The organism is Streptomyces sp. BYX5S (assembly GCF_054724165.1).
This window is the reverse complement of the sequence record NZ_CM138829.1, coordinates 7,600,111-8,051,961: the sequence shown is the minus strand read 5'-3', so window position 1 is coordinate 8,051,961 and position 451,851 is coordinate 7,600,111. Positions and strand designations below refer to the sequence as shown.

General features: G+C 71.4%; 407 protein-coding genes, 7 tRNA genes, 3 rRNA genes, 1 pseudogene and 2 riboswitches (1 of these 420 only partly in view). Of the genes and pseudogenes, 227 read left to right on the top strand and 191 right to left on the bottom strand.

Features of this window, described 5'->3' with window-relative positions:
• Positions 1-22 precede the first annotated feature (22 nt).
• Positions 23-343: a histone-like nucleoid-structuring protein Lsr2 gene (locus ACYBSK_RS36370; protein ID WP_460244630.1), complete on the bottom strand. Its 321-nt coding sequence runs from the start codon at positions 341-343 to the stop codon at positions 23-25.
• Positions 344-690: 347 nt separating this feature from the next.
• Between ACYBSK_RS36370 and purS the strand changes: the two genes are divergently transcribed.
• The 5 genes from purS to ACYBSK_RS36345 all read left to right on the top strand — a co-directional run bounded on the left by purS (position 691) and on the right by ACYBSK_RS36345 (position 5,718).
• Positions 691-957, top strand: coding sequence for a phosphoribosylformylglycinamidine synthase subunit PurS (gene purS, locus ACYBSK_RS36365; protein WP_356386140.1), 267 nt, complete (start codon positions 691-693; stop codon positions 955-957).
• On the top strand, positions 954-1,637 hold the full coding sequence (purQ, locus tag ACYBSK_RS36360; protein ID WP_457481489.1) for a phosphoribosylformylglycinamidine synthase subunit PurQ: 684 nt from the start codon (positions 954-956) through the stop codon (positions 1,635-1,637). Before purS ends, purQ begins: the two co-directional genes overlap by 4 nt.
• On the top strand, positions 1,634-3,883 hold the full coding sequence (gene purL, locus ACYBSK_RS36355; RefSeq protein ID WP_460244629.1) for a phosphoribosylformylglycinamidine synthase subunit PurL: 2,250 nt from the start codon (positions 1,634-1,636) through the stop codon (positions 3,881-3,883). Before purQ ends, purL begins: the two co-directional genes overlap by 4 nt.
• 151 nt (positions 3,884-4,034) lie before the next feature.
• The gene (locus ACYBSK_RS36350; protein WP_460244628.1) at positions 4,035-4,832 is read left to right on the top strand and encodes a maleylpyruvate isomerase family mycothiol-dependent enzyme; all 798 of its coding nucleotides are present in this window, start codon (positions 4,035-4,037) and stop codon (positions 4,830-4,832) included.
• Positions 4,833-4,923: 91 nt separating this feature from the next.
• A complete protein-coding gene (locus ACYBSK_RS36345; RefSeq protein WP_457481486.1) occupies positions 4,924-5,718 on the top strand; it encodes an META domain-containing protein in 795 nt (264 codons plus the stop codon).
• A gap of 22 nt (positions 5,719-5,740) precedes the next feature.
• Here the strand turns inward: ACYBSK_RS36345 and ACYBSK_RS36340 are convergent, their stop codons facing one another.
• Together ACYBSK_RS36340 and ACYBSK_RS36335 are read right to left on the bottom strand one after the other, a co-directional pair.
• Positions 5,741-7,168 (bottom strand): sulfatase family protein, encoded by a 1,428-nt coding sequence (locus ACYBSK_RS36340; RefSeq protein WP_460244627.1) that lies wholly within the window; start codon positions 7,166-7,168, stop codon positions 5,741-5,743.
• Between the two features lie 170 nt (positions 7,169-7,338).
• Positions 7,339-7,431, bottom strand: coding sequence for a putative leader peptide (locus tag ACYBSK_RS36335; RefSeq protein ID WP_356386122.1), 93 nt, complete (start codon positions 7,429-7,431; stop codon positions 7,339-7,341).
• A 153-nt stretch (positions 7,432-7,584) separates the two neighbouring features.
• Here ACYBSK_RS36335 and purF point away from each other — a divergent pair, with 153 nt between their 5' ends.
• Complete coding sequence (gene purF, locus ACYBSK_RS36330; RefSeq protein WP_457481484.1) at positions 7,585-9,111, top strand: amidophosphoribosyltransferase; 1,527 nt, start codon at positions 7,585-7,587, stop codon at positions 9,109-9,111.
• A gap of 32 nt (positions 9,112-9,143) precedes the next feature.
• Positions 9,144-10,214 (top strand): phosphoribosylformylglycinamidine cyclo-ligase, encoded by a 1,071-nt coding sequence (purM, locus tag ACYBSK_RS36325; RefSeq protein ID WP_460244626.1) that lies wholly within the window; start codon positions 9,144-9,146, stop codon positions 10,212-10,214.
• 150 nt (positions 10,215-10,364) lie between these two features.
• Here the strand turns inward: purM and ACYBSK_RS36320 are convergent, their stop codons facing one another.
• Entirely contained in the window at positions 10,365-10,628 is a 264-nt protein-coding gene (locus ACYBSK_RS36320) for a DUF3073 domain-containing protein (protein WP_457481482.1), read from the bottom strand.
• 263 nt (positions 10,629-10,891) lie between these two features.
• On the bottom strand, positions 10,892-11,977 hold the full coding sequence (locus ACYBSK_RS36315; RefSeq protein WP_457481481.1) for a Leu/Phe/Val dehydrogenase: 1,086 nt from the start codon (positions 11,975-11,977) through the stop codon (positions 10,892-10,894).
• 212 nt (positions 11,978-12,189) lie between these two features.
• Between ACYBSK_RS36315 and ACYBSK_RS36310 the strand changes: the two genes are divergently transcribed.
• Together ACYBSK_RS36310 and bldC are read left to right on the top strand one after the other, a co-directional pair.
• A complete protein-coding gene (locus tag ACYBSK_RS36310) occupies positions 12,190-13,050 on the top strand; it encodes a hypothetical protein (protein ID WP_457481480.1) in 861 nt (286 codons plus the stop codon).
• Between the two features lie 499 nt (positions 13,051-13,549).
• Complete coding sequence (bldC, locus tag ACYBSK_RS36305) at positions 13,550-13,756, top strand: developmental transcriptional regulator BldC (protein WP_003949541.1); 207 nt, start codon at positions 13,550-13,552, stop codon at positions 13,754-13,756.
• Between the two features lie 722 nt (positions 13,757-14,478).
• Here bldC and ACYBSK_RS36300 read toward each other — a convergent pair.
• Both ACYBSK_RS36300 and hrpA read right to left on the bottom strand, forming a co-directional pair.
• Positions 14,479-14,553: transfer RNA gene (locus tag ACYBSK_RS36300), tRNA-Asp, on the bottom strand.
• Positions 14,554-14,646: 93 nt separating this feature from the next.
• Complete coding sequence (gene hrpA, locus ACYBSK_RS36295) at positions 14,647-18,675, bottom strand: ATP-dependent RNA helicase HrpA (protein ID WP_460244625.1); 4,029 nt, start codon at positions 18,673-18,675, stop codon at positions 14,647-14,649.
• A 130-nt stretch (positions 18,676-18,805) separates the two neighbouring features.
• Between hrpA and ACYBSK_RS36290 the strand changes: the two genes are divergently transcribed.
• Positions 18,806-19,912, top strand: coding sequence for an ABC transporter permease (locus ACYBSK_RS36290; RefSeq protein WP_460244624.1), 1,107 nt, complete (start codon positions 18,806-18,808; stop codon positions 19,910-19,912).
• Between the two features lie 53 nt (positions 19,913-19,965).
• On the opposite strand, the gene ACYBSK_RS36285 is transcribed toward ACYBSK_RS36290, so the two are convergent.
• The 4 genes from ACYBSK_RS36285 to ACYBSK_RS36270 form a co-directional block, all read right to left on the bottom strand.
• A tRNA-Phe gene (locus tag ACYBSK_RS36285) sits at positions 19,966-20,039 on the bottom strand.
• A 23-nt stretch (positions 20,040-20,062) separates the two neighbouring features.
• A tRNA-Asp gene (locus tag ACYBSK_RS36280) sits at positions 20,063-20,137 on the bottom strand.
• A gap of 51 nt (positions 20,138-20,188) precedes the next feature.
• Positions 20,189-20,261: transfer RNA gene (locus ACYBSK_RS36275), tRNA-Glu, on the bottom strand.
• A gap of 80 nt (positions 20,262-20,341) precedes the next feature.
• Positions 20,342-21,931, bottom strand: a complete 1,590-nt coding sequence (locus ACYBSK_RS36270; protein WP_460244623.1) for a metallophosphoesterase family protein — start codon at positions 21,929-21,931, stop codon at positions 20,342-20,344.
• 58 nt (positions 21,932-21,989) lie between these two features.
• On the opposite strand from ACYBSK_RS36270, the gene ACYBSK_RS36265 reads away from it, so the two are divergent.
• From ACYBSK_RS36265 to ACYBSK_RS36240, 6 genes are all read left to right on the top strand, one after another.
• Complete coding sequence (locus ACYBSK_RS36265) at positions 21,990-22,340, top strand: metallopeptidase family protein (protein ID WP_460244622.1); 351 nt, start codon at positions 21,990-21,992, stop codon at positions 22,338-22,340.
• Between the two features lie 162 nt (positions 22,341-22,502).
• Positions 22,503-23,048 carry a hypothetical protein gene (locus tag ACYBSK_RS36260; protein ID WP_460244621.1) on the top strand — a complete coding sequence of 182 codons (546 nt, stop codon included), beginning with the start codon at positions 22,503-22,505 and terminating at the stop codon, positions 23,046-23,048.
• Positions 23,049-23,274: 226 nt separating this feature from the next.
• Positions 23,275-25,506, top strand: coding sequence for a DEAD/DEAH box helicase (locus tag ACYBSK_RS36255; protein WP_460244620.1), 2,232 nt, complete (start codon positions 23,275-23,277; stop codon positions 25,504-25,506).
• A gap of 237 nt (positions 25,507-25,743) precedes the next feature.
• Complete coding sequence (locus ACYBSK_RS36250; RefSeq protein WP_460244619.1) at positions 25,744-28,161, top strand: FlgD immunoglobulin-like domain containing protein; 2,418 nt, start codon at positions 25,744-25,746, stop codon at positions 28,159-28,161.
• A 70-nt stretch (positions 28,162-28,231) separates the two neighbouring features.
• Positions 28,232-29,728 carry an amino acid permease gene (locus ACYBSK_RS36245; RefSeq protein ID WP_457481472.1) on the top strand — a complete coding sequence of 499 codons (1,497 nt, stop codon included), beginning with the start codon at positions 28,232-28,234 and terminating at the stop codon, positions 29,726-29,728.
• Positions 29,729-29,828: 100 nt separating this feature from the next.
• Positions 29,829-29,901: transfer RNA gene (locus ACYBSK_RS36240), tRNA-Lys, on the top strand.
• A gap of 323 nt (positions 29,902-30,224) precedes the next feature.
• On the opposite strand, the gene ACYBSK_RS36235 is transcribed toward ACYBSK_RS36240, so the two are convergent.
• Entirely contained in the window at positions 30,225-30,545 is a 321-nt protein-coding gene (locus ACYBSK_RS36235; protein ID WP_460244618.1) for a 4a-hydroxytetrahydrobiopterin dehydratase, read from the bottom strand.
• A 3-nt stretch (positions 30,546-30,548) separates the two neighbouring features.
• Positions 30,549-31,793 (bottom strand): Twin-arginine translocation pathway signal, encoded by a 1,245-nt coding sequence (locus ACYBSK_RS36230; protein ID WP_460244617.1) that lies wholly within the window; start codon positions 31,791-31,793, stop codon positions 30,549-30,551.
• A 181-nt stretch (positions 31,794-31,974) separates the two neighbouring features.
• On the opposite strand from ACYBSK_RS36230, the gene ACYBSK_RS36225 reads away from it, so the two are divergent.
• The 4 genes from ACYBSK_RS36225 to ACYBSK_RS36210 all read left to right on the top strand — a co-directional run bounded on the left by ACYBSK_RS36225 (position 31,975) and on the right by ACYBSK_RS36210 (position 34,650).
• Positions 31,975-32,361 (top strand): hypothetical protein, encoded by a 387-nt coding sequence (locus ACYBSK_RS36225; RefSeq protein WP_460244616.1) that lies wholly within the window; start codon positions 31,975-31,977, stop codon positions 32,359-32,361.
• Positions 32,362-32,386: 25 nt separating this feature from the next.
• Positions 32,387-32,554 (top strand): hypothetical protein, encoded by a 168-nt coding sequence (locus tag ACYBSK_RS36220; protein ID WP_460244615.1) that lies wholly within the window; start codon positions 32,387-32,389, stop codon positions 32,552-32,554.
• Between the two features lie 316 nt (positions 32,555-32,870).
• Positions 32,871-33,746, top strand: a complete 876-nt coding sequence (locus tag ACYBSK_RS36215; RefSeq protein ID WP_460244614.1) for a DUF488 family protein, N3 subclade — start codon at positions 32,871-32,873, stop codon at positions 33,744-33,746.
• A gap of 88 nt (positions 33,747-33,834) precedes the next feature.
• Positions 33,835-34,650, top strand: coding sequence for a hypothetical protein (locus ACYBSK_RS36210; protein WP_460244613.1), 816 nt, complete (start codon positions 33,835-33,837; stop codon positions 34,648-34,650).
• 171 nt (positions 34,651-34,821) lie between these two features.
• Here ACYBSK_RS36210 and ACYBSK_RS36205 read toward each other — a convergent pair whose 3' ends face one another.
• The 3 genes from ACYBSK_RS36205 to ACYBSK_RS36195 form a co-directional block, all read right to left on the bottom strand.
• The gene (locus tag ACYBSK_RS36205) at positions 34,822-35,397 is read right to left on the bottom strand and encodes a DUF4352 domain-containing protein (protein ID WP_460244612.1); all 576 of its coding nucleotides are present in this window, start codon (positions 35,395-35,397) and stop codon (positions 34,822-34,824) included.
• Between the two features lie 175 nt (positions 35,398-35,572).
• Positions 35,573-36,613: a DUF6907 domain-containing protein gene (locus ACYBSK_RS36200; protein ID WP_460244611.1), complete on the bottom strand. Its 1,041-nt coding sequence runs from the start codon at positions 36,611-36,613 to the stop codon at positions 35,573-35,575.
• 530 nt (positions 36,614-37,143) lie between these two features.
• Positions 37,144-37,647 carry a hypothetical protein gene (locus ACYBSK_RS36195; RefSeq protein WP_460244610.1) on the bottom strand — a complete coding sequence of 168 codons (504 nt, stop codon included), beginning with the start codon at positions 37,645-37,647 and terminating at the stop codon, positions 37,144-37,146.
• A gap of 188 nt (positions 37,648-37,835) precedes the next feature.
• On the opposite strand from ACYBSK_RS36195, the gene ACYBSK_RS36190 reads away from it, so the two are divergent.
• Positions 37,836-38,174, top strand: coding sequence for a PadR family transcriptional regulator (locus ACYBSK_RS36190; RefSeq protein ID WP_460244609.1), 339 nt, complete (start codon positions 37,836-37,838; stop codon positions 38,172-38,174).
• Complete coding sequence (locus ACYBSK_RS36185; RefSeq protein WP_460244608.1) at positions 38,171-39,061, top strand: hypothetical protein; 891 nt, start codon at positions 38,171-38,173, stop codon at positions 39,059-39,061. Before ACYBSK_RS36190 ends, ACYBSK_RS36185 begins: the two co-directional genes overlap by 4 nt.
• Positions 39,062-39,207: 146 nt before the next feature.
• Here ACYBSK_RS36185 and ACYBSK_RS36180 read toward each other — a convergent pair whose 3' ends face one another.
• Positions 39,208-40,320: a sensor histidine kinase gene (locus tag ACYBSK_RS36180; protein WP_457481469.1), complete on the bottom strand. Its 1,113-nt coding sequence runs from the start codon at positions 40,318-40,320 to the stop codon at positions 39,208-39,210.
• Positions 40,317-40,985, bottom strand: coding sequence for a response regulator (locus ACYBSK_RS36175; protein WP_460244607.1), 669 nt, complete (start codon positions 40,983-40,985; stop codon positions 40,317-40,319). Before ACYBSK_RS36175 ends, ACYBSK_RS36180 begins: the two co-directional genes overlap by 4 nt.
• 236 nt (positions 40,986-41,221) lie before the next feature.
• Here ACYBSK_RS36175 and ACYBSK_RS36170 point away from each other — a divergent pair, with 236 nt between their 5' ends.
• Positions 41,222-42,511 carry a DUF418 domain-containing protein gene (locus tag ACYBSK_RS36170; protein WP_460244606.1) on the top strand — a complete coding sequence of 430 codons (1,290 nt, stop codon included), beginning with the start codon at positions 41,222-41,224 and terminating at the stop codon, positions 42,509-42,511.
• A gap of 12 nt (positions 42,512-42,523) precedes the next feature.
• On the opposite strand, the gene ACYBSK_RS36165 is transcribed toward ACYBSK_RS36170, so the two are convergent.
• The 4 genes from ACYBSK_RS36165 to ACYBSK_RS36150 all read right to left on the bottom strand — a co-directional run bounded on the left by ACYBSK_RS36165 (position 42,524) and on the right by ACYBSK_RS36150 (position 48,043).
• The gene (locus ACYBSK_RS36165; RefSeq protein ID WP_460244605.1) at positions 42,524-43,531 is read right to left on the bottom strand and encodes an aldo/keto reductase; all 1,008 of its coding nucleotides are present in this window, start codon (positions 43,529-43,531) and stop codon (positions 42,524-42,526) included.
• A gap of 95 nt (positions 43,532-43,626) precedes the next feature.
• A complete protein-coding gene (locus ACYBSK_RS36160) occupies positions 43,627-44,355 on the bottom strand; it encodes a PP2C family protein-serine/threonine phosphatase (RefSeq protein WP_457481465.1) in 729 nt (242 codons plus the stop codon).
• A 152-nt stretch (positions 44,356-44,507) separates the two neighbouring features.
• A complete protein-coding gene (locus ACYBSK_RS36155) occupies positions 44,508-45,500 on the bottom strand; it encodes an ATP-binding protein (RefSeq protein WP_460244604.1) in 993 nt (330 codons plus the stop codon).
• A 200-nt stretch (positions 45,501-45,700) separates the two neighbouring features.
• Positions 45,701-48,043 (bottom strand): ATP-binding protein, encoded by a 2,343-nt coding sequence (locus ACYBSK_RS36150; protein ID WP_457481463.1) that lies wholly within the window; start codon positions 48,041-48,043, stop codon positions 45,701-45,703.
• A gap of 256 nt (positions 48,044-48,299) precedes the next feature.
• Here ACYBSK_RS36150 and ACYBSK_RS36145 point away from each other — a divergent pair, with 256 nt between their 5' ends.
• From ACYBSK_RS36145 to ACYBSK_RS36125, 5 genes are all read left to right on the top strand, one after another.
• On the top strand, positions 48,300-49,526 hold the full coding sequence (locus ACYBSK_RS36145) for an alginate lyase family protein (RefSeq protein WP_457481462.1): 1,227 nt from the start codon (positions 48,300-48,302) through the stop codon (positions 49,524-49,526).
• A gap of 49 nt (positions 49,527-49,575) precedes the next feature.
• Positions 49,576-49,649, top strand: a tRNA-Met gene (locus ACYBSK_RS36140).
• Positions 49,650-49,882: 233 nt separating this feature from the next.
• Positions 49,883-50,944 carry a PP2C family protein-serine/threonine phosphatase gene (locus tag ACYBSK_RS36135; RefSeq protein WP_460244603.1) on the top strand — a complete coding sequence of 354 codons (1,062 nt, stop codon included), beginning with the start codon at positions 49,883-49,885 and terminating at the stop codon, positions 50,942-50,944.
• Positions 50,945-51,208: 264 nt separating this feature from the next.
• Positions 51,209-51,344, top strand: a riboswitch (cyclic di-AMP (ydaO/yuaA leader).
• An 11-nt stretch (positions 51,345-51,355) separates the two neighbouring features.
• A complete protein-coding gene (locus tag ACYBSK_RS36130; RefSeq protein WP_460244602.1) occupies positions 51,356-52,402 on the top strand; it encodes a M23 family metallopeptidase in 1,047 nt (348 codons plus the stop codon).
• A 61-nt stretch (positions 52,403-52,463) separates the two neighbouring features.
• A complete protein-coding gene (locus ACYBSK_RS36125) occupies positions 52,464-53,417 on the top strand; it encodes an aldo/keto reductase (RefSeq protein WP_460244601.1) in 954 nt (317 codons plus the stop codon).
• Between the two features lie 5 nt (positions 53,418-53,422).
• Here the strand turns inward: ACYBSK_RS36125 and ACYBSK_RS36120 are convergent, their stop codons facing one another.
• From ACYBSK_RS36120 to ACYBSK_RS36105, 4 genes are all read right to left on the bottom strand, one after another.
• Positions 53,423-54,799, bottom strand: coding sequence for a PrsW family intramembrane metalloprotease (locus ACYBSK_RS36120; protein WP_460244600.1), 1,377 nt, complete (start codon positions 54,797-54,799; stop codon positions 53,423-53,425).
• Between the two features lie 130 nt (positions 54,800-54,929).
• Positions 54,930-55,697 carry a tRNA (guanosine(46)-N7)-methyltransferase TrmB gene (gene trmB, locus ACYBSK_RS36115; protein ID WP_457481457.1) on the bottom strand — a complete coding sequence of 256 codons (768 nt, stop codon included), beginning with the start codon at positions 55,695-55,697 and terminating at the stop codon, positions 54,930-54,932.
• Positions 55,698-55,827: 130 nt separating this feature from the next.
• Positions 55,828-57,060, bottom strand: coding sequence for an L-2-hydroxyglutarate oxidase (gene lhgO, locus ACYBSK_RS36110; protein ID WP_460247168.1), 1,233 nt, complete (start codon positions 57,058-57,060; stop codon positions 55,828-55,830).
• Between the two features lie 199 nt (positions 57,061-57,259).
• Entirely contained in the window at positions 57,260-58,690 is a 1,431-nt protein-coding gene (locus ACYBSK_RS36105; protein WP_457481456.1) for an MFS transporter, read from the bottom strand.
• Between the two features lie 609 nt (positions 58,691-59,299).
• On the opposite strand from ACYBSK_RS36105, the gene ACYBSK_RS36100 reads away from it, so the two are divergent.
• Positions 59,300-61,393, top strand: coding sequence for an asparagine synthase-related protein (locus tag ACYBSK_RS36100; protein WP_457481455.1), 2,094 nt, complete (start codon positions 59,300-59,302; stop codon positions 61,391-61,393).
• A 57-nt stretch (positions 61,394-61,450) separates the two neighbouring features.
• A complete protein-coding gene (locus ACYBSK_RS36095; RefSeq protein WP_460244599.1) occupies positions 61,451-64,693 on the top strand; it encodes a BTAD domain-containing putative transcriptional regulator in 3,243 nt (1,080 codons plus the stop codon).
• On the opposite strand, the gene ACYBSK_RS36090 is transcribed toward ACYBSK_RS36095, so the two are convergent.
• Both ACYBSK_RS36090 and ACYBSK_RS36085 read right to left on the bottom strand, forming a co-directional pair.
• The gene (locus ACYBSK_RS36090; protein ID WP_460244598.1) at positions 64,694-66,607 is read right to left on the bottom strand and encodes a sigma-70 family RNA polymerase sigma factor; all 1,914 of its coding nucleotides are present in this window, start codon (positions 66,605-66,607) and stop codon (positions 64,694-64,696) included.
• A gap of 258 nt (positions 66,608-66,865) precedes the next feature.
• On the bottom strand, positions 66,866-67,630 hold the full coding sequence (locus ACYBSK_RS36085) for a TetR/AcrR family transcriptional regulator (RefSeq protein WP_457481452.1): 765 nt from the start codon (positions 67,628-67,630) through the stop codon (positions 66,866-66,868).
• A gap of 375 nt (positions 67,631-68,005) precedes the next feature.
• On the opposite strand from ACYBSK_RS36085, the gene ACYBSK_RS36080 reads away from it, so the two are divergent.
• Together ACYBSK_RS36080 and ACYBSK_RS36075 are read left to right on the top strand one after the other, a co-directional pair.
• Complete coding sequence (locus tag ACYBSK_RS36080; protein WP_460247167.1) at positions 68,006-69,469, top strand: NAD(P)/FAD-dependent oxidoreductase; 1,464 nt, start codon at positions 68,006-68,008, stop codon at positions 69,467-69,469.
• Positions 69,470-69,624: 155 nt separating this feature from the next.
• Entirely contained in the window at positions 69,625-71,286 is a 1,662-nt protein-coding gene (locus ACYBSK_RS36075; protein WP_457481451.1) for an ATP-binding SpoIIE family protein phosphatase, read from the top strand.
• A 4-nt stretch (positions 71,287-71,290) separates the two neighbouring features.
• Here the strand turns inward: ACYBSK_RS36075 and ACYBSK_RS36070 are convergent, their stop codons facing one another.
• On the bottom strand, positions 71,291-72,562 hold the full coding sequence (locus ACYBSK_RS36070) for an MFS transporter (protein ID WP_460247166.1): 1,272 nt from the start codon (positions 72,560-72,562) through the stop codon (positions 71,291-71,293).
• Between the two features lie 134 nt (positions 72,563-72,696).
• Between ACYBSK_RS36070 and ACYBSK_RS36065 the strand changes: the two genes are divergently transcribed.
• From ACYBSK_RS36065 to rrf, 4 genes are all read left to right on the top strand, one after another.
• On the top strand, positions 72,697-73,251 hold the full coding sequence (locus ACYBSK_RS36065; RefSeq protein ID WP_457481450.1) for a MarR family winged helix-turn-helix transcriptional regulator: 555 nt from the start codon (positions 72,697-72,699) through the stop codon (positions 73,249-73,251).
• A 634-nt stretch (positions 73,252-73,885) separates the two neighbouring features.
• Positions 73,886-75,411 (top strand): 16S ribosomal RNA (locus tag ACYBSK_RS36060).
• A gap of 313 nt (positions 75,412-75,724) precedes the next feature.
• Positions 75,725-78,848 (top strand): 23S ribosomal RNA (locus ACYBSK_RS36055).
• An 88-nt stretch (positions 78,849-78,936) separates the two neighbouring features.
• Positions 78,937-79,053: ribosomal RNA gene (rrf, locus tag ACYBSK_RS36050) — 5S ribosomal RNA — on the top strand.
• Together the 16S, 23S and 5S rRNA genes form the textbook arrangement of a ribosomal RNA operon.
• A 51-nt stretch (positions 79,054-79,104) precedes the next feature.
• Here the strand turns inward: rrf and ACYBSK_RS36045 are convergent.
• The 6 genes from ACYBSK_RS36045 to ACYBSK_RS36020 all read right to left on the bottom strand — a co-directional run bounded on the left by ACYBSK_RS36045 (position 79,105) and on the right by ACYBSK_RS36020 (position 85,224).
• Positions 79,105-79,776 carry a response regulator gene (locus ACYBSK_RS36045; protein ID WP_457481449.1) on the bottom strand — a complete coding sequence of 224 codons (672 nt, stop codon included), beginning with the start codon at positions 79,774-79,776 and terminating at the stop codon, positions 79,105-79,107.
• Complete coding sequence (locus ACYBSK_RS36040) at positions 79,773-81,023, bottom strand: sensor histidine kinase (protein ID WP_460244597.1); 1,251 nt, start codon at positions 81,021-81,023, stop codon at positions 79,773-79,775. The genes ACYBSK_RS36045 and ACYBSK_RS36040 overlap by 4 nt, the downstream gene beginning before the upstream one ends.
• Positions 81,024-81,070: 47 nt before the next feature.
• On the bottom strand, positions 81,071-81,877 hold the full coding sequence (locus ACYBSK_RS36035) for an ABC transporter permease (RefSeq protein ID WP_460244596.1): 807 nt from the start codon (positions 81,875-81,877) through the stop codon (positions 81,071-81,073).
• Positions 81,874-82,851 carry an ATP-binding cassette domain-containing protein gene (locus ACYBSK_RS36030; RefSeq protein ID WP_460244595.1) on the bottom strand — a complete coding sequence of 326 codons (978 nt, stop codon included), beginning with the start codon at positions 82,849-82,851 and terminating at the stop codon, positions 81,874-81,876. Before ACYBSK_RS36030 ends, ACYBSK_RS36035 begins: the two co-directional genes overlap by 4 nt.
• A gap of 117 nt (positions 82,852-82,968) precedes the next feature.
• Positions 82,969-83,571, bottom strand: coding sequence for an NADPH-dependent FMN reductase (locus ACYBSK_RS36025; protein ID WP_460244594.1), 603 nt, complete (start codon positions 83,569-83,571; stop codon positions 82,969-82,971).
• A 24-nt stretch (positions 83,572-83,595) separates the two neighbouring features.
• Positions 83,596-85,224 (bottom strand): MFS transporter, encoded by a 1,629-nt coding sequence (locus tag ACYBSK_RS36020; protein WP_460244593.1) that lies wholly within the window; start codon positions 85,222-85,224, stop codon positions 83,596-83,598.
• 97 nt (positions 85,225-85,321) lie between these two features.
• Between ACYBSK_RS36020 and ACYBSK_RS36015 the strand changes: the two genes are divergently transcribed.
• Complete coding sequence (locus tag ACYBSK_RS36015) at positions 85,322-85,975, top strand: TetR/AcrR family transcriptional regulator (RefSeq protein ID WP_457481443.1); 654 nt, start codon at positions 85,322-85,324, stop codon at positions 85,973-85,975.
• 39 nt (positions 85,976-86,014) lie between these two features.
• On the opposite strand, the gene ACYBSK_RS36010 is transcribed toward ACYBSK_RS36015, so the two are convergent.
• From ACYBSK_RS36010 to ACYBSK_RS35985, 6 genes are all read right to left on the bottom strand, one after another.
• Positions 86,015-87,547 carry a type IV secretory system conjugative DNA transfer family protein gene (locus tag ACYBSK_RS36010; RefSeq protein ID WP_457481442.1) on the bottom strand — a complete coding sequence of 511 codons (1,533 nt, stop codon included), beginning with the start codon at positions 87,545-87,547 and terminating at the stop codon, positions 86,015-86,017.
• Between the two features lie 5 nt (positions 87,548-87,552).
• Positions 87,553-88,965 carry an ATP-binding protein gene (locus ACYBSK_RS36005; RefSeq protein ID WP_457481441.1) on the bottom strand — a complete coding sequence of 471 codons (1,413 nt, stop codon included), beginning with the start codon at positions 88,963-88,965 and terminating at the stop codon, positions 87,553-87,555.
• Between the two features lie 16 nt (positions 88,966-88,981).
• Positions 88,982-90,541, bottom strand: a complete 1,560-nt coding sequence (locus ACYBSK_RS36000) for an SCO6880 family protein (RefSeq protein WP_457481440.1) — start codon at positions 90,539-90,541, stop codon at positions 88,982-88,984.
• Positions 90,538-91,896, bottom strand: a complete 1,359-nt coding sequence (locus tag ACYBSK_RS35995; protein ID WP_457481439.1) for a hypothetical protein — start codon at positions 91,894-91,896, stop codon at positions 90,538-90,540. The genes ACYBSK_RS36000 and ACYBSK_RS35995 overlap by 4 nt, the downstream gene beginning before the upstream one ends.
• The gene (locus ACYBSK_RS35990) at positions 91,886-92,692 is read right to left on the bottom strand and encodes a hypothetical protein (protein ID WP_457481969.1); all 807 of its coding nucleotides are present in this window, start codon (positions 92,690-92,692) and stop codon (positions 91,886-91,888) included. The genes ACYBSK_RS35995 and ACYBSK_RS35990 overlap by 11 nt, the downstream gene beginning before the upstream one ends.
• A 118-nt stretch (positions 92,693-92,810) precedes the next feature.
• The gene (locus tag ACYBSK_RS35985) at positions 92,811-93,119 is read right to left on the bottom strand and encodes a hypothetical protein (protein ID WP_018527881.1); all 309 of its coding nucleotides are present in this window, start codon (positions 93,117-93,119) and stop codon (positions 92,811-92,813) included.
• A gap of 356 nt (positions 93,120-93,475) precedes the next feature.
• Here ACYBSK_RS35985 and ACYBSK_RS35980 point away from each other — a divergent pair, with 356 nt between their 5' ends.
• Together ACYBSK_RS35980 and ACYBSK_RS35975 are read left to right on the top strand one after the other, a co-directional pair.
• Positions 93,476-94,486: a C40 family peptidase gene (locus ACYBSK_RS35980; RefSeq protein ID WP_457481968.1), complete on the top strand. Its 1,011-nt coding sequence runs from the start codon at positions 93,476-93,478 to the stop codon at positions 94,484-94,486.
• Between the two features lie 197 nt (positions 94,487-94,683).
• Positions 94,684-95,412 (top strand): phosphatase PAP2 family protein, encoded by a 729-nt coding sequence (locus ACYBSK_RS35975; RefSeq protein WP_457481438.1) that lies wholly within the window; start codon positions 94,684-94,686, stop codon positions 95,410-95,412.
• Positions 95,413-95,493: 81 nt separating this feature from the next.
• Here ACYBSK_RS35975 and ACYBSK_RS35970 read toward each other — a convergent pair whose 3' ends face one another.
• Together ACYBSK_RS35970 and ACYBSK_RS35965 are read right to left on the bottom strand one after the other, a co-directional pair.
• Positions 95,494-97,059, bottom strand: coding sequence for an FAD-binding oxidoreductase (locus ACYBSK_RS35970; RefSeq protein ID WP_460244592.1), 1,566 nt, complete (start codon positions 97,057-97,059; stop codon positions 95,494-95,496).
• Positions 97,060-97,128: 69 nt separating this feature from the next.
• A complete protein-coding gene (locus ACYBSK_RS35965) occupies positions 97,129-97,281 on the bottom strand; it encodes a hypothetical protein (RefSeq protein ID WP_457481436.1) in 153 nt (50 codons plus the stop codon).
• Positions 97,282-97,401: 120 nt separating this feature from the next.
• On the opposite strand from ACYBSK_RS35965, the gene ACYBSK_RS35960 reads away from it, so the two are divergent.
• Together ACYBSK_RS35960 and ACYBSK_RS35955 are read left to right on the top strand one after the other, a co-directional pair.
• Positions 97,402-98,250: a hypothetical protein gene (locus ACYBSK_RS35960; RefSeq protein ID WP_460247165.1), complete on the top strand. Its 849-nt coding sequence runs from the start codon at positions 97,402-97,404 to the stop codon at positions 98,248-98,250.
• A gap of 152 nt (positions 98,251-98,402) precedes the next feature.
• Positions 98,403-98,630 carry a hypothetical protein gene (locus ACYBSK_RS35955; RefSeq protein ID WP_457481435.1) on the top strand — a complete coding sequence of 76 codons (228 nt, stop codon included), beginning with the start codon at positions 98,403-98,405 and terminating at the stop codon, positions 98,628-98,630.
• A 141-nt stretch (positions 98,631-98,771) separates the two neighbouring features.
• Here the strand turns inward: ACYBSK_RS35955 and ACYBSK_RS35950 are convergent, their stop codons facing one another.
• Positions 98,772-99,131: a metal-sensitive transcriptional regulator gene (locus tag ACYBSK_RS35950; RefSeq protein WP_457481434.1), complete on the bottom strand. Its 360-nt coding sequence runs from the start codon at positions 99,129-99,131 to the stop codon at positions 98,772-98,774.
• A gap of 208 nt (positions 99,132-99,339) precedes the next feature.
• On the opposite strand from ACYBSK_RS35950, the gene ACYBSK_RS35945 reads away from it, so the two are divergent.
• Both ACYBSK_RS35945 and ACYBSK_RS35940 read left to right on the top strand, forming a co-directional pair.
• Positions 99,340-99,960, top strand: coding sequence for a DUF47 domain-containing protein (locus tag ACYBSK_RS35945; protein ID WP_356375837.1), 621 nt, complete (start codon positions 99,340-99,342; stop codon positions 99,958-99,960).
• Between the two features lie 9 nt (positions 99,961-99,969).
• Complete coding sequence (locus tag ACYBSK_RS35940; protein WP_457481433.1) at positions 99,970-100,968, top strand: inorganic phosphate transporter; 999 nt, start codon at positions 99,970-99,972, stop codon at positions 100,966-100,968.
• Positions 100,969-101,185: 217 nt separating this feature from the next.
• On the opposite strand, the gene pstB is transcribed toward ACYBSK_RS35940, so the two are convergent.
• From pstB to mshD, 12 genes are all read right to left on the bottom strand, one after another.
• Entirely contained in the window at positions 101,186-101,962 is a 777-nt protein-coding gene (gene pstB / locus ACYBSK_RS35935; RefSeq protein ID WP_460244591.1) for a phosphate ABC transporter ATP-binding protein PstB, read from the bottom strand.
• A gap of 46 nt (positions 101,963-102,008) precedes the next feature.
• Positions 102,009-103,091, bottom strand: a complete 1,083-nt coding sequence (gene pstA, locus ACYBSK_RS35930; protein ID WP_460244590.1) for a phosphate ABC transporter permease PstA — start codon at positions 103,089-103,091, stop codon at positions 102,009-102,011.
• Positions 103,088-104,098 (bottom strand): phosphate ABC transporter permease subunit PstC, encoded by a 1,011-nt coding sequence (gene pstC / locus ACYBSK_RS35925; protein ID WP_457481430.1) that lies wholly within the window; start codon positions 104,096-104,098, stop codon positions 103,088-103,090. The genes pstA and pstC overlap by 4 nt, the downstream gene beginning before the upstream one ends.
• A 127-nt stretch (positions 104,099-104,225) precedes the next feature.
• The gene (gene pstS / locus ACYBSK_RS35920) at positions 104,226-105,353 is read right to left on the bottom strand and encodes a phosphate ABC transporter substrate-binding protein PstS (protein ID WP_457481429.1); all 1,128 of its coding nucleotides are present in this window, start codon (positions 105,351-105,353) and stop codon (positions 104,226-104,228) included.
• Between the two features lie 248 nt (positions 105,354-105,601).
• Positions 105,602-106,045, bottom strand: coding sequence for an NUDIX hydrolase (locus ACYBSK_RS35915; protein ID WP_457481428.1), 444 nt, complete (start codon positions 106,043-106,045; stop codon positions 105,602-105,604).
• Positions 106,042-107,208 carry a CHAD domain-containing protein gene (locus ACYBSK_RS35910; protein WP_460244589.1) on the bottom strand — a complete coding sequence of 389 codons (1,167 nt, stop codon included), beginning with the start codon at positions 107,206-107,208 and terminating at the stop codon, positions 106,042-106,044. Before ACYBSK_RS35910 ends, ACYBSK_RS35915 begins: the two co-directional genes overlap by 4 nt.
• Positions 107,189-109,651 carry an RNA degradosome polyphosphate kinase gene (locus ACYBSK_RS35905; RefSeq protein WP_457481426.1) on the bottom strand — a complete coding sequence of 821 codons (2,463 nt, stop codon included), beginning with the start codon at positions 109,649-109,651 and terminating at the stop codon, positions 107,189-107,191. Before ACYBSK_RS35905 ends, ACYBSK_RS35910 begins: the two co-directional genes overlap by 20 nt.
• A 201-nt stretch (positions 109,652-109,852) precedes the next feature.
• Positions 109,853-110,800 (bottom strand): ABC transporter permease, encoded by a 948-nt coding sequence (locus ACYBSK_RS35900; protein WP_457481425.1) that lies wholly within the window; start codon positions 110,798-110,800, stop codon positions 109,853-109,855.
• On the bottom strand, positions 110,797-111,792 hold the full coding sequence (locus tag ACYBSK_RS35895) for a hypothetical protein (protein ID WP_460244588.1): 996 nt from the start codon (positions 111,790-111,792) through the stop codon (positions 110,797-110,799). The genes ACYBSK_RS35900 and ACYBSK_RS35895 overlap by 4 nt, the downstream gene beginning before the upstream one ends.
• Positions 111,789-112,685, bottom strand: a complete 897-nt coding sequence (locus tag ACYBSK_RS35890) for an ABC transporter ATP-binding protein (protein WP_457481423.1) — start codon at positions 112,683-112,685, stop codon at positions 111,789-111,791. Before ACYBSK_RS35890 ends, ACYBSK_RS35895 begins: the two co-directional genes overlap by 4 nt.
• Positions 112,682-113,104 (bottom strand): GntR family transcriptional regulator, encoded by a 423-nt coding sequence (locus ACYBSK_RS35885; protein WP_457481422.1) that lies wholly within the window; start codon positions 113,102-113,104, stop codon positions 112,682-112,684. Before ACYBSK_RS35885 ends, ACYBSK_RS35890 begins: the two co-directional genes overlap by 4 nt.
• A 102-nt stretch (positions 113,105-113,206) precedes the next feature.
• Positions 113,207-114,136, bottom strand: a complete 930-nt coding sequence (gene mshD / locus ACYBSK_RS35880; RefSeq protein ID WP_457481421.1) for a mycothiol synthase — start codon at positions 114,134-114,136, stop codon at positions 113,207-113,209.
• A 456-nt stretch (positions 114,137-114,592) separates the two neighbouring features.
• Here mshD and ACYBSK_RS35875 point away from each other — a divergent pair, with 456 nt between their 5' ends.
• The 3 genes from ACYBSK_RS35875 to ACYBSK_RS35865 all read left to right on the top strand — a co-directional run bounded on the left by ACYBSK_RS35875 (position 114,593) and on the right by ACYBSK_RS35865 (position 120,310).
• Positions 114,593-116,428 (top strand): bifunctional metallophosphatase/5'-nucleotidase, encoded by a 1,836-nt coding sequence (locus tag ACYBSK_RS35875; RefSeq protein WP_460244587.1) that lies wholly within the window; start codon positions 114,593-114,595, stop codon positions 116,426-116,428.
• Positions 116,429-116,542: 114 nt separating this feature from the next.
• Entirely contained in the window at positions 116,543-119,002 is a 2,460-nt protein-coding gene (locus tag ACYBSK_RS35870; protein WP_460244586.1) for a hypothetical protein, read from the top strand.
• A 135-nt stretch (positions 119,003-119,137) separates the two neighbouring features.
• Positions 119,138-120,310 (top strand): LmeA family phospholipid-binding protein, encoded by a 1,173-nt coding sequence (locus ACYBSK_RS35865; RefSeq protein ID WP_457481418.1) that lies wholly within the window; start codon positions 119,138-119,140, stop codon positions 120,308-120,310.
• A 16-nt stretch (positions 120,311-120,326) separates the two neighbouring features.
• Here ACYBSK_RS35865 and ACYBSK_RS35860 read toward each other — a convergent pair whose 3' ends face one another.
• The 5 genes from ACYBSK_RS35860 to ACYBSK_RS35840 form a co-directional block, all read right to left on the bottom strand.
• On the bottom strand, positions 120,327-121,748 hold the full coding sequence (locus tag ACYBSK_RS35860; RefSeq protein WP_460244585.1) for a HAMP domain-containing sensor histidine kinase: 1,422 nt from the start codon (positions 121,746-121,748) through the stop codon (positions 120,327-120,329).
• Positions 121,745-122,485 carry a response regulator transcription factor gene (locus ACYBSK_RS35855; protein WP_457481416.1) on the bottom strand — a complete coding sequence of 247 codons (741 nt, stop codon included), beginning with the start codon at positions 122,483-122,485 and terminating at the stop codon, positions 121,745-121,747. The genes ACYBSK_RS35860 and ACYBSK_RS35855 overlap by 4 nt, the downstream gene beginning before the upstream one ends.
• A 106-nt stretch (positions 122,486-122,591) precedes the next feature.
• Positions 122,592-123,683 carry a S1C family serine protease gene (locus ACYBSK_RS35850; protein WP_457481415.1) on the bottom strand — a complete coding sequence of 364 codons (1,092 nt, stop codon included), beginning with the start codon at positions 123,681-123,683 and terminating at the stop codon, positions 122,592-122,594.
• A gap of 111 nt (positions 123,684-123,794) precedes the next feature.
• Positions 123,795-124,817, bottom strand: coding sequence for a LacI family DNA-binding transcriptional regulator (locus ACYBSK_RS35845; protein ID WP_457481414.1), 1,023 nt, complete (start codon positions 124,815-124,817; stop codon positions 123,795-123,797).
• Between the two features lie 53 nt (positions 124,818-124,870).
• A complete protein-coding gene (locus ACYBSK_RS35840) occupies positions 124,871-125,680 on the bottom strand; it encodes a winged helix-turn-helix transcriptional regulator (RefSeq protein WP_457481413.1) in 810 nt (269 codons plus the stop codon).
• Positions 125,681-125,930: 250 nt separating this feature from the next.
• On the opposite strand from ACYBSK_RS35840, the gene ACYBSK_RS35835 reads away from it, so the two are divergent.
• The 11 genes from ACYBSK_RS35835 (at position 125,931) to ygfZ (ending at position 133,197) form a co-directional block, all read left to right on the top strand.
• On the top strand, positions 125,931-126,755 hold the full coding sequence (locus tag ACYBSK_RS35835) for an alpha/beta hydrolase (protein WP_460244584.1): 825 nt from the start codon (positions 125,931-125,933) through the stop codon (positions 126,753-126,755).
• 28 nt (positions 126,756-126,783) lie between these two features.
• A complete protein-coding gene (locus tag ACYBSK_RS35830) occupies positions 126,784-127,038 on the top strand; it encodes a MoaD/ThiS family protein (protein WP_457481411.1) in 255 nt (84 codons plus the stop codon).
• Entirely contained in the window at positions 126,974-128,062 is a 1,089-nt protein-coding gene (locus tag ACYBSK_RS35825) for a hypothetical protein (RefSeq protein WP_460244583.1), read from the top strand. Before ACYBSK_RS35830 ends, ACYBSK_RS35825 begins: the two co-directional genes overlap by 65 nt.
• 127 nt (positions 128,063-128,189) lie before the next feature.
• Positions 128,190-128,933 carry an LmeA family phospholipid-binding protein gene (locus tag ACYBSK_RS35820; RefSeq protein WP_457481409.1) on the top strand — a complete coding sequence of 248 codons (744 nt, stop codon included), beginning with the start codon at positions 128,190-128,192 and terminating at the stop codon, positions 128,931-128,933.
• A 211-nt stretch (positions 128,934-129,144) separates the two neighbouring features.
• A complete protein-coding gene (locus ACYBSK_RS35815) occupies positions 129,145-129,225 on the top strand; it encodes a putative leader peptide (RefSeq protein ID WP_352133573.1) in 81 nt (26 codons plus the stop codon).
• 117 nt (positions 129,226-129,342) lie between these two features.
• The gene (locus ACYBSK_RS35810) at positions 129,343-130,188 is read left to right on the top strand and encodes a sulfurtransferase (RefSeq protein ID WP_457481408.1); all 846 of its coding nucleotides are present in this window, start codon (positions 129,343-129,345) and stop codon (positions 130,186-130,188) included.
• 31 nt (positions 130,189-130,219) lie between these two features.
• Positions 130,220-130,507, top strand: coding sequence for a DUF1416 domain-containing protein (locus tag ACYBSK_RS35805; protein ID WP_457481407.1), 288 nt, complete (start codon positions 130,220-130,222; stop codon positions 130,505-130,507).
• 121 nt (positions 130,508-130,628) lie between these two features.
• Entirely contained in the window at positions 130,629-130,889 is a 261-nt protein-coding gene (locus ACYBSK_RS35800; RefSeq protein WP_457481406.1) for a DUF3099 domain-containing protein, read from the top strand.
• A 234-nt stretch (positions 130,890-131,123) separates the two neighbouring features.
• Positions 131,124-131,696, top strand: a complete 573-nt coding sequence (locus ACYBSK_RS35795) for a heme-binding beta-barrel domain-containing protein (RefSeq protein WP_457481405.1) — start codon at positions 131,124-131,126, stop codon at positions 131,694-131,696.
• A 39-nt stretch (positions 131,697-131,735) separates the two neighbouring features.
• Positions 131,736-132,182 (top strand): Fur family transcriptional regulator, encoded by a 447-nt coding sequence (locus ACYBSK_RS35790; protein WP_460244582.1) that lies wholly within the window; start codon positions 131,736-131,738, stop codon positions 132,180-132,182.
• A 34-nt stretch (positions 132,183-132,216) separates the two neighbouring features.
• A complete protein-coding gene (gene ygfZ, locus ACYBSK_RS35785) occupies positions 132,217-133,197 on the top strand; it encodes a CAF17-like 4Fe-4S cluster assembly/insertion protein YgfZ (RefSeq protein ID WP_457481403.1) in 981 nt (326 codons plus the stop codon).
• A 13-nt stretch (positions 133,198-133,210) separates the two neighbouring features.
• Here the strand turns inward: ygfZ and dtd are convergent, their stop codons facing one another.
• Positions 133,211-133,636: a D-aminoacyl-tRNA deacylase gene (gene dtd, locus ACYBSK_RS35780; protein ID WP_326019413.1), complete on the bottom strand. Its 426-nt coding sequence runs from the start codon at positions 133,634-133,636 to the stop codon at positions 133,211-133,213.
• A gap of 197 nt (positions 133,637-133,833) precedes the next feature.
• Between dtd and ACYBSK_RS35775 the strand changes: the two genes are divergently transcribed.
• Both ACYBSK_RS35775 and ACYBSK_RS35770 read left to right on the top strand, forming a co-directional pair.
• The gene (locus ACYBSK_RS35775) at positions 133,834-134,445 is read left to right on the top strand and encodes an RsiG family protein (protein ID WP_460244581.1); all 612 of its coding nucleotides are present in this window, start codon (positions 133,834-133,836) and stop codon (positions 134,443-134,445) included.
• A 165-nt stretch (positions 134,446-134,610) separates the two neighbouring features.
• On the top strand, positions 134,611-135,909 hold the full coding sequence (locus ACYBSK_RS35770; RefSeq protein WP_460244580.1) for a GNAT family N-acetyltransferase: 1,299 nt from the start codon (positions 134,611-134,613) through the stop codon (positions 135,907-135,909).
• 56 nt (positions 135,910-135,965) lie between these two features.
• Here ACYBSK_RS35770 and ACYBSK_RS35765 read toward each other — a convergent pair whose 3' ends face one another.
• Positions 135,966-136,151: a hypothetical protein gene (locus ACYBSK_RS35765; protein ID WP_457481400.1), complete on the bottom strand. Its 186-nt coding sequence runs from the start codon at positions 136,149-136,151 to the stop codon at positions 135,966-135,968.
• A gap of 176 nt (positions 136,152-136,327) precedes the next feature.
• On the opposite strand from ACYBSK_RS35765, the gene ACYBSK_RS35760 reads away from it, so the two are divergent.
• Positions 136,328-137,242 carry a winged helix-turn-helix domain-containing protein gene (locus ACYBSK_RS35760; RefSeq protein ID WP_457481399.1) on the top strand — a complete coding sequence of 305 codons (915 nt, stop codon included), beginning with the start codon at positions 136,328-136,330 and terminating at the stop codon, positions 137,240-137,242.
• Between the two features lie 27 nt (positions 137,243-137,269).
• Here the strand turns inward: ACYBSK_RS35760 and ACYBSK_RS35755 are convergent, their stop codons facing one another.
• Positions 137,270-137,461, bottom strand: a complete 192-nt coding sequence (locus ACYBSK_RS35755; RefSeq protein ID WP_460244579.1) for a hypothetical protein — start codon at positions 137,459-137,461, stop codon at positions 137,270-137,272.
• Positions 137,462-137,668: 207 nt separating this feature from the next.
• Between ACYBSK_RS35755 and ACYBSK_RS35750 the strand changes: the two genes are divergently transcribed.
• From ACYBSK_RS35750 to ACYBSK_RS35740, 3 genes are all read left to right on the top strand, one after another.
• Positions 137,669-138,565 carry a winged helix-turn-helix domain-containing protein gene (locus ACYBSK_RS35750; RefSeq protein ID WP_457481397.1) on the top strand — a complete coding sequence of 299 codons (897 nt, stop codon included), beginning with the start codon at positions 137,669-137,671 and terminating at the stop codon, positions 138,563-138,565.
• Complete coding sequence (locus ACYBSK_RS35745) at positions 138,514-139,410, top strand: HAD family hydrolase (protein ID WP_457481396.1); 897 nt, start codon at positions 138,514-138,516, stop codon at positions 139,408-139,410. The genes ACYBSK_RS35750 and ACYBSK_RS35745 overlap by 52 nt, the downstream gene beginning before the upstream one ends.
• Positions 139,411-139,511: 101 nt before the next feature.
• Entirely contained in the window at positions 139,512-140,393 is an 882-nt protein-coding gene (locus ACYBSK_RS35740; protein WP_457481395.1) for a winged helix-turn-helix domain-containing protein, read from the top strand.
• On the opposite strand, the gene ACYBSK_RS35735 is transcribed toward ACYBSK_RS35740, so the two are convergent.
• On the bottom strand, positions 140,384-140,575 hold the full coding sequence (locus ACYBSK_RS35735) for a hypothetical protein (RefSeq protein WP_457481394.1): 192 nt from the start codon (positions 140,573-140,575) through the stop codon (positions 140,384-140,386). The two genes, ACYBSK_RS35740 and ACYBSK_RS35735, sit on opposite strands and share 10 nt — an antisense overlap.
• Before the next feature lie 160 nt (positions 140,576-140,735).
• Here ACYBSK_RS35735 and ACYBSK_RS35730 point away from each other — a divergent pair, with 160 nt between their 5' ends.
• The 4 genes from ACYBSK_RS35730 (at position 140,736) to ACYBSK_RS35715 (ending at position 145,473) form a co-directional block, all read left to right on the top strand.
• Positions 140,736-141,614 carry a GntR family transcriptional regulator gene (locus ACYBSK_RS35730; RefSeq protein ID WP_460244578.1) on the top strand — a complete coding sequence of 293 codons (879 nt, stop codon included), beginning with the start codon at positions 140,736-140,738 and terminating at the stop codon, positions 141,612-141,614.
• 150 nt (positions 141,615-141,764) lie between these two features.
• Entirely contained in the window at positions 141,765-143,909 is a 2,145-nt protein-coding gene (locus tag ACYBSK_RS35725) for an aminoglycoside phosphotransferase family protein (RefSeq protein WP_460244577.1), read from the top strand.
• A 39-nt stretch (positions 143,910-143,948) separates the two neighbouring features.
• The gene (locus ACYBSK_RS35720) at positions 143,949-144,818 is read left to right on the top strand and encodes a hypothetical protein (protein ID WP_460244576.1); all 870 of its coding nucleotides are present in this window, start codon (positions 143,949-143,951) and stop codon (positions 144,816-144,818) included.
• Positions 144,819-144,846: 28 nt separating this feature from the next.
• Positions 144,847-145,473, top strand: a complete 627-nt coding sequence (locus ACYBSK_RS35715) for a TetR/AcrR family transcriptional regulator (protein WP_457481390.1) — start codon at positions 144,847-144,849, stop codon at positions 145,471-145,473.
• A 113-nt stretch (positions 145,474-145,586) separates the two neighbouring features.
• Here the strand turns inward: ACYBSK_RS35715 and ACYBSK_RS35710 are convergent, their stop codons facing one another.
• The gene (locus ACYBSK_RS35710) at positions 145,587-146,078 is read right to left on the bottom strand and encodes a MarR family winged helix-turn-helix transcriptional regulator (protein ID WP_460244575.1); all 492 of its coding nucleotides are present in this window, start codon (positions 146,076-146,078) and stop codon (positions 145,587-145,589) included.
• Between the two features lie 118 nt (positions 146,079-146,196).
• Here ACYBSK_RS35710 and ACYBSK_RS35705 point away from each other — a divergent pair, with 118 nt between their 5' ends.
• Positions 146,197-147,708 carry an MFS transporter gene (locus tag ACYBSK_RS35705; protein ID WP_460244574.1) on the top strand — a complete coding sequence of 504 codons (1,512 nt, stop codon included), beginning with the start codon at positions 146,197-146,199 and terminating at the stop codon, positions 147,706-147,708.
• A 36-nt stretch (positions 147,709-147,744) separates the two neighbouring features.
• Here the strand turns inward: ACYBSK_RS35705 and ACYBSK_RS35700 are convergent, their stop codons facing one another.
• Positions 147,745-148,212 carry a GNAT family N-acetyltransferase gene (locus ACYBSK_RS35700; RefSeq protein ID WP_460244573.1) on the bottom strand — a complete coding sequence of 156 codons (468 nt, stop codon included), beginning with the start codon at positions 148,210-148,212 and terminating at the stop codon, positions 147,745-147,747.
• Between the two features lie 263 nt (positions 148,213-148,475).
• Here ACYBSK_RS35700 and ACYBSK_RS35695 point away from each other — a divergent pair, with 263 nt between their 5' ends.
• The 3 genes from ACYBSK_RS35695 to ACYBSK_RS35685 all read left to right on the top strand — a co-directional run bounded on the left by ACYBSK_RS35695 (position 148,476) and on the right by ACYBSK_RS35685 (position 150,022).
• The gene (locus ACYBSK_RS35695) at positions 148,476-148,889 is read left to right on the top strand and encodes a helix-turn-helix domain-containing protein (protein ID WP_457481385.1); all 414 of its coding nucleotides are present in this window, start codon (positions 148,476-148,478) and stop codon (positions 148,887-148,889) included.
• 22 nt (positions 148,890-148,911) lie between these two features.
• Entirely contained in the window at positions 148,912-149,556 is a 645-nt protein-coding gene (locus tag ACYBSK_RS35690) for a hypothetical protein (protein WP_457481384.1), read from the top strand.
• Between the two features lie 121 nt (positions 149,557-149,677).
• Complete coding sequence (locus ACYBSK_RS35685; RefSeq protein WP_460247164.1) at positions 149,678-150,022, top strand: DUF2516 family protein; 345 nt, start codon at positions 149,678-149,680, stop codon at positions 150,020-150,022.
• Positions 150,023-150,068: 46 nt separating this feature from the next.
• Here ACYBSK_RS35685 and ACYBSK_RS35680 read toward each other — a convergent pair whose 3' ends face one another.
• The 3 genes from ACYBSK_RS35680 to ACYBSK_RS35670 form a co-directional block, all read right to left on the bottom strand.
• Positions 150,069-151,625 carry a PP2C family protein-serine/threonine phosphatase gene (locus tag ACYBSK_RS35680; protein WP_460244572.1) on the bottom strand — a complete coding sequence of 519 codons (1,557 nt, stop codon included), beginning with the start codon at positions 151,623-151,625 and terminating at the stop codon, positions 150,069-150,071.
• A 266-nt stretch (positions 151,626-151,891) separates the two neighbouring features.
• Positions 151,892-152,959, bottom strand: a complete 1,068-nt coding sequence (locus ACYBSK_RS35675) for a C40 family peptidase (protein WP_457481382.1) — start codon at positions 152,957-152,959, stop codon at positions 151,892-151,894.
• Between the two features lie 172 nt (positions 152,960-153,131).
• Positions 153,132-153,923 (bottom strand): class I SAM-dependent methyltransferase, encoded by a 792-nt coding sequence (locus ACYBSK_RS35670; protein ID WP_460244571.1) that lies wholly within the window; start codon positions 153,921-153,923, stop codon positions 153,132-153,134.
• Between the two features lie 169 nt (positions 153,924-154,092).
• Here ACYBSK_RS35670 and mshA point away from each other — a divergent pair, with 169 nt between their 5' ends.
• Together mshA and ACYBSK_RS35660 are read left to right on the top strand one after the other, a co-directional pair.
• Positions 154,093-155,436, top strand: a complete 1,344-nt coding sequence (gene mshA / locus ACYBSK_RS35665; protein WP_457481380.1) for a D-inositol-3-phosphate glycosyltransferase — start codon at positions 154,093-154,095, stop codon at positions 155,434-155,436.
• Complete coding sequence (locus tag ACYBSK_RS35660) at positions 155,429-155,929, top strand: type III secretion system chaperone family protein (protein ID WP_457481379.1); 501 nt, start codon at positions 155,429-155,431, stop codon at positions 155,927-155,929. Before mshA ends, ACYBSK_RS35660 begins: the two co-directional genes overlap by 8 nt.
• 31 nt (positions 155,930-155,960) lie before the next feature.
• On the opposite strand, the gene ACYBSK_RS35655 is transcribed toward ACYBSK_RS35660, so the two are convergent.
• From ACYBSK_RS35655 to ACYBSK_RS35645, 3 genes are all read right to left on the bottom strand, one after another.
• Positions 155,961-156,152 carry a hypothetical protein gene (locus ACYBSK_RS35655; RefSeq protein WP_457481965.1) on the bottom strand — a complete coding sequence of 64 codons (192 nt, stop codon included), beginning with the start codon at positions 156,150-156,152 and terminating at the stop codon, positions 155,961-155,963.
• A 68-nt stretch (positions 156,153-156,220) separates the two neighbouring features.
• Entirely contained in the window at positions 156,221-156,499 is a 279-nt protein-coding gene (locus tag ACYBSK_RS35650) for a hypothetical protein (protein ID WP_457481378.1), read from the bottom strand.
• A 30-nt stretch (positions 156,500-156,529) separates the two neighbouring features.
• The gene (locus ACYBSK_RS35645) at positions 156,530-157,798 is read right to left on the bottom strand and encodes an MDR family MFS transporter (RefSeq protein WP_457481377.1); all 1,269 of its coding nucleotides are present in this window, start codon (positions 157,796-157,798) and stop codon (positions 156,530-156,532) included.
• A 135-nt stretch (positions 157,799-157,933) separates the two neighbouring features.
• Between ACYBSK_RS35645 and ACYBSK_RS35640 the strand changes: the two genes are divergently transcribed.
• Positions 157,934-158,695, top strand: a complete 762-nt coding sequence (locus ACYBSK_RS35640; RefSeq protein ID WP_457481376.1) for a phosphoglyceromutase — start codon at positions 157,934-157,936, stop codon at positions 158,693-158,695.
• 724 nt (positions 158,696-159,419) lie between these two features.
• Here ACYBSK_RS35640 and ACYBSK_RS35635 read toward each other — a convergent pair.
• The 5 genes and pseudogenes from ACYBSK_RS35635 to ACYBSK_RS35615 all read right to left on the bottom strand — a co-directional run.
• A pseudogene (locus ACYBSK_RS35635) lies at positions 159,420-160,025 on the bottom strand (tyrosine-type recombinase/integrase); the annotation flags it as partial.
• 921 nt (positions 160,026-160,946) lie between these two features.
• Positions 160,947-161,336 (bottom strand): hypothetical protein, encoded by a 390-nt coding sequence (locus ACYBSK_RS35630; protein WP_460244570.1) that lies wholly within the window; start codon positions 161,334-161,336, stop codon positions 160,947-160,949.
• A 695-nt stretch (positions 161,337-162,031) separates the two neighbouring features.
• A complete protein-coding gene (locus tag ACYBSK_RS35625; RefSeq protein ID WP_460244569.1) occupies positions 162,032-162,400 on the bottom strand; it encodes a YrdB family protein in 369 nt (122 codons plus the stop codon).
• Between the two features lie 67 nt (positions 162,401-162,467).
• Positions 162,468-162,872 (bottom strand): hypothetical protein, encoded by a 405-nt coding sequence (locus ACYBSK_RS35620; protein WP_457481374.1) that lies wholly within the window; start codon positions 162,870-162,872, stop codon positions 162,468-162,470.
• Between the two features lie 152 nt (positions 162,873-163,024).
• On the bottom strand, positions 163,025-163,795 hold the full coding sequence (locus tag ACYBSK_RS35615; RefSeq protein ID WP_460244567.1) for an SDR family NAD(P)-dependent oxidoreductase: 771 nt from the start codon (positions 163,793-163,795) through the stop codon (positions 163,025-163,027).
• A 152-nt stretch (positions 163,796-163,947) separates the two neighbouring features.
• Between ACYBSK_RS35615 and ACYBSK_RS35610 the strand changes: the two genes are divergently transcribed.
• Positions 163,948-164,574, top strand: coding sequence for a TetR/AcrR family transcriptional regulator (locus ACYBSK_RS35610; protein ID WP_460244566.1), 627 nt, complete (start codon positions 163,948-163,950; stop codon positions 164,572-164,574).
• A gap of 35 nt (positions 164,575-164,609) precedes the next feature.
• On the opposite strand, the gene ACYBSK_RS35605 is transcribed toward ACYBSK_RS35610, so the two are convergent.
• Entirely contained in the window at positions 164,610-165,137 is a 528-nt protein-coding gene (locus ACYBSK_RS35605) for a chloramphenicol phosphotransferase CPT family protein (protein WP_460244565.1), read from the bottom strand.
• A gap of 349 nt (positions 165,138-165,486) precedes the next feature.
• Complete coding sequence (gene phoU, locus ACYBSK_RS35600; protein WP_457481370.1) at positions 165,487-166,161, bottom strand: phosphate signaling complex protein PhoU; 675 nt, start codon at positions 166,159-166,161, stop codon at positions 165,487-165,489.
• Between the two features lie 210 nt (positions 166,162-166,371).
• On the opposite strand from phoU, the gene ACYBSK_RS35595 reads away from it, so the two are divergent.
• A complete protein-coding gene (locus ACYBSK_RS35595; RefSeq protein WP_457481369.1) occupies positions 166,372-167,658 on the top strand; it encodes a sensor histidine kinase in 1,287 nt (428 codons plus the stop codon).
• Positions 167,655-168,335: a response regulator gene (locus ACYBSK_RS35590; RefSeq protein WP_457481368.1), complete on the top strand. Its 681-nt coding sequence runs from the start codon at positions 167,655-167,657 to the stop codon at positions 168,333-168,335. Before ACYBSK_RS35595 ends, ACYBSK_RS35590 begins: the two co-directional genes overlap by 4 nt.
• 94 nt (positions 168,336-168,429) lie before the next feature.
• Here the strand turns inward: ACYBSK_RS35590 and ACYBSK_RS35585 are convergent, their stop codons facing one another.
• Positions 168,430-169,071 carry a copper chaperone PCu(A)C gene (locus tag ACYBSK_RS35585; protein ID WP_457481367.1) on the bottom strand — a complete coding sequence of 214 codons (642 nt, stop codon included), beginning with the start codon at positions 169,069-169,071 and terminating at the stop codon, positions 168,430-168,432.
• 644 nt (positions 169,072-169,715) lie between these two features.
• On the opposite strand from ACYBSK_RS35585, the gene ACYBSK_RS35580 reads away from it, so the two are divergent.
• The 11 genes from ACYBSK_RS35580 to ACYBSK_RS35530 all read left to right on the top strand — a co-directional run bounded on the left by ACYBSK_RS35580 (position 169,716) and on the right by ACYBSK_RS35530 (position 181,961).
• Complete coding sequence (locus ACYBSK_RS35580; RefSeq protein WP_266712542.1) at positions 169,716-170,198, top strand: CarD family transcriptional regulator; 483 nt, start codon at positions 169,716-169,718, stop codon at positions 170,196-170,198.
• A 302-nt stretch (positions 170,199-170,500) separates the two neighbouring features.
• Positions 170,501-171,250 (top strand): 2-C-methyl-D-erythritol 4-phosphate cytidylyltransferase, encoded by a 750-nt coding sequence (ispD, locus tag ACYBSK_RS35575; RefSeq protein WP_460244564.1) that lies wholly within the window; start codon positions 170,501-170,503, stop codon positions 171,248-171,250.
• Positions 171,240-171,755, top strand: a complete 516-nt coding sequence (gene ispF, locus ACYBSK_RS35570) for a 2-C-methyl-D-erythritol 2,4-cyclodiphosphate synthase (protein ID WP_457481365.1) — start codon at positions 171,240-171,242, stop codon at positions 171,753-171,755. Before ispD ends, ispF begins: the two co-directional genes overlap by 11 nt.
• Positions 171,756-172,003: 248 nt before the next feature.
• Entirely contained in the window at positions 172,004-172,567 is a 564-nt protein-coding gene (locus ACYBSK_RS35565) for a GNAT family N-acetyltransferase (protein WP_460244563.1), read from the top strand.
• The gene (locus tag ACYBSK_RS35560) at positions 172,567-174,030 is read left to right on the top strand and encodes an ABC transporter substrate-binding protein (protein WP_460244562.1); all 1,464 of its coding nucleotides are present in this window, start codon (positions 172,567-172,569) and stop codon (positions 174,028-174,030) included. The genes ACYBSK_RS35565 and ACYBSK_RS35560 overlap by 1 nt, the downstream gene beginning before the upstream one ends.
• Positions 174,031-174,050: 20 nt before the next feature.
• Positions 174,051-175,769 carry an ABC transporter permease subunit gene (locus ACYBSK_RS35555; RefSeq protein ID WP_460244561.1) on the top strand — a complete coding sequence of 573 codons (1,719 nt, stop codon included), beginning with the start codon at positions 174,051-174,053 and terminating at the stop codon, positions 175,767-175,769.
• A 158-nt stretch (positions 175,770-175,927) separates the two neighbouring features.
• Positions 175,928-177,145: an MFS transporter gene (locus ACYBSK_RS35550; protein WP_460244560.1), complete on the top strand. Its 1,218-nt coding sequence runs from the start codon at positions 175,928-175,930 to the stop codon at positions 177,143-177,145.
• Between the two features lie 58 nt (positions 177,146-177,203).
• Positions 177,204-177,608: a PPOX class F420-dependent oxidoreductase gene (locus ACYBSK_RS35545; RefSeq protein WP_457481360.1), complete on the top strand. Its 405-nt coding sequence runs from the start codon at positions 177,204-177,206 to the stop codon at positions 177,606-177,608.
• 137 nt (positions 177,609-177,745) lie between these two features.
• Positions 177,746-179,143: a cysteine--tRNA ligase gene (gene cysS / locus ACYBSK_RS35540; protein WP_457481359.1), complete on the top strand. Its 1,398-nt coding sequence runs from the start codon at positions 177,746-177,748 to the stop codon at positions 179,141-179,143.
• Between the two features lie 95 nt (positions 179,144-179,238).
• Positions 179,239-180,189 (top strand): 23S rRNA (guanosine(2251)-2'-O)-methyltransferase RlmB, encoded by a 951-nt coding sequence (rlmB, locus tag ACYBSK_RS35535; RefSeq protein WP_457481358.1) that lies wholly within the window; start codon positions 179,239-179,241, stop codon positions 180,187-180,189.
• A 107-nt stretch (positions 180,190-180,296) separates the two neighbouring features.
• A complete protein-coding gene (locus ACYBSK_RS35530; protein ID WP_460244559.1) occupies positions 180,297-181,961 on the top strand; it encodes a DoxX family protein in 1,665 nt (554 codons plus the stop codon).
• A gap of 97 nt (positions 181,962-182,058) precedes the next feature.
• Here the strand turns inward: ACYBSK_RS35530 and ACYBSK_RS35525 are convergent, their stop codons facing one another.
• The 4 genes from ACYBSK_RS35525 to ACYBSK_RS35510 form a co-directional block, all read right to left on the bottom strand.
• Entirely contained in the window at positions 182,059-182,814 is a 756-nt protein-coding gene (locus tag ACYBSK_RS35525; RefSeq protein WP_460244558.1) for a nucleotidyltransferase family protein, read from the bottom strand.
• Positions 182,815-182,880: 66 nt separating this feature from the next.
• The gene (locus ACYBSK_RS35520; protein ID WP_457481355.1) at positions 182,881-183,339 is read right to left on the bottom strand and encodes a hypothetical protein; all 459 of its coding nucleotides are present in this window, start codon (positions 183,337-183,339) and stop codon (positions 182,881-182,883) included.
• Positions 183,340-183,543: 204 nt separating this feature from the next.
• Positions 183,544-184,683: an ABC transporter ATP-binding protein gene (locus ACYBSK_RS35515; protein WP_457481354.1), complete on the bottom strand. Its 1,140-nt coding sequence runs from the start codon at positions 184,681-184,683 to the stop codon at positions 183,544-183,546.
• A 378-nt stretch (positions 184,684-185,061) separates the two neighbouring features.
• Positions 185,062-186,468, bottom strand: a complete 1,407-nt coding sequence (locus ACYBSK_RS35510) for an RNA-guided endonuclease InsQ/TnpB family protein (RefSeq protein WP_460244557.1) — start codon at positions 186,466-186,468, stop codon at positions 185,062-185,064.
• A 186-nt stretch (positions 186,469-186,654) separates the two neighbouring features.
• Here ACYBSK_RS35510 and ACYBSK_RS35505 point away from each other — a divergent pair.
• Positions 186,655-186,728, top strand: a tRNA-Thr gene (locus ACYBSK_RS35505).
• Positions 186,729-186,779: 51 nt separating this feature from the next.
• Here the strand turns inward: ACYBSK_RS35505 and ACYBSK_RS35500 are convergent.
• Positions 186,780-188,213, bottom strand: a complete 1,434-nt coding sequence (locus tag ACYBSK_RS35500; RefSeq protein ID WP_460244556.1) for an NAD(P)/FAD-dependent oxidoreductase — start codon at positions 188,211-188,213, stop codon at positions 186,780-186,782.
• Positions 188,214-188,279: 66 nt separating this feature from the next.
• Here ACYBSK_RS35500 and ACYBSK_RS35495 point away from each other — a divergent pair, with 66 nt between their 5' ends.
• The 3 genes from ACYBSK_RS35495 to ACYBSK_RS35485 are packed head-to-tail and all read left to right on the top strand — an operon-like array spanning position 188,280 to position 190,619.
• Complete coding sequence (locus ACYBSK_RS35495) at positions 188,280-189,167, top strand: aminoglycoside phosphotransferase family protein (protein ID WP_460244555.1); 888 nt, start codon at positions 188,280-188,282, stop codon at positions 189,165-189,167.
• A gap of 9 nt (positions 189,168-189,176) precedes the next feature.
• Positions 189,177-189,650: a GNAT family N-acetyltransferase gene (locus ACYBSK_RS35490; protein WP_460244554.1), complete on the top strand. Its 474-nt coding sequence runs from the start codon at positions 189,177-189,179 to the stop codon at positions 189,648-189,650.
• Between the two features lie 51 nt (positions 189,651-189,701).
• A complete protein-coding gene (locus tag ACYBSK_RS35485) occupies positions 189,702-190,619 on the top strand; it encodes a bifunctional helix-turn-helix transcriptional regulator/GNAT family N-acetyltransferase (protein ID WP_460244553.1) in 918 nt (305 codons plus the stop codon).
• Here the strand turns inward: ACYBSK_RS35485 and ACYBSK_RS35480 are convergent.
• Positions 190,616-191,572, bottom strand: coding sequence for an IS481 family transposase (locus ACYBSK_RS35480; protein ID WP_460247163.1), 957 nt, complete (start codon positions 191,570-191,572; stop codon positions 190,616-190,618). The genes ACYBSK_RS35485 and ACYBSK_RS35480 overlap by 4 nt on opposite strands.
• A gap of 377 nt (positions 191,573-191,949) precedes the next feature.
• Positions 191,950-192,797 (bottom strand): IS5 family transposase gene (locus tag ACYBSK_RS35475; protein ID WP_460243150.1). Its coding sequence is split into 2 segments (ribosomal slippage): positions 191,950-192,458 and positions 192,458-192,797, totalling 849 coding nucleotides; the frame shifts between segments, so codons are not numbered across the junction.
• Between the two features lie 145 nt (positions 192,798-192,942).
• Between ACYBSK_RS35475 and ACYBSK_RS35470 the strand changes: the two genes are divergently transcribed.
• Positions 192,943-193,899: an IS481 family transposase gene (locus ACYBSK_RS35470; RefSeq protein WP_460247163.1), complete on the top strand. Its 957-nt coding sequence runs from the start codon at positions 192,943-192,945 to the stop codon at positions 193,897-193,899.
• Between the two features lie 6 nt (positions 193,900-193,905).
• On the opposite strand, the gene ACYBSK_RS35465 is transcribed toward ACYBSK_RS35470, so the two are convergent.
• Both ACYBSK_RS35465 and ACYBSK_RS35460 read right to left on the bottom strand, forming a co-directional pair.
• Positions 193,906-194,913 (bottom strand): zinc-binding dehydrogenase, encoded by a 1,008-nt coding sequence (locus tag ACYBSK_RS35465; protein ID WP_460244552.1) that lies wholly within the window; start codon positions 194,911-194,913, stop codon positions 193,906-193,908.
• A 50-nt stretch (positions 194,914-194,963) separates the two neighbouring features.
• Positions 194,964-196,148 (bottom strand): NAD(P)-binding protein, encoded by a 1,185-nt coding sequence (locus tag ACYBSK_RS35460; RefSeq protein ID WP_460244551.1) that lies wholly within the window; start codon positions 196,146-196,148, stop codon positions 194,964-194,966.
• Between the two features lie 151 nt (positions 196,149-196,299).
• On the opposite strand from ACYBSK_RS35460, the gene ACYBSK_RS35455 reads away from it, so the two are divergent.
• On the top strand, positions 196,300-196,998 hold the full coding sequence (locus tag ACYBSK_RS35455) for a pentapeptide repeat-containing protein (RefSeq protein WP_460244550.1): 699 nt from the start codon (positions 196,300-196,302) through the stop codon (positions 196,996-196,998).
• A gap of 16 nt (positions 196,999-197,014) precedes the next feature.
• On the opposite strand, the gene ACYBSK_RS35450 is transcribed toward ACYBSK_RS35455, so the two are convergent.
• Genes ACYBSK_RS35450 through ACYBSK_RS35440 form a run of 3 tightly spaced genes read right to left on the bottom strand, consistent with a single transcriptional unit; the run spans position 197,015 to position 199,524 of the window.
• Positions 197,015-197,527: a hypothetical protein gene (locus tag ACYBSK_RS35450; RefSeq protein ID WP_457481345.1), complete on the bottom strand. Its 513-nt coding sequence runs from the start codon at positions 197,525-197,527 to the stop codon at positions 197,015-197,017.
• Positions 197,528-197,563: 36 nt separating this feature from the next.
• The gene (locus ACYBSK_RS35445) at positions 197,564-198,235 is read right to left on the bottom strand and encodes a response regulator (protein ID WP_457481344.1); all 672 of its coding nucleotides are present in this window, start codon (positions 198,233-198,235) and stop codon (positions 197,564-197,566) included.
• A complete protein-coding gene (locus ACYBSK_RS35440; RefSeq protein ID WP_460247162.1) occupies positions 198,232-199,524 on the bottom strand; it encodes a sensor histidine kinase in 1,293 nt (430 codons plus the stop codon). The genes ACYBSK_RS35445 and ACYBSK_RS35440 overlap by 4 nt, the downstream gene beginning before the upstream one ends.
• 332 nt (positions 199,525-199,856) lie before the next feature.
• Here ACYBSK_RS35440 and ACYBSK_RS35435 point away from each other — a divergent pair, with 332 nt between their 5' ends.
• From ACYBSK_RS35435 to ACYBSK_RS35420, 4 genes are all read left to right on the top strand, one after another.
• Positions 199,857-200,426, top strand: a complete 570-nt coding sequence (locus tag ACYBSK_RS35435) for a GlcG/HbpS family heme-binding protein (protein ID WP_460244549.1) — start codon at positions 199,857-199,859, stop codon at positions 200,424-200,426.
• Between the two features lie 120 nt (positions 200,427-200,546).
• The gene (locus ACYBSK_RS35430; protein ID WP_457481342.1) at positions 200,547-201,149 is read left to right on the top strand and encodes an ankyrin repeat domain-containing protein; all 603 of its coding nucleotides are present in this window, start codon (positions 200,547-200,549) and stop codon (positions 201,147-201,149) included.
• Positions 201,146-202,255: a YncE family protein gene (locus tag ACYBSK_RS35425; RefSeq protein WP_460244548.1), complete on the top strand. Its 1,110-nt coding sequence runs from the start codon at positions 201,146-201,148 to the stop codon at positions 202,253-202,255. Before ACYBSK_RS35430 ends, ACYBSK_RS35425 begins: the two co-directional genes overlap by 4 nt.
• A 59-nt stretch (positions 202,256-202,314) precedes the next feature.
• Positions 202,315-203,754 carry a M1 family metallopeptidase gene (locus ACYBSK_RS35420; RefSeq protein ID WP_460244547.1) on the top strand — a complete coding sequence of 480 codons (1,440 nt, stop codon included), beginning with the start codon at positions 202,315-202,317 and terminating at the stop codon, positions 203,752-203,754.
• On the opposite strand, the gene ACYBSK_RS35415 is transcribed toward ACYBSK_RS35420, so the two are convergent.
• The 3 genes from ACYBSK_RS35415 to ACYBSK_RS35405 all read right to left on the bottom strand — a co-directional run bounded on the left by ACYBSK_RS35415 (position 203,751) and on the right by ACYBSK_RS35405 (position 206,750).
• Complete coding sequence (locus ACYBSK_RS35415) at positions 203,751-205,325, bottom strand: M4 family metallopeptidase (protein ID WP_460247161.1); 1,575 nt, start codon at positions 205,323-205,325, stop codon at positions 203,751-203,753. The two genes, ACYBSK_RS35420 and ACYBSK_RS35415, sit on opposite strands and share 4 nt — an antisense overlap.
• Positions 205,326-205,559: 234 nt before the next feature.
• A complete protein-coding gene (locus ACYBSK_RS35410; RefSeq protein ID WP_460244546.1) occupies positions 205,560-206,093 on the bottom strand; it encodes a GNAT family N-acetyltransferase in 534 nt (177 codons plus the stop codon).
• Positions 206,094-206,174: 81 nt separating this feature from the next.
• Positions 206,175-206,750 carry a TerD family protein gene (locus ACYBSK_RS35405; protein ID WP_457481338.1) on the bottom strand — a complete coding sequence of 192 codons (576 nt, stop codon included), beginning with the start codon at positions 206,748-206,750 and terminating at the stop codon, positions 206,175-206,177.
• Positions 206,751-206,909: 159 nt separating this feature from the next.
• On the opposite strand from ACYBSK_RS35405, the gene arfB reads away from it, so the two are divergent.
• A complete protein-coding gene (gene arfB / locus ACYBSK_RS35400; RefSeq protein ID WP_457481337.1) occupies positions 206,910-207,335 on the top strand; it encodes an alternative ribosome rescue aminoacyl-tRNA hydrolase ArfB in 426 nt (141 codons plus the stop codon).
• Positions 207,336-207,591: 256 nt separating this feature from the next.
• Here the strand turns inward: arfB and ACYBSK_RS35395 are convergent, their stop codons facing one another.
• Positions 207,592-208,167 (bottom strand): flavin reductase family protein, encoded by a 576-nt coding sequence (locus ACYBSK_RS35395; protein WP_457481336.1) that lies wholly within the window; start codon positions 208,165-208,167, stop codon positions 207,592-207,594.
• 334 nt (positions 208,168-208,501) lie between these two features.
• Between ACYBSK_RS35395 and cdgB the strand changes: the two genes are divergently transcribed.
• Together cdgB and ACYBSK_RS35385 are read left to right on the top strand one after the other, a co-directional pair.
• Positions 208,502-210,193 (top strand): diguanylate cyclase CdgB, encoded by a 1,692-nt coding sequence (gene cdgB, locus ACYBSK_RS35390; RefSeq protein WP_457481335.1) that lies wholly within the window; start codon positions 208,502-208,504, stop codon positions 210,191-210,193.
• A gap of 111 nt (positions 210,194-210,304) precedes the next feature.
• Entirely contained in the window at positions 210,305-211,249 is a 945-nt protein-coding gene (locus ACYBSK_RS35385; RefSeq protein WP_457481334.1) for a carbohydrate-binding protein, read from the top strand.
• Between the two features lie 160 nt (positions 211,250-211,409).
• On the opposite strand, the gene ACYBSK_RS35380 is transcribed toward ACYBSK_RS35385, so the two are convergent.
• The 3 genes from ACYBSK_RS35380 to ACYBSK_RS35370 form a co-directional block, all read right to left on the bottom strand.
• Positions 211,410-212,339, bottom strand: coding sequence for a 1-phosphofructokinase family hexose kinase (locus ACYBSK_RS35380; RefSeq protein WP_460244545.1), 930 nt, complete (start codon positions 212,337-212,339; stop codon positions 211,410-211,412).
• A gap of 117 nt (positions 212,340-212,456) precedes the next feature.
• The gene (gene nagA / locus ACYBSK_RS35375) at positions 212,457-213,593 is read right to left on the bottom strand and encodes an N-acetylglucosamine-6-phosphate deacetylase (RefSeq protein WP_457481332.1); all 1,137 of its coding nucleotides are present in this window, start codon (positions 213,591-213,593) and stop codon (positions 212,457-212,459) included.
• Positions 213,593-214,546 (bottom strand): ROK family protein, encoded by a 954-nt coding sequence (locus ACYBSK_RS35370; RefSeq protein WP_457481331.1) that lies wholly within the window; start codon positions 214,544-214,546, stop codon positions 213,593-213,595. Before ACYBSK_RS35370 ends, nagA begins: the two co-directional genes overlap by 1 nt.
• Positions 214,547-214,687: 141 nt before the next feature.
• Here ACYBSK_RS35370 and ACYBSK_RS35365 point away from each other — a divergent pair, with 141 nt between their 5' ends.
• The 3 genes from ACYBSK_RS35365 (at position 214,688) to otsB (ending at position 217,239) form a co-directional block, all read left to right on the top strand.
• Positions 214,688-215,959 (top strand): ABC transporter substrate-binding protein, encoded by a 1,272-nt coding sequence (locus ACYBSK_RS35365; RefSeq protein WP_460244544.1) that lies wholly within the window; start codon positions 214,688-214,690, stop codon positions 215,957-215,959.
• A 10-nt stretch (positions 215,960-215,969) separates the two neighbouring features.
• Positions 215,970-216,194: a DUF3263 domain-containing protein gene (locus tag ACYBSK_RS35360; RefSeq protein WP_457481329.1), complete on the top strand. Its 225-nt coding sequence runs from the start codon at positions 215,970-215,972 to the stop codon at positions 216,192-216,194.
• 199 nt (positions 216,195-216,393) lie between these two features.
• The gene (gene otsB, locus ACYBSK_RS35355; RefSeq protein WP_457481328.1) at positions 216,394-217,239 is read left to right on the top strand and encodes a trehalose-phosphatase; all 846 of its coding nucleotides are present in this window, start codon (positions 216,394-216,396) and stop codon (positions 217,237-217,239) included.
• Positions 217,240-217,344: 105 nt separating this feature from the next.
• Here otsB and ACYBSK_RS35350 read toward each other — a convergent pair whose 3' ends face one another.
• From ACYBSK_RS35350 to ACYBSK_RS35340, 3 genes are all read right to left on the bottom strand, one after another.
• Positions 217,345-218,736, bottom strand: a complete 1,392-nt coding sequence (locus ACYBSK_RS35350; RefSeq protein WP_460244543.1) for an alpha,alpha-trehalose-phosphate synthase (UDP-forming) — start codon at positions 218,734-218,736, stop codon at positions 217,345-217,347.
• 111 nt (positions 218,737-218,847) lie between these two features.
• A complete protein-coding gene (locus tag ACYBSK_RS35345) occupies positions 218,848-220,656 on the bottom strand; it encodes a DUF7927 domain-containing protein (RefSeq protein ID WP_460244542.1) in 1,809 nt (602 codons plus the stop codon).
• 38 nt (positions 220,657-220,694) lie between these two features.
• Positions 220,695-221,642: a glucosyl-3-phosphoglycerate synthase gene (locus tag ACYBSK_RS35340; protein ID WP_457481962.1), complete on the bottom strand. Its 948-nt coding sequence runs from the start codon at positions 221,640-221,642 to the stop codon at positions 220,695-220,697.
• A 172-nt stretch (positions 221,643-221,814) separates the two neighbouring features.
• Positions 221,815-221,969, top strand: a riboswitch (SAM riboswitch).
• An 18-nt stretch (positions 221,970-221,987) separates the two neighbouring features.
• Here ACYBSK_RS35340 and thrC point away from each other — a divergent pair.
• The 4 genes from thrC to groL all read left to right on the top strand — a co-directional run bounded on the left by thrC (position 221,988) and on the right by groL (position 226,247).
• Complete coding sequence (thrC, locus tag ACYBSK_RS35335) at positions 221,988-223,295, top strand: threonine synthase (RefSeq protein WP_460244541.1); 1,308 nt, start codon at positions 221,988-221,990, stop codon at positions 223,293-223,295.
• Positions 223,296-223,395: 100 nt separating this feature from the next.
• Entirely contained in the window at positions 223,396-223,674 is a 279-nt protein-coding gene (locus ACYBSK_RS35330) for a ubiquitin-like small modifier protein 1 (RefSeq protein ID WP_457481324.1), read from the top strand.
• A 431-nt stretch (positions 223,675-224,105) separates the two neighbouring features.
• Complete coding sequence (locus tag ACYBSK_RS35325) at positions 224,106-224,312, top strand: cold-shock protein (protein WP_030576453.1); 207 nt, start codon at positions 224,106-224,108, stop codon at positions 224,310-224,312.
• Between the two features lie 309 nt (positions 224,313-224,621).
• Positions 224,622-226,247 (top strand): chaperonin GroEL, encoded by a 1,626-nt coding sequence (groL, locus tag ACYBSK_RS35320; RefSeq protein WP_457481323.1) that lies wholly within the window; start codon positions 224,622-224,624, stop codon positions 226,245-226,247.
• 207 nt (positions 226,248-226,454) lie between these two features.
• Here the strand turns inward: groL and ACYBSK_RS35315 are convergent, their stop codons facing one another.
• Positions 226,455-227,342: a hypothetical protein gene (locus tag ACYBSK_RS35315; RefSeq protein WP_460244540.1), complete on the bottom strand. Its 888-nt coding sequence runs from the start codon at positions 227,340-227,342 to the stop codon at positions 226,455-226,457.
• Positions 227,343-227,706: 364 nt separating this feature from the next.
• Between ACYBSK_RS35315 and ACYBSK_RS35310 the strand changes: the two genes are divergently transcribed.
• The gene (locus ACYBSK_RS35310; RefSeq protein ID WP_460244539.1) at positions 227,707-228,192 is read left to right on the top strand and encodes a SigE family RNA polymerase sigma factor; all 486 of its coding nucleotides are present in this window, start codon (positions 227,707-227,709) and stop codon (positions 228,190-228,192) included.
• A complete protein-coding gene (locus ACYBSK_RS35305; protein ID WP_460244538.1) occupies positions 228,189-228,833 on the top strand; it encodes a hypothetical protein in 645 nt (214 codons plus the stop codon). The genes ACYBSK_RS35310 and ACYBSK_RS35305 overlap by 4 nt, the downstream gene beginning before the upstream one ends.
• A gap of 59 nt (positions 228,834-228,892) precedes the next feature.
• Here the strand turns inward: ACYBSK_RS35305 and ACYBSK_RS35300 are convergent, their stop codons facing one another.
• Positions 228,893-229,183, bottom strand: coding sequence for a hypothetical protein (locus ACYBSK_RS35300; protein ID WP_460244537.1), 291 nt, complete (start codon positions 229,181-229,183; stop codon positions 228,893-228,895).
• Positions 229,184-229,260: 77 nt separating this feature from the next.
• Here ACYBSK_RS35300 and ACYBSK_RS35295 point away from each other — a divergent pair, with 77 nt between their 5' ends.
• Positions 229,261-229,470 (top strand): hypothetical protein, encoded by a 210-nt coding sequence (locus ACYBSK_RS35295; protein ID WP_460244536.1) that lies wholly within the window; start codon positions 229,261-229,263, stop codon positions 229,468-229,470.
• Here ACYBSK_RS35295 and ACYBSK_RS35290 read toward each other — a convergent pair.
• The 5 genes from ACYBSK_RS35290 to ACYBSK_RS35270 form a co-directional block, all read right to left on the bottom strand.
• A complete protein-coding gene (locus ACYBSK_RS35290; RefSeq protein WP_460244535.1) occupies positions 229,458-229,718 on the bottom strand; it encodes a Txe/YoeB family addiction module toxin in 261 nt (86 codons plus the stop codon). The genes ACYBSK_RS35295 and ACYBSK_RS35290 overlap by 13 nt on opposite strands.
• Positions 229,715-229,966, bottom strand: coding sequence for a type II toxin-antitoxin system Phd/YefM family antitoxin (locus tag ACYBSK_RS35285; protein ID WP_460244534.1), 252 nt, complete (start codon positions 229,964-229,966; stop codon positions 229,715-229,717). The genes ACYBSK_RS35290 and ACYBSK_RS35285 overlap by 4 nt, the downstream gene beginning before the upstream one ends.
• Positions 229,967-230,118: 152 nt before the next feature.
• Positions 230,119-231,663 carry a PTS transporter subunit EIIC gene (locus tag ACYBSK_RS35280; protein WP_460244533.1) on the bottom strand — a complete coding sequence of 515 codons (1,545 nt, stop codon included), beginning with the start codon at positions 231,661-231,663 and terminating at the stop codon, positions 230,119-230,121.
• A gap of 66 nt (positions 231,664-231,729) precedes the next feature.
• Positions 231,730-232,683 (bottom strand): N-acetylmuramic acid 6-phosphate etherase, encoded by a 954-nt coding sequence (murQ, locus tag ACYBSK_RS35275; protein ID WP_460244532.1) that lies wholly within the window; start codon positions 232,681-232,683, stop codon positions 231,730-231,732.
• Positions 232,684-232,979: 296 nt separating this feature from the next.
• Positions 232,980-233,909 carry a MurR/RpiR family transcriptional regulator gene (locus ACYBSK_RS35270; protein ID WP_460244531.1) on the bottom strand — a complete coding sequence of 310 codons (930 nt, stop codon included), beginning with the start codon at positions 233,907-233,909 and terminating at the stop codon, positions 232,980-232,982.
• Positions 233,910-234,233: 324 nt separating this feature from the next.
• On the opposite strand from ACYBSK_RS35270, the gene ACYBSK_RS35265 reads away from it, so the two are divergent.
• Together ACYBSK_RS35265 and ACYBSK_RS35260 are read left to right on the top strand one after the other, a co-directional pair.
• A complete protein-coding gene (locus tag ACYBSK_RS35265) occupies positions 234,234-234,614 on the top strand; it encodes a hypothetical protein (protein ID WP_457481313.1) in 381 nt (126 codons plus the stop codon).
• 7 nt (positions 234,615-234,621) lie between these two features.
• On the top strand, positions 234,622-234,882 hold the full coding sequence (locus ACYBSK_RS35260; RefSeq protein ID WP_457481312.1) for a DUF4031 domain-containing protein: 261 nt from the start codon (positions 234,622-234,624) through the stop codon (positions 234,880-234,882).
• Here the strand turns inward: ACYBSK_RS35260 and ACYBSK_RS35255 are convergent.
• Positions 234,879-236,120 (bottom strand): Cmx/CmrA family chloramphenicol efflux MFS transporter, encoded by a 1,242-nt coding sequence (locus ACYBSK_RS35255; protein ID WP_460247160.1) that lies wholly within the window; start codon positions 236,118-236,120, stop codon positions 234,879-234,881. The genes ACYBSK_RS35260 and ACYBSK_RS35255 overlap by 4 nt on opposite strands.
• Before the next feature lie 151 nt (positions 236,121-236,271).
• Positions 236,272-236,949 carry an HD domain-containing protein gene (locus ACYBSK_RS35250; protein ID WP_460244530.1) on the bottom strand — a complete coding sequence of 226 codons (678 nt, stop codon included), beginning with the start codon at positions 236,947-236,949 and terminating at the stop codon, positions 236,272-236,274.
• Positions 236,950-236,998: 49 nt separating this feature from the next.
• Between ACYBSK_RS35250 and ACYBSK_RS35245 the strand changes: the two genes are divergently transcribed.
• Complete coding sequence (locus ACYBSK_RS35245) at positions 236,999-237,670, top strand: maleylpyruvate isomerase family mycothiol-dependent enzyme (protein ID WP_460244529.1); 672 nt, start codon at positions 236,999-237,001, stop codon at positions 237,668-237,670.
• A gap of 351 nt (positions 237,671-238,021) precedes the next feature.
• Positions 238,022-239,989, top strand: coding sequence for a HelD family protein (locus tag ACYBSK_RS35240; protein ID WP_460247159.1), 1,968 nt, complete (start codon positions 238,022-238,024; stop codon positions 239,987-239,989).
• Positions 239,990-240,131: 142 nt separating this feature from the next.
• On the opposite strand, the gene ACYBSK_RS35235 is transcribed toward ACYBSK_RS35240, so the two are convergent.
• Positions 240,132-240,827: a copper homeostasis protein CutC gene (locus ACYBSK_RS35235; protein ID WP_460244528.1), complete on the bottom strand. Its 696-nt coding sequence runs from the start codon at positions 240,825-240,827 to the stop codon at positions 240,132-240,134.
• 70 nt (positions 240,828-240,897) lie between these two features.
• A complete protein-coding gene (locus ACYBSK_RS35230) occupies positions 240,898-241,866 on the bottom strand; it encodes a hypothetical protein (protein ID WP_460244527.1) in 969 nt (322 codons plus the stop codon).
• 189 nt (positions 241,867-242,055) lie between these two features.
• On the opposite strand from ACYBSK_RS35230, the gene ACYBSK_RS35225 reads away from it, so the two are divergent.
• Positions 242,056-244,332: a heavy metal translocating P-type ATPase gene (locus tag ACYBSK_RS35225; protein ID WP_460244526.1), complete on the top strand. Its 2,277-nt coding sequence runs from the start codon at positions 242,056-242,058 to the stop codon at positions 244,330-244,332.
• Between the two features lie 143 nt (positions 244,333-244,475).
• Here ACYBSK_RS35225 and ACYBSK_RS35220 read toward each other — a convergent pair whose 3' ends face one another.
• Entirely contained in the window at positions 244,476-246,119 is a 1,644-nt protein-coding gene (locus ACYBSK_RS35220; RefSeq protein ID WP_457481306.1) for a DNA repair helicase XPB, read from the bottom strand.
• Between the two features lie 84 nt (positions 246,120-246,203).
• A complete protein-coding gene (locus ACYBSK_RS35215; RefSeq protein WP_460244525.1) occupies positions 246,204-248,750 on the bottom strand; it encodes a helicase-associated domain-containing protein in 2,547 nt (848 codons plus the stop codon).
• 313 nt (positions 248,751-249,063) lie between these two features.
• Between ACYBSK_RS35215 and ACYBSK_RS35210 the strand changes: the two genes are divergently transcribed.
• Positions 249,064-250,101, top strand: coding sequence for an HAAS signaling domain-containing protein (locus ACYBSK_RS35210; RefSeq protein ID WP_457481304.1), 1,038 nt, complete (start codon positions 249,064-249,066; stop codon positions 250,099-250,101).
• 12 nt (positions 250,102-250,113) lie between these two features.
• On the opposite strand, the gene ACYBSK_RS35205 is transcribed toward ACYBSK_RS35210, so the two are convergent.
• Genes ACYBSK_RS35205 through ACYBSK_RS35190 form a run of 4 tightly spaced genes read right to left on the bottom strand, consistent with a single transcriptional unit; the run spans position 250,114 to position 253,998 of the window.
• The gene (locus ACYBSK_RS35205; RefSeq protein WP_460244524.1) at positions 250,114-251,082 is read right to left on the bottom strand and encodes an ABC transporter substrate-binding protein; all 969 of its coding nucleotides are present in this window, start codon (positions 251,080-251,082) and stop codon (positions 250,114-250,116) included.
• A gap of 26 nt (positions 251,083-251,108) precedes the next feature.
• Positions 251,109-251,936, bottom strand: coding sequence for an ABC transporter ATP-binding protein (locus tag ACYBSK_RS35200; protein WP_457481302.1), 828 nt, complete (start codon positions 251,934-251,936; stop codon positions 251,109-251,111).
• Positions 251,933-252,988 carry a FecCD family ABC transporter permease gene (locus tag ACYBSK_RS35195; RefSeq protein WP_460247158.1) on the bottom strand — a complete coding sequence of 352 codons (1,056 nt, stop codon included), beginning with the start codon at positions 252,986-252,988 and terminating at the stop codon, positions 251,933-251,935. The genes ACYBSK_RS35200 and ACYBSK_RS35195 overlap by 4 nt, the downstream gene beginning before the upstream one ends.
• Before the next feature lie 5 nt (positions 252,989-252,993).
• Positions 252,994-253,998, bottom strand: coding sequence for a FecCD family ABC transporter permease (locus ACYBSK_RS35190; protein WP_460244523.1), 1,005 nt, complete (start codon positions 253,996-253,998; stop codon positions 252,994-252,996).
• Positions 253,999-254,076: 78 nt separating this feature from the next.
• On the opposite strand from ACYBSK_RS35190, the gene ACYBSK_RS35185 reads away from it, so the two are divergent.
• The gene (locus ACYBSK_RS35185) at positions 254,077-254,739 is read left to right on the top strand and encodes an HAD family hydrolase (protein ID WP_460244522.1); all 663 of its coding nucleotides are present in this window, start codon (positions 254,077-254,079) and stop codon (positions 254,737-254,739) included.
• Here ACYBSK_RS35185 and ACYBSK_RS35180 read toward each other — a convergent pair.
• Positions 254,718-254,978 (bottom strand): hypothetical protein, encoded by a 261-nt coding sequence (locus ACYBSK_RS35180; RefSeq protein WP_457481298.1) that lies wholly within the window; start codon positions 254,976-254,978, stop codon positions 254,718-254,720. The genes ACYBSK_RS35185 and ACYBSK_RS35180 overlap by 22 nt on opposite strands.
• Positions 254,979-255,175: 197 nt before the next feature.
• Here ACYBSK_RS35180 and ACYBSK_RS35175 point away from each other — a divergent pair, with 197 nt between their 5' ends.
• Positions 255,176-255,559 carry a cold-shock protein gene (locus ACYBSK_RS35175; RefSeq protein ID WP_457481297.1) on the top strand — a complete coding sequence of 128 codons (384 nt, stop codon included), beginning with the start codon at positions 255,176-255,178 and terminating at the stop codon, positions 255,557-255,559.
• Between the two features lie 31 nt (positions 255,560-255,590).
• Here ACYBSK_RS35175 and ACYBSK_RS35170 read toward each other — a convergent pair whose 3' ends face one another.
• The 4 genes from ACYBSK_RS35170 to ACYBSK_RS35155 form a co-directional block, all read right to left on the bottom strand.
• Complete coding sequence (locus tag ACYBSK_RS35170) at positions 255,591-256,457, bottom strand: 1,4-dihydroxy-6-naphthoate synthase (protein ID WP_457481296.1); 867 nt, start codon at positions 256,455-256,457, stop codon at positions 255,591-255,593.
• Positions 256,454-257,149, bottom strand: coding sequence for a futalosine hydrolase (locus ACYBSK_RS35165; RefSeq protein WP_460244521.1), 696 nt, complete (start codon positions 257,147-257,149; stop codon positions 256,454-256,456). The genes ACYBSK_RS35170 and ACYBSK_RS35165 overlap by 4 nt, the downstream gene beginning before the upstream one ends.
• On the bottom strand, positions 257,119-257,595 hold the full coding sequence (locus ACYBSK_RS35160) for a DUF2771 domain-containing protein (RefSeq protein ID WP_457481294.1): 477 nt from the start codon (positions 257,593-257,595) through the stop codon (positions 257,119-257,121). Before ACYBSK_RS35160 ends, ACYBSK_RS35165 begins: the two co-directional genes overlap by 31 nt.
• Positions 257,596-257,709: 114 nt before the next feature.
• Positions 257,710-259,098 carry an MFS transporter gene (locus ACYBSK_RS35155; RefSeq protein WP_460244520.1) on the bottom strand — a complete coding sequence of 463 codons (1,389 nt, stop codon included), beginning with the start codon at positions 259,096-259,098 and terminating at the stop codon, positions 257,710-257,712.
• A gap of 305 nt (positions 259,099-259,403) precedes the next feature.
• On the opposite strand from ACYBSK_RS35155, the gene ACYBSK_RS35150 reads away from it, so the two are divergent.
• A complete protein-coding gene (locus tag ACYBSK_RS35150; RefSeq protein ID WP_457481292.1) occupies positions 259,404-260,330 on the top strand; it encodes a DUF3027 domain-containing protein in 927 nt (308 codons plus the stop codon).
• 204 nt (positions 260,331-260,534) lie between these two features.
• Positions 260,535-263,735, top strand: a complete 3,201-nt coding sequence (locus tag ACYBSK_RS35145; protein WP_460244519.1) for a sacsin N-terminal ATP-binding-like domain-containing protein — start codon at positions 260,535-260,537, stop codon at positions 263,733-263,735.
• 267 nt (positions 263,736-264,002) lie between these two features.
• Here ACYBSK_RS35145 and ACYBSK_RS35140 read toward each other — a convergent pair whose 3' ends face one another.
• Both ACYBSK_RS35140 and ACYBSK_RS35135 read right to left on the bottom strand, forming a co-directional pair.
• A complete protein-coding gene (locus tag ACYBSK_RS35140) occupies positions 264,003-266,405 on the bottom strand; it encodes a cation-translocating P-type ATPase (protein ID WP_460244518.1) in 2,403 nt (800 codons plus the stop codon).
• A 30-nt stretch (positions 266,406-266,435) separates the two neighbouring features.
• Positions 266,436-266,720 carry a DUF2530 domain-containing protein gene (locus ACYBSK_RS35135; RefSeq protein ID WP_457481289.1) on the bottom strand — a complete coding sequence of 95 codons (285 nt, stop codon included), beginning with the start codon at positions 266,718-266,720 and terminating at the stop codon, positions 266,436-266,438.
• Positions 266,721-266,961: 241 nt separating this feature from the next.
• Between ACYBSK_RS35135 and ACYBSK_RS35130 the strand changes: the two genes are divergently transcribed.
• Positions 266,962-268,416 (top strand): NCS2 family permease, encoded by a 1,455-nt coding sequence (locus tag ACYBSK_RS35130; RefSeq protein WP_457481288.1) that lies wholly within the window; start codon positions 266,962-266,964, stop codon positions 268,414-268,416.
• Here ACYBSK_RS35130 and ACYBSK_RS35125 read toward each other — a convergent pair.
• A complete protein-coding gene (locus ACYBSK_RS35125) occupies positions 268,409-268,597 on the bottom strand; it encodes a ribbon-helix-helix protein, CopG family (RefSeq protein ID WP_457481287.1) in 189 nt (62 codons plus the stop codon). The two genes, ACYBSK_RS35130 and ACYBSK_RS35125, sit on opposite strands and share 8 nt — an antisense overlap.
• Positions 268,598-268,774: 177 nt before the next feature.
• Between ACYBSK_RS35125 and ACYBSK_RS35120 the strand changes: the two genes are divergently transcribed.
• Together ACYBSK_RS35120 and ACYBSK_RS35115 are read left to right on the top strand one after the other, a co-directional pair.
• Positions 268,775-269,212 carry a MarR family winged helix-turn-helix transcriptional regulator gene (locus tag ACYBSK_RS35120; protein WP_457481286.1) on the top strand — a complete coding sequence of 146 codons (438 nt, stop codon included), beginning with the start codon at positions 268,775-268,777 and terminating at the stop codon, positions 269,210-269,212.
• A 51-nt stretch (positions 269,213-269,263) separates the two neighbouring features.
• Positions 269,264-270,610, top strand: a complete 1,347-nt coding sequence (locus ACYBSK_RS35115) for an MFS transporter (protein ID WP_460244517.1) — start codon at positions 269,264-269,266, stop codon at positions 270,608-270,610.
• 442 nt (positions 270,611-271,052) lie between these two features.
• On the opposite strand, the gene ACYBSK_RS35110 is transcribed toward ACYBSK_RS35115, so the two are convergent.
• Together ACYBSK_RS35110 and ACYBSK_RS35105 are read right to left on the bottom strand one after the other, a co-directional pair.
• Positions 271,053-272,042 (bottom strand): aldo/keto reductase, encoded by a 990-nt coding sequence (locus ACYBSK_RS35110; RefSeq protein WP_460244516.1) that lies wholly within the window; start codon positions 272,040-272,042, stop codon positions 271,053-271,055.
• Between the two features lie 69 nt (positions 272,043-272,111).
• Positions 272,112-272,771, bottom strand: a complete 660-nt coding sequence (locus tag ACYBSK_RS35105; protein ID WP_460247157.1) for a GDSL-type esterase/lipase family protein — start codon at positions 272,769-272,771, stop codon at positions 272,112-272,114.
• Between the two features lie 68 nt (positions 272,772-272,839).
• Between ACYBSK_RS35105 and ACYBSK_RS35100 the strand changes: the two genes are divergently transcribed.
• Entirely contained in the window at positions 272,840-273,850 is a 1,011-nt protein-coding gene (locus ACYBSK_RS35100; RefSeq protein WP_460244515.1) for a WD40 repeat domain-containing protein, read from the top strand.
• A gap of 48 nt (positions 273,851-273,898) precedes the next feature.
• On the opposite strand, the gene ACYBSK_RS35095 is transcribed toward ACYBSK_RS35100, so the two are convergent.
• A complete protein-coding gene (locus ACYBSK_RS35095) occupies positions 273,899-274,675 on the bottom strand; it encodes a TetR/AcrR family transcriptional regulator (protein WP_460244514.1) in 777 nt (258 codons plus the stop codon).
• A gap of 94 nt (positions 274,676-274,769) precedes the next feature.
• Between ACYBSK_RS35095 and ACYBSK_RS35090 the strand changes: the two genes are divergently transcribed.
• Together ACYBSK_RS35090 and ACYBSK_RS35085 are read left to right on the top strand one after the other, a co-directional pair.
• The gene (locus ACYBSK_RS35090; RefSeq protein WP_460244513.1) at positions 274,770-275,744 is read left to right on the top strand and encodes an ATP-binding cassette domain-containing protein; all 975 of its coding nucleotides are present in this window, start codon (positions 274,770-274,772) and stop codon (positions 275,742-275,744) included.
• The gene (locus ACYBSK_RS35085; RefSeq protein WP_457481280.1) at positions 275,744-276,541 is read left to right on the top strand and encodes an ABC transporter permease; all 798 of its coding nucleotides are present in this window, start codon (positions 275,744-275,746) and stop codon (positions 276,539-276,541) included. The genes ACYBSK_RS35090 and ACYBSK_RS35085 overlap by 1 nt, the downstream gene beginning before the upstream one ends.
• 225 nt (positions 276,542-276,766) lie before the next feature.
• Here the strand turns inward: ACYBSK_RS35085 and serC are convergent, their stop codons facing one another.
• Positions 276,767-277,885: a phosphoserine transaminase gene (gene serC, locus ACYBSK_RS35080; protein WP_460244512.1), complete on the bottom strand. Its 1,119-nt coding sequence runs from the start codon at positions 277,883-277,885 to the stop codon at positions 276,767-276,769.
• 90 nt (positions 277,886-277,975) lie between these two features.
• Positions 277,976-278,869 (bottom strand): LysR family transcriptional regulator, encoded by an 894-nt coding sequence (locus ACYBSK_RS35075; RefSeq protein WP_460244511.1) that lies wholly within the window; start codon positions 278,867-278,869, stop codon positions 277,976-277,978.
• Positions 278,870-279,005: 136 nt separating this feature from the next.
• On the opposite strand from ACYBSK_RS35075, the gene ACYBSK_RS35070 reads away from it, so the two are divergent.
• Positions 279,006-279,968 carry an EamA family transporter gene (locus ACYBSK_RS35070; protein WP_460244510.1) on the top strand — a complete coding sequence of 321 codons (963 nt, stop codon included), beginning with the start codon at positions 279,006-279,008 and terminating at the stop codon, positions 279,966-279,968.
• 26 nt (positions 279,969-279,994) lie between these two features.
• On the opposite strand, the gene ACYBSK_RS35065 is transcribed toward ACYBSK_RS35070, so the two are convergent.
• Entirely contained in the window at positions 279,995-280,636 is a 642-nt protein-coding gene (locus tag ACYBSK_RS35065; RefSeq protein WP_460244509.1) for a DUF4232 domain-containing protein, read from the bottom strand.
• Between the two features lie 268 nt (positions 280,637-280,904).
• On the opposite strand from ACYBSK_RS35065, the gene ACYBSK_RS35060 reads away from it, so the two are divergent.
• From ACYBSK_RS35060 to ACYBSK_RS35010, 11 genes are all read left to right on the top strand, one after another.
• Positions 280,905-281,315, top strand: a complete 411-nt coding sequence (locus ACYBSK_RS35060; RefSeq protein ID WP_457481275.1) for a VOC family protein — start codon at positions 280,905-280,907, stop codon at positions 281,313-281,315.
• 10 nt (positions 281,316-281,325) lie between these two features.
• On the top strand, positions 281,326-281,847 hold the full coding sequence (locus ACYBSK_RS35055; RefSeq protein WP_460244508.1) for a helix-turn-helix transcriptional regulator: 522 nt from the start codon (positions 281,326-281,328) through the stop codon (positions 281,845-281,847).
• A 5-nt stretch (positions 281,848-281,852) separates the two neighbouring features.
• Positions 281,853-282,512, top strand: coding sequence for a glyoxalase (locus tag ACYBSK_RS35050; protein WP_460244507.1), 660 nt, complete (start codon positions 281,853-281,855; stop codon positions 282,510-282,512).
• Positions 282,513-282,553: 41 nt separating this feature from the next.
• The gene (locus ACYBSK_RS35045) at positions 282,554-283,027 is read left to right on the top strand and encodes an iron chaperone (RefSeq protein WP_460244506.1); all 474 of its coding nucleotides are present in this window, start codon (positions 282,554-282,556) and stop codon (positions 283,025-283,027) included.
• 101 nt (positions 283,028-283,128) lie between these two features.
• Positions 283,129-283,923, top strand: coding sequence for a TIGR03084 family metal-binding protein (locus tag ACYBSK_RS35040; RefSeq protein WP_460244505.1), 795 nt, complete (start codon positions 283,129-283,131; stop codon positions 283,921-283,923).
• Positions 283,920-285,935 (top strand): acyclic terpene utilization AtuA family protein, encoded by a 2,016-nt coding sequence (locus tag ACYBSK_RS35035; RefSeq protein ID WP_460244504.1) that lies wholly within the window; start codon positions 283,920-283,922, stop codon positions 285,933-285,935. The genes ACYBSK_RS35040 and ACYBSK_RS35035 overlap by 4 nt, the downstream gene beginning before the upstream one ends.
• Positions 285,932-287,530: an acyl-CoA carboxylase subunit beta gene (locus ACYBSK_RS35030; RefSeq protein ID WP_460244503.1), complete on the top strand. Its 1,599-nt coding sequence runs from the start codon at positions 285,932-285,934 to the stop codon at positions 287,528-287,530. The genes ACYBSK_RS35035 and ACYBSK_RS35030 overlap by 4 nt, the downstream gene beginning before the upstream one ends.
• A 20-nt stretch (positions 287,531-287,550) precedes the next feature.
• A complete protein-coding gene (locus ACYBSK_RS35025) occupies positions 287,551-289,407 on the top strand; it encodes an acetyl/propionyl/methylcrotonyl-CoA carboxylase subunit alpha (protein ID WP_460247156.1) in 1,857 nt (618 codons plus the stop codon).
• Entirely contained in the window at positions 289,404-290,579 is a 1,176-nt protein-coding gene (locus ACYBSK_RS35020; RefSeq protein ID WP_460244502.1) for an acyl-CoA dehydrogenase family protein, read from the top strand. The genes ACYBSK_RS35025 and ACYBSK_RS35020 overlap by 4 nt, the downstream gene beginning before the upstream one ends.
• 17 nt (positions 290,580-290,596) lie before the next feature.
• The gene (locus ACYBSK_RS35015) at positions 290,597-291,352 is read left to right on the top strand and encodes an enoyl-CoA hydratase family protein (protein ID WP_460244501.1); all 756 of its coding nucleotides are present in this window, start codon (positions 290,597-290,599) and stop codon (positions 291,350-291,352) included.
• On the top strand, positions 291,340-291,918 hold the full coding sequence (locus tag ACYBSK_RS35010) for a TetR/AcrR family transcriptional regulator (protein WP_457481266.1): 579 nt from the start codon (positions 291,340-291,342) through the stop codon (positions 291,916-291,918). The genes ACYBSK_RS35015 and ACYBSK_RS35010 overlap by 13 nt, the downstream gene beginning before the upstream one ends.
• A 320-nt stretch (positions 291,919-292,238) precedes the next feature.
• Here ACYBSK_RS35010 and ACYBSK_RS35005 read toward each other — a convergent pair whose 3' ends face one another.
• Complete coding sequence (locus ACYBSK_RS35005; RefSeq protein ID WP_460244500.1) at positions 292,239-293,351, bottom strand: citrate synthase 2; 1,113 nt, start codon at positions 293,349-293,351, stop codon at positions 292,239-292,241.
• A gap of 280 nt (positions 293,352-293,631) precedes the next feature.
• On the opposite strand from ACYBSK_RS35005, the gene pdxH reads away from it, so the two are divergent.
• Positions 293,632-294,309 (top strand): pyridoxamine 5'-phosphate oxidase, encoded by a 678-nt coding sequence (gene pdxH / locus ACYBSK_RS35000; RefSeq protein WP_457481264.1) that lies wholly within the window; start codon positions 293,632-293,634, stop codon positions 294,307-294,309.
• A gap of 232 nt (positions 294,310-294,541) precedes the next feature.
• Here the strand turns inward: pdxH and ACYBSK_RS34995 are convergent, their stop codons facing one another.
• Both ACYBSK_RS34995 and ACYBSK_RS34990 read right to left on the bottom strand, forming a co-directional pair.
• Positions 294,542-295,405: an alpha/beta fold hydrolase gene (locus ACYBSK_RS34995; RefSeq protein WP_457481263.1), complete on the bottom strand. Its 864-nt coding sequence runs from the start codon at positions 295,403-295,405 to the stop codon at positions 294,542-294,544.
• 535 nt (positions 295,406-295,940) lie between these two features.
• Positions 295,941-296,633: a metal-dependent transcriptional regulator gene (locus tag ACYBSK_RS34990; protein WP_327662146.1), complete on the bottom strand. Its 693-nt coding sequence runs from the start codon at positions 296,631-296,633 to the stop codon at positions 295,941-295,943.
• Positions 296,634-296,879: 246 nt separating this feature from the next.
• Between ACYBSK_RS34990 and ACYBSK_RS34985 the strand changes: the two genes are divergently transcribed.
• Positions 296,880-297,644, top strand: a complete 765-nt coding sequence (locus ACYBSK_RS34985; protein ID WP_460244499.1) for an SIS domain-containing protein — start codon at positions 296,880-296,882, stop codon at positions 297,642-297,644.
• A 33-nt stretch (positions 297,645-297,677) separates the two neighbouring features.
• Here ACYBSK_RS34985 and ACYBSK_RS34980 read toward each other — a convergent pair whose 3' ends face one another.
• From ACYBSK_RS34980 to ACYBSK_RS34965, 4 genes are all read right to left on the bottom strand, one after another.
• Positions 297,678-299,054: a PAS domain-containing protein gene (locus tag ACYBSK_RS34980; protein WP_457481261.1), complete on the bottom strand. Its 1,377-nt coding sequence runs from the start codon at positions 299,052-299,054 to the stop codon at positions 297,678-297,680.
• 655 nt (positions 299,055-299,709) lie between these two features.
• A complete protein-coding gene (locus tag ACYBSK_RS34975; protein ID WP_460244498.1) occupies positions 299,710-301,281 on the bottom strand; it encodes a transporter in 1,572 nt (523 codons plus the stop codon).
• Entirely contained in the window at positions 301,278-302,162 is an 885-nt protein-coding gene (locus ACYBSK_RS34970) for an ABC transporter ATP-binding protein (protein ID WP_460244497.1), read from the bottom strand. Before ACYBSK_RS34970 ends, ACYBSK_RS34975 begins: the two co-directional genes overlap by 4 nt.
• A gap of 86 nt (positions 302,163-302,248) precedes the next feature.
• The gene (locus ACYBSK_RS34965; RefSeq protein ID WP_460244495.1) at positions 302,249-302,932 is read right to left on the bottom strand and encodes a bifunctional DNA primase/polymerase; all 684 of its coding nucleotides are present in this window, start codon (positions 302,930-302,932) and stop codon (positions 302,249-302,251) included.
• Positions 302,933-303,233: 301 nt separating this feature from the next.
• Here ACYBSK_RS34965 and ACYBSK_RS34960 point away from each other — a divergent pair, with 301 nt between their 5' ends.
• On the top strand, positions 303,234-304,622 hold the full coding sequence (locus ACYBSK_RS34960) for a transcriptional regulator (protein ID WP_457481257.1): 1,389 nt from the start codon (positions 303,234-303,236) through the stop codon (positions 304,620-304,622).
• Between the two features lie 180 nt (positions 304,623-304,802).
• Positions 304,803-306,416: a flagellar basal body-associated FliL family protein gene (locus tag ACYBSK_RS34955; RefSeq protein WP_460244494.1), complete on the top strand. Its 1,614-nt coding sequence runs from the start codon at positions 304,803-304,805 to the stop codon at positions 306,414-306,416.
• Between the two features lie 12 nt (positions 306,417-306,428).
• On the opposite strand, the gene ACYBSK_RS34950 is transcribed toward ACYBSK_RS34955, so the two are convergent.
• Positions 306,429-307,673, bottom strand: coding sequence for an ABC transporter substrate-binding protein (locus ACYBSK_RS34950; protein WP_460244493.1), 1,245 nt, complete (start codon positions 307,671-307,673; stop codon positions 306,429-306,431).
• 117 nt (positions 307,674-307,790) lie between these two features.
• Here ACYBSK_RS34950 and ACYBSK_RS34945 point away from each other — a divergent pair, with 117 nt between their 5' ends.
• Both ACYBSK_RS34945 and purU read left to right on the top strand, forming a co-directional pair.
• The gene (locus ACYBSK_RS34945) at positions 307,791-308,291 is read left to right on the top strand and encodes an SCO4402 family protein (protein WP_457481254.1); all 501 of its coding nucleotides are present in this window, start codon (positions 307,791-307,793) and stop codon (positions 308,289-308,291) included.
• 30 nt (positions 308,292-308,321) lie between these two features.
• Positions 308,322-309,197, top strand: coding sequence for a formyltetrahydrofolate deformylase (gene purU, locus ACYBSK_RS34940; RefSeq protein ID WP_460244492.1), 876 nt, complete (start codon positions 308,322-308,324; stop codon positions 309,195-309,197).
• Positions 309,198-309,434: 237 nt separating this feature from the next.
• On the opposite strand, the gene ACYBSK_RS34935 is transcribed toward purU, so the two are convergent.
• Both ACYBSK_RS34935 and ACYBSK_RS34930 read right to left on the bottom strand, forming a co-directional pair.
• The gene (locus ACYBSK_RS34935; RefSeq protein WP_460244491.1) at positions 309,435-310,745 is read right to left on the bottom strand and encodes a maleylpyruvate isomerase N-terminal domain-containing protein; all 1,311 of its coding nucleotides are present in this window, start codon (positions 310,743-310,745) and stop codon (positions 309,435-309,437) included.
• Complete coding sequence (locus ACYBSK_RS34930) at positions 310,742-311,317, bottom strand: sigma-70 family RNA polymerase sigma factor (protein ID WP_457481251.1); 576 nt, start codon at positions 311,315-311,317, stop codon at positions 310,742-310,744. Before ACYBSK_RS34930 ends, ACYBSK_RS34935 begins: the two co-directional genes overlap by 4 nt.
• Positions 311,318-311,742: 425 nt before the next feature.
• Here ACYBSK_RS34930 and ACYBSK_RS34925 point away from each other — a divergent pair, with 425 nt between their 5' ends.
• On the top strand, positions 311,743-312,117 hold the full coding sequence (locus ACYBSK_RS34925) for an STAS domain-containing protein (protein WP_457481250.1): 375 nt from the start codon (positions 311,743-311,745) through the stop codon (positions 312,115-312,117).
• A 165-nt stretch (positions 312,118-312,282) separates the two neighbouring features.
• Positions 312,283-312,780: an EF-hand domain-containing protein gene (locus ACYBSK_RS34920; RefSeq protein WP_460247155.1), complete on the top strand. Its 498-nt coding sequence runs from the start codon at positions 312,283-312,285 to the stop codon at positions 312,778-312,780.
• 62 nt (positions 312,781-312,842) lie between these two features.
• On the opposite strand, the gene ACYBSK_RS34915 is transcribed toward ACYBSK_RS34920, so the two are convergent.
• On the bottom strand, positions 312,843-314,399 hold the full coding sequence (locus ACYBSK_RS34915; RefSeq protein ID WP_460244490.1) for a class I adenylate-forming enzyme family protein: 1,557 nt from the start codon (positions 314,397-314,399) through the stop codon (positions 312,843-312,845).
• A gap of 143 nt (positions 314,400-314,542) precedes the next feature.
• Between ACYBSK_RS34915 and ACYBSK_RS34910 the strand changes: the two genes are divergently transcribed.
• The 4 genes from ACYBSK_RS34910 (at position 314,543) to ACYBSK_RS34895 (ending at position 318,700) form a co-directional block, all read left to right on the top strand.
• On the top strand, positions 314,543-315,745 hold the full coding sequence (locus ACYBSK_RS34910; protein ID WP_457481248.1) for an amidohydrolase family protein: 1,203 nt from the start codon (positions 314,543-314,545) through the stop codon (positions 315,743-315,745).
• A gap of 9 nt (positions 315,746-315,754) precedes the next feature.
• Positions 315,755-316,894, top strand: a complete 1,140-nt coding sequence (locus ACYBSK_RS34905) for an acyl-CoA dehydrogenase family protein (RefSeq protein ID WP_460244488.1) — start codon at positions 315,755-315,757, stop codon at positions 316,892-316,894.
• Between the two features lie 2 nt (positions 316,895-316,896).
• Positions 316,897-317,760: an acyl-CoA dehydrogenase family protein gene (locus ACYBSK_RS34900; RefSeq protein ID WP_460244487.1), complete on the top strand. Its 864-nt coding sequence runs from the start codon at positions 316,897-316,899 to the stop codon at positions 317,758-317,760.
• Between the two features lie 487 nt (positions 317,761-318,247).
• Positions 318,248-318,700: an ATP-binding protein gene (locus tag ACYBSK_RS34895; protein WP_457481245.1), complete on the top strand. Its 453-nt coding sequence runs from the start codon at positions 318,248-318,250 to the stop codon at positions 318,698-318,700.
• A gap of 71 nt (positions 318,701-318,771) precedes the next feature.
• Here ACYBSK_RS34895 and ACYBSK_RS34890 read toward each other — a convergent pair whose 3' ends face one another.
• Positions 318,772-319,698, bottom strand: a complete 927-nt coding sequence (locus ACYBSK_RS34890; RefSeq protein WP_457481244.1) for a cyclase family protein — start codon at positions 319,696-319,698, stop codon at positions 318,772-318,774.
• 100 nt (positions 319,699-319,798) lie between these two features.
• On the opposite strand from ACYBSK_RS34890, the gene ACYBSK_RS34885 reads away from it, so the two are divergent.
• From ACYBSK_RS34885 to ACYBSK_RS34865, 5 genes are all read left to right on the top strand, one after another.
• Positions 319,799-320,713: an SDR family NAD(P)-dependent oxidoreductase gene (locus ACYBSK_RS34885; RefSeq protein ID WP_460244486.1), complete on the top strand. Its 915-nt coding sequence runs from the start codon at positions 319,799-319,801 to the stop codon at positions 320,711-320,713.
• Between the two features lie 15 nt (positions 320,714-320,728).
• Positions 320,729-321,919: an acyl-CoA dehydrogenase family protein gene (locus ACYBSK_RS34880; protein WP_460244485.1), complete on the top strand. Its 1,191-nt coding sequence runs from the start codon at positions 320,729-320,731 to the stop codon at positions 321,917-321,919.
• Positions 321,916-322,965, top strand: coding sequence for an alcohol dehydrogenase catalytic domain-containing protein (locus ACYBSK_RS34875; RefSeq protein WP_460244484.1), 1,050 nt, complete (start codon positions 321,916-321,918; stop codon positions 322,963-322,965). The genes ACYBSK_RS34880 and ACYBSK_RS34875 overlap by 4 nt, the downstream gene beginning before the upstream one ends.
• A gap of 171 nt (positions 322,966-323,136) precedes the next feature.
• Entirely contained in the window at positions 323,137-323,778 is a 642-nt protein-coding gene (locus ACYBSK_RS34870) for an ester cyclase (protein WP_457481240.1), read from the top strand.
• A 64-nt stretch (positions 323,779-323,842) separates the two neighbouring features.
• Entirely contained in the window at positions 323,843-324,475 is a 633-nt protein-coding gene (locus tag ACYBSK_RS34865) for a flavin reductase family protein (RefSeq protein WP_457481239.1), read from the top strand.
• A gap of 10 nt (positions 324,476-324,485) precedes the next feature.
• Here ACYBSK_RS34865 and ACYBSK_RS34860 read toward each other — a convergent pair whose 3' ends face one another.
• Complete coding sequence (locus ACYBSK_RS34860; RefSeq protein ID WP_460244483.1) at positions 324,486-325,814, bottom strand: MFS transporter; 1,329 nt, start codon at positions 325,812-325,814, stop codon at positions 324,486-324,488.
• Between the two features lie 70 nt (positions 325,815-325,884).
• Here ACYBSK_RS34860 and ACYBSK_RS34855 point away from each other — a divergent pair, with 70 nt between their 5' ends.
• A complete protein-coding gene (locus ACYBSK_RS34855) occupies positions 325,885-326,898 on the top strand; it encodes a GlxA family transcriptional regulator (RefSeq protein WP_460244482.1) in 1,014 nt (337 codons plus the stop codon).
• A gap of 54 nt (positions 326,899-326,952) precedes the next feature.
• Here the strand turns inward: ACYBSK_RS34855 and ACYBSK_RS34850 are convergent, their stop codons facing one another.
• The 3 genes from ACYBSK_RS34850 to ACYBSK_RS34840 form a co-directional block, all read right to left on the bottom strand.
• The gene (locus ACYBSK_RS34850; RefSeq protein ID WP_460244481.1) at positions 326,953-327,798 is read right to left on the bottom strand and encodes an enoyl-CoA hydratase/isomerase family protein; all 846 of its coding nucleotides are present in this window, start codon (positions 327,796-327,798) and stop codon (positions 326,953-326,955) included.
• Positions 327,799-327,838: 40 nt separating this feature from the next.
• Positions 327,839-330,061: an acetate--CoA ligase family protein gene (locus ACYBSK_RS34845; protein WP_457481235.1), complete on the bottom strand. Its 2,223-nt coding sequence runs from the start codon at positions 330,059-330,061 to the stop codon at positions 327,839-327,841.
• A 236-nt stretch (positions 330,062-330,297) separates the two neighbouring features.
• Positions 330,298-331,470 carry a flavin-containing monooxygenase gene (locus ACYBSK_RS34840; RefSeq protein ID WP_460244480.1) on the bottom strand — a complete coding sequence of 391 codons (1,173 nt, stop codon included), beginning with the start codon at positions 331,468-331,470 and terminating at the stop codon, positions 330,298-330,300.
• A 181-nt stretch (positions 331,471-331,651) separates the two neighbouring features.
• On the opposite strand from ACYBSK_RS34840, the gene ACYBSK_RS34835 reads away from it, so the two are divergent.
• The 3 genes from ACYBSK_RS34835 to ACYBSK_RS34825 are packed head-to-tail and all read left to right on the top strand — an operon-like array spanning position 331,652 to position 333,467.
• Complete coding sequence (locus ACYBSK_RS34835) at positions 331,652-332,104, top strand: DoxX family protein (RefSeq protein WP_457481233.1); 453 nt, start codon at positions 331,652-331,654, stop codon at positions 332,102-332,104.
• Positions 332,101-332,532, top strand: coding sequence for a Zn-ribbon domain-containing OB-fold protein (locus ACYBSK_RS34830; RefSeq protein WP_460244479.1), 432 nt, complete (start codon positions 332,101-332,103; stop codon positions 332,530-332,532). Before ACYBSK_RS34835 ends, ACYBSK_RS34830 begins: the two co-directional genes overlap by 4 nt.
• Before the next feature lie 41 nt (positions 332,533-332,573).
• Positions 332,574-333,467, top strand: a complete 894-nt coding sequence (locus ACYBSK_RS34825) for a GNAT family N-acetyltransferase (RefSeq protein WP_457481231.1) — start codon at positions 332,574-332,576, stop codon at positions 333,465-333,467.
• A 19-nt stretch (positions 333,468-333,486) separates the two neighbouring features.
• On the opposite strand, the gene ACYBSK_RS34820 is transcribed toward ACYBSK_RS34825, so the two are convergent.
• The 3 genes from ACYBSK_RS34820 to ACYBSK_RS34810 form a co-directional block, all read right to left on the bottom strand.
• A complete protein-coding gene (locus tag ACYBSK_RS34820) occupies positions 333,487-334,161 on the bottom strand; it encodes a pyridoxine/pyridoxamine 5'-phosphate oxidase (protein ID WP_460244478.1) in 675 nt (224 codons plus the stop codon).
• Positions 334,162-334,245: 84 nt separating this feature from the next.
• A complete protein-coding gene (locus ACYBSK_RS34815; RefSeq protein ID WP_460244477.1) occupies positions 334,246-336,414 on the bottom strand; it encodes a serine/threonine-protein kinase in 2,169 nt (722 codons plus the stop codon).
• Positions 336,415-336,521: 107 nt separating this feature from the next.
• Positions 336,522-337,688: a thiolase C-terminal domain-containing protein gene (locus tag ACYBSK_RS34810; protein WP_460244476.1), complete on the bottom strand. Its 1,167-nt coding sequence runs from the start codon at positions 337,686-337,688 to the stop codon at positions 336,522-336,524.
• Between the two features lie 104 nt (positions 337,689-337,792).
• Between ACYBSK_RS34810 and ACYBSK_RS34805 the strand changes: the two genes are divergently transcribed.
• Complete coding sequence (locus ACYBSK_RS34805) at positions 337,793-338,992, top strand: acyl-CoA dehydrogenase family protein (RefSeq protein WP_460244475.1); 1,200 nt, start codon at positions 337,793-337,795, stop codon at positions 338,990-338,992.
• Positions 338,992-339,492 carry a nitroreductase/quinone reductase family protein gene (locus ACYBSK_RS34800; RefSeq protein ID WP_460244474.1) on the top strand — a complete coding sequence of 167 codons (501 nt, stop codon included), beginning with the start codon at positions 338,992-338,994 and terminating at the stop codon, positions 339,490-339,492. Before ACYBSK_RS34805 ends, ACYBSK_RS34800 begins: the two co-directional genes overlap by 1 nt.
• A gap of 81 nt (positions 339,493-339,573) precedes the next feature.
• On the opposite strand, the gene ACYBSK_RS34795 is transcribed toward ACYBSK_RS34800, so the two are convergent.
• Entirely contained in the window at positions 339,574-340,221 is a 648-nt protein-coding gene (locus tag ACYBSK_RS34795; RefSeq protein ID WP_457481224.1) for a TetR family transcriptional regulator, read from the bottom strand.
• A 163-nt stretch (positions 340,222-340,384) separates the two neighbouring features.
• Here ACYBSK_RS34795 and ACYBSK_RS34790 point away from each other — a divergent pair, with 163 nt between their 5' ends.
• From ACYBSK_RS34790 to ACYBSK_RS34780, 3 genes are all read left to right on the top strand, one after another.
• Positions 340,385-341,176, top strand: a complete 792-nt coding sequence (locus ACYBSK_RS34790) for a VOC family protein (protein ID WP_460244473.1) — start codon at positions 340,385-340,387, stop codon at positions 341,174-341,176.
• 162 nt (positions 341,177-341,338) lie between these two features.
• The gene (locus ACYBSK_RS34785) at positions 341,339-343,717 is read left to right on the top strand and encodes an outer membrane protein assembly factor BamB family protein (protein ID WP_460244472.1); all 2,379 of its coding nucleotides are present in this window, start codon (positions 341,339-341,341) and stop codon (positions 343,715-343,717) included.
• Positions 343,718-343,905: 188 nt separating this feature from the next.
• Positions 343,906-344,415 (top strand): hypothetical protein, encoded by a 510-nt coding sequence (locus ACYBSK_RS34780; RefSeq protein WP_460244471.1) that lies wholly within the window; start codon positions 343,906-343,908, stop codon positions 344,413-344,415.
• Between the two features lie 7 nt (positions 344,416-344,422).
• Here ACYBSK_RS34780 and ACYBSK_RS34775 read toward each other — a convergent pair whose 3' ends face one another.
• From ACYBSK_RS34775 to ACYBSK_RS34765, 3 genes are all read right to left on the bottom strand, one after another.
• Positions 344,423-345,199 (bottom strand): enoyl-CoA hydratase/isomerase family protein, encoded by a 777-nt coding sequence (locus tag ACYBSK_RS34775; protein ID WP_460244470.1) that lies wholly within the window; start codon positions 345,197-345,199, stop codon positions 344,423-344,425.
• Positions 345,196-345,654, bottom strand: coding sequence for a Zn-ribbon domain-containing OB-fold protein (locus ACYBSK_RS34770; protein WP_460244469.1), 459 nt, complete (start codon positions 345,652-345,654; stop codon positions 345,196-345,198). The genes ACYBSK_RS34775 and ACYBSK_RS34770 overlap by 4 nt, the downstream gene beginning before the upstream one ends.
• A gap of 204 nt (positions 345,655-345,858) precedes the next feature.
• On the bottom strand, positions 345,859-347,010 hold the full coding sequence (locus ACYBSK_RS34765) for a lipid-transfer protein (RefSeq protein WP_457481218.1): 1,152 nt from the start codon (positions 347,008-347,010) through the stop codon (positions 345,859-345,861).
• 112 nt (positions 347,011-347,122) lie between these two features.
• Between ACYBSK_RS34765 and ACYBSK_RS34760 the strand changes: the two genes are divergently transcribed.
• The gene (locus ACYBSK_RS34760) at positions 347,123-348,694 is read left to right on the top strand and encodes a FadD3 family acyl-CoA ligase (protein ID WP_460244468.1); all 1,572 of its coding nucleotides are present in this window, start codon (positions 347,123-347,125) and stop codon (positions 348,692-348,694) included.
• A gap of 2 nt (positions 348,695-348,696) precedes the next feature.
• Here the strand turns inward: ACYBSK_RS34760 and ACYBSK_RS34755 are convergent, their stop codons facing one another.
• Together ACYBSK_RS34755 and ACYBSK_RS34750 are read right to left on the bottom strand one after the other, a co-directional pair.
• On the bottom strand, positions 348,697-348,888 hold the full coding sequence (locus ACYBSK_RS34755; protein WP_460244467.1) for a DUF397 domain-containing protein: 192 nt from the start codon (positions 348,886-348,888) through the stop codon (positions 348,697-348,699).
• A complete protein-coding gene (locus tag ACYBSK_RS34750) occupies positions 348,885-349,712 on the bottom strand; it encodes a helix-turn-helix domain-containing protein (RefSeq protein WP_460244466.1) in 828 nt (275 codons plus the stop codon). Before ACYBSK_RS34750 ends, ACYBSK_RS34755 begins: the two co-directional genes overlap by 4 nt.
• A gap of 123 nt (positions 349,713-349,835) precedes the next feature.
• Between ACYBSK_RS34750 and ACYBSK_RS34745 the strand changes: the two genes are divergently transcribed.
• Entirely contained in the window at positions 349,836-350,270 is a 435-nt protein-coding gene (locus tag ACYBSK_RS34745; protein WP_457481214.1) for an ATP-binding protein, read from the top strand.
• Between the two features lie 10 nt (positions 350,271-350,280).
• Here the strand turns inward: ACYBSK_RS34745 and ACYBSK_RS34740 are convergent, their stop codons facing one another.
• Complete coding sequence (locus ACYBSK_RS34740; protein WP_460244465.1) at positions 350,281-350,910, bottom strand: nucleoside/nucleotide kinase family protein; 630 nt, start codon at positions 350,908-350,910, stop codon at positions 350,281-350,283.
• A 212-nt stretch (positions 350,911-351,122) separates the two neighbouring features.
• Here ACYBSK_RS34740 and ACYBSK_RS34735 point away from each other — a divergent pair, with 212 nt between their 5' ends.
• Positions 351,123-351,578, top strand: a complete 456-nt coding sequence (locus ACYBSK_RS34735; protein ID WP_460244463.1) for a peptidoglycan-binding domain-containing protein — start codon at positions 351,123-351,125, stop codon at positions 351,576-351,578.
• A 61-nt stretch (positions 351,579-351,639) separates the two neighbouring features.
• Here ACYBSK_RS34735 and argS read toward each other — a convergent pair whose 3' ends face one another.
• Positions 351,640-353,400 (bottom strand): arginine--tRNA ligase, encoded by a 1,761-nt coding sequence (argS, locus tag ACYBSK_RS34730; RefSeq protein ID WP_460244462.1) that lies wholly within the window; start codon positions 353,398-353,400, stop codon positions 351,640-351,642.
• Between the two features lie 141 nt (positions 353,401-353,541).
• On the opposite strand from argS, the gene lysS reads away from it, so the two are divergent.
• The gene (gene lysS, locus ACYBSK_RS34725; protein WP_460244461.1) at positions 353,542-355,311 is read left to right on the top strand and encodes a lysine--tRNA ligase; all 1,770 of its coding nucleotides are present in this window, start codon (positions 353,542-353,544) and stop codon (positions 355,309-355,311) included.
• A 71-nt stretch (positions 355,312-355,382) separates the two neighbouring features.
• On the opposite strand, the gene ACYBSK_RS34720 is transcribed toward lysS, so the two are convergent.
• From ACYBSK_RS34720 to ACYBSK_RS34710, 3 genes are all read right to left on the bottom strand, one after another.
• Complete coding sequence (locus ACYBSK_RS34720; RefSeq protein WP_460244460.1) at positions 355,383-356,708, bottom strand: DUF2637 domain-containing protein; 1,326 nt, start codon at positions 356,706-356,708, stop codon at positions 355,383-355,385.
• A gap of 137 nt (positions 356,709-356,845) precedes the next feature.
• Entirely contained in the window at positions 356,846-357,658 is an 813-nt protein-coding gene (locus tag ACYBSK_RS34715) for a DUF3558 domain-containing protein (protein ID WP_457481208.1), read from the bottom strand.
• Positions 357,659-357,807: 149 nt separating this feature from the next.
• Positions 357,808-358,650: a DUF3558 domain-containing protein gene (locus ACYBSK_RS34710; protein ID WP_457481207.1), complete on the bottom strand. Its 843-nt coding sequence runs from the start codon at positions 358,648-358,650 to the stop codon at positions 357,808-357,810.
• Between the two features lie 202 nt (positions 358,651-358,852).
• Between ACYBSK_RS34710 and ACYBSK_RS34705 the strand changes: the two genes are divergently transcribed.
• The 4 genes from ACYBSK_RS34705 (at position 358,853) to ACYBSK_RS34690 (ending at position 361,246) form a co-directional block, all read left to right on the top strand.
• Complete coding sequence (locus ACYBSK_RS34705) at positions 358,853-360,046, top strand: RtcB family protein (RefSeq protein ID WP_460244459.1); 1,194 nt, start codon at positions 358,853-358,855, stop codon at positions 360,044-360,046.
• A 67-nt stretch (positions 360,047-360,113) separates the two neighbouring features.
• The gene (locus ACYBSK_RS34700) at positions 360,114-360,884 is read left to right on the top strand and encodes an SDR family NAD(P)-dependent oxidoreductase (RefSeq protein WP_457481204.1); all 771 of its coding nucleotides are present in this window, start codon (positions 360,114-360,116) and stop codon (positions 360,882-360,884) included.
• Entirely contained in the window at positions 360,871-361,056 is a 186-nt protein-coding gene (locus tag ACYBSK_RS34695) for a hypothetical protein (RefSeq protein ID WP_460244458.1), read from the top strand. The genes ACYBSK_RS34700 and ACYBSK_RS34695 overlap by 14 nt, the downstream gene beginning before the upstream one ends.
• Before the next feature lie 28 nt (positions 361,057-361,084).
• Positions 361,085-361,246 (top strand): hypothetical protein, encoded by a 162-nt coding sequence (locus ACYBSK_RS34690; protein WP_460244457.1) that lies wholly within the window; start codon positions 361,085-361,087, stop codon positions 361,244-361,246.
• A gap of 19 nt (positions 361,247-361,265) precedes the next feature.
• On the opposite strand, the gene ACYBSK_RS34685 is transcribed toward ACYBSK_RS34690, so the two are convergent.
• Positions 361,266-362,066 carry a DUF6597 domain-containing transcriptional factor gene (locus ACYBSK_RS34685; RefSeq protein WP_460244456.1) on the bottom strand — a complete coding sequence of 267 codons (801 nt, stop codon included), beginning with the start codon at positions 362,064-362,066 and terminating at the stop codon, positions 361,266-361,268.
• A 95-nt stretch (positions 362,067-362,161) separates the two neighbouring features.
• Between ACYBSK_RS34685 and ACYBSK_RS34680 the strand changes: the two genes are divergently transcribed.
• The 3 genes from ACYBSK_RS34680 (at position 362,162) to ACYBSK_RS34670 (ending at position 364,602) form a co-directional block, all read left to right on the top strand.
• Positions 362,162-362,782: a TIGR03086 family metal-binding protein gene (locus tag ACYBSK_RS34680; RefSeq protein ID WP_460244455.1), complete on the top strand. Its 621-nt coding sequence runs from the start codon at positions 362,162-362,164 to the stop codon at positions 362,780-362,782.
• A gap of 75 nt (positions 362,783-362,857) precedes the next feature.
• Positions 362,858-363,958: an LLM class flavin-dependent oxidoreductase gene (locus ACYBSK_RS34675; protein WP_457481956.1), complete on the top strand. Its 1,101-nt coding sequence runs from the start codon at positions 362,858-362,860 to the stop codon at positions 363,956-363,958.
• Entirely contained in the window at positions 363,955-364,602 is a 648-nt protein-coding gene (locus ACYBSK_RS34670; RefSeq protein WP_460244454.1) for a CE1759 family FMN reductase, read from the top strand. Before ACYBSK_RS34675 ends, ACYBSK_RS34670 begins: the two co-directional genes overlap by 4 nt.
• 232 nt (positions 364,603-364,834) lie before the next feature.
• Here the strand turns inward: ACYBSK_RS34670 and ACYBSK_RS34665 are convergent, their stop codons facing one another.
• From ACYBSK_RS34665 to ACYBSK_RS34645, 5 genes are all read right to left on the bottom strand, one after another.
• Complete coding sequence (locus tag ACYBSK_RS34665) at positions 364,835-366,049, bottom strand: glycosyltransferase family 4 protein (protein ID WP_460244453.1); 1,215 nt, start codon at positions 366,047-366,049, stop codon at positions 364,835-364,837.
• A gap of 105 nt (positions 366,050-366,154) precedes the next feature.
• Entirely contained in the window at positions 366,155-366,865 is a 711-nt protein-coding gene (locus tag ACYBSK_RS34660; RefSeq protein ID WP_457481197.1) for a hypothetical protein, read from the bottom strand.
• Complete coding sequence (locus ACYBSK_RS34655; RefSeq protein WP_460244452.1) at positions 366,823-367,155, bottom strand: hypothetical protein; 333 nt, start codon at positions 367,153-367,155, stop codon at positions 366,823-366,825. Before ACYBSK_RS34655 ends, ACYBSK_RS34660 begins: the two co-directional genes overlap by 43 nt.
• On the bottom strand, positions 367,142-372,280 hold the full coding sequence (locus tag ACYBSK_RS34650) for an HD domain-containing protein (protein WP_460244451.1): 5,139 nt from the start codon (positions 372,278-372,280) through the stop codon (positions 367,142-367,144). Before ACYBSK_RS34650 ends, ACYBSK_RS34655 begins: the two co-directional genes overlap by 14 nt.
• 37 nt (positions 372,281-372,317) lie before the next feature.
• A complete protein-coding gene (locus ACYBSK_RS34645) occupies positions 372,318-372,932 on the bottom strand; it encodes a hypothetical protein (RefSeq protein WP_457481194.1) in 615 nt (204 codons plus the stop codon).
• Positions 372,933-373,137: 205 nt separating this feature from the next.
• Here ACYBSK_RS34645 and hemL point away from each other — a divergent pair, with 205 nt between their 5' ends.
• The 7 genes from hemL to ccsB all read left to right on the top strand — a co-directional run bounded on the left by hemL (position 373,138) and on the right by ccsB (position 380,815).
• Complete coding sequence (gene hemL / locus ACYBSK_RS34640; RefSeq protein WP_460244450.1) at positions 373,138-374,463, top strand: glutamate-1-semialdehyde 2,1-aminomutase; 1,326 nt, start codon at positions 373,138-373,140, stop codon at positions 374,461-374,463.
• A complete protein-coding gene (locus ACYBSK_RS34635) occupies positions 374,460-375,152 on the top strand; it encodes a histidine phosphatase family protein (RefSeq protein WP_457481192.1) in 693 nt (230 codons plus the stop codon). The genes hemL and ACYBSK_RS34635 overlap by 4 nt, the downstream gene beginning before the upstream one ends.
• Before the next feature lie 168 nt (positions 375,153-375,320).
• Complete coding sequence (locus ACYBSK_RS34630) at positions 375,321-376,556, top strand: polysaccharide deacetylase family protein (protein ID WP_460244449.1); 1,236 nt, start codon at positions 375,321-375,323, stop codon at positions 376,554-376,556.
• 66 nt (positions 376,557-376,622) lie between these two features.
• On the top strand, positions 376,623-377,243 hold the full coding sequence (locus tag ACYBSK_RS34625) for a TlpA family protein disulfide reductase (protein ID WP_460244448.1): 621 nt from the start codon (positions 376,623-376,625) through the stop codon (positions 377,241-377,243).
• Between the two features lie 6 nt (positions 377,244-377,249).
• Complete coding sequence (locus ACYBSK_RS34620; protein WP_460244447.1) at positions 377,250-378,014, top strand: cytochrome c biogenesis CcdA family protein; 765 nt, start codon at positions 377,250-377,252, stop codon at positions 378,012-378,014.
• 3 nt (positions 378,015-378,017) lie between these two features.
• A complete protein-coding gene (gene resB, locus ACYBSK_RS34615; protein WP_460244446.1) occupies positions 378,018-379,733 on the top strand; it encodes a cytochrome c biogenesis protein ResB in 1,716 nt (571 codons plus the stop codon).
• A complete protein-coding gene (gene ccsB, locus ACYBSK_RS34610) occupies positions 379,730-380,815 on the top strand; it encodes a c-type cytochrome biogenesis protein CcsB (RefSeq protein ID WP_457481187.1) in 1,086 nt (361 codons plus the stop codon). The genes resB and ccsB overlap by 4 nt, the downstream gene beginning before the upstream one ends.
• Positions 380,816-380,875: 60 nt before the next feature.
• Here the strand turns inward: ccsB and ACYBSK_RS34605 are convergent, their stop codons facing one another.
• The gene (locus ACYBSK_RS34605) at positions 380,876-381,856 is read right to left on the bottom strand and encodes an isopenicillin N synthase family dioxygenase (RefSeq protein WP_457481186.1); all 981 of its coding nucleotides are present in this window, start codon (positions 381,854-381,856) and stop codon (positions 380,876-380,878) included.
• A 113-nt stretch (positions 381,857-381,969) separates the two neighbouring features.
• On the opposite strand from ACYBSK_RS34605, the gene ACYBSK_RS34600 reads away from it, so the two are divergent.
• The gene (locus ACYBSK_RS34600; RefSeq protein ID WP_457481185.1) at positions 381,970-383,226 is read left to right on the top strand and encodes a PucR family transcriptional regulator; all 1,257 of its coding nucleotides are present in this window, start codon (positions 381,970-381,972) and stop codon (positions 383,224-383,226) included.
• On the opposite strand, the gene ACYBSK_RS34595 is transcribed toward ACYBSK_RS34600, so the two are convergent.
• The 5 genes from ACYBSK_RS34595 to ACYBSK_RS34575 all read right to left on the bottom strand — a co-directional run bounded on the left by ACYBSK_RS34595 (position 383,175) and on the right by ACYBSK_RS34575 (position 387,786).
• Entirely contained in the window at positions 383,175-383,768 is a 594-nt protein-coding gene (locus ACYBSK_RS34595; RefSeq protein WP_457481184.1) for a TetR/AcrR family transcriptional regulator, read from the bottom strand. The genes ACYBSK_RS34600 and ACYBSK_RS34595 overlap by 52 nt on opposite strands.
• 229 nt (positions 383,769-383,997) lie before the next feature.
• Entirely contained in the window at positions 383,998-385,398 is a 1,401-nt protein-coding gene (locus tag ACYBSK_RS34590) for a purine-cytosine permease family protein (RefSeq protein ID WP_460244445.1), read from the bottom strand.
• Positions 385,399-385,495: 97 nt separating this feature from the next.
• Positions 385,496-385,957, bottom strand: coding sequence for a nucleoside deaminase (locus ACYBSK_RS34585; RefSeq protein ID WP_460244444.1), 462 nt, complete (start codon positions 385,955-385,957; stop codon positions 385,496-385,498).
• 33 nt (positions 385,958-385,990) lie between these two features.
• The gene (locus ACYBSK_RS34580) at positions 385,991-387,394 is read right to left on the bottom strand and encodes a purine-cytosine permease family protein (protein ID WP_460244443.1); all 1,404 of its coding nucleotides are present in this window, start codon (positions 387,392-387,394) and stop codon (positions 385,991-385,993) included.
• Between the two features lie 74 nt (positions 387,395-387,468).
• Complete coding sequence (locus tag ACYBSK_RS34575) at positions 387,469-387,786, bottom strand: PLDc N-terminal domain-containing protein (protein WP_457481180.1); 318 nt, start codon at positions 387,784-387,786, stop codon at positions 387,469-387,471.
• A gap of 69 nt (positions 387,787-387,855) precedes the next feature.
• Here ACYBSK_RS34575 and ACYBSK_RS34570 point away from each other — a divergent pair, with 69 nt between their 5' ends.
• Together ACYBSK_RS34570 and mqnP are read left to right on the top strand one after the other, a co-directional pair.
• The gene (locus ACYBSK_RS34570) at positions 387,856-389,316 is read left to right on the top strand and encodes a menaquinone biosynthesis decarboxylase (RefSeq protein WP_457481179.1); all 1,461 of its coding nucleotides are present in this window, start codon (positions 387,856-387,858) and stop codon (positions 389,314-389,316) included.
• Positions 389,313-390,218, top strand: a complete 906-nt coding sequence (gene mqnP / locus ACYBSK_RS34565) for a menaquinone biosynthesis prenyltransferase MqnP (protein ID WP_460244442.1) — start codon at positions 389,313-389,315, stop codon at positions 390,216-390,218. Before ACYBSK_RS34570 ends, mqnP begins: the two co-directional genes overlap by 4 nt.
• Here the strand turns inward: mqnP and ACYBSK_RS34560 are convergent.
• Positions 390,215-390,826, bottom strand: coding sequence for a rhomboid family intramembrane serine protease (locus ACYBSK_RS34560; RefSeq protein ID WP_460244441.1), 612 nt, complete (start codon positions 390,824-390,826; stop codon positions 390,215-390,217). The genes mqnP and ACYBSK_RS34560 overlap by 4 nt on opposite strands.
• An 81-nt stretch (positions 390,827-390,907) precedes the next feature.
• Here ACYBSK_RS34560 and ACYBSK_RS34555 point away from each other — a divergent pair, with 81 nt between their 5' ends.
• From ACYBSK_RS34555 to mqnE, 3 genes are all read left to right on the top strand, one after another.
• Positions 390,908-391,591, top strand: a complete 684-nt coding sequence (locus tag ACYBSK_RS34555) for a UbiX family flavin prenyltransferase (RefSeq protein WP_460244440.1) — start codon at positions 390,908-390,910, stop codon at positions 391,589-391,591.
• A gap of 145 nt (positions 391,592-391,736) precedes the next feature.
• The gene (locus ACYBSK_RS34550; protein WP_457481175.1) at positions 391,737-392,192 is read left to right on the top strand and encodes an Lrp/AsnC family transcriptional regulator; all 456 of its coding nucleotides are present in this window, start codon (positions 391,737-391,739) and stop codon (positions 392,190-392,192) included.
• Positions 392,193-392,279: 87 nt separating this feature from the next.
• Positions 392,280-393,443: an aminofutalosine synthase MqnE gene (gene mqnE / locus ACYBSK_RS34545; RefSeq protein ID WP_457481174.1), complete on the top strand. Its 1,164-nt coding sequence runs from the start codon at positions 392,280-392,282 to the stop codon at positions 393,441-393,443.
• A gap of 348 nt (positions 393,444-393,791) precedes the next feature.
• Here the strand turns inward: mqnE and ACYBSK_RS34540 are convergent, their stop codons facing one another.
• Complete coding sequence (locus ACYBSK_RS34540; protein ID WP_460244439.1) at positions 393,792-394,328, bottom strand: GNAT family N-acetyltransferase; 537 nt, start codon at positions 394,326-394,328, stop codon at positions 393,792-393,794.
• A gap of 155 nt (positions 394,329-394,483) precedes the next feature.
• Between ACYBSK_RS34540 and ACYBSK_RS34535 the strand changes: the two genes are divergently transcribed.
• From ACYBSK_RS34535 to ACYBSK_RS34520, 4 genes are all read left to right on the top strand, one after another.
• A complete protein-coding gene (locus tag ACYBSK_RS34535; protein ID WP_460244438.1) occupies positions 394,484-395,062 on the top strand; it encodes a DoxX family protein in 579 nt (192 codons plus the stop codon).
• Positions 395,063-395,172: 110 nt separating this feature from the next.
• Entirely contained in the window at positions 395,173-395,478 is a 306-nt protein-coding gene (locus ACYBSK_RS34530) for a DUF4229 domain-containing protein (RefSeq protein ID WP_457481171.1), read from the top strand.
• Positions 395,479-395,847: 369 nt separating this feature from the next.
• A complete protein-coding gene (locus tag ACYBSK_RS34525) occupies positions 395,848-397,167 on the top strand; it encodes a dicarboxylate/amino acid:cation symporter (RefSeq protein ID WP_457481170.1) in 1,320 nt (439 codons plus the stop codon).
• Positions 397,168-397,414: 247 nt separating this feature from the next.
• Complete coding sequence (locus ACYBSK_RS34520) at positions 397,415-398,029, top strand: TetR/AcrR family transcriptional regulator (RefSeq protein ID WP_457481955.1); 615 nt, start codon at positions 397,415-397,417, stop codon at positions 398,027-398,029.
• A gap of 20 nt (positions 398,030-398,049) precedes the next feature.
• On the opposite strand, the gene ACYBSK_RS34515 is transcribed toward ACYBSK_RS34520, so the two are convergent.
• Together ACYBSK_RS34515 and ACYBSK_RS34510 are read right to left on the bottom strand one after the other, a co-directional pair.
• On the bottom strand, positions 398,050-398,925 hold the full coding sequence (locus tag ACYBSK_RS34515; RefSeq protein WP_457481169.1) for a MaoC/PaaZ C-terminal domain-containing protein: 876 nt from the start codon (positions 398,923-398,925) through the stop codon (positions 398,050-398,052).
• Between the two features lie 191 nt (positions 398,926-399,116).
• The gene (locus ACYBSK_RS34510) at positions 399,117-400,448 is read right to left on the bottom strand and encodes a 3-oxoacyl-ACP reductase (RefSeq protein ID WP_460244437.1); all 1,332 of its coding nucleotides are present in this window, start codon (positions 400,446-400,448) and stop codon (positions 399,117-399,119) included.
• An 88-nt stretch (positions 400,449-400,536) separates the two neighbouring features.
• On the opposite strand from ACYBSK_RS34510, the gene ACYBSK_RS34505 reads away from it, so the two are divergent.
• Positions 400,537-401,850: an acetyl-CoA C-acetyltransferase gene (locus ACYBSK_RS34505; protein ID WP_460244436.1), complete on the top strand. Its 1,314-nt coding sequence runs from the start codon at positions 400,537-400,539 to the stop codon at positions 401,848-401,850.
• 153 nt (positions 401,851-402,003) lie between these two features.
• Here ACYBSK_RS34505 and ACYBSK_RS34500 read toward each other — a convergent pair whose 3' ends face one another.
• Positions 402,004-402,846, bottom strand: a complete 843-nt coding sequence (locus ACYBSK_RS34500; RefSeq protein WP_457481166.1) for a helix-turn-helix domain-containing protein — start codon at positions 402,844-402,846, stop codon at positions 402,004-402,006.
• Between the two features lie 221 nt (positions 402,847-403,067).
• On the opposite strand from ACYBSK_RS34500, the gene ACYBSK_RS34495 reads away from it, so the two are divergent.
• Entirely contained in the window at positions 403,068-404,477 is a 1,410-nt protein-coding gene (locus tag ACYBSK_RS34495) for an MFS transporter (RefSeq protein ID WP_460244435.1), read from the top strand.
• Between the two features lie 145 nt (positions 404,478-404,622).
• On the opposite strand, the gene ACYBSK_RS34490 is transcribed toward ACYBSK_RS34495, so the two are convergent.
• Entirely contained in the window at positions 404,623-405,435 is an 813-nt protein-coding gene (locus ACYBSK_RS34490) for a helix-turn-helix domain-containing protein (protein WP_460244434.1), read from the bottom strand.
• On the opposite strand from ACYBSK_RS34490, the gene ACYBSK_RS34485 reads away from it, so the two are divergent.
• Positions 405,434-405,934 carry a DUF2000 family protein gene (locus tag ACYBSK_RS34485; protein ID WP_460244433.1) on the top strand — a complete coding sequence of 167 codons (501 nt, stop codon included), beginning with the start codon at positions 405,434-405,436 and terminating at the stop codon, positions 405,932-405,934. The two genes, ACYBSK_RS34490 and ACYBSK_RS34485, sit on opposite strands and share 2 nt — an antisense overlap.
• 173 nt (positions 405,935-406,107) lie before the next feature.
• Here the strand turns inward: ACYBSK_RS34485 and ACYBSK_RS34480 are convergent, their stop codons facing one another.
• Positions 406,108-406,311 carry a cold-shock protein gene (locus ACYBSK_RS34480; protein ID WP_003998944.1) on the bottom strand — a complete coding sequence of 68 codons (204 nt, stop codon included), beginning with the start codon at positions 406,309-406,311 and terminating at the stop codon, positions 406,108-406,110.
• Positions 406,312-406,679: 368 nt separating this feature from the next.
• Here ACYBSK_RS34480 and ACYBSK_RS34475 point away from each other — a divergent pair, with 368 nt between their 5' ends.
• From ACYBSK_RS34475 to ACYBSK_RS34445, 7 genes are all read left to right on the top strand, one after another.
• Entirely contained in the window at positions 406,680-407,474 is a 795-nt protein-coding gene (locus ACYBSK_RS34475; protein ID WP_460247154.1) for a menaquinone biosynthetic enzyme MqnA/MqnD family protein, read from the top strand.
• A gap of 175 nt (positions 407,475-407,649) precedes the next feature.
• Complete coding sequence (locus ACYBSK_RS34470; protein WP_460244432.1) at positions 407,650-409,314, top strand: serine/threonine-protein kinase; 1,665 nt, start codon at positions 407,650-407,652, stop codon at positions 409,312-409,314.
• Positions 409,315-409,365: 51 nt separating this feature from the next.
• Positions 409,366-409,992, top strand: a complete 627-nt coding sequence (locus ACYBSK_RS34465) for a prepilin peptidase (protein WP_460247153.1) — start codon at positions 409,366-409,368, stop codon at positions 409,990-409,992.
• A 78-nt stretch (positions 409,993-410,070) separates the two neighbouring features.
• Positions 410,071-411,270: a cyclic dehypoxanthinyl futalosine synthase gene (gene mqnC / locus ACYBSK_RS34460; protein ID WP_460244431.1), complete on the top strand. Its 1,200-nt coding sequence runs from the start codon at positions 410,071-410,073 to the stop codon at positions 411,268-411,270.
• A gap of 14 nt (positions 411,271-411,284) precedes the next feature.
• The gene (locus ACYBSK_RS34455; protein WP_460244430.1) at positions 411,285-411,881 is read left to right on the top strand and encodes an imidazolonepropionase-like domain-containing protein; all 597 of its coding nucleotides are present in this window, start codon (positions 411,285-411,287) and stop codon (positions 411,879-411,881) included.
• Positions 411,882-412,191: 310 nt separating this feature from the next.
• Positions 412,192-412,887, top strand: a complete 696-nt coding sequence (locus ACYBSK_RS34450; RefSeq protein WP_457481159.1) for a demethylmenaquinone methyltransferase — start codon at positions 412,192-412,194, stop codon at positions 412,885-412,887.
• A 311-nt stretch (positions 412,888-413,198) separates the two neighbouring features.
• Positions 413,199-414,011 (top strand): hypothetical protein, encoded by an 813-nt coding sequence (locus tag ACYBSK_RS34445; RefSeq protein WP_460244429.1) that lies wholly within the window; start codon positions 413,199-413,201, stop codon positions 414,009-414,011.
• Here ACYBSK_RS34445 and ACYBSK_RS34440 read toward each other — a convergent pair.
• Positions 413,995-414,324: a PASTA domain-containing protein gene (locus tag ACYBSK_RS34440; protein ID WP_457481952.1), complete on the bottom strand. Its 330-nt coding sequence runs from the start codon at positions 414,322-414,324 to the stop codon at positions 413,995-413,997. The genes ACYBSK_RS34445 and ACYBSK_RS34440 overlap by 17 nt on opposite strands.
• A 185-nt stretch (positions 414,325-414,509) precedes the next feature.
• A complete protein-coding gene (locus ACYBSK_RS34435) occupies positions 414,510-415,013 on the bottom strand; it encodes a GNAT family N-acetyltransferase (RefSeq protein WP_460244428.1) in 504 nt (167 codons plus the stop codon).
• A 96-nt stretch (positions 415,014-415,109) separates the two neighbouring features.
• Here ACYBSK_RS34435 and ACYBSK_RS34430 point away from each other — a divergent pair, with 96 nt between their 5' ends.
• Positions 415,110-416,411: a geranylgeranyl reductase family protein gene (locus ACYBSK_RS34430; protein ID WP_457481156.1), complete on the top strand. Its 1,302-nt coding sequence runs from the start codon at positions 415,110-415,112 to the stop codon at positions 416,409-416,411.
• A gap of 37 nt (positions 416,412-416,448) precedes the next feature.
• Positions 416,449-416,775, top strand: a complete 327-nt coding sequence (locus ACYBSK_RS34425) for a putative quinol monooxygenase (RefSeq protein WP_460244427.1) — start codon at positions 416,449-416,451, stop codon at positions 416,773-416,775.
• Positions 416,776-416,935: 160 nt separating this feature from the next.
• Here the strand turns inward: ACYBSK_RS34425 and ACYBSK_RS34420 are convergent, their stop codons facing one another.
• The gene (locus ACYBSK_RS34420) at positions 416,936-417,769 is read right to left on the bottom strand and encodes a C40 family peptidase (protein ID WP_460244426.1); all 834 of its coding nucleotides are present in this window, start codon (positions 417,767-417,769) and stop codon (positions 416,936-416,938) included.
• A gap of 711 nt (positions 417,770-418,480) precedes the next feature.
• Here ACYBSK_RS34420 and ACYBSK_RS34415 point away from each other — a divergent pair.
• From ACYBSK_RS34415 to ACYBSK_RS34330, 18 genes are all read left to right on the top strand, one after another.
• A complete protein-coding gene (locus ACYBSK_RS34415; protein ID WP_033319564.1) occupies positions 418,481-418,840 on the top strand; it encodes an NADH-quinone oxidoreductase subunit A in 360 nt (119 codons plus the stop codon).
• A 34-nt stretch (positions 418,841-418,874) separates the two neighbouring features.
• On the top strand, positions 418,875-419,429 hold the full coding sequence (locus ACYBSK_RS34410; protein WP_422408828.1) for a NuoB/complex I 20 kDa subunit family protein: 555 nt from the start codon (positions 418,875-418,877) through the stop codon (positions 419,427-419,429).
• Positions 419,426-420,166, top strand: coding sequence for an NADH-quinone oxidoreductase subunit C (locus ACYBSK_RS34405; RefSeq protein ID WP_457481153.1), 741 nt, complete (start codon positions 419,426-419,428; stop codon positions 420,164-420,166). The genes ACYBSK_RS34410 and ACYBSK_RS34405 overlap by 4 nt, the downstream gene beginning before the upstream one ends.
• The gene (locus ACYBSK_RS34400) at positions 420,166-421,500 is read left to right on the top strand and encodes an NADH-quinone oxidoreductase subunit D (RefSeq protein ID WP_457481152.1); all 1,335 of its coding nucleotides are present in this window, start codon (positions 420,166-420,168) and stop codon (positions 421,498-421,500) included. Before ACYBSK_RS34405 ends, ACYBSK_RS34400 begins: the two co-directional genes overlap by 1 nt.
• Entirely contained in the window at positions 421,497-422,357 is an 861-nt protein-coding gene (gene nuoE, locus ACYBSK_RS34395; protein WP_460244425.1) for an NADH-quinone oxidoreductase subunit NuoE, read from the top strand. Before ACYBSK_RS34400 ends, nuoE begins: the two co-directional genes overlap by 4 nt.
• The gene (gene nuoF, locus ACYBSK_RS34390) at positions 422,357-423,724 is read left to right on the top strand and encodes an NADH-quinone oxidoreductase subunit NuoF (protein WP_457481150.1); all 1,368 of its coding nucleotides are present in this window, start codon (positions 422,357-422,359) and stop codon (positions 423,722-423,724) included. Before nuoE ends, nuoF begins: the two co-directional genes overlap by 1 nt.
• Positions 423,721-426,222 carry an NADH-quinone oxidoreductase subunit G gene (locus tag ACYBSK_RS34385; RefSeq protein ID WP_457481149.1) on the top strand — a complete coding sequence of 834 codons (2,502 nt, stop codon included), beginning with the start codon at positions 423,721-423,723 and terminating at the stop codon, positions 426,220-426,222. The genes nuoF and ACYBSK_RS34385 overlap by 4 nt, the downstream gene beginning before the upstream one ends.
• Positions 426,223-426,248: 26 nt before the next feature.
• Positions 426,249-427,622 carry an NADH-quinone oxidoreductase subunit NuoH gene (gene nuoH, locus ACYBSK_RS34380; RefSeq protein ID WP_457481951.1) on the top strand — a complete coding sequence of 458 codons (1,374 nt, stop codon included), beginning with the start codon at positions 426,249-426,251 and terminating at the stop codon, positions 427,620-427,622.
• The gene (gene nuoI, locus ACYBSK_RS34375) at positions 427,615-428,250 is read left to right on the top strand and encodes an NADH-quinone oxidoreductase subunit NuoI (RefSeq protein WP_460244424.1); all 636 of its coding nucleotides are present in this window, start codon (positions 427,615-427,617) and stop codon (positions 428,248-428,250) included. The genes nuoH and nuoI overlap by 8 nt, the downstream gene beginning before the upstream one ends.
• Positions 428,247-429,116 carry an NADH-quinone oxidoreductase subunit J gene (locus ACYBSK_RS34370; RefSeq protein ID WP_460244423.1) on the top strand — a complete coding sequence of 290 codons (870 nt, stop codon included), beginning with the start codon at positions 428,247-428,249 and terminating at the stop codon, positions 429,114-429,116. Before nuoI ends, ACYBSK_RS34370 begins: the two co-directional genes overlap by 4 nt.
• A complete protein-coding gene (nuoK, locus tag ACYBSK_RS34365) occupies positions 429,113-429,412 on the top strand; it encodes an NADH-quinone oxidoreductase subunit NuoK (RefSeq protein WP_003974374.1) in 300 nt (99 codons plus the stop codon). Before ACYBSK_RS34370 ends, nuoK begins: the two co-directional genes overlap by 4 nt.
• A gap of 14 nt (positions 429,413-429,426) precedes the next feature.
• Positions 429,427-431,322 carry an NADH-quinone oxidoreductase subunit L gene (gene nuoL, locus ACYBSK_RS34360; protein ID WP_457481146.1) on the top strand — a complete coding sequence of 632 codons (1,896 nt, stop codon included), beginning with the start codon at positions 429,427-429,429 and terminating at the stop codon, positions 431,320-431,322.
• 5 nt (positions 431,323-431,327) lie between these two features.
• Entirely contained in the window at positions 431,328-432,902 is a 1,575-nt protein-coding gene (locus tag ACYBSK_RS34355; protein WP_460244422.1) for an NADH-quinone oxidoreductase subunit M, read from the top strand.
• Complete coding sequence (gene nuoN, locus ACYBSK_RS34350; RefSeq protein WP_457481144.1) at positions 432,899-434,548, top strand: NADH-quinone oxidoreductase subunit NuoN; 1,650 nt, start codon at positions 432,899-432,901, stop codon at positions 434,546-434,548. The genes ACYBSK_RS34355 and nuoN overlap by 4 nt, the downstream gene beginning before the upstream one ends.
• Positions 434,549-434,729: 181 nt before the next feature.
• The gene (recQ, locus tag ACYBSK_RS34345; RefSeq protein ID WP_460244421.1) at positions 434,730-436,622 is read left to right on the top strand and encodes a DNA helicase RecQ; all 1,893 of its coding nucleotides are present in this window, start codon (positions 434,730-434,732) and stop codon (positions 436,620-436,622) included.
• 346 nt (positions 436,623-436,968) lie between these two features.
• Positions 436,969-438,213 (top strand): carboxylate--amine ligase, encoded by a 1,245-nt coding sequence (locus ACYBSK_RS34340; protein ID WP_460247152.1) that lies wholly within the window; start codon positions 436,969-436,971, stop codon positions 438,211-438,213.
• A 54-nt stretch (positions 438,214-438,267) separates the two neighbouring features.
• Positions 438,268-439,479 carry an FAD-dependent oxidoreductase gene (locus tag ACYBSK_RS34335; RefSeq protein WP_460244420.1) on the top strand — a complete coding sequence of 404 codons (1,212 nt, stop codon included), beginning with the start codon at positions 438,268-438,270 and terminating at the stop codon, positions 439,477-439,479.
• Between the two features lie 159 nt (positions 439,480-439,638).
• On the top strand, positions 439,639-440,442 hold the full coding sequence (locus tag ACYBSK_RS34330) for an HAD family hydrolase (protein ID WP_460244419.1): 804 nt from the start codon (positions 439,639-439,641) through the stop codon (positions 440,440-440,442).
• Between the two features lie 207 nt (positions 440,443-440,649).
• On the opposite strand, the gene ACYBSK_RS34325 is transcribed toward ACYBSK_RS34330, so the two are convergent.
• Both ACYBSK_RS34325 and ACYBSK_RS34320 read right to left on the bottom strand, forming a co-directional pair.
• A complete protein-coding gene (locus ACYBSK_RS34325) occupies positions 440,650-442,656 on the bottom strand; it encodes a CocE/NonD family hydrolase (RefSeq protein WP_460244418.1) in 2,007 nt (668 codons plus the stop codon).
• 9 nt (positions 442,657-442,665) lie between these two features.
• Positions 442,666-444,162: a peptide MFS transporter gene (locus ACYBSK_RS34320; RefSeq protein ID WP_460244417.1), complete on the bottom strand. Its 1,497-nt coding sequence runs from the start codon at positions 444,160-444,162 to the stop codon at positions 442,666-442,668.
• A gap of 215 nt (positions 444,163-444,377) precedes the next feature.
• On the opposite strand from ACYBSK_RS34320, the gene ACYBSK_RS34315 reads away from it, so the two are divergent.
• The 4 genes from ACYBSK_RS34315 (at position 444,378) to ACYBSK_RS34300 (ending at position 448,820) form a co-directional block, all read left to right on the top strand.
• Positions 444,378-445,388, top strand: coding sequence for a polyprenyl synthetase family protein (locus ACYBSK_RS34315; protein ID WP_457481138.1), 1,011 nt, complete (start codon positions 444,378-444,380; stop codon positions 445,386-445,388).
• 301 nt (positions 445,389-445,689) lie between these two features.
• Positions 445,690-446,916, top strand: a complete 1,227-nt coding sequence (locus ACYBSK_RS34310; protein ID WP_460244416.1) for a LolA family protein — start codon at positions 445,690-445,692, stop codon at positions 446,914-446,916.
• A gap of 82 nt (positions 446,917-446,998) precedes the next feature.
• Positions 446,999-447,943 carry an ABC transporter ATP-binding protein gene (locus tag ACYBSK_RS34305; RefSeq protein WP_457481136.1) on the top strand — a complete coding sequence of 315 codons (945 nt, stop codon included), beginning with the start codon at positions 446,999-447,001 and terminating at the stop codon, positions 447,941-447,943.
• Complete coding sequence (locus ACYBSK_RS34300) at positions 447,930-448,820, top strand: ABC transporter permease (protein ID WP_460244415.1); 891 nt, start codon at positions 447,930-447,932, stop codon at positions 448,818-448,820. Before ACYBSK_RS34305 ends, ACYBSK_RS34300 begins: the two co-directional genes overlap by 14 nt.
• A 24-nt stretch (positions 448,821-448,844) precedes the next feature.
• Here ACYBSK_RS34300 and ACYBSK_RS34295 read toward each other — a convergent pair whose 3' ends face one another.
• From ACYBSK_RS34295 to rarD, 3 genes are all read right to left on the bottom strand, one after another.
• The gene (locus ACYBSK_RS34295; protein ID WP_460244414.1) at positions 448,845-450,446 is read right to left on the bottom strand and encodes an SLC5/6 family protein; all 1,602 of its coding nucleotides are present in this window, start codon (positions 450,444-450,446) and stop codon (positions 448,845-448,847) included.
• Between the two features lie 244 nt (positions 450,447-450,690).
• Complete coding sequence (locus ACYBSK_RS34290; protein WP_460244413.1) at positions 450,691-451,140, bottom strand: VOC family protein; 450 nt, start codon at positions 451,138-451,140, stop codon at positions 450,691-450,693.
• Positions 451,137-451,851, bottom strand: the 3' portion of a protein-coding gene (gene rarD / locus ACYBSK_RS34285; RefSeq protein WP_460244412.1) for an EamA family transporter RarD. It continues 299 nt past the right edge of the window; the window shows 715 of its 1,014 coding nt (coding positions 300-1,014); its start codon lies off the right edge, out of view; the stop codon is at positions 451,137-451,139. Before rarD ends, ACYBSK_RS34290 begins: the two co-directional genes overlap by 4 nt.

The window sequence follows — 451,851 nt, the reverse complement described above, 5'->3', positions numbered from 1 at the left end:
CTCTCGGAGCGGGGCCGCGGGTTCAGTTGGCCGCGGCGAAGGCCTCGTAGACCCGCTTCGGGATGCGGCCGCGCGGCGGCACCTCGAAGTCGTTCGAGCGGGCCCAGGCGCGCACGGCGGCCGGGTCGGGGCTCAGGTCCGTGTGTTTGTACGCCTTGCCGGTCCTGCTGGACTGCTTGCGCCCCGCCTGGAGGTAGGGGGCCAGTGTCTCGCGGAGTTGATGCGCATTGGCTCGATTGAGGTCGATCTCGTACGACGAGCCGTCGAGACCGAACGCGACCGTTTCCGCTGCTTCTCCGCCGTCGATGTCGTCAAAGAGAGTGACCACGACACGCTGCGCCACGAATATCGGTCCCTTCGTCCGGCACCCCGCTTTGACGTGCGGTGATGCAGACTGTCCAGCTGTTGTCAGGCAAAGCTCGGACAATGCGGTAGCCCGAGTTCAGGCCGGCTGCCCGTATCTGCCATTTCCTTTTTACCCTGTCCGGCAATGCAGAGGGAAGACCAGTTAAAAGCCTCGGTGTGTCTCCCGGGGCGGATATCCGGAGTCTTTCCCTTAATTTTCCGTGGGGATCTCATGTCGTTGCCATAACGTGATCCGCATCTCGTAGCTTCCTACTGTCTACGCGAGTAGAAAATTTGGGCAGGTACGCTGAACGGACCAGCTCAACCCACACACCGGGAGTGCCAGTGGCACGCGTCGTAGTCGACGTCATGCTCAAGCCGGAGATCCTCGACCCCCAGGGCCAGGCGGTGCAGCGTGCGCTGCCGCGCCTCGGTTTCGACGGCATCTCCGACGTACGTCAGGGAAAGCGTTTCGAGCTCGAAGTGGACGGGCCGGTGGATGACGCCGCCCTCGCCCGTATCCAGGAGCTGGCGGAAACCTTCCTCGCCAACACCGTGATCGAAAACTTCACCGTCAAGGTGGAAGAGCCTGCGGTGGGGGCCGAAAAGTGACCGCTCGTATTGGCGTCGTCACCTTTCCCGGTTCCCTCGATGATCGCGACACCCAGCGGGCGATCCGGCTCGCGGGTGCCGAGCCCGTCGCGCTCTGGCACAAGGACAAGGACCTGAAGCAGGTCGACGCCGTCGTGCTGCCCGGTGGTTTCTCCTACGGCGATTACCTGCGGGCGGGCGCCATTTCGCGTTTCTCGCCCGTCATGGAGACGTTGATCGACCAGGCGAAGGCGGGCCTCCCGGTCCTGGGTATCTGCAACGGATTCCAGGTCCTCACCGAGGCCCACCTGCTTCCCGGCGCGATGCTCGGAAACGATCACCTGCACTTCATCTGCCGCGATCAGAAGCTGCGGGTGGAGAACGCGGACACCGCCTGGACCGTCGACTACGACGCCGGGCAGGAGATCCACATCCCGCTGAAGAACATGGACGGCCGCTACGTGGCCGACGAGCGCACGCTCGACATGCTGGAGGCGGAGGGCCGGGTCGCCTTCCGGTACCTGGACGTCAACCCCAACGGCTCGCTCCGTGACATCGCGGGCATCACGAACGAGGCGGGCAACGTCGTCGGTCTGATGCCCCACCCGGAGCACGCCGTCGAGCCCCTCATCGGGTCCGGCCGCACCGACGGCCTCCCGTTCTTCACCTCGATCCTCAAGAAGCTGGTCGCCGCCTCATGAGCCTCGACACCGTAGAGAACGCAAGCAAGACTCCCGACGTCGAGCTGCCGTGGGCCGAACTCGGCCTGAAGAAGGACGAGTACGAGCGGGTCGTGGAGATCCTCGGCCGCCGGCCCACCGGCGCCGAGCTCGCCATGTACTCGGTCATGTGGTCCGAGCACTGCTCGTACAAGTCGTCGAAGGTGCACCTGCGCCAGTTCGGCGAGAAGGCGCCGCAGTCCGACGCGCTGCTCGTCGGCATCGGTGAGAACGCGGGCGTCGTCGACGTCGGCAACGGTTACGCCGTCACCTTCAAGGTCGAGTCCCACAACCACCCGTCGTACGTCGAGCCCTACCAGGGCGCGGCCACCGGCGTCGGCGGCATCGTGCGCGACATCATCGCGATGGGCGCCCGCCCGGTCGCCGTGGTGGACCCGCTGCGCATGGGCGCCGCCGACCACCCCGACACCAAGCGCGTGCTGCCCGGTGTCGTCGCCGGCATCGGCGGCTACGGCAACTGCCTGGGCCTGCCGAACATCGGCGGCGAGGTCGTCTTCGACGCCTGCTACCAGGGCAACCCGCTGGTCAACGCCGGTGCCATCGGCGTCATGCGGCACGAGGACATCCACCTCGCGAAGGCGTCCGGCGCGGGCAACAAGGTCATCATGTACGGCGCCCGCACGGGCGGCGACGGCATCGGTGGCGCCTCGATCCTGGCCTCCGAGACCTTCGACGACGCCAAGCCGTCGAAGCGTCCCGCCGTGCAGGTCGGTGACCCCTTCCAGGAGAAGCTGCTCATCGAGTGCACCCTGGAGGCGTTCGCCGAGAAGCTCGTCGTCGGCATCCAGGACCTCGGCGCCGCCGGCATCTCCTGCGCCACCTCCGAGCTGGCGTCCAACGGCTCGGGCGGTATGCGCGTCGAGCTGGACGACGTACCGCTGCGCGACTCGACGCTCTCCCCCGAGGAGATCCTGATGTCGGAGTCGCAGGAGCGGATGTGCGCGGTGGTCGAGCCCGGCAAGGTCGACCGTTTCCTGGAGATCTGCGAGAAGTGGGACGTCATCGCCACCGTCATCGGTGAGGTGACCGACGGCGACCGCCTGGAGATCTTCTGGCACGGCGAGAAGATCGTCGACGTCGACCCGCGCACGGTCGCGCACGACGGTCCGGTCTACGAGCGCCCCTACGCCCGCCCCGAGTGGCAGGACGCGCTCCAGGCGGACGACGCGGGCAAGCTGCCCCGCCCTTCGTCGAGTGACGAGCTGAAGGACCAGGTCCTCGCGCTCGTCTCCTCGCCGAACCAGGCGTCGAAGAAGTGGGTCACCCAGCAGTACGACCACTTCGTGCAGGGCAACACCGTCCTCGCGCAGCCCGAGGACTCGGGCATGATCCGCATCGACGAGGAGACCGGCCTCGGTGTCGCCATCGCGACGGACGGCAACGGCCGGTTCGCGAAGCTCGACCCGTACACGGGCGCGCAGCTCGCCCTCGCGGAGGCGTACCGGAACGTCGCGACGACCGGCGCCAAGCCGCTCGCCGTCTCCGACTGCCTGAACTTCGGTTCGCCCGAGGACCCGGCCGTCATGTGGCAGTTCGCCGAGGCCATCCGTGGTCTCGCCGACGGCTGCCAGCAGCTCGGCACCCCGGTGACCGGCGGCAACGTCTCGCTCTACAACCAGACGGGCGAGGCCGCGATCCACCCGACGCCGGTCGTGGCCGTGCTCGGTGTGATCGACGACGTCACCCGCCGGACCCCGGTCGCCTTCAAGGAAGAGGGCCAGCTCCTCTACCTGCTGGGCGACACCCGCGAGGAGTTCGGCGGTTCGGCCTGGTCGCAGGTCGTCCACGACCACCTCGGCGGTCTGCCGCCCAAGGTCGACCTGGAGCGCGAGCGGCTGCTCGCCGAGATCCTCATCTCGGCGTCCCGCGACGGCATGATCGACGCCGCGCACGACCTGTCCGACGGCGGTCTGATCCAGGCCGTGGTCGAGTCGGCGCTGCTCGGCGGGAAGGGCGCGCGCCTGGTCGTCCCGGACGGCCTCGACGCGTTCACGTTCCTCTTCTCGGAGTCGGCCGGCCGCGCGGTCGTGTCGATCCCGCGCAGCGAGGAGCTCCGCTTCAACGACATGTGCGGCGCGCGGGGCCTGCCCGTCACCCGCATCGGTGTCGTGGACGGCGACTCGGTGGACGTCCAGGGCGAGTTCACGCTCTCGCTGGACGAGCTGCGGACGGCGCACGAGGGCACGATCCCGGCGCTGCTGGCATAGGCCGTACGCCCGTGGGGCCCGCCTGCTTCGGCGGCGGGCCCCACGTGGTCTCCCTCCCGGGGCTTCCGCCCCGGAGCCCCGGCCACCCCGCTCCTCAGGTGCCGGAAGGCTTGAACGGCCTACCCGTGCGGCCGTCTCGTAGGCTCGGCCCATGCCACCGGCCAAGAAGAAGCGCCCCCGCGCCTACGACTTCGACAAGACGCGCACCGCCGTGCTGACCCAGTTCGGCAACGTACGGAAGGCAGTCGAGACGCTCACGTCCGAGCAGCTCGACGGTCCGACGCGGCTCGGTGAGTGGACCGTGCGGGAGCTCGCCGCGCACCTCACCATGGCGACGACGGCCCTCGCGCGCGGGCTCGCGGCCGCATCCGCGGCGAAGGCCGAACTCCGGCCGCAGGACTGGCCGATGACCTCCGCCCCGCACGCGCGGGACATCGCCGAGTACGTCACCGGGCTCGCCGCCGACCACGACCTCGCCGAGCTGTACGCCGAGGCCGAGCAAAGCCTCGCGCAGGCCCTCGCGAACCACCCCGGCGACGCGCTCGTCGCCAACCGCACCGGCCACATGACGCTCGCGGACTACCTGGTCACCCGCACCGTGGAACTGATCGTCCACACCGACGACCTGAACGACGCCGTGCCGGGCCTCGACATTCCGTACGACCGCCAGGCCCTGGCCGCCTGCACCCGGCTCCTCGCCGACGCCCTCGCCACGAAGGCGCCGGGCGCCTCCACCGAGGTGCGGATCCCCCCGTTCGCCGTGGTGCAGTGCGTGGAGGGGCCCCGGCACACCCGCGGCACCCCGCCGAACGTCGTCGAGACCGATCCGCTCACCTGGATCAGGCTCGCCACGGGCCGGCTGCCGTGGGCCACGGCGGTCGCCGACGCGCAGGTGAGCGCCAGCGGGGAGCGGGCCGACCTGGCGGAACTGCTGCCGATCATGGCGTGATGCGGACGGGACGCGCGGCGGGCCGGAACCGGAATGCGGCCCGCCACGTCCCATTGCCATGCTCACGCTACGTACATCCCGTACACGTACCTTGATCAGCACCGCGGCCCTTCCGCTCGCCGCGCTGGCCACCGTCACCGCCTGCGGGGACCAGAAGGCCGGCTCGACGAGCGTCGGCGGGGCCCCGATCACCGGCGTCCACTGGACCGTGCAGAGCATGACGGTGGACGGGCGCACCACCAAGGCACCCGGCAGCGCCTACGTCGAGTTCGTCTCGGACGAGCGGGTGCGCGGCAACTACGGCTGCAACCGCTTCGACGCCCAGGCCGAACTGACCGGCGACAGCCTCGACCTCGGCAAGGCCAAGCGGACGATGATGCTCTGCGAGGGCAAGGACGTGGCCGCCTTCGAGAAGAGCCTGGCCCGCGCCCTCGCCGCGAAGAACACCGTCGAGACCCAGGGCGACAAGAAGGACCGGCTGACCCTCACCGGGGAGAACGGCGACACCGTCACCCTCGCCAAGCAGCGCGACGCCGAACTCGTCGGCACCACCTGGAAGGTCACGAGCCTGAGCGCCGACGACGCCACCCGCTCGGTGCCGAAGGCCGCCGAGGGCCGGGCCCGCCTCGTCTTCGACAAGGACGGCCACGTCAGCGCCCGCCTTGGCTGCAACCAGGGCCGCGCCGAAGCCACGGCCAAGGACGGACACCTCACCTTCGGCCCGCTGACCAGCACCCGGATGGGATGCATCGGGGCGGCGGGCGAGCTGGAACAGACGATGCTCAAGGTCCTGAAGAACAAGGCCAGTTACGACATCCAGGGCAATTCGCTCACCCTGAAGAAGCCCGACGGCAGCGGCATCGGTCTCACCGCCGCCGACGGGTGACCCGGACCGGCGGACCGGGAGCTCAGGACGGATAGGGCAGCAGCTCCGCGTCCGTCTTCTCCCACACCGCCTTCAGCTCGGCCAGCAGCTTCGGCTCGGCGGCCGCCCGGTCGGCCTGCTCGCGCCGGTCGGCCGCCAGGTCGAACAGCTGGTCGGCGCCGCCGCTGCCCCGGTAGTACTTCCAGTCTCCGCGCCGCACGGCCCGCTCCCCGCGCACCCGCCAGAACAGCGCGCGCTGCGCCAACTTCTCGCCGCGCAGCAGATAGCCCGCGAGGCTGGTGCCGTCGAGGGGGTACGCCTTGTCGGCGCGGGCCCCGCCGATCTCCAGGAGCGTCGCCGTCCAGTCGGGGGTGAACACCGGCTCGTGGCTGACCTGCCCGCCGTCGATGCGGGCGGGCCAGCGCACGATCGTCGGCACGCGGATGCCGCCCTCCTGGAGGGACGACTTGTTGCCGGACAGCGGCCAGTTGTAGGAGAAGCGCTCACCGCCGTTGTCCGAGGCGAAGAAGACGAGCGTGTCCTGTTCCTGCCCGGACTCCTTCAGCGCCTTCAGCACCTGCCCGACCGACCGGTCCAGGTCCTCGACCATCTCCGTGTACTTCTCCACCGAGCCGCCGTCGTCGTGGAACAGCGCCCGCTTGTCCCCGGCCCTGATCCGCCGGACGACCTCGGCGCTCGCCTCCTCGTCGCCGTCGGCGATCCACGGCCAGTGCGGGGTGGTGAAGTTGAGGTTGAGCAGCCACGGCGTGCCCCCGTGGTCCCGCTTCACGTACTCGCTCGCCCGCTCGGTCAGCACCCGCGTGTAGTAGCGCAGGTCCTTGTACTCGGCGTCGCCCTCCCTCACCCGGCCCTCGTAGAGGTCGTACTCGCCGCCCAGGCCCAGCTTCGAGTAGTACTCCAGGGCCCCGCCGAAGTTCCCGAAGAACTCGTCCCAGCCCGACTTGGTGGGCGAGTAGTCCGGCAGGTATCCGCAGTGCCACTTGCCGATCAGGGCCGTCGCGTACCCGGCGCCGCGCAGCAGCGAGGCGAGCGTCGGGTGGTTCGGGTCGAGCCCCACGGACCGGTCGGCTATCGGCTCCGCGAGACCGCCCTTCGTACGGCCCGGGTAGCGGCCGGTGTAGAGGCTGAACCGGGTCGGCGAGCAGGTCGCGGAGCCGCTGTACGCGTCCGTGAACCGCACGCCCTGCCGGGCCAGCCGGTCCAGGTGCGGGGTTTTGATGTGCGGGGAGCCGTACGAGGACAGATCCGCCCAGCCCAGGTCGTCGCCCAGGATGAACAGGATGTTGGGCCGCCGCGACCGGCGCCCGGAAGCGGCCCGGAAGGGCGTCTCCCGGGGCTCGGCCGCCTGCGCGGTCCGGGTCGTGGCCGCCCCGACACCGGCGGCGGCGACGGTGGCGACGGCGGCCCCGCCGAGGGCGCGACGGGACAGGCGAGAGGCATGCGAAGGCATGGGGTCTCCGAGGTGATGGGCCGCCGGAGCGGCACGCGAAAGCCGCGCCTCGACGGGGCGCGGGAATGCGGTGATGGGCGGCTCCGGCACACGGGCGGAAGCCGCCGGCCGACGGCGCACGGACGTCAGGAGACGGACGCCGTACGGGCGTCAGGGCAGGGGAAGGTCAATCACGCACAGAGACAGATGGCGCTCGCGACACGGACCAGGTCGACGTGGCGGCGCTCCACAAGGGTGACCACGTGGTCACGGAGTGGCTGCATGGCCAGGGACTCTGCCGAGAGGGGCGTACAGCTGTCAACTACCCGTCCGTACTTCGGACGGCGTGATGAGTTCCGTCACAACGGCCCCGGTCAACCCGCGTAGTCCCGGTCCCCAATTCGGACCACTGGGGGATCACGTCTACACTCGGTGACGTGCCACGTGGTGACGGTCGACTCAATCACGACCTGCTTCCCGGCGAGAAGGGCCCCCAGGACGCTTGCGGCGTCTTCGGTGTCTGGGCTCCGGGTGAAGAGGTCGCAAAGCTCACGTACTTCGGGCTCTACGCCCTCCAACACCGGGGTCAGGAATCCGCGGGAATCGCGGTCAGCAATGGCTCCCAGATCCTCGTCTTCAAGGACATGGGACTCGTCTCCCAGGTCTTCGACGAAACCTCCCTAGGGTCCCTGCAAGGTCATATCGCGGTCGGTCACGCCCGCTACTCGACCACCGGGGCCTCCGTATGGGAGAACGCCCAGCCGACGTTCCGCGCCACCGCGCACGGTTCGATCGCCCTCGGGCACAACGGCAACCTGGTCAACACGGCGCACCTCGCCGAGCTGGTCGCCGATCTCCCCAAGGAGAACGGGCGCGCGACCCAGGTCGCGGCCACCAACGACACCGACCTGATCACGGCGCTCCTCGCCGGCCAGGTCGACGACGACGGCAAGCCGCTGACCGTGGAGGACGCGGCACTCAAGGTGCTGCCCCAGGTCAAGGGCGCCTTCTCGCTCGTCTTCATGGACGAGAACACGCTGTACGCGGGCCGCGACCCGCAGGGCATCCGCCCGCTGGTGCTCGGCCGCCTGGAGCGCGGCTGGGTGGTCGCCTCCGAGTCCGCCGCGCTCGACATCTGCGGCGCCTCCTACGTCCGCGAGATCGAGCCGGGCGAGTTCGTCGCCATCGACGAGAACGGCCTGCGAACGTCTCGCTTCGCCGAAGCAAAGCCCAAGGGCTGTGTCTTCGAGTACGTCTACCTGGCCCGTCCCGACACGGACATCGCGGGCCGGAACGTGTACCTCTCCCGCGTGGAGATGGGCCGCAAGCTCGCCAAGGAAGCCCCGGTCGAGGCCGATCTCGTCATAGCGACGCCGGAGTCCGGGACACCGGCCGCGATCGGCTACGCGGAGGCCTCCGGCATTCCGTTCGGCAACGGCCTGGTGAAGAACGCCTACGTCGGGCGCACGTTCATCCAGCCCTCCCAGACGATCCGCCAGCTCGGCATCCGTCTGAAGCTGAACCCGCTCAAGGAAGTCATCAAGGGCAAGCGTCTGGTCGTCGTCGACGACTCGATCGTGCGCGGCAACACGCAGCGCGCCCTCGTCCGCATGCTCCGCGAGGCCGGCGCGGCCGAGATCCACGTCCGGATCTCCTCGCCGCCCATCAAGTGGCCCTGCTTCTTCGGCATCGACTTCGCGACCCGCGCGGAGCTGATCGCCAACGGCATGACGGTCGAGGAGATCGGCACCTCGCTCGGGGTCGACTCGCTCTCGTACATCTCCATCGACGGCATGATCGAGGCGACCACCATCGCCAAGCCGAACCTCTGCCGTGCCTGCTTCGACGGCGAGTACCCGATGGACCTCCCCGACCCGGAGCTCCTCGGCAAGCAGCTCCTGGAGACGGAACTGGCCGCAGGTCCTGCGTCCACGGCTGCGTCCGACGCGATCCGTCGCCCGTAGACCCCGTACACCCAAGCGAAAGATCCCAGGCAATGTCTGAGACCACATCCGGTGCTTCCTACGCGTCCGCGGGCGTCGACATCGAAGCCGGCGACCGCGCCGTGGAGCTGATGAAGGAGTGGGTGAAGAAGACGCAGCGCCCCGAGGTCCTCGGTGGCCTCGGCGGCTTCGCCGGCCTCTTCGACGCCTCCGCCCTGAAGAAGTACGAGCGCCCGCTGCTCGCCTCCGCGACCGACGGCGTCGGCACGAAGGTGGACATCGCGCGGCAGCTCGGCCGTTACGACACGATCGGCCACGACCTCGTCGCGATGGTCATGGACGACATCGTGGTGTGCGGCGCCGAGCCGCTCTTCATGACGGACTACATCTGCGTGGGCAAGGTCCACCCGGAGCGGGTCGCCGGCATCGTGAAGGGCATCGCCGAGGGCTGTGTCCTCGCGGGCTGCGCCCTCGTGGGCGGCGAGACGGCGGAGCACCCGGGCCTGCTGGGCGCGGACGACTTCGACGTCGCGGGCGCCGGCACCGGCGTCGTGGAGCACGACAAGCTGCTGGGCCCGGACCGCATCCGTAAGGGTGACGCGGTGATCGCCATGGCGTCCTCCGGTCTTCACTCGAACGGGTACTCGCTGGTCCGCCACGTCCTCCTGGAGCGCGCGGGGATGGACCTGGGCGCACACGTCGAGGAACTCGGCCGGACGCTCGGCGACGAGCTCCTGGAGCCGACGAAGATCTACTCGCTGGACTGCCTGTCGCTCATCAGCACCACCGAGGTCCACGCCTTCAGCCACATCACGGGCGGCGGCCTCGCGGCGAACCTGGCCCGCGTGATCCCGGACGGCCTGCACGCCACGGTCGACCGGTCCACGTGGACGCCGGACCCGATCTTCGACCTCGTGGGGAAGAAGGGCCAGGTCGAGCGCCTGGAGCTGGAGAAGACGCTGAACATGGGCGTCGGCATGATGGCGATCGTGCCGCAGGAGTCGGTGGAGGTCGCCCTCGCGACCCTCGCCGACCGGGGCGTGGAGTCCTGGGTCGCCGGCGAGATCGTCGAGCGCGGTGAGCACGCCACGGGCGCCGAGCTCACGGGTGACTACGCGAACTAGCCCTCAGGGGGCGCTGTGGGAGCGGCGCCCCCGAGGTCCGCGCGGGACCGCCGGGCCCGTTGTGCGGACAGCACAAAACCCGGTCCGGCGTGTGACCACCCCGGACCGGGTGAAGTGCAGCGGCTGGTGTGTCGCTGACGTGCTACGAGGTCAAGCGCCGCGGCGCTGTGACGAAGGACCGGACTCGTCGTCCTCGTCCTCGTTGTCGCCGTACATGTCCGCGTAGCGGGCGTACGGGTCGTCTTCCTCGTCGTCGTCCTCGAAAGGCTCGCCGTTCGGCGGCTGATTCGATACTGGATCCGACGTGGATGCGCCTAGCTCGTTGGCCAGACGCGACAGGTCAGTCCCGCCGCTGTTGTACTTCAGCTGGCGGGCGACCTTCGTCTGCTTGGCCTTGGCCCGGCCGCGCCCCATGGCTCGACCCCCTCGGTGATGGGGCTTCATGGCCCCAGAGTCTTGACACGCGTTCATGAACTGGAACGGACTCCCCGCAGGGAGACCGGTCCGTAGGGCTTCCACGGTACCTGAGCCCACGCCCATACGGTACGTCGCCCGCAGGACGCGCCTCGGCGCAGGACCAGCCAGGAGCCCTTTCCTCGCTGGTCAGCTGCGATTTTAACCTCTTCTGGGCGGGCGACCCGCCGGGGGACGTGACTCTCGTTACGCGAGGGTCGCGGTCAGCCCCTTCCGCGCGCCTCGGCCATCCGCTGTTCGGCGATCCGGTCGGCCGCCGCGGCCGGCGGAATACCGTCAGACTTTGCACGAGCGAAGATTCCGAGCGTGGTGTCGAAGATCTTCGCGGCCTTCGCCCTGCACCGGTCGAAGTCGAAGCCGTGCAGCTCGTCGGCGACCTGGATGACGCCACCCGCGTTGACCACATAGTCGGGGGCGTAGAGGATCCCGCGGTCGGCGAGGTCCTTCTCGACGCCGGGGTGCGCGAGCTGGTTGTTGGCCGCGCCGCACACCACCTTTGCGGTCAGTACCGGAACGGTGTCGTCGTCCAGGGCTCCGCCCAGCGCGCAGGGCGCGTAGATGTCGAGCCCCTCCACCCGGATCAGCGCGTCGGTGTCGGCGGCCACCGCGACCTCGGGGTGCCGGTCGGTGACCTGCCGCACGGACTCCGCGCGCACATCGGTGACCACGACCTCGGCGCCGTCCTCCAGCAGGTGCTCGACGAGGTGGTGCCCCACCTTGCCCACGCCCGCGATGCCCACCCTGCGGCCGCGCAGGGTGGGGTCGCCCCACAGGTGCTGGGCGCTGGCCCGCATGCCCTGGAAGACGCCGAAGGCGGTGAGGACCGAGGAGTCGCCCGCCCCGCCGTTCTCGGGCGAGCGCCCCGTGGTCCACCGGCACTCGCGCGCCACGACGTCCATGTCGGCCACGTACGTACCGACGTCGCAGGCCGTCACGTACCGGCCGCCGAGGGAGGCCACGAAGCGGCCGTAGGCGAGGAGCAGCTGCTCGCTCTTGAGGGTGTGCGGGTCGCCGATGATCACGGCCTTGCCGCCGCCGTGGTCGAGCCCGGCCATGGCGTTCTTGTACGACATGCCGCGCGCGAGGTTCAGCGCGTCGGCGACCGCCTCCGCCTCGGAGGCGTACGGGTAGAAACGGGTGCCGCCGAGGGCCGGGCCCAGGGCGGTCGAGTGCAGGGCGATGACGGCCTTGAGGCCGCTGGCCCGGTCCTGGCAGAGGACGACCTGCTCGTGGCCCCCCTGGTCGGAGTGGAAGAGGGTGTGCAGGACTTCGCCGGTCACATCGGTCACGGTGGTGACTCCCAAGTACATAGCGGCGGTTGAGCGGATTCCCGTGCGGGTGGCGGGCGTCCGAGGTGCTGTGTGAGCAAGAGATTAGAGCGTGGACGTGCCCGTCACGGCCGCAGTGCCGAGGATCACTCTCTCGCGCCGCGTCACCGTCCGGTGACCGAGTGGGACCATGGAGAGTGTTTTCCAGCCGGTGTGCGGGGGAGGGAGCAGCCGTGCCCAAGGAGTCGTCGGTGACCGTCCCGTATGCGGCGTATCTGCGCGTGTACGAACCCCTCGCAGCTTTCCCCCAGCCGGAGCGCGGCCATTGGGAGCGCTACGCGAAGCGCGAGCGGCTCCCTTCCTACCAGGATGAATTGCGCCGTTCTTTGGCTGATCTCTTGCCCACTCCGCCGGTGCCCGTGCCGGTCCACGAGAGCGACGACGCGTTCGTGATCGCGATCGACGGGGTGGTGTGCGTGTGCCCGTGGCGCACCCGGCTGCGCGGCTGGCAGGCCCTCGGCGAGCTCCCCGGCGAGCTGCCGGGCCCGGTCCTGGACGCGGCGATCCCGCCGGTCGTGCGCCGGCAGACCGCCACCGACTACGAGCGCTGGCTGGAGCGCAACCCCGACGCCCGGCCCTGGATCCGCACGTCGACGTGGCAGGTGCCGATCAACTGGTTCGTGCTGGTCTCGGACGAGGAGCGGGAGTACGAGCAGAAGAGCGACGAGGACGGGGCGGGGGGCGTCGGCGTCCCGCGGCTGCGCTACCGCACGCCGATGGTGCAGGCCAGGCGCCGGGTCGCGCGCGGTCTCAAGACGCTGAAGGACGCGATCGAGGAAGGGCCGCTGATCGACGGCCTGGTAGATGTGGGGCGCTGGCTCGAGGAGTTCCACCCTCGTTCGTACGTCGAGCTCGACTACGGCGGTCTCGTGCACGCCCTGCCGCAGGACTTCCTGGAGGAGGACCACTCTGCGGCGGACGTCGCCGAGGGGATCGCGGCGCTGCGCTCCGGCGACGGGGACGGCGCGGGCACGGCGTACGCGCGGCTTGTGGAACGCTGGCGTGCGGCGCGGGACCGCCAGTTCGCCAACTGACCCACCCTCACACGCACCCAAGTGACGCCGCTCACAGGGCGCTTGGGACCTACGTCCCGATCCGGGCGTTTGCCTCAAGCGTGATGGACGGCACTTAACTGGACCTTGCGCCCATCACCCCTCCTCGTGTCAAAATAGGACAAGGAGTCCGGGGAGGGCTCTGTCCGTCCAACTAAGTCCAACCATGGACGGATTACTCAGCATTGCACTGCCGCTGGGGGGTCTGATGGCTCCTGATCGCTCTGTGACTGATCGTCACTGTGGCGTGACTGTCCGCTATGGCACGGTCCATCGGCATCCGTCGCTGATGGACACCTGGGAGGGCAATTCCATCGGTTTGGCCGACGCGGCTGGACGGATGGTGTAGTTGTAGTGCCGAGGACAAGCCGTTCGTCCTATAACCGACTCGACTCGCGTCCGCCATTTCGGGCAACGCGGGTCAAGGTGCAGAATTTAGAGGAATGAACCGAGAAGGTTCGGTTCTCCGAGGAGGCCGCTCATGACCGCTCGCACCCCTGATGCCGAGCCGCTGCTGACCCCGGCTGAGGTCGCCACGATGTTCCGCGTCGACCCCAAGACGGTCACGCGCTGGGCGAAGGCTGGCAAGCTCACGTCGATTCGTACGCTCGGCGGACACCGCCGTTACCGCGAGGCCGAGGTCCGCGCCCTGCTTGCGGGCATCCCGCAGCAGCGCAGCGAGGCCTGAGGCACCGCATTACGCAGCAATACGGGCGTTTTCGGGTCCCCCAACCCGTCGGACGCCCACCCCTAGCTCCACAGGACGCCGGTCCCGCCCCAACGGGACTCCTTCTGCCGAAGGTCCGCTGAAGCGTCATCTCAACAGCATCACGGAAGCGTCATCGATCGCGCTGGACTCCGCCGGGTCCAGCGCGATCTTTTTTGTGCGCGCGGGCCTGCCTCCGGCGGGCGTCTGTGCGTGCCCTTGTTGGACCTTGATGGATCCCTGTGGGCGGCCCTCCGGGGTAGTGCAATTGCACATATTAAATTGAGCCGTTGTAGGGCGGGGGTAAGAAACGGTGTTTCCAAAACAACTTCGGTGACTCCCGTCACACACCCCGTCACTTGTTGCAAGTGACGCCCGTGCGCTATTGGGGCCACGCCGGCGCCGACTCTCCCTAGGCTCCCACCAGTTGAGGGCCCGTAGGGCCGCCTTTGGTCACACTCCCCAGGGTCTTTCGTCCCCATGCCCCTCCCAGCCCCTCTGAGCCCACTCCAGGGCCCTCCACGGGGTTCGAACAAGCCCCTCCGGCCCCATCCGAGCGCGATTCGGCCCTCTCAAGCCCCTCCGGCGATTGAGGAGCGGGGCCCGGGGCGGAGCCCCGATCTTTCAACCGCGACGACGGGACGACCGCAACGACGCCAACGCAAAAAGAGACCCGCACCGTACGGTGCGGGTCTCTTCTACTGCGGTCCTGACGGGATTTGAACCCGCGGCCTCCACCTTGACAGGGTGGCGAGCACTCCAAACTGCTCCACAGGACCAGGTTTCGCTGCGCTGTACTGCGTTGCGCTGCGAGACAGGACTCTACAGCAGCGCAGGCCGTGCGGTCGAACTCACTCTGCGCACCCGCCCGATCACGGAACCTGCGCGTCGATCGCCTTCACGATCCGCTTGTCCGAGACCGGGTACGCCGTGCCCAGCGCATGCGCGAAGTAGCTGACCCGCAGCTCCTCCAGCATCCACCGGATGTCCAGCACCTCCTGCGGCACCGGCCGCCCCTGCGGCATCTGCTCAAGGAGCCACAGGTACTCGTCCCGCATCTCGTGGACCTTCTCCATGCGGGTGGTGTCCCGCTGGACGCCGGTCGGCATCTGCTGGAGCCGGCGGTCGGCCGCGACGAGGTAGCGCACCAGGTCGGGCAGGCGCCGCAGGCCGGTCGCGGTGACGAAGCCGGGGCGGATCAGCTCGTCCAACTGGCCGCGCACGTCCTGGAGGTTGGCGAGGAGCGTGGGGCTCTTCGTGGACTTCAGGCGCCGCTCGGCTGCCTGCCACGCGGCGAGCACCTGCTGCACCTGGCCGACCGTGCGCACCGTGGTGTCGACGATCTCCGCGCGCACCTTGTCGTACAGCTTCCGGTACGACTCCTCGTCCCAGGCGGGGCCGCCGAAGTCACCGATGAGCTTGTCCGCGGCGGCCATCGCGCAGTCGTCGAAGAGGGCCTGCACGGAGCCGTGCGGGTTCGCCGACAGGGCGAGCTTCTGGGGGTTGGTGAGCTTGTCCGCGGCGAACTTCCCCGGGTTCACCGGGATGTTGCGCAGGATGAGCCGGCGCGTGCCCTTCCACATCGCCTGCGCCTGCTCGGCCTCGCTGTCGAAGAGGCGTACGGACACGGTGTCGCCGTCGTCGACGAGCGCCGGGTACGCCTTGACCGGCTGGCCGGCCCGCCGGGTCTCGAAGACCTTCGACAGCGTGCCGATCGTCCAGTCGGTCAGGCCCTTCTGCTCGACCGAGGGGCCACCCGCGCGCTCGGCGGTCGCCGCGGCGGCCTTGGAGATGGCCTGCCGGGCCTTCGGCTTCAGCCGGAGCTTCAGCGCCTCCAGGTCCTTGTCCTCGGCGAGCTTGCGGCGCCGCTCGTCGACGATCCGGAACGTGATCTTCAGGTGGTCCGGTACGCGGGTGAGGTCGAAGTCGTCGGCCTTCACCGGGACGCCGACCATCCGCTGCAACTCGCGCGCGAGCGTCGTCGGCAGCGGTTCCTGCAACGGGACCGCCCGCTCCAAGAACGCCTTCGCGTAGTTCGGCGCCGGTACGTAGTTGCGCCGGATCGGCTTGGGCAGGGAGCGGATCAGCTCGACGACGACGTCCTCGCGCAGGCCCGGGATCTGCCAGTCGAAGCCCTCGTCAGTGACCTGGTTGAGCACCTGGAGCGGGATGTGGACGGTCACGCCGTCCGCGTCCGCGCCCGGCTCGAACTGGTACGTCACCCGGAACTTCAGCTCCCCCTGCCGCCAGGAGTCCGGGTAGTCGGCCTTCGTGACCGCCTCCGCCGACTCGCGGATCAGCATCGAGCGCTCGAAGTCGAGGAGTTCGGGCTCCTCGCGCTTCTTGTGCTTCCACCAGGAGTCGAAGTGGGCGCCCGATACGACGTGTTCCGGGACCCGCTGGTCGTAGAAGTCGAAGAGGGTCTCGTCGTCGACGACGATGTCGCGGCGCCGGGCCCGGTGCTCCAGCTCCTCGACCTCGGTGAGGAGTCTGCGGTTGTCCGCGAAGAACTTGTGGTGCGTGCGCCAGTCGCCCTCGACCAGCGCGTTGCGGATGAACAGCTCGCGGCTGACCTCGGCGTCGATCCGCCCGTAGTTCACCTTGCGCTGCGCGACGAGCGGGACGCCGTACAGCGTCACCTTCTCGTACGCCATCACCGCCGCCTGGTCCTTCTCCCAGTGCGGCTCGCTGTACGTGCGCTTCAGCAGGTGCTCGGCGAGCGGCTCGACCCACTCGGGCTCGATCTTCGCGTTCACGCGCGCCCACAGGCGCGAGGTCTCCACCAGCTCCGCCGACATCACGAACCGCGGCGGCTTCTTGAAGAGGGCCGAGCCCGGGAAGATCGCGAACTTGGCGTTGCGGGCGCCGATGTACTCGTTGCGCCCGCGATCACGGCCCGCCTGTTTGGGGTCCTTGGCCTGCGACTCCTTCGACTCCTTCCCCGCGGCGGAGCCGCTGTCGGATGCAGTCTTCATGCCGATGTGCGAGAGCAGACCGGACAGGAGGGAGACGTGGACGGAGTCGCCGGCCGCGTCCTGGTCGTTCAGATGGATGCCCATCTGCTTCGCGACCGTTCGCAACTGCGTATAGATGTCCTGCCACTCGCGGATGCGCAGGAAGTTCAGGTACTCGCGCTTGCACATGCGGCGGAACGCGGAGGAGCCCAGCTCCTTCTGCTGCTCGCGCACGTAGCGCCACAGGTTCAGGAACGCCAGGAAGTCGCTGGTCTCGTCCTTGAAGCGGGCGTGCTGCTGGTCGGCCTGCGCCTGCTTGTCCTGCGGGCGCTCGCGCGGGTCCTGGATGGACAGGGCCGCCGCGATCACCATGACCTCGCGCACGCAGCCGTTCTTGTCGGCCTCCAGCACCATGCGGGCGAGACGCGGGTCCACCGGGAGCTGGGCGAGCTTGCGGCCCTGCTGCGTGAGCCGCTTGCGGGCGTCCTTCTCCTTCGGGTCCAACGCGCCCAGTTCCTGGAGGAGTTGGACGCCGTCGCGGATGTTGCGGTGGTCCGGCGGGTCGATGAAGGGGAACTTCTCGATGTCGCCGAGGCCCGCCGCCGTCATCTGGAGGATGACCGAGGCCAGGTTCGTACGGAGGATCTCCGCGTCCGTGAACTCCGGGCGGGCGAGGAAGTCGTCCTCGGAGTACAGGCGGATGCAGATGCCGTCGGACGTACGGCCGCAGCGGCCCTTGCGCTGGTTGGCGCTGGCCTGGCTGACCGGCTCGATGGGCAGGCGCTGCACCTTCGTACGGTGGCTGTAGCGCGAGATGCGGGCCGTGCCCGGGTCGATCACGTACTTGATGCCGGGGACCGTCAGGGAGGTCTCCGCGACGTTCGTGGCGAGGACGATGCGGCGGCCCGTGTGGCGCTGGAAGACGCGGTGCTGCTCGGCGTGCGAGAGCCGCGCGTACAGCGGCAGCACTTCCGTGAACCGGTACTTCTTCTTCTCCAGCGCGTCCGCGGTGTCGCGGATCTCGCGCTCTCCGGAGAGGAAGACGAGGATGTCGCCGTCGCCCTCGCGCATCAGCTCCTCGCACGCGTCCGTGATCGCGGTGATCTGGTCGCGGTCGGAGTCGTCCGAGTCCTCTTCGAGGAGCGGCCGGTAGCGCACCTCCACCGGATACGTACGCCCGCTGACCTCGACGATCGGGGCGTCCCCGAAGTGCCGGGAGAAGCGCTCGGGGTCGATGGTCGCGGAGGTGATGACGACCTTGAGGTCCGGGCGTCTGGGCAGCAGCTGCGCCAGGTAGCCCAGCAGGAAGTCGATGTTCAGCGACCGCTCGTGCGCCTCGTCGATGATGATCGTGTCGTAGGCGCGCAGCTCGCGGTCCGTCTGGATCTCGGCGAGCAGGATGCCGTCCGTCATCAGCTTGACGAACGTGGAGTCCTGGTCGACCTGGTCCGTGAACCGGACCTTCCAGCCGACGGCCTCGCCCAGCGGCGTGCCCAGCTCGTCCGCGACGCGCTCGGCGACGGTGCGGGCCGCGATCCGGCGGGGCTGGGTGTGCCCGATCATGCCGCGCACACCGCGGCCGAGGTCGAGACAGATCTTTGGGATCTGCGTCGTCTTTCCCGATCCGGTCTCACCGGCGACGATCACGACCTGGTGGTCGCGGATCGCGTCGGCGATCTCGTCCTTCTTCTGGCTGACCGGGAGCTGCTCGGGATACGTGACGTCGAGGGCGGCGCGGCGCTCACGGCGGGTGTCCGTGCGGACGCCGGCCTTCTCGGCCTCGGTCTCGATCTCGGTGAGCACGGCGGCACGGGCCTCCGGCTTACGGATCTTGCGGGCACCTTCGAGCCTGCGCCCGAGCCGGTGCTCGTCGCGCAGGGACAGCTCGGACAGCCGCCGCGCTACGGCGGCGAACTGATCGGCGGCGGGGGCAGGCTGCGTAGACATACGTCCCCAAGGATCTCACCTCGCGGAAATCCGTGGCGACCGGTTTTGCGGGCGGTGCGCGGGCCCCGGTCGGCAGGGGCCGGAACGGTGTCCGGATGTACTCCGCCGATGTCTGGCTTAACGTGCCGATATGTCCCACTTGCCCGAAGAGTCGGCCGCGGAGCCCGAACCCGAGCCGCACCCGCCGCACGGCGCGCACGGCCGTCCGCCGAGCGGGGCCGAGCGCTGGGCCGGCTTCAAGCAGTCGCCCTTCTTCCCGGCGACCGTCCTCGTCCTCATCCTGGCCGCGGCGGCCGCCCTCTTCGCCGGCTCGTACACGTACTCCATGGCGAACCCGACGCCGCACCACATCCCCACCGGCGTCACCGGCGAGCACGACGCCGCGCGGCGCAGCGCCTTCGTCGGGGCGATGGAGAAGGCCCTCGACGCCCAGCTCGACCTCAAGCTGTACGACTCTCCGCAGGCGGCCCGCGACGCGCTCGACGCCCAGAGGATCTACGCGGTGTTCGACGTGCGGGACAACGGCGCCCGCGTCCGCCTCGACGTCTCGGGCGCCTCCGGCGTCACCGTCGCCCAGGTCTTCACCGAGGCGGCGCCCCCGGTCAGCAAGGCGACCGGCATCCCCGTGACGGTGAAGGACGTGAACCCGCTCCAGGGCGGCGACCCGCGGGGCCTGACGATCTTCTACATCACGCTCGCCGCCGTCATCATCGGCTTCGTCGGCGCGATCCAGCTCAGCGTGCACGCCCGCGGCCTCAACCCGGCCGAACGGATCGCCTTCACCGTCGCCTACGCGCTGCTCGGCGGCTTCGCCGTGGCGGCCGTCGCGGACTGGGGGCTCGGGGCGGTGGACCTGCCCTTCGTCGAGTCCTGGCTGATCCTCGCGCTGACGATGTTCACCTGCGGCATGGTCTTCACGATGTTCAACACGTTCTTCCACCGCTGGGCGATGATCCCGACCTGGGGCCTGCTGGTCCTGCTCGGCAATCCGGCCTCCGGCGGCGCCGTCGCGCCCCCGCTGCTGCCCACGGTCATCGGCCGCCTCGGCCAGTGGCTGCCACCGGGCGCCTCGTACAACGCCCAGCACACGGCGGTCTACTTCCAGGGCAACCAGCACGCCTTCCCGTTCCTGGTGCTGGCCGGCTGGTCCCTGGTCTCCTGCGTCCTCTTCTGGTTCTGGCGCCACCGCCACCCGGGCGGCCGGGGCACGGGCCCGCTGCACGCGGCGCCGGTCTGAACAGGGGCCGGGAAACGCAATAGGCCCCGTCCGAAGACGGGGCCTAGTTCCTGTGGCTGGGGCCGGGATCGAACCGGCGACCTATCGCTTTTCAGGCGATCGCTCGTACCAACTGAGCTACCCAGCCACGAAGTTCACGAGGAACTTCAGCGGTCCTGACGGGATTTGAACCCGCGGCCTCCACCTTGACAGGGTGGCGAGCACTCCAAACTGCTCCACAGGACCTTGCTGTTGTGTGCGAGACGAGCAAGCGCAAGTCTCTCACACGGTTGTGCGTGCCCCCAACGGGATTCGAACCCGTGCTACCGCCTTGAAAGGGCGGCGTCCTAGGCCGCTAGACGATGAGGGCTATCGGCCCGCCTGCGCGCTTCGCAGCGCGTCGGGGACGTGAGAAGCATATGGGATGCGGGGAGCTATCGCCAAAACGGTTTACGGGGAGCTCTCCGCGGGGCTCGGCGACGGGGTCGCGCCGGGCTGGTTCTCCTTCGGCAGATGACGGCTGACCTCGGCCTTCGTCAGGCCCAGACCGCCGAGCCGGATCTCGTCCCAGGCCTGGAGGCGCTTGGTCGTGCGGTCCAGGTAGAGGACCGACGCCTCGACCGGGTCGGGGTGGCCGTTCTCGTTGTCGACCGCGCGCAGTCCGCTGCCGCCCGTCGACCCCTCGATGCGCAGCCGGGTGCCCAGCGGCAGCAGTTCCATCTCCTGGTGGTGGATGTGCCCGGCCAGGGCGAGCGGCACCTCGCCGTCCACCTCGCGCGCCGCGACCGGCTCGTGGGCGAGCGCGATGTCGACCGGGGTGCCCGCCGCCTTCTGGTCGCGCAGCGCCGAGGCGAGCCGGATGCCGGACAGCCGCACGGCCGGGTCGCCCTGGGCCTTCGTCGCCCGGTCCGGGGTGTACTGCGGGTCGCCCATCCCGGCGAAGCGCAGGCCCGCGACGTCGACCGCCCTGCCGTCGTCGAGGACGTGGACGTTCTTGAAGCGCTTCTTGTCGGAGAGGTACTTCTGCGTCGCCTTCTTCGAGTCGTGGTTGCCGCGGATCCAGACGTAGGGCGCGTTCAGGTCCTTGATCGGGTCGAGGAAGGCGTTCTCGGCCGTCGAACCGTGGTCCATCGTGTCGCCGGTGTCGACGATCACCGAGATCCGGTACTGCTCCACGAGCGAGGCGATGATCTTCCACGACGCCGGGTTCAGATGGATGTCCGACACGTGCAGCACACGGATCGTCGAGGGGTCCGGCTGGTACGCGGGGAGCGTGGACGTCGCGTCGTACAGCTTCGTCACGTTCGTGACGAGGAGCGCCAACTCCTTCTGGTACGCGTCGAATTCCGTGACGATCGAGCGGGCGCTGCCGACCACGGAGGGCGCCGAGGAGAGCAGGCCGGAGAACTTCGGCTCCAGGACCGACTCCGGGTTCCACGTCGCGTACGCCGTGCCGCCCGAGGCCGCTAGGAGGGCGAGGGCCAGGCCGCCGGCCGCCAGGGCGCGGCGCGGGCGGCGGTAGACGACGAGGCCCAGCGTCGTGGCGCCCGCGACCACCGCCACGCAGGAGCGCACCGCCAGGTCGACCGTGCCGTGCTCGACGTCGCGCGCGACCTCGTCCTGGAGGCCGGAGAAGCGCTCGGGGTGGTCGACCAGGGCCTGGGCGCGTGCCGGGTCGAGGCGGTCCACGTCGACGTCGAGCCGGATCGGGGCCGTGTGGGAGCTGAGCTCCAGGGCGCCGAGCGGCGACACGTTGATCTTCGTACCGCCCGAGAACGACGGGCGCAGCGTCATCTTCGTGTCCATCGGCCCCACCGGCGTGCGCACGCTGCCGACGATCAGCAGGCCGAGCCAGGCGCCGAGCAGTACGACGGCCACCAGGCCCAGGGCGCGTACGTAGGGGTGCGGGGGGTGGACCAGCTCCACGACCGGGTGGGGGTGCCGGTCGCGGTAGTGGCGCAGCAGCGCCGACGGGGCGGCGCGTGCGCCCCGTATGCGGCGTCGGAGCAGGTGCATGGCGGCGGCGGGCGAGCGGGCCATTGCTGCCGTATGCCCAAGTGCGCGGGTGGATATGCGGGTTGTACCGGACAATGGGCGTGTGCTGGAGATGACGCGCGAGACGTTCGAGGAACTGGTCGCCGAGGCGCTCGACCGGATCCCGCCCGAGCTGACCCGACTGATGGACAACGTGGCCGTGTTCGTGGAGGACGAGCCGCCCGCCGAGGACCCCGAGCTGCTCGGGCTCTACGAAGGGACCCCGCTCACCGAGCGGGGCGAGTGGTACGCGGGGGTGCTGCCGGACCGGATCACGATCTACCGGGGGCCGACGCTGCGGATGTGCGAGTCGCGGGAGGACGTGGTCGCGGAGACCGAGGTGACCGTGGTGCACGAGATCGCGCACCACTTCGGGATCGACGACGCGCGGCTGCACGCGCTCGGTTACGGGTGAGGTTCCCGCGCCGGTGCCTCCTGCCGGGGCGGTTCGCGTATCCGCACTGATTGTGGGGGCTTTGTGCGGTGCTCGTGCGGCGCGTGTCCTCGCGAGGGAGACGGAAGTTGGAACCGGTACCCCCCAAGGTCACTCCGTCCCGTGCACCGGAGGTGCTCGCCCGTGCGCCAGCTGTCCGTATCGTCACGCGCCCTGTCGTCCAGTGCGCTCCGAATCGGCCGGCTGGCCGCGACCACGGTGGCCGTCGCCGCGGCCGCCGGCTGCATGAGCGTGGGCGCCGACGGCGGCACCGCGGCCACCCACTCGCCGCCGCAGCGGGGCTCGGGCGCCGCGCCCGACGGCGGCACCGAGGTCTCCCAGGGCGGGACGCAGGCGGGGGCGCGCGCCGGGCGGGCCTCGGCGACGCCCAGCGCGCCCCCCTCGGCCACCGCCTCCACCACGCCGTCCGCGGCGTCCTCCGCGCCCACGAGGACGTCCACCTCGCCCTCCGGGCCCGGGTCGGGCTCCGGTTCGCCGTCGCGCAGCGAGTCGGTGACGCCCTCGCAGCGGCCGACCTCGCCCAGCGCGCCGGACACCCCGTCGCCGACGGAGCCGACCGCCGAGCCGTCCTCGTCGCCGCCCACCGCCGAGCCCTCCTCCTCGGCGCACGAAGGGGCCACGGGGGAGCAGGCCAACGAGCCGCAGCCGCGGGCCGGGGACCCGGTCTGAGCCCGTTGTGACCGGGGTCTCAACGAGCCGGTTTGCCTCCGGGGGTGGGGGGTGCGTATGGTGGTAGATCGTTTGATCCCATTTGCCCGGCGCCGTCAAGAGAGCGCCGCGTGGCGCGTACTCTCCCTTGCCGTGGCTGGACCGCATTGAGGCGGTCGATTTGCTGAATTGCGAATACACGGAGTTGCGGGCGCGTGCCGAGACTCCGGAAGGTTTCGCATTTCGCATGTCCATTTCCACTGAAAACATCGCCGACCAGGCCATCGAGAACGCCGGCGACGTCGAGGCCGTCGAGAACGAGACCGTCGAGGTCATCGAGAACGACGAGCCCACCCTGACCTTCGCCGACCTCGGTCTGCCCGAGCCGGTCGTGCGCAAGCTCGCGCAGAACGGGGTGACCACCCCGTTCCCGATCCAGGCCGCGACCATCCCGGACGCCCTGGCCGGCAAGGACATCCTCGGCCGTGGCCGCACCGGCTCCGGCAAGACCCTCTCGTTCGGCCTGCCGACGCTCGCGCGTCTGGCCGGTGGCCGCAGCGAGAAGCACAAGCCGCGCGCCGTCATCCTCACCCCCACCCGTGAGCTCGCGATGCAGGTCGCGGACGCCCTCCAGCCGTACGGCGACCAGGTCGGCCTGAAGATGAAGGTCGTCTGCGGCGGTACGTCGATGGGCAACCAGATCTACGCCCTGGAGCGCGGCGTCGACATCCTCGTCGCCACCCCGGGCCGTCTGCGCGACCTCATCAACCGCGGCGCCTGCGACCTGAGCAACATCGAGGTCGCCGTCCTCGACGAGGCCGACCAGATGTCCGACCTGGGCTTCCTGCCCGAGGTCACCGAGATCCTCGACCAGGTCCCGGCCGGCGGCCAGCGCATGCTCTTCTCCGCCACCATGGAGAACGAGATCAAGACGCTCGTCACCCGCTACCTGAACGACCCGGTCAGCCACGAGGTCGACAGCGCCCAGGGCAACGTCACGACGATGTCGCACCACATCCTCATCGTGAAGCCCAAGGACAAGGCGCCGGTCACCGCGGCCATCGCCTCCCGCAAGGGCCGCACGATCATCTTCGTCCGCACCCAGCTGGGCGCCGACCGCATCGCCGAGCAGCTCTGCGACGCCGGTGTGAAGGCCGACGCGCTGCACGGCGGCATGACGCAGGGCGCCCGTACCCGCGTCCTCGAGGACTTCAAGAAGGGCTACGTCAACGCCCTCGTCGCCACCGACGTCGCCGCCCGCGGCATCCACGTCGACGACATCGACCTGGTTCTGAACGTGGACCCGGCCGGCGACCACAAGGACTACCTGCACCGCTCCGGCCGCACCGCCCGCGCGGGCCGCTCCGGCACGGTCGTCTCCCTGTCGCTGCCGCACCAGCGCCGCCAGATCTTCCGCCTCATGGAGGACGCGGGCGTCGACGCCGGGCGTCACATCATCCAGGGCGGCGCCGCCTTCGACCCGGAGGTCGCCGAGATCACCGGCGCCCGGTCCATGACCGAGGTCCAGGCCGAGTCGGCGGGCAACGCCGCGCAGCAGGCCGAGCGCGAGGTCACCAGCCTCACCAAGCAGCTGGAGCGCGCGACCCGTCGCGCCACCGAGCTGCGCGAGGAGGCCGACCGCCTCACCGCCCGCGCCGCCCGCGACCGCGGTGAGGACGAGGAGGGTGTCGCCGCCGCCGTCACCGCCGCGCAGGAGGCCGCCGCCGAGCAGGCCGCCCAGGCCGCCGCCGCTGCCGCCGAGGAGGCGCAGCGCCAGGAGCGCGCCGAGCGTGCCTCCTACGAGCCGCGTCAGCGCCGCGACGACCGGGGCAACTTCGAGCGCCGCGACCGCGGTGGCGACCGTGGCGGTGACCGCGGTGGCTTCCGTCGCGACGACCGCGGCGGTGACCGTGGTGGCCGTTCCTTCGACCGCGGTGGCGACCGCGGTGGGTTCCGCCGGGACAACGACCGCGGTGGCGACCGTGGCGGCTTCCGTCGCGACGACCGCCGTGACGACCGTGGCGGCCGCTCCTTCGAGCGCCGCGACGACCGCGGTGGCGAGCGTGGCGGTGACCGCGGTGGCTTCCGTCGCGACGACCGCGGCGGTGACCGTGGTGGCCGTTCCTTCGAGCGCCGTGACGACCGCGGTGGTGACCGTGGCGGTGACCGGGGCGGCTTCCGCCGGGACAACGACCGCGGTGGCTTCAACCGTGACCGCGGCTTCAACCGCGACGACCGTGGCGGCCGCTCCTTCGAGCGCCGCGACGACCACCGCGGCGGCGACCGTGGCGGCTTCCGCCGCGACGACCGTCCCTCGGGCCACCGGGGCAGCGACCGCCCGTTCAACCGCGACCGCCGCGACGACCGCCCCTCCGGCGGCCACCGTCCCTACGGCCGTCGTGACGACCACCGTGGCGCCGGTTCCGGCTCCTTCGGCGGCCGCCGTGACGACAAGCCGCGTTGGAAGCGCAACGGCTGATCCCGGCTCGCAGCACTGAGTGAGAGGGCCCGTACGACACCCGACCAGGTGTCGTACGGGCCCTCTCGCATGTCCGCGCCCACCCGTCACGACCCGCGCGTCCGAGGGCGGGTGACCTGGTTTGGCGGCCGCTGCACCTTTCGTTCAAGTGATCGAATTCTGTGTCTCTGCTGTGCTACGTTCCGCGGCCCGCGCGGGTGATCAATGTCGCCTGCCGGATACCTCAGGAGGTGCTGAGTGGTCTCCAGCCACAAGCAGAGATCCGCACGTACACGGCGCGCAGGAACCATCGTCCGAGGCGGTGTCGCCGCCTCGCTGGCGCTGGCCGCCGGGGCCGGAGCCCTGCCGTTCCTGCTGCCGAGCGCGTACGCCGACACGGCCCCGCTCACCGTCGACGCGCCCGACCGCCATCTGCCGCGCGGCAACACGCTCTACGCGGCGGGCCCCGACGGGCAGTTGGAGCGGACCGAGCCCGACGGGCCGGGCACCGGACTCGGCCGGTACCGCTGGGTGCCCACCGAGGGCGCCCCGGTCGACCTCGGCACGCAGGAGCAGGCCGAGGCCGGGGCCGTGAGCGGCGCCGGATCCGACACGGTCGGCGTGTACGACGAGGCCGCGGGCACCGTCGTCCTCAAGGACATGAAGACCGGCACGTCGGCCGGGATCAAGGTGCCCGCGGGGCAGAAGTACCTGGGCACGTACGGCTCCGCCGTGCTGACCGGCATCTGGGCCGACGGCGCCGAGCGCGGGGACCTGCACGTCCTGCGCGCCGACGGCGCCGGCGGCACCGCCGACACCCCGGTGTCCGGGCTCGACGCGGGCGCCATGGCCGCCCACACCGTGCAGGGCGGCGACGCCACCACGCTGGTCGTGCACTACTTCGTCGACGGGTACGGCCCCTCGCTCGGACTGCTCGACCTGGAGAGCGCGAAGATCACCGCGTCGCTCGGCGGCGCGAGCGCGAACGACGACTCGGCGGCGGTCCTCACCGCGGACCGGATCGCGTACTACAACGACGACAACTTCGGCGTGCGCGTCTGGGACCGGGCGCAGCCCACGAAGGCGCCGACGCTGGTCCCGGTCCCGATGTCCGACTACACGAAGGAGGACCTGGGCAAGCCCGTCATCGGCCTGTCCGGCGACTACGTCCTCCTCGCCCGCCGGCCCGTGACGCTGCCCGACGCGGACATCCGCGTCCGCCTCGGCACCGCGCTCAAGGCGTACCCGCTGGACGGCGGCGCCCCCACCACCGTGCTCGCGCACGCCCGCCCCCGGATCGTGCAGGCGCCCGACGGCGGCGCGCTGGTGACCGGCGGCACGGACAGCGGCGACTGGGCGGTGCGCAGGATCGCCCCCGGCGCCGATGGCGCGCCCACCGCGACGACGGTGCGCGCCGTACCGCCCAAGCCCGGGAAGGTGACCGCGCTGTCGCTGGCCGCGGGACGGCTCACCACCGCCGAACCCGACAGCCGCCCCCTGCCCGCCGTGGCCCAGCGCGGCGGCATCACGCTCGGCGCCGCGCCCTCGGCCGGCACCTGGAAGCCGGTGGCCGAGCCGGACGGGTCGGACCAGAAGCAGTACGCCCGGTACGCGGACACCCGGCCGCTGAGCACCGGCGACGGGCACTCCGTGATCCTCGCGAACGACGGCGGCAACGGCCGGCTGGAATCCGCCGACGCCGACGGCGAGGTCACCGACCTCAACGCACTGACCCACGCCCCGACGGGTGCCTGGGGCGACGGCACCGAGGTGCTCTCGGCCTCCGGCCCGTACGCGGTCTACGGCCGGCCCGGTCAGGAGGAGGACAAGTACCTCGTCGACCAGGTCGCCGGCGGTTACCGCGTGATCGAGGGCGCGAGCGCCGCGGCGGTGTGGGGCAGTGCCCTGTGGGTCATGGACGGCTTCACCCTGAAGGGCACCGGCCTCACCGACGGCCCGAGCGACACGGCCGACGTGTCCGCCTGCCCGGCCAAGGACCTTCAGGCGGTGGGGCGTTGGGTGTACTGGGAGTGCGTGTCCCCGTACGAGTCCGAGCCCGTCGTCGTTTACGACACCGTGACCGGGAAGCGGATGGCGCTGCCGCACGCGGGCGAGCTCGGCGACGGGTACGTGGTCTCGTACGACGCCGGCACCCGCCGCGTCGAGGTGACCGACTTCCACGACGGCACCGTCGCCGAGCCGCGCACGGTGGAGGAACTGCCGGCCGACCCCGGCGTCGAGGTGCCGGTGAGCGCCGACCCGTACGGCGGTGAGCTGGCCTACGCGATCGGCGGCGGCCGGGTGCGCGTGGTCGACAGCGGGGTGCCGACGTCCGCGGCGCGGCTGATCGCGGAGCACTCCGAGCCCTCGGTCGACGTGTCCGACAACTCCATCGACCGGACCTGGGCGGGTTCCTGGCTGCTGTCCAAGCCGGTCATCGGGGCCGAGGCCGAGATCGTCGACGCGAACGGGCGCGTGGTGCGCACGCTCACGCCGACCGTCCGCGACGCCGCGCTCTCCGTGACGTGGGACGGCAGGGCCTCGGACACCCGCTACGCCGCCAACGGCACGTACACCTGGCGGATCAGCGGCGCACCGGCCGACGGGGACGGCGCCGGCCTCTCGGCGACCGGAACCTTCACGCTCAGCGGTGGGGGCCGCAAAGCCCAGCCCTGACGGGCGAGTTGAGGATTTCTGGTCCTCGTCCGGCGCATGTCGGGCCCCCGGCGGGGGAATCGCTGGGGGCATGACAAGTGATGCCAGCAGAGCCACTGACGCGCAGCAGTCGGCCGTGGTCGCGGGCTCCGACGAGGAGCGCCTCGCCCAGCTCGGCTACACGCAGGTCCTCGCCCGGCGCATGTCGGCCTTCTCCAACTACGCCGTCTCCTTCACGATCATCTCCGTCCTCTCCGGCTGCCTCACCCTCTACCTCTTCGGCATGAACACGGGCGGCCCGGTCCTGATCACCTGGGGCTGGGTCGGGGTCGGCCTGATGACGCTCTTCGTGGGCCTGGCGATGGCGGAGATCTGCTCGGCGTATCCGACGTCGGCGGGGCTGTACTTCTGGGCGTACCGGCTGGCGCCGGAGCGGAGTGCGGCGGCGTGGGCGTGGTTCACGGGATGGTTCAACGTGCTGGGTCAGGTGGCGGTGACCGCCGGCATCGACTTCGGCGCGGCGTCCTTCCTCGGGGCGTACCTGAACCTCCAGTTCGGCTTCGAGGTGACACCGGGCCGCACGATCCTGCTGTTCGCCGGGATCCTGCTGCTGCACGGCCTGCTCAACACCTTCGGCGTCCGCATCGTGGCGTTCCTGAACAGCGTCAGCGTGTGGTGGCACGTCCTCGGGGTGGCGCTGATCGTGGGCGCGCTGGCCTTCGCGCCGGACAGCCACCAGTCGGCGTCCTTCGTGTTCGGCGAGTTCGTGAACAACACGGGCTGGGGGAGCGGTCTGTACGTCGCGCTGATCGGGCTGCTGATGGCGCAGTACACGTTCACCGGGTACGACGCGTCGGCGCACATGACGGAGGAGACGCACGACGCGTCCACGGCGGGCCCGAAGGGCATCGTGCGGTCGATCTGGACGTCGTGGATCGCCGGGTTCGTGCTGCTGCTGGGCTTCACCTTCGCGATCCAGTCGTACGACGGCGCGCTGAACTCGCCGACGGGCGCGCCCCCGGCGCAGATCCTGCTGGACGCGCTGGGCGCGACGGCGGGCAAGCTGCTCCTCCTGGTGGTCATCGGGGCGCAGCTCTTCTGCGGCATGGCGTCGGTGACGGCCAACTCCCGCATGATCTACGCGTTCTCGCGCGACGGGGCGCTGCCGTTCTCCCGCGTGTGGCACACGGTGAGCCCGCGCACCCGGACCCCCGTCGCGGCGGTCTGGCTCGCGGCGGCCGGCGCGCTGGTCCTCGGCCTGCCGTATCTGATCAACGTCACGGCGTACGCGGCCGTGACCTCGATCGCCGTCATCGGCCTCTACATCGCGTACGTCATCCCGACGCTGCTGCGGCTGCGCAAGGGTGACGCGTTCGAGCGGGGGCCGTGGCACCTGGGCCGCTGGTCGACGGCGATCGGCGTGGTGGCGGTGGCCTGGGTCGGCGTCATCACGGTCCTCTTCATGCTGCCGCAGGTCTCCCCGGTCACCTGGGAGACCTTCAACTACGCCCCGGTCGCGGTCCTCGCGGTCCTCGGTTTCGCCGGTACGTGGTGGGCGGTGTCGGCCCGCCACTGGTTCCTGCGCTGACACTCCCTCCGCCACGAGATCCCCGCTATCCCGATACCCGATCGGCCTCCCGGCCTCGGCGGGCTATGCTCGGGGGTGCGTCGGCTCGGGTCGGCGCGGTGGACCCTTAGCTCAATTGGCAGAGCAGTGGACTTTTAATCCATTGGTTGTGGGTTCGAGTCCCACAGGGTCTACGTGTGCGGGAGGAGGGTTTACCCCCTCTGACCTGCAATTGAGCGCTCGGGTCGACTTCGGTCGGCTCGGGCGCTTCTTTGTTGGCGAGCCGTGCGTGGGCGATGCGGGAGCGGGTGGGGCTGAAGCGGGCCGGGCGGGTGGTTCCGGAGCGGCGGGCTTCGGCACGCGGGAGCGGGGGATCAGGCGTGTCGCCGCCACGCCACAGTGTCAAACGCGTCCGCCCGTCCTGATGTTTCCCTGTCGGCATCCACGGCGCCCTTGCAGTCGCGATATCGCCCGCGCCGCTGACCACGTTGGAGGAGACACTTTCGCGAGGTCCGACCTATCGGTCGAGCGGCTCGGCTCCGTGAGCCCGTGCGATGTCGTCGATCCGGTGAGCCAAGTCGAAGTCCGCGGCGGTCAGCCTGTGGCCCGCATCGTGCGTGGTGATCCCGAAGCGAATCGTGTCCCAGCGCAGGTCGATGTCCGCGTGGTGTCCGATGAGCCGTTCAACGTCGGCCACGTGCACGATCAGCGCGACACCACCGTGGTACCGGATGCCGAACGTGCGCGTGATCTCGTCGCCGTCCCGGCGCCACCCGGGCAGGCCGTCAAGCGCGATCACGATCTCGTCCTCGGTCAGCGGCACCGGGTTCTCGGCCACGCTTCAGCTCCCCTCGATCACGGGCGCCAGGGCCTCGGCAAGCTCCTGGCCAATCGGGGCATCGTGCCACGGGCGCATCGCGTGGTGAAGAGTGCCGAGTTCACGCCGCATGCGGGCCGATCTGGTCTCCACCGCGATGTCGGCGACGGCCCGCGCGATGTGCACGGCCTGATCGGGATCGCCTGCATCGGCTGCGGCCGTGGCCTGTCGGGCCAGGTAGACCCCGCGGTCCCGACGCGCCGTTTCCGGGACACCGCGGAGGACCTGGTCCCACAGGGCGCCGGCCTCGCGGCCGAGACCGAGGCGCCCGTAACAGGTGGCGCGCTGCACCTCCAGGTAGCCGGGGGTGCGGCGGCAGGCGTTGCCCCAGGGAAGGTCGTCATCGACTCGGGAAAGCAGCCGATCGGCGTCGTCGAGCAGCCGGTCGACCGCACTGCGATCGTTGGTCAGGCTCGCACCGTGGGCCTGCTGCTGTCGCGCCATGATCCTGACTTTCGGGACCAGCTGCTGCTCGTCTTCGAGCGCTGCCTCACACAGGTCGATGACGGCGTGACCATCGCCTAGATCGGTCCTCACCTGGGCTTGGTTCACCAGGCTGTAGCCGACCAGGTGCGGATCGCGGGACCGCATGGCGATCTCTTGGGTGACGCCTCGCCAGAAGCTCGCGCCCTGCATGTCACCGGCGTCCTGATAAAGCCAGCCGACCAGTGCCGCATAGGCCGCGCCCACCCGGAGCAGACCGTTTCGGGTCTCGCCCTTCGCCGAACGCAGGAGCTTGTCGATGAGCTGGTACTGGGCGCTCACCGTGCCGATCAGGTCGTGCGGCCCGAGGAGCATGTCGGCGCGGTAGTGGCCTTCGAGTTGCTCCTGAAAGTACGGGACCAGGGCGGGGTCGACGTGCTGCCGCGCAACCGGCCCCGGGACCAGGGCGGCAGCGGTGACCAGGCCGAACTCGCGACGCTTCACCTTTTCCTCTTCGTGGTGTTCCGGTCGGAGCCACCCCGGCGGCGTGGTGAACCCGAGATCCTCGGGCCAGCGACCGAGCGCGTCATGGATCACGATGGCCGTTTCTTCGTTCGGCCACCCAGGGCGCTCGCCCTCCCACCGCCGCCACGTGCGCGCGGACACGGTGAAGTGCCGGTCGTCGAGGAGCTGTTGGCCGTGCACGCTCAGCGCGGCTGCGGCCTGCTCCACAGTCCGCCAGCCCTTGCCGAGGCGTGCGGCTCTCAGCGCATCATTGCGGCTCACACGTGCAGTCTGAAGTGTCATCGCGCCCGCTTCCGGCCATGGCCGCAACGTGGCCGCACATGGCCACGGTCTGACCTAGTCCCGCTTCACCGTGCGTAGCAATCATCCTGCTGTGAGCAGCAGACGTGCACCGAACGCGAGAGAAGACGCCACCCCGGGTGGTCCGGCCCGCGATACAGACGTGCGGGTCGGTCTTCCTGCCGAGGAACCCATCGAGTACCAGCTGGTCCGCGCCGTGGTCCGGAAGGCCGAGGAACTGGTGCTGTCCGAGACGAGCCGCCAGGGCCTGGACACGGACAGCGAGCTGCTGACGGAGCTGGTGCAGCGGATGATCCGAGAGGACTACCCCGATCAGCGCCCCGCCACGATGGCCGTGTTCCGTTCCGCGTACCGCGTGCTGAGCTCTCCTGCGAATCCGACGTCGCTCGACAGCGACTACCTCGTGTACGCGCACGTGAAGAACCTTGCGCGCGCCGCTGGCGCCCTCGTGGACGTACTCGATCCGCCCGGACCCGCCGCCGAGTTCGTCGCCGGGCCAGGGCTCCCGCCTGAACGCCGACTGCCCTAAGCCCCCTGCCCCGTGGAGGACCGAGATGCACCGCCTGATTGCCAGCCCGTTCCTCGGCAAGTACCTGCTCGTACGCCCTGGCCACCCCGCGAGTGTCCGTATCCCCGTGCTGGCTGCCGCGACCGTGGACCGGGCCGCCGCCCCAGACTGGCTGCGGGACGCGGCCCGCCGAGCCATGGGGCATGGACCTTGACCATCCTCTCGACACGGACCTGCTCGTACGCGAGCCCTCCGAGCACCCCTACGGGCGGGCGTCTTGGGTACGGCCAAGTGCGCGTTCGCCGCCGCCAACTCGGCTCTGTGGCGGGAGATCGCCGAGGAGTCCCCGACACCGTGGAAGCGCGGGATGAGCCGGCACGCCGCCGCGTTTCACGAAGTACATGGCCACGGCCTCCTAGAAATCCACTCAACGTGCCTGCTCAACAACCAGGCCGAAGACGGGAGGACGTCGCAACCATCGCGTACAACAGGCGCTACTAGCCCCGCAGCGACCGGCAGGTCAGGGCATCGTGGCCATCCATCCGATGCGCGACGCGATCAAGGTGCTCGTCGAGCGGACCGATCGCCGAGATCGCTCCGGAGCCGAAGCGGGGACCGCGACCGGGTACTGCTCTCTCTACTGGCCGTGGCCCGCCCCTGCCGATGCGCCCGCGGCGAACCACTTCCCGATCAGCCTTTCCCCACTAGGATCCCGGTCCATGGCCGATCGCCCCTTAACTCCTTCCAATGCCTCTCCCATGCGGACTCTGGCCGCTCGCGTACGCGCACTTCGCGACGAACGCGGATGGACGCCCGAGCGGCTGGCAAAAGAGGCCGGCATCCAGCCCGCGACGCTGGCACGCCTTGAGGGCGGGGGAGCGATTCAGCCAGGTTTCTTCACCGTTGGTGCATTGGCCGAAGCGCTCGGAGTCTCGCTCGATGAGCTGTTCCGGCAGGCGCAGGGCGCAGCGGCTGGTTTGTGGTCGGTCGGGTACGAGGGGCGGGACATCGACTCCTTCGTGGCTTCCTTGAAGGACACGCAGATCAGCATGGTCGCCGACGTCCGACTGACCCCGATCAGCCGCAAGCCCGGCTTCAGCAAGACCCGGCTTGGAAACGCCCTCGACGAGGCGGGTATCGGCTACGCGCACCTCCGTGGCTTGGGGAACCCGAAGGACAACCGCGCCCCGTTCTGGGAAGGGCGCGTCAGCGAAGGCCGAGCACGCTTCCGCAGTCTGCTGCGGACGGACGCTGCCCGGGCCGACCTCGACCGACTCGCCGAACACGCAGCTCAGGCCCGGGTTGCGGTGCTGTGCTTCGAGAAGGACGAGCAACGCTGCCACCGTCAGGTCGTACTGGAAACCCTGCACAAGCGCGCATCACTGCCTGTCGCTCCCTTGGCCTGACTTCAACTACCGTGCCGGTCGGCACTCTTGCACGTGTCAGCACTGTCATTTCCAATCTGGTCCAGATGGCATGGACCGGGGGTGGGGCATGGCAGGTGCGTGGCAGCGAGCGCGGATCATGATTACGGTCAAGACGTATCCGGAGTTGTCCGCGAAGTATCGCGAGACCAGTTGCGTCGCGGGGATACGGCTGGACCGCAGCACCCCCGAGCACGTCCGCCTCTTCCCCGTTCCCTTTCGGCTCCTGGAAGAGCAAAGCCAGTTCGCGAAGTACGCGATCGTCGAGGTCGACGTACGCCGGCACCAGCAGGACTCACGGCCCGAGAGCCTGCGCCCGAACCTGGAAACCCTCAAAGTCGTCGACAGGATCGGCACGCACGACGGCTGGCGGGAGCGCTACTCGTTCGTTCGTCCGTTGATCGCCCCGTCGCTGTGCGCCATCAAACGGGACCAGGAAGAGCACGGCACGTCCCTCGGCGTCTTCCGCCTCGTGGACACCGTTGATTTCCGTCTGCAACCCGCCGAACCCTGGCCCGTGTCCAAGGCTGCCCTGGCCGATCAGATGGATCTCCTCGACCAGGACCTACGGCAATTGGAATGGGTGCCCCTGGAGTTCCGCTACCGGTTCAGGTGCGGAGGCTCCCGCTGCACCGGGCACGACCTGGCGCTCCGGGACTGGGAGGCCGGTGAGTCGTACCGAAAGTTCCGGCGCCAGTACGGGGAGCAGGGTGTCGAGGAGAAGCTGCGCGAGCGCTGGTACACCCGGATGTTTAATCCGGATCGGGCTGTCCACTGTTTCGTCGGAAACCTTGCCAAGAGGCCCAAGACGTTCATGCTGCTAGGGCTGTTCTATCCGCGTCGGGACATCGTGGAGAACTACCAGGAAGACCTGTTCTCCCTGTGAGAGAAGTGGCCCGCAGTGCGTGAGTGGACGTAGGAAACGTGGTGGGGCGCCGTGGGTGGTTACGGGCGGGGCAGCAGATCACGTCCCCCGGTTTCGGATTGCGTGCAATCAGGCGTGGCGGTGTAGCGGATGGGGGCGCCTTGGCGGAGGCCGGGCAGTAGCCCCGCCCTCTCATGCCTTGGGGACGGACCACTGCGTGGCGCTGGTGGTCTGTCCTTCTGGTGCGTAGTCGAGGGTGGCCGGTCGCTTCTTGGCGTGGACCGGGAAGGCGATCTTGCCGCGGGCACACTGGCCTGCTCGAAGAATCTTGTCCATGGGGAATTCGGGCTTGGGCATGTCGCCGCCGGACAGACCGGTGGTTTCCACACTGGTCCCGTCCGCGTAGGACAGCGACCATGCTGTCTGATCGACGCCGATCTCGACGCCTCTGACGTTGCATACCTTGACGTCGGCGGTGGCCCAGGAGTCGCCGCCGAGTTCCTGACCGGGAGCCTGGGGGCCCCTCTCGGTGTGCGTGTAGCCGACGACCTGGACGGTGGCGTGCACGTCGTTGTCAGCGTCGTCGAACGCTTGCTTCTCCCCGAAGGCGAGCGGCCCGTTCTTCTTCGGTGCGGCCTGTTTCTCGGATTGCTGGGTGACGGTCTCGGTGACGGTAACGCGAATCGTCCTGGGCTCAGCGTTGGTGCCGCATGCAGTGAGGGCGGTGGCGAGCAGGGCTGCTGCAGCGAGCGTGGTGCGGGTGTTCATGATTCCCCCGAGGTTGTGTGGTGAGGGGGAATCATGCGTCGGGTGAGACGGCGGACGGGCGGGTTCCGTAGAAGCATGCGGGCTTCGCCACTCAGGCCCGCGCTGACGAGGCGACACCGTGGCCGCCGCCATCCCTGACTCGTACAGAAGGCATGGCGGCCTGTCGCAGCTCCACTCAGGCAGCCGCACGTTTCGTCGCCTCGATCAAGGCGGCACGATCGCCCATCACACATGGGGCACAGTCGCCCTCCCACAGTGTCCTGCCCCGGCGTTCGTAGATGCAGGCCATGAGGTCCCGCACAGTTTCCTCCCTCAACGCAGGCGAAAGGCCGATAGGTACGCAGGCCCAGGTACTGCCATCCGCATCACTGCTGCCGAGTGCGTACCCCGATGACCTCGGGTCGAGGTGCGGGTCGTCCGACACCTTCGTCCGCAGGTCGGCGGCGACGCTATCGAGCGGGGGCAGTGCATCGGGCGTCGCACACGTCTCCGCCACGGCGATCAGTTGCCCCAGGATGCCCCGGAGTTGGGCGGCTTCGCCGAGCGACAGGCGGGCCACACCACCCGTACGTCCTTCGATGATGAGGTCAATGGTCGGCATGGCCGCATAGGCGTACTGCCCCAGCACCACCTGGAGTTCGTCCGGCACGACCTCGGCCTCAGCTGCGTCCCTGTCGGGTCGGTGCATGCTCAGCGGAATGATGCGGAAGTCCGCGAAATGAGCGCGGTCCTGCAGGGACTTTTCGTTGTGTGTACCGCTGGAGCGGCAGGCGCACCAGTAGGGACACGGTGCGGTCACCTCTATTAGGCGATTCGAATCGGATGCGTGCACGGGCTGGCTGGACACATTGGTGCCGGCGAGCACGGCGGCGTAGCGGTACTGCAGGGCCTGCAGGTCCACTGTGTACCGGTCGAGTTCCGCAATGACACGCTCCAGGCCCGGCATGTCGAACTCGCTCCAGTTGCCCGCAGAGCCGAACCAGATTTCCGGACTCTCGCTTTCAGCCTCGTCGTCATTCATGAGTGCGATGGAAGCGGTAAGAGCCGCCGGTTCCCGGCTACCGCTCCGTCCCTCCGGTCCATGCCACTCCACCTGGTCGCTCTCGTGCACATGGTGCTTGCCCTGGAAGGTCTCGCCGAGGCACCACGGTGGGCAGTGCGGCTGCACGGTCCCGGTAGCGTCCGATACGACGGCCAACTTGTCATTCTCGCCCATGAGTACTCCTCCTATGGGGGCTTCTCCTTTGCCATGCAGCTTCGTGAGGTGGGAGAGGGGAGGAGCCCATACTGAGGTTTTCGCGTCGCTGCGGCGGCGAGCTCCACCACGCTGACCGTCAGCAGCGAGAGTGAGAGCCAAGCTCCAACCGTTGCCCGTGCGTGAGCGAACGCGCCCCCACAGCCCGTCACGCGGTGGACCCAGCCGCCCCGCAATAGCTCTCTGACCTGGTGTTTCCGGACAACGGATCAGCGCCCGCGAACCACCCACCACAAGATCGCGGACACTTTTAATCCATTGGTTGTGGGTTCGAGTCCCACAGGGTCTACGTGTGCGGGGGAGGGGCTGCTGCCCCTCTGACCTGCGGATGAACGCTCGGGTCGGCTTCGGTCGGCCCGAGCGTTCTTGTTTGGCCGGCGGGAGCCGTACTTCACGGGGTCCGGCCACTCAGCCGCTTTTCAGCTCACCTCGGTCGCAGGCGCCAGTGCCTCGGCGAGCTCCTGGCCGACTTGGTCTCCAGCGCGCCGCGGTCACTGGTCGGGCGCGCGTCGGTGGCGTCTGCCGCCCTGCGGACACCGGCCCGGCTGATCCAGCCCGCCTGTCTGTGCGATGTGGTCGAGGAAGAGCTGAACCAGGTCGGTCTCGGAGGCGGTCGGTACCACCGCGTCCGGGAGACCGCTCTCCATCCCCCACTCCGTGGTGAAGGTGATGGTTGTTCCGTGGGGGACGGCGCTCGAACGCAGCCATCGCACGAACTGTGCCGCTCGGTGGGCGGTGCAGTTCTGGGCGGCGATGCCCTCGGGCTTCAGTTCGGCCAGTCCTTCGATGTCCCCATCGCCCAGGGCGGCCTCGAAGAACATGCACGGGCCGCCACCCGGCACGTCGTCTCGTGGGTCCTCGGTCCGGATGAAGACATAGGGATCGAGTTCCCGCAGTGCCTGCCTCAGGCCGTCGAAGGTGAGGCTCCATGTGCCGTCCCGAAGGGGTGCGAAGACGAAGAGGGTCTCCAGTCTCTCCAGTTCGTGTCGTTCCACCGTGGGGGCTCCTCGCATTGCCTGAGCGTGACCAGGGCTGGCCATGGTGCGTAGCGGTGCAGCCATCAACCCCGTTACGAGGCCATCATCATGCGCCCGTGGTCCGGGTCGTGCCGGAAGCGGTGTTCTTGCCGCGCCCTGGTGGGGGCGACGACGACATATGTCGGTGAACTGAGTATGCTGCTCGCATGACTGATCGTGCGATGCAGGAACCGACCCTGCTTCTTCTCACCGCGCTCGCGGACCAGCCGCGCCATGGCTATGCCATCGCGCGGGAGGTGGAGGCGATGTCCGGGGGGCGGGTGAAGTTGCGGACCGGGACCTTGTACGGGGCGTTGGAGCGGCTGTTGCAGCAGGGGCTCGTCGAGGTGCACAAGGAGGAGGTCGTCGACAGCCGGCTGCGGCGGACCTACACGCTGACGGCCTCCGGCCGTACCGTCCTCGCCGCCGAGGCCGAGCGGATCGCGGCGACGGCGCGCGAGGCCACGCGGCGGCTGCGGGTCGCCGGGAAGGGGGCGACCGCGTGAATCCGGTACTGCTGCGGCTGTATCCCGTGGGGTTTCGCCGGGCCTTCGGGGATGAGATAGCCGCCAACTATGGCGAGGCGGTCGAAGGGGCCGGGCGGCGGGTTCGGCTGCGGGAGAGCGCTGATGTCGCCGCGCACGCCCTCCGGTTGCGGCTGCGGGTCGGCTCGGCCCACCGGGGTGGGCGGTTCTTCGCCGCCGTCGCGCCGTTCGCGCTGGCCGCCACGGCCGCGTACGCCGCGTTCAATCTCGTCGTCGGCGCCGCCGACTGGTACGTCATCGACGCCGGGGGCGTGGGGCCGCTCCTGACCGTCCTGAACGGCGGCTACCTGCTGACGCTGGTCGGTGCGGTGGTCGCGCTCGCCGGGCGGCATCTGCCCGGGGTGTGGTGCTCGGTCGTCGGGGCGGCGGGGAGCGCGGTCGCGTTTCTGTATCCGGCCGGGTGGCCGGCCGATCCGCGGTGGGAATTCGTGGGGTTCCTGGTCGTGCCCGTCCTCGTCGCGGTGCTTCCGCTGCTCTGTCCGCCCGACCTGCGTCCGGCGGCCCGGGTGCGCGGCCCGGCGGGCGTGTGCGCCCTGGTGGTGTGGGCCGTGGTGCTGGTGGCCGCGGTGACGGTGCTCGACCCGCTCGGGGTCGGTCTGCTCCTGCCGTGGCGGCTGGGCGTGCCGACCGTCGCGGCGCTCCTGCTGGTGGGCCGTGCGGCCTTCCGGCGCATCCGCACCACGGCGCGGCTCGCGGGCGCCGCCGCGCCGTTCGTCGCGACCCTGTACTTCTCCGGGTTCGCGGGCAACGAGGACGTCCCCGCGGTGCTCGGGGCTCTCGTGGTGACGGCCGTCGTCCTGCGGCTGCGGCGGCGCCCGCGGTCCGGCGCCGTGGACCCGGCGTCGTAAGCACGGCCTGAACGCAGGGGGAGAGCCCCGCCGCGACGGGGGAGACACGGCGGGGCTCTACAAAGGCGAGTGCCCGCTCTTGCGGTCCGCATGCAGAGAAATCCGCCGAGCCGAGCACGGGCGCTCGCCGCACCGCCTGCGGGGCGTCAGTCCGCGCCGGTCACCGGCAGGTCCACCCGCAGGGTGAATCCCGTGTCCGGGCCGGGGCCGAAGGTGACGGAACCGCCGAGGAGTTCGGCGCGCTGGCGCAGGCCGACGAGGCCGTGGTGGGCGCCGGGGAGGTGGAGCGCCGGGCGGGTGGGGGCCGTGTTCGTGACGACGACCCGCAGCAGCGCGTCACGGTGCTGGACGCGTACGAGAGCGGTGGCGCCGGGAGCGTGCTTGCGGACGTTGGTGAGGGCTTCCTGGACCGTGCGGTAGACGGCGCGTTGCAGCCGGGGCGGGAGTTCGCCGGGCAGGTCGGTCTCCAGCGTCGTCTCGATCCCGCTCGTGGCGACCAGCTGGTGGAGGTCGGCGAGGGAGGGCTGCGGGGTGAGTTCGGTGGGGCGGCTGCCGGAGGCGCGCAGGACGCCGATCATGTGCCGCAGCTCGTCGAGGGTCTGCACGCTGAGCCGGCGGATCGTGGCCCCGGCCGCTCTCGGGTCGATGTCCCGGCTGCCCACCTGGAGCGCCCCCGCCTGCACGGCGATCAGGCTGACCTGGTGCGAGACGACGTCGTGCATCTCGCGGGCGAGCTGGGCGCGCTCCTTCGCCAGCACCGCCTGGTCCGCCAGGAGTTGCTGGTGCTCACGGGCCTCGGTGATCTCGGCGAGGCGGAGCGACAGCTCCCGGTGGGCCTGGACGAGCTGGCCGAGGAAGACCGGGGCGGCGGCCGTGGCGAGGGTGTAGGTGAGGTCGACGAGGGTGTAGGTCTCGGCGAGTTCGTCGGTCTCCAGGGTCGACCACGGCCACGGCATGAAGTCGCAGACGGTGAACGTGAGGGCGCAGCCGACGGCCAGGGTGCGGTGCCGGGAGCGCGAGGACAGCGTGTACAGCGCGGCGAGGGTCGCGAAGACGGCGTCGGTGATCAGTGTGGTGGGCAGCGTCAGCGCGAAGGCGACCAGCGGCAGGTACCGGCGCAGCAGGAGCGCGGCCGCCGCGAGGAGCGCCGCGGCGAGCGCGGTCCGGTCCTCGAAGTCGACGTTGACCCAGGTGTCCGCCAGCGCGAGGACCACCAGCGCCACGTCGAGGAGCACGGCCGGCGGCCGCCTGCCCCTCACCGCTCCTCCTCGTCCCGGGCCCGCCCCAGGACGCCCGCGCGCTGGGCCAGCAGCGCCGCCTGCACCCGGCTGCCGACCTCCAGCTTCTCCAGTACGGCGCTGACATGGCCCTTGACCGTGCCGACGCTCAGGTGCAGCCGTCGGCCGATGTCGGCGTTCGCGAGGCCCTCGGAGAGCAGGAGCAGGACGTCGTGCTCGCGCTCGGTCAGCCGTCCGACGAGCCGCGCGGCGGCGGGCTCGCGCCCGCCCTGGTCGAGGAATCCGTTCACCACGGACCGTGTCACCTGCGACGACAGCACGATTCCGCCGGCGGCCAACGTCCGTATCAGATGGGGGAGATGCTGCGGGTCGGTGTCCTTGAGGAGGAACCCGGCGGCCCCCGCCCGCAGCGCCGCCTCGACGTACTCGTCGGCGTCGAAGGTGGTGAGCATCGCCACCACAGGCGGGTCCGTCATGCGGCGTAGCTCGGCCAGGACCGTGAGCCCGTCCACGTCCGGCATCCGGATGTCCAGGAGGACCACGTCGGGCACCAACTCCCGTGCCACACGCACGGCTTGACCTCCGGTGACGGCCGCCACCACCTCGATGTCCTGGGCGGCATCGAGGATGTGGCCGAAGCCCGTGCGGACGAGCGCCTCGTCGTCGACCACCAGAACCCGGATCACCAGCGCACCACTCCCCGTCGCCCGCCCCGTCCTTCGATGCGTACCACGCGGGCGGGCGGCCGTCTGCGGTCACGGGGCGCACGCCGGCCGGTGGGAGGTGCGGGGCGGGGCGGGTCCGGCCCGGTGGGGGGTACGGGACCGGTCCGGTCGGCGGGTGCGGTTCCGGACGACCGGACGGGCGGCTCCGGCCGGTCGGCGGATGGGGTGCGGCGCGCCGCGCGCGAACCCTGGGAGGCATGACAGACAACGTCCCCCAGGCCCCGCCCCGTAGGCCCGGTGCGCCAGGCACACCCGGTACGCCCGCCCCGCCCCGTACGCCGCCTGCGACCCCACCCGAGGAGGCCGCGGCCGCCACCACCCGCCTCATCGGCATCGACCTGGCCCGTGGGCTCGCGGTCTTCGGCATGTACTCCGCACACGTCGGCCCCGACGTCACCGTGGGCGGGCCCGTGGGTTTCCTGCTGGAGACGGCGCGCGGCCGCTCCTCCGCGCTGTTCGCGGTGCTCGCCGGGTTCTCGCTGGTCATCATCATGGGTCGGCCGCGCCCCCGGACGGGCCTCGCCGGGCGGCGGGCGGCGGCGCGGATCGCGGTCCGCGCCGTGGTGCTCGTCGCGCTCGGATACGCCCTGACGTCCCTGGACACGGACGTCGACGTCATCCTCAGCTTCTACGGACTGCTCTTCCTCCTCGTCCTCCCGCTGTACCGGCTACGGGCCTCGACGCTGGCCCTCGTCGCGGCGGCGGGGGCGCTGATTCTCCCCCAAGTCCTGTATGCCATAAGGGTGTTGATCGACGAGGGAGGCTGGTCGGACACCGTCGTCGCGGCGGATCCGCTCGCCCGGCTCACCGGCACGGACGGCGTGGTCGAGCTGCTGTTCACCGGTGAGTACCCGGCCCTCACCTGGGCGCCGTTCCTGATCGCGGGCATGGCGGTCGCCCGCCTGGACCTGAACCGGCCCGGCGTCCGCTCCCGGCTCGCGGTGACCGGCGCGGGCCTCGCCGTCCTGGGGTACGGCGCGTCCTGGCTGGCGCTGCGCCTCGTCCCCGGCGCGCTGAGCACCGTGGCGGCCGCCACGGACGGTGGTTCGGCGTCCTCGGCCTGGTGGTCCGACACGGTGGGCGAGCCGACGGACGGCACGCCGCTCGCCTGGCTCCTGGTGGCGGCGCCGCACAGCCAGACCACGCTGTCCGTCCTCGGCAACACCGGCGTCGCGCTCCTCGTCCTGGCCGGCTGCCTGACCGTCGCCGCCCGCCTGCCCCGTTCGACCCGCGTCGCCCGGCCCGTCGCGGCTGTCGGCACGATGGCGCTGACCGTCTACGTCGCGCACATCGTCGCCCTCTGGCTGCTGACGGACGTCCGGTACGTGGCCGCGGTCGAGGGCGAGACCATGGCGGCGCTTCCGGTGCTGCTCGCCTTCATCGCGGGCGCGGCCCTGTTCGCCGTCCTGTGGACCCGCCGCTTCCGCCGCGGCCCCCTGGAACAGCTGCTGCACGTCGCGACCCTGCCCACGCGCCACGTCCGCTGACGACGACCGGGTTCAGAGCCGGGCGTCGGAGCCCTCCGCCGAGGTGTCCGCGGTGCGTTCGTCCAGCAGGCCCGCCGCCCGCAGGTCCGCCCAGAGCCCCTCCGGTACGGGGGAGTTGAACGCGGCGAGGTTGCGGTGCACCTCCTGCGCGCTGCGCATGCCGACGACGATGCCGGCGACCGCGGGGTGCAGCAGCGGGAAGGCCATGGCGGCCTGCGGGACCGTCACGCCGTGGGCCTCGCAGACGTCGGCGATCCGGTGGGTCCGCCCGACCCGCTCCGGGGCGGCCGGGGCGTAGTCGAACCGGGCCCCGGCGGCGGGCCGGTCCGTGGCCAGCAGGCCGGAGTTGAAGACCGAGGCGGCGAGGACGGAGACGCCGCGTTCGGTGCAGGCGGGCAGCAGTTCGTCGAGGGCGCTCTGGTCGAGGAGGGTGTAGCGGCCGGAGAGCATCACCACGTCCGCGTCGGTCTCGCGCACCAGGCGGGCCAGCTTGCCGGGGTGGTACATGCCCGCGCCGACCGCGCCGACGACGCCCTGGTCGCGCAGCTCGGCCAGCGCCGGGTAGCCGGTGCGCAGCGCGTCCTCGAAGTGCTCCTCGGCGTCGTGCAGGTACAGCGCGTCGATCCGGTCGACGCCCATGCGGGCCAGGGAGTCCTCGACGCTGCGCAGGACGCCGTCGCGGGAGAAGTCCCACACCCGGCGGTGGGTGGCCGGCACCGCGAACGCCTCGTCCGTGCGGCCCGCCGCCTCCTGGGGCACCAGCAGCCGGCCGACCTTGGTGGACAGCGTGTACCGCGCCCGCTCCGCCCCGCCCACCAGCGCGCCGATCCGGCGCTCGGAGTGGCCGATGCCGTAGTGCGGCGAGGTGTCGAAGTAACGGACGCCGCCGTCCCGCGCGGCGGCCAGGGCCGCGGCGGCGGTGTCGTCGTCCAACGGCTCGAACAGCCCGCCCAACGGGCCGCCCCCGAAGCCGAGTTCGGTGACCTCGACCGAGCTGCGCCCGAGACGATGCGTACGCATGGCTCTCCGTTCTCCGCGCGGATACGAGGAGGCTGCCCGAGCGTCTGCGTGTTTGTCGAGACCACCCCCTGAACCTCCGGCGCCCCCTGCACCCCTCACCCCCGCTGATGCTCCAGCAGCAGCAACAGCGCGTCGTCGGCCAGGAGTCCGCCCGTGTGCCGCAGCAGGTCGGACTCCAGGCGGCCGAGGTGGGTGGCGGGGGAGCCGGTGTGCAGGGCGGCCGCGCGGGTGGCCAGGGGGTAGTCGTGGCCCAGGGGGTCGCGGGCCTCGGTGACCCCGTCGGTGTAGAAGAGCAGGCGGTCGTCGGCGTCGAACGATATGTGGTGGGTGGCGAACCGGCCGTCGGAGAGGTCGAGGAGGCCGAGCGGCGGCGCGGGCATGAGGGCGTGCGTGAAGACCGCCGAGGCGCCGCGGAGCACCAGCGGTGGCGGGTGGCCGCAGTGGAGGAGTTCGGCCGACCGCAGCGCGGGGCGGACGGTGCCGAGGACGGCCGTGACGAACCGCTCCGGTTGCGTGGAGCGGTCGATGAACGAGTGGAGCCGGTGCGCTATCCCGGTGAGGGTCGGCTCGCTGCGGGCCAGCGTCTGCCAGGCCCGCAGGATGTCGGTGGCGGTTTCGTGGGCGGCGGCGCCGTGTCCCATGACGTCGCCGACGATCAGCCGCACTCCGTCGGAGGTGGGGACGACACCGAAGAGGTCACCGCCGGGACGCGGGCCGGTGACCGGTGAGACGTGACGGGCGATCAGCCGCAGCGATCCGGCGGACACAGTGACGTCCTGCGGCGCCAGTTGACCGGTGTGGCCGTGACCTGCGCTCTGCTGCATGCGGGGGTCCTGTCGTGGTGCGTGAACCCATGAGCGTAATTGGGTGATGACCGTCGGTGGGGTGGATGAGGTACCTAGGGGTACCTACATCTACTTGTCGAAAGCTTTCTTCACGTTTTCCCGCATCTGCCGGGGCTCGAACTGCCGAAGTTTCAGCCCGTTTCGCCGAGCAGGCGCAGCATCATCGCCCCGTGGATCCGGATCGTCCGGGGCATGCGCCAGCGGGGGCAGGCGACCGGGTCGGGGCGGGCCCGGACGAGGAGCGAGTGGTCGAGGAGGCGGGTGGTGCCCTCGGTGACCGCGGTGGGGGTGAGGTGTTCGTCCGCGCAGGCGGCGACGGCCTCGGCCGGGCCGAACGCGCCCTCGACGGCGGAGAGCCGGGCCCACAGCAACCGTTCACGCGGTGAACACAGTTCGTGGCTCCAGCCGATGGCGGAGCCCAGCGTGCCGTGCCGGTCCGGGCTCCCGGCGGGGCGCGGCAGGCCCGCGCCGAGCGACAGGCAGTGCGGCGTCCGCGTCAGCTCGGCCAGCTGGGCGAGGGACATCGCCGACAGGCTGCGCGCGGCCAGTTCCACGGCGAGCGGGAGCCGGTCGAGCCGCTCGCACACCTCGGCGATCAGGGCCAGGTCGCGCCCGGTCGGCCAGAACCGCCGCGCGCTCTGCCGGACCACCACGGTGAACAGGGTCCGTGCGGCCTCCGGGGCCAGCGGGGGCACGGCGACGAGGCGTTCGCCGGGTACGTGCAGCGGGCGCCGCGCCGAGACCAGGAAGCCCACCCCGGGGCAGCGCGCGAGCACGGGGCCGACGAACGCCGGGACGCCGTCGCTCAGGTGGTCGCAGTCGTCGAGGACCAGGAGCAGCGAGCGGCCCGCCAGGGCGTCGAGGAGCGTGTCGAGGCGGCCGCGCGTGAAGTCGTCGGGCAGCCGCAGCGCGGTGCCCACGGCGTGCGGCAGGAGCGCGGGGTCCCGGACCCGGCCCAGGGCGAGCCGCCGGTGCTCGGCCCAGCCGCCGCGCCCCCGCCGGGACGCCGCCAGCGCCGCCACGGTGGACGTGCCCGCGCCGGGCGGCCCGACGACCGTGGTCAGCCCGGCCCGCCCGCTCAACAGCCGCCGTACCTCGTCCAGTTGGCGACTCCGTCCGATCACTCCGCCGGTGGGCTCCCGATGCCGCCCTTCGTACGCTCGCACCCGATCCTCGCCGTAGCAGCCGTTCCCCGACACGCAGTACGGAAGGGTGCCGTGCGCGGGCTCCCGGTGCCATCGGGATGCGTACGGATTCCGTGTACCGATCCGTGCGGGAGCGGTGCCGGGAGCGCGCTAGGTAGGGCCCCGGGCAGGCGGCGGCGTCAGCCGAGGTCCGGCTCGCGGGCGACGCCGCCCGTCTCGCCCACCAGGCTGGCGATCTGCGCGCGGGAGGAGAAGCCGAGCTTGGTCAGGATGTGCTCGACGTGCGCGTCGGCGGTGCGCTTGGAGATGACGAGGCGCTGCGCGATCTGCCGGTTCGACAGCCCCTCGGCGACCAGCGCCGCGACCTCCCGCTCCCGGCGGGTCAGCACGCCCAGCGGCGTGACCTGCTCGTCCGGCTCCGGCCCGGCGGCGGGCACGGGCGGCTCGTCGCCGGTGGCGCGGGCGATCACCTGGTCCACCGGGGCGTTGGCCCCGGCGCGGAAGGCGGCGTCGTACGCGGCGTCGCCGAGCACCCGGCGGGCCCGCGCCTCGGCGGTGTACTGGAACTCCTGGAGCATGGTCACCCCGAACATCGGCGCGGCCCCGCACTTGCGGTAGAGGCCGTCGACGGCGCCGAGCAGCCACGCCGCCCGCGCGCACTGCCCGGGTTCCTCGGCGGCGATCCAGGCCAGCGGCTCCAGGCAGTGGGCGATGCAGAGGTAGTCCGCCAGGTCGTACTTGCAGCGGACGCCGACGCGGGCGAGCCGGGCGCACTCCTCGCGCTCGCCCATCATCCACAGGGCCACCGCCTTGTGGCAGGCGGCCCAGCCCCGGTTCCACCGCTCCTCGGCGCCCGCCAGCGACAGCGTCGTGTCGTAGTGCGCGCAGGCGGCCTCCAGGTCGCCCAGCATCATGTTCAGGAAGCCCAGGTGGTACCCGTACATGAGGATGCCGGTCCGGTCGTCGAGCGCGCGCAGCGTGACGTGCGCGGACTCGTACAGCTCGACCGCGGCCTCCGGCCGTCCGGAGGCCATGTGCACGCAGCCCAGGATGGCCCGCGCGTGCGCGTGCAGCCGCTCGTCCCCGAGCTGTACGGCGATGTCGCAGGCCTCGCCCAGCATCTGGACCAGTCGGGGCGAGTGGTCGCCCTGCACGGCCGCGTACCACCCCGCGTACCGCAGGGCCATGGAGCGCTCGGCGACCGGCTCGGGCACCAGGTCGAGGCCCTTGTGGAGCCAGTACCGGCCCTCCGACAGGCGCGCGGCGCAGAACCAGAACGCCCACAGCGCCGTGGCCAGCTTCAGACCGGTGTGCGCCTCCTGCGGCGAGCCGTACGAGAACTCCAGCGCGACCCGCAGGTTGGCGCGCTCGCGCAGCAGCCGGTGGAAGCGCGGCATCTGTTCGTCGCCCGCCCACTCGGCCTCGAACCAGCGGGCCAGCCGCAGGTAGTGGTCGCGGTGCCGGACCCGTACGGCGTGCCCGTCGGCGCGCTCGGCCAGCTGCTCCGCGCCGTACTCGCGCAGGGTGTCGAGCAGCAGGTAGCGGACCCCGTCGGCGTCGTCGGCGCGCAGCACGACGGACTTGTCGACGAGCCCGATCAGCTGCTCGACGATCTCCTCGGCGGGCAGCTCGTCGTCGGAGCAGACGTCCTCCACGGACGGCAGGTCGAAGTCGCCAGCGAAGACCGAGAGCCGCGCCCACAGCAACCGCTCACGCGGCGTGCACAGTTCGTGGCTCCAGTCGATGGCCGTCCGCAACGTCTTGTGCCGCGGCAGCGCCACCTTGCTGCCCCCGGTCAGCACCCGGAACCGGCTGCTGAGGCGGTCCACGATCTGCCCGAGGGACAGCGCGCGCAGCCGTACCGCCGCCAGCTCCAGGGCCAGCGGGATGCCGTCGAGCCGCCGGCACAGGGCGGCGACCGCCGCGCGGTTGTCGTCGCCGAGCGTGAAGCCGGGCACCACGGCCGCCGCCCGGTCGGCGAACAGCCGCATGGCATCGGTGTCGACGCGGTGCCCGTCCTCCTCGCCGGGCACGGCCAGCGGCGCGATGGGAAAGGTGTGCTCCCCGGGGACGTCCAGGGACTCCCGGCTGGTCGCGAGGATCCGCACCGCGGGGGCGCTGCGCAGCAGGATGTCGGCGAGCATCCCGCAGGCGTCGACGATGTGCTCGCAGGTGTCGAGCACCAGCAGCAGCTCCCGGCCCTCCACGTGGTCCACGAGCACGTCGAGCTGCGAGCGGTTCGGCTGCTCGGGCAGGCCGAGGGCGGCCGACACGGAGTGCGCCAGCAGATCGGGGTCCTTCAGCGACGACAGCGCCACCATGCAGACCCCGTCGGGCAGCTGCCCGGCCAGCCGGGCGGCGACCCGCAGCGCGGTCCTGGTCTTGCCGACACCGCCGGGCCCGAGAAAGGTCACCAGCCGTACCCGGCCGAGGAGTTGGGTGGCCGCCGCGACCTCCTCGGCGCGGCCCACGAAGCTCGTCACCTCGACCGGCAGGTCACCGGGGCGCCGCTCGGATGTCACCGCGATCGCCTCTTCCTGGTCGGCGGGACGACAGGGAGGAGACGAACCGTAGTCCTCGTCGCCGCGGACGGACCCCCGTAGTCCCGAAGAGTTCGAAAGAGTCCGGAAGGGAGTGCGGACGATCCGGCCGTTTCGCGCACTCCTCCGGTACGCGGCCGGGGGGCGGGGGCCGTCGCCCGTTCCCGACCGGCGCAACAGATCCTGCGCCGCCCGCCGCGGGGCGTCAGGCTGCCAGTGATCCGACCGGAGGTGTGGCATGGCAGCGGGCGCACGGATGCGACGTGTTCTTCTGGGGGCCCTCGTGCCCCTGTTCGTGGTGGCCGCGACGGCGTGCGGCGCCGACGCCCGCACCGACGCCGACGTGGGCGCACACCCCGGGACCCGCCCCTCCGGCGGCCTCTTCGCGCACCCCGGCGTCCTGGTGGACAAGGCCCAACTGGCCGCCGCCCGCGACCACGTGACCCGCAAGCAGGAGCCGTGGCTGTCGGCGTACGAGGAGATGAGCGGCAGCAAGTACGCCGACCTCGACTACGAGCCCAAGCCGTACGAGACCGTGGAGTGCCCCTTCGACGCGGAGGCGGGCCAGGGCTGCGTCGAGGAGCGCGAGGACGCCATCGCCGCCTACACGCAGGCCCTGCTGTGGAACATCACCCGCGACAAGGCGCACGCAGCCAAGGCCGTCGAGATCATGGACGCCTGGTCGGACCGGATCACCGGCCACACCGAGGACAACGCGGGACTCCAGGCCGCCTGGGCCGGCACCTCCTGGGCGAAGGCCGCCGAGCTGATGCAGTACACGTACGGGGACTGGCCCGACGGGCAGGAGCTGAAGTTCCAGCGGATGCTGCGCGAGGTCTACCTTCCCCAGGTGCGGGACGGCTCCGCCGACTTCAACGGCAACTGGGACCTGGTGATGGCCGACGCCACCATGAGCATGGCCGTCCACCTCAACGACCAGGCCGCCTTCGACCAGGCCGTCGGACACTTCCGCGCCCGCGTCCCCGCGTACTTCTACCTGGCGTCCGACGGGGCGCTGCCGGTGAAGCCCAAGGGCAGCGGCATCGACAGCCCGAAGGAGCTCCAGACGTACTGGTTCGGGCAGAAGACGTTCAAGGACGGGCTCGCCCAGGAGACCTGCCGCAACTTCAAGCACGCCAGCTACTCGCTCGCCGCCACCTCCCACATGGCCGAGACCGCCTGGCACCAGGGCCTCGACCTGTACGGGGAGGTGAAGGACCGGCTCGCCGCCGCCCTCGAGTTCCACTCCAAGTACCAGCTGGGCGCCAAGGCCCCGGCCTGGCTGTGCGGCGGGAAGGTGCAGCGGGACATGGGGCCCGACACGGAGGTCGGGCTCCAGCACCTCCGCGGGCGGCTGAGGATGGATCTCCCGCAGACCGAGAAGCTCACCCGTGCGCAGCGCCCCGAGGGGACCGACGACCTGTTCGTGGCCTGGGAGACGCTCACGCACGCGACCTCGGCATAAGCGATTCGCTTTCCGTCCCTCCGATGGCGTAGGGTTGTGAACACAACGGCGCGGGGTGGAGCAGCTCGGTAGCTCGCTGGGCTCATAACCCAGAGGTCGCAGGTTCAAATCCTGTCCCCGCTACTGAAGACCGGGGCCGAAATCCCAAGGGAATTCCGGCCCCGGTCGTTTTCGTGTCCCGATGTTGCGCGCGTCACGTTCCCCACCCGTACGGCCCAGCCCTGCTCGCCGCCGGGCCCCCGTGCGGGAACTCTTGGTGAGACGCCGGAAGCGGGCTGGGACGCGGCAGGAGACGACTGGTGGGGCAGCGAGAAGGAGGAAGCGGGGGGAGACGGCGGCGGCGCGAGGCCGAGGCCGTGACCACCCGGCTCTTCCTACGCGTCCTTCCCGTGCTGCTCGTCGTCGGCGGCGGGATCTACGAGTACCTCACGCCGACCGGCTACTCCGGCGCCCCGCTGCTGAGCGCGGCCCCGCTGGTGGCCGCCCAGTTCTTCTCGCTCGGTGCGACGATCCTGGTGGGCGCGGGGGCGATCGGCGCGATCCTCGCCGTGCATCTGCACTTCATGAACAACCTCGGCGTCGCGTTCGTCACCGAGCTCGTCACCGTGGCCACCGTCTGCGTGCTGGCCTGTGTGCTCAACCGGATCGTGCGCCGCAGCTACGAGCAGCTGGCCTCCGCCCGCGAGATCGCCCAGGCCGCGCAGCTGGCGGTGCTGCCGGTGCCGGCCGGGCGGCTCGGCGGGCACGTGATCGCGGCGCGCTACGAGGCGGCGCAGGCCGACGCGTTCATCGGGGGTGACCTGTACGCGGTGCAGGACACTCCGCACGGCATCCGGATCATCGTCGGCGACGTGCGCGGCAAGGGCATGGGCGCGGTCGCCGCGGTCGCCGTCGTCATCGGCGCGTTCCGGGAGGCCGCCGAGCAGGAGGGCTCCCTGGAGGCGGTGGCCCAGCGCCTGGAGCGGGCGCTGGCCCGCGAGGGCACCCGGCGCAGCGGCATCGACGACTTCGAGGGCTTCACCACCGCGGTGCTCGTCGAGATCCCGCACGGCGCCGAGCTCGTCCGCGTCCTCAACCGCGGTCACCCCGCGCCCCTGCTGCTCCTCGGCGACGGCACCGTGCGGGAGCTCACCCCGCGCCAGGCGGCGCTGCCGCTCGGCATGAGCGAGCTGGGCAGCTGGCCCGACCGGTCCGTCGAGGCGGCGTTCCCGTCCGCGGCCACGCTGCTGCTCTACACCGACGGGCTCTCCGAGGCGCGCGATCCGAGCGGCCGCTTCTACGATCCGGCGGCCCGGCTGTCCGGCCGCCTCTTCCCCGGGCCCGAGGAGCTGCTCGCGACCCTCGCCGCGGAGGTGCGCGCGCACACCGGCGACGGGTCGCGGGACGACATGGCGCTGCTCGCCGTGCGCCGCGGCTGACGACCAAGATCGTTGTTACCCGAGGTAGCGGAACGTAGCCGAACGGCGTCGCTCCGCATAACAATTGATGCACCGTCAGAAAGGTGCTCCTGGTCGGGGCGGTGCCGACGGACGGTCAACTCGCCTGACTCTGTTCATTCTTGTCCGGATAAGTCCTGGCCAGAGTCGTGAACGATCAGTGGGAAGCGCTTGGAATTACTGTCTGCTGTCTATTAACGTTCGATAACGCAGCGCGGTCGTCCCAGCCGTCACAAGAGACGGCTCCGTGCGCACACGCTCAATCCCGCAAGGGAACCGGGGAACCATTAACTTGGGGTGAATCGGACATCTTTGGTGTCCGTAGGAGACCTTCCTGCTCCGAACCCGTCAGCTAACCCGGTAGGCGAGAAGGAAGGAAAGGAGAGCGCCCCCGTGGCGTCGAACCGGCCTGCCCCAGAGTTCTTCTACGGCCCCGAGGACACCATCGGTGCCGAGCAGGAGACCTGGGAGGAGTGGAACCCCACCGAGGAGTCCGTCTCCCCCGTCCGCGGCAGGCACCGTGTCGCCCGTCAGCGCGGCGGATTCGCGCGCAGCTCCACCGTCCTGGGCGTCGGCGTGATCGCCGCCGTCGGCGCGGGCGGCATCGCCACCGCGCAGGGCGGCAAGCCGCCGGTCCAGATCTCCATGCCCGACCTGTCGGCGGTCAAGGACTCGCTGCCCGAGGCCAAGTCGCTGCCGGGCGTGGGCTCCCTGATATCCGACGACTCGGACTCCGGCTCCGGCGCCACGGCCTCCCCGCTGAGCGGCGCCGGTATCACTCAGGCCGACGCGGCCGACGGCCGAACCGGCGCCGGTGAGGCGCTGCGGGCCCGCATCATGCAGCAGGCCGAGACGCAGCAGGACGCCGCCGACGCCGCCGCGAAGCAGGCCGCCGAGGAGGCTGCCGCCAAGCAGGCCGCCGAGGAGGCCGCCGCCAAGCAGGACGCCGCCAAGGCCAAGGAACTCGCCGAGAAGAAGAAGGCCGAGGAGGAGGCCCGCCGCAAGGCCGAGGCCGAGCGCCTCGCCAAGCTGGCGCGCAGCTACAAGCTCCCGGTCGCCTCGTACACGCTCTCCGGCACCTTCGGTCAGCCTGGTTCCATGTGGTCCTCCGGGTATCACACGGGTCTGGACTTCGCTGCTTCCACTGGTACCCCGATCCGCGCCATTCACTCCGGCACCGTCACGGAGGCCGGCTGGGCGGGCGCGTACGGCTACCGCACGGTGCTGACCCTCGACGACGGCACCGAACTCTGGTTCTGCCACCAGTCCTCGCTCAATGTCAGCGTGGGCCAGAAGGTCACGACCGGCGACGTCATCGGACGCGTCGGCGCCACCGGCAACGTCACCGGGCCGCACCTGCACCTGGAGGTCCACCCCGACGGGCAGTCCACCGGGGTCGACCCGGCGGCCTGGCTGCGCGACAAGGGCCTCACTCCCTGAGACGCACCCCGAACGGCGCATTCCCGGAATACCGCATTCCGTACGGGTGTTGGGACAGGGCATGACTTCTTCCCCCTCTCTGCGCAGGCTCGGCGGCTCCGACCTGGAGGTCTTCCCGCTCTCCCTCGGCGGCAACGTGTTCGGCTGGACCGCCGACGAGGCCACGTCCTTCGACGTCCTCGACGCGTACGTCGCCGCGGGCGGCAACTTCATCGACACCGCCGACGTGTACTCGGCGTGGGCGGACGGCAACCAGGGCGGTGAGTCGGAGACCGTCATCGGCAAGTGGCTGGCCTCGCGCGGCCGCCGCGACGACGTCGTCATCGCCACGAAGGTCAGCCAGCACCCCGACTACCAGGGCCTGTCCGCCGCCAACGTCAAGGCCGCGGCCGACGCCTCGCTGAAGCGCCTGGGCACCGACCACATCGACCTGTACTACACGCACTACGACAAGACCGAAACGCCGGTCGAGGAGATCATCGGCGCCCTCGACGAGCTGGTGAAGGCGGGCAAGGTACGGCACATCGCCGCGTCCAACATCTCCGCCGACCGCCTCCAGGAGTCCCTCGACCACTCCGACCGCGAGGGCCTCGCCCGCTACGTCGCCGTGCAGCCGCACTACAACCTCGTCTCCCGCGACACCTACGAGGGCGGGCTCCAGGACGTCGCCGCCCGCGCCGGCCTCGGGGCCGTGCCCTACTACGCGCTCGCGTCCGGCTTCCTGACCGGCAAGTACCGGGCGGGGCAGCGGGTGGACAGCGCCCGCGCCGAGAAGGCCGGCGCGCACCTGGAGACCGAGCGCGGCCGGAAGGTCCTGACCGCCCTCGACGAGATCGCCCAGGCGCACGACGCCGAGATCGCCACGGTCGCCCTCGCCTGGCTCGCCGCGCAGCCCACGGTGACCGCGCCGATCGCGTCCGCGCGCGTCGTCGACCAGCTCCCGGCCCTGCTCGCGGTGGCGGACCTCCGGCTGACGGAGCCGGAACTCGGCCGACTGACGGCGGCGTCCCGGTAACGGTCTCAGGAGCGGTAGGGGTTGTGGCCCGGGGGGATGTGGCTGTGGGGGCCGTTGTACGCGACTCCGTGCGGCGGTGAGGACGCGTACGGAAGCGGTGCTCCCGCGTACGGGACCGGGCCCGCGTACACCGGGGGCAGCCACATCGGCGCCGCGATCTGGGAGCCGTACGCGAGGGCCGGGCGCGCGAACGCGCGGCGCTCCCACAGCGCTTCCAGCAACTCCCGCTCCCGTACGGCGAAGTCGGCGCCGGCCCGGCCGCGGCGCCCGCGGTGGCGCAGCAGCGCCAGGGACGTCGCGCAGGCCTCGTACTCGGCGACGGCCGTCGCGGCCGACCGGCCGCCGTAGTGCGTGGCGAAGTCCCGGGCCAGCCGGCGGGCCCGCAGCGAGCCGAGCGCGAACGGGTCCGGCGGCGCGAGCCACCCCGCGGCGACGTAGGCGGGCAGTTCCTGGCGCACGGTGCGCAGTTCGCGCTGGCGCAGGAACACCGCGAGCCAGGTGATCCCGCCGAACACCGGCACCATGAACACGGCGTACACCGCGAAGAACCCGTACTCGCCGAACGACGACGAGCCGTTCCAGAACGCGTGCATGCCCATCGCGGCGAGCAGCCCGGCGAGCGGGAGCAGCATCCGCCGCACCCGGCCGTGCCGGGGCGCCATGGCGGCGGCGACGCCGAAGCCGATGCCGGTGAGCACGGTGAACAACGGGTGCGCGAACGGGGACATCACGATGCGCACGAAGAACGTGGCGGCGGTGACCGAGGTCAGGCCCGGACCGGTGCCGGAGAGCTGGTCGGTGCCGAAGGCGTTGCCGAGGTAGAGGATGTTCTCGGTGAACGCGAAGCCGGTCGCGGTCACCCCGGCGATGACGACGCCGTCGACGACTCCGGTGAAGTCCCGTCTGCGGAACAGGAAGACGAGCAGCACGGCCGCCGCCTTCGCGGACTCCTCGACGATCGGGGCTATGACGGTGGCGCCGAGGGTGTCGGCGCTGGACGGGTCGGCGGTCGCGGTCGCTATCCAGCGGGTCGCGAAGCTGTTGGCGACGATCGCGATCAGCGCGGCGGCGCAGGCGCCCCACGCGAAGGAGAACACCAGGTTCCGCCAGGGGCCCGGCTGTACGCGGTCCAGCCAGCGGAACGCCGATATGAGCAGCGGCACCGGCAGCACCGCGAGCCCCAGGCCGACCAGGAACCCCTCGGTCCCGGTCTGCTCCCGCACCAGCGCGAGGATGACCACCCCGGACACCGCGAGCAGCATCCCCAGCCCGGCCGCCCGCACGCCCTTCCGCTCCCACCACCGCGGATGCGGGACCGCGCCGCTCGGGTGCGCGCCGAGGACGTGGTCCGGGTGATGCGGGTAGGCGGGGTACGAGGCCACGGATTGACCCTAACGAGGGATACGGCGGACCGCGACGGGGCGCCGACCAAGCCCCTCCGGCGATGCCCCGTCAAGCCTCTCCGGCTATGTCACCTCAAGCCCCTCCGGCGATTGAGGAGCGGGGGAGACCTCAACGACGCCGGAACAAGAGGTCATGCACCACATGACTCTTGTCCAACCCCTTCCCCTCGAACCTCGTGAGCGGCCGGAACTCCGGCCGCGGCGCGTACCCGCCCCCCTCGACGGCGTTCTCGTACTCGGGGTGCTCCGTCAGCACCTCCAGCATCTGCTCCGCGTAGTCCTCCCAGTCCGTCGCGCAGTGCACGACGGCGCCCGGCTTCAGCGGCCCGCCCACCAGCGACAGGAACTCCGCCTGGATCAGCCGCCGCTTGTTGTGCCGCTTCTTGGGCCACGGGTCCGGGAAGTACACGCGCAGACCGTCGAGACAGTCGTCCGGGAGCATGTCGCGCAGGAGCACGATCGCGTCGCCGTTCGCCACGCGTACGTTGTCGATCCCGGCGCGGTCCGCCAGGTTCAGCAGATTGCCCTGGCCGGGCGTGTGCACGTCGACCGCGAGGATGCCGGTCGTCGGATCGTCCTGCGCCATCTGCGCCGTGGCCTCGCCCATGCCGAAACCGATCTCCAGGACGACGCGCTCGACGCCGGGGAACAGCTCCGCGAGGTCGAGCGTGCGCTGCCCGTCGATGTCCAGGCCCCACTTGGGCCACAACCGCTGCAAGGCGTCGGCCTGCGCTTCGGTGACCCGGCCGCGGCGGGGCTGGAAGCTGCGGATGCGGTGCTCGTAGTGCGACCCCGCGGGATCGGGCCGGGGCCCGTCGGGAAACCGCGGCTCGTTGGGGCGGGCGGTGGACGCGGAATTTTCAGACGACTCAGACACAGTGCCCCCAACTTTACGTGCGCCCGCGAGCCGGCTCGAGCAGCGTGTGCCGGGCACCATCAAGCCCCTGCGGCGATTGAGCAGCGGGGTCCGGGGCGGAGCCCCGTGACGCCACCCCCGGCACCGGCGCTCACAGCAACGCCAGCACCCGCCCCGCGATCTCCCGCCCAATGGGCAACGACGCCGTCGCCGCGGGCGAAGGCGCGTTCAGCACATGCACCGCCCGCACCCCCTCCCGTATCAAGAAGTCGTCCACCAACGTCCCGTCCCGCAACACCGCCTGCGCCCGCACCCCCGCCGCCACCGGCACCATGTCCTCCGCGGTGACCGCGGGCACGAGCCTGCGCACCGCCTTCGTGAACGCCGCCTTCGACAGCGACCGCCGCACCTCACCCGCCCCGTACCGCCAGTGCCGCCGAGCCATCCGCCACGAACCCGGCCAGGCCAGCGTCCCGCCCACCTCGCGCGGCCGTACGACCCCCCAGTCGTACCCCTCGCGCGCGAGCGCCGGCACCGCGTTGGGCCCCACGTGCACGCCCCCGTCGATGCCGCGCGTCAGATGCACCCCGAGGAACGGGAACGCGGGGTCCGGCACGGGGTACACGAGCCCGCGCACCAGGTCCGGCCGCCCGAGCTCGAAGTACTCGCCGCGGAACGGCACGATGCGCATCCCCGGGTCGTCCCCGGTCAGCCGCGCCACCTCGTCGCAGCGCAGCCCCGCGCAGTTGACGAGGACCCGCCCGCGGATCACGTCCCCGGCCCGCGTCCGCACGGCGACGCCGCGGTCCTCGCGCCGGTCGACCTGCACGACGTCCGCGCCGTAGCGGATCTCCGCCCCGGACGCCTCGGCGAACCGCTCGGCGACGGCGCGGTAGTCCACGATCCCGGTCGTCCCGACGTGGATCGCGGCGAGGCCGCGCACCTCCGGCTCGTACTCCTGGATCTGGGCGGGGCCGAGCTCGCGCACCGGAATCCCGTTCTCCCGGCCGCGCTGGACGAGGGCATGCAGGCGGGGCAGCTCGTCGCGCTCGGTGGCGACGATCAGCTTGCCGGTGACCTCGTGCGGGATCCCGTACTCCGCGCAGAACTTGACCATTTCGGCGGCGCCGCGGACCGCGAAGCGGGCCTTGAGGGAACCGGGGCGGTAGTAGATCCCGCTGTGGATGACTCCGCTGTTGCGGCCGGTCTGGTGCCGGGCCGGGCCCGGCTCCTTCTCCAGGACGACGACCCGGGTCCCGGGCGCCGCCCTCGACACCGCATAGGCGGTGGAGAGCCCGACGATCCCCCCGCCGACCACCAGTACGTCCCCGTCATGAGCAGCCGCCCCCACGGTCCTCACCTCCACTCCCGACACACCCAGCATCTTGCCCGACCCCACTGACATCCGGACCGCCCCGCCCCCCGAGGCTCTGCCCCGGCCCCCCGCTCCTCAATCGCCACAAGGGCGGGAAACGGGCGCCGGAGGGGCCGAGAACGGGCGCGGGAGGGCTGAAAGCGGGCGCGGGAAGGGCTGGAAACGGGCGTCGTCGGCCGTGGCCGGATCGCGGTGCGGCGCGCACCGCCTACGCCGGGGCCATCAGCAGCGGCCGGGCCCGCTCCCGCAGCTCCACCACCCGCGGCTCGTCGCCGTACGGCTCCAGTCGGTGCAGCAGGTCCTTCACGTACTCCGTGGTCCGCGCGGACGAGATGCGCCCGGCGACCTCCAGCGCCCGCGTGCCCTGCTCGCACGCCGCGTCGAGGTTCCCCGACTCCAGCTCGGCCACCGCCGAGACCACGAGCCGCAACCCGTGCGAGCGCACGAACTCCTCCGTCGGCTTCGACAGCGCCTGCTCCGTGAACCGCCGCACCTGCCGCGGCGCCTTCAGGTCGCGGTAGCACTCCGCCGCGTCCGCCGCGAACCGGTCGTACGAGTAGAAGCCGAGCCACGACGGGTCGGTGTCACCGTCCCGGGCCCGCTCCAGCCACCCCTCGGCGGCCCGCAGCGCGCCCCCGGCCGCGTGCCCGTCACCGGCGCGCGCGTGCGCGCGTGCCTCGATGAGCCGGAAGAAGCTCATGGTGCGGGCCGTCGCCAGCCCCCGGTTGCGCTCGATGGCGGCCTGCGCGAGGTCGACACCCTCGTCCCCGAACCCCCGGTACGTCGCCTGGAGCGACATGGAGGCGAGCACATAGCCGCCCAGCGGCACGTCCGCCGCCGCCCGCGCCAGCCGCAGCGCCTGGATGTAGTACCGCTGCGCCGCTTCCTGCTGCCCGGTGTCGAACGCCATCCATCCGGCGAGCCGCGTCAGCTCGGCGGCCGCCCCGAACAGCGAACGCCCGACCTCGTCCGAGTAGGAGCCGAGCAGCAGTGGCGCCGCGTCCACCCGCAGACACTCCGGCACCATCGACGAACGCCAGTCCCCGCCGCCGTACTTGGAGTCCCAGCGCCGCGCGTCCTCCGCGGCCTCCCGCAGCTTCTGCACGTCACTGTGGCCGACCTTCTGCGGCGCGCCCTCCTCCGCCGCCTCCGAGGGCCGCGCCTCGCGGGCGACCGAGGAGTCGGCCGGTGTTATCAGCCACCGTGAAGCGGGCGTCGCGTACGCGCTCACCGCGAAGGATCCGGCCAGCGACTGCCAGATCCCGCCGCTGCCCGCCCGTCGCCCGGCGAGGTCGAGCCGGTACAGCTCGGTCGCCGATTTCACCGCCGCCCGTACGTCGCGCGGGAACGCGAGGCCCACCTCGGGCGCCGGGTCCGCGTCGGCCAGGCCGATCTCGTGCAACGGCACCGGCCGGCCGAGCTTCTGGCCTATGGCGGCCGCGATGAGATGCGGCGCCGCGCCCTGCGGAACCATGCCCTTCGACACCCAGCGCGCCACCGACGTCTTGTCGTAGCGCAGCGTCAGACCCCGTTGCGCACCGAGGTCGTTGACGCGGCGGGCGAGTCCTGCGTTGCTGATTCCCGCGAGGGCGAGAACGGCGCCGAGCTTTTCGTTCGGCCCGCGTTGCTCCCTGGACATGAGCCACCCCTCGACACAGACGGCTGCCGCGCCGGGCACCACGCCGACTGTTTCGGCCTGGCATAACCGCGCGGCATTCGTACACCCAGCGTAGTTCGCCGCATCCCAAGCGTTAAGGGCCGTCATTCCGGATGGCGGGATTGTTGTCCGTACTGAAGTACGGCGCAGGCCACGCCGTGTGACCGTGTGCTCCGGGCGTGGTGCCGTGCGCCTGTGCGTGCGCTCTTACCCGGAGGGCGGGGCGGCGCTTGCATGGGACCTGCGTGGGTCGGCCCGCTGTACTGGATCCAGTGGGCTGGGGGACACCGCCGCCTACATCCCCGCGGGCGGCGGACCGGTCCGGGAGGCGAACCGCGCCTCCCGGACTGTACGCCCACGCGCTGTGGCCGAAGCGGTGTGTTCACCTCCGGCCATCCGCGGACGATTTGGCCGAATCTCGCCCCTGTCATCCGTACTGGTCCAGGTAGTGCCACGGTTCAACCACGGCTCAAATGGGGCGCATTAGGGGGAGCGTACGCCATTTCCCGCTCCTCACTTGCGCCCTCTTTGGCGCCGCCTTCGTGGCAGCATGGGGTTCCCTTGTGTTGTCCACAGCCTGTGGAGGCGGCGATGCGCTGGTTGGTGGGGTGGAGCAGTGCCCCCTCCGGGCCCGTTGCCCTCGGTTCCGCGGGTGCCATGGGCTCGGAGGGCGAAACCGTACACCCGGTGGGCTCCCAACTCCTGTGGGGCGACCCGGATCCGCTGTGGGCGGTCGGCGACTGGCGCGCCGACGAAGTACGCATCGTGAAGGCCGACGAACAGACGAGGATCGCCGTCCTCGGCGTCTGCGGAGCCTCCGACGAACAACTGAGGGTGGGCCTCTTCGCGGCGCGCGGCGGCGCCCTGCGCCACCTCACGGCGTGGCCCGGAAGCTACACGGCGATCGTCCAAGTGGGCCGCCGCGTCACGGTGGTGGGCGACCTCGCGGGCGCGCGCCCCGTCTTCCACACCCCGTGGGCGGGCGGCACCGCGTACGCGACGGCGGCGCTCCCGCTCGCCGACCTCATCGAAGCCCACCTGGACGTGGGGCACTTGGCCGCGCTGCTCGCCGCGCCCGACGTCCCGGAGGCGCTGCACGACTCGACGCCGTACCAGGGCGTGCACCGCATCCCGCCGGGCCACGCGCTGATCCTGCGCGCCGGTTCCCGCGAGATCGCCGGCTACGAGCCCGTGGCGTCGCTCGCGGTGGGCGCGGGCGCCGTCGACCCGGACAGCGCCGTGGACGACGTCAGGGACGCCCTCGTGGACGCCGTACGGACCCGGCTCGCCGCGCCCCGGCACGTGCCCGGCACCGACCTGGACCCGGGACCCGTGCCCGGCATGGGCCCCGCCGAGCGGCGGGCCGCGCGCGGCATGCCCGTGCCCGGCATCGGCGCCGACGTCTCCGGCGGCCCGGCCTCCGGCACCCTCGCGCTGCTCGCGGCGGGCCTGCCCGGCATGCCCGGCACGGTCCTCGGGCACGGCACGGGCGCGGGCGAGCGCCTCCTGGCGGTCACCTTCAACGACCGCTCGTCCAGGGCCGACCAGCACGAGGCGGAGCTGGAGCGGGCCGGGGCGCTCGCCGCCAACCCGCGGCTCCACCACGTGGTCGTGGCGGCGGGCGAGGAGGCGCTGCCGTACGCGGAGCTGGACGGTCCGCTCACCGACGAGCCGAGCGCGACCCTCGTCACGGCCGCCCGGCACCGCGCCCGCCTCGCCTCCGGCAGCGCCGACCACTTCACCGGCTACGGCGCCCGCCAGGTCCTGGACGCCCACCCCGCGCGCCTGGCCGACCTGCTGATGGACCGGCGCCGCCGCCACATGGTGCGCCCCGTCGCCGCGCTCACGAAGGCCGACGGCTCGCTCGCGGTGCCCGCGCGCGTCTACGGAGCGGCCAGAAAACTCGCCCGTACGCCCTACAAGGCGGGCCTCGAAGGGCTCTCCAGCCGGCTCCTGCAACAGAACTTCGAGGAGCCGGGCGGCGCCGTAGGAGCGTCGCTCGCCGCCCTCGCGTGGGCGAGACCGGGGCCGGCCGCGCGCTGGCTGACGGGGGAGGCACTGGCTGAAGTATCGGTTCGCCTGCATGACGGCGCGACCCGCCCGGGGCCGGGACCCGGCCAGCGGCCCGGCGAGTTCCGGGCCCGCGCGGGCCTCGCCCGGCACGCCGCCGACCTGCGCATCCTGGAGCAGGCCGCGGAGGTCCGCTTCCAGCGCCTGCACGCGCCCTTCCTCGACAACCAGGTGGTCCGCGCCTGCCGCGCCCTGCCCGAGGCGCTGCGCGTCCAGCCGGGCGCCCGCGCGGAGATCCTGCGCCGGGTCCTCGAAGGCGCTGGCGTCAGTGAACTGCCGCCCGGCTGGGGCGCGCCCTCGCACGCCTCGTCCGCCGCGGCGACCCGCGCGGGGCTGCGGCTCGCCGCCGACCGGCTCATCGGGCTCTTCGACACGCCGCTGCTCGCCCAGACCGGCCTGGTCGAGGCCCGCGTCGTCCGCAAAGCGCTGCGCGCCGCGGCCGACGGCGAACCGCTGCCCCTCGACGGCCTGGCCGACCTGGTCGCCCTCGAACTGTGGCTGCGCCGCCTGCTGTCCCGCCGCGGCACCTGCTGGACCGGCACACCCGCACGCGCGCGTGCCGTGCCGACGGGGAGCGTCGTCCCCGAGCGCGCCCTCGGCGCGGGGCCCAGGTAGCGGCAGCTCCGGGTAAAGAACTGGGCCCTCGCGGTGCCGGGCGGCGACAATGCCTCAGTGCGGTACAAGATCCTGGGAACCACGCAGGCATACGACGACGGGGGCGTTCCCGTGGCCACGGGCGGGCCGCGGCTGCGTGCGCTGCTCACGTCGCTGGCCCTGCACACCCCGCGCACCGCGGCCACGGACGCCCTCATCGACGACGTCTGGGGCGACGAGCCGCCCGCCGACGCCCCGGCCGCCCTCCAGGCGCTGGTCGGCCGGCTGCGCCGCGCGCTCGGCAAGGAGGCCGTCACCTCGGAGGCCGGCGGGTACCGGCTCGCCGCGAGCCGCGAGGACATCGACGTGCACGTCTTCGAGCGGCTGACCCGTGAGGGGGTCGCGGCGCTCGCGGCGGGGGACCCGGGGACCGCCGCGAGCACCCTGCGGGAGGCGCTCGGGCTCTGGCGCGGTCCGGCCCTCGCCGATCTCGCCGACCGCTCGGCCGCCACGCGCTACGAGGCGCGGCGGCAGGACGCCACCCGCGCGCGCGTGGAGGCGGATCTGCGGCTCGGCCGCGCCGCGGACCTCGTACCGGAGCTGCGTGAGCTGACGGTCGCGCATCCGTACGACGAGCCGTTGCACGCCGCGCTCGTTCGGGCGTTGCGGGAGGTGGGGCGCGGGGCGGACGCGCTGGCGGCGTACGAGAAGGCTCGGCGCGTGCTGGCGGACGGGCTCGGTGCGGCCCCCGGGCCCGAACTGGTCGCCCTCCACCAGGAGTTGCTGCACCCGTCGTCCCCCACCCTCCGGACCTCCGCCCCGGACCCCGCTCCTCGATCGCCGGAGGGGCTGAAACGCCGCCCATCCGCCAGGAACGGCAATCTGAGGCCGCGGCTCGACTCGTTCGTGGGGCGGGAACCGGAGCTGGACGCCATCCGTTCCCATCTGCGAGGAGCACGCCTGGTCACCCTCACGGGTCCGGGCGGCTCCGGCAAGACCCGCCTGGCGGAAGAGGCAGCCGCGGCCCTCTCCCAGCCCTGGCTGGTCGAGCTGGCGCCGCTCGACGACCCGAGAGCGGTCCCGGGCGCGGTCGTCAGCGCACTGGACCTGCGCGAGACGGTCCTGATGACGAACGAGCTGTCGGGCCCGGGGACCGACCCGACCAGCCTCCTCGTGGAGCACTGCGCGCACCGCAGCCTGCTCCTGATCCTTGACAACTGCGAACACGTGATCGGTGCGGCGGCCCAGCTCGCCGAGACCCTCCTCACGCGCTGCCCCGGCCTCACGATCCTCGCCACCAGCCGCGAACCCCTGGGCGTCCCCGGGGAGTTCGTCGCCCCCGTCGAGCCGCTGTCCCCGGACCACGCCCACCGCCTGTTCGCCGAACGGGCCGCCGCGGCCCGCCCCGGCTTCGACCCCGCGCGGGACCAGGAGGCCATCGCCGAGATCTGCCGCCGCCTCGACGGACTGCCGCTGGCCATCGAGCTGGCCGCGGCCCGCCTCAGACTGCTCACGCCGCGCCAGATCGCGGACCGCCTCGACGACCGCTTCCGCCTGCTCACCGGCGGCAGCCGCACCGTGCTGCCCCGCCAGCAGACCCTCCGCGCGGTCGTCGACTGGTCCTGGGACCTGCTCGACAAGAAGGAGCGCGGCACGCTGTGCGAGCTGTCGGTCTTCGCCGGCGGCTGGGACCTGGAGGCCGCGGAGGCGGTGTGCTCGGCCGACGGCGTCGCCGACGTCATCGGCTCCCTCCTCGACAAGTCCCTGCTGGTCGCCGCCGCGCAGCAGGAGCAGCGCGGCGGCGGGATGCGCTACCGGATGCTGGAGACCATCCACGAGTACGCCGCGGAGCGCGCCGCCGAGTCCCCCGGCGTCCTCACGGCGGCCGAGCGCCGGCACATCGCGTACGTACGCGCGCTGGTCGAGAAGGCCGACCCCGAGCTGCGTTCGGCCGGGCAACTCCCGTGGATCCAGCGCCTGGAGGCGGACCTCGACAACATCCGCGCGGCGATGACGCGCGTCACGTCCGGACCGGACACGGCCGACGAGGAGACGGCGATCGCGCTGGCCCTGCACCTGGGCTGGTTCTGGTGGCTGCGCAACTACCGCTCGGAGGGCACCGGTTGGGTCGACGAGGTCGTGCGGCTGCTGCCGGACCGCTCCGTCCCTGACGATCCGGCCGACCCGTTGTACTGGCCCCGGATGAACCTGCGGCTGCTCGCCCTGTTCCTGCGCTCGGAGGTCTACCCGCACAGCACGGTCGCCGCCGAGGAGGACCGCGTGTACGCGCGGCGGGTACGGGCCGCGTTCGCGCCGCCCAGCCCTCAGGGCGCCCGCTTCCCCGGCATCGTGTGGCCGTTCATGCTGTTCCATCTGAACGACGACGACGGCGCGGGCGTACGCGCCGCGCTGGACGAGGCCGTCGCCAACTGCCGTCGTTTCGGCGGCGAGTGGGAGCTCGGCGTCACCCTCATGTTCCGCGCGCACATGGCGGTCGACCTGCCGGGCAACATGAGCGGCGTCGACGACGACCTGACCGAACTGCGGGACCTGAGCCGCCGGGTGGGCGACCGCTGGATGCGGGCCCAGGTGTGCAGCGCTGCGGGGGAGGCCGCCATGGGGCGCGGCCGGTTCGAGGAGGCGAAGGCCGAGTACGAGGAGGCGCTGCTGCTCGCCTACGAGGTGGGGGCGTACGCCGAGTCGCCGTTCCTCATGGCGCGGCTCGCCGAGATCGCGTTCCGGTCGGGCGACCGCGCCACCGCGCAGAAGACGCTCGACCTGGCGACCGAGGAGGCGGAGCGGTACGGCGTCGTGGACACGGCGGCCTTCGCCCGCCTGCTGTGGGCCTACCTCACGCTGTCGGACGGCGACGTGGCGGGCGCCCGCGCGCACTGCGACGCCGCCCGCGCGGTGGCGGCGGGCGGCACCCCGCCGCCCCAGTTCACGGCGGCGCTCGGCAACGTCGAAGTGCGCATCACGGCCGCCGAGTCCGGCCCCGAGACGGCCCTCGTCCAGCTGGTCGGCGTGCTGCGCGACGAGGTCCTGGGGCAGACCGCCGAGTCGGTGACCTCGGGCCTCGTCGACGTGGGCGCCGAACTGCACGCGCGCAGGGGCGACCTGGCGCGCGCGGTGCGGCTGTTCGCGGCCGCCGACGTGATGCGCGCCGGACTGCCGAGATCGCTGTCGGAGAGCGAGGAGTACGAGGTCACGGAGGCCCGCGCGCGGGCCGAGCTCGGCGAGGCCCGGTACGAGGCCGCCCGCGCGCTGGGCGGCACGCTCACGCACGAGGAGCTGCTGGCGGAGCTGGCGGACGGCACGTGATCAGCCGCAGGTGAAGCGGGACTCCGCCCAGTCGGCGAGCGCCACCGAGTCGACCGGGCTGTTGGGCTCGGCCACGAGCCGGATCGTCTTCGCCCCGGTCAGGTTCACATGCACCGGCACCGCCGCGCTGTTGCCCTTGACCACGGGCGAGCGCCAGGCCCGCGCCCCGTCGACGTACACGGAGAACCGGACGGCGCCCAGGCCGAGCGTCATGTCGTCGACGCCCGCGTAGGCGTCGTACGCCGAGCAGCTGCGGTTGAGGTCGATGGTGACGGACGACTGCGCGTGCACCGTGACCCCGTGCCCGTACTTCTTGTCGTTGATCGACACTCCTCCGTACCGCTGCCACACCCAGCTGCTCTCGCCGAGCCGCATCTCCGGCTGCGTGCCGTCGCCGGTGAGGCCGTACCGCAGCTCGCTCCACTGGTAGACGGCCGGGGCCGGGGGCGGAGTCGGCTTCGGGGTGGGCTTCGGGGTCGGGGTGGGCTTGGCCTTGGGCGGCGCGGGCTTGGGCGGCGTCGGCTTCGGGGTGGGCGTCGGCTTCGGCTCGGGCTTCGCCTTCGCGGGCGCCGGCTTCGGGGTCGGCTTCGGCGCCGGCGGCTCGGGCTGCGGCTTCGGCGGCTCGGGCTTGGGCTCGGGCTCCGGCTTCTTCGGTTCGATCGGCTGCGCGGCGGGCGGCGGCGACTTCTTGTGCGCCTCCGGCTTCGCCTTCGGGTCACCGGCGAGCGCGATGGCCAGCGCGACGGCGGTACCGGCCGCGACCACACCGGCCGCGATCCCGGCCTTCGCGGGCGCGCCGAGCCCCTCGGACGCGGCGCCACCGGCGGCGCCGCCACTCGCGGATCCGCCGCCCGTCGCGGCGGCCGCACCGGCTCCGGCCGCGCCCGCCGCCCCGGCGGCGCCACCGCCGATGAGCGCGGCGGCCTTCGCGTACCCGGCGGCGCCGAACCAGCCGATGACCGCGATCGGTACGACACCGGGGATGCCGCTGGCGACTTCCTTGAGCTGGCCCGCCGCGAGGCGGCACTTGGCGCACTCCTCCATGTGCTTGCGCAGGCCCCGCTCCGCCCGCGTGCGCAGGCTGCCGCGCGCGTAGGCGCCGAGCCGGTCCGCGTAGCGCGCGCACTCCTCGGACTCGGTGAGCGTGGCCGAGACGTGCGCCTGGAGGTAGGCCTCCTTCAGGCCCTCGCGGGCGCGCTTGGCGAGCACGCGCGTGCCGTTGGCGTCGAGCCCGAAGAGCGTCGCGACCTCGCTGGGCGACTCGTCCTCGACCTCCGTGTGCCACAGCACGGCCTGCCAGCGCTCGGGCAGCGAGCGGAAGGCCTGCATGGCCATCGTCTGCTCGGCCTCGTGCATCGCGCGGACGTCGGCGCCCAGGTCGAGCGTGTCGTCGTCGCGCGCCTCGTTGGAGCGGGCGGCCTGGGTGGCGAACACGGCGAAGTCGTCGACGAGGTGCTCGCGCTTCGCCGACTTCGTCCAGCCCGCCGCGACGCGGCGCACCGTGGTCAGCAGGTAGGCGCGCACCGCGTGGTCGGGGCCGCTGCCGCTGCGCACGGCCTGGAGGGTGCGGGCGAAGACCTCGGCCGTCAGGTCGTCGGCGGTGTGCCCGTCGCGGCAGCAGGTGCGGGCGTAGCGGCGGACGGCGGCGGAGTGCCGCCGGTACAGCTCCTCGTAGGCGCTGTCGTCGCCCCCGCGCATCCGGCCGATGAGGTCGGCGTCGGAGGAGGGCGGTGCGTCGTCGGTGCCGGTGAGGGAGGCGTTCTCGCGCTGCGACGGCACGGATGTCCGGCGGTCGGCCGGCTCGGCGGGCGTCCGCCCCGGACCGCCCTGGCTCGGTACCTGCCGCGTGTGAGGGTCCTCGGCGTTCGTCCCGCCACCCTCGGCCCGCTGCTCGTCCCGACCGTCAACGCTCATTGCGGAATGCCCCCGACCGCCCACTCTGACCCGATCACCGGGAAAGCGTGCCACACGCCGGGGGCCCCGCAGCGGTTGCTGCACGGCAACCACTCATCCGTGGAGATTTCGCGTAACCGACCCCTACGGATCACCCGTTCGGGGAAGCCTCAACCACTGCGTCCAGGGCGCGAGTTGACCGCGAGTGACGGTGCGGTCCACTCGCGGTCACCCCGGCGGTCCGGTGCGGGTCCGCCGTCGAGCACGTGCGCCGCGCGGCTACGCGGGCCGCGAGCGCAGCCCTTCGAGCAGGATGTCGAGCAGTCGCGCCGAGGCGGCCGCCTGCTGTGCGGCGTCCGGCAGCGACGGCGCGGCCGTCGCGATGACCAGCAGCACGTCCGACACCGTCACGTCGGCGCGCAGCTCACCGGCCTCCCGCGCCCGGTCCACGAGCCGCCCCACGACCTCCAGGAGCGCGGCGGCCCCCGCGTCGTCCGAGGGCAGGCCCTCGTCGGCCGGTATCGGCCGCTGCTCCACGAGCCGCAGCTCCGGCGTCGCCGGACGCTGCTCGGGGACGCGCACCTCGTCGTGCACGCCGTCCTCGGATTCGGAGACGCCGACCCGCAGCACCTGCGGCGGCAGCAGCCGCCCCGCGCCGGAGGCGACCGACGTCCGCAGGAAGCGCGAGAGCGCCGACCACGGCTCGTCCTCCTGACCGAGCGCCGTGCGCGCCTGGTCGGTGAGACGCGCGGTCTCCTCCTCGGCTATCCGCCGCACCAGTACGTCCTTGCTGGGGAAACGCCGGTACACCGTGCCCACCCCGACGCGAGCGCGGCGCGCCACGTCCTCCATGGGTGCCCCGTACCCCAGCTCGCCGAAGACCTCCCTGGCCGCGCGCAGCACGTGCTCGAGATTGCGCTGTGCGTCCACACGCAGCGGTGTGGAACGCGAACTGTCGCCCACGCCCCGCCCGTTGGCCGCCGCGGCAGCGCCCGCGGGCGCCACGGCAGAGGCTGAGGTCCAATGAGAGTCCTGAATGTGCATATGTGATCCCCCGGTAATGACGTCTCCCCCCGGAGACACTCCCCGCCATTGTCTGTCGGACCCGAAGGAACAGACAGCGATTTCCAGGACCGCTTCCTGATCCCGGCCGCGTATCCCCCCAGACACCCCGACAGGACACGAACATAGTTGAGCCGGGGGCAATTCAGAAGAGGCAGGTTCCGCACCGGGGGCCCCACGAAAGAGGGACAAGCGGATTTCGGCCCGGTTGCCGTGCCGTCCACGACCCCGCCGCGCGCGCCCGCGCGCGACCCTGACCTGCACCGCTTCCGCGCGCGCGGGTCGACCGCCCTACCACAGGCGGCACTTGTGGTCGTCATACAAATGGTCGGGACTGTGGACAAACGCATGGGCCCGATGCGTCATGGGAGGGTGAGGACTGCAATCTTCCGGGGGGCCACCCCCGAGCCCCCAAGGCGTACGCGCATTGTTGTAGTCGGCGGCGGTTACGTCGGGCTGTATACGGCCCTGCGGCTCCAGAAGAAGCTCAAACCGGAGCTCAGGAGCGGCGCCGTGGAGATCGTCGTGGTCACCCCCGACCCCTACATGACGTATCAGCCGTTCCTGCCGGAAGCGGCCGCCGGATCCATCTCGCCCCGCCACGTCGTCGTCTCGCTGCGCCGCGCGCTGGACCGCTGCCAGGTGATCGTCGGCGAGGTGCAGTCCATCGACCACGCCAAGCGCACGGCCACGTACACCACGCTGGCCAGCGACGAGGAGGGCACGGGCGCGGCCTCCCTCGCGTACGACGAGCTGGTGCTGGCGCCCGGCTCGATCTCGCGCACGCTCCCCGTCCCCGGGCTCGCCGACTTCGGCATCGGGTTCAAGACCGTCGAAGAGGCCGTCGGCCTGCGCAACCACGTCATCGAACAGCTCGACATCGCCTCCTCCACCCGCGACCCGGCGATCCGCGACGCGGCGCTCACCTTCGTCTTCGTAGGGGGCGGATACGCGGGCGTGGAAGCGCTCGGCGAACTGGAGGACATGGCCCGGTACGCGGCGAAGTACTACCACAACGTCAAACCCGAGGACCTGAAGTGGATCCTCGTGGAGGCATCCGACCGGATCCTGCCCGAAGTGGGCCCGGAAATGGGCCAGTACACGATCCGTGAACTGCGCGGCCGCAACATCGACGTCCGCCTGGAGACCCGCCTCGAATCCTGCGAGAACCGGGTCGCGGTGCTCTCCGACGGCTCCCGCTTCCCCACGCGCACGGTCGTGTGGACGGCCGGCGTCAAACCCAGTCCGCTGCTCGCCGCGACGGACCTGCCACTGACCGGGCGCGGCCGCCTCAAGTGCGCCGCCACCCTCGCCGTCGACGGCGCCCCGCACGCGTGGGGGGCGGGCGACGCCGCCGCCGTCCCGGACGTCACCGCCGACGAGCCCGGCACGCAGTGCGCGCCCAACGCCCAGCACGCCGTCCGCCAGGCCAGAGCCCTCGGCGACAACATCGCGGCCTCCCTGCGCGGCGAACCGCTCACCGACTACGCGCACGCGTACGCGGGTTCGGTGGCGTCACTGGGCCTCCACAAAGGCGTCGCGCACGTCTACGGGCGCAAGCTGAAGGGCTACCCTGCCTGGTTCATGCACCGCGTCTACCACCTCAGCAGGGTGCCCACCGTGAACCGCAAGGCCCGCGTCCTGACCGAGTGGACGCTCACCGGACTGTTCAAGCGGGAGATCGTCTCGCTCGGTTCGCTGGAACAGCCCCGTGCCGAGTTCGAACTCGCGGCCGGAGCCGTCCCTCCAACGGACCCATCCGGGGGACCCTCCCGAGGCACCCCGCCGGGACCGCCCGAGCACCCGAAGGGGTCGCCCTGAGCGCCCCGTTGACGTTTTCGTGCACGTAACCGCGGCCGGAGCGCGGAACTCCCGGTCGCGGACCGGCGTCTGACGTTTGTCAGTACGGTCGGCCAGACTGGTCCACGACCCTGGGCGGGCCCCGCCCGCCCTCGACCCCACGAGGCTTTTCCCCTGTGAACTTCACGCGCTGGAGCGCCCGGCTCCCCGGAACGCAGCGCCGCGCCGCGGCGCGGGCCGACCACGGCGGACCCCAGCCGGCCGACGGCGCGGTCCCCGCGGCCCGCGCCGAGCAGCTGTCCGAAGAGGAGCGCCCCGACGACGGCGCGGGCAGCGGCGCCGGCGGCGTCGACGGCCTGCCCGTACGCGCCGTCCTCGACCGCATCCCCGCCCTCGTCGCCCTGGTGCACGGCCCCGAGCACCGCATCGCGTACGTCAACGACGCCTACGTCGCGGCCTTCGGCGCACGCCCCGTCGGCGAACCGGCCCGCGAGGCCCTGCCCGAACTCGAAGAGCTCAGCCTGCATCCTCTGCTCGACCAGGTGCTGCGCAGCGCCAAGCCCCGCACGGTCAAGTCCCGCAGGACGTCCGGCGGCCGCTCGTACACGGTGACCTGCACGCCACTGGACACCGCCGAGGGACCCGGCGTCCTGATCTTCGCGGCCGACGTGACGGACCACGCGGAGGCCGCCGAGCGGCTGCGCACGAGCGAGCGCGAACAGCGCGAGACCGCGGTCACCCTCCAACGCTCGCTCCTGCCGCAGGAGTTGGAGGAACCCGACGATCTGCGCATCGCCGCCACCTACCAGCCGGGCGGCACCGAGGCCGCCGTCGGCGGCGACTGGTACGACGTCATCACTCTCGGCGGCGGCCGCACGGCCCTCGTCATCGGCGACGTCATGGGCCGCGGCGTGCGCGCGGCGGCCGTCATGGGCCAGCTCCGCACGGCGGTCCGCGCCTACGCGCGCCTGGACCTGCCCCCGCACGAGGTACTGCAACTGCTGGACGGACTCGCTACGGAGATCGACCCGCAGCAGATCGCCACCTGCGTCTACGCCGTCCACGACCCGAACGAGGGCCGCCTCGTCTACGCCTCCGCGGGCCATCTGCCGATCCTCGTACGCGACGAGAACGGCTTGATCCACCGCGCCGACGAGCCCACGGGCCCGCCCCTCGGCACCGGAGGCTGGCTGCACACCTCGGGCTCGGTTCCGCTCGGCCCCGGATCCACGGCGGTCATGTACACCGACGGCCTGGTGGAGCGGCGCGACGAGGACATCGACCAGGGGGTGGCCTCGCTCGAGAACGCGCTGGCGGGCGCCACCGGCACGCCCCAGGTGATCTGCGACCGCCTGATCCGCGCGGCCGGCGTCACCGCCGACCACGACGACGACGTCGCCGTCCTCGTCCTCCAGCACCCGGCCCGCAAGGGCACGGACGGCGAGCGCTTCCGCAACGCGGCCCTCGAACTCCTCGGCGGGGTGGAGGCGGCACCACGCGCGCGTGCCTTCGCGTCCGGCGTGCTCAGCAGCTGGCGCTTCGCCGACGAGCTCCACGACCTGGGCGTCCTCGCCGCCAGCGAACTCGTCGCCAACTCCCTCCAGCACGGCACCCCGCCGATGCGGCTGCGGCTGCGCCGCACGGACCGCCGGCTGATCATCGAGGTGACCGACGGCGACGACCACCTGCCGCGCCGCCGCCGCGCGGAACCCGCGGACGAGACGGGCCGCGGCATCGCGATCGTCGCCTCGATCGCCTCGAACTGGGGCTCGCGGCGCACACCGGGCGGCGGCAAGGCGGTCTGGTGCGAGTTCGTCCTGCCGGAGGGCGTGGGCTGAGGGCCTACGCCTCGGCGGCGGCGGTCTCCGGGACGCTCTGCATCACCACGCGCGCACCGGCCAGCGACGGCTGGTTCTGCACCGGCGTCAGCCGCTTGCCGAGCCGCACCGCGAGCACCGTCACGGCCAGCGAGAACAGCACGAACGTCACGATGTACGGCCCGTGCAGCGCGGCGCCCATCGGCCCGCCCACCGCGGGCCCTACCGCCAGCGCGAGCTGCTTCACCAGCGCGAACGCCGAGTTGTACGAGCCGACCATGCCCGCGGGAGCGAGATCGGCGACGAGCGGCGCCACGGTCGGCGACAGCATCGCCTCCCCCAGCCCGAAGAGCGCGTACGTGGAGACGAACGCGGCGGTCGCCATCGCCTGGCTCCCGTGCCCGAGCCCCGCGTACCCGGCGAACAGCCACGCGACGGTCCAGATGAGCCCCACCGCGGCGATCACCTGCGTCCGCTTCCGCCGCTCGACCAGCTTGAGCACGGCGAACTGGGCGACCACGATCATCGCCGTGTTGGCGGCGAGCGCGATCCCGAGCGTGGACGCCGAGATCCCGGCCGCCTCCACGCCGTAGGCGCTCAGCCCCGACTCGAACTGCCCGTAGCAGGCGAAGAACAGGACGAACCCGAGGACGCACAGCTGCACCATCGCCCGGTGCCCCAGCAGCGCCCGCATGCCGCTCCTGCCCTCGTCCTTCGGCACGGCCTCGGTGAGCGCGGGCGCCTGCGGTATCCGCACGGTCAGCACGATCGCGGCCAGCACCAGGAACATCACGGCCTCGATGCCGAAGAGCCGCAGGAAGGTGTCGGGCCGGCTCTCGTCGACGATCTGGCCGCCGATGAGGCCACCGATGCCGAGCCCCAGGTTCTGCAGGAAGAACTGCATCGCGAACGACCTGGTGCGCGTCTCCGGCGCGGAGCACCACACGATCATCGTCGCGAGGGCGGGCTGGAGCACCGCCGTCCCGGCGCCGAGCACCGCGGCGCCGACGATGGCCGCCGGCTCGTTCGTGGCGAACCCGAGGCCAAGAGCGCCCACGGCCGCCACGACCGAGGCGGCGACGAGCACGGGCAGCGGGCCGCGCCGGTCGATGGCGCGACCGGTGAAGGGCAGGACGACCAGGGCGGCCATGGCGAAGGCGGCCAGTACGGTCCCCGCCGCACTGGCCCCGAGCCCCCGGACCTCCGCCACGTACACGTAGAGGAACGGAACCGTGAAGCCGATGCCGAACGCGCTCAGCGCGCTGCCCACCTGAATCCGGCGCATCGCCGCGCCCATCGCCCTGGTCACTTTCACCTGCCCTTTCGCTGTGTGGGGCCTTAACCCTGAAGACTTAGAAGCTAAAGTTCGAAGCTAAAGAGTACACACGCAAGGACTTCAACGCCAACCACTCCCGTGCCATACTGCGCGGCATGGCGGACACCCCAGGCGTGCCGGCGGCCGAGCCGACTCTCGAAGAGCAGATCGCCGCGTACCAGCGCGAGTTCCAGGCCCTCGACCCCCAGGTCGAGCAGATCGTCTCGGCGCTCGGCCGACTCAACCGCCGCATGAACGTGGCGTACGGACGCCAGACCGCCGAGATAGGGATCAGCAACACGGACTGGGAGGTCCTCAAGGCCCTCGTCCTCTCCGGCGCCCCGTACCGGATGGGCCCCGGCGAGCTCGCCAAGCGCCTCGGCCTGACCCCCGCCGCGATGACCCACCGCATCGACCGGATGGTTCAGGAAGGGCTGGTCACCCGGGACCGCGACGAGAACAACCGCGTCCGCGTCATCGTCGAGCTGACAGCGGAGGGCCGCGAGAAGTGGCTGGAGGCCATGCGGCTCGCTTCGGTGTTCGAGGAGGATCTCCTTCAGGACCTCACTCCGGTGGAACGCGGCGTCCTCGGCGAGGTCCTCACCCGCCTCCTGCGCCGCGTGGAGGACGCCCAGCCGGACGCCGGCGGCCGCCTCAACGACCTCGACTGAACTTCCCGACCTGGGAGGTTGACACGGCCCCGCCGGATCCGTAAGGTTCTTCGAGTTGCCACGGAGCCGTAACGGTTCTGCGACAGCAACTTTCGCCGCTTGAGCGGCACCCAATCTTCAGCACGATCTCCCACCGGGAATGATTTCGGCGTGCCCGAATTCAATTCCGAACCCCGATTGGCTTCGGGGCCGGGAAATCCGCTAAAGTCTGGGACGTCGGAACGGCCCAACAGCCGCGAGGACAAACCCAACTGACTGGGAATCAGGCCCGAAAGGATCTGATAGAGTCAGACTCGCCGGAAAGCCGAAAGGCCGGAAAGCGAAGCGGGACCGAGGAAAACGGATCGGAAAACGATCTGATAGAGTCGGAAACGCACAACAGCAAGACCAAAGGGAAGCGCCCGGAGGAAAGCCCGAGAGGGTGAGTACAAAGGAAGCGTCCGTTCCTTGAGAACTCAACAGCGTGCCAAAAATCAACGCCAGATATGTTGATACCCCGTCTCCAGCATCCGCTGGGACGAGGTTCCTTTGAAAAGTCCTTCTTCGGAAGGCACACAGCGAGGACGCTGTGAACGGTCGGATTATTCCTCCGACTGTTCCGCTCTCGTGGTGTCACCCCGATTACGGGGAAACATTCACGGAGAGTTTGATCCTGGCTCAGGACGAACGCTGGCGGCGTGCTTAACACATGCAAGTCGAACGATGAAGCCCTTCGGGGTGGATTAGTGGCGAACGGGTGAGTAACACGTGGGCAATCTGCCCTTCACTCTGGGACAAGCCTTGGAAACGAGGTCTAATACCGGATAACACTCTCCTCCTCCTGGGGGTGGGTTAAAAGCTCCGGCGGTGAAGGATGAGCCCGCGGCCTATCAGCTTGTTGGTGAGGTAATGGCTCACCAAGGCGACGACGGGTAGCCGGCCTGAGAGGGCGACCGGCCACACTGGGACTGAGACACGGCCCAGACTCCTACGGGAGGCAGCAGTGGGGAATATTGCACAATGGGCGAAAGCCTGATGCAGCGACGCCGCGTGAGGGATGACGGCCTTCGGGTTGTAAACCTCTTTCAGCAGGGAAGAAGCGAAAGTGACGGTACCTGCAGAAGAAGCGCCGGCTAACTACGTGCCAGCAGCCGCGGTAATACGTAGGGCGCAAGCGTTGTCCGGAATTATTGGGCGTAAAGAGCTCGTAGGCGGCTTGTCACGTCGATTGTGAAAGCTCGGGGCTTAACCCCGAGTCTGCAGTCGATACGGGCTAGCTAGAGTGTGGTAGGGGAGATCGGAATTCCTGGTGTAGCGGTGAAATGCGCAGATATCAGGAGGAACACCGGTGGCGAAGGCGGATCTCTGGGCCATTACTGACGCTGAGGAGCGAAAGCGTGGGGAGCGAACAGGATTAGATACCCTGGTAGTCCACGCCGTAAACGGTGGGCACTAGGTGTGGGCAACATTCCACGTTGTCCGCGCCGCAGCTAACGCATTAAGTGCCCCGCCTGGGGAGTACGGCCGCAAGGCTAAAACTCAAAGGAATTGACGGGGGCCCGCACAAGCAGCGGAGCATGTGGCTTAATTCGACGCAACGCGAAGAACCTTACCAAGGCTTGACATACACCGGAAACGTCCAGAGATGGGCGCCCCCTTGTGGTCGGTGTACAGGTGGTGCATGGCTGTCGTCAGCTCGTGTCGTGAGATGTTGGGTTAAGTCCCGCAACGAGCGCAACCCTTGTTCTGTGTTGCCAGCATGCCCTTCGGGGTGATGGGGACTCACAGGAGACCGCCGGGGTCAACTCGGAGGAAGGTGGGGACGACGTCAAGTCATCATGCCCCTTATGTCTTGGGCTGCACACGTGCTACAATGGCCGATACAATGAGCTGCGATACCGCAAGGTGGAGCGAATCTCAAAAAGTCGGTCTCAGTTCGGATTGGGGTCTGCAACTCGACCCCATGAAGTTGGAGTTGCTAGTAATCGCAGATCAGCATTGCTGCGGTGAATACGTTCCCGGGCCTTGTACACACCGCCCGTCACGTCACGAAAGTCGGTAACACCCGAAGCCGGTGGCCCAACCCCTTGTGGGAGGGAGCTGTCGAAGGTGGGACCGGCGATTGGGACGAAGTCGTAACAAGGTAGCCGTACCGGAAGGTGCGGCTGGATCACCTCCTTTCTAAGGAGCACTTCTTACCGAGTCCTTCGGGACGAGGTCAGAGGCCACTACGTCGGCAAACGTTCGACGGTGGTTGCTCATGGGTGGAACGTTGATTATTCGGCACACTTGATCGTCTTCTCCTTCCAGTACTGCTCTTTTAGAGCGTGGAACGTTGAGGGAAGCGGCGAGGGTGTCGGGCACGCTGTTGGGTGTCTGAGGGCACGGGCTTGTCCCGATCCTCGATGCCGGCCCCGGTAAAAATCTGCTTCGGTGGGTTGTGACGGGTGGTTGGTCGTTGTTTGAGAACTGCACAGTGGACGCGAGCATCTGTGGCCAAGTTTTTAAGGGCGCACGGTGGATGCCTTGGCACCAGGAACCGATGAAGGACGTGGGAGGCCACGATAGTCCCCGGGGAGTCGTCAACCAGGCTTTGATCCGGGGGTTTCCGAATGGGGAAACCCGGCAGTCGTCATGGGCTGTCACCCGCTGCTGAATATATAGGCAGTGTGGAGGGAACGCGGGGAAGTGAAACATCTCAGTACCCGCAGGAAGAGAAAACAACCGTGATTCCGGGAGTAGTGGCGAGCGAAACTGGATGAGGCCAAACCGTATACGTGTGAGACCCGGCAGGGGTTGCGTGTGCGGGGTTGTGGGATCTCTCTTCCATCGTCTGCCGGCGATGGGACGAGTAAGAAACCGTTGATGTAGGCGAAGGACATGCGAAAGGTCCGGCGTAGAGGGTAAGACCCCCGTAGCTGAAACGTTAGCGGCTCGTTTGAGAGACACCCAAGTAGCACGGGGCCCGAGAAATCCTGTGTGAATCTGGCGGGACCACCCGTTAAGCCTAAATATTCCCTGGTGACCGATAGCGGATAGTACCGTGAGGGAATGGTGAAAAGTACCGCGGGAGCGGAGTGAAATAGTACCTGAAACCGTGTGCCTACAAGCCGTGGGAGCGTCGCGCAAGGAACTTGTTCCTTGCGTCGTGACTGCGTGCCTTTTGAAGAATGAGCCTGCGAGTTTGCGGTGTGTTGCGAGGTTAACCCGTGTGGGGAAGCCGTAGCGAAAGCGAGTCCGAATAGGGCGGTATAGTAGCGCGCTCAAGACCCGAAGCGGAGTGATCTAGCCATGGGCAGGTTGAAGCGGAGGTAAGACTTCGTGGAGGACCGAACCCACCAGGGTTGAAAACCTGGGGGATGACCTGTGGTTAGGGGTGAAAGGCCAATCAAACTCCGTGATAGCTGGTTCTCCCCGAAATGCATTTAGGTGCAGCGTCGTGTGTTTCTTGCCGGAGGTAGAGCACTGGATAGGCGATGGGCCCTACCGGGTTACTGACCTTAGCCAAACTCCGAATGCCGGTAAGTGAGAGCGCGGCAGTGAGACTGTGGGGGATAAGCTCCATGGTCGAGAGGGAAACAGCCCAGAGCATCGACTAAGGCCCCTAAGCGTACGCTAAGTGGGAAAGGATGTGGAGTCGCAGAGACAACCAGGAGGTTGGCTTAGAAGCAGCCACCCTTGAAAGAGTGCGTAATAGCTCACTGGTCAAGTGATTCCGCGCCGACAATGTAGCGGGGCTCAAGCGTACCGCCGAAGTCGTGTCATTGCAGCAAGAGGGCCAACGCCTGCTGTGATGGGTAGGGGAGCGTCGTGTGCCGGGTGAAGCAGCACCGGAAGGTAGTTGTGGACGGTTCACGAGTGAGAATGCAGGCATGAGTAGCGATTCACACGTGAGAAACGTGTGCGCCGATTGACTAAGGGTTCCTGGGTCAAGCTGATCTGCCCAGGGTAAGTCGGGACCTAAGGCGAGGCCGACAGGCGTAGTCGATGGATAACCGGTTGATATTCCGGTACCCGCTGTGACGCGAAAGACATCGAATCCAGTGATGCTAAGGCCGTGAAACCGCCGTCCTCGTCTTTGACGTGGTTCGGAGTGGTGGAGCCGCCGGCCCAAGCTGGTAGTAGGTGAGCGATGGGGTGACGCAGGAAGGTAGTCCAGCCCGGGCGGTGGTTGTCCCGGGGTAAGGGTGTAGCCCGTCTTCCAGGTAAATCCGGGAGACATGAGGGTGAGACCTGATGCCGAGCCGATTGTGGTGAAGTGGATGATCCTATGCTGTCGAGAAAAGCCTCTAGCGAGTTTCATGGCGGCCCGTACCCTAAACCGACTCAGGTGGTCAGGTAGAGAATACCGAGGCGTTCGGGTGAACTATGGTTAAGGAACTCGGCAAAATGCCCCCGTAACTTCGGGAGAAGGGGGGCCACGTCTGGTGATGAGTCTTGCACTCTGAGCTGGGGGTGGCCGCAGAGACCAGCGAGAAGCGACTGTTTACTAAAAACACAGGTCCGTGCGAAGCCGTAAGGCGATGTATACGGACTGACGCCTGCCCGGTGCTGGAACGTTAAGGGGACCGGTTAGTCACATTTCGGTGTGGCGAAGCTGAGAACTTAAGCGCCAGTAAACGGCGGTGGTAACTATAACCATCCTAAGGTAGCGAAATTCCTTGTCGGGTAAGTTCCGACCTGCACGAATGGCGTAACGACTTCTCGACTGTCTCAACCATAGGCCCGGTGAAATTGCACTACGAGTAAAGATGCTCGTTTCGCGCAGAAGGACGGAAAGACCCCGGGACCTTTACTACAGTTTGATATTGGTGTTCGGTTCGGCTTGTGTAGGATAGGTGGGAGACTGTGAAGCGGCCACGCCAGTGGTTGTGGAGTCGTCGTTGAAATACCACTCTGGTCGTGCTGGATGTCTAACCTGGGTCCGTGATCCGGATCAGGGACAGTGTCTGATGGGTAGTTTAACTGGGGCGGTTGCCTCCCAAAGGGTAACGGAGGCGCCCAAAGGTTCCCTCAGCCTGGTTGGTAATCAGGTGTTGAGTGTAAGTGCACAAGGGAGCTTGACTGTGAGACCGACGGGTCGAGCAGGGACGAAAGTCGGGACTAGTGATCCGGCGGTGGCTTGTGGAAGCGCCGTCGCTCAACGGATAAAAGGTACCCCGGGGATAACAGGCTGATCTTCCCCAAGAGTCCATATCGACGGGATGGTTTGGCACCTCGATGTCGGCTCGTCGCATCCTGGGGCTGGAGTCGGTCCCAAGGGTTGGGCTGTTCGCCCATTAAAGCGGTACGCGAGCTGGGTTTAGAACGTCGTGAGACAGTTCGGTCCCTATCCTCTGTGCGCGCAGGAATATTGAGAAGGGCTGTCCCTAGTACGAGAGGACCGGGACGGACGAACCTCTGGTGTGCCAGTTGTTCTGCCAAGGGCATGGCTGGTTGGCTACGTTCGGGAGGGATAACCGCTGAAAGCATCTAAGCGGGAAGCCTGCTTCGAGATGAGTATTCCCACCCACTTGATGGGGTAAGGCTCCCAGTAGACGACTGGGTTGATAGGCCAGATCTGGAAGCCCGGTAACGGGTGGAGGTGACTGGTACTAATAGGCCGAGGGCTTGTCCTCAGTTGCTCGCGTCCACTGTGTTGGTTCTGAAACCACGAACAACCGTCGTAGTCATAGGCCACGACTCCGGTTGTCAGTTTCATAGTGTTTCGGTGGTCATAGCGTGAGGGAAACGCCCGGTTACATTCCGAACCCGGAAGCTAAGCCTCACAGCGCCGATGGTACTGCAGGGGGGACCCTGTGGGAGAGTAGGACGCCGCCGAACTATTTTTAGAGAAAAGCCCGGACCGGGATACGGTCCGGGCTTTTCTGCGTTTTAGGGCTCCACCAATTTCGTTTCGTACGCCACGATCACCGCCTGGACTCTGTCCCGCGCTCCCGTTTTCGCCAGGATGCGGGAGACGTGGGTCTTCACCGTCGATTCGGCGAGGTGGAAACGTTCGGCGATCTCGGTGTTGGTCCAGCCCTGGGCGATGACCGTGAGGATCTCGCGCTCCCTCTCCGTCAGGGAGGCGATCCGTGGATCGGTGCCCTGAGCCGCCGTGGCCGGTGCGGCCGGGAGGTGGTGGACGTACGCGTCGAGGAGCCGGCGGGTGAGGCTGGGGGCGACGATCGCGTCGCCCGCGGCCACCGCCCGGATCCCGGCGAGGAGTTCCTCCGGGAGGGCGTCCTTGATGAGGAAGCCGGAGGCGCCCGCGCGCAGGCCCGCGTACGCGTACTCGTCCATGTCGAAGGTGGTGAGGATGAGGATGCGCGGGCCGTTCTCGGGGAGGTCCGTGATGATGCGGCGCGTTGCCTCGATGCCGTCCAGGCCCGGCATGCGGATGTCCATGAGGACGACGTCCGGGGCGAGTTCGGCCGCGAGGCGGATCGCCTCCGTGCCCGTGCTGGCCTCGCCCGCGACGCGCAGGTCGTCCTGGCTCTCCAGGAGCATGCGGAAGCCGAATCGCTGCATGGGCTGGTCGTCGACGATGAGGACGCTCGTCACGGGGTGGGGCCTTCCGGGATCGGGACGCGGAGGCGTACCCGCCAGCCGCCGGCCGGGCGTGGCCCGGCCTCAAGTGTGCCCCGGTAGAGGGCCGTTCGCTCCCGCATTCCGGCGAGACCACAGCCCATACCGTCCGGGGCGGGAGTTCCGCCGTGGCCCGTGTCCGTGATCGTGACGGTCACGTCGTCGGCCGCGTACGCGAGGAGTATCTCGGAGGTCGCTGACGGGCCGCCGTGCTTGAGGGTGTTGGTGAGGGCCTCCTGGACGACGCGGTACACCGTGAGTTCCAGGCCCGGGGGCAGCGGCGCCGGTTCGCCCCTGACGGTCGTACGGACGGGCAGGCCCGCGGAACGTACGCCGGCGAGCAGGGTGTCGAGGTCGTCGAGGGCGGGGGCCGGGGCCAGGTCGGCGGTGGGGGCGTCCTCGCCGAGGACGTCCAGGAGGCGGCGGAGTTCCGTGAGGGCCTGGCGGCTGGTGGTGGCGATGGCGTCGAGGGCCTGGACCGCGCGGTCGGGGCTCCTCCGCGCGGCGTAGGCGCCGCCGTCCGCGAGGCCCGTGATGACGGAGAGGTTGTGGCCGATGATGTCGTGCATCTCGCGGGCGATACGGGCGCGTTCGGCGGCCGTGGCCAACCGCGCCTGCTGGTCGCGTTCGGTCTCCAGGCGCTGGGCGCGGTCCACGAGGGCCGCCATGCGGTCCCTGCGGGAGCGGACCGCGACGCCCAGGAGGGCGGTGAGGGCGAAGCCCCAGAGCGCCGGTCCGAAGGAGCCGTCCCAGGCGGCCAGCGGATAGCGCAGGGCGCCCGGCACCAGTGGGGCGAGGACGAGCAGGGCCGCAGGGGCGAGCTGCTTGAGCGGTCGGTGCACGGCCAGGTTGAACACCGCGACCAGGTCCGCGAGGTGGGCCTGGAGGATCGCGCCCGACCAGCTGTTGACCAGGGCGAACGGTGCCGTCACCAGCAGCACGGCCAGGGGGTGCCGCCTGCGCCAGTACAGGGGGACGGTGAAGCCGAGGCTGAGGATGAGCAGCAGCCAGTCCGGCACGTCGAGGTTCTGGGCGACGGAGCGCCAGCCGCTGCTCGCGTAGTCGGTCAGGGCGGCGCCCACCCAGAACAGGGTGACGGCGAGGTCCCACACCCAGGGGCGGCGCCCGTCGAAGGCACGTACTCTCTGCGGCCACAGCTGGGGGCGGCCGGGAAACGAGAGGGTGCGCGCGGCGCGGACACCCTCTCGTTGCTGCTCGGTCACGGTGACATCCTCCGCCACCCGCGTCCTTCGGCGCAGGGGATCACTGGTCATACGTCCCGTCGCTGGAGGAAGAACGCGGCGACGGCGACCGAGGCGATCGCCCACAGGACCAGGGCGACGAGCGAGGCCGTCGGGGACGGGGCGCCCGGCACGGCGTCGAGGGCGGAGACGTTGCCCGCCGCCTGGACCGGGAAGTACTCGATCGCCCTGTCCAGGGCGTCGATCGGGATCATGGAGACGACTTCCGGCATGATCATGACGCCGCCGACGAAGGCGGAGATGCCGCCCGCCACGGAACGCAGTACCGCGCCGAGGCCGAGGGCGAAGACGGACAGGGCCGTGATGCCGGCGGACGTGCCGGCGATCGCCGCGAGGACACCGGGGTCGGTGAGCGCGGCCTTCTGGTCGGTGTCCGACAGGAAGACCTGGGCCAGGGGGTGCGTGATCAGGCAGGTCGCGAGGGTCAGCGGGAAGACGATGGCCGCGAGGACGGCTGCCTTGCACCACAGGACCGGTGCCCGGCCGGGCACCGCGGTCAGCGAGGCGCGGATCATGCCGGTCGTGTACTCGCCCGCGATGAACAGCACGCCCAGGACCGGCAGGGAGATCTGCGCGAGCTGCGTTCCGGACAGGCCGAGTTGGATCGGGTCGACGAACTCGCGGTTGCCCGAGTCGTAGTTGGCGGCGACCAGGAGACCGAGGCCGATGATGAGGACGGCCGAGGACAGCAGCGTGATCCACGTGGACCGGACCGTCCAGAACTTGTGCCACTCCGAGCGGAGCACGCGGGCGGGCGTCACCGCGTACGAGGAGGTGGCGCGGGCCGGCTGGGAGAGGGTGACGGTGCCACTCATGCTGCGGTTCCCTTCGGGAAGTTCGTGGAGGTCCTGGGGTTCGTGGGGTTCGTGGAGGTCACGGTGGCCGCGTATTCGACGGAGTCGCGGGTGAGGTCCATGAAGGCCTGCTCCAACGAGGCCGCCTGCGGGGTGAGTTCGTGGACCGGGATGGCGTGCTCGGCCGCGATGCGGGCGATGTGCTCGGTGTCGGCGCCGCGCACCAGGAGCGTGCCGGAGCCCTCGGTGGTGACGGTCACGTCCGGGCCGGACAGGAGCGCGGCGAGCCGCCCGCCCTCGGGGGTGACGACCTTGACGGCTCCGGCGCCCGCCTGCCGTACGAAGGCGTCCACCGTGGTGTCCGCGAGGAGGCGGCCGCGGCCGATGACGACGAGGTGGTCGGCCGTGAGGGCCATCTCGCTCATCAGGTGCGAGGACACCAGGACCGTACGGCCCTGCTGGGCGAGGGCCTTGAGGAGGTTGCGGATCCACAGGACGCCCTCGGGGTCGAGGCCGTTGACCGGCTCGTCGAGGACGACCGTGGCCGGGTCGCCGAGGAGCGCCGCCGCGATGCCCAGGCGCTGGCCCATGCCGAGGGAGAAGCCCTTCACGCGCTTGCCGGCCACGTCGGTGAGGCCCGCGAGGTCGAGCACGTGCTCGACGCGGGAGCGGGGGATGCCGTGGGTGAGGGCGAGCGCCGTGAGGTGGTGGAAGGCGGTGCGGCCGGGGTGGACGGCCTTCGCCTCCAGGAGCGCGCCGACCTCGGTGAGGGGCGCGGGGTGGGCGGCGTAGGCGCGGCCGCCGATGGTGGCGCGGCCGGAGGTGGGGGTGTCCAGGCCGAGCAGCATGCGCAAAGTCGTGGACTTGCCGGCGCCGTTGGGGCCGAGGAAGCCGGTGACCGTGCCGGGTTCGACGGAGAAGGTGAGGTCGTCGACGACGGTCTTGGCGGTCCTGCCGCCGTAGCGTTTGGTGAGGCCGTGGGCTCGGATCGTCATGTGAGTACGGTGCCGCGGGCGGGGCCTCCCGGTCGTCGGACCCCGGCATCGAGCTGGGGCGGGCCCCGTAGTACCGGGGTACTACGGGGCCCTGGGGGCGCGGGGTCGCGGGGATGGTCAGGCGTACGGGTGGGTGGCGCGGGCCGTGCGCAGGGCGTGGGCCCACCACGCGAGCTGGTCGAGCATCACCTTCGCCGCGCCGGCCGCGCCCTCCTCGTCGTGGGCCGGGCCGTCCTCGACGAAGAGGCCGCCGTGCGCCTGGTGGAAGCTGACGCCGTCACGGATCGTGGCGCAGTGCAACTCGGCGAAGACGAGGCGGAGTTGTTCCACGGCGCGGAGGCCGCCGCCGACCCCGCCGTACGAGACGAAGCCGACGGGCTTCGCCTTCCACTCGTCGCGGTGCAGGTCGATGAAGTGCTTCAGGTGGGCCGGGAAGCTGTGGTTGTACTCGGGGGTGATCACGACGTAGGCGTCGGCGGCGTCGACGCGGGCGGAGAGCTCCGCCTGGGCGGGGGTCGGTTCGTGGCCCCAGTTCGGGTGGGTCTCGGGGAGGTCCAGGTCGGTCAGGTCGATGACGTCGAAGTCGGTGTCGGCGGCGTGGGCCTTGGCCCAGGTCGTGAACCAGGTGCCGACGGTGGGGGCGAGGCGGCCGTCGCGGGTGGATCCGATGACGATCGCTACGCGGAGGGGGCGGGTGGTCGTGGTGTTCGGTGTGGTCATGGTGCGGTCCTCCGGGGTGAGTGATCAGGTCGACTTGGTGTGCGTCGTTGTTTCGTTGCGCGGCGACGGGGGCTGTGCCCACCCGTTCCGCCGTGCGGAACGCCTGCCCACAGCGGGGGTGGGGTGGGTGGGAGAAGCGGGGGCGGATCGCCTGTCCACAGCGGGGGCGGATCGCTTGCCCACAGCGGGGGTGGGGGCAGGCCGCAGGAGGCGGGTGGTCGTCAGGGCCAGGGCTGTGAGGAGGGCTGTCGTCGACCACAGCGTCACCTGCCACGCCGAGGTGAGTTCCGGGGCGTGGCCGGCGGTGCCGGACGTGATGTGGGCGGCCAGTTCCGGTGAGTTCACGCGGGACTCGACCGCGGCCAGCAGCAGCGCGCCGAAGACGGTGAGGACGACCGCGCCGGTGCCGCCGCGGACCGTGTTGAGGAAGCCGGAGGCCATGCCGACCTCGGACGGGGCGACCATCGACAGCGCCTGGGCGTCGATGATGCCGAGGGACAGGCCCTGGCCCGCGCCGATGGTGAGCAGCGGCCCCGCCAGCCCCAGCACGCCGATGCCCGGGTGGAGCGTCGTCAGCCACGCGTTGCCCGCCGCCAGCAGGAGCAGCGAGAGGACGACGAGGTGCCGGGCGGGTGTGCCCCGGTTGACGAGGCGGGCGCCGAGCGGCGGGAGCGCCAGGATCGGCACCGTCATCAGCAGCAGCGTGAGTCCGGCGGCGCGGGCCGTGGTGCCGTTCGCGCCCTGGAGGTAGGTCGGCAGGAAGGTGAGGACGCCGGTGGTGCCCGCGCCGAGTCCGAAGGAGGCGACCGCCCAGCCGAGGAACGCCGGGTTGCGGGCGAGCCGGGGATCGAGGATCGGGCGGCCGGTCCCGGTGCGGACGAGGCGCCGCTCGACCCGTACGAAGGCGCTGAGGAGGGTGGCGGAGAGGGCGGCGGGGATCAGGGTCCCCGGCGCCGTCCAGCCGGACTTGGAGCCCTGCGTGATCGCGTACAGGGCCAGGGCGAGGCCCGCGATGAACGTGGCGGCGCCCGCCTTGTCGACGCTCGGCCGGGTGTCCGCCCGCGACTCCGCCATCAGGCGGGTGCCGAGGAGGACGACGGCGCCCACGGCCACGTACGACAGGAAGGTGGCGCGCCAGCCGACCGCGTCCACGAGCCAGCCGGAGAACGTCGGACCGAAGGCCAGGCCGAGGCCCGCCGTGGTGCCGAGCGAGGCGAAGACGCGGGTGCGGGCCGGGCCTGTGAAGGTCGCGGCGAGCAGGGAGCCGCCGCAGGCCATGACGCCCGCCGCGCCGATGCCGGACAGGACGCGGGCCGCGTCGAGGAGCAGGATGTTCCGCGCGAGGGCCGAGGCGAGCGTGCCGGCCGTGTAGAGCGCGGCGCCCGCCGTGAGGATCCGGCGGCGGCCGTAGAGGTCGCCGAGCGAGCCCGCGACCAGCATGAACGAGGAAGCGGCGAGGAAGTAGCCGACGACCACCCACTGGAGCGCGGCGCCCGAGGCGTCGAGGTCGGTGCCGATGCGCGGGAGCGCGACCGTGGTGCCGGACATGGCCATCGGGAGCGTGAGCATCCCGAGGAGGACGACGAGGAGAGTGAACGTGGAGCGGCTGCCGCCGACTTCGCGGGCCGCCGAAGCCTGGGGTTCGGTTGCCATGCCGGTAAAGTACAACGGTGGTTGTAGTAAGTGCAACCGTCGTTGTACCTAGGTCTCTGTGCCTAGGCTGGACGCGGTCGGCGTAGGACGGAGCGGTATGACGCAGGAGCAGGGGCCGGGGCGCACCCCGCGCAAGGGCACGGTCGAGAAGCGGCAGGCACTGCTGCGCGGTGCCCGCACGGTCTTCGGGCGCGAGGGGTACGCGCGCGCCGGTATCGACGAGATCGCCGCCGAGGCGGGGGTCTCCACACGCACGCTCTACAACCACTTCGGCGGCAAGGAGAACCTCTTCCGCGAGGTGCTGATCGACAGCGCGCGCCAGGTGACGGACGCTCATGTCGCGCTGATCGAGCGGCACTTGGGCAAGGTCGGGGACGTCGAGGCGGATCTGCTCGCGCTCGCCCGGGAGTGGATGGGGCGGCGCGGCGACCACGAGCCGCACATGCTGCTCGTCCGCCACATCATCTCGGAGGGCTCGCACCTGCCCGCCGACGTCATCGAGGAGTGGCAGCGGATCGGGCCGCGGGCGACGGCGGACGCGGTGCGTGCGGCGCTGCTCCGGCTCGGCGAGGACGGGCATCTCGCGGTCGACGAGGCCACCTCACGGGAGGCCGCGCGGCACTTCATGCTGCTGATCCCCGGGTCGGTCACCGTCGACACGTTCTTCGGGGTGGTGCCGATGTCCGCCGCGGAGGTCGACGCGCGGGTCTCCAGCGGGCTCGCGGTGTTCCTGCGGCTGTACGGGCGTTAGCCACGTCAGCGGTGTTCCCGTGTCAGCGGCGTCCCCGCGTCAGGCGAGGGGGAGGTCCGCGTCCGGCCAGCGGGACCTGCCCTGTTCACGGGACCGGAGCAGGGCCAGGGTGATCAGGCCCTGGTCCGCTCCGGTGGACAGCAGCTCCGGCAGTTGGGGAAGCGGAGCCACGGCCGCGACGTCGTCCAGGACGAGCGTCATTGGTGGGTCGAGCCGGCCGGCGGATGACCGTTCGGCCATGCGGCGGCCGTGCTCGACCACGCTCGAGGCGAGGGCCGTGAGGAGCGGCATCGCGCCGGGGCTCCCCTTGGGGTCCTCGATGGGTTCACCCACCACATAGAGCGTGCCCCCTTCGTTCACGAAGGAATCCAGGGTGAGGGCATCTGTTCGGTTCGGCGTGCAGGCCTCGCGGATGTGCACCGAGAACAGGGCGGACAGCGCGCGGGCCGTCAGCTCCTGCGCCATGTCGCGGCGCTCCGGGTGCGAGGTGAGCGCCGCTTCGAGTTCGCCCGCGGTGCCGGCGGCCGCCTTCGGGTTCGTACGGAGGATGCGTACGGCGTCCTGGACCTGGGTGCCCTGGGACCAGCGGTGGACGTGGCGGAACGGTTTGCCGTCGACGGCGGCGGCGTGCAGGTAGCTGCGCAGGAGGGTTTCGGCGGTTTCGGCGAGGGCCGAGTCGAGTTTGGCCGTGGGCCTTATGGGGGCGAGGAGGGCGGTGGCGCGGGAGGCGGCGGTCGCCTTGTCGGCGCAGCCGGTGGCGGGGGACCAGTGCATGCGGGCGGGGGTGTCGCAGCGGTGGGTGGGGTCGTAGAGGAGGACGGGGCCGAGTTTGGCGCGGGCGTCCTTGGTTTCGGCCCATACGTCCGGGGAGGACGTGATGACGAGGGCGGGGCCTTCGGCGTCCTGGATGGCTTCTACGGCGAGGGGGTGGCGGGTGGTGGGGTCGCCGAGGTGGAGGGGGGTGCGGGGGGCGGGTACCGGGGTTGCGGTCGCGGGGCTCTGCCCCGGACCCCGCTCCTCAATCGCCGGAGGGGCTTGATGTGCCGCCGGGCCCCGCTCCTCAATCGCCGGAGGGGCTTGAAGTGGCGTCGGTGGGGCTTGATGGGGTGGGGTGGGTTTTTGGAGCCTCTGCGGCGATTGAGCAGCGGGGTCCGGGGCGGAGCCCCGGGGGGTTGGCTCCGGCTCCTGGGGCGTGCGGTCGCGTTTGCGGACCGCGCGCCAGCGCGCCACCGTTCCGGCGACGAAGACCGTGAGGACGACGAGGATCATCAGTTGGCCGATGAGGAGGCCCCAGAAGAGCCCGTAGCCGGAGAGTTCGGCGGAAGGCGTGGCGGGCCACGCGCCGGCGATGTCGTGGGGCCGGGCGATCAGGGACCGCATCGCCAGCGGCGTGTTCGCGAAGGTCACGGCCGACGGCCACGCCCCCTTCGCGAACAGGCCGGACAGCCCCGTCGCCGTCCAGACCATGATCGTCATGCCCAGCAGAAACGCGAGTACGCCGACGAGCAGCCCGTCGGGCACCCCGCCCCGGCCCCGCTCCCGCCGCTCCCCGTAACCCCGCTCGTCCCGCATACCCGTCACGCCACCGTGGACTCGGAGCCGCCCAGACGCTGCTCCACGAACGCCGCCGCCCGCTCCTCTGCCTCCAGCTCGGCCGCTTCCAGCGCGTCGTCCAGGAACTGCTCGGAGGACGACTCCGTCATGGCGCGGTCGGTGAAGACCAGGGGCCGCTCGGTCTCGGTGACCAGGTGTTTGACCACCTGCACGTTGCCGTTGACGTCCCAGACGGCGATGCCGGGGGAGAGGGTGGGGATGATCTCGACCGCCCAGCGGGGCAGGCCCAGGACCCGGCCCGTCGCGCGGGCCTCGTCCGCTTTCTGGGCGTAGATCGTTCTCGTGGAGGCCATCTTCAGGATCGCCGCCGCCTCCTTCGCGGCCGCCCCGTCGACCACGTCGGACAGGTGGTGGACCACCGCCACGAAGGACAGGCCGAGGCGCCGGCCGAACTTCAGCAGGCGCTGGAACAGCTGGGCCACGAACGGGCTGTTGATGATGTGCCAGGCCTCCTCGACCAGGAAGATGCGCTTCTTCCGGTCGGGGCGGATCCAGGTGTGCTCAAGCCACACTCCGACGATGGCCATGAGGATCGGCATCGCGATGGAGTTGCGGTCGATGTGGGACAGGTCGAAGACGATCAGCGGGGCGTCCAGGTCGATGCCGACCGTCGTCGGGCCGTCGAACATGCCGCGCAGGTCACCGTCGACGAGCCGGTCGATGACGAGGGCGACGTCGAGCCCCCAGGCCCGTACGTCCTCCAGCGCCACGTTCATGGCCTCCGCCGACTCCGGTTCGGGGTGGCGCAGTTGCTCGACGATGTCGGTCAGGACGGGCTGGCGCTCGACGATCGTCTCGTTCACGTACGCGTGCGCGACCTTCAGCGCGAAGCCCGAGCGCTCGTCGAGGCCGTGCCCGAGGGCGACCTCGATGATGGTGCGCAACAGCGCGAGCTGGCCGGTCGAGGTGATCGCCGGGTCGAGGGGGTTGAGGCGGATGCCCATGTCGAGGGCGGCTGTCGGGTCGAGCCGGATGGGAGTTATGCCCAGCTCCTCGGCGATGAGGTTCCACTCGCCGACGCCGTCCTCACCCTGCGCGTCGAGGACGACGACCTGACGGTCCTTGAACCTCAGCTGCCGCAGTACGTACGTCTTCTCCAGGGCCGACTTGCCGTTGCCGGACTCGCCGAGCACCAGCCAGTGGGGGGCCGGGAGCTGCTGGCCGTAGAGCTGGAAGGGGTCGTAGATGTAGCCCTTGCCGGAGTAGACCTCGCGGCCGATGATCACGCCGGAGTCGCCGAGGCCGGGGGCCGCGGTCGGCAGATAGACGGCTTGGGCCTGGCCCGTGGAGGTACGCACGGGCAGGCGGGTGGTCTCCACCTTCCCGAAGAGGAAGGAGGTGAAGGCGTCCGTGAGAAGCGACAGCGGGTCCCGCATCAGCGCACTTTCCCCTTTACCGTCGGATGCCGGTGGCGAACGGCAGGGTGTTCACGAACGCCCGGTGGTGCTCTCGGTCGCACCACTCCAACTTCAGATAGGACTTGCCGGCGGATGCACGGATCGTGCGCTTGTCGCGGGCGAGCGAGTCCGGATTGCGGGAGGAGACCGTGATGTAGCCGACGAGGTTGACGCCCGCGGCGCCGCTCGCGAGGTCCTCGCCGCGCTGGTCGAGACGGCCGTGGGCGGCGATGTCGCGGGGGTCGACGGTCCGGTTCATCTTCGCCTGCCGGCTCGCCTCCGCCTCGTCGTTCGTCTTCTCCGTCAGCATCCGCTCGATGGCGACCTCCGTCGGCTCCAGGTCCATGGTCACGGCGACGGTGCGGATCACGTCCGGGGTGTGGACGAGGAGCGGCGCCAGGAAGTTGACGCCCACCGGGGTCATCGGCCACTCCTTCACCCACGCCGTGGCGTGGCACCAGGGCGCGCGGGTCGTCGACTCGCGCGTCTTGGCCTGGAGGTACGTCGGCTCCATGGCGTCGAGCTCGGCGGGCCAGGCGTTGCGCTTCGACATCGCCTGGATGTGGTCGATGGGGTGGTCGGGGTCGTACATGGAGTGGATGAGCGACGCGAGGCGGCCCTGCCCGAGCGGCTGCCGCACGCGGATGTCCGCCTCCTGCAACCGCGAGCAGATGTCGGTCAGTTCACGCGCCATGACGACGGCGAGCCCCGCGTCCCGGTCGATCTTCTTGCCGCCCTTGGGGCGGGTGGCGCGGGCCATCGCGTTGGCCTCGGCGGCCAGGTCGCGCGTGTAGTGCATGCAGGCCACGAGGTACGCGCGGTGCTGCTCGCTGCTCGTCGACACCATCGACTGGAGCTGGTCGTACGACTTCTGGAGCCAGCCGAGCGAACGGTCGTCGCCGCGGACCGCGACGTCCTTGGCGTGCGCGTCGGGGTCGGCGGGCAGGGTGCGGGCCAGCATCTGGAGCCGCGTCACGAAGCCGTCGCCGTTCGCGACGTGCTTGAGCAGCGTCCCGAACCGGTCGACGAGCGCCTCCTGGTCCTCCGAGTCGCGCAGCCCGACGCCGGGCCCCTCGATCTCGATGGCGGCGGTCACGGTGCGCCGGTCGGCGTGCAGCAGCACACAGATCTCGTCGGGCCCGAACGGCGCGGCGAGCCAGGTCAGCCGGCCGATGCCGGGCGGCGGCCCGATCTCGACCTCCCGCCCGTCGAGCCGGGTGCCGGCCTCCATGCTGCGCGAACGGTAGGTGGTGCCGCGCTTGAGCTGCCGCTTGTAACTGCGGTTGATCTCGAACCACCGGTAGAACGTGCGGTTCTTGTACGGGACGTAGACCGCGGCCAGCGCGATCATCGGGAAGCCCGTGAGCAGCACGATGCGCAGTGAGAGGACGGGGACGAGTAGTCCGCACATCATGCCGAGGAACGCGCCCACGACGATCACGGCGATCTCGCCGGACTCACGATTCTTGCCGACGATCGCGTTCGGCCGCGCGCGGCCGATCAGATATGTACGGCGGGGCGTGACCGGAGGGGACACGTGGGACTGGGTCGTCAACGCCCTGCACCTCCTTGCCAGTTGCCGTTCTTGCCGGTGTTACCGCTCTTGCTCCCGCGGTCGTTGCTCGCGTGCGGGGTGTTCGTGGGACTCGTACGGGGCGGGGGTGCGGCGGAGGGGACAGTTCCGCCGCCGCCCCCGGCCGCGCCGTGCCGCGTGCCGTGCGCGGCCACACCGCCGGACGCGGGGTTCGCGGGGCGGGCCTGGGACGCGCCGCCGCCACCCGAACCGCCGCTGTCCTGGCGGGCGCTGTGGGTCTTGATGCCTTGCGAGACGAGCGCGGCGGGGGAACTGATCACCGCGGCGGCCTTGCCCTCGGCCCCCTGCATGAGCCGGTTCTTGCGTACGTTGGCCATCTCGTCGCCGAAGCCCGGCACGAAGCGGTAGATCATGCCGCTCGCGAAGATGGCGAGCAGCACGATGGCGAGGCCGGAGACCACCGCGGCGAGCGCGTCCGGGCCGTCGTCGCTGGAGGACAGCGCACCGGCGAGGCCCAGCACGATCACGATGACCGGCTTCACGAGGATGACCGCGACCATGATGCCGACCCAGCGGCGGACATGGCCCCACAGGTTCTTGTCGACGAGCCCGGCGTACACGACGACGCCGAGCAGCGCGCCCACGTACAGCAGCACGGCGCGCAGGTAGAGCTCCAGGTAGAGCACGCCCGCCGCGACGATCGACACCAGCGAGACGACGATCAGCATGATGGGACCGCCGCCGATCCCGTCACCCTTCTTGAGCGCCTCGGAGAACGTCCCGAAGAACGCGTCCGTCTGGTTGCCGGTGGCCTTGGCGAGGATGTCGGACACCCCGTCCGCCGCGGAGACCACCGTGTAGAGGATCAGCGGGGTGAACGCCGACGCGAGCACGGTGAGCCACAGGAAGCCCACGGCCTCCGAGATCGCGGTCATCAGCGGTACGCCGCGCACGGCGCGCTTGGCCACGGCGAGCAGCCACAGCACGAGCGTGAGGATCGTCGAGGCGGCGAACACCACGGCGTACTGCTGGAGGAACTTCGGGTTGGTGAAGTCGACGTTGGCCGTCTTCTGCACGGCGTCGCTGAGCTGGTCGACGGTCCAGGACGCGGCGTCGGCGCAGCCCTTGGCGAGGCTGGAGAGGGGGTCGAGGGGGTTGGTGACGTCGCTGGTGCCGCCGCCTCCCGTGCTGCCGCCCGAGCCCCCGTTGTCCTCGCCGCGCTCGCAGATCTCCCTGGCGCGTCCGACGATCAGGTCGCAGCGGCCGTCGTCCGGCTCGGGATCCGCGAAGGCGCGGGTGGCCGTGAGCACGGCCGCGGCCTGGAGACCGGCGACGAGGCCGGTGAGCCGCAGCGCACGGCGTGGGTTACCGGGCATACGAGAACCCTCCGTACTCCTCGATGGCCTTGCTGATGTCGTCGGAGGTGGAGGCGCGGTCGTCGCCGGGGACCGGCGTGGGGCCGTTCTTCTGCGAGTCCGAGGTGATCTTCCAGTCGCCGTCGGTCCACTGGAGCTGGAAGGTCCAGGTCTGCCACGACGTGGTGACCGGGTTGGTCGAGCTGGTGCCGGCGATGCCGAGGAGCCCCATGTACCAGACCGACACCTTGGCGGAGTCGTCCTCGTACCGGAGCGTCTTCGTGCCGACGGGCAGGGAGCGGGAGACGAAGGTGCTGCCCTTCGGGGCGTTCCCGTCCGCGTCGAGGCCCACCTTGCTCAGGAACGCGGTGGAGTACGCCTTGTCCATCGGGCCCTTGAGCTTCGCGGCGGCCGCCGGCGTGTAGAGCTCGTCCACGATGTCGTGCCGCCGGTCGGCGTTGAACATGCCGTCGCCGCCGAGCCGCACCGCATAATTCGCGGCAGCCGACTGCGCCCCCTGCTCGTCGTGGGCGAAGCCGGAGGCCACCGGTTTCGTGCCGGACGGGGCCGTGGGGGCCGCGTCCGCCTTCGACCCGGAGGGGCCCGCGTCGCCTGAGGAACCGTCACCTCCACGGTTCGCGAACGCGATCGCGGCGACCAGGAGCACCACCACGCCGATCACCATCACCAGTGACCGGGACGGTGAGCGGCTCGGTCTGCGGGCGCCGCCATAGCCGTCGGGACCCTCCGGGAGCCGCGTCCGGGTCTGCCCGGTACCCCCGTAGAGGTCGTCGTCGTGCCGACCGTCCGGACTCATAGCGCGCACGCCCCCTCAACCTTTCGCCGATCCACCGCATACGACGGTAGCCGTGCTGGTTTCCGCGCGGGCGCGGTGTGGTGACTCGACATCAGGGAGACGCAACCTCAGCCGGGAGCTAGACGGCCATGCCGTACACGATGGTGAAGAGCGTGCCTAGGGAGCCGATGATGAAAACGCCGGTCAGGCCCGCGATGATCAGGCCCTTGCCCTGTTCGGCGCTGAAGGTGTCGCGCAGGGCGGTCGCCCCGATCCGTTGCTTGGCGGCGCCCCAGATCGCGATGCCGAGACAGAGCAGGATGGCCACGGCCATCACCACCTCGATCATCACGCGTGCCTCGTTGCCCAGGCTCCCGAACGGGCCCCAGTCCGGGGCGATCCCGCCGATGATGGTCGTGATGTCGCCCTTTTCGGCTGCCAGCAGCATGTGTAACTCACCGCCCCATGTGGGTAGTTCTGTCGCCTCTGACGCAGCGCAGAGGTCAGACCCATTCTTGCCCAGATTGGCTCCGATGCCTGCACACTTGGCGCCATTCCTTGGCCGAGTTCCTACGCTCCCATGGCTGAGGGACCGCCCCGAGAGGCGGTTCCGGATGCGAAGGAACGTATGGTCACTCTGTGTATCACGCCTGGTCACGCCGGGCAATGAAGGCTCATCGCGGAGAGATCGCGGATACTTCGGGGCGGTCGCCGACAGCGAGGTGTGTCCGCCCGTAAACTGAGCGCTTGTGTGTCCGGCCGGCGGTCGCGGCCGGACTTCCCTGTGCGGAAGGGCGGTTGACGGTGCGTAAGGCGTGGATGCTCGCGGGTTCTGCCGTCGCCGGGGGCACCGGGTTCGTGGCGCTGCTCGTCTTCGGGACGTACATGGCGGCCGGGAGCCTGAGCAACGGGGTGGGGCAGGGGGCCGTGGGGCTCGCCAAGGGGGCCGTGCCCGCCGCGTACCAGTCGCTCGTGCAGAAGTGGGGCAATCTGTGCCCCGCGATCAATCCGGCGCTGCTCGCCGCGCAGCTCTACCAGGAGAGCGGGTTCAACCCGCAGGCCAAGTCGCCGGCGAAGGCGTACGGGATCGCCCAGTTCATCGAGGGCACCTGGGCCGCGCACGGCGTGGACGGGGACGGGGACGGGGACCGGGACATCTGGGACCCCAACGACGCGATCCCGTCGGCGGCCTCCTACGACTGCAAGCTCGCCTCGTACGTGAAGGACGCGCCCGGCGACAAGACGGAGAACATGCTCGCCGCCTACAACGCGGGCTCGTACGCCGTCATCAAGTACGGGGGCGTGCCGCCGTACCGCGAGACGCAGAACTACGTGAAGGTCATCACGACGCTGGAGAAGTCCTTCGCCAGGCCGGTCGGCCGCGTGGCGCCCTCGCAGCAGGCCGCCGCCGCGATCACCTTCGCGCAGAAGAAGCTCGGCACGCCCTATCTGTGGGGCGGCAACGGCACGCCGGAGCAAGATGGCCGATTTGATTGCTCGGGGCTGACCAAGGCGGCGTACGAGACGGTGGGGATCGAGCTGCCGCGTGTGGCCAACGACCAGTACAACGCGGGGCCGCATCCGAAGCGGGACGAGCTGCTGCCCGGGGACCTCGTGTTCTTCTCCGACGACCTCACCAACAGCCGGGCCATCCGCCACGTGGGCCTTTACGTGGGCGGCGGATACATGATCAACGCGCCGCGGACCGGCGCGGTCATCCGCTTCGACCCCATCGACACTCCCGACTACTTCGGGGCGACGCGGGTCACGGAAGAGGGCGCGAAGGCGCTTCCGACCGCTTCGCCGGAGGTCTGAGTCCGGCCGGGCGCGGCGCGGGTTGGCTGGAACTCTCTGTTATTCCGTGGCCCTGAGCTGCGGGTTTGTATTTCTCTTCGATAACGTCTGGGTGATCGTTCGGTGGATTGTGGAACGTAGAAGGCGAGGGCGTGCGTTCCTCTACCTGAACCGAAAACAACCACGGGGGTGGCTGAAGACGAAGGGGCCGCTGAACTATGGCTGGACTCGTGGCACTCGAAGCGCCCGCGACATCCGGATCCAACCCCGACGTCTCGCTGCTCTACGACATCAACGGCCTGGCGGACGACGCTCCGCGCTGGTTCGACCGGACCATGGGGTTCGTCGGCGAGTACGGGATCCTGCTGGCTCTCGTGCTGGTCGTGGTGTGGTGCTGGTGGGGTGCGCGCAAGCGCGGCTCGCTGGACGACGCGGCGTCCTCCGTGGCGGCCGTCGTGTGGGCGCCGCTCGCGGCCGGGGTCGCGGTGCTGGTCAACGTGCCGATCCGGTCGTTCGTGGAGCGGCCGCGGCCCTTCATGGACCACGACGGGCTCGAGGTCCTGGTCAAGGGCAAGACGGACTTCTCGTTCGTGAGTGATCACGCGACGCTGGCGATGGCCATCGGGGCGGGGCTCTTCATCGCGCATCGCAGGCTCGGGCTCGCCGCGATCGGGCTGGCCGTGCTGGAGGGCTTCTGCCGGGTGTTCATGGGCGTGCACTACCCGACCGACGTGATCGGCGGGTTCGCCCTCGGGACGGCCGTCGCGCTGCTGCTGTCGCCGTTGGCGTCCGCCCTGCTGACACCGCTCGCGCGGGCCGTCGGGCGGTCGTCCTCGCGGTTCGTCTCCCGCCTGGTCTGGGACCCGAAGCGGGTCGCCTCCGCGGTCGACTTCCCCGAGGCGCGGGGCGCCGCCGAGGCGGCGGGCGAGCGGGACTTGGCGGCGTAGCCGCTTTCCGCATGGTGAGCCCCTGCGGCGATTGAGCAGCGGGGTCCGGGGCGGAGCCCCCGGTGCGTAAGCCGGGGTGCGTCACAGGGACTGCGGGAAGGTGAAGAGGCCGGTGGGGTCGTACGTGCGCTTCAGCTTCGTGAGGCGGGGACCGGCCGCACCGTAGTAGGCACGCTTCCAGTCCTTCAGGGCCGGATCCGCGTAGTTCTGGTACGCCGCCCCGGAAGCGTACGGACGCATCGAGGCGTGGGCGTCCGCCAGCCACCCCCGCGCCGCGGAGCCCGACGACCCCGCCCGCCACGACGCGATGTACTGCGCGAGCATCCGGGAGCGCCGGTGCACGAACGCCGTCGCCGTCGGGTCCACGCGGTTGATGGCGCCGCCGAGCGCCGTCAGCGCCACCGAACCCGCGCCGGACGTCACGTTCTCCAGCTGCTTCAGGAGCGTCCGCACCCCCGCGTCGGAGAGGTTCCGGTCGAAGAAGTCGGAGGCCGCCGCGTACGTCTCCCGCTGCAACGCCCCCGCCGCGTCACGGCCGGGCGTCGCGCCGGGCAGGTGGCACTGGGCGTCGTCCGTGAAGGACGAGCAGCCCGCGTACACCTCCATCGACTCCTCGTACGAGCGTCGCTTGAGGGAGACCGAGGACGCCGGGCCGGGGCCGCCGGGGCCGTCCGCGAGGCGGTCCACCGCGTTCTGCAACTCCGTGTACGAGCCGAGGGAGAACGCCGCGACCGAGACCGTCGGACCGCCCCCCGCCGCCCCCGCGATGTGCAGCGACGACCAGATCTCGTCCGCCTGGTCGGGGCCCCACTTCTGCCACGCCCGCAGCACCGTCACCGCCTTCGACCACGGCCAGGACATGTACGCGGACACCCCCTGCGGCGCCGGGTGGGTCTTGAAGCGCAGCTCCGTCACGACACCGAACTGCCCGTTCCCCGCGCCCCGCAGCGCCCAGAAGAGGTCCTTGTGCGACGACGCGCTCGCCGTGATCTCCTTGCCGTCGGCGGTGATCAGCGTCGCCTGCGTCAGGCTGTCGCACGTGAGGCCGTACGCCCGCGACACCACCCCGTGGCCGCCGCCGAGCGTGAGGCCGGAGACGCCGACCGTGGGGCAGGAGCCCGCCGGGATCGTGACGCCCTTGTCCGCCAACGCCCGGTAGACGTCGATGAGTTTCGCGCCGGCGCCGACCACCGCCCCGCTCCCCGACGCGCGGATCGACTTCATGCGGGAGACGTCGAGTATCAGGTGGCCGTCGCCGGAGGACCAGCCCGCGTACGAGTGCCCGCCGTTGCGTATCGACAGCGGCACCTTGCGCGCGCGGGCGTACGCGAGGGTCGTACGGATGTCGTCGGGCCCCGCGACGTACGCGACGGCGCTCGGCTTCAGCGCGTCGAAACGGGTGTTGTAGAGCTGGCGGGCGGCCGCCCAGGACGACTGCCCGGGGCGTATGAGGGAGCCGTCGAGGTCCTTGGCGAGCCCGGCGAGATCCGCCGCCGCCCGTACCGTGCTGGACGCGCTCGCGCCGGTGGAGCGCACCGGGGCCGAGGACGAGGCGGACGACGCCGAGCCCTCGCCCGCCGAGCAGGCACTCACCGCGCCCGCCGTCAGTGCCACGGCCGAAGCCGTGATGAACGTACGCCGTTCCATGCCGCCATCTCCCTCGGCCGCCTGTCGCTTCCCGAGGTACGAGACGTCTTCCGGGAGCCGGGGGTTCCGTCAGCCGGCCGTGCCGAGGTGGTCCTCCGCGTCCGAACGGGCCTTGCTGCGCGCCCTTCTGGCGGGTCCCCGCCAGCCGCAGGTGCAGCGGGCCAGGCAGAAACGTCCCTGTTCAACGATGGTGGTCGTGTGCGACTGCTGCTGTTGTGCCACGCGGCCACCGTAGCGACCCCATGTAAACCCCCCGTTCGCGTGACGGTCGACCCTACTCGTCGTTAACCCCGACGACAGGGGGCCGCACACCCACGGACAGGCATGGGGGTCAGACCAGCGATGGTGGGGCAGCAGCACGGGAGCCCGGCGGCTTCGGTACGGGCGGCGGTGGCGACCGTCGCGGTGGTCGGCGTGGTGGCGGGCACCGGCGGATGCGGCGGCGGCGCCGAGGCCGGGGACCGGAACGCGGATCCGACGCAGACCGTGCGCCAGGCGGCCGACCGCCTGGTGCGCGAGGGCAGTTCCTTCGCGCGGACGTCGATGGAGATGGCCAGCGGCGGCACCCGCGTCACCATCCACGGCGACGGCGTCTACGACTACCGCGAGGGCCTCGGCGAGCTGCGGGTGCGGCTGCCGCAGGACGCGGCGGGCGCCGAGGAGCACCGGCCGATCACCGAACTGCTCGCGCCCGGCGCCCTCTACATGAAGAACAGGGGCGCCGGAGTGCCCGCCGACAAGTGGGTGCGCGTCGACACCACCACGTTGACGGACGGGAACCTGGTCACCGGCGGCGCCACCGACCCGCTCGCGGCGGCCGAACTGCTGCGCGGGGCGCGCGGCGTGACGGAGGCGGGCGAGGCGGAGCTCTCCGGCGTGCCCACCCGGCACTACAAGGGGACCGTGGACCTGGGCGTCGCCGCGAAGGCCGCGTCGGCGGTGCACAAGGAGGCGTTCGCGGCGGCGGCGAAAGGGTTCCGCACGGTGCGGGTGCCGTTCGACGTGTACCTCGACGACGAGGGCCTGATCCGCAAGGTCACGCACCGGTTCAGCTTCGCCAACGGCAGGCCGACCGAGGACGTCGCCGTGGCGTCGACCACGCTCTACCGGGAGTTCGGCAAGCCCGTGAAGGTGCGACTTCCGGCCAAGAAGGACATCTACGCGGGGAAGATCGCCGAGCCCGGACCGTAGTCCCCGCACGCCCGGGACCGCCCGGAACGGCTTTCGGACGTAGGCCTCTCGGGGGCCGGAAATGGTTCTTCCGTGCCATGCGCGGGGCGTGAGCCGGTCCCTACTCTAGGAAGTCGGCCATCGGCTGGTGGTCGTGCGGCAGGGAAGAGGTGATGTACGTGGCTCCCGTGGGTGGTACGGCGGTTCAGGACCGCGTCGCCCTCGCCGAGATCGAGCTGTGCGGTGAGTTGATCATCGCGGCGTCCGCCGTCACCGAGGGGCGGCTCAGCGTGGACCGGATCGACGAGGTGCTGCGGGTCGCCGAGGTTTCCCCGGGCTCCGGGAGCAGGGCGGACCTCGGGCCCGGCGGACCGGGCGACGGCCGGGACCGTCGGATCTGAAGCGCGAGAACGCGGAACGCGAGAACGCGGAACGCGAGAACGCGGAACGCGAGAACGCGGAACGCGAGAACGCGAAAAGGTGGGCGCCGGATCCGGCGCCCACCTTTTCGCGTGCGGGCTCACCCGCCGATGTCGGTCACGTCACGTGCGCAGCAGCCGCGCGATCGCCTTCGTGGCCTCTTCGACCTTCTCGTCGATCTCGGAGCCGCCCTTGAGCGCGGCGTCGGCGACGCAGTGCCGCAGGTGCTCCTCCAGGAGCTGGAGCGCGAACGACTGGAGCCCCTTCGTGGAGGCCGACACCTGCGTGAGTATGTCGATGCAGTAGACGTCCTCGTCCACCATCCGTTGCAGGCCCCGGATCTGACCCTCGATCCGGCGCAGCCGCTTGAGGTGCTCTTCCTTCTGATGGTGGTAACCGTGGATGCCACGGTCGTGGTCGGTCACGATCTCGGCCTCGTCCGGCACAGCCGGCTGTTCCGTCTGCGTCGCGTCCGTCGTCATCGCGTCCGTCCTCCCGTGGTCTCCTATACCCCCTGTGGGTATATGGTACCGGATTTTCCTGGGATCCTGCCGGTTCGTACCGGCTCGACCGGACCCCGTGCTGATCACTGTGCCTGATGGGCGACACTGGGGAGACGCCGGTTAGCCGTGGCCGGATGATGCGCCTAGCATCAGCCTGACCCAATCCAGAGCACCCCGAGGACCCCACGTGCGCTTTCGTCTGACCCCCAGGGAGACGAGCTTCTACGACATGTTCGCCGCATCCGCGGACAACATCGTCACGGGCTCGAAGCTCCTGATGGAACTGCTCGGGGCGGATTCCTCCGCCCGAGCCGAGATCGCGGAGCGGATGCGGGCAGCCGAACACGCCGGTGACGACGCCACCCACGCGATCTTCCACCAGCTGAACTCCTCGTTCATCACGCCGTTCGACCGCGAGGACATCTACAACCTCGCGTCGTCCCTCGACGACATCATGGACTTCATGGAGGAGGCCGTCGACCTGGTCGTTCTGTACCAGGTCGAGGAGCTCCCGAAGGGCGTCGAGCAGCAGATCGAGGTCCTGTCGCGCGCTGCCGAGCTGACCGCCGAGGCCATGCCCAACCTGCGCACGATGGACAACCTCACCGAGTACTGGATCGAGGTCAACCGTCTGGAGAACCAGGCCGACCAGATCCACCGCAAGCTGCTCGCGACGCTCTTCAACGGCAAGTACGACGCCATTGAGGTCCTGAAGCTGAAGCAGATCGTCGATGTGCTGGAAGAGGCGGCCGACGCCTTCGAGCACGTGGCCAACACGGTGGAGACCATCGCCGTGAAGGAGTCCTGAGGCCGGCTCATGGACACCTTCTCCCTGATCGTGACGATCGGCGTCGCGCTTGGATTCACGTACACGAACGGTTTCCACGACTCCGCGAACGCCATCGCCACTTCCGTCTCCACGCGCGCGCTGACGCCCCGTGCGGCGCTCGCCATGGCCGCCGTCATGAACCTCGCCGGGGCCTTCCTCGGCAGCGGGGTCGCCAAGACGGTGAGTGAGGGCATCATCGCCACGCCCGTCGGCGACAAGGGCATGGGCATTCTGTTCGCCGCCCTGGCCGGCGCGATCGTGTGGAACCTCATCACCTGGTACTTCGGCCTTCCCTCCTCCTCCTCGCACGCCCTCTTCGGCGGAATGGTCGGTGCCGCCCTCGCGGGTGGGACCACCGTCTACTGGTCCGGGGTGTGGGAGAAGATCGTCATCCCGATGTTCACGTCCCCGGTGATCGGCCTCGTCGCCGGTTATCTCGTGATGTGCGTGATCATGTGGATCTTCCGGCGGTCCAACCCGCACAAGGCCAAGCGCGGCTTCCGTATCGCGCAGACCGTCTCGGCGGCCGGCATGGCGCTCGGGCACGGCCTGCAGGACGCGCAGAAGACCATGGGCATCGTGGTCATGGCGCTCGTCATCGGCGGTCACGAGACCTTCGAGGACCCGATCCCGGTGTGGGTCAAGATCGTGTGTGCGGTGATGCTGTCCGCCGGTACGTACGCCGGTGGGTGGCGGATCATGCGGACGCTCGGGCGCAAGATCATCGAGCTGGATCCGCCGCAGGGGTTCGCCGCCGAGACGACGGGTGCGTCGATCATGTTCGGGTCGGCGTTCCTGTTCCACGCGCCGATCTCGACGACGCATGTGATCACGTCGGCGATCATGGGTGTGGGCGCCACGAAGCGGGTCAACGCCGTGCGGTGGGGCGTCGCCAAGAACATCATCCTCGGGTGGTTCATCACGATGCCGGCCGCGGCGTTGGTCGCTGCCGCTTCGTACGGGGTGGTGTGGTTGGCCTTCGGCTAGGCCGTGTTGCCGGTGGCGGTCGTTGCCGGGGTGCGGTCCCTCGTGGCTGGGGTTGCGCAGTTCCCCGCGCCCCCAAGATGGTCACCCGAACCGCGCCCACCCGCAGAGTTCGCGGCCCCGTCCGTAGCAGTGAAAAGGCCCGCCCCCCTTGGAGGGGGCGGGCCTTTTCTTGGCCCCGTGGTGGCACCGCCATGCAGCACCACGGGGGGATCGGATGTCAGCCGAAGCGGCCGGAGATGTAGTCCTCGGTGGCCTGGACGGACGGGTTGGAGAAGATGCGCTCCGTCTCGTCGATCTCGATGAGCTTGCCGGGCTGGCCGACCGCCGCGAGGTTGAAGAAGGCGGTACGGTCCGAGACGCGGGCCGCCTGCTGCATGTTGTGCGTCACGATGACGATCGTGAAGCGCTCCTTCAGCTCGCCGATCAGGTCCTCGATCGCGAGGGTCGAGATGGGGTCCAGGGCGGAGCAGGGCTCGTCCATGAGGAGGACCTGGGGCTCGACCGCGATGGCGCGGGCGATGCACAGGCGCTGCTGCTGACCGCCGGAGAGACCGGAACCCGGCTTGTTGAGGCGGTCCTTGACCTCGTTCCAGAGGTTCGCGCCCTTGAGCGACTTCTCGACGATGTCGGCCAGTTCCGACTTCTTGTAGTTGCCGTTGAGCTTCAGGCCCGCCGCCACGTTGTCGAAGATCGACATCGTGGGGAACGGGTTGGGGCGCTGGAACACCATGCCGATGGTGCGGCGCACGGCGACCGGGTCGACGTGGGAGCCGTACAGGTCCTCGTCGTCCAGGAGCACCTTGCCCTCGACGCGGCCGCCGGGGGTGACCTCGTGCATCCGGTTGAGGGTGCGCAGGAAGGTCGACTTGCCGCAGCCGGAGGGGCCGATGAAGGCCGTCACCGAACGGGGCTCGACGGTCATCGAGATGTCTTCGATCGCCTTGTGGGCGCTGTAGTAGGCGGTGAGTCCGCTTACGTCGATTCGCTTGGCCATGATGGTTACTTCACTTCCGGTACGTCGCTGAGTTGGGGAGGCCGCCTCAGCGACCGGCCTTCGGGGCCTTCCAGCGGGCTACGCCGCGGGCCGCGAGGTTGAGGATCATGATGAAGGCGATGAGCACCAGGGCCGCGGCCCAGGCGCGGTCGTACGCCGCTTCGCTGCCGCCGCTGCTCGCGTACTGCTGGTAGATGTACAGCGGCAGCGAGGCCTGCGGGCCTTCGAAGGGGTTGCCGTTGATCAGCGGGTTGCCGAAGACCAGCAGCAGCACCGGGGCGGTCTCACCGGCGATACGGGCGACGGCCAGCATGACGCCGGTCGTGATGCCGCCGATCGACGTCGGCAGGACCACCTTGAGGATCGTGCGCCACTTCGGGACACCCAGGGCGAGGGAGGCCTCGCGCAGCTCGTTCGGGACGAGCTTGAGCATCTCCTCGGTGGAGCGGACCACGACGGGGATCATCAGGATGGCCAGCGCCATCGCCCCGGCGAAGCCGGAGAAGCCGAAGCCGAGGATCAGGATCCAGAAGGACAGGATGAACAGGCCCGCCACGATGGACGGGATGCCCGTCATGACGTCCACGAAGAACGTGACGGCCTTCGCCAGCTTCCCGCGGCCGTACTCGACCAGGTAGATCGCCGTGAGGATGCCGATCGGCACCGAGATCACGGTGGCGATGCCGACCTGTTCCAGCGTGCCGAGGATGGCGTGGTAGATACCGCCGCCCTCCTGGTACGAGGTGACGAAGCCCATCGAGTGCGTCAGGAAGTACGGGTCGAGGACCTTGATGCCGCGCGCGATCGTCTCCCAGATCAGGGAGGCGAGCGGGATCACGGCCAGGATGAAGGCGACCCACACGATGCTGGTCGCGAGGCGGTCCTTGGCCTGGCGCCGGCCCTCGACCCGGGCGGCGAGCCCGTACGAGGCGACGACGAAGACGAGGGCCGCGATCAGGCCCCACTGGATGCGGCTGTCGAGGCCGCCGACGAGGCCGATGGCGCAGCCCGCGGCGATCGAGCCGACCGCGAGGGCCCAGGGCGCCCAGCGGGGCAGCCGCGCGGCGCTCAGCGTGCTCGGCGTCTTCGGGACGTCCGGCTTCTGCGTGGGAACGGTTGCGTTGCTCATGCGTTGGCCCCCGAGTACTCCTTGCGGCGGGCGATGATCATGCGGGCCGCGCCGTTCACCAGCAGGGTGATGACGAAGAGGACCAGACCCGAGGCGATCAGGGCGTCGCGGCCCTGGTCGTTGGCCTCGGAGAACTTCGCGGCGATGTTCTGCGCGAAGGTGCCGCCGCCCGGGTCGAGCAGGCTGGCGTGGATCAGGAAGTCGGGGGAGAGGACCGTGGCGACGGCCATCGTCTCGCCGAGCGCGCGCCCGAGGCCCAGCATCGACGCGGAGATCACGCCGGAGCGGCCGAACGGGATCACCGACATCCGGATGACCTCCCAGCGGGTCGCGCCGAGCGCGAGCGCCGCTTCCTGGTGCATCAGGGGCGCCTGCCGGAAGACCTCGCGGGAGACGTTGGTGATGATCGGCAGGATCATGATGGCCAGCAGGATGCCGACCGTCAGCAGGGTGCGCGGGGCGCCGCCCTGCCACTCGAAGACGCCGGTCCAGCCGAAGTACTGGTCGAGCCAGCCGAACAGGCCCGTCATGTGCGGCACGAGGAACAGCGCGCCCCACAGGCCGTAGACGATCGACGGCACGGCGGCCAGCAGGTCGATGACGTAGGCGATGGGACCGCTGAGCTTCTTCGGCGCGTAGTGCGTCAGGAAGAGCGCGATGCCGACGGCGACGGGGACCGCGATCACCATGGCGATGATCGAGGTGACGATCGTGCCGAAGGCGAGGACGGCGATGCCGAAGACCGGCGGGTCCGCGGTCGCGTTCCACTCGAAGGTGGTGAGGAAGCTGCCCTCGTTCTTCGAGAGGACCAGCGAGGCGCGGTAGGTCAGGAAGACCGCGATCGCGGCCATGATCACCAGGAGCAGGATGCCCGAGCCGCGCGAGAGGCCGAGGAAGACCCGGTCTCCGGGGCGGGTGGCGCCGCGGGCGGCGCGCTTCTGCTGTGCGGGTGAGGGGCGATCGGTGGGCGCCGGTGGGGGCGCCGGTGATTGCGTCGTTATGTCCATGGGGTTCTCCGGTCTGCGAAGTCCCGCCCCCGGTCCGGGGGTTGAGAGCTACGGGGCTTCTGGCGGCGGTGCACCGGACGGTGCGGGCCACCCGGGGTCAACCGGAGGGTGGCCCGCACGCCTTGAGTCAGCTGATGCTCGCGACGGTCTCGCGGACCTTCTTGTTGATCTCGGTCGGAATCGGGGCGTAGCCGAGCTCGGCGAGGGCCGCCTGGCCCTCCTCGGACGCCGTGTAGGTCAGGAAGGACTTGGTGGCGGCGAGGCTCTCCGCCTTGTTGCCCTTGTCGCAGACGATCTCGTACGTGACGAGGGTGATCGGGTAGGCGCTCGCGGCCTTGGTGGCGTAGTTCAGCTCCAGGGCCAGGTCCTTGCCGGTGCCCACGACCTTGGCGTCGGCGATCGCCTTCGAGGCGTTCTCCGTGGTGGCCTTGACCGGCTCGCCCGCGCCCGTGTCGATGTCGACGGTCTTCACGCCGTCCTTGGCGTAGGAGAGCTCGACGTACGTGATGGCGCCGTCGGTCTGCTTGACCTGCTGGGCGAGGCCGGAGGAGCCCTGCGCGGACTGGCCGCCCTTGGCCTGCCAGGCCTTGCCGCCCTCGTACTTCCAGTCGCCCGGGGCGGCGGCCTTCAGGTACTTGGTGAAGTTGTCCGTGGTGCCGGACTCGTCGGAGCGGTGGAACGCCTGGATCTTGGTGGACGGCAGCTTGGCGTCCGGGTTCAGCTTCTTGATCGCCGGGTCGTTCCACTTGGTGATCTTCGAGTCGAAGATCTGGGCCAGCGTCTTGGCGTCCAGCGTCAGGTTGTCGACGCCCGCGACGTTGTACGCCACGGCGATCGGGCCGCCGACCATCGGCAGGTCGATGCCCTGGCCGCCCTTGCAGACCTTCTTCGAGGCGGCGATCTCCTCGGGCTTGAGCGCCGAGTCGGAACCGGCGAAGGCGACCTGGCCCTGGTTGAAGGCGGTGACACCGGCGCCCGAGCCGTCGGGCTTGTAGTTGAGCTGCACGTCGGGGCAGGCCTGCGCGTAGGCCTGGCGCCAGGCGTCTATGGCGTTGGCCTGGGCGGACGAGCCGATGCCGAGGAGCTGGCCCTTGGCGTCGTCGCACTTGATGTTCCCGGCCTTCGCGGCGGGGCTCGTGCCGTCCGAGCCGCCGCTGGTGTCGTCGGAGCCGCACGCCGTGAGGGCCAGGGCGCCGGAGACGGCGATGGCGCCGAGGGAGAGGGCGCGGAGCCGGTTCTTGCGCTGAAGCTTCACCTTCGGATGTTCCTTCCAGGAGCCGCCGGCCTTCTCTGTCTCTGCGGCGGCGTGCGAAATCTGCGGACGGTCTCGGTTCAAAGACTCGGTTCTCAGTCACGCGGTGTGCGTTTCCCGGGGGCCGGGGCGCACCGCGTAAGGCTGAAATTAGGCAGATCAGGTGAAGCGGCCGATGGGCGTGAGTGAACGCGGGGTGAACCTAAGCGGGCGGCCCGGTTAGGTGACGGTGTGGCTACTTTCCGTCACCGTCAGGTGGTGTGGAGGGCCGCGAGCAGGGCGTCGACGAGGGCGCGGTCCCGTGGCTGGGTGAGGCGGGAGCGGGCCGCGGTGGGGGTGAGCCAGCTGATGCGGTCGACTTCGCGGTTCGGCGTGAAAGTGCCGGTGGTCGCTTCCGCGGCCCAGTAACTCACCTGCTTGGGGCGGCCGTTCGCCAGGTAGTGGACCGTGGGCAGCGCGGGGCCCGGCGCGCAGTCGTGGCCGGTCTCCTCCAGCACCTCGCGCACCGCGCCGGCCAGGGCGTCCTCGCCGCGCTTGAGCTTGCCCTTGGGGTGCGACCAGTCGTCGTACTTGGGGCGGTGGACCAGGCAGACCTCGATGCCGTGCTCCGTGTGCGCGGTCGTCGCGCGGCGCCACAGGACGCAGCCCGCCGCGAGAACTGTCGTGTCCGTTGTGTTGTCGTCGTACACGGTCATGGGGTGCCCACCGTCTCTCGTTGCCATGCGTACCCGAACGCGAGCCTGGCGCTCGCCACCTCGTGGCGCTGGTCGGCGTGCAGGACGCCGAGGGCGTAGGCCGTCGTCGGGGCGATGCGGGGGGTGCGGGCCGCGTGGGCGGCGGCGGCCGCGGCCTCGGCGGCATCCCTGTGGGCGTTCAGGGCGTCGGCCGCGTCGAGGAGCCGGGCGTCGACGGGGACGTCCGGCAGCACCTCGCGCGCGTAGCGGTGCAGGCGCAGGAGGAGGCGTACGTGGTGCCAGGAGGCGTCGGTGTCCGCGTGGTACGGGTGGCTGGTGTGCTGGAGGGTGGTGACGGCCTCCGTGAGGCGGGACTCGGCCTCCGCGGCGAGTTTCTCCAGCTCGGTGCGGTACGGGGGTGTGGTGGCCAGGGGGACGTCGCTGGCCAGTACGGCGACGTTGTCCGCGACCGCGTGGAAGCGGGCGGAGCCGAGGGCCTGGAGGGCGGTGCTGTGGGCGCGGGTCCTTGCCAGGGTGAGCTGGCGCTCCAGCAGGGCGGAGGCCTTGGCGGCGCCGAGCGTGAGCGTTTCCCTGCCGGGGGGTGGGGTTTCGGTGCGGGGCGCCGGGGCGGGTGTCTGCGGCCGCGCCGTGGCCGGGCCCGTCGTGTCGGTGCGCGGCACCGGGGGCCGCCTTGCCCACCCTGCCGCCCTTGGCGGCAGACTGCCCAAGTCGGCCGACGTCGGCCGCATGCCCGGGGCGGTCGGGGTGGCGCCGGGTGTATTCAGCCCCTGCGGCGATTGAGCAGCGGGGTCCGGGGCGGAGCCCCGTGGCGTGGGAGCGGGTGGGCTCGTCAGGGTGTGGAGGGCTGATGTCAGGCGGGTGAGGCGGTCGGCGCAGGCGTGCTCGCGCGCCAACGTGCCGGACAACCACGCCAGTTCGGGCCGCAACGCATCCGACCACTCCGCATCCAGCAACGGCCGGAACGTGTGCAACGTCCCGCTGATCCGCCGCGCGGCCCGCCGCAGCGCCCGCGCCGCGTCCGCCGTGTCGCCCGCCGCCCCACTCTCCCGGTGCATGCGCAGCGCCCGCAGGAACTCGGTGGCCTGGGAGCGGAGATAGCACCCCAGGACATCGACGTCGCTCCCCGGTCGCGGGTCGCTGGACTCAAGGTGTCGCTGTGCCACGCCGGCGCCTCCGGGCGTCTATGAGCATCTCCTGTACGTTGCGCAGGGGCCGGCCGTCCGGGTCCACGGCGTGCCGGGTCCAGTCGCCGTCCGGGCCCAGATGCCAGGAGGCGGTGGTGTCGGACATCCCCGTTTCCAGCAGTCGCCCGAGCGCCGCCCGGTGCGCCGGGTCCTCGACGCGGACCAGCGCCTCGATACGGCGGTCGAGGTTGCGGTGCATCATGTCGGCGCTGCCGAACCAGACCTCCGGCTCGCCGCCGTTGCCGAAGGCGAACACCCGGGAGTGCTCCAGGAACCGGCCGAGCACCGACCTGACCCGGATGTTCTCCGACAGGCCCGCCACCCCCGGGCGCACCGCGCAGATCCCGCGCACCCAGATGTCGACCGGGACGCCCGCCTGCGAGGCCCGGTAGAGCGCGTCGATGACGGCCTCGTCGACCATCGAGTTGACCTTGATGCGGACGTGCGCGGGGCGGCCCGCACGGTGGTGCTGGACCTCCTTCTCGATCCGCGTGATCAGGCCCGTACGAAGGGACTTGGGGGCGACGAGGAGGCGGCGGTAGGTCTCGCGGCGCGAGTAGCCGGACAGCCGGTTGAAGAGGTCGGAGAGGTCCGCGCCGACTTCCTGGTTGGCCGTCAGCAGGCCGAGGTCCTCGTACAGCCGGGCCGTCTTGGGGTGGTAGTTGCCCGTGCCGACGTGGCTGTACCGGACGAGCTGGTCGCCTTCCTGGCGGACGACGAGCGACAGCTTGCAGTGCGTCTTGAGGCCGACGAGACCGTAGACGACATGGCAGCCGGCCTCCTCCAGCTTCCGGGCCCACTTGATGTTGGCCTGCTCGTCGAACCGGGCCTTGATCTCGACCAGGACGAGCACCTGTTTGCCGGACTCCGCGGCGTCTATCAGCGCGTCCACGATCGGCGAGTCGCCCGAGGTCCGGTACAGCGTCTGCTTGATGGCGAGGACGTCCGGGTCGGACGCGGCCTGCTCCAGGAACGCCTGGACCGAGGTGGAGAAGCTGTCGTACGGGTGGTGCAGCAGCACGTCGTGGCTGCGCACGGCCGCGAAGATGTCGGGGGCCGAGGCCGATTCGACCTCCGCCAGGTCGCGGTGGGTGCCCGCCACGAACTTCGGGTACTTCAGCTCGGGGCGGTCGAGGCCCGCTATGGAGAACAGGCCCGTGAGGTCGAGCGGGCCCGGCAGCGGGTACACCTCCGCCTCGCTGATCTTCAGCTCCCGTACGAGGAGGCTGAGGATCTCGGAGTCGATGGTCTCCTCGACCTCCAGGCGCACCGGGGGCCCGAAGCGGCGCCGCATCAGCTCCTTCTCCAGGGCCTGGAGCAGGTTCTCGGCGTCGTCCTCCTCGACTTCGAGGTCCTCGTTGCGGGTCAGGCGGAACATGTGGTGTTCCTCGACCTTCATGCCGGGGAACAGCTCGCCGAGGTGGCGGGGCGCGGCGATGACGTCCTCGATCGGGACGTAGCGCTGCGGCGAGGCCTCCAGGAAACGGGAGAGCAGCGGCGGAACCTTCACCCGGGCGAAGTGGCGGTGGCCCGACACGGGGTTCGAGACGACGACCGCGAGGTTGAGCGACAGCCCCGAGATGTACGGGAAGGGATGCGCCGGGTCGACGGCGAGCGGCGTGAGCACCGGGAAGATCTGCTGCATGAACAGCGTGTAGAGCCGGGCCTGTTCCTTCTCCGTCAGCTCGTTCCAGCGCACGACGTGGATGCCCTCGTCGGCGAGGGACGGGGCGACCTCGTCCTGGTAGCAGGCGGCGTGCCGGGCCATGAGCTCGCGGGAACGGTTCCAGATCAGTTCCAGCACCTCGCGGGGCTGGAGGCCCGAGGCGGAGCGGGTGGCGACGCCGGTCGCGATGCGGCGCTTCAGGCCGGCGACGCGGACCATGAAGAACTCGTCGAGGTTCGAGGCGAAGATGGCCAGGAAGTTGGCGCGCTCCAGGAGCGGGGTGTTCGGGTCCTCGGCGAGTTCCAGGACGCGTTCGTTGAAGGCGAGCCAGCTGCGCTCGCGGTCCAGGAAGCGGCCCTGGGGGAGTTCCGCGTCCTCCCGGTTCGCGTAGTCCTCCGCGTAGTCGTCCGGGTCCGCGTCGATGTCGGCGACGATCCCGGCGAGCTTCGCGGCCGCCCGGTCGTACTCGCCGCCGGCCACGGGGTGCGGCCGGTGCGCGGCGAGCGATCCCACGGACGGCTGGGGCTGCGGGGCCGAGGGGGCGGCCGGAGCAGTGTCGGTGTGGTCCGTCTGGTCCTGTGCGGCGTTCGGCTGGCTCATGGCCCCATTCTTCCGCGCGGACGCCGACTGGGGCGCGCCGACCGCGTCCACCGCGTCCACCGCGTCCGCCGCGTCCGCGGATGCGGGGACGAGGCTGAGGGAGCCGTGGGCGCCGTGGGCGTGGGGCTCGGCGGGGCCGGGGGCGGGGGGCTGCATTCCGTGAGCGTCGCAAGTCCGTCTGAATCGACGGTTACGGAGACATGACGTACGGGCTATGCCCGCGCGGCCCCCGGGGGTTCCGGCCCCGAACCGGCCCACCGGGCCCCGGTGCCGCTCCGTATTCGGTGCCGGTTTATCAAGCCCCTCCGGCGATTGAGGAGCGGGGTGTGGGGCGGAGCCCCACAGGTGCGGGGTGGACTAGTGGGTGCGGCGGCGGAGGAGCCAGAACGCGGTGGCGGTGACCGCGGCGATGAGGACGAGGGCCACGCCGGTCTCCATGAGCTGAAGGGGCCAGAAGTGGGACGGCGGATGCCCCTCGCGGTAGAAGCCCGCGATGTCGTGCGCCGCGAGGCACCCGCGGTCGTCCACACAGATCGGGTCGGAGACACGCGCGCCGGAACTGGTGAGGGCCCCCTGCGAGGTCATGTCACCCGCGAAGGAGGGGTAGCCCTCGCGCAGGCCGCCGGTCACCGTCACCGTGGGCCACAGCCGGTCGCGGAGTACGTCGAGCGCGCCGATCACGACGGCCGTGCCGACCAGGGAGTACACCGAGGCCGGCAGCGTGCGCCGCGTCAGCAGCGCCACGACCGCGCCGATGGCCAGGCCGAGCAGCGGCATCGCCACCGCCGTCGGGCCGAGGGCGTTGTACAGCTGGGTCGAGGCGTGCCAGCGGTTGTCCGAGAGGCCCGGGTCCGCGGCGGCCACGAGGCGGCGCAGCAGGACCAGGACCGTCGTACCGGCGACCAGGAACGCCGCGGGCACGGCCAGCTTGGCGGCGAGCCAGCGCGCCGGGGTCACGGACTGCGTCCACGCCAACTGGGCCGTGCCTCGGCTCAGTTCACGCCCCAGGAGCACGCCGCCCGCGTAGACCGCGGCCGCCACCGGCACCAGCGTGATCAGCCTGTCGGTGATGCTGAGGATGTCCTGGTAGGCGTCGGCGGTCGAGCCCTTCGCCATGCATGAGTTCGCCACGGCGGGGTCGCACTGCCCCACGACGTGGAGCCCTGCGGTGCCCGGTCCCCACAGCCACAGCAGCAGCGCGGCCGTCACGACGACGAAGGCGATCCAGAGCCAGGCCGCGATGCGGTGCAGTCTCAGCACCAGACGGGTCAGCCCGGAGGGGAAGGCGGTGGCGGTGGCGGTCATGCGGTGGCCTCCTTGGCGAGCGAAGCGGTCGGGGGCTCAGGTTGGAACCGGCGCAGCACAAGGAATGCGGCGACGACGGCGAGCGCGGTGAGCCCGAGCAGCACACCGGTCTCGGCGAGCTGGCGCGGCCAGTAGTCGGGCGAGGGGAGGTAGCTCCGGGTGAAGCCGGTGATGTCGTGCTGGTCGAGGCAGCGCTGCGTCATGCAGCCGGGGTCGCTGATCTCCGCCCCCGTCGATGTGATCGCCTTGCTGTGCACGGGGATCTCCGGCTGCTGGTAACTGCCCTGGAGCGGCCAGGAGTTGCCGCGGAACGCGCCGACCAGGTAGGTCACGATTCCGGCGAGGACCGCCGCCGTCAGCGTGCGGCGCAGGACCAGCGCGGCCAGTACCCCGACGGCCAGCCCGAACAGCGCGTTCGCCACCGTCGCGGGACCCATCGAGAAGTCGAAGTCGCGGGGGCCGATTCCGGCGACCAGCAGGTGGTTCCGCCCGTCCCAGACGAGGCGGTAGAGGACGACGACGAGTGTCGTGCCGAGGGCGATGAGCGCGCCGGGCACGGCCAGCTTCGCGGCCAGCCAGCGGGCGGGGGAGACGGACTGCGTCCACGCCAACTGGGCGGTGCCCTGCTCCAGTTCCCGCGCGATCAGCGGTCCCGCCGCGAAGACGGCGATGACGCACGCGGCGATCCGGGCCAGCGTCAGCGGGTCGTAGAAGAGCGTGTCGAAGGTGGTGCCGAACAGCGGCCGGAGCGCGGAGAGACCCTGCCACGCGTTGTCCTGCGCGCCGCCGTAGCCGAACTTGTCGAACGCCGACTGGGCGTCCGCGGAGCCGGGGCCCCACAGCCACAGCAGCAGGCCGAGGCTGACGGCCACGTAACCGGCCCACACCCAGGCCGCGCCGCGGTGCAGGCGCAGGACCGCCCACACCAGGCCGTCGGAGCCGGGCTTGGTGCGCCGCACTGCGGGGGTCCCGTCGAGGGCCGGGGCGCTCACGCGGTCACCGCCGTCCGGTTCGGGCCCGCCGTCGTGCCCGGCGTGATCAGGGGCGGGGCGTCGGGGGAGCGGAGGTGGGCCAGGAGCAGCTCCTCCAGGGAGGGCTCCTGGACCTGCCAGCCCTCGCCGATCGCTCCTTCCCTGCGGATCAGCGCGGTGAGGCCGCGGCCGGAGGGGCGGGACTCGACCACCGTGTGCGGAGCGAGGTCGCCGCGGCCGGTGACCAGGCTGTGCGCGCCGAGCAGGTCGTCGATGCCGCCGCCGAGCCGGATCCGGCCGCCGCCGAGCAGCAGCAGGTGGTCGCAGGCGTCGGCCAGCTCGGTCACGATGTGCGAGGACATCAGGACCGTCGTGCCGTGCTCCGCCGCGTCCGCCATCAGCGTGCCCATCATCTCGTGGCGGGCCAGCGGGTCGAGGTCGGCCATCGGCTCGTCGAGCAGCATCAGCTCGGGGCGCTTGCCGAGGGCCAGGGCGAGCGCGACGCGGGTGCGCTGGCCGCCGGAGAGCGAGCGGATCCGCGACGCCGGGTCGAGCGCGCCCTGTTCGACGATCTTCGCCGCGTACGCGGCGTCCCAGCGCCCCGGGTTGAGCGCGGCGCCCATCCGCAGCGTGTCCGCGACGGACAGCTGGGGGTACAGGGGCTTGCTCTGCGAGAGGTAGGAGACCTTCGCGCGGTGCGTGCCGGGCGGCGCGCCGAGTACGGAGACGCTGCCCGACGTGGGCCGGGACAGGCCGGCCGCGATGGTCAGGAGCGTCGACTTGCCCGCTCCGTTGGGCCCGACGAGTGCGCTGATCCGGCCCTCGGGCAGCCGGAACGAGCAGTCGTCCAGGGCCGCGGCGGCGCGCCGCCGGTAGCGCTTGACGAGGCCGTTCGCCTCGATGGCCGTGCTCATGAATTCCCCTTGGTCGTGGTGCTGAAGTGCGCCTCCAGGGCGCTGCCGAACAGGGCCGCGACGTCCTCGCGGTCGAGCCCCGCCTCGCGCGCCCTGCGCGTCCAGTCGTCGAGCTCCGCCCTCAGTGGTGAGTCGGCGGTGCCCGCGCCGAGCGTCGCGCGGACGAACGTGCCGAGCCCTCGCCGGGCCTCGACGAGACCGGAGCGCTCCAGCTCGCGGTAGGCCTTCAGCACGGTGTTCGGATTGATCGCCGTCGCCTCGACGACCTCGCGGGCGGTGGGCAGTTTGTCCCCCGGTTCGAGAAGGCCGAGCCGCAGGGCGTGCTCGGTCTGGTGGACGATCTGGAGGTAGGTGGCGACGCCGCTGTGCCGGTCGATGCGGAACTCGATGACCGGTTCGGGTGCTGGTCCTTGCACCACGCCGTACCCCCTTTCACTAATCAAGTAGTGAAAGGGTGATGCAAGAGAGGGGGCGGCGTCAAGCGGCGCCGCCCCCTCGCAGGGAAATCGCAGGTCAGAGCGTTACGACTCGGTCCGGTACATCAGGTCCGTCTCGTACGTCGTGAAGCCGAGCCGCTCGTACACGCTCACCGCGGCCTTGTTGTCGGCGTCCACGTAGAGCATCGCGGTCGGCAGTCCGGCCGCCGCCAGGTGCCGCAGGCCCGTCGCCGTGAGCGCCTTGCCGAGGCCGCCGCCCTGGCCCGCGGGCGTCACCCCGACGACGTAGACCTCGCCCAGGCCCTCGCGCGCGTGCACCTTCGTCCAGTGGAAGCCGACCAGCTCGTCGCCGCGGAAGGCCAGGAAGAAGCCGGCCGGGTCGAACCACGGTTCGGCCTTGCGGTCGTCCAGGTCACGCTGGGTCAGGGAGCCCTGCTCGGGGTGGTGGGCGAACGCCGCCGCGTTCACCGCGAGCCACGCCGCGTCGTCCTGGCCGGGCACGAACGTGCGGATCCGGACGCCGTCCGGCAGCGTCGGCTCCGGGAGGTCCAGGTTCTCCAACGGGCGGCGCATCTGGCGCAGTTCGCGGAACAGGGTCAGGCCGAGGACCTGGGCGAGGTGGCGGGCCGCGCTGTGGCCGCCGTGGGCCCACACCCGCAGGCGCTTGCCGGAGGCGGCGAGCAGCGCGGTGCCGAGGGCGCGGCCGTGGCCGTGGCCGCGGTGGGCGGGGTGGACGACCAGTTCGGCGGCGGGGGCCTCCACGGGGTCGGTGTCCTCCAGTTGCGCGTAGCCGACGAGGGTGTCGCCGACGTGGAGCAGGAGGTGGTGCACGCCTTCGCGTTCGCCGCCGCGGAGTTGGAGGCGGCCCTGTTCGGAGACGGCCTGCTGGCCGTCGGTTTCGGCGGCGGCTTCGAGGAGGGCGAGCACGGTGGCCGACTGGGGGGTGGTGAGGGTGGGGAGGGTTTCGATTCGGCGGGGTGGTGTGGCGGGGTCGGGGGTGGGGTCCGTGGTCATGAGTACGAGGGTACGGGCGGGGGTGTGGGCGGCCCGGTCCACGCGGCACACGCCACGGGGCTCCGCCCCGGACCCCGCCGCTCAAGCGCCGCGGGGGCTCAAAAGATCGGGGCTCTGCCCCGGACCCCGCTGCTCAATCGCCGCAGGGGCTCAAAAGATCGGGGCTCCGCCCCGGACCTCGCTCCTCAATCGCCGCAGGGGCTCAAAGAGCGGGGCTCTGCCCCGGGGCCCGGCCGCTCAAGCGCCGCGAGGGCTCAGAAGATCGGGGCTCCGCCCCGGGCCCCGCTCCTCAATCGCCGGAGGGGCTCGATGGGTGGGGAATCGGCAATCAGGTCGTAACCCGTGGACCCCTGTCACGCTACGCGCGTTGACCATAAGCTGCCCCCGCATTCGCAGTGACCGGCGCCCGTCGCAGTGGCCGGTGTCGCGCTGCACGGCATCCCCAGGGGGACCCCTATGCACGCACAGATCGAGAGACCCCGGCGTCGGTTGCGGGCGGCGCTGGTGGGGGTGGCCACGCTGGCCACCGCGGGGGCGCTGATGGCCGCGCTGCCCGCGGGTGCGACCGCGCAGAAGGAGTCGGCGGCGGGCGGGCGCTACCAGGACGTACAGCTGCTGTCCTTCAACGACTTCCATGGGAATCTGGAGCCTCCGGCCGGTTCCTCGGGGCAGGTCACCGAGGTGCAGCCCGACGGTTCCACCAGGAAGATCGACGCCGGCGGGGTCGAGTACCTCGCGACGTCGCTGCGCACGGCCCGGCAGGGGCACCCGTACAGCATCACGGCCGCCGCCGGTGACCTGATCGGCGCGAGCCCGCTGCTGTCCGGGCTGTTCCACGACGAGCCGACCGTCGAGGCCATGAACGGGCTCGACCTGGACGTGACCTCCGTCGGCAACCACGAATTCGACGAGGGCGCGGCCGAGTTGGCGCGTCTTCAGAAGGGCGGGTGCCACCCCAAGGACGGCTGTTACGAGGACGGTCGGACCTTCGACGGCGCCGACTACCCGTACCTCGCCGCGAACGTCACCGACGAGAAGACCGGCAAGCCGGTCCTCGCGCCCTACTGGGTGTGGAAGCACAAGGGCGTGAAGGTCGGCTTCATCGGGGTCACCCTGGAGGGCACCCCGGACATCGTGTCCGCCGACGGCGTCAAGGGGCTGAAGTTCCACGACGAGATCGAGACCGTCGACAAGTACGCGAAGATCCTCGACAAGCAGGGCGTGAAGTCGATCGTCGCGCTGGTCCACGAGGGCGGCGCCCCGGCCTCGGCCTCGTACAACTACGACTGCGACTCGCCGGGCGCGGGCGACGGCATCTCCGGCCCGATCGTCGACATCGCCAAGGGCATCACCTCCAAGGTCGACGCCCTCGTCACCGGCCACACCCACAACGCGTACGCGTGCACGATCCCGGACCCCTCCGGCAAGCCCCGAATGGTCACGTCCGCGTCCTCGTACGGGAAGCTCTACACGGACACGACGCTGACGTACGACCGCGCCACCAAGGACATCGTGCGGACGTCGGTGAAGTCGGCCGCCGCGAAGGGGTCGAGGAACCCCGTCGCCACGAACCACGTCGTGTCGCGGACGCAGCCGAAGGCCGCCGACATGACCGCGCTGATCGGGCAGTGGAACAAGCTGGCCGCACCCGTCGCGAACAGGGCCGTCGGCTACATCTCCGCCGACGTTCCCGGCCGCGGCGCCACGACCCCCGAGGCCCCGCTCGGCGACCTCATCGCGGACGCCCAGCTCGCGCACGCCAAGTCCCTCGACCCGCGGGCCAGCGTGGCCCTGATGAACCCGGGCGGGGTCCGCTCCGACCTGGTGTTCAAGGCGAGCGGCGGCGAGGGCGACGGCGTGGTGACGTACGGCGAGGCCTTCGCGGTGCAGCCGTTCAGCAACACCGTCAACCTGGCCGACCTGACCGGCGAGCAGCTCGTCACCGCGCTCCAGCAGCAGGTCAGCGGGGCGAACGAGGCCTCGCCGAAGATCCTGCAGCCGTCCGCGGGGCTCACGTACACGCTCGACATGACCAAGGCGGGGGCCGACCGCGTCGTCGTCGACTCGATCCGGCTGAACGGCGCGGCGATCGACCCGACCGCCACCTACCGCGTCGCGATGAACTCCTTCCTCGCGGGCGGCGGCGACGGCTTCGCCGCGCTCGGGGCGGGCACGAACCCGCTGGTCGGGGCGGACGACCTGAAGGCGTTCAGCGACTACCTGACCGCCAACTCCTCGGCCGCGGACCCGATCGAGCCGCCGAAGGCGGACCGGATCACGATCGTGAAGTGAGCCTCGGCAAACCCGCCTCGCTCGCGGCGACACGCAGGACCGCGAAAGAAGCGGGCAAAAAGGTCTAATCGTATAAATTCGGCTCCCAGGATCGTGTCGCCCCTGGGAGCCCGCATGAGATTCCACCGCCACCGCACCCGGCAAGCGCCCTGGCGGGGAGCCGCGTTGCGGTCCCTGCTGGGCGCGCTGGCGCTGGCGCTCACGGGTTCCGCCGTGGCCGTGGGCGCCCCCGCCGACGTCCCCGACCCGGCCGCCGGGACGTCCGTCGTCACCGTGAAGACCGGCGGCGACCGCGACGGCGACGCCTCCGTGGCCCCGCTCGCCGGGGTCCGGCTGGCCCTCTACGACAGCGAGAACGCCACCGCCCCGGTCTCCGGCGCCTGGGCGCAGTGCACCTCCGACGCCGACGGCGACTGCAACTTCGTCGTGCCGGACACCGCGAGCGGCGGTGCCAACGCGGGCAAGCGGTTCTGGGTGCGGCAGGTCGCGGACGGTGTACCGGCCGGCTGGTACACGAACCCGACGCTGCGCACCGGCAACGGCAGCGGCTCGGGCTCCGTCGCATCGACGTACCAGTTCCAGACCCCCGCCCTGGCGGACGGTCGGACATACTCCTCCACCAGCGACTTCATGGCGAGCACGAACTACTCGTCGAGCCCGTACGTCGCCTCCGGGGGCGTCTGGCAGCAGTCCCGGACGAATCCGGAGATGCCCGAGGCGTGCGGTCTCGACGTCGCCGTGGTGCTGGACCTGTCCTCGTCCGTGGGCAGCGCGCTGCCGCAGCTCAAGGCCGCCACCGACCAGCTGACCGACACGCTCACCGGTACGCCGTCGCGGCTCGCGCTGTTCTCCTTCGACCGCAATTCGCCGAGCGCGGGCACCACCAACCACCCCGGCCTCCTGCCGGTCTCCACGCAGTCCGGCGCGGACGCCTACAAGAACCTGTACAAGGACTGGGAGCTGGGCTCCGGCACCAACTGGGACCAGGGGCTCAACGCGGTCGCGCAGGCCGACCCGGTGTACGACCTGGTCGTCGTGCTGACGGACGGCAACCCGACCCGATTCAGCAAGCCGTACGAGGGCGACGGTTCGCACACCCACTTCGCCGACGTCGAGGGCGGTATCTTCGCCGCGAACGCGGTCAAGGCGGAGGGCTCGCGCGTCGTCGCCGTCGGCGTCGGCAAGGGCGTCGAGGGTGTCTCCGGGCTGAACCTGCGGGCGATCTCCGGCCAGGAGGCGTTCACCGGCTCCAACCCCACGACCGCCGACTACTACCAGACCGACGACTTCGCGGCGGCCGGTGAGGCGCTGCACAACATGGCGCTGACGCACTGCGACGGCACCCTGTCGGTGATCAAGCAGATCGTGCCCGCGGGCAACACCGGGGAGGACGTCTCGGGGGCCGAACCGGCGGGTCCGGGCTGGCAGTTCACCGCCTCGTCGACGACCGCCGGGATGGGGAACCTGCCGGACACCCAGCTCACCGGGGACGACGGCACGGGCGGAGTCGTCTTCCACCCGACGTATCCGTCCGGCACCACCGACGCCGACATCGACGTCGCCGAGACCCAGCAGCCGAACCACACCCTCGTCACCCAGGACGGGCAGAACGCGGTGTGCACCAATCTCGACGACGGCCGGAAGGTGGACGTCGTGAACACCGGGACGGCCGCCGCGCCCGCGTTCACCGTGAACGTGCCGAGCCTGGCCGCCGTCAGCTGCGTCGTCTACAACCGCCCCGACCAGGCCGCCGACGTCACCGTCGACAAGCGGTGGGTGATCGACGGCACCGAGTACGAGCACGCCGACAGGCCCGACGGCTTCGAGGCGGCCCTGAACCTCACGGGCCCCTCCGGCGCCGGCGCGACCCCGCAGGACTGGGGCAGCGCCCGCGAGGGCTACGAGGTCGGCGACACCGCCACCGTCGACGAGGAGGCCCCCGAGCTGCCGGACTCCTGCGAACTCCGCGAGCGGCATCTCGTCGAGGCCAACGGGGACACCGTGGACGAGGCGCTGCCCTACGACGGTGAACTCACGCGGGAGCACAACGCGTTCACCGTGGAGAACGTGGTCGTCTGCGAGTCGCGGCTGACCCTGGTCAAGAAGGTGGTGAACGAGCACGGGGGCGCCGCGTCCCCCACCGACTGGACGCTCGGGGCCGACGGGCCGACCGACGTCTCCGGTGTCACGGGCGAGGAGCCGGTGACGGACGCGGGCGTCGAGTCGGGCACGTACACGCTCTCCGAGGCGGGCGGCCCCGACGGCTACGACGCCGGGGACTGGGCCTGTGAGAGCGCCGGGGGCGCGGTGCCGGTGACCGACGCGAAGGTGACACTCGCCCCGGGTTCCGCGGTCACCTGCACGATCACCAATACCGACCGGGCGGGCGCGACGCCGAGCCCGACTCCGACGCCCACCGGTCCTTCGACGGAGCCCCCGGCGCCGACCGATCCGCCCGGCGAAGGCGGCGAGTTGGCCGAGACCGGTGGGACGGGCCCGCTGTGGGCCGCGCTGGCCGCCGCGCTGCTGGTCGCGGCGGGTACGGCCCTGGTCGCCAGGCGCCTGCGGCGCTGACGGAGAAACGGAGCACGATCGTCAAGTTCCTGAAACAGGGCTTGCCTTGGGGTGGCCTACGGTTGAACAGTGGGCCACCCCACACCTGTGAAGGTTGTTTGTGCAACCCGTGGGGGTGTGTGATGGAATCGGCCGATGCGTACCCCCCACCGCATGGCCGACGACCACATAACCAACGACCGCACGGCGTTTGACGATTGGTTCGACGGTGAGCCGGAGGACTCGGTTCCGCCGGACCCGCCCGAGCACCGGCGCGCCGCACGGCGCAGGCGCCGCAGCCGCCTCGCCGGGCTCTCCTTCGCGCTGAAGGGCGTCATCGCGATCGTCGTCCTGTGCGGCTTCCTGGCCCTCGCCGACCGCTGGGCGGTGCTCTACGCCGAGAACAAGGCGGCGGAGCAGATCAAGAAGCAGCTGAAGCTGGCGGCGGCGCCCGAGGTGGAGATCGGCGGCTTCCCCTTCCTCACCCAGCTCGCGGACCGCCGCATCGGCGAACTGAAGGTGACCGTCCCCGACGTCGCCGCCGACCGCGTCACCCTCGCCAAGGTCGAGGCGACCGCGCACAACGTACGGATCAAGGGCTCGGGCCCCACCGACATCAGCGGCGCCTACGCCGACGCCATGCAGGGCGAGGTGCTGCTCAGCTTCGCCGACATGAACCGTGAACTGGGCGCGTCCCAGGTCACGTTCAGCGGACACGGGAAGAACAAGGTGCTGGCGCGCGGCACCCTGCCCGTCGCCGGGCACGACGTGAAGGTGCGGGCGGACGCGAACATCCAGCGGCTCGGCGCCTCCGGGATCTCCACCGACATCGACAACATGAGCCTGGCCATCGGCGACCTCGCCACCTACCGCCCCGGCACCCGCGCCTCCGAGGGCCTGCACCTCACCCGCGCGTCCGTGGACAAGCTCACCGCGCAGGCCGACAAGGCGCGGCAGCTGCTCGCCGTGCCCGCCGTGGTGCAGCGGCTCGGGGTGCCCGACAGCGCCGTGCGACAGGCGCTGAACAGCGACGCGAAGCTGCGCGAGCTGACCGGGACACCCCGGTTCGTGAAGCAGCTGATGAGCACGAACCTGATCGACATCGCGCTCGCGCACCCCGAGATCCTGAAGCGGATCGGCCTCGACCCGGCCCTCCTCGACGGCCTCACCCGCCTCACCCGCCCCGAACTCGCCGACCGCCTCTCCCTCGCCTTCCACCTGCCGAAACTGCCGGGCGACGAGGGGTACGTGCGGCTCCAGGACGTGACCGTGGAGAAGGAGGGCATCCGGGTCGCCCTGTCGGGCGGGGGCCTGTCGGTGGGCAAGTAGGCCCGGTCGGCCGGTCCTACGGGATCTCCGGCGGCGGTGTCGGCGCCCCCGGCAGGGTCAGCGTGGCGAGCGTGCCGCCGCCGTCCGCCGCCGACAGCGCGACCTCGCCGCCGCTGGCCTCGACGGTGCGGGCCACGATCGACAGCCCGAGACCCGAGCCCGGCAGGGCGCGCGCGGTCGGCGAACGCCAGAACCGGTCGAAGACGTACGGGAGTTCCTCCTCCGGGATGCCGGGGCCGTGGTCGCGCACGGTGAGCGTGCCGCGCATCAGCCGGACCTCGACGCGGCCCTTCTCCGGGCTGAACTTCACGGCGTTGTCCAGCAGGTTCACCACAGCCCGCTCCAGCGCGGCCGGCTCCGAGCGCACGTACCAGGGGGCCAGCTCGGCGTCGAAGGTCAGCTCCGGGCCGCGCAGCCGGGCGCGCTCGATGGCGCTGCGGACGGTGTCGTGCAGCGAGACGACCTTCAGCGGGCCCTCGCCCCCGGTCAGCCCCGTGCGCGACAGTTCCTGGAGGTCGCCGATGAGCGCGGCCAGCTCCGTCATCTGCGCCTTCAGCGACGTCATCAGCGCCTTGCGGTCCTCCGGGGGGATGGTGCGGCCCGTCTCCTCGATCCGGGTGAGCAGCTCGATGTTGGTCCGCATCGAGGTCAGCGGCGTCCGCAGCTCGTGCCCCGCGTCGGCGATCAGCTGCTGCTGGAGCTCGCGGGAGTCGGCGAGCGAGGCGGTCATCGAGTTGAACGACTCCGAGAGCCGCGCGATCTCGTCGTCCCCCTCGACCGGGATCCGCACGGTGAGGTCCTCGGTCCTGGCCACGTGCTCGACGGTCTCGGTGAGCCGGTCGACGGGCCGCAGTCCCGCGCGGGCGATCCACAGTCCCGCGACGGTGGAGCCGAGGACGCCGATGCCGCCGACGAGGAGAAGGACCCAGGCGAGGGTGGTGAGCGGCTTGGTGACCTCGTCGAGGGGGCTGGCGATGGAGACCGCGATGTTCGCGACCCGCTGGCGGTCGTCGGTGTTGACGACGGGGACGGTCAGGACGCGCATCGCCTGCCCGTCCGCGTCGTCCGTGGTGTGCAGCGCGTTGTCCTGGGTGCCGCTCGCCACGGCCACGTCGGAGGACTGCACGGGGATCTCGGTGTCGTCCGGCGACGTGCAGACGCGGCCGTCGCTGTAGACGAGCTGGATCGTCGGCCCCGGCAGACCGCGCAGCCTGGTGTCGCCGTCGCAGCTCGCGGCGATGGCGGCCACCTGTCCCTTGCTGACGGTGCCGACCTGATGGCGCAGGTCGTTGTCCAACTGCCCGTAAAGCTGCCCCCGCGTGATGAACCAGCACGTCACCGCCACCGCGGCCACCGCCGCCGCCACCGCCGCCGCGACGAGGAGCGCGATCCGCGAGCGCAGGGGGAGCGTGCGCAGACGTCGTACGAGCCTGTTCACTCCGCCGGGCTCCCGTCGGACCGCAGGACGTAGCCCACGCCCCGCACGGTGTGCACGAGGCGGGGCTCGCCGCCGGCCTCGGTCTTGCGGCGCAGGTACATGACGTAGACGTCGAGGGAGTTGGACGACGGCTCGAAGTCGAAGCCCCAGACCGCCTTCAGGATCTGCTCACGGGTGAGGACCTGGCGCGGGTGGGCGAGGAACATTTCCAGGAGCGTGAACTCGGTGCGGGTCAGCTCGACCGCGCGGTCGCCCCGGGTGACCTCGCGGGTCGTCAGGTCCATGCGCAGGTCGGCGAAGGAGAGGGCGTCGGAGTCGTCGACGTCGCCGCCGGACGCGGCCGCGTAGGAGCTGCGGCGCAGCAACGCCCGGACCCGCGCGAAGAGTTCGTCGAGCTCGAACGGCTTGACCAGGTAGTCGTCGGCGCCCGCGTCGAGGCCGGTGACGCGGTCGCCGACGGTGTCGCGGGCGGTCAGCATGAGGATCGGGGTGGTGGATCCGGTGGCGCGCATGCGGCGGGCGGCGGTCAGGCCGTCCATGCGCGGCATCTGGATGTCGAGGACGACGAGGTCGGGGAGGTACGAGGCCGCTTTGTCGAGGGCGTCGGCGCCGTCGACGGCGACCTCGGTGTCGTACCCCTCGAAGGCGAGGGAGCGCTGGAGCGCCTCCCGTACCGCGGGTTCGTCGTCGACGATCAGAATGCGGTGGGCTTCGCGGTCGCCTTCGGCGGGGCTCATGAGCGGGGCTTCCTGTCGGTGGTACGGGTACGGGGGGCGGACGTGCGGCACCTCTCAGCCTCGCACGGACCCCGGGCCCCCGCGGCGATTGAGCGGCGGGGTGCGGTCAGCTGTCCGAGCCGCCCGCGCGGAGGGTGTCCAGGTCCGCCTTCACCGTGTTGATGGGGATCGCGAAGCCGAGGCCCACGCTGCCCGCGCTGGACGAGGACGTGCCGGACGAGTCCGAGCTCGCCGAGTACATCGCGGAGTTGATGCCGATGATGTTCCCGTTCATGTCGATCAGGGCGCCGCCGGAGTTCCCGGGGTTGAGGGACGCGTCGGTCTGGATCGCCTTGTACGTGGTCGTGGACGAGCCGGTGTCGCCGTTGAACTGCTGGCCGCCGAACTCGAACGGCCACTGGCCGCTGCCGCCGCCCTGTTGCTGCTGCTCCTGCTGGCCCTCGTCCGTGGAGACGGTGACGTCGCGGTCGAGCGCGGAGACGATGCCGCTGGTGACGGTGCCGGTCAGGCCCTCGGGGGAGCCGATCGCGACGACCTCGTCGCCGACGCCGACGTTGTCGGAGTCCCCGAGCGTCGCGGCCTTGAGCCCGGACGCGTTCTTCAGCTTGATGAGCGCGAGGTCCTTCTTCGCGTCCGTACCGACGACCTCCGCCTCGTACGACTTCCCGTCGCTCGTGGAGACCTTCACGGACGAGGCGCCGGACACGACGTGGTTGTTGGTGACGATCTCGCCGTCACTCGTGATGATCACGCCGGAGCCGGTCGAGGAACCGGAGCTGAGCGTCGCGTTGACCTCGACGATCGACGGGCTGACAGCCTCCGCGACCCCGGACACGGTGCCCTTCTTGCTGCTCGCGACGACGTTCGTGCTCGTCGAGCTCGCGGTGACGCCGCTGCCGGAGCCGGTCAGCTCCTGGAAGGCGTACGCGGTGCCGCCGCCGACGGCCGCCGCCGCGACCGCCACGGCAGCCAGCAGCCCGACCGGGCCGCGCAGCCGCTTCTTCTTCTTGTGGCTCTCGGGCTCCGGCTGCCCGGGGTGCTCGGCGAGCACCACACCCGGCAGATACGGGGGAGGAGGCGGGACGTCGCCCGCCGGACCCGCGGTGCCCGCGTTCTGGGCGTACGCACCCTCGGCGTACGAGTCGGACGGCTGCTGGCCCTGCTGGTACTCGCCGCTGCGGCGGTAGGTCTCGGTCATGGCAGTAAGCCTGTGGCCCGTACATGAGAGCTGCCTGAGTGCTCCCTGAGAGTCCCGGCAGAACCCTGTTTGCCCGAAATAAAGACCGCCCCGCGGCGGAAACGCGCGGGGTTACGCGCAGCCGCAGGACTGCCGCAGCACCAGCCGCGAGGGGAACAGCTTCAGGCGCTCGCGCCGCGACCCGGCCACCCGCAGCGAGTCGTCCAGGACGAGGTCCACGGCGGCCCGCGCCATGGCGGGGCGGTCCGCGGCGACGGTCGTCAGCGGTGGATCGGTGAGCCCCGCCTCCTTCACGTCGTCGAACCCGGCCACCGCCAGCTCGCCCGGCACGTCGATGCGCAGCTCGCGCGCGGCCCGCAGCACACCGATGGCCTGGTCGTCCGTCGAGCAGAAGATCGCCGGCGGCCGGTCGGGCCCGGCGAGCAGGCCGAGCGCCACCTGGTACGCGTCGTACCGGTTGTACGGCGCCTCGAAGAGCCGGCCGTCGGTGGACCGCCCGGCCTCCTTCATGGCACGGCGCCAGCCCTCGACGTGGTCGGAGACCGGGTCGCCGACCGAGGGGGTGTCCGCAGTGCCGCCGAGGCAGGCGACGTACTCGTGGCCGTGCTCCAGGAGGTGGCGGGTGGCGAGCTGGGCGCCGCCGATGTCGTCCGTGACCACCGCGACGTCGTCGATCGCCTCGGGCCGCTCGTGCAGCAGCACGACGCGGGCGTCCCAGGCCTCGATCTCGTTGGCCGCGAGATCGTTGAAACCGTGGCTGACGAGGATCAGCCCGGAGACCCGCATGCCGAGGAACGCGCGGACGTAGTGGACCTCACGGTCCGCCACGTAGTCCGAGTTGCCGACGAGGACCATCTTCCCGCGCTCGGACGCCGCCTGTTCGACGGCGTGCGTCATCTCCGCGAAGAACGGCTGGCGGGCGTCCGGCACGATCATGCCTATGAGGTCCGTGCGCCGCGAGGCCATGGCCTGGGCGACCCGGTCCGGCCGGTACCCCAGCTCCTTGATCGCGGCGAGCACGCGCTCGCGCGTGGCCGGGGCGACCGGCCGGGGTCCGTTGTTGATCACGTAGGACACGACGGCGGTCGAAGTACCCGCCAGTCGCGCCACATCGTCCCGAGTCACCTTGGCCACGCGCGGAGTCTACGCGGATGGACCACCCTCTGGGCAGGGCGTGAGCCGTACCGCTACCGGCGCACGGCGGCGGGTTCGCCCGCCTCGTCCGCCGCGGCCGGAACCGTGTCCGCCTTCGCGGCGGCTTCGGCGCGCTCCTCGGCCTGCTTCTCGGCTCGCGCCTCGGCGTTCTTCTCCGCCTTCTTCTCCGGCTTCTCCGGGGTGACGAAGCGGTAGCCCACGTTGCGCACGGTGCCGATCAGCGACTCGTGCTCGGGCCCGAGCTTGGCGCGCAGCCGCCGCACGTGCACGTCCACCGTGCGGGTGCCGCCGAAGTAGTCGTAGCCCCAGACCTCCTGGAGCAGCTGGGCGCGCGTGAACACGCGGCCGGGGTGCTGCGCCAGGTACTTCAGGAGCTCGAACTCCTTGAAGGTCAGGTCGAGGACCCGGCCCTTGAGCTTCGCGCTGTACGTCGCCTCGTCGACCGACAGGTCGCCGTTGCGGATCTCCATGGGGGAGTCGTCGGTGACGATCTGCTGCCGGCCCATGGCCAGCCGCAGTCGCGCCTCGACCTCGGCGGGGCCCGCCGTGTCGAGGAGTACGTCGTCGATGCCCCAGTCGGCGGTGACGGCGGCGAGGCCGCCCTCCGTCACGACGAGCACCAGCGGACAGCCGGGCCCCGTCGAGCGGAGCAGCTGACAGAGGCTGCGCACCTGCGGGAGGTCGCGGCGCCCGTCGATGAGGATCACGTCGGCACCGGGGGTGTCGACGAGAGCGGGCCCCTCCGCGGGAGCCACTCGCACGTTGTGCAGGAGCAGGCCGAGAGCGGGAAGCACCTCCGTCGACGGCTGAAGGGCATTGGTGAGGAGCAGAAGAGAGCTCATCGGTCCCCACCTGCCCACGGGGTCGTCATACGTTCGTGCACGGTTCGCTCGCCCATAACGTCTGGTTCCTCCTCGGTCCCTGCGAGGACGTTTGCGGCACTGCTTCGTACGGCCGGCCCAGACCCGCGCCCCGGGTCTGTGACCTGCGGTTTTGCTGGCGTTCTCGGGGCTTCGTATACAACGCCCCAGAAAGCACGAAAGGACCCGGGGGCTGCATTGCCCGAGTCCTCTGCCCAGCAGAATAGCCCACATGAGTTGGGGTCCGGCAGGTGACGAGCGTGGATCTTCTGTGTGGCCGATCACGGAACGGAGACGGCGCGTAATGCTCCGTACACGCGACGGAGTCGCCATCGACGCGGCCTACGACCCCGGTCCCGGCGGCCCCGGCACCCCGGTGATCGTGCTCGCGCACGGCTTCAGCGGCGATCTGGAGCGGCCCCACGTGCGGCGGGCGGCGGCAGTGTTCGCGCAGCGTGCGGCCGTGGTCACGTTCTCGTTCCGGGGGCACGGGCGGTCCGGCGGGCGGTCCACGGTCGGCGACAAGGAAGTGCTCGATCTCGCGGCGGCCGTGGAGTGGGCGCGTTCGCTCGGCCACGCGCGCGTGGCGACCGTCGGCTTCTCCATGGGCGGCTCCGTCGTGCTGCGGCACGCGGCGGAGCACAGGGGGCGCACGGAAGCGCGCGTTGACGCGGTCGTCGCGGTGAGCGCTCCGGCCCGGTGGTTCTACCGGGGCACCGCGCCGATGCGGCGGCTGCACTGGGCGGTGACCCGGCCCGCGGGCCGCCTCGTCAGCCGTTTCGGGCTGCGCACCCGCATCCACCCGTACGACTGGGACCCGGTCCCGCTCTCCCCGGTCGAGTCGGTGCCGCTGCTCGCGCCGACCCCGCTGCTCGTGGTGCACGGCGACCGGGACCCGTACTTTCCGGTCGACCATCCGCGGATGCTGGTCGCCGCGTCCGACGGTGCGGCGGAGCTGTGGCTCGAACACGGGATGGGGCACGCGGAGAACGCGGCGAGCGACGAGCTGATCGGGCGGATCGGGGCGTGGGCCGCGGCGGCGCTTGGCGCACAATAGGACGCCGCACCGTAGAGAGGAGTCGGGGATGGCGCAGGGCACGATCCGTTACTGGGCCGCTGCCAAGGCGGCCGCGGGCGTCGCGGAGGAGCCGTACGACGCCGAGAACCTGGCCGTGGCGCTGGAAGCGGTCCGTACGCGGCACTCGGGCGAGCTCGTCCGGGTGCTCCAGCGCTCCTCGTTCCTGGTCGACGGGGATCCGGTCGGGACCCGTGGACATGAGACGGTACGGCTGGCCGAGGGCGGCACGGTCGAGGTGCTCCCGCCGTTCGCAGGAGGATGACACCCCGATGAGCAACAACCAGCAGTATCCGTACGACCCGTACGGGCAGGCCGCGCCGCGGTACGAGGACGAGGCGACGCAGCAGTGGCAGGGCAGCACGTGGGACACCCAGGTCCAGCCGTCGCCGCTCCCCCAGCAACAGTGGCCCCACCCCCGGGGCGCTGCCCCGGACCCCGCTGCTCAATCGCCGCAGGGGCTCGAATTCACGGAACCGGCCGGTCAGACCCCCGACGCGGGTCAGGAGCCGTCGGCTGAAGGTGGGCGGCCGTTGACCGCGGCTGAGAAGGCGCGGGCCGAGGGCCGGGCCGTGGTGGTGGAGCCGGGGGTGCAGCCGGCCGTGCTGACGGCTGTGCTCGCGCTGCTGGTCGCCGGGGGCGCGGCCGTCGGGGCCTACGGGCTGCTCCTGCCGCTGCTGGTGTTGCAGGCGGTCACGGCCGCGGGCTGGTTCCGGCTCAACGGGATGTGGCCCGCGCGCCAGGGCATCGCCTTCGCGTTCCTGGGCGGCGTCGTCGCGGACGTCGCGCTGCTCGCGGCGGGCCGGGACCACGGCGCCGCCGCGATCCTCGGCACGCTCGGCGTCTGGGTGCTGCTCACCCTCGTCCTCCAACTGCGCTCGCACGCCGATCCGGACGAGCGGATGTACGGCCTGATGGTGACGGTCGTCTCCGCGGCCCTCGCGATCGTGGCGACCGGCCACCTGGCGGCCGAGCCCGACGCCGTGACGGTCGGCGGGGTCGCCGTGGCCGCGGCGGTCGTGGTCCGCGCGCTGCCGCTGCCGACGGTCGTCTCCGTGGTCCTGGCGCTGCTCGCGGCGGCCGGTGCGGGCATCGCGGTGGGCGGCGCGACCGACCTCGGCTCGGGCGGCGCGCTCCTCGGCCTCGGCGCCGGTGCCTGCGCCCTGATCGGCCACCGCGTCGCCTCGTACGACTACCCGTCCCGCTTCGTCCACATGACGGCCGGCGTCGCCCTCCCCCTCGCCGCCTCCGCCCCCGCAATCTGGCTCCTGGGCCGCGCCCTCGGCTAGCCCTTTCAAGCCCCTGCGGCGATTGAGCAGCGGGGTCCGGGGCGGAGCCCCGGGGGCGTGACGGCGGGTGGCCGAAGGAGAACCCGATCACGCCCGCCCGGCCCCAGGGCCACGTACGCTCCGCCCCATGCGCGCACTGCGAATACTGCTGATACTCGCCATCGTCATCGGCGGCCTCTTCGTCGCGGCGGACCGCCTCGCGGTCCACTTCGCCGAGGACAAGGCCGCCGACAAGATCCGCACGAGCGAGGGCCTCACCCAGGCCCCCGACGTGTCGATCAACGGCTTCCCGTTCCTGACCCAGGTCGCCGACGGCACCCTGGACGAGGTCGAGATCGGCATCCAGGACTTCGAGGCGAAGAGCGACAAGAGCGGCAAGAGCGGCGACGGCATCCGTATCGCCGACCTCAAGGCCGAGATGCACGGCGTGAAGTTCGACAGCAGCTACAGCTCCGCCACCGCCCGCTCCGCCACCGGCACCGCCCGCATCGACTACGCGGAACTCCTCAAGGCCGTGAAGAAGCAGGACCGCGTCCAGGTCGCCCCCGGCGTGACCGCGTGGATCGACGGCCTCTCCTACGCGGGTGACCACAAGGTCAAGGTCACCGTCGCCATCAAGACCCCGCTCGGCACGCTGAAGCCCACGGTGCGCAGCACCGTCGACGTCAGCGGCGGCCAGGTCTCCGCGCACGCCGACAGCCTCCCGGAGGCGGGCGCGTTCAAGCTGGCGGAGGACCGGATCCGGGGCGTCGTCGACTTCAAGCAGGCGCTGGAGGACCTGCCGGCCGGCATCGAGCTCGACCGGGTCCAGGCGGTCGACAAGGGCATCGAGATCACCGTGAAGGGTTCGGACCTCGACCTGGTCGGGTAGGCCAGGAACGGACCGGAAGGCCTCCGCGGCTGAGTTGGTCCGAACTGCGAGACGGCGGCGTCCGCAGAGCAGATGCCGGGGGCCGCACGGCGGCGCCACGGCGGGGCCGACGGTGTCCGGATCCGCGATCGATCCCACATTCCGGACGATCGCGTCTCATCATCCGACACGCCGGTGACACGGCCGCCGGTCCGTCCTTACGATCGGGTGCATGAAGCGACAGGCGGATCTCACGAAGCGGCGGGCAGTAGACCTGTGCCGCGTCGCCGCCATGCTCTGTCGCGCCGCCTGAGCGGGACGGACATCTCCCGCTTTCCACCGGCCCCTTGAGGCAGTCGGCCTCGGGGCCCCGTGCAGCCACGCACACCCATTTCGCATGCCCGCCGCAACTGCCCCGGAGGAACACAGCATGAGCCGCAGCGACGTCCTGGTAGACGCCGACTGGGTCGAGGCCAACCTCGACAACGACAACGTGGCGATCGTCGAGGTGGACGAAGACACGTCCGCGTACGACAAGAACCACATCAAGAACGCGATCCGGATCGACTGGACCAAGGACCTCCAGGACCCGGTCCGCCGTGACTTCATCGACCAGGCCGGCTTCGAGGAGCTGCTGTCGAAGAAGGGCATCGGCAACGACACGACCGTCGTCCTCTACGGCGGCAACAACAACTGGTTCGCCTCCTACGCGTACTGGTACTTCAAGCTCTACGGCCACCAGGACGTCAAGCTCCTCGACGGTGGCCGCAAGAAGTGGGAGCTCGACTCCCGCGACCTGGTCGACGGCGCGCAGGTCCCGAACCGCCCGGCCACGCAGTACAAGGCCAAGCCGCAGGACACGTCGATCCGCGCCTTCCGCGACGACGTCGTGAACGCGATCGGCAACCAGAACCTCGTCGACGTGCGGTCGCCCGACGAGTTCTCCGGCAAGCTGCTCGCCCCGGCCCACCTCCCGCAGGAGCAGTCGCAGCGTCCGGGCCACGTCCCGTCCGCGCGCAACATCCCGTGGTCGAAGAACGCCAACGACGACGGCACCTTCAAGTCGGACGACGAGCTCAAGGCGCTCTACGCCGACGAGCAGGTCGACCTGTCGAAGGACTCCATCGCCTACTGCCGCATCGGTGAGCGCTCCGCGCTCACCTGGTTCGTCCTGCACGAGCTGCTCGGCCAGGAGAACGTCAAGAACTACGACGGCTCGTGGACCGAGTACGGCTCCCTCGTCGGCGTGCCGATCGAGCTCGGCGCCAACAAGTAACCCAACCGCCTTAACTTCCTAGGAGAGCAACATGTGCGGAGCGAAGGCCGGCGGCCCCGACGCCTCGACGATCAAGCCCGGTGAGACCACCATCCAGGGCCAGGTGACCCGCGACGGCGAGCCGGTGACGGGCTACGTCCGTCTCCTGGACTCGACCGGCGAGTTCACCGCCGAGGTCCCCACCTCGGCCACGGGCCAGTTCCGCTTCTACGCGGCCGAGGGCACCTGGACCGTCCGCGCCCTGGTGCCGGGCGGCCAGGCCGACCGTACGGTCGTCGCCCAGACCGGCGGTCTCGCGGAGGTCGCGATCGCCGTCTGAGCGGTCGCTCACAACGGCTGAAGGGCCGTGTTCCCCTGGGTTGGACGCCACTGGGGGGCGCGGTCCTTCGGCATGCGCGCGGGCCGGGGCCGGGCCGCGCGCACGGGCTTACGCTGAAGACATGTACGCACGGCGGAAGCACCTGTACTTCGCCATGATGGGCGTCTGCGTCGCCCTGTTCGTCCTGGCCTGGGGCGTCGTACGGCTCTGGTCCGTCCCGGCCGCGGTCGCCATGTGCGTCGTCGCCATGGTCATCCCGCCCGTCGCCGCCATCGTCGCCAACCGGCGCGGGCCCGACGACCGCTGGTGGGACGACCCCTCCGGCGACCCGAAGTCCGACGAGTGGTGGGACGAACTGGACGGCAGGAAGCGCCGGCGGTGACACCCGCTGTGACCGACCTCGCCGAGAGCGCCGGTGCCCACCCGACTACAGTGGGGTCCGGCTCTGTTATCCGCATACGTTCCGCTCACCGAGGAGCAATCCCGTGCTTGAGGCCTTCTTCTCCACCCTTCTCGTCCTGGTCTGCGTCGGCGTCGTCGCCTTCGCCGGTCTGACCGTGAAGAAGCTGTACCAGGGCCAGCGCTGACCCCCCACTGAGAGACGTCTGAACCGCTCATGATCCAGATCCCGTCCGACCTGAACCCGAAGCTCGTCCCCCTCGCCTTCCTGCTGGGCACCTGGGAGGGCGCGGGCGTCCACGACTTCCCCGGTGCCGAGAAGTGCAACTTCGGCCAGGAGGTCTCCTTCACCCACGATGGGCGGGACTTCCTCGAGTACCAGTCGCACACCTGGGTGCTCGACGACAAGGGCGCGAAGGTCCGGCCCCTGGAATCGGAGTCCGGCTTCTGGCGGATCGACGACGCCCGCAAGGTCGAGGTCGTCATGGTCCGCGACGACGGCGTCGTCGAGGTCTGGTACGGCGAGCTCGCCGACCAGAAGCCGCAGATCGACATCGCCACGGACGCGGTGGCCCGCACCGCGGCCTCCGGCCCGTACAGCGGCGGGAAGCGCCTCTACGGCTACGTGAAGAGCGACCTCATGTGGGTCGGCGAGAAGCAGACCCCCGAGGTCCCGCTGCGCCCCTACATGTCGGCCCAGCTCAAGAAGGTCGTCTCCCCGGAGGAGGTCGCCGAGATGGCGCGCAACCTCCCGGACATGCCGGACGACGGCATCGCGTTCTTCAAGTAGGCGCAAGCGCGTTCTTCAAGTAGTCCTAGACTCGACGGTGTGGTGAGCACCGAAGGCATCGACTGGAAGAGCGATCTGAGGCAGCGCGGCTACCGGCTGACGCCGCAGCGCCAGCTTGTGCTGGAAGCCGTGGACACCCTCGAACACGCGACCCCCGACGACATCCTGTGCGAAGTGCGCAAGACGGCGTCGGGGGTCAACATTTCGACCGTCTACCGGACCCTGGAGCTCCTGGAGGAGCTCGGGCTCGTCTCGCACGCCCATCTCGGGCACGGCGCGCCCACGTACCACCTCGCCGACCGGCACCACCACATCCACATGGTGTGCCGGGACTGCACGAACGTGATCGAGGCGGACGTCGACGTGGCGGCGGAGTTCACCGCCAAGCTCCGGGAGGAGTTCGGCTTCGACACCGACCTGAAGCACTTCGCGATCTTCGGCCGGTGCCGGAACTGCACCGCACGCACGGCAGAAACCCAGGAATAAGCACGTCCGCCCGCTCGTCGTAGTGAGAGTGACCATGCAGCGACATTCAACGAGCAGCCCTCTGCTGACCCTGCCCGGCGCCGTCCCCGCCGAGGGCGTGGACGAAGGCGTCGCCGCCCACTACGGCGACCTGTTCCGTGAGCAGCGCTCCCTCGCCGACGGCACGGGCGTCGTCGACCTCTCGCACCGGGGCGTGCTCACGGTCACCGGTGACGACCGGCTGAGCTGGCTGCACCTGCTGCTGACCCAGCACGTCACGGAGCTGCCGCCCGGACAGGCGACCGAGGCGCTGATCCTCTCCGCGAACGGGCACATCGAGCACGCGCTGTACCTCGTCGACGACGGCACGACGACCTGGGCGCACGTCGAGCCGGGCACGCAGGAGTCCCTCCTCGCGTACCTGGAGTCCATGAAGTTCTTCTACCGCGTCGAGGTCGCCGACCGGACCGACGAGTTCGCCGTCGTGCACCTGCCGGCCGGGTCGATCGCGCCGGTGCCCGACGGGGTGGCCGTGCGGGAGACCGCGTACGGCCGCGATCTGTTCCTGCCGCGCGGCGACCTGGAGTCGTACGCGAAGGAGCACGGCCCGGCGGTCGGACTCCTCGCCTACGAGGCGCTGCGCGTCGAGCAGCACCGGCCGCGCTTCGGCTTCGAGACGGACCACCGCACCATCCCGCACGAGCTGGGCTGGATCGGCTCGGCCGTCCACCTCCAGAAGGGCTGCTACCGGGGCCAGGAGACCGTCGCCCGCGTGCAGAACCTGGGCAAGCCGCCCCGGCGCCTCGTCTTCCTGCACCTCGACGGCAGCGAGGTGCACCTGCCGCCGCACGGCGCCGAGGTGCGGCTCGCCGCCGACGGCCCGGAGGGCCGGAAGATCGGCTTCGTGACGACGTCCGTACGCCACCACGAGCTGGGCCCCATCGCGCTCGCGGTCGTCAAGCGGAACGTGCCGACCGACGCGGAGCTCCTCGCGGAGACCACGGCGGCGGCGCAGGAAGTGGTCGTCGAGCCGTAGCCCGGTCCCGTGGTCACATCTCCAGCAGCACCGTGAACGGGCCGTCGTTCGTCAGGGACACCCGCATCTTCGCCCCGAACCGGCCCGTCGCCACGGTCGCGCCCAGCGCCCGCAGCTGCGCCACGACCTCGTCGACCAGCGGCTCCGCGACCGGTCCGGGCGCCGCGGCGTTCCAGGTGGGGCGGCGGCCCTTGCGGGCGTCCCCGTAGAGCGTGAACTGGCTGATCACGAGGAGCGGCGCGTCGATGTCGCTGCACGACTTCTCGTCGGCCAGCATCCGCACCGACCAGAGCTTGCGCGCCAGCTGGGCCGCCTTCTCCTTCGTGTCCTCGTGCGTGACCCCGACGAGAACGCACAGGCCCTCGCCCTTGATCTCGCCGACGACCTCGTCCTCCACGACGACGCTCGCGCCGTCCACCCTCTGCACCACTGCTCGCATACCGCCATGATGCATTGCGCCGATCTACTTACCCCACAAGGGGTTTGAGCGGATGCACCAACCCCCCATCCGGGGCTGATCCGGGGCACTCGGCCCGAAGTGGCCATCAAGGATGGCACCATGCTGAGACGCGGTGCGTCGCTGGCGTTGCGCGGTCCGGTCGAGGGGACGGTAAGCACACCATGGACACCCATGCCATGAGCCACACATCGAGTACGGGGCTGCCCGCGGGGCAGGCCCCGCTGACGCACCCGGAGCCCGCGGCCCCGCTGTCCCGGCCTCCGGCCCAGCGCACCGAGAGCCCCGAACTGCCCGCCGCGCCCACCGTGAACCTGGCGACGCTGCGGCTGCCGGAGCTGCGGACGCTGCGCCGCGTCTCGCAGCAGAACGAGGCGGATCTGAGCTACGTACGGCGGCTGCTCCAGGGCCGGATCGACATCCTGCGGGCCGAGTCGGAGCGCCGCAAGGACCCCGAGTCGCCGGTCGTGGACCGGCTCTCGGAGATCCTGCGGGACCAGCCGACGCGGCACCGCTCCTCCGCCCGGCACGTCACGCTCGGCACGCCGCACAGCGAGGAGTCCCGGCGGCTGGCCCAGGAGATGCTCGCCGAGGTCGAACTCTCCGACCTCGACGCCCGCACGGACGACGAGCTGCTCACCGCGATGGGCCGCCTGGTCCGCTACGAGCAGCAGGTCTCCCGCCGCCGCTACCAGCTCCAGCGCACGGCCGACGACTGCAGCGCCGAAATCGCCCGCCGCTACCGCGACGGCGAAGCGCAGGTGGACGACCTCTTGGGCGGCACCCCGTGAGCATCCTTTCCAGCCCCTCCGGCGATTGAGGCATCTCCAGCCCCTCCGGCGCTTGAGGAGGCCTTTCCAGCCCCTCCGGCGTTTGAGGAGCGGGGTCCGGGGCGGAGCCCCGGGGTGGGAAGAACCGGGGCGACACCGACGGACCGCCTCGCCTAGCGTGAGCGCATGAGCCCCACCCCCACCCACCCCGCCGAAGAGATACCCGTCCGCCCCATCACGGCGGACGAACTCTCCGACTGGTCCCGCACCCTCAACACCGGCTTCGTGCGCCCACCCGCCCCCTCCCCGGAGGTGGTCGCCAAACGCCGCGCCTACTTCGACCTCTCCCGCACCCGCGCCGCGTTCGCCCCGGCCGCGCCGGAGGCCGACGGCGCCGGCACCAAGCAGGTCGCCACCTTCCGCTCCTTCGCCCAGGAGCTCACCGTGCCGGGCGGCGCCACCGTCCCCACGGACGCGGTCACCAACGTCACCGTCAGCCCCACCCACCGCCGCCGCGGCCTGCTCAGCCGCATGATGGCCGCCGACCTCACCGAGGCGAAGGAACGCGGTGACGTCGCGGCGACGCTGATCGCGGCCGAGTACCCGATCTACGGACGGTTCGGCTTCGGCTGCGCGACCACCGCCACGACCTGGGAGATCGACGTACCGCGCGCCGGCCTCGACACCCGCTGGTCGGGCCCCGAGGGCGGCGGACGCGTGGACTTCGCCGACGCCGCCGAGGTCCGCAAGGTGGGCCCGGAGCTGCACGAGAAGCTGCGCGGGCGCACCGCCGGATTCGTCTCGCGCGGCGAACAGTGGTGGCAGCACAGCACCGGACTGTGGCCGACCCCGGAGGACCCGTGGACCGAGCCGTTCCACGCGGTGTACCGCAATGCGCGGGGCGAGGTGGAGGGCCTGGCCGTCTACACCGTGGAGCCGCGGTTCAACGACAACGTGCAGCCCGCGTGCACCGCGAAGGTGGCGGACCTGTTCGGGCTGACGCCGGCCGCCGAGCGCGCCCTGTGGCACTTCGTGTGCTCGGTCGATTGGGTCACCGTCGTGGAGAGCGGGCACCGCGCCCCGGACGACCTGCTGCCGGACCTCCTCCCGGACCCGCGCGCGGCCCGCGTCGTACGGCAGGCCGACTCGTTGTGGGTGCGGATCCTGGACGTCGTACGGGCGCTGGAGGCGCGCTCGTACGACACGAGCGGCGAGGTCGTCCTGGAGGTGACCGATGCCGCGGGGTTCGCCGACGGGCGGTTCAAGCTGACGGCGGCGCCCGGCGGGGCGGTTTGTGCGCCGAGCGCCGCCTCCCCGCATCTCACGGTCGACGTACGTGAGCTGGGGGTGCTGTGGCTGGGCGACGTGTCCGCGGTGCGGCTCGCCGCCCTGGGGCGCCTTTCCGAGCACGAGCCGGGGGCCGCCGCCGCGTTCGGCACCCTGATGGGTACCGCGCGGCGGCCGTGGTGCCCCGACCTGTTCTGACTGACCGGACGTACTGACCGACCGGGCTCCCGGCTCCCCTCCGGAAGGGAGCCCGGTCAGCCGCTCTGGGCGAGCAGCATGACGAGGGCGACGGCCCCGATGCCGCTGATCACTGTGTTCTTGGCCTTGAGTCCGACGGAGAGAACGATGAAGGCGATGATGCCCACCGGCCCGTACTTCCACTGGATGAGCTGCTCGAATCCGATGGCGAGCGCGGCGACGACGATGGCGAAGAGCGGCATGGTCTTACCTCCTTCGGGACCTGTGGTCCGAGTGGTGACCAACTTCTGCGATCCGGCCGCCTGACCGACCAGGTGCGAAAAGTTGGTCACCAACTCACAGGTACTTATCTCCGCTGAAGGGCGGCTCATAACCACCTTCACCTCAACTCCCCAAAGATGGCGGGAAGTTGTAGTGTTTGGTTGTGGATGCGGAGCATGCCGCCGTCAATGGACGGCCCAGGCCACCGCGGTCGCGACCCAGCTACCGCCAAGTGGCCGACGAGCTGCGCGACCGGATCACCTCCGGGCGTCTGAGTCCCGGCCAACGAATGCCTACGCAGGCTCAGTTGGCGGGCGAATTCGGTGTGGAGCGCTCCGCCGTGCGTCAGGCGCTGCGCATTCTGCAGTCCGAGCAACTGTTGGTGAACGCCACGAAGGGCAGTCCGGCCACGGTCGCGGAGAACACCCGCCCCGTGCTGCTGGGCCCCGAGGCGCCGCCGCAGCCGACCATGGTGGCGCTCGCCCCGCGGATCGCGGCCGCCTTCGAGCAGGTCGACGTGGAGATCGACGCGCTGTGCATGACGGCGGTCTCGCTGACGCTCGCGATGGGTGAGCCACTGCGCCTCATCCACGAGGGCCGCATGAAACCGGCCAAGCTGCGGGTGCGGGTGCTGCTGCCGAGCCGGGACATCGACCTCGCGTTTCCCGCGCCCGCGCGGGCGGCGGTGGAGGTGGGCGGCAGACTGCGCCGCGACTGGCTCGAGCAGCGCAACGCCCAGGGTCAGGTGCTGCGCCACAACCTGCTGGCCCTGCGCGGGACGCACGGCACGGACGTCACGGTCGAGTTCCGCGCCCTGCCGTTCACGCCCCCGGTCAAGCTCTACCTGCTCAACGGCAACGAGGCGCTGTTCGCGTACTACACGCTGGCCAAGCGCGGCGCACAGATCGACCACGAGCGGGTGGACGTGTACGACGCGCAGGGGGTGCGGCAGATGCTCTTCGCGTTCGAGCAGGGAGCGGGACTGCGGGACACGACGTTCGTGGAGCAGTCCCACCTGTGGTTCAACAGCCTGTGGAACACGATCAGCGGGGACCTGACACTGACCTCATGAGACCGTGAACCGTCTCAGCTGTCCGAGCTACTGAAGCGCCGGTCCGGACACGGTGATCGCGAGCAGCACGCCGCCGATGGAACTGCACGTGGCGTTCCTGGCCTTGGCGCCGATGGCGAGCAGCAGCAGGCCCACGAGGCCGGCCGTGCCGTAGCGCCATTGCAGGAGCTGCTCGAAGGTGATCGTGACCACCGCCGCGAGGAGGCTCAGGACAGACATGGTGGTTCCCCCTTCGTCGGTGACTCCTGTCGGGGACTTCGGTTACTTGGTCCCCTTCGCTGCCACCCTCGGCCACCTCACGCCAAGTTGGCGACCAACTACACTGGAGTTGTCCCCACTTGGTCGTGGTATATAAACAGGAGGACGACAACTCACGCCAAATCAAGGTGAGTTGTAGCGTTTGGTTGTGACCCAGGGGAGCAGGGCGTGGCGGACAGGGCAGACGCGACACTGAACGGCAGCAGAAGGCTCACGGCCCAGGAGATCGCCGACCAGCTCCGGGAGCGCATCAGGTCCGGCGACCTGCGCCCCGGCGACCAGCTGCCCACGCAGGCCACGCTCGCGGAGGAGTTCGGAGTCGAGCGCGGCACGGTCCGCCAGGCGTTGCAGCTCCTGGAGACGGACGGCCTGCTGAGCAAGCGCAGCAAGGGCAGCCCGCCGCGCATCGCCCCCGCGTCCGCCGCGCGCGACGAGCCGCAGCCCTCCATGGTCGCCCTCGCCCCCCGCCTGGTGGAGGCCTTCCACGCCCCCCATGTCCGTATCGACGCGGTCTGCATGACCTCCGAGACCCTGATGCTGGCGCTCGGCGAACCACTGCGCCTGATCCACGAGGGCCGCATCCGCCCGGACGTCGTCGACGTGCGCATCCTGCTGCCCAGCCGCGACATCGACCTGGCCTTCCCGGTGCCGGTCCCGGACGCCAGCGACGGCGCCGACCGCGCCGACGAGGTGGCGGTCCACAACCGCTGGCTCGCCACGCGCAACGCGCAGGGCCAGGTGCTCCGCCACAACCTGCGCGCCCTGCGCTCCTCGCACGGCATCGACGTACGGGTGACGTTCCGCGCGCTCCCCTTCACCCCGCCGGTCAAGCTGTACCTGCTGAACCAGTCCGAGGCGCTGCTCTCGTACTACATGGTCACGCGGCGCGAGGAGGAGATCGACAACGACACCAAGCTGGAGATGTACTCGGCGACCGGCACCCAGGCCCTCCTCTTCTCCTTCGAGGAGCGGGCCGGCCACCGCGACCGGACGTTCGTGGAGGAGTCGCAGAAGTGGTTCGACGCCCTCTGGGAAACCATCACCTCCGACCTGACACTCTCCTAGTGACTTCAGAGACGACGAAGCAGACTGTTCCGGTGGCAGAAGAGACCGAATCACATCGGAAACCGACCGAACCGGCCGACGCGGGTACGCGGGGGACCGCCGACGCGGGTACGCCGGGGGCGGCCGCCGACGCCCGCGAGTCGGGCACCCTCCACGACCTGATCACGTCCGCCCGCCACGTCCTCTTCGACTTCGACGGCCCGATCTGCCGGCTGTTCGCCGGGCGACCGGCGGCGGGGATCGCGCGGGAGCAGGTGGAGTGGCTGGATGCGCAGGGGCTGGGGGAGGTGTTGACGGCGGAGGAGCGCGAGGACGCGGACCCGCACGCCGCCCTGCGCCGCCTGGGCCAGGCGCGGCCGAACAGCGACCTCGTCCTCGAAATGGAGAATCGTCTCACCGAGCAGGAACTGCGCGCGGTCGCCTCGGCCTGGCCCACGCAGCACGCGGACCCGCTGATCCGCACCTGGACCGCGGTCGGCGCCCGCCTCGCCATCACCACGAACAACTCGGCCGAAGCGGCCCGCCGCTACATCGCGAGCCGCGGTCTGTCCGAGTGCTTCGAACCCCACATCTACGGCCGCACCCAGATCCTGTCCCGCCTCAAGCCGGACCCGTACTGCCTCAACCGCGCGATGTCGGCCATGGGCGCGTCGCCCGGGACCACGCTGATGATCGGCGACACGGCGACGGACCTGGCCGCGGCGCGGGAGGCCGGTGTCGCGTTTCTCGGCTACGCGCGTAATGCCCGCAAGGAGAGCGTGCTGCGGGAGGCGGGGGCGCGGCAGGTGACCGGTTCCCTGGAGCCGGTCATCGATGTCCTCCGCGGACCCGGCCGCGGCGACTGACCTGTGCCTTTCCTCTCCGCCGGTGCACGCCGGGTGGAGTTGGCAGCCAACTGACGTAGAGTTGTACGGACTTGGTCGGGGGGTGAGGGGAGATCGTCGTGATGAACGACAGCACCGGAAGCACCCCCAGGCCCACCGCGGAGGACATCGCCGACACCCTGCGGAAGCGGATCCTCACCGGCGAGATCGAGGCTGGCGCACGCCTGCCGACGCAGGCCGCGCTCGCCGCGGAGTTCGGCGTGGAACGCGGAGCGATCCGGGGCGCGCTCCAACTGCTGCGCACGGACGGCCTGTTGACCAACGTGAGCCGCGGCAGCCCGCCCACCGTCTCCCGCCCGCAGCACCAGACCTCACAGGGTGCCCAGTCGGCACGCAGCATCCTGGGCCCGCGCCTGGTGGCCGCCTTCGAGGCGCCGCACGTCCACGTCGACGTGGCGAGCCTGACCGGCGAGACGCTGGTGACGGCCCTGGGGGAGCCCCTGCGGAAGGTGTACGAGGGGGCGCTGCGGCCGATGTCGGTGCGGGTGCGGATGGTGGTGCCGAGGCCGGGCGCCGACGCCGACTACCCGGCGCCGGCCGCCGGGTGGGGCGTGGACGCGAAGCTCGACGACGCGGTGAAGCGGCGCGGCCGGGTGCAGTGGGACTCGCAGCGCACGGTGCTGGCCGGAGCCTTCAAGGGCCTGCGTGACAGCGGCGTCGACGCCCGCTTCGAGTACCGCTTCGTGTCGGGAGTGCCGACCCGGAAGGTGTACCTCCTCAACCGGCAGGAGGTGCTGGTCGGGCACTACGTTCCGGGACGGTTCGAGCGGGAGATCGATGACTACGAGGGTGCCGACACGGTCGAGCTCGTGGACGTCGAGGGCTTCGAGACGGGGATGTTCGCCTTCGAGCGTTCGGAGTCGACGCAGAAGGAGGCCTTCGTGGACGGCGAGCAGGCGATGTTCGACGGCCTGTGGGAGTACGTCGCGCGACGTCAGGCCTGAGCCAGGGCGAGCAACATCAGCACCGCTCCGAGCAGCGCCCATGCGGTGGGCCTGCGCTCGGCCGACAGCAGAAGCGCGAGGGCGACGAGGGCCAGCACCCCCAGCACCCCGTACTCGGACCGGACGAGCTGCTCCAGCCCGTAACCGAGCACGGTCGCGACGAGCTGCGGTATCGGATTCATGGGTCCCCACCCTTCAACTGCCCTACCAACCGGTCCAATTGGACTGATTGACTTGGATTGGTCTTCCCCGGGCCGTCAGATCGTTAATCAACCCCCGTGAAACGCACCGAAGTTGACTGAATGTGGTGTGCGGTTGGGCTGACGGAGGTACGTTCCACCTGTGGCGAACGGCCGGAGTGAGGCGAGTGGCGGCAGGGAGGTCTTCCGCGTCGTGGAGGACCTGCGCACCCGCATGGCCGGAGGCGTCTATCCGCTGGGTTCGCTGCTGCCGACGCAGCGGGCGCTGGCCGGTGAGTACAAGGTCTCGCGGGACACGGTGCAGCGGGCGCTCGCGCAACTGCGCGACGAAGGCTGGATCGATCCGAAACAGGGCAGCGGAACCCGCGTCGTGCGGGCGCAGCAGGTCCAGTCGTACACCGCTCAGGCGGCGCACGAGGGCAGGGTGACCCTGCGTGAGTTCTTCGACGAGGCGTTCGCGGGACCCGAGGTGGTGCTCGACGTCTACACGCTGACGTCGGAGTCCCTGGACACGCAGGTCAAGGGTCAGATCGAGCGGATCAGGCACGAAGAGGTGCGGCCTCGACGCATAGCCATCCGCATGCTGCTGCCCGACGAGTCGATCGACCTGCCGTACCCCCGGGCCCTGCGCGACCCGGACGGCCGCCGGACCGCCGAGCTGAAGGAGCGGCTGCTGCGGATCACCCACCGGCACAGTGAGTCGATGAGGGTGGAGCTGCGGCAGTTGGAGGTCGAGGGGCTGGTGGAGTCCGCGAGCGTAGAGGTCCGGCACGTGGCGCTGACCCCGGCGTTTAAGCTGTATCTGATCAACGGCCGGCAGGCGTTGCACGGGCCGTACGAGGTCATCAAGCGGCCGATCGTCCTCAGCGACGAGGTCACGGTGGACGCGCTGGACGTGCTCGGTCTCGGCGCGAAGCTCACGCACTACGTCAGGGACGACAACCCGGACTCGCGAGGCTCGGTTTTCGTGGAGAGCTGGCAGGCCTGGTTCGACTCGGTATGGGCCCACTTGGCGAGCTGAGTCGATCGCGGATCGAACGCCGTACCCCTGGGCGTGTTTCTTTACACCCCTCAGACCGCTCACTCTGCTCACTCCGGTCGTGAGGGCCGAACCCTGGGGCTACTGTGTGGGCCTGTTACGGCCTGTTGCATGAATATTCAGGAGCGGCACGTGGGCGCAATCTGGCGCCGGGTAGTGGAGCGCGCGCAGCGCAGTGGTGAGCGCACCAGCGGCCATCACAACCTCAACCATGTAGTGCGATTGACCGCCGAGGAGGCCCTGGCCCTCGGCCGGCCGCTCGACGCCCAGGTCATGGTCCGACAGCGCAGGGCGGATGTGGTCCCTGTCGTGATCAGGACCTGGCCCGACGAGCGGGAGGTACTGGAGGCGCTGAGCGGACACGGAGGGCCCGTGCCGCAGTTCCTGACGCAGTTCGAGCACGTGGGGATCCACAGCTATTTGGAGGGCACACCGCTCTCCAGCATCTGCCGCAACGGCAAGCCCGTCGACCCGCTGCTGATCCAGGCCTTCGCGGAGCTGCTCGTGGGGATGGCGGACGTGCCCGAGCGGGACCTGCCACCCCGTCCGGAGCACTGGCCGAAGGACGGCGACAGCAGGGGCTTCCTGCGCATGCTGATCTCTCAGGCCGAAGAACAGATCCGCTTGCCCAACTGGCCCGAGTTCGGTGGGCTGTTCGTGGCACTCGGGGTTCCGGAGAGCGCGCTGCGGCTCTATCAGCTCTGGGCGCCGAAACTCAGACCTCGCCCGTTCCAGCTCCTCCACGGGGATCTGCATCGCGGCAACGTCATCGTCACGCACGACGGTGACCCCCTGCTGCTGGTGGTGGACTGGGAGCTCGCGACGTACGGGGATCCGCTCCACGACCTCGCCGTGCACCTGGTGCGTATGCAGTACCCCGACGAGCAGCGCGAGGAGGTGGTCGAGCTGTGGCGTCGCGCGATGCTGTTCTCCGGCCGCCCCGAGGCGGTGGAGGGTCTCGACTCCGATCTGGACCACTACATCGATTTCGAGCACGCGCAGTCCGTGTACCCGGATGTGATCCGCGCGGTCGACTCCCTCGGTGAAAGCTTCAGCCAGAGCGATCTCGAGCAGGCGGTCACGGAGGTCCACCGCGCCCTGTCCGTGGCCCAGCGCCCACTGCGGCTGCGCAACGTGCTGGAGCCGTCCGCGATCGAACCGCTTCTGTACCGGTGGCGGGTGGCCAGGGGCGGACGCCATCGCGGCAAGGTCTTCTCCAAGTCCATCCACTGGGAGCCGGACGGACGGCTGGCCCTGCCCGACGACTTCGTCGCGGAGGACGTGGAAGAGGCGCTGTGGGCCGAGGGGGTGGCTCCGGCCTCGCACGTCTTCAAGGGCACGGCGCACCTGGGAACGTTCGTCGATGTGCGGGGATTCGGCCGGGTCATGGTCCGCCGGAAGGTCGGCTCGGCCAACCCCATCGAGCCCAGGTTCCTCGACGAGCACGCGGTGCTCCGGGCGATCGAGAAGTCGGGCGCGGACGTCAGCGTTCCCAGGGTGCTCGCACTCGGGACGAGCGACTTGAAGGACCAGTTCACGATCCAGTCGTACGCGGGGCACCACCGCGACCGCGGCGGGCCCCAGCACCCGGAGCACGGACTGCTCCCCGGCGAAGTGATCGACCTGGTCGACCAGCTGTGCCGGCTCGCGCAGGCCGACCTCCAAGTGCCCCGGCAGGACATGGCAGGGCTCAGCTTCTATCCGTGGCTGTGCGAACAACTCTGTTTACTCGTGAGCGAGTTGGCGCCGTCGGCGAAGGAGCTGGCCGCGCGGCTCGGTCTGCCGGGCGAGGACGAGCTGAAGAAGCGGCTGTTGCGCCACAGCGTGGAATGGCGCAAGTACGGGCTGCTCCACGGTGACCTGAATCCCTGGAATTTGGTGCGGCGCGAGGGGCGGATCGGCCTCACGCTCATCGACTGGGAGATGGCCATGGTGGGTGACCCGCTGTACGACCTGGTGCGGCACATCCACCTGACGCCGACCACCCGGGAGGTCAGGCACCGGATGTACGACCGCTGGTCGGACCGTCTGCCGCAGGAGTTCACCGACGGCTGGCAGTGCGACGTGCCCGTGTACCAGGGCCTGGAAGTGGTCCGATCCGCCTATGTCGACCTGGAGCGCCTGGTCACCGGCTCAGGTCTGGACGCCCCGAACGTGAAGCGGGCCGTGGGCTCGTACGCGACGACGCTCCGCAAGGCCCTGTCCTGGCTCAAAATGCCCTCAGGGTCGGCGCGTGCGTCCAACCCGTACCTTGCCCTGGCTCTGCCGCACGCCTGACCATGGAATGACAAGGGCGGCGTCGGGGGAGGGCTGCGCATGTCGGGTGCTGGCAGGGGCGGTATAGGGAGATCACTGCGAAGGTTCTATCAACGGGTCGAACCCACGGTCGTACGTGTACTGCTCCTGGTCGTCTTCGTCGTCGGACTGACCGCCCAGTTCGTCGCGCCGCTCGGGGACGCCCTGGAAGGCAAGGCGTATCTCGGCGGCGCTCTGCTCAGCCTGGTCGCCTTCATCCTGTACGAGGCGCTCAAGGAGCTCACCGCCGCCACTCGGCTCCCCGCCCGTATGGAGGCGAACTCCCGGAATCTGGGGAATTTCGTGGCGGACGCGTTCGAGTCCAGGATCGTCGAGATCAGCTTCTCCGGTTATACGGGAGAGACGCTCTTCAACGAGCTGTACCACCGGCTCGAACGGCTGGCGGAGGCCCCGGGGCCGACGCGCCGCGTGACGGTCCGGATGATCGTTCCGGACTTCTCCCAGCCCATGTTCGTTCCCTCCCGGGTCGGCGCGGACGGTGCGGCGGAGGACGCGCCGGAGTTCCGCCGCCGGATCGAGCGCAAGTGCCAGGAGTACGACCAGATCCTCTCCGACCTCGCGGCCGGCGTGACCCGGCTCGGCCATGTCGAGGTGCGCTGCGAGTACCGGGTGATCTCCGGCCCGCCGCTGCAGAAGCTCTGCATCTTCAACCGCAAGCGGGTCCTGCACGGTTTGTACGACCTGTCCTCCCGCATGTCATTGCAGGAGCAGTACTACGACCCCAAGGGCTACGACACCGATCTCACCGTCCTGGCCGCCGAACGCCGCCCGGAGGACGAGCCGGCCGTCGGCATGTGGGTGAAGCACTTCGACGAGCTCTGGGAACTGGTGGCACAGATCCCGGCGTGGCGCCGCCCCGCGGCGGCCTGAGCCCGGGGACGTACGTACCCTCCTCCCCATGACCGACCGCACCCCCGGCCTCCGCGAACAGAAGAAGCAGCGCACCCGGCGGACCCTCTCCGAGACGGCCGTGCGGCTGTTCATGGAGAAGGGGTACGACAACGTGTCCGTCGCCGAGGTGGCCGCCGCGGCCGAGGTGTCGAAGCCGACGTTGTTCCGGTACTTCGCCGCCAAGGAGGACCTGGTGCTGCACCGGTTCGCGGACCACGAGGACGAGGCGGCGCGGGTGGTGGCGGGCCGGGGTGAGGGGGAGGCGCCGCTCGGCGCGCTGCGGCGGAACTTCCTGGACGGGCTGCGGCGCCGGGACCCGGTGACCGGGCTGTGCGACCACCCGGCCGTCCTCGCGTACCAGCGGCTGCTGTACGGGACGCCCCAGCTGGTGGCCCGGCTGTACGGGTATCAGGGGCGGTCCGAGCGGGCGCTCGCGCAGGCGCTCGGGGGGACCGCCGTGCGGGCGCGGATCGCGGCCGGGCAGATCGTCGCCACGCAGCGGATCCTCGCCGAGGAGAACGGCCGCCGCATCGCGGCCGGCGAGTCGGCCGACGCCCTGGAGCCGGAGGCCGTCCGCACGGCCGAGCTGGGCTTCCAGCAGCTGGGGGAGGGCATCGGGCGCTGGTACGGCTGAGCCCCGGCCGACCGTGGCCGCGGCCGGAGCGCACCCCCCCCGGGCGACCGCCCCCGCCGGAGCGCGCCCTCCGGGTGACTGCCCCCGCCAACCGCCCCCGCCGGAGCACGCCCCTACCCCTTCTGTCGCGCCCTCCGCACCCCCGCCGGGCTCGGCGTCGGCTCGCTGAGGTGGCCCTGGGCGAGGTGGGTCAGCAGGCGCAGGAAGGTCTCCCGGTCGCCCGGGGGGAACGCCGCCAGGGCCTCCTCGTGCACGCGGTCCACGATCTCCTGGCTGCGCGCGGCCGTCCGCGCGCCCTCCTCCGTCACCGCGATGATCCGGGCCCGCCGGTCCGTGCTGGAGGGGCGCCGCTCCGCGAGGCCGGCCTTCTCCAGGGCGTCGACCGTGACCACCATCGTGGTCTTGTCCATGTCGCCGATCTCCGCGAGCTGGTTCTGCGTGCGCTCCTCCTCCAGCGCGTGCACGAGCACGCAGTGCATCCGCGCCGTCAGCCCGATCTCGGCGAGCGCGGCGGCCATCCGGCTGCGCAGCACATGACTCGTGTGGTCCAGGAGGTACGAGAGGTCGGGCCTGGTCCGGGTGGGGGCGGGCGTCATGGCGGTCATGGGCTCAGCGTAGCCGATGAGTCGTTCCGAAGAATATCGTCTGCAACGAAACTATCTGCTACGGTCGTTCCATCGACGCCGCCCGGCAGGGGCGGCGGACCGACCGAAGGGCACAGCCATGTCCGCCACGCCCGCACCACTCGCCCCGCCCGCCGAGGGCCCCGCCCGTTCCCGCTGGCTCGCCCTCGGTGTCATCGCCGTCGGCACGCTCATGATCATCCTCGACGGGTCGATCGTCACCGTCGCGATGCCGGCCATGCAGGAGGACCTCAACTTCAGCAGCAGCGGCCTGAGTTGGGTCGTGAACGCCTATCTCATCGCCTTCGGCAGTCTGCTGCTGCTCGCCGGGCGGCTCGGCGACCTGCTCGGCCGCAAGCGGATGTTCCTCGCCGGTACCGCCGTCTTCACCGCCGCGTCGCTCCTCGCGGGGCTCGCCACCACCCCGGCCGTGCTGCTCGCGGCCCGATTCCTCCAGGGCGTCGGCAGCGCGATGGCCGCCGCCGTCGGGCTCGGAATCCTCGTCACGCTCTTCACCGACCCCCGCGAACGGGCCCGCGCCATCGGCGTGTTCAGCTTCACCGGCGCCGCGGGCGCCTCGATCGGGCAGGTCCTGGGCGGCGTACTCACCGACGCCCTCGACTGGCACTGGATCTTCTACATCAACCTTCCCATCGGCGCCGCCGTCCTCGCCCTCGCCCTGCCCGCCCTCCCCGCCGACCGCGGCGCCGGACTGCGCGCCGGGGCCGACGCGTGGGGGGCGCTGCTGATCACGGCCGGGCTGATGCTCGGGATCTACGGGGTCGTCAACATCGAGGCGTACGGGGCGGGTTCGTGGCGGGCGGCCGGGATGGTCGTGGCGGGGCTGGTCCTCGTCGCCGCGTTCGTCGCCCGGCAGGCACGCGCCCGTACGCCGCTGATGCCGCTGCGCATCCTGCGCTCGCGCGCCGTCGTCGGAGCGAACGTCACTCAGATCCTCACGCTCGCCGCGATGTTCGCCTTCCAGGTGCTCGCCGCGCTCTACATGCAGCAGGTCCTCGGCTACGGGGCCCTGGAGACCGGCCTCGCGATGCTGCCCGCCGCCGTCATGATCGGCGCGGTCTCGCTCGGCGTCTCGGCCCGGCTCGCCGCGCGGTTCGGGGAGCGGCGGGTGCTGCTCGCGGGTCTCGCCCTGCTCGCCGGGGCGCTCGGATACCTCGCCCGGGTGCCCGTACAGGGGGAGTACGTGCCCGATCTGCTGCCCGTGATGCTGCTGGTGTCCGGCGGCGGGCTCGTGCTGCCCGCGCTCGCCGGGCTCGGGATGTCCGCGGCGGGCGAGGAGGACGCGGGTCTCGCCTCCGGTCTGTTCAACACGACGCAGCAGATCGGCATGGCGCTCGGCGTCGCCGTCCTGTCGACACTGTCCGCCGCGCGCGCCGACTCCCTGGTGGCGGGCGGGAGTTCGCAGGCCGTGGCACTCACCGGCGGCTACCGGCTCGCGTTCGCCGTCGGGACGGGGCTGATCGGGGTCGCGATCCTGGTCGCGGCGGTCTTCCTGCCGTCCAGGGCGGCCGCGGCCGGGGACGGGACCGTATCCGGGGCCGTCTTCGAAGGTGAAGGTGCGGTGTCTCCGGCGCCCTCGCCGGCGCCCTGATCCGCCCCGGCCGGTGGCCCCTGCGCCGAGGCCGGGTCAGCTGGGGACGCTGAGGCTGTAGCGGAGCTTCTTCTTGGCCCGCGCGCCGCGGCGGTCGTAGAAGCGAGCGGCTCCTTCGTTCCAGACCGGGGTCTGCCACTGGATCTCGGTGAGGCCGAGCTCGCGGGCCTCGGCCGTCACGACATCCATGAGCAGCGCGCCGAGACCGGAGCCCCGGCTGTCGGAGTTCAGGAAGAGGCAGTCCATGTGGAGGAACTCGCGGCCCTCCCAGGTGGAGAGTTCGGGTGCGCAGGTGGCGTAGCCGACGACCTCTCCGCCGGGCAGCTCCGCCACCAGGCAGCGAAGCCGTGGTGCCGGGGTGGCGAAGAGCAGGGCTTCGAGTCGCCGCGCGAGTTCGGGGGCGGGCGGCGCGGCTTGTTCGTGGGCGGCGTGCTCGGCGGCCAGTTCGGCGACCCGGACCAGATCGTCGGGGCGTGCGTGCCGCACTCTCGGGGCGCTGTTCACCGGGCGGTTCCCGTCAGGGCGTCCGCACTCCGGGCGGCCGGCCCGGTGAAGAGGGCCATGCCGGACGTGTGCCCCTGGGGCAGGGCGTGCGGTGCTTGCGTGCCCGCTGCCGCGGGCGGTTCCTCGTGATCGCTCATTCGTCCATCATGCAGTGCGCGCTCGACGGATCCCGAGCCACGTCGGCTCACGCCCCGCAGGTGGCGTGGAACACTATTGCAAGCAGTTGCTTGCAATAGTTAGCGCGGGTGGTGCAGTATCGACGTATGGCATCGCTCAACGTCGGAAACCTCGGCGAGTACCTGCGCGAGCAGCGTCGCAACGCGCAGTTGTCGCTCCGTCAGCTCGCGGAGGCCACCGGCGTGTCCAATCCGTATCTGAGCCAGATCGAGCGCGGGCTGCGCAAGCCGAGCGCGGAGGTGCTGCAGCAGGTCGCGAAGGCGCTGCGGATCTCCGCCGAGACGTTGTACGTGCGCGCCGGCATCCTCGACGCGGAGCGGGAGCGGGACGAGGTGGAGACACGTGCGGTGATCCTCGCCGACCCCTCGCTCAACGAGCGCCAGAAACAAGTCCTGTTGCAGATCTACGAGTCCTTCCGGAAAGAGAACGGGTTCGGGATCGAGGTCGACGGGGCAACCGGAGAGGCCGGCGGCGATGCCGAGCCCTCAAGCAGTAGCTGATGTGATCCGGGAGGACCACGCCATGGCCATCAAGGACGACCTGCGCAAGACCCTCACCGACCCGACCCCCCTCTACTTCGCCGCAGGCACCGCCGACCTGGCGTTCCAGCAGGCCAAGAAGGTGCCGGGGATCGTGGAGCAGCTGCGGAGCGAGGCGCCCGCCCGCTTCGAGGCCGTGCGGCACACCGACCCCAAGGACGTGCAGGAGAAGGCGGCCGGCCGCGCCAAGGAGGCCCAGGCCACCATCACGGCGAAGGTGAACGAGCTGGTCGCGACCCTCGACACCGACCTGAAGAAGTTCGGCGAGAGCGCCCAGGAGTTCGCGCTGCGCGGCGTCGGCTTCGCCGCCGAGGCCGCCGTCAAGGCGCGCGAGACGTACGAGAAGGTCGCCGAGCACGGCGAGGAGACCGTGCGGACCTGGCGCGGCGAGGCCTCCGACGAGATCGTCGAGCTGGCCGAGGTCGTCGAGCCGGAGCCCGCGAAGAAGACCGGGGCGACGTCGGAGACCGGCGCGGCGTCGCAGGACGCGGCCAAGGAGACGCCGGGCGCGACCGCCGACAAGCCCGCCGCCGCCAAGAAGCCCGCGGCCAAGAAGACCACCACCGCGAAGAAGACGGCCCCCGCGGCCAAGAAGACGGGCTCCGGCTCCACGCCGCCCGCCAAGTAACCGAGCAGGACGTACGCCGACGACGGGCCGGGCACTACGAGGGTGCCCGGCCCGTTGTACGGGTACGGTGGCCGATGGTCGGACGGTTCCGAAAGACGATTCTGGTGGTGGCGTTGTGCTGATGCAGGGGTTCGCCAATCTGATGTGGCTGCTGAGCATGGCGTTGATCGTGTTCAGCGGCTTCGCGCTCGTGGACGCGGCGGTCCGGCGCGAGGACGCCTACCGGGCGGCCGACAAGAAGACCAAGCCGTTCTGGCTGATCATCCTCGGGCTCGCGTTCGTCGTGAACCTGCTGTTCCCGATCCTGTCGTTCCTGCCGATCATCGGCCTCATCGCGACGATCGTGTACATGGTCGACGTACGGCCCGCCGTCCGGCAGCTCGGCGGAGGCGGGGGCGGCTGGGGCCGCAAGGGCGGCGGCTCCAGCAGCGACGGCCCGTACGGGCCGTACAACGGCGGCCGCTGATCCCCTCCGGGCGTGACCGGGCTCCTCGGCACCGGTCCCGCCCGTCTCACCTGTCCAGGAGCAGGATCGCCACGTCGTCCGTCAGGTCGCCGCCGTTGAGGTCGCGGACTTCGTTCATGGCGGCTTCCAGGAGGGGTTCGCCGGACAGGCCCTGGGCGCGCTGGCGGCGGATCATGTCCACCATGCCCTCCTGGCCGAGCCGTTGCCTGCCCTGGCCGATCCGGCCCTCGATCAGGCCGTCCGTGTAGAGCATCAGGCTCCACTCCGGACCCAGCTCCACCTGCATGCGCGGCCACCGGGCCTTCGGCAGCAGGCCGAGGGCCGGGCCGTTGTTCTCGTACGGGAGCAGGGCCGCGGGGCGGCCGGGGGTCGATATCAGCGGTGACGGGTGGCCCGCCAGGCACAGGCCCGCGCGGCGGCCGTCCGGCGCGATGTCGACCGTGCACAGCGTCGCGAAGATCTCGTCGTCGGAACGCTCGTGCTCCAGGACCTGCTGGAGCGTGGAGAGGAGCTCGTCGCCGCACAGGCCCGCGAACGTCAACGCCCGCCACGCGATGCGCAGTTCCACGCCGAGCGCCGCCTCGTCGGGGCCGTGCCCGCAGACGTCGCCGATCATCGCGTGGACCGTGCCGTCGGGCGTGCGCACCGTGTCGTAGAAGTCGCCGCCGAGCAGCGCGCGGGAGCGGCCGGGGCGGTAGCGGGCCGCGAAGCGCAGCGTCGAGCCGTCCAGCAGCGGCGTCGGGAGGAGGCCGCGTTCCAGGCGGGCGTTCTCCTGCGCGCGGATCCGGGACTCGGTCAGCTTGTGCTGCGCCACGTCGGCGCGCTTGCGCTCGACCGCGTACCGGATGGCCCGCCCGAGCAGCCGGGAGTCGAGTTCCTCGCGGAAGAGGTAGTCCTGCGCCCCCACGCGGACCGCTTCGGCGCCGCGTTCGGCGTCGCCGGAGGTGGTCAGGGCGAGCACGGCCTGGCGCGGGGCCAGGCGCAGTACGTGCCGCAGGGCCTGGAGTTCGTCGGCGTCCTCGCTGCGGCTGGGCAGCGCGAGGTCGAGCAGGATGCAGTTGACGTCGTCGGTGAGCAGCCGCTCGGCCTCGGTGAGGTTGCGCGCGGTGCGTACGCGGATCGGCTTGCCCGCGGCGTCCGGCACCTCGGGAACGTTCAGGGAGCCGGCCGGGTCGTCCTCGATGACGAGGATCGTCAGGCCGGTGGCGTCACGGGCCTCGGGGGCGTCGCCCGGGGCGTCGTCGTCGAGATCGCTGTCGCCGATACCGCTGTCGGTACGGGTGGCGTCCGCGCGGGGCGCCTCGGTGCGGGTCGCCTCGGCACGGCGGCTGTCGGCGCGGCCCGTGGCGGCGCGGCCCGTGGAGGCGTGCTCGCCGCCGGCGGGTTCCGCGGTGCCGAGGCGCACGCCCACATCCACGCCCCCGTCGCCGGAGGCGTCGGCGCCATCGGCACCCCATATGTGGTTGGCGCCCGGCTGTGCGGCCTGGTCGGGGCCGTGCCGGGTGTCCTGCGGGTCGTACGGTCCGGTCGTGGTGAGCGCGTCATGAGCCTGACCACTTTCCACGGCCGGGATGGCTCTCTGCCGCGGTACGGGTACGGGCATCGCTTCGGTTTCCTTCCCTCCCCCCGAGGGCACGGTGGGACGAAGGTCCTCGGCCCACCGACGGGGACCTTAGCGGTAGCCGCCGCTCGAACGGAATGGTGAGCGGCAAACGGCCAGCGTCATATGCCGTCCCCCGCACCGCAATTGGGTGGGTTCCGTCCCTGGTCGTCCGCGCCGGGGATGACGAACATCACGCCGGGGCGCCGGAACCGCGGCGCCCCACGTGCCCCACGTCACGTGGGACAGCTCACCCATCGGGGGGCGAATCAGGCGTCGGGCCGGACCACCCCGAGCATCGCCATGGAACCCGCGCCCGCGACGGTCACGTCCCGCCCGGGACGGGGCGCGTGGATGATGGCGCCCTTGCCGATGTACATCCCGACATGGCTGGCGTCGTCGTGGTAAATGATCAGGTCGCCGGGCCGCATGTCCTCGATGTCGATGTGCTTGAGCTGCTTCCACTGCTCCTGCGACGTCCGCGGGATCGGCTGCCCCGCCGCCGCCCACGCCTGCGAGGTCAGTCCCGAGCAGTCGAACGACTTCGGGCCCTCGGCGCCCCACACGTACGGCTTGCCGAGCTGCTCGGAGGCGTACCGGACGGCCTTCTTGCCCGCCTTCGAGGCCTTGCCGTCGATCTCCTTGAGGACGCCGGAGGAGAGCCACTCCGTCTGCGCCTGCTGCTCGGCCGCCTCCTCCAGCTGCCGCAGCCGCTCGCGCTCCTCCTTGGCGAGCCGGTCCTCGATCTTCTGCGCCGCCTTGATCTGCTTCTCGATCCGCTTCTTCGCGGCGGCCTTCTTCTTGCGCCCCTCGTCCAGCGACTTCCACTTGGCGGAGGCCTCGTCCGCGTACTCCTCCAGCTCGTCCTGTGTCCGGTCGAGCTTGGCCAGCAGGTTCCGCGTGGCCTGCTGGCCCTGGTAGGCGCGGCCCGCGTTGTCGAGGAAGCGGCCGGGGTCGCCGGACAGCATGAACTGCGTCTCCCGCGATATCCCGCCGTTGCGGTACTGCTCGCGGGCCGCCGCGCCCGCCTGGCCCTGGAGCCGGTCGAGCTCCTTCTGGCCGTCCGCGATCTTCCGGGCCAGCTTGACGATCTGCTCGGACTGGTCGGCCGCCTTCTCCTCCGCCGCGTTGTACTCGTCGGTGGCGACGGCGGCTTCGCGGTACAGCTTGTCGATCTTCTTGCGGATCGACTCCAGGTCCTTGGTGCCGGGGCGACTCGACGGGGACGGGGACGGGGACGGTGATGGCTCCGCGTACGCCACGCCCGCGGGCGCCAGTACGGTCACGGCGCACACCAGCGCCAGGGCCGCCATCGTCGTCGTGCTCCGCTTGCTCATCCGCTCCGCCCCCACAGCCGAGACAAACCTGATTTACCGTCAGTAAGTCGCGCACGTTCGGGGGATGGTGCCATGCGAGCGCCGAATCCGACAGACCCGTACGGCGGTCCCCGAGCGGTCTGACGAACGGGACGCCGAGATCGTTCCCCCGAATCCCTCCCGCCACTACCCGCTATCGCGGCGCCAACGCCCCCCACGCCACGGTCACTTCGCCCTGCCGCCAGCGCCCCGGCCGGTCCACCACCGGCCAGTCCGCCGCCAGATCCCGCACCGACCGCATCCACCGCTGCCGCGCGCCGTACGAGGCGTAGGGCGCGGCCGAGGCCCACGCCCGGTCGAAGTCGCGCAGGAAGGCGTGCACCGGCTCGCCCGGCACGTTGCGGTGGATCAGCGCCTTGGGGAGGCGTTCGGCCAGGTCGGAGGGGGTCGCCAGGGAGCCGAGCCGGGTGGCGAAGGTGACGGTGCGCGGGCCCTCGGGGCCGAGCGCCACCCACACGTGGCGGCGCCCGATCTCGTCGCAGGTGCCCTCCACGAGGAGGCCGTCCGGCGCGAGCCGCCCGCACAGCCGTTCCCACACCGCGGCGACCTGCTCCTCGTCGTACTGGCGCAGCACGTTCGCCGCCCGGATCAGCAGCGGGGCAGTGGCGAGCGGCAGCTCGAAGCCGCCGTGCCGGAAGGTGAGCCCCTCCCGCTCGTACGGTTTCGCGGCCGTGACCCGCGCCGGTTCGATCTCGATGCCGACCACGCGCGCGTGCGGCGCCGTCTCCCGCAGCCGGGTCAGCAGCTCCACGGCGGTCCAGGGCGCCGCCCCGTAGCCCAGGTCGACCGCGACGGGGTCGTCGGCGCGGCGCAGCGCGGCGCCGTGGACGGCCGCGATCCAGCGGTCCATGCGGCGCAGCCGGTTCGGATTGGTGGTGCCTCGCGTCACGGTTCCCACGGGGCGAGAACTGGAACGCGGGCTCATGGGTACGAGGGTATGCGGTGCGCCGGACGCGGCTTTGGTTGAGATCCGTACGGTAATGATTCGGCAAAGTGGAAATGGAGCGGCCGACTCCGGCGTTGCCGACGAGGAAGAGGGTCCGTGCCCTCTCGTCGTCGTGCCCGCAGTACGCCCACCAAGGAGGGCCCGCCACGTGAGCCAGTACGTGACCAGGTTCCGCCGCTCCGGGGCTGCTCCGGCCCTGCTGCGGCGGCCCGGCGCGCATCGGCGCCCCCGGCGCATCGCGATGCTCAGCGTGCACACCTCGCCCCTCCACCAGCCCGGTACGGGCGACGCGGGCGGCATGAACGTCTACATCGTCGAGCTGGCCAAACGGCTCGCGGCGATCAACATCGAGGTCGAGATCTTCACGCGGGCCACCGCGGGCGGCCTCCCGCCGGAGGTCGAGCTCGCGCCCGGCGTCCTCGTCCGGCACGTGGACGCGGGCCCCTACGAGGGCCTCGCCAAGGAGGACCTGCCCGCCCAGCTGTGCGCCTTCACGCACGGCGTCATGCAGGCGTGGGCGGGCCACCGCCCCGGCTACTACGACCTCGTGCACTCGCACTACTGGCTGTCCGGGCAGGTCGGCTGGCTGGCCGCCGAGCGCTGGGGCGCGCCCCTCGTGCACGCCATGCACACCATGGCCAAGGTCAAGAACGCGGCGCTGGCCGAGGGCGACACCCCCGAACCGGCCGCCCGTGTCATCGGCGAGACCCAGATCGTGCGCGCCGCCGACCGCCTCATCGCGAACACCGCGGAGGAGGCCGACGAGCTGGTCCGGCACTACGAGGCCGACCCCGGCAGTGTCGCCGTCGTGCACCCCGGCGTGAACCTGGAGCGGTTCCGCCCGGCCGACGGGCGGGCCGCGGCGCGCGCCCGCCTGGGCCTGCCGCAGGACGCGCTGATCCCGCTCTTCGCGGGCCGCATCCAGCCCCTCAAGGCGCCCGACATCCTCCTGAAGGCGGTCGCCGTCCTCCTGGACGAGCGGCCCGAGCTGCGCTCCCGCATCGTCGTCCCGGTGGTCGGCGGACCCAGCGGCAGCGGCCTCGCCAAGCCGGCCGCGCTCCAGAAGCTCGCCGCGAAGCTCGGCGTCGCCGACGTGGTCCGCTTCCACCCGCCGGTCGGCCAGGAGCAGCTCGCCGACTGGTTCCGCGCGGCCTCCGTCCTCGTCATGCCGTCCTACAACGAGTCCTTCGGACTCGTCGCCATAGAGGCCCAGGCGGCGGGCACCCCGGTGCTCGCGGCCTCGGTGGGCGGCCTCCCCGTGGCCGTGCGCCACGAGCGGACCGGCTTCCTGGTCGACGGCCACGAACCGGCCCGCTACGCGCGCGTGCTGCGCGAATTCGCCGACCACCCCCACCTGGTGGACACCATGGGCGACGCCGCCGCCCGGCACGCCCTCTCCTTCGGCTGGGACACGGCCGCCTCCGCCACGGCCGACGTCTACACGGCCGCGATGCAGGCCAGGCGCCGTCACGTACCCTCGCACCATGGCTGACCAGCGACAGGCACACGACGTCATCGAGTCCACGCTGAAGGACGCCGAGCTGGAGTGGGAGAGCCCGGAGCCGGGTTCGTACGTGGTGAAGCTCCCCGGCACCCGCAAGCTGTCCACGACGCTGTCCCTGCGCGTCGGCCGGCACAGCCTCTCGCTCAACGCGTTCGTGATCCGGCACCCCGACGAGAACGAGACGGGGGTGCACCGCTGGCTCCTGGAGCGCAATCTCCGCCTGTACGGGGTGAGTTACGCGGTCGATCAGCTCGGCGACGTCTACGTCACCGGCAAGCTCCCCCTCGCCGCCGTCACCCCCGACGAGCTGGACCGCCTCCTCGGCTCCGTCCTGGAGGCCGCCGACGGCGCGTTCAACACGCTCCTCGAACTCGGCTTCGCGAGCGCGATCCGCAAGGAGTACGAGTGGCGGGTGTCGCGCGGCGAGTCGACGCGCAACCTGGACGCGTTCGCGCACCTGACCCAGCGTCCGGCCAAGTAGCCCGCGCCGTGCGCCGGTTGGGGCCGAGGTCCTATCCGAGCGCCACCATCCGCACCACGGTCACGGTCAGCACCGACCCGGAGACGTAGTAGAGGACTATCGCCCCGCCGACGGTCGCCTCACGGCGGTCGCGCTCTCCGGAGACCGTGGTGGAGCCATGGCCGTACGGGTCGTGGGAGAGGGTGCGGGCCATCTCGGCGCGGAAGGCGTCCGGGTTGGCCATCTTCGCGAGGGTGTCGTCGGCGGGCGGGGCGTAGGCGATGCGGCAGGCGCCGCGCCTGCGTCGTCGGCTCACGCCGGGCCCCGCCTCTCCGCCTCGTCACGGGCGAGCCGGGCCAGGATCGCGTCCGCCTCCGGGTCCGGGACGGCCTCCAGCATCCAGTGCCGCATCACGGCGTGGATCTCGCCGACCCCGGCCGCGTTGATCGCCTTGTCGAACTCGTGGCGGCGGTTCGGATCGAGCGCCGCCCGGATCGCCGGGATGCTGTTGGGGACGTCGACCTCTACGCCGCCCACGAGTGTTCTGGGCGGTTCGTCAGTTCTGGAGGAGGTCCTGGGGGCTTCGGACATGTTCGGGTACGTACCCGCCGAACTGCCCGGTCAAGCGGGGCTGTTCTCGGCGGCGACGGGAGCGGCGGCGACCTGCTTCGACTCCGCTGGTCCGGAGCCCGGGAGCCCTCGCATCAGCGCCCAGTACCCCACCGCCGTCACCGTGCCGAGGGCCGCGCACCCCGCCCACAGCCACCCGGCGCCCGCCGAGTCGATGACCCAGCCGCCCGCGAGCGGCGCGACGAGGGCCGCCGCCGACCACGACATGGTGTAGACGCCCTGGTAGCGGCCGCGCCCCTCGGCGGGCGAGAGCCGGGCCACGAGCCCCGACTGGGTCGGCGCGTTGACCATCTCGCCCAGCGTCCACACCACGACGGTCAGCGCGTACGCGGCGAGCGATCCGGCGAGGGCGGTGAGGGCGAAGCCGTAGCCGATGAGCAGCGAGGAGACGGCCAGCAGCCGCCCGGGGTCGCGGCGTTCGATGAACCGGGTGAGCGGGATCTGGAGCGCGACGATCACGACACCGTTGACGGCGGCGACGAGCCCGACGTCGGAACTGCTGAACCCGTTCTCACCCATGACGATCGGCAGCCCCACCGAACTCTGTGTGAACACGACGGCGACCAGGAACGAGAGCCCCACCATCAGCATGAACCGCCCGTCGCGCAGCACGGTCCCCATGGTCACGACGGGACTGCTGGGCGCGCCGGGAACCACGGTCGTCGTCGGCCGCGACTCCTTCACCTTCACGAAGACGACGCAGGCGCAGGCGAGCGTCATGGCGGCCTCGACGAGGAAGCCCAGGGTGTAGCTCTGCGCGACGAGGAAGCCGGCGTACACGGACGAGACCGCGAACCCAAGATTGATCGCCCAGTAGTTCAAGGAAAACGCCCGCACCCGATCCTCGGGACGCACGATGTCCGCCATCATCGCCTGGATCGCGGGCCGCGAGGCGTTCGAGGCGAGCCCGAGCGCGAAGCCGGTGACGGCGATGGCGACGGGGTCGCGCACGAAGGCGAGGACGGCGACGGTCGCGCTGGTGGCGAGCTGCGCGCCGAGCAGCGTGGGCCGCCGCCCGAGCCGGTCGGCGAGCACCCCGCCGAGCACCGACGCGATGACACCGCCGAGCCCGATGAGCGAGGCGACGAGACCGGCGTACGCGGCGGAGAAACCGCGCGAAGCGGTCAGATACAGCGCGAGAAACGTGAGAACGAAGTTCCCGAGCCGGTTCACGAGGGTGCTGGTCCACAGCCACCAGAATTCGCGCGGGAGCCCGGAGACGGACTCCGTGGCGGCACGTCTGAGCGAGGCGACTGACATGGGTGCATCCCCCGGGGCTGGCGTAAGCGGTGAACTCGGTTTACGTAACTTACGCACGGGGTAGCAGTGGCGGCCACTCAATTGACGGGGACCGTCAATCGGCGGGCGCGAGGGCCGTCGATTAGGCTCGGGCCCATGGCCGACGCACCGTACAAGCTGATCCTCCTCCGCCACGGCGAGAGCGAGTGGAACGCCAAGAACCTGTTCACCGGCTGGGTGGACGTCAACCTGAACGAGAAGGGCGAGAAGGAGGCGGTCCGCGGCGGTGAGCTGCTCAAGGACGCCGGCCTGCTCCCCGACGTGGTCCACACCTCGCTCCAGAAGCGCGCGATCCGCACCGCGCAGCTGGCCCTCGAATCGGCGGACCGCCACTGGATCCCGGTCCACCGTTCGTGGCGCCTGAACGAGCGCCACTACGGCGCCCTCCAGGGCAAGGACAAGGCGCAGACCCTCGCGGAGTTCGGCGAGGAGCAGTTCATGCTGTGGCGCCGCTCCTACGACACCCCGCCGCCGCCGCTCGACCGCGACGCCGAGTACTCCCAGTTCGAGGACCCCCGCTACGCGACGCTCCCGCCGGAGCTGCGCCCGCAGACGGAGTGCCTCAAGGACGTCGTCGTCCGCATGCTCCCGTACTGGTTCGACGGCATCGTCCCGGACCTCCTCACGGGCAAGACTGTCCTGGTGGCGGCCCACGGCAACAGCCTGCGCGCGCTGGTCAAGCACCTCGACGGCATCTCCGACGCCGACATCGCGGGCCTCAACATCCCGACCGGCATCCCGCTCTCCTACGAGCTCGACGCCGACTTCAAGCCGGTGAAGGCGGGCGGCACGTACCTGGACCCGGACGCGGCGAAGGCGGCGATCGAGGCGGTCAAGAATCAGGGCAAGAAGAAGTAAGAGTTTACTGAGAAGCCCCCTACCTGCGGTTTTTCCGCTGGTAGGGGGCTTTTCGCTGTGCCGGGGCCGTCGCTGGGCCGTCAGGTGTGACTGCCCCACCGACGGATGCGGACGTCGAAGATGATCAGGAGTGCGATAGGAGCGGTTGCTTCGGTTGGTGCGTCAGCCCAGAAGGCGAGCGCGCCGCCAGCGAGGCCGATGAGCGCGATCGGTAAGTCGCGTGGACAGATGTCGACGGTGACACCTCTGCGTGGGGTCATGTGGACTCCATGTGTGATCGGTTCCTTCCGAGGGATTCCGAGCGCGAAAATGGGAACGAATGCCGCCCCAACTTGGGCGGCATTCGCGTGTGGTGAGACTTTTGCATAGCTTGGCTTCGTAGACAAACGCACAGCTAGAAGCGTCCTGGCTTCTACTTCTACAGTAGAAATGTGTAGCTGGATCGGCCCGTTAGCGGTCGTGGCATTCAGCGAGATGAATGATTCATTGCATGGCATGAACGGGAGATGCTCCCTACCTAGGGAGGTAGCATCTCCCCAGCTCAGGGGGGGGGGCGTCCGTCCTGTCGGATGGGTGTGGAGGGTGAGGGGATATGGCTCTGATCTGCAGTCAGTGCTCAATATGAAGGCGCCCTTAGCTTTCTTTCTCGGCAGAAAGCTAGCTCCCTAGCTAGAAAGTATGGCTCCGCCCTCAGTTCTGAGTCTCCCACCCACAGTTCTGAGCCTCAGATTGTTGATCTAAGGGATTCGTATGCATGCTCGACCGCCCTCCGTGTCCGTTCTTTGCTAGAGGGCATCAGATGCGCATATACACGGAGCGTGAGCCCTGGGTCCGAGTGGCCGAGGTACTCGGCGACGGCCTTGATGATCTCCCCGACGTCCAGGAGGACCGAGGCGTAGAAGTGGCGCAGGGCGTGCGTGCCGTTTTCGTGTGACTCCGCGTAGGGCTCGCCCCGCTCAGGTGTGGGGGTCACTCCCGCAGCGGCCAGCGCCGGTTTCCAGGCCTCTTCGTTGAGCGAGGTACGCCAGACGTGCCTGCCGCGCGGCGCGGTGCAGATCAGCCGCTTGGTTACCGGCGGTCCGTCGGCGACCTTCCAGGGCAGCGTGATCTCGACCGGCGGGAACTCCTTCATGTGGGTCCGCAGGGCGTCGGCGACCGGACCGGGGAGCGGAACGTCCCGGAGCTTGCCGCCCTTGGGCGGGGCGAAGAGGGGCTTGCTCTGGCTCAGCTTGAGCTGCTGGACGACGTGCAGGGTCTCCGACTCGAAGTCGATCGCGTCCTCAGCGACGCCGAGGATCTCGCCCTGTCGAAGGCCGCAGCCACCGCCGACAGCAGGCCCGCACGTCCGAAGCCATGACGGCAAGCGGCTGACACCAGCGCGATAGAACTTTCCCCACTTCATCAAGACCGGCTGCGCTCCGCTTCGCCGGGCTCGCTTCCCGGCTCCGCTGCCCTTCGCGCTCATGCCTTCGGCCCGCGCTACGGGCGCTGCGCCGACGCGCGCCCACGTGGTTGATGCCGGGGTGATGAGGCGGGTATCGGCACGGCTCGCCTCGCGGTCAAAGACGATGCCTCCGGCGGGGGATCGGCCGGCACCGGGAGCCGGGAGCTTGGTTGGGTGGTGGGCTACGGCAGAGAGCGTCGCCGTCGGATAGCGAAACGGGCCCGGTGCGGTAGGCCGCTACGGTCTCGGGCGCGCTTCAACTGGACGAGCAACGACCTGAACGTGTCGGGACCGGGCAGCCACTCGGTCTCCCAGTTCCAATCAAGATCTACGTACGGCTCCACCACTGCGAGGGCGTCGCGCATCTCCACAACGGAAGTTCGGAACTCGGCGAAGCCGTCGAGTGGTATCTGGGCTTGTGCGTCATGGGCACGAGCCAGCTGCTCGTCTGTTAGTGCTGGCCAGTGGTCGAGCTGAGGATCACCAACTTGAACAGGTAGCAGCTGATCTCTCGCAGCGCCTCGTAGATAGTTACGTCGCAGGTTCGCTTTCCTGGTTGCCATGATCGCTTTGTCTAGTGCCTCGCGTTTGGCAGAGACCCAGGCCTGTCGACGGGCCGCCCAAGGGCTCAAGACCGCACCAGTGATGACGCCGATCAGTGCGAACGTGGCCGTTACCCATATGCCCATCAAGAGCCCTCTCCTCGACTGTACGGACGAGTCTGAGGCACGGCACTGACAATTGATCCGGCGGCTAGGCCGAAGGTGCTGGCTGAGGTGGGCAGTTGGGGCGTTGCAGGGAAGGAGGTCAGCCGCCAGTTATGGCAGGGACGATCACTGCTGCGAACCCAGAGACCAGGCCTCCTACGGCCAAGAAGGCGTTGAACTTCTCTTTCGCGGTGGGGAAAACTGCACGACTGACGTCACCAGCCTTGCTGCGCAACCCGATCAACTTCAGCTTTTGCCAACGGTGTTGGCGGTTCCGGCATCCCATCAGCACGCCATAGGCGTTGTTCCGGCAGTAGGTACGGCCGTCTCGGTTGACTGCTCCACACCAGACCGGCACTTGGAACGAGGCGTAACCGAAGACCGCGATGGACAAGGCGGCGATGACTGGAAGGGCCCATTGCTGGGTCCAGGCGACGATGAGGGCTCCAACTGCGATGTATCCCCAGTACAGGCGCATGGCTTTTCCCATAGTTGCGCAGCGTAATGTCATATGCACAGGTCAAGCAGCGGCCAGAACCAGACAGAATCCCGACTGTGGCGCGTGCCCACGTTTTGACGACGCTGCTGATGCCGCCGCCACAGAGGCAGCGTCTGGGCCGTCCCTGGGCCGTCCGAGGTCGCTCAACACCGGCCGACAACGACCAATGACGACCAGTCAGGCAGCTGAGGCAGGGCACCTGATCTGCAAAAACGCAGGTCACCAAGATCCCCGCTAAGACCCAGGGCAAGAAGAAGTAAGCGCCTATGAAGAGGCCCTCCACCTGCGGTTTTCCCGCCGGTAGAGGGCTTCTCTGTGTCCTGAAGCCCAATATCGCTGGCGGGCGGCGCGCGTGAGGGGAGCGTGGCCTGCGCAACGGAGTCGTCCGGGCTGCAGCCGTTGATCGCCAGAGCCGCAGCGACGGAGGCGGGGCCGGACAGTGGCACGGCTCCGCGGCGTGCCATTCGCCGGGCCGGACGGGGGCGCGGAAAGCGGGTGTCGGGGTTATCTGCGATGTCTGATGAACCAACCCACCGCAAGCACGATGAGGATGGCGGCCACGAAGGCCCACACTGTAGTCGCGGTGTTGTACGAGGTGTACGCCAGAGCCAGCATGGTCGAGCGGGTACCCGTTCGATGCCGCTCGGCATCAGCCCCAAAGCGGCCAATGACGATGAGTCATGGAGTCATGAACGTGTGCGGTAGTACGTGGCCAGGGCGGTGTTGAGGACGGCGACCGTGGTGAACCAGAGGGACGGCAGTCGGTGGCCGAGGGCGAGGAGGGCCAGGGCGGCGGTGCCGAAGACGAGTGCCTTCACGCCGAGTTGCGCGGCGTAGGGGATCGCGAAGCGGGCCTTCGGCGCCGCGAACATTCCCCAGAGCACCGCCGCGGCGAGCGGCGCGGCCACCGCGAGGGCCAGGGAGCCCGCCCGCCCGATGTCGCGGGTGAAGCCCCACCAGGCCAGCAGGCCCAGCGTCAGCAGTTCCAGGAGGAAGGCGAAGCCTTCGTTGGCGAGGAAGAAGGCGCGGGCGGCCGGTGGCAGCGCGGGAGTCATGGGGTCACCCTCGTGCGTTTGCGCGGAAGAATCTACTCCGATCCGCGCGGCCCCGTGACCATGGGCGTCACGTGGTGGGCCGGGCCGAGCGCGCCGTGGCCGCGCGGTGCAGGAGGGGCCAGCCGTCGATTTCCAGGGGGTGGCGGTCCTCCGGCTGCCATCCGTCGGCCAGCGCCACGTCGAGGAGGGCGCGGACGGCGCCCGGCTCGTGCAGGTTCAGGTCGGCGCCCCGGACGAAGCCCACGTCTCCGGAGCCGAAGGGCGCGCCGCCGGGAACGTACTGGCCGGGGCCTTCGGCGAAGACGATCCGCAACCGGCCGCCGGAACCGGCCGGTTGCGGGGTGAGCGTCAGCGTCTGACGGCAGTCCACCGCGCGGCCGGCGTCGTCCCTGCGGTGGCTGTGGCGCATCGTCCACAGGTACACCCGGCCATCGGCGACCAACCGGCGCGGTGCGTTCGAACGGCGAGGCATGCGGCCGAGGTTACGCGGCCCAGCCCCTCCCGGGCTGGGGTTATGCGGCTCGCCCCCTCCCGGGCCGGGATTATGCGGCCCACCCCCTCCCGGGCCGGGGTTACGTGCCCCCCCCGGCGGTCCACCCCGCGTCACGCCTCCCGCCCCCCACCTCACCCCGCGATCACCGCCACACCCGTCCGACCCCCGTCCACATCCACCACCGTCCCGTGGACGAAGGACGCCTCGTCGCTTGCCAGCCAGAGGGCCGCGTGGGCGATGGCCTCGGGGGAGCCCATCGCGCCGGCCGGGGTGCCGTGCATCATGCGTTCGCCGGGGTGCGGCTCGGCGCCCTCCGGGGTCGGCGGGAGGACGACGCCGGGGGAGACCGCGTTGACGCGGACGCCCCGCGGGCCGAACTCCGCGGCCCAGGCTCGGGTCAGCGTCTCCATGGCGCCCTTCGTGGAGCTGTAGACGGCGCCGGAGGGGACGGCGAGGCGGGTGATCCACGAGCCGAGGTTCACGATCGCGCCACCGCCCGCGGCCGCCATCGCCGGGGCGACGGTGGCGGTGAGGAAGAAGGGGGCCTTCACGTTCACGGCGTAGAGGTGGTCGAAGGTCTTCTCGTCGGTGTCGACCGTGCTGGGCGAGGGGTAGACGCCGGCGTTGTTGACGAGGACGTCGATCCGGCCGCCGAGGGCTTCCGCGGCCCGTTCCGCCAGGGCGCGGGAGACCTCGGGGCTGCCGTCGAGGTCCGCCGCGACGAAGTCCGCCCGGCCGCCCGCCGCGCGGATCGCCGCGACGACGGCGGCGCCGCGCTCGGCGTTGCGCCCGGACACGACGACGTGCGCGCCCTCGGCGGCGAAGGTCTCGGCCACCGCCTGTCCGATGTTGCTGGTCGACCCCGTGACCAGCGCGGTCTTTCCGTTCAGCCGTCCGCTCATGACGCACGCTCCCTTGTGATCGAGCCCTCGTGATCGGGCCCTCGTGATCGAGGTGATGGCGCCCACGGTGCTCCGCAAAAAATGGACCGGCAAGTCCAGAAAGGAGTACGGTCGAGGCGAACGGACGAGGATCAGGAGGAGGAGGTGGAGTCGTGGGTGGGGACACACTCACCGCGAAAGGGCGTGCCACCCGGGGGCGGATCGTCTCCGGCGCCGCCGAGGCGCTACGCGAGCAGGGCGTCTCCTTCACCACGCTCGACGACATCCGCGCCCGCACCGGCACCAGCAAGAGCCAGCTCTTCCACTACTTCCCCGGCGGCAAGGACGAACTGCTCCTCGCCGTCGCGGAGTTCGAGGCGGACCGCGTCCTGGAGGACCAGCAGCCGCACCTGGGCCGCCTCGACTCGTGGGAGTCCTGGCAGCAGTGGCGCGACCTGGTGGTGCAACGGTACGAACTCCAGGGCGACCACTGCCCGTTGGGCGCGCTGTTCCTCCAGGTCGGACGGTCGAGCCCGGGGGCACGGGCGATCGTCGCGGAGCTGATGCGGCAGTGGCAGGCCCAACTCGCCCGCGGTGTCCGCGCCCTTCAGACGGGCGGCTTGGTCCGCACCGGCCTCGACGCGGACCGCACGGCGGCGGCGCTGCTCGCCGGCATCCAGGGCGGCGTGACCATCATGATGTCCACCGGCGACTCCACCCACCTCAGGGCGGCCCTCGACACGGGCATCGCGCACCTGCGGGCCAACGCCGACGCCGACGCCGACGCCCGCGCCCGCTGACCCGGCCCCCCCCGCCACACCCCGCGGCGGCGACGTCACCCGCGGCCGACCCGCTCCGCGATCTCCCCCGCACACACCTCCACCCCCACCCGGCTCGTGTCCACCACCACGTCGTACGTCACCCCCTCGTGCACCAGACGCGCCTGGGACGCCGCCATGCCGGGGGTGCGGTCGCCGCGGGCCGTCTCGCGGGACGTCGCGACGTGCGGGTCGCAGTGGACCCCCACCCACAGGACGTTCAGGCCGGTCAGGGCGTTGCGCCAGCGGGACTGGGTGTGGGGGCCGCCGAGGAAGACCTCGTCGACGATCACGTGCGCGCCGGCCGTCGCCATCGCCGCGACGCCCGCCATCCACGCGTCCTCGACGCGGGTGAAGGCGGGGCCCACGGTGATCGTGCCGTCCGGCTCGAACTCGATGCCCGCGCCCGACGGCGGCAGCGACTCGATCAGGGTGTCGACGCTGAGCGTCAGCCAGGGCGTCGGCAGCAGCAGCGTCTGCAAGGAGCGTGCGATGCTCGTTTTCCCGGAGCTGGAGCCGCCGTTGAGGACGATCACTTGAGGCATGGCGGCAGCCTATGCGGCAACTGCCGCGCTCGCGTGCGCCGTTGATGCGCCCGCCCCAGTGGGCATGCAATGGGGGAAGGACTCCACCCCGGAGCCACGTCGAGGAGGGAAAACCATGGCCGCCGACTCCCCGAAGCCGAGCCAGAGCCCTGAAGCGCCCGTCGAAGTGAGCCAGCCGGTACCGAAGTTGGTGCTGCTCGGAGCCTGCGGTTGCGGCTCGGGCTGCGGCTGCGGCTGCCAGTCGGGCGCGCCGTGCCAGTGCGGCGGCAGCTGCTGACCGTACGCGATGGGACGTGAGCAGGAGCGGGCCCCGCGCGAACCGTCGCGCGGGGCCCGCCCGTACGTGCCGTCAGGCGCTCTCGACCGACTGCGACTGCACCTCGTCCGCGTGCTCACCCGTCACCAGGTAGACGACCCGCTTCGCCACCGACACCGCGTGGTCCGCGAAGCGCTCGTAGTAGCGGCCGAGCAGCGTCACGTCGACCGCCGTCTCGATGCCGTGCTTCCACTTCTCGTCCATCAGGTGCTGGAAGAGCGTGCGGTGCAGCAGGTCCATCTCGTCGTCGTCCTGCTCCAGCTGCATCGCCAGATCGACGTCCTTGGTGATGATGACCTCGGCCGCCTTCGCCATCAGGCGCTGCGCCAGCTGCCCCATCTCCAGGATCGTCGCGTGCAGGTCGTGCGGGACCGCCCGCTCCGGGAAGCGCAGGCGGGCCAGCTTGGCGACGTGCTGGGCGAGGTCGCCGCTGCGCTCCAGGTCGGCCGACATCCGCAGCGACGTCACGACGATCCGCAGATCCGTCGCGACCGGCTGCTGGCGGGCCAGCAGGGCTATGGCCCGCGCCTCCAGCTCGTGCTGGAGATCGTCCACCTTCTGGTCGGCGGCGATCACGGTCTCCGCCAGCTTCAGGTCGGCGTCGAGCATGGCCGTAGTGGCGCGCCCGATCGCCGACCCGACAAGGCGGGCCATCTCGACCAGGCCCTCGCCGATCGAGTCAAGTTCCTCGTGGTACGCGTCACGCATGCGGCGTTCCCTCTCTGTACCTGGCTACGTATGGATGGCTACGTGTGGAACCCGGATGGCCCCACGCTCCCACGTTCCGGCCTGTACGCGTCCGAATCCGGCACCACAAGTGAATCGACCCCGTACCCAAGGTGAACTCTGGGCGACGAGTGTTCGAGGTGCCACCCGGATGGCTGTGGAGGAGGCGCCGGGGCCGCATAACCTGAGGACATGGACGTGAACGCGGCGGTCGCCGCAGCGGCAGCGATCGCCGGAGTGTGCACCGGTGTCATCGCCATGCTGGCGTTCCGCTGGAGCGAACGCGACCAGAAGCGCCCCACCCGCACCTCCCTGCACACGGACCCGGTCCTTCCGCCCGGTGTCGACACCGTGCTCTCCGTGCTCCGCTCCTCCGCCGTCGTTCTCGACGAGGCGGACAGCGTGGTCAAGGCCAGCTCGGCGGCGTACGCCCTCGGTCTCGTGCGCGGCGGGAAGCTCGCGGTCGAACCCATGCTCCAGATGGCCCGCGACACCCGCCGCGACGGCGAGATACGCCAGGTCGAGCTGGACCTGCCGCGGCGCGGTACGGGGCGCGGCGACGCGCTCGCCGTCTCCGCCCGCGTCGCCCCGCTCGGCTCCCGCCTGGTGCTGCTGCTCGTCGAGGACCTCACCGAGGCCCGCCGCATCGAGGCCGTACGACGCGACTTCGTCGCCAACGTCAGCCACGAGCTCAAGACCCCGGTCGGCGCGCTCTCGCTGCTCTCCGAGGCCGTCATGGACGCCTCCGACGACCCCGAGGCCGTCGAGCGGTTCGCCGGGCGCATGCAGAACGAGGCGACCCGGCTCACCAGCCTCGTACAGGAACTCATCGACCTCTCCAGGGTGCAGAACGACGACCCGCTGGAGGACTCGGAACCGGTGCGCGTCGACGAACTCGTCGCCGAAGCCATCGACCGCTGCCGCCAGGCCGCCGGTACGAAGCAGATCACCATGGCCGCCGGAGGCACCGCCGACCTGCGGGTCTGGGGCAACCGGGGACAGCTCGCCGCCGCGCTCGGCAACCTCGTCGAGAACGCCGTCAACTACTCGCCGGCCCGTACGCGCGTGGGCATCGCCGCCCGCCGCGTCACGTCCGGCGGCGGCGAACGCATCGAGATAGCCGTCACCGACCAGGGCATCGGCATCTCCGAGAAGGACAAGGAGCGCGTCTTCGAGCGCTTCTACCGCGTCGACCCCGCCCGCTCCCGGGCGACCGGCGGCACCGGCCTCGGCCTCGCCATCGTCAAGCACGTGGCGGCCTCGCACGGCGGGGAGGTGACCGTGTGGAGCTCCGAGGGACAGGGCTCCACCTTCACGCTCAAGCTGCCCGAGGCGGCCGCGGCCCGCTCCACCACCAAGAACCCCCGTACCAGTGGCCCCGGAAACGTACGCGACGAAGACGACGCACACGGGCCCGACGACACAACCGCATACGAATCCATTCCTGCCACTCCTGCCGCCCCGGAGGTCCTTCCGTGACCCGAGTGCTCGTCGTAGAGGACGAGGAGTCCTTCTCCGACGCCCTGTCCTACATGCTCCGCAAGGAGGGTTTCGAGGTCGCCATCGCGGCCACGGGCCCCGACGGCCTCGACGAGTTCGAGCGCAACGGAGCCGACCTCGTCCTGCTCGACCTGATGCTGCCGGGCCTGCCCGGCACCGAGGTCTGCCGCCAGCTGCGCGGCCGTTCCAACGTCCCGGTCATCATGGTGACCGCCAAGGACAGCGAGATCGACAAGGTCGTCGGGCTGGAAATAGGAGCCGACGACTACGTCACCAAGCCGTTCTCCTCGCGGGAGCTGGTCGCCCGCATCCGGGCCGTGCTGCGCCGCCACGGCGAGCCGGAGGAGGTCGCGCCGCAGGCCCTGGAGGCCGGGCCCGTCCGCATGGACGTCGACCGGCACGTGGTGACGGTCGCGGGCGGCAAGGTCGACCTGCCGCTGAAGGAGTTCGACCTCCTGGAGATGCTGCTGCGCAACGCGGGCCGCGTGCTCACGCGCATGCAGCTCATCGACCGGGTGTGGGGCGCCGACTACGTCGGTGACACCAAGACCCTGGACGTTCACGTGAAGCGCCTGCGCGCCAAGATCGAGCCGGACCCGGGCGCCCCGAGATACCTCGTCACGGTCCGGGGCCTCGGCTACAAGTTCGAGCCGTAGGCCGGCCACTGGTCCCCGGTCGGGCTGCGGGACGTGAACGGCGAAGGGGCGGAACCCGATCGGGTTCCGCCCCTTCGCCGTTCGTACGCGTAGGTCAGTGGCTCGCGGCGTCGTGCGACTCGGACGCCGACGTCGAGGGCGACGCCTGGTCGTCGGGCGAGGCGGACGTGGACGCCGACGTCGAGGTGGACGGCGACGCGGCAGCGCCCGGCGCGGCCGGAACCTCGCTCGGGCCCCACTTCTCGAAGTAGCTCTCGGCGGGCACCACGAAGGCCTTCAGCTTCACGTCCCCGGCCTTGCTGAAGGAGAACGTGATCGGCTGCGCGTTGCCGTCGAGCACGGCGGTCCGGCTGTTGGGCAGCTCGGCCGTCGCGTTGTCCTTGCCGCCGAGGACGACGGAGCCGCCGGCCGGGACGGTGATCTTCGACTCGCCCTTGGCGCCCGTCAGCTTCGCGGTCTTGCCGACCCCGTCGACGGTGATGGCGTCGAGCGTCTGCGCGCTGCTCCCGTTGTTGAAGAGCGTGCCGGTGACGACGGCCGGGCCCTTGGACTCGCGGTCCGGCTGGGTGATGACGGTGGCGTTCTGGATCTTGATGTCGCCGACGGCGGTCGCGGCGTTGTCCGGCTTGACCTGAAGCGTCTGCGCGTTGTTGCCGGCGCCGCACGCGGCGAGCGAGGCGATCGAGAACGCGATGGCGGCGGCGGCGAGGGCGCCGCGTCGAAGGCTGCTGCTCACGGCGGCGGCAACTCCTTGAACGTGGGCGGGCACGGACGGCTCACTTGTAAAGCCGTCCTAAGGGTCTGTCAGCGGCCTTAGATTACCGAGCCGTTCCCGCGCCGCCGCACCCGACCCGCCCCTCGGGCCACCGGCCTGCTTCACGCCTGTGCCGCCACACCCGCCGATCACCCCGCGATCACCCTGTGTTCCCCACGGTCACCATTGGTTCGCCCGGTTCACTCCTGCCCCTTGTTCACCATTCACATAAGGCCTGTCCAGGGCGCCGGTACGGATATCCGGTAAGGAATGCGCGGGGGTCTCGAAAACCGATCACCCGGCCCGGGGATTGGCGAAGATCAATTCTGGATTCGGCTCGAACGTGTCTCCGGACACCTGAACGGAGTAGCGAAAGTTCAGCGCTTCGAAGCACGCAAACCGGGACCTTTGGCCCCTGGAGGCGCCGCGGAAGCGGCGGTAGCGTACCCGTTTCGGCTTCCTCGAAGAACGGCTCCGACCTGCGAATACCGCCCTCCACTACCCCTTCGCAGCACGTTCCCGTCGGAGTTGTCAAGCCCCGAGATATGCCCTGACCTGCGAAAACGCCATTCAGAACCCGCAGTTTCCGTGTTACCCTGGATAGCCACGGAAGGGGTACCTGTCACATGACGTTCAAGGTTGGCGACACCGTGGTCTATCCCCATCACGGGGCCGCGCTGATCGAGGCTATCGAAACTCGCCAGATCAAAGGCGTGGACAAGACCTACTTGGTGCTGAAGGTCGCCCAGGGCGACTTGACGGTACGTGTGCCAGCGGACAATGCGGAGTTCGTCGGCGTGCGTGATGTGGTCGGTCAGGACGGGCTCGACCGGGTCTTCGAGGTGCTGCGCGCGTCGTACGCTGAGGAGCCCACGAACTGGTCGCGCCGTTACAAGGCAAACCTGGAGAAGCTCGCCTCCGGCGATGTCATCAAGGTCGCGGAAGTGGTCCGTGACCTGTGGCGTCGGGAGCGTGAGCGCGGACTGTCCGCAGGTGAGAAGCGCATGCTCGCCAAGGCTCGCCAGATCCTGGTGAGCGAGCTCGCACTCGCGGAGAACACGAACGAGGACAAGGCCGAGGCCCTGCTCGACGAGGTTCTCGCGTCCTGAACGCGCGGTGCCGCCACGTCATCCACGTAGCGACCAGAACCGACGCGTAATGATCAATGCCGTGGTGCCCGCTGACCCTGATGGTGTCGCCGGGCGCTGCGGCATGTTCGTACCCATCCCCATCCACGCCCCTGACATGCGCCGTGCGTGAATCCTTGCGTGATTCGCGTGATCCCCAGGCGTGCCGGGCCCGGGCAGCCAGCTCGACCAAGGCTGTCACGGAAGGGCCCTGTCAAGGCGTCGCGCCCGGCACGTTGTGGCCATACCCACGACCCCCGAGCGCACAAACCTGAACGGAACCGATGTCTGACGAAACGCGTCCCGTAGGCAGCGCAGTCCGCACCGCGGCCGTGATTCCGGCCGCCGGACGGGGCGTGCGCCTCGGTCCGGGCGCCCCCAAGGCGCTGCGCGCGCTGAGCGGTACTCCGATGCTGATCCATGCCGTACGGGCGATGGCGGCGTCCCGCGCCGTGTCCCTCGTCGTGGTCGTCGCGCCGCCCGAGGGGGCGGCCGAGGTGAAGACGCTGCTCGCCGATCACGCGCTGCCGGAGCGCACCGACTTCGTCGTGGTGCCCGGCGGCGAGAGCCGGCAGGAGTCGGTGCGGCTCGGGATCGAGGCGCTCCCCGCCGACATCGACATCGTGCTCGTGCACGACGCGGCCCGGCCGCTGGTGCCGGTCGACACGGTCGACGCGGTCATCGAGGCCGTACGGGACGGGGCGCCGGCCGTGGTGCCCGCGCTGTCGCTCGCGGACACCGTCAAGGAGGTCGTGCCGACGACGGACGGTTCGCCGGAGCCCGTCGTCGCGACGCCCTCGCGGGCCAGGCTGCGGGCCGTGCAGACGCCGCAGGGGTTCGACCGGGAGACGCTGGTGCGGGCGCACGCGACGGTCACCGAGGACGTGACGGACGACGCCAGCATGGTCGAGCAGCTCGGCCACCAGGTGGTGCTCGTGCCCGGTCACGAGGAGGCGTTCAAGGTGACGCGGCCGCTCGACCTGGTCCTCGCGGAGGCTGTGCTGGCGCGCAGGAGGGCGAACGATGGGTTCTGAGACGACCGGGACGCCGACGGGTTTCGTCCTGCCGCAGGTCGGCATCGGGACCGACATCCACGCCTTCGAGGACGGGCGGGAGCTGTGGTGCGCGGGGCTGAAGTGGGAGGACTCGGGGGCGGGGCTCGCCGGGCACTCCGACGCGGATGTCGTCGCGCACGCGGCCTGCAACGCGCTGTTCTCGGCGGCGGGGCTCGGTGACCTCGGCCAGCACTTCGGGACCGGGCGGCCGGAGTGGTCCGGGGCGAGTGGGGTGGCGCTGCTGACGGAGGCGGCGCGGATCGTGCGGGACGCCGGGTTCGTGATCGGGAACGTGGCGGTGCAGGTCGTCGGTCCCCGGCCGAAGATCGGGAAGCGCCGCGACGAGGCGCAGAAGGTCCTCTCCGAGGCGGCCGGTGCCCCGGTCTCCGTCTCCGGCGCGACCACCGACGGCCTCGGCTTCCCCGGCCGCGACGAGGGCCTGATGGCGGTGGCGACGGCGCTGGTGGTGCGGGCTTCCGGGTGACCGGGTCCGTGCCGGGGTCGGCGCCACGGTTCATCGGCACGCGGCACCGGGGCGCCGCCTTGCCCACCCTGCCGCCCTTGGCGGCAGATTGCCCAAGGCGGGGTGCGGTCGGCCGTGGGGGTGCGGTGGCACATTCGAGCCTCTGCGGCGATTGAGCAGCGGGGTACGGGGCGGAGCCCCGGGGGTTATTGCGAATGGGTCGCAGTTAGCATGGGTGGGCAGATGTCCGACCGGTGCTGAGGCAGGCGATGGGTGAATACGTGATCCGCGAGGCCGGCGTCGGCGACGTGGACGAGGCCCGCGCCGTCATGCTGGACACCGTGTACCGCGACCTCCGCTCCGGATACGTACCGCGCTGGCACGCCGACATCATCGACCCGGCCGGCCACTACCTGCGGCCCGAGCGATGCACCCTGCTCGTCGCCCAGCACCTCCCCACCGGCGAGATCGTCGCCACCGGCGCCGTCCGCGACCGCGGCCCCGCCGCCCCGCCCAACCCCCAGTGGGTCGCCGACCGCTTCCCCTCCGGCTCCACCGCCCAGCTCTGCCGGATCTACGTACGCCCCGAGCACCGCAGGAACGGCCTCGCACGCGACCTCGTCCGGGAGCTGCTCGGGTTCGTGGCCGGAGCCGGCGGCTACGAAGCGGTCTACCTGCACACCGACCCCGCCGTCCCCGGCGCCGAACCCTTCTGGCGGTCCCTCGCCCAGGAGGTCTGCGACGAGCGGCAGCTGCCCGGCGGCGGCCAGGGCATCGTGCACTTCGAACTGCCGCTGCCCGCACCGGTTCCCGCGTACGCGCCCGTCGGCTGATGCGGCGACGCGGCTTCCTGCTGGCGGCGGCCGGGATCGGGCTCACGTCCGCCTGCGGTTCCTTCACCGGCACCGCGCGGCGCGGCCGGATCGCCGTCGACCTCGCCTTCGCGCCCACCCAGGGCCTCTCCCCGTACAGCGACGACGGACTGCTGCTCAGCCGGCTCGCCGTCGTCGACGGCCTCACCCGCATGGACACGGCCGGTGTCATCCACCCCGCGCTGGCCCTCAAGTGGACCCGCCCCTCCGCCACCACCTGGGAGTTCACGCTGCGCGACGCGCGCTTCCAGGACGGCGGGCGGGTCACCGCCGAGGCCGTCGAGGGCGCGCTGCGCCGGGCGGCGCACGCGAAGGTGGTGCCGCGCGTCCTGAGCGACGTGAAGATCACCGCGGAGGCCGTGGGGGAGCGGACCGTACGGATCACGACCGACGCCGCCGACCCCCTGCTGCCCGCCCGCCTCGCGAACCCGTCCCTCGCCGTGTTCTCCCCGGCGGCGTACGGGAAGGGCGACGCCGTCGACCCCGTCGGTACCGCCACCGGCCCCTTCGCGCTCACCGACGTCAACGGCGCCGTCTCCGCCACCCTCGACCGGTTCGACGGGCACTGGCGCGGCAGGGCGGCCGCACGCGGGCTCGACGTCAGCTTCGTCGCCGACAACAACGCCCGCGCCAACGCGCTGCGCTCCGGCCAGATCGAGATCGCCGAGTTCGTGCCCGCCGCCCAGGCCCTCGTCCTCGGCGACCGCGCGCGTGAGGTCGCCACCGTACGGACCACCACGCTGTACCTGAACACCCGCACGGGCCCGCTCGCCGACGCCGGACTGCGCGCCGCCGTCCGGGAGGCCGTCGACACCTCCGCGCTCGCGAGCAGCGTGTACGAGGGGTACGCCACGCGCGGCACCGGACTGCTCGGCCCCGGTTTCGCCTGGGCCGACGGCAAACAGCTCCCCGTCACCGGACGGGCGAAGGCCGCGAAGCCGCACGGGCAGACGCTCACCCTCGCCACGTACACCAACCGCGCCGAACTGCCCGAGGTCGCCGCCGCGCTCCAGCAGCAGCTGCGGCGCGCCGGATTCGCGGTGCGGCTCGTCGTGAAGGACTACGCGCGCCTCGAATCGGGCGCCCTCGACGGCCAGTACGACGCGTTCCTGATGTCCCGGTCCACCGCGCTCGACACCGGGGACCCGGTCTCGTACCTCGCCTCCGACTTCACCAGTGAAGGCAGCTTCAACATCGCGCAGCTCAGCGACGACCGCGTCGACTCCCTCGTCCGGAAGGTCGCGGGGCTGGAGGGGACCGCGCGCCACCGGGCCGTGCTGCGCGCCGAGGCCGCGATCCTCGGCACCGACGCGGCCGTGCCGATCGTCCACGAACAGCACTTGCAGGGCGTCGGCGCGGGCGTGCGCGGGGTCGTCCTCGACCCCTACGAACGACAGTTCGTCGGCCTGGAGACGCGCACCTGATGAGGAAGGACGCGCGCCCGATGAACCGTGCCCGCGCCGGACTGCCCGTACTCGCGGGCCGGATCGGCGCCGCCGCCGGGCTGCTCGCGCTCACCGCGCTGCTGCCGTGGCTGACCCGCACCGACCCCGCGCTCACCGTGCTGCACGCCCGCTACGGCGACGCGCCGACGACGCCGAAGCAGCTCGCCGAGGTGCGCGCCCAGCTCGGCCTCGGGGAGGGCCCGTTCACGTTCCTCGGGCAGTGGCTGCGCGGCGTCGCGCACGGCGACCTCGGCACGTCCTGGGTGACCGGCGCCGATGTCGCGTCCGACGTGGGCGCCGCGTTCTGGGTGTCCGTGTCCCTCATGGCGTACGCGATGGTGGTCGCCGCCGTCCTCGCCGTCGTGCTGTGCCTGCCGACGCTCCGGCGCGCGCGCCCCGAACCGGCGCACGGAGTGGGCGCGGGGGTCCTCGCCGCGCTCCCCGAGTTCCTGATCGCCTCCGTGCTGGCCACGCTGTTCGCCGTGCACCTGGGCTGGTTCCCGGCGCAGGGCTGGGCCTCGCCCGCGTCCGCCGTGCTGCCCGCGCTCGCCCTCGGCATCCCGGCCGGCGCCGTCCTCGGGCGGCTCGGCCAGGACGCGCTGCCCGCCGCGTTCGCCGAACCCTGGGTGCGCGCGGCCCGCGCGGGCGGCATGCCGCGCTCGCGCATCGCCCGGCACGCCGCGCGGCGCGCGCTGCCCGCGGTGCTGCCGCAGGCGGGCCTGACCGTGGTCGGGCTGACCGGGGCCGCGGCCGCCGTGGAGGCGGTCTTCGCGATCCCCGGGCTCGGCGGCACGGCCGTCGCCGCCGCGCTCGACCTCGACCTGCCGCTGCTCCAGGGCTGCCTGCTGGTGCTGCTCGCGCTCGGTGTGGTGACGGCCGTGGCCGTCGGTCTCGTCCGGCGGCGGCTGCTCGGACCCGCGCTCGAAGCGGGCGCGCTGCCGGGACTCGCGCGGGCGCGTTCCGGCGGCGTCGGGCGGCTGTACGTCGCCGGGGGCCTGGTCGCCGTACTCCTCGCGGTCGTCGTGTGGGGGCTGACCCGGGACCCGCTCCAGGTGGACCTCGCCGCCCGGCTCGCGGGGCCGTCGGGGGCGCACCCCTTCGGCACCGACGCGCTCGGGCGCGACGTGCTCGCCCGGCTCGGCCACGGGGCGCTGCGCACCCTCGCCGTCGCGGCGGTCGTGTGCGCGGTGTGCTTCGTGGTGGGCGTCGGCCTCGGGCTGCTGCGGTGGACCGCGGGCCTCACCGAGGTCGCCAACGCGATGCCCGCGATCCTGGCGGGGCTGCTGGTCACCGGGTTGTTCGGGGCGGGCGTCGAGGGCGCGGCGGTCGCCGTCGCGGCGGTCGGCTGGGCGCCGCTGGCCGCGCACACGGCGGCGGTGGCCGAGGCGGAGCGGGGGGCCGGGTACGTCGAGGCGGCGGTGGCCTCCGGCGCGGGGCGGTGGCAGGTGTTGCGGCGGCACGTGCTGAGTGCGGTGCTGCCGACGGTGGGGCGGCATGCGGTGCTGCGGCTGGCGCCGACGACGTTGGCGTTGGCGTCCCTCGGGTTTCTCGGCCTCGGGACGCAGCCGCCGACGCCGGAGTGGGGGCGGTTGCTGATGGAGAACCTGCCGTACGCCGAGCGGGCGCCGTGGTCCGTGCTGGCACCTGCGGTGGGCCTGGCCGGGGTCGGGGCGATCGTCGTGCTGGTGTCGTCCGCCGGCCGTCGGCGGCACCGTTGACCGGCCACGGGGCTCCGCCCCGGACCCCGCTGCTCAATCGCCGCAGGGGCTTGAAAGTGCTCACCCGCCGCGGGGGCAAGAGCTTGCCGGGGTTCTCTCAAGCCTCGCCGGCGATTGAGGCGCGGGGTCCGGGGCGGAGCCCCGGGGGTGCAACGACGGTGCTGCGCGGGCTGCCGGGGTACCTTCGGCTGCTCACCGTCACCCAGCTCGCCTTCAACATCGGCTTCTACGCCGTCCTGCCCTACCTCGCCACCCACCTCGCCGACACCATCGGCCTCGCCGGCTGGGCGGTCGGTCTCGTGCTGGGGCTGCGGACGTTCAGCCAGCAAGGGCTGTTCGTCGTCGGAGGCGCCCTCACCGACCGCTTCGGCCCCCGCCCCGTCGTCCTCGCGGGCTGCGCCCTGCGGATCGCCGGATTCGTCTGGCTCGGCTTCGCGGCGAGCACCCCCGCGGTCGTCGGCGCGGTCGTCCTCGTCGGGCTCGCCGCCGCCCTGTTCTCGCCCGCCGTGGAGTCCGAGACCGCCCGGGAGGCCGTGCGGCACGAGCGGGAGACCGGGGTGCCGCGGGCCCAGGTGCTGGGCGTGTTCTCGGCGGCCGGGCAGGCGGGCGCGTTCCTCGGACCGCTGCTCGGCACGGCGCTGCTGTTCGCCGGGTTCCGGGCGGCGTGCCTCGCGGGTGCGCTGGTGTTCGTGGGAGTGCTCGCCGGGCACGCCCGGCTGATGCCGCGCCGGGAGCGTACGCGGGGCGCGCGGCGCCTCAAGGGCAGCGGAGCCGTCTTCGCGAACCCCCGCTTCCTCGCGCTCTGCCTCGCGTACAGCGGCTACCTCATCGCCTACAACCAGCTCTACCTCGCGCTGCCCGTGGAACTCACCCGCGCCACCGGCACGCAGGACGCCGTGGGCCTGCTCTTCGCGCTGTCCTCGGTCCTCGTGGTCGGCGCCCAGCTCCCGGTCACCCGCTGGTCGGCGGCCCGGCTCGCGCCGCGGACCGCGCTGACGGCGGGCCTGCTGCTGGTGGCGGCCGGGTTCGTGACGGTCGCGGCCACCGCCCCGTACCTCCCGGGCCGCACCCCGTACGCGCTGCTGCCCGCCTGCGCCCTGGTCGTCCTGCTGACGCTCGGCCAGATGCTGCTGGTGCCCGCGGCGCGCGGCCTGGTCCCCGACCTGGTCGACGAACGCCACCTGGGCCTGGCCACGGGCGCGCTCTCCTCGGTGTCGGGCCTCGCCGTCCTCGCCGGGAGCGCGGCGACGGGCGCGCTCCTCACCCTCCCCACGCCCGTCCTGTGGTCGGCGCTCGCCACGGTGCCGCTGATGGCGGCGGGGCTCACCCGCTTCGTGACACCCGTGCGAACAGAGCGGCGAAATACCGGCGCGTGACGGTGCGTTCCTTGAGGATCGGGTACGCGCCCATCGTCCCCCGAGAAGGAGTGAGGCCATGTCAGCCCAGCTGTCCGACGAGCTCAAGGCACTGCTCGACAGCAAGGTCTTCATCGCGGTAGCCACGATCCAGCCCGACGGGAGCCCGCAGGTCTCCCCCGTCTGGGCGAAGCGGGACGGCGACGACGTGCTGTTCTCCACCACTGTCGACCGCCGCAAGACGAAGAACCTGAACGCCGACCCGCGCGTGACGGTCATGGTCCAGCCCGCCGACAACCCCTACGCCTACGCGGAGATCCGCGGCACCGCCGAGATCACCACGGAGGGCGGCCAGGAGCTCATCGACGAGCTGTCGGTAAAGTACACCGGCAAGAAGTACGCCGAGTTCAACCCGGCGTCGGGCCAGGACGCCGAGCGGGTCGTGGTCCGCGTGCGGGCACGGAAGGTGGTCGGGCGGGTGTGACCCCGTTCAGCCCCTGCGGCGATTGAGCAGCGGGGCCCGGGGCGGAGCCCCGCGACCGCACCCCCGCGGGGCTCCGCCGACGACCCCGTACCGGCCGGAGGCCCATGGCACACCTCCGGGCCTACTACCCTGGAGGGGTGACTATTCGCCTGTACGACACCAGCGCCCGGCAGATCCGTGACTTCACCCCGCTCACGCCGGGCTGCGTCTCGATCTACCTGTGTGGCGCCACCGTGCAGGCGGCCCCGCACATCGGCCACATCCGCTCGGGGCTCAACTTCGACATCATGCGCCGCTGGTTCGCGTACCGCGGCTACGACGTCACGTTCGTGCGCAACGTGACGGACATCGACGACAAGATCATCACGAAGGCCGGGGAGCAGAACCGGCCCTGGTGGTCGATCGGGTACGAGAACGAGCGGGCGTTCAACGACGCGTACACCGCGCTCGGTTGCCTGCCCCCGACCTACGAGCCGCGGGCCACCGGCCACGTGACCGAGATGGTCGAGATGATGCGCGGGCTCATCGAGCGCGGCCACGCCTACGAGGCCGACGGCAACGTCTACTTCGACGTCCGGTCCTTCCCCGGCTACCTGGAGCTGTCCAACCAGGAGCTCGACAACCTGCTCCAGCCCTCCGGCGACGGCGAGACCGGCAAGCGCGACGCCCGCGACTTCGCCATGTGGAAGGCCGTCAAGCCCGGCGAGCCCAGCTGGGAGACGCCCTGGGGCCGCGGCCGCCCCGGCTGGCACCTGGAGTGCTCGGCGATGGCCCACAAGTACCTGGGCTCCGCCTTCGACATCCACGGCGGCGGCATCGACCTGATCTTCCCGCACCACGAGAACGAGATCGCGCAGGCCAAGGCCTTCGGCGACGAGTTCGCGAAGTACTGGGTGCACAACTCCTGGGTCACCATGTCCGGCGAGAAGATGTCGAAGTCCCTCGGGAACTCCGTCCTCGTCTCGGAGATGGTCAAGAACTGGCGGCCCATCGTCCTGCGCTACTACCTGGGCACCCCGCACTACCGCTCCACCATCGAGTACAGCGAGGACGCCCTGCGCGAGGCCGAGTCCGCGTTCGCGCGCATCGAGGGCTTCGTGCAGCGCGTCACCGAACTCGCCGGAGGCACCGTCGCCCCCGCCGACGAGGTGCCGCCCGCCTTCGCCGAGGCCATGGACGACGACCTCGGCGTCCCGCAGGCCCTCGCCATCGTCCACACCGCCGTACGGCAGGGGAACTCCGCCCTCGCCGCCGACGACAAGGAAGCCGCCGTCGCCCGCCTCGCCGAGGTGCGCGCCATGCTCGGCGTCCTCGGCCTCGACCCGCTCGACGCGCAGTGGGCCGGCTCCGGCGACACCGGCGGCGAGGACCTGCACGGCGTCGTCGACCACCTCGTACGGCTCCTGCTGGAGCAGCGCGAGGCGGCCCGCGCCCGCAAGGACTGGGGCACCGCCGACGCCATCCGCGACCGCCTCAAGCAGTCCGGCCTGAACATCGAGGACAGCCCCTCGGGGCCCCGCTGGACGCTCGGCTGAGCACGGCCGAGCGCCCAGATGTGCCGCCCGGAGCTCCGGGCGGCACACTTCATAGACGTACGCACACACCCGTAGTCGTAAGAGACAGGTAGGTCATGGCCGCCAACAGCAACCGCCGCATGTCCGGCAAGAAGGGCGCGCAGGTAGGCAGCGGTGGCAACCGGCGCCGCGCCCTCGAGGGCAAGGGCCCGACCCCGCCCGCCGAGATGCGCAAGGGCCACGCCAAGCAGCGCGCCGCGCAGGCCAAGGCCAAGCGCGCCCAGGGCCGCCCCACCAGCCGCACCGGCGGCCCGCGCGGCAAGTCCACCTCCGAGATGGTGGTCGGCCGCAACCCGGTCGTCGAGGCGCTGCGCGAGAACGTGCCCGCGGTGACCCTCTACGTGCAGCAGTTCATCGACAACGACGAGCGCGTCCGCGAGGCGCTCCAGCTCGCCGGTGAGCGCGGCGGCATCCACCTCATGGAGGCCCCCCGCCCCGAGCTGGACCGCATGACCAACGGCCTCAACCACCAGGGCCTCGTCCTCCAGATCCCGCCGTACGAGTACGCGCACCCGGAGGACCTCGCCGCCGCCGCGTACGACGTCGGTGAGGACCCGCTGATCGTCGCCCTCGACGGTGTCACCGACCCGCGCAACCTCGGCGCCGTCGTCCGCTCCGTCTCCGCGTTCGGCGGCCACGGCGTCGTCGTGCCCGAGCGGCGCGCGGCCGGGATGACGGCCGGTGCGTGGAAGACGTCGGCCGGCACCGCGGCCCGTACTCCGGTCGCCCGCGCCACCAACCTGACGCGCGCCCTGGAGCAGTACAAGAAGGCGGGCATCGCCGTGGTCGGCCTCGCCGCCGACGGCGAGCACACCGTCGACGACCTGCAAGCCCTGGAGGGCCCCGTCGTCATCGTCGTCGGCAGCGAGGGCAAGGGCCTGTCCCGCCTCGTCGGCGAGACCTGCGACTTCCGCGTGCGCATCCCGATGCCGGGCGGCGCCGAGTCGCTGAACGCCGGTGTCGCCGCGGGCGTCGTCCTCTACGAGGCGGCCCGCCGCCGCGCCTGATCCACGCGCCCCGTTCCGGGCCCACGTCGGAGATGACCGATCTTTGACGGGGCCCGGACATTTCGGTGGGCCCGAGGCAGTGTCCTAAACACACATCACTCGGTTAGATGAGTGTGGACACCAGAACGCCCCGCACACCCTCGGGTGACCGCTCGTCGGGATTCGACGACGCTCCTGCGCTGAGCATGGTGAAGGTTCCGTGCGATCCGGCGCAGGTCATCGTCAACCACGCGAGTTTCCGCGTGCAGCTCCCCACGGCGCAGCAGACCCAACTCCCGCGCATCTCACGGCACTTGAGCGCTACGGGCGTGGCCGGAGCCGACGCGTCGACCACCCGCATCCCCGTCATCACCGCCGCGGGGACGCCCGGCGCCAGGCGGCGTCGCCCCGTCGTCAGAGCCGGCGGAGGACTCGACGCCACCGGACTCCTGCAGGGCGCACGCCGTGTCGGCGAGCCCGACGAAGGCGTCTCGACCCAGGTCATCCCGCGCGTCGACCTCGACCGCGACCTCACCGAGGACCTCGCCGACGAGCTCGGCCTCTACCGCGACACGGCCACCCAGGAGACGCCCACCGTCGGCGGCATCGAACACGCGGAGGCCGAACCCCCGCGGATCCTGCCGCGCATGCGCCAGTCCGGCAGCGCGTTCGAGGAGAGCGGCGAGCTCGAAGCGGTCACGTACGACGGCGACCGCTTCGACGACGACACCGACGGCTCCGACGTCGAGACCACCGCGGCCCGCCGCTACGGCCCCGTCCGGCACGCCTACTACCCCGGCCGCCGGATGAACCTCGGCGTCGTGCTGCTCCCGATGCGCGTCTTCCTCGGCTTCATCTCCATCTACGCCGGCATGGGCAAGCTCTGCGACCCCGTGTACTTCGACGGCGGCGAGCGCGGCTCGATGGTCAAGTGGCTGAACTCGCTGCACCCCTGGGCCCTCGCCGAACCCATGCGCGACTGGGCGCTCCAGCACCCCGTCGGCGCCGGACTCGTCATCGCCTTCCTCCAGGTCATCGTCGGCGTGCTCACGATCCTCGGCCTGTGGCAGCGGCTCGCCGCGAGCGTCGGCGCGCTGCTCTCCGCCGCGCTGCTCGTCACCGTCAGCTGGAAGACCGTCCCCGCCTACGACGCGCCCGACATCATCTACCTCGCCGCCTGGTCGCCGCTGATCATCGCCGGCGCCCCCGTCTACTCCGTCGACGGACGGCTCGCGGGCACCGCCTGGCGGCGGCTCGGACCGCGCGCCGCACTGTGGGAGCTGCGCCGCTTCGTCCTGCGCCGCGGCACCGTCGTCGCCACCCTCGTCATCGGTGGCACGCTGCTCATCGGCTCGCTCCTCGGCGGCGCCGTCCGCGACGCCGACCGGGTCACCGCGCCGGGCCCCGGCGACGCGCCGCGCAACGAACTCCCCGGCTCCCCGCTTCCCTCCGAGCCGGGCAGCCGCTCCCCGCAGCAGCGCCAGTCGCAGAGCCCCTCGGCGTCCTCCAGCACGCCGACGCAGGGCACCACGTCGAGCCCCTCCGGCGCCCCGAGCTCCGCCCGCGCCACCGCGGGCACCACGAGCAGCGGCACCACGACGACGCCGACGCAGGGCTCCACCGCGGGCCAGGCCCCGCCGCAGCAGACGACGCCGCAGCAGCCGCCCGCGGCGACCACCGGCCAGGAGCAGCCCGCCACGGGCGGCACCACGGACGGCGGCACCACCTCCGGCGGCGAGACCGGCGAGACCGGCCGCAAGCCCGGCCTGGTGGGCGGCCTCCTGGGCGAGTGACGCCACGCCGATCCACTACACCGATGGGGCCCCGCACGTGCATCGTGCGGGGCCCCATCGGCGTACGGGCGGCGGCGACAAGCTCGCGGCGGTGGCCTCAACGGCCCTGCGCGGACAGCTCCTTCGCGGCCTCCGTGAGGTCCTTCGCCGTGTCGATCGCCCGCCAGTACGCGCCCTGCGGCAGCTGGAAGCCCGCCAGCCGCTTGCCGCGCGCCAGCCTCGGGAACGTGGTCCGCTCGTGGTCCCCGAGGTCCGGCAGCAGCGACGTGAACTCGGAGCCGAAGACGTACACACCCGCGTTGATCAGATACGGGGACGGCGGCGCCTCGATGAAGTCGGTGATGTGCCCGAACGCGTCCGTCTCGACGGCGCCCCACGGGATGCGCGGGCGGGCCAGCGCGAGCGTCGCCGTCGCCTCCCGCTCGTGGTGGAAGTCGGCCATCTCGCGCAGCGAGAACCGCGTCCAGATGTCGCCGTTCGTCGCGTACCAGGGACGGTCCGGGTGCGGCAGCCGGGCGGCCGCGAACTTCAGTCCGCCGCCACGGCCCAGCGGCTCCTTCTCGACGACCGTGGTGACCCGCAGCGGCAACTCCGCCCCCTCCAGCCACTCCTGGAGCACCTCGGCGAGATGACCGCACGAGACGACGGCGTCGGTGACGCCCTCCTCGGCGAGCCAGGCCAGCTGATGGCCGATGATCGGCGTGCCCGTACCGGGGATCTCCACCATCGGCTTCGGCCGGTCGTCGGTGTACGGGCGCAGCCGGGAGCCCTGGCCGCCCGCCAGGACGACGGCCTGCGTGGGACGGTGGGCATACGGATGCGGGCCGTGCGCGGACGGTTCAGCGGTCGTCATGACCGGAACTGTACGTGCGCACGACCCGCGTGGACGCCAGCGGCTCGGGACGGCCCCGAGCGCGGCTCAGGCACGGAAGCCGGCCACCCCCGAGGCGAACGAGGTGTCGCAGACGGGCCGCGAGTACGACTGCGCGCGCGCCGGCCCGTACGCCTCCACGGCGGCACGGCCGAGCGCCTTCGCGATCGCCATGCAGTGCTTGGCGAGCGACGGGCGGTGGTCGATCTCGCGCTGGAGGTGGGTCAGCGCGACGCCGGGGTTCTCCTCCTGCAGTTCGAGCAGCAGACGGTCGCGCAGGACGTCCTGGGGGGCGCGCGACTTGGCGCGCGCGGAGACGTCCTGTGAGGAAGCCGTGAGGAGGGAGTCCGAGGAGCTCCCCGACCAGTTGACTCGGGTGACCGCGAGCGTCCCGGAGAGCACCAGCATCACCGGCAGGACGAAGGCGAGCGTACGGGCGGCGCGGTGGGCGGGGCCCCGGCCCCGAGCACGGCGCGACTTCTGGGTGTAGTTGGCAGAGTGCGTCACGCGAGTGAGCGTAGCGCTCGGTGATGATTTGGCGACATTTGGTCACTCTGATGAGGGACGATCAACGTCGTTTTGTTGCATACGTGTTGACGTCGCAGGGCCAAATGCCCGAGTTGCCGGGGTATTTGTCGACAATGAAGCGCCGACGCGTGAGGGCCCCGCACCGAAGTGCGGGGCCCTCACGGTCATTTGATATGCCCGGGATCAGTCGGAGAGGCGCTCGCCCGTCGAGGTCGAGAACACGTGGGTCTCACCGGCGCGCGGCACGACGTGCAGCTGCGCGCCCTTCTCCGGAACCTGCCGGCCGTTGACGCGGACGACCAGGTCCTTGGTCTCGTCGCCGACCTGGGCGGTGCCGTAGACGTAGCCGTCGGCGCCGAGCTCCTCCACCACGTTCACGGAGACGGCGAGGCCCGCCGGGGCGTCCGAGACGTCCTTGGCGAGGGACTTCGCGGCCTCGGCGCCACCCGCCTCGACGACGTCGAAGTGCTCGGGGCGGACGCCGACGGTGACCGTGCGGTCGCCCTTGTCCGAAGCGGCCTTCAGCGCGTCACGGTTGACCGGGACGACCGAGTTGCCGAACTTCACGCCGCCGTCGGTGATCGGGACCTCGACCAGGTTCATGGCCGGGGAGCCGATGAAGCCGGCGACGAAGAGGTTCGCGGGGCGGTCGTACATGTTGCGCGGGGTGTCGACCTGCTGGAGCAGACCGTCCTTGAGGACCGCCACGCGGTCGCCCATCGTCATGGCCTCGACCTGGTCGTGGGTGACGTAGACGGTGGTGATGCCGAGGCGGCGCTGGAGCGACGCGATCTGCGTACGCGTCGACACACGGAGCTTGGCGTCGAGGTTCGACAGCGGCTCGTCCATGAGGAACACCTGCGGCTCACGCACGATCGCGCGGCCCATCGCCACACGCTGACGCTGACCACCGGAGAGCGCCTTCGGCTTGCGGTCCAGGTACTCGGTGAGGTCGAGGATCTTCGCGGCCTCTTCGACCTTGGTGCGGATCTCCGCCTTGTTCACGCCGGCGATCTTCAGGGCGAAGCCCATGTTGTCGGCGACGGTCATGTGCGGGTACAGCGCGTAGTTCTGGAACACCATGGCGATGTCCCGGTCCTTCGGCGGCAGGTGCGTGACGTCGCGGTCACCGATGCGGATCGCACCGCCGTTGACGTCCTCGAGACCCGCGAGCATCCGCAGGGAGGTCGACTTGCCGCAGCCGGAGGGACCGACGAGGACGAGGAACTCGCCGTCCTCGATCTCGATCTCCAGGCCGTCGACCGCGGGCTTGGTGGACCCGGGATACACACGGGTCGCCTTGTCGAACGTGACAGAAGCCATGGCTGTGAAGCCCCCTTCACCGGCAGGAACGTGCCGGACGATCCGAGTGGAAGGAAGACCCACAACAACGAGTGTTGCTGTGGTGTAGTCCACACGAGTGAACTGGTCGAGACGCTACCTGGCGTTCACATGTTCTGTCAGGACCTGAACGCTGTGAACTTTGACGAAATTTTCGACCAGGTAGGTCAGGACGCTCCCTCTGCTCCTCCGCCACACCAGTGGCGTGCTGCCCTCGCGGGCAGCGCTTCCTGCTTCACAGCTCGCCGCCGGCAAGTGACAGGCTTCCCTGCCGCGCCGCTCGGTCCTACGCAAGCTCCACAGGCATCTCGGCCGACGGCCCGTCGGTCCGTACTGCAATGAACAGCCGAGGCCGCACTCCTAAGCGGCCGCCACAACCTCCTCCGGCATTTCCGACGCCCGAATCACAGAAGGCACCAACTGTTCGGGCGGCAGCGCCGACGCCGTCAGCCAGTACAAACGCATCCCCTCAGACCGCAGATTCACCGCCGCGTTCACATCACGATCGTGGGCCGTGCCGCACTCGGCGCACGACCACTCCCGCACCGACACATCCAGCTTCGGGCCCCTTACGTGGCAGGCCGAGCAGCGCCGCGTCGATGGGAAGAAGCGGTCCACGACCACCAGCGTCCGGCCGTACCACTCGCACTTGTACTTCAGCTGTCGGAGCAATTCGCCCCAAGAAGCGTCCTGGATGGATTCGTTGAGCCGCGCCTTGCGCCTACGCCCCCTGCCCGTCGCCGCAGCCGTCAGCGCCACGATCGACAGGTCCTCCACCACGAGCACTTGGTTCTCGCGCACGAGGCGGGTGGTGAGCTGGTCCAACATGTTCTTACGGACGTCCCCGATCAGTGCGTACAGGCGGCCCATCTTCCGCCGCGCCTTCTCCCGATTCCGGGAACCTCTCTTCTTTCGCTGCAGCTCCCGCTGTAGTGACTTCAGCAGATCCACGTATCGCCGCAGCAATCTCGGATGATCCACCTTCGTACCGTCATCCAACGTCACCAACGACGCCAAGCCCAGGTCCAACCCCACCGCCCGCGGCTCCCGCGACCCGGCCACGAACGCCGCGGGCAGCGCCTCGATGACCTCCTCCACGAGCAACGCCACGAAGTAGCGCCCCGCCCGATGCCGCGACACCGTCACCCGCACCGGCGTCACCCCTACAGGCAACGGCCGCGACCACCGCACTTCCAGCGGCTCGCTCTGCAACGCCAGCTTCAGGGTCCCCGTACCCGGCCGCCCCGCGTCCTCCCGCCAGCTGAAGCCCGTCCGCGCATACGTCGCTGTATCGCGCGACCGGCCCTTCTTTTTCCGCTTCGGATACTTCGCCCGTCCCTGAAAGAACGCCTGGAACGCCGCCTGCACATGACGCAACGGCTGTTGCAGCACCGTCGACGACACCTCCGCCAACCACGCCGTGTCCGGCGCCCGGCGCCATCCGGTCAACGCCCGGCACGTCTCCGCGAACCCCACCGACACCCGATGCTCGCGCCAAGCCCTCGACCGCAGCGCCAGCCCTTCGTTGTAGACCCAACGACACGCGCCGAACGTCTTCACCAACTGCTCGGCCTGCGCCTCGGTCGGGTAACAGCGATACCGGTAGACCCGCTCCCGCGCCCCCGTCACCTTGGCCCGGCGCTTCACCGGGACGGCCGGGCGAGTCCGGGGCCTGCTGCTGTCGGCGATCCCCAGCGCCTCGCGCTTGACCCGCTTGGCCTCGGCGCCGGTCACGGACCGTGGCTTCTCCGCTCGAACGTCCCCCATGAGCCCCCCCCGCCCACTTCCCGCGATCCGATAGTCGGAACAGCGTGTTCGTACGGTCAACGAACGGGTGCTCGGGAGGTTACGCACGTAGGTCCGACATCAGGGTGTGCGGGAACTTCTTGGCCTGGGGGAAGGTCGGCTGTGTAAGGTGGTGAAGCCTTCGCGTACGGCGTTGTGGTGCGCGGTGCCGCCTTAGCTCAGTTGGCTAGAGCACTAGATTTGTAATCTTGAGGTCGTCGGTTCGATTCCGACAGGCGGCTCCGGAAAAGCCCAGGTCACACTCTGTGTGCCTGGGCTTTTGTCGTTCGGGGTCAGCCGCGGCCCGCCAGGCGGTCGGCCCATTGGGCGAGGCGGGATGAGGTGGCCGTGTGGGTGGTGAGTTCGCGGCGGTCGGCGGCGTGGTACGTGGCGTACATGCCGTGGACGCCGAGCCAGCGCAGGGGTTCCGGTTCCCACTTGCGGACCTTGTGGTTGGCCCAGGGGAGCGCGGTGAGGTCGGTGGGGCCGGACTGGCCGGAGTCCTGTTGGACGAGGTCGCGGAGGGTGCGGGCGGCGAGGTTGGCGGTGGCGACGCCGGAGCCGACGTAGCCGCCTGCCCAGCCGAGGCCGGTGGAGCGGTCGAGGGTGACGGTGGCGCACCAGTCGCGGGGGACGCCGAGGACGCCGGACCAGGCGTGGTCGATGCGGACGCCGGCGAGCTGGGGGAAGAAGCGGGTGAGGATGTCGCGGAGGGCCTCGATGGTCTGGGGCTGGGTGCGGCCGTCGTTGTCGGTGCGGGAGGCGTAGCGGTAGGGGACGCCGCGGCCGCCGAGGGCGATGCGGTCGTCGGCGGTGCGCTGGGCGTACATGTAGGCGTGGGCCATGTCGCCGAGGGTTTCGCGGCCTTCCCAGCCGATGGTCTCCCACTGGGATTCCGACAGCGGCTCCGTGGCGATCATGGAGGAGTTCATGGGGAGCCAGGTGCGGCGCTGGCCCTTGAGGGAGGCGGTGAAGCCTTCGGTGCAGCGCAGGACGTAGGGGGCGCGGACGGTGCCGTAGGGCGTGATGGCGTGCTTCGGTTTGATCTCCGTGACCGGGGTTGATTCGTGGATCGTGACGCCGAGGGCTTCGACGGCCGTCGCCAGGCCCTTGAGGAGTTTCACCGGGTGGAGGCGGGCGCCGTGCGGGGTCCAGGTGGAGCCGACGGCGCCCGCGACGCGGATGCGGTCGGCGGTCTCGCGGGCGCCGTGGAGGGTGCGGTCCTTCTCGCCGTAGGTGAGTTCCGTGTCGTGGAAGGCCTTGAGGCGGGTCAACTGGGCCGGGGTGTAGGCGACTTCGAGGACGCCGCCGTGGTGGATGTCGGCGTCGACGGATTCGGTGCGGGCGACGTCGATGACCTCCGACACCGTCTCGTTCATGGCCTGTTGGAGGCGGACGGCGGCGTCGTGGCCGTGGAGTTTGGCGTAGCGGTCGCGGCCGGCGATGCCGTTGTAGAGCCAGCCGCCGTTGCGGCCGGAGGCGCCGTAGCCGCAGAACTTCTGTTCCAGGACGGTGATGCGCAGGAACGGGGCGGCCTTCTTCAGGTAGTACGCGGTCCACAGGCCCGTGTAGCCGCCGCCGACGATGACGACGTCGGCGCTCGCGTCGCCGGGCAGGGGGTCGCGGGTCCGGGGGAGGCCGTCGTCCGCGTACCAGAACGATATGCCGCCGTTGATGGTGCCGGTGGTCTCGCGGGGGCCACCGGGGCCGCTGATGCCGTGGGTCATGGCGCGGGACGTTACTGGTCGGCGACGGAATGCGGGAGGGGTGGGTCGGGTTCTAGGGTCGGTCGCGTGATCGACGTACCGAAGGGCCTGGTCGAGTCGCAGTACGCGTACGCGGGGGAGGCGGGGCGGGCGTTCGTGGCGGCGCTGCCCGCGCGCGTGGCGGAGTTCCTGGAGCGGTGGGAGCTGGTGCGGGACGGGCCGTTGATGCACGGGGTGGCGGCGCTGGTCGTGCCGGTGGTGCGGGGCGACGGGCTGCGTGCGGCGCTCAAGTTCCAGGTGCTGGACGAGGAGACCGAGGGGGAGCCGGTCGCGCTGCGGGTGTGGGACGGCGACGGCGCGGTGCGGCTGCTCGCGTACGACGCGGGGACGGGCACGATGCTGCTCGAACGGCTCGATTCCGCGCGGATGTTGAGCGGTGTGGCGGATTCGCGCGAGGCCGTCGAGGTGGTCGGTGGGCTGCTCGCGCGGCTGACGGCGGGGCCCGCTCCGAAGGGTGTGCGGCGGTTGTCGGACATCGCGGGGCGGATGCTCGCGGACGCTCCTGGGGCGCTGCGGCGGGTGGCCGATCCTGTCCAGCGGGCGCTGCTCGCCGACTGCGCGGCGGCGGTGCGGGAGGTCGTGGGGGAGGCCGGGGACCGGTTGCTGCACTGGGATCTGCATTTCGAGAACGTGCTCGCCGCCGGGCGTGAACCGTGGCTGGCGATCGACCCGAAGCCGCTGGCCGGTGATCCCGGGTTCGACCTGTGGCCGGCGCTGCACAACCGCTACGAGCCGGACGAGACGCTGTGGCGGTTCGACGCGCTGAGCGGGGCGCTGGGGCTCGACCGGGAGCGGGCGCGGGCCTGGACGCTGGGCCGGGTGCTCCAGAACGCGCTGTGGGACATCGAGGACGGGCGGCCGCTCGGCGTCCACGATCTGGATATCGCTCGCAGGGTGCGGGACGGCGCGGATTAATCTGCGGTCATGATTCGTACCGCGACCCCCGCCGACGTCCCCGTCATCCACACCATGATCCGTGAGCTGGCCGACTACGAGAAGGCGCTGCACGAGGCGCGGGCCACCGAGGAGCAGCTGCGCGAGGCGCTGTTCGGGGAGCGTCCGGCGGCGTACGCGCACATCGCCGAGGACGAGAGCGGTGAGCCGGTCGGCTTCGCGCTGTGGTTCCTGAACTTCTCGACGTGGCGCGGGGTGCACGGCATCTACCTGGAGGACCTGTACGTGCGTCCCGAGGCGCGCGGCGGCGGTCACGGCAAGGCGCTGCTGACGGAGCTGGCGCGGCTGTGCGTGGAGCGGGGCTACGAGCGTCTTGAGTGGTCGGTGCTGAACTGGAACACGCCGTCCATCGAGTTCTACGAGGCGCTGGGCGCGCGCCCGCAGGACGAGTGGACGGTGTACCGGCTGACGGACGAGGCGCTGAAGGCGGTGGGTACGGCGTAGGGGCGCCGCGCGGGCTGGCGGGAGCGGGCATTCTCTGACTAAGGTCAGAGAATGAGTGAGCGTGTGGACGGTGGCGGCGACGACGTCGCGCGGGTGCGGCGGTTCAACCGGGTCGTCAGCGAGCGCGTCGGGGTGCTCCAGGAGCGGTTCCACGGCACCGAGCGGCCCTACGGGCAGGCCCGGCTGCTGTGGGAGATCGGCGAGGCCGGGGCGCCGCTCGACGTGCGGCGGCTGCGGGAGCGGCTCGGGCTCGACTCCGGGTACGTCAGCCGGTTGCTGCGCGCCCTGGAGGCGGACGGGCTCGTGGTGGTGGAGCCCCTGGAGCGGGACCGGCGGGTGCGCACGGCGCGCCTCACCGCGAAGGGGCGCGACGAGTGGGCCGTGCTCGACCGGCGCAGCGACGAGGCGGCCGGTTCGCTGCTCGCCCCGCTCAACGCGGCGCAGCGGGCGCGGCTGGTCGCGGCGATGACGGAGGTCGACCGGTTGCTCACGGCCGGGACGGTCACGTTGGACGACGTCTCCCCGGACCATCCGGATGCCGAGGTGTGCCTGCGCGGCTACTTCACGGAGCTTCAGGAGCGGCTCGACACGGGCTTCGACCCGGCGCGCAGCCTCCTGCCGGACGCCGGTGAACTGCGGCCGCCGCGCGGCCAGTTCGTCGTGGCGCGGCTGCACGGGGAGCCGGTCGGCTGCGCCGGGCTGAAGCTGCCGCCGGGCCGTGCGGCGGAGGTGAAGCGGATGTGGGTGGCGCCGCGCGCCAGGGGGCTCGGGCTGGCCCGCCGTTTCCTGGCGGAGCTGGAGGGGCGGGCCGCGCGGCACGGCGCCGGGCTGCTGCGGCTCGACACCAACAAGGCGTTGCCGGAGGCCATCGGGCTGTACCGCGCGTACGGCTTCGAGGAGGTCGAGGCGTTCAACGACGAGCCGTACGCGCACCACTGGTTCGAGAAGCGGCTGCGCCCCGCTTCCTAGGTGTATTGACTCGCAGCGTTGTTGACGCGGCTGATCGGGGGCTGGCCTTCGAGTGCGGTGTGGCAGCGGTGGTGGTTGTAGGTGTGCAGGAAGTCTGCCAGGGCCGCTGTGCGCTCGTCGTTGGAGGTGTAGGGCCGCTGGTAGGCCCACTCGTCGAGCAGGGTGCGGTTGAAGCGTTCGACCTTGCCGTTGGTCTGCGGCCGGTAGGCCCGGGTGAGCTTGCCGCTCGCGCCGAGGTCGGCAAGCGCCTGCCGCCAGGCGACGCTCTTGCGGTAGGGCCAGGCGTTGTCGGTCAGCACGCGTTCGACGTGGTCGATGCCATGGGCGGTGAAGAAGGCTGCGGCCCGGCGGAGGAAGGCGGCGCAGGTGGGGGCCTTCTCATCGCCGTGTATCTCGCTGTAGGCGAGGCGGCTGTGGTCGTCGACGGCGGAGTGGATGTAGTCGAAGCCCATGTTGCTGCGGGTGGCGCGGCCGGCTTGGCGGCCCAGGACCTTGTGGCCGCCGCCGTCGGGGATCCGGCCGAGCTTCTTGACGTCGACGTGGATCAGTTCGCCGGGCCTTTCGCGTTCGTAGCGGCGGATGCGCTGGCCGGTGGGCCGGTCGAGCCAGGCCAGCCGGTTCAGCCGGTGCCGGGTCAGGACCCGGTGCACGGTGGAAGCGGGCAGGCCCAGGATCGGACCGATCCTGGCCGGTCCCAGCTTGCGGTCCGTGCGCAGCCGGCAGACCCGGGCTTCCACCGCGGACGCGGTCCGGTGCGGTGTCGTGCGCGGACGGCTGGACCGGTCGTGCAGCCCCGCCTCACCCCCCGAGCGCCAACGCCGCAGCCACTTGTGGGCCGTTGCGCGGGATATACCCATCTCGGCGGCCACATGCGCGACCGGGCGGCCCAAACGGACACGCTCGACCAGCAGCCGCCTGCCATGAACGGTCAGCCGGGCATTACGGTGGGACACGAAGACCTCCGTCGTGCGGTGAAGCCTAGACACCTCCACCACACCGGAGGTCTTCGCCATGATCAAGCCCGGCCAGTGTCAACAACGCTCGTGATCAATACACCTAGGGCCCTTCTTGCTGGAGTCGCGGGCCCTGGCACGCACATCTGCGGCGTTGTCGTCGGTTGCCAACTCCCCCACCCTCGAACCAGGCTCCGCCAGGCTCGGGCGGGAGGTACCCCCTCGCGTTGACGCCCTCCTCCGCCTTGCAGCTGCACGCTTCCCCGAGCTCTCGGCTTCGCTCGAGCAGGGGAGGCCCCATTACCCCGCTCGCGGAGCCGAACGACGCGGCCTCCCGGGCCCAGCCTGATCCGTCAGAAGGGCCCTAGGTCGTGTCTTCAAAGTGGTCGGAGCCAGAGCAGTGTGGCGGCGAGGGTGATGACGGCTTCGAATGAGGTAGCGGTCTTGTCGTAGCGGGTGGCGATGGCGCGGTAGTGCTTGAGCCGGTTGAAGCAGCGTTCGACGACGTTGCGGCGCCGGTAGTGGGCTTTGTCGAAGCCGCAGGGACGTTCGCCGCGCCTGATCCGTCCGTTGAGCTGGTCGATGCGCTCGGGAATGGTGTGCTTGATACCGCGTCTGCGCAGGTAGGCGCGGATCGAGCGGGAGGAGTAGCCCTTGTCGGCGACCACACGCGCGGGGCGGGTGCGTGGCCGTCCCGGGCCGGGGCCTGCGACGCGGATGCGGGCCATGACCTGCTCGAACTGCGTGCAGTCATTGCGGTTGCCGCCGGTCAGGACGAACGCGAGGGGACGGCCTCGGCCGTCGCAGGCCAGGTGGAGCTTGGTGGTTAATCCTCCGCGGGATCGACCGAGGGCGTGATCTGCCGGTTCGTCCCCCGCCCGGCCCCCTTTTTCGCGCCGGCGGCATGCTGGTGGGCACGGACGAGTGTCGAGTCGACCGCGACGAGCCAGTCCACGTCCGCCCTCGCCTGCCGGTCAGCCTGAACCGCGGCGAGCATCCGGGTGAAGGTGCCGTCCAGGGCCCATCTGCGAAAGCGGGTATAGAGCGACTGCCAGGCCCCGTACCGGGCCGGCACGTCCCGCCAGGCGGCACCGGCCCGAATCTTCCACACGATTCCGTTCAGCACCGTTCGGTCATCCGCACGCGGGCGACCGAACGACCCGGCCGGAAGGAGCGGGCACAACAACTCCCACTCCTCATCCGTCAGTTCATAGCGACGACTCACCGACCCATGGTCTCGCAAACCCACTTTGAAGACACGACCTAGGTGTATTGATCACGAGCGTTGTTGACACTGGCCGGGCTTGATCATGGCGAAGACCTCCGGTGTGGTGGAGGTGTCTAGGCTTCACCGCACGACGGAGGTCTTCGTGTCCCACCGTAATGCCCGGCTGACCGTTCATGGCAGGCGGCTGCTGGTCGAGCGTGTCCGTTTGGGCCGCCCGGTCGCGCATGTGGCCGCCGAGATGGGTATATCCCGCGCAACGGCCCACAAGTGGCTGCGGCGTTGGCGCTCGGGGGGTGAGGCGGGGCTGCACGACCGGTCCAGCCGTCCGCGCACGACACCGCACCGGACCGCGTCCGCGGTGGAAGCCCGGGTCTGCCGGCTGCGCACGGACCGCAAGCTGGGACCGGCCAGGATCGGTCCGATCCTGGGCCTGCCCGCTTCCACCGTGCACCGGGTCCTGACCCGGCACCGGCTGAACCGGCTGGCCTGGCTCGACCGGCCCACCGGCCAGCGCATCCGCCGCTACGAACGCGAAAGGCCCGGCGAACTGATCCACGTCGACGTCAAGAAGCTCGGCCGGATCCCCGACGGCGGCGGCCACAAGGTCCTGGGCCGCCAAGCCGGCCGCGCCACCCGCAGCAACATGGGCTTCGACTACATCCACTCCGCCGTCGACGACCACAGCCGCCTCGCCTACAGCGAGATACACGGCGATGAGAAGGCCCCCACCTGCGCCGCCTTCCTCCGCCGGGCCGCAGCCTTCTTCACCGCCCATGGCATCGACCACGTCGAACGCGTGCTGACCGACAACGCCTGGCCCTACCGCAAGAGCGTCGCCTGGCGGCAGGCGCTTGCCGACCTCGGCGCGAGCGGCAAGCTCACCCGGGCCTACCGGCCGCAGACCAACGGCAAGGTCGAACGCTTCAACCGCACCCTGCTCGACGAGTGGGCCTACCAGCGGCCCTACACCTCCAACGACGAGCGCACAGCGGCCCTGGCAGACTTCCTGCACACCTACAACCACCACCGCTGCCACACCGCACTCGAAGGCCAGCCCCCGATCAGCCGCGTCAACAACGCTGCGAGTCAATACACCTAGGCGCGGTCACGGCTCCAGGATCACCTTGCCCGTCGTGCCGCGCGTCTCCAGCGCGTGGTGCGCGGTGGCCGCGTCGGCGAGCGGGAAGCGGTGGACGGCGGGGGTGAGGACGCCGCGGGCCGCGTGGTCGAGGGCGGCGAGTTCGAGGGTGCGCAGGGGGTTGTCGCCGCCCGCCCGGCGCATCATCGGCGGGCCGAGGACCTGTTCCTGGGTGATGCCGCGGCGGGCGAGTTCGGCTGCGTCGAGGAGGTCCGGGCCCTCGTCGGAGGCGATGCCCTGGGCGGACCAGCCGAAGACGAGGTGCAGGCCGCCGGGGCCGAGGAGGTCGAGGGCGAGGTCGGTCGTGGCGCCGCCGACCCCGTCGAGGAGGACGGTGGCGGTGGCGCCGCCGAGGAACGTGCGTGCCGCGTCGGGCCAGTCGGGCTCGTTGTAGTCGAGGGCGAGGTCGGCGCCGTTCGCCGCGACCGCCGCCGTCTTCGCGGGGCCGCCCGCCAGGCCGATCACGGTGCCGCCCGCGTGCTTCACGTACTGCACGAGGAGGGTGCCGAGGCCGCCCGCCGCGGCGGGGACGAGGGCGACGGTGTCGGGGGTGATCGTGGTGAAGTTCAGGATGCCGACCGCCGTGCGGCCTGTGCCGATCATGGCGACCGCCGTCGCCGCGTCGAGGTGGTCGGGAAGCTCGTGGAGGCGGTCCGCGTCCGTGACGGCGAGTTCGGCGTAGCCGCCGGGGACCATGCCGAGGTGGGCGACGACCCTCTTGCCGAGCCAGGCGGGGTCGGTGCCGCTGCCGAGCGCGTCGACGGTGCCGGCGACCTCGCGGCCCGGGATCGTGGGCAGTTCGGGCAGGGCCGGGAGCGGGCCCCGGACGCCGGCGCGGATCGCGGTGTCCAGCAGGTGCACGCCCGCCGCCGCGACCGCGATCCGCACCTGGCCGGGGCCCGGCCCGGGGTCCTCGACCGTCTCGTACGCGAGATGGTCGGCGGGTCCGAAGGCGTGCAGGCGGATGGCGTGCATGACGGCTCCTGGTGGGCGGTGCGCGGTGCGGACGGCGCCAGTCTTCGACCTCAAGCACGGTTGAGGTCAAGGCCGCGGGTGAGGGCGGGCCGGCGCAGCGCCAGCGTCGTCGCCTCGATGGCGCTGGTGAAGGAGACCTCGGACAGGACGCCGGGTGCCGCCACCATGTCGCCCGCCAGGTAGACGCCGTCGCCGCGGTCGATCGCGGGGCGGTCGCGCCAGGTCGTGCCGGGGCGGTCGACGGCTCCGGTGCGGCCCTGGGCGAGGGCGTCGCGGCGCCACGTCGCGCGGTCGCGCCAGCCGGGGAACGCGAGGTCGAGGAGGGCGTCGGCCCGCGCCGAACCGTCCGCCTTGGACTCGTCGGGCGCGATCGGCACCTGGCCCTGGACGAGGCTCTCGCCGTGCGGGGCGAGGGACTTGTCCTGCGCCGTGAACCGTTCGAGCCAGGCCGGGAAGTCGAGCCCGGACACCGCGAACGCGTCGCCGCGCCGGGCACCCACGGCCAGGTCGATCAGTGTCGTACGGCCGCTGTCCCAGGTCAGCGAGGGGTCCCGGAGGAGGCGGCGGGCCGCGGCGAGCGGGGTGGCGACGACGACGGGGGTGTCGGTGGGCAGCGTCTCGACCCGGCTCAGGGTCTCCATGCGGACGCCGAGGTTCCAGGCGCGGGCCGCCATCCGGTCGACGACCGAGGACCAGCCGCCGACGGGGTAGTGCGCCTCGGGCGGCACCGTGGCGGCGCGGCGCAGCCGTTCCTGGACGAAGCGGGCCGACAGGGACCCCGGGTCGTGGTGGAACACGGCGACGGCCGTGTAGTGGGCGGCGGCGCGGGCGGCGTCCGGGCCCGCGACACGGGTGGCCCAGGTGGTGAAGTCCTCGTCCACGGGCGCGAGTTCGGCCCTGCGGCGGGCCAGCCGGAGCAGCGCGAGGGGTGGGGTGCGGCGGAGCGCGCCGTCGCGGTGGAAGCGCAGCCGGGCGCCTTCGAGCGCGGGGATCGGGGCGAGCGGCCCGAGCAGGTCGCGCTGTTTCAGCCAGGTCCAGTGCGGGCCGCCGTTGTAGAGGGCGTGCGGGCCCTCGTGGGTGCGGTACGGGCCTTCGGCGGTGCGGGCCCGGCCGCCGAGGGTGTGGTGCGCCTCGTGCAGGGTGACGCGGGCGCCCGCCTCCGCGGCGGTGATCGCGGCGGTCAGCCCGGCGAGGCCGCCGCCGATGACGGTGAGCGCGGGGGTGGGGTGGCGCATGGGGTGCTCCTGACTGCGTGATCGGCACGTACGGGCCTGCGGGAGAGGGCCTTCTGGAGCGGCCCTTCGGGGATACGACGTGCGGGGCGGGCGCGGATGTGACATCACCTGGTGGGGCGGGACTGTCAGTGGCGGCGGGCAGCATGGGGGCATGAACGACAGGCGCGGTGGAGCGGGGCAGGGTGCGGCGCGGGGCGCGGCGAAGGTGAAGGGGGCGCGGCGGCCGCAGGTGCGGCTGCCTCCGCTGGTGCCGTGGGCGGGGCGCGGACTGGAGCCCGATGGGGACTACGACGGGGTGGAGTTCCGGGGCGTGGACTTCGCCGGTCAGGAGGGGGTCGGGGCGCGCTTCATGGACTGCGCGCTGGAGGGGTGCGGGTTCGACGAGGCGGGCCTGGCGCGCGCCCGGTTCATCGACTCGGTGCTGACCGGCGTACGGGGCGTCGGCACGAACCTGGCGGAGGCGGCGCTGCGGGACGTGGAGGTGGTGGACGCCCGGCTCGGCGGGGTGCAGCTGCACGGGGCGGTGCTGGAGCGGGTGGTGATCCGGGGCGGGAAGATCGACTACCTGAACCTGCGGAAGGCGCGCCTCAAGGACGTGGTCTTCGACGGCTGCGTGCTGGTGGAGCCGGACTTCGGGGGAGCGCGCCTGGAACGGGTGGAGTTCCCCGGCTGCACCCTGAAGGGCGCCGACCTCACGGGCGTGACGCTGACGGACGTCGACCTGCGGGACGCGGCGGAGCTGGGGATCGCGCGGGGCGTGGACCGGCTGGGCGGCGCGGTGATCTCACCGCCCCAACTCATGGATCTGGCCGGGGTGTTCGCGGCGGAGCTGGGGGTGCGGGTGGAGTAGGGGAGCGGGCTCGGCGCTACCGGGGCGCGTGGGGTACGCGGGGGAAGCGGGCCTGGAGGTCCCACAGGGCCGGGTTGTCGGCGAGGTCCTCGTGCATGTCCGTGAGGTCGGCCAGCAGGTCGTGGAGGAAGTCGCGGGCCTCGCGGCGCAGTTCGGAGTGGGAGAAGGTCAGCGCGGGCTCCTCGGCCGGCATCCAGTCGGCCTCGATGTCCACCCAGCCGAAGCGGCGCTCGAACAGCATCCGGTCGGTCGACTCGGTGAAGTCCAGCTCGGCGTACTGGGGGGTCGCCGAGCGGCTGCCGCGCGGGTCCTTGTCCAGCTGCTCGACGATGTCGCACAGCGCCCACGCGAAGTCGAGCACCGGCACCCATCCCCAGGCTGTGGACAGCTCCTGGTCGGCCTTCGTGTCGGCCAGGTACACGTCGCCGCAGAACAGGTCGTGGCGCAGCGCGTGGACGTCCGCGCGCCGGTAGTCCGTCTGCGGCGGGTCCGGGAAGCGGCGGGAGAGGGCGTAACCGATGTCGAGCACGTAGGAGATGGTGTCACGGGTGGGGCGGGTGCGGCCTCACGGCAGCAGGCGCTGCTCCTTCGCCACGGAGACCGCGCCGGCCCGTGTGTCCACGCCGAGCTTGTCGTAGATCCGCCCCAGGTGGGTCTTGACGGTGGCCTCGCTGATGAAGAGGGCCTTGGCGATCTCCCGGTTGCCGAGCCCGTGCGCGAGCTGGGCGAGGATGTCGCGCTCCCGGTCGGTGAGGGTGGGCCGGGGTTTGCGCATGTTGGCCATGACGCGGCTGGCGACGGGGGCGGAGAGCGCGGTGTGGCCCTGCGCGGCGGCGTGGATCGCGGCGAACAGCTCCTCGGGGCGTTCCGCCTTCAGCAGGTAGCCCGTGGCGCCGGCCTCGATGGCGCGGGTGATGTCGGCGTCGGTGTCGTACGTGGTGAGGACGAGGACGTGGGGGCGGTGCGCGCCGGGGGCCGGGTCCGCGGTGAGGCGGCGGGTCGTCTCCACGCCGTCCATGCCCGCGCCGAGTTGCAGGTCCATCAGGACGACGTCCGGCCGCAGCTTCGCGACGAGCGCGAGCGCCTCCTCCCCGGTCCCGGCCTCCCCGACGACCTCGATGTCCGCCGCGCTGTCGAGCAACGCCAGCAACCCGGCACGGACGACGACGTGGTCGTCGCAGAGGAGGATGCGGATGGGCCGGGGCTGGGCCTGGGCCTGCCCCTGGGGCTGAGTCATGCCGATGAACTCCCGTTCTCGTGCCCGCGCACCGTCGACGCTGCCGCGTCGCCCTCCGCCGGGCAGCTGTCTTCGTGCGGGGCTTCAGGGGCTGGCGCCGGGTGGGCACCATCAAGCCCCTGCGGCGATTGAGCAGCGGGGTCCGGGGCGGAGCCCCGCGGCGTCAACGGGATCGACGCGGAGACCACGGTCCCCTCACCCGGCGCCGACTCGATCGTCAACCCGCCCCCCAACTGCCGCACCCTCGCCCGAATCGCCGGAATCCCGTGCCCCCGCACCCCCGCGGCAGCCTTCGGCAACCCCGCCGGATCGAACCCCCGCCCGTCGTCGGCGACATCCAGCACGACCTGGTCGTCCAGCAACGTCAACGTGATCACCGCACTCCCCGCCTCCGCATGCTCCCGCACATTCGCCAACGCCCCCTGCGCGATCCGCAGCAACGCCGACTGCACCCGGTCCGGCAGCCGGTCCGCCCGCCCGTCGTCGTCGACCCGCACCCGCACGTCGACCCGGTCGCCCGCCTCCCGCTCGGCCACCGCCCGCAACGCCTCCGTCAGCCCGTGCGCCAGATCGGCCGGCGCCAGATCGTGCACGAAGCGGCGCGCCTCCGTGAGGTTGTGCTCGGCGATGGACGCCGCCGTCCCCACGTGCGCACGCGCCTTCCCGGGGTCCGCCTCCCACACCCGCTGCGCCGCCTGCAACAGCATCCGCTGGCTCGACAGCCCCTGCGCCAGGGTGTCGTGGATCTCCATGGAAAGGCGCTGCCGCTCGGCGAGCGTGCCCTCGCGGCGTTCGGACGCGGCGAGTTCACGACGGGTGCGGATCAGGTCGTCGATGAGCGCCCGCTGCCGCGCGGCCTGCCGCTTCATCTGAAGGAACACGGCGGTCGCGATCATCACGACCGCCGGCGGCCCCAGCACCAGGTCCGGATCGAGCCTTCCTGCGAGCCGCAACTGGGCGAGGATGACCAGCACCACGAGCAGCCCCACGAGGACGAGCGCCGCGCGCGTCGGCAGCGTCCGCAGCCCCGTGTAGAAGAGCGGCACCGCGCACCACGCGAAGCTCGGCGCGAGCACCGTGAGCACCACCCACACCACGACCACCAGCGTCAGCCAGACGCGCTGGCCGACCGTGGCGCGTTCCGCGACGCCGCGTACGAGACCGGCCGCGTAGACCAGGGCGAGTACGGCGGACAGCGCGACGATCCACGGGGTGCGGTCGTCGTGGGAGTGGCGCAGCAGGAAGCGGGCCAGGGCCACGGCCAGCAGCAGGAAGAACGAGGCGTGCATGACCGCGGTGAGGCGGCGGATGTCCGTGTCGTAGCCGTCGTCGGGGCGCGCGGCTCGGTTCCTCGGCACGGTTCCTGCGCCTCCTTCACGGGCGTCGACCTGGGCAAACACTCCCATTCTCGCCGGGTCGCACGCCCCTGGGGTCAACCGATCGGATGACCCCGGCGTCGGCCGGGCGGCGCGGCGCGTCCAGCCGGTACGCCGACGGGTGGGGGGCGGGGGCGGGCCCAGGATTGATCTCGGAGCGGGACGGCGGCGGCCTCCGCGGCCTCCCGGTCGGTCTCCTTCTCTTCCACTCGCACCTCCCCCCTTTCTCTCCAGGAGCAGTACTCATGCAGCACGCCAAGAAGATCTCGAAGCGCACCCGTCTCGTCACCGGCACCACGCTCGCCGCCGCGATCGCCGTGGGCGGGTTCGGCGCGTACTCGGCCTCCGCCGCGGACTCGGAGCCGGCCGCGCAGGCCGCCGCCGCGAAGCCCGCCGCCGTGAAGGGCGGCAACACGTTCGAGTCCAAGCACCTCACCGTGGCCGCCGCCACCGATGCCGCGGAGGCGGTGCTGAAGGCCGCGAAGAAGGAGAACCAGCGGGTCTCCGTCGCCGTCGTGGACCGCAACGGCAACACGATCGTCGAGCTGCGCGGCGACGGCGCGGGGCCGCAGTCGCCGGAGTCCGCGGTGAAGAAGGCGTACACCGCGGTGTCGTGGAACGCGACGACGTCCGAGCTGACGAAGCGGTTGGAGCAGGCGCCGAACCTGAAGGACATTCCCGGCACGCTGTTCCTCGCGGGCGGTGCGCCGGTCGCGGTCGACGGTGCGCCCATCGCGGGCATCGGGGTGGCCGGGGCGCCCTCCGGGGACCTCGACGAGAAGTTCGCGCAGGCGGGCGTGGCGGAACTCGACTAGTCCGCACCCCCTGTCGCCCACCCGGCGGCAGGCGAGGAGTGATCGGTCACGATGTACGCGCAACTGATACCGAAGTACGGCACGACCCTGCGGCGCGCAGGGCTGATGTGGAGTCGCACCATGCAGCACACCGAGCACGACCGCACCCTCCTCGCCGCCGCCGCACACGGCGACGCCGACGCCGTCCGCGGCGCCCTCGCGGCCGGCGCCGACGTCGAGGCCCGTGACGCGCACCGCCGTACGGCCCTCCTCCTCGCCGCGCTGGGCGACCACGTCGCCGCCGCCGAGGCCCTCGTCGCGGCCGGCGCCGACCCGAACGCCCAGGACGACCGGGACGACAGCGCGTGGCTGGCGACCGGGGTCACCGGCTCCGTGGCCATGATGCGGACCCTGCTGCCGGCCCGCCCCGACCTGAAGGTCACCAACCGGTTCGGCGGGATCTCCGTCATCCCGGCCTCCGAACGCGGCCACGTCGACTACGTGCGCGCCGTGCTCCGCGAGACCGACATCGACGTCGACCACGTCAACCGGCTCGGCTGGACCGCCCTGCTGGAGGCGGTGATCCTCGGTGACGGCGGTCGCGCGCACCAGGAGATCGTCGAACTGCTCATCACGGCGGGCGCCACCCCCGGCCTGCCCGACGGCGACGGCGTCACGCCCCTCGAACACGCCGAGCGGCGCGGCTTCACGGAGATCGCCGGACTGCTGCGGGCCGTCCAGTGAGGCGCGCGCTCCTCGGGGCCGTCGCCGTCGCCGTGCTCGTCTCCGGGTGCGGCGCCGCTCAGACACGGCCACCGGGTAATGACGACCCGCCGTTCCGGCAACCCGGTTCGGCCGCCCCCGCCGCCCCCGACGGCGCCCTCCTGCTCGCCGACTTCGGCTCCGACACCGTCACCTTCGTCGACCCGGCCCCCGGCAAGGGCGCCTTCGACTCGGTGAAGGTCGGACGCGCCCCGTACGGGCTGGTCGTCGGGGACGACGGGCGCGCCTGGGTGGCGACCGCCGAGGGCGTCGCCGTCGTCGACACCGACAGCCGGCGCCGCGAGGCCCTCGTCCCGTACGAGACCGACGGCCTCGGGCCCGTCACCGGCGGCGAGTACCGCGGCGGCGGCATGGGCATCGCCCTCGCTCCCGACGGCGACCACGTGTACGTCGGGGTGAACGTGCCGGACGGGAACGGGGTCGTGGAGACCGTCGACACCAAGGACCTGGAGGTCGTCGACACCGCTCCCGTCGGGCGGCGGCCCTTCGATGTCGACGTGTCGCGCGACGGACGGCAGGTGTACGCCACCGGTCACGACTCCTTCGACGTGACCGTCCTCGACACCCGCGGCGGCGCCACCCGCCGCATCGAGGTCGCCCCGTACGGCACCGAGGGCGGGCTCGGGTCGTGGCTGAAGCCGCACTACGCCGCCGTGCGGCCCGGCGACGGGAAGCTGCTGCTGCCCTTCGAGGGCGAGAGGCTCGTCGTCGTCGACCCGGACACCGGCCGCTCCACCGTCCAGCGAATGACCGCCAACACCCACCAGCACGGCGTCACCGTCACCGCCGACGGAACCCTCTTCGCCGTCGGCACCGGGCCCATCGACCCGGCCGAGGACGAGGGCCCCTCGCTCACCGTCCGGGGCCCCGACGGCACGGAGAAGGTCATCGCCCTCGACGGGCCGCACGAGGACGTCGCCGTCTCCGACGACGGCCGCACCGCCTACGTCACCGGCGGCTTCACCCGCGACGGCTACTGGAACGGGATCACCGTCGTCGACCTCGACAGCGGCGACACCCGCCGACTGGCCGCGGGGGAGCGGCCGTTGGGCATCGCCGTACTGTGATCCGTCGGCCTGCCCGCCGGCCGGCCGATCCGGGGCACACCGGGCCATAGGATCACAAGGTGCGCACCCCTCGGCTCCTCGTCACCCTGTCCGCCGTCCTCCTGACGCTCGCGGCCGGTACCGCCTGCGACGGCGGCGTCCACGGCACGCCCGGCGCCTCCGGGCTGCGCGACCCGTACTTCCCCAAGCTCGGCAACGGCGGCTACGACGTCGGCCACTACGCCCTCGACCTCTCCTACGACCCCGGCTCCCGCCGCCTGTCCGGCACCGCCGACATCACGGCGACCGCGCGACAGCCGCTCAGCGCCTTCAACCTCGACCTGAAGGGGATGACGGTCAAGAGGGTCACCGTCGACGGGGAGCGGGCCGTGGCCAGCCGCGCCGGACACGAGGTGACGGTGCGGCCGCGCGACGAGATCACCGACGGGCACACCTTCCGCACCACCGTCCGCTACGCGGGCGCGCCCCTCACCGTCACCGACCCCGACGGCACGGACGAGGGCTGGCTGCGGACCGCCGACGGCGCGGTCGGCCTCGGCGAGCCCACCGGCTCCATGGCGTGGTTCCCCGGCAACCACCACCCCTCGGACAAGGCGACGTACGACATCCGGATCACGGTCCCCGACGGCGTACAGGCCGTGTCCAACGGTGAGTTGAGGAGCGCGAAGCCGTCGTCGGACGGGCGGCGCACCGTCTGGTCCTGGCGGGTGCGGCAGCCGATGGCGAGCTATCTGGCGACCGTCGCGGTCGGCAGGTTCGGGACTCGGAGCTACGAGACCCCGTCCGGGCTGTCCGTGTTCACGGCCGTCGACGCCACCGTCGACGGCGCCGACGACGTCCTCGACCGCATCCCCGACGTCGTCGCGTGGGGCACGAAGGTCTTCGGCCCGTACCCCTTCTCCTCCACCGGCGCGATCGTCGAGCGGTCCGGCGACATCGGCTACGCCCTGGAGACCCAGAACCGGCCCGTGTTCCCCGGCAAGCCCGATCTCCCGCTCCTCGTCCACGAGTTGGCGCACCAGTGGTACGGCGACTCCGTCACCCCGAAGTCGTGGCGCGACATGTGGCTCAACGAGGGGTTCGCGACGTACGCCGAGTGGCTGTGGGCCGAGCAGCACGGCGGCGACAGCGCCCAGCAGGCCTTCGAGGAGGTCGCGGAGCGCCCCGCGGACGACGCCGTCTGGGCCTTCCCGCCCGCGGAACCGCCGAGCGCCGCGTACCTCTCGGACAAGCCGGTGTACGAGCGCGGCGCGATGGTGCTGCACCGCGTACGGCAGACGATCGGTGACGACAACTTCACTGATCTGCTGCGGAGTTGGGCGACGAAGCACCGGCACGGGAACGCCGACACCGACGACTTCACCCGCTTCGTGGAACGGCGCGACCCCGGCAAGGCGGAGGCCCTCGCCGGGGTCTGGGACGTCTGGCTGTACGGCGACGGAAAGCCGGACGCCGACGAACTGCGGGACGCCGACGAACTGCGGGACGCCGAGAGCTAGTTGACGTTCACCGCGGTCCACGCCGCCGCGACCGCCGAGCGCTCCGCGCTGCTCGCGCCGTACAGGTCGGACGCCGCCTGGAGGGTGGCCGTGCGGGCGCCCGCGTAGTCGGTCGAGGACGTCATGTACGTGGACAGCGCCTTGTACCAGATCTGGACCGCCTTGTCGCGGCCGATGCCGGTGACCGAAGAGCCGTTGTACGTGGGCGAGTTGTAGCTCACCCCGTTGATGGTCTTCGCGCCGCTGCCCTCGCTGAGCAGGTAGAAGAAGTGGTTGGCGACGCCCGACGAGTAGTGCACGTCGAGGCGGGCCGTGGAGCGCGACCAGTAGTCGGCGGAGGCGCCGTCCTTGCTGGGCTTGTCCATGTAGCGCAGCGGGGTGCCGTCGCCGTTGATGTCGATCTTCTCGCCGACGAGGTAGTCGCCGACGTCGGCGGAGTTCGCGGCGTGGAACTCGACGGCCGTGCCGAGGATGTCGGAGGTCGCCTCGTTGAGGCCGCCGGACTCACGGCTGTACTTGAGGCCCGCGGTGGCGGCGGTCAGGCCGTGGCTCATCTCGTGCCCGGCGACGTCGAGCGAGGTCAGCGGGTTCTTGTTGTCGATGCCGTCGCCGTACGTCATGCAGAAGCAGCTGTCGGACCAGAAGGCGTTGACGTAGGCGTTGCCGTAGTGGACGCGGGAGTACGCGGCCTTGCCGTCGCCCGCGATGCCGCTGCGGTTCAGGGACTCCTTGTAGAAGTCCCAGGTCTCGGCGGCCCCGTAGGCGGCGTCGACGGCGGCGGTCTGCCGGTTGGCGACCGTGCCGTCGCCCCAGGTGTCGTCGGCGTCGTGGAAGAGGGTGCCGGTGCCGGACGTGCCGCCGTTCAGGTCGTACGTCCTGTGGCCGCCGCGACCGCCGTCGACCAGGTCGTAGCCGCCGGAGGCGGAGGCGGTGGAGCCGACGGTGACGGTGCCGCTGTACTCGCTGACGCCGGTGCCGTTCTCGATCGCCTGGTACTGGTACAGCACCGTGCCGCCGTCGGCGGCGTCGGTGATGACGTGCAGCTCGCTGGGGGTGCCGTCGGTCTGCGTGCCGGTGACGACCGTCTCGTACGCGAGGACCGGAGCCCTGCGCGTGTCGGCGGCCCACACGACCTTGCGCACGGAGTCGGCGGCGGCGCCCTTCACCGAGTCCTCGGCGGCCGACTTCGCGGACTTCTTCGCGGTGGCCGTACCGGTGGCGGCGTCCGTCGACGCCACGGATATGGAGCCCTTGCGCGCCGTGGTGGAGCCCTTGACGTCGCCGTTCCTCGCGGTGTGCACGACGAGGTCGCCGCCCAGGACGGGCAGGCCGTTAAAGGTGCGCTCGTAGCGGGTGTGGGTGGTGCCGTCGGCGTCCTTCACGACATCGCGGGCGACGAGTTTCTCGCCGTCGGCGAGCTTCAACTGCCGTGCGGTGGTGGCGGCTTCGGTCTGCGCGTCCTTGAGGGCGGTGGCCCGCGCGGAGGCGCTGAGGGGGAGTGCCGCGGCGCCGGCCGCACGGTCGGTGGCGGCGGTGGCCGACGTGCCTGCCTGGACGCCGACGACCACCATGGCGGCGGACGCGACGAGGGCGGCGAGGCGGGGAGCGGTAGAGCGGTGTCTCACTCGGACTCCTTGTGTACCCGGGTACCCGGTGGGGTGGGTGCGTGGGGGGTGCGCAGGGAGAGTGACACCTGGTGGCGGCTCCGTGACAGATACCCGTCAAAGACTTTGCCGGTTCGTGTCCGGATGGGGCGGGGGGTTGTCCGTTATTCGACGGAGTGCGGCCGATTCGTGTTCTTGTGCTCAGCCGCGTGCGGTCAGGTCCTTGCGCAGCACGCGGCAGGGGCGGCCCCGTTGGAGGTCCGCGCGGCGGTCGATCTCCTCGTAGCCGAGCGCCGTCCAGAAGGCGAGCGCCTTCGGGTTGTCGTCGAGGACGGCGAGCCGGGCGCCCGCCGCGCCCGCCGTACGGAACCGCTCCTCGACGGCCTCCGCGAGCCCGCGTCCGTGCCCCTCGCCGTGCCGCCGGGCGTCGACCATCAGCAGCCCGATCCACGGGTCGGGGTCGGCCGGATCGGGGTGGCGCGCGAGCGTGACGGCGAGCCCGACGAGGGCCCCCGCGACGCGGGCGAGCAGCACCTGCGCGCCCGGTGCGGCCAGCTCGTCGGCGAGCGCGGTGGCGACCTGTCCGGCGGTGATGGCGTCGGGGTCCGGGAAGTCGCCGCTGAGCGCGAAGAAGTCGCGGTTGGAGGCGTACAACTCGGCCAGCTCGGCGAGCAGTTCGCCGGGGAGGGCGGCGCCGTCCGGGTCGGCGGCGGGGGCGAGGGGCTCCAGGATCATGCGGCCGAGCGTAGAGGGGCGGGCGCGCGACGGGCCCCGGCGCGCCGCGAGGAGCGGTGCGCCGGGGCCCGTGGGAGAACCTCAGACGTTGACGCCGAAGTCCTGCGCGATGCCGACCAGGCCCGAGGCGTAGCCCTGGCCCACGGCGCGGAACTTCCACTCCGCGCCGTTGCGGTACAGCTCGCCGAAGACCATGGCGGTCTCGGTGGCGGCGTCCTCGGAGAGGTCGTAGCGGGCGATCTCGGTGCCGCCCGCCTGGTTCACGATGCGGATGTACGCGTTGCGAACCTGGCCGAAGTTCTGCGAGCGGGACTCCGCGTCGTAGATCGAGACCGGGAAGACGACCTTGTCCACGTCGGCCGGCAGGGCCGAGAGGTTCACGTTGATCGCCTCGTCGTCGCCCGCGCCCTCGCCGGAGCGGTTGTCACCGGTGTGGACGACCGACTGGTCCGGCGTCTGCTTGTTGTTGAAGAAGACGAAGTGGGCGTCCGAGTAGACCTTGCCCTGGGCGTTCACCACGATCGCCGAGGCGTCGAGGTCGAAGTCGGTGCCGGTGGTGGTGCGGACGTCCCAGCCGAGGCCCACGGTGACGGCGGTCAGGCCCGGAGCCTCCTTGGTGAGCGAGACGTTGCCACCCTTGGACAGGCTTACAGCCATGGTTCGGGAGTCCCTTCCCTCGTTAAATGTGTGCAGCCGAAGCTACTCGTACACCTATGAACGTGGTGAGGGGTGGGGAAGGTTCCAGCTGTCTTTACTTTCTTTACCTCGGTGGAAATAGGGGTGACGCGGGCCGTACGCACGCGCGACCATGGACGCATGTCCGGTCCTTATCCCATCCGCGGTTCGGTCGTCCTTCCGGAGGCCGAGCTCCTCTGGCGTTTCTCGCGGTCGTCCGGGCCGGGCGGCCAGCATGTGAACACGTCCGACTCCGCGGCGGAGCTGCGGTTCGACCTCGCCGCGACGGAGGCGTTGCCGCCGGTGTGGAAGGAGCGGGCGCTGGAGCGGCTCGCCGCGCGGCTGGTGGACGGGGTGGTTTCGGTGCGGGCGGCCGAGCACCGGTCGCAGTGGCGGAACCGGGAGGCGGCGGCGGTGCGGCTCGCGGCGCTGCTGGCGGAGGCGACGGCGCCGCCGCCGAAGCCGAGGCGGCCTACGCGGGTGCCGCGGGGTGTCAACGAGCGGCGTCTCCGGGCGAAGAAGGCCCGCAGCGACACCAAACGCAACCGCTCGAGCCGCGACTGGTAACCCGCCCCTCAACCTCTCCGGCTGCCCCACTCAAGCCCCTCGGCTGCCCCCTTCAGCCTCTCCGGCTGACCCGATCAAGCCCCTCCGGCGATTGAGGAGCGGGGTATGGGGCAGAGCCCCAAGCCCAGCCACGGTCACCCGTCGCACACCCCGGGGCTCCGCCCCGGACCCCGCTGCTCAAACGCCGCAGGGGCTTGAAAGACCTGCTCAAACGCCGCAGAGGCTTGATTGGGTGCGCCGCAACGGCTGGGAGCGGTCAGCTCAGGCCTCGGTAGCGGCCGCGGAAGTACGTGAGGGGGCCGCCCTCCGCACTCGGCACGGCGGCACCCAGAACCCGCCCAATCACAAGCGTGTGGTCCCCCGCAACCACCCGGTTCTCCGTCCGGCACTCGACCGTCGCCAGCGCCCCACCGATCAACGGCGCCCCCGTGTGCTCCCCGCGCACGTACGCGAGGTCCTGGAACAGGAGCCGGTCGCTGAGCCGCCCCTTCATGGAGAAGCGCCCCGCGATGTGGCTCTGGGACTCCGACAGGACCGACACCGCCCACAGCGGCTGCTCGTCGAGGAGGTCGTCCATGCGGGAGCCGTTGCGCAGGGACACCATCACCAGCGGCGGCTCCAGGGAGACGGACATGAAGGCCGTCGCCGTCATGCCCGCGTCCTCACCGGGCGGCCCGTCGGGATCGAGCTGCGGCTCGTGCGCGGTCAGCAGCACGACACCCGCGGCCAGACGGGACAGGGCGGCACGGAACTCGTCGTTGCTCACCCCCTCAGCATGCCCGGAGGAACCCGTGGGGGACGGGACGGATGTGGCAGGGGACGTCTTCAACACGCCTCAAACGCTAACCTCGCCCCCGCGCGCCCCGCATCGGGCCGGCGACCGAGACCGGTCCTAGGACCATGGACGCGGTAGGACGCGGTATGCGTTCAGGAAACGCACAGAACCCGCCCAGGAAACCGACTCAATCCTTCATCTATAGCTGTGACTTGAGTCACAGGAGCCATAATTTGTTGACCCTGTGTACCGGGTGCACAGCTCGCTGTGATTCAGTGGCGGTCGACACTGCTGATGAACGTGCTGCTGCACGTGCGAAGCGAAGCTGAACGAAGCCGATCAGAACGATCTGAATTCTGGAGTGCTGTCGAGGTCTCGGGGAGAACTGAGCATGGAGACCGAGTCGGAGCCCTACGTCCGTCTTGCGACCCTGCGTCAGCTGCACCAGGTCATGGCGGACATGAACGCCGCCCGCAGTCTGGCCGACACCCTGCAGACCGTCGCGGACGGCGTGGTGAGCGGGCTGGGTTACGAACTGGCCTGCGTGAACCTCGTCCGGCCCGACGGTGATCTCGTCGTCGCCGCCTTCGCGGGCAACTCCGCGGCCGAGGCCCTGATCACCGGCCGCGTCGGCTCCCGCGACGCCTGGGACCGCCGCCTCGCCATGGGCAAGCAGTGGGGCGAGCTGCGCTTCATACCGCACACCGAGGGCTGGATCCTCGACGAGGACGACGTCCCGCAGTGGTTCACCGCGGGGCCGCCGCCCCGCTTCGAGGACGAGTGGCACCCCGCCGACCGCCTCTTCGCCCCCATGTACGCGACCGGCTCCTCCGGCGGCGAACTGATCGGCGTGATCTCCGTCGACCGCCCGCGCAACGGCCGGATCCCCGGCGCCTGGGGCCGCGAGGCCCTCCAGATGTACGCGTTCCAGGCCGCCATCGCGATCAGCAACGCCCGGCTGCGCTCCAACATGCAGCGCGCCCTCGTCCGCCTGGAGCGCGAGCAGCAGGCCCTGCGCGCCAGCGAGGAAAGCTTCCGGCAGGCCTTCGAGTACGCGCCCTCCGGCATGGCCATCGCCGAGATGGGCGGCGACCAGCACGGCCGCATCCTGCGCACCAACGACGCGCTGTGCCGCCTCCTCGGCCGCCCGGCCTCCGCCATGCGCCGCTACTCGTTCGCCGACCTCGTGCACCCCGAGGACATCGGCACCCTGCTGCGCACCTCCGCCGAGGGCGGCCGCGCCGAGCTGCGCCTCGCCCGCCGCGACGGCACGTACGTGTGGGTGTCCCTGCGCAACTCGGTGGTCGCCGACGCCGCCGACGGGCCGCGCTTCCTGCTCACCCACGTCGAGGACATAGAGGAGCGCAAGCGCCGCGAGCTCCAGCTCGCCCACCGCGCCTCGCACGACTCCCTGACCGGCCTGCCGAACGCCGCGGAGCTGCGCGCCCGCCTCTCCGCCCGGCTGTGCCGCCGCCCGCAGGAGGCCGGCCCCAGCGCCATCGACTCCCTCGACGCGGCCTACGGCGACCACCGCGCCGCCTCCGACGACAGCATCGGGGTCGGCTACGACTTCGGCGCCCCCGTCCCGCACCAGTCGAACCTGTACGAGGGCTTCGACGGCTTCGACCACCACGTGCACGTCGTCGCGCCCGAGCACGACGAGTCCTCCGGCGTCGACAACGGCACGAAGGGCCTCGCCGTCCTCTTCTGCGACCTCGACGGCTTCAAGTCGATCAACGACAGGTTCGGGCACAACGCGGGCGACGCCGTCCTCATCGAGGTCGCCCGCCGCCTCACCAGCGTCGTGCGCGACGGGGACACGGTGGCCCGGCTCGGAGGCGACGAGTTCGTCGTGCTCGCCGACGGACTCGGCCGCGAGGACGCCCAGGACCTCGCCGTCAGGTTGCGGAACGCCATCATTCCGCCGATTCGAGTGGATGGCAGGGCGGTCCGGGTAGGGGCCAGTTTCGGCATCGGCTGGGCCCACTGCGGCATGACTGCGGAGGAAGTGCTGCAATCCGCTGACCAGCGCATGTACGTAGAGAAAAGATCGCGTAGCAAGCAGCACAGGCGGGCCGGATAGCCCCTACATTGGGCGCGGTTCCGCGTCCATGGTGAGGTCAAGGACACGCCGTGGGGTCACTCGCAGCGGGTACCCTCGCCGAGGTAAGCAACGTGTAGGGAGTGATCTGGGATGGCGCCCGGCAACAACGGCGGGAGCACCACGCCCGAGGACGACGATCCGTTCGGCTATCTGTACGCCGACGGTCAGGCGGCCGGGGCGACCCCGCCGGAGGGTGCGGGTGGCGGTTACGGCTACCCGAATCCGCGGTCCTCGTACGGCCCGGTCCGGGCCAATCAGGTCCGTACGGTCGGGGAGCGCCAGTACGGGCAGACGCAGCCCGCCCAGGCGGCGTACCAGCAGCCGAACGCCCACTACCAGGCGCCGGAGACGGTGCCCGGCGGCGTTCCCGGCCAGGCGGGCCCGCCGACGGCGCCCATGCGCGGCGCCGGCCGCGGTCGTGGCCCCAATACGAAGGCGCTGCTGATCGGCGCGGTCGCCGTGGTCGCGGCCGTCGTCATCGGTATCGGCATCGCGATGGTGAGCAACGACACGGGTGACGACAAGGGCGCCGAGGCCGGTGCCACCCCCTCCAGCGACTCGGGGTCCGTGCAGCCGAGCGAGAAGCCCTCGAAGTCGGCGTCCGCGCCGGCGGTCGACCTGCCGAAGACGGACGCGAAGTCGCTGACGCTGGCGGGCGGCACGTCCACGGCGTCCGACGTGAAGGGCGCGAAGGCCGACGGCGGGGTGTACGTCGCCGGGTTCAACAAGGTGGGCGCGAGCCTGACCTGGACCGTCAGTGACATCCCGAAGGACGGCGCGTACCGGTTGCACGTCGACTACGGGGTGCCCGGCAAGGACTCCGACGCGACGATCGACGTCAACGGGACGAAGCAGACGCGTCCGCTGAACATGAAGAACTTCGCCGGGGCGAAGGAGGGGGACTGGGCGAAGGGGTGGACCAATACGTGGGCCATCGTGCAGCTCACCAAGGGGACCAACGCGATTACGGTGTCCTGTGAGGACGGCAACAAGTGCGACGCCAACTTCGACCGCCTCTGGCTCACCCAGAACTGACCCGATCAACCCCCTGCGGCTGCCCCCTCTTTAAGCCCCTCCGGCGATTGAGGAGCGGGGTATGGGGCGGAGCCCCAAGCCCAGCCACGGTCACCCGTCGCACACCCCGGGGCTCCGCCCCGGACCCCGCTGCTCAAACGCCGCAGGGGCTTGAAGGGGGTTACGCCGCGCCCGCGCGGGGGGCCACGGTGATGCGGGGGACGAGGTCCTCGTAGGTGGCGGGGTCGAATTCGCCGGCCGCGGGGGAGACCACGGTCGCCGCGGACAGCGCCACCGCCCGCGCCAACCGCTCCGGCCACGGCAAGTGGTCCACGTGACCGGAGAGCAGCCCCGCCACCACGGAGTCCCCCGCCCCCGCCGGATTGCCGGACAGCCGGTCCGGCGCGGGCGCGTGCCACTCGCCGTCGGCGGTGAGCGCGCACAGGCCGTCCGGGCCGAGGGAGGCGACCACCGCGTGCGCCCCGCGTCGCCGCGTGTCCCTCATGGCCTGCAACGGCTCGTGCGACCCCGTGAGTTCGGCCAGTTCGTCCGCGTTCGGCTTCACCAGGTCGGGTCGGGCCGCGACGCCGCGGCGCAGGGGTTCACCGCTCGTGTCGAGGAGGACGGGCACCGAGGCCGCCCGCGCGGCGCGCACCAGCGTCGCGTACGCCCCGACCGGCACCCCCGGCGGCAGACTCCCGCACAGCGCCACCGCGGACGCGGACCGCAGCAGATCCGCGTACGCCTCCTGGAAGGCCGTCCACTCGGCGGGCGTGATCGCCGGCCCCGGCTCGTTGAGCTGCGTCGTGTCCCCGGTCGACGCGTCGACGACGGCGACCGTGCGGCGGGTCGAACCGGTGACGGGGACGAGGGCGTCCGAAACGCCGCGGACGTCCAGGAGCTGGTCCTGGAGCGCGCGGCCCGTCGCCCCGCCCGCGAACCCCGTGACGGTCACCTCGTGGCCGAGCGCGGCGAGCACCCGCGCCACGTTGAGCCCCTTGCCGCCGGGCCGCTCGGTGACCTCGGTGACACGGTGCGAGGCATGCGGGCGCAGCGCACGCACGCGGTACGTGATGTCGAGTGCGGTGTTGAGCGTGACCGTGAGGATCACAGGACCTCACCCCCCTTACGTACTGTCAGTAACGGGGGTCGATCATGCCAAAGTCAAGGCGGTTGGCCCAGACCTCGGGTCAACCGCCTTGTGTGCGTGGGGAGTTGTGCGCGCGGGTTACGGCTCGACGAGCCATTCGCCCTTGCGCAGGACGCCCTTGACGTCGAACTCCGCGTCCAGGACGACGAGATCGGCGTCCTTGCCGGGCTCCAGCGAGCCGACCTTGTCGTACACCCCCAGCAATTGCGCCGGGTTGGCGGAAATCGCGCGGACGACGTCCTCGACGGGCAGCTTGTCGATCGTGACGGCCCGCTTGAACGCCCGGTCCAGGGTGAGCGTCGAGCCCGCGATGGAGCCGCCCTCGACGAGCCGCGCCACGCTGTCCTTCACCTCGACCTCCAGCGGGCCGAGCATGTAGCGCCCGTCGCCGAACCCGGCCGCGTCCATCGCGTCGGTGATGAACGCGACGCGCTCGGCGCCCTTGTGGTGGAAGGCGAGTTCGAGGGCGGCCGGGTGCAGGTGCGTGCCGTCGTTGATCAGCTCGACGGTGATCCGGTCGTCCTCCAGGAGCGCCGCGATCGGCCCGGGTTCGCGGTGGCCGAGCCCCGGCATCGCGTTGAACAGGTGCGTGGCGACCGTGGCGCCCGCGTCGATGGCCTCGACCGTCTGCTCGTAGCTCGCGTCGGTGTGGCCGATCGCGGCGATCACGCCGTGCTCGGCGAGGAGCCGCACCGAGTCGATGCCGCCGGGCAGTTCCGTGGCGAGGGTGACCATCCGGGCCTGGCCGCGGGCGGCGTCGAGCAGCTTGCGGACCTCGGCCGGGTCGGGGTCGCGCAGGAGCGTCTCGTCGTGGGCGCCCTTGCGGCACGGGGAGATGAAGGGGCCCTCGAAGTGGATGCCCGCGATCTCGCCGTGCTCGGCCAGCTCGGAGAGCAGCCCCGCGCGCTGCACGAGGAAGTCCATGTCGCTGGTGACGAGGGACGGCACGATCGTGGTCGTGCCGTGCTGCTGGTGCGTACGGACGCCCTTGAGGACCTCGTCGATGGCGCCCGAGGTGAAGGACGCGCCGCCGCCGCCGTGGTTGTGCATGTCGACGAAGCCGGGCACCACCCAGTGGCCGGACAGGTCGACGGTCTCGGCGCCGTCCGGGGCGGAACCGGCGATCTTCGTGCCGTCCACGATGACGCGGCCGTCGGTGACGGTCCCGGTGGGCAGCACCACCTTGGCGCCGGCGAGCACCTTTGCTGTGGCCATCAGGCGGTTACCTCCGAGGATCCAGTGGCTGCGGTGTTGGTGAGCAGGTCCCAGGCGAGCAGTCCCGCGCCCAGGCATCCGGCGCTGTCCCCGAGGACGGCCGGGACGATCGTGGGGAGCGCCTGGAAGGTGACGCGCTCCGCGACGGCCGCACGCAGGGGTGTGAACAAGGTTTCCCCGGCCTCGGCGAGCCCGCCACCGATGATGAGCGTGCGGGGGTCCAGCAGAGTGAGCGCGAGCACCAGGCCGTCGGCGAGCGCGTCGACCGCGTCCTGCCAGACCCGGGCCGCCGCCGGGTCGCCCGCGTCGACGGCCTTCGCGCAGTCCGCGGCGGTCGCCTTCGCGTCGCCGCTCGCCTCCTGCCAGGCCAGGGTGACCGCGGAGGCGGAGGCGTACCGCTCCAGGCAGCCGCGCTGACCGCAGCCGCAGTCCACTCCGCCGGGGCGGACGACGACATGGCCGATCTCGCCCGCGGAGCCGTGCGCGCCGGGCTCGATGCGGCCTTCGATGCCGATGGCGCCCGCGATCCCGGTGCCGAGCGGCATGAACAGGAACCGGTCGGCGTCCTTGCCCGCGCCGAGCCGTCCCTCGCCGAGCCCGCCGGTGCGCACGTCGTGGCCGAGCGCCACGGGGATGCCGCCGAGCCGCTCGCTGAGCAGCGCCCGCATGGGGACGTCGCGCCAGCCGAGGTTGGCGGCGAACAGGGCGATCCCGGCGTTCTCGTCCACGACGCCGGGCACCGCGACACCGGCGGCGCGGGCGGGCTCGCCGAGGTGCGAGGCGCCGTACGCGCGCAGGTCGGCGGCGAAGTCGAGGATCGACTCGACGACGGCGTCGGCGCCGCGCTCGCGCAGCGTCGCCCGGCGGGCCTGGTGCAGCAGTGTGCCGTCCGCCCCTACCAGGGCGGCCTTCATCCCGGTGCCGCCCACGTCCAGGGCGATGACATGTTTCACGGGGGACAGTCTCGCGCGTCCACCCGTGAGAGGTCTAGTCCATTCGAGGCTCGTTTCCGCTCCGCCGCTCATGTGGTGTAGACCTTCCGGGAGGACCGTGGGGCTGGCCCGTGGCTCGGAAAACGAGGGTGGAGTACGGCAGTGCGCAAGGGGAGGACGGCTCTGACCGTGGCGGCCGCGCTCGGAGTGGTGGTGGCGTCGTCGCTGCTCACCGCCTGTGGGAGCGGCGACTCCGACGACGCCGTCACGCTGCGGGTGGTCGCCGCCGACTACGGCGACTCGAAGGCCAACACCTCCCAGAAGTACTGGGACGAGCTCGCCGCCGCCTTCGAGGCGAAGCACCCGGACATCAAGGTCGACGTCGACGTCTACTCCTGGGACGTCGTCGACAAGAAGGTCAAGGACATGGTCGCCGCGGGCAAGGCGCCCGACGTGGCACAGATCGGCGCGTACGCCGACTACGCGGCGGCGGGCAAGCTCTACTCCGTCGACAAGCTGCTCTCGGTCCCCGTCCAGGCCGACTTCGTCGGGCAGATGGGCGCGGCCGGCGAGATCAAGGGCGCGCAGTACGGCATGCCGTTCGCCGCCTCCACGCGCCGCCTCTTCTACAACAAGGACCTCTTCGAGCAGGCCGGCATCACGCCGCCGAAGACCTGGGCCGACCTCGTCGCCGACGCCAAGGCGCTCAAGGCCGAGGGCGTGCGCTACCCGTTCGCGCTGCCGCTCGGCAGCGAGGAGGCGCAGGCCGAGACGCTGATCTGGATGCTCAGCAACGGCGGCGGCTACACCGACAACGTCGGCAGCTACGCCATCGACGACGAGCGGAACGTCGAGGCGCTGTCCTGGCTCAAGAACAACCTCGTCTCCAAGGGCCTCACCGGCCCCACCGCGCCCGCCGACCTCAACCGCACGCCCGCCTTCCAGGCCTTCGCCAAGGGGCAGGTCGGCATGGTCTCCGGCCACCCCACGCTGATGAACATGGCCAAGGCCAAGGGCGTCGACTACGGCGACGTGGCGATCCCCGGGCCCGACGGCACGCCCAGGTCCACGATGGGTGTCACGGACTGGATGATGGCGTTCAAGCAGGGCGGCCACCCCCAGGAGACGGGCGAGTTTCTCGACTTCGTCTACGACAAGGACAACGTCCTGAAGTTCTCCCGCGAGTACACCCTCGCCCCGGTCACCGTCTCCGCGTCCGACGCGATGACCACGTCCTCCAAGGACAAGGCGCTGCGGCCCTTCATCGACGAGCTTGCGGGCGCCACGTACTACCCGGCCAACAAGACGTCGTGGCCCGAGATCAGCGCCGCGATCAAGAAGCAGATCGGCTCCACCGTCACGCCGCAGGGCAGTGCGGCGGGCACGCTCGGGTCCATCCAGAACGACGCGGCGGCCGCGGAGTCCGCGGAGTAGCGTGGCGGTCATGGCTCTGGGTGATCGTGAACGGGCGGTGCTGCTGTTCGAGGGGCGGGGGTGGGAGGCGCCGGGGGTGAAGGAGCGGGCGATCCGGGAGGAGCTGGACATGGCGCCGGTGCGCTACTACCAACTCCTCAACGCGCTCCTCGACGATCCCCGCGCCCTGGAGTTCGCCCCCGTCACGGTCAACCGCCTCCGCCGTGTACGCGAGGCCCGCCGCGCCGACCGCTAACCGCGGTTCCCCGAGCCCCGTCGCAGCAATTAAGCCCCTGCGGCTGCCCCATTTAAGCCCCTCCGGCGATTGAGGAGCGGGGTATGGGGCAGAGCCCCAAGCCCAGCCACGGCTCCCCGGCGCACACCCCGGGGCTCCGCCCCGGACCCCGCTGCTCAATCGCCGCAGGGGCTTGAAAAGCAGCGGCTATCGTCGGGGCATGGCCAGCCATGAGTACGCCCCCCGGACCCCCGCAGGACGCGACGGCCTGACCGCCCTCCTCCGCCACCCCGAGCGGAGCGCCATCGCCCTGGACTTCGACGGCACCCTCGCCCCCATCGTCCCCGACCCCGACCAGGCCCGCGCCCACCCGGACATCGTCCCCGCCCTCGCGGCCCTCGCCCCGAAGGTCGCCGCCGTGGCCGTCGTCACCGGCCGCCCCGCCGGAGTCGCGGTCCGGCACGGCGGCTTCGCCGGCGCCCCCGGCCTCGAACACCTCGTCGTCCTCGGCCACTACGGAGCCGAACGCTGGGACGCCGTCACCGGTACGGTCACCGCGCCCGCCCCGCACCCCGGCGTCGCCGCCGTCCGCTCCGAACTGCCCGGCGTACTCGCCGAGTCGAACCTCTGGCACGACACGTACGTCGAGGAGAAGGGCCGCGCCGTCGCGGTCCACACCCGCCGCGCGTCCGACCCGCGGGCCGCGTTCGACACCCTGCGCACGCCCCTGGCGGAACTCGCCGCGCGGCACGGGCTGATCGTGGAGCCGGGGCGCATGGTCCTGGAGCTGCGGCCGCCCGGCGTGGACAAGGGGGTGGCGCTCACCGAGTACGTACGGGAGGTGGGTGCGGAGTGCGTCCTCTACGCGGGGGACGACCTCGGTGACCTTCCGGCGTTCGCCGCGGTGGAGAAGTTGCGGTCGGACGGGGTGCGGGGGTTGTTGGTGGCGGCGGACGGGGTGACCGGGGAGTTGGCGGAGCGGGCGGACCTGGTCCTCGGGGGGCCGGCGGATCTGGCGGGGCTCCTGCGGTATCTGGCCGGCGGGGGTGCGGGGGAGCGGCCCTGAGCAGGCGCGGTCACGGGGCTCCGCCCCGGACCCCGCTGCTCAATCGCCGCAGGGGCTTGATCGGCCCCGCAGCACCGCTGCCCGAGCCGCAGGGGCTTGGTTGGGTCACGCGTCCCGTAGCGCCGACAGCTGTTCCAGGAACCACTGGCCCGGCGGCAGCGCCGTCGCCGCCGCAGCCAGGCGCTTCGTGCGTTCCGCGCGTTCGTCGGTCGGCATGGTCAACGCCTCCGCGAGGGCGCGGGACGTGCCGGTCACGTCGTAGGGGTTGACGGTGAGGGCGTCCTCGGCCAGTTCCTCGTAGGCCCCGGCCTCCCGGGAGAGCACCAGCGCGCAGCCCTCGTCGGAGACGACGGGGACCTCCTTGGCGACCAGGTTCATGCCGTCCCGGATGGGGTTGACCAGGGCCACGTCGGCGAGCCGGTACGCCGCGAGGGAGCGGGCGAAGTCGTCCTTCACGTGGAGGACGACCGGCGTCCAGCCCTCCGTGCCGAAGCGGGAGTTGATCGCCTCAGCGACCCGCGTCACCTCGTCCGTGTAGTCGCGGTACACGGCCAGGTCCTGCCGGGACGGGTAGGCGAACGCCACGTGGACGACCCGCTCGCGCCACTCGGGGCGCTCCTCCAGGAGCAGCTCGTACGCGTGGAGGCCGCGCACGATGTTCTTCGACAGTTCGGTGCGGTCGACGCGGACGATCGTCTTGCGGGTGCCGTCCCCGCCGATCTGCTCGCGCAGCGCGCCGAGCCGCTCCTCCACGTCGTCCCGGTGCGCCCGCTCGCGCAGGAAGTCCGCGTCGGCGCCGAGCCCGTGCACCCCGATCCGGGTTCCGGACGTGCCGCCGACGAGATGCGTACAGCAGTCGGTGAAGGCGTCCGCCCAGCGCCGGGTGAGGAACGCACAGCGGTCGGCCCCGAGCATGCCCCTCAGCACCTGCTCGGCGATGTCGTCGGGCAGCATCCGGAAGTAGTCGACGGGTGCCCAGGGGGTGTGCGAGAAGTGCCCGATGCGCAGGTCGTCGCGGAGCTCCCGCAGCATGCCCGGCACCAGCGTCAGGTGGTAGTCCTGCACCACCACGGTCGCCCCCGGCGCCGCCTCCTCGGCGAGCGCCTGCGCGAAGGCCCGGTTGTACGCCTCGTAGGAGGCCCACTGCCGCCGGAACTCCGGGCCGAACGACGGTTCGAGGGGCGTCTGGTACAGCATGTGGTGCACGAACCACAGCACCGAGTTGGCGATCCCGTTGTACGCGTCCGTGTGGACGGCGGCGTCGATGTCCAGCATCCGCACACCGGGCTCGGTGACGCCGCGGCGCACCGCCTCCCGGTCGCCCTCGCTCAGCGCCGAGCACACCCACAGCTTGTCCTCGACGACGCTGAGCGCCGACACCAGACCGCCCCCGCCGCGCTTCGTCTCGATCCCCCCGGCGTCGTCGAGGACGTACGAGACCGGGCCGCGGTTGGAAGCGACGAGAACCTCAGCAGCACCATGCGTCGTGGAAGCCATACGGGCACGCTAGCCCCGTCCGGAAACGTTCAAACGTACGGCCGGGCTCCCGACGGAGCCCGGCCGTATACAACGCCTGGAGCGATGCCCGGGACGGCGCCCGCGATCCGGTCAGTCCCGGCGGCTGCGGACCGCCGCGAGGAGCAGCGCGCCGAGACCGCACAGGGTGACGGCGAGCCCGGCGTACAGCGGCAGATGCGAGTCGGAGCCGGTCCTCGCCAGCTCGTCGCCGCTCGGCGGGTTCGGCGGGGTGGGCCGCGCCTGCGGGCTCTCGGCGCCCGTGGCCGGGGTGGTCGGCGTGGGCTCCGGGGTCTCTTCGCCGGGCTGGTCCGACGGGGTGGGCGACGGGGACGTCGGCGACGGGGACGGTGCCTCGCGCTCGATGGTGGGCGCGATGCCGCACCGGGCGTCGGTGGAGCCCTCCTCGCAGTTGGTGCGCGGGGTGTCGGCGGTGACGCTGTTGGTGAGCTTGCCGTCGCCGCCGACCGGGTCGTCGACCTTCACCGAGTACGTGACGGTCGCGGTCTGCCCGGCCGGGATGTCCCCGGTCCAGCCGACCTTCGGCTCCGTGTAGGAGACGGTGCCGATGCTCGCCTCCGCGTCGTCGTTGTACGTCGCGTCGTCGAGGTTCTCGGTGAGGTCGTCGGTGAACCTGGCGTTGGGGTAGTCGAGCTTGCTGATGTTCTTCGCCTTGACCGTGTACGTCACCGTGTCGCCCGGCTCCACCGTCGCGGGGCTCGCCGTCTTGGTGATCTCCAGGTCGGGGACCGGGACGGACAGGGCGAGCGCGGAGGGGACGTAGGTGTCGCCCTTGGTGGAGAAGTCCAGGGTGGTCGAGGTCGAACCGACGGGGATCGGCTCGGACCCGGCGGCCCGCGTGGAGTCGCCGCCCGAGACGTCGAACTCCTTCGCGTCGATGCTCAGGTTGTTGCGCATCTTCGGGGCGAGGGCGCCGTCGTCCTCGGAGATGAAGAAGTTGTTGGTGTTGCCGGTGTGCGACTCGGTGATGTTCTGCCCGCCCACGGCGAACTTGTCGCCCGGCGTGTTCCAGTCGCCCTCGTACGCGGTGACGCTGGCCCGCGGGGTCCCCGACGTCCGGTAGAAGCCGTCGACCGTGACCCGGGTGGCCGGGGAGGTGGAGCGTTGCAGGACGTGGCCGCCGTAGAGGTAGACGTTGCGGCGGTCCGGCGCGTACGTCTCGTTCGGGGCGTCGTACTGGTAGACGACGGTCATCGACCAGCCGGCCACGCAGCCCTTGCCGGTGGGCGCCCAGATGTCGCCGACGGAGACGGGAATGGGGTTGCCCGTCCCGATGATGGCGTCGAAGCGGTCCGTGACGTCCGCCTCGCCCGTGTAGTAGTGGGGCCCGTTGGTGGCGGCGGGGTCCCGCACCACGTTCGTCGGGGAGACCTTCGTCGGTGTCGCGCCGCCGATGCCGACCACGGGCACCGAGTCCTGTGGCTCACCGGGCGAGGGGTCGACATCGGCGCCGGAGATGTCGCAGCGCCTCAGCTGGGCGCCGCTCGGGCCCCGGTACGTGCCGTCGTTGCCGCCGTAGAAGAGGCGGGCGTACGCGATCCTGGCGCCGGGCGGGATCGTGACGCGGCCGGTGCTGGAGCCGTAGCCGTCCGTCGTCCCCGCGGTGTTGATCCGCTGCATGACGAACGTGTTGTTGTTGTCCCTGCCCTCGCCGTCCGCGGCGACGGCGCAGCGCGCGGCCATGTCGGCGTCGTCCGTCGGGCAGCCCATGACCGTGTTGCCGATGGTCGTGAAGTCGCCGTAGATCGATTCGTCGTACCGCTTGGCGAAGGGGGAGACCACGTCGGCCGACGCCGGGGCGGGCGCGAGACCCGCCACACAGGCGGCGAGGGTCGCGGCCGCGGCGCAGGCCGCTCTGCCCTTTACATGTTTGAGCCACATAAAGGGCAATTTAGGCAGAACGTATGATGAGCCTGCGTTCATGCGACGCGACGCTCCGCATACTCACTGATTTCGGCCATCGGGGGCCGCTCCTCCGTGTCGACCGCGTGCGTTCGCGGCTCGAAGCCGGCCTCGCCGCGCTCGAACTGCGTGAGCACCGGCCGGACGAGGTGTCCGCGCGCGAGCCGCAGCTGCGCGGTGCGGTAGATGGCCGCCGCCATCCGGCCGAGCGCCTGCCCGTCCTGGTGCCGGTGCTTGCGCACGCCGACGTCGACCTGCGCGAGCCCGTCCAGGCCCACGGTGTGCAGCGCGTCCACGAGCAGGCCCAGCTCCACGCCGTACCCGACGGGGAACGGGAGCTGTTCCAGCAGCGAGCGCCGGGCCGCGTACTCGCCGCCCAACGGCTGGACGAATCCGGCCAGTTGAGGCCAGTGCAGATTGAGGATCGGGCGCGCCATCAGCTCGGTCACCCGGCCGCCCTGCCCGGCCGCCCCGGCCAGCGGACGGTCGTACATCGCCTTCACGAAGTCGACGCCCGGCTCGGTCAGCAGCGGGCCGACGATGCCGGAGACGAAGTCCGCCGAGAACTCCTTCAGATCCGCGTCGACGAAGCAGACGATGTCACCGGAAGTGACGAACAGCGAACGCCACAGCACCTCACCCTTGCCGGGCCGCACCGGGATCCTCGGCAGGATCGCGTCCCGGTGCTCGACCCGCGCCCCGGCCGCCGCCGCGACCTCCGAGGTGCGGTCGGTGGAGCCGGAGTCGACGACCACGAGCTCGTCGACGAGCGGCACCGCCTCCGACATCAGCGCCCGCCGGATCTCCGCGACGATCTCGCCGACCGTCTCCTCCTCGTTCAGCGCGGGCAGGACGACGCTCACCCGCTGGCCCGACGCGTGCTTGGCGGCGATCAACTGGCGCAAGGGGTGGTCGGCCACGGCCCAGGAGCGCCTGTTCAGCCAGCGCTCGACCTCTTCCAGCACGGTCAGCGTTCCTTCCGTAAGGACCGTCGTACGGATCCGGATGTGATCCATCTCGCGGTGCGGACGACTATCTCAAGGGTCCGGGCCGTCGGTTACAGTCTTGAACAAGGCCGGTGACCATCGCATGTCGGGGTCGCCGGGCGCTCACAAGTGAATTCACACAATCGAATACCGCTCATCCAGAGGGGCAGAGGGATACGGCCCGTTGAAGCCCCGGCAACCCTCCAGCCGGTCTCGTCCGCACACCGCAGTGCGCCCGCGAGGCTCCCGGCTAGGGAAGGTGCCAAATCCGTCTCGTGGCGAGATGCGCCGCGAGAAAGATGAGGAGAAAGGGCCTCGCCTCTCATGGCTGTACAGACTGTCGCCACCGGAACCGCCGCCACCGCCGACGCTTCGACCGTCGATCTCGGTCCCGCCTCCGGGCTCTCCTGCCGCGAGTGCGGCAACGTCGTCCCGCTCGGCCCCGTCTTCGCCTGCGCCGAGTGTTTCGGGCCTCTGGAAGTCGCGTACGACCTGCCCGTCGGCGACCCCGAGGCCCTCCGCAAGCAGATCGAGGCCGGCCCCGCCAACATCTGGCGCTACGCCCCGCTGCTGCCCGTCCCGGCCGACGTCGCCGAGAAGCCGAACCTGAACCCCGGCTGGACCAAGCTCGTCAAGGCCGACAACCTCGGCCGTGAACTGGGCGTCGCCGAGGGCAAGTTGTTCGTCAAGGACGACTCCGGCAACCCCACGCACTCCTTCAAGGACCGCGTCGTCGCGCAGGCCATCGAGGCCGCCCGCGCCTTCGGCTTCACGACGCTCTCCTGCTCCTCCACCGGCAACCTCGCGGGCGCCGTCGGCGCCGCCGCCGCCCGCGCCGGCTTCCGCTCCTGCGTGTTCATCCCGCACGACCTGGAGCAGGGCAAGGTCGTCATGGCCGGTGTCTACGGCGGTGACCTCGTCGCCATCGAGGGCAACTACGACGACGTGAACCGCTTCTGCTCCGAGCTCATCGGCGACCCGCTGGGCGAGGGCTGGGGCTTCGTCAACGTGAACCTGCGCCCGTACTACGGCGAGGGCTCCAAGACGCTCGCGTACGAGATCTGCGAGCAGCTCGGCTGGGTCCTGCCCGACCAGCTGGTCATCCCGATCGCGTCCGGCTCGCAGTTCACGAAGATCGACAAGGGGCTGAAGGAGCTGATCAAGCTCGGCCTCGTCGAGGACAAGCCGTACAAGCTCTTCGGCGCCCAGGCCGAGGGCTGCTCGCCGGTGTCGGTGGCGTACAAGGGCGGCCACGACGTCGTGCGGCCGCAGAAGCCGAAGACGATCGCCAAGTCCCTCGCCATCGGCAACCCGGCCGACGGGCCGTACGTGCTCGACATCGCGCGGCGCACCGGTGGCGCGGTGGAGGACGTGAACGACGAGCAGGTCGTCGACGCGATCAAGCTGCTCGCGCGCACCGAGGGGATCTTCGCGGAGACCGCCGGGGGTGTGACGCTCGGGGTCACGAAGAAGCTCATCGAGGCGGGGCAGATCGATCCGTCGCTGACCACGGTGGTGCTGAACACCGGCGACGGGCTCAAGACGCTGGACGCGGTTGCCGAATCGTCTCAGGCGACGGCGACGATCCGGCCGAGCCTGGACGCGTTCCGCGCCGCGGGTCTCGCCGAGTAGTTGCTTACGCCACGGGGGCGCCGCCCCCGGACCCCCGCTCCTCAAACGCCGGAGGGGCTGAAACGCCCCGCCGGAGGGGCTTGATCTTCGAGGTGAATTCATGAGCGTTTCCGTCCGTATCCCCACCATTCTCCGCACCTACACCGGTGGTCAGGCCGAGGTGCCCGCCGAGGGGGCCACCCTGGGCGACGTCATCGCGGACCTGGAGAAGAACCACACCGGGATCGCCGCCCGCGTGCTGGACGATCAGGGCAAGCTGCGCCGTTTCGTGAACGTGTACGTGAACGACGACGACGTCCGTTTCGAGCAGGGTCTCGACACGGCGACGCCGGACGGCGCGGGTGTTTCGATCATTCCCGCCGTCGCCGGCGGCTGCTGATCTTCGCCGTTCCACACAGAGTTACCTGAATTGCCCCCTCCGCGAGAGAAACGGAGGGGGCAATTCAGCATGGTTGAGCGCGGTACAGTTGGGGAAGCTGCTGCGTTTCCCCGCGCGGTGCATGACGGGCGCATATGAGTTCTCGCCCCCGCCCCGACAAGAAGCAGCCAAAGTACCCGGCCCTTTCGGGCCTTTTATGGCATTTACGCGGCCCGAGTTGCACTGGGATCCGGTGAGTTGGCCCGGTTTCCCCGATCTGGCGTGCCCAGAATTCTCGTCCGATTGACCTGTTGCAGACGGCAGTTGTGCAGATACATTCAGCCGCGGTCGACGCGTTCCGGCGCACACCCCCATATCCCATGGGGCGTGAGGTCTGACCCGGGTCCGCGAAGTGCGGTCCTGCGCAAGGGCCAGTAATAGGGGAGTTAGGCATGGCTCAGGGCACCGTCAAGTGGTTCAACGCGGAGAAGGGGTACGGCTTCATCGCGGTCGACGGTGGTGCGGATGTTTTCGTCCACTACAGCGCGATTCAGATGGACGGCTACCGCACCCTGGAAGAGGGGCAGCGGGTCGAGTTCGAGATCTCGCAGGGCCAGAAGGGGCCGCAGGCCGACATGGTCCGCGTCGCCGCCGGCTGAACGCGCGCGTCAGACTGCAAGCTTGTACGTCGCACGTCATGGAGGGCTCGTCTCCCGGGTAGCCGGGGGCGGGCCCTTCGTGCTGAACGGGTGTTGCCTGCACCTTCGTGGTACGGCCTTGCACTCGAAGGGGTCGAGTGCTAATCATTGGGCTTAGCACTCTCCCAGTGAGAGTGACAGAACTTGGATCGGGTCGGTGAGGTCCGGGGACCGGGTGGTGCAAGGAGCCACAAGGTCCGCAGGCCGTCCGTCGCGGGCACCAGCACGGTCCGTTTGCGTTAGCCACCCCGTCCGGGAGGACCACTTCACATGGCCAAGATCATCGCGTTCGACGAGGAGGCACGGCGCGGCCTCGAGCGCGGCATGAACCAGCTCGCCGACGCCGTCAAGGTGACCCTGGGCCCCAAGGGTCGCAACGTCGTCCTCGAGAAGAAGTGGGGCGCCCCCACGATCACCAACGATGGTGTGTCCATCGCCAAGGAGATCGAGCTCGAGGACCCGTACGAGAAGATCGGCGCCGAGCTGGTCAAGGAGGTCGCGAAGAAGACGGACGACGTCGCCGGTGACGGCACGACGACCGCGACCGTCCTGGCCCAGGCGCTCGTTCGCGAAGGCCTTCGCAACGTAGCCGCCGGCGCCAACCCGATGGCCCTCAAGCGCGGTATCGAGAAGGCCACCGAGGCCGTCTCCGCCGCCCTTCTTGAGCAGGCCAAGGAGGTCGAGACCAAGGAGCAGATCGCTTCGACGGCCTCCATCTCCGCCGCCGACACCCAGATCGGCGAGCTCATCGCCGAGGCCATGGACAAGGTCGGCAAGGAAGGCGTCATCACCGTCGAGGAGTCCCAGACCTTCGGTCTGGAGCTTGAGCTCACCGAGGGTATGCGCTTCGACAAGGGCTACATCTCGGCGTACTTCGCCACCGACATGGAGCGTATGGAGGCCTCGCTGGAGGACCCGTACATCCTGATCGTCAACTCGAAGATCGGCAACGTGAAGGACCTCCTTCCGCTGCTCGAGAAGGTCATGCAGTCCGGCAAGCCGCTGCTGATCATCGCCGAGGACGTCGAGGGCGAGGCCCTGTCGACCCTGGTCGTCAACAAGATCCGTGGCACCTTCAAGTCCGTCGCCGTCAAGGCCCCGGGCTTCGGTGACCGCCGCAAGGCCATGCTCGGCGACATCGCCATCCTCACCGGTGGCACCGTCATCTCCGAGGAGGTCGGCCTCAAGCTGGAGAACGCCGGTCTCGACCTGCTCGGCCGCGCCCGCAAGGTCGTCATCACCAAGGACGAGACGACGATCGTCGACGGCGCCGGTGACAGCGACCAGGTCCAGGGCCGCGTCAACCAGATCCGTGCCGAGATCGAGAACAGCGACTCGGACTACGACCGCGAGAAGCTCCAGGAGCGCCTGGCGAAGCTCGCCGGTGGCGTCGCCGTCATCAAGGCCGGTGCCGCGACCGAGGTCGAGCTCAAGGAGCGCAAGCACCGCATCGAGGACGCCGTTCGCAACGCGAAGGCGGCCGTCGAGGAGGGCATCGTCGCCGGTGGTGGCGTGGCCCTGCTCCAGGCCTCCGCGGTCTTCGAGAAGCTGGAGCTCGAGGGTGACGAGGCGACCGGCGCCAACGCCGTGAAGCTCGCCCTGGAGGCCCCGCTCAAGCAGATCGCCGTCAACGGTGGTCTCGAGGGTGGCGTCGTCGTGGAGAAGGTGCGCAACCTGGCCGTCGGCCACGGTCTGAACGCCGCGACGGGTGACTACGTCGACATGATCGCCGAGGGCATCCTCGACCCGGCCAAGGTGACGCGCTCCGCGCTCCAGAACGCCGCGTCGATCGCCGCGCTGTTCCTCACCACCGAGGCCGTCATCGCCGACAAGCCGGAGAAGGCGGGCGCTGCGCCGGCCGGTGGCGGCATGCCGGGCGGTGACATGGACTTCTGAGCCGCTCGCGGTTCAGCCCGTCCTTGACCCGAGGGCGGCACCGTCTCCACGTGAGACGGTGCCGCCCTCGGGCGTTTTGCTGCGCCCAGCCCGTGGTTGACGCCTCGGGGCTCCGCCCCGGACCCCGCGCCTCAATCGCCGGCGGGGCTTGATGGGCCGGGCGGGGCTTGATGGGTCGAGCCGGGGTGACGTCTTCGCTCTGCGCGGTCATACGCGTGCCCGTTCGCCGCGGGGGGCCATCGCTGCTCGGGCCTCGGCGGCGCGGGCGCGGACGGCTTCCTCTGTGAGTGGGGCCGGGGGCGGGTAGGCGGGGCGGGTGCCTCGGCACAGTGCGCAGAAGCCGTCGGGCAGGGCCTCGGGGCGGCCGGGGGCGCCGCATTTTCCGCATTCCAGGAGGCGTAGGGGCCGCTGGTGGGGTGCGGGCGGTGGTGGCGGTGGGAGTTTGTCGCGCAGGCGGCGGGCCAGGAGGGCCGCCGGGCTGTGGACCGGGGTGGGGAGGCCCGCTGTCAGGGCGTGCAGCAGGGTGTCTTCGGTGGCGCCCCGCGCGAACCACTCCTCCACCTCCGGCGCGAGCCGAGCGCACTCCGTCGCCGACAGCGCCAGTGACGGCGCCGTGCGCCCGAGCGCGGCGAGCAGCAGTAGCGCGCGGCTGCGGGTGGGGGCGGCTCCCGGCGCGGGTTCGGGTTCTTCTTGCGCGGCCTCGGGTACGTCGCCCCGTACGTACGCCGTCCACCACGCGTCGCCGCGCGGCGTGCGGGAGAACCAGCTGCGGGTCACCCAACGGGCGCTTCCCGAGCCCTGGACGTGCTCGCGTCCGCGCCTCAAGTGGCCTGCCCGATGCAGGTTGTTGAGCGCCGTGCGCAGTGCCGCCTGGCCGTACGGGAGGTGCTTGGCGAGCGTCTTCACGGAGATGTCCGAGCCGTCGGGCAACCGGTCGATGTAGCCCGCGATGTGCGCTTCCCGGGGCGGCAGGTGCCCGAAGTCCTCGCCTGTTCGGGGGAGTTGGTCCGGAGCGGAACGCTTGCCGTAGCCCGGATTCGCGGCGGGGTGGGCTTCGGGGGACGGCGAGGCAGCACTAAAGTGGGTGTCAGCCACGGGATCTCCTTCGAAGATCTCGGTGGACAGACCCCCGTTAGGTGTTGGCGCACCGGCGGGGGTCGTTCGGTTATCGGGCACGTTAGGGCGTCGTCACCCTCCGTGGCAAGCCGGTGACGAGAAGTGTCCGGATTCTCAACTCGCAGGGTGGGAGGGTGGGTTGAGACCCACCTCCCCATCCTTGAAAGCAGGGCTCGGGGCGCGGGGCTTGAGCCTCGGGGCGGATCGGGTCGGCTCCGTCGCAGGTCGACGACGGACGCCGACGAGTTTCTTCCGCCGGGGCTTGAGCTTCGGAGGATCGGTGGGCCGCGGGTATCGGTAGGCCGTGGGTAAGTGAAATGCCGTCTCCGGGCGTGGGGAAGGTGTGGAGCAGCTGGAGTTCAGGGAGTTCTACCGCGCCAGTCAGGGCGACTGTCTGCGGACGGTGCTCGCTTGTGTGGGGGAGCGGCAGCTCGCCGAGGATCTGGTGGCCGACGCGTACGCGAAGGCCTGGGGGTCCTGGGCGAAGGTGGGCCGGCATCCCGCGCCGCGGGCCTGGATCGTGCGGACGGCGCTGAACACCCGGATCTCGTGGTGGCGCAGGCAGCGTCGGGAGGTCGTCGTCGACGGCGTTCCCGAGGTCGCCGGGCCGGCCGACGAGACGGGCCTCGACCCCGCGCTGCTCGCCGCGCTGCGCGGGCTGCCGCGACGGCAGCGGGAGGTGATCGCCCTGCGGGTCTTCCTCGACCTGGACACCAGGGCGACGGCGAAGGCCCTCGGGATCGCCGAGGGCACGGTCACCGCCCATCTGTCGCGGGCCGTCACGGCGCTGCGCGCACAACTCGTGACGGCGCAGGAGGGCGAGCGATGAGCGACGAACTGGGTGAGGTCCGCGGCGTGCTGCGGGAGGCGTTCGACGGGGTGGGCATGAGTGTCCCGGTCGAGCGGATCGAGGCGATGGGGAGGGCGCGCAGGCGGCGCCGCGTGACGACGACGCTGGGGGCGTGTGCCGCCGTGGCCGGACTCGCCGTCGCGGTGCCCGGCATCGGCTCGGGGACGGCGCCGCCGGGGAACGCCGCGGGCGGCGTGCACATCCGCAACGCGGCGTACACCGTGGACACGAAGACCGACGGGACGGTGCACGTCACCTGGGACAAGGACCGGTACTTCGCCGACCACGCCGGGGTCGAACAGGCCCTGCGGCAGGCCGGGTTCCCGGTGCTGATGAAGGTCGGCGAGTTCTGCGCCGGGCCCGGTGAGGGCGACGTCGGGCCGCGGGGGACAGGGCCGGGCGTGGAGCGGGTGATGCGGGGCGAGCGGGAGGACGACGGCCGTGTCACCTTCGTCTTCACGCCGTCCGCGATGCCGCACGGCAAGCAGCTGTTCATCGGCTACCTGAACGCCGAGCAGCTGAAGGTGACGAAGGGGCGGCCGGGCTCGATCGAACGGCTGGTGCCAACGGACGAGTCGTCGCTGGTCTGCTCGCCGCGGCTGCCGACGGGGCGCCGCTGACGGAGGGGGCGCGGAGCGGGGAGGCGGATGCCGTCCGCCGCCCCGCTCCCGCGGCAGGCTCAGGCCGCAGGCTGTTCGGAGAACGACTTCCAGGTGTCACGGCCCGCCCGCGAGGCGCTGGTGGCCGCCGCCTGCGCCTGGTGCATGGCGCGGGTGGCCAGCTCGGCGGGCGGCACGTCCCAGGTGCCGGTCCAGTCGCGGCCCGCGCGGACCATCTCGTAGACGAGGACGCCGATCCCGGCCATGGCGGTGAGGGTGCCGATCCCGGTGAGCACCGCCCCGGCGGTCAGGCGGCTCCGCTCCGGGCGGAACTCGGTCCAGGAGATCTTCGAATAGGTGCTGTCAGCCATGGGCCCAGGATGCGGGAGGCCGGGCGCGGGCGCATGTGGAGCGGTGACCGCGGGGTGACGCCGCTCGTTGGGCGGGCATGACGAACAGCCTGCGTACGCGCGTACTGGCGACTGCCGTGTCGGCCCTGGCTCTGGTGGGTACGGCGGCCTCCGCGGCGGGCGCCGCCGACCACCGGCCCGAGCCGCCCGGACACACCGTGATCATGTCGAACGAGCAGTGGGACGCGCTGCACGGCCTCGGCCTTCCGGCGACCGGTTCGTGGGACGCGTCGGTTCAGCGTTCGTAGTGGTAGCGGCAGGCGGCGACGCGGATCTCGTCCTCGACGACCTTGTACACGAGCCGGTGCTCGTCCGTGATGCGACGGGACCAGTAGCCCTGAAAACCGTGCTTGAGGGGTTCCGGCTTGCCGATTCCCTCGTTGCCGTTGCGGGCGATGTCCTGGAGCAGCGAGTTGATCCGCTTCAGGACCTTGCGGTCTTGCGTCTGCCACCAGACGTAGTCCGCCCAGCTCGACTCGTCCCAGACGAATTTCATTCCGCCAGCTCCCTGACCGCACCGCCGCCGTTCTCCAGGCGGTCGATGGACGCGAGCAGGCGCCTGGCGTTCTCGGGGCTGCGCAGGAGGTAGGCCGTCTCCTTCAACGACTCGTACTCCGACAGCGCCACGATGACGACGGGGTCGTGACCGCTGCGCGTCACTATGACCTCCTCGCGGTCGTCCACCACCGCGTTGAGCGTCTCGGCGTACTTGGCGCGGGACTCGGTGTAGGTCATGGTGCGCAAGGCTGTCCTCCTCGTGGTGTACGGAATCCTGTACGTACAGGAAACTGTACGTGTCGTCCGTCGGCTGCGGCAACCATGCTCGACATGCCGTGAGGGCGGCACCCCGTCGTGTACGAGGTGCCGCCCTCATGGTGTGGGTGGGGTCGGTGGCGTCAGACCTTCGCCGGTTCCTTGTCCGTCGTCGACGGGGTCGGCTTCGGGGCCGACGGGCCCGCCTCGGCGTGGGCCTCGGGGGATTCGCCCGCGTCGACGTCCGCGTTGAACTCGACGAGCATCTCCTTCGTGAAGCCGAAGTAGTACGTCGCGAGGAACCCGACGACGTAGCCGACCAGCAGGCCGCCCAGGTAGATCGCGCAGGTCACGCCCAGCCCCTTGTTGCCGTCGAGGAGCGGGAACAGGGCCCAGCCGGACGGGCCGATGGCCGTCGAACCGACCTTGTCGCCGAGCATCGAGAACAGTCCGACGAACGCGCCGCCCGCCGCGCCGCCGACGCACGCCGTGATGAAGGGGCGGCCGAGCGGGAGCGAGACACCGTAGATGAGGGGTTCGCCCACGCCGAGGAAGCCCGCGGGGAGCGCCGACTTGATGGTCTTGCGGATCGAGTGGTTGTTCTTGAGCTTCTTGAAGACGGCGATCGCCGCGCCGACCTGGCCCGCGCCCGCCATCGCCAGGATGGGGAGCAGAACGGTGTAGCCCTGCTGCTCGATGAGCGTGGTGTGGATCGGGATCAGGGCCTGGTGCAGGCCCAGCATGACGAGGGGGAGGAAGAGGCCGCCGAGGACGAGGCCCGCGAACGCGCCCGTGTTGTCGAGCAGCCAGTTCGCCGCCGTACCGATGCCCGTGGAGACCTCACCGGCGACGTACATCAGGCCGAAGATCGTGACCAGGCCGGAGATCAGGACCGTCAGGGTGGGGGTGACCAGGACGTCGACCGCCTCCGGGACCCACTTGCGGCACCACTTCTCGATGTAGACCGCGAGCACCGCCGCGCCGAGCGCGCCGAGCACACCGCCCTGGCCGGGGGAGAGCTTCTGGCCGAACGCCTCGATGTTGGCGACGCCCGGGTACACGATGATCGCCGCGACCGCGCCGCCGAGGATCGGTGTGCCGCCGAACTCCTTCGCCGTGTTGTAGCCGACGAACACCGCGATCAGCGCCATGAAGCCGGAGGCCATGGCGGCGAGCGCCGGGGTGACGGCCGGCAGCCACTCCAGGTTGATCAGCAGGCCGTTGAGGCCGGCGATGATGCCGCAGCCGATCAGGGCCGGGATCAGCGGCACGAAGATGTTCGCGATCTTGCGCAGGAACAGCTTGAACGGCGTGGCGTTCTTCGCCTTCTGCTGGGCCCTCATCGCGGCGCCCTGGGCGGCGAGGTCGTCCGCGGAGTGCCCCGCCGCGGGGGCGGGCTCGGGCGCCGGGGCGGCCGCCCTGCCCTCCTCCACCAGCGTCTCGAACTCGGGCGTGACCCGGGCGACCTTCCCGGGCCCGAGGACGATCTGGTACGTCTCGTCCTCGACGACGCCCATGACGTCGGGAAGCGCCTTGAGCGCCTCGTCCTGGACGAGCGAACGGTCCGCGATCCCCAGGCGGAGCCGGGTCATGCAGTGGGCTACGGAGGTGACGTTCGAAGCGCCGCCGACGAGCGGGAGGATCGCGGCGGCGACGGCGCGGTTCTTGTTCTCGGCGTTATCGGCCATGGTGCGTCTTGCCTTGCTGTGCAGGTGGAGCTCGGGGTGGGCGGGGGACTGGCTACGGGGAACCGACTACTTGGTGGCGGCGGCCGCGAGCGCGGCGCGCAGGTGGCCGTCGGACTCCGTGAGGAGCCGGTCGGCGGTGGGGCCGTCGACGTCGCCGAGGACGACGAGGATGGCGTTCTTGACCTCGCCGTCGGTCGCGGCGAGCGCGGCCTCGATGGCGGCGTCGTCGGCGCCGGTGGCGAGGGAGACGATGCGGCGGGAGCGGGCCCGCAGCTTCTCGTTCGACGCGCGTACGTCGACCATGAGGTTTCCGTACGTCTTGCCGAGCCGGATCATGGAGATCGTCGACAGCATGTTGAGTACGAGCTTCTGCGCCGTGCCGGCCTTGAGGCGGGTCGAGCCGGTGAGCAGCTCGGGGCCGACGACGACCTCGATGCCGTGGTCAGCGGCGGCGGCGAGGGCGCTGTCCGCGTTGCAGGACAGGCCGACGGTGAGCGCGCCGTAGCGGGTGCGGGCGTGTTCGACGGCGCCGATCGCGTACGGGGTGCGGCCCGAGGCCGAGATGCCGACGACGATGTCGTTCTCGGTGAGGTTGATGCCGTCGAGGTCGGCGGCGGCGAGTTCCTTGGAGTCCTCGGCGCCCTCCACGGCCTTGACCATGGCGGAGGGGCCGCCCGCGATCAGGCCGACGACCTGGCCGTCCCAGGTGTTGAAGGTGGGCGGGCACTCGGAGGCGTCGAGCACGCCCATCCGCCCGGCCGTGCCGGCGCCCGCGTAGATCAGGCGGCCGCCGCGGGACATGCGGTCGGCGATGCCGTCGATGGCGGCGGAGATCTGGGGGAGCTGGGCGGCGACGGCGGTGGGGACGGAGGCGTCCTCGCCGTTCATCAGCTTGGCGATCTCCAGGGTGGAGAGCTGGTCGATCTCGGCGAGTTCCGGGCGGAAGGCCTCTGTGGTGAGGGTGGCGAGTTGGGCGCGGAGGTCGGCGTACGTCGCGTCGGCGTCGGGGGTGGCGGTCATCGGGGGTCGGCTCTCTGTGCGGGCGGGAGGGTTCTGTTGCGGTGGGACGGCGTTGCGGTCGCGGGGCCCTGCCCCGGACCCCGCTGCTCAATCGCCGCAGGGGCTTGAAGGTGGGCGGGCTTCTCGTTGCGGTCGGCCGGGGGCACGGTCACGGGGCGCTGCCCCGGGCCCCGCGCCTCAATCGCCGGCGGGGCTTGATGTGGGCTGACGAGGGCGGCGATGTGGAGCCCCGTCGGGCCGGGCCCTCGATCGGCGGGTGGGCACAGTGGAGCCCCTCCGGCGATTGAGGAGCGGGGTCATGGGCGGCCTCCCCGTGGAGCGGGCCGGTGGCGGTGGGCCAGCGCCTCGTAGGACGCGGACAGCGCCGGCGCCGCCGTCTCGTAGGTGCGCTGCGCCACCCCCACGAACAGACAGTCCACGACCAGCAGCTGACTCGTCCGCGAGGACATCGCCGCGGGCCGCAACTCGCTCTCCCGCGCGATGGACGTCGTCAGTATGTGATCCGCGTACTGGGACACCGGACTGCCGGGCCGCCCCGTGATCGCGACGGTGGTGGCACCCCGCTCGAACGCGAGCCGCAACGGCTCGATGACGTCGCCGGTCGTACCGGAGTGGGTGATCGCCACCGCCACGTCCCCCGAGCGGAGCGTCACCGCGTTGTGGACCGCCAGGTGCGGGTCGCTGTGCGCGTACGCGTGCCGCCCGATGCGCAGCAGCTTCTGCGCGAGGTCCTGGGCGACGAGGCCGGAGGCCGCCATGCCGTAGATCTCGACGCGGCCCGCGTTCGCCATCGCGGTCACGGCGGCGCCGAGCTGCGCGGTGTCGAGTCCGGCGGCGGTGTCGGCGAGGGTCTGCTGCTCGTCGTACGCGAGCTTGGCGACGACGTCGGTGAGCGGGTCGTCGACGGCGATGTCCGCGGTCACGGCGGGCGCCCGGCCCGACTGCTGCTGGGCGGCGAGTCCGGCGAGCGCGAGGCGCAGGTCGCGGTAGCCGGGGTAGCCGAGGATGCGGGCGGTGCGGACGACCGTGGCTTCGCTGGTTCCGGTGAGCTCGGCGAGGCCGGTGACCGTGAGGGCGGCGCAGCCGGCGGGGTCCCCGGCGACGGCCTCGGCGACCCGTTGCATGGAGCGGGTCATGGACGGCGCGAGGGTGCGCACCTTGGCGGCGAGGGCCGCGGGGGCGGGTGGGGCGTCCCCGCCGAAACTTTCCTTCACGTCATTGCTCACGTGATGAAAGATATTTTCGGAGGGGGGATCGGTCAAGGGTCCTTCGGCCCGGGACGGAGGTGGGAGCGGGGGCGCGGGCGGGAGCGCGGGGGCGGGGTTGCGGACGCGGGGCTCCGCCCCGGACCCCGCTGCTCAATCGCCGCAGGGGCTTGAAGGTGGTCCTGCTGCTCGATCGCCGCAGGGGCTTGAAGGTGGTCCCGCTGCTCGATCGCCGCAGGGGCTTGAAGGTGGGCCTGCTGCTCGATCGGCGCCGAGGCTTGAAGGTGGGCCTGCTGCTCGATCGCGACAAGGGGTTCAGGGTGGGGGTGGGCGCACAATGGGGGGATGGACACCATCAGCCCCTTGGAGCAGGCCCTGCACGCGGCCCGCGCGCTCGTGCTCGCGGATCTGAAGGCCGGGGACGTCGCGGATTCGGACATCGTGTCGCTCGTGGAGGAGTCGATCGCCGCGCGGCGCTGGTGGGTGGAGCAGTGGCCGGAGGGGGTGGAGTTCGTGGTCGGGCTCGTCGCCCAGGACGTCAAGGACGGGATCCTGGAGCACCACGGCCGCTGGCCGCTGTGCCCGGTGTGCGGTCCGGACTCCGCCACCGAGGCTCCGCACGCGCTGGACGTCGAGCCGGAGCTGGGCGCGGACCCGCACTGGGTGTGCTCGGAGGCGGGCGTGACCGTGGCGCCGGTCGGCGGCCTCGGGTCGGTGGCGGGGTGACGGTCCGTTGACGGTCTACATCGATCCGCCGAACTGGCCGGGCCACGACCGTATGTGGTCGCACCTGGTCAGCGACGTCTCGTACGACGAACTGCACGCGTTCGCCCGGACGTTGGGGGTGCCGCCGCGCGCCTTCGAGCGCGACCACTACGACCTCCCGTCGCACCGGTACGCGGACGCGGTGCGCGCGGGAGCCGTCGAGATCGGCTCGAAGGAACTCGTGCGCAGGCTGACGGAGGCGGGCCTGCGGAGGCGGAAGGGGAGTTAGTTCCGGGCCTCTCCGGCGATCGAGGAGCGGGGTTCGGGGCGGAGCCCCGTGACGTCGGGCACGCTTCCGGAGCCCGTGACGACCTTCGACCTCGCCCGCCGGTGCAGCCGCGACGACACCACCGTCAACGCCAGCGCGACGATCGTCATCGCCCCACCGGCCCACGCCGTCGCCGGATAGCCGAGGCCCGCGTCGATCACCGTGCCACCCAGCCAGGGACCGCCCGTGTTGCCCAGGTTGAACGCCGCGGTCGTCGTGGCACCCGCCAGCGTGGGGGCGGCGCCCGCGACGTTGAACATCCGGGCGTTGAGGGCCGGAGCCGTGTAGAACGCGGAGAAGCCGAGCAGGAACGACAGCAGCACCGCCGCGACCCCGAACCGGCCGAGCAGCGCGAGGACCACCAAGAACACCGTGGACGCGGTGATGCCGGTCAGCAGCACCCCGAAGAGGTGCGCGTCCGCGATCCGCCCGCCGAGCGTCGTACCGGCGAGCGCGCCGACCCCGAACAGCGCGAGCACGGCCGGGACCCAGCCGTCGGGGAGACCGGCGACGTCCGTCAGGAGCGGCGAGAGATAGCTGAACGCGCAGAACACGCCGCCCGCGGCGAGCGCCGTGACGGCGATGGACAGCCACACCTGACGGTCCGCGTAGATGCTCAACTCCCGCCTCAGGCGCGGCCGTTCGGCGGGCACTGGAATGGCCGGCACGAGCGTCACGATGCCGACGAGGGCGATCGCCGAGGCGGCGCCGACCGCCCAGAACGCCGCGCGCCAGCCGAGTCCCTCGCCGAGGAACGCGCCCGCGGGGACGCCGAGCACGTTCGCGATGGACAGGCCGCCGATCATCACGGCCATGGCGCGGGCCCGCTGGTTCACCGGCACCATCGCGATGGCGACCGCCGCGCCGACCGCCCAGAACCCCGCGCAGGCGAGGGCCGAGACGACGCGGGAGGCGAACAGGACCGCGTAGGTCGGGGCGAGCGCGCCCGCGACCTGGCCGAGGCCGAACACCGTGATGAGCGAGATGAGCGTGGTCCGGCGCGGCAGGCGCAGGGTGGCGACGGCGAGGAGCGGGGCGCCGACCACCATGCCGATGGCGAAGGCCGAGATCAGCAGTCCGGCCTGCGGGATCGTGACGTCCATGTCGTCGGCGACCGCGGGCAGCAGCCCGGAGAGCATGAACTCACTGGTCCCGAGCGCGAAGACGCTGAGGCCGAGCATGTAGACGGCCATGGGCATGCGGTTGCCGGGGCGAGGGGCGGGGCCGGGGGAGGGGGTGGGCTGTGGGGACATGTAAGGAGCCAACCCGGGTGTCGAAGGTGGCATTCCCGCCGTGGTGTGTCGTGGCGCACCGTTCGGGCGCCGTTCACACGCGCCGCGGGCGACGGGGTCAGGGGGTGAGCAGGGTCAGCTCGGCGGTGAGGTTCTCGCGGGCGGCCGACTCCCATCGGGACCTGCCGTACGGGGTCCTGAACAGCCGCGGCAGGTCGAGGAGTTGGCGCAGCACCGCGGCCCGGCCCTCGCGGAACGCCTCGTCGGGCACGAAGGCGTACTCCGCGCGCACGGCCTTGGTGTACGCGGCGTACGCGGGGGTCGGTGCGGCCAGGATCGCCAGGTCGGCGTCGCACAGCGCCTCGCCGTTGGTGTCGTCCTCGGCCGGGTCGTGGGTGACGGTGAGGCGGACGAGGCGGGCCACCTCGGCGACGTCCCGCGCGCTCAACCCGGCCTCCGTCAGGGCGCGTTCGGCGAGCGCGGCGGACCGCTCCTCGTTCTCCGAGCGGTCCGGCCGGTACACCGCGTCGTGGAACCAGGCGGCGAGCCGCACGAGCTCGGGCTCCGCCGCGTGCTCCTCCAGCACGTCGATGTGGTCGAGGACCGCCGCGAGGTGGTCGACGGTGTGGTACTTGCGCTGGGGCTCCGACCAGCGGGCGAGGAGGTTGTCGGCGTACGGGTACGGGTCGGGGCCGGTGCCCGCGTCGGGGCCGCCTGCCGCGCGTGCCGTGCGCAGGGTGCGGGCCCACCGCTCGCGCAGGTCGGGGGCGGCCGGGTCGGGGGCGTCGTACGTCATGGGACCGACCCTAGGGCCTGACCTCCGTGGCGCCTCTACCGTGTGGGCCATGACATCAGGTGTCGTACGAGACGAAGCGCGTGACCCCGAGCTGCCCGGTCGGCTGCTGGCCGCCGAACGGGACGTGCTGATACCGCTGTTGAGGGCCAGGCCGGACGCGGATTTCGAGCTGCGCACCGCGTGTCCGGGGTGGACGGTGCGGGATGTGCTCGCGCACTGTTCGGCTGCGTTGACGCGGGTCGTGGAGGGCCGGTTCGAGAAGGGGGTGTTCAGCCCCGAGGCCAACGACCAGGACATCGCGGAACGGGCCGCGTGGACCCACCAGGAGGTGGTGGACGAGCTGGAGCGCGGCATGACGGAGGCGGGCGCGGCGATCGCCTCGGCCGGCGGGGTGCTGGACGGGGTGGCGCTCGGGGAGTGGGTGCACGCCGGAGACGTACGGGACGCCTTCGGCGAGCCCGGGGCGTACGCCGGGGTGGGGCTGCCGCTGGCGCTCGACCTCATGGTGCGGATCAGCCGGGAGCGGGGGCGGCCGGCGCTCCACGCGGACCTGGACGATGTGGACGAGCCGGTGCTCCTCGGCGAGGTGGGGGAGGGCCCGCCCGCGCGGTACATCGGCGGGGCGGCGACGCTGGTCCGCCTCTTCGCGGGACGGCCGGTGGTGGGCACACGCTACGAACTGGCCGGCACCCACGAACCCCAACTGAACCTCTTCGGCTGAGCGGCCCCATCAAGCCCCTGCGGCGTTTGAGCAGCGGGGTCCGGGGCGGAGCCCCGGGGGTGAGGGCGCGGTGGCGGCGGCCGGGAAAATGGTTGGCCCGCACCGGAGGGCGTCACGTACACTCGCGCGTCTGCCCGCCTCCCCGCCCCACCCACACCCACCCGTGGCCGGACGGCCGGAGCGCCGCCGACCGGACGGAAACCGGCCGGGACCCACCCGACGCGTACCCGGAACCGGAGGCAGAACCCCGTGAGCACGTCCCCGTCGCCGACCCCCTCGCCCTCACCGTCGCCCTCCCCGCTCGACCGCGAGCGCGCCCACCTCGTCTCGTCCCGCTCCGCCCTGCGCGCGATGCGCGAGGACGCGCAGGCCCTCGACATCCGCGACGTCACCGCGAACTGGGTCAACGCCGAGGTGCTGCAACACCAGATCGACGCACGGATCAAGGCGCTCGCCGACCTCAGCCACACCCCCCTCTTCTTCGGCCGCCTCGACTACGTCCACGCCCCCGGCGCGGAACAGGCCGAGGGTGCCGACGGCGAGAAGTTCTACATCGGCCGCCGCCACGTGCACGACGCCGACGGCGACCCCATGGTCATCGACTGGCGCGCGCCCGTCTCCCAGCCGTTCTACCGGGCCTCCAAGAAGGACCCGATGGACGTCGCGCTGCGCCGCCGCTTCGGTTACACGGGCGGCGACCTCACCGCGTACGAGGACGAACACCTCACCGACCCCGCCGAGGCGGAGCGCACCAGCAAGCTGCTCCAGCAGGAGATCGAGCGCCCGCGCGTCGGCCCGATGCGCGACATCGTGGCGACCATCCAGCCCGAGCAGGACGAGATCGTGCGCAGCGGCCTCGCCGGTTCGGTGTGCGTACAGGGCGGGCCCGGCACCGGTAAGACCGCCGTCGGCCTGCACCGCGTCGCGTACCTGCTGTACGCGCACCGGGAGCGCCTCGCCCGCACCGGCACGCTCGTCATCGGGCCGAACGCGTCCTTCCTCCACTACATCGAGCAAGTCCTCCCGGCGCTGGGCGAGTTGGAGGTCAAGCAGGCGACGGTCGACGACCTCGTGGGCAGCGTGGTGGAGGTGCGCGGCGCCGACGAGCCCGCGGCCGCGCTCGTGAAGGGCGACGCGCGGATGGCGGAGGTGCTGCGGCGCGCCCTGCGTGCGCACATCACGCTGCCGACCGAGGGCATCGTGGTCGTCCGCGGCTCGCGGCGCTGGCGGGTCGCTTCGTACGAACTGGAGGAGATCGTACGGGAGTTGATGGGCCGTGACATGCGGTACGGGGCCGCGCGCGAGGCCCTGCCGCAGCGGATCGCGCACGCCGTGCTCGTCCAGATGGAGCGCGCGGGCGAGGCCCCCGACGACCGGGTGCAGAACGCGGTGGCGCGGAACGCGGCGGTGAAGGCGCTCGTCAAGGAGGTCTGGCCCGCGGTCGACCCGGCGAAACTGGTGCTGCGGCTGCTGTCGGACGCGGACTTCCTCGCCGAGCACGCGCGGGGGCTGCTGGACGAGGAGGAGCGCAAGGCCGTGCTGTGGGCGAAGCCCGCGCGGAGCGTGAAGAGCGCGAAGTGGTCGGCGGCGGACGCGGTGCTGATCGACGAGGCGCGGGACCTGATCGAGCGGACGCACTCGCTCGGCCATGTCGTGCTCGACGAGGCGCAGGACCTGTCGCCGATGCAGTACCGGGCGGTGGGGCGGCGGGCCACGACGGGGTCGGTGACCGTGCTCGGGGACCTCGCGCAGGGGACGACGCCGTGGGCGACGCGGAGCTGGGACCAGGCGCTGGCGCATCTCGGGAAGCCGGACGCGGTGGTCGAGGAGCTCACGGCGGGCTTCCGTGTCCCGACGGACGTCATCACGTACGCGTCGCGGCTGCTGCCGGAGATCGCGCCGGGGCTCACGCCGGTGGCGTCGGTCCGGGAGAACCCGGGGGCGTTCGAGGTGCGGGAGGTTTCCGGGGCGGGCGAGGTGGTGGCGGCGTGCGTGGAGGCGTTGCGGCACGAGGGGTCGGTGGGGCTCATCGCGGCGGACGCGCGGTGCGGGGCGCTGGGCGCGGCGCTCGACGGGGTGGGGTTGCGGTATCTCGCGCCGGGCGAGGAGACGACGGCGGAGGCGCGGTTGACGTTGGTGCCGGCGTCGTTGGCCAAGGGGTTGGAGTACGACTACGTGGTACTGGACGAGCCGGCGGCCGTGGTGGACGGTGAGCCCGACGAGCGGACGGGGCTCCGCCGCCTCTACGTCTCCCTGACCCGGGCGGTCTCCGGGCTCCTGGTCACCCACGAGGCTCCGCTGCCGCGGCAGTTGACGTAAGACTGTTGCGCCGCACCGCACGGGGCTCCGCCCCGGACCCCGCTCCTCAATCGCCGGAGGGGCTTGATGTGGTGGGCCAATTCAAGCCCCTGCGGCGTTTGAGCAGCGGGGTCCGGGGCGGAGCCCCGAGCGGGTGGGCGGGTCAGGCGTCGACGGTGGTGCGCCACACCCGTACCGCCTCCGGCGACACCGCCGCGTCCCACCCACCCGGCCGCGCCGCCCCGCCGATGTGGAACCCGGTGACCCCCGCCGCCCGCAGCACCGCCACATGGTCGAGCCGCAACCCCCCACCCACGAGCAGCCGCGGCTCGTACCCGGGATCGCCGGAGGCCCCCCGCGCCGCCTCCGCGAGGAGCACGTCGAGCCCCGCGTCCACGCCGTCCGCCGACCCGGCCGTCAGATACGTGTCGAGCCCCGGCAGATCCGCCAACTGCTTGCGCAGCGCGTCCCGGTCGGCCGCCCGGTCGATGGCCCGGTGGAACGTCCACCGGCACCCGTCCAGCTCCGCCACGAGCCGCTCGACGGCCGCGAGATCCGGCCCCCCGTGCTCGTCCAGGAACCCGAGCACGAACTCGTCCGCCCCGGCCGCCCGCAGCTCCCGCGCCCGCTCCACCAGCGCCGCCACGTCCCCCGCCGCGAACCCGTCCGCGAGCCGCAGCATCACCCGCAGCGGGATGTCCACGGCGGCCCGTACCGCCGTGAACGTCTCCACCGACGGCGTCAGCCCGTCCGCGGCCATGTCGGTGACCAGCTCCAGGCGGTCCGCACCCCCGGCCTGCGCGGCGACCGCGTCCTCGGCGTCGAGGGCGATCACCTCCAGGACTGCACGCTTGCTCATGAGGCTCGGCTCCTGTCGCGACGGCCTGCCCGGGGCACCGAGACAGGTCTAGTCCAATGTCCCGCTCAGCCTACGCCGCGTGCACCGTGAACGCAGCCGTCCGTACCTCGCCGTCGTGCTTGAAATCGAGGAAGAGCCGGTACGTGCCCTTGCTGGGCGCGGTCGCCGTGAACGCGACCTCCGGCCCCGGTTTGCCGTCGTGCGGGTGAACGTGCAGGTACGCGAGGTCACCGGAGCGCAGCGCGACCAGGTGCCCGTACGCACCGAGGTACGGCTCCAGGTCGGTGACCGGCCGCCCGTCCTTGCGAACGCTGAGCGTGAGCTCGCTCGCCGCGCCCGCCGCCAGCTCGCCCTCCACCCGGACCTCGTAGCCGTCGTCGACGCGCGCCGTCGTGGCGGGCTCCGGCAGCGGCGCGGGCTGGTACGTCCCCGCGACGCCGAGCCCGGCGCCCAGCGTCAGCCCCTCCTTCTCGCCGCGCGGCGAGAAGTCGGCGAAGACGCGGTAGTCGCCCGCCTTGGGGAGCGAGACCGGGGTCGACCAGGTGCCGTCGGCGTCCCGTACGGGGTGCAGATGGCGGTAGGCGGTCAGGTCGCGCGAGGCGACGATCAGGTGCAGCTCCTTGCCGTGCTCCTTCTTGTACGTGGTCAGGGGCGCGTCGGCGCCGTGTCCGCCGCCCTCGTCGTGCCCGTCGCTCCCGTCGCCCTCGCCGTCCTGGCGGATCGTGAAGCGCAGTTCGCCGGTGCGGTCCGGCAGCCGGTCGCGTTCGAGGTCGAGCGTGTAGCCGCGCTCGGAGACCTGGAGGCCGCCGGGCGTGAGATCGGCGGCGTCCGTCGCGGTGTCGCCGCCGTGCCCGGCGCCCTCACCGCCGCCGTGCTCGGCGTCCCCGCTCTCCTTGCCCTTCTCCTTGCCCATGTCCTCGTGCGCGGCCGGCCGCTTCTCGGCGACGACCGGGTCGGCCGCGCTCCCGACCCCGTACGCGGTGCCGAAGGTGGCGGCCGCTGCCGCGGCGAAGGCGGCGATCTTCAGTCCGGTCTGCATAACGGGCTCCTCGGCCGGTTTCGGGTGCGCTGTGTCTGTGCGCTGTGTCGTAGCCGCATTCATGAAGATACCCCTAGGGGGTATGAAGTCAAGGCGGGGCCCGCCTTGCTTTTGATACCCCCCAGGGGTATAAATGGATCACAGGCCGGGGTCTCTGACGTCCCGGTCACCCGGACCCGAGGAGGCATCATGTCGGCGCACACCGCTGCCCCGCCTGCGCAGGTGGAACTCGCCATCGGCGGCATGACCTGCGCGTCGTGCGCCGCGCGCGTCGAGAAGAAGCTCAACCGCATGGAAGGCGTCGAGGCCACCGTCAACTACGCCACCGAGAAGGCGAAGGTCGCGTACGCCGACGGGGTGGAGGTCGCCGACCTGATCGCGACCGTCGAGGCCACCGGCTACACGGCGCGCGAGCCCGCGCCGCCCGCCGCCGCCTCCGCGCCGGGCACCGGCGAGCAGGCGGAGGACGCGGCCGACGACGAGCTGCGCCCGCTGCGCCAGCGCCTGATCACCGCGGTGGTCCTCGCCGTACCCGTCGTCGCGATGGCGATGATCCCGGCCCTCCAGTTCGAGTACTGGCAGTGGCTGTCCCTGACGCTCGCCGCGCCCGTCGTCGTGTACGCCGCCTGGCCCTTCCACAAGGCCGCCTTCACCAACCTGCGGCACGGCGCCGCGACCATGGACACCCTGATCTCGCTGGGCGTGTCGGCCGCGTTCCTGTGGTCGCTGTGGGCCCTGTTCTTCGGTACGGCCGGTGAGCCCGGCATGACGCACCCCTTCGAGCTGACGATCGGCCGCAGTGACGGCGCGGCGAACATCTACCTGGAAGCCGCCGCGGGCGTCACCGCCTTCATCCTCGCGGGCCGCTACTTCGAGGCCCGCTCCAAGCGGAAGGCGGGCGCCGCGCTCAGGGCGCTGCTCGAACTCGGCGCGAAGGACGTCACCGTGATCCACGAGGGCGGCCACGAAATGACCGTCCCCGTGGAGGACCTGAAGGTCGGGGACCGGTTCCTGGTGCGGCCCGGCGAGAAGATCGCCACCGACGGGACCGTCGTCGAGGGCACCTCCGCCGTGGACGCCTCCATGCTCACCGGCGAGTCCCTGCCGGTCGAGGTCGCGGCCGGCGACGCCGTCACCGGCGCCACGCTCAACGTCGGCGGGCGCCTCGTCGTCGAGGCCACCCGGGTCGGCGGCGACACCCAGCTCGCCCGGATGGCGAAGCTCGTCGAGGACGCGCAGAACGGCAAGGCCGCCGCCCAGCGGCTCGCGGACCGCATCTCCGGTGTCTTCGTGCCGGTCGTCATCGCCCTCGCCGTCGCCACCCTCGGCTTCTGGCTCGGCAACGGCGCGGGGCTCACCGCCGCCTTCACCGCCGCGGTCGCCGTCCTGATCATCGCCTGCCCGTGCGCCCTGGGCCTCGCCACGCCCACCGCGCTCCTGGTCGGCACCGGCCGCGGCGCCCAGCTCGGCATCCTCATCAAGGGCCCCGAGGTCCTGGAGTCGACCCGCGCCGTCGACACGATCGTCCTCGACAAGACCGGAACCGTCACCACCGGACGGATGACCCTCCTCGGCACGCACACCGCCGACGGCGTCGAGCGCGCCGAAGTGCTGCGCCTGGCGGGCGCGTTGGAGCACGCCTCCGAGCACCCCATCGCCCAGGCCGTCGCGGCGGGGGCCGCCGACGAGGTCGGGGCGCTGCCCTCGCCCGAGGACTTCGTGAACGTCGCCGGGCTCGGCGTCCAGGGCGTCGTCGACGGGCACGCCGTGCTCGTCGGGCGCGAGAAGCTGCTGAAGGAGTGGGAGATCCACCTCCCGCAAGAGCTCGCGCAGGCCAAGGCGGCGGCCGAGGAGGCCGGGCGCACGGCGATCGCGGTCGCCTGGGACGGTGAGGCGCGCGCGGTCCTGGAGGTCGCCGACGCGGTGAAGGAGACCAGCGCCGAGGCCATCGCGTCGCTGCGCGGGCTCGGGCTGCGGCCGGTGCTGCTGACCGGGGACAACGAGGCGGTGGCCCGTTCCGTGGCCGCCGAGGTCGGCATCACGGACCCGGCGGACGTCATCGCCGAGGTCCTTCCGCAGGACAAGGTCGACGTCGTCAAGCGCCTTCAGGAAGAGGGGCGTTCGGTGGCCATGGTCGGCGACGGCGTCAACGACGCGGCGGCGCTCGCGCAGGCCGACCTGGGGCTCGCGATGGGCACGGGGACGGACGCGGCGATCGAGGCGGGGGACCTGACCCTCGTACGGGGTGATCTGCGGGCGGCGGTCGACGCGATCCGCTTGTCGCGGCGGACGCTCGGCACGATCAAGGGGAACCTGTTCTGGGCGTTCGCGTACAACGTCGCGGCGATTCCGCTGGCCGCGGCGGGGTTGTTGAATCCGATGATCGCGGGGGCGGCGATGGCGTTCTCGTCGGTGTTCGTGGTCGGCAACAGCCTGCGGCTCCGCGGGTTCCGGGGCAGCTACTAGGCGCGCGGCACCGGGGCGACAGCCACGGGGCTCCGCCCCGGACCCCGCTGCTCAATCGCCGCAGGGGCTTGATCGTTCCAGCCCCGCCGGCGTTTGAGGCGCGGGGTCCGGGGCGGAGCCCCGCGGCGTGGGGACGGTGCCGGTCAGCTCTCCGTGAGGAGGTCGTCCGCGTCGACGATGCGGTAGGCGTACCCCTGCTCCGCGAGGAACCGCTGCCGGTGCGCGGCGAAGTCCTGGTCGATGGTGTCGCGCGCGACGACCGAGTAGAAGCGGGCCTCGTGGCCGTCGGCCTTCGGGCGGAGCACACGCCCGAGCCGCTGCGCCTCCTCCTGCCGCGAGCCGAACGTGCCGGACACCTGGATCGCGACCGTCGCCTCCGGAAGGTCGATCGAGAAGTTCGCGACCTTCGACACCACGAGGACGTTGATCTCGCCCTCCCGGAACGCGTCGAAGAGCTTCTCCCGCACCGCGTTCGTCGTCTCGCCCTTGATCACGGGCGCGTCCAGGTGCTCGCCCAGCTCGTCGAGCTGGTCGATGTACTGGCCGATGACGAGCGTCTGCTGGCCCGCGTGCTTCTTCACCAGCGCCTCCGTGACCTTCCGCTTCGTGGCGGTCGTCGCGCAGAACCGGTACTTCTCCTCGGCCTCGGCGGTGGCGTACGCGAGCCGCTCGGAGTCGGTGAGGTTGACCCGCACCTCGACGCAGTCGGCGGGCGCGATGTACCCCTGCGCCTCGATCTCCTTCCACGGAGCGTCGAACCGCTTCGGCCCGATCAGCGAGAAGACGTCCGACTCGCGCCCGTCCTCGCGTACGAGGGTGGCGGTGAGCCCGAGTCGGCGCCGCGCTTGCAGATCGGCCGTGAACTTGAAGACCGGCGCGGGCAGCAGGTGCACCTCGTCGTACACGACGAGTCCCCAGTCGCGGGAGTCGAACAGCTCCAGGTGCGGATACACACCCTTCCGCTTGGTGGTCAGCACCTGGTACGTGGCGATGGTGACCGGCCGGATCTCCTTCTTCGTACCGCTGTACTCGCCGATCTCGTCCTCGGTCAGGGACGTCCGCTTCACCAGCTCGTGCTTCCACTGGCGGGCGGAGACGGTGTTGGTGACGAGGATCAGCGTGGTCGCCTTGGCCTCGGCCATGGCCCCGGCGCCGACGAGTGTCTTGCCGGCGCCACAGGGCAGCACGACGACGCCGGAACCGCCGTGCCAGAAGTTCTCGACGGCCTGCTTCTGGTACGGCCGCAGCGACCAGCCGTCCTCCGCGAGGTCGATGGCGTGCGCCTCGCCGTCCACGTACCCGGCGAGGTCCTCGGCGGGCCAGCCCAGCTTCAGCAGCGTCTGCTTGATCTGGCCGCGCTCGGAGGGGTGCACGGCGACGGTGTCGGCGTCGATCCGGGCGCCGACCAGCGGCTGGATCCGCTTCGAGCGCAGGATCTCCTCCAGGACCGGCCGGTCGGTGGAGGTGAGCACGAGCCCGTGCGCCGGGTGCTTGCTGAGGGTGAGGCGCCCGTAGCGGTCCATCGTCTCGGCGATGTCGACGAGCAGCGCGTGCGGCACCGGGTACCGGCTGAACTCCACCAGCGCGTCCACGACCTGCTCCGCGTCGTGCCCGGCGGCCCGCGCGTTCCACAGGCCGAGCGGCGTCACACGGTAGGTGTGGATGTGCTCGGGGGCGCGCTCCAGCTCCGCGAACGAGGCGATCGCCCGGCGGCACGCGTCGGCCTGCTCGTGGTCGACCTCCAGGAGCAGGGTCTTGTCGCTCTGGACGATGAGAGGACCGTTCACGTACGCACATCCCTTCGGCACATGGCACGGACACCAGGTACGGGCCAAACGTCCAGTGTGCCGCATCCCCGCGAACGCGGGCGGTCAGCTCTCGGAGAGCTCCGCCACTCCCGTCACGCGGTGCAGCGGATACGTACGGACCTCGTCGGCCGTGTGGTCGTAGGCCGTGACGAAGCCGCCCTCCACGCGGACGGGGGCGATGACGCGCTGGCTGGCGGCGCCCTCGGCGTTGACGTAGCCGATCCAGAGGGCCTCGCCGGTGAGGACCGCGGCCTGCATCGTGGCGAGGGTCTCGGCGGAGGTGGTGCGGGGCAGTTCGCCGTTGCCGGGGTGGGCCGGGGCCTGCTTGCGGGGGACCGTGGAGGCGGCGTCGCCCGCGCGGATGGCGCGCAGCGCCGCGTCGACGAGGGTGTCGTCGGGCAGCGGGGGGCCGTCGGGGACGGGGGCCGGTGCGGTGCGGGGCGGGGTGCGGTGGGCGTGCGCGCGGGCGATCAGGACGTCGCCCTCCGGGGTTTCGGCGGCCGGGGCGAAGCCCATGGCGCGCAGGCCCTCCAGGAGCGTGCCGGGGTCGGCCTGCGCGGCGAGGACGGTGGGGGCGAGGCGGCGCAGGCGGAGGGCGGCGGCGCGCTTGTCGGCCAGGATCTCGCCGAGCACGGCGTCGTCGTCGCAGCGTACGTAGGCGCTCGCCGCGCCGATGCGGAGGTGGCCGTGGCGGCGGGCGACGTCGTCGATGAGGTAGGCGAGGGGCTGCGGGACGGGGGTGCGGGAGTGCTTCGCGAGGAAGGTCTGGAGGTCCGACGCGGTGCGGCCGGCGTCCAGTGCGCGGCGTACGGAGCCCGGGGTGAAGCGGTAGACGGTCGCGCCGCCCTTCGACTCGACGTCGGCGAGGACGGAGAGGGCGTCCGCGAGGGGGCGTTCCAGGGGGCCGGGGGCGACGGCGGTGAGGTCGGCCTGGAGCAGGACGTGGTCGAGGGGGTCGGGGAGCAGGGGGGCGAGGAGCTTCGCGGCGCGGGCGGCGGTGAGGGCCGACTCCGTGGGGGTGGGTGGGTGGTGGTGGGCGTCGGCCGCCGGGCCGGGGGTCGTCGTGGTCGACGCCTCGGGGCTCCGCCCCGGACCCCGCTGCTCAATCGCCGCAGGGGCTTGATCGGCTTGATCGGCTTGGGTGGGGGGCAGGAGGGCTCTGCCGTGGGTGGAGAGGGCGCCGCGGCCGGTGATGCCGAGGAGTTCGGCCTCCGTGAGGGTCCATCGGGCGAGGCGGGTGCGGAGGTCGAGGGAGGCGGGGGAGGGGCGTTCCCACGTGAGGCGTTCGATCACGGACTCGGGTTCCGGGGAGGCGCCCTCCGGCAGCTCCGAGTGCAGCAGGGCGAGGACCCGGTGGCGTACCTCGGGAGCCGCCGAACGGTCCAGGTGGGGGCCGAGGGCGGACAGCGTTCTGTCCTTGCCGTCGCGACCGCCCACCAGGCCCGCCGTACGGGTCGCCGGGAGCCACGCCGCGGCCAGCCGCTCCCAGCGCTCGGCGGGCGGCAGCAGTACCCACTCGTCGTACGCGGGCGTCGCCGCGTACCGCTCGTCGGCCTCGCCGTCCGTGGCCAACAGGCCCGCCGCGTAGGCGAGTTCGACCCAGAAGGCGGCGGTCGGCTCGGTGGTGTCGAGGGCGGCGGCGGTGCGCTTGAGATCGCGGACGCTGAGGCCGCCCGCGCGCAGGACGGCGGGGCCGCCCTCGTCCCAGTCCTTCAGCAGCTCCTCGACGGTCGCCACCGCCGTGTACGCCTCGGCGGCGGCGGTGGCGTCCACAACCTGTGGACGGTGCGCGGCCTTCTCCCGTACGGCGGGCGCGAGCGGTTCCAGCTCGCGGTGCGCCCGGCCGCCGCGCAGGTGGAGGGCGGCCTCGCGGGGCAGGACCACGGTGCCGGGGGTGGTCGGGACGAGCAGCGCACGGTCGAGCAACCACCGCAGGTGCGCGGCGGGTTGGGCCGTGACCTGGCCGTACGGGGGTCCCCACACGAGCCGGTTCAGCACGTCGAGCGATTCGGTGGGCGCCTCGTCGAGCAGCGCCGACATCCGGGTCTGGTCGGTGAAGAGGGCGGTGAGCGCGGCGATCGCGGAGACGGGATCGTGCGTGGACGGCAGCCCGGCCGCCGCGACGATGTCCTGGACACGGCCCGGCGACATGCCGGAGGTGGCCTCGGCGACGGTGGGGCCGAGGCCCGTCGGGGAGGGGTGCTGCGGGGTGGGCGCGAGCAGTTCACGGGCGGTGCGCACGAGGCGCAGCTGGTCGTCGCCGCCCCAGGCGAGGGCCTGGTCGCGGAGGGTGGCGACGGCGCGGGGGAGCGCGGCGGTGGTGTCCTCGCCGGGCAGGAGGGACCGGAGCGTGTCGTACGTCGTCGGGTCCGGGGCCACCGCGAGGGCCTGCGCGACCTGCTGCGTGAAGCGGTCGAGGCGGTCCAGGGCGCGGATCACCGAGGCGCGGGTGCCGGCGCGGGTGGCGAGCTGCGTCATGTCGTTCGGCACGGGGCCGAGCAGGTCGGGGCGGGCCCGCAGGAGCGCCGCGAGGGAGGCGTCGTCCCATGCGCGGAGCGCTTCCGCGAGGGAGCGGGGTGTCGCCGCGGTCGTCTGCTCGTCACTGCTCATCCCACCCACGGTAGCGGGTACGCCTGGCGTGGCCCGCCGTTGAGCGGCCCGGGGCGGGGGCCGTCGCGTGCTCACCCCGCACCGGGGTGCCGCCTTGCCCACCCTGCCGCCCTTGGCGGCAGATTGCCCAAGGCGGCTCGCGGCCAACCCGACCCAGCCCCCGCGGCGGGTGAGCCAATCCAGCCCCTCCGGCGTTTGAGGAGCGGGGTCCGGGGCGGAGCCCCGAGGCCGTCACCCCGGTACCGGGGGCGGTCGAGCGGGACGATTCGCGGTACCGTCGACGGGTCAACAGCGCCACCCCGGAGGGGACTTCGTGGGGATCGAGAGTGATCAGATAGTCCTGGACTACCTGAGCCGGGTCGGAGACCTGGCCCAGTCACGCCAGCTCCCGTCATCCACCCGCATGCGCCTGGTCACGGAACTCCGCACGGAGATCGACCGCCGCCGCGCCGCGGGCGGCGCCGACAGCCCCGCCGCCGTGCGCAGACTCATCGGCCGCCTCGGCACACCGGAGAGGATCGTCGCCGAGGCCAAGGGCGGCGACGGCACCCCCGACTTCTCCGACCGCCCCGACACCCCGCCCGAACCGAAGGTCCGTGTCGGCCGCATCGTGCCCCGCTCCCGTTCCCGCGTCCGCGCCGACCCCGCCCCGGACGCGAGCCCCGGCGCCCCGGACGACGGCCCCGCCCCGCCGCACCTCGCCGGCACCGAGGAACTCGGCACGGCCGGTGACGTCGGTGACTGGTGGCGCACCGGCGACGGCCGCCCGTCCGTGGAGGTCGACGACGTCCCCGGTTTCGTCGGCGGCGTCGAGATCCCCGACATACTCAAGCCGCCCCGCACCGGCCCCGACCTCCGCAAGCCCCCGCCCCCACAGACGTACGACGAGGACGACGAGGACGACGGCGAGCCGATCGAGGTCGAGTACGTCGAGGTCGACCCCGCGGCGAAGAAGCGCCGCGGGCTCCTGCCGCGCCGCGCGGCCCGCGCCTCCCGCGTCCCCCTCACCCAGTCCGTCTCCCAGCCGCTCCTCCTGCTCGCCGCGGTCGCCCTGGTCGCCGGGGCCGTCTTCGGCAACGTCCTGGCGCTGCTGCTCGGCTGGGCCGTCGTCTACCTCTCCCGGCAGCTGACCGTCGGGCAGAAGAAGTGGGCGGTGTTCGGCCTGCCGGGGCTCGCCGCGCTCGCCGGGATCGTCTGGCTGTGGGGCCGCACCGACGGCCGGTGGGGCGAACCGATAGCGGACGGCCGGATGAGCGGCGCGCTCGACGAGACCTGGCCGTGGGTGCTGCGCGCCGCGGCGGTCGCCTCCGCGCTCTACCTGCTGTGGCGGGCGCGCTCGCCCCGCGCCTGACACCTCACCGGGTCACCGCGTGAGGTCCGACTGGAGTTCCGACAGGATCTGGTGCGCCGCCGTGTACCCGATCCCCTGGATCCACAGCTCGTCGTCGACGGTGTAGACCCGGTTGTCCCGCACCGCCTTGATGCCGCGCCACAGCCCGCTCGTCGTCGCCTCCGCGACCTTCGCCCTGGCCGGATTGCCGTACGTGGACGTGAAGACGACGTCCGCGTCGGCCTTGTCGATCTGCTCGGGGCTCACGTCGTACGAGAAGCCGTCCTTCGCCTTGTCGGTGATGGCGGGGCGGCCGACGCCGACATCGGCGAGGATCGTGCCGATGTAGTTCTTCTTGCCGTAGATGCGGATGTCGGCGCCCTCGACGAACCGGACGACGTTGACCTCGGTGCCCGCCGCCTTCGCCGCGCCGCCGAGGGCCTTCGTCACGGCGGCCGTGTGCCTGCGGTACTCCGCGATCACGTCCTTGGCCTGCGCCTTCTTGCCGAGGGCGGCGGCGTGCACGAGGAAGTTCTGCTTCCAGGGGTGGCCGGTGGTCTCGGTGAGGACGGTGGGCGCGATGGCGCTGAGCTGCTGGTAGCGCTGGCCGTCGCGGATCTTGCTGCTGAGGATCAGATCGGGTTTCAGCCCGGCCATCTTCTCCAGGCTGGGGTTGCTGATCTCGCCGACCTCGGTGATGCCCTTGGTCTTCGCCGCGGGGAGGTACGAGAGGAAGGTCTCCTCGGCACCGGCCCGGGTGGCGCCGACGGGCCGGACGCCCAGGGTGATCGCCGAGTCGAGTTCGGCGGTGTCCAGGACGACGACGCGGCGCGGCGCGTTCTTCACCTTGACGTCGCCCATGGCCGTCTTGACGGTGTGGCTGCCGGACTTCGGGCCCGCGGACGCGCCGGCCTTCCCGCCCCCGCCGTCGCCGGAGGTGCAGGCGGAGAGGGAGAGCGCGAGGGCGAGGGCGGCGCCGAGGACGAGGCGAGTGGGCTTCATGAGGGGTGCGGGCCTTTCGGTCGGTGTCACTCCGCTGAGGTGCGTCGGCCGGCCTCCCCGCGAACCGGTGGAGCCCATGGTGCCTCCGGGACCACCAGCGGGGAACCCGTCACCGGGTCGGGCACGACCACGCAGTCGAGGCCGAACACCTCGCGGACCAGGGCCGCTTGGACCGTTTCGGCCGGTGGGCCCTCGGCCACGATGCGGCCGTCCTTCATGGCGACGACGTGGTCGGCGTAGCGGCAGGCCTGGTTGAGGTCGTGGAGGACGAGGGCGATCGTGCGGCCCTTGTCGTGGTTGAGGCGGCGCAGCAGGTCGAGGACCTCCACCTGGTGGGCGATGTCCAGGTAGGTGGTGGGTTCGTCGAGGAGCAGGATGTCCGTCTCCTGCGCCAGCGCCAGCGCGATCCACACGCGTTGGCGCTGGCCGCCCGAGAGCTCGTCCACGTTCCGGTCGGCGAGGGCCGTCACGTCGGTGCGCCGCATCGCCTCGGTGACCGCCCGCTCGTCGTCGTCCGACCACTGCCGCCACCAGTGCTGGTGCGGGCCGCGGCCGCGGGAGACCAGGTCGGCGACGGTGATCGCCTCGGGCGCGGCGGGGCTCTGCGGGAGCAGTCCGATGCGGCGGGCGACGTGCTTCGTCGGCAGCGCGGACAGCGCCTTGCCGTCGAGGACGACCGCGCCGCCCGCGGGCCGCAGCAGCCGCCCGAGCGCCCGCAGCGTCGTGGACTTGCCGCACGCGTTGGGGCCGACGATCGCGGTGATCCGCCCGTCGGGGACGGCGAGTTCGAGTCCGTGGACGACGGTGCGGTCCTCGTAGGCGAGGGTGAGGTCGCGCGTCGAGAGCCGGCTCATGCGGGGCCTCCGGAGGTGGCGCGGGCGCGGACGATCAGCCGGATCAGGTACGGCGCTCCCACGGCCGCCGTGAGCACGCCGACCGGCAGTTCGGTGGGCAGGAACAGGCGGCGGGCCAAAAGGTCCGCGAGGACGACGAGGACCGCGCCCGTGAGCGCCGAGCAGAGCAGCGGCAGCCCCGGGGTCCGGGTCAGCCGACGGGCGATCTGCGGGGCCAGCAGCGCCACGAAGTCGACCGGCCCGGCCGCCCCCGTGGCGAGCGCCGCGAGGACCACGCCGAGCGCCGCGAGACCGAGGCGTACGCGGCCCAGGCGCACGCCGAGGGCCCGCGCCGTGTCGTCGTCGAACGTGACGGAGCGCTGGGCGCGCGCCGCCCACGCGAGGAACGGCACGAGCACCAGCAGGGCCACCGCCAGGGGCGCCGCCTCCGCCGCACCCTTTCCGTTCAGCGAACCCGTCATCCAGATCTGCGCCTGCTGCGCCACCAGGTGGTCGCCCTTCGTCATGAACAGCGTCGTCAGGGAGCGCAGCGCGATGGCGCAGCCGATGCCGATCAGGACGAAGCGGGTGGCGTGCAGCCCGCCGCGCCAGGCGAGGGCGTGGACGAGCGCCGCCGCGAGCAGGCCGCCCGCCACGGAGACGTAGGGCAGGACCGCGTACGAGGTGACGCCGAAGGTGAGGGCCGCGACGGTGACGGCGCTCGCGCCCTGGCTGACGCCGATGATGTCGGGGCTGGCGAGCGGGTTGCGGGCCACCGTCTGGATGAGCGCCCCCGCCGCCCCGAACGCCGCGCCGACCAGCAGTCCGACCGCCAGCCGCGGCGCCCGCAGCGTCCCCACGACCAGCTCGTCCGGGGACGGCCTGCCCGCCAGCACCTTCAGCGCCTCGACGGGGCTCGTGAACGTCTCGCCGACGCACAGGTACGCGAGACAGCCCACGGCCAGCAGCGCCGCCAGCCCGGCGGCGACCCCCGCCGACTTCCGATGCAACAGAAACCGCCCCGGCCCCACCCGCACCACCACCCACCCACCCGGCCGCACGCCCCCCACCATCGCCTTCACGCGGGCACCGCCTTCCTGCGGACGAGCGCGACCAGGAAGGGCACCCCGATCAGCGCGGTCATCACGCCGGCCGGGACCTCGCTCGGCGGGAAGAGGATGCGGCCGACCGTGTCGGAGACGAGGAGGACGACCGGGCCGAGCAGCGCCGCCATGGGCAGCAGCCACCGGTGCGCCGGGCCGACGAGGGCGCGCGCGAGGTGCGGTACCGCGAGCCCGACGAAGGCGATCGGCCCGGCCGCCGCGACCCCCGCGCCGGTGAGGACCGTGGCGCCGAGCCCGCCGACGGCCCGGACCACCGCGACCCGCTGACCGAGGCCCTTCGCCATGTCCTCACCGAGCGCGAGCGCGTCGAGCCCGCGCGCGACGGACACCACGAGGACCGTGCCGAGCAGGACGAACGGCCAGACCTGGGCGACCAGTTCGGCGTCCCGCCCGGACAGCGAGCCCACCTGCCAGAACCGGAACTCGTCGAGCGTCGACGCCCGCGTGGTGAGGACGGCGGTGGTGACGGAGACCAGCAGCGCGTTGATCGCGGCGCCGCCCAGCGCGAGCTTCACCGGCGTCGCCCCGCCCCTGCCGCCGGAGGCGATCGCGTACACGGCGACGGAGGCGAGCCCCGCGCCGAGGAAGGCCCACCACACGTACCCGGTGAGCGAGTGCACGCCCAGGTACGCGATGGCGAGGACGACGCCGACGGCCGCGCCCTGGCCGATGCCGAGGATGCCGGGGTCGGCGATGGGGTTGCGGGTGAGGCACTGGAGGACGGTCCCGGCGAGCGCGAGGGCGGCGCCGACCAGCACGCCGACGGCGGTGCGCGGCGCCCGCAACTCCCGGACGACCTCGGCGGCGGCGCCGGTCCCGCCGTGCAGCAGGGCGTCGAGGACGGCGGACGGGGCGAGCGCGCGGGCCCCCACGGCGAGGCTGAGCAGGACGGCGAGGACGAGCGCGGCGGCCGCGGCCACGAGCGCGAGGACCCTGACCGCACGGCGTCCGACGGGCATGCGCGCGAACTCCCCCCACGGGCTTGGCACCGCTCGCTTAAGCATGCGCCGTGAGGGCGTCACGTATGCACGGGCAGAATGATCCCCATGGCTCCTCACACAGACCCCGCCCCCGGTTCCGCGCCCGCGGGCCCCGTCGTCGGTTTCGATCTCGACATGACGCTGATCGACTCCCGGCCCGGCATCCGCGCCACCTGGGTCGCGCTGTCCGAGGAGACCGGCCTGGAGATCGACGCGGACCTGATCGTGTCGCGGCTCGGTCCGCCGCTGACCGAGGAACTGGCGTACTGGTGCCCGCCGGAGGACATCCCGGCCATGGCCGACCGCTACCGTGAGATGTATCCCACATACGCGATCACGCCGACGCTGCCGATGCCGGGCGTGCGCGAGACCGTCGCCGCCGTGCACGCGGCGGGCGGCCGGGTGATTGTCGTGACCGCCAAGTACGAGCCGAACGCCAAGCTGCACCTGGCACACCTCGGCATCGACGCGGACGCCGTCATCGGCGACCTGTGGGCCGAGGGCAAGGGCCACGCGCTGCGCGAGCACGGCGCGAGCGTCTACGTCGGCGACCATGTCGGCGACGTACGCGGAGCACGCACGGCGGGCGCCCTGTCCGTGGGCGTCACGACGGGCCCGTGCGACGCCGTCGAACTGCGGGCGGAGGGCGCCGACGTGGTGCTCGACGATCTGACCGGCTTCCCGGCCTGGCTCGCGGGCTACGTGGCGGAGCGCGCCTGACGGCGCTGCGCCGCGACCCCCTTCAGCACCCCGGCCGCGGCGATGAGGAAGCCGACGCCCATCAGCATGCACACCGCGTACGCGATGGGCGGGAACGGGTCGGTGTTCAGGAACAGCGGGGCCATCGTGACGAGGGTGGCGATCGCCCCCACGATGAAGACGATGCCGCCGGCTTTCACGAGGCCGTCGCCGGGGCCGGTCTCGGCGGCCGCTGAATTCGCTTGGGTTTTGTCGCGCACCCAGCCAGGGTAGTTCCCAGCGCAGGGGGACGAACACGGGCCGAGGACAGACCAGCGAGCGAACCCCCAGGCGACATCTTGTCACCGGGCCCGAGACCAATAGTCTTGGTGACGGCGGGTCGGACCACGGCCCGCTGTCCTGCTATCCAGACCCTGTATCCCAGCGTTTTCTTCTAGTACGAGGACGAGGACTTCACGTGCCTACCGGCAAGGTCAAGTGGTTCAACAGCGAGAAGGGCTTCGGCTTCCTCTCCCGCGACGACGGCGGTGACGTCTTCGTGCATTCCTCCGTACTTCCCGCAGGCGTCGACGCCCTCAAGCCCGGCCAGCGCGTCGAGTTCGGGGTGGTCGCAGGACAGCGCGGCGACCAGGCCCTTTCGGTCACCATCCTGGACCCGACGCCGTCGATCGCGGCGGCGCAGCGCCGCAAGCCGGACGAACTGGCGTCGATCGTCCAGGACTTGACGACGCTGCTGGAGAACATCACGCCGATGCTGGAGCGCGGCCGCTACCCCGACAAGACCGCGGGCAAGCAGATCGCGGGGCTGCTGCGGGCGGTGGCGGACCAGCTGGACGTCTGAGCCGCCGCACCCCACGCGTTCCCACGGGTTCCTACGGGAAGGACAGCGCGTCCGGCGCGAGCGCCGGGACCAGGCCCTCGGCGGCGGCCCGGGTCAGCAGACCGCGGATCGCCGCGTAGCCGTCCTCGCCGAGGTCGGCCGTGAACTCGTTGACGTACAGGCCGATGTGCTGGTCGGCGACGGCCGGGTCCATCTCCTGCGCGTGCTCCATGACGTAGCCGCGGCTGGCCTCGGGGTCGTCCCAGGCCATCCGCACCGAGGTGCGGACGGCGTCCGCGTACGCGCGCAGCTTCTCGGCGCCCAGGTCGCGCCGCGCGATGATCGCGCCGAGCGGGATCGGCAGGCCGGTCGTGGCCTCCCAGTGCTCGCCCATGTCGGCGAGTTTGTGCAGGCCGTAGTTCTGGTACGTGAAGCGGGCCTCGTGGATGACGAGCCCGGCGTCGATCTTGCCGTCGCGCACGGCGGGCATGATCTCGTGGAACGGCATGACGACGATCTCGCCGACGCCGCCGCCCTTGACGGTGTCGGCCGCCCACAGCCGGAACAGCAGGTAGGCGGTGGACGTCTCGCTGGGGACGGCGACGCGCTTGTCGGACAGGTCGACGTCCGCGTCGCGGGTCAGCACCAGCGGCCCGCAGCCCCGGCCGAGCGCGCCGCCGCAGGGCAGCAGCGCGTAGTCGTCGAGGACGTACGGCAGGACCGCGTAGCTCACCTTCAGCAGGTCGTACGCGTCCTCGCGGCGCTCGGCGACGCCGTTGGTGATGTCGATGTCGGCGAAGGTCACGTCGAGGGCGGGGGCGCCGGGGACGCGGCCGTGGGCCCAGGCGTCGAAGACGAAGGTGTCGTTCGGGCAGGGCGAGAACGCGATGCGCGCGGTGTCGGTCGTGGTGTCCGTCATGTGTTCTTCCAACTCTCCAGTACGGGCGCGGTCTTCCCGAAGGCGGCGGCCAGCGCGGCGAGGGCGTCACCGATGCGCCAGGCGTCGCGGTCGCGGGGGCCGACGGCGTTGGAGACGGCGCGGACCTCGGCCACCGGCACACCGTGCGCGGCGGCGGCCTCGGCGACCCCGAAGCCCTCCATCGCCTCGGCCACGGCACCGGGGTGGCGCTGGGCCAGCAGGGCGGCGCGGTCGGCGGTGCCGGTCACCGTGGAGACGGTGAGCACGGTGCCGACGGCGGCGGATGCGGCCTCCGCGAGGTCCCGCACGAGGAGCTCGGGGGGTGTGTGCGTGACGGTGCCGAAGCCGAGTTCGGTGACCGGGACGAAGCCCTCGGAGGTCTCGGCGCCCAGGTCGGCGACGGTGATCGCGTCCGCGACCAGGACCGCGCCGGGGGCCGCGGTGAAACCGCCGCCGATGCCGGCCGAGACGACCAGCGAGTACGGGGCGCCCGCGAGTTCGGCCCGGGTCAGCGCGGTCGCGGTGCCGGCCGCCGCTGCGGCGGGGCCGACGCCGACCGCCACGACGTCGAGAGCCGGATGATCGTGCAGCGCGCCCGCCACCGCGTCCCGTTCGGCGGGGACGGCGGTGGCGATCAGTACGCGCGGAGGCGGGGTGTTCGTCAGGAGTCCTTCTCGAGCTTGAACGACCACAGGCCGTACGCCTTGGAGTTGCCGCCCGACAGGATCGTGACGGTCGTCGAGGAACCGGAGGCGCCGTACTGCTGGTTGAAGAAGACGCTGCCCGGAACGGTGCGGTAGGTCTTCTTGCTGGAGTCCGTGAGCGGCTGGCCGTTCATCAGGAGCGTCCAGCCCTTGTCGGCGATCTCCGGGTCGACGCCGAAGCGGACGGTGGCGTCCGCGTCCACCTTGATGGACTTGGCGTCCTTGTCCTTGAGGCAGCCCTGGAGGGCGGTCGGCTTGAGGGCGTCGCCGTCGTTGTAGCAGGTTGCCTCGGAGTTCACCGAGTTGCGGTCCACCGTGACGGTGGCCAGCGGAGTCGGCTTGTCGCAGGCGGAGAGGACGAGCAGTCCGGCGCCGACGACACCGACGGCGGCAGCGGCGCGGCGGTGGCGCTGGGCGAAACGCTGGGAGGTCATAGGCGGAAGGCTATCTGGCGCCGCCGTCCCCGCTCCGAGTGGGGGAGCGGGTGTCGCGTTCGAGCCGCCGGGCGGATGCGCGCGGACGGGGCCGGTGGGGATTTCCGGACAGGGCTACGCGACGCGGGCCCGGCCCGGCCCGGGGTGGCGGGCGGAGGACAGCAGGCCGCGGACCGTCGAGAGCCAGCCCGCCGCCACGATCGCCGCCGCGACGGACAGTCCCAGCACGCCGTTGAGCGGCAGCGCGATCCCGATCGCCCCGCCCAGCACCCACGCCATCTGCAACAACGTCTCCGAGCGGGCGAACGCCGACGTGCGCACCGCCTCGGGCACGTCCCGCTGGATCGTCGCGTCCAGGGACAGCTTGGCCAGCGCCTGCGCGAAGCCCGCGACCGCGCCCAGGCACGCCGTCATGAACGCGCTGAAGAAGACGGCGGAGGTGATCGCCACCCCCAGCACGACGGCGACGACGGTCACGATGATGACCTCGGGCGCCCGCGCCTTCAGCCACGCCCCGACCGCCGTGCCCAGCGCGTTCCCCGCTCCCGCGGCGACGCCCACGATGCCGAGCGAGACGGCCGCGCTCTGCCCGGTCAGCGGATGCTCCCGCAGCAGGAACGCGAGGAAGAAGATCAGGAAGCCGGACAGGGCGCGCAGCGCGGCGTTCGCGGCGAGCGCGTGCGTCACGGCCGGGCCGACCGTCCGCAGCCCCGGCCTGCGCCGCCGCTTCACCGGCCCGTGCAGATGCGCCTCGTCGGCCGCGAGCAGCGCCTTGACCTCGCCGCGCGCCGAGTCCACCTTGTGGGGCATCGAGTACGACAGGAAGATCCCGCACACGTACAGCACGAACGCCCCGTACAGCGGCCAGCGCGGACCGATCGCCTGGAGCCCGGCGCCGACCGGCGCCGCCGCGCCCGTGGCGAGCAGCCCGCCGAGCGTCACCCGCGAGTTCGCCTTCACCAGGGAGAAGCGGGGCGGCAGCAGCCGCGGTACGACCGCCGAGCGCACCACCCCGTACGCCTTCGACGCGACGAGTACGCCGAGCGCCGCCGGGTACAGCTGGAGCCCGCCGCCGCTCACCGCGCCCGCCAGGACCAGCGCCAGCAGCGCCCGCGCCAGCATCGACGCGGCCATCGCGGCGCGCCGCCCGTGCGGCACTCGGTCCAGGAGCGGGCCGATGACGGGGGCGAGGAGCGTGAACGGCGCCATCGTGATCGCGAGGTACAGCGCGACGCGCCCGCGCGCCTCGTCCGTCGGCACGGAGAAGAACACCGTCGACGCCAGCGCGACCGTGATCATGACATCGCCCGCGCCGTTCAGCGCGTGCAGTTCGATCAGCCGCCCGAGCCCCGACTCGCCCGCGCCGTGCGCGTGCGTGGCTTTGCGTATGCCACGTGCGGTGCCCGTGAAAGGCAGGTGCAGGGCGCGCCCGATTTTGCGTACGGTCGGCGGCGCGCCCGTCGTGCGCGACGACGAACGGGACGACGACTTACCGGCAGCCACCCAGCCATGGTGCCTCCTGTTGGGGCTTACTCGTGCCGATATGGACAGGGTGGTCGGCTTTCCGGCCAGGCGCGGCTCGTACGTCGGTGTGGGCGCAGAGCGTGAGAAGAGGTAGCGTGCGTAGCGCGCCCGCGGCGGTTGTTCTCGGCCGCGCGCCTCTCGGCCATCCCGCAGAATGGATGGCGTAGGTGCGCCCGGAACGCTCGGGCGCGGACGTCGACGCGGCCCTCCGGTCCGCTCCGTCCGCGCTCCCGCACACCAGGCGGTGCGCACCGTTAAGACGGCGTAGGAGAGAAGCGATACCTGTGAGCGCAGCGACAACGCGAAGCCGCACCCCTGACCGTCTGTGCGCGGAGGCGGTGGACATCGCTCGGGCCGCGGCAGAGGAGGCCGCCGCGCCCGGTGTGGTCGGCGAGCACGTCGACATGGTCGTCGAGGGCGACCGCGTGGTCACGCATCTCTTCGAGTGCAAGGAATTCGGCTACCGCGGCTGGCGCTGGGCGGCGACCGTGGCGCGCGCCTCCCGCGCCCGCTACGTCACCCTCGACGAGGTCGTCCTGCTGCCGGGGCCCGACGCGCTCCTCGCCCCCGAGTGGGTGCCGTGGAGCGAGCGGCTGCGGCCCGGCGACCTCGGGCCCGGTGACCTCCTCCCGACCGAGTCCGACGACCTGCGCCTGGAGCCCGGCTTCACCGGCGAGGACACGCCGCCGCCGAACTCGCCGGTGTCCGAGGACATGGCGGAACTCGTCGAGGCGGAGGACGTCGAGGTCACGGAGGGGCCGGTGGCGGCGCTTCCGGTGGCTCCGACCCGTGGCTCGATCGCGTCGGTCGCCGAGGAGCTCGGCATGCGCAGGGCGCGGGTCCTGTCGCGGTACGGGCTGCACGTCGCGGCGGACCGCTGGGAGGAGTCCTTCGGGGCGAAGACCCCCATGGCGCAGGCGGCGCCCGCGACGTGTGTCTCCTGCGGCTTCCTCGCGCCCATCGGCGGGTCCCTCGGGCAGGCCTTCGGCGTCTGCGCCAACGAGTTCGCCCCGGCGGACGGGCGGGTCGTCTCGCTGTCGTACGGGTGCGGTGGGCACTCCGAGGCGGCCGTCATGCCGAAGGCGCCGCGGCCGGCGCCGCCGGTGGTCGACGAGACCGTGGTGGACGTGCTGCCGTTGCGGCCCGATGCGGATGCGGGGTCCGTCGGCGCGGTTGCCTCCGGCGGTGCGGACGACCTCGGCCACTCCTAGGCTCCGCCTGCCCGTCGGGAGGCGTTGCGCGGCACCGTGCCCACGGCCTCGGGGCTCCGCCCCGGACCCCGCGCCTCAAACGCCGGCGAGGCTGATTGTGCCCGATCAAGCCCCTGCGGCGATTGAGCAGCGGGGTCCGGGGCGGAGCCCCGCGGCGCGCGATACCGTGCGGCGGATCGTTACCGCCACGCAAAGGGAGTCACCGTGAGCGTCAGCAAATTCGCGCGCCCCGCACCGGAAGGCGTCGACCCGTTCGACACCGCGCGACTGCGCCACACCGTGCTCGACGCGTGGTCGAACAGCCCCACCCGCTTCCGCGAGGACGCCAACGCCGAGGAGGACCTCGCCCTCGGCGGCTACCGCGACCGCCTCGTCGTCGAACTCGCGCAGAACGCCGCGGACGCCGCCGCCCGCGCCGGCGTCGAGGGCCGCCTCGCCCTCACGCTGAAGGACGGCGTGCTCGCCGCCGCCAACACCGGCGCCCCGCTGGACGCGGCGGGCGTCGAGTCGCTGTCCACGCTGCGGGCGTCCGCCAAGCGGGAGGACACGGAGACCTCGGTCGGCCGCTTCGGCGTCGGTTTCGCGGCGGTGCTGGCCGTCTCCGACGAGCCCGCGGTGGTGGGGCGGGCCGGGGGCGTGCGGTGGTCGCTGACGGACGCGCGGCTGGCGGCGGCGGACGCGGCGGTGCGCAGCGCGGGGCTGGGGGACGAGCTGCGGCGGCGTGACGGGCATGTGCCGTTGCTGCGGCTGCCGTTCGCGGCGGAGGGGTCGGCGCCGGGGCCGTACGAGACCGTGGTGATCCTGCCGTTGCGGGACGCGGCGGCGGAGGCGCTGGCCTCGCGGTTGGTGGACGGGGTCGACGACGCGTTGCTGCTGGCGCTGCCGGGGCTCACGGAGGTCGTGGTCACGACGGAGGCGGGGACGCGGACGCTGCGGCGGTCCGACGAGGCGCCCCACGTGGTGATCGCCGACACGGGGGTGGTGCCACGGGGCTCCGCCCCGGACACCGCCGCTCCATCGCCGCAGGGCCTCGAAGGGGCGGCCGTGACCCGGTACCGGGCGGTCACCCGGACCGGTGAGGTCGATTCCGCGCTGCTGGTCGACCGGCCCGTGGAGGAGCGGGCGCGGGCGCGGTGGTCCGTGACGTGGGCCGTGCCGGTGGACGCCGAAGGCGCGCCCCAGCGGCCGCGCAGCGCCCCCGTGCTGCACGCGCCCACCCCCAGCGACGAGGCGCTCGGCGTACCGGCGCTGCTCATCGCCACGTACCCGCTGGACACGACCCGGCGGCACGTCGCCCCCGGCCCGCTCACCGACTTCCTCACCGAGCGCGCCGCCGACGCCTACACCGAACTCCTCGCCGGATGGCGCCCCGTCGGCACCGGCATCCTCGACCTCGTACCCGGCCCGCTCGGCAGGAGCGAGCTGGACGGGGCGCTGCGCGCCGCCGTGCTGGAACGGCTGCCGCGCACCGCGTTCCTGCCCCCGGCCCTCGCCCCCGCCGACGGCGACGAAGGCGAGGACGACCGGCCCGTCGCTCTCAAGCCCCGGGACGCCGAGGTCGTCGAGGGCGCGGGCGCCGACACCGTGCGGGTCCTCGCGGACGTGCTGCCGAGCCTGCTGCCCGCGGGCCTGGAGCGCCGCGTGGAGCTGCGCACCCTCGGCGTCGCCCGGGTTCCGCTGACCGAGGCGATCGACCGGCTCGCGGGGCTGGAGAAGGAGCCGGGCTGGTGGCGGCGGTTGTACGAGTCGCTCGCCGGTGTCGATCCCGACCGGCTGAGCGGGCTGCCCGTGCCGCTCGCCGGGGGACGCACCACGATCGGGCCGCGCCAGGTCCTGCTGCCCACCGCCGAGGCCTCCACCGTGCCCGGCGAGGCGCTCGCCCGGCTCGGCCTCAAGGTCGCGCACGCCGACGCCGCGCACCCGCTCCTGGAGAAGCTGGGCGCCCTGCCCGCCACCCCGCGGGCCGTGCTGCGCACCCCGCAGGTGCGCGCCGCGGTCGCCGCCTCCCTCGACGACGAGGCGTCCGCCTGGGACGACGACGCCACCCTGGACGCCGACGAGCTGGCCGACGTCGTCCTCACCCTCGTGCGCGACGCCCACCTCGACGTCGGCGACGAACCCTGGCTCGGCGCCCTCGCCCTCCCCGACGAGGAGGGCGAACTCGCCCCCGCCGCCGAACTCCTCCTCCCCGGCAGCCCCCTCGCCGCCGTCCTCCGTGAGGATGAACTTCTGTACGTCGACGGCGACTTGGCCGAGCGCTGGGGCGAAGGGCCGCTCACGGCCTGCGGCGTGCTCGCCACCTTCGCGCTCGTCCGCGCCACCGACGTCGTCCTCGACCCCGACGAACTCGACCCGCGCGACAGCGACTTCCCCGAGCCGGACGACGCGGGGCTCCTCGACGCCGTCGACGTGTGGTGCGAGGACGTCCTCGACCGGCTGCCCGACACCCCCGTGCCGCCGGTCGCCACCGAACTCGTCGCCGTACGCGACCTGGACCTCGTCGACGAGGACCGCTGGCCGCAGGCGCTCGCCCTGCTGTCGAGGCCGCCGCTGCGCGACGCCCTCACCCAGCCCGTGCGCGTCCTGCTGCCCGACGGCACCCACGAACTCGTCCGCCCGTACACCGCCTGGTGGCTGCGCGGGAACCCGGTGCTCGACGGCCGCCGGCCCGCCGGACTGCGTGCGGAGGGCGGCGACCCGCTGCTCGAAGGGCTCTACGAGGCCGCCGACGCCGCCGGATTCGACGACGAGCAGGTGCTGCGCGCCCTCGGCGTCCGCACCTCCGTCGCCGCGCTCCTCGACGAGCCCGGTGGCGCCGCCGAACTCCTCGACCGGCTCGCCGACCCCGACCGGCCGGTCGGCGCCGCGCAACTGCACGCTATCTACGGGCGGCTGGCCGACCTCGACCCCGAGCAGGTCACCCTGCCCGACGAGGTGCGTGCCGTGCGCGACGGGGAGGTGGTGGTCGTCGACGCCGCCGAGGCGCTCGTCGCCGACGCGCCCGACCTGATCCCGCTCAGCGGGGGCCGGGCCCTCCTCCCGGTCACTCCCGCGAAGGCGGCGCAGCTCGCGGAGCTGTTCCAGGTGCGGCGCCTCAGCGAGGCCGTGGAGGCGGAGCCGGCCGGTTCCGAGGGCGTCGAGCACCCCGTCCCCGACTCCGTCCGCGTCCTCCTCGGGGCCGCGACGCCGGCGACGTACGTCGAGTACGAGGAGCTGTACGTCGGCGGGACCGAGGTCGACTGGCGGCGTACGCCCGACGGGGTGGTGCACGCGGCGACCCTGGAGGGCGTGGCGGCGGGCCTCGCGTGGGCGGCGGGGCAGTGGCCCCGGCGCTTCGAGGTCGCGGCGCTCCTGGAGGACCCGTCCCGCACGGGTGAGCTGGCGCGCGACCGGTGGTTCGACTAGCACCCGGCGACGCGGTGACGGCCTCGGGGCTCCGCCCCGGACCCCGCGCCTCAATCGCCGCAGGGGCTTGAAACGGGGTCGGCCGATCAAGCCCCGCCGACGACGTGGTGACGGTCTCGGGGCTCTGCCCCGGACCCCGCTGCTCAATCGCCGCAGGGGCTTGAAAACCAACCCCCGCCGGTGGCGGACTGCCGGGGACGGATCTATCAAGCCCCGCCGGCGATTGAGGCGCGGGGTCCGGGGCGGAGCCCCGAGGCCGGAACGGATTCAGGCCGGGAAGCGGTGGCTCACCCAGCGCCACAGGAGTTCGAGGACCACCGCCGCGATCCCCGCCACCCCGACGGCAGTCCACGGCATGACCGACCCCACCAACCGCAACGCGAAGAACTCCTGCAACCACGGCACCACCAGCACCAGCAAGAACGCGAACCCCATCGCCGCCACCAGCCCCACCCGCCACCACGTGTACGGCCGCGCGATGATCGCCAGGACCCACATCGAGATCAGGAAGAGCGTCAGCGTCGCCGAACTGGTCTCGGCCGAGAGCGCCCCCGACCCCTCGTAGTAGTGCCGGGCGATCAGGTACATCGCGAACGTGGCGAGCCCCGCGACCGCCCCGCCCGGGATCGCGTACCGCATCACCCGCCGCACGAAGTTCGGCTTGGCCCGCTCCTTGTTGGGGGCCAGCGCCAGGAAGAACGCCGGGACGCCGATCGTCAGCGTCGACAGCAGCGTCAAGTGGCGGGGGAGGAAGGGGTACTCGACCTGGAAGCAGACGACGAGCAGCGCGAGCAGCACCGAGTAGACCGTCTTCACCAGGAACAGCGTCGCGACGCGCGTGATGTTGCCGATGACCCGGCGGCCCTCCGCGACGACCGAGGGCAGCGTCGCGAACGAGTTGTTGAGCAGCACGATCTGCGCGACCGCGCGGGTGGCCTCGGAGCCGGAGCCCATCGAGACCCCGATGTCTGCGTCCTTGAGGGCCAGTACGTCGTTGACGCCGTCGCCGGTCATCGCGACGGTGTGGCCGTGGGCCTGGAGCGCGCCGACCATGTCCCGCTTCTGCTGCGGCGTCACCCGCCCGAACACGGTGCCCGCGTCGAGCGCGTCGGCCATCTCCTCGGGGTCCTCGGGCAGCGTCCGGGCGTCGACGGCCCGGTCGGCGCCTTCGAGGCCGAGCTTCCCGGCGACCGCGCCGACGGACACCGCGTTGTCGCCGGAGATCACCTTGGCGCGGACGTCCTGCTCGGCGAAGTAGCGCAGGGTGTCCCCGGCGTCGGGGCGCAGCCGCTGTTCGAGGACGACGAGGGCGGTCGGCTCGGCGCTCTCCGCCACGCCGGTGCCCTCCAGGCCCTTGGGGGCGCGGGCGAGCAGCAGGACGCGCAGCCCTTGCAGGTTGAGCTCCTCGGTGGCGGTGAGCGCCGGGTCGCCCGCGGGGAGGAGCACGTCGGGCGCGCCGAGCAGCCAGGCGCTGCTCACCCCGTTGCCCTCGCTGAACGCGGCGCCGCTGTACTTGCGCGCGGAGGAGAACGGCAGGGCCTCGGTGCAGCGCCAGTCCACGGCGGCCGGGTAGGCGTCGATGATCGCCTGGAGGGAGGCGTTGGGCCGCGGGTCGGACTCGCCGAGGGCGCCGAGGACCTCGCGCACGTACGTCTCGTCGGTGCCGTCGCCGAGCAGCCGCAGCTCGCTGACGTCCATGCCGCCCTCGGTGAGCGTGCCCGTCTTGTCGAGGCAGACGGTGTCGACGCGGGCCAGGCCCTCGATCGCGGGGAGTTCCTGGACGAGGCACTGCTTGCGGCCGAGCCGGATGACCCCGATCGCGAAGGCGACGGAGGTGAGCAGGACCAGGCCCTCGGGGACCATCGGGACGATGCCGCCGACGGTGCGCGCGATGGAGTCCTTGAGGTCGTTGTCCTTGACGACGAGCTGGCTGACGATCAGGCCGAGCGCGGTCGGGATCATCATCCACTGGACGTACTTGAGGATCGTGGAGATGCCGGAGCGCAGCTCGGAGTGGACGAGCGTGAACCGGCTGGCCTCCTCGGCGAGCTGCGCCGCGTACGCCTCGCGGCCGACCTTCGTCGCGGTGAACGCGCCGCCGCCCGCGACCACGAAGGAGCCCGACATGACCTCGTCGCCGGGCTGTTTGAGGACGGGGTCGGCCTCGCCGGTCAGCAGCGACTCGTCGATCTCCAGGCCGTCGGCCTCGGCGCAGGTGCCGTCCACGACGATCTTGTCGCCGGGGCCGATCTCGATGAGGTCCCCGAGCACGATCTCGGAGGTGGCGACGCCGACGGCGACCCCGTCCCGCCGCACCGTGGGCCGGGCCTCGCCGATCACGGCGAGCGAGTCCAGGGTCTGTTTGGCCCGCCACTCCTGGATGATGCCGATCCCGGTGTTGGCCAGGATGACGAAGCCGAAGAGGCTGTCCTGGATGGGCGCGACGGCGAGCATGATCACCCAGAGCACGCCGATGATCGCGTTGAACCGGGTGAAGACGTTGGCGCGCACGATGTCCGCCACGGACCGCGAGCTGCGCACCGGTACGTCGTTGACCTCGCCGCGCGCGACCCGCTCGGCGACCTCGGCCCGGGTGAGGCCCGCCGCCCGTGCCGGCACCGGCGCCGGGTGGCCCGGTTCGAGGTCGGCTCCCGCGTCGATGTGCGTCATGAAAACGACGGTACGGGCGATTTCGGGGCTTTACCCCTCGGGTGCCGAAACCTCACGGTCGGTGACCGCCGCGGCGGCCGCCCGCTTGAGCGCGGCGTCGCGCCCCCGGACGTACCAGATGCCGATCAGGCCGAGGCCGGCTCCGGCCAGGCAGCACCACACCCACCACGTGGTCCCGCGGTCCTCGAACCAGCCGTAGAAGGGCAGCTGTACGAGGAAGAGGACGAACCAGAGGATCGTGCCACCGACGATGGTGGCGACCACGGGACCCTCCAGGGGTTCCGGTGCCTCGTGCTTGGGGGTCCACTTCGCCATGGGCACAGCTTACGAGGACCCGACGACAACCCCGTACAACCCCCTCGCCCCAGGGGTCTACGCGCGGAGATAGCAAATTCCGTCTCATATGTTCATACTGAAACAGCCTGAGTATGGCCACTTCTGTTCGTACGAAACACCAGAGGAAACATCGGGGAAACCTGCCGGTGACCAAGTGACGACCAGACTTGATCGACGTACCCCGCCCGCATTTCACTGCTGAATACCGCTGAGGTCATCCATGTCCACTTCGGCCACCACCCCGGTCGATGTCAACGACTCGCCGCCGCCGGCCCCGAAGAACGGTCTCGACCGCTACTTCAAGATCACCGAGCGCGGCTCGACCGTCGCCCGCGAGATCCGTGGCGGTTTCGCCACCTTCTTCGCGATGGCCTACATCATCGTGCTGAACCCGATCATCCTCGGCGGCGCGAAGGACATGTACGGGCACCAGCTGGACAACGCCCAGCTGGTCACCGCGACCGCGCTGACCGCCGCGTTCACCACGCTGCTCATGGGTGTCATCGGCAACGTGCCGATCGCGCTCGCCGCGGGCCTCGGTGTGAACACGGTCGTCGCCCTCCAGCTCGCGCCGCGCATGTCGTGGCCGGACGCGATGGGCATGGTCGTCCTCGCGGGCTTCGTCGTGATGCTGCTCGTCGCGACCGGACTGCGGGAGCGCGTGATGAACGCGGTGCCGCTCGGCCTGCGCAAGGGCATCGCGATCGGTATCGGTCTGTTCGTGATGCTGGTCGGTCTCGTCGACTCCGGCTTCGTCACCCGGATGCCGGACGCCGCGCAGACCACCGTCCCGCTCCAGCTCGGCACCGGCGGTCACCTGCTCGGCTGGCCGGTCCTCGTCTTCGTGCTCGGCGTGCTGCTGACGCTGGCGCTGATGGTGCGCAAGGTGCCCGGCGCGATCCTGCTCGCGATCGTCGTCATGACGGTCGTCGCCGTGATCATCAACGCCTTCGCCGACATCGACCCGCTGGCCTGGGGCCTCACCGTGCCCGAGTGGCCCGGCAACCCGGTCTCCAGCCCGGACTTCAGCCTGGTCGGACAGGTCAGCCTGTTCGGCGGCTTCGAGAAGGTCGGCATCCTCACCGGCGTGCTCTTCGTCTTCACCGTGCTGCTGTCGTGCTTCTTCGACGCCATGGGCACGATCATGGGCATCAGCGACGAGGCCAAGCTGACCGACGAGAACGGTCAGATGCCCGGCATGAACAAGGTCCTGTTCATCGACGGCATCGCCGTCGCCGCCGGTGGCGCCTCGTCCTCCTCCGCCACCACCTGCTTCGTGGAGTCCACGGCCGGCGTCGGCGAGGGGGCCCGTACGGGTCTCGCCAACGTCGTCACCGGTGCGCTCTTCGCGCTCGCGCTGTTCCTCACGCCGGTCGCCACGATGGTTCCGTCCCAGGCGGCGACGCCCGCCCTGGTCGCGGTCGGCTTCATGATCCTGGCCGGCAGCATCCGGGCCATCGACTGGGGCGACTGGACGATCGCCATCCCCGCGTTCATCACGATGCTGATGATGCCGTTCACGTACTCGATCACGAACGGCATCGGCATGGGCTTCATCGCCTTCACCGTGCTGCGCGTCGTCGCGGGCCGGGCCAAGGAAGTACCGGTCGCGATGTACGCCGTCTCCGCCGTGTTCGTCTTCTACTACCTGATGCCGGCGCTCGGCCTCACGTAGTCACGTCTCCGTAGAACCGCTCCGTCTCCTCGACGGCGGACTTGAAGCGTTCGTCGAAGTCGTCCCGAATGAGCGTCCGGACCACATAGTCCTGGACGCTCATTCCTCTTTTCGCCGCGTGCACCTTGAGCCGGTCGAGCAGCTCACCGTCGATCCGCAGACTGAGCACTGTCGATCCCATACGGACAGGGTTGCGGGCGCCGCCGACGCGTTGCGTCACTTTCCGCATCCGCCTCACTCATATGGGTGATGAAACTTTTCTGCGGTCGCGGTGAGCGGGGTGGGCGTGGTCCGGATCACGGACGCGCCGCGCCCCACCGGTAGTCGTTAGACACAGTAATGAGTTACGCTAACGAACATGCCAGACCTCTCCCATGGCGACGACGCCGCCGCCGTGAACTCCCTGCGTTCCGCAGTGATGCGCCTGTCGCGTCGGCTCAAGCACCAGCGGGTCGACGAATCGCTGAGCCCCACCGAGATGTCGGTGCTCGGCACGCTCGCCGGATGCGGCTCCGCGACGCCGGGTGAGCTGGCCCGCAAGGAGCACGTGCAGCCGCCGTCGATGACCAGAATCGTCGCGCTCCTGGAGGCCAAGGGACTGGTCCGGCTGGAGCCTCACCCCGAGGACCGCCGGCAGAAGGTCGTCACCTCCACCGAGCAGGCCGAGACCATGCTCGCGGAGAGCCGCCGCAAGCGGAACGCGTGGCTGGCCAACCTGACCGAGGGCCTCGACGAGGACGAGTGGGCCAAGCTCCGCGAGGCCGCACCCGTCCTGGAGAAGCTCGCGCACCTCTGACCCAGCCCCCTCGCCCGGGGGAACGACGACCGCCGAGGAGGCGAACCCACTTTGAGTACGGGATCCGGAGCAGACTCCGCCCCCGCACCTACCCCTACTCCCAGCGTTTCCCCACGCAAGCCCTCGATGTTCGCCAGCCTGAAGGTACGCAACTACCGGCTGTTCGCGACCGGGGCGGTGGTCTCCAACACCGGTACCTGGATGGCCCGCATCACCCAGGACTGGCTGGTGCTCTCCCTCACGGGATCCTCCGCCGCCGTCGGCGTGACGACGGCCATGCAGTTCCTGCCCATGCTGCTCTTCGGCCTGTACGGCGGTGTGATCGCCGACCGGTTCGCCAAGCGCAACCTGCTGTTCTGCACACAGGGCGCGATGAGCCTGTCCGGCCTCTTCCTCGCGGCGCTCACCCTCACGGGCAACGTCCAGGTGTGGCACGTCTACCTCGCGGCCTTCTTCACGGGTCTCGTCACGGTCGTCGACAACCCGACCCGGCAGTCGTTCGTGTCCGAGATGGTCGGCCCTGACCAGGTCCGCAACGCCGTCTCGCTCAATTCGGCCAACTTCCAGTCCGCCCGCCTCATCGGCCCCGCCGTCGCCTCCGCGCTGACCGCGGCCGTCGGCCCCGGCTGGGCGTTCCTCGCCAACGGCCTGTCCTTCCTGGCGCCGCTCACCGGCCTCGCACTGATGCGCACGCACGAGCTGCACGAGATCAAGCGGGCGCCGCGCGGCAAGGGGCAGTTGCGGGAGGGCCTGCGGTACGTGTCGCGGCACCCCGACCTGATCTGGCCGATCGTCCTCGTCGGCTTCGTCGGCACCTTCGGCTTCAACTTCCCGATCTGGCTGAGCGCCTACGCGGACGACGTGTTCCACGGCGGGGTCGGACAGTACGGCCTGTTCAACACGCTCATGGCGATCGGCTCGCTGGCCGGTGCGCTGCTCGCGGCGCGGCGGCGGTCCACGCGGTTGCGGGTGCTGGTCGGCGCGGCGATCGGATTCGGTGTCCTGGAGGTCGCGGCGGCGTGGGCGCCGGGCGTCTGGGCGTTCGCCCCGCTGATCGTGCTGCTCGGCATCCTCGGCCTCACGGTCAACGTGACCGCGAACTCCACGGTGCAGATGGCGACGGATCCGGAGATGCGGGGGCGGGTGATGTCCCTGTTCATGATGGTGTTCACCGGTGGTACGCCGCTGGGTGGGCCGCTCTTCGGGTGGCTCGCGGACGAGTTCGGTGTGCGGGTCAGCTTCGCCCTGGCCGGGGTGATCTGTGCGGTGGCGGCGGTCGGGGTCGCGCTCATGCTGGCGCGGGCCGCCAACCTCCGCCTCAAGGTGGACCTTCGGCGCGGTGAACGCCACGTTCAGTTCGTCCCGAGGGACCCCCGCGAATTCGCGGCGCTGGCGTAACCCCATCAAGCCCCTGCGGCGGGGTACGCCACCTTCTGCGGCGCGGTGAGCCATTCAAGCCTCTGCGGCGTTTGAGCAGCGGGGTCCGGGGCGGAGCCCCGATCTTTGAGCCCCTGCGGCGATTGAGCAGGCGGCTCCGTGGGCGACGCCGCGGGGCTCCGCCCCGGACCCCGCTCCTCAATCGCCGGAGGGGCTTGATTGTGGCCGGGCGGCGCTCGACGGGGGCGCCGGGCGGGCCTGAATGGGGCCGGGCGGCGCTCGGTGCGGCTGACGAGGAAGGGTGGAGGCCGGGGGCTCACGGGAGCGGGTTAGGCTCGATGCGTGGACCCGAAGACCCGTAACCGGATCATGGCCGGTGTACTCGTGCTGATGTTCCTCGTCGTAGCAGTCGCGGCGGCCGTCGGCCGATAGCCCGACCGAAGGCCGCCGCACGCGGGCCCCACTACCAGGCGAACGCCTCCGGGGACGGCCCCGGCCCCGGGAAGATCTCGTCGAGCCCGGACAGGACCTCCTCGCTCAGCTCCAGCTCGACCGCCCGCAGCGCCGAGTCGAGCTGCTCCTGCGTGCGCGGCCCCACGATCGGACCCGTGACGCCGGGCCGGGTGAGCAGCCAGGCCAGCGCCGCCTCACCGGGCTCGACGCCGTGCTTGTCCAGCAGGTCCTCGTACCGCTGGACCTGCTCGCGCACCTTCGTGCTCTCCAGGGCGTTCGCGCTGCGCCCGTCCTTGCGGCGCTTGCCCTCGGACTCCTTCTTCAGCACGCCGCCGAGCAGGCCGCCGTGCAGCGGCGACCACGGGATGACGCCGAGACCGTAGTCCTGCGCGGCCGGGATGACCTCCATCTCGGCGCGGCGCTCGGCGAGGTTGTAGAGGCACTGCTCGCTGACGAGGCCCATGCGGCCGTGCCGGGCGGCCGTCTCGTTGGCCTGGGCGATCTTGTAGCCGGGGAAGTTCGACGAACCCGCGTACAGGATCTTGCCCTGCTGGACGAGGACGTCGATGGCCTGCCAGATCTCCTCGAAGGGAGTGCGGCGGTCGATGTGGTGGAACTGGTAGATGTCGATGTAGTCGGTCTGGAGCCGCTTGAGCGACGCGTCGACCGCGCGCCGGATGTTCACGGCGGAGAGCCGGTCGTGGTTGGGCCAGGCGTCGCCGTCGGCCGCCATGTTCCCGAACACCTTGGTCGCGAGGACCGTCTTGTCGCGGCGCCCGCCGCCCTGTGCGAACCAGGTCCCGATGATCTCCTCGGTACGGCCCTTGTTCTCGCCCCAGCCGTACACGTTGGCGGTGTCGAAGTAGTTGATGCCGCTCGCCTGCGCCGCGTCCATGATGGCGTGGCTGGCGGCCTCGTCGGTCTGCGGACCGAAGTTCATGGTGCCGAGGACGAGTCGGCTGACCTTGAGTCCCGTGCGTCCGAGCTGTGTGTACTTCATGGGACCCAAGCCAATGCGCTGGAGTGCGCTCTAGGCAAGGAGATTCGGGGTTCCCGGCACGGAAGTCGATCAGTGCGGGGCCGCGTACGGCTTCCCGATGCCCCACGCCTGGTGGAGCGCGTCCGCGTAGGCCGCCGCCAGTTTGTGTTCGCCGGAGGCGTTGGGGTGCGTGCCGTCGTACGTGTCCCGGTGGATGTCGTACGTGTCCGGGACGGAGGCGAGGAGGAGGGGCGCGCGGGACTCGTCGAGGTCGGCGACGGCCTTCGCCAGCAGGGTGTTGAAGTGGGCGACCTCGGCGGCGAAGGGGGCGTCGGTCTCGGCGCGGACGTTGGGTATGACGGGGAGCAGCACCATGCGGACCGCCGGGTTCGCGCGGCGGGCCTCGGTGACGAAGCGGCGGGCGTTCGCCGCCGTCTGCTCGGCGTCGGTGTAGAAGCCCAGGTCGATCAGGCCGAGGGAGACGAGGAGGACGTCGGCACCGGCGGCCGTCACCGCGTCGGCGATCAGCGGCGCCATGTGCTGCCAGCCCTCGCCCCAGCCGGCCAGGTGGGCTTGCGGGAAGTCCGGGTCGGCGTAGTCGTGGCCGTCGCCGTGCAGGGCGGTGCGGGGGCCGACGAGGGTGCCCTCGGTGCCGGTGGCGCGCAGGTGCTGCCAGAAGCGGTGGCGCCAGGTGTGTTCACCGGCGCTCCCAATCGTCATCGAGTCGCCGACCGGCATGAACCTGAGCATCCGCTCATCATCGTCGATCACGCCGGGTGCGTGCGTGTGAGCCCCAACACGCCTGGCAAGCTTGGGGCATGCGTGCGTACAAGGCGTGGTCGCGGGTGGGCGGGGTCGCGGCCGCCGGAGTGCTTCTGCTCGGCGCGGCGTCCTCGGGGCCCGCGGCGGCCGACTCCCGCTCCGTCGGCTCCGACGGGTTCACGATCCAGGACCCGCGGATCACCGAGTCCAGCGGCCTCGCCGCCTCGCGCGCCCACCCGGGCGTCTACTGGACGCACAACGACAGCGACGACGGCGCGTACCTGTTCGCGGTCGACGGCCGGACAGGGAAGACGCTCGCCACGGTCACCATGAGCGGTGTCGGCTCCCCGCGCGACGTCGAGGCGGTCTCGATCGGTCCCGACGGGAACATCTACGTCGGCGACATCGGCGACAACCTCGGCGGCAAGTGGGACCACGTGTGGATCTACAAGCTGCCCGAGCCGAAGAAGCTCGTCGACCAGACGGTGCGGGCCACCCAGTACGACGTGAAGTACGCGGACGGCGCGCGCAACGCCGAGTCGCTGGCGGTCCATCCGAAGACCGGGCGGGTCTACATCGTGGAGAAGGGCGAGGACGGCGGCGGCCTCTACGAGGGCCCGGCGGCGCTCAACCCCTCCGCCACCAACACCTTCCGCCGGGTCGCCGACATCGACCTGTGGGCGACGGACGCCGCCTTCTCTCCCGACGGTGAACAGCTCGCCGTACGCGGCTACTTCGGCGGCGTCGCCTACCGGTGGAACGACGGAAAGCCGGAGCGCCAGGGCCAGTTGAACGTGCCGTTGCAGCCGCAGGGCGAGTCGGTGACGTACACGCTCGACGGGCGGACGCTGCTCTACGGGAGCGAGGGGCAGGGCAGCGAGGTGAAGCCCGTGGAGGTCGAGGGCGCGGGCGGCTCCGACTCCGGTTCCGGCAAGGGCGGTTCGGGCGACGGCGGCGACGACGGCGGCAGCGCCCTCACCGGCAAGGCGGGCGCGGTCGGCGCCGCCGTCGTCCTCATCCTGCTGTTCGGCATCGGAAGGCTCTTCCGCCGCCCGAAGAACCGCTGACCTGCTCGCCCAGGACGCGCACTTCCGCACCGGCGGGGCGTTCTGTCATCACTCGGCGCGTGCCGCGACGAGGACGTCGAGTCCGTCGAGGATCCGCTGGAGCCCGAAGTCGAAGTGGTCGAAGTCGGGGGCGAACGTGTCGGGGGACAGGGACGCCATCACCGGGTAGCGGCCACTGGCCATCGCGGCCTCCAGGGTGGGGCCCTGCGCCTCCCAGAACGCGGCGTCCGTCATGCCCGACCTCGTCTTCGCCTCCTGTTCGTGGACGCGGGTGCGCGCGACCCCTGACACGTATCCGTCGACCATGATCAGGACGGAGAGCAGCTCCGGGTCGGTGAGGCCCATGGGCTTGATGCGGGCCATCATCTTCTCCAGCGAGGTCATCGCGCCGGGGCCGATCACCGGGCGGGCCTGGTTGACCTGGAGCAGCCAGGGGTGGCGCTGGTAGAGGGTGAGGGTCTCGCGGGCCATCGTGGCGACGGCGTCCCGCCACGTGCCGTCGCCGAATGCGGCCGGGTCCTCGTGCGGGGTCTGCACCCGGTCCAGCATCAGGTCGAGCAGCTCGGCCTTGCCCGGCACGTACCGGTACAGCGACATGGTGCCGGTGCCCAGGTCGGTGGCGAGCCGGCGCATCGAGACGGCGCCGATCCCCTCGGCGTCCGCGACCTCGACGGCGACCTCGACGATCCGGTCGAGCGAGAGCGTGCGCTTCGGCCCCCGGCTCGGCCGGTCCCCCGTGCCCCACAGCAGCTCCATGCTGCGCCGGATGTCGCCGCTGCCGGAGGTCTCGGCGCTGCTGTTCGTGCCCTGGGTGCCGCTGGTCATGGGGTTCAGCGTAAACCTCTGGCGAAAAACTGAGTACGGTGTACTCTCATTTGGGTACGGTGTACTCAGTTGGTGGGCGAGGGGGAGTGTTCCGATGACGACGGGCGGAGGAGGAGCCGTGACCGACGGGGATCACGAGGACGCGGTGCGGGCCGAGGGGCTCGTGAAGCGGTACGGGGAAAAGCGCGCGCTCGACGGGTTCGACCTGACGGTGCGGCGCGGCACGGTGCACGGCCTGCTCGGGCCGAACGGGGCGGGCAAGACGACCGCCGTGCGCGTGCTCGCCACGTTGCTCAGGTTCGACGCGGGGCGGGCCGAGGTCGCCGGCGTGGACGTGGCCTCCCGTCCGCGCGAGGTGCGCCGCCGCATCGGGCTCACGGGGCAGTACGCGGCGGTGGACGAGGTGCTGACGGGCCGGCAGAACCTGGAGATGTTCGGCCGCCTCTTCCACCTCGGCGGCCGCCGGGCCAGGGCGCGGGCGGCCGAACTGCTCGACCAGTTCGGGCTCGCGGACGCGGGTGACAAGGGGGTCGGCGAGTACAGCGGCGGCATGCGGCGCCGGCTCGACCTGGCGGCGTCCATGATCCTCACCCCGGACGTGCTGTTCCTGGACGAACCGACGACCGGGCTCGATCCGCGCGGCCGGGGCGAGGTCTGGGAGAGCGTCAGGGAGTTGGTGGCGGCGGGCACGACCGTGCTGCTGACCACCCAGTACCTGGAGGAGGCCGACAGGCTGGCCTCGCGGATCACCGTCATCGACCAGGGGCGGGCCATCGCCGACGACACCCCCGAGGGGCTCAAGCGGTCCGTCGGCGGGGACCGGGTCGAGGTCGTGGTGGCGGAGTCCGGCGACCTGCCGCGCGCCGCGAAGATCCTTGCCCGCAGCGGTGTCGAACCGGTGGTCGACGAGGAGGCGCTGCGGGTGCACGCGCCGGTCGCCGACCGGGTCGCGGCGCTCACGGACGCGGCGCGCACGCTCCAGGACGAGGGCGTCGCGGTCGAGGACATCGGACTGCGCAGGCCGAGCCTCGACGATGTGTTCCTGCGGCTGACGGGGAGGGCGGCGTGATGAGCGGGACGACGATGTACTGGGCGGTGGCCGACTGCTGGAACGTGGTGCGGCGCGGCCTCACGCACTACCAGCGCCAACCGGTCAACATCGCCTGGCAGTTGGGCTTCCCGATCCTGTCGGTGCTGCTGTACGGGTATGTCTTCGGCAGCGCGATGGTGGTGCCGGGCGGCGGGGACTACCGGGACTTCCTGATGCCGGGGATGTTCGCGATGACGATGGCGTTCGGCTTCATCAACACGGCGACGCTCGTGGTGCACGACGCCACGAAGGGGGTCATCGACCGGTTCCGTTCGATGCCGATGGCGCCGTCGGCGGTGGTGTCGGGGCGCGGGGTGACCGATCTCCTCGTCGCCTGCGCGGAGTTGGCGATCCTGATGCTGACGGCGTTGGCGATCGGGTGGCGGCCGGACGGTGGGGTGCTGGGCGGTCTGGCTGCCTTCGCGCTGCTGCTGTGGTTGCGGTTCGCGCTGATCTGGCTGGGGGTGTGGCTGGGGCTGCTGGTGCCCAATCCGGAGGCGGCGGGCGGGCTGTTCGCGGTCGCGTTCCCGCTGACGATGATCTCCAGCATCTTCGTCGCGCCGCAGCTGATGCCGGATTGGCTGGGGGTGGTGGCGGCGTGGAACCCGATCTCGTCGACGGTGGGTGCGGCGCGGGAGTTGTTGGGGTCCCCCGTGGGGGCGGGGGATTCGTGGATCGAGCAGCACGCGGTGCTGATGGCGTTTGTGTGGCCGGTGGTGCTGACGGTGGTGTTTCTGCCGCTTGCGGTGGGGCGGTTCCAGCGCTTGTCCCGTTGACCGGCCCCGTGGTTCCGGCCCCGGGGCTCCGCCCCGGCCCTCGCTGCTCAATCGCCGCAGGGGCTTGAAAAGCCTGCTCAATCGCCGCAGGGGCTTGAAAGACCTGCTCAATCGCCGCAGGGGCTCAGAATGCGCAATCGCCGGCGGGGCTTGATTTATCAAGCCCCGCCGGCGATTGAGGCGCGGGGTCCGGGGCGGAGCCCCGGGGGCGTAACGCCGGGTGGGTCAGAGGTGGGTGATGACGTGGTCGATGCAGGCCGTGAGGGCCTGGACGTCGGCCGGGTCGATCGCCGGGAACATCGCGACGCGCAACTGGTTGCGCCCCAGCTTCCGGTACGGCTCCGTGTCCACGATCCCGTTCGCCCGCAGCACCTTCGCCACAGCGGCAGCGTCCACACTCTCGTCGAAGTCGATCGTGCCGATGACCTGCGACCGCTTCGCGGGATCCGTGACGAACGGCGACGCCACCTTCGACTCCTCGGCCCAGCCGTACAGCCGCGACGACGAGTCCTTCGTCCGCGCCGTGGACCACGCGAGCCCGCCCTGCCCGTTGAACCAGTCCAGCTGCTCGGCGAGCAGGAAGAGCGTGGAGAGCGCGGGCGTGTTGTACGTCTGGTTCTTGCGGGAGTTGTCGATCGCCGTCGGCAGCGAGAAGAACTCCGGGATGTGACGGCCGGACGCGTGGATGCGCTCGGCGCGCTCGATCGCGGCCGGGGAGAAGACGGCGATCCACAGGCCGCCGTCGGAGGCGAAGGACTTCTGCGGGGCGAAGTAGTAGACGTCCGTCTCGGCGATGCCGACCGGCAGGCCGCCCGCGCCGGACGTGGCGTCGACGAGCACGAGCGCGCCCTCGTCGGCACCGGCGATCCGCTTGACCGGGGCGGCGACACCCGTGGAGGTCTCGTTGTGGGTCAGGCCGTAGACGTCGACACCGGCCTCGGCGACCGCCTCCGGGTGCGTACCCGGGTCGGAGGCGATCACGGTCGGCTCGGCGAGCCAGGGCGCGAGCTTCGCGGCCTTCGCGAACTTCGAGGAGAACTCACCGAAGTTCAGGTGCTGCGACTTGTTCTCGATCAGGCCGTGCGTCGCCACGTCCCAGAACGCGGTGGAGCCGCCGTTGCCCAGGACGACCTCGTAGCCCTCGGGGAGGGAGAAGAGGTCCTTGACGCCTTCGCGCACGCGACCGACGAGGTTCTTCACGGGTGCCTGGCGGTGCGAGGTGCCCATGAGGGAGGTACCGGTGGCGGCCAGGGCGTCCAACGCCTCCGTTCGCACCTTGGAGGGGCCAGCGCCGAAACGTCCGTCGGCGGGCTTGATGTCAGCGGGAATCTGGATCTCAGCCACGAAATGGAGGGTAGCCGTTGGGGTTTCACCGACCGCAACGTGTTCGGTGGGTGAGATGCCCCATCTCGCCTCCGCGCGGCCCCGCCACCGCTACGGTCCCGCGATCTCGTGGGCCAGCGCGATCAGGGCCGGAACCGACGGGTGGCCGGGGCCCTGGCGGCGGGCCAGCAGGACGGGCAGGTCGGGGGCGTCCGTGAGCGGCACGTAGCTGACGCCGGGATGCGGATGCAGGTCCGCGGTCGCCGTCGACGTCACCCCCACCGCCTGGTCCGCGGCGATCGCGGCGAGCCAGTCGTCGGTGTTGGCGACCGTCAGGGTCGCGGTGGGCCGGGCGGCGGGCGGCCACAGGGCGAGGGAGGTCGTGCCGGAGACGGTGTTCAGGGCGATCACCTGGTCGCTGAGCTCGGCGAGCGTCAGCCGCGCGCGGCGGGCCAGCGGACTGTCCGACGGCACCGCCGCCACCCGCGCCTCCTCGTGCAGCAGCTCGGTGATCAGGCCGGGCGTCTCCACCGGGCCGCGCAGCACGGCGACGTCGACGGCGCCGCGGGTGAGGCCCGCCGTCCGGTCGTCGATGCGCAGCAGCTCCAGCGGTACGTCCGGGTGGGCGCGGCGCCAGCGGCGCAGCAGCGGCGTGGTGAACGCGCCCGCCGCCGACCAGGCGTGGCCGAGGCGCAGCGGACGGTGCGGGGCGCGGGCGGCGGCGAGCGCGTCCTCGAAGGCGGCGACGGCGACGGCGGCCTTCTCGCGGAACGCGTGGCCCTCGGGGGTGAGGTCGAGGTGGTGGGTGGAGCGGTCCACGAGCCGGACGCCGAGCGCTTCCTCCAGCGCCGCGAGCGTGCGGGAGACGACGGGCTGGGTGAGCCCCAGCCGCGCGGCGGCGCGCGTGACGCCGCGCTCCTCGGCGACGGCGAGGAAACAGCGCAGGTGGCGCAGTTCCGGTTCCCTGGTCATGTCCGTGGAGCATAACCGCGGCGTAGAAGGCATTTCACGGGCCGTGCCGGACGGCTCTAGCGTGAAGGGACACCTCGGCCTCCCCGTTCACCAGGATGGCCTGTAGCGTCTAATGCATTGCACTGCACTCCACGGCACTGCACGTGAGAAATTCAGAGAGGGGTGGACCGTGAGCGGCCCGCAGACCGAACCCGTGGCCGGGGCGCAGGACGTCGCCCCGGCCGTGACCGCGAGCGCCGGCGCGGAGCCGACGCGCCGCCGCGGCCCGCTCGGCCCGGTCGGTCTCGTGCTCGCGGGCTGCGTCTCGGTGCAGTTCGGCGCGGCGCTCGCGGTGAGCCTGATGCCGCGGGCCGGGGCGATCGGCGTCGTCACGCTGCGCCTCGCCGTGGCGGCCGTCGTGATGCTGGTCGTGTGCCGCCCGCGGCTGCGCGGGCACTCGCGCGCGGACTGGGGCACGGTCGTCGCCTTCGGCATCGCCATGGGCGGTATGAACCTGCTCTTCTACCAGGCGGCGGCCCGTATCCCGCTCGGCATCGCGGTCACCTTCGAGGTGCTCGGTCCGCTCGCCCTCTCCGTCCTCGCCTCCCGCCGCCTGGTCAACGTCGTGTGGGCGGGTCTCGCCCTGTGCGGCGTGTTCCTGCTCGGCGGGGCGGGCGACGGGCTCGGCGGCCTCGACCCGGCGGGTGTGGGCTTCGCCGTCGCGGCCGGTGCCTGCTGGGCGACGTACATCGTCTTCAGCGCCCGCACGGGCCGCCGCTTCCCGCAGGCCGACGGGCTGGCGCTCGCGATGGCGGTCGCGGCGGTGCTCTGCCTGCCGCTCGGCATCGCCACGGCCGGTACGAAGCTGATCGACCCGGTGACCGTCGGCCTCGGCGCCGCGGTCGCGATCATGTCCTCCGTCCTCCCGTACACCCTCGAACTCGTCGCCCTGCGCCGGCTGCCGGCGTCCACGTTCGCGGTGATGATGAGCCTGGAGCCGGCGGTCGCCGCGCTCTCCGGCTTCCTCGTCCTGAGCCAGGACCTCGCCTGGTCGGAGGCGGTGGCCATCGCTCTGGTGATCGCGGCGAGCATGGGCGCGGTGCGGACGCAGGTGGGGCGGAAGAAGGATCCCGCGGTCGTCCTGCACGAATGACCCGGTGATCCGGAGGACGGGTCCCGTCACTGCTTGCCGGTGCCGACCGGGTCCACGTAGACCTTCTGGTCCGCGCCGTCGGAGACCGGCAGGTTGATGCCGACCTTCAGCGTCGCGGAGTGGGTCTCGTTCGGCGGCGTGATGTCGAGGGAGGTGACGTCCACGCCGGAGCCGCCGGTGGTGTTCGGCGGGTAGTGGAGGGTGAAGCGGGTCGTCTCGCCGTTGCCCAGGACGACGGTCGGCGACGCGAGGTCGCTGCGCTGGGCGCTGAGCGGCCCGGAGGCCTCGTCGGTGCGGAGGTCGACGCCCGGGAAGCCCTTGAGCGAGCAGGCGTCGCTGGTGTTGCGCATGCTGATGACGAGGGTGCCCTCGCCCATGCCGTGCGCGGAGTCGAACGCCAGGTTGTCGGTCGTGCACGGGCCGGTGTTGATCTGCCCCTTGCCGCTGCCCTCGGCCGCCGCGGCGTCCGGGTCGTCGGAGGTGTCGCCGGCGTTCTTCCCGGAGGTCTCGCCGCCGGTGGTGGCCCCGGTGCCGGTGGAGGACTCGCCGCCGCCGGAGGACGAGGCGGACGAGGACGACGAGGCCGCGTCCTCGTTGCCCTGGCAGGCGGTGAGCGAGAGGCCCGCGGCGAGGGCGACGGCGGCGAGGGTGAGCTTGCGAGCGCGCATCGTTTTCGTCCTTTGCTGTTCGGTGGCTGTTCGTTCGTGGTGCGTTACTGATCACCAGGACCCTCGGCGGGCGGCGGACCGTTCCACCTGTCCGCCGCCTTGTACATGCCTGTTACACACGACTGGGGGCCCGTCACCGATGGGACACAGCTGTGACTCGGCGGATCTTGAACCCCGGCCCCCGAACGTGGACGAGCGGGCGGGAACCGGGGCGCGGGAATCAGGAATCGAGAAGCGCGGCCGCGCGGCCGCTTCTAGCCTGCTCGGCATGACCCTCACCATTCACACGAGCTTCCTGCCGCACGACGACCCGGACGCCTCGGTCGCCTTCTACCGCGACGTCCTCGGCTTCGAGGTCCGCAGCGACGTCGGCCAGGGCCGGATGCGCTGGATCACCGTCGGCCCCGTCGGCCGCCCCGACACGTCCCTGCTGCTGGCACCGCCCGCCGCCGACCCGGGCATCACGGAGGACGAGCGCCGCACCATCACCGAGATGATGGCCAAGGGCACCTACGGCTGGATCCTGCTGGCCACCGACGACCTCGACGCCACGTTCGAGAAGGTGCAGGCCGGTGACACCGAGGTCGTCCAGGAGCCGACCGAGCAGCCGTACGGCATCCGGGACTGCGCCTTCCGCGACCCCGCGGGCAACCTCGTCCGCATCCAAGAGCTGCGCTGAGGGTCGCGCCGTGTGTCAGCCCGAGTGGCGGCGCGCACGCGTCGAGGCGCAGCGCCTGACCGACCTCGCGCGGTTGCGCCGCGTCCGCGACCGGATCGACCGGGAGTACGCGCGCCCCCTCAACGTCGAGGCACTCGCCCGCGACGCGCACATGTCCGCCGGACATCTCAGCCGCCAGTTCCGGGCCGCGTACGGCGAGTCCCCGTACTCGTACCTGATGACGCGGCGCATCGAGCGCGCGACGGCGCTGCTGCGGCGCGGCGACCTCAGCGTCACCGAGGTGTGCTTCGAGGTCGGCTGCGCGTCGCTGGGCACGTTCACCACGCGCTTCACGGAACTGGTCGGCATGCCGCCCGGGGCCTTCCGGCGCCTCGCCGCGGACGGGGCGGCCGCCCACGACGGCGCCGCGGCCACGGCCGCCGACGCGGGGCCCGCGGTCGTCGTGGAGGGGATGCCGGCGTGCGTCGCCAAGCAGGTGACGAGACCGGTCAGGAATCGAGAAGCGCCGGCCGCGGAGCCGCCCATAGCGTGAGAGCCATGGAAACCACCGCAGCCACCACGTCCGTCGAGGCCCTCGAAACCGTCACCCTCGAAGTGACCGACACCGAGGCCGCCCGCCGCTTCTACGCCGCGTTCGGAGCGGCCCCGCACATCCGCCTCCGGGCGTCGGAGGCCGCCTCCACCGGGTTCCGCGGCTTCACCCTGGCCCTCTCGGTGGCCAACCCCGCCACCGTCGACGCCTTCCTCGGCGCCGCCGTGGACGCCGGAGCCGAGGTCCTCAAGCCCGCCACGAAGTCGCTGTGGGGCTACGGCGGCGTCGTGCGGGCGCCGGACGGGACGATCTGGCAGATCGTGACCTCGGCGAAGAAGGACACCGGCCCGGCCACGGGGAAGATCGACGACCTCGTCCTGCTGATCGGCGTCGAGGACGTCAAGGCCACCAAGCAGTACTACGCCGAGCGCGGCATGACCGTGGCCAAGAGCTTCGGCGGCAAGTACGCCGAGTTCGCCCCCGGCGCGGCCGGCACCGTGAAGCTGGCCCTCTACAAGCGCCGGGGCCTGGCCAAGAACCTCGGCGTCGCCCCCGAGGGCAGCGGCTCGCACCGCATCGTCCTCGGCGGCGCCGACCGCCCCTTCACCGACCCGGACGGCTTCGCCTGGGAACCGGCCGCAGCCGCCCCCTCCGCACAGTCCTGACCCCGCGCTTCCGACCACAGACCCCCGACGAGGAGACCGCCATGCCGCGAACGAAGCCGTCCACCGAGCCGTCCACCGAGCAGTACAGCGGATTCACCGCCGAGGAGCGGGCCGCGATGAAGGACCACGCGCAGGAGCAGAAGAAGGCGGCTGCGCGGCGCGGTACGAAGGAGGAGAAGGCGGCGGCGGCCGAGCAGGAGGTGCTCGCGAAGATCGCCGAGATGCCGGAGGCGGACCGGGTCCTCGCCGAGCGGATCCACGCGATCGTCAGGGCCGTCGCCCCGGACCTCGCGCCCCGGCTCTGGTACGGGATGCCCGCCTACGCCAAGGACGGCAAGGTGCTCTGCCACTTCCAGGCCGCGCAGAAGTTCACGACGCGGTACGCCACGCTCGGCTTCAGCGACCGGGCGACGCTCGACGACGGGGAGATGTGGCCGGTCGCCTACGCGCTGAAGGAGCTGACCGAGGACGGGGAGCGGCGCGTCGCCGAGCTGGTCAAGAGGGCGGTGGGCTGAGGCCCGCTCCCACTTTCCATGCAAGCACGCTTGCTTGTTTCTGGCTCCCCTGCCATGCTCCAGGCACGCCGCACACCGCCGTGCCCCGAGGGGAGCGCACCGTGTCCGAACCGTCCGCCGTGTTCGAGGACTTGCGGGACGAGAGCGAGGAACTCGACGCGCTCGTGGGGGAGTTGAGCCCCGAGCAGTGGGCCGCCCCGACCCCCGCACCCCGCTGGACCGTCGCCCACCAGATCGCCCATCTCGCCTGGACCGACCGTGCGGCCCTGCTCGCCATGAGCGACGCCGACGCCTTCGCGGGCGAGGTGCGCAAGGCGGTCGCCGAGCCGGAGTCCTTCGTCGACGACGGGGCGGAGGAAGGCGTCCGTCAGGGCCCGGCCGCACTGCTCACCGGCTGGCGGGAGGGGCGCGAGCGGTTGCAGAAGGTGCTGCGCGCCGCCGCGGCCGACAAGGCCCGGTTCCCCTGGTACGGGCCGCCGATGTCCGCCGCGTCCATGGCCACCGGCCGGCTGATGGAGACGTGGGCGCACGGGCAGGACGTGGCCGACGCCCTCGGTGTCGAACGGACGCCCACCGACCGGCTCCGGCATGTGGCGCGGATCGGCGTACGGGCCCGGAAGTTCGCCTTCGACGTGCACGGGGTGACCGCGCCTGTCGACGAGTTCCGGGTCGAACTCGTCGCGCCGGGCGGTGAGTTGTGGACGTACGGGCCGCAGGACGCCGCCCAGCGCGTCACCGGCACCGCGCTCGACTTCTGCCTCCTCGTCACCCAGCGCGCGCACCGCGCCGACGTCGACGTACGCGCCGAGGGCCCCGACGCCGACCGCTGGCTCGACATCGCGCAGGCCTTCGCCGGGCCGCCCGGGAAGGGGCGCGCGCCGAAGGAGGCCCGATGAGCGCGCCGCCCCTGCGGATAGGCAACGCCTCCGGGTTCTACGGCGACCGGTTCGACGCCATGAAGGAGATGCTGACCGGCGGCGAACTCGACGTCCTCACCGGCGACTACCTCGCCGAGCTGACCATGCTCATCCTCGGCCGCGACCGCATGAAGAACCCCGACCGCGGCTACGCCCGCACGTTCCTGCGGCAGTTGGAGGACTGCCTGGGGCTCGCGGTGGAGCGCGGGGTCCGCGTCGTGGCCAACGCGGGCGGCCTCAACCCGGCCGGACTCGCGGACGCAGTACGGGAGTTGGCGGTCCGGCTCGACGTTCCCGTGCGCGTCGCCCACGTCGAGGGCGACGACCTGCTCGGCACGGGCCGCTTCCCCGGCGCCCTCACCGCCAACGCCTACCTCGGCGGCGTCGGCATCGCCGCCTGCCTCGACGCGGGCGCCGACATCGTGGTCACGGGCCGGGTCACCGACGCCGCGCTGGTGAGCGGGCCGGCCGCCTGGCACTTCGGGTGGGCGGACGACGATTACGACCGGCTCGCGGGGGCGGTGGTCGCCGGGCACGTCCTGGAGTGCGGGGCGCAGGCGACGGGCGGCAACTACTCCCGGTTCGCCGACCGCGCCGCCCGGCTGGGCCGCCCCGGCTTCCCCCTCGCCGAGATCCACGAGGACGGCTCCGCCGTCGTCACCAAGCACCCCGGCACCGGCGGCTTCGTCGAAGTCGGCACCGTCACCGAACAGTTGCTGTACGAGACCGGGGGCGCCCGGTACGCGGGGCCCGACGTCACGGCCCGCCTCGACACCGTCCGCCTGGAACAGGCCGGCCCCGACCGCGTGCGCATCCACGGCGTCCGCGGCGAGGCGCCACCGCCCACCCTCAAGGTCGGCCTCAACCGGCTCGGCGGCTTCCGCAACGAGGTCGTCTTCGTCCTCACCGGGCTCGACATCGAGGCGAAGGCGGAACTGGTGCGGCGCCAGATGGACGAGGCGCTGCGCGCGGCGAAGCCGGCGCCCCGGGAGGTGCGCTGGGAGCTCTCCCGCACCGATCACGAGGACGCCGCGACCGAGGAGACGGCGAGTGCGCTGCTCCGGCTGGTCGTGCGCGACCAGGACGAGGGCGCGGTCGGGCGGGCCCTCAGCGGCGCCGCGGTGGAGCTGGCGCTCGCCTCCTACCCCGGCTTCCACGTCACCGCCCCGCCCGGCAAGGGGACCCCGTACGGGGTGTTCGAGGCGGCGTACGTGGAGCGCTCCGAGGTCCCGCACGTCGCGGTCCTCCCGGACGGGGAGCGGCGCGCCGTCCCCGTACCGGCGGGCCCGACGCTCCCGCTGGCCGCGGTCGACGAGCCCGCGCTGCCGCCGCCGTTGCCGGCGGGGCCGGTGCGGAGGGTGCCGCTGGGGCGGGTTGCGGGGGCGCGGAGTGGGGACAAGGGGGGTGACGCGAACGTCGGCGTCTGGGTGGAGACCGACGCCGCCTACCGCTGGCTCCTCCACACCCTCACCCCGACCCACCTCCAATCCCTCCTCCCGGAACTCACCACCGGGGCTCCTCAATCGCCGGAGGGGCTTGAGGGTGCCACCGAGCCGCCTGCTCAATCGCCGCAGGGGCTGGAAAGTGTCACCGAGCCGTCTGCTCAATCGCCGCAGGGGCTTGATGGGCCCACCGAGCCGCCTGAGTCGGGGACACATCAAGCCTCGCCGGCGATTGAGGCGCGGGGGCCGGGGCGGAGCCCCGTGGCCGCAACCACGGAGCCGTCTGCTCAAGCGCCGCAGGGGCTGAAGAGCGCCACGGAGCCGCCTGCTCAAGCGCCGCAGGGGCTGGAAGGGCCCACCGCGCCGCAGGCCACCCGTGGACTCACCGTCACCCGCCACGCGCTCCCCCACCTCCGCGCCGTGAACTTCGTGATCAAAGGCCTCCTCGGCGAAGGCGCCGCGTCGAACGCCCGGTTCGACCCCCAGGCCAAGGCCCTCGGCGAATGGCTCCGCTCCCGCCACCTCGACATCCCGGAGGCCCTCCTGTGACCGTCCTGGCCAGCACCCTGGACACCCGGTCCGACGACTACGCCACCCACCGCACCGCCCTCCTCACCAAACTCACCGCCCTCGACACCGAACACGCGAAGGCCGTCGCGGGCGGCGGCGAGAAGTACGTACAACGCCACCGCGGGCGCGGCAAACTCCTCGCCCGCGAACGCATCGAGCTGCTGCTCGACCCCGACACCCCCTTCCTCGAACTGTCCCCGCTCGCCGCCTGGGGCAGCGACTACACCGTCGGCGCCTCCCTCGTCACCGGCATCGGCGTCGTCGAGGGCGTCGAGTGCCTGATCACCGCCAACGACCCCACCGTGCGCGGCGGCGCCAGCAACCCGTGGTCGCTGAAGAAGGCCCTGCGGGCGAACGAGATCGCCCGCGTCAACCGCCTCCCGGTGATCTCGCTCGTCGAGTCCGGCGGCGCCGATCTCCCCTCCCAGAAGGAGATCTTCATCCCCGGCGGCGGCATCTTCCGCGACCTCACCCGGCTCTCCGCCGCCGGTATCCCCACCGTCGCCGTCGTCTTCGGCAACTCCACCGCCGGAGGCGCGTACATCCCCGGCATGTCCGACCACGTGATCATGGTGAAGGACCGGGCGAAGGTGTTCCTCGGCGGGCCGCCGCTGGTGAAGATGGCGACCGGCGAGGAGAGCGACGACGAGTCGCTGGGCGGCGCCGACATGCACGCCCGCGACTCCGGCCTCGCCGACCACTTCGCCCTCGACGAGCAGGACGCGATCCGCCGGGCCCGCCGCGTCGTCGCCCGCCTCAACCACCGCAAGGCGTACGCGGATCCGCCCCTCGCCGAGCCGCCGAAGTACGACCCGGAGGAACTCCTCGGCATCGTCCCGGGGGACCTGAAGGTCCCCTTCGACCCCCGCGAGGTCATCGCCCGGATCGTCGACGCCTCGGACTTCGACGAGTTCAAGCCGCTGTACGGGGCCTCCCTCGTCACCGGATGGGCCGCCCTGCACGGCTATCCCGTCGGCATCCTCGCCAACGCCCAGGGCGTGCTGTTCAGCGAGGAGTCGCAGAAGGCCGCCCAGTTCATCCAGCTCGCGAACCAGCGCGACATCCCGCTGCTCTTCCTCCACAACACCACCGGTTACATGGTCGGCAAGGAGTACGAGCAGGGCGGCATCATCAAACACGGCTCGATGATGATCAACGCCGTCTCCAACTCGCGCGTCCCGCACCTCTCCGTCCTCATGGGCGCCTCGTACGGCGCCGGGCACTACGGCATGTGCGGGCGCGCCTACGACCCCCGCTTCCTGTTCGCCTGGCCGAGCGCCAAGTCCGCCGTCATGGGGCCGCAGCAGCTCGCGGGCGTCCTGAGCATCGTCGCCCGCCAGTCCGCCGCCGCGAAGGGACAGCCGTACGACGAGGAGGCCGACGCCGGGCTGCGCGCCATGGTCGAGCAGCAGATCGAGGCCGAGTCGCTGCCGATGTTCCTGTCGGGGCGGCTCTACGACGACGGGGTCATCGACCCCCGCGACACCCGCACCGTGCTCGGCATCTGCCTGTCCGCGATCCACACCGCACCGTACGAGGGCGCCCGCGGCGGCTTCGGCGTCTTCAGGATGTGAGGGCCCGCCCCATGACCCGCATGATCTCCTCCGTCCTCGTCGCCAACCGCGGCGAGATCGCCTGCCGTGTCTTCCGTACCTGCCGCGACCTGGGCATCCGTACCGTCGCCGTGCACTCCGACCCGGACGCCGACGCCCTGCACGTCCGCGAGGCCGACCTCGCGGTACGGCTCCCGGGCGCCACCCCCGCCGAGACGTACCTGCGCTCCGACCTCGTCGTGAAGGCCGCGCTCGACGCGGGCGCCGACGCCGTGCACCCGGGCTACGGCTTCCTCTCCGAGAACGCCGACTTCGCGCGCGCCGTCGCCGACGCGGGACTGACCTGGATCGGGCCGTCGCCCGACGCGATCGAGGCGATGGCGTCGAAGACGCGCGCCAAGGAACTCATGGGCATCGCGCCCCTGGAGGCCGTGGGCGAGGGCGATCTGCCCGTCCTCGTGAAGGCCGCCGCCGGGGGAGGCGGGCGCGGCATGCGGGTCGTACGGGAACTCGGTGCGCTGGAAGGCGAGTTGGAGGCCGCCCGTGCCGAGGCGCTGGCCGCCTTCGGTGACGGTGAGGTCTTCGTCGAGCCGTACGTCGAGGGCGGCCGCCACGTCGAGGTGCAGGTCCTCGCCGACGCGCACGGCACGGTGTGGGTGCTCGGCACCCGGGACTGCTCGCTCCAGCGCCGTCACCAGAAGGTGATCGAGGAGGCGCCCGCGCCGGGGCTCGCCCCCGAACTCGTAGGAGAACTAGACCGGTTGGCCGAGCGGGCCGTGCGCGCCGTGTCGTACACCGGCGCGGGCACCGTCGAGTTCCTCGTGGCCGACGGAGCCGCGCACTTCCTGGAGATGAACACCCGGCTCCAGGTCGAACACCCCGTCACCGAGGCCGTGTTCGGCCTCGACCTCGTCGCGCTGCAACTGCGGATCGCCGAGGGCGAGGCGCTCGACCCCCGGCCCCCGGCGCCACGTGGGCACGCCGTCGAGGCCCGCCTGTACGCGGAGGACCCGGCCGCCGCGTTCGCCCCGCAGACCGGGACACTGCACCGCCTGCGCGTACCGGAGGCCGTCCGCCTCGACACCGGGTACACCGACGGCGACGTGATCGGCGTGCACTACGACGCCATGCTCGCCAAGGTCGTCGCCCACGCCCCCGCCCGCGCCGCCGCCGTCCGCGCCCTCGCCGGCGCCCTGGAACGGGCCGCCGTGCACGGCCCCGTCACCAACCGCGACCTCCTCGTACGCTCCCTGCGCCACCCCGAGTTCGCGGACGGCCGCATGGACACCGGGTTCTACGACCGCCACCTCGACGAGCTGACCGCGCCCGCCGAGGACCCGTACGCCCCGCTCGCCGCCGCCCTCGCCCAGGCCCGCGGCCGCTCCCGGTTCGGCGGCTTCCGCAACGTCCCCTCGGGGCCGCAGCACCGGCGCTACCGCAGCGAGCCGGGCGGCACCGAGTACGACGTCCACTACCGGCACACCCGCACCGGCCTCGCGGCCGACGGCGACGTGACCGTCGTACGGGCCGCGGCCGACCACGTCGTCCTCGAAGTCGGCGGCGTACGCCGGAAGTTCGAGGTGGCCGCCCACGGCGACCGGGTGTACGTGAACGGTCTCGCGCTCACCGCCCTGCCCCGCTTCACCGATCCCAGCGAGCAGCGCGCCCCCGGCTCCCTGCTCGCCCCCATGCCCGGCACCGTCGTCCGCGTCGCCGAAGGGCTGACCGAGGGCGCCGCCGTCACCGCCGGGCAGCCCCTGATCTGGCTGGAGGCGATGAAGATGGAACACCGCATCGTCGCCCCCGCCTCCGGAACGCTCACCGCCCTGCACGCCGCCGTCGGCCGCCAGGTCGAGGTCGGCGCGCTGCTCGCCGTAGTCCAGGAGGAACAGTCGTGAACGCTCCCGCCGCTCCCGTCCTCGAAACCGAAGAGCACCAGGCACTGCGCGCCGCCGTCGCCGCGCTCGGCAAGCGCTTCGGCCGCGACTACCTGACCCGCGTCACCGACGCCGGGGAACACCCCGACGAGCTGTGGACGGAGGCCGCCAAGCTCGGCTACCTCGGCGTCAACCTGCCCGAGGAGTACGGGGGAGGGGGCGGCGGCATCGCCGAACTGTCCGTCGTCCTGGAGGAGTTGGGGGCCGCCGGATCGCCCCTGCTCATGATGGTGGTGTCGCCCGCGATCTGCGGGACGGTCATCTCCCGGTTCGGCACCGACGCCCAGAAGCGGGCCTGGCTGCCCGGCCTCGCCGACGGCAGCCGCACGATGGCCTTCGGCATCACCGAACCCGACGCGGGCTCGAACTCGCACCGCATCACCACCACCGCCCGCAAGGACGACGACGGCTCGTGGGTGCTGAACGGGCGCAAGGTGTTCATCTCCGGCGTCGACATCGCGGACGCGACACTCATCGTGGGGCGCACCTCCGACGCCCGCACCGGCAGGCTCAAGCCGTGCCTGTTCATCGTCCCCCGCGACACCGAGGGCTTCGGGCGGCGCCGGATCGAGATGGAACTCCACGCGCCGGAGAAGCAGTTCGAGCTGACCCTCGACGACGTACGGCTGCCCGCCGACGCGCTCGTCGGCGACGAGGACGCCGGACTGCTCCAGCTCTTCGCCGGACTCAACCCGGAACGCGTGATGACCGCCGCGTTCGCCATCGGCATGGGCCGGTACGCGCTCCGGCGCGCCGTCGCGTACGCGCGCGAGCGCACCGTGTGGCAGGCCCCCATCGGCTCCCACCAGGCCGTCGCCCACCCGCTCGCGCAGATCCACATCGAGCTGGAGCTGGCCCGCCTGATGATGCAGAAGGCGGCGCGGCTGTACGACGCGGGCGACGACATCGGCGCCGGGGAGGCCGCCAACATGGCGAAGTTCGCCGCCGCGGAGGCGTGCGTGCGGGCCGTCGACCAGGCGGTGCACACCCTCGGCGGCAACGGCCTCACCCGCGAGTTCGGCCTCGCCTCGCTGATCACCGGGTCGCGGGTGGCACGCATCGCGCCGGTCAGCCGGGAAATGATCCTCAACTACGTCTCCCACCAGACCCTGGGCCTGCCCAAGTCCTACTGAGCCGAGGAGCGCATCGCATGGCCGTATCCGCACCGACACCGGTGGTGGGGCGCGCGCACGCACGCGGCATCACCACGCTCGCCCTGGACTCGCCCGCCAACCGCAACGCCCTGTCGTCGACGCTGGTCGGCGAGTTGAGGCAGCGGCTGAGCGAGGCGGAGCAGGACCGCGACACCCGGGCCGTCGTCCTCACCCACACCGGCGGCACGTTCTGCGCGGGCGCCGACCTGCGCGACCCGCCGGACCCCGGCGTCCTCGTGGCACTGCTGCGGCAGATCGTCGAGCTGGCCAAGCCGGTGGTGGCCCGGGTCGACGGACACGTACGGGCGGGCGGGCTCGGCCTGTTGGGCGCCTGCGACCTGGCGGCGGCATCGCTGGGGACGTCGTCCTTCGCCTTCACCGAGGTACGGATCGGGGTCGCGCCCGCCGTCATCTCGATGCCGCTGCTGCCGCGCCTCGACCCGCGGGCGGCGGCCCGCTACTACCTGACCGGGGAACGGTTCGACGCGGCCGAGGCGGCGCGGATCGGGCTGGTCACGGTGGCGGGGGACGACGTGGACGCGGCGCTGGAACCCGTCCTCGCGGGGATGCGCAAGGCGTCGCCCGAGGCCCTGGCCGAGACGAAGAAGCTGCTCACGGTTAAGGTCCTGGAGGCCTTCGACCGGGACGAGGAGTCGCTCACGGCGCTTTCCGCGCGGCTGTTCGGCTCCCCGCAGGCCCGCGAGGGCATGACGGCCTTCCTCGAACGACGGGACCCCGCATGGGTGTTGTGACGCTGCCGAAGCAGGACCGCTCGCGGGCGACGCGGCAACGGCTGCTGGAGTCCGCCGTGGCGTGCCTCGCCGAGCACGGCTGGTCCGGCTCCACGGTCTCCGTCGTCGCCGAGCACGCCGGTGTCTCGCGGGGCGCGGCCCAGCACCACTTCCCGACCCGCGAGGACCTGTTCACGGCGGCCGTCGAGTACGTGGCCGAGGAACGGTCCACCGCCCTGCGCGCCCTGCGTCCCCAAGGGCGGGCGGAGGCGGTGGCCGCCCTCGTCGACCTCTACACCGGGCCGCTGTTCCGCGCGGCGCTGCACTTGTGGGTGGCCGCGTCCAACGAGCCGCAACTGGGGTCGCGGGTCACCGAGCTGGAGGCCCGGGTGGGCCGGGAGACGCACCGCATGGCGGTGGAGCTCCTGGGCGCGGACGAGTCCGTCCCGGGGGTCCGGGAGGTCGTCCAGGGCCTCCTCGACATGGCGCGCGGCCTCGGCCTCGCGAATCTCCTCACGGATGACGGGGCGCGCCGCGAACGGGTGGTCTCCGAGTGGACGACCCTGGTCGAGGCCGCCCTCCCCTGACACCCCCCGGCGGTTACGCCCCCGGGGCTCCGCCCCGGACCCCGCGCCTCAAACGCCGGCGAGGCTGAATTAGTCCCCGACCAAGCCTTCCAAGCCCCTGAGGCGATTGAGCAGCCGACTCGGTCGCTTTCTCCAGCCCTTGTTGCGATTGGGCAGCCGGTTGGGTGGGCCTTTCAAGCCCCTGCGGCGCTTGAGCAGACGGCTCGGCGACACTCTCCAGCCCTTGGGCGCTTGAGCAGCGAGTGCCGGGCACTATCAAGCCCCTGCGGCGATTGAGCAGCGGGGTCCGGGGCGGAGCCCCGGGGCCGTAACCGTGGGGGTTACCGGGCGATGGCGTCGTAGCCGTCGATGTCCCGCGGCGGCCGGGACGCCGGCCCCACGTACCGCGCGGAGGGCCGCACAAGCCGCCCCGTCCGCTTCTGCTCAAGAACATGCGCCGCCCACCCCGCAGTCCTCGCACACGTGAACATCGACGTGAACATGTGCGCCGGCACCTCCGCGAAGTCCAGCACGATCGCCGCCCAGAACTCCACGTTGGTGGCCAGCACCCGATCCGGCCGCCGCGCATGCAACTCCGCCAGCGCCGCCTTCTCCAACGCCTCCGCCACCTCGAACCGCGGCGCCCCCAACTCCCGCGCCGTCCTGCGCAGCACCCGCGCCCGCGGGTCCTCCGCCCGGTACACCCGGTGCCCGAACCCCATCAGTCGCTCACCCTTGTCGAGCGCCTTGCGGACGTACGCCTCCGCGTCCCCGGTCCGCTCGATCTCCTCGATCATGCCGAGCACCCGCGACGGCGCCCCGCCGTGCAGCGGCCCGGACATCGCCCCGACCGCCCCGGACAGCGCCGCCGCCACATCCGCCCCGGTCGACGCGATGACCCGGGCCGTGAACGTGGAGGCGTTCATGCCGTGCTCGGCCGCCGACGTCCAGTACGCGTCGACCGCCGCCACATGCTTCGGGTCCGGCTCCCCGCGCCACCGCTTCATGAACCGCTCGACGACGGTCTCCGCCGTGTCGATCTCCCGCTGCGGCACCATCGGCAGCCCCTGCCCGCGCGCGGACTGCGCGACGTACGACAGGGCCATCACGGCGGCGCGCGCGAGGTCGTCGCGGGCCTGCGCCTCGTCGATGTCGAGGAGCGGCCGCAGGCCCCACACGGGCGCCAGCATGGCGAGCGCCGACTGCACGTCGACACGGATGTCACCGGAGTGCACGGGGATCGGGAACGGCTCGGCGGGTGGCAGACCGGGGTTGAAGGCGCCGTCGACGAGCAGCCCCCAGACGTTCCCGAAGGACACGTGACCGACGAGGTCCTCGATGTCGACGCCGCGGTAGCGAAGGGCGCCGCCCTCCTTGTCCGGTTCGGCGATCTCCGTCTCGAACGCGACGACACCTTCGAGGCCGGGGACAAAGCCGGGGGTGAGGTCGGACATCAGGCGGCTCCTCTGGATGCGTGGGCTTGATGAATGGCTGCGTGCTGCGTGCTGCGTGGGTTGTGCGTGTGCTTACGTCGTACCCGCGTGACGGATGCGCGGTCGCGTGCGACTCGCGCTCCGGGGCGGTACCCCCGTGATGCCCCATCAGGCGGGCGGCTCAACCGTTTCGGCACCTGGAACATAACCCTGCGTGCCACAGTTTGCGAGGGTTCGCGGCACTGAGTGCCATGTTTCACCTTGCGTGCGCCCGCACCCGCCCGTCCGGCAGGATGTCGCCGTGAGCGACCACGACGACCCCCGACTCGACCTCGCCGGCATGCGTGAGCAGTACCGCGCCCCGGACGGCGGCCTCCTCGAGGGTGACCTCGCCCCGCATCCGATGGAACAGTTCACGCGCTGGTTCAAACAGGCGGCGGCCCCCGGTTCCCCGCTGCCCGAGCCCAACGCGATGGTCGTCTCCACCGCCGACGCCGAGGGCCGCCCCAGCTCCCGCACGGTGCTGCTGAAGTCGTACGACGACACGGGCTTCGTCTTCTACACCAACTACAACTCCCGCAAGGCGCACGACCTCTCCGCGAACCCGCACGTCGCGCTGCTCTTCCCCTGGCACCCGCTGGGCCGTCAGATCCTCGTCACCGGCACCGCGCGGCGCACCTCGCGGGCCGAGACGGAGGAGTACTTCCACTCGCGGCCGCACGGTTCGCAGCTCGGGGCGTGGGCCAGCGCGCAGTCGTCGGTGGTGGCCTCCCGCGAGGAACTCGACGCGCGCTACGCGGATCTGGCCCGCCAGTACCCCGCCGACGCGCCCGTCCCGGTCCCGCCCCACTGGGGCGGCTACCGCGTCACCCCGGACACCGTCGAATTCTGGCAGGGCCGCGCCAACCGCCTCCACGACCGCCTCCGCTACACCCCAACCCCCACCTCAACCTGGCACATCACCCGCCTCAGCCCCTAACCCGACCAAACCCCGCCTCCACTTCGTGCGGCCGGACCCACCTCAAGCCCCGCCTCCGCTTCGTGCGGCCGGGCCCACCTCAAGCCCCCGCGGCGATTGAGCGGCGGGGTCCGGGGCAGAGCCCCGCGGCCGCACCCACGGAAGCCGCCTGCTCAATCGCCGCAGGGGCTTGAAAGCCGCACCTCGACCGCCGCAGAGGTCCGGAAAACGAACCCGCACCGGGGCCCCGCCCCTACCGCTCCGCGAGGACCCCGTCCAGAAACGGCTCAATCGCCTCCCGCCACGCCTCCGGCTGGTCGTAATGCACGAGGTGCCCCGCATCCCCCACCTCCGCATACACCCCCCGCGGCAACACCCGCACCATCTCCTGCGCCTCCGCCCGCCCCAACTCCCCGTCCAGCCCCCGCAACACCATCGCCGGACACCGCACCCCCGCCAGCTCCTCCCAGTGCGCGTCGTACACCCACGTCGACCGCGCCGCCAGCATCTGCCGCCGCGAGAACACCGGCCGCCACCCGTCCGCCGTCTCCGTCATCACCTCCGCGTAGAACTCCCCGCGCGCCGGATTGGGCCGCTCCACCCAGGGATCGTCCTCCCCGAACCACTTCCGCACGTCCGCGAGCGTCGCGAACGGCAGCGGCCAGGACTTGAACCAGTCCTCCCACTCCCGCTGGGAGGCCGCCCCGAGCGCGGAGGCCCGCATGTCGCAGATGACGAGGCCGCGTACGAGGTCGGGACGGCGCGCGGCCAGCTGCCACGCCGTGAGTGCTCCCATGGAGTGCCCGATCAGCACCGCCGGCGCCAGCCCCAACTGGACCAGCGCCGCCTCCGCGTCCAGGACGTACGCGTCCCGGTCGAACGGCCCCTGCGGCGGCTTGTCGCTCTGGCCGTGCCCGCGCTGGTCGAGCGCGACGGCCCTATGTCGCTCGGAGAGCCACCGTGCCGTGCCCGCCCAGTGGGAGGCCCGCCCCATGAGCCCGTGCAGCAGCAGGACTCCGGGACTGTGGCCGGCCTCGCCCGTCTTGGGCGGGTCGGCGAACTCCCAGGCGGCCAGATGAATCCCGCCTGCTCCGGTCACGTCGATGCGCCGAGCCATAGGCCCTGGCACCCCCTCGTGGTCGCGCCTGCAGTCGCGTACCCGCGCACGCTATCGAACCTGTTTTCGAAAGCGCGTCGCTCTCGGACAACACCCCTCGTTTGAGTGACATGACTCAAGGAATGACCGGCGCTGTCGAGGGGATCTCTTCAGCGGGAGGCGGACCGCTCGGGGAAATCGGTCCGAGGGGAGCGACCCTGGGAGCTCGGGGCTCCGGGTCGCAGCAGGGGAGGACAGGCCCCGGCGCCGCAAGGCGCCGGGGCCCTCTGTCTGTGGTGCGGCGACCGACACCGCACTCCGTGTACCTCGGACCTCCCGCGTCCCCCAGGCCCGTCGCGCCCCGAACGGCCGATCCATACGGCCCCCTCTGGTCATATGCCTCACGCGACAGCCTTGCACGCCGAGCGTCCGACCGCTGCGGTTCCGCACAGTGAATCTTGATTCCTGCGCGGAAGTGCAGCATGTGCGGATAGAAGTCAACTTTCCCGCACGGCGCGGAAGTTGACGCCCACCCCGCTGGGGCCCCCGCGTACCGTCAGCGCTTGGCGACGAAGACGTGCGAGGCGATCTCCGCCTCCAGCTCCGCGGCCTCGCCGCTGCTGCCGACGAGCACCCCGCCCGGCGACTGCGTCACGCTCACCACCGAACCCGGCTGTACGCCCGCCCGGCGCAACGTGTACATCAACTGGGCGTCCGTCTGGATCGGCTCGCCGATGCGCCGCACCACGACCGTCTTGCCGTCGGCCCCCGGGTCGAGGTCGGACAGCGAGACCATGCCCTCGTCCAGGAACGGGTTCGCCCCGTCCTTCTCGCCCAGCTCCTCCAGGCCCGGGATCGGGTTCCCGTACGGCGACTCCGTCGGGTGCCGCAGCAGCTCCAGGACGCGGCGCTCCACGGCCTCGCTCATGACGTGCTCCCAGCGACACGCCTCCGCGTGCACCTGCTCCCACTCCAGGCCGATCACGTCCACGAGCAGACACTCGGCGAGCCGGTGCTTGCGCATCACGCGCGTCGCCAGCCGGCGGCCCTCGTCCGTCAGCTCCAGATGGCGGTCGGCCGCCACGGCGACCAGACCGTCCCGCTCCATGCGGGCCACGGTCTGGCTGACGGTCGGACCGCTCTGGTCGAGCCGCTCGGCGATCCGGGCGCGCATGGGGACCACACCTTCCTCTTCCAGCTCGAGGATGGTGCGGAGGTACATCTCCGTGGTGTCGATCAGTCCGGACATACGTGCCCCTCGTGTAGCTCTCTAGCTCCGCGGCAGCTCCGCTGGCTGACCGCGCAGCGCGTGCGCTGGCCCTTGAACCCAGAACTCAATTCTGACGCATACCGCTGACAACCGTGACGCGCCAGGGGAACACCGGGATCCACGGGGCCGTGAGGTGTATTGACAGAGCACTGGTCCAGACCGCACCGTGATCCGCGACCCGGGCTCGACCCGGCTCTCCAGGACCCAGACCCAAGGGGCACGCCGATGAGCGAGAGCAAGCTGGCCGCGCAGTACCTCGACGCCTCCATCGGGCTCCTGGAGCGGATCCGGGACGAGGAGGCGGGCGGCATCGCCGCCGCCGGCACCCTGCTCGCCGACACCGTCGCCGCGGGCGGCCGCCTCTTCGCCTTCGGCGCCGGGCACTCCGGGCTCGCCGCCCAGGACGTCGTCTACCGGGCCGGCGGCCTCGCCCTGATGAACCTGCTGTCGGTGCCGGGCACGGTCGGCGTCGACGTCATGCCGGCCACGCTCGGCTCCGCCCTCGAACGGGTCGACGGGCTCGCGGCGGCCGTCCTGGAGGCCAGCCCCGCGCGGGCCGGCGACGCGCTGGTGATCATCTCCCTGTCCGGGCGCAACGCGCTCCCCGTGGAGATGGCGCTCAGCGCCCGCGCCGCGGGCCTCAAGGTCATCGGCGTGACCTCCCTGTCGTACGCCACCGGGCCCGACGCCCCCACGTCCCGGCACTCCTCCGGCACCTACCTGCGCGACCACTGCGACGTCGTCCTCGACTCCAAGATCGCGATCGGTGACACCGAGCTCACCCACGAGGGCGTCGACGCCCCCTTCGCGCCCGCCTCCACGGTCACCGCCAGCGCCCTCATGCAGGCGACCCTCGCGACCTGCGCCGCCTCCCTCGCCGACCGCGGCATCCAGCCGCCGCTGCTGCGCTCGGGGAACGTCGACGGCGGCCACGAGTGGAACGCCAAGGTGTTCGCCGAGTACGGCGACCGCATCTTCTACCGCCACTGACCCGCCCCGAAGGAACGGCCCCGCCGCCCGGCCCTACCCGTCGGCCGTCGCCCACGCCAGGTCCACCGAGGCGGCGATCCGTGCCGCCACGCTCTCCGCGTGCACGGCGTCCCCGCGTTCGAAGCCGACCCGGCTGGCGCTGCGCAGAAACGTCACCACGCCCAGCGTCCGGCCCCGGCTGCGCAGCACCGCGCACAACGCGTACACCGTGCCCTCCGGCCACTGCCGGTCCGCGGCCCACTCCGCGCGCCCCGCGCCCTCGGCCACGTCCGCCGCGGCCCGCACCGAACCCGCCCGCTCCACGCACTGCAACGCCGGATGCCCCGCCGCGTACCGCACGGGCAGCGCGCCCCGCGTCACCAGCAGGCTCGGCCCCGGCGCCCCCGACGGCGTGGCCGCCGCCCGCACCAGACGCAGCGGCTCCTCGCTCGCCACCAGGTCGATCACCGCGTGGTCGGCGAACCCGGCGAGCGCGAAGTCCAGGTGCACCGTCGCCGCCTCGGCCGGGTCCTCGCACTCGGCGGCCGCCCGCGCCGCGCGGTGCAACTGCTGCGACCGGAACCGGAGCCCCGTGGCCTCCTGCTCGCTCTGCTTCGACTCCGTCACGTCCTGGAACAGCCAGCCCACACCCAGCGGCACCGGCTCCTCCGCCAGCGGCGACGCCAGCCGTACGAAACCGCTGCGCCAGCACCGGCGCTCCTGACGCCCGCCGCCCTCACCGGGCCGCCGCAGCGTCACCCACACCTCCGTCGGGGACGGCGGCGGGCCCTCCGCGAGCACATGGGCGAGCGCGCTCTCCAGCTCCTCCACGCCCTGCCCGACGAGATCCCCGAGCGGCCGCCCCAGCACGGCGCTGCGCCCGGCGCCCAGGGCCCGCGCCGCGTGCGCGTTCACCACGGCGGGCCGCAGATCCGCGTCCACGAGCACGACACCCCAGGCGGCGTCCTCGAACAGCGCCTCGCTCAGGGCGATGGACCGCTCCAGATCGATCTGCGCGTGCACCTCGCTGAAGGCGCAGTACACCCCGGCGGGCTTCCCGTCGGGCCCGCGCACGGCGGCCGACTGCGTCCGCACGAGCACCCGCCCGCCCTCCTTGGTGAGCAGCGCGAACTCGTTCACCTGCCGCCCCGGAGCGTGCATCGCGGCGAGCAGCCGCCCCTGCACCTCGTCCGCGTCGGCCGGTCGCACGGCCCACCCCGCGAACCCGCGCCGCCCCACGGCCTCCTCGGCCGACCAGCCGAGCACCCGCTCGGCCTCCCGGTTCCAATGGGTCACGACCCCATCGGCGTCGAAGGCGCACAACGCGGCGTCCATGCCGTCCAACAACGCGGCCAGCAGATCGGCCCCGTCCGGCTCGGGCTCCTCGGGCCCGAGCGCATCGGTGGTCCCACTACGCCGGGAAGCACTCACCTGGAACCCCCTGCAGGCTGCGTCGGCGCGACGAATTCCTCGTACTGCTTCAGATCATTCAACTCGAACGTGACGCATCCCACACGGACTTCACGCAAGTTCGGAGAATCGGAAGACCACATGGAACCAGCATGCAACGCATGACCACACTGCCCGACGGCCGCCCTGTCCCGCCCGTGCACGCGGACGAACGCGCCACCCTGGAAGGCTGGTTGGACTTCCTCCGACGCCCTCGCCCAATGGCGCACGGAGATCGCCCGCTCCCGCGCCCTCACGCCCGCTACAACGGCCACGCGGACCTCCTGCGGGAGGCGGATCGGCGGGGGCGTGACGGCGGGCTCGGGCGCCTCGTGGGTCGCAGGCGGGCCGGGGAAGGTCGCGTAAAACCGGTTGAAGGCCGCGAGCGGGCTTTCTAGGGTGGCTCGTACACGAGAAGGGAGGTGGTTCGGCAGATGTATGGATACCGGACGCGTGAGGTGACTGCGGGCTAGCGGCCCGACGTCGCATCTCGAATTCGGCGCCGGACCAGCACGTGTGTTGTGCGTGCAGCCGGCCCTATTCCCAAGCAGTCACCCGACCCGCGAGCCGCCGGTACGTCCGGCCGGCTTCCGACCGTCTCGTACGGGAGGAACCACGGCTCGCGGGTCGTCTGCGTCTACCCCTTGCTCACCGCCATCAGGATCTCCGGCAGGCGGTGTGCCGTGCGTGGGGCCGCGAGGCGCAGGCCGAGGAAGGTGGCCGCCGCGCCGTACGCCGCTCCGACGGGCAGGAGGATCCAGGCCCAGGAGGACGCTCCCGACGCGTGCAGCGTGATCGCCAGGGCGAGGACCGGGGCGCACAGGAGGGCCGCCGCGACCATGCCGCCGAAGATGGAGATCCAGGCAAGACCCGCCTGGCCGGGCGCCACGTTCTTGTAGCCCTCCTGCGGGATCGAGTACGGGAAGCGCGCCGAGGTCCACGCGCCGGTCGCGAGCATCGCGCCGAGCAGCGCGTAGGAGAGGCCGAGGACTTCGGGGAGGTCGGGCCAGGCGTCCAGCATCGCCGTGGTGACGACCGTGACGAGCGTGGCGTACGGGAGTGTGATCAGCAGCAGGGCGTACGCCCGCGCGCGCAGTTCGGCGCAGGCGTCCTTCGGCGACGCGATCGTCATCGCCACCATCCAGAACGCCGAGGTGTCCTGGCCGAACTGGTTGTACATCTGGATGCCGAGCATCCCGGAGGCGAAGCACGCGAAGTAGACGGTGCCGGTGCCCTGGAGGGCGTTGAAGACGGGGACGATCAGGCCGATGGCGAGGGACGTGACCCACGCGGCCTTCGTCTTCGGGTCGCGCCACACGTAGCGCAGGCTGCGCTCCATGACCGTGCCGGTGCGGCCCTCCGGGAGGAGGCGTCGCCGGGAGGAGGGGGCGCGGCGGCGCGGCGCCGACGCCTCGATGGTGGAGCTGTCCGGGGCGGTCATCAGGCGGGTCAGGGCGCGGCGCCAGAGCGTGAGCAGCGTCAGCAACGCCGCCGCCGACAGCGCCAGTTGCGCGATGGCCGTGCCGTACGCCGCCCGGCTCGCCGCGTCGACCGCCGCGATCGCCGAGGCCGGCGGGATCCAGCCGAGGACCTTCGCCACCGGGTCGAGCGCGCCCACGCCGCCCGCCGCGCCGAGCCGCTGCACCCCGAAGTTGACGAGCTGCGCGCCCACCGCGATGACGAGGCCGCTCAGGACGGCGAGGTCGCGGCCCTTGCGGCTGGTGAGCAGGCGGATGTTGGCGGCGGCCACGGTGCGGGCGAGGGCGACGCAGGTGAGGACGGTGAGCGGGACCGCGAGCACCGCGACCACCGCGCCCGCCGCCCCGTGGGCCACGGCGTACGCGGCGCCGAACGCGAGGCAGAGCGTGAACAGGGGGCCGATGCCGACGAGTGAGGCCACGAGGAGGCCGCGGACCAGGGGGTCGGGGCGCAGCGGGAGCATCGCGAGGCGGGTGGGGTCGAGGGTTTCGTCGCCGCTCGGGAAGAAGAGGGGGAGGACGGCCCAGCCGAGGGCGAGGAGGGTGGTGAGGGGGAGGCCGACGGTGGCGGCGTGCGGGTGGCCGTGGAGGAGGAGCAGGCCGAGGAGGAGCAGGGCGGCGAGGAGGGTGGCCGCGAGGAGTGAGGCGAGGTAGGCGGCGCGGCGGCCGGTGGATTGGCGGAGGCCGTTGCGGAGGAGGGCGAGCTTGAGCCGGACCAGGGTCGTGGTCATGCGTGGGGCCGCTTCTCGGCCTGCGCCGGGCTTGCGCCCGCGGGGCTCTGCCCCGGACCCCGCTCCTCAATCGCCGGAGGGGCTTGAATGGGTGGGGCTGGACTGGTGTTGCCCAGCCAGTCCAGTGTGCCCTCGCCGGGGCGGTCGTGGGCGCCCACGAGTTCGAGGAAGGCTTCCTGGAGGGAGTTCGCGTGGCCGCGGACGGTGGTCAGGGGGCCCTGGGCGCGGATGCGGCCCGCGGCCATGACCGCGACCCAGTCGCACAAGGACTCCACCAGTTCCATGACGTGCGAGGAGAAGACGACCGTCGCGCCGGAGCGTGTGTAGCGTTCCAGGACGCCGCGGATGGTCTGGGCGGAGACGGGGTCCACGCCTTCGAACGGTTCGTCGAGGAAGAGGACTTCGGGGTTGTGGAGGAGGGCCGCCGCGAGGCCGATCTTCTTGCGCATGCCGGTCGAGTAGTCGACGACGAGTTTGTGGCCGGACCCGGCGAGGTCCAGCACGTCGAGGAGTTGCGCCGCCCGCTTGTCGACCTCCGCGCCGGGCAGTCCGCGCAACCGGCCGGTGTACGCGAGGAGTTCGCGGCCCGAGAGGCGCTCGAAGAGGCGCAGGCCCTCGGGGAGGACGCCGATGCGGGCCTTGACCTCGGCGGGGTCGGCCCAGACGTCGTGGCCGGCGACGTGCACGGTGCCCTGGTCGGGGCGGAGCAGGCCGGTGACCATGGAGAGCGTGGTCGTCTTGCCCGCCCCGTTCGGCCCGACGAGGCCGATGAAGCGGCCCGCGGGGAGGGCGAGGTCGATGCCGGCGACGGCGGTCTGCTGCCCGAACGACTTCCATAGGTCGTGTACGCGTACCGCTGCGGTTTCCTCGACCGGGGTCAACTGTGCCCGCCCTTCGTCTCGTTCGTCCGTCTGCGCACGATACGTCGACCGGGGGCGGGGCACAGGGAGGCGTGCCTCGACAGGCCCTAGCGTCGGCCCTCGCGGCCGCACGCGTACGCCAGCGGGGAGATGAGTTCCTCGGCGTCCGGGAGCCAGCGGTTGGCGGCGGTGGGGCGGCAGGCCCACTGGACGGCGCCCTGGCTGCCGAAGCGGGTCGGGGGAGCGGCGACGTAGCCGCCCTCGCCGAGCGCGACGAGGTCGAGGGAGGCCGGGGGCCAGCCGAGCTTGCGGACGAGGTCGGGCACCTTGAGCGTGGCGCCGGGCAGGACGAAGAACTGCATGCGGCGGTCGGGCGTGCAGGTGACCGGGCCGAGCGTGAGCTCCATGCGCTCCATGCGGGCCAGGGCGAGGAAGCCCGCGGTCTCCGGCACGTCGATCGCGTCGAACGTGCGACCCGTGGGGAGGAGGATCGAGGCGTTCGGCTGCTTCGACCACAGGCGGCGGGCCACGGTCGCGCTGCCGGTCGCCTGTGTCGCCCAGTCGGGGCGCGCGGGGTGCGCGCCGGGGGCGGGGCACTGGGGGGAGGCGCACGAGCAGCGCTGGACGCCGTCGCCGCTCTCCAGCCAGGTGCCCGGGAACACGTCCCAGTGCCGCTCCTCCGCGTAACGGACGGCGCAGTCCAGGAGGGATTCGCCGCGTTGCTGGGGGATCTGCCCGGCGGCGGTGACCGATGCAGTGACGTCCGGGGTGCCTGTGATGGTCTCTTCCACGACGTTCTCAACTCCCGCCGCCACGGAGGGTTACGGGCGCACGCGAGGGCAGGGCGGGAGCATCGTTCCCGCATGTGGGGCGCATGGGTGCACGGGTGGGGGCGCGTGGGCGAGGCGGCAGCGGGTCCTGGGTAGTGCCGGGAGACAGCGCGAACGACGACGCGGCGGGACGGCGTCACACGGGCGTGTGTTTGACACCCGTTTGTGGTGCATCTTCCGTTTCCGCCCAGGGCAGTGATGATCCAACGACCGGCTGTTGACCGGCAGTCGGACACCGGACGGGCACAGCAGGGGGTACGTCATGGCCGCACGGCCTCTCGTAGCGCGACAGCCCAATGAACGGCTGCAGGCGCTCATTCAGGAAGCGGGCTGTTCGAACGCGGGACTCGCACGCCGGGTCAACATGTGCGGTGCGGAGCACGGGCTCGATCTCCGCTACGACAAGACATCCGTGGCGCGCTGGCTGCGCGGGCAGCAGCCGCGCGGCAGGGCGCCGGGCATCATCGCGGAGGCGCTGGGCCGCAAGCTCGGACGCACCGTGACCATCGACGAGATCGGGATGGCGAACGGGAAGAACCTGGCGTCCGGGGTCGGGCTCCAGTTCTCGCCGACCGTGCTCGGCGCCATCGAGCAGGTCTGCGAGTTGTGGCGCAGCGACGTGGGGCGCCGGGACTTCCTCTCCGGATCCTCCGTCGCCTCGTCGGCGCTCGTCGAGCCGAGCCGCGACTGGCTGATCTCCGTGCCGGACTCGCAGGTGGCGCGGACGGCCGGGCCGCGGGTCGGGCCCTCGGACGTGGCGGCGGTGCGGGCGATGACGCAGGCGCTGACCGACCTGGACCACCAGTACGGCAGCGGGCACGTCCGCCCCGTGGTCGTGCACTACCTGAACAGTGTGGTGAGCGGCCTGCTGGCCGGGTCGTACCGGGAGGCGGTGGGGCGTGAACTGTTCTCCGCCGTCGCGCGGTTGACCGAACTCGCCGGGTACATGGCGATCGACACCGGGCAGCCGGGGCTCGCCCAGCGCTACTACATCCAGGCGCTGCGCCTCGCGCAGGCGGCCGGTGACCGCGGTTACGGCGGGTATGTGCTGGCGGCGTCCATGAGTCATCTCGCGGCGCAGCTCGGCAACCCCCGGGAGATCGCCCAGCTCGCCCGCGCGGCTCAGGAGGGGGCGCGCGGGCGCGTGACGCCGCGCGCTGAGGCGATGTTCCACGCCGCCGAAGCGCGCGGCCACGCGCTCCTCGGGGACGCGAGGTCGGCGCAGTCCTCCTCCAGCCGCGCGGTCGCCGCCATGGAACAGGCCGACGGGCGCACCGGCTCCGGGGACGACCCGGTGTGGATCGCGCACTTCGACCACGCCTATCTGGCCGACGAACTGGCGCACTGCCACCGGGACTTGGGGCAGTCGCGGGACGCGGCCCGGTGCGCGCAGGAGTCGTTGGACGGGCACCCGGAGTCGCGTGCGCGCCGGCGCGCGATCGGCCTCGTGCTCCTGGCGACGGCCCAGGTGCAGCAGCGCGAGGTGGAACAGGCCTGTCACACGGGACTTCGGGCCGTCGAACTCCTCGGCACGGTGCGCTCGAACAGGGGCGCCGAGTACCTGGACGACTTCAGGGACCGGCTCGATCCGTTCCGGGAGGAGCCGGTGGTGCGGGAGTTCGGGGCGCGCATGGAGCTCCAGGCGGCGTGAGCTGCGCGAATCCGCGACCGCTTGTGGCGTGAGATGTGTCATAACGGGCAAGCCGGCAACCGGTTTTGTTACTCCCGTCACTGGGGAGGCTTCCGGAGTTTGAGGTGCGTAGCACGGGCGTACGAAGACCCGGTAGCGTGAGCCGACGATTCCGAAGGTCCCCCATATGTAGGAGTCCCGGTGACGGAGCAGAGCGGACAGAGCGGGCAGGGCGAGCGCCCGCACCTTCCGCAGGCGCGGCAGGCGCACGAGGGTGTGGTGCTGCCTGCCGACGGCGGTGAGCCCCTGTTGCCGGGCACGTTCGGCGACCAGGCGGGCCCGGCGGGCGCGAGCCCGTGGGGCCAGCCCTGGGGCCCGGAGTCCCAGCAGGCGCACAGCGCCGGACCGATGCCGACCTACGACGGCCCCGCTCCCACCTACGAGTGGGGCCGGCCGCAGGGCGCCGCGCCGATGCCGCCCGCGCCGCAGGCCCCGGGCGCGCTGCCGCCCCAGTCCTACGGCGGCGCGCTGCCCCAGCAGCCGTCCGCGCACGCGCTGCCGCAGCAGCACGCCGAGGCGGGCCCGCTGCCGCCCGCGGCGCCTTCGGGCCCCGCTCCCGGCGCCTACGACGGGGACGCCACGCAGTACCTGCCGCCCGCGGCCCAGCCGCAGCAGGCCTACGCGCAGCAGCAGCCCCACCCGCACCAGCCCCAGCAGGGCGGGCACGCGGCGGGTCCCGGGCTTCCGCCGGAGGCCCCCGCGCCGGACGCCACCCAGTTCCTGGGCCGCGTCGCGCAGCCGCTTCCCGACGCCGCCCCGCCCGGCTACGGGGCTCCGGGAGGCGCCTCCGACGGCGACGCCACGCAGTACATCCCGCCGGTGTCCGGGCAGCCGATGCCCGGCCAGCCCGGTCAGCAGATACCGGGCCAGCAGATGCCGGGTCAGCCGGCGCCCCCGCAGCAGCCGGGCTACGGCGTGCGCCCCGGTGCGCCCGGTGACCGGCAGCCGCCGGCCGAGTTCGACGCCCTGTTCCGTACGGAGCCGGAGACCGCCGCCGCGTCGACGCAGCAGATGCCGCGCTTCGACCCGACCGCCCCCGCGGGCCCCGGCGGCCCGTCCATGACGCCGCCCCCGCAGCAGTACGGGTACGAGCCCGAGCCCCCGCGCGGCGGCAAGGCCCGCACCGGCTCCAAGGTGCCGCTGATCGCGGCCGTCGGCGTGGCCATCCTCGTCGTCGGTGTCGGCGCGGGCGCCATGCTCAGCAGTGGCGGGGACGACGACAAGAAGACCGAGGCGACGAAGAACGTGTCGAACTCGGCGCCCGCCTCCGAGTCGGCCTCGCCGTCCGCGGACCCGGTCAAGGCGCAGGCCGCCGAGCTCGACAAGCTGCTCGCCGACTCCAACAACAGCCGTTCCGCCGTGGTGCGTTCGGTCGCGAACATCGGCGGCTGCAAGGCGCTGCCGCAGGCATCGAAGGACCTGCGCGCCGCGGCGGGCCAGCGCAACGACCTGGTGACGCGCCTCGGCTCGCTCCAGGTCGACAAGCTGCCCGACAACGCCCGCCTCACCGCCGCGCTCACCGCCGCCTGGAAGGCCTCCGCGTCCGCGGACGACCACTACGCGAAGTGGGGCGACCAGGTCGCCGCCAAGAAGGGCGCCCTGTGCAAGAAGGGCCACGCCAGGGCGACGTCCGAGCGCCGCGCCGGTGACGCGGCGAGCGGCACGGCGTCCACGCAGAAGCAGCAGGCGGCGAAGTTGTGGAACCGGATCGCGAGCAAGTACGGCCTGACGCAGCGCTCGGCCGTCCAGCTCTGACCCGCGGGAGCGCTACGAGACCTTGGTGAGCGTGTCCGTCACGTCCACCGAGGTCCTCCTCGTCGCCTTCAGCCGGCCCTCGACGACCTTCTGGAAGGTGACCCGCGCGTTGACCAGCCGCGGGAAGTCGCCGGCCGTGGACATGCGGTCGTAGCCCCAGCGCAGCGGCGGCGTCAGCCCGCCCGTCGTCACCTTGAGGTCGTTGTCGAGGGCGGTGTGCACGGCGCGCGAGGTGACCGGGTGGTCGCCGAGCGAGGCGACGACCTGGCGCAGCACCTCGTACGCGATCCAGGTGGTCTGCACGCCCGCGTCCGTCGGATCGATCCGGTTGTCGCCGAAGGCCTGCTCGTTGATCGCCCGGTTCATCGGGTCCCAGCGCGCGTCGTCCGCCGCCGGGTACCAGCCCGTGACGTACGACCCCTCGTAGGGGCTGCGCGGGCCTCCGGTGCGGTTGACGGTGGACTGGTCGATGCTGCCGAGGACGGTCGCGGTGCGCACCGAGGGGTAGTCGTCGCGCAGCCGCCGGAACGAGTCGAAGAACGTGCTCGTGCGCTCCCCGAGCACCGCGGCGACGCAGCCCGCGCCCTGCGGCGCCCGGCTCGCGGTGTCGAGGGCGCGGCGGGCCTGGTCCGCGTAGTCGGTGGCGTCGTCGGCGGCGAGCACGTCGATGGCCGCGGGGCGCTCGCGCAGCGCGAGACCGGAGTCGAGGAGCGGCGCGAGCTGGTCGCCCGCGATCGAGTCGGGGCGGATCAGGACGGTCCGGGCGCAACTCTCGGACAGCTGCTCCCCGTTGCCCGCGAGCAGGGCGGGCTGGCCGCCGTTGACCGGGTACGACAGCGGGCTGGTGAACTCCGCCTCGGTGGCGCCGTAGCCGCCGATGTAGGGGATGCCGGCGGACTCCAGCGGCGGCAGGAACGCGTTCGCGTGCTGGCTGTACGAGCCGACGACCGCCACGACGTCGTGCTCGACGGCGGAGCGGGCGCAGCGGGCGGCGTCCACGCTGTCGTTGTGGTCGTTGCAGGTGAGGACCTTCAGGGTGCGGCCGCCGATGCCGCCGTGGGCGTTGATCCAACGTGCGTACGCCCGCGCCATGGCGGGCATGCCGGGCATGTTCGTCGCCCTGGTCTTCTCCGGGGCCCAGGTCATGACGGTCACCGGCCGTTCCCCGGCGCCGCCGGCGTCGTCGCTGGGGACGAGCCCGCACCCGGCGAGCAGGACGGCGCTCAGGAGCACGGCCGCGGTGCGTATGTGGCTCATGAGGCCGCACGATTCCGCCGTGCCGCCAACGGTCGAGTGACCCGCGGTCAACGCCTGGTGACGATGAGGTGAATTACGGGGGTCCTGAGGGGCCCGGGTGGCCGGGACGTACGATCGATGACCGTGCAAACCTCGGACAAGTCTTCCCGCCGCGGCCGTCGCTCCACGAAGATGGGCGGCATGCCACTCAACGACATGCCGTGGTGGCGCTGGCGCAGCAACGTGCGTTCCGCGCTGCACATGCTCTCCGACCCGGCGTTCCAGCGGGACGTCTGGCACGCGGGCGTGGACGGATACGGGGACGTGACCGACGCCGTGTACCGCCTCGTCGAGGACACCTGGCTGGACAACTGGTCCGCGGAGAAGTACGTCGGCACGATCTTCCGGGACTCCCAGGAGGCGGCCCTCGTCGACACGGCGGTGCTGCGGGTCCTGCGGATCATGCACCAGGTGGGTCCCGACGCCCCCGTCGCCGCGTACCTCGACCACGAGGGCTGGCCGGAAGCGGTGCGCGCGGCGCGGGACGCCCATGTGAGGCTCGCCACGAGCGACGGCGAGGACCCGGAGACGGCCCCGCAGTCCCTGGAAGTGCTGCGCATCATGACGCGGGCGGCCTAGCGCGTCGTGCCGGGCGTTTAGGCTTGGCGCATGAACGCGCAGTCCGCCGCCACCGGTCCCGAGCAGTACGTCCTCACCCTCTCCTGCCCCGACAAGCAGGGCATCGTGCACGCCGTGTCGAGCTACCTCTTCATGACCGGCTGCAACATCGAGGACAGCCAGCAGTTCGGCGACCACGACACCGGACTGTTCTTCATGCGCGTCCACTTCAGCGCGGACGCCCACGTCACCGTGGAGAAGCTGCGCGCCAGCTTCGCCGCGATCGGCGACTCCTTCCAGATGGACTGGCAGATCCACCGGGCCTCGGACCGGGTGAAGGTCGTCCTGATGGTCAGCAAGTTCGGCCACTGCCTCAACGACCTGCTCTTCCGCGCGCGGATCGGCGCGCTGCCGGTCGACATCGCGGCGGTCGTCTCCAACCACACGGACTTCGCCGAGCTGGTCGCCTCGTACGACATCCCCTTCCACCACATTCCGGTGACGAAGGAGACGAAGGCGCAGGCGGAGCGGCAGGTGCTCGATCTGGTGCGGGCGGAGGGCGTGGAGCTGGTCGTGCTCGCGCGGTACATGCAGGTGCTGTCGGACGACCTGTGCAAGCAGCTCAGCGGGCGGATCATCAACATCCACCACTCGTTCCTGCCGAGCTTCAAGGGTGCGAAGCCGTACCACCAGGCGCATGCGCGGGGTGTGAAGCTCATCGGTGCCACCGCGCACTACGTGACGGCCGACCTCGACGAGGGGCCGATCATCGAGCAGGAGGTCGAGCGGGTCGGGCACGATGTCACGCCGGATCAGCTGGTGGCGATCGGGCGGGACGTGGAGTGTCAGGCGCTGGCGCGGGCCGTCAAGTGGCACGCGGAACGCCGCATCCTCCTCAACGGCCACCGCACGGTGGTCTTCGCGTAACCCATTCAAGCCCCTGCGGCGTTTGAGCAGCGGGGTCCGGGGCAGAGCCCCGATCTTTTGAGCCCCTGCGGCGATTGAGCAGGCGGCTCCGTGGGCGACGCCGCGGGGCTCTGCCCCGGACCCCGCTCCTCAATCGCCGGAGGGGCTTGAAATGGCCGCACCGGGCTCGAAGGGAGCCGCGGGGGTGCGGGATGCGCCGCATCGGGCTTGATGTCAGACGGCGCTGGACGTCAGGCGTCAGATGCGGCTCAGGGCGGCTGTGGCCGAGAGGATGTCGCGGATGGCTTCGCGGTCGCCGACTTGGCCTGCGGCGGCCTCCTCCGGAGGCACATGCCCCGCGGCGAGACGGCAGAACTCGACGCCGTCGAGGGCCACGTGAGCCACCTCCCGGTCGGCGGAGCCCACCGCCGCGGGGGAGTCCAGCGCGATCAGCCACTCACCGCCACCCGCCCCTTCGACCTCCAGTCGGAGACTGCGTCCCGGCTGCCCGGCCGTGACCAGCTCCCGCGCCGGCCCGGCCAGACCCGCACGGCGACGCGCCGCGAGGGATCCGGGCAGGAGCCGCGCGGCGAGGTCGATCATCCGGTTGAGATGGCGCGGGGACGGCGGCTCGTACGGGTAGTCGACCGCGTCGGCGATGTCCTCGGCGTGGATCCAGCACTCGAAGGCCCGGTCGATCATCGCGTCCCGCAGCGGCAGCTCGAACGCCCCGTACGAGACGGGCAGTTGACCGGAGCCCCCGGCACCGCTCGCGTCGGAACCGGCGAAGGAGACCGTGCGGATGAGCGCGTGCGACTGCTCGCGCCACGGCGTCCGCACCGCGCGCGTGGGCGGGAAGTAGGACGCCTTCCAGTACGCCTCCGTGCGTGCGGCGGGCCCGAGCCCGACCGGCGCGGGCGTGCCGAGGGGGTCGTCCAGGCCGAGGGCCCGGCCGACGATCCCGTCGACACTGGTGAGGTGGGCGATCACGCCGGCGACCGTGGTCTTCCGGCCGACCTGCCCCGACCCCTCGTACCAGCGCAGCCGCACCGGCGCGTGCCACTCGCCGTCGCCGATGTCCTTGAGCAGCGCGTCGAGCCGGGCGGTCTCCGCGTCGTACGAGGCGGCCCAGCCGGGCACGGGGATGCGGGCGGGGCGCCGGGCGAGGCAGCCCTCCAGGACGCGGGAGCGCAGCATCGGGTCGAGGTCGAGGCTCTCCTCCGCGTGCAGCAGCCCCACCGCGTCGCGCAGCCGCAGCGCCTCCTCGGCGCAGGTGCCGCAGACGCCCAGGTGGTCCTCGACGGCGGCGGCCTCCTCGGTGGAGCAGGCGGCGAGCGCCCACGCGCCGAGCAGCGACTTGAGGACGGGGTGGTCGAGGACGAGCGGCTCGGGCGCGGGCACGTCGGGCAGCGGGCGGCCGGTGTCCTCTATGGAGGAACGGGGTGTGGGTATCCACGGCCGCTCGGCGGGGCCCTGCCCCGCACCGCCCGGAGCGGATTCCCCGCCTCCGGTGCCGTGGGGTTCCTCCTCGTGCGGATCGAACCTCTCCGGCCCGTTCGCCGCGCTCACGCCGGCCTCCCGTAACCGCGGCCGGGAGGCACGCCCGCGTCGTGCGCCGTGGACAGCAGCTGGAGGCCGAGGCGGAGCCTGCGGCGGGCCTCGTCCTCGGTGACGCCGAGGTCGGCGGCGGTCTGCCGGTAGTCGCGGCGCTGGAAGTAGGCGAGGTCGAGGGCGTCGCGCAGCGGGGCGGGCATCGACGTCACGATGTAGTCGGCGCGGGCCGCCGCGGCGGCGTGCCGCACCTTGCGCTCCAGGTCCTCGGTGGTGCCGAGGCCCGTACGCACCAGGGCCGCGGACTCGGTCTGGCGCAGGCGCTGCACCGCGTGCCGGTGCGCGAGGGTGGCGACGAAGGAGCGCAGCGGGCCCTGCTTGGGGTCGTAGGACTCCGGGTTCTCCCAGATCTGGGTGAAGACGTCGCGGGTGATCTGGTCGGCCGCGGTCTCGTCGTCGAGCACGCGGTGCGCCAGGCCGTGCACCAGCGAGGCGAACCGGTCGTAGAGCTCGCCGAGCGCGGCCGCCTCCCCGTGGGCCAGGCGCTGCTGCATCCTGCGGTCCCAGCGGGACGGGGTGTCCTTGGGCATGGGGCCCCCTCACCGACTGCCCGAACTACTTGCCTCGTACGTGAATTGCTTGAACTACGTGCCTCCTACTCGAATGTAGCCTTCGCCACCGACAACGCACTCCCCTTTGCCGCATTGAGCGCCCCCGAAGGGCGGTGGGTGATAAAGGCCATCCCGCGCATATGCCGTCGGTTCGCCCGCGCCGAGGCCGTGATCGGGCCCTGGGCGAGCCTTGATCGGTACGGGTGTGGGCCTTGATCGGGGCTTGATCGGTACTCGCGTGGGCCTTGCGCGATGTGGTTCACATGTGACCGGCCAGGGTTTAACCAGGCCATATGTGATAGGTCTGCGGGAGTGTTTCATCCCGGTGCGGCAGGGCAGCCGCGCAGAAGAAACGTAGGGACAGATTCCGGATCGTCGATATTCCCGAACGAGAGGCGTGGCGCGTGGCGCTCAAGGTGACCGAGTCAGGGCAGGGCGACTGGGCCGTCGTGTGCGTGTCCGGCGAGATGGACCTGGTGACGTCCCCGGCGCTGCGCCAGCAGGTGCACGAGGCGGTGGCGGACGGCCGCCGCAGTGTGGTCCTCGACCTCTCCGACGTGCTGTTCTGTGATTCCAGCGGTGTCGGCGTCCTGATCGCGGCCCGCCGTCTGATGCGCTCCTGCCAGGGCCGGCTGCGGCTGATCCTGCCGGCCCAGGGCGCGGTCGACGGCTCCCACGTGAACCGCGTCCTCGGCGCCCTCGGCGTCCGCCGGCTCTTCGACGTCTACCCGGACGTCGCCTCGGCGGTGGACGAGGACGCGCGGCCGATGTCGGCGTAGCCGCACACGGAGAGGCACGGGTCGTGAACCGAGCGCGCCGGGCACGGTGTTGTCCCGGATTTTCACCGACCTTGACACAATCACCGCAGTTCGGCGCCCCCGCGCGCGGGGCAGACGTACGCTCCGACACGTAGTACTCATCGACCCGAGAGGCGGCCCATGAGCATGGACGAGCGGAGGATCGCGGCCCGGTTCGCCGGCTTCGACCAGGACGGCAACGGATACATCGACCGCGAGGACTTCTACGTCGCGGCGAAGGCGCTGCTCGCCGAGTTCGGTGTCGCGGCCCGGTCCGGGCAGGGGCAGGCGTTGTTCGCCGGGGCCGAGGCGTTCTGGCAGGGCATGGCGGGGATCGCGGACGTCGACGGGGACCAGCGGGTGACCCGGGAGGAGTTCGTGACCGGGGCCGTGAAGCGGTTGCGGGACAACCCGGACCGCTTCGCCGAGATCGCGCGGCCGTTCCTGCGGGGCGCGTTCGCGGTGACCGGTGCCGGCGAGGACGGGGTGGACGTGGACACCGCGGTGCGGGTGCTCGGTGTGCTCGGGGTCGAGGCGGATGCGGCGCGGGCGGCGGCGGAGGCGTTGAGTGCGGACGGGGGTGGGCGGGTCTCGGAGGATGCGGCTGTCCGGGCGTTCGCGCGGTACTTCACCGTCCCGGAGTAGCCGCATCGGGGTTGCGCCCCCCCGTGGTTGACGCCGCGGGGCTCCGCCCCGGACCCCGCTCCTCAATCGCCGGAGGGGCTTGAGGTGGCCCCGCCGAATCGGTCGCGGAGTTTGTACTTCAGGACCTTGCGCAGGGTTTCGTTGCGCGGCAGTGCGTCCAGTAGCTCCAGTTGTTCCGGGAGTTTGAACGTGGACAGGCCCTGGGCGCGGAGGTACGCGGTGAGGGCCGGGAGGGTCAACTCCTGCGCACCCGGGCGCGGTTCGAGGACCGCGCAGACGCGTTCCCCGCGTTCCGCGTCCGGCAGGCCGATCACCGCCGCGTCCTGGACGGCCGGGTGGGCGTGCAGGAGGTCCTCGATCTCCTTCGCGGAGATGTTCTCGCCCTTGCGGATGATGACGTCCTTGGCGCGGCCGGTGAGGACCAGGTGGCCGGAGGGCAGGACGTGGCCGAGGTCGCCCGTGATCAGGAAGCCGTCCGCGTCGAAGGCCTCGGCGCTCTGGCGCGGGTCGAGGTAGCCCTGGCAGACGGCCTCGCCGCGCAGTCGTACGGCGCCGTCGACGCCGGGCGGCACCTGCTCGCCGTCGGCGTCGACGACGCGGATCTCCATGCCCTCGGGCGGGCGGCCCTCCGTCGTGGCCAGCATCTCGGCCGTGTCGTCGGGCGCGCCCATCGTGATCATCGGGACTTCGGTCATGCCGTAGCCGTGGGTGAGCTGGACGTCCATCTCGCGGACCACCGCGTGGTAGACCTCCGGCGGTTTCGGGGCGCCGCCGCCGGCCAGCAGGCGCAGGGTCGGGATCAACTTCCGCGCGGGGTCCTTGCGTTGTTCGTTCAGGAACATCGAGTAGAACGCCGTCGAGCCGCCCGCCACCGTCACCCCGTGCCGCCGGTACTCGGCCAGCGAGTCCGGCATCCCGAAGTGTTCGAGCATCGCGGCCGGGAAGCCGTACAGGAGCAGCATCACCGTGTAGTCGGGGCCCGCGATGTGCGCATACGGGAAGGCCATCGAGCCGACGTCCGAGGCGGACAGGTGCAGGGCGTGCGCGAGACAGGAGCCGCCCGCGATCAGTGAACGGTCCGTGTGCAGCACGCCCTTGGGGTCCGAGGTGGTGCCGGAGGTCCAGTAGATCCAGCGGACGTCCGTGCCCGAGGCGGGGGGCGGGGGCAGTACCGCGGGGTCGCCCTCCGGAAGGTTCTCGTACGCCTCGAAGACGCCCTTCGCGCCGAGGCGGTGGGCCATCTCCGTGTGGTCGAAGCCCCGCCACGTGCCGGGCGTCGCGAAGAACTCGGCCTTCGACTCCCGCAGCGCGAAGCCGACCTCGCGGTCCCGGTAGAACGGGATGACCGGGCTCTGGACCGCTCCGATCCTGGCCAGCGCGAACGAGAGCAGGGCGGTCTCGATGCGGGTGGGCAGCTGCCAGGCGACGACCGTGCCGGGGCGGACGCCCATGCCGTACAGGCCCGCCGCGACCCGTTCGCCGCGGTCGCGCAGTTCGCCGAAGGTCAGGGCGCGGTCGCCCTGGAGGAACACCGGTCGGTCCGGGGTGAGTTCGGCGCGGCGCTCGACCAGCTCCCAGAGCGTGCGGGAGGCGCCCAGGGCGTGTGCGGTGTCGGTCATGTCCGTGACTCCTGACCCAGCGCGGAGCTGACGGGTTGTCAGATATGACGGAGAGCGTAAGTCCGCGCTTCTTGTCGGTCCAGAGGCGCGGGGCTAGCCTTGAATCTGACGGGTCATCAGATGAAGAGATGTCAGGGGTGCTCATGACCGAACTGCCGCGCATCGTCAGCGTCGACGACCACGTGATCGAACCGGCCCATCTCTTCGAGACCTGGCTGCCCGCCAAGTACCGGGACAAGGGGCCGCAGCCGCTTACCGAGGGCATCGGCGAACTCGCCTACGTGGCGGGCAAGTACCAGATCACGATGGACCCCGAGGGCCCGCCCACCGACTGGTGGATCTACGAGGACCTCAGGTTCCCGTACAAGCGCAACATCGCCGCCGTCGGCTTCGACCGCGACGACATGACGCTCGAAGGCATCACGCGCGCGGAGATGCGGCGCGGCTGCTGGGACCCCAAGGCGCGCCTCGCGGACATGGACCTCAACCACGTCGAGGCCAGTCTCTGCTTCCCGACCTTCCCGCGCTTTTGCGGGCAGACCTTCGCCGAGGCGCACGACAAGGAGGTCGCCCTCGCCTGCGTGCGCGCCTACAACGACTGGATGGTCGAGGAGTGGTGCGGCGACAGCGGAGGACGGCTCATCCCGCTGTGCATCATCCCGCTGTGGGACGTCGAACTCGCCGTCGCCGAGATCCGGCGCAACGCCGCGCGCGGCGTGAAGGCCGTGACGTTCTCCGAGATCCCGACCCACCTGGGGCTCCCCTCGATCCACTCCGGGTACTGGGACCCGTTCTTCGCCGTGTGCCAGGAGACCGGGACCGTCGTCAACATGCACATCGGGTCCTCCTCCCAGATGCCCGCCGCCTCTCCGGACGCGCCGCCCGCCGTCCAGGCCTCGCTCAGCTTCAACAACGCGATGGCCTCGATGATGGACTTCCTGTTCAGCGGCGTCCTGGTGAAGTTCCCCGCGCTCAAGCTGGCGTACAGCGAGGGCCAGATGGGCTGGATCCCGTACGCCCTGGAGCGCGCCGACGACGTGTGGCAGGAGCACCGCGCGTGGGGCGGCGTGCGGGACCTGATCCCCGAGCCCCCGTCGACGTACTACTACCGGCAGATGTTCTGCTGCTTCTTCCGCGACAAGCACGGCGTGGCCTCGCTCGACGTCGTCGGGCGCGACAACGCGACGTTCGAGACCGACTACCCGCACGTCGACTCGACCTTCCCGAACACCAAGGAGGTCGCCCTCGACCACGTGAAGGGCCTCGACGACGAGACGGTCTACAAGCTGATGCGCGGCAACGCCATCCGCATGCTCGACCTGGACCTCGACAAGGACCGCGCGTAGGCGTCGGGCATGGACCTCACCTACACGGAAGAGGAAGAGGAGTTCCGGGCGCGGCTGCGGCAGTGGCTGGGCGGCGTGCTGCCCACGCTCGGCCCGAAGCCGTCGCCCGACGACTGGCCGGGCAGACGCACGTACGACACGGGCTGGCAGCGGCGCCTGTACGACGCCGGCTACGGGGACGTGCACTGGGACGCCTCGCCGACCAAGCGGCTCATCTTCCTGGAGGAGACGGAGAAGGCGGGCGCGCCCTACGTCGGCGCGAACTTCGTCGGCCTGCTGCATGCGGGGCCGACGATCGCCGCCGAGGGCAGCGCCGGGCAGCGGGACCGCTGGCTCGCGCCGATCCTGCGCGGCGACGAGGTCTGGTGCCAGGGGTTCAGTGAACCCGACGCCGGTTCCGACCTCGCCTCCTTGCGCACGCGCGCGTGGCGCGACGGCGAGGACTACGTGGTCAGCGGCTCGAAGATCTGGACCTCGCACGCCGAGGTCGCCGACTGGTGCGAGCTGCTGGTGCGCACCGACCCGGACGCCCCCAAGCACCGCGGCATCACCTGGCTCGCGATGCCCATGGACGCGCCGGGCATCACCGTGCGGCCCCTGCGCACGCTCGCCGGGTCCACCGAGTTCGCCGAGATGTTCCTCGACGAGGTCCGCGTCCCCGTCGGCAACCGGGTCGGCGCCGAGCACGACGGGTGGCGGGTCACCATGGTGACCCTGTCGTTCGAGCGCGGCACCGCGTTCGTCGGCGAGGTCGTCGCCTGCCGCCGCGTGCTGGGGGAACTGGCCGCCCACGCGCGCAAGAGCGGACGCTGGGACGACGCCGTGCTCCGCCGCGAACTGGCGCTGCTTTCGGCCGAGTTCGGGGCGCTGTGGCGGCTCACGCAGTGGAACGTGAGCGAGGCGCAGGCCACCGGCGGCGTGCCGGGCGTCGGCGGCTCGGTGTTCAAACTGCGGTACTCGCACGCCCGCCAGCGGCTCTACGACGCCGCCGCCGAGGTCCTCGGCGCGGGCGGCGCGCTGGACACCGGGCAGCAGTGGACGCTCGACCGGCTCTCCTCGCTGTCGTACACCATCGCCGCGGGCACCTCGCAGATCCAGCGCAACATCGTCGCCGAGCGGATCCTCGGCCTGCCCAAGGGGGCGCGGTAGGCGTGCACTTCCAACTGACCGTGGAACAAAGGGCCTTGCGCGAGGGCACGCGGGAACTGCTCGCCGGACGGTTCGGGCGGGACGCGCTGCGGGCCGCGGTCGACGCCGGCACCCCGGCCGTCGACCGGGGGCTGTGGCGGGAGCTCGGCGAGGCGGGGCTCTTCGCGCTGTGCCTGCCGGAGACGGCGGGCGGCGTCGGGCTCGGCCTGCCGGACGCCGTCGTCGTGTTCGAGGAGGTGGGGCGGGCGCTGCTGCCGGGTCCGCTGGTGGCCACCTTCCTCGCGGCCGGGGAGGTGCCGGGGGCCGCGACCGGCGAGGCCGTGGTCACCGCCCCGTACGGCGGCCTCCTGCCGTGGCGGGACGACGCGGACGTGGTGCGCGGCGACGCGGCCCGCGCGCGCCCGCTGGCCTCCGCCGACCCCCTCACCCCGCTCCACGCCCTGCCCGCACCGGCACCCGTCCCCCTCGAAGCGGCCCTGCTGTACGCCGCCGAGCAGCTCGGCTCGGCCGGACGGACGCTCGACATGGCCGTTCAACACGCCCGGGTTCGCGAGCAGTTCGGTCGGCCGATCGGGTCGTTCCAGGCCGTGAAGCACCTGTGCGCCGAGATGCTCGTACGGGTCGAGCTCGCCCGCGCCGCCGTGTACGCCGCGGCCGTCACCCGCGACCCGGTGGAGGTCGCGGCGGCCCGGCTGCTCGCCGACGAGGCCGCCGTGCGGGGCGCCCGCGACTGCCTCCAGGTGCACGGCGGCATGGGCTTCACCTGGGAGGCAGACGTCCATCTGCACCTGAAGCGGGCGTGGCTGCGGGCCGAGTTGGGCGGCGGCGCGAGGGCCGCGGAGGAGGTGCTCGCGGCCGCGCTGTGACCCCCGTGCGCGAAGGGGCCGTGCGTCCGGAAAGCGAACGCGCGGCCGTCGGAGCGGACGGCTTGAGCAAAGGTGTACGCACCGTGACCGTGCGTGGTTATCGGGTTGTGTCCTGCGCGGGGCTCGTCACGGCGCGGAGTCGGCCCCCGGCTCCGGTACCTTGTGGCAGATGCGAGTGGTGCTGAACCCGAGCGACGGCGCCGGTGTTGCCTCCGAGGCGGCTCCGGGGCTCACGATGTGCGCCGCTCGCAGCGCACGACGGGATCTCGCGCCCGTCTGTTCGACCCCTGGCAAGACGCGTCGCACAGTATGCCGCACGCGTACTCCTTCGCGCTGGAATATGCCCGAAGCGCTTGTTGGGGTGACTGTACGTCAACCATGCTGTGCGGCATGGGGTTCACGTTCCGTGATCCCTCTCACTGGACAGCACGGTAAGTGGCGCGAGGCAGTACTCCAGCGGTCCCGCCGGATTCGGATGGTGTGAGCGGTGCAGGTGCTTCAGGTTCAACTGGAGGTCGGGGCCGACCCCGCAGAGGTGGGGCGGGCCCGCAGGTGGGCGCGTTCGCGGCTCGCCGGTTCGGGCATAGGGGGCGACGAGTCCCTGGCGGAGACGCTGATCCTGATCGTCTCCGAGCTGGTCACCAACGCCGTGGTGCACACCGGTCATCCCGCCGTGCTGCGGATGGCGCTGCCCGTGGTCCAGGCGGCGTACCCCGGCACCGTGCGCGTGGAGGTCGCGGACACCAGCGAGCGGCCGCCGACGCCCCGGCACGCGGACGGCGAGGAGACCAACGGGCGGGGGCTGGAACTCGTCGACGGGCTCGCGGACCGCTGGGGCTGGCGCCGTGAGGGCGCAGGCAAGGCCATCTGGTGCGAGATCGACCAGTGCGCCGCCGCGACGGCCGGCCCGTTCCAGGGTGTGACGTTCGAAGCGGTGTGAGCGCACGGCCGGCGGCGCGGGCCCCACTCGGCGGGGTCCGCGCCGCTTCCTGTGCCGGTGCGCTCTTTCGTTCAGAGAATCGCCACCGGGGCCACCGGCGTACCCGTCGCTCCCTTGAAGGGTTCCGGCATGGCCGACAGCAGGAACGAGTAGCGCCCGACTTCTCCACAGGCTGTGGACAAGGATTCGAGATTCCAGTTCTGGCCCTGGAGCATCCCCATCTCGACCAGGTCGAGCGCGTGCACCGGCAGCCACAGGTTCTCGATCTCCGGCGGGAAGATCTCGAAGGTCAGGGTGTCGTTGGCGACGGCCGCCACGTCCCGCCCGTGGAACCACTCCGGCGTACGCACCGACAGGCCCGGTGACGGATAGCCGTACCCGTTCTTGTCGCCCGCCAGATAGACCTGCACCTGTCCCGTGCGGACGAGGACGATGTCGCCGGAGCGGACCGTGACACGGCCGAACTCGGCCGCCTCGTCGAGGTCTTCGGGGGTGACCGCGTGGTCCCCGGGCAGCCGGTCGAGGCCCTTGGCCGCCGCCACGTCGAGCAGCACGCCGCGCGAGACGATGTACGGCGCCTTGTCGATCCCCGAGAACTCGGAGCCGCCGTGCGCCGTGATGGTGTCGGCGGCGCGGCCGTTGTAGAGCCTGCCGGAGTGCGAGACGTGCGTGAGGGCGTCCCAGTGGGTGGCGGCCTGAAGGCCCATCGTCACCGCGTCGTCGCTGGTGGCGACGGTGTCCGGGCCGAAGATCTGCTGGTTGATCTGCACCATCGTGTGCAGTGGGTTGATGCGGCCGGGGATCAGGCCCGACTGCACGCCGTCCTCCTTCAGCGGCAGCGCCAGCGCGACCCGGCGGCCGGTGCGGACCTCGGCGGCGGCCTCGCGCACGACGGTGTCGGTGACGAGGTTCAGGGTGCCGATCTCGTCGGCCTCTCCCCAACGCCCCCAGTTGTTCACGCGTTTGGCGATGTCGTGGAACTCGGCGGGCAGGGGCATCGGGTCCTCCCGGGTCTTGTGTTCCGGTATCTGACGGGTCGTAGAATCCGACCGGAGCTGAAATCTAACGGGTCGTCAGAAACCGCGGGAAGGGTCGGGCATGGGGAACTTCTTGGCAGGCAAGGTCGTCGCCGTGACGGGAGCGGGCCGGGGCATCGGACGGGCGGTCGCCCTCGCGTGCGCCGCCGAGGGCGCCAAGGTCGTCGTCAACGACTACGGGGTGTCCATCGAAGGCGGCGAGCCCACGTCGGACGTGGCGCTGGGGGTCGTCAAGGAGATCGAGGCGGCGGGCGGGACGGCGGTCGCGGTCGCCGACGACGTGTCCACCATGGCCGGCGGGCAGCGCATCGTGGACACCGCCGTGAACGAGTACGGGCGGCTCGACGGGGTGGTGTGCGTCGCCGGGATCCTGCGCGAGCGGATGCTGTTCAACATGTCCGAGGACGAGTGGGACCCGGTCGTCCAGACCCACCTCAAGGGCACCTTCACCGTCTTCCGCGCCGCCTCCGCCGTCATGCGCAAGCAGAAGTCCGGGACGCTCATCGGCTTCACCAGCGGCAACCACCAGGGCTCGGTCGCGCAGGCCAACTACAGCTCCGCCAAGGGCGGCATCATCTCGCTCGTGCGCAGCGCGGCCCTCGGCCTCAACAAGTACGGCGTGACCGCGAACGCCGTCGCGCCCGTGGCCCGTACCCGGATGTCGGCGAACGTGCCGATGGAGCTGAAGGAGATCGGGGAGCCGGAGGACGTCGCCGCCTTCGTCGTCTACCTGCTCAGCGAGCGGGCCCGCGAGGAGCGGATCACCGGGCAGGTCTACACAGTCGCCGGGCCGAAGATCGCCGTGTGGGCGCAGCCGCGCGAGCTGCGCGCCGCCTACGCGGAGGGCGGCTCCTGGACACCGGAGAAGATCGCCGACTTCCTGCCGGGGACGGTCGGCACCGACCCCATGCCGCTCCTCGAACAGCTCCAGGAGATGGCGCGGGCGGCGGCCGCCAAGGAACGGCCCAACCAGTAACGGGGGTGGCTCGGCGTGGAGTTCGGCTTCGGCGAGAGCGACGAGACCTTCCGCAGCGAGGTCCGGGAGTGGCTGGAGAAACACCTGGACGAGCGGTTCACGGCCGCCGTGGGGCGCGGTGGACCGGGCAGTGAGCACGAGGGCGGGCCCGAACGGCGCGCCTGGGAACAGGAGTTGGGCACGGGCGGCTGGATCGGCCTCGGCTGGGGCCGCGACGGCTTCGGCAACCGCGTCGCCACGCTCACCCAGCAGGTCGTCTGGGCCGAGGAGTACGCGCGCGTCCGGGCGCCGGGCCGTTACGGCCACATCGGCGAGAACCTCCTCGCCCCCACCCTCCTCGCGTACGGCACCGAGGAGCAGCAGCGCCGCTTCCTGCCGCCGATCGCGCGCGGCGAGGAGCTGTGGTGCCAGGGCTACAGCGAGCCGGGCGCCGGCTCCGACCTGGCGTCGCTGCGGACGTCGGCGGCGCGCGGCCGGGACGGCCGCTGGCGGGTGACCGGGCAGAAGGTGTGGACGTCGCTCGCCCACGAGGCGGACTGGTGCTTCGTGCTCGCCCGCACCGACCCGGACGCGGGCCGCCACCGGGGCATCTCCTTCCTCCTGGTCCCCATGGACCAGCCGGACCGCATCGACGTACGCCCCATCCGGCAGCTCACCGGGACGAGCGAGTTCAACGAGGTGTTCTTCGACGGCGCGGTCGCCGAGGAGGTCGTCGGCGGCGAGGGCGCGGGCTGGAAGGTCGCCATGGGGCTGCTCGCCTTCGAGCGCGGCGTGTCGACGCTGGCCCAACAGGTCGGTTTCGTCGAGGAGTTGCGGGCCGTCGTGCGGACGGCCGTCGAGCGCGGCGCGATCGGGGACCCGCTCGTGCGCGCCGGGCTCGTACGTCTCTGGTCCGAGCTGCGTGCCATGCGGTGGAACGCGCTGCGCACCCTCGGCGGCGCTCCCGACGCGGGCGCGCCGAGCGTCGCCAAGCTGCTGTGGGGCGGCTGGCACCAGCGGCTCGGCGAGCTGGCCCTTCGGGTGCGGGGTCCGGAGGCGGCGGTCGGCCCCTCGGACTGGACCCCGGACGCGCCCTACGAACTCGACGAACAGCAGCGCCTGTTCCTCTTCAGCCGGGCCGACACGATCTACGGCGGCTCGGACGAGATCCAGCGCACCATCATCGCCGAGCGGGTGCTCGGCCTGCCCAGGGAGGGTGAGTCGTGAGGGGTGTTGTGTTCGACGGCCGGGAGGCCGTTGTCGTCGACGACTTGGACGTACGGGACCCGGGCCCGGGGGAGGTGCTCGTCGGCGTCGCCGCGGCGGGCCTGTGCCACAGCGACCTGTCGGTGATCGACGGCACCATCCCGTTCCCGCGCCCGGTGGTCCTCGGGCACGAGGGCGCGGGTGTCGTGGAGGCGGTGGGCGCGGGCGTCACCCATGTCGTGCCCGGTGACCACGTGTCGCTGTCGACGCTCGCCAACTGCGGGGCGTGCGCGGAGTGCGACCGGGGGCGGCCGACGATGTGCCGCAAGGCGATCGGGATGCCGCAGAAACCCTTCTCGCGGGGCGGCGAGGACCTCTACCAGTTCGCGTCGAACTCGGCGTTCGCCGAGCGGACCGTGGTGAAGGCCGTACAGGCGGTGAAGATCCCCGAGGAGATCCCGCTGACCTCGGCCGCGCTCATCGGCTGCGGCGTCCTCACGGGCGTGGGCGCGGTCCTGAACCGGGCGCGCGTCGACCGCGGCGACAAGGTCGTCGTCATCGGCACGGGCGGGGTGGGGCTGAACGTGCTCCAGGGCGCGCGGGTCGCGGGCGCGCTGCGGATCGTCGCGGTCGACACGAACCCCGCGAAGGAGGAGGTGGCGCGCCAGTTCGGCGCGACGGACTTCCTGACCGACGCGGGCGCGGTGCGGGAGGTGCTGCCGGACGGCGCGGACCACGTCTTCGAGTGCGTCGGCCGGGTCGAGCTGATCCGCGCCGCGATCGACCTCCTCGACCGGCACGGGCAGGCCGTCATCCTCGGCATGCCCGCGGCGAAGGCGGAGGCGACCTTCGTGCCCGCCGAGCTGTTCCTCGACAAGTCGGTGCTCGGCTGCCGCTACGGCTCCTCGCGCCCGCAGCGCGACATCAAGCTCTACGCGGACCTGTACGCGCAGGGGCGGCTGCTCCTCGACGAGCTGGTCACGCGGACGTACCCGGTGGAGGAGTTCGCGGCGGCGGTCGCGGACGCGGAGGCGGGGAAGGTGGCGCGCGGCGTGCTGACGTTCTGACGTCGCGGGGCGGTGCTTCCGGGCCCGGTGGTCGGGTTCGTCGGGTCACCTGCTGACCATCTGCGTACGGAAGTTGGTCATGTGTGAGAGATGCGGACGGCTTGTGTGGAAAGTGTGACCGAACAACGATGGGGCCCGTTCGCTCCTTCTCTCTCACTGAAGGGCTCCGACATGTCAGAAGCCCCGCCTCCCCTCTGGCTTCAGGGCCGGTCCGCGGTCATCGACGCCGCGGAGCCGGCCCACTGGCGCGAAGGGGTGCCGGACTACCACCTCTCTCACACGGTGATGCCGCGCCAGCGCACCACCGAGCACGCCCCGGGGTCCCTGGAGGCCGTCGTCGAAGGTGTGGTGCAGGTCTTCGAGATGGAGGTCTCGCACAAGCACGACCCCGCGACCTGGGTGTCCATGGTCGCGGACCGCTTCCGTACGCGGGTCAACGGCGGGCCCTGGGCGGACGCCGCCGACATCGTCGAGCGCGGCAGCTACAACATCCTGATCGGCGACAGCGTCTTCTACGGCGCCGAATCCTTCGAGACCTCGCACGAGGTGTTCCACGACGCCTTCCCCGGCGGCTTCTTCTGGGAGGTCACCGACGTGCTCTCCGGCCCGCCGGTCATCACGTTCAAGTGGCGGCACTGGGGCACGTTCGAGGGCGAGTACAACGGGTTCGCGGCGACCGGCGAGAAGATCGAGATGTTCGGCGTGAGCGTCGCCAAGGTCGACGACGCGCTGCGGCTGGTCGAGGTCGAGCACTTCTACGACCCGAACGCCTTCCTGGGGAAGCTGACGGGAGGGTGTCCGGTGGCGCGCTGAGCGGCGGCGGGGATGCGGCCGCGGGACGCCGCACCCCTTCCTATCTGACGGGGCGTCAGCTTCAATGGGTTCCATGATGGGACACGCGGGGATGGCGGCGACCGTCGTCCGGTACCTCAGGTCGGTCGGTGCTCCCACGGCGGAGCCGCCGTCCGTGGACGTGCTGCCGCGTCCGGAGCTGCGCGCGGTGGGCGACGACGAGCGGGCGCCCGTGGACGCCGCCGAATTCCGGCGCGTGCTGGGCGAGTTCGCGAGCGGCGTCACCGTGGTGACGGCGGCCGATCCGGAGACCGGCCCGGCCGGTTTCGCCTGCCAGTCCTTCGCGTCCCTCTCCCTCGACCCGCCGCTCGTGGCGTTCATGGTGGCGCGTACGTCGACGACCTGGCCGCGGATCGCGCGCGCGGGGGCCTTCTGCGTGAACGTACTGGCCGCGGACCAGGGCGCGTTGTGCCGGGGGTTCGCGGTCAGCGGCGCGGACAAGTTCGCGGGCGTCGGGTACGACGCGGCGCCCGTGTCGGGGGCGCCGCGCCTGGACGGTACGGCCGCGTGGATCGACTGCGCGATCCACGCGGTGCACACGGGCGGGGACCACCTCATCGTGGTGGGGCGGGTGACGGCGCTGGGCCTGGAGGGCGAGGGCGGCGTGGGGCCGCTGGTGTTCCACCGGGGCGCCTTCGCGGGCCTGCGGGACGACTGACGGGGCCGGTCTACGCGGCCGACGGCGCGGGGACGGCGGTGTCCGCGCGGCCGCGCCGGATGACCAGCGACATCAGCGCCGCCGCCGCGCACAGCGCACCCGAGCCGTACCAGACCACGTCGTACGACCCGAAGACGTCCCGCGCCACACCGCCCAGGAAGGCGACGACCGCGGCGCCCACCTGGTGCGAGGCGAGCACCCACCCGAACACGATGGCGCTGTCCTCGCCGTAGTGCTCGCGGCACAGCGCGATCGTCGGCGGCACGGTGGCGACCCAGTCGAGCCCGTAGAAGACGATGAAGAACAGCATCGGCGGCCGGACGTCGGGAGCCAGCAGCATCGGCAGGAAGAGCAGCGAGACGCCGCGCAGCGCGTAGTACACGGCGAGCAGCCGCCGCGCCTCGATCCGGTCGGTGAACCAGCCCGACGCGACCGTCCCGACGACGTCGAAGACACCGATGACGGCGAGCAGGGACGCGGCCGTCGTGATGGGCATGTGGTGGTCGTGCGCCGCGGGCACGAAGTGCGTCTTGACCAGGCCGTTCGTGGAGGCGCCACAGATCGCGAACGTACCGGCCAGCAGCCAGAACGGCCCGGTGCGGGCGGCCTTCGCGAGGACGGTCACGGCGCGCTTCCCGGCGCCCCGCACCGGGGCGGGCTTCGGCACGAACTCCGGTGCCCCGTAAGGCTTCGTGCCCGCGTCGGCGGGGTGGTCGCGCAGCAGCAGCCACACCAGCGGGACGACGGCGAGCGCCGACAGCGCCACGGTCACGGCGGCGGGCCGCCACCCGTGCCGGTCCACGATCCAGGACAGCAGCGGCAGGAACACCAGCTGCCCGGAGGCGCCGGCCGCGGTCAGCACGCCCGTGACGAGCCCACGCCGTGCGACGAACCACCTCTGGGTGACGGTGGCGGCGAAGGCGAGCGCCATGGACCCACTGCCGAGCCCGACCAGCACGCCCCAGTACAGCATCAGTTGCCACGCGGCCGTCATCCACACGGTGAGCAGCGACCCGGCGGCGATGACGGTCAGCGCGACCGCGACGACCTTGCGTATCCCGAAGCGGTCCATGAGGGCGGCGGCGAACGGGGCGGTGATGCCGTACAGCGCGAGATTCACGGAGACGGCGAAGCCGATGGTGCCGCGCGACCAGCCGAACCCGGTGTCGGGATCGTGCAGCGGCTCGATGAGGAGGCCGGGCAGGGAGGCGAAGGCGGCGGCGCCGACGATCGTCACGAAGGTGACGGCGGCGACGGCCCACGCGCGATGGGGTCTACGAAGTCGGCGGCTCGGTCGGCCCGCACCCTGCGGCGCCGCCTGCGTCTGCGTCTCGGTCACCCGCAAAGCCTCGGCGATCGGGCGCACCGGAACGAGTGGCCCGATTGACATTGTTCGCTAGGATCGGGCCATGACCCGCAGCGTTCGGCGTCCGGTCCCGCACCGCGCCGCGGTGCTCGCCCTCGACGGCCTCATCCCCTTCGAATTCGGCATCCCACAAAGGATCTTCGGCCGTGCCCGCAACGCGGACGGGGCGCCCCTGTACGAGGTGGTGACGTGCGCGGTCCGCGAGCCGGGGCGGGTCCAGACGGACGCCGACTACGCGATCCACGTCGAACACGGCCCGGAGGCGCTGGGGACGGCGGACACGGTGATTGTCCCGGCCTCGTACGAGATGGGCCCGGTGTACGAAGAGGGCGTGCTCACACCGGAGTTGGAGGCGGCGCTGGCACACGTACGCCCCGGTACGCGCATGGTCTCGATCTGCACCGGCAGCTACGTGCTCGCCGCGGCGGGGCTCCTCGACGGCCGGCCCGCCACCACGCACTGGGCGGACGCGGACCACTTCCAGCAGGTCTTCCCCGACATCAAGGTCGACCCCGACGTCCTGTTCATCGACGACGGCGACGTGCTGTCCTCGGCGGGCGTCGCGGCCGGCATCGACCTGTGCCTGCACCTCGTGCGCCGCGACCACGGGTCGGCGGTCGCCAACGACGTGGCACGCCGGACGGTCGTACCGCCGCACCGCGACGGCGGCCAGGCCCAGTACATCGAACGCCCGCTCCCCGAGCCGCAGTTGGCGTCCACGGCGCACGCCCGCGCATGGGCCCTCGACCACCTGGGTGAGCCCATCCAGCTCCGCGACCTGGCGGCTCGCGAATCCCTCTCGGTCCGCACCTTCACGCGCCGCTTCCGGGAGGAGGTCGGGGCGAGCCCCGTGCAGTGGCTGACGGCCCAACGGGTGGAACGCGCCCGCCACCTCCTGGAGACGACGCCCCTCTCGGTCGACGAGGTGGCCCACCGGTCCGGCTTCGGCACCCCCCAGTCGTTGCGCCAGCACTTCCACGCGACGGTGGGGGTGACGCCGACGGCGTACAGGAGAACGTTCCGGGCGGGGGAGCCGGGGCCCGCACCCGCACTGTGACGGGACATGACGGCCTGGTCGGCGCTTCCCGTCACAGTCACGTGTGTGACCGGGTCAGCGGCCTCGGAACTCGGGCTTCCTGCGCTCCACGAAGCTCGCCACGCCCTCGTTCGCGTCCCGCGTGGACATGTTCAGTTCCTGGGCTGTCGCCTCCGCCGCGAAAGCGGTGGTGCGGTTGGAGTCGAGGCTTGCGTTGACCAGGTGTTTGGTCAGGGCGAGGGCGCGGGTGGGGCCCGTCGCGAGGCGTTCTGCCCAGGCGCGGGCCGTCTTCGGCAGGTGGTCGTCTGGGACGACGCGGTTGACGAGGCCGAGGCGTTCCGCGTCGGCGGCGGTCACCGCGTCGCCGAAGAACATGAGCTCCTTGGCGCGTTGCGGGCCGATCAGGCGGGGGAGGAGGTACGCGCCGCCGCCGTCGGGGACCAGGCCGCGGCGGACGAAGACCTCGATGAAGCGGGCCGACTCGGCCGCGAGGACCAGGTCGCAGGCGAGCGCGAGGTGCGCGCCGATGCCGGCGGCCGTGCCGTTGACCGCGGCGAGGACCGGCTTCTCGCAGTCCTGGACGGCGGCGATCAGGCGCTGCGCGCCGAGCCGGATGATGCGGGCGACGTCGCCGACGACCCGTTCGCGGGTGTCCGGGCTCCCGCCTCGCAGGTCCGCTCCGGCGCAGAAGCCCTTGCCGGTCGCGGTGATGACCACGGCCCGTACGTCGGGGTCGGCGGAGGCCTCCGCGAGGAGCGCGATGACGCGTTCGCGCTGGTCCCAGGTGACGGCGTTCATGGCCTCGGGGCGGTTGAGCGTGATCCACGAGACGCCGTTGTCAGTGGCGTGCAGTACCAATGAGTCCAGGGACTTTTCCGGTTCTTCGGGGTTGGCTGGTTCTGCGGGGGAGGCATGCGTCATGGGGGAGCTCCGTTTCGGGAGTGGGGCGGCGGCGGCCGGGTCAGTGGCACACGGCGAGGGCGTCGAGGGCGACCGCGCCCTGGCCGCGCGGCAGCACCATCAGCGGGTTGATGTCGAGTTCGGCGAGTTCGTCGCCGAGTTCGAGCGCCATGCGCTGGACCCGCAGGACCACTTCGACCAGCGCGTCGATGTCGGCAGGGGGCGCCCCCCTGACCCCGTCGAGGAGGGGCCGCCCCCGCAGCTGGTCGAGGACCGCCCGCGCCTGGCTCTCGCCGAAGGGCGGCACGGCGACGGCGGTGTCGCGCAGGACTTCGACGAGTACGCCGCCGAGGCCGACGGTGACGGTGGGGCCGAACAGGTCGTCGTGGGTGACGCCGACGACCATCTCGACGCCCCGCTCGACCATCTGGCAGACGAGCACGCCGTCGAGGTCGATGCCCTCGTAGCGCGCGATGTCGGTGAGGTCGCGGTAGGCGTCCCGGACCTGGCTGGCGGAGGTCAGGCCGACCTTGACCAGGCCGAGTTCGGACTTGTGGGCGAGCTGGGGAGCGGATGCCTTCATGACGACCGGGTAGCCGACGAGGGAGGCGGCCCGTACCGCCGCCGCGGCGCTCGTCACCAGTTGCTCGCGTGGCACCCGGATCCCGTACGCCCGCAGCAGCTGCTTCGCCGCGTGCTCGCTCAGCTGGTGGCCGGGGCGCATCAGGGCCTGCGCCTTGCGGAAGGACGGCGAGGGCGTGCGCGGCGCCTCGTCGAAGGGGGAGACGTACGAGGCCGTGAAGCGGTGGTGGTCGAGGTAGGCGCGGACCGCGGTGATGCAGTTGGCGAAGGTGCGGAAGGTGGCCACCCGGGAGGAGCCGAGCAGGGTTTTCCGGTAGGCGTCCTCCGTGCCCACCGGCGAGCCCCACACCACGCACACCAGCTTGTCCGTCTGCTCGGCCGCGTCCACCAGGTCCTGGGCCAGCTTGTCGCTCATGGGCGGGAACGGGCCGGTGATCGGGCAGATGAGGACGCCCACGGACGGGTCGGCGAGGATCGCGTCGATGATCTTCCGGCCGCGCCAGTCGCCGACCGGGTGACCGCCGTTGTCGACCGGGTTCGCCACGCTCAGGTAGTCGGGTATCCACTGGTGGAGTTCGGTCTGCTTCTCCTCGCGGAGGGTGGGCAGTTGGAGGCCCGCTTCCGTTGCCAGGTCCGAGAAGTGGGCGCCCGTTCCGCCGGAGATCGAGTAGACGACGACGCCGTCCGCCTGCGGCTTCTTGGCGCGGGCCAGGAGGGCGGCGGTGTCCTGGAGTTCGTCGAGTCCGTCGACGCGGATGACGCCGAACTGCCGCATCGCCGCGTCCACGACGGTGTCGGCGCCGGTGAGCTTGCCGGTGTGCGAGGCGGCGGTGCGGGCGCCGGTCTCGGTGCGGCCGACCTTCACGGCGACGACCGGCACGCCCTCGCGCGCGGCCCGGTCGGCGGCGAGCAGGAAGGAGCGGCCGTCCTTGAGGCCCTCCACATAGCAGGCGATGGCGCCGACCTCGGGCCGCTGCGCGAAGTAGGAGATGAAGTCGGCGGTCTCCAGGTCGGCCTCGTTGCCGGTCGGCGCCCAGTGGGAGAGCCGGATGCCGAGTTCCTGGAGCGCGAAGACGGGGCGGCCCTGGTGGCCGGACTGGGTGATCAGCGCGATGGCGGGACCTTCGAGGTCGTCGCGGAAGCGCTCGAAGGCGTTGAGGTTGGTGTTCGGCCCGAGCAGCCGCATCCCGGAGCGCTCCACGGCGGTGGACAGCCGGGTCTGCGCGGCGGCGCCCTCGTCGCCGGTCTCGGCGAAGCCGGAGGCGAACGCGACGGCGAACTTCACCTTCGTGTCGGCCAGTTGCTCGATCACGGGCAGCGGATCGGCGACGAGCAGCACGGCCAGGTCGACCTGCTCGGGCAGGTCGGTGACGGAAGGGGAGCAGGGGAGGCCGAAGACGGTCGCGCGGGTGGGGTGCACCGGATACAGGCGCGCGCCGACCCGCTCCGCCCAGCCCATGAGCTGCCGGGTGATGCCGGTGTTGGGCCGCCCCTCGGCGTCGGACGCGCCGACGACGGCGACGGACTCGGGCCGGAAGAACCGGTCCAGGTCCGGTGTGTCGGCGCCCAGCGGACGCCCGCTGACGTCCGTGTCGTCGGAGCCGGCCCGCCCGTGCACGGCGGGTCCGGGCTGCTCACCGCAGGCGATCACGCGGGCCCGGCGGGAGTCGGTGGTCAGGGTGCCGTACGTCGATCCAAGCATCGGTCCGCCCGCTCCTGTGTGTCAGCGACATCTCTTGCCTGTGCTGTGCCTTGAAGTCCCCCCAGAAATAACTGACGCATAGTCAGATTACTGAACTGACACTGTGTCAGGAACAGGGCTGCAGGCAAATGATGGGGCGAATGTGCCGACGGGCGGGTCGGTGGGTGGGGCGATGGGCGGATCGGCGGGCGGATCGGCGGGCCGCCGACTGGAGAGTCGACGGGAGGGGTGGCGGGTCAGGCGGGCAGTTGGGTGGCCACCGCCTTGCCTATGCGTCCGGCGTCGCGGGCGATCTCGCGGAGCATGCCGCTGATGGGGTTGGTGTAGCCGGTGAAGTGCAGGCCGGGGGAGGAGGAGGGGTGCCGGGAGTGCGGGAGCGGGCGGCCGGTGGCGGGGTCGAGGACGCCCAGGTGTCCCACGAGGTCCTCAAGTCCTTGCCGGTAGCCGGTGGCGGCGATCACGGTGTCCGGGGTGATCCGGGTGCCGTCCGCGAGGACCACCGCGTCCGCGTCGAAGGATTCGACGGCGGCGACGGGCTCGACCTTCCCGGTGCGCACGGCGTCGATGAAGCCGACGTCCTGCACCGGGATGGCGCCCTCGCGCACCCGCGAGTAGAGGCCGGTGTCGGGGCGCGGCAGGCCCTGCGCCGAGAGGTCCGGCACGCTCAGCTTGCCGAGCGGCACGGCGAGCCGGTCGACGAAGCGGACCGGCAGCCGTCGGCAGAGGATGCCGGTGCGCTGGGCGGGCCAGCCGAGCGTGGAGCGGCGCACGATGTGCGGGGCGGTGCGCACGGCGACGCGGACCCGCGCGGCGCCGCCCTCGACGAGGTCGACCGCGATCTCGGTGCCGGTGTTGCCGGTGCCGACGACGAGGACGTCCTGGCCGGTGAAGGGGGCCGGATTGCGGTACTCCCCGGCGTGCAGCAGCGTGCCGGTGTACGCGGAGGCGCCGGGCCAGTCGGGCAGGCGCGGGGTGTGGTTGTAGCCGGTGGCGACGACCACGGCGGCGGAGGTCAGTTCGCGTCCGCCGGTGGCCCGCAGCAGCCAGCCCGAGCCGTCCGGCGCCCGGTCGACGCGGGTGACCTCGACGCCCGTGACCACTTCCAGGTCGTGGTGCTCGACGTACTTCTCCAGGTAGCGGACCACGTCGTCGCGGGCGACCCAGCGGCCGAAGCGGCGCGGCATCGGCAGTCCGGGCAGTCCGGACAGGCGGCGCGTGGTGTGCAGGTGGAGACGGTCGTAGTGCCCGCGCCAGGAGGCGCCGACGCGGTCGGACTTCTCCAGAACGACGGCCCGGACGCCGTGCGCCCTGAGCCCGACCGCCGTGGCGAGCCCGGCGGGCCCGCCCCCGATGACGTACACGGGTGGGCGTTCATGGCTGCGTTCCGGTGTGAGGGGGGAGTCGGCCATGTGCGGAGCGTAATCCGGCGCGGGATTGAAGGGGCCCGGTCAAGGCGGAAACCGGTTGCGAATTGATCACGAGCCGCGGTGGACGCCGCCCCGTGCGGGGGCCTTGCGGAGGCGGCGCCCGATGCGCTGAACTGACGTACCGTCAGAAACAGATGGAGGAGCCGGACTTCATGGAGCCGATATGGAAGCGATAGGGCTCAGCGGTGCCGAGTGGCTCGCCGTGCTGCGCATCGGGCTCGGCCTGTGGTGGCTGGAGAGCTGGCGGCACAAGGACAAGAAGGGCTGGTTCGAGCGCGGCACCGGCATCGCGTGGGCCGCGGACGTGGCGGGCAAGCACAAGTGGAACGCGGTGCGCAGCGGCTTCGACGTCGTCGTGAAACCGCGGCCGAGGACGATGGCGTACGTCGTCGTGTACGCCGAACTCGCCCTGGGCGTCGGCCTGATCCTCGGGTTCCTGACGCCGGTCGCGCTGGTCGGCGGGCTGCTGCTCAACGTCCTCTACTTCACGCTCATGATCCACGACTGGGCGGAGCAGGGCCAGAACGCGATGATGGGCCTGATCTCGCTCGTCGCGCTGTTCGCCATGTCCTGGCAGACCTGGTCCCTCGACCACGCGCTCGGACTGTTCTCGTGACGGCGGCGGACGTACGGTTCGACGTTCCCGAGCCCGACGCGTTCACCCGCCCGTACTGGGACGCGGCCGGGGAGGGCCGGTTGCTGCTCAGGCACTGCGGGGACTGCGGGCGCTGCCACCACTATCCGCGCGAGTTCTGCCCGTTCTGCTGGAGCGAGGCCGGGCGGTGGCGGGACGCGAGCGGCCGGGCCACGCTCTACACGTGGTCCGTCGTGCACCGCAACGACCTGCCGCCCTTCGGCGGCCGCACCCCGTACGTCGCCGCCGTCGTCGACCTCGCCGAGGGGCCGCGGATGATGACGGAGGTCGTGGCGTGCGCGGAGGGGGACCTGCGGGTGGGGATGGACCTGGTCGTCGACTTCCGGGAGGGCGGGGAGAGCGGGGAGGGCTTCGCGATACCGGTGTTCCGGCCCGCGACTCCCGCGTAATCCCGTGGCCGGGCCGGGGCCGGTGTCGTCATCATGGCCGGATGACGACCTCACGGGCCCGTACGGGCGAGTGGCTGCTGACGACGGAACTCGGTGAGTTCGAGGCGCGCGCGGGGGAGTTGCTGGCCGGCGACCCGGCGCTGCACACCGTGGCGCTCAGCGTGAGCGCGCGGATGCGGGAGGCCGGCTGGGCGGCCGGGAGCAGACGCTTCGGCGTGTGGACCGGGCCCGACGGGCAGACCGGGGGCTACTTCTTCTGGACGCCACCGCACTTCCTGTACGCGTACCTGCCGGGCGCGGACGCGGGTGGCGGCGAGGCGGCGGCGGGCGCGTTGCTCGACGCCCTCGCCGACGTGTCCGTCGACGGCGTCAACGGCACCCAGGAGGCGACCGGCGCGCTCGCCGCGGCCTGGCGCGAGCGGCACCCCGGCGGGCGGGCCGAGCGCGCGGCGCGGCAGCGGCTGTACCGGCTCGGCGACCTCACGCCGCCCGAGCCGCTGCCCGGCGGCCGGGCCCGGATCGCGGGCGGGGCCGACCGGGGCCTCCTCGCCGACTGGCACCTCGCCTTCGACGCGGAGGCGCACACCCGCGACGCCACGACGCGCGAGCAGGCCGGGGAGTGGGCCGACGAGCGCATCGCCTACGGAGGCGTCACGTTCTGGGAGGACGCCGACGGCACACCGCTGTCGATGGCGGGCGTCACCCGCAAGTCGGTCGGCACCGTGCGGGTCGCCCCCGTCTACACGCCGCCCGCACTGCGCGGCCGGGGGTACGCGGCCGCGGTGACCGCGGAGGTCAGCCGGGCCGCGCGGGAGGCGGGAGCCGGAGAGGTGCTGCTCTTCACGGACCTCGCGAACCCCACGAGCAACGCCCTCTACCAGCGCCTCGGCTACCGCCCGGTGCGGGACTTCGCGGTGTGGGAGTTCACGGGATGAGCGGCGGTAGGACGGAGCGTCACGGCCACAGCAACTCCTTGGCCCAGCCGTCCGGCGTACGGCGGTAGCGCAGGCGTACGTGGCGTCTGCGGGCGTCGCCCTGGAAGAACTCCACCTCGTCCGGGGCGAGTTCGTAGACCGTCCAGGACGGGACGGCGGCGTCCGGTTCGCGCTGCGCGCGCTGCCACGCCGCGTCGGAGGCGCGCTCCAACTCCTCGCAGGAGCCGAGCGGTTCGCTCTGGTGGCCGACGAGGGCGGAGGCGAGCGCCCCGGTCGAGCGGGCGTGCAGATCGGCGTGCGCGACCTCCGGCGGGGCCGTGCGGACGGGGCCGCGTACACGGACCTGGCGGCCCTGCACCGGCCAGTAGAAGCCGAGCGCGGCGTACGGGCGGGCGGCGAGCTGGCGGCCCTTCGCGCTGCCCGCGTGCGAGGCGAAGTGCCAGCCGTGCGTCTCGTCGGCGCCGTGCAGCATCACCGTACGGACATCGCCGCGCCCCTCCGCGTCCGTCGTCGCCAGCGACGGCGTGTGCGGCTCGGGCTGCCCCGCCGCCACGGCCGCGGCGAACCACTCCGTGAACAGAGCGAGCGGCGCGTCGGGCGCCCCGCGCGGGTCGAACTCGGGCAGCTCGGTGTCCCACACGCGCAGGGACCGCAGCAGGGCGTCCAGATCGGGTCGGTCGGGTTCCGGTTCCATGGGGTGATTGTCGCGCGGGGGTGCGGGTGGGGCGCGGCGCGGGGCCGCCGCCCTGCGGTGGGTCGTACTGCTCGGCGTCGGGCCCTAGCCGCGGGTCAGGGACGCCACCGTGCCGAGGGTCGTCCAGGTGCCGCCCGTGCTGCGTTGCACCCAGACGGGGTGGGCCGTGGTGGCGGGGGAGGTGAGGGTGTGGTCGCCCTGGAGGCCGTGGATGCGGACGCCGGGCAGGGCGGCGGTGAGGTGGCCGCGGACCTCGGCGGGGTCGGTGTCGTTCACCGCGCGCGCCCGGAACGCGGCGACGACCGCCTGCGTCGCCTCGTACTCCTCCAGGGCCCCGGGCCGTGTCATCAGCGGACGCACCCGTGCGCACCAGGCGGCCTCCTGGGTGCACTCGCCGGTGCGGGGCGGGCCGTCGGAGACGGTGCGGAAGCGCAGGACGCCGTCCGTGACCTGCCGTTCCCGGGGGTTGCCGGCCGGGTCGCAGTCGGTCCTGCGGTCGGGGGCGAGGACGATCCGGCCCCGGTGGCCGGCGGCGCGCAGGGCCTGTACGTTGCGCTGCTGCCCCGCCTCGTCGGCCAGGTACACCGTGTCGGGGCGGGCGTCGGCGAGGAGGGCGCGCAGCTCGTCGGCCGTCATGGCGTGCGGCGGGGCCGGGGCGGTCGCGTAGTGGCGGGAGGCGTCGCGGCCCGCGTCGAAGAGGTCGCGCGGCACCTGTGGCGCGGCGCCCTTCGTGACCAGGAGCCGCTTGGTGCGCAGGACGGTGTCGAGGTGCGCGGCGAACTGCGTGCCCAGCACCGCGTCGGACCCGGCGGGGAACCGGCCCCGCGAGCCCGTCACGGGGCCGGACTGGCAGGTGCTGAAGCCCGGCGTCCCCTTCATGAACCCCGGGGTGGCCGCCGCGGGGCCGACGAGCGCGACGACGTCCGGGTAGCGGCGCGCGAACTCCCGCGACGACATCGCCGTGGCCCGCGGCACCGCCACGACGTCCAGCGGCAGCAGCCCCGCGTAGTCGTCCAGTGCCCGCCGCACCGCCTTCGTGTCGACGGCGTCCCCGCGCCCCGTGACGGCGATCCGGAACGTGGGCTGCTCCAGGGGCCCCACCGCCGCCCGCGGACCCGGCCCGCCACCGTCGATCGCCACGGGTACGGCGACCCCCGCGCCCGCACAGAGCAGCGCCACGGCCCCCAGCACCACCGCCCTCCGCCTCCCCCAGGCCCCCCTCCACCGCGCCCCACCCACACCCGGCCTCGCGCCCGCACCGCTGCCAGGCGCCGCCGCCGGAACCGCCACCTGCGCCAGCTTCCGCGTACGCGGCGCCACCGGCACCGCCCCGGTGGCAGCCGTCGGCGACGCCCCACCGGAGCCACCCCCACCGGAGGCGCCTCCGCGCAACGCCCCCTCCAGAGCCCCTTCCAACACCCCCACCACCACGCCCGCGTCCCCCGGCCGGCTCCCCGCCTCCTTCGCCATCAGGGACAGCACCAACTCGTCCACGGCACGCGGCACTTCGGGGCGTGCCCGGCTCGGGCGCAGGGGGGTGTCGTGGAGGTGGTTGTACATGACTCCGGCCGCGGGGCCCACGAACGGCGGGCGGCCGACGAGGAGTTCGTACAGGACGCAGCCCAGCGCGTACAGGTCGATCCGGCCGTCCCCCGGCTCCTGCCGGAACCGTTCCGGCGCCATGTACTGCACGCTGCCGATCGGCAGCATGCCGGTCCGGGTGAGGCGGGTCGCCGCCTCCGCGCCCTCCAGGTACGCCGCGATCCCGAAGTCGAGGATCTTCACGGCCCCCGGGTCGCCGGGCACGACCATCAGGTTCGCGGGCTTGATGTCCCGGTGCACGATCCCGGCGGCATGCGCGGCGGACAGCCCGAGCGCCGTCTGCCGCGCCCACTCCAGCGCCCGCTCGACCGGCACCCGCACCTCGCGCCGCAGGATCTCCTGCACCGACTCGCCGGAGATCAATTCCATGACGAGGTACGGGACGTCGCCCCCGCCCGCGTCGTCCGTCCCGTGGTCGTGCACCGTCACCACGTACGGACTCGACAGCGCCGCGACCGCCCGCGCCTCGCGCCGGAAGCGGCGCAGCAGCTCCTGCCGCTCCCCGGCCCCGACGTCCTCCGGCGGCGCGAAGAGCTTCGCGGCGACGAGCCGCCCGAGGTTCTCGTCGCGGGCGCGCCACACCTGCCCCATGCCACCCGCCCCGACGGGCTCCAGGAGCCGGTACCGACCGCTCAGCAGACGTCCCCGCATGGCGCCCGACGCTAACCCCGGAATCGTCAACTCACTGTCTCGGGACGGAACTCAACCCATAACGGTTCCGCCCCTGACCACCCCAGGCACCATCGTCCGAGGTGCCCTCACCGCCCCAGCACCACCGTCCCCGCCGAACAGAACCACCCGCCCGTCCCCGACGCCACCGCCAGCCGGGGCAGCGAGCCGTCCGCGCGCCGCACCTGGTGGTCGCCCGCCTCGCCGCGCAGCTGCCGCGCCGCCTCCACCAGCAGGAACAGGCCGCGCATGCCGGGGTGCTGGGCGGAGAGGCCGCCGCCGTCGGTGTTCGTCGGCAGCTCGCCGTCGTGCAGCAGGCGCCCCTTCTCGACGAAGGCGCCGCCCTCGCCCTTCGCGCAGAACCCGAGGTCCTCCAGCGTCACGAGCGTCATGTACGTGAAGGCGTCGTAGACCTCCGCGATGTCGATCTCGGACGGCCGCACGCCCGCCCGCTCGAACGCGAGGCGCCCGCTGACCGCCGCCGGGGAGACCGTGAAGTCGTCCCACTCCGACATCGTCGTGTGCGACACGTGCTCGCCCGACCCCAGCACCCACACCGGCTCCTGCGCGCAGTCGGGCAGCAGGTCCTCGGCGACGAGCAGCACCGCGGCGCCGCCGTCCGAGCGGATGCAGCAGTGCAGCTTGGTGAACGGGTCGGCGATCATCGGCCCGTCCAGGACCTCGTCGACCGTGACCGGGTCGCGGAACATGGCGTCCGGGTTGCGGGCGGCGTTCGCGCGCGTCTGCACCGCCACCTGCGCGAGCTGCTCCAGCGTCGTGCCGTACTCGTGCATGTGGCGGCGGGCCGCCATCGCGTACTTGGCGATCAGCGAGTGCCCGTACGGCACCTCGAACTGGAGCGGTCCGCGGGCGCCGAACGACAGGTTGGACGTGCGGCGCCCGGCCTTGATGTCGGCGCGGGCCGTCGAGCCGTAGACGAGGAGGACGGCGCGCGCGTGCCCGGTGGCGATCGCGTCCGCCGCGTGCGCCGCCATCACCTCCCACGTCGAGCCGCCGACCGAAGTGGAGTCCACCCAAAGGGGTTTGAGCCCCAGGTACTCGGCGATCTCGACCGGCGCGAGGGTGCCGAGGCCCGCGCTCGCGAAGCCGTCGACGACGTCGGGGGCGAGCCCCGCGTCGGCGAGCGCCCGGCGGGCGGCCTGGGCGTGCAGGGCGTAGGGGGTGGCTTCGTCGACGCGGCCGCAGTCGGAGAGGGCGATGCCCGCTATCGCGACCTTGTTACGGTGATCGGTCATGGATCTGACGGTACATCAGATAAGGGTGCGCGCAGGAGTGTGCGTGGCTCTGGGCATCCCGCCGTCCCCGCTCTAACATGACGCCCCGTCAGAAAGGGGCCCCCATGGACGCCAGGTTCACCGAGGAACAGCAAGAGATCCGCCGTACCCTGCGCGAACTCGCCACCAAGCGCTGCACCCCGGACGACGTCAAGGCAGCCACCCGCACCCCCGCGGGCCACGACCCCGCCCTGTGGGGCACGCTCAGCACGGAGCTCGGGCTCCCGGGCCTCGCGCTGCCCGAGGAGTACGGCGGGGTGGGCGCGGCCGTCGTGGAACTCGCGCTCGTCGAGGAGGAGTTGGGGCGGGTGCTGGCGCCCACTCCGCTGCTCGCCACCAGCGGGCTCGCGGCCCCGCTGATCGCCGCGCTCGGCACCGACGCGCAGCGCGCCGCGCTGCTGCCGGGGATCGCCGGGGGCGCCCTGACCGCGACCCTCGCCGTGCCGGGCACCGGCCTCGCCACCGCGCTCGGCCTCGTCGCCGACAACACCGGCGACTGGGCGGGCGGCGGCCGCGCGGGCGGTGTCCAGGCCGGCCGTACCCCGGAGGGCTGGCGGCTGTACGGGCAGGCCGAGCAGGTGCTCGACGGGCACAGCGCCGGGCTGCTGCTCGTCGCCGCGCACACCGGTGGCTTCGCCCGCTCCCGCACCCTGCTGTTCCTCGTGCGCGAGGACGCCCCCGGCCTCGTCCGCGTACGGCAGACGGCCATGGACGAGACGCGGCCGCAGGCACGCGTCGAACTGCGGGACGTGGCAGCCGAGTTGCTGGGCACGGAGGACGGCGACGTGACCGGCGCGCTCGCCGCCGTCGGCGACACCGCCGCGACGCTGCTCGCCGCCGAGGCCGTCGGCGCCGCAGACCGGGCCCTGGAGCGGACCGTCGACTACGTCAAGGAGCGGGAGCAGTTCGGCCGACCCGTCGGCTCCTTCCAGGCGGTCAAGCACCGGCTGGCCGATGTGTACGTCCAGGTGCAGGCGGCGCGCTCGGCCGCGTACTACGCGGCGTGGGCGGCGAGCACCGCGGGGGAGGCCGGGGTCGGTGGGCTCGCGCTCGCGCAGGCCCTCGAAGCGCTGCGGACCGGCGCGGGGGAGGCCGTGCAGCTGCACGGCGGCATCGGCTTCACCTGGGAGCACGAGGCGCATCTGTACCTGAAGCGGGCCACCGGCGACGAGCTGCTGTTCGGGCCGGTGCACCTGCTGCGGGACCGCGCCGCGCAGGCCGCCGGGCTGTTCGCGCCGGGCCCCGGCCTGGAGGTGGCGGTCTGATGGCGCCACCGGGGATCAAGCTCGTGCAGAAGGTGTCCTCGACGCGTACCTTCGCCCGCCTCGCACCGCACGTCATCCCGGCCATGGACCGCGCCGTGCACCGGCTCACCCGCGGAAAAGTGCTGCTCAGCGCACAGATGCTGCCGGGCGTGATCCTCACCGTGCGGGGCGCGAGGAGCGGGATCGAGCGGCGTACCCCGCTCGCCTGCATGCCGGAGCGGGATCGCGGGAGGGAGGACGGGCGGAAGAAGGGGACCTGGCTGCTGATCGGCTCGAACTTCGGGCGGCCCGGCCACCCGGCCTGGACCGCGAACCTGCTCGCGCACCCGGACGCGGAGATCAACTGGCGCGGCGCCGACATCCCGGTGACGGCCCGGCTCCTCACGGGCCCGGAGCGGGCGGAGGCGTGGGCCGCGGCGCTGGCGTTCTGGCCGCCCTACGCCACGTACCAGAAGCGCGTGGAGCGGGAGATCCGGCTGTTCCGGCTGGAGCGCCGCTGAACGGGGGACGCGGGAACTGCAACAGCGGCGGCTCACGTTGCACCACGCGAACCGCCGCCGCACGACAGGACCAGGAAGGCGTTACTTGGTGGGCTTCTTTCCGGTCACGCCCAGGTGCACCAACAGCGCCACGTTCGGCTTGAGTTCGGCCTGCTTGACGCCCCAGGTCTGGAAGCCCTTCTGGTGCGAGGCGACCGCGGCGAGCATCGCGACGAGCGAACCGGCGACCGCGGCCGGGCTCACGTCCTTGTCGACCTTGCCCTTGTCCTGAAGCTCCTTGACCGCGTCCGCAAGGGAGTTGTTCACCGAGTTCAGGATCTTCATGCGGAGCTTGTAGAACCGCTTGTCGCCCTCGGCCGCGCCGAGGTCGACGACCCGCAGGATCGCGTCGTTCTTGCGCCAGAACTCCAGGAACCCGTCCACGAGTTCCTGCGCCGTGGCCCAGCCGGCCTTGCCGACCCAGGAGCGGTCCGCGACCAGTTCGGTCAACCCCGCGCCTTCGGTGGCCATTTGCTCGGCGATCTCCAGGACGGCGCCCTCGACGTCCGGGAAGTACTGGTAGAAGGTCGCGGGCGAAGTGCCCGCCTTTCGCGCGACATCAATGACTTTGACGTCCCGGTAGGGCGAGGAGCTGAGCATCTCGCCGAGGCAGTCGAGCAGCTTCTGACGTGTTGCCTGACCACGCCGTCCGGCCACGCGGCCGTCGACGGTCCGTACTTGTCCTGTCATGCCGTCAGCTTACCGAGGGGTGATCGGAGCGCGATCTGACTGACTGCAAATGGGGTTGGCCCTCCCGGCCTCCGGTCAAATGACGCGCCGTGACCGACGGGAACTGGCCAAACGTTCGAATTTCAAGCGCCGGGGCCCGTCCGCCCTGGCTAGCGTGGCGCGCATGCGCCCCGCCCGTTCCGGCTTTCACGGTCATTCCGAGTTTCCCGAAGGGGCTCCGTGCTGGGCCGACGTCCGGCTCGCGGACGTCGAGGCGGGCAAGCGGTTCTACGGGGATCTGCTCGGCTGGACCTTCGACGAGGGCGCGAGCGCTGAGCGCGACTACTACACGGCGGCGTACAGCGAGGACCTGGCCGTCGCCGCCCTCGCCCCCGCCGATCTGGGCGTCCAGTGGCGGGTGCACCTGGCGGTGCGCGACGCCTACGCCGCCGCCGAACGGGTCTTCGCGGCGGGCGGCCACATCGTGGCGGGCCCGCTGCCGGGCGGCACCGAGGCGACCGTGGCGCTCGCCCGGGGGCCGGAGGGGGCCGCGTTCGTGCTGCGGCAGGCGGGGAGCCACCGCGGGTTCGAGCGGGTGGGCGGGGCCGGGGCGTTCCGCGGGGCGGAACTCCTGACACCCGACCCGGCGCTGAGTGATTCCTTCTACGGAGCCGTATTCGAGGGGGGAGCCCTCGGTGCGGGCGCCTTCGGGAGGAGCACCTTCGAGGAGGCCGCCGGCGCCGGCGGAGCCCTTGTGGGGGCGGTCCGTCGCGGGGTCGCCGGCCCGGAGCCCGGCCGGTTTCTGCTGTACTTCGGGTGCGCCGACGCCGCCGCCACCGCGGCGTCCGCCGTCCGGCTGGGCGGGCGGGTGCGGGTGGGGCCGGGCCCCACGGCGTACGGACACGGCGCCGTGATCGAGGATGATCAAGGGGCGGTGTTCGCGGTGTGCGAGCAGCCGGCACCGCGAAGGCCGTGACGCACGAGCCCGGATTGTTCCGAGACATCCCGTTTTGCCCCGAGGTTCGCAACTGAGGGCCGGGACAGGAAGAATCGGGGTGCGTGCCGCCGTGGCGCTTCGGTGGTGAGACGCTGACGGGGGCCGTAAGTGCGGTGGCCCGTACGGGGAGGTGGCAGGCAAGTGATGGATCAGCTGACGCAGCACGATCCGCGGCGGATCGGTCCGTTCGAGGTCCTGGGACGGCTCGGCGCGGGCGGCATGGGCCTGGTCTATCTGGCGCGCTCGGCATCGGGCCGACGCGTGGCGATCAAGACGGTGCGCACGGAGCTCGCCGAGGACCAGCTGTTCCGGGTCCGTTTCACGCGCGAGGTCGAGGCGGCGCGGGCGGTGTCCGGCTTCTACACGGCCGCCGTCGTCGACGCCGACCCGCGCGCGGCCGTGCCCTGGCTCGCCACCGCGTACGTGCCCGCGCCCTCCCTCGAAGAAATAGTGAACGAGACCGGGCCGCTGCCCGCCCAGGCCGTCCGCTGGCTCGCGGCCGGCATCGCGGAGGCCCTCCAGTCGATCCACGGCGCGGGCCTCGTGCACCGTGACCTCAAGCCGTCGAACGTGCTGGTCGTCGAGGACGGCCCGCGCGTCATCGACTTCGGCATCGCGTCCGGCGTCTCGAACACGCGCCTGACCATGACGAACGTCGCGGTGGGCACGCCCGCGTACATGTCGCCCGAGCAGGCGAAGGACTCGCGCAGCGTCACCGGCGCCTCGGACGTCTTCTCCCTCGGCTCGACCCTGGTCTTCGCGGCGACCGGGCACGCCCCGTTCCACGGCGCGAACCCCGTCGAGACCGTGTTCATGCTGCTGCGCGAAGGCCCCGACCTGGAAGGACTCCCGGAGGAGCTGCGGCCGCTGCTTGAAGCGTGCATGCAGATGGACGCCGCCCAGCGGCCCTCCCCGGCCGACCTCCAGTCCCAGCTCGCCCCGCACCTCTTCGGCGCGGGCAGCGACGACAGCGGGACCGCGTCCGCGTGGCTGCCCGAGCGGTCCGTGGCGCTCATCGAGGCGCGCCGCGGCGGCCGCCCCGCCCCGAAGCCCGCCCCGCACCGGGCGCCCGGCCCGCCGAACGGCCAGGGCGGCGCCCCCATCCCGGCGATGCCCTCGCAGCCGCCCGCCCCGCCCCGCTCACCCGTCTCCGCGGACAGCTGGCGGCACTCGCCCGTCCCCGCGGGCCAGAGCCTCGTCGCCGACGGGCCCGTGCACCTGGCCGGGGCACAGGTCCCCATCGGCCCCGGGCCCCGGGTCGCCGACGCCCGCGCCGCCGCCGTGAAGGCACCGCCCGCCGAGTCCGGCCTCGCCGGATCGTGGTCCCGGTCCAAGCCCGCCGTGAACGGCACGCACGAACCGGCGGTGCCCGCGCCCGCCGCCGCCGAGGGCGCGCCCTGGCGGCCCTGGCGCTTCCGCATGTCCAACGACGTGTGGGGGACACCCGCCGTCGCGGGCGATCTCGTCTACGTCACGTCGTTCGAGGTGCACGTCCTGGACGTGGCCACCGGGCGGCGCCGCTTCAAGACCCGCGACGTCGCGTGGTCCATGGCCGTCGCCGACGGCTGCATCCACGCCTCCGACGGCCCCACCCTGTGGGCGCTCGACGCCCGCGACGGCAGCGACCTGTGGCGCGTCCAGACCGACGCCTGGGTGTACGCGCTCCAGGCCGACCACGGCACCGTCGTCACCGCCACCCGCGGCGGCGGCGTCCAGGCCCGCGAGGCCGTCAGCGGCGACGTCCTGTGGGAGATCACCGGCTGCCAGACCGACTTCGAGGCCGCCGAGGCCGGGCCCGTCCTGCACGAGCGCACGGTCTACGTGTGGCAGGACGCGCGCCTGCGCGCCCTCGACGCCCGCACCGGCGACGAGCGCTGGTCCTACCCCATCGGCGACGCGGCCTCCTGCGGCGGCGTCCCGATGCGCCTCACCCCCGCGTCCGACGGCTACGTGTACGTGGCCGCCGGCACCCGCGTCCTCGCCGTCGACGCCGCCTCCGGACACGTCCGCTGGCACTTCGAGGCGCCCGCCGTCTTCCTCAGCGCCCCCGCGTTCGCCCCCGGCGCCGCGGTCACCGGCGGTGGCGTCTACCTCGTCGACCACCTCGGCACGGTGTACGCGCTCGACGCCACGGACGGCCGCGACCGCTGGCGCATCGCCACGGAGGCCCGCCCGTCCTCGGTCGACCCCGTCCTCGTCGCCCAGGGCCACGTCCACGTCGGCAGCGGCCAGGGCCTCTACACGCTGGACGCCGTGACCGGCACCCCGAAGTGGCGCTTCCAGGCGGGCGGCGAGATCGTCGGCTCCCCCGTCGTCGCGGACGGCCGCATCCACTTCGGCTCCACCGACCACCTCCTCTACACCCTCAAGGCCGACGACGGCCGCCTCCGCTGGAAACTCGCCACCGGAGGCGAAATCACCGGCACCCCCGTCGTCCGCGACGGCGTCGTCTACGCGTGCAGCAAGGACCGCTGCGTCTACGCCCTGGACGCGGAGAAGGGCACGGGCACGAGCCGCTGAGACCGCGGGGCTCCGCCCCGGACCCCGCGCCCCTGCCGTTGCGCCTCGGGGCTCTGCCCCGGACCCCGCGCCTCAATCGCCGGCGAGGCTTGAGGGATCAAGCCCCTGCGGCGATTGAGCAGCGGGGTCCGGGGCGGAGCCCCGCGGCCTCCCCACGGGGGCCCGTGCCCGATAGGGTGCCCGGCGTGATGAAACGGGGACTGAAACTGACCGCGGTGGCGACCCTCGTGGTCGTCGCCCTCACGGGCTTCACCACCGGCCGCCACGGCCACTCCAAGAGCCGCAGCAGCGGCACCGGCGGCGGATGCAGCAGCTCGTCGCAGAAACACGACTCCTCATCCTCCGGCTACTCCGGCACCCACCACCGCTACAACACCGGCACCCGCCACGGCTCCACCGCCTCCGCGTCCTCCTCGCCGAGCGACCTGCGCAACGGCACCGTACGGCTGCTCAAGTGCGCCGACGCGAACCGGGCGTACGCCACCGTCGAGGTCACCAACCCCAACAGCAGGCGCGCCCGCTTCGACGTGCACGCCACCTTCCTCGACGCGAACGGCTCCACGGTGACCGCGCTCTTCCACAAGGTGGAGGTGACCGCGAACGGCAGGGCGACCGCCAAGGTGCCGGTCGGCAGCAAGGGCCTCGCCGCCGACGTGGACCGCTGCGACATCGACCCGGAGGCCCTCGTCCAGCGCTGAACCCCTCTCAGCGCACCCCGAACTCCCGCCCGCCCGCACGCGACTCGAACAGCTCGGCCTGCCGCTCCGGCGGCAGGTTCCCGAGCTTGATCAGATCCGGGGCCTGCGCGAACGCGTGCCCCCGCGCCGCCTCCGTCGCCTTCCACACCGCCTTCACCGTCCCCTGCACCGCCTCCGTCGGATACCCGGCGATCACCTCGGCGCACCGCACCGCCGCCGCCAACGCCCCACCCGGAGCGGTCACTTCGGACACCAGCCCCACCTCGTACGCCCGCCGCGCCGACATCCGCTCCGCCGCCCCCATGAGCGCCAGCCGCGCCACCTCGCCCGGCGGCATCCGCTGCGCGAGGTAGATCGACTCGAAGGCGTTGACCATGCCGTACGTGGTGTGCGGGTCGAAGAACGTCGCGGTCTCGTCCGCCACCACGAACTCCGACTCCCCGATGAGGTAGAACGCCCCGCCGCAGGCCATCCCGCCGACCGCCGCGATCACCGGTTTCCACAGGTCGTTGGCCTTGGGGCCGACCGTCGGCAGCGGATCGTCCGCCGAGTACGGCGACCCCGGCTGCGGCACGTCCCACCCGCGGTCGATCCCCGTGCAGAACGCCCGGTCGCCCGCCCCCGTGAGCACCACCGCGCGCACGGTGTCGTCGAACCGGAACTCCCGCCACGTCGCCGTCAGTTGGGCGACCGTCGGCTGGTCCAGCGCGTTGAGGCGGTGCGGACGGTCGAGCGTGACGGTGGCGACGCCCGTGCTCTTGTCGATCTCCGTACGCACGGTCATGAGCGCTCCAGTACCCAGCGCGGCACCGTCACGCCGTCCACCTCCGCGAACACCACCTGCACCCTCGCCCCGATCCTGATGCGCTCCGGGTCGACGGAGTTCAGCGGGGCGTCCGCGCTCGCGACGAGGTTGCCGACGAGGCGGATCCGGGGGGCCTCGGCGAGTTCGACGACGACCGCGTTGTACGGGGCGTGGGCGGCGTACGCCGGGAGGAGCGGGGGGTGCGGGATCACGTAGGACCAGACGCGTCCCCGGCCGCTCATCCTGCGCCACTCGCTGTCGAAGGACTGGCAGTGCGGGCAGCAGGGGCGGGGCGGGAAGCGGAGTTCACCGCAACTCGGGTTGGCGCAGGCCTGTATCCGCAGTTCGGCGCGGGTCGCGTACTCCCAGAAGGGGGCGCCGTCGTCGTCGGGGGTCGGTGTGAGCAACTCCGAGGTACTCACCACGTCAGCCATATCTCTCCTCCGGTCAACCGTTCCATTTCTCCAGCCGCACCACATCAAGCCCCGCACGGCCGTCTCGGCGGGCCAATCAAGCCCCTGCGGCGATTGAGCAGCGGGGTCCGGGGCGGAGCCCCGGGAGCGCAACCCCTCCGGGGCTGAGGCCGCGGGGCTCCGCCCCGGACCCCGCCGCTCAATCGCCGCGGAGGCTTGATCGGGTCACCCCGCGCGGAGCAGGAGCGCGGACGTGGGGACCCCCTCACCCGCCGTCACGAGACACGCCCCCGCCCCCGGCACCTGCGCCGTACTCACGCCCCGCAACTGCTTCACCCCCTCATTGATGAGGTTGAACCCGTGGACGTACGCCTCCGAGAGCCCCCCGCCCCCCGTGTTGATGGGCAGCCGCCCACCGATCTCCAGCGCCCCGCCCTCGGTGAACGCCGCCCCCTCGCCCCGCCCACAGAACCCGTACCCCTCAAGGGAGAGCGGGATGAGCGGGGTGAACGCGTCGTAGATCTGGGCGACGTCGACGTCCTCGGGCTGGAGGTCGGAGTGCTTCCACAGATGGCGCGCCGCGGTCCACGCGGGACCGGTGAGCGGGTCGTCGTTCCAGTAGTTGACCATGCCGTGGTGCTGCGCCGGCAGGCCCTGCGCCGCGGAGTGCACGTACACCGGCTTGCGACGGCAGTCCCGCGCCCGCTCGGCGGAGACGATGACGCAGGCCAACGCCCCGTCCGTTTCAAGGCAGTTGTCGAAGAGGCAGAGGGGTTCGCTGATCCATCGCGAGGTCATGTACATCTCGCGGGTGAGGGGGCGCTCGTACATCATCGCCGCCGGATTCTGGTTGGCCCGGTTGCGGCAGGCGAGCGCGACGTTGAAGAGGTGGTCGCGGGTGGCGCCGTACTCGTGCATGTAGCGGCGGGCCAGCATGCCGATCTCGTCGGCGGGCCGCAGCAGCCCGAAGGGGCGGGTCCACTGCGCGGGCGTGGGGAGCTGGACGGCCGTGTTCTTCCAGGGGCGCGGCCCGCTGCCCCGCTTGCGGGAGCGCCAGGCCACGCCCACGCTCGCCTGCCCGGTGGCGATCGCCGCGACGAGATGCGCGACCGTCGCGCACGAACCGCCGCCGCCGTAACCGACCTTGGAGAAGAACGTGACGTCACCGGCGCCGATGGCCTTCGCCACCTCGACCTCGTCCGTCTCCTCCATCGTGTACGAGGCGAAGCCGTCCACCTCGGAGGGGGATATCCCCGCGTCGTCGAGCGCGTCCACGATCGCGCGGCACGCCAACGTCTTCTCGGATTCCGGGAGTTGTTTGGCGAAGGCCGTCTGTCCGATGCCGACGATGGCCGTCGCGTCCTTGAGTCCCGCCATGGACACACCCCCACAAGGTTGCCGTCTGTCGCCTGGTTCGCTCTGCTGACAGCGCGTCAGGCTACAGCTAATCTGACGGATAGTCAGCTACGGCGTTGTGGGAGGTCGTCCGATGCTTACGGATGCGGAGTGGGGAACGGTCCCGGAGCTGGTACGGGACGCGGCCGAGCGGCACGGCGGCCGTGAGGCCGTCGTCGAGGGCCGCACCCGGATCTCGTACGCCGAACTCGGCGAGCGCGTCGAACGGGCCGCCGCCGCGTGCGTGGCGGCGGGCGTGACGGCGGGCGACCGGGTCGCGCTCTGGGCGCCGAACACCCTGGACTGGATCGTCTCGGCGCTCGGCGCCGTGAGCGCGGGCGCCGTCCTCGTCCCCCTCAACACCCGCTTCAAGGGCGCCGAGGCCGCCGACATCCTCGACCGCTCCCGCGCCCGCCTCCTCTTCGTCACGGGCACCTTCCTCGGCACCTCGTACGTGGCGTCACTGCGCCGCGCCCAGGACGCGGGAGCCGAACTCCCGCACCTGGAACGGGTCGTGGTCTTCGGCGACACCGCCCCGGACGCACCCGGGTACAGCACCTGGAAGGACTTCCTCGCGGGCGGCGACAAGGTCACGGGCGAGCAGGTGCGCGCCCGGTCGGCCGGCATCGCGCCGTCGGACCCCTCCGACATCATCTTCACGTCCGGTACGACGGGCCGCCCCAAGGGCGCCGTCATCACCCACGCCCAGACGCTGCGCGGCTACGAGATCTGGTCCGACCTGGCCGGCCTGCGCGAGGGCGACCGCTACCTGATCGTGAACCCCTTCTTCCACACCTTCGGCTACAAGGCGGGCATCATCGCCTGCCTGATGCGCGGCGCCACGATGGTCCCGCAGCCCGTCTTCAACGTCGACACCGTCCTCGCCAACATCGCCTCCGAACGCATCTCCGTCCTCCCCGGCCCGCCCACCCTCCACCAGTCCCTCCTCGACCACCCGGCCCGCGACACCCACGACCTGTCCGCGCTGCGCCTGGTCGTCACGGGCGCGGCGGTCGTCCCGCTGCAACTCGTGGAACGGCTGCGCGGCGAACTCGGCGTCGACACCGTCCTGACCGCGTACGGGCTCTCCGAGGCCAGCGGCATCGTCACGATGTGCCGCCGCGGCGACCCCGCCGAACTGATCGCGCAGACCTCGGGCCGGGCCATCCCCGGCACGGAGGTGCGCGTGGAGTCCTCCGGACCCGGCGAACCCGGCGAGGTCCTGGTCCGCGGCTTCAACGTCATGCGCGAGTACTTCGAGGACCCCGCCGCCACCGCGGAGACCGTCACCGAGGACGGCTGGCTCCGCACCGGCGACGTGGGCGTCATGGACGAGCAGGGCTACCTGCGCATCACCGACCGCATCAAGGACATGTTCATCGTCGGCGGCTTCAACGCGTACCCCGCCGAGATCGAGCAACTCCTCGGCCTGCACCCCGAGGTCGCCGACGTGGCCGTGGTCGGCGTCCCCGACGGGCGCCTCGGCGAAGTCGGGATGGCGTACGTGGTGCGCAGGCGCGGCGCGACGGTCACCGCCGACGACCTCATCGCCTGGTCACGCCGGGAGATGGCCAACTACAAGGTCCCGCGACAGGTCGCCTTCGTCGGCGAACTGCCGCGCAACGCGAGCGGCAAGGTGGTGAAGGGGGAGCTGCGCCGAGCCTGACGTCAGGCCCCGGCGAACTCCGCGAACGCCGCCCAGGCGCGGGTCCCGACGGAGAGGGTCGGCCCGGTGGCCGGGTCGTTCTTGGAGTCACGGATGTGGATGGCGTCGGCGAAGGCGACTTCGAGGCACTGCCCGCCTTCGTCGCCGCTGTACGTCGACTTGAACCACGTCAGTTCTGCTGCGGTGCCGTTCACGGTTCTCCTAGCAGTCGGTCCAACAGGCCCACGGACTGCTGTGTTGTCAGGGCCTGAGTCCGCAGCATCGCATATTTGCGCTCCAGGATGGATACGTCATAGGGGGCGCCTACCAGTTGGCTTCCGCGCTGCGACTCGGTGTACGCCAGATGCTGGTGATCCGGGGTTTCGAGGAGGGTGAACGGGCCGTTCAGGCCGGCGTTCGACGGGCTGTCGATAGGCAGGAACTGGAGCGAGACCGCGGGGAGTTCGGCGCACACCCGCAGGTGGCGCAACTGTTCACGGCGCACCAGCGGCTCGCCCACCATCGCGTGCAGCACCGGCTCCCACACCACGAAGCTCAGCGTCGGCGGAATCTTGCGGTGCAGGATCTCCTGGCGGGCGACGCGCCCCGCCGTCTTCGCCTCGATCTCGTCCTCGTCGTACGCAGGAACGCGCTCCCGCAGTACGGCCCGCGCGTACTCCTCCGTCTGAAGGATGCCCGGCACGACGAGCGCGTCGTACCAGGAGATGGCTGTGGCCTCCCGCTCCTGCCGCATGTACTCCTCCGCCCACAGCGGGAACTGGTCGATCTCCGGCATGTTGGCCACGCCAATGCTCAACAGGCCCTTCGTGTCGAGGAGTTCGTCCAGCCGCTCCGCCAGATCCGGCAGCAGCGCGCGTCTGCCCTGCTCGATGGAGGCGATGGTCTCCTCTTCCACGCCGACCAGCTCGCCGAGCTGGGACTGCGTGCGGTCCGCTGCCATGCGGGCCGCCTTCAGCTGGCGGCCCAGCATCTTCATCGTCGAGATGTTCCTCTTCCGAGGAGCCTGCCTGGAGGTCATGCTCATAGAACTCCCCCTGTTCGCCCGCCGCGGAGCATCCGGCACCCGTACACCACCCGTACAAAAACGGCGTACGGCCTCACCGGCTGCGCAAAGCTGAACACGCTGCGCGACGGTTGTCCGGTGAACGAGACGATTTCCACCCCCGAGAAGTCGCGGAACCCTCAACTCGCCCTGCGCCGCGAGCGGTTCTACCCGCGGGACCGGCGCACGGTGCCCGCCGCGCGCCGGTTCGCGCGCGACGCGCTGGCCGACTGGGGGCTCGCCGGGCACGAGCGGGCCGAGGACGTGTCGCTGTGCGTGAGCGAACTGGCGACGAACGCGCTGCTGCACGGGGTGCCGCCCGGCCGCGGGTATCAGCTCCACCTGTCGTACGGGGACGGGGTGCTGCGGGTCGAGGTGCACGACAGCGGGGGCGGGGTGCCCCGCGTGGGGGCGGGTGACGGGGAGGGCGGGCGGGGGCTGCTGCTCGTGGCCGCGTGCGCGGACGCGTGGGGCGTGGGGGAGCGCGCGGCGCCGGGGAAGGCGGTGTGGTGCGTGTTCCGGATGTGTCCGTAGCGCGGCCCGGTCAGCGGACCCGGCCGTCCACGACCAGATCCGCCCGCTCCCGGCCGGAGGCCACACGGCGGGCGTTCGCCTCGTCGGAGCGCAGCACCCACGCTCGGGCGTGGGACGGGGACTTGCCGAACTCGACGTGGCGGGCGATCAGACGGTCCACGCGCACCTCGTCGTCCAGCGCCACCCACCACACCTCGTCCAGGAGCGGACGCACGGCCGTCGACCACGGGGGCTCGTCGAGGAGGAGGTAGTTGCCTTCGGTGACGACGAGGGGGACGTCCGGGGCGACCGGGAGCGCGCCCGCCAGGGGCTGCTCCAGGTTCCGCTCGAAGGACGGGGCGTAGACCGTCTCGCCGGGGCGCGGCGAACGCAGCCGGGACAGCAGCGCCCCGTACCCGTACGCGTCGAAGGTGTCAGGGGCCCCCTTGCGGTCCGAGCGGCCCAGGCGGGCCAGCTCCGTGTCCGCCAGGTGGAAGCCGTCCATCGGGACGAGGACCGCGAGCCCGTCCAGGGCGTCCACCAGGGACTCGGCGAGTGTGGTCTTGCCCGCGCCCGGCGGGCCCGCGACGCCGAGGAGCCGGCGCGGGCCGCGGGCGGCCAGAATCCGGGCGCGGGCGGCGAGTTCATCGACGTACGACATGGAACGAGCGTGCCAGGTGACCGGGCCCGGCCGCGCACGGCGTCCCGCCACGGCCTCAGGGACAGGCATGTCCCCGCAGGTCAGAGGGTGGGACGTCCCGCGTGGGCGGCAGCTGTCCGGCAGCCGTCGACCGGGGCGGCCCGGCACCCGCAGTCTCTTGGTGCCGGCCCGGAACGACCGGGCCCGGACATCCGACCTCAGGGGGACGCATCATGCGACCGACCGTCATGACCCGCACGCTGCTCGCCGCGACCGCGGTCCTCGGCCTCACCGCCGGGGGCCTCGCGACCGCCGGCTCCGCCGTCGCGACACCGCCCGCCGCACGGACCGCCGTCACCGCCGACGTCAGCGCGCAGGCCGTGAACAACCTCGGCCTGAGCACCGCCCGCGCCAAGAACTGGCAGTGCTGGGTGGACGGGCAGGGCTTCAACCCCGGCCCGTGGGACGGCAAGCTGGGCAGCAAGAGCTGGAAGGCCGCGCAGAAGATGTTCAACCGGGACAACCCGCAGGGCTACAAGGCGGGCACCGCCGACGGCATCGTCGGCAAGAAGACGATCAAGGCCCTCCAGAGGTACCTGAACGACCTCGGCTACAACGCGGGCGCCACCGACGGCGTCGCCGGCCAGAAGACCAAGGCCGCCTTCCGCGAGTTCAACGCCACCTGCTGAACCCGACGACGAAGGGCCCCGCACCTTTCCCGGTGCGGGGCCCCTCGCCGTACGCCGAGCGTCAGAGCTTCTCGGGGGTCCGGATGCCCAGCAGGGCCATGCCCTGGTGAAGCGTCCGGGCCGTCAGGTCGCACAGGAACAGCCGGTTCTCCACCTGCTCCGCCGAATCCGCCTTCAGCACCGGGCACTTGTCGTAGAACGTCGTGTACAGCGACGCCAGCTGGTACAGGTACGCCGCCAGCTTGTGCGGCGCGTACTCCGCCGCCGCCTCGAAGACCAGGTCACCGAACGCGTCCAGGTGCAGGCCGAGCGCGCGCTCCGCCGGGGCGAGCTCCAGCTCCGCGTGCGCGGACGGCTTCGCCTCCCCGGCCTTGCGCAGGATCGACTGGATACGGGCGTACGCGTACTGGAGGTACACCGACGTGTCGCCGTTCAGCGACACCATCTGGTCCAGGTCGAACTTGTAGTCCCGGCTCGGCGACGTCGACAGGTCCGCGTACTTCACCGCGCCGATGCCGACCTGCGCGGCCCGCTCCTGGATCTCGTCCTCGGTGAGGTCCCGCGCCTTCTTCCGCACGACCTCGGCGGCACGCTGCACCGCCTCGTCGAGCAGGTCCTCCAGGCGCACCGTCTCACCCGCACGCGTCTTGAACGGCTTGCCGTCCGCGCCGAGCACCGTGCCGTACGCCATGTTGTGCGCGCTCACGTCGTCCGACAGCCAGCCCGCGCGCCGCGCCGTCTCGAAGACCATCTTGAAGTGCAGCGACTGGCGCACGTCCACCACGTAGAGGAGGGACGTGGCGTCCAGGTCCTGGACGCGGTTGCGGATCGCCGTGAGGTCGGACGCCGCGTAGCCGAAGCCGCCGTCCGCCTTCTGCACGATCAGCGGCACCGGCTGGTCGTCCTTGCCCTTGATGTCGTCGAAGAACACGACGAGCGCGCCCTCGGAGCGGACCGCGACGCCCGACTCCTCCAGGATGCGGGCCGTCTCCGGCATCCCGTCGTTGTACGCCGACTCACCGACGATCTCGTCGTCGCGGATCTCCATGTCGAGCTTCTCGAAGACCGAGTAGAAGTAGACCTTCGACTCGTCGACGAACCGCTGCCACAGGTCGAGGGTCTCCTTGTCGCCGGACTGGAGCGCCACGACCCGCTTGCGGGACCGCTCCTTGAAGTCCTCGTCCGCGTCGAAGACCGCGCGCGAGGCCTTGTAGATCCGGTTCAGGTTCGACATGGCCTGCTCGCCGTCGGCGTCCGAACCGGCCGCCGGAAGCTCCTCCGGGTGCTCGATCACGTACTGGATGAGCATGCCGAACTGGGTGCCCCAGTCGCCGATGTGGTGCCGGCCGATCGTCTTCTCGCCCGTGAAGTCGAGCATGCCGCGCAGCGCGTCACCGATGACGGCGGACCGCAGGTGGCCGACGTGCATCTCCTTCGCCACGTTCGGCTGCGCGTAGTCGATGACCGTGACGCCCGGGGCGTCCTTCACCGGCACGCCGAGACGGTCGGTGTCGGCGGCACGCGCCGCGAGCGTGTCGATGATCGCCCTGTCGGTGACCGTCACGTTCAGGAAGCCGGGGCCCGACACCTCGACGTCGGCGATCAGCTCACCGTTCGTGATCTTCTCGACGACCTGCGTCGCCAGCTCCCTCGGGTTCGCCTTCGCCTTCTTGGCGAGGGCCAGGATCCCGTTGGCCTGGTAGTCGGCCCGGTCGCTACGTCGCAGCAGCGGGTCCGCGCCGCCGGCCTCCGGCAGGGCGGAAGTCAGGGCGTCGGCGAGGCGTGCGTTGACGTTGGCGGTGATGGACTTGACCGGGGCCATGTAGGGGCTGCCGTTCTGGTCGGGGTGGGCTGGAATTGCACCGCCAGTATCCCAGAGCCGTGAAGTGAACCCGTAACGCGTTTTCGTTCCGCACGAGGAAGCTGGGAGAATGGGGCGGGCGGAACCGAAGCCCCATCCCCGATGCGTAGAGAAGGACAACCGATCGTGGCCCAGAGCACAGGCGCGGAGACCCAGGACTGGGTCTCCCGATACGCGGACGATGTCATCGCCGAGTCCGAGCGCCGTGCCCCCGGCAAACCGGTCGTCGTCGCCTCCGGCCTCTCCCCGTCGGGCCCGATCCACCTCGGCAACCTCCGCGAGGTCATGACCCCGCACCTGGTCGCCGACGAGATCCGCCGCCGCGGATACACGGTGCGCCACCTGATCTCCTGGGACGACTACGACCGCTACCGCAAGGTCCCGGCCGGCGTCCCCGGCACCGACGAGACCTGGGCCGACCACATCGGCAAGCCGCTCACCAGCGTCCCGGCCCCGGCCGGCTCCGCGTACCCGAACTGGGCGGAGCACTTCAAGGCCGCCATGGTCCAGGCCCTCGCCGACCTCGGCGTCGAGTTCGACGGCATCAGCCAGACCGAGCAGTACCAGGCCGGTACGTACCGCGAGCAGATCCTGCACGCGATGAAGCACCGCGGCGACATCGACGCGATCCTCGACCAGTACCGCACCAAGAAGGACCCGGCCAAGGGCAAGCAGAACCAGAAGCCGGTCGACGAGGCCGAACTGGAGGCCGCCGAGGGCTCCGGCGCCGCCTCCGAGGACGACGGCAGCGGCGGCGCGGGCGGCTACTACCCGTACAAGCCGTTCTGCGGCCAGTGCGGCAAGGACCTCACCACCGTCACCTCGTACGACGACGACACGACGGAGCTGTCCTACACCTGCACCCTCGACGGCTTCACCGAGACCGTCCTGCTGTCGGAGTTCAACCGCGGCAAGCTGGTCTGGAAGGTCGACTGGCCGATGCGCTGGGCCTACGAGGGCGTCGTCTTCGAGCCGTCCGGCGTCGACCACTCCTCGCCCGGCTCCTCGTTCCAGGTCGGCGGCCAGATCGTCCGCCAGATCTTCGGCGGCACCCAGCCCATCGGCCCGATGTACGCCTTCGTCGGCATCTCCGGCATGGCCAAGATGTCGTCGTCCAAGGGCGGCGTCCCGACCCCCGGCGACGCCCTCCAGATCATGGAACCGCAGCTGCTGCGCTGGCTCTACGCCCGCCGCAAGCCCAACCAGTCGTTCAAGATCGCCTTCGACCAGGAGATCCAGCGGCTCTACGACGAGTGGGACAAGCTCGGCGCCAAGGTCGCCGACGGCACCGCGCTCCCCGCCGACGCCGCCGCCCACAGCCGCGCCGTCGGCGTCGCGGGCCGCGAACTGCCCCGCACGCCCCGCCCGCTGCCGTACCGCACGCTGGCGTCCGTCGCCGACGTGACGGCCGGGGACGAGGAGCAGACCCAGCGCATCCTCTCCGAGCTCGACCCGGACAACCCGGTCACCGACCTGGACACCGTCCGCCCCCGGCTCGACAAGGCCGAGGCCTGGATCACCAAGTACGTGCCCGCCGAGTCCCGCACCATCGTGCGCACCGAACCCGACGCCGAGGCGCTCGCCGCCCTCGACGAGCAGGGCCGCGAGTCCATCCGCCTCCTCCTGGAGGGCCTCGACGAGCACTGGTCGCTCGACGGCCTCACCCACCACGTGTACGGCGTCCCGAAGGTGCAGGCCGGCTTCCCGGCCGACGCCACGGCGAAGGAGCTCCCGGCGGAGATCAAGACCGCCCAGCGCTCGTTCTTCGCGCTCCTGTACCACCTGCTCGTCGGCCGCGACACCGGCCCGCGCCTGCCCACGCTGCTCCTCGCGGTCGGGGCGGACCGCGTGCGCAAGCTCCTCGGGGCGTAACGCGCGACGCGACACGCGTGAGGGGCGGCACCGGATCGGATCCGGTGCCGCCCCTCACGCATTGCGCACGACTACGCGTAGTCGCTCATCATGTCCTGCTCGAAACGGATCGCGAACTGGTTCATGTACCGGTTCACGTCCTCCGACGACATCCGCACCCCGTACTGCGCCTCCACGTTCGCCGCGAACGCCCGCGGCGTCGGCAGGCCCTCACCCTCTATCGAGGTGCGGAACACCTGGTAGAGGTCGTCGTCCGTGGGCTCCTCGACGCTCTCCGCGACCCCCTCGCCCAGCGGCCGGGTGCCACCCGCCCCGGTGGGCACCGGAAACTCCGGGTCCGGGTCGGGCACCGGCTCCGGCTCCGGAGCGCGGGGAGCGGGCACCTGGGCGGAAGCCTGGGGCTGGGCCTGGGCCTGCGGCTGGGGCTGCTCGTAGCGGCCCTCGTGCTCCGGCGCGGGCGCATACGCGGGAGGCGCGAAGTCCTGCTCCACGTCGGACTCGAAATCGGACCCCAGATCCGGCTGATAACCGCCGCGGTACTCCTTGTGCGGCGCCGCGTTGAACGCGGGCGGCACATAACTCCCGTCCTCCGCGGCCGGCTGCTGAGCCTCAGCGCGCGGCCGCTCCTGCGGCGGCGCCGACGTGAGCTGAGCGGGAGCCTCCCGGCGGACCGGCCCGACCGGCGGCGCAGGCGGCAGCAACTGCGGCTCGATCCCCGCCGCCGCCAGCCCCTCCGGCGCCGTCTGCGCCAACGGCACCCCGTACCGCGCCAGCCGCAGCGGCATCAGCGACTCCACCGGAGCCTTCCGCCGCCACGCCCGCCCGAACCGCGAACGCAGCCGCGCCTGGTACACCAGCCGCTCCTGCTCCAGCTTGATGACCTCGTCGTACGACCGCAGCTCCCACAGCTTCATCCGCCGCCACAACAGAAACGTCGGCCCCGGAGACAGCAGCCAGCGCGTGATGCGCACGCCCTCCATGTGCTTGTCCGCCGTGATGTCCGCGATCCGCCCGATCGCATGCCGCGCCGCCTCCACGGCCACCACGAACAGAATCGGGATCACCGCGTGCATACCGGTGCCCAGCGGATCCGGCCACGCCGCCGCACCGTTGAACGCGATCGTCGCCGCCGTCAGCAGCCACGCCGTCTGCCGCAGCAGCGGGAACGGAATCCGGATCCACGTCAGCAGCAGATCCAGCGCGAGCAGCACACAGATACCCGCGTCGATACCGATCGGGAAGACATAGCTGAAGTTCCCGAACCCCTTCTGCAGGGCCAACTCCCGCACGGCGGCGTACGAACCCGCGAAACCGATGGCCGCGATGACCACCGCACCCGCGATCACCACGCCCACGAGTATCCGGTGCGTCCGTGTCAGCTTCAGTGGCGCGGCCACTCCAGTTCCCCTCCCAGTTCGGCTGTTGCGGGCAACAGAGTGGCACACGCATACGGAAGCAAGTGCGCCGGTACGCACGCAGGCCCGGCCCCGAGCACGGGACCGGGCCTGTGAACAGCCACGTCAGCGAGGCGCGATCACGCGCCCTTCTTCGACTCCTTGGACTCCGACGCGGACGCCGAAGGCTTCGCCGAACCCGACGGGTCCGACGACGCGCCGCCACCCTTGCCGGACTCGATGACCTTCGCCACCGCCTCCTTCGCCGCCTTCTGCGCGTCCTTCGACAGCGTGCTCGCCGACGGGGCCTTGTCACCCGCCAGACCCGAGCCGTTGTAGTCGACCGTCACCACGACGTTGTCCACGCGCGACACGATCGTCTGCTGCTTGGACGTGACGTCGTCCTTCTTGTCCTTGTACTTGCGGTCGTAGCTGACCTGCGTCGCCTCGTCGCCCGTCTTGGACACGGCCTCCGTCTTGACGTCCTTCGCGCCGTCCGTCGCCTTCGCGTCGGCGATCTGCTTCGCGTAGTACGCCTTCGCCAGCTTGTCGCCGCTGCCCCGGTTCACGTCCGAGTCGAAACGGACCAACGACACGTTCAGCCAGCGGAACTGCGAGCCCTTCACGCCGTTGTTGTCCAGGCTGGACCAGGAGCAGCTGGCGCGCGTCGACTCGTCGTCGGACGCGCCCGCCTTGCTCTCGCCCTTCGGGACCAGATCGCCCAGCGTGTTCTTCGAGAACGCCGAGCACGCCTGCGGCAGCTCCTTGTACGTTGCCGGAGCGACCTTCTTCGCGGTGGTGCCCGCCGTCGAGGAGGAAGAGGACTTCGCCTGCGCGTCGTCCTTCGCGCCGTCGGAACCGGAACCGGACGAGCAGCCGGCTACAACGAGAACCGCCGGCACGGCGGCCGCGCAGACAAGGGTGCGGGTGAGTCGCTTGGTCGGACGGTGCATGGTTCCTTCACTAGGACGCTGACAGGGCCACGGTCCCCCTACGCGACGGCCATTCGACCTTCACGAGCGGGGTCCGATGGGCCACCGTACGCCGAAGCCGACGCACGCGTCTCGCCTTCACCGTGCCCGAAGGGCGTCCCCGAATGCCCCTAATCGCCGAACTTGCCGACCAGATTCTGGGCCAGATTCCGCGCTGTGTCCTGCATTTCCTTGCTGTCCGGCACCTCCGAGGCGGTCGCCGGCTGCACCTCGTACCGGACGGTCACCACCACGTTCGACGTGCGGAACGCCACAGTCACCGTCCGGTGCCGGGCACTCGTCGGACCCGCCAGCGCGTCGTCGACGAACGCCTCGTCGCCGAGGTCGTCGAGGAGCCGCGGCTGAAGATCGGCGGGAGTCGTGGAGGGCGAACCACTGCCGGACCCCGAGGCACTCGGCGACTCCGACGCCCCCGCCGACGGCTTCTTCTTCGATGCCGATTCCGATGCCGACGCGGAGGCCGACGCGGACGCGGAAACCTCCGACGCCACCGGCTCCGGCAGATGCGCCGCGTCCACCTTCGATGCGAACACCGCCCCCGCGCGGTCCTCGTCGCTCACCGCCGTGTCGTACGACACCACCCGCTCGAAGTCCAGAGTCAGCCGATGCATCCCACTACGCGCCGAATCGTCCTTCCACGCGCACCCCACCCGACGGCCCGTGTCGTACGTGACCGTGGCCACACCCTCGTACGCCTTCTCCCGCTGCTCCTCGTCGGGCAGCCGCTTGATGCCGGGCAGCGCCGCGTCCAGCGTGCTCTGGTCCGGCTGACCGCAGGGCTCCGGCAGCGTCCGGTACTTGCCCGGCTCGGCGGTCGAGGCGGTGGCGCTCGGCTCGCCCGGCTTGGAGTCGGTGGCGCCGTCGTCACCGTCGGAATCACTGGTGCAGCCGGCGAGCACGGCCGTAAGGAGCACGGCCACACCCGGCAGACACGCGTACGACTTCCGCTGCACCCTGAGGCTCCTCTCGGCGCTCCGCGCCTGGTTAATCGGTTGCCGCGATGGGGCGGCCGATGGGCACCATGTGTATCGCACGTGCCGCTGTGGACGCCGGTCCGGCATCCGATTTGCCGCACTGGGCCAGTAATTTGCGCTGCGCACCTTTCTGTCCCGCTCACAACGACTTGACCAACTCATCCAATCCTCGGGGGATTTCATGTCTTACGTAGAGGTACCGGGCGCCAAGGTCCCGATCCGCATGTGGGCCGACCCGGCCACGGTCGAGGACGGCGCGATGCAGCAGCTCCGCAACGTCGCGACCCTCCCCTGGATCAAGGGCCTCGCCGTCATGCCGGACGTCCACTACGGAAAGGGCGCCACGGTCGGCTCGGTGATCGCGATGCAGGGCGCGGTCTGCCCGGCGGCGGTCGGCGTCGACATCGGCTGCGGCATGAGCGCGGTCAAGACCTCCCTGACCGCGAACGACCTCCCGGGCGACCTCTCCCGCCTGCGCTCCAAGATCGAGCAGGCGATCCCGGTGGGCCGTGGCATGCATGACGATCCGGTGGATCCGGGGCGGCTGCACGGGTTCGCGACCGGTGGGTGGGACGACTTCTGGGGGCGGTTCGGCGGGGTTGCTGATGCGGTGAAGTTCCGGGAGGGGCGGGCCGTGAAGCAGATGGGAACGCTTGGCTCCGGCAATCACTTTGTGGAACTTTGCGTTGATATGTCCGATTCGGTGTGGCTCATGCTGCACTCCGGTTCCCGCAACATCGGCAAGGAACTGGCGGACCATCACATCGGCGTCGCGCAGAAGCTCCCGCACAACCAGAACCTCGTCGATCGCGACCTGGCCGTGTTCATCGCGGACACCCCGCAGATGACGGCCTACCGCAACGACCTCTACTGGGCGCAGGAGTACGCGCGTTACAACCGCTCGATCATGATGGCGCTCTTCAAGGACGTGATCCGCAAGGAGTTCAAGAAGGCGAAGCCGGTCTTCGAGCCCGAGATCAGCGCTCACCACAACTACGTGAGCGAGGAGCGGTACGAGGGCATGGACCTGCTGGTCACCCGCAAGGGAGCGATCCGTGCGGGCTCCGGCGAGTACGGGATCATCCCCGGCTCCATGGGCACGGGTTCGTACATCGTGAAGGGCCTCGGCAACGCGGCGTCCTTCAACTCCGCGTCGCACGGCGCGGGTCGGAAGATGAGCCGCAACGCCGCGAAGAGGCGCTTCTCGACGCGTGACCTGGAGGAGCAGACGCGGGGCGTGGAGTGCCGCAAGGACTCCGGCGTCGTGGACGAGATCCCGGGCGCGTACAAGCCGATCGAGCAGGTCATCGACCGGCAGCGGGACCTCGTGGAGGTCGTGGCCAAGCTCAAGCAGGTCGTCTGCGTGAAGGGCTGACCCGATCGTGCCCCGCGTACCCTGGGCCTGGTTCAGTGGATCGTCGCCGAAAGGTAGGGCCCAGGTCATGGCACCCGCTCCCGCGTCCCGTATTGCCGTCGTCACTGGTGCGAGCAGTGGGATCGGTGCCGCTACGGCGCGGCAGTTGGCTGCTGCCGGGTATCGGGTGGTGCTCACCGCGCGGCGGAAGGACCGGATCGAGGCCGTTGCCGAGGAGATCGCGGCGGCCGGGCACGATGCCGTGGCGTATCAGCTGGATGTGACGGACCGGGCGGCCGTTGATGAGTTCGCCTCGGCGTTCAAGACCATCGGGGTCCTCGTCAACAACGCCGGTGGTGCGCTCGGCGCCGATCCCGTTGCCACCGGGGATCCGGCGCAGTGGCGGCAGATGTACGAGACGAACGTCATCGGCACGCTCAACATCACGCAGGCGCTGCTGCCCGCGCTGACCGCGAGTGGGGACGGGACCGTGGTGGTGCTGTCGTCGACCGCGGGGCACGGGACGTATGAGGGCGGTGCCGGGTACGTCGCCGCCAAGCACGGGGAGCACGTGCTGGCGGAGACGTTGCGGCTGGAGATCGTCGGGACGCCGGTGCGGGTGATCGAGGTCGCGCCGGGGATGGTGAAGACCGACGAGTTCGCGCTGACCCGGTTCGGCGGGGACGAGGAGAAGGCGGCCAAGGTGTACCAGGGCGTGGCCGAGCCGCTGACCGCGGACGACGTCGCCGACACGATCAGCTGGGCCGTGACCCGGCCGCCGCACGTGAACATCGACCTGCTGGTGGTGCGGCCGCGGGCGCAGGCGTCCAACACCAAGGTGCACCGTGAGCGGCCCTGAGCATCCCGGCGCACCGGATCCGCTCGTCGAGCTTCAGCGGGAGTACGACGAGCGGCGTCGCGCGGAGGAGAAGCGCGGCGAGCGGTACATGTGGTGGTACCTCGGGTACTTCCTGTTCGGTATCCACATCGTGGCGTTCGTGATGATCTACGCGATCAAGCACGCCGGCTAGGCGGTCGCGGTCGGGCGGGCGGGCGCCGATGCTCGCCTCGGGCCGGCACGCGGCCAGGACGTCCAGCCAGTCGCTCACGGTGGACCGGGCGGACCCGGCCCACGGCCCGGCGGGCTCGGCGAAGCGGGTCGGCGGCGAACCCCGGGTGGCCGCCGCGGTCCGGCAGCACCTGGCACTCGTGACCCGCTGAGGAGGGCCCGGGGAGGGTGTCAGCGGCCGTACGCCGTCGGCGGCACGCCCACGGTCGACGTGAAGTCCCGGACGAGGTGGGCCTGGTCCGCGTAGCCGAGGTCGGCGGCGAGGGCGGCCCAGTCGATGTCGTCGCGGGTGCCCGCCGCTTCCACGGCCTCGTGGATGCGGTAGCGCAGGATGCACCACTTGGGGCTGACGCCGACGTACGCGTGGAACAGCCGTTGCAGGGCCCGTACGGACAGGCCCTCGGCGCGGGCGAGGTCGGCGACGCGGCGGGTGGCGCGGTCGGCGCGTACGCGGGCGACCAGTCCGGCCGCCAGTTCGGCCTGGGGGTCGGGTTCGGCGGGGGCGAGCGGCAGCAGGTAGGCGTCCAGCGCGGCGATCCGGTCGCTGTCGTCGGCGGGGCTCAGGACGGCCGCGGGGTCCGTGGCCGGGAACACGTTCTCGTAGGGCAGGATCCGTCCCGTCCACTCCGCCACCGGCGCGTGCGGCGCGAACGGCCGGAACGCCCCGGGCCGGAACTTCACCCCGCAGACCTTCCCCCGCCCGTCGATCTTGCGCGTGTAGAGGCCGGGCGCGGCGACGCCGGTCAGCTCCCCGTAGGGCGGCCGGCCGATGTCGTCCTGCTGGAAGGTGAGGTGCACGGACGGGTGGGGCAGGACCTGGGAGGCGTAGGGCGCGGGCAGGTCCCAGTCGATGAACCAGTAGTGCTCGACGTACGTACGCAGCGCCTCGGCGGGCGCGTGCCGGCGCAGCCGTACGCGGGTGAGGAGTGCGGCCGGGTCGACGATCCCGCGGGTGTCGCGGTCCTGGGTCATGGGCGGATCGTACGGCGGGGCACTGACACGGGGGCCCGGGGCGCGGCGTCGCGTTTGTTCAAGCGGGGCGGGGCGGGCGCTCGTAGCGTCGAGGTATGGACACGAATGCGAACCAGAACCATCAGGACGCCACGTCTCTGGGCGCGCTGCTCGCCGCCTCCGCCTCCCGCGCGGTCCCGGTGGTCGCCGGGATCGACGACAAGGACCTCGACGCGTCGACTCCGTGTGCGGAGTACGACGTGAAGTCGCTGGTCAACCACTTGCTGCACGTGGTCGTCGAGTTCCAGAAGCTCGCGGTGAAGCAGGACTCCGACTTCACCTCGACGCCGGACCGGGTGGCGGAGCCCGGCTGGCGGGAGCGGTTCGACCGGGAGGCGGAGGCGCTCGTGAAGGCCTGGTCGGCGCCCGGCGCGGAGGAGGGGGAGAGCGGGGCGATGCGGATGCCGGCGCGCCTGGTCGGCTCGATGGCGCTGCTCGACCTGACCGTGCACGCGTGGGATCTGGCGCGGGCCACGGGCCAGTCGTACGAGGTTCCGGAGGAGGTCGTCGGGGTGCTCGCGGACGCGGTGGCGGAGCTGTCGCCGACGGCGCGCTCGATGGGGGTGTTCGGGGAGCCGGTGCGGGTCGGGGAGGAGGCGTCGGAGTTCGAGCGGCTGCTGGCGGCGACGGGCCGGGATCCGCGCCCGGAGCCGGGCCGTCGGGCGGGTCGGGAATAGGTGGCGGGGGCACACCGTTCCGGAGGTATAGTTGAAGCATCAACAACCTGCGGAAGGTGAGCCAAGGTGAGCAGCATGCAGTTCGGAATCTTCACCGTCGGTGACGTCACCGTCGACCCGACGACCGGACGCGCGCCGAGCGAGCACGAGCGCATCAAGGCGATGCTCGCCATCGCGCAGAAGGCGGAGGAGGTCGGCCTCGACGTCTTCGCCACCGGTGAGCACCACAACCCGCCGTTCGTCCCGTCCTCGCCGACGACGATGCTCGGTTACATCGCGGCCCGCACCGAGAACCTGATCCTCTCCACCTCCACGACGCTGATCACGACGAACGACCCGGTGAAGATCGCCGAGGACTTCGCGATGCTCCAGCACGTCGCGGACGGCCGCGTCGACGTGATGATGGGCCGCGGCAACACCGGGCCGGTCTACCCGTGGTTCGGCAAGGACATCCGCGACGGCATCGACCTCGCCATCGAGAACTACGCGCTGCTGCGCCGCCTGTGGGACGAGGACGTCGTCACCTGGAAGGGCAAGTTCCGCACGCCGCTCCAGTCCTTCACCTCGACCCCGCGTCCGCTGGACGGTGTCGCGCCGTTCGTCTGGCACGGCTCCATCCGCTCCCCGGAGATCGCCGAGCAGGCCGCGTACTACGGCGACGGGTTCTTCCACAACAACATCTTCTGGCCCGCCAGCCACACCAAGCAGATGGTGAACCTGTACCGGCAGCGCTACGCCCACTACGGGCACGGCACCCCGGAGCAGGCCATCGTCGGCCTCGGCGGTCAGGTCTTCATGCGCAAGAACTCGCAGGACGCGGTGCGCGAGTTCCGCCCGTACTTCGACAACGCGCCGGTGTACGGCCACGGCCCGTCCCTGGAGGACTTCAGCCGCGAGACGCCGCTGACCGTCGGCTCCCCGCAGGAGGTCATCGACCGGACCCTGTCGTTCCGGGACGTCGTGGGCGACTACCAGCGCCAGCTGTTCCTGATGGACCACGCGGGCCTGCCGCTCAAGACGGTCCTGGAGCAGCTCGACCTGCTCGGCGAGGAGGTCGTGCCGGTGCTGCGCAAGGAGTTCGCGAGCAAGCGGCCGTCGAACGTGCCGGACGCGCCGAACCACGCGGCGCGCGTCGCCGCCAAGCACTCGGAGAACGAGGAGGTCAAGAGCGCATGAAGCTCGTCGTCGTGTCGGCGGGGCTGAGCTCCCCGTCGTCCACCCGTCTGCTGGCCGACCGGCTGGCCGCCGCGACCACGGAGCGCGTGGACGCGGAGGTCCAGGTGCTCGAACTGCGGGACTACGCAACGGAGATCGCGCAGCACTTCGTCACCGGCTTCCCGCCGGCCCGCCTCGCCGCCGCGCTGGACGCGGTGGCGGCGGCGGACGGCCTGATCGCGGTGAGCCCGGTCTTCTCCGGCTCCTACAGCGGCCTGTTCAAGTCGTTCTTCGACCTGATCGACAAGGACGCGCTGACGGGCAAGCCGGTGCTGATCGGAGCGACGGGCGGCACCGCCCGCCACTCCCTGGTCACCGAGCACGCCCTGCGCCCGCTCTTCACGTACCTGCGGGCGGTCGTCCTGCCCACGGCGGTCTACGCGGCGTCCGAGGACTGGGGCGAGGAGGGCCTCGCGTCCCGGATCACCCGGGCGGGCGGGGAGCTCGCGCGGCTGCTCACACCGACCGTCTCCACCCCCGACGTCGACACGTCCGCGGCGATCGCGCCCCGCTCCCTCCACGGCGCGATCACGTCCGTGGACCCGGGGGACGGCTTCGAGGTGGTCCCCTTCGCGGAACGCCTGGAGGCGTTGCGGGTGGGGTGAGCCGTGCCGCACCCGCTGCGGGTGGGCCTATCACGCCCCACGGGCTCGTGAGCGGGTGGGCCCATCAAGCCCCTGCGGCGATTGAGCAGCGGGGTCCGGGGCGGAGCCCCGTGGCGTCAGCGACGGGGCCGACATCTCAAGCCCCGCCGGCGTTTGAGGCGCGGGGTCCGGGGCGGAGCCCCGTGACGTTCACCGGTCCGGGGCGGTCCGGGGCGGAGCCGCTCCGCCCCGGTCACCGCAGCCCGCGACGCACCCGGTGGACCACCCGCCCGCCCCACCTCCCCCAAGCCCGCCGCAGGCGAGACCCACGCAGGTCGTCGAAGAGCGACACATACCGCCCCACGATCGGCTCCGGATCGTAGCGACGCGCCGAGACGAGCCCCGCCGCCCCCATCCTCCGACGCGCCGCCTCGTCCTCGATGAGCTCCATGACCGACTCGGCGAGCGCACTCGCGTTCCCCACGGGGACGAGCCGTCCGTCGACCCCGTCCGTGATGATCTCGGCGGGCCCGAGCGGCGCATCCGTACTCACCACCGGCACCCCGCACCGCATCGCCTCGACCAACGTCATCCCGAACGACTCCTCGTCCGAGGCGCTCACCACGATCGACGCCCGCGCGAACTCCGGCTCGATCGGGGACACCGCCCCCATCAGCCGCGCCCGTCCGCCGAGCCCCAACTCCTCGACGAGCGCCCGCAGACGTTCCTCCTGCTCACCGCCGCCGTAGATCCGCAACTCCCAGTCGGGATACTTCGCCGAAACCGCGGTGAACGCCTCCAGAAGCAGGTCGTACCGCTTGCCGGGAGCGAGCCGCCCGGCCGCGGCGATCACCTTCGGGGTGCCGTCCGTGGGCGGCACATCGGCGGGCGGCACGATGTTCGGCACGGCGAGGATCCGCACGCCGGGCAGCCGCATCCTCGCCCGGTACACCTCCGCGTCCTCCTCGGTCACCGTGACGAGGGCGTCCAGCGACCGGTAGGAGCGGGCGAGCGTCCGCCGCAGCGGGCCGCTGTGCGCGTCGTGGCGGAGGTGCTCCTGCGCGATGCGCAGCGCCCGCCGCGGGCCCCACTGGGCGAGGTAGACATTCAGTCCGGGCCGCGTTCCGATGACGACGTCGGCGTCGCACCCCCGCTCCAGATACTGGCGCACGCGCAGGTCATGCAGAAGCGAGTACTGCTGGTAGCGCTTCTCGGCCGCGGGGAAGCCCCGCGACGGCTGCCCGTACGCGGCGAGCCGGGTGTCCGGCGCCCCCTCCCGCACATCCACCAGCGGTACGAGCCCGACCCTCGGGTCGACCGCGAACCGCGGCACCTCCCGGTGCCGCGACATCGACACGACCTCCACCTCGCACCCCCCGTGCGCGACGAACGCCGCGGCGAGGTTGAACGTGGTGCGCACGGTGCCGCCGATGGCGTACGCGTTGTGCAGCAGGAACACGATCCTCATGCCCCAGCCCTTCCCCACACCCACCGGTCGGGCCCCTGCCCCGCACCCCCCGAGCAGCCCTTCGGTGGACCGCCGATCAGACGATCCACCGGGGCCGGGCGGGCCCTACGGCCCCTGGCAGGCCTCGGTGGGCGTCGCGCTGATCGCTTCGGCGCCCCACCGCATCCGCCGCAGCGTCTCCGCCTTGGACGCCGTGTCCGCCTTGCTCCCGGCGGCGGCCTTCATCCGTACGGTGACACCCTGCGCGTCGAGCTCGACCAGCTCCCCGCACACCTTCCCGTCCCGTGTGTGCACGGTGACGGATGCGGCGCCGCCCTTCTCGGCGGCGGGCGCCATCCAGGTCGTCATCACCCCGGCCGCCGTCAGTGCCACGCCCGTCACGGCGAGCCAGCGGGCCCGGTTGACCAGCTTGCCCACGATCTCCGTCTGCTCCGCCTCCCAGCGCAGCAGCTCGGCGCCGTCGGCGTATTCGAGACGGTCGCGCGGGCGGCCGTGCGCGGCGGAGGCTGCGAGGAACGCGGAGACCAGCAGTGCCAGCAGACCGAGCGACACGCTCACCACGACGCCCAGCCGGTACGCGCCCGGCAGCTCGGCCACGTTCTCCCGGCCCTTGAGGACGAGTACGGCGGCGAGCAGCCCGGTGGCTGTGGCCAGGAAGTTCCGCCAGCCCTCGGCCTGATGGCGGGCGATCTCCAGCTGGGACTGGACCATGGAGTACAGCCGGTCGTCGGCCTCCCGCTCGATGCCACGGGCGGTGTGCCGGGGCGGCGCCATCAGACGGTCCCGGCGGCGGGCGGGATCCGCACCAGCCACCATGCGCCACAGCCTGAGTTCTCGTCGATGTCCTCAGGGTGGGCGGCGGGGCAGGCGCAGTACATACGACGTTCCGCACCGGCGGCACTGTCCGTGTTCTTGCCCTGCCAAGGCCATGCCTTCGCAATGGTTCCGGGCGTGATGTTGTACAGCGGGTTCTTCCTGCTCCGGCCGTGGCACACCGGGCAGGTGCCCGTGAACTCCAGTGCGCCCGAGGCCGATTCGCGGCATTCGAGGTCGGCGGGGGCGTCGACCTTCCGTTCTTCGTACGGAACGTCCTCATGCTCCGGCATGCGTGCTCCCCGTGCTCTCTTCCGTTGCTGATGCGAGGTGGAAGCCGAACAGCGGCGCGTAGAGCGCGAGCCTGCGCCGCACCTCCGGTACGTCCAGGTCGGTCTCCTCGGACCGCAACTTGACCTCGTCGTCCGTTACTTCGCCCGACAGGGCGGGCTCACGGCCTGTGAGGCGTCGGCTCAGGATGACGACGTCGCGCCAGTCGGGGCGGTGCGGGACGGGGGCGGGCTCGGGGCAGTCGAGGGCGAGACCGTAGTCCTTGTACCGGGCGAGTACGCGGTAGGTGTCCAGGAGACCGAGATCCAGCCGCACCGCGGTGACCACCAGTCCGAGCGGTGTCACTGTGCCCCCGCGCAAGGGTTCATGGCCGAGGAGGTCGTCGGCGAGGCGGTGCTTCGGGTGGTCGGTGGGCTCCCGCTGCTCGACCGGCGTGCCGGGGGAAGGGATCGTGGGGCAGCCGAGCGGTTCGTACTTCTTGAGCTCTGCCGCGGCGGTGGCGAGGTCGAGGCCGAGTCTGCGGGCGTATTGGGCGATGTCGGAGGGGCTGATGGTGTCCCGCCACTTCACGGCTCTCTCGTAGAACAAGGCCGTGATCTCCGCGGAGCTCGGGCTCAATTTCTCCGCGGACAACGGGACGTGGGGGACCTCGATCCCGTAGGGACGTGCTTCGTCGATCAGGATCCTGGCTGTCCTGCCCAGAGTGAAGTTGTTGTTCGCGGCCATGTAGACCAGGAAGGCGCCCTCAACGTCGTCGGAAGTGGCGACAGGTATCCAAGGGCGACTGAGGTACGGCCCGCCGAGCAGTCCTTGGCGCCCGTCGTGCAGCAGGTAGATCGGTCGGTGGTCCCTGGACGTGGCCCACCAGGTCTTGACGGCGTTGGATGCCCGTTCGCTCACGACTCCCGCTTCGGCGAGAGCCGTGATGGCCCGCACCTCGTCCTCGATGGACGGGGGAGCGTCGGCGCCCATCAACGCCCGGAGCAGGGACAGGACGCCCAATCGCTCGCCGGATGCCACATCGACCCTCCTGAGACGGCGCCACCAGTCGGGAGCCTTGATGGAGAGCAGGGACTGCGGGAGCCGTGCGTATCCGTCGAGCCGGTCGAGGGCCGCACGGAACTCGTCGACCGTGTGCCCGATGCTCGGGTGTCCCCGCTCCGCGGACAGGCTGATCAGTCCGATGATGTCGAAACGTCCTTGAACGATGACGAAGCCGGAGTCCAGGCCCAGGGACTTCAGGTCGGCCCCCGAGACCGGCGGCGCGTCGAATTCCCCGCTCACCCGGTATCCGTATCGCTCGTAGCGGCCGGCGGTCTCGACGATCTGCGTACGCGTCCGGGAGGCGTCCGCGAAGTACGAGGCAACGAGGGGGGTCACTGTGGCGGGGATGTCCGAGGCGCCCTGTGACGGGTCGCCTTGGAGCACAGCCAGCTCCTGCTGGGTGGGAAAGCGCGTCGCCAGGTCTCCCGGGTCCGGCGGCTCGGGAACGCGAGGGTCCATGAGGCGCAGCTGCTGTGCGACCTCCGTGACTCGCCCGAGCGGGGTCAGCTCGCTGCCCGCCGTGTACAGCAGCGCCGAGTGGACGGGGGGATCGTCGGGGTCGGTGTCCAGCGGGCGGTCGAGCCCGTGCTTCAGGTACTCCGCGTAGAGCTTCGACGCCAGCGACATGGACTGCCCGGCGTCGAGGGTGTCCAGCCGCCGGATGTCCTCCGTGTCGGGCAGGTGGAGGCCCGCGACCGCGAAGCGCCGCAACGCGCGCAGCAGACCGCGCAGGCTGTGCTCGGACTGCGCGGCCGTGACGAGCAGGGCTTCCACGGGATCGTGAACCCGCTCGTCCGTAAGCGCGTGGAACAGGGCGGCGTCCACGGCCTGGTGCTGCGGGAAGCCCTCGGGCCACCGCAGAGTCGCGGCGGGGTCCCGGCTCTCGTGGTTGTCGGTCTCCACCAGCTGTCGGCGCCAGTACAGGAAGAAGGCGCCGTGACGGGTGTTGCGCGGCATGGAGGAGTGGTACGACTCGTCGAACGGAAGGCACCCGATCGAGGTCAGGGGCACTGTGGTGTCCCCGGGCATGTCAGAGTCGCCGTGCCAGGTCGTGACATGGACCCGTGTATCGGCCGTGAGCAGCCGCCCCAGAACGATTTCCGCTGTCTTCGCGTCGTCCCGTACCAGCTCCCACAACCACGTCAGCGGCAGCGGATCCCACTCCACCAACGCCCGCGCCGCCTTGGCCAGGTCGTCGTACAGCACCTCCCGCTCGTACTTCTCCAGGCGGTTGCGGTCGGCCGTGAGTTCGGGGCGGTGCCGGTGCTGGAGGTTGACCACGTATCCGTGGGGGCGCTCGGCGCCGCTGACGAAGATGCCGTCGACCAGGAGCGCGCCCTCGCCGGGCACCCACCACACATTGGGCGCCTCCGTCCGTGATCTGCGGGCCGTGGGGTGAGGGCGGAGGGTGTCCGGGGGCAGCTCGTCCGCGGGTGTTCCGTGCAGTTCCTCCGTGACGGTGACCCTGACCGGGCTGACCCACACGTGCTGCTGGAGGAACTGGACGATCGACGGGGGGTCCTGGCTGTACTCGGGCCGCAGGTAAAGGCGCACCCTGGTGCCGCTCACCGGCCCGCCGAACCGATTCATGTGCATGATCCCGGAGTCCGTCACCACGTTGACCTGATGGCCGCCGGAGTGCTGGCCGACGCCCGTTTCGTCGGCGGGACGGGTACTGACCTGGATCTTGTCGGCGAGCATGAAGTAGCTGAACACGCCAATGCCGAAGCGGCTGTTGAGCTCGGGCTCGATACCGGCGCGGCGCCAGCGGCGCATCTCCCGTACGCGGATGGGGGACTGCTGGTGGCGGCGGCCGGCTCGCGCGAACAGGTCCCGCAGCTCCTCGTCGGTCATCCCGATGCCGTCGTCCTCGCACTCGACGTAGATCCTGTCGGTCTTCTCCTCGCGTGCCAGGACGAACTTGACGGTGTAGTCGCCGAGTTCGCGGACATCGGACGGCTGGAGGCCGTTCAGTCCGAGGGCTGCCGCGTACCGCTGCCGGGCGTGGCGGCGTCGGCAGGCGTCGACGGCGTTCTGGTACAGCTCGCGCAGGGCGAGCCGGTGGTCGCCGTACAGCTGCGTGCCCATGATCAGCGGTTTGACGCCGTCCTCGGCGAGCTGGAAGCGGGGTGGTGGCGCGTCGTAGGAGCCGTCGGTGGGATCGAGGCGGTCGGTGTTCATGTGGCGCGGGAGCCGGGGCAGGAGGTCCGGGTCCTGGACGGTCCTGGTCAGGGTGCGCGCGGCGGTGAGGACTGCGTCTGCCTGACGTTCGAGGGCGAGGTAGAGCGCCGGGTTGGCGCATTCGGCGTCGAGGGTCCAGTCGGCGGCCCTGGGGCCGCGGTCGCGCGTCGTCCGGCCGTGGTCCTCGACGGGCTGGAACTCGGCCTGGGTCGGCTCGACCTGTGCGACGACGTCCTCGGGGCGCACCCGGTCGTGGTCCACGCCCAGGTGGTCGACGACGATGCCGTCGAGGAGCCGCGAGTCGATCGCGAGGAGTTCCGCGACGTGCAGCAGGGCGGCCAGCGGCCGTGGGCGCCACGCCTTGGCGCCGCCGATGCCGAGGAACTCGCCGAGGCCCGCGTCCCAGTCCTTGTCGTCGGGGGCCTTCGGTCCCGGCCTGGCCCGCATCAGCGCGGTGACCTGCAACAGCGCCGCACGCAGCCGCTTCTGATGCCGAGGGCGCTGCTGCGGGCCCGTACCGGTGGCGAGCGCCGCGATGTCCCACAGTCGTTCGATGATGCGGCTCAGACTGTCCAACCCGCAGACGGGGTAACGGCGTTCGCCGTCCTGGCCCTGCCACCCCTGCGCCTGTGCCGGACGCCAGAGCTGGTCCCAGTCCGCGATGAGGCGGTGCCACAGCCACTGCTCGGCGGCCTCGGCCTCGTCCCGCTGTCCCATCTCCTCCAGGTGGCGCCGCTTGTCGTCGATCTGCTGGTACGCGGCGCGGACGTCGGTCATGTCCTGCCACATGTGGCCCTTGTCGCCGGGAAGCCGGCCCTCCGACCGCTGCTCCTCCCGGCGGAGTTCCGCGAGGGCGCGGCGGCCGCACGCCACGGCGGCCTCCCGCACGAACGGCGTCGCGAGCAGTGCCACCACCTCAAGTGGGCTCAACTCGCCCTGAGGAGACGGCGGGATCAGATCGTTGAGCCGCTCCAGGACCCGCTCGGGGAAGCGGACGTCCTCCCAGGGGTCGGCTCCCGCCCTGTCCTCCCCGTCGGCGTTGCGCTTGATCTTGCGCACCTCGCCGATCAGCCCGTTCAGACCGCTCTTCAGCCCGGTGGTGTCGACGGCTGTCCGCTCGGGAATCCGGTCCCACAGTTTCGAGGCGCTCACGGCTTGTTCCCAGCGGTCCTCGCCGATTCCGCCGAGGCAGACGGGCCAGTCGGTGTGCGTCTTGTCAGGCGGTTCGCTGGTGCCGCTCAGCCATGCCTCGCGCACCTCCTGCTGCTCGGGGCAGCCCTCGGCGGCCCTGGCGAGTTCCGCGGTCCTCTTCCGTACGTACGCGATCACTTCGCCGACCGTGCGCGGGCTGGATCTGCGGGCCAGGGCCTCGGCGAGCGCCCGCCCCATGAAGCTGCCCTCTTCCTGCGTGCCCCAGGCCTGCTGACCGGCCGCGCAGGGCCGCACCAGGGCCACGTTGTCCCAGCTGCCCTGCCACTGCCGCCGCAGGGCAGGCGGTTCCGTTTCCCGCGCGTCCCGGCAGGCGTCGAGGAACATCACCACGGTCGCCCGCGTGCGCAGACTTTCGAGCAGTGTGTCCGGTTCGACGGCGATCAGGGCCCATGTGAGGTCGTCGGGTTTCGCGTCGCCCGGCACCAAGTGGTCGACGTCCTTGATCCGGACCCCGTGCCCGGAGAAGTAGACCAGGGCGAAGTCGTCGTCCTCGCACTGGCCGAAGAGATCCACGAGCGCCTTGTTGATGGCCCGCTGCGTGGTGTTCTCGGGTGTGTCCAGAACCGTTACATCGGACTCGTTCCACCCCGAGCCGAGCAGCGCGTCCTTGATCCGCTCCACGTCGTCGACGACGAAGTCCAGATCCGCTCCGGCCGCCGCGATCAGCAGTGCCCGCTTCGTTCCCCCCACAGCGCCGCCCCCCAGAACTCCACCGTTGCCTCGGCCGCTACGGCCACACCAAGCAATACGCCTGATGCCCCGCATCATGCAGCCGGTGGCTGAAGTCCTGCCACTCGTGGAGCAGTTGGTACACGTTGAACGCGTCGCGCGGTCCGCCCCGGTCGGGGACCGTGGACCAGATGAAGGCGGCCGCGCCGACGGATTCCTCGCCGACGCCGCGCAGGGGGTCGACGACCGTCATGGGGAGTTTGACCACCGCGTAGTCGGGGTGGAGGACGACCAGTTCCAGTGGCGGGACCTTGTGCAGGGGTATGCCCTCGATGCCGGTGAGGACCATCGCGGCCATCGTCTCCGGCTTGATCTTGGTGAACATGCCGCCCATGCCCAGCTCGTCACCGCCGAGCTCCTCGGGTCGCATGGAGATCGGTACGCGGGCCGCGGTGGCGCCGTCGGGCGCGCCGAAGTATTTGTACGTCACCCCCACCCGGCCACCATTCCCGATGTCCCCGTCCCCGCCGTCCGTGCCACCTGCAGCGCGCTGGATCCGCGCCGACCTGTCGTCCCTGCCGACCGTGCTGTCGTCGCGCCGGTGCTTCCCCCGCCGGGCACGCCGGGGGCCCAGGTCGCCGGTCCCCTCGCCCAGTCCGCCACCGCGATGCATATCTCCACCCGACTGCTGTTTCCCAGGGCGCGAAGCCCTTTTGTAGGCCGCGCGACCGCCGACGCGCAACCCGATCATCGTGTCAGTGACCTCCCCCACGGTCCCCCGCCGAAACGTGTCGGCGTATCGCAGCACCACGCAGAGTCTAGGTGCCCCGCGGGTCCACGCGCTGGGGCGCGGGACAGTGGGCCGTACGCTGAGAGGCATGGCAGAGGCGAACAACACTCCCTATCCCTATGAGGCACCCGCGTCGCAGGGGCTTTTCGACCGTGCGGAAGCGGTCACGCCCGGTGGCGTGAACTCGCCCGTGCGCGCATTCCGGGCGGTGGGCGGAACGCCCCGGTTCATGGTGTCCGGTAACGGTCCGTATCTCACCGATGCCGACGGGCGCGAGTATGTCGACCTCGTGTGCTCGTGGGGGCCGATGATCCTCGGCCATTCCCACCCCGAGGTGATCGCCGCCGTGCAGGAGGCCGTCTCGCGCGGCACCTCCTTCGGTACGCCGGGTGCGGGCGAGGTCGAGCTGGCCGAGGAGATCGTCCGGCGCATCGAGCCGGTCGAGCAGGTGCGGCTCGTGTCCTCCGGGACCGAGGCGACCATGTCGGCGATCCGGCTGGCGCGCGGGTTCACCGGCCGCGCCAAGGTGATCAAGTTCGCCGGCTGCTACCACGGGCACGTCGACGCGCTGCTCGCCGCCGCCGGTTCGGGCGTCGCCACGCTGGGCCTGCCGGACACCCCGGGTGTCACGGGCGCGCAGGCCGGCGACACGATCGTGCTGCCGTACAACGACATCGAGGCCGTGCGGGCCGCGTTCGCCGCGCACCCCGGCGAGATCGCCTGTGTCATCACGGAGGCCTCGCCCGGCAACATGGGCGTCGTGCCGCCGAAGGAAGGTTTCAACCAGGGGCTCAAGGACGTGTGCGCCGAGAACGGCGCGCTGTTCGTCTCCGACGAGGTGATGACGGGCTTCCGTACCTCGAAGGCCGGCTGGTTCGGCGTCGACGGGGTCGTCCCGGACCTGATGACCTTCGGCAAGGTCATGGGCGGTGGCTTCCCCGCCGCCGCGTTCGGCGGCCGCGCCGACGTCATGGCGCACCTCGCGCCCGCCGGTCCCGTCTACCAGGCGGGCACGCTGTCCGGTAACCCCGTCGCCACCGCCGCGGGCGTCGCCCAGCTGCGGCTGCTCGACGACGCGGCGTACGCGAAGGTGAACGCGACCAGCGAGCAGCTGCGGGGCCTGGTCTCCGAGGCGCTCACCAAGGAGGGCGTCGCGCACCGCGTGCAGAACGCCACGAACATGTTCACCGTGTTCTTCACGGAGAACGAGGTGACGAACTACGACGACGCGAAGGGGCAGGACGCCTTCCGCTTCGGTCCGTTCTTCCACTCGATGCTGGAGCAGGGCGTGTACCTGCCGCCGTCGGCGTTCGAGTCCTGGTTCGTGTCGACCGCCCACGACGAGCGGGCGATCGAGCGGATCGCCGCCGCGCTGCCGGCCGCCGCCCGCGCCGCCGCGGAGGCCACGGCATGAGCGCGCCGAAGTCGAAGGACGACATCACCGTCGTCCATCTGATGCGCCACGGCGAGGTGCACAACCCGGACGGGATCCTGTACGGGCGGCTGCCCGACTACCACCTGTCCGACCTCGGCCGCCGGATGGCCGACCGGGTCGCCGAGCACCTCTCCACGCGCGACATCACGCACGTCGTGGCGTCCCCGCTGGAGCGGGCGCAGGAGACGGCGACGCCGATCGCGAAGGCGCACGGCCTCGACCTGGACAGCGACGAGCGCCTCCTTGAGGCGGGCAACGTCTTCCAGGGCAAGACCTTCGGTGTCGGCGACGGCGCGCTGAAGAAGCCGGAGAACTGGAAGCACCTGGTCAACCCGTTCAAGCCGTCCTGGGGCGAGCCGTACATCGAGCAGGTCGTGCGGATGATGGGCGCGCTCGACGCCGCGAAGGACGCCGCGCGCGGGCACGAGGCCGTGTGCGTCAGCCACCAGCTGCCGATCTGGATCGTCCGGTCGTTCGTCGAGAAGCGGCGCCTGTGGCACGACCCGCGCAAGCGGCAGTGCACGCTGGCCTCGCTGACCACGTTCACGTACCAGGGCGACAAGATCGTGTCCGTGGGCTACAGCGAGCCCGCCCGCGATCTCGTCCCCGCGCATCTCCTGGCCGGTGCCAAGCCGGTGAAGGGGAAGGACAAGGCGTTCGGCGCCTGAGTCCGCCCGTCCCCCGTGTCGTGAAGGCCGCCGTCAACCGGCGGCCTTCCGCGTACCACTTCAAATCACCGCAAATACGGACCGTTTACCGGAACCCGCGTGTTTGTCGCGCCCTCTTCTGTGATGTCCCTGTGAATGGGGCACAGCGTGACGAATGGGGAAGACGGTATGCGGGTTGTGGGTCGCAGGGGACTGCTGGGACTCGGTGCGGGAGCGGCGGCCGGGACGGTGCTCGCCGGATGCGGTACGGGCGGCGCCCCGACGGTCACCGAGGAGCGCGGGAAGCCGGGGCCGCCCCGCCGGGCGCCCGCGAGGCCCATCGGCGACGGCTCGACGGCGTACACCGGGAAGCAGCCCCGCCAGCCCGCCGCGCCGGAGCGGCTCGAACCGGGGCAGAAGCCGCCGCAGTTCGTGGTCTTCTCCTGGGACGGCGCGGGCGAGGTGGGCAACGGACTGTTCCCGCGCTTCTTGAAGCTCGCCGAGGACCACGGCGCGCACATGACCTTCTTCCTGTCGGGGCTCTATCTGCTGCCCGAGTCGAAGAAGCGCCTCTACCGCCCGCCGAACAACCCCGTCGGCGCCTCCGACATCGGCTACCTCACGGACGCGCACGTGAAGGAGACGCTGACGTACGTCCGCCGGGCCTGGCTCGAAGGGCACGAGATCGGCACGCACTTCAACGGGCACTTCTGCGCGGGCTCCGGCTCCGTCGCGAACTGGACGCCCGCGCAGTGGCGCGACGAGATCCGCCAGGCGAAGTCCTTCGTCACGCAGTGGCGGACGAACACGGGATGGCGCGACCTGCCCGCCCTCCCCTTCGACTACGACCAGGAGCTGGTGGGCGGGCGCACGCCCTGCCTGCTCGGCCAGGACAGCCTGCTGCCCGCCGCCCGTGACCTCGGCTGGCGCTACGACGCGTCCTCGCCGGGCGGGCGGCAGCGCTGGCCCGAGAAGCGGCTCGGGGTGTGGGACCTGCCGCTCCAGGCCGTCCCGTTCCCCGGCCGCGCCTTCGAGGTCCTGTCGATGGACTACAACATGCTGGCCAACCAGTCCCTCAGCACCACCCGCGCGCCCGCCCACAACCACCCGGGCTGGCGCGAGCAGTCCGCGCAGGCGTACATCCAGGGATTCAAGCGGGCATACGAGACGAACCGGGCGCCCTTCTTCATCGGCAACCACTTCGAGGAGTGGAACGGCGGCATCTACATGGACGCCGTCGAGGAAGCGCTGAAGCACATCGCCGCAACCGCCGACAAACACCATGACGTGCGGCTCGTCTCCTTCCGGCAGTTCACCGACTGGCTCGACGCGCAGGACCCGAAAACGCTGGCGAAGCTCCGTACCCTCGATGTGGGACAGCGGCCGTCGAAGGGCTGGCGCAGGTTCCTCGTAAACCCCTCCTGAAGTGGGCTTTTCCGAGCGCGAGGGGGGTGCGGAAGATCCCCTAAACAGACATGCGAAACTTTTCACATGAGTGCCGCCTCCCGCGCCCCCCGCACCACCCCGACGAAGCGCCGCGCCGCCCAGCTGACCGTTGGTGCCGCCGCGCTGGCCCTCGCGCTGACGGCCTGCGGCTCCGGTGGCACGTCGGGCGGTGGCAACAACACCAACTTCGTCTCCGGGTCCGGCGGCATCGCCACGGTCAAGAAGGGCGAGCGTCACGACGCCCCCTCCCTGACCGGCAAGGACCTGGAGGGCAAGCAGCTCGACATGTCCGACTACAAGGGCAAGGTCGTCGTCCTCAACGTCTGGGGCTCCTGGTGCCCGCCGTGCCGCGCCGAGGCCCCGAACTTCGTGAAGGTCGCCGAGGACACCGAGAAGCAGGGCGTCCAGTTCCTCGGCATCAACACGCGGGACACCAGCACCGACCCGGCCAAGAAGTTCGAGGAGAACTACGGGGTCGAGTACCCGAGCTTCTACGACCCGACGGGCCGCCTCCTGCTCAAGTTCGAGAAGGGCACGCTCAACCCGCAGGCCATCCCCTCGACGATCGTCGTCGACCGCGAGGGCAAGATCGCCGCGCGTTCGCTCAAGCCGCTGAGCGAGAAGGCGCTGCGCGAGATGGTCGCGCCGGTCGTCGCGGAGAAGTGAGCAGCCGTGAGCTCCTCCCTCGTCACACTCGCCGCCGGTGACACCGTCACGGACGGCGCGCTCCTCCTCGCCGTCCCCATCGCCCTCCTCGGCGGCCTCGTCTCCTTCTTCTCGCCGTGCGTCCTGCCCCTCGTACCGGGCTATCTGTCGTACGTGACCGGGATCACCGGCACCGACCTGATGGAGCAGCGGCGGGGCCGGATGGCGGCGGGCGCCAGCCTGTTCGTCCTCGGGTTCACCGCCGTCTTCGTCTCCGGCGGCGCGCTGTTCGGCTTCTTCGGGCAGACGCTCCAGGAGTACCAGCCGGTCCTGACCAAGGTGCTCGGCGGCCTGATGATCCTGATGGGCGTCTTCTTCATGGGCTTCATGCCGTGGATGACGCAGCGGGAGTTCCGCTTCCACAGGAAGCCCGCCGCCGGGCTCGCCGGAGCCCCGGTGCTCGGCGCGCTGTTCGGCATCGGCTGGACCCCCTGCATCGGCCCGACCCTCGCCTCCGTGATCGGCCTGTCGTCGGTGCAGAGCACCGCGGGCCGCGGGGCGATACTGACCGTCGCGTACTGCCTCGGCCTCGGCGTGCCCTTCGTGCTCGCCGCGATCGCCTTCCGCAAGGCGCTCGGCGCGTTCGGCTGGGTCAAGCGGCACTACACGTGGGTGATGCGCATCGGCGGCATCATGATGATCCTGACCGGGGTGCTTCTGCTCACGGGCGCGTGGGACGCCCTCGTGGGGCAGATGCGGACCTGGTCCACCGGCTTCCAGGTGGGAATCTGATCCATGAGCAAGACGACCGACGACGTGCAGGCGACCGGTGGCGATCCCACTGAGGCCGAGGCCGCGTCCCAACTGAGCACGGCTCCCCAGGAGGACCGTGCGCCCAACCTGCCGAAGCTCGGTGTCATCGGCTGGGTCCGCTGGTTCTGGCGGCAGCTCACCTCGATGCGGGTCGCCCTGATCCTGCTGTTCCTGCTCTCCCTCGGCGCCATCCCCGGCTCCCTGATCCCGCAGCAGGGCACCGACCCGACCAAGGTCGAGGACTTCCGCAAGGCACACGACGTGCTCGCGCCGCTCTACGACAAGATCGGCTTCTTCCACGTCTACAGCTCGGTGTGGTTCTCCGCGATCTACCTGCTGCTGTTCATCTCCCTCATCGGCTGCATCGTGCCGCGCACCTGGCAGTTCGTCGGCCAGCTCCGCGGCCGTCCGCCGGGCGCGCCCAAGCGGCTGACCCGGCTGCCCGCGTACGCGACGTGGCGCACGGAGGCGGACCCGGAGCAGGTGCGCGCCACCGCCCTCGCGATGCTCAAGAAGCGCCGCTTCCGCGCGCACGTCGCGGGCGACGCGGTCGCCGCCGAGAAGGGCTATCTGCGGGAGGTCGGCAACCTCGCCTTCCACATCGCGCTGATCGTGATGCTGATCGCGTTCGCCTGGGGCCAGCTGTTCAAGTTCGAGGGCGGCAAGCTCGTCGTCGAGGGCGACGGGTTCGCCAACACGCTCACCCAGTACGACGACTTCAAGTCCGGCAACCTCTTCGACAGCGACCACGACCTGTCGCCGTTCAGCTTCACCCTCGACAAGTTCACGGCCACGTACGAGCGCACGGGCCCCGAGAAGGGCACGCCGCGCACGTTCCGCGCGAACGTCAGCTACACCGAGGGCTCGGGCGACAAGACGAAGAAGGCCGCCATCGAGTCCAACCACCCGCTGGACATCGACGGCACCAAGATCTTCCTCAACGGGCACGGGTACGCGGTCCCCGTCACGGTCCGCGACGGCGACGGCAAGGTCGTCTCGAAGCAGACCGTGCCGATGCTGCCGATCGACTCCAACATCTCCTCGCAGGGCGCCATCAAGGTGATGGACGGCTACAAGAACGCGAAGGGCGAGAAGGAGCAGCTGGGCTTCGCCGCCTGGTTCGTGCCGACGTTCGCGGGCGCGGGCCAGGGCACGATGCTCTCCCAGTTCCCCGCCCTCGACTTCCCCGTCCTCGCGCTCAACGCGACGCACGGCGACCTCGGCGTGGACGCGGGCCTTCCGCAGAACGTGTACCAGCTGGACACCTCGCACATGAAGGCCTACAAGGACTCCAAGGGCAAGGCGCTCAAGCAGCGGCTGCTGCCCGGCGAGACGATGAAGCTGCCGAACGGGGCGGGCTCCATCACGTTCGACAAGGACATCAAGGAATGGGTCACCTTCCAGATCTCCCACTCGCCCGGTGACACCTGGGCCCTGGGCGGCGCCATCGTCGCGATCTTCGGTCTGGCCGGTTCCCTGTTCATCCAGCGCCGCCGCGTCTGGGTGCGCGCCGTCGAGGGCCCCGACGGCGTGACCGTCGTCGAGATGGCGGGCCTCGGCCGCAGCGAGTCCGCGAAGCTGCCGGAGGAGCTGGGCTCGCTGGTCGAGCAACTGCACGCCGAGGCGCCGAGCGCGCCGGAGACCTCCACTGACACCAACACTGCTGTTCCTGCCGCAGAAGGGGCTGAGACGAAGTGACTCTCGCCGCCGCAGTAAACGAGAACCTGGCGCATACGAGCAACGTCCTCATCTACTCGTCGATGGCCGTGTACCTGCTCGCGTTCTTCGCGAACATGGCCGAGTGGATCTTCGGCAGCCGCAGCAAGGTCGGCCGCACCGCCGCCGCGCTCACCGGCAAGGCCGACGAGCCGGCCGCCGCCGCGCCCGCCGTGACCGTGAAGAAGCAGGGCGGTACGGCCGTCATCGAGCGGCCGAAGGTCGTCACGCGGGCCGCCGCCGGCGCCCGTGACGTTCCGGACGGCCCCGGCGCCGCCGCCGGTGACGCGCAGGGCGACCTGTACGGGCGCATCGCGGTCTCCCTCACGGCCCTCGCGTTCCTCATCGAGTTCGGCGGCGTCGTCACGCGCGCGCTCTCGGTGGAGCGGGCCCCGTGGGGCAACATGTACGAGTTCAGCATCACCTTCTCCACCGTGGCCGTCGGCATCTACCTGGTGCTGCTCGCGCTGAAGAAGAACGTGCGCTGGCTCGGCCTGCCGCTGGTCATCACGGTCCTGCTCGACCTCGGCCTCGCCACCACCGTCCTCTACACGTCCAGCGACCAGCTCGTCCCGGCGCTGCACTCGTACTGGCTCTACATCCACGTCTCGACGGCGATCTTCTGCGGCGCGGTCTTCTACGTCGGCGCGGTCGGCACGATCCTGTACCTGTTCAAGGACTCCTACGAGAACAAGCTCGCGAGCGGCGGTACCCCCGGCAAGTTCGCGACCTCCGTCATGGAACGGCTGCCCGCCTCGCAGTCCCTCGACAAGTTCTCGTACCGCATCAACGCGGCCGTCTTCCCGCTGTGGACGTTCACGATCATCGCGGGCGCCATCTGGGCGGGCGACGCGTGGGGCCGCTACTGGGGCTGGGACCCCAAGGAGACCTGGTCGTTCATCACCTGGGTCGCCTACGCCGCGTACCTGCACGCCCGCGCGACGGCCGGCTGGAAGGGCCGCAAGGCCGCCTACCTGGCGCTGATCGCGTTCGCCTGCTGGATCTTCAACTACTACGGCGTGAACATCTTCGTCACCGGCAAGCACTCGTACGCCGGGGTCTGAGCACCATCGCGTGAGGGCCGGTTCCTTCGGGAACCGGCCCTCACGCGTGCCCGGCCCGCCTCAGCCGACGGTGATCGCGTCCAGCTTGCCGCGCAGATACGTGTGCGAGTCCACCGGCTCGTACGCGACCCGGCCCTTCGGGGCGGGCAGCGGCGCGACCGTCGTGCGCGGGTCGCACTCGTAGAAGTAGACCAGCGACATCAGCTCCTCGGCGGGCGCGTCCGCCGGGGGCGGCAGGACGCGGTGCCGGCCCGAGCGCCAGCGGTCGCCGGTCCAGCGGGCCATCAGGTCACCGATGTTGATGGTGAACGCGTCCGGGTCGTACGGGGCGTCCTCCCAGCCGCCCTCGTCGGTGAAGACCTGGAGGCCGCCCTTTCCGGCCTGCCGGTCGAGCACGGTCACCGTGCCGAAGTCGGTGTGCGGGCCGATCCGGAACTGGCCGGGCTCCGGGGCGCCGACGACCTCCGTGCCCGGGTACCAGTTGATGTTGAAGCCCCACGTGGGCTGCGCGGTGTGGCGGGTGAAGAAGTCGGCGGGCTCGTCGAGGGCGACCGCGAGGAGTTCCAGCAGCTCGTCGGAGAGCGCCCGCATCGCCGCCAGATACGTGCCCACCAGCTCGCCCAGCTCGGGCGATTCGGCCGGGAAGACGTTCTCGCCGGACCACTCGGCGCGCACGTCCGGGTCGGCGAAGTCCGTGTCGGTGGCGAAGGACAGGGACTCCTTCAGGTCGGGCGGCGTCTCGGTGCCCTCGGAGTAGCCGTTGGCCTCGGCGCCGGGCCCGAGCCAGCCGCGCCCGCCGACCTTGACCGCGTACGGCTCCTTCACGGTCGGCGGCAGCCGGAAGAAGCCGCGCGCCGCGTCCCGGATCCGGCCGCGCAGCTCCGGGTCCACGCCGTGCCCGGTCACCAGCAGGAAACCGGCCGTGCGCAGCGCGTCGTCGACGGTCGCGGCGATCGCGGAGCGGGCGGCCGGGTCACCGGAGCGCCACGGCGTCAGGTCGATGGTCGGGATGCGGGGCGAGCTGCCCGGGGAAGCGGTCATGCGGTCCACTCTCGCGGCGCCGAAACACCGGGGCAACGTGCGGGGCGTACTGTCCCGGCCGTCCCCACCCCGACGGATTGTCCGCACGCGCGCGTGCCCCACCGGGAGGTCCCGTGTCCGCTCTCACGCTCCGCGAGATCCTCGCCCTCGACGTCGTCGCCGACGCGGAACCCGAACTGCTCGCCGGGGCGCGGTCGTTGGACCGGCCGGTGCGCTGGGTGCATTCCAGCGAGGTGTACGAGGGCGCGGGCTTCCTCGACGGCGGGGAGCTGCTGCTGACCAACGGGTACGCGTTCCTCGACGCCGACGGGGGCGCGCTGCGCCGCTACGTGCGGGAGCTGACGGCGCGCGGCGCGGCGGGGCTCGCCGTGGAGGTGGGCCGGGCCCTTGAACGGATGCCGGACGAAGTGGTGCGCGCCGCCGCCGAGTCGGGGTTCCCGCTGATCGCGCTGCGCCGCGTCGTGCCGTTCGTGCGGATCGCGGAGGCCGCCAACCGGGCCATCGTCACGCACGGGCTCGCCGCCCGGCCCGCCGTCACGCTGCGGGCGGCCGATCACGCGGCCGCGCTCCTCGCCGACCTCGCCGACCGGCAGGCCCTCAACCAACCCGAGGTGCAGGCCCGTTCGGCGCTCGCCGGGTTCCGGCCGGCCGCCGGGGCGCGGCTCGTCGGGGTCTCCGTGCACGGTCCTTCCAGCGCGGCGCGGGCGGCGGTCGACCGGGTGGCGGGCCGGGGCGCGCTGTGCGCGGCGTTCCCCGGCGACGTGCTCGCGCTCGTCGTGGCGCCGCCCGGCCGGGACGCGGTGCGGGCCGTGTGCGACGCCTTCCGTGCGGCGGCCCCGGCGGGGCTCACGGTGGCGGTGGGGCATCCGGTGGGCGCGGCCGACGGCTGGCTGCGCTGGAGCGACACGCTGCGCGCGGCCCGTACGACGCTGGAGCTGGCGCTGACCGTGCCCGCCGCCGAACCGGCCGACTGGGCGGGGGCGTTAGTGACGTCGTCGCGTTCCCTGGCGCTGGAGCGGGAGCTGACGCGCGGCGGCGTCGAGGCCAACCGGGAGCGGCTGACCCGGCTCGCCGACGACGTGCTCGGGCCGCTGCTGCGCTGGGAGGCCACCCACGGCAGCGCGCTGGTGCGCACCCTGGAGGTGCACCTGCGGCACGGGTGCAGCCCGACCCGTACCGCCGCGCTGCTGCACATCGGCCGCCAGTCGCTCTACCAGCGTCTGGAGCGCATCGAGTCGCTGCTCGGCGCGGAGGTCGGCGACCCGGACCTGCTCGGCGAACTCCTCCAGGCGGCCTGCGCGGCGCGCGTGGTCGGGGTTCAGGGCGCCAGTGAGCGCCAGATCCTGTCCGGCAGGACGCGCGCGGCCTGAGCGAGGTCGAGGTCCCGCGCCCCGGCGAGCCAGCCGCGGGCGAAGCCGACGACCGGGCCGAGGACGAGGGCCTCGACGATCGGGTCGGGCAGCGGGGCGATCGCGCCGGACTCGGCGTGCCGCCGCAGCCACGCGACGAGCGGCGACAGCCGTGCCTCCTGCGCGTCCCGCAACTGCTGCGCCTGCTCCATCGTGAGCCGGTCCGCGTAACTGGAGTGCAGCAGGCGGGCGGCGTCGGGGTGCTCCCCGATGAACCGCAGATACGTTTCGACGATCGCGCGGATCCCCGAACGCGGGGTCCGCGCCCCCTCCATGGCCCCGCCGAGCTCGCCGAGCAGCCGCCCGAGCCACCGCGTCAGCAGCTCCCGCATCAGCCCGTCGACGCTGCCGAAGTGGTGGTAAAGGCTGCCCATGCTGACGCCGCTCTCCCGCGTCAGGGCGCCGACGGTGATCCCCTGCTCGCCGGCCTCCCCGTACACGCGCAACGCGGCATCGAGTAAACGGTCGACGGTCTCCGCGCCGCGGAGTTGCTTGGGGCTCATGTCGGACCCCAGCGTACGGGCAGGAGGGCGCGGGGGAGTGGGAGGCTGTGTTTCTATAGTGAATTTCTAGAAATTCGCTCCAGTTCGGCGCGTCCTTCGGTCACACTGAACTTCCTGCCGGGCACGGCAGGCCGTCGAGCGGCACGGGGGACCGCTCCACGGCCGGGCAGGGGCGCGGCGCGGGTACCCGAGGGGGATGCTCGCGCCGCCCGAACCCGGTGCCGATCCGTCAAGAAGAGCCCTGGCCGCGCCGCGCCGCCGCGTACACCACCGCGCTCACCGTGAAGCCCACCAGGCAGGTGACATCGCCCAGGGACGGCCAGTGGGACGGGGCCCAGCCGACGTAGCGCTCCTGGTTCGAGAACAGCGGCACCGAGACCGCGACGCCCGCCAACAGGGCGGTGAATCCGGGCCGGTTGGTGAAGCCGGGATCCGTGAGGCGCGCGGCGCGTTCGGTGTGCTCCGTACGCCGCGAGAGCCACCGCTCGGTGAGCACCACGCCCAGCCACGGGCCGATCCAGTACGCGATGACCAGCAGGAACGTCTCGTACGCGTGGCCCGCGTCGGACAGCGACGACCACGCCGCCGCCGTGCCCGCCGCACCCGTCACCACGACGAGGGTGCTGCGGCCGAGCCACCGGGGCAGGCGCAGGCCCAGCGACGTGATCGACATGGACGAGGAATAGATGTTCAGGGCGTTCGCCGAGACCGCGCCCAGGATGATCGCGACCAGCACCGCGTGGGCCAGCCACGACGGGAGATGGCCCGTGAAGGCGGCCGTCGGGCTCGCGCCCGCGGGCGCCGCGATCGTCGCGGACGCCGCGCCGGTCAGCGACACCACGGACACCGACAGGAACAGGCCGAGCGCCGGCCACAGCACCGTACGGAAGCGGTTCGCGGTGCTCGGCAGGTAGCGGGAGTAGTCCGACGCGTTCGGGTTCCAGCCCGCCGCATACCCCCACGCCGAGCTGAAGGCGAGCAGGAAGCCGCCGATGCCGCCCCCGCCGCCGGCCGCCGCGAGGTCGGCCTCGCCGAACGTCCAGACGCCCGCCAGCAGGAAGACGACCGCGAGCACCGGGAACGCGTACCGCTCGAAGGCGTGCACGAAGTTGTGGCCGATGAACCCGATGGCGATCTCCGCTGCCACGACCAGGAGCAGGGAGGGCAACGGGCGCAGGCCGGTGAGGGTGTTGAGGGCGAACGCGGCGCTGACACTGTTGACGGCGAACCAGCCGACGCCCGCCACCAGCGCGTTCACCCCGGACGGCAGGACGTTGCCGCGGAAGCCGAACGCGAGCCGCCCGATGGCCATCTGCGGGACGCCGAAGCGCGGGCCGTCGAGCGACAGGATGCCCTGGGTGAGCGCGCCGAGCGCGGTGCCGAGCAGCAGGGCGGCCGCGGCCTGCCAGAAGCTGAGGCCGAAGAAGAGCACGGAGATCACGCCGATGTAGACCGTCGCGAACTCGATGTTGGGCGAGGCCCACGTCCACAGCAACTGCCGTGGCCCGCCGTGCCGTTCGGCCTCGGGTATCGGCTCGGCGCCCGCCGTCTCGACGGCGATGACCTTGTCGCCGTACGCGGGAGGCGGCGGGGTCGTGCTGGTGGGAGCGGTGCCCGGGGCGGTCGTCATGCCCCCTGAGTGTCCGGGCCCGCGCTGTCCCGGCCCAGGGGCGCACTGTCCGCTTCAGGGGGCGTGACGACGTACACGATGTACGTGGCCCCGGCGGCTACTCGCCGATGTCCTCGTTCCACAGCTCCGGCTTCGCGGCGATGAACTCCTCCATCATGCCCACGCACTCCGGGTCGTCCAGCACGACGACTTCGACGCCGTGCTCGGCGAGCCAGTCGTGCCCGCCGTGGAAGGTGCGGGCCTCGCCGATGATCACGCGCGAGATCCCGAACTGCCGGACCAGGCCCGAGCAGTACCAGCAGGGGCTGAGCGTGGTCACCATCGTGGTGCCCTTGTACGTGCGCTGCCGCCCGGCCCGCCGGAACGCGTCGGTCTCGCCGTGCACGGACGGGTCGGCGTCCTGGACGCGCCGGTTGTGGCCGCGGCCGAGCAGCTTGCCGTCGGCGGAGTAGAGCGCGGCGCCGATCGGGATGCCGCCCTCGGCGAGCCCGGCCCTCGCCTCCTCCACGGCGGTGGCGAGCCAGGTGCGGGCGAGGTCGGGGTCGAAGTCGTGAGCCATGGTGGCGTACGGGCCTTTCTGTGCGGTGGGTGGTTACGCGGGGGTCGGCAGGGCGTCGCGGCGGCGCAGCACCACGTACAGCAGCGCGCCGAGCGCGAAGCCGACCGGGCAGGTCAGGTCGCCGACGCCGGGCCAGGTGGCGGGCACGAGGCCGACGTAGACCGTCTGGTTGGAGAACAGCGGCACCGACACCGCGACGCCCACGAGCAGCGCGATCAGGCCCGCCGGGTTGGTGAACGACGTGTCCTGGAGGCGGGCGGCGAGCGCGTCGTCGGGCAGCGCGCGCAGCCAGTGCTCCATCAACACGACGCCGAGCCAGGGCGCGATCCAGTACGCGATGACGAGCAGGAAGTTCTCGAACGCCTTGCCCGCGTCGGCGAGCGAGGCCCACCCGGCGGCCGTGCCGACGGCCCCGACGATCGCGACGAGCGCGGCGCGGCCCAGCCAGTTCGGCAGCGGCAGGGCGAGCGAGGAGATGGAGACCGCCGCCGAGTACACGTTGAGCGTGGAGGCGGCCATCGCGCCGAGGATGATCGCGACGAGCGTCAGGTTGGCGAGCCACCCCGGCAGGTGGCTGGTGAACGCGTCGGTGGGGCTGGCTCCCTCGGGCGCGGCGAGCGTGCCGGAGGCCGCGCCGATCACCGAGACGACCGCGATCGACACGAACAGGCCGAGGCCCGAGTAGCGGGCGGTGGCGCGCGGCGGGGTGTCGGCGGGCAGATAGCGCGCGTAGTCGGAGGCGCACGGGTTCCAGCCCGCCGTGAACCCGAAGCAGGCGGAGAACGCGAGCATGAACCCGCCGAAGCCGCCGCCCGCGCCGGAGCCCGCGAGGTCGGCGTCCTTGAACATCCACACCCCGGCGATCAGGAAGATCACGCAGAGCACCGGGAACGCGTACTGCTCGAAGCGGTGCACCAGGTCGTGCCCGACGTAGCCGATGACGACTTCGAGGACGACGAGGATCAGCAGGCTCGGCAGCGGCGCGAGGCCGGTGAGCGAGTTGAGGGCGAAGGCGCCGCCGACGCTGTTGACGGCGAACCAGCCGATGCCGGCGACGAGCGCGTTGACCGCCGAGGGCACCGCGTTGCCGCGGTGGCCGAAGGAGAGCCGGCCGATCACCATCTGCGGGACGCCGAACCGCGGCCCGTCCGTGGAGAGCAGGCCGTGCGCGAGCGAGCCGAGACCGGCGCCGAGCACGAGGGCGGCGACCGCCTGCCAGAAGCTCAGACCGAACGCGGTGACCGACAGGACGCCGATGAACAGGGTCGCGAACCCGACCTGGGGCGAGGCCCACGTCCACAGCAGCTGGCGCGGGCTGCCGTGCCGCTTGTCGCGCGGCACGGGCTCGGCTCCGTGCGCCTCGACGGCGATCAGCTTCTCGGGCCCGGTGACGACGTCGGGGGCGGTGGATTCGTGCGGCGGTCTTGAGCTGGACATGGGCCTTCACTGGATGCGTGCGCGCGAGGCGGAGGGGAGTGTTCCGCAACCAGTGTGAGGTACGGACGAAGGACTCAGTCGTCGGTCCGCTTGTCGTCCTTCTTGTCGTCGTCCTTCAGGGACCGCAGGAACTCGGGGTTGTCGTCGGGCGCCACGAACCGCGCACCCCCGCCGCCGCCCGCGGGCGCGCGCCGCGGCCTGCCCACCACCAGCCACGCGATCGGCCCGAGGAGCACCTCGCCGAACAGCAGGATGATGATGACCCAGACCACCTTGGGCAGCTTGCGCACCTCTTTTTCCGGGGTGTTCAGACAGTCGATGAACGTGTAGATCCAGAGCGCCAGGACCAGCAGGAACGGCAAGTAGCGCAGCATCGGGTCGAGATCCCCCACGGAAGCGTTCGGGGCCCATCGGGCCCCCGGTGACGGGGCCAGGGTAACGGTTGACCGATACTGGAACGCATGGCTTACGACGATCTTCGCTCCCTGCTCAGGGCTCTGGAGCGCGAAGGCGACCTGAAGCGCATCAAGGCCGAGGTCGACCCGTATCTGGAGGTCGGTGAGATCGTCGACCGGGTGAACAAGGCCGGCGGCCCCGCCCTCCTCTTCGAGAACGTGAAGGGCGCGTCGATGCCCCTCGCGATGAACGTCTACGGCACGGACCGCCGCCTGCTCAAGGCGCTCGGCCTGAAGTCGTACAACGACATCAGCGACAAGATCGGCGGCCTGCTGAAGCCGGAGCTGCCGCAGGGGTTCGTCGGCATCCGCGAGGCGTTCGGCAAGCTCGGCGCGATGACCCACGTACCGCCGAAGAAGGTGAAGTCGGACGCCGCCCCCGTGCAGGAGGTCGTGCTGCGCGGCGACGAGGTCGACCTGGAGCAGCTTCCGGCGCTGTTCACGTGGCCCGAGGACGGCGGCTCCTTCTTCAACCTGGGCCTGACCCACACCAAGGACCCGGACACGGGCGTCCGCAACCTCGGCCTGTACCGCCTCCAGCGCCACGACAAGCGCACCATCGGCATGCACTGGCAGATCCACAAGGACAGCCGCAACCACTACCAGGTGGCCGCCAAGCGCGGCGAGAAGCTCCCGGTCGCCATCGCCTTCGGCTGCCCGCCCGCCGTCACGTACGCGTCGACGGCGCCGCTGCCCGGGGACATGGACGAGTACATGCTCGCCGGGTTCCTCCAGGGCAAGCGCGTCGAGATGGTCGACTGCAAGACGGTGCCGCTCCAGGTTCCGGCGCAGGCCGAGGTCGTCATCGAGGGCTGGCTGGAGCCGGGCGAGATGCTCCCCGAGGGCCCCTTCGGCGACCACACCGGTTTCTACACGCCGCAGGAGCCGTTCCCGGCGCTGACCATCGACTGCGTGACGATGCGCAAGCGGCCGCTGCTCCAGTCGATCGTGGTCGGCCGCCCGCCGACGGAGGACGGCCCGCTGGGCCGCGCCACCGAGCGCTTCTTCCTGCCGCTGCTCAAGGTGATCGTCCCCGACATCGTGGACTACCACCTGCCCGAGTCCGGCGGCTTCCACAACTGCGCGATCGTCTCGATCGACAAGAAGTACCCGAAGCACGCGCAGAAGGTGATGTCCGCGATCTGGGGCGCCCACATGATGTCGCTGACCAAGCTCATCGTGGTGGTCGACTCCGATTGCGACGTCCACGACCTTCATGAAGTCTCGTGGCGGGCCCTCGGCAACACCGACTACGCCCGCGACCTGATGATCACCGAGGGCCCGGTCGACCACCTCGACCACGCCTCCTACCAGCAGTTCTGGGGCGGCAAGGCGGGCATCGACGCGACGAAGAAGCTGCCCGAGGAGGGCTACACGCGGGACGGAGGCTGGCCCGAGATGGTCGTCTCCGACCCCCGGACGGCGGCCCTGGTGGACCGCCGTTGGAAGGAGTACGGACTCAAGTGAGCAGCGCCTCAGCAGCACTCCCGCAGCAGCCGGGACGGACCAAGGCCTTCCTGCGCCTGGTCATGATCGAGCACTCGGTCTTCGCGCTGCCCTTCGCGTACATCGCGTCCCTGACCGCGATGTTCGAGCTGGACAAGAACATCCATTGGGGCCGGCTGCTCCTGGTCACGATCTGCATGGTGGGCCTGCGGACGTTCGCGATGGCGGCGAACCGGATCATCGACCGCGAGATCGACGCCCGCAATCCGCGCACCAAGCACCGGGAACTCGTCACGGGCGCGGTCTCGGTGAAGTCGGCGTGGACGGGCGCGCTGATCGCCCTGGTCGTCTTCCTCGTCTCGGCCGCCCTGCTGAACCCGCTGTGCCTGGCCCTCGCCCCCATCGCGGTGATCCCGATGGTGGTCTACCCCTACGGCAAGCGGTTCACGAACTTCCCGCAGGCGATCCTCGGCCTCGCCCAGGCGATCGGCCCGATCGGCGCGTGGATCGCGATCACCGGCGAGTGGTCCTGGACGGCCGTCGTCCTCGGTCTCGCCGTCGGCATCTGGATCGGCGGCTTCGACCTGATCTACGCCTGCCAGGACGTGGAGACCGACCGCGAGGTCGGCGTGAAGTCGGTCCCGGCCCGCTTCGGCATCCCCGGCGCGATCTGGGGCGCCCGCGCCTGCCACACGATCACGACGGCCCTGTTCGTCTGGTACGCGCTGGCCACCGACGCCGGCGTCTTCTTCTGGATCGGCCTCGTGATCGTCGCGGGCGCCTTCCTCTACGAGCACACCATCGTCAAGCCCCACGACCTGTCCCGCCTCAACCGGGCCTTCTTCCAGGTCAACGGCTTCATCGGCATCGCGCTGTTCGTGTGCGCGCTGCTGGATCTGCTGGTGCGGGGGCTGACGGTCTAGCTCTCCGGGGCGTGGCGGCGGCGGAACACGAAGGCCGCCACCACGCCCGCGGCCAGGCCGATGAGGTGGCCCTGCCAGCTCACGCCGTCGTTCGTGGGGGACAGGCCCGCCAGGAACGACGTGCCCCAGTACGCGGCGATGAGCACGCCGGCCACGATGCCGAGCGGGCGGCGCTCCACGAAGCCGCTGAGGACGACGAAGGCGAACAGGCCGAATATCAGGCCCGACGCGCCCGCCGTGTTCGTATGGGCCGGCGCCACCAGCCAGACCCCGAGGCCGTCCGCCACGACGATCAGCGCGCAGGCCGAGAAGAACCGGCGCAGGCCGCCGAGCGCCGCGAAGAAGCCGAGGACCAGCAGCGGTATCGAGTTCGCCGCGACGTGGCCGAAGCCGAAGTGGATGAAGGACGCCGGCACCACGTCGATCAGCTCGGACGTCTCGCGCGGCTGGATGCCGAAGGTGTCCAGCGCGTTCCCCGACGCCGCGTCGACCACTTCCAGCAGCCACAGCAGCGCCACCCAGGCGAGCATCACCTTGCCCGCGGTGAACGCGCGCTCGCGTGTCGTACGGCGGCGCAGTGTCGCGCCGCCCATTGCGTCGTATGTCATCCCGGCCCCCGCCCGTCGTGGAGAGAACGCGCGACGCCCCTGCTCAAGTTCCCCTCCCCGCGCGCCGGATAGGCTCGTGGTGTGGAGCACGTCGAAGCAAGCAGCCGTAAGCCGTGGGTCGTCGGGGTGTCGGGAGCGTCCGGGACGCCGTACGCCGCTTCCGTGCTGCGGGCGCTGCTCGCGGCGGGCGAGGCCGTCGACCTCGTGGTCTCGCGGGCCTCGCGGCTCACGCTGCTCGACGAGACGGGCATCCCCTTCCGGGACGCGCACTGGCGCGAGGACCTGGGGGAGTGGCTGGCGCGCGGCGCCGACGGCAAGCCGGACGCGTTCGGCCCCTTCGACCTGGACGACGTGCGGTACTGGCCCGCCGGGGATCTCGCCGCCGGGCCGTCCTCGGGCTCGTACCCGGTCAAGGGCATGATCGTGGTGCCCGCGTCGACGGCGTGCGTGGCGGGCGTCGCGCTCGGGCTTTCGAAGGACCTGTTGCAGCGCGCGGCGAGCGTGACGCTCAAGGAACGGCGGCCGCTGATCGTCGCCGTACGGGAGACGCCGCTGAACGGGGGGACCCTCAAGCACCTGGTGACGCTGGACGAGGCGGGCGCCGTGGTGCTGCCCGCCTCGCCCGCGTTCTACGCGGGAGCCACGCACATCCAGGACCTGGTGGACTTCGTCGCGGGGCGGGCCCTCGACGCGGCGGGCGTGCCGCACACGCTGTACCGCCGGTGGGAGGGCGAGCTCCAGGGGGGTTCCCGTGAGCGTGAGTGAGACCCCGCTCAGCGCCCCTCCGGCGGCGACGGATCTTCGACGATCCGAGGTATGAACTTAAGATTTTGCGGGGCCAAGCCCTAGCGCGCCTTTGATTCTGCACATAAACTCGCGTCAACGCTGAACAATGAAAGGCATTGGACCTATGGACGCCGTGGACAGGCAGCTCATCCAGGCCCTGCGCGAGAACGGCCGCGCCTCGTATGCGGAGTTGGGCCGGCTCGTCGGTCTGTCGGGACCCAGCGTCACGGACCGCATCAACCGCCTCGAGGCGGCCGGTGTCATCACCGGCTACCGCGCCACCGTCGACTCCGCCTCGCTCGGACTCGGCGTCACCGCCCTGATCGGCATCTCCCTCTCCGACGCCGCGGACCACGAGGACGTCGCGCACCGTCTGCGCGACCTCCAGGAGATCGAGGACTGCTGGTTCATCGCGGGCGACGACTCGTACATGCTCAAGGTCCGCGCGGGCGACGTGGACAGCCTGGAGCGCACGATCCGGCGGCTCAGCGGCACCAAGGGCGTGTCCCGCACGCGCACCACCATCATTCTCTCCACGAAGTGGGAGAACCGGGTCGGAGAGCTCCCCGAAGAGGTGTGACGGGCCGGGGCCGGGCCCTGAAAGGGGCTTGTCGGTGCGACGGCGTACGGTTGGGACCGGTCTTTGAGCGAGGAGAGGTACGGGCTAATGGACGCAGGGCTCAAGCGCGAGCTGGAGCAGAAGGTCAGGGACGGTGAGCGGCTGTCCCGCGAGGACGGCATCGCGCTCTACGAGTCGGACGACCTCGCCTGGCTCGGCGGCCTCGCCCATGAGGTGCGTACGCGGAAGAACGGCGACGTCGTCCACTTCAACGTGAACCGTCACCTGAACATGACGAACGTGTGCACCGCCTCCTGCGCGTACTGCTCCTTCCAGCGCAAGCCCGGCGAGAAGGACGCCTACACGATGCGCATCGAGGAGGCGGTCAAGCTCGCCAAGGCGATGGAGTCGGAGAACCTGACGGAGCTCCACATCGTCAACGGCCTGCACCCGAACCTGCCGTGGCGCTACTACCCGCGTTCGCTCAAGGCCCTCAAGGAGGCGCTGCCGAACGTCGGGCTGAAGGCCTTCACGGCCACCGAGATCCACCACTTCGAGAAGATCTCGGGGATGAGCGCGTCCGAGATCCTCGACGAGCTGATCGAGGCGGGTCTGGAGTCGCTGACCGGCGGCGGCGCCGAGATCTTCGACTGGGAGATCCGCCAGCACATCGTCGACCACGACACCCACTGGGAGGACTGGTCGCGGATCCACCGGCTCGCGCACGAGAAGGGCCTCAAGACCCCTTCGACCATGCTGTACGGGCACATCGAGGAGCCCCGGCACCGGGTCGACCACGTGCTGCGGCTGCGTGAGCTCCAGGACGAGACCGGCGGTTTCCAGGTCTTCATCCCGCTGCGCTACCAGCACGACTTCGTCGACATGAAGGACGGCAAGGTCCGCAACCGGCTCCAGGAGCGGACGACCATGGCCACCGGCGCGGAGGCCCTGAAGACCTTCGCCGTGTCGCGACTGCTGTTCGACAACGTGCCGCACGTGAAGTGCTTCTGGGTGATGCACGGGCTGCACACGACGCAGCTCGCGCTCCAGCACGGGGCGGACGACATGGACGGGTCGGTCGTCGAGTACAAGATCACGCATGACGCGGACAACTACGGGACGCCGAACAAGCTGACGCGTGAGGATCTGCTGGATCTGATCCGCGATGCGGGGTTCCGGCCGGTGGAGCGGAATACGCGGTACGAGGTCATTCGGGAGTACGAGGGGGCGGATCCGGGGCGGCGGGATGAGCCGCAGCCGATGCGAGTCTGATTCCTGACGGGTCCCGGTGGTGCCGGGGCCCGTTTCCCGTTGCGGCCCCCTGCCCCCCGGCCACGGGGCTCCGCCCCGAACCCCGCTGCTCAATCGCCGCAGGGGCTGGAAAGTCCGGGGGCTTGAGTGCCGCGGGGGATGGACTACCAAGCCTCGCCGGCGTTTGAGGCGGGCGGTGCCGGTGGTGCGGTCGCGGGGCTCTGTCCCGGACCCCGCTGCTCAATCGCCGCAGGGGCTGGAAAGTCCGGGGCTGCGCCCCGGCTCCGGCGGCTTGAGCGCCGCGGGGGGTGGTCTACCAAGCCTCGCCGGCGTTTGAGGCGGGCGGTGCCGGTGGGACCGGTGTGGGGCCTAAGTGAGGGGGAGCAGCATGTGGATGTCGTCGCGGTCGTCCCCGGGGGCCACCCGGATCGCTCCGGGAACGCGGCCGACCTCCTTGTAGCCGCACGCCGCGTAAAAGGCGTCCGCCCCCGTACCGCCACGGCACGTGAGACGCAGCGCCTCGATGCCGTCGAAGGTGCGGGCCGCGTCCGCCGCGGCCGACATCAGGGCACGGCCGTACCCCTTGCCCTGGTGGCCGGGGTGGACCATCACCGTGTACAGCCACAGATGGTGCTTCATCAGCCGGTGCTGGTTGTACGTGAGGAAGGCCGACGCCGCGACCCGTCCGCGCTCGTCGCGGCCCACCAGGAGCCGGGTCCGGCCCGCGGCGAGATCCGCGAGGCGCTTGACCAGTTCGGGACGTATGTCGTCGGGCGTGACCGGCGGGACGAAGCCGACCGCGCCGCCCGCGTTCGTGACGTCCGACCACAGCGCGAGCAGTCCGTCGCGCAGGGCGGGATCCATCGAGGGGTCGAGTTCGAACGTCAGGGGGGTCGTGGTGCGCATGGGGCCGAGGGTAACCAGACGTGAGGTCGTGACGTTCGGACGTCCGGATCGGGACCTTCGCCCGTAGGGACGGGGTAAGCGACGGGCGTAGCTTGTGAATGTATTCACGAGCGGACATCGCACCGCAGGGTGCGGAACGGAAGAAGGCAACGGCCATGGCTCTCCACGCATCGGACAGTCCCGCCCGACACGGCGCCACGGGCGCCCCGCGCCGCCACGCCGGCAGCCAGGACGACGTCGTCGTCCGCGCACCCGCCGCCCGCGGCATCCTCGCCGCGTCCCGCGTGCTCGTCGGCTTCTACTTCCTGTGGGCCTTCCTGGACAAGACCTTCGGTTTCGGGAAGTCGACGCCGTCCAGCGGCAGCTGGATCAACGGCGGCAGCCCCACCGAGGGCTTCCTGCTGCACGGAACCACCGGTCCCTTCGCCCACATGTTTGACTCCGTGGCCGGGGCCTGGTGGCTCGACATGATCTTCATGCTGGGGCTGCTCGGCATCGGCCTCGCCATGATCCTCGGCATCGGCATGCGGATCGCCGCCGTCGGCGGAACGCTGATGATGGCCCTCATGTGGCTCGTCACGCTGTGGCCCGACACCAACCCGTTCATGGACGACCACTGGATGATCGCCCTCGTCCTGCTGATCACCGCGGCGACCGGCGCGGGCCGCTACTTCGGCTTCGGCGGAGTCTGGGCGCAACTGCCCGCCGTCCGGAAGAACCGCTGGCTGATCTGACGGCCGGGACTCCACGCGCCCCCGCCGGAAACGAGCGCCCCTCCCCGTGCTTCACTGGAGGGGCGCTCGTCCTGTAAGGGCACCATTTCGGAACGGAAGAGTGGATTGACATGCTCCGCTACACGCTGATGCGGCTCGGGATCTTCGTGGGCTGCTTCCTCGTCGTCTGGGGTCTCGTCGCCACTGGCATCGTGCCCAGCGGTATCGGCGGCTCCTACTGGCTGTGGATCGCCCTGCTCGGCCTGGTGATCTCCGCCCCCATCAGCTACATCGTGCTGCGCGGTGAGCGCGACCGCGCCTCCGAGAAGGTCGTGGCGCGCGTCGACCGCGCGAAGGCGAACATGGCGGCCAACCGCTCCATGGAGGACGACGCGGACGACGCCGCCCGCTCCCGCGCCCACACGCAGGGCGCGTAAGTTACCTCACACGCTCACGGCGACCCCGGCACCGGACAGGTGCCGGGGTCGCCTGCGTTTTCAAGGTAAATGGGGCTTAAGGGGGATAGAAGCTCCACTCCAGTCCCAAAGAAGCCCTTTGATGTTCCCAAAGCTCCGGTGTTAACGTTCCTGTCATGAAGGCATCAGAAGCGCACCAGAAGGCCACGGGCGTCCCGCTCGTGGAGCGCCTGCATGTCGATCTCTGCCGCTGCATGTCCGCGGCGTGTCGCGCCTGATCGCGAAATTCCGAAGTACTGCAGCGGCGTTCGTTGACCGGATCCGAGGATCCAGCGGTCGCCGCTCCCGCACGTTGCCCCGAACCCCGCGCGTCCTCACTGGAGTGCCTCCGTGTCCGCGAACACCCCCACGGCCGAACAGAAGTCCGGCTTCCGCATACCCAAGATCCCGTTCTGGGCGCAGATCCTGGGCGGTCTCGTCCTCGGTGTGCTGCTCGGCTGGCTGGCCCGCAGCCAGGACATCTCCTGGCTCGTCACCACGCTCCAGAAGGTCGGCGACACCTTCATCCAGCTCCTGAAGCTGGCCGTCGCCCCGCTGGTCTTCTTCGCGATCCTGGTGTCGATCACCAACCTCCGCAAGGTCAACAACGCCGCCCGGCTCGCCTCGCGCACGCTGATCTGGTTCATGATCACGTCGCTGATCGCGGTCGTCATCGGCCTCGCTATCGGCCTGCTCACCAACCCGGGCGCCGGCACCGGCCTCACCCCGAAGGACGGCGCCAAGCCCGACCACGCGGGCTCCTGGATCGACTTCCTCACCGGCATCATCCCGACGGACATCATCACGCCGTTCACCGAGCTGAACGTGCTCCAGATCGTCTTCATGGCCGCCGTCGCCGGTATCGCCATCCTCAAGGTCGGCGAGAAGGCCCAGCCGATCCTCACGCTCTCCGAGTCCGTCCTGGAACTCCTCCAGAAGGCCCTGTGGTGGGTCATCAAGCTGGCCCCCCTCGGCACCGTCGGCCTCATCGGCAACGCCATCGCCACGTACGGCTGGGACCTCATCAGCAAGTACGCGACGTTCACCGCCGACATCTACATCGGCTGCGCCCTGGTCCTCTTCGGCGTCTACCCGCTGCTGCTGTCGACGGTCGGCAAGCTCAACCCGCTCCAGTTCTTCAAGGGCGCCTGGCCCGCGATCCAGCTCGCCTTCGTCTCCCGCTCCTCCGTCGGCACCATGCCGCTCACCCAGCGGGTCACCGAGCGCCTCGGCGTCCCGAAGGAGTACGCCTCCTTCTCCGTGCCGTTCGGCTCGACGACCAAGATGGACGGCTGCGCCTCGATCTACCCGGCGATCGCCGCGATCTTCGTCGCGCAGATCTTCGGCATCGACCTGAACGTCGGCGACTACCTGCTCATCGCCTTCGTCTCGGTCATCGGCTCCGCCGCCACCGCCGGCCTCACGGGCGCCACGGTCATGCTGACGCTGACCCTGTCGACCCTCGGCCTGCCGATGGAGGGCGTCGGCCTGCTCCTCGCGATCGACCCGATCCTGGACATGATGCGGACGGCGACGAACGTCGCAGGTCAGGCGCTCGTACCGGTGATCGTCTCCGCCCGCGAGAAGATCCTCGACCGCGAGGCCTACGACAACGCGACGTCCTCCCCGGTGGACGAGCCGCAGGAGGTCGCCGTCCAGGCCGCCGCCTGACGTCCCCCGGCTCGTCCCGCACCACACGAAGTCCCGCCTCCCGGCCCGCCGGGGGCGGGACTTCGTGCGTCGTGACGTCGTACGCCGTGACCGCTCGCGACGGGAGGCCGGACCCGGCTGCGTAGGCTGATGCGGGCAGAGTGTGCGAGGGAAGGTGGCTGGGGTGGGTGGCGACGGGCGGTCCGGGGCCGCGGTGCGGCAGGGCGGGGGTTCCCCCGCGCGGGCGAAGCCGAAGGCGCGGGGGAGGATGCCGCGGGCCGAGCGGGAGCGGCAGATGCTGGACGCCGCGGTGCGGGTGTTCGGGAAGCGGGGCTACCGGGCCGCGTCGATGGACGAGATCGCCGAACTGGCGGGCGTCTCCAAGCCGTTGGTGTATCTGTACCTGAACTCGAAGGAAGACCTCTTCAGCGCGTGCATCCGGCGCGAGTGCCAGGCGCTCGTCGCCGCGGTACGGGCGGGCGTGCGCACCGATGTGGCCGCCGACCGGCAGCTGTGGGAGGGCCTGACCGCGTTCTTCGCGCACACCGCCGAGCGGCCCGACGGCTGGGCGGTGCTGCACAGCCAGGCGCGCTCGGGCGGGGACCCGTTCGTGGCGGAGGTCGTCGCGATGCGCGAGGAGATCGTGGCGTTCGTGACGCATCTGATCGCCGAGGCCGCCCGCGAGGCGCACGACAACCCGGAGCTCGCCGAGCGGGAGGTCGCGGGCCTCGCGCAGGCCCTCGTGGGCGCGGCGGAGGCGCTGGCCGGCTGGGCGAACGAGGACGCGTCCGTGTCCGCGAAGGAGGCCGCCACGACGATGATGAACTTCGCGTGGTCGGGCCTCGGCAACCTGATGGACGGGCGGCGCTGGCCGGCCCGTTAGCCCGTCAGCCCGCTCGTCCGCTAGTCGGCCAGCCCGTGCACCTCGCCGGTGAGGTGGGTGCGGGAGCCGTCCGCCGAGCGGAGTTCGAAGGCGGGGCCCTGGGCCGCGTACGCCACCTCGCCCGGCAGCAGCACCGGTGCCTTGAAGCGGGCCTGTACGTGGACGGGGCCGTGCGCCTTGTACTCCGCGAGGCAGCGGGCCACGGTCCACATGCCGTGGGCGATGGCGCGCGGGAAGCCGAAGAGGCGGGCCGTGAGCGGGTGCAGGTGGATGGGGTTGCGGTCGCCGGAGGCGGCGGCGTAGCGGCGGCCGAGGTCGTCGCCGAGACGCCAGCGGGCGAGTTCCGGCAGCGGTTCGGTGGCGGGTTCGGGGGACGGCTCGGCGGGCGGGGCCGTCGTGGTGGTGTCCGGCGTCCGGTGCCGGGCGAGGTACGTGCTGGTCGACTGCCACACCGGGGCGCCCTCGGCGTGCAGTTCGGTGACGACGACGGCCTCCGTGCCGCGCCGGTGCGGCTGGAACTCCCGTACGTGAACGCCGAGTTCGTACGTCTCCGTGGGCGCGAGGTCGCGTTGCTGCGTGATCGCGATGGAGGTGTGGACGAGGCCGAGCACCGGGAGCGGGAAGGTGCGGTCCGACATCAGCCGCATGGCCAGCGGGAAGCCGAGGACGTGCGGATACGTGACGGGCAGCTCCGGCCGCCCGGTCGCGAAGCCGCAGGCGCGTTCGTAGGCGGTGAGGTGGTGCTGGATGAGGGGGAGGCCGGGGACGGTGAGGCGGGTGCCGTCCGGGGTGGGGGCCGGGTGGGAGCGGGGGCGCTTGAGGGGGGAGAGGGCGGCGCCGCGGAGCATGAGGGGGAGGAGGGTGGGGGTGCGGTCGAGGGCGACGGTGCGGGTCATTGTGGTCCTCGGGAGGGGTTGCGGTGCGGGTGTCGTGCTTGCGGGAGTGGTGCTCACGGCCTCGGGGCTCCGCCCCGGCCCCCGCGCCTCAATCGCCGGCGAGGCTGTCTGTGGGTGGCCCATTTGGAGCCCCTGCGGCGATTGAGCAGCGGGGTCCGGGGCGGAGCCCCGAGGGGTTCGCCCCGGAGGGGTTACGCGCCGAGGAGTGACTGCCCGCACACCCTGACCACCTGCCCGTTCACCGCCCCGGACCCCGGCGACGCGAACCACGACGTCGTCTCCGCCACGTCCACCGGAAGCCCGCCCTGCCCGAGGGAGTTCATCCGCCGCCCCGCCTCCCGGATGAACAACGGAACCGCCGCCGTCATCTTCGTCTCGATGAACCCCGGCGCCACCGCGTTCACCGTCACCCCGTGCTCCGCCGCGGCCCGCGGCGCGAGCGACCGTACGAGTCCGACGATGCCCGCCTTGCTGGCCGCGTAGTTGGTCTGACCGGCGTTGCCCGCGATCCCGGCGATGGACGCGGTGGCCACGATCGACCCGCCGCGCCGCACGGCCCCGGCCTTCAGCAGCGTGTCCGTCGTGCGCAGCACGCTCGCGAGGTTGACCTCCAGGACCGAACTCCACCGCTCGGCGGGCATGTTGGCCAGGCGCCGGTCACGGGTGATGCCCGCGTTGTGCACGAGCACGTCGAGGCCGTCGGGCGCGAACTCCGCGATCCGCTCGCCCGCGTCCCGCGCCGTGATGTCGAGCGGCAGCGCCCGCCCGCCGAGCCGCTGCGCGACCTTCGCCAAGTCGGCCTCGGCGGACGGCACATCGAGCAGGACGACCTCGGCCCCGTCCCGTACGAGGGTCTCGGCGACGGCCTCGCCGATGCCGCGAGCGGCGCCGGTGACGAGCGCGGTGCGCCCGGCGAGCGGCCGGTCCCAGTCGGCGGGAGGCGTCGACCCGTCGCTGCCGCCGCCGACGTGGATCACCTGTCCGCTCACGTACGCCGACTTCGGCGACAGCAGGAAGCGCAGCGTCGACTCGGCGCCGCCCACCGGCCCCGCGACCCGCACCAGGTTCACGGTGCGGCCGCGGCCGATCTCCTTGCCGAGTGAGCGCACGAACCCTTCGAGGCCCTGCTGGACCGCCGCCTGGTGGTGGTCCTCCGGCGACGGCGGCGCACCGAGGACGACGACCCGTCCGCCGGACGCGAGGGAGCGGACGACCGGGTGCAGCGCGGCGTGCACCTCGGCGAGCGTGTCGAGGCCGGTGACGGCGGTGGCGTCGACGACGGCGGCGGCGGGCCGTACGTCCGGCGCGGCGCTCGTCACGACGTCGAGTCCGGTGCCGGCGAGGAGCTTCGCGAGGTCCTCGCGGTGCGCGGAGTCACCGGCGGTGAGGTGCAGCAACCGCCCTTCCAGGCGCGGGCGTTCGGTGCTGTAGCGGTGCAGCGGCGCGGGCTGCGGCAGCCCGAGTCGGCGGGTCAGGAAGCGGCCGGGGGCCGTGCCGGTGAAGTTCAGATAGCGATCGGCCATTGCTCAGCTCCCTGCTCGGTCGTAAATTTACTAATGAGTAAGGTTACTCAATGGTCAGGACTTGTCGAGAGCTCAGGAGCTGCCGAAGATGGCGCGAACCCCGAAGGGCCCTGCCGCCCCCGTCCTAGGAAACGCCCCGAGGCGCGTCGCCGTCGTCGCCGGCAGCCGCATCCCGTTCGCGCGCTCCGACGGCCCGTACGCGACCGCCTCCAACCAGGAGATGCTGACCGCCGCGCTCGACGGCCTCGTCGGCCGCCACAACCTCTACGAGCCCGGTGCCGTCGGCGAGTTCGTGGCGGGCGCCGTGCTCAAGCACAGCCGCGACTTCAACCTCGCGCGCGAGACCGTGCTCGGCTCGATGCTGGACGCGCGCACCCCCGCGTACGACATCCAGCAGGCCTGCGGCACCGGCCTCCAGGCCGTGATCGTCGCCGCCAACAAGATCGCGCTCGGGCAGACGGAGAGCGCGATCGCGGGCGGCTCCGACACCGCGAGCGACGCGCCGCTCGGCGTCAACGACGAGCTGCGCAGGATCCTGCTGGAGGCGCGGCGGGCGAAGTCGGCGGGCGCCCGGCTCAAGGCGCTGGCCAGGATCCGGCCGGGGCACCTGGTCCCCGACATCCCGCGCAACGCCGAACCGCGCACCCACCTGTCCATGGGCGAGCACGCGGCCGTCACGGCGCGCGCGTGGGGCATCGCGCGCGAGGCGCAGGACGAGCTGGCGGCGACCAGCCACCAGCGGCTTGCGGCGGCGTACGACCGCGGTTTCCTGGACGAACTCGTCGTCCCGTACAAGGGACTTGAACGCGACCAGAACCTCCGTCCGGGCTCGACCGTCGAGAAACTCGCCACGCTCAAGCCGGTGTTCGGCGTCAAGGGCGACAACCCGACGATGACCGCGGGGAATTCGACGCCGCTGACGGACGGCGCGGCCGTGGTGCTGCTCGCGAGCGAGGAGTGGGCGAAGGCGCGGGGCCTCGAACCGCTGGCGTATCTGACCGCTTACGAGACGGCGGCGGTGGACTTCGTCGGCGGTGACGTCGCCGGGGGCGAGGGTGACGGGCTGCTCATGGCGCCCGCGCACGCGGTGCCGCGGATGCTGGAGCGGGCCGGGCTCGGGATGGAGGACTTCGACCTGGTCGAGGTGCACGAGGCGTTCGCCTCGCAGGTCCTGGCGACGCTCGCCGCGTGGGAGAAGGCGGGGCTCGCGGCGGTCGACCGGGACCGGTTGAACGTGGCGGGGTCGTCGCTCGCGACCGGGCATCCGTTCGCGGCGACCGGGGCGAGGATCGTGGCGACGCTGGCGAAGCTCCTCGCGGAGCGGGGCGGGTCCGGTCGCGGGCTGATCTCCGTCTGCGCCGCCGGCGGCCAGGGCGTCACCGCCATCCTCGAACGCGCCTGACCCGCCCGCCGCCTCGGGGCTCCGCCCCGGACCCCGCTGCTCAATCGCCGCAGGGGCTTGATATGGCTCGATCGCCGCCGAGGGTGAGGCGAATCAAGCCTCGCCGGCGTTTGAGGCGCGGGGTCCGGGGCGGAGCCCCGAGGCGGCGATCGGTCAGGGCGAGGAGGCGGGGTCCAGGCTCAGGACCGCCGCCTCGTCCGGGGACCCGGCGGGCGCCTGGTAGACGACCATGCGCTGACCCCCCGTACGGGCCAGTTGCATCACCTCGAACGTCAACGTCATCGCCCCGACCTCCGGATGATCGAACGACTTCGTCCCCCCACTGCGCTCGTGCACGTCGTACCGATCCCAGATCCGCGCGAAGTCCGGTGACTTCAACAGGAGTTCACCGACCAGCGCCGCCATCCGCGGATCATCCGCATCCGTCCCCCCGATCGCCCGCAGATGCGCCACCGACGCGGTCACCGTCTCCTCCCACGGCACGTACAGCGCCCGCCCGACCGGATGCAGGAACAGGTACCGGGTGATGTTGCGCTGCTCGGCGGGCAGGTCCCACAGGCCGGGCAGCAGCCGCCGCCCCGCCGGATTCGCGGCGAGCACGTAGTTGAAGCGGCTGACCACGTACGCCGGCAGCGGCCGCAGCGCCTCCAGCATCCGCAGCACCGATTCGCGCACCGTGTCGTCCGTGGTGGGCCGCGGCTCGGTGTGCCGCCCCGACGCCATCTCGGCGAGGTCGTGGAGCCGCTCGTGCGCGTCGCCGCGCAGCCGCAGCGCGTGGGCGATGGCGTCGATGACGGCGGGGGAGGGGTTGGTCTCGCGGCCCCGCTCCAGGCGGGTGTAGTAGTCGACGCTCACCCCGGCGAGCGTCGCCAGCTCCTCGCGGCGCAGTCCGGGCGTGCGCCGCAGCCCGGTGCCCGCGGGCAGGCCCACCTCGGCCGGTGTCACTTGCCCTCTGCGGGCCCGCAGGTAGCGGCCCAGTTCCGTGGTGTCAGCCATACGTGCATTGTCCACGGTTGTCGACGCGCCCTGGGGGGCCGTGTCAGGGCCAGGAACGCGGCACCCCGGTGGAGCGCGGCCTGCCACCTTTCGCGCGGCGGCCGCAGAGTTGACCTCGTTGCGGGTGGCCGGCGGGCCGGGACCCAGGGAGTGCGTGTCACAGGGCCGCGGCCCGGTCCCGCCGCCCACCCGCACTTCGTACCCCGCCCCAGGAGGACAGCGTGACCACCGCCGCCAGAACCCGTACGCGTACCGCACGCGAAATCCCCGCACCCGCACCGGCATCCCGCCGCACCACCGGCACCGCCGCCCTCCTGGCCGCGCTGCTCGGCTTCGCCGTGATCACCATCGACGTGTCGGCCGTGAACATCGCCCTGCCGGGCATCCGCGCCGACCTGCACAGCGGCATGACCGGGCTGCAATGGGTGGCGGACGCGTACACGTTGATGTTCGCCGGCCTGATGCTGTCGGCCGGAGCCCTCTCCGACCGCACCGGCGCCCGCCGCGCGTACGTCCTCGGCACGGCCCTGTTCACCCTCGCGTCCCTGGCCTGCGCCGTCGCGCCCGGCCTCGGTGCGCTGATCGCGGCCCGCGTCGTCCAGGGCGGGGCGGCGGCGGTGCTGATGCCGGCGTCGCTGGCGCTGATCCGCGAGGCGTACGACGACGCGCGGCGGCGGGCGCGGGCCATCGCGCTGTGGACGGTGGGCGGTTCGGTGTCGATGGCGGCGGGCCCGGTGCTCGGCGGCGTACTGACCGAACACGTCGGCTGGCGTGCGGTGTTCTTCCTCAACCTGCCCGTCGGCGCGGCCATCCTGGCGCTCCTGACGAAGGTCGCCCCGTCCCCGCGCCGCCCGGCACCCCTGGACGTACCCGGCCAGATCACCGCGGTCCTCACCCTCGCGGGCCTGACCTTCGCGGTGATCGAGGGCGGCGTGGCCGGACTCGCGGCGTTCGCCGTGGCGGTGGTCTCCGCGATCGTCTTCTACGTGACCGAGCGGCGCCACCGCGCCCCGATGGTCCCGCTGAGCATGGTGCGCGACCGCACGGTGTCGGTGTCCCTCGCGGTGGGCTTCGCCATCAACGCGGGCTTCTACGGGGTGGTGTTCCTGCTCGGCCTCTACCTCCAGCAGCTGCGCGGCATGTCGGCGACGGCGGCGGGCCTGGTCTTCGTACCGCTGGCCGTACTGATCACCGCCACGAACCTGGTCTCGCCCCGCGTCGCCGAACGCTTCGGCCGCCGCCCGGTCGTCGTCATCGGCCAACTCGTCCTGGCACTCGCCATGTTCGCCCTGCTCCCCCTGACGGCGCACACCCCGATGTGGCTGCTCCTGCTCCTCCTCGTCCCCACCGGCCTCGGCGGCGCGTTCGCGATCCCGGCGGTGACGGCGATGCTGATGGACGCGGTCCCCGGCCCCCGCGTCGGCACGGCCTCCGGCCTCCTCAACGCCCTCCGCCAGACCGGCGGCGCCCTCGCGGTCGCCATGTTCGGCACCCTCCTCGCGAGCGGCCACGACCACACCTTCTCCCTGAGCGGGATGCGGGTGAGCCTGATGGTGGCGGGAGTGCTGCTGGTCGCGACGGCGACGGCGAGCGCGGCACTGCTGCGCCCCTCAAGCCCCGCCGGCGATTGAGGCGCGGGGCCCGGGGCAGAGCCCCGATCTTTCAAGCCGGTGCCGCGTTCGAGGCGCGGAGCCCCGATCTTTCAAGCCCCTGCGGCGATTGAGCAGCGGGGTCCGGGGCGGAGCCCCGAGGCGTCGACCACGGCCCACCGCACCCTCACCGCCCCCGCGCATACCGCCCCGGCGCAACCCCCACCACCCGCTTGAAGCACCGCGTCAAATGCGACTGGTCGTAAAACCCGCACGCCTCCGCCACCTCGACCACCGCCCGCCCCCCGAGCAACAACCTCCGCGCCCGGTCCACCCGCCGCGCCATCAGGTACTGATGCGGAGCGATCCCGTACGCCGCACCGAACGACCGCACCAGATGCGCGGGATGCGCGTGCACCAAGGAGGCGGCCTCCTTCAGGCCGACGCCCTCGGTCAGCCGCGCGTCGAGCAACTCCCGCAGGGACGCCGCGACCCGCCGGTCCGGCCGGGGCCCGCGGACCTCGGCGAGCGCCGGCCGCAACCGCTCACGCAGCCGCTCCCCGACGAGGGCCAGCCGCGCCGCGCCCTCCAGCTCGTCGCCGGGGTGCGCGAGCGCGGTGTGCAGCTGGCCGATGCGCCGCCGCAGCAGCGGATCGACGAGGTCGGGGGTGTCCACGGCGGCCCCGATGAAGGAGGCGTCGAGCGGCCCGTCGTCGCCCGCCGCGTCCAGGTAGAGGACCCGCTTGCGGAACCCCTCGGGCGTGGCGGCCTGCCCGTTGTGCGGGACGTGCGGCGGCAGCAGGGAGACCGTGCCGAGCGGCGTCCCGTGCTCGTGCCGCTCCAGGTCGTAGCGGACCGCGCCCTCGTCGACGATGAGCAGCGTCCAGGTGTCGTGCACGTGCATCGGGTACGCGTGCCGCGTGAAACGGGCGTGGAAGACCTCCGCGACGCCCGGTACGCGGGGCCGCCACGCGGTGATCTCCTCGGTGCCGCCGGGCATGCAAAAAACGTACAAGACCGGGCCCGGGAAGACCCGGCAGTCTCACGGCATGAGCACCGAGACCACCGCCCCCGCCGCCCCGGCCCCCGTCCGCTTCGACACCAAGATCGCCGTGCTGCTCCGCGACGACCTGGAGACCTGGCAGCGCCTGAACGTCACGGCCTTCCTGGTCAGCGGCCTCGGCACCCGGCTGCCCGAGGTGATCGGCGAACCGTACGAGGACGCGGACGGCACCCCGTACCTGCCGATGCTGCGGCAGCCGGTGCTGGTCTTCGAGGGCGGCAAGGACCTGCTGAGGGCCGCCCACGAACGCACCCTGCGCCGCGCCCTGCCCCGCGCCGTCTTCACCTCCGACCTGTTCGCCACCGGCAACGACACCGACAACAGGGCGGCCGTACGCTCCGTCTCCGCCACCGAGCTCGACCTGGTCGGCCTCGCCCTGTACGGCCCGCGCAACGCGGTGGACAAGGCCCTGAAGGGCGCCCGCATGCACCCGTGACGCCCGGTGCGGCCGCGGAACCCCCGCGAGGCACACAGCAAAAGGCACAGCGAAAGGCGCAGGAAAGGATCCAGGAAAAGGCAGGAGCCCCGCTGCCTGACGGCGCGGGGCTCCTTGGGTACTGCACTAGGTTCCGGATCAGATCACGGCAACCACCGTGCGATCACAGAGGATCAGACGGGGGTGACGTTCTCCGCCTGCGGGCCCTTCGGGCCCTGCGTGACGTCGAAGGACACGGCCTGGTTCTCCTCGAGGGAGCGGAAGCCGCTTGCGTTGATCGCGGAGTAGTGGACGAAGACGTCCGGGCCGCCGCCTTCCTGGGCGATGAAGCCAAAGCCCTTTTCAGCGTTGAACCACTTCACGGTTCCGGTAGCCATAAGCCCTCCCATGGGCCAAAGGGTTGCCCTGCTCCAGAACCTGCAAATGCGCTTGCGAACAACTGCAAAAGTCTGAAAACGACGAGAGCCCGCGGTCACATGCTCCGCAGGCTCTGTACTGCAAGGGAAACCAAACTGCAACTTGCGGCGAGCCTAGCACGCAGGCAGCCGAAAGCAATAGAGGGCAAGATCACGTCACCCGCAGGTTTGACGAGATCTTGCTGAGGGTTGACCGGTGTCCCGCCGGACCCGGATCCTGCACCGTACCGCATGGGGTTTAGTCTCGCGATGTGGACAATTCTCCCGAGATCCTGAAGGCCGCGCGCCGCACCCGTCCGCGAGTGGGCCACATCCAGTTCCTGAACTGCATGCCTCTGTACTGGGGACTTGCCAGGACCGGCTCGCTCCTCGACTTCGAGCTCACCAAGGACACGCCGGAGAAGCTCAGCGAGCAGCTGGTCGACGGCGACCTCGACATCGGCCCGATCACCCTCGTCGAGTTCCTCAAGGCGGCCGACGACCTGGTCGCCTTCCCCAATCTCGCGGTGGGCTGCGACGGCCCCGTGATGTCCTGCGTGATCGTGTCGCAGGTTCCCCTCGACCAGCTGGACGGCCGGCGTGTCGCCCTCGGGTCCACGTCCCGCACGTCGGTGCGGCTCGCGCAGCTGCTGCTCGCCGAGCGCTTCGGCGTCCAGCCCGACTACTACTCCTGCCCGCCCGACCTCGGCCTGATGATGCAGGACGCGGAGGCGGCCGTGCTCATCGGCGACGCGGCGCTGCGGGCCAACCTGCACGACGCCCCGCGGCTCGGCCTCCAGGTCCACGACCTGGGCGCGCTGTGGAAGGAGTGGACGGGGCTGCCGTTCGTCTTCGCGGTGTGGGCCGCGCGCAAGGACTACGCCGCGCGCGAGCCGCTGATCACGCGGAAGGTGCACGAGGCGTTCCTGGCCTCCCGCGACCTCTCCCTGGAGGAGGTCTCGAAGGTCGCCGAGCAGGCGGCGCGCTGGGAGGTCTTCGACGAGAAGATCCTGGAGGAGTACTTCACGACGCTCGACTTCCGTTTCGGTCCCGCGCAGCTGGAAGGCGTCACGGAGTTCGCGCGCCGGGTCGGCCCCACGACGGGATTTCCCGCGGATGTCCGCGTCGAACTGCTGGGCTCCTGAATTCCGCCTTCCGCCTTTGTGCGTGAATTCCTCGCCGACGGGTGAATTCGGCATGAATTCGCGGTGATTCCCCAAGTGTCCGCCCTGTGTTCCGACGGGTTCGCGGGGCGTGTGCGCGGGCGATGCGCGGGGCTACGCTGCTGAGGCGCGCGTGCACATCGGGGGAGGTCCGCACATGCAGCCGCTTCAGACCGGCGAACCCACCGCGGTGGGGCCCTATCGGTTGCTCGGCAGGATCGGTTCGGGCGGCATGGGGCGGGTGTATCTGGGCCGCAGCGCCGGAGGCCGCACCGTCGCCGTGAAGGTCGTGCATCCGCACTTCGCGCTCGACGACGAGTTCCGGGCCCGCTTCAAGCGCGAGGTGCAGGCCGCCCGCCGGGTCGGCGGGGCCTGGACGGCGCCGGTGCTCGACGCGGACCCGGACGCCGAGGTGCCGTGGGTGGCGACGGGCTACGTCGCCGGACCCTCGCTCACCCAGGCCGTCACCGAGGGCGGCCGGCTGCCCGAGCACTCCGTACGGGCCCTGGGGGCCGGTCTCGCCGAGGCGCTGGACGCCGTGCACGGCCTGGGCCTCGTGCACCGCGACGTGAAGCCCTCGAACGTGCTGCTCACCCTCGACGGGCCCCGGCTCATCGACTTCGGGATCGCCCGCGCCACCGACGGCACGGCCTCCCTCACCTCCACCGGCGTCTCCATCGGCTCGCCCGGCTACATGTCGCCCGAGCAGATCCTCGGCAAGGGCGTCACCGGCGCCGCCGACGTCTTCTCGCTCGGCGCGGTCCTGGTGTACGCGGCGGCGGGGTCGTCCCCCTTCCCCGGGGACTCGTCCGCCGCGCTGCTCTACAAGGTCGTCCACGAGGAGCCCGAACTCGGGGCGCTCACCGGCGAACTGCGCGAGGTCGCCGCGGCCTGCCTCGCGAAGGACGCGGCGGCCCGTCCCACGCCGGGCGAGGTCGCGCGGCGCCTCGCGCCCGAGGGCGCGGCACGGCTCGTGGGGGCGGGGTGGCTGCCCGGCCCACTGGTGGCGGAGGTCTCGCGCGGGGCGGTGCGGCTGCTGGACCTGGAGAGCGCCCCCGCCGCCGTACCGGACTCCGGCCTCACCGACTTCACCAGCCCGGCGGTGACCGGGGGCTCGGCCCCGGCCGGTGTCTTCGGACCGCCGGACCCCTCCTACGCGGCCTTCCCCCAGCCGCGTAACGACGACGCGCGCCCGGCCGCGCCGCAGTCGCCCACGGAGACCTCCCGGCCGGGCGCCGCCAAGGAGGACGCGGTCCCCGGCCGCCTCTCGGTGTCCGTGTCGGCTACCTCGACGCGCGGAACGGGCAACGGGCGGGGCCGCAAGCTCAGTTGCTCGGTGGTGCTCGCCGTGGCGGGGGCGCTCGCGGCGGTGACCGTCGGCGGCGTGTTCCTGCTCCGCTTCGTCTCCACCGAGAGCGAGGGCGGGGCCGACGCCGGTGCGCAGCCCCCGGCCGACGCCTCCAAGGCGCAGACCGTGCCCGACTTCTACCTCGGCGCCTGGAAGGGCCCGGTGAAACAGGCGGGCCTGGACGGCGGCACGTTCCGCGTCGACCTGAAGCAGGCCGGGGTCGGCGAGCAGGTCGGCAGGGTGACCTCGACCGATCCGCTCGGCATCCTGCGCTGCGTCGACGTCCTGACGCTGAAGTCGGCCGACGGCAAGGAACTGGTGGCCGCGGGCAAGGCCGCGCCCGACAACCCCGGGGCCTGCGCGAAGGGGGCGCACACCGTGCACCTCACCAAGGACGGCAAGGCCCTGACGTACACCTCGCGGTATCCGGACGCCGGTGATCCCGTGGCGCACCTCAAGAAGGTGGGGCAGTAGGCCGTGGGCGTCGAGACCGTGCTCGCCGCCCTGTGGGGCGCCCTCACCGGGATGCTGCTGCCCCGGCCCGCGTACCGCCTCAGTGTCGAGCCGGGCCAGCCGTGGCGCCCGGCCCGCGGCTGGCTGGGGCCGGGGCCCGGACCGGGTGCGGCCGGGCTCGCCGCCTGCACGGCGGTCGTCTGCGCGCTGCTCGCCGCGGCCACCGGCACCCGTCCCGAGCTGGCCGTCTGGCTGCTGCTCGCGCCGCTCGGCGTGCTCCTCGCGACCGTCGACTTCGCGGTGAAGCGGCTCCCCGACGTGCTCACGCTGCCGCTCGCGGCGCTCGCCGTGCTCGCGCTCGGCGGGGCGGCGCTGCTGCCGGAGGCCGCCGGGGCGTGGAGCGGGGCGCTGTGGGGCGCGCTCGGCCTCGGCGGCGGCTACCTGCTGCTGCTCCTCGCGTACCCGAAGGGGATGGGCTTCGGCGACGTGAAGCTCGCGGTGGGGCTCGGCGCGGTGCTCGGCTGGTACGGGTGGGGCGTGCTGTTCCTGGGCGCGTTCGCGGGCGTGCTGTTCAACGGCCTGTACGCGCTGGTCCTCGTGGTGACGCGGCGGGCCGGGCGGGGGACCGAGATCCCGTTCGGCCCCTTCATGATCCTGGGCGCCCTCGCGGGGGTTCTGATGGGTGGCCTGGGCGCCTGACGTACGCTGAGATTTCAGCTCAGACTCGTCGAGATTCCAGCTCGGACTCGTCAGAATCCTCCGAAAGGGGCTCGCCCGGTGACCGAGAAGGCCGCGCTTCAGTCCGTCCTCGACCGCGCCGCCGCCGGTGGCCGTGTCACCCCGGAGGAGGCCGTCGCCCTGTACCGCGACGCCCCGCTGCACGCGCTGGGTGCCGCCGCCGACGCGATCCGCCGCCGCAAGTGCGCGGGCATCGAGCACATCGCGACGTACATCATCGAGCGGAACATCAACTACACGAACGTGTGCGTCACGGCGTGCAAGTTCTGTGCCTTCTACGCCGCGCCCAAGGACACCAAGAAGGGCTGGTCGCGCGACCTGGAGGACATCCTGCGGCGCTGCCAGGAGACCGTCGAGCTCGGCGGCACGCAGATCATGTTCCAGGGCGGGCACCACCCGGACTACGGCGTCGAGTACTACGAGAAGCACTTCGGGGCCATCAAGAAGGAGTTCCCGCAGCTCGTCATCCACAGCCTCGGCGCTTCGGAGGTCGAGCACATGGCGCGCATCTCCAAGGTCTCCGTCGAGGAGGCGATCCAGCGCATCCACGCCGCGGGTCTCGACTCCTTCGCGGGCGCCGGCGCGGAGCTGCTCCCGGCCCGTCCCCGCAAGGCCATCGCTCCCCTCAAGGAGTCCGGCGAGCGCTGGCTGGAGATCATGGAGACGGCGCACCGGCTGGGTGTGGAGTCCACGTCCACGATGCTCATGGGCACCGGCGAGACCAACGCCGAGCGCATCGAGCACCTGCGCATGATCCGTGACACGCAGGACAAAACGGGCGGCTTCCGCGCGTTCATCCCGTACACGTACCAGCCGGAGAACAACCACCTGAAGGGCCGCACGCAGGCGACGCTCTTCGAGTACCTGCGCATGATCGCGATCGCCCGGATCTTCCTGGACAACGTCCAGCACATCCAGGGCTCCTGGCTGACCACCGGCAAGGAGGTCGGTCAGCTCTCCCTCCACTACGGCGCCGACGACCTCGGTTCGATCATGCTGGAGGAGAACGTCGTCTCCTCGGCCGGTGCCAAGCACCGCTCGAACCGCATGGAGATCATCGAGCTGATCCGCAAGGCGGGCCGCGTCCCGGCGCAGCGCGCCACGACGTACGAGCACCTCGTCGTGCACGACGACCCGGCGAACGACCCGGTCGACGACCGTGTCACCTCACACATCTCGTCCACCGCGATCGAGGGCGGCACGGCGCACCCCGAGCTGAAGCTCGTCTCCGCCAACTAGGGCGTTCCGCTTCCGTGCTGACACTTCACACCACCGAGGCCGACGGGGCGGCCGTCCTCGTCGAGGGCGAGACCGTCCAGGCGCTCGGACCGTACGAGGAGCTGGCCGCCGCGCACCCGCGGGCGCGGGTGCGGCGCTGGCCCGGCATCCTCACCCCCGGCCTCCTCAACCCGTACGGGCCCGAGATCCTGGAGCACACGTACCACCCGGATCCGCGGGAGGCGGACACGTACGGGACGGTGCCGATCGGCGGGGAGCGGGCGCGGGAGATCTTCCGGGCGGATCCGTCGCTGCTCGGGGCGAGTGCGCGGCGGGGGGTGCAGCGGCTGTTCGCGCACGGGACGGTGGCCCTCGCGGGTGAGCTCCGCTCCAAGGTGGTCCTTGAGGTGGCGCAGCGGTCCGGCCTCGCGTTCGGCGCCCGCCCCGACCGGCTCCCGGGACCTGTGTCCCTCTCCCCGAAACCCCTCGTCCTGCTGCCCGCCCTCACGGTGGGCGGCCCCGCGCGCTTCGCCGTCTTCGACGTCGCGGACCGTGCGGACCTGGTCGCGAGGGGGGCGTCCACGTGCGTCGCCACGGTGGTGGCGGGCCGCCTCCTGTACCGCACCCGCTGACCCGCCCTCGGGGCTCCGCCCCGAACCCCGCTGCTCAATCGCCGCAGGGGCTGGGCATTTCAAGCCCCGCCGGCGATTGAGGCGGGCGGCTCCGTGGGTCCGGTCGCGGGGCTCCGCCCCGGTCCCCGCTGCTCAATCGCCGCAGGGGCTTGAATTCCCCAGCCCCGCCGGCGCTTGAGGCGAGATTTACCTAGCCCCGCCGGCGATTGAGGCGAGCGGTGCCGGTGGCGGGGGCGTGGGGCTGGAAGGTGGGTGGCGTGCCGCAGGGGCTCGGTGCGGGTCGGGAGCCGGGGGCTGCCACAATGACGGTGTGACCCGTGCATCCCTGGACAAGCAGCCCCACGAAGTCGCTTCGATGTTCGACGACGTGGCGGAGAAGTACGACCTCACCAACGACGTGCTGTCCCTGGGACAGGCCCGGCTGTGGCGCAAGGAGGTCGCCAAGGCGGTCGACGCACGCCCCGCGCAGAAGGTGCTCGACCTCGCCGCCGGCACCGCCACCTCCTCGCAGCCCTTCGTCCAGGCCGGCGCCTACGTCGTCCCCTGCGACTTCTCCCTCGGCATGCTCCGCGTCGGCAAGCAGCGCCACCCGTGGATGCCGTTCACGGCCGGCGACGGCACGAAGCTGCCGTTCAAGGACGACACGTTCGACGCCGTCACCATCTCCTTCGGCCTGCGCAACATCCAGGACACCGAGCAGGCCCTGCGCGAGCTGCACCGCGTCACGAAGCCCGGCGGCCGGGTCGTCATCTGCGAGTTCAGCCACCCGACGTGGGCGCCGTTCCGCACCGTGTACACCGAGTACCTGATGCGCGCGCTGCCACCGGTCGCCCGCGCGGTGTCGTCGAACCCGGACGCGTACGTCTACCTCGCCGAGTCCATCCGCGCCTGGCCCACGCAGCCCGAACTGGCCGCGATGATGCAGGGCGTCGGCTGGCAGCGGGTGGCCTGGCGGAACCTCACCGGCGGCATCGTCACCCTGCACCGCGGCTTCAAGAAGGCCTGACGCGGGCCGCGGTGCGGCGACGCGCATAACGGTTCAACTGCGCCTGACGGCAAACGTGTTGAAGGGAACCGGGCGGCGGACAGGATGTGTCCCTTGAGAGTGGGGGACCTCGCGCTCCGGTGACCGGCGGAGCGGCAGGGCTCGCCCCGTCGTACCCGATCGCCCGGGGGAGAACCACGATGCCGCCGTCGAACTGCCCGCACTGCGGAGCCACCACGCCCGACGGGACGGGTTCCTGCGTGAGCTGCGGCCAGGAGGGCCCGCCCGCCTTCCACGCCGCACCCACCCTGTCGGCGCCACAGGCACCACAAGTGCCACAAGCACCACAGGCGCCGCAGGCACCACCCGCTCCGCAGCCCCCGTCGTACGCCCAGACCCCGTCCCAGCCGTATCCGCCATCCCCGCCGCACCACACCGGACGCGTCGGGCTCTGGGTCGCCACCCTCGTCGGCGCCGTCGTGATCGGCGGCGGCGCCGCGGCCGGGGTGCTGCTCCTCCAGGGCGACGGGGACGGCGGGAGCGGCGCGGACCAGAAGCCCGCCAAGGACGACCGACCGGTCGCCGCGGCCAGCGAGGACCCGGCCCCCGCGCCGACCACCACGGTCACGGCGACCTCCACGCCCACCCCCACCCCCACGGTTGCCGCCACCCGCCCCGCCCCCTCGGCCCCGCCCGGCTACCACCAGGTCACCGACGAGCTCGGCTTCACGTTCGCCGTCCCGGACGTCTGGTACCGCCAGGGCGTCGAGAACGGCAGCCAGGTCACGTACGCGGGCAGCACCGGCCAGGAGCACTACCTCGTCGGCGTCATCCCGAACGCCCCCTACACCTCGTACGGCAACCTCCTGAACATGGAGAAGCACGCCGAGGCCGACGAGGACAAAGCGAACTACCGGCGGCTGCGGCTGGAGCGGAACACCTTCCAGGGGCGGCCGGGCGCGCTGTGGGAGTACACCTACGAGAACGCGGCCGGGCAGACCGTCCACTGCGTCGACCAGTCCTACGTCGCCGCCGACGGCACCGAGTACGCGATCCTGCTCACCGTGAACGACGACGTGTGGGAGGAGTCCGAGGAGATCTACCGGGTGGGTCTCGACACCTGGCGGCTCACGGACACGGACTGAACGACTCGCTGCGCAGGGGAGGTTCGTCCGGCGCGTCGAGCTCCCTGCGCATCCCGCCGCCGCGCGGCCCGGGTGTCCGCGGCACGCGCACGCCCGCGCCGCCACCGCCCTCGCCCTCTCCGAGGTCGAACCAGACGGTGACGACGGCGTCCCGCGGCACCTCGATCCCCGGCAGTGGGTACTGGCGCACCACGTACTCCACCGTGACCCGGTCGAAGTCGTCCCGGTCGGCGGCCGCGATCCGCACGCCGTGCTCGTGGGCCGCCTGCCGGGCGTCGACCGCCATCAGGCCGACCAGCTTCGGCACGAGCACTTCCGGGACATCGGAACCCGATGCCTTGGGCGTCTTGGGTGTATTCACCACAGATGTCACCCCCAGGAGGTATCGGAAGGGTAGCTCTTGGGGTGCGGTGTCCGGAAGGTCCGGTGTCGGAGAGATCCGGCGCCGGGCGCCCCCGGCTGACCGGAACGCCGCTCACGGCTCCCGCGGCAGGGGGCTCACAGCTCCAGCCGGAAGCAGTGCCCCTGCTTGCCGGTCGGCGTCACGAACGTCTCCGCCAGCTCCATGCCCAGGCGCCGCGTCACCGCGATCGAGCGCTCGTTGAGGGCGTAGACCATCGCGACGACGCTCTTCGTGCCCGTCTCCCTGACCCGGTCCAGCGTCATGCGCGCGGCCGCGGTCGCGTACCCCTTGCCCCAGTACGCGCGCCCGAGCCGCCAGCCGATCTCGATCTCGCCGACCGGCCCCCAGGTGCCCGGCCAGGGCTGGGCGCCCGTGAACCCGATGACGTCACCGCCGTCGTCGGTCATCGTCCACAGGCAGAACCCGTGCTCCGCCTCGTGCCTGCGCTGCCGCGCGGTCAGCTCCTCGTACACGGAGAGCTCCGCGGACGCGCCGCCGTGGAACTCCATGACGTCGGGGTGGTCGAACACCCGGTGCCAGGCGAAGGCGTCCTCGTGGGTGGGGACGCGCAGATCCACGGCGGGCAGAACTCGACTCATGGGCTGGCCCTTCGGCTGGGTGATCGCAGTCGCTGAATAGACTGCCCATGTCCGTGCCGGACGGCACACCGTTTTCGAGCCTGGGGAGAACCCGCCGTGACCGAGCAGCCCAAGCGACTCGTCAAGAATGCTGAGCACAGCGCGGACGTGATCGTCGTCGGGGCCGGACCAGCCGGCTCGACGACCGCCTACTACCTCGCCAAGGCCGGTCTCGACGTCCTGCTTCTGGAGAAGACGGCGTTCCCGCGTGAGAAGGTCTGCGGCGACGGCCTCACCCCGCGCGCCACCAAACAGCTCGTCTCCATGGGCATCGACATCTCCGAGGAGGCCGGCTGGCTGCGCAACAAGGGCCTGCGCATCATCGGCGGCGGCGTCCGCCTCCAGCTCGACTGGCCCGAGCTCGCCTCGTTCCCCGACTACGGACTCGTTCGCAAGCGCGACGACTTCGACGAGCAGCTCGCGCGCCAGGCGCAGAAGGCCGGCGCCCGCCTGTACGAGCGGTGCAACGTCGGCGCCCCGATCACCGACGAGCGCACCGGCCGCATCACCGGCGTGCACGCGAAGCTCGGCGACGAGAAGACCGAGGTCACCTTCCACGCCCCGCTCGTCGTCGCCGCCGACGGCAACTCCACGCGGCTGTCCCTCGCCATGGGCCTGCACCGCCGCGAGGACCGCCCGATGGGCGTCGCGGTCCGTACGTACTTCACCTCGCCCCGCCACGACGACGACTACCTGGAGTCCTGGCTGGAGCTGTGGGACCGGCGCGGCGCCGAGGACCGGCTCCTTCCCGGCTACGGCTGGGTCTTCGGCATGGGCGACGGCACGTCCAACGTCGGCCTCGGCATCCTCAACTCCTCCAAGGCGTTCAAGGAGTTGGACTGGCGCGAGGTGCTCAAGGCCTGGTGCGCCTCGATGCCCGAGGACTGGGGCTTCACCCCGGACAACATGACGATGCCGATCCGCGGCGCCGCCCTCCCCATGGCCTTCAACCGCCAGCCGCACTACACCAAGGGCCTGCTCCTGGTCGGCGACGCGGGCGGCCTGGTCAACCCGTTCAACGGCGAGGGCATCGCGTACGCCATGGAGTCCGGCCAGATCGCCGCCGACGTCATCGTGCAGGCGCACGCCCGCGCCACCGACGCCCAGCGCGAACTCGCCCTCCAGCGCTACCCGAAGGTCCTCAAGGACACCTACGGCGGCTACTACACGATGGGCCGCGCCTTCGTGAAGCTGATCGGCAACCCGAAGGTCATGAAGATCGCGACGCAGCGCGGTCTGACCCACCCGATGCTGATGAAGTTCACGCTGAAGATGCTCGCCAACCTGACCGACCCGACCGGCGGCGACGCGATGGACCGGGTCATCAACGGGCTGAGCAAGGTCGCCCCGAAGGCCTGAATTGGCCAGGTTCGGCCGCTCGGGGCATGGTGGACCCATGATTTTCATCGCCGTGAAGTTCACCGCCCGCCCCGAGCACGCCGACGCGTGGCTCGAGAAGACCGCCGCGTTCACCGCGGCCACCCGCGCGGAGGAGGGCAACCTCTTCTTCGACTGGTCCCGCAGCGTCGAGGACCCGAACCAGTTCGTGCTCCTCGAAGGCTTCCGGGACGGCGACGCCGGCGCCGCGCACGTCGGCTCCGACCACTTCAAGGCGGGCCTGGAGGCCATGGCCCCGCTGATCGCCACCACTCCCGAGATCATCAACGCCGACATCCCGAACGAGGGTTGGGGCGAGATGGGCGAGCTCTCCCCGCAGGCCTGAGCCCGCGCGGGACACGTACGAACGACGAAGGCCGCCGCACCCCTCACGGGGTGCGGCGGCCTTCGTCGTGCACGCGGGGAGCCGTCAAGGGCTCCAGGCGGCCGTGTGCGGCCTTCGCGGGCCGCAGGGGTCCCTGAGGACCCGGACGTTCAATCGAACCTCAGAGAACGCGCACCGCGCCGGTCGGCTGGTCGTAGGAGAGCGGCTTCTCGACGACACCGGTCGAGGAGTTCTGCGCGCCGACGAAGTTGCCGCCGCCCACGTAGATCGCGACGTGGTAGGCGCTGCCCGCGCCGCCCCAGTAGAGGATGTCGCCGGGCTGGAGGTTGTCCAGGGAGACCTGGGTGCCCTGCGTCGACTGGTCCTGCGAGACGCGCGGCAGGTCGACACCGGCCTGCTTGTACGCGGCCTGCACGAGACCCGAGCAGTCCCACGAGCTGGGGCCCGTGCCACCGGAGACGTAGGCGTCACCGATCTGCGCCTTGGCGAACGCCACGACGGCGGCGGCGGAGCCGCTGGCCGGGGCGGGCGTCTCGTCGGAGGACGACGAGGCGGAGGTCGCCTGGAGCGTGGTGCGCTCGGCGGAGCGGGAGGCGGCGGCCTTCTCGGCGGCCTCGCGCTTGGCGGCGGCCTCGGCCTTCGCCTTGGCTTCGGCCTTCTTCTGGGCCTCCGCCTTCTTCTCGGCGGCGACCTGGTCCTTCTTCGCCTGGTCGGCGGCCTTGTCGAAGGCGGCGTCGCGCTCGGCCTGGACCTGGTAGTTGGCCGCGGCCTGCTGGGTGGCTTCCGCGGACTGGGCGACCTGGGAGGACAGGTCGGTGGTGAGCGTGGGCATCTCTATGGTCTGCGTCACCGGCTCGGCGGCGTTCGCCGGACCAGCCGCACCAGCGACTGCCAGGGTGCTGAGGACGCCACCGGTGACTCCGGCGCGCAGGGCCATCTTCGAGGCACTGCGACGGGGCTTCCGGTGGCTGGGTATGTGAGCGGTGTGGGACATGAGAACAACCGGTATCAGGGCCTCCCCGATCCCTTCAAGAAACGTGTGGTGCGCCACAGTTGTGGAGCAGGGGCGCCGAAACCCGGTCCCGACAGGCTTTATTGACGCCGTAACGGGCAAATGGGACGGCCTCCGTCAGGGGTCTGAGCACGGGTTTTCCGCGATACGCCCGAATTGCCCCACGCTTACCACCCGTTGAGGCCGTTGGCCAAGCCCGGTTTCTGACGGATCGCCGGACAGGTGACGCAGGTCACATGGCGACCCCTAGGGGGCGCGACGCACACCGTACGAACACATCTCGAGTCCACCTCCGTTCACACCGCTCGCTCCAACGTGTGAACGGTGTCCACTATCAGCCAACCGTGTCCAGCGCCAATTTGCTTGCGCTCGCCACCTCTTGATATTGAGCACACCCCTCCGACCAGGGATTACCTGCCGAGTTGTCACCACTGGTGATCACTCAGGTGCTTCGCGTGTGAAGATCACCGCTCATCCGACTTCATGATCCTTCGTCAGGTGGTGGAGATCACAAAGTAGTTGGCGTACCCCGTGTCGCAGATCACAGAGTTGCAGGCATAGGATGCGGGGCAAGTTGGGCTTGTGACCCGCTTCACATGTGAGCGATCTTCGACCGTTCGCGGGATGTGGATGCGGGGGTGCGAGCCCGTGCAACCGCCAGCAGTCAGTGCCGACTGAGAGGAGCGAGGAGCGGTGAACGCCTATGCGCCCATCCTCGTACTGGGAGCCCTTGGGGCAGGCTTTGCGATCTTCTCCGTGGTCATGGCCACGCTTATCGGTCCAAAGCGGTACAACCGGGCCAAGCTTGAAGCGTATGAGTGCGGGATCGAGCCGACCCCCACGCCGGCCGGTGGCGGGCGCTTCCCGATCAAGTACTACCTGACGGCGATGCTCTTCATCATCTTCGATATCGAGATCGTCTTCCTCTACCCCTGGGCCGTCACCTTCGACGCCCTCGGGGTGTTCGGGCTCGTAGAGATGCTGCTCTTCGTGCTCACCGTCTTCGTCGCGTACGCGTACGTATGGCGGCGCGGCGGCCTGGAATGGGACTGAACCCCGTATAGGGGAGACCAGGAGCCACAGACCAATGGGACTCGAAGAAAAGCTGCCGAGCGGATTCCTGCTGACCACCGTCGAGCAGGCCGCGGGCTGGGTGCGCAAGTCGTCCATGTTCCCCGCCACGTTCGGCCTCGCCTGCTGCGCCATCGAGATGATGACGACGGGCGCGGGCCGCTACGACCTGGCGCGGTTCGGCATGGAGGTCTTCCGGGGCTCGCCCCGCCAGGCGGACCTGATGATCGTGGCCGGGCGGGTGAGCCAGAAGATGGCGCCCGTTCTGCGCCAGGTCTACGACCAGATGCCGAACCCCAAGTGGGTCATCTCCATGGGCGTCTGCGCCTCGTCCGGCGGGATGTTCAACAACTACGCGATCGTGCAGGGCGTCGACCACGTCGTTCCGGTCGACATCTATCTGCCCGGCTGCCCGCCCCGGCCCGAGATGCTGATGGACGCGATCCTCAAGCTCCACCAGAAGGTGCAGGGCGGCAAGCTCGGCGTGAACGCCGAGGAGGCGGCCCGCGAGGCGGAGGAAGCGGCGCGCAAGGCACTCCCGACGATCGAGATGAAGGGGCTGCTGCGGTGAGCGACGCGCACAGCAACGGGGTCAACCCCGAAAAGGACCTCAGCGCCTCCAACCTCCCGGGGCAGCGCGGCGACCAGGGCGAGGAGATCCGCGTCCAGCGCGGCATGTTCGGCGCCAACAACGGCGGCGACACCTCCGGATACGGCGGCCTCGTCCGCTCGATCCGCCTCCCCGGAGAAACCTCCCGCCCCTACGGCGGCTGGTTCGACGAGGTGGCCGACGAGCTGGAGGGCGCCCTGGAGGAACAGGGCCTCGTCCCCGAGAACGCCATCGACAGGACGGTCGTCGACCGCGGCGAACTCACCTTCCACATCGAGCGCGAACACCTGGTCCGCGTCGCCCGCACCCTGCGCGACGACCCGGCCCTGCGCTTCGAACTGTGCACGGGCGTCTCCGGGGTGCACTACCCCGAGGACAAGGGCCGCGAGCTGCACGCCGTCTACCACCTGCGCTCGCTCACCCACAACCGGCTGATCCGCCTGGAGGTCTCCGCCCCCGACGCGGACCCGCACATCCCGACCCTGGTCCCGGTGTACCCGACGAACGACTGGCACGAGCGCGAGGCGTACGACTTCTTCGGCATCGTCTTCGACGGCCACCCCGCGCTGACGCGGATCATGATGCCGGACGACTGGCAGGGCTTCCCGCAGCGCAAGGACTATCCCCTCGGCGGCATCCCCGTCGAGTACAAGGGCGCCCAGATCCCGGCTCCGGACCAGCGGAGGTCGTACTCCTGATGTCTTCCACTCCTTCTGCTCCCTCCGCTTCGCCGCGCGAGACCACCGAGGGCACCGTCTACACGGTCACCGGAGGTGACTGGGACGAGATCGCCGAGTCCGCGATCAAGTCCGACGACGAGCGCATCATCGTCAACATGGGGCCCCAGCACCCGTCCACGCACGGGGTGCTGCGCCTGATCCTGGAGATCGACGGCGAGACGGTCACCGAGGCCCGCTGCGGCATCGGCTACCTGCACACCGGTATCGAGAAGAACCTCGAATACCGCACGTGGACGCAGGGCACCACGTTCGTGACGCGCATGGACTACCTGACGCCGTTCTACAACGAGACGGCGTACTGCCTCGCGGTCGAGAAGCTCCTCGGCATCGAGAACGAGGTACCGGACCGCGCCAACATCATCCGCGTGCTCCTCATGGAGCTGAACCGGATGTCCTCGCACCTGGTGGCCATCGCCACCGGCGGCATGGAGCTCGGCGCGACCACGATCATGATCTACGGATTCCGCGATCGTGAACTCGTTCTCGACATCTACGAGTTGATCACCGGCCTGCGCATGAACCACGCGTACGTCCGGCCCGGCGGACTCGCCCAGGACCTGCCGCCCGGCGCGGTGGACCAGCTCCGCGAGTTCGTGAAGAAGATGAAGAAGAACCTTCCCGAGTACGACAAGCTCGCCACCGGGAACCCCATCTTCAAGGCCCGTATGCAGGACGTCGGCTACCTCGACCTCGCGGGCTGCATGGCCCTCGGCGCCACAGGACCGATCCTGCGCTCCGCCGGCCTGCCGCACGACCTGCGCAAGGCGCAGCCCTACTGCGGCTACGAGAACTACGACTTCGAGATCCCGACCGCCGACACCTGCGACTCCTACGGACGCTTCCTGATCCGCCTGGAGGAGATGCGCCAGTCGCTGCGCATCGTCGAGCAGTGCCTGGACCGCCTGGAGCCGGGCCCGGTCATGGTCGGCGACAAGAAGATCGCCTGGCCCGCCCAACTGGCCCTCGGCCCGGACGGCCTGGGCAACTCGCTCGACCACATCAAGAACATCATGGGCACCTCCATGGAGGCCCTCATCCACCACTTCAAGCTGGTGACCGAGGGTTTCCGCGTCCCGCCGGGACAGGCGTACGCCGCCGTGGAGTCGCCCAAGGGCGAGCTGGGTGTGCACGCCGTGTCCGACGGCGGCACCCGCCCGTTCCGGGTCCACTTCCGCGACCCGTCCTTCACCAACCTTCAGGCCATGGCGGCGATGTGCGAGGGCGGCCAGGTCGCCGACGTCATCGTCGCCGTCGCGTCCATCGACCCCGTGATGGGAGGCGTCGACCGGTGACCACCAGTTCTTCTGAGCAGGGCGTGAGTCTGGGCATGCCACAGCTGCCCGCGCCCGCGTACCCGGACGACGTCCGGACCCGCCTGGAGGCGGACGCGAAGGACATCGTCTCCCGCTACCCCGGCTCCCGTTCGGCGCTGCTTCCGCTGCTGCACCTCGTGCAGTCCGAGGAGGGGCACGTCACGCGCACCGGAATGCAGTTCTGCGCGGACGTGCTCGGCCTGACCACCGCCGAGGTCACCGCCGTCGCGACCTTCTACACGATGTACCGCCGCAAGCCGAGCGGCGACTACCAGGTGGGCGTCTGCACCAACACCTTGTGCGCCGTCATGGGCGGCGACGCCATCTTCGAGTCGCTCCAGGAGCACCTCGGCGTCGGCAACAACGGGACGACGGACGACGGCAGGATCACGCTGGAGCACATCGAGTGCAACGCCGCTTGTGATTTCGCTCCCGTGGTGATGGTCAACTGGGAGTTCTTCGACAACCAGACGCCCGAGTCCGCCCGGCAGCTCGTCGACGACCTGCGCGCGGGCGCGCAGGTGTCACCCACGCGCGGCGCCCCCTTGTGCACCTTCAAGGAGACCGCGCGCATCCTGGCCGGATTCCCGGACGAGCGCGCCGGCGCCGTCGACGCCAGTGGCAGCGCGGGACCCGCGTCCCTGATCGGACTCCGCCTGGCCAAGGGCGAGACGGAGCCCGCGCGCGTGGTCCACCCGCGAGGCGGGGGCGCCGAGGGCGAACAGCCCCACGACCCGTCGCCCACCGAGCACTTGAGCTCGCACGACGCGCCGCAGGACACGTCGGCCTCCGACCCGCAGCACCCAGCGGGACCGACCGCCGAGGAGGGGGAGTGATGACCTTGGCAGCCGAGATCGACAACAACGACACCAGCCCGGAGAAGCTGCTCTCTCCGGTCCTGTCGGCCTTCTGGGACCAGGACAAGTCCTGGTCCTTGGATGTGTACCGCCGGCACGAGGGATACGAGGGGCTGCGCAAGGCCCTCGCCATGGCACCGGACGACCTGATCGCGTATGTGAAGGACGCGGGGCTCCGCGGGCGTGGTGGCGCCGGATTCCCGACCGGGATGAAGTGGCAGTTCATCCCGCAGGGAGACGGCAAGCCTCACTATCTCGTTGTCAACGCCGACGAATCGGAGCCGGGGACCTGCAAGGACATCCCGCTCCTCTTCGCGAACCCGCACAGCCTCATCGAGGGCATCGTGATCGCCTGTTACGCGATCCGTTCCGAGCACGCGTTCATCTACTTGCGCGGTGAAGTGGTCCCCGTACTGCGGCGCCTGCACGAGGCCGTGCGCGAGGCCTACGCCGCAGGGTATCTCGGGCAGAACATCCTGGGCAGCGGTCTCAATCTGGAACTCACCGTGCACGCCGGCGCGGGCGCGTACATCTGTGGTGAGGAGACCGCACTCCTGGACTCGCTCGAAGGCCGCCGTGGTCAGCCGCGACTGCGACCCCCCTTCCCTGCCGTCGCGGGCCTCTACGCCTGCCCCACTGTGGTGAACAACGTCGAGTCCATCGCGTCGGTTCCCGCGATCATCAATCGGGGGAAGGACTGGTTCAAATCGATGGGCAGCGAGAAGTCCCCGGGCTTCACGCTGTACTCGCTCAGCGGCCACGTCGCGAGCCCCGGCCAGTACGAGGCCCCGCTCGGCATCACGCTGCGCCAGCTGCTCGACATGAGCGGTGGCATGCGGCCCGGCCACCGCCTCAAGTTCTGGACCCCCGGCGGCAGTTCCACGCCGATGTTCACCGAGGAGCACCTCGACGTCCCCCTCGACTACGAGGGCGTCGGCGCCGCCGGATCGATGCTCGGCACGAAGGCGTTGCAGTGCTTCGACGAGACGACCTGCGTCGTGCGCGCGGTCACCAGGTGGACCGAGTTCTACGCCCACGAGTCCTGTGGCAAGTGCACGCCGTGCCGCGAAGGAACGTACTGGCTCGTCCAGTTGCTCCGCGACATCGAGGCCGGCAAGGGCACGCTGTCCGACCTCGACAAGCTGAACGACATCGCCGACAACATCAACGGCAAGTCGTTCTGCGCCCTCGGCGACGGCGCCGCCTCGCCGATCTTCTCCTCGCTCAAGTACTTCCGCGACGAGTACGAGCAGCACATCACGGGCAAGGCCTGCCCCTTCGACCCGGCCAAGTCGACGCTCTGGGCGGACCGGGCCGACAAGCACCGCACGGAGGTGAACGCGTGACCGTCACGACCAACGCTCCCTCCGGGGGCGGCGAAGCGGCTGTTCCGCCGGAGGACCTCGTCTCCCTCACCATCGACGGCATCGAGATCAGCGTGCCCAAGGGCACGCTGGTCATCCGGGCCGCCGAGTTGCTGGGCATCGAGATCCCCCGGTTCTGCGACCACCCGCTGCTCGACCCGGCGGGCGCCTGCCGGCAGTGCATCGTGGAGGTGGAGGGCCAGCGCAAGCCGATGGCGTCCTGCACCATCACCTGCACCGACGGCATGGTGGTCAAGAGCCAGCTTTCCTCCCCGGTCGCCGAGAAGGCGCAGAAGGGGGTCATGGAGCTGCTGCTCATCAACCACCCCCTGGACTGCCCGGTCTGCGACAAGGGCGGCGAGTGCCCGCTCCAGAACCAGGCCATGTCGCACGGCCAGGCCGACTCGCGCTTCGACGGCAAGAAGCGCACCTACGAGAAGCCGGTCCCGATCTCGAAGCAGGTGCTGCTCGACCGCGAGCGGTGCGTGCTGTGCGCGCGCTGCACCCGGTTCTCCAACCAGATCGCGGGCGACCCGATGATCGAGCTGATCGAGCGCGGCGCGCTCCAGCAGGTCGGCACGGGTGAGGGCGACCCCTTCGAGTCGTACTTCTCCGGGAACACGATCCAGATCTGCCCGGTCGGCGCGCTGACCTCGGCGGCGTACCGGTTCCGCTCCCGGCCCTTCGACCTCGTGTCCTCGCCGAGCGTGTGCGAGCACTGCGCGGGCGGCTGCGCGACCCGCACCGACCACCGGCGCGGCAAGGTGATGCGCCGCCTCGCGGCCGACGACCCCGAGGTCAACGAGGAGTGGATCTGCGACAAGGGCCGCTTCGGCTTCCGGTACGCGCAGAAGCCCGACCGGTTCACCCACCCCCTCGTACGGGACACGGAGAGCGGTGAACTGCGGCCCGCTTCCTGGCCGGAGGCGCTGGAGGCCGCCGCGCGCGGACTGTCCGCCGCGCGGTCCCGGGCCGGGGTGCTCACCGGTGGCCGGCTCACCGTCGAGGACGCGTACGCGTACAGCAAGTTCGCGCGCGTCGCCCTCGACTCGAACGACATCGACTTCCGCGCGCGCGTGCACAGCAGCGAGGAAGCCGACTTCCTGGCGGCCCGTGTCGCCGGCCGCGGCCGCGACCTGGACGGCAGCGGCGTCACGTACACGAAGCTGGAGAAGGCCCCGGCCGTGCTCCTCGTCGGGTTCGAGTCGGAGGAGGAGGCGCCCGGCGTCTTCCTGAAGCTCCGCAAGGCGTGGCGCAAGAGCGGCCAGAAGGTCTACTCGCTGTCCACGCACATGACGCGCGGCCTGGAGAAGGCGGGCGGCACGCTGCTGCCGGCCGCTCCCGGCACCGAGCCCGAGTGGCTGGACGCCCTCGCCTCCGGTTTCGGTCTTGAGGGCGGGGGAGCGGACGCCTCGCAGGCGTTGCGCGGCGAAGGCGCCGTGATCGTGGTCGGCGAGCGGCTCGCCGCTTCGTCCGGCGGCCTCACCGCGGCCGTCCGGGCCGCGTCCGCGACCGGGGCCCAGCTGGTGTGGATCCCGCGCAGGGCCGGGGAGCGCGGCGCCGTCGAGGCGGGCGCGCTGCCGTCGCTGCTGCCGGGCGGCCGTCCGGCGACCGACCCGCGCGCGCGGGAGCAGGTCGCCGCCGCCTGGGGCGTGGCCGAACTGCCGCACCGCTTCGGGCGGGACACCGGGCAGATCGTGGAGGCCGCCGCCACCGGCGAGCTCCAGGCCCTCGTGGTGGCCGGGGTCGAGGTCGCCGACCTGCCGTCCCCGGCACGCGCGCGTGAAGCCCTTCACGAGGTGGGCTTCCTGGTCTCCTTGGAGCAGCGGCCGAGCGAGGTCACCGACCACGCCGACGTCGTCCTTCCGGTGGCCGCGGTCGCCGAGAAGGCGGGCACGTTCCTCAACTGGGAGGGGCGGGCCCGGATGTTCGAGGCCGCGCTGAAGCCCGACCAGATGACGCGGCGGGTCGCGCCCACGGACGCGCGCGTGCTGCACATGGTGGCGGACGCCATGGACGTCCACCTGGCGCTGCCCGATCTGCGGTCGCTGCGCGGCGAGTTGGACCGGCTGGGCAACTGGGACGGGCCGCACGCGACCGAGCCCCTGGACACGGCGGGCCAGCTGCCGCGGCCCTCCGCCGGAGAGGCCGTCCTTGCCGGACACCGGCTGCTGCTCGACCAGGGCCGCCTCCAGGAGGGCGACGAGGCGCTCGCCGGAACCCGGCACGCCGCCCTCGCGCGCGTGTCCGCCGCGACCGCCGCCGAGGCGGGCGTCAAGGACGGCGACGTCCTGGCGGTCACCGGGGCGCTGGGCCGCGTCGAACTGCCGCTCCAGGTCACCGAGATGCCCGACCGCGTCGTGTGGCTGCCGCTCAACTCCGTCGGCGGCGGTGTCGCCTCGGACACGGGGGCGCTCCCCGGCGACCTGGTGAAGATCGGTCCGGCCGTCGCCGCCGGAGCCCCGGAGGTGCAGTCATGAACTCACTGGGAATGAGCCCGGTGGCGCTGAGCCCCCTGGCCGCCGAGGACCTCTCGATGTTCGGCCGCGATCCCTGGTGGCTCGTCGTCGTCAAGGCGGTCTTCTGCTTCGCCTTCCTGATGGTGACCGTGCTGTTCTCCATCGTGTGGGAGCGCAAGGTCGTCGCCTGGATGCAGCTGCGCATCGGCCCGAACCGGCACGGCCCCTGGGGCATGCTCCAGTCGCTCGCCGACGGCATCAAGCTGATGCTCAAGGAAGACCTGATCGTCAAGCGCGCCGACAAGGTGGTCTACGTCCTCGCGCCGATCGTCGCGGCGATCCCCGCCTTCATGGCGATCGCCGTGATCCCGTTCGGCCCGGCAGGCAACGAGATCTCGATCTTCGGCCAGCGCACCACGATGCAGCTCACCGACCTGCCGATCGCGATGCTCTACATCCTCGCGGTCGCCTCCGTCGGCATCTACGGCATCGTCCTCGCGGGCTGGTCGTCCGGGTCGACGTACCCGCTGCTCGGGGGCCTGCGCTCCTGCGCGCAGATGATCTCGTACGAGATCGCGATGGGCGCCGCGTTCGCGTCGGTGTTCCTCTACTCGGGCTCGATGTCGACCTCGGAGATCGTCGCCCAGCAGCACGACCGCTGGTACATCCTGCTGCTGCCGGTCTCGTTCCTGCTGTACATCGTGACGATGGTCGGCGAGACCAACCGCGCCCCGTTCGACATGCCGGAGTCCGAGGGCGACCTCGTCGGCGGCTTCAACACCGAGTACTCGTCCATCAAGTTCGCGATGTTCATGCTCGCCGAGTACGTGAACATGGTGACGGTCTCGGCGGTGTCCGTGACGCTCTTCCTGGGCGGCTGGCGCGCACCGTGGCCGATCTCCACGTTCTGGGAGGGCGCGAACCACGGCTGGTGGCCGATGCTCTGGTTCGTCGTCAAGGTGCAGCTGCTGCTGTTCTTCTTCATCTGGCTGCGCGGCACGCTGCCCCGCGTCCGCTACGACCAGCTGATGAAGCTCGGCTGGAAGGTCCTCATCCCGGTCTCCGTGGTGTGGCTGATGCTGGTGGCGACCGTACGGACGCTGCGCAACGAGAACTACGACTTCGCCTCCATCGCCCTGTACGTCGGCGCCGCGATCCTCGTGGTCCTGCTCCTGTCGTTCGTCGTGGACATCTTCCGCGACCGGGGGGCCAAGCAGCGGGAGGCCGAGGAGGAACCCGCGGCCTTCGACCCGATGGCGGGCGGATTCCCCGTGCCGCCGCTGCCCGGACAGACCCTGCCGCCCGTGCCGCGCAGGCGCCCCCGCCGTGAGCGGGAGCTGATTGTCAGTGGCGGCCCCGATACTCAGAGTGACGAGTCGCTCGGCGGATCTCGCGAAGGAAAGGAGGCGTCCGATGGCTGACGAGACCAACTCCGGCCAGCAGAAGGACACCGAGCCGGGGTTCATGAACCCCGTCGCCGGCTTCGGCGTGACCTTCAAGGCCATGTTCAAGAAGCGGCTGACCGAGCAGTACCCGGAGCAACCGAAGACCACTGCTCCCCGCTTCCACGGCAGGCACCAGCTCAACCGCCATCCGGACGGCCTGGAGAAGTGCGTCGGCTGCGAGCTGTGCGCCTGGGCGTGCCCGGCGGACGCGATCTACGTGGAGGGCGCGGACAACACCGAGGAGGAGCGCTACTCCCCGGGTGAGCGCTACGGCCGGGTCTACCAGATCAACTACGCGCGCTGCATTCTGTGCGGGCTGTGCATCGAGGCGTGCCCCACGCGCGCGCTGACGATGACCAACGAGTTCGAGCTGGCGGACAGCAGCCGCGCCAACCTGATCTACACCAAGGAGCAGCTGCTCGCCGGGCTCGACGAGGGCATGGTCGACAGCCCGCACTCGATCTTCCCCGGCATGGACGAGCAGGACTACTACCGGGGTCTCGTCACCGAGGCCGCGCCCGGCACGGAGCGCCAAGTGGCCGTGTCCAAGGGCGAGAAGCCGGACGAGGCGATCTCCGAGGACGAGGCGGAGGTGGACGCATGAGCGCGCAGCTCGCGACGACCCTCGCCGCTTCCACCACCTCCACCGGTGAGGCCGTCCAGTTCTGGATCCTCGGCACGGTCGCCGTCATCGGCGCCCTGTGCACGATCCTGATGAAGAAGGCCGTGCACAGCGCCCTCTGCCTGGCCGGCACCATGATCATCCTGGCGATCTTCTACCTGGCCAACGGGGCGTACTTCCTGGGCATCGTGCAGATCGTCGTCTACACCGGCGCGATCATGATGCTCTTCCTCTTCGTGGTCATGCTCGTCGGCGTCACCGCGGCCGACTCCCTGAAGGAGACCATCAAGGGGCAGCGCTGGCTCGCCGCCCTGTGCGGGCTCGGCTTCGGGGTGCTGCTCGTCGCGGGGATCGGCAACGCCTCGCTGAAGCAGTTCAACGGCCTGGGCAAGGCCAACGCGGGCGGGAACGTGGAGGGCCTCGCGACCCTCATCTTCACCAAGTACGTCTTCGCCTTCGAGATCACCGGCGCCCTGCTGATCACGGCCGCGGTCGGCGCGATGGTGCTCACGCACCGCGAGCGCACGGAACGGGCCAAGACCCAGCGCGAGCTGGCCGAGCAGCGGGTGCGCGAGGGCAAGCACCTCCCGCCGCTGCCCGCCCCCGGCGTCTACGCCCGGCACAACGCGGTGGACATCGCGGGCCTGCTCCCCGACGGCACCCCGTCGGAGCTCACGGTCATGCAGACGCTGCGCGAGCGCGGCCAGATCCGGGACGTCTCCGGTGAGGCGATGAGCGACCTGAAGGCCCTGGAGCAGCGGTCGGCCGAGCGCCTGGAGCGCGAGGACACCGGGCGCGAGGACACCGGGCGCGTCGAGCGCGAGCGGGCCGAGGAGGCGTCGAAGTGAATCCGGTCAACTACCTGTATCTCGCCGCCCTGTTGTTCACGATCGGCGCCACCGGCGTGCTCATCAGGCGGAACGCGATCGTCGTGTTCATGTGCATCGAGCTGATGCTGAACGCGTGCAACCTCGCGTTCGTCGCGTTCTCCCGCATGCACGGCAACCTCGACGGCCAGATCATCGCGTTCTTCACGATGGTCGTCGCCGCCGCGGAGGTCGTGGTGGGGCTCGCGATCATCGTGTCGCTGTTCCGTTCCCGCCACTCGGCCTCGGTCGACGACGCCAGCCTGATGAAGCTGTAAGGGGTCGCTGAATCGTGGAGAACCTGATTGCGCTGCTTGTCGCGGCGCCCCTGCTCGGAGCGGCCGTACTGCTGTGCGGCGGGCGGGCGTTGGACCGGGTGGGTCATCTGCTCGGCACACTGCTCGCGGCCGTCTCCTTCGTGATCGCCGCCGTGCTCTTCTCCGACCTGCTCGGCAGGGGCCCGGAGGACCGGGAGCTCAGCCAGCACCTGTTCAGCTGGATCCCCGTCGAGGGCTTCCAGGCGGACATCGCCTTCCAGCTCGACCAGCTGTCGATGACGTTCGTGCTGCTGATCTCCGGTGTGGGCACGCTCATCCACCTCTACTCGATCGGGTACATGGAGCACGACGAGCGGCGCCGCCGCTTCTTCGGCTACCTGAACCTGTTCCTCGCGGCGATGCTCCTGTTGGTCCTCGCCGACAACTACCTGCTGCTGTACGTCGGTTGGGAGGGCGTGGGCCTCGCCTCGTACCTGCTGATCGGTTTCTGGCAGCACAAGCCGAGCGCGGCCACCGCCGCGAAGAAGGCGTTCCTGGTCAACCGGGTCGGCGACATGGGTCTGTCGATCGCGATCATGCTGATGTTCACGACGTTCGGGACGTTCGCCTTCGGGCCGGTCCTGGAGGCCACCGGGGACACAAGTGAGGGCAAGCTCACCGCGATCGGCCTGATGCTGCTGCTCGCCGCGTGCGGCAAGTCGGCGCAGGTGCCGCTCCAGTCGTGGCTCGGGGACGCGATGGAGGGCCCGACCCCGGTCTCGGCCCTCATCCACGCCGCGACGATGGTGACCGCTGGCGTCTACCTGATCGTCCGGTCCGGCGCGATCTTCAACGCGGCGCCCGACGCGCAGTTGGTGGTCACCATCGTCGGCGCGGTCACGCTGCTGTTCGGTGCGATCGTCGGTTGCGCCAAGGACGACATCAAGAAGGCCCTCGCCGGTTCGACGATGTCGCAGATCGGCTACATGATCCTCGCCGCGGGCCTCGGCCCCATCGGCTACGTCTTCGCGATCATGCACCTGGTGACGCACGGCTTCTTCAAGGCGGGCCTCTTCCTCGGCGCCGGTTCGGTCATGCACGGCATGAACGACGAGGTCGACATGCGCAAGTACGGGGCCCTGCGGAAGTACATGCCGGTCACCTTCGTGACGTTCGGCCTCGGGTATCTGGCCATCATCGGCTTCCCCGGACTGTCCGGCTTCTTCTCCAAGGACAAGATCATCGAGGCGGCGTTCGCCAAGGGCGGCACCGAGGGCTGGATCCTCGGCTCCGTCGCCCTGCTCGGCGCGGCCATCACCGCGTTCTACATGACCCGCGTGATGATCATGACGTTCTTCGGTGAGAAGCGCTGGCAGCCGGACGCCGAGGGCCACGAGCCGCACCCGCACGAGTCCCCGTCGTCCATGACGATCCCGATGATCCTGCTCGCGGTCGGCTCGGTCTTCGCCGGTGGCTTCTTCTCCATCGGCGACCGCTTCCTGCACTGGCTGGAGCCGGTCACCGGACACGACCACGGGCACGCGCCGATCAGCGCGGGCGCGGTCACCGGCGCCACCATGGTCTGCCTCGTCATCGGCGTCGGCCTCGCCTGGGCCCTGTACGGGCGCCGCGAGGTTCCCGTCGTCGCCCCGCGCGGCTCGCTGCTCACCCGCGCCGCCCGGCGTGACCTGCTCCAGGACGACTTCAACCACGTGGTCCTGGTGCGCGGCGGCGAGCACCTCACGCGCTCCCTCGTGTACGTCGACCACACCCTGGTCGACGGGGTGGTCAACGGGACGGCGGCCTCGGTCGGGGGCCTCTCCGGTCGGCTGCGCAAACTCCAGAACGGCTACGTGCGCTCGTACGCCGTCTCGATGTTCGGCGGCGCGGCGGTCATCGCCGCGGTGACCCTGCTGATGAGGGCGGTCTGATACCGATGTCCTTTCCTCTGCTGACAGCGACGGCGGTACTGCCGGCCGTGGGTGCGATCGCCACGGCCGCCGTGCCGGCGAAGCAGCGCACCGCGGCCAAGTGGCTCGCGCTGCTGTTCTCGCTCGCCACTCTGGTCCTCGCGGCGGTGGTCGCGGTCCGGTTCGACCCGGGCGGCAGCCGGTTCCAACTCACCGAATCGCACGCGTGGATCGCCGACTTCGGGGTCCGCTACGAGCTGGGTGTGGACGGCATCGGGGTGGCGCTCATCGCGCTGACCGCGCTGCTGATCCCGTTCGTCATCCTCGCGGGCTGGCACGACGCCGACCCGCAGGAGACGGGCAACACCAGGTGGCGGCCGACGCAGGGCTTCTTCGCCCTGATCCTCCTCGTCGAGGCGATGGTGATCATCTCCTTCGAGGCCACCGACGTCTTCCTCTTCTACATCTTCTTCGAAGCCATGCTCATCCCGATGTACTTCCTCATCGGCGGCTTCGGGGACCGGGCGGGTCCGCACGGCGAGAAGGAGGCCGCGACCCAACGCAGTTACGCGGCCGTCAAGTTCCTCCTCTACAACCTGGTCGGCGGCCTCATCATGCTGGCCGCCGTCATCGGCCTGTACGTGGTGGCCGGGAGCTTCTCGCTCTCGGAGATCGCCGAGGCCCGCGCGAGCGGTTCGCTCGACATGGCGACCAACACCGAGCGGCTGCTCTTCCTCGGCTTCTTCTTCGCCTTCGCGGTGAAGGCCCCGCTGTGGCCGCTGCACACCTGGCTGCCGAACGCGATGGGTGAGGCCACCGCCCCGGTCGCCGTACTGATCACGGCCGTCGTCGACAAGGTCGGCACGTTCGCGATGCTCCGCTTCTGCCTCCAGCTCTTCCCGGAGGCCAGCAAGTGGGCGACGCCGGTGATCCTGGTGCTCGCCCTGATCAGCATCGTCTACGGGGCGCTGCTCGCGGTCGGCCAGCGCGACATCAAGCGCCTGGTCGCCTACGCGTCGATCTCGCACTTCGGCTTCATCATCATGGGCATCTTCGCGATGACCAGCCAGGGCCAGTCCGGCGCGACGCTCTACATGGTCAACCACGGGATCTCGACGGCGGCGCTGATGCTGGTCGCCGGCTTCCTGATCTCGCGGCGCGGCTCGCGGCTCATCGCGGACTACGGGGGCGTGCAGAAGGTCGCCCCGGTGCTCGCCGGTACGTTCCTGATCGGCGGTCTGGCGACGCTCTCGCTGCCGGGTCTCGCGCCGTTCGTGAGCGAATTCCTGGTCCTGGTCGGCACGTTCGCGCGCTACCCGGTGATCGGCATCATCGCCACCTTCGGCATCGTGCTCGCCGCGCTCTACACGCTGGTGCTCTACCAGCGCACCATGACGGGCCCGGTGAAGCCGTCGACCGAGGGCATCGCGGACCTGCGGGTGCGTGAGCTCGCGGTCGTGGTCCCGCTGATCGGCGTACTGATCTTCCTCGGTGTCTACCCGAAGCCGCTCACCGAGCTGGTGAACCCGGCGGTCAAGCACACCCTGTCCGACGTCCACCAGAAGGACCCGAAGCCGGAAGTGGAGGCGGCTCACAAGTGACCACGTCAGCCGTCCACAGTCTGTGGACAACCGCGGCCGAACCGCTCTCCAAGCTCGACGCACCGAAGATCGAATACGGGCAATTGTCCCCGACCTTGATCGTCATCGGTGCCGCCGTCCTGGGGATCCTGGTCGAGGCCTTCGTGCCGCGCCGCGCGCGCTACTACGCGCAGGTGTTCCTCTCGGTCGTCGCGCTCGCGGCCGCCTTCGCGGCGGTCGTGGGGCTCGCGGCCGGCGGGTACGGGACGACGAAGGCGCACATCGCGGCCATGGGCGCGATCGCCGTCGACGGCCCGGCGCTCTTCCTCCAGGGGACCATCCTGCTGGCCGGACTCGTCGCGATCTTCACGTTCGCGGAGCGCCGGCTCGACCCGGAGGCGCACGGCAACCGCGTCGACTCGTTCGCCGCGCAGGCCGCCTCCGTGCCCGGCAGCGACAGCGAGAAGGCCGCCATAAAGGCCGGGTTCACCACCACCGAGGTGTTCCCGCTGGCGCTCTTCGCGATCGGCGGCATGCTGGTCTTCCCCGCGGCGAACGACCTGCTGACGCTGTTCATCGCCCTGGAGGTCTTCTCCCTCCCGCTGTACCTGCTGTGCGCCCTGGCCCGCCGCAAGCGGCTCATGTCGCAGGAGGCCGCGGTCAAGTACTTCCTGCTCGGCGCCTTCGCCTCCGCCTTCACCCTGTTCGGCATCGCGCTGCTGTACGGGTACGCGGGCTCGGTCTCGTACAGCACGATCGCGAGTGTCGTCGACGGGTCGATCCAGAACGTGGACCCGGCGCTCGCCGACACCATGGGCAACGACGCGCTGCTGCTCATCGGCATGGCGCTGGTCGTCATGGGGCTGCTGTTCAAGGTCGGCGCCGTCCCGTTCCACATGTGGACGCCGGACGTCTACCAGGGCGCTCCGACGCCCGTCACCGGCTTCATGGCGGCGGCCACGAAGGTCGCGGCCTTCGGCGCGCTGCTGCGCCTGCTGTACGTGGTGCTGCCGGGGATGCGCTGGGACTGGCGGCCGGTCATGTGGGCCGTCGCCATCGTCACGATGCTCGCCGGTGCGATCGTCGCGATCACGCAGACCGACATCAAGCGGCTCCTCGCGTACTCGTCGATCGCGCACGCCGGCTTCATCCTGGCCGGTGTCATCGCGACGTCGCCCGACGGCGTGTCGTCCGTCCTGTTCTACCTGGCCGCGTACTCCTTCGTGACCATCGGCGCCTTCGCCGTGGTGACGCTGGTGCGCGACGCGGGCGGCGAGGCGACGCATCTGTCGAAGTGGGCGGGGCTGGGGCGCAGGTCGCCGCTGGTCGCGGCGGTCTTCGCGGTGTTCCTGCTGGCGTTCGCCGGGATCCCGCTGACCTCCGGGTTCGCGGGCAAGTTCGCCGTGTTCAAGGCGGCGGCCGAGGGCGGCGCGGGCGCGCTCGTCGTGGTCGGTGTCGTGTCCTCGGCGATCGCGGCGTTCTTCTACATCCGTGTGATCGTCCTCATGTTCTTCAGCGAGCCGAAGGCGGACGGGCCGACCGTGGCCGTGCCGTCGCCGCTGACCATGACGACGATCGGTGTGGGTGTCGCCGTCACGATCGTGCTGGGGCTCGCGCCGCAGTACTTCCTGGACCTGGCGGGTCAGGCCGGGGTGTTCGTGCGGTAGCGGCGCTGCCGTCGATCCCGGTGGAGGCCCGGTCCCCGAAGGGGGCCGGGCCTCCCTGTGCGCGGCGCGACCCCCAGCCTGTGGATAACTTTCCGGAGTGTCGGTCCCGACCCCTATCGTTACTGGAGAAGTCGAGACGAGCTGGACGCACGGGGGCACGGCGATGGACGGGACACAGGGTATGAGCGAGGTGACCGGGAGCGAGGCACTCGCCACGCTCCACCGGGTCTTCGGGTACGACGCCTTCCGCGGCGAGCAGGAAGCGATCATCGACCACGTGGTGGGCGGTGGGGACGCCGTCGTCCTCATGCCGACCGGTGGCGGCAAGTCGCTCTGCTACCAGATCCCGGCGCTGGTCAGGCCGGGCGTCGGCGTCGTCGTCTCGCCGCTGATCGCGCTGATGCAGGACCAGGTGGACGCGCTGCGGGCGCTCGGCGTGCGCGCCGGGTTCATGAACTCGACGCAGGACTTCGAGGAGCGCCGCCTCGTGGAGGCCGAGTTCCTCGCGGGCGAGATCGACCTGCTCTACCTGGCGCCCGAGCGGCTGCGTCTCGACTCCACGCTGGAGCTGCTCTCGCGGGGCAAGGTGTCGCTGTTCGCCATCGACGAGGCGCACTGCGTGGCGCAGTGGGGGCACGACTTCCGGCCTGACTACCTGGCCCTGTCCGTGCTCGGCCAGCGCTGGCCGGACGTGCCGCGCATCGCCCTCACCGCGACGGCCACGCACGCCACGCACCAGGAGATCACCCAGCGGCTCGGCATGCCGGACGCCAAGCACTTCGTGGCGAGCTTCGACCGGCCCAACATCCAGTACCGGATCGTCGGCAAGAACGACCCGAAGAAGCAGCTGCTCAGCTTCCTCAAGCAGGAGCACGAGGGCGACGCGGGCATCGTCTACTGCCTCTCCCGCAAGTCGGTCGAGGCGACGGCCGAGTTCCTGAGTCGCAACGGGATCGCGGCGGTGCCCTACCACGCGGGCCTGGACGCGCGGATGCGGGCGGAGCACCAGTCGCGGTTCCTGCGCGAGGAGGGCCTCGTCGTCTGCGCGACCATCGCGTTCGGCATGGGCATCGACAAGCCCGACGTACGGTTCGTCGCCCACCTCGACCTGCCGAAGTCCGTCGAGGGCTACTACCAGGAGACCGGTCGCGCGGGGCGTGACGGGCTGCCGTCGACGGCGTGGATGGCGTACGGGCTGCAGGACGTCGTGCAGCAGCGGAAGATGATCAACATGGGGGAGGGGGACGAGGCGTTCCGGCGCCGCGCCTCCGCGCACCTCGACTCGATGCTGGCGCTGTGCGAGACGGCGCAGTGCCGGCGGGCCCAGCTGCTCACGTACTTCGGGCAGGAGGGCGCCCAGTCCTGCGGCAACTGCGACACGTGCCTGTCGCCGCCCGAGACGTGGGACGGCACGATCGCCGCGCAGAAGATCCTGTCGACCGTGGTGCGGCTGGAGCGGGAGCGGCGGCAGAAGTTCGGTGCGGGCCAGATCATCGACATTCTGCTCGGCAGGCGCAGCGCCAAGGTCATCCAGTTCGACCACGACCAGCTGTCCGTGTTCGGGATCGGGCAGGAGCTGGCGGAGGCCGAATGGCGGGGTGTGGTGCGGCAGTTGCTGGCGCAGGGGCTCGTCGCGGTCGAGGGGGAGTTCGGGACGCTGGTGCTGACCGAGGAGAGCGGGGCGGTGCTCGGGCGGCAGCGGGAGGTGCGGCTGCGCAAGGAGGCCAAGCCGGCGCCGCGGGCGGCGGGTGCGCGGGAGCGCAAGGCGCGGGCGCCCGAGGTGGAGTTGCCGCCGGAGGTGGCGCCGGTCTTCGAGGCGTTGCGGGCGTGGCGGGGGGCGCAGGCGAAGGAGAACGGGGTGCCGGCGTATGTGATCTTCCAGAATGCGACGTTGCGGGAGATCGCGGTGCAACAGCCGACGACGATTGGGCAGTTGGGGGCGATTGGTGGGGTCGGGGAGAAGAAGTTGGCGACGTGGGGGGAGGGTGTGCTGGGTGTCTTGGCTGGCTTGAGGGGAGACGTGGAGGCGCCGCCGGTGGAGGAGGAGGCGGTGCCGGAGGACGTGGACTGGTAGGGGTCGGCTCCGCCGCCGTTCCGGTCCCGTTTCCCCACGCCACGGGGCTCCGCCCCGGACCCCGCTCCTCAAGCGCCGGAGGGGCTCCAAAAGATCGGGGCTCTGCCCCGGGCCCCGCTCCTCAAGCGCCGGAGGGGCTGGATTGGCTGAGCCTTGCCGGCGCTTGAGGGTCTAAAGAGTTCGTAATGTCTGAATGGCCCGTTGGTGGAGTGGTGGGTTCCGGCTTAGCGTCGTTTTCCGGTGGGCACGGACGGGACCCGGCGCGGGTCCGAGGGGGACACGTCTGGGGGGACCCGTGGCCAAGAGTGCCGGGAGTGTCGGCAGCGCGCGGAGCACGGTCCTCGACGTGGACCGTGAAGTGCCGGGGCTGATCGTGAAGTTCGGGGACTACCCGTTGCACCACGGAGGGGTCGGAGCCATTCGCAGCCTGGGGCGTCTCGGCGTGCCCATGTACGCGATCACGGAGGACCGTTGCACGCCCGCCGCGGCCTCGCGGTATCTGACCAGGGCCTTTCCGTGGCGTACGACGGGGACGGAGCGGCCCGAGCGGCTCGTCGAGGGGCTGCTGCGGGTGGCCCGCAGGATCGGCCGGCCGACGGTGCTGATCCCGACGGACGAGGAGGCGGCGGTCCTCATCGCCGAGCACCAGGGACCGCTCGCCGACGCGGGGCTCCTCTTCCCGCGCGTGCAGCCGGAGCTGCCGCGCCGCGTCGCCAGCAAGCAGGGGCTGCACGAACTGTGCGAGGAGCACGGCATCCCGTCGCCGACGGCCGCGTTCCCGGCGTCGTACGCGGACATCGAGGAGTTCGCGGCGCGGGCCCGGTTCCCGGTCGTGGCGAAGAACCGGGAGGCGTTCACGCGCCGCTCGCGGCCCGCCGTCAACGGGACCACGAGGATCGCGACCCCGGGCGGGCTGCGCCGGCTCGCCCTCGGCTGGGGCGAGAAGCCCGGGGTGATCCTCCAGGAGTACCTGCCGCGCGAGGACGCCGAGGACTGGATCGTGCACGCGTACGTCGACCAGGACTCCACGCCGCTCGCCCTGTTCACCGGCGTCAAGGTGCGCTCCTGGCCGCCGCACGCGGGCATGACGGCGCACGCGTACGTCGTCGACAACCCGGAGCTCGCGGATCTCGCCGCGCGCTTCATCAAGCAGATCGGTTTCACCGGAATCATCGACCTCGATCTGCGCTTCGACCGGCGCGACGGGCAGTACAAGCTGCTCGACTTCAATCCGCGGATGGGCGCCCAGTTCCGCCTCTTCGAGAACGAGGCGGGCGTCGACGTCGTCCGCGCCATGCACCTCGCACTCACCGGCCGCCCCGTTCCGGAGGGGGAACAGCGGGCGGGACACCGCTACGTCGTGGAGAACATCGACCTGCCGGCGCTGCTCGCGTACCGGCGCAGCGGTTATACGACCCCGCACGCCCCGTCCCGAGCCAGCGGGACGGAGCTCGCGTGGTGGGCGGCCGACGATCCGCGGCCGTTCTTCACGATGCTCGCCCGGTTCGTACGGCCGGGGGCGAAGCATCTGTACCAGCTGTGGCGGACCAACCGCCGCGGTGGCGGCACCGGTTCACTCCGACAGCAGTAGTCCGACAGCGGTATGCGGAGCAGGTGACGCCGCGTCGTCCTGGGGAGGGGCTTCGTGAATCATCCGGTAGCAGTCATGGGGGCGGGCCCCTACGGCCTGTCCACCGCCGCCCACCTGAGGGCGCGCGGGATACCCGTCAGGGTCTTCGGGGAGCCCATGGTGAGCTGGCGCTCGCACATGCCCGAAGGCATGATCCTCAAGTCCGTGCCGTCCGCGTCGAACATCGACGCGCCGCAGCGCGGCCACACCCTCGCCGACTACTGCGACGCGGCCGGGATCGAGCGGCTCGTCACGGACGAGGACCTGATCCCCGCCGAGACGTTCGTGGCGTACGGGGACTGGTTCCAGCGCAAGCTGGTGCCCGAACTGGAGCGGGTCCGGGTGGTCTCCGTCGACCGGCGCGGAGGCGAGGGCTTCGAGCTGAAGCTGGACTCGGGCGAGCAGTTCACGGCGCGGGCCGTGGTCGTCGCCACCGGACTGTCCGGCCTGGAGCACCTGCCGCGGGAGTTCGCCGCGGCCGTGCCCGACGGGCCCGCCCCCACGGGCCCGGTGTCGCACAGCGCGCAGCACCACGACCTGACCCGGTTCGCGGGGAAGCGGCTGCTCGTCGTCGGAGCGGGGCAGTCCGCGCTGGAGACGGCGGCGCTCGCGGCGGAGGCGGGCGCGAGCGTGGAGGTGGTGGCGCGCGGCCCGAAGGGAAGGAGCCGGGTGCGCTTCGGTGCGCCCCCGTGGGATCAGCCGAGGTTCCGCCCCGGGACCCCGTTCGGCAACGCGTGGTCGTTGTACGCGCTCACGTACTACCCGCATCAGTACCGTCAACTGCCGCCGCAGGCGCGGCACTTCCTGGTCAGGCGGGTGCTGGGGCCGCTCGGTGCGTGGTGGCTGAAGGAGCGGTTCGAGGGCGCGGTGGCGGTACGGGACGTCGCCGCGGTGGAGCGGGTGACGGTGTCCGGGGGCGCGCCCGTGCTGAGCGTGCGGACGCACGACGGGCGGGGCGAGGAGCTGTCCGCCGACCACGTCGTCGCGGCGACCGGGTACCGGGTGGACCTGGCGGCGATGCCGTTCCTGGGGGAGGGGCTGCGCACCCGGCTCGCCACCAGCCGGGGCACGCCGCGGCTCGGCGCCGGATACGTCTCGTCCGTGCCCGGCCTGTACTTCACGGGGATGCTGGGCGGGTCCTCGTACGGTCCGGTGATGCGTTTCGTGTGCGGCACGGAGTTCGCCTCGCCGCGGCTCGCGCGGCATCTGGCGGCGGCGCACGGGTAGTGCGCGGGCGCGCGCCAACTACCCGTGGGTACGTACAGGTTGGGTGCGCAGAGGACGTAACCCGAACAGATGACACGGCGTCGTCGTGACCGGCCTTCCTCGCCACGGCGGCCGGTACTCGACGGGTCGCGGGGGCGGGCGGTCCGTATTCTTCGGATCATGCCCGCACCCGCATATGCACTCATCGCCACTGACCTGGACGGCACGCTGCTGCGCGGCGACGACACGGTCTCCGACCGGACCCGCGACGCCCTGGCGGCGGCCGCCGCCGCGGGCGTCCGGCACATCGTGGTGACGGGGCGGCCCGCGCCCCGCGTGAAGCCGCTCCTCGACGACCTCGGGGGGAGCGGACTCGCCGTGTGCGCCCAGGGCGCGCAGTTGTACGACGGCGTACGGGACCGCCTGCTGTGGTCGCTGACGCTCGAGAGGGACCTCGCCGAGCAGGCGCTCGGGAAGATCGAGGCGGAGGTCGGTCAGGTGTACGCGGCCGTCGACCAGGACGGGGTGGACGGCGTCACGCTCATCGAACCCGGCTACCTCATGCCGCACCCGACGCTGCCGGCGGTACGGGTGCGGGGGCGCGCCGCGTTGTGGGCGCGGCCGATCAGCAAGGTGCTGCTGCGCCATCCGGCCCTGTCCGACGACGAGTTGGCGTCGGTGGCGCGGGCGGCGGTGGGGCCGCTCGCGACGGTCACGATGTCCGGTCCCGGGACGGTGGAGCTTCAGCCGCGGGGGGTGACGAAGGCGACCGGGCTGAGTCTGGCGGCGGAGCGGATGGGGGTGGCGGCTGCCGAGACGATTGCCTTCGGCGACATGCCGAATGACGTGCCGATGTTCGCGTGGGCGGGGAGGGGGGTGGCGGTGGCCAATGCGCATGGGGAGTTGAGGGCGGTTGCCGACGAGGTGACTTCGTCGAACGAGGAGGACGGGGTCGCGGTCGTCCTCGAACGCCTCCTCGCCTGACCACGGGGCTCCGCCCCCCGGCCCCGCTCCTCAGGCGGTGACTGAGCCTCGCCGGCGATTGAGGCGGGCGGTGCCGTGGGGGCGGCCTCGGGGCTCCGCCCCGGACCCCGCTGCTCAAGCGCCGCAGGGGCTGAAAGATCGGGGCTCCGCCCCGGACCCCGCTGCTCAATCGCCGCAGGGGCTTGAATGGGCCAGGGGCTGAAGGGGCTAGCCCGCCGTGCGCGGGATGTGGTGGTTCCAGGTGCGGTGGAAGACGATTTCGTCGGCGTCGTGGCAGATGACCTCGTTGGACGTGATGAACTCCGTTGCGGTGCACGTGATTTCGGAGCGGGTGGAGACGCGGGCGTCCCAGGCCGCGTCGGGGCGGTGCAGGCGGATGGACCAGTCGGAGCGGGTGCGGGCCGAGAGGGGGTCGGACTCGTCGATGACGTACGTCTCCGTCGCGTCCTCGGTGAACTCCAGGCCGTCCGGGTACACGCGCGTGCCGCCGTACCGGGGGTCGACCTCCAGGCGCCACTCGCCCGCCGCGACGTCGCGTACGACGAGGCGTTCCGGGCGCGGGCCCTCCAGGGTCTCCGGGTAGACCACGCCCAGCGGCTCCGACTGCTCCGGCGCGGCGAAGGAGACCTCCCCGCCGGCCTCGGGCCCCCGCACGGGGAGCTCCAGCGCGCTGCCCGCCGGGTCCAGCGTGAACCCGGCCTCCGACCCCGCCTGCGGCCAGATCCACGGCCAGTACGCCGAGGAGACCGCGAGGCGGATGCGGTGACCGGCCGGGAAGGCGTGGCCGATGCCGTTCAGGTCGAACACCACGTCCTCCGTGGTGCCCGGCTCCCACGGCACGTTCTCCGCGCGGCCCCGGCGCGACGACAGGTTCAGCACGCCGCGCGTCACCAGCGTCGAGGAGCCGTCCGGCGCCACGTCGCACACGCGGGCGACGACCTGTCCGCGCTCCACCGGGCACGTCACCCGCAGCGTCACGCGCGGCCGCCCGAGGACCCGTACCTCCTGCGGCACCTCGAACTCGAAGCACGCCGACTTGGCGTCCTCCTCGCGCTGGTCCGGCGGCAGGTCCGCGTCGTTGCCGAACGGGAAGAAGCGGCCCGCGTCCAGGCCCGTGTGCTGCGGCGAGCGGACGATCTGGGGCGGGCCCTGGAGGGCGTATGCGACCTTCTCGACGTTCGGGGACGGCCAGGAGGGGTCGCCGACCCAGCGGCCCGGCAGCTGGTCGTAGACCGTCGCAGGCGGGTGCGAGTCGCTGATCCAGGAGCGCAGCTTCGGCTCCGCCATGACGCCGGTGTCGTCGCCCTTCAGCCAGTGGTCCCACCAGCGCAGCGTCTCCTGGAGGAAGCCGATCGCCGGGCCCGGCGGCAGGCCGCGGTCCGGGTACTGGTGCGACCAGGGGCCGATCAGGCCGCGGACCTGGTCGTCGGGCAGGTTCTCCACCAGGCGCAGCACCGTGTCCCGGTACGGGTCGTGCCAGCCGCCGACCGCGAGGACGCCCGCCTTGATCGCCGAGTAGTCCTCGCAGACGCTGCCGTGCCGCCAGTAGTCGTCACGGGTCTGGTGGTCGAGCCAGGTGTGGATGAACGGGTCGACGGCTTCGAGACGCGTCGTCCACATGTCCTTCCACGCGTCGCCCACGTACCGCGGGTCCGGCGGGCGGGAGACGAACGCCAGCATCGTCGCCGCCCACGCGTGCATGTCCACGGCGAGCACGGAGCCGCCCATGTAGTGCACGTCGTTGTCGTAGCGGTCGTCCGCCGAGCAGACGGTCACGATGGCCTTCAGCGGCTCGGGGGCGAGCGCGGCGATCTGGAGGGAGTTGAATCCGCCCCAGGAGATGCCGAACATGCCGACCTTGCCGGACGACCAGGGCTGCGCGGCGAGCCAGTGCACGACCTCGACGCCGTCCGCGAGCTCCGTCTCGGAATACTCGTCGGTCGGCAGCCCCTCGCTGTTGCCGTGCCCGCGCACGTCCACGCGCACGGAGGCGTAGCCATGACCCGCGTACCAGGGGTGCCGCTGCCAGTCGCGCGGCGCCGTCCAGTCGGAGAGCCGGTACGGGAGGTATTCGAGGAGCACCGGGACGGGCTCGTCGGTCACCGGCCGCCAGACGCGGGCGAACAGCGTGGTCCCGTCCGACAGGGGTACGCGGATGTCCTCGCGGACCGTCCCGAACGGGAACTCGGTCTGGATCTTGGGAGTCGTGCTCATGGGAGAACCTCAGTGAACAGGGTGCATGGTGCGGCGCAGCCACGGAGCCAGGGCGATCACGGCGATACCGACCGCGACCGCGATGGCGCCGTTGACGCCGAAGTACGCGGGGTTGGAGACCTGGCCGTAGAGCTTCACGACCTGGGCCTGGATCCCGTTCGCGAGTGCGAGCGAGAGGAACCACAGAGCCATGGTCTGGCTGGCGAAGGCCTGCGGGGCGAGCTTGGTCGTCGCGGACATGCCGGACGTCTCCAGGAGGATGTCGCCGAGCCCGAGCAGCAGGTACGAGCCGACGATCCACCAGGCGGCCATCTTGTACGTGCCGTCGCTGTGGCCCGAGGTGGGCAGCACCATCAGCAGGAACGACAGACCGCCCAGGATCACGCCGATCGCGATCTTGTTGGAGGCGTGCGGCTGGCGCGGGCCCATCCGCGCCCACACGGCGGCCACGACGGGCGCGAGCGCCACCTCGAAGGCGCCGAGCGCGGAGGCGTACCAGCTGGCGGGGAACTCGAAGCCGAGGATGGTCGTCTCGGCGTTCGATGCGGCCAGCAGCATCATCGTCGAGTACGCCTGGAAGAGGATGAAGTTGAAGGCGACCGAGGCGAGGAAGAGCACCAGGTAGGGCCGCAGCCGGCCGCGTTCCTCCGCCGTCACCCGGGGGCTCTTGAACATCACCACGAAGTACACGACCGGCGCGATCACCGAGATGTACGTGAGGACGTCGACGAAACGATCCATCGTGAGCCAGCCGGCCGTCGCGAGGACCACCGCGAGAGCGGCCACCACGATCGCGCCGACGATGATCATCCGCACCGCCCGGCGCATCCCCTCGGGCGGCAGCGCGTACTCGGCGGCGTCCGTGCGCCCGGCCAGGTGGCGCCGCCCGGCGACGTACTGGATCAGGCCGAGTGTCATGCCGACGGCGGCGGCCGAGAAGCCCCAGTGCCAGCCCTGGTGGTCACCGAGCCAGCCGGTGATCAGCGGGCCCGCGAAGGCGCCGATGTTGATGCCCATGTAGTAGAGCGCGAAACCGGCGTCGCGGCGCTCGTCGTCGGTCCGGTACAGCTTGCCGACCATCGAGGCGACGTTCGGCTTGAGCAGGCCCGTACCGGCCGAGATCAGGCCGAGCCCGACCCACGTCATGGTCGGCGTGGGCACCGCCATCGCGTAATGTCCGCAGGCGATGAGAATGCCGCCCCACAGGACGGCGCGGTACGAGCCGAGGATCCGGTCGGCGAGCCAGCCGCCCGCGACCGAGACGAGGTACACGAGCGTGCCGTACGCCGCCGAGACCGAGGCCGCGTTGCCGGGGTCCATGCCCATGCCGCCGTGCGCGACGGTGTCGGCGAAGTACAGGACGAGGATGGCCTGCATGCCCAGGAACGAGAACCGTTCCCAGACCTCCAGGCCGGACAGGGTGAGCAGCCCCCTCGGCTGGCCGAAAAAGGCGGTGTCGTCGCCGGGGGGCGGGGTGCTGCCCGTGTCGTTCTCTGTGCGGGACAAAGTGCGTACTCCAGGTCGTCTGTGCTGATCAAGAACATACCGGTGGTGTCCAGAACCCGCCTGGTCCGGGGTGTTCGGGCGGGCGCCACCTGTGATCGAAACGGGACCGGATACGCTGACTTGAGTGATGGCAGCGACACATCGACAAACCGTGTCATCGACCGAATGATCGACCGAGTTCGCCATGTGATCGTCAGCAGACAGGAGACCCACTCGTGACCGTCGTCGGGACTTTCGGTCTTAGCGTGCGGGACCAGGCTCTCGAAGCCGATGTCCAGGCCGGATTGACGGCTGTCGAGGAGGGACTGCTCGAGGCCACCAAGAGCGAGGTTCCCTTCATCACGGAGGCCGCCCAGCACCTGGTGCGCGCGGGCGGCAAGCGGTTCCGGCCGCTGCTCGTGACCCTCGCGGCCCAGTTCGGCGACCCGTACGCGCCGGGCATCGTGCCCTCCGCCGTCGTCGTCGAGCTCACGCACCTCGCGACGCTGTACCACGACGACGTGATGGACGAGGCGGACGTGCGGCGCGGGGTGCCGAGCGCCAATCAGCGCTGGGGCAACTCGGTGGCCGTGCTCACCGGGGACTTTCTCTTCGCGCGCGCGTCGCACATCCTCGCCGATCTCGGCCCCGACGCCGTGCGGATCCAGGCGGAGGCGTTCGAGCGGCTCGTCACCGGCCAGATCCTGGAGACGGCCGGACCGGCCGACGGGCGGGACCCGGTCGACCACTACCTGGACGTGCTCAGCGGCAAGACCGGCTCGCTGATCGCCGTGGCGTGCCGCTTCGGCGCGATGATGTCCGGGGCCGACGAGACGGTCGTGGACGTGCTGACCCAGTACGGGGAGCGGCTCGGCGTCGCCTTCCAGCTCGCCGACGACGTGCTCGACATCGCGTCCGACTCGCACGAGTCCGGGAAGACGCCCGGCACGGACCTGCGCGAGGGCATCGACACGCTGCCGGTGCTGCGGCTGCGGGAGCGGGCGGAGCGGCTCGGGCTCGCGGAGGACAAGGAGCTCGTCGAGCTCCTCGAGTCCGACCTCGGGGACGACGAGCGGCTCGCCGAGGCGGTGGCGCGGCTGCGGGTGCACCCGGCGCTGGAGGTGGCGCGACGGGACACGGTGCGGTTCGCGCAGGAGGCGCGGGCGGCGCTGGCGCCGCTGGCGGAGTGCGAGGCGAAGAGGGCGTTGGTGGAGTTGTGCGACGCCGTGGTGCACCGGGCCGGGTGACGGCTCGCGCCACGGGGCTCCGCCCCGGACCCCGCTCCTCGATCGCCGGAGGGGCTTGATGCGTGTCACCGTTCGGCGGCGTCGTCCCCTACGGGTCGGGGTGGGTGCCGTCGCTCGGCGTCATCCCGTAGGCGTACGCGGAGTTGATCCCGGGGTCTGACGCTTCCGTGTGGCCGATTTGGTCAGATTGGGTACACCACTCCAGACCAATCCGGGTGAGAATGGCGGCTCGGGGTGGACGCAGACTGGACGAGTGCACAGGACGGTTAGCCGCCGCCGATCACGGAGGTAGGGCAAGGACATGGCACCGTACGCATCCGAAGACAGCGAGAGCGGCACGCGCCGCAAGGCCGTGCGCTACGCGGTCCCCGTCGCCGTGGTGGGGGTGGCCGCGGCGACCATCGGGCTCGTTCCGGCGCTCGCCAGCGCGGGCGACCCGGACCTGCCGGACATCACGGCGCGTCAGCTCATCGAGAAGATCGCCAAGTCGGACACCGAGCAGCTCTCCGGCACCGTGAAGATCACGACGGACCTGGGCCTGCCCTCCCTCGGCGGCGCCGCGGGCGGCGGACTCATGGGCGGCGGCGAGCGCGGCGAGGACGGCGGCTCGTCGGCCGACCCGCAGTCGAAGCTGACCGAGCTGGCGACCGGCTCGCACACGCTGCGCGTCGCGGCGGACGGCGCGGACAAGCAGAAGCTGTCCATCCTCGACGACGCGTCCGAGTACAGCGTGATCCACAACGGCGACGACGTGTGGGCCTACGACAGCAAGTCCGACGAGGCGTACCACGCGCAGCGCGACCAGGACGCCGGTGACTCCGGCGACGCCGCGAAGAAGACCCCCGAGGGCGTCCCCACCACGCCCAAGGAGCTCACGGACGAGATCCTCAAGGCGGGCGGCGACACCACGTCGTTCACCGTCGACGGCACCTCGCAGGTCGCGGGCCGGGACGCCTACCGGCTCCAGATCAAGCCGAAGCAGGCCGGTTCGACGGTCGGCGCGGTCACCGTGTCCGTGGACGCCGAGACCGGTACGCCGCTGAAGTTCTCGCTGACCCCGGCGGGCGGCGGCGCGGCCGTGGTCGACGCGGGCTTCACCAAGGTCGACTTCTCGAAGCCGGCGGCCTCCACCTTCGAGTTCAAGCCGTCGAAGGGGACGAAGGTCACCGAGGCGGACGAGCTGAAGAAGGCGCAGAAGAACGAGCGCGGGGAGGCCCCCGACGAGCTCAAGGCCGGCGGTCTCGACGACCTGAACGTCATCGGCGAGGGCTGGACCTCGGTCGCCGAGCTGGAGCTGCCGAAGGAGGCCGGTGGCCTCGCCTCCGGCGCCGCGGGCAAGGGCTCGGACGGGCTGCCGCCGGACGCGCGGAAGTTCCTGGACTCCCTGGGCGACCAGGTGAAGGGCGAGTTCGGCTCCGGCACCGTCTACTCGACCCGCCTCGTGAACGTCCTGGTCACCGAGGACGGCAAGGCCTACGCGGGCGCGGTCACCAAGGACACGCTCGTCAAGGCGGCGAACGCGGGCTGACCCGGGGCCCGGGGCAACAATGGGATGAGGGGGCGGTGTCCACCGCCCCCTCATCTCGTATGTGCACAGGCATGGGAGGGGCATGGAGGAGCAGCCGGTCATCGAGACGCGGGAGCTCAGCAAGCGGTACCGGGGCGGGCAGTTGGCCGTCGACGGGCTCAGTCTGAGCGTCCCGCGCGGCGCCGTCTTCGGCTTCCTCGGGCCGAACGGCTCGGGCAAGACCACCACCATCCGGATGCTGATGGGCCTGATCGAGCCGACGTCCGGGTCCGCCCGCGTCCTCGGCCACCCGATGCCCCGCGCGGCGCGGACCGTGCTGCCGCAGGTGGGCGCGCTGATCGAGGGGCCCGCCCTGTACGGCTTCCTCAGCGGCCGGGAGAACCTGCTGCGCTACGACTCCGCCGACCCGACCGCCGACCCGCGCACCCGCAAGGAGCGGGTCGGGCAGGCGCTCGACCGGGTGGGGCTCACGTCGGCGGCGGGCAAGAAGGCGAAGGCGTACTCGCTCGGCATGAAGCAGCGGCTCGGGCTCGCCGCCGCCCTGCTCACTCCGCGCCGTCTGCTCGTCCTCGACGAGCCGACGAACGGCCTCGACCCGCAGGGCATGCGCGAGATCCGGGGCCTGGTAAGGGAGTTGGCCTCCGACGGCACCACCGTCTTCCTCTCCTCGCACCTGCTCGACGAGATCGAGCAGGTCTGCACGCACGCCGCGGTGATGGCGAAGGGCCGCCTGCTGATCCAGGGGCCGGTCGGCGAACTCTCCGCGGGCGTCCGGGGGAAGCTCACCGTCACCACCCCGGACCCGGCCGACGCCGCCCGCGTCCTCAAGGAGCACGGCCTGACCGTCCTCGACACCACGGACGAGCTCGTCACGGCCGAACCGCCGCCTCCGGAGACGGACTTGGCGGATCTGAACACGGCACTGGTCGTCGCGCGCGTACGCGTACGCGGCTTCGGCGTCGAGCGGGCCTCGCTGGAGGACGCGTTCGTCGCGCTCACGGGAGAGGGGTTCGATGTCGCGGGTTGAGACGCTCCGGGCGCCGCGGGCACAGGAGCGGCCGAACGCCCTGTGGACGCTCGGCCTGCTGCGCAGCGAGCTGACCATGACCCTGCGCCGCTGGCGCACCCTCGCGCTGCTCGCGGTGCTGGCCGGGGTGCCGGTCCTCATCGGGGTGGCCGTCAGGATCGAGACGAGCGGGGACGCGGCGGGCGGCGGCGGGCCGGAGGGCGGTGGGCCCGCGTTCATCGCGCAGATCACCAACAACGGCCTGTTCCTGGTGTTCACGGCGCTCGCCGCGACGCTGCCGTTCTTCCTGCCCATGGCGGTCGGGGTCGTCGCGGGCGACGCCGTCGCGGGCGAGGCGAACTCCGGGACGCTGCGCTATCTACTCGTCGCGCCCGCGGGCCGGACCCGCCTGCTGCTCACGAAGTACGCGACGGTGCTGGCCTTCTGCCTGGTGGCGACGTTGGTGGTCGCGGTCTCCGCGCTCGTCACGGGCGCGCTGCTGTTCCCGCTCGGCGACGTGGTCACCATCTCCGGCACCCGGATCGGGTTCGGCGAGGGGCTGTGGCGGGCGTTGTTGATAGCGCTGGTGGTCGCGGCGTCCCTGATCGGCATCGCGGCGCTGGGCCTGTTCGTGTCGACGCTGACCGGCAGCGGGATCGCGGCGATGGCGACGACGGTGGGCCTGCTCATCACCGTCCAGATCCTCGACCAGATCCCGCAGCTGCACGCGATCCAGCCGTACCTGTTCTCGCACGAGTGGCTGTCCTTCGCCGACCTGATGCGCGAGCCGCTGTACTGGGACGACGTGGTCGAGAACCTTCGGTTGCAGGCGCTGTACGCGGCCGTGTTCGGCTCGGCGGCGTGGGCGCGGTTCACGGCGAAGGACATCACGGCGTGAACCGCGCCCCACGGGGGACGCCGGTCAGCTGGTCCTGAGCGGGTACGGGGCCTCGGCCTCGGCCGGAGCCGGTCGCTGCGGCACGCGGTCGCCGCGGCGGGGCCGGGCGAGCAGGAAGCCGACGGGGGCGCTCACCAGGACCGAGGAGTAGAACGGCCAGAAGCTCCAGTCCAGGTTGGGGAAGACCGCGTACGGATTTCCCGAGACCGAGGGCGAGAAGAAGGTGGCGACCAGGATCGCCGCCGTGCTCCCGTAGACGCAGCGCTTCATGGCAGCCGCGGACATGGGGCGGTCGCTGCGCAGCGAGTGGATCACGAGCGGGAGGACCGACGAGGTCGTCACCGTGTAGGACAGGACCAGCCAGAACATCGGGCTGACGTCGGGAGTGAGGGCGGCGAGCAGAATGCTCACCCCGCCGACGACGCTCATGGTCAGGCGGGCGCGGCCCGCGCTGATGCTCTTCGTGCCGTCGGCCTTCAGCCCCTGCGGCTTGGCCGTCGGGCCGCCGGCGCCGAGGTCGCGGACGACGGAGGCGGCCGTGGACAGCAGGAGGACGGAGGCGGCCGCGAGGACCGTCAGGAAGGTGGTGCAGAGCCCGAACAGCAGCCACTTGCCGAGCCCGTCGTCGCCGTCCAGGGCGATGGCGAGGCGGGTGATGATGTTGCCGCCGAACTGGCCCTGCGCCACCAGGTCCTTCTGGGGCACGAGGGCCGCCGCGCCGAAGCCGATGAGGGCCGCCATGGCGCACAGCGGGGCGATGACGGCGAAGCCGACGCCCGCGACGCGGCGTGCGGCGGCCGGGTGCGGGGCGTCGGTGAAGCGCGCGATGAGGTACGGCATGAAGGCCGCGCCCGTCAGGACGCAGGAGCAGAACGCGGCGAGGTCGATGAATCCGATGGGGCCGTTGCCGAAGAGCTGGCCCATCTCCAGAAAGCCGGCCGAGCCGGTCCGGTGCTGGTCGGCGGCGTGGACGATCGCGCCGAAGTCGCCGCCGAACCTGATCACGACCAGGAGGCCGAGGATCGGGGCGATGAGCATCAGCCCGCCGATCTTGACGAGTTGCAGCACGGTCGCGCCCCGAGTGGCGCCGATCGCCGCGCAGGCGACGATCAGGGCGCCCATCAGCACGATGAGGATCTGCCGGGTCGCGAGGTCGTCGATGCCGACCATCCGGGCCGTGTCGCCGATGGGCTGCAACTGGGCGGTGATCAGCGGCACCGTCGCGGTGAGCAGGGCGAAGCCGGCGGCGCGGCGGCCGGGCCCCGGGGGCAGATGACGGGTGACGGTCTCGCCGAACGACCGTCCGCCGATGCCCGCGAGGCGCTTGGCCAGCCACTGCCGCATCAGCAGCGGTGACAGTGCCGCGCACGTGGCGACGGCCACCCCGTCCCCGCCGGCCACGGCCACGACCCCGACGAGGAACATGACCGCGGCGGCGTTCGCGATGTCACCGGCGTAGGCGAGCCCGATCAGGCGGGCCCCGAGCCGGTTGCGCTCGCTGACGCGGAAGAACTCGTCGCCGACGCGGAGGTCGGGGCTGGCCCACATCGACAGGAACAGGCAGGCGCCGATGAAGAGCAGGAACAGCAGCAGGGAGGCGGTGAGCCCGCCGTTGAAGTCCCCCATCAGGCACCGCCTCCGTGGTCCGGGCGCGGGGCGGTGCAGGCGCCCGGGAGGCGTCCGTAGGTCAAGGCTCCTCCAGGAGCAGAACGAGTGACAAAGGCGCGGGCGGGACGCGACTTCGGCATCGACCGCCCGGACGGTCGAACACACGTTACCGACGGTTAGGAGGGGTGCCCCGTGGTGAACAGAGGGGATTCCGCGAAGAGTTGGTGACCGTCGGCCCGGTCGGGCCGACGGTGCGAACGGGTCATTGCACGCAGAACTCGTTGCCCTCGGGGTCGGCCATGACGGTCCACTCGCCGCCCTGCGCCTTGACCTCGTCCAGGACGCGCGCGCCGAGGCCGGTGAGCCGCTCGGTCTCGGCCGCCCGCCGGCCCGGCTCGGCGTGCACGTCGATGTGCAGCCGGTTCTTGCCGCTCTTGGCCTCGGGCACCCGCTGGAACAGGATGCGGCGGCCGAGCCCCGTGCCGGTGTCGGCGTCCACCGTGTCGTCGGGGTGGCGCACGGCGACGAGGTCGCGGAAGGCCCGCCGCCCCCATCGCGTCACGGTGTCCGCCTCGCTCAGGGCGCCGAACCCGAGGAGCCGTTCGATCAGTGCGGCGTTGTCCTCGATCTCGTAGCCGAGGGCGGTGGCCCAGAACTCGGCCTGCGCGTGCGGATCGGCGGCGTCGACGACGAGCTTCCAGTGCAGAGTCATGCCTCAGTTATAGGCCGAACGTCGTCCTTGTAAGGGGAAGTTGGGGCATTGCGTGCCGCCTGCGCGGCCGCTTCGGCCAGCCGGGCCCGGTTGAGCCGCGCGGTGCGCAGCGCGTCCCAGGTCAGCACGGCCAGCGCCAGCCACACCAGCGCGAACCCGGCCCAGCGCTCGGCCGGCATCGCCTCGTGGAAGTACCAGATCCCCAGGACGAACTGGAACACCGGCGCCAGGTACTGGAGCAGCCCCAGCGTCGACAGCGGCACGCGGATCGCCGCCGCCCCGAAGCACACGAGCGGGATCGCGGTGATCAGACCGGCCGAGGCGAGCAGTGCGGCGTGCCCGACGCCCTCCGTCCCGAACGTCGACCGGCCCTGCGTCCCCAGCCACACCAGGTAGCCGAGCGCGGGCAGGAACTGCACGGCGGTCTCGGCGGCGAGCGACTCCAGGCCGCCGAGGTTGACCTTCTTCTTCACGAGCCCGTACGTGCCGAAGGAGAACGCCAGCACCAGCGAGATCCACGGCGGCTGCCCGTACCCGACGGCCAGGACGAGGACGGCGGCGAATCCGGTGCCGACGGCCGCCCACTGCGCGGGCCGCAGCCGCTCCTTCAGGAGCAGCACGCCGAGCGCGATCGAGACCAGCGGGTTGATGAAGTAGCCGAGCGAGGCCTCGACGACGTGGCCGGAGTTCACCGACCAGATGTAGACGCCC

Bases quoted from the DNA above. Each gene is read 5' to 3' on its own strand.
- ACYBSK_RS36210 (WP_460244613.1), top strand. From the start codon at position 33,835: ATGGCAGGTGCGTGGCAGCGAGCGCGGATCATGATTACGGTCAAGACG.
- ispD (WP_460244564.1), top strand. From the start codon at position 170,501: ATGTCTGACGAAACGCGTCCCGTAGGCAGCGCAGTCCGCACCGCGGCC.
- ACYBSK_RS35245 (WP_460244529.1), top strand. From the start codon at position 236,999: ATGACATCAGGTGTCGTACGAGACGAAGCGCGTGACCCCGAGCTGCCC.
- ACYBSK_RS34290 (WP_460244413.1), bottom strand. From the start codon at position 451,140: ATGACTCTGCACTGGAAGCTCGTCGTCGACGCCGCCGATCCGCACGCG.
- ACYBSK_RS34305 (WP_457481136.1), top strand. From the start codon at position 446,999: ATGGAGGAGCAGCCGGTCATCGAGACGCGGGAGCTCAGCAAGCGGTAC.
- ACYBSK_RS34325 (WP_460244418.1), bottom strand. From the start codon at position 442,656: ATGAGCACGACTCCCAAGATCCAGACCGAGTTCCCGTTCGGGACGGTC.
- ACYBSK_RS35770 (WP_460244580.1), top strand. From the start codon at position 134,611: ATGAGCCCCACCCCCACCCACCCCGCCGAAGAGATACCCGTCCGCCCC.
- ACYBSK_RS35595 (WP_457481369.1), top strand. From the start codon at position 166,372: ATGGACGTGAACGCGGCGGTCGCCGCAGCGGCAGCGATCGCCGGAGTG.
- ACYBSK_RS35555 (WP_460244561.1), top strand. From the start codon at position 174,051: ATGAACCGTGCCCGCGCCGGACTGCCCGTACTCGCGGGCCGGATCGGC.
- ACYBSK_RS34945 (WP_457481254.1), top strand. From the start codon at position 307,791: ATGACCGTGCAAACCTCGGACAAGTCTTCCCGCCGCGGCCGTCGCTCC.
- ACYBSK_RS36170 (WP_460244606.1), top strand. From the start codon at position 41,222: ATGACAGACAACGTCCCCCAGGCCCCGCCCCGTAGGCCCGGTGCGCCA.
- ACYBSK_RS34680 (WP_460244455.1), top strand. From the start codon at position 362,162: ATGGACACGAATGCGAACCAGAACCATCAGGACGCCACGTCTCTGGGC.
- ACYBSK_RS35740 (WP_457481395.1), top strand. From the start codon at position 139,512: ATGAACGACAGCACCGGAAGCACCCCCAGGCCCACCGCGGAGGACATC.
- bldC (WP_003949541.1), top strand. From the start codon at position 13,550: ATGACCGCTCGCACCCCTGATGCCGAGCCGCTGCTGACCCCGGCTGAG.
- ACYBSK_RS36105 (WP_457481456.1), bottom strand. From the start codon at position 58,690: ATGTCCAGGGAGCAACGCGGGCCGAACGAAAAGCTCGGCGCCGTTCTC.
- ACYBSK_RS35990 (WP_457481969.1), bottom strand. From the start codon at position 92,692: ATGAGTCCGGACGGTCGGCACGACGACGACCTCTACGGGGGTACCGGG.
- ACYBSK_RS34770 (WP_460244469.1), bottom strand. From the start codon at position 345,654: ATGGCTGACGTGGTGAGTACCTCGGAGTTGCTCACACCGACCCCCGAC.
- ACYBSK_RS36035 (WP_460244596.1), bottom strand. From the start codon at position 81,877: ATGAGTGGCACCGTCACCCTCTCCCAGCCGGCCCGCGCCACCTCCTCG.
- ACYBSK_RS34775 (WP_460244470.1), bottom strand. From the start codon at position 345,199: ATGACCGTGCGTACGGAGATCGACAAGAGCACGGGCGTCGCCACCGTC.
- ACYBSK_RS35140 (WP_460244518.1), bottom strand. From the start codon at position 266,405: ATGACGCACATCGACGCGGGAGCCGACCTCGAACCGGGCCACCCGGCG.
- ACYBSK_RS35120 (WP_457481286.1), top strand. From the start codon at position 268,775: ATGCCAGACCTCTCCCATGGCGACGACGCCGCCGCCGTGAACTCCCTG.
- ACYBSK_RS35755 (WP_460244579.1), bottom strand. From the start codon at position 137,461: ATGTCTGTCCTGAGCCTCCTCGCGGCGGTGGTCACGATCACCTTCGAG.
- ACYBSK_RS34820 (WP_460244478.1), bottom strand. From the start codon at position 334,161: ATGGAACCGGAACCCGACCGACCCGATCTGGACGCCCTGCTGCGGTCC.
- ACYBSK_RS34840 (WP_460244480.1), bottom strand. From the start codon at position 331,470: ATGGCCGACTCCCCCCTCACACCGGAACGCAGCCATGAACGCCCACCC.
- hrpA (WP_460244625.1), bottom strand. From the start codon at position 18,675: ATGTCTACGCAGCCTGCCCCCGCCGCCGATCAGTTCGCCGCCGTAGCG.
- ACYBSK_RS35290 (WP_460244535.1), bottom strand. From the start codon at position 229,718: ATGAAATTCGTCTGGGACGAGTCGAGCTGGGCGGACTACGTCTGGTGG.
- ACYBSK_RS35135 (WP_457481289.1), bottom strand. From the start codon at position 266,720: ATGGCGAAGTGGACCCCCAAGCACGAGGCACCGGAACCCCTGGAGGGT.
- ACYBSK_RS35795 (WP_457481405.1), top strand. From the start codon at position 131,124: ATGATCCAGATCCCGTCCGACCTGAACCCGAAGCTCGTCCCCCTCGCC.
- pstB (WP_460244591.1), bottom strand. From the start codon at position 101,962: ATGGCCAAGCGAATCGACGTAAGCGGACTCACCGCCTACTACAGCGCC.
- ACYBSK_RS35875 (WP_460244587.1), top strand. From the start codon at position 114,593: ATGCACGCACAGATCGAGAGACCCCGGCGTCGGTTGCGGGCGGCGCTG.
- ACYBSK_RS34490 (WP_460244434.1), bottom strand. From the start codon at position 405,435: ATGCCCGGCGGCACCGAGGAGATCACCGCGTGGCGGCCCCGCGTACCG.
- ACYBSK_RS34300 (WP_460244415.1), top strand. From the start codon at position 447,930: ATGTCGCGGGTTGAGACGCTCCGGGCGCCGCGGGCACAGGAGCGGCCG.
- ACYBSK_RS34510 (WP_460244437.1), bottom strand. From the start codon at position 400,448: ATGGCCGATCGCTATCTGAACTTCACCGGCACGGCCCCCGGCCGCTTC.
- ACYBSK_RS35225 (WP_460244526.1), top strand. From the start codon at position 242,056: ATGTCGGCGCACACCGCTGCCCCGCCTGCGCAGGTGGAACTCGCCATC.
- ACYBSK_RS34690 (WP_460244457.1), top strand. From the start codon at position 361,085: ATGCTCGCCTCGGGCCGGCACGCGGCCAGGACGTCCAGCCAGTCGCTC.
- ACYBSK_RS34465 (WP_460247153.1), top strand. From the start codon at position 409,366: ATGCTGCTGCCCCGGCCCGCGTACCGCCTCAGTGTCGAGCCGGGCCAG.
- ACYBSK_RS36100 (WP_457481455.1), top strand. From the start codon at position 59,300: ATGCGCTGGTTGGTGGGGTGGAGCAGTGCCCCCTCCGGGCCCGTTGCC.
- ACYBSK_RS35840 (WP_457481413.1), bottom strand. From the start codon at position 125,680: ATGAGCTCTCTTCTGCTCCTCACCAATGCCCTTCAGCCGTCGACGGAG.
- ACYBSK_RS35255 (WP_460247160.1), bottom strand. From the start codon at position 236,120: ATGCCCATGGCCGTCTACATGCTCGGCCTCAGCGTCTTCGCGCTCGGG.
- ACYBSK_RS36190 (WP_460244609.1), top strand. From the start codon at position 37,836: ATGACTGATCGTGCGATGCAGGAACCGACCCTGCTTCTTCTCACCGCG.
- ACYBSK_RS34595 (WP_457481184.1), bottom strand. From the start codon at position 383,768: ATGAGCCCCAAGCAACTCCGCGGCGCGGAGACCGTCGACCGTTTACTC.
- ACYBSK_RS34540 (WP_460244439.1), bottom strand. From the start codon at position 394,328: ATGCGCACCACGACCCCCCTGACGTTCGAACTCGACCCCTCGATGGAT.
- ACYBSK_RS35545 (WP_457481360.1), top strand. From the start codon at position 177,204: ATGTCAGCCCAGCTGTCCGACGAGCTCAAGGCACTGCTCGACAGCAAG.
- ACYBSK_RS34685 (WP_460244456.1), bottom strand. From the start codon at position 362,066: ATGACCCAGGACCGCGACACCCGCGGGATCGTCGACCCGGCCGCACTC.
- ACYBSK_RS35905 (WP_457481426.1), bottom strand. From the start codon at position 109,651: ATGCAGCCCCCCGCCCCCGGCCCCGCCGAGCCCCACGCCCACGGCGCC.
- ACYBSK_RS35265 (WP_457481313.1), top strand. From the start codon at position 234,234: ATGGACACCATCAGCCCCTTGGAGCAGGCCCTGCACGCGGCCCGCGCG.
- ACYBSK_RS36220 (WP_460244615.1), top strand. From the start codon at position 32,387: ATGCACCGCCTGATTGCCAGCCCGTTCCTCGGCAAGTACCTGCTCGTA.
- ACYBSK_RS34705 (WP_460244459.1), top strand. From the start codon at position 358,853: ATGTCTTACGTAGAGGTACCGGGCGCCAAGGTCCCGATCCGCATGTGG.
- ACYBSK_RS34800 (WP_460244474.1), top strand. From the start codon at position 338,992: ATGGCGCCACCGGGGATCAAGCTCGTGCAGAAGGTGTCCTCGACGCGT.
- ACYBSK_RS34670 (WP_460244454.1), top strand. From the start codon at position 363,955: ATGAAGCTCGTCGTCGTGTCGGCGGGGCTGAGCTCCCCGTCGTCCACC.
- ACYBSK_RS35670 (WP_460244571.1), bottom strand. From the start codon at position 153,923: ATGAGCCCGCGTTCCAGTTCTCGCCCCGTGGGAACCGTGACGCGAGGC.
- ACYBSK_RS34580 (WP_460244443.1), bottom strand. From the start codon at position 387,394: ATGTCCAGCTCAAGACCGCCGCACGAATCCACCGCCCCCGACGTCGTC.
- ACYBSK_RS35170 (WP_457481296.1), bottom strand. From the start codon at position 256,457: ATGACGGACACCACGACCGACACCGCGCGCATCGCGTTCTCGCCCTGC.
- ACYBSK_RS34550 (WP_457481175.1), top strand. From the start codon at position 391,737: ATGGACGCCGTGGACAGGCAGCTCATCCAGGCCCTGCGCGAGAACGGC.
- ACYBSK_RS34635 (WP_457481192.1), top strand. From the start codon at position 374,460: ATGAGCGCGCCGAAGTCGAAGGACGACATCACCGTCGTCCATCTGATG.
- ACYBSK_RS36290 (WP_460244624.1), top strand. From the start codon at position 18,806: ATGTCCCACTTGCCCGAAGAGTCGGCCGCGGAGCCCGAACCCGAGCCG.
- pstA (WP_460244590.1), bottom strand. From the start codon at position 103,091: ATGAGCAACGCAACCGTTCCCACGCAGAAGCCGGACGTCCCGAAGACG.
- ACYBSK_RS34975 (WP_460244498.1), bottom strand. From the start codon at position 301,281: ATGACCACGACCCTGGTCCGGCTCAAGCTCGCCCTCCTCCGCAACGGC.
- ACYBSK_RS35530 (WP_460244559.1), top strand. From the start codon at position 180,297: ATGAGTGTGGACACCAGAACGCCCCGCACACCCTCGGGTGACCGCTCG.
- ACYBSK_RS34530 (WP_457481171.1), top strand. From the start codon at position 395,173: ATGCTCCGCTACACGCTGATGCGGCTCGGGATCTTCGTGGGCTGCTTC.
- ACYBSK_RS34850 (WP_460244481.1), bottom strand. From the start codon at position 327,798: ATGACGCATGCCTCCCCCGCAGAACCAGCCAACCCCGAAGAACCGGAA.
- nuoF (WP_457481150.1), top strand. From the start codon at position 422,357: ATGACCTTGGCAGCCGAGATCGACAACAACGACACCAGCCCGGAGAAG.
- ACYBSK_RS35775 (WP_460244581.1), top strand. From the start codon at position 133,834: ATGAGCCACACATCGAGTACGGGGCTGCCCGCGGGGCAGGCCCCGCTG.
- ACYBSK_RS35185 (WP_460244522.1), top strand. From the start codon at position 254,077: ATGATCCCCATGGCTCCTCACACAGACCCCGCCCCCGGTTCCGCGCCC.
- ACYBSK_RS34865 (WP_457481239.1), top strand. From the start codon at position 323,843: ATGGGTTCCATGATGGGACACGCGGGGATGGCGGCGACCGTCGTCCGG.
- ACYBSK_RS35915 (WP_457481428.1), bottom strand. From the start codon at position 106,045: ATGACCGTGTACGACGACAACACAACGGACACGACAGTTCTCGCGGCG.
- ACYBSK_RS35305 (WP_460244538.1), top strand. From the start codon at position 228,189: ATGAGCGACGAACTGGGTGAGGTCCGCGGCGTGCTGCGGGAGGCGTTC.
- ACYBSK_RS34420 (WP_460244426.1), bottom strand. From the start codon at position 417,769: ATGTCCCACACCGCTCACATACCCAGCCACCGGAAGCCCCGTCGCAGT.
- arfB (WP_457481337.1), top strand. From the start codon at position 206,910: ATGTCCGGTCCTTATCCCATCCGCGGTTCGGTCGTCCTTCCGGAGGCC.
- ACYBSK_RS34790 (WP_460244473.1), top strand. From the start codon at position 340,385: ATGCGCCCCGCCCGTTCCGGCTTTCACGGTCATTCCGAGTTTCCCGAA.
- lysS (WP_460244461.1), top strand. From the start codon at position 353,542: ATGCGTAGAGAAGGACAACCGATCGTGGCCCAGAGCACAGGCGCGGAG.
- ACYBSK_RS35160 (WP_457481294.1), bottom strand. From the start codon at position 257,595: ATGACCTCCCAGCGTTTCGCCCAGCGCCACCGCCGCGCCGCTGCCGCC.
- ACYBSK_RS36005 (WP_457481441.1), bottom strand. From the start codon at position 88,965: ATGCGGGACCCGCTGTCGCTTCTCACGGACGCCTTCACCTCCTTCCTC.
- otsB (WP_457481328.1), top strand. From the start codon at position 216,394: ATGGCCAGCCATGAGTACGCCCCCCGGACCCCCGCAGGACGCGACGGC.
- ACYBSK_RS34535 (WP_460244438.1), top strand. From the start codon at position 394,484: ATGGCTCTCCACGCATCGGACAGTCCCGCCCGACACGGCGCCACGGGC.
- ACYBSK_RS34740 (WP_460244465.1), bottom strand. From the start codon at position 350,910: ATGTCGTACGTCGATGAACTCGCCGCCCGCGCCCGGATTCTGGCCGCC.
- mshD (WP_457481421.1), bottom strand. From the start codon at position 114,136: ATGACCACGGACCCCACCCCCGACCCCGCCACACCACCCCGCCGAATC.
- ACYBSK_RS35995 (WP_457481439.1), bottom strand. From the start codon at position 91,896: ATGCCCGGTAACCCACGCCGTGCGCTGCGGCTCACCGGCCTCGTCGCC.
- ACYBSK_RS35360 (WP_457481329.1), top strand. From the start codon at position 215,970: ATGGCTCTGGGTGATCGTGAACGGGCGGTGCTGCTGTTCGAGGGGCGG.
- ACYBSK_RS35330 (WP_457481324.1), top strand. From the start codon at position 223,396: ATGAGCGTTTCCGTCCGTATCCCCACCATTCTCCGCACCTACACCGGT.
- ACYBSK_RS35455 (WP_460244550.1), top strand. From the start codon at position 196,300: ATGAACGACAGGCGCGGTGGAGCGGGGCAGGGTGCGGCGCGGGGCGCG.
- groL (WP_457481323.1), top strand. From the start codon at position 224,622: ATGGCCAAGATCATCGCGTTCGACGAGGAGGCACGGCGCGGCCTCGAG.
- ACYBSK_RS36245 (WP_457481472.1), top strand. From the start codon at position 28,232: ATGACAAGTGATGCCAGCAGAGCCACTGACGCGCAGCAGTCGGCCGTG.
- ACYBSK_RS34760 (WP_460244468.1), top strand. From the start codon at position 347,123: ATGCTTACGGATGCGGAGTGGGGAACGGTCCCGGAGCTGGTACGGGAC.
- ACYBSK_RS35230 (WP_460244527.1), bottom strand. From the start codon at position 241,866: ATGCAGACCGGACTGAAGATCGCCGCCTTCGCCGCGGCAGCGGCCGCC.
- ACYBSK_RS34920 (WP_460247155.1), top strand. From the start codon at position 312,283: ATGGACGAGCGGAGGATCGCGGCCCGGTTCGCCGGCTTCGACCAGGAC.
- ACYBSK_RS34475 (WP_460247154.1), top strand. From the start codon at position 406,680: ATGCCTCTGTACTGGGGACTTGCCAGGACCGGCTCGCTCCTCGACTTC.
- ACYBSK_RS35350 (WP_460244543.1), bottom strand. From the start codon at position 218,736: ATGGCTTCCACGACGCATGGTGCTGCTGAGGTTCTCGTCGCTTCCAAC.
- ACYBSK_RS35300 (WP_460244537.1), bottom strand. From the start codon at position 229,183: ATGGCTGACAGCACCTATTCGAAGATCTCCTGGACCGAGTTCCGCCCG.
- ACYBSK_RS35605 (WP_460244565.1), bottom strand. From the start codon at position 165,137: ATGCCTCAAGTGATCGTCCTCAACGGCGGCTCCAGCTCCGGGAAAACG.
- ACYBSK_RS35955 (WP_457481435.1), top strand. From the start codon at position 98,403: ATGTACGTGGCTCCCGTGGGTGGTACGGCGGTTCAGGACCGCGTCGCC.
- ACYBSK_RS36340 (WP_460244627.1), bottom strand. From the start codon at position 7,168: ATGCCTTCGCATGCCTCTCGCCTGTCCCGTCGCGCCCTCGGCGGGGCC.
- ACYBSK_RS35405 (WP_457481338.1), bottom strand. From the start codon at position 206,750: ATGGCTGTAAGCCTGTCCAAGGGTGGCAACGTCTCGCTCACCAAGGAG.
- ACYBSK_RS35815 (WP_352133573.1), top strand. From the start codon at position 129,145: ATGAAGCGACAGGCGGATCTCACGAAGCGGCGGGCAGTAGACCTGTGC.
- ACYBSK_RS35075 (WP_460244511.1), bottom strand. From the start codon at position 278,869: ATGCCTTCTACGCCGCGGTTATGCTCCACGGACATGACCAGGGAACCG.
- ACYBSK_RS34515 (WP_457481169.1), bottom strand. From the start codon at position 398,925: ATGACCCGCACCGTCGCCCTCGACCGCACCCCCACCCTCCTCCCCCTC.
- ACYBSK_RS35805 (WP_457481407.1), top strand. From the start codon at position 130,220: ATGTGCGGAGCGAAGGCCGGCGGCCCCGACGCCTCGACGATCAAGCCC.
- ACYBSK_RS34905 (WP_460244488.1), top strand. From the start codon at position 315,755: ATGGACCTCACCTACACGGAAGAGGAAGAGGAGTTCCGGGCGCGGCTG.
- ACYBSK_RS34960 (WP_457481257.1), top strand. From the start codon at position 303,234: ATGGCCGCACGGCCTCTCGTAGCGCGACAGCCCAATGAACGGCTGCAG.
- ACYBSK_RS34890 (WP_457481244.1), bottom strand. From the start codon at position 319,698: ATGCCCCTGCCCGCCGAGTTCCACGACATCGCCAAACGCGTGAACAAC.
- ACYBSK_RS35060 (WP_457481275.1), top strand. From the start codon at position 280,905: ATGACCCTCACCATTCACACGAGCTTCCTGCCGCACGACGACCCGGAC.
- mqnE (WP_457481174.1), top strand. From the start codon at position 392,280: ATGGACGCAGGGCTCAAGCGCGAGCTGGAGCAGAAGGTCAGGGACGGT.
- ACYBSK_RS36125 (WP_460244601.1), top strand. From the start codon at position 52,464: ATGACTTCTTCCCCCTCTCTGCGCAGGCTCGGCGGCTCCGACCTGGAG.
- ACYBSK_RS35985 (WP_018527881.1), bottom strand. From the start codon at position 93,119: ATGCTGCTGGCAGCCGAAAAGGGCGACATCACGACCATCATCGGCGGG.
- ACYBSK_RS35865 (WP_457481418.1), top strand. From the start codon at position 119,138: ATGCGTACCCCCCACCGCATGGCCGACGACCACATAACCAACGACCGC.
- ACYBSK_RS36200 (WP_460244611.1), bottom strand. From the start codon at position 36,613: ATGGGCGAGAATGACAAGTTGGCCGTCGTATCGGACGCTACCGGGACC.
- ACYBSK_RS35565 (WP_460244563.1), top strand. From the start codon at position 172,004: ATGGGTGAATACGTGATCCGCGAGGCCGGCGTCGGCGACGTGGACGAG.
- ACYBSK_RS35250 (WP_460244530.1), bottom strand. From the start codon at position 236,949: ATGACGTACGACGCCCCCGACCCGGCCGCCCCCGACCTGCGCGAGCGG.
- ACYBSK_RS35460 (WP_460244551.1), bottom strand. From the start codon at position 196,148: ATGCGCCACCCCACCCCCGCGCTCACCGTCATCGGCGGCGGCCTCGCC.
- ACYBSK_RS35010 (WP_457481266.1), top strand. From the start codon at position 291,340: ATGGGTGTTGTGACGCTGCCGAAGCAGGACCGCTCGCGGGCGACGCGG.
- ACYBSK_RS35035 (WP_460244504.1), top strand. From the start codon at position 283,920: ATGAGCGCGCCGCCCCTGCGGATAGGCAACGCCTCCGGGTTCTACGGC.
- ACYBSK_RS35465 (WP_460244552.1), bottom strand. From the start codon at position 194,913: ATGCACGCCATCCGCCTGCACGCCTTCGGACCCGCCGACCATCTCGCG.
- ACYBSK_RS36165 (WP_460244605.1), bottom strand. From the start codon at position 43,531: ATGCGTACGCATCGTCTCGGGCGCAGCTCGGTCGAGGTCACCGAACTC.
- ACYBSK_RS36320 (WP_457481482.1), bottom strand. From the start codon at position 10,628: ATGGGGCGCGGCCGGGCCAAGGCCAAGCAGACGAAGGTCGCCCGCCAG.
- purM (WP_460244626.1), top strand. From the start codon at position 9,144: ATGTCTGAGACCACATCCGGTGCTTCCTACGCGTCCGCGGGCGTCGAC.
- ACYBSK_RS35660 (WP_457481379.1), top strand. From the start codon at position 155,429: ATGGCTGACCAGCGACAGGCACACGACGTCATCGAGTCCACGCTGAAG.
- ACYBSK_RS35440 (WP_460247162.1), bottom strand. From the start codon at position 199,524: ATGCACGCCTCGTTCTTCCTGCTGCTGGCCGTGGCCCTGGCCCGCTTC.
- ACYBSK_RS35685 (WP_460247164.1), top strand. From the start codon at position 149,678: ATGCAGGGGTTCGCCAATCTGATGTGGCTGCTGAGCATGGCGTTGATC.
- ACYBSK_RS34715 (WP_457481208.1), bottom strand. From the start codon at position 357,658: ATGCACCGTCCGACCAAGCGACTCACCCGCACCCTTGTCTGCGCGGCC.
- ACYBSK_RS34780 (WP_460244471.1), top strand. From the start codon at position 343,906: ATGAAACGGGGACTGAAACTGACCGCGGTGGCGACCCTCGTGGTCGTC.
- ACYBSK_RS35435 (WP_460244549.1), top strand. From the start codon at position 199,857: ATGCAGCACGCCAAGAAGATCTCGAAGCGCACCCGTCTCGTCACCGGC.
- ACYBSK_RS35715 (WP_457481390.1), top strand. From the start codon at position 144,847: ATGACCGACCGCACCCCCGGCCTCCGCGAACAGAAGAAGCAGCGCACC.
- thrC (WP_460244541.1), top strand. From the start codon at position 221,988: ATGGCTGTACAGACTGTCGCCACCGGAACCGCCGCCACCGCCGACGCT.
- ACYBSK_RS35490 (WP_460244554.1), top strand. From the start codon at position 189,177: ATGATTCGTACCGCGACCCCCGCCGACGTCCCCGTCATCCACACCATG.
- ACYBSK_RS35690 (WP_457481384.1), top strand. From the start codon at position 148,912: ATGGCCATCAAGGACGACCTGCGCAAGACCCTCACCGACCCGACCCCC.
- ACYBSK_RS34815 (WP_460244477.1), bottom strand. From the start codon at position 336,414: ATGCGGGGACGTCTGCTGAGCGGTCGGTACCGGCTCCTGGAGCCCGTC.
- ACYBSK_RS35215 (WP_460244525.1), bottom strand. From the start codon at position 248,750: ATGAGCAGTGACGAGCAGACGACCGCGGCGACACCCCGCTCCCTCGCG.
- ACYBSK_RS35025 (WP_460247156.1), top strand. From the start codon at position 287,551: ATGATCTCCTCCGTCCTCGTCGCCAACCGCGGCGAGATCGCCTGCCGT.
- ACYBSK_RS35960 (WP_460247165.1), top strand. From the start codon at position 97,402: ATGGTGGGGCAGCAGCACGGGAGCCCGGCGGCTTCGGTACGGGCGGCG.
- ACYBSK_RS36085 (WP_457481452.1), bottom strand. From the start codon at position 67,630: ATGCACATTCAGGACTCTCATTGGACCTCAGCCTCTGCCGTGGCGCCC.
- ACYBSK_RS35870 (WP_460244586.1), top strand. From the start codon at position 116,543: ATGAGATTCCACCGCCACCGCACCCGGCAAGCGCCCTGGCGGGGAGCC.
- ACYBSK_RS35240 (WP_460247159.1), top strand. From the start codon at position 238,022: ATGCGCGAGGACGCGCAGGCCCTCGACATCCGCGACGTCACCGCGAAC.
- ACYBSK_RS36025 (WP_460244594.1), bottom strand. From the start codon at position 83,571: ATGACCACACCGAACACCACGACCACCCGCCCCCTCCGCGTAGCGATC.
- ACYBSK_RS35325 (WP_030576453.1), top strand. From the start codon at position 224,106: ATGGCTCAGGGCACCGTCAAGTGGTTCAACGCGGAGAAGGGGTACGGC.
- ACYBSK_RS35295 (WP_460244536.1), top strand. From the start codon at position 229,261: ATGACGAACAGCCTGCGTACGCGCGTACTGGCGACTGCCGTGTCGGCC.
- ACYBSK_RS36020 (WP_460244593.1), bottom strand. From the start codon at position 85,224: ATGGCAACCGAACCCCAGGCTTCGGCGGCCCGCGAAGTCGGCGGCAGC.
- ygfZ (WP_457481403.1), top strand. From the start codon at position 132,217: ATGCAGCGACATTCAACGAGCAGCCCTCTGCTGACCCTGCCCGGCGCC.
- ACYBSK_RS34910 (WP_457481248.1), top strand. From the start codon at position 314,543: ATGACCGAACTGCCGCGCATCGTCAGCGTCGACGACCACGTGATCGAA.
- ACYBSK_RS35385 (WP_457481334.1), top strand. From the start codon at position 210,305: ATGGCGCCCGGCAACAACGGCGGGAGCACCACGCCCGAGGACGACGAT.
- ACYBSK_RS35825 (WP_460244583.1), top strand. From the start codon at position 126,974: ATGAGACGGTACGGCTGGCCGAGGGCGGCACGGTCGAGGTGCTCCCGC.
- ACYBSK_RS36350 (WP_460244628.1), top strand. From the start codon at position 4,035: ATGCCACCGGCCAAGAAGAAGCGCCCCCGCGCCTACGACTTCGACAAG.
- ACYBSK_RS34480 (WP_003998944.1), bottom strand. From the start codon at position 406,311: ATGGCTACCGGAACCGTGAAGTGGTTCAACGCTGAAAAGGGCTTTGGC.
- ACYBSK_RS35045 (WP_460244506.1), top strand. From the start codon at position 282,554: ATGCCGCGAACGAAGCCGTCCACCGAGCCGTCCACCGAGCAGTACAGC.
- ACYBSK_RS35090 (WP_460244513.1), top strand. From the start codon at position 274,770: ATGACGACGGGCGGAGGAGGAGCCGTGACCGACGGGGATCACGAGGAC.
- ACYBSK_RS35630 (WP_460244570.1), bottom strand. From the start codon at position 161,336: ATGGGAAAAGCCATGCGCCTGTACTGGGGATACATCGCAGTTGGAGCC.
- ACYBSK_RS35970 (WP_460244592.1), bottom strand. From the start codon at position 97,059: ATGGAACGGCGTACGTTCATCACGGCTTCGGCCGTGGCACTGACGGCG.
- ACYBSK_RS35800 (WP_457481406.1), top strand. From the start codon at position 130,629: ATGTACGCACGGCGGAAGCACCTGTACTTCGCCATGATGGGCGTCTGC.
- ACYBSK_RS36065 (WP_457481450.1), top strand. From the start codon at position 72,697: ATGGCGGACACCCCAGGCGTGCCGGCGGCCGAGCCGACTCTCGAAGAG.
- ACYBSK_RS35510 (WP_460244557.1), bottom strand. From the start codon at position 186,468: ATGGGGGACGTTCGAGCGGAGAAGCCACGGTCCGTGACCGGCGCCGAG.
- phoU (WP_457481370.1), bottom strand. From the start codon at position 166,161: ATGCGTGACGCGTACCACGAGGAACTTGACTCGATCGGCGAGGGCCTG.
- ACYBSK_RS34795 (WP_457481224.1), bottom strand. From the start codon at position 340,221: ATGACAGGACAAGTACGGACCGTCGACGGCCGCGTGGCCGGACGGCGT.
- resB (WP_460244446.1), top strand. From the start codon at position 378,018: ATGAGCAAGACGACCGACGACGTGCAGGCGACCGGTGGCGATCCCACT.
- ACYBSK_RS35820 (WP_457481409.1), top strand. From the start codon at position 128,190: ATGCGCGCACTGCGAATACTGCTGATACTCGCCATCGTCATCGGCGGC.
- ACYBSK_RS35900 (WP_457481425.1), bottom strand. From the start codon at position 110,800: ATGACCGCCACCGCCACCGCCTTCCCCTCCGGGCTGACCCGTCTGGTG.
- ACYBSK_RS34470 (WP_460244432.1), top strand. From the start codon at position 407,650: ATGCAGCCGCTTCAGACCGGCGAACCCACCGCGGTGGGGCCCTATCGG.
- ACYBSK_RS34675 (WP_457481956.1), top strand. From the start codon at position 362,858: ATGCAGTTCGGAATCTTCACCGTCGGTGACGTCACCGTCGACCCGACG.
- ACYBSK_RS35855 (WP_457481416.1), bottom strand. From the start codon at position 122,485: ATGAGCCCCGCCGAAGGCGACCGCGAAGCCCACCGCATTCTGATCGTC.
- ACYBSK_RS35680 (WP_460244572.1), bottom strand. From the start codon at position 151,625: ATGCCCGTACCCGTACCGCGGCAGAGAGCCATCCCGGCCGTGGAAAGT.
- ACYBSK_RS36080 (WP_460247167.1), top strand. From the start codon at position 68,006: ATGCGTCATGGGAGGGTGAGGACTGCAATCTTCCGGGGGGCCACCCCC.
- ACYBSK_RS34630 (WP_460244449.1), top strand. From the start codon at position 375,321: ATGCGGGTTGTGGGTCGCAGGGGACTGCTGGGACTCGGTGCGGGAGCG.
- ACYBSK_RS35975 (WP_457481438.1), top strand. From the start codon at position 94,684: ATGGCTGGACTCGTGGCACTCGAAGCGCCCGCGACATCCGGATCCAAC.
- dtd (WP_326019413.1), bottom strand. From the start codon at position 133,636: ATGCGAGCAGTGGTGCAGAGGGTGGACGGCGCGAGCGTCGTCGTGGAG.
- argS (WP_460244462.1), bottom strand. From the start codon at position 353,400: ATGGCCCCGGTCAAGTCCATCACCGCCAACGTCAACGCACGCCTCGCC.
- ACYBSK_RS35710 (WP_460244575.1), bottom strand. From the start codon at position 146,078: ATGACCGCCATGACGCCCGCCCCCACCCGGACCAGGCCCGACCTCTCG.
- ACYBSK_RS36160 (WP_457481465.1), bottom strand. From the start codon at position 44,355: ATGCAGCAGAGCGCAGGTCACGGCCACACCGGTCAACTGGCGCCGCAG.
- ACYBSK_RS34425 (WP_460244427.1), top strand. From the start codon at position 416,449: ATGATTTTCATCGCCGTGAAGTTCACCGCCCGCCCCGAGCACGCCGAC.
- ACYBSK_RS34805 (WP_460244475.1), top strand. From the start codon at position 337,793: ATGGACGCCAGGTTCACCGAGGAACAGCAAGAGATCCGCCGTACCCTG.
- ACYBSK_RS35640 (WP_457481376.1), top strand. From the start codon at position 157,934: ATGGCCGACGCACCGTACAAGCTGATCCTCCTCCGCCACGGCGAGAGC.
- ACYBSK_RS35095 (WP_460244514.1), bottom strand. From the start codon at position 274,675: ATGACCAGCGGCACCCAGGGCACGAACAGCAGCGCCGAGACCTCCGGC.
- ACYBSK_RS34735 (WP_460244463.1), top strand. From the start codon at position 351,123: ATGCGACCGACCGTCATGACCCGCACGCTGCTCGCCGCGACCGCGGTC.
- ACYBSK_RS34810 (WP_460244476.1), bottom strand. From the start codon at position 337,688: ATGACCGATCACCGTAACAAGGTCGCGATAGCGGGCATCGCCCTCTCC.
- ACYBSK_RS36090 (WP_460244598.1), bottom strand. From the start codon at position 66,607: ATGAGCGTTGACGGTCGGGACGAGCAGCGGGCCGAGGGTGGCGGGACG.
- ACYBSK_RS35525 (WP_460244558.1), bottom strand. From the start codon at position 182,814: ATGACGACCGCTGAACCGTCCGCGCACGGCCCGCATCCGTATGCCCAC.
- ACYBSK_RS34520 (WP_457481955.1), top strand. From the start codon at position 397,415: ATGCCGCGGGCCGAGCGGGAGCGGCAGATGCTGGACGCCGCGGTGCGG.
- ACYBSK_RS34930 (WP_457481251.1), bottom strand. From the start codon at position 311,317: ATGCCCAAGGACACCCCGTCCCGCTGGGACCGCAGGATGCAGCAGCGC.
- ACYBSK_RS35675 (WP_457481382.1), bottom strand. From the start codon at position 152,959: ATGAGCAAGCGGAGCACGACGACGATGGCGGCCCTGGCGCTGGTGTGC.
- ACYBSK_RS34845 (WP_457481235.1), bottom strand. From the start codon at position 330,061: ATGCTTGGATCGACGTACGGCACCCTGACCACCGACTCCCGCCGGGCC.
- ACYBSK_RS34370 (WP_460244423.1), top strand. From the start codon at position 428,247: ATGAGCGCGCAGCTCGCGACGACCCTCGCCGCTTCCACCACCTCCACC.
- pstC (WP_457481430.1), bottom strand. From the start codon at position 104,098: ATGGACATAACGACGCAATCACCGGCGCCCCCACCGGCGCCCACCGAT.
- ACYBSK_RS34560 (WP_460244441.1), bottom strand. From the start codon at position 390,826: ATGACATACGACGCAATGGGCGGCGCGACACTGCGCCGCCGTACGACA.
- ACYBSK_RS34435 (WP_460244428.1), bottom strand. From the start codon at position 415,013: ATGAGTCGAGTTCTGCCCGCCGTGGATCTGCGCGTCCCCACCCACGAG.
- ACYBSK_RS34990 (WP_327662146.1), bottom strand. From the start codon at position 296,633: ATGTCCGGACTGATCGACACCACGGAGATGTACCTCCGCACCATCCTC.
- ACYBSK_RS35125 (WP_457481287.1), bottom strand. From the start codon at position 268,597: ATGGGATCGACAGTGCTCAGTCTGCGGATCGACGGTGAGCTGCTCGAC.
- ACYBSK_RS34410 (WP_422408828.1), top strand. From the start codon at position 418,875: ATGGGACTCGAAGAAAAGCTGCCGAGCGGATTCCTGCTGACCACCGTC.
- ACYBSK_RS35830 (WP_457481411.1), top strand. From the start codon at position 126,784: ATGGCGCAGGGCACGATCCGTTACTGGGCCGCTGCCAAGGCGGCCGCG.
- ACYBSK_RS36070 (WP_460247166.1), bottom strand. From the start codon at position 72,562: ATGGGCGCGGCGATGCGCCGGATTCAGGTGGGCAGCGCGCTGAGCGCG.
- ACYBSK_RS34645 (WP_457481194.1), bottom strand. From the start codon at position 372,932: ATGCATCGCGGTGGCGGACTGGGCGAGGGGACCGGCGACCTGGGCCCC.
- cdgB (WP_457481335.1), top strand. From the start codon at position 208,502: ATGGAGACCGAGTCGGAGCCCTACGTCCGTCTTGCGACCCTGCGTCAG.
- ACYBSK_RS35940 (WP_457481433.1), top strand. From the start codon at position 99,970: ATGGACACCTTCTCCCTGATCGTGACGATCGGCGTCGCGCTTGGATTC.
- ACYBSK_RS34400 (WP_457481152.1), top strand. From the start codon at position 420,166: ATGTCTTCCACTCCTTCTGCTCCCTCCGCTTCGCCGCGCGAGACCACC.
- ACYBSK_RS34950 (WP_460244493.1), bottom strand. From the start codon at position 307,673: ATGAGCCACATACGCACCGCGGCCGTGCTCCTGAGCGCCGTCCTGCTC.
- purL (WP_460244629.1), top strand. From the start codon at position 1,634: ATGAGCCTCGACACCGTAGAGAACGCAAGCAAGACTCCCGACGTCGAG.
- ACYBSK_RS34700 (WP_457481204.1), top strand. From the start codon at position 360,114: ATGGCACCCGCTCCCGCGTCCCGTATTGCCGTCGTCACTGGTGCGAGC.
- ACYBSK_RS34570 (WP_457481179.1), top strand. From the start codon at position 387,856: ATGGCTTACGACGATCTTCGCTCCCTGCTCAGGGCTCTGGAGCGCGAA.
- ACYBSK_RS36015 (WP_457481443.1), top strand. From the start codon at position 85,322: ATGACGCAGGAGCAGGGGCCGGGGCGCACCCCGCGCAAGGGCACGGTC.
- ACYBSK_RS35195 (WP_460247158.1), bottom strand. From the start codon at position 252,988: ATGGTGGGGGGCGTGCGGCCGGGTGGGTGGGTGGTGGTGCGGGTGGGG.
- ACYBSK_RS35850 (WP_457481415.1), bottom strand. From the start codon at position 123,683: ATGACCGAGACCTACCGCCGCAGCGGCGAGTACCAGCAGGGCCAGCAG.
- ACYBSK_RS34995 (WP_457481263.1), bottom strand. From the start codon at position 295,405: ATGGCTCGGCGCATCGACGTGACCGGAGCAGGCGGGATTCATCTGGCC.
- ACYBSK_RS34855 (WP_460244482.1), top strand. From the start codon at position 325,885: ATGACCCGCAGCGTTCGGCGTCCGGTCCCGCACCGCGCCGCGGTGCTC.
- ACYBSK_RS36145 (WP_457481462.1), top strand. From the start codon at position 48,300: ATGGCAGCGGGCGCACGGATGCGACGTGTTCTTCTGGGGGCCCTCGTG.
- lhgO (WP_460247168.1), bottom strand. From the start codon at position 57,060: ATGCTGGGTGTGTCGGGAGTGGAGGTGAGGACCGTGGGGGCGGCTGCT.
- ACYBSK_RS35200 (WP_457481302.1), bottom strand. From the start codon at position 251,936: ATGAGCCGGCTCTCGACGCGCGACCTCACCCTCGCCTACGAGGACCGC.
- ACYBSK_RS35720 (WP_460244576.1), top strand. From the start codon at position 143,949: ATGTCGGGTGCTGGCAGGGGCGGTATAGGGAGATCACTGCGAAGGTTC.
- ACYBSK_RS35650 (WP_457481378.1), bottom strand. From the start codon at position 156,499: ATGTCCGAAGCCCCCAGGACCTCCTCCAGAACTGACGAACCGCCCAGA.
- ACYBSK_RS36205 (WP_460244612.1), bottom strand. From the start codon at position 35,397: ATGAACACCCGCACCACGCTCGCTGCAGCAGCCCTGCTCGCCACCGCC.
- ACYBSK_RS35235 (WP_460244528.1), bottom strand. From the start codon at position 240,827: ATGAGCAAGCGTGCAGTCCTGGAGGTGATCGCCCTCGACGCCGAGGAC.
- ACYBSK_RS35345 (WP_460244542.1), bottom strand. From the start codon at position 220,656: ATGTGGCTCAAACATGTAAAGGGCAGAGCGGCCTGCGCCGCGGCCGCG.
- ACYBSK_RS35015 (WP_460244501.1), top strand. From the start codon at position 290,597: ATGGCCGTATCCGCACCGACACCGGTGGTGGGGCGCGCGCACGCACGC.
- ACYBSK_RS35810 (WP_457481408.1), top strand. From the start codon at position 129,343: ATGAGCCGCAGCGACGTCCTGGTAGACGCCGACTGGGTCGAGGCCAAC.
- ACYBSK_RS36270 (WP_460244623.1), bottom strand. From the start codon at position 21,931: ATGGCCCGCTCGCCCGCCGCCGCCATGCACCTGCTCCGACGCCGCATA.
- hemL (WP_460244450.1), top strand. From the start codon at position 373,138: ATGGCAGAGGCGAACAACACTCCCTATCCCTATGAGGCACCCGCGTCG.
- ACYBSK_RS35050 (WP_460244507.1), top strand. From the start codon at position 281,853: ATGGAAACCACCGCAGCCACCACGTCCGTCGAGGCCCTCGAAACCGTC.
- ACYBSK_RS34625 (WP_460244448.1), top strand. From the start codon at position 376,623: ATGAGTGCCGCCTCCCGCGCCCCCCGCACCACCCCGACGAAGCGCCGC.
- ACYBSK_RS35705 (WP_460244574.1), top strand. From the start codon at position 146,197: ATGTCCGCCACGCCCGCACCACTCGCCCCGCCCGCCGAGGGCCCCGCC.
- ACYBSK_RS34585 (WP_460244444.1), bottom strand. From the start codon at position 385,957: ATGGCTCACGACTTCGACCCCGACCTCGCCCGCACCTGGCTCGCCACC.
- ACYBSK_RS34825 (WP_457481231.1), top strand. From the start codon at position 332,574: ATGACGACCTCACGGGCCCGTACGGGCGAGTGGCTGCTGACGACGGAA.
- nagA (WP_457481332.1), bottom strand. From the start codon at position 213,593: ATGGCCACAGCAAAGGTGCTCGCCGGCGCCAAGGTGGTGCTGCCCACC.
- ACYBSK_RS35065 (WP_460244509.1), bottom strand. From the start codon at position 280,636: ATGCGCGCTCGCAAGCTCACCCTCGCCGCCGTCGCCCTCGCCGCGGGC.
- ACYBSK_RS34655 (WP_460244452.1), bottom strand. From the start codon at position 367,155: ATGCCGGAGCATGAGGACGTTCCGTACGAAGAACGGAAGGTCGACGCC.
- ACYBSK_RS35655 (WP_457481965.1), bottom strand. From the start codon at position 156,152: ATGGCCAACCCGGACGCCTTCCGCGCCGAGATGGCCCGCACCCTCTCC.
- ACYBSK_RS36010 (WP_457481442.1), bottom strand. From the start codon at position 87,547: ATGCGGGACGAGCGGGGTTACGGGGAGCGGCGGGAGCGGGGCCGGGGC.
- ACYBSK_RS35765 (WP_457481400.1), bottom strand. From the start codon at position 136,151: ATGCCGCTCTTCGCCATCGTCGTCGCCGCGCTCGCCATCGGATTCGAG.
- ACYBSK_RS36335 (WP_356386122.1), bottom strand. From the start codon at position 7,431: ATGCAGCCACTCCGTGACCACGTGGTCACCCTTGTGGAGCGCCGCCAC.
- ACYBSK_RS35415 (WP_460247161.1), bottom strand. From the start codon at position 205,325: ATGGTGGTCGTCGGCGTCCAGGCAGGCACGTCGGCCACCGCCGCCACC.
- ACYBSK_RS34590 (WP_460244445.1), bottom strand. From the start codon at position 385,398: ATGACGACCGCCCCGGGCACCGCTCCCACCAGCACGACCCCGCCGCCT.
- ACYBSK_RS34500 (WP_457481166.1), bottom strand. From the start codon at position 402,846: ATGGCTGACACCACGGAACTGGGCCGCTACCTGCGGGCCCGCAGAGGG.
- ACYBSK_RS34330 (WP_460244419.1), top strand. From the start codon at position 439,639: ATGCCCGCACCCGCATATGCACTCATCGCCACTGACCTGGACGGCACG.
- ACYBSK_RS35950 (WP_457481434.1), bottom strand. From the start codon at position 99,131: ATGACGACGGACGCGACGCAGACGGAACAGCCGGCTGTGCCGGACGAG.
- ACYBSK_RS35890 (WP_457481423.1), bottom strand. From the start codon at position 112,685: ATGAGCACGGCCATCGAGGCGAACGGCCTCGTCAAGCGCTACCGGCGG.
- ACYBSK_RS35835 (WP_460244584.1), top strand. From the start codon at position 125,931: ATGAGTTGGGGTCCGGCAGGTGACGAGCGTGGATCTTCTGTGTGGCCG.
- nuoI (WP_460244424.1), top strand. From the start codon at position 427,615: ATGGCTGACGAGACCAACTCCGGCCAGCAGAAGGACACCGAGCCGGGG.
- ACYBSK_RS34835 (WP_457481233.1), top strand. From the start codon at position 331,652: ATGGAAGCGATAGGGCTCAGCGGTGCCGAGTGGCTCGCCGTGCTGCGC.
- ACYBSK_RS35130 (WP_457481288.1), top strand. From the start codon at position 266,962: ATGTCCACTTCGGCCACCACCCCGGTCGATGTCAACGACTCGCCGCCG.
- ACYBSK_RS35430 (WP_457481342.1), top strand. From the start codon at position 200,547: ATGCAGCACACCGAGCACGACCGCACCCTCCTCGCCGCCGCCGCACAC.
- purU (WP_460244492.1), top strand. From the start codon at position 308,322: ATGAACGCGCAGTCCGCCGCCACCGGTCCCGAGCAGTACGTCCTCACC.
- ACYBSK_RS35110 (WP_460244516.1), bottom strand. From the start codon at position 272,042: ATGAAGTACACACAGCTCGGACGCACGGGACTCAAGGTCAGCCGACTC.
- ACYBSK_RS34870 (WP_457481240.1), top strand. From the start codon at position 323,137: ATGTCAGAAGCCCCGCCTCCCCTCTGGCTTCAGGGCCGGTCCGCGGTC.
- ACYBSK_RS35280 (WP_460244533.1), bottom strand. From the start codon at position 231,663: ATGGCCGATAACGCCGAGAACAAGAACCGCGCCGTCGCCGCCGCGATC.
- ACYBSK_RS35410 (WP_460244546.1), bottom strand. From the start codon at position 206,093: ATGATCCTGGAGCCCCTCGCCCCCGCCGCCGACCCGGACGGCGCCGCC.
- ACYBSK_RS35645 (WP_457481377.1), bottom strand. From the start codon at position 157,798: ATGTCAGTCGCCTCGCTCAGACGTGCCGCCACGGAGTCCGTCTCCGGG.
- ACYBSK_RS35615 (WP_460244567.1), bottom strand. From the start codon at position 163,795: ATGAGCGGACGGCTGAACGGAAAGACCGCGCTGGTCACGGGGTCGACC.
- ACYBSK_RS34295 (WP_460244414.1), bottom strand. From the start codon at position 450,446: ATGGGGGACTTCAACGGCGGGCTCACCGCCTCCCTGCTGCTGTTCCTG.
- ACYBSK_RS35190 (WP_460244523.1), bottom strand. From the start codon at position 253,998: ATGCCCGTCGGACGCCGTGCGGTCAGGGTCCTCGCGCTCGTGGCCGCG.
- ACYBSK_RS35560 (WP_460244562.1), top strand. From the start codon at position 172,567: ATGCGGCGACGCGGCTTCCTGCTGGCGGCGGCCGGGATCGGGCTCACG.
- ACYBSK_RS34310 (WP_460244416.1), top strand. From the start codon at position 445,690: ATGGCACCGTACGCATCCGAAGACAGCGAGAGCGGCACGCGCCGCAAG.
- ACYBSK_RS35500 (WP_460244556.1), bottom strand. From the start codon at position 188,213: ATGACCCACGGCATCAGCGGCCCCGGTGGCCCCCGCGAGACCACCGGC.
- ACYBSK_RS34750 (WP_460244466.1), bottom strand. From the start codon at position 349,712: ATGACCTCCAGGCAGGCTCCTCGGAAGAGGAACATCTCGACGATGAAG.
- ACYBSK_RS34765 (WP_457481218.1), bottom strand. From the start codon at position 347,010: ATGGCGGGACTCAAGGACGCGACGGCCATCGTCGGCATCGGACAGACG.
- ACYBSK_RS35085 (WP_457481280.1), top strand. From the start codon at position 275,744: ATGAGCGGGACGACGATGTACTGGGCGGTGGCCGACTGCTGGAACGTG.
- recQ (WP_460244421.1), top strand. From the start codon at position 434,730: ATGAGCGAGGTGACCGGGAGCGAGGCACTCGCCACGCTCCACCGGGTC.
- ACYBSK_RS34665 (WP_460244453.1), bottom strand. From the start codon at position 366,049: ATGAGGATCGTGTTCCTGCTGCACAACGCGTACGCCATCGGCGGCACC.
- ACYBSK_RS35445 (WP_457481344.1), bottom strand. From the start codon at position 198,235: ATGACTCAGCCCCAGGGGCAGGCCCAGGCCCAGCCCCGGCCCATCCGC.
- ACYBSK_RS34660 (WP_457481197.1), bottom strand. From the start codon at position 366,865: ATGGTGGCTGGTGCGGATCCCGCCCGCCGCCGGGACCGTCTGATGGCG.
- ACYBSK_RS34985 (WP_460244499.1), top strand. From the start codon at position 296,880: ATGAGCGAGAGCAAGCTGGCCGCGCAGTACCTCGACGCCTCCATCGGG.
- ACYBSK_RS35105 (WP_460247157.1), bottom strand. From the start codon at position 272,771: ATGCTCAGGTTCATGCCGGTCGGCGACTCGATGACGATTGGGAGCGCC.
- ACYBSK_RS34885 (WP_460244486.1), top strand. From the start codon at position 319,799: ATGGGGAACTTCTTGGCAGGCAAGGTCGTCGCCGTGACGGGAGCGGGC.
- ACYBSK_RS36030 (WP_460244595.1), bottom strand. From the start codon at position 82,851: ATGACGATCCGAGCCCACGGCCTCACCAAACGCTACGGCGGCAGGACC.
- ispF (WP_457481365.1), top strand. From the start codon at position 171,240: ATGGGTTCTGAGACGACCGGGACGCCGACGGGTTTCGTCCTGCCGCAG.
- murQ (WP_460244532.1), bottom strand. From the start codon at position 232,683: ATGACCGCCACCCCCGACGCCGACGCGACGTACGCCGACCTCCGCGCC.
- ACYBSK_RS34355 (WP_460244422.1), top strand. From the start codon at position 431,328: ATGTCCTTTCCTCTGCTGACAGCGACGGCGGTACTGCCGGCCGTGGGT.
- ACYBSK_RS34505 (WP_460244436.1), top strand. From the start codon at position 400,537: ATGGCGCGAACCCCGAAGGGCCCTGCCGCCCCCGTCCTAGGAAACGCC.
- ACYBSK_RS35205 (WP_460244524.1), bottom strand. From the start codon at position 251,082: ATGAAGCCCACTCGCCTCGTCCTCGGCGCCGCCCTCGCCCTCGCGCTC.
- ACYBSK_RS35005 (WP_460244500.1), bottom strand. From the start codon at position 293,351: ATGTCCGACCTCACCCCCGGCTTTGTCCCCGGCCTCGAAGGTGTCGTC.
- rlmB (WP_457481358.1), top strand. From the start codon at position 179,239: ATGGCCGCCAACAGCAACCGCCGCATGTCCGGCAAGAAGGGCGCGCAG.
- ACYBSK_RS34915 (WP_460244490.1), bottom strand. From the start codon at position 314,399: ATGACCGACACCGCACACGCCCTGGGCGCCTCCCGCACGCTCTGGGAG.
- ACYBSK_RS35735 (WP_457481394.1), bottom strand. From the start codon at position 140,575: ATGAATCCGATACCGCAGCTCGTCGCGACCGTGCTCGGTTACGGGCTG.
- ACYBSK_RS35625 (WP_460244569.1), bottom strand. From the start codon at position 162,400: ATGACTCCCGCGCTGCCACCGGCCGCCCGCGCCTTCTTCCTCGCCAAC.
- ACYBSK_RS34605 (WP_457481186.1), bottom strand. From the start codon at position 381,856: ATGACCGCTTCCCCGGGCAGCTCGCCCCGCATCCCGACCATCGACCTG.
- ACYBSK_RS35580 (WP_266712542.1), top strand. From the start codon at position 169,716: ATGACGTTCAAGGTTGGCGACACCGTGGTCTATCCCCATCACGGGGCC.
- ACYBSK_RS35695 (WP_457481385.1), top strand. From the start codon at position 148,476: ATGGCATCGCTCAACGTCGGAAACCTCGGCGAGTACCTGCGCGAGCAG.
- ACYBSK_RS35620 (WP_457481374.1), bottom strand. From the start codon at position 162,872: ATGCCTCGCCGTTCGAACGCACCGCGCCGGTTGGTCGCCGATGGCCGG.
- ACYBSK_RS35100 (WP_460244515.1), top strand. From the start codon at position 272,840: ATGCGTGCGTACAAGGCGTGGTCGCGGGTGGGCGGGGTCGCGGCCGCC.
- ACYBSK_RS35485 (WP_460244553.1), top strand. From the start codon at position 189,702: ATGAGTGAGCGTGTGGACGGTGGCGGCGACGACGTCGCGCGGGTGCGG.
- ACYBSK_RS36255 (WP_460244620.1), top strand. From the start codon at position 23,275: ATGTCCATTTCCACTGAAAACATCGCCGACCAGGCCATCGAGAACGCC.
- ACYBSK_RS34485 (WP_460244433.1), top strand. From the start codon at position 405,434: ATGCAAAAAACGTACAAGACCGGGCCCGGGAAGACCCGGCAGTCTCAC.
- ACYBSK_RS35515 (WP_457481354.1), bottom strand. From the start codon at position 184,683: ATGGCTTCTGTCACGTTCGACAAGGCGACCCGTGTGTATCCCGGGTCC.